The sequence below is a fragment of the Pseudomonas sp. MPB03 genome (assembly GCF_046605385.1).
GTDB classification, from domain to species: Bacteria; Pseudomonadota; Gammaproteobacteria; order Pseudomonadales; family Pseudomonadaceae; genus Aquipseudomonas; species Aquipseudomonas zanjanensis.
The window spans coordinates 3,315,141-3,776,513 of the sequence record NZ_CP176770.1 but is presented as its reverse complement, the minus strand read 5'-3'; the positions used below and the strand labels follow the sequence as shown (position 1 = coordinate 3,776,513).

Below are 461,373 nucleotides of genomic sequence, written 5' to 3'. Positions count from 1 at the left end.
AACCTGGCGCTTCTTTTCCCCCAGCGGCAGGTTTTCGTGACGGGCGAACAGCGCGTCCACGCCATCCCAGTGCTCGCCATCCACCACGCCGGGGGCGATGGCGTTGACGTTGATCCGGTGCCTGATCAGGTCCAGCCCGGCGGACTGGGTCAGGCTGATCACCGCCGCCTTGGTGGCGCAATAGATCGCCACCAGGGGCTCGCCACGCCGGCCGGCCTGGCTGGCCATGTTGATGATCCGGCCGCCATGGCCCTGGCGGATCATCTGCCGCGCCGCCGCCTGCAGCGTGAACAGCGTGCCGGCGACGTTGATGGAAAACAGCCGCTCGTAGCTCTGTCGGGTGATGTCGACGATGGGCGCCAGGTCGAACAGCGCGGCGTTGTTGATCAGGATATCCAGCTTGCCCGCCCGGGCCACCACGGCCTCGATGGCCTGGTCGATCGAGGCCTGGTCGGTCACGTCCATTTTGACGGCGTAGGCGCAGTCGCCCAGCTCGGCGGCGGTGGCCTGGGCTCGGTCAAGGTCGATATCGGCGATCGCCACCGTGGCGCCTTCGTTGATATAGGCCTGGGCGAATGCCTTGCCGATACCACGGGCGGCGCCGGTCACCAAGGCACTTTTTCCTTCGAGTCGTTTCATGGGGTTTTCCTGTCAGTCTAGGGAGTAGGCGGTGCACACAGCCCTTGTGGCGAGGGAGCTTGCTCCCGCTCGGCTGCGAAGCAGTCGTAAACCGGCGGGTGCGGTGTGTCTGATACGCCGCACTTGGCAGGTTTTGGGGCCGCTTCGCGGCCCAGCGGGAGCAAGCTCCCTCGCCACGGGTTTGCCGATTGCCTTAAGTGAATAGCATTGCGGTCATGGGTAAGCCGATTACAGCAGCGCCCGTGGAGGAGGACAAACGCGGGGAGAATCGTGGGCTGATATTTTTTTAACGTCGCTGAACGTGGCAAGCGCGGGTTAAAAAAGTACCAGCGGACGGTCAGACCGAGGCTGGCTAAGCGCTGCGTACTCGGCGTAAGGTGCCCGCTATAACGCTAAAAGAGGCGCGACATGCCTGATCTCCGAACGCCCCTGTTCGAGCAGCGACCGGCCGAACTGGAAGTCATCCTGCCCGAACCCGAACACAGTTTTCGCTGGTACGAGCACGATTACCCGTACCCGCTGGCGCGCTGGAACCATCACCCTGAATTCGAGATCCACCTGATCCGCCAGGGCAGCGGCAAACTGTTGGCGGGCGACTACATCGGCCCGTTTGGCCCCGGTCATGTGGCGATGATCGGCCCGGATTTGCCCCACGACTGGATGGGCGACCTGGCGCCGGGGGAGTTCTTGGCCGGTCGTGACGTGGTGTTGCAATTCGACGGCGCCACGCTGCTGACCTTGCGCCGCACCCTGCCTGAACTGGGGGATCTGCAGGGGCTGTTCGAACGAGCCCGCCGTGGCCTTGCCTTCGCAGGTGACACCGCACTGAGGGCTGCGCACCTGCTGGAAACCATCGGCCCGGCCCAGGGGCTGCAGCGATTGGCGCTGTTCCTGGAGTTGCTCCATACCCTCAACCAGGCTCCCGGTGACGAGGCCCTGAGCCTGGCGAGCCCATGCTACGCACCGACCCTCGATGCCCGCAGTTCCGAGCGTATCCACAAAGCCTTCGAGTACCTGCAAGCCGAACTCACCGGCGACCTGAGACTGTCGGTGATCGCCCGTCAATTGGACATGAGCGAGCCAGGCTTCTCGCGATTCTTCAAGCGCATCACCGGGCACGGTTTCATCGACCTGATGCGCAAGTTGCGAGTTCAGCGCGCCTGCCGCTTGCTGTTGCAAAGCGAAATGCCGGTGACCGACATCTGTTTTGAAGTGGGCTATAACAATCTGTCCAACTTCAACCGACATTTCCGCATCGAAATGAACCAGACCCCCAGCGAGTATCGGCGGGGCGCTTTTCCCTTGTCTGACGGAGACGGTCATGTTGAACGTCGTTGAACAGCCAACCAGCGCATCGTTGCGCCAACGAATGGAGAGGGCCGGTTGCGCCTTCGAGTTCCTGGTGCTTGCGCCTGAGGCGAATGAGGCGGTTGACGAGGCGCTCCATCGCCAGGCCGTGGATCTGTTGTTCCAGCAGATCAAGGCCCTATGGCTGGAGCGTCACCGCCAACTGGCCCTCGATCCGCGCGATGCCGAGGTTGCGTCGCCCATCATGAGTTGGGATCTGGACAAGGCTGTCGCCAAGCCGCTGAACCACGACGAGGTGACCCGACTCATGCGCACCGACGTGGGCGAACACAATCAGCAGCCCTACGCCTTGTACGCGGACTTCTGCGAACCGCCCTATGGCACCCGTTTCAGCGACGACACGCCGCAAGCGCTGTTCAAGGCATGGCTCGATTTGCTCGGGCTCGAAGAAGGGATCGATGTCGTGGTGTTGAGTTGGGTCGACAACTTCAACGTCAACTGGACCGCCAGCGACGAACCCGATCCGGCCCGTGAGCCCTGGAGCGATTATTTCGACGATGGCCTGGAGTGGTGGGGCGTCTGGTGCCTGAGCATCTGGAACCCCAAGCGCCGCACGCTTGCCGTGCTGGCGGCGAGCACCACCGATTGAGTCGCTAGTACACAGACCTTAAAACCACCCAGAAACCAGTGTGGGAGCGAGCCTGCTCGCGAAGGCGTCAGCACATTCGACATACATGCAAGCTGGCCCACCGCTTTCGCGAGCAAGCCCCCCACATTAGTTCGGTGTTTAGTCTGGGACACCTTTCTGATGCTTCTTCAACCGATAGGCGAATTGCGCCCGGCTCAGCCCCAGCGAGCGCGCGGCTGCCGCCAGGTTACCGCTGCTCAGTTGCAGGGCTTCGTTGATCAGCCGCGATTCCAGCCCGTCAATGGAGAAGTCCGCGTCCAGTTGGCTGAGTGACTGGAGCAGCGCCGGTTTTTCTGCCACGTCGTTGCCGACCAGGCCCATGGTCGAGAGGCCGCCGAGGTGGTCCACGGAGTACGCATCCACCGGCAATTGCTCATTGCGAAACAGGTGGACCAGATCGATCGCCTGGCCCTCTTCGCTGGCGATCAGGCCGCGTTCGATGAGGTTCTGCAATTCCCGCACGTTGCCCGGAAAGTCATAGCGCAACAGCACCTTCAAGGCACGCATGGTCAGCCCCATCGGCGTGCGGCCGTATTCCTGGCAGAAGCGCTTGAGGAAGGCATTGATCAGCAACGGTATGTCGTCGCGACGCTCGCGCAGGGGCGGCAGGGCGATGGGGTAGACGTTGAGCCGGTAGAACAGGTCTTCACGGAACGCGCCGTCCGCCACGGCCTTGCGCAGGTCGATGTTGGTGGCCGCCACGACTCGCACATCGACCTTGATGCCATGGCCGCCGCCAACCCGTTCGATCTCCCGCTCCTGCAAGGCGCGCAGCAGCTTGCTTTGCCCGGCCAGGCTCAGGCAGGTGATCTCGTCCAGGAACAACGTACCGCCGTGGGCGCGTTCGAAACGCCCGGGGCGTGAATGGGTGGCGCCGGTGTAGGCACCGCGTTCGACGCCGAACAGTTCGGCCTCGATCAGGTTATCGGGGATGGCCGCGCAGTTGAGGGCGATGAACGGACCGTCACGGCGGCGACTCAGTTGGTGCAACTGGCGGGCGAACATCTCCTTGCCGACGCCGGATTCGCCGCTGACCAGCACGGTGGCGGGGGTCAAGGCCACCCGTTGCAAGGCCTGGGTCGCGGCGTTGAAGGCGGCGCTGGCACCGATCAGCGGCTGTTCGCTGTCCGGCAGCGGGGCGGTTCCGGCGACGTTGTCGGACTGAGTATCGGCGCGTGGAACGACCGTCGTCGGTGACGCATTGAGGTAATTCAGGTCCTGCTCGATGTCACCCCATTGCTCGGCGGTCTTGCCGACGACTCGGCAGCGTTCATGGCCCATGCCCCGGCATTCCACTTCGCGAAAGACCACCAGTTGGCCAAACAGCCCGCTGACGAAGCCGATGGCGTAGCCCAGTTCGGTCCAGCACACCGGGTCCTGCCCGGTGCCATAGGCGGCGACATGCTCATCGGCCTCGCAGGAGTGATGCCAGAGAAATTCCCCTTCATAGAATCCCGAGTCGGCGTCGAACTTGAAATGCAGCGGCTCGACCTTGGTCATGCCTTCGAGGGTATGCAGGTGCGTGCCGGCGCGAAACACCGCCGCGGCATCGGCGTGGGGCCAGCGTTCACGAATCAGCCGGGCGTCGCGGGCGCCGGAGGAATAGCCGGTGCGGGTGAGCATGCCGCGGGCCTGCTCCAGCCCCTGGCGCTCGATGATTTCCCGGCGCAACGCACCGAAGGAGGAGCTGTGCAGCAGCAACATGCGCTGGTCGTTGAGCCAGATACGGCCATCATCGGGGGAGAAAAACAGGCACGCGGTGAGCTCTGCCGTGGTGGGCGAACTGCTGTCGCTCAGCTCTTTGCTGTCGCCCCGTGGATGGAAATGTTCGGTGGCGATCCGGTCCGGCAACTGGCAGTGGGGATTATTCATTGTTATGCCCCTGATGGCGCAGTGATCGAAATGATCACCTGGCGAGATAGTTATTAAGCATAACTTTATCAAATGAACAAGCGACAGCTGGCCAACGGCCAGGTCGGCGGCGGCTCCCGACCCGTCGTGTCCGGCGAAGAACCCTGGGCCAGAGCCCTGCGCCAGGTTTATCAAGGCCTGCGGGCAAAACCGGCACAGCGCTTGCTCAAGCACTTGCACGGCGTTTGCGTCGACACCGTCCAGGTGCGGCAAACGATGACAACAACAAAGAGCCGGGAGTGTTAAATGTCTGCATCCAAGAGCCACCTGTTGTCTCAGGTGATCGAGTCGGAATGTGTCTTCAACGGTGACTGGGTGCCTGCCTCGGGCCCGCTGCAAACGATAATCGAACCGGCCACCGGTGAGCGGTTGATGCGCTGTGCCACGGCCGACACCGCCGACATCGCCAAGGCCAGTCGCGACGCAGCCCTCGCTCAGCCGGCATGGGCGGCCCTGGGCCCGCGGCAACGGGCGGCGATCTTCCGCAAGGCCGCCGACGTGGCCGAGCAGTCCTTCGACGAACTGGCGTTGTACGTGGCCCGGGAGACCGGCGCTGCTCTGTTCAAGGGGCAGCACGAGGTACGCGAAGCCATCGTGCTGTTGCACCAGGCCGCCGGCCTGCTGTCCCAGGCCCATGGGGTGGTCTTGCCCAGCGAGGCGGGGCGCCTGTCCTATGCGCGGCGCCAGCCCCACGGCGTGGTCGGGGTAATTTCACCCTTCAACTTTCCCTTGGTGCTGTCCATGCGCTCTGTCGCGCCGGCCCTGGCGGCGGGCAACGCGGTGGTGCTCAAGCCGGATCCGCAGACGCCGGTGAGCGGCGGTTTCCTCATCGCCTGCTTGTTCGAGGCAGCAGGCCTGCCCAAGGGCTTGCTGCAAGTGTTGCCTGGCGCGGCGGATGCCGGTGAGGCGCTGTGCCGCGACCCTAACGTGCGCATGATCGCCTTCACCGGTTCCACCGGCGCCGGGCGCAAGGTGGCTGAAGTGGCCGGGCGCAACCTGAAGAAAGTCGCCCTGGAGTTGGGTGGCAAGAACCCCCTGATCGTTCTCGAAGACGCCGACCTCGACCTCGCGGCCCGGAACGCGGCCTGGGGCGCCTGGCTGCACCAAGGGCAGATTTGCATGGCCACCGGCTTGATCCTCGCCCATGAATCCATCGCCGCCGAGCTGACCCGCAAACTGGTGGAAAAGGCCCAGGCGATGACGACTGGCAACGCTGCCCGGGAAGAAGCCGCGATGGGGCCGCTGATCAATCAGCGGCAGTTGCAACGGGTCCACGACATCGTCAGCGACACCGTGCTTGCCGGGGCTCGGCTGGAAGCGGGCGGCGACCACGATCGGCTGTTCTACGAGGCCACTGTGCTCAGCGGCGTGAAGCCGGGCATGCGTGCTTTCGACGAAGAGATCTTCGGGCCCGTGGCCACGGTGGTCAGCTTCGCCACCGACGACGAAGCCATCGAGTTGGCCAATCGCACCGAGTACGGCTTGGCCGCAGCGATCATTTCACCGTCAGTGGGCCGGGCCATGGCCATCGGTGAGCGGTTGCAGTGCGGCATGTTGCACATCAATGACCAGACCGTTGCCGATGAGTGCGTCAACCCGTTCGGCGGACGTGGCGCCTCGGGCAATGGCGGCAGTGTCGGCGGCCCGGCGGACTGGGACGAATACACCCAATGGCAGTGGGTCACGATCAAGGACACGGCGCCGGTCTACCCGTTCTGACCGGCCGGTTTTACCGGGCTCGATGAGCTGGGCCCGGCGGGTACACAACAATAAGAAGAGGAGTCAACATGAAACTCGACAACAAGATTGTGCTGGTGACGGGGGTCTCGTCGGGTATCGGTGCTGCCACGGCGAGCTTGCTGCGTGCCCACGGCGCCCAGGTGATTGGCGTGGACCTCAAGGCGCCGCACATGACCCTGGACGGCTTTGTACAGGGTGATTTGAGCAGCGCCGAGAACATCGACCGTTTGCTGCCACAGCTGCCCGCACGGCTCGACAGCCTGTGCAACATTGCCGGTGTGCCGGGCACCGCCAATCCGCGACTGCTGGCGCGGGTCAACTACCTTGGGCTGCGCCACCTGAGCCGTGCGCTGCTGCCGCGTATCAGCGCTGGCGGCAGCATCGTCAATATCGCCTCGATCCTTGGCGCCGAATGGCCGCTGCGTCTGGAACAGCACAAGGCGCTGGCGCGCATCGAGGATTTTGCCGCCGCGCAAGCCTGGCTGGCCGACCACCCGGTGCCGGACCAGACCTGCTACCAGTACTTCAAGGAAGCCTTGATCGTCTGGAACTACCTGCAGGCCCAGCCCTGGTTCCTTGAGCATTCGGTGCGCATGAACAGTGTCGCCCCAGGCCCGGTGTTCACGCCCATCCTCGACGACTTCGTGAGCATGCTCGGCGAGGCGCGGACCCAGGCCGATGCCCACCGTATGAAACGTCCCGCCTACGCCGATGAGGTGGCGGCGGTGATCGCTTTCCTGTGTGCCGACGAGTCGCGCTGGATCAACGGCGTGAACCTGCCGGTCGATGGGGGATTGGCCTCCACCTACATCTGAACTGCGCACCTGTGGAAAGCGGCGCAAGCCGCGACCTGAGCGTGTTGGCTGCCAAAGCCATGCCCAAAAATAACAATAATGAGAAGCGTCCATGGATAACGTCAAAGAGAGCTTTCGTTTCAAGCATTGCGCGCTGTTCCTGGCGTTATGCAGCACCGGTGTGATGGTCGATCGGGTCGAAGCCATGCAAATGGACCTGGGTGACTCCGACTGGAAACTGCGCTGGGACAACACCATCAAGTACAGCCAGGCCTGGCGCCTGCAAGGGCAGGACAGCCGCTTGACCAACGCGCCGACCGCCAACGGCCTGTATCCCTCGATCCAGAGCCAGGGTGACAAGAACTTCAGTCGCGGCCTGGTCTCCAACCGCCTGGACCTGTTCTCCGAAATGGACCTCAGCCGGCAAAACTATGGCCTGCGGGTGAGCGGCGCGGCCTGGTACGACGATATCTACAACCAGGACACCGACAGCAGCGAGCAACCGCATTTTCTCAGCGAAACCCGCGAGCTCCACGGTCGCGACGCGGAAATTCTCGATGCCTTTGTGTTCGTGCGCGGTGATTTGGGTGAGGACTCCCAGGGCGTGGCGCGCCTGGGCCGCCACAGCCTGATCTACGGCGAAAGCCTGTTCTACGGTGGCAACGGCATCGCCAATGCCCAGGGGCCGACCGACGTCGTCAAGTTGCTCAGCGTGCCGGGCACGCAGTTCAAGGAAATCCTGCGCCCGGTCAATCAGATCTCCGGGCAGTTGCAGATCAACCCGCAATTGTCGGTGGGCGCTTACTATCAGTTCGAGTGGGAGCGTTCCAACCTGCCCGGTGCCGGCAGCTACCTGAGCGACGTCGATGCCATCGGCTACGGCAGCGGTCCGCTGCGCGAAGTCTTTGGCAATGACACGGTGAATGGCGGTGACCTGAAACCGCGCAATTCAGGGCAGGGCGGTATGCAGATCCGCTTCAAACCGAGCGGCACCGAGCTGGAGCTGGGTTTCTACGCGGCCCAGTATCACGATAAAGCGCCGATCGGGTTGTATGCCTACCTGGACGGTCCGGCGGCAGCGGCCAGCGGGTTGCCGATCCTGGGTTCCTATCGTCAGGTCTACGCCGAAGACATCAAGACGGCCGGCGTCAGTTTCTCCACCGCCTATGGCCCGTTCAACTTTGCCGGTGAAACGTCGTTGCGCTGGAACGCGCCACTGGTGAGCAACCTGCAAGTGGTGGCCCCCGGCGTGGAGGCCGATGGTGGCGACAATGAGTTGTTCGCCAGGGGCAAGACCGCCCACGCCAACCTGTCGGCGATTTACCTGCTGTCGCCAACCGCGTTCTGGGACGGCGGCTCGGCCCTGGCCGAACTGGCCTGGAACCGCACCCTGAGCGTGACCAAGAACGCGGCCGCCCTGGATTCCAACACCACCCGCGATGCCACGGCGCTGCGCGTGCTGCTGGAGCCTGCGTACTTCCAGATTATCGACGGGATCGACCTGACGGTGCCGATCGGCATGGGGATCGTGCTCGATGGGCGCTCATCGGCCGTCAACAAATCCGGCTTCGGCAACACCCATTCCGGTGACTGGAGTGTCGGGCTCAAAGCCACCTACCTGCAACGCTGGGACGTCGGCCTCAATTACGTGAACTTCTTCGGTGCCCCGAAAGCCGGGCTGCGCGAGGACGGCAATTTCAGTTACGGACAGTCGTTGGCCGACCGCGACTTCGTCTCGCTCTACGTGAAAACCTCATTCTAATAAGGTGGATTCGCCATGCAGAACACAGCTTTCCTGAACACCTGCGTCCTGACCCTGGCCCTCGCTGGCATGGGGCTGGCGCAGGCAGCGGTGTCGCCCGAACAGGCCGCCCGTTTGAAAACCGATCTGACCCCCCTGGGCGGCGAGCGTGCCGGCAACGCCGATGGCAGCATCCCGGCATGGCAGGGCGGTTACACCCAGGTCACGCCTGGCTACAAATCGGGCGACAAGCGCGCCGATCCGTTCGCCAGCGAGAAACCGCTGTATTCGATCAAGGCCGCGAACATGGAGCAGTACGCCGGCGAATTGGCCGAAGGCACCAAGTTGCTGTTAAAAAAATACCCGGACTACCGCCTGGACGTGTACCCGACCCATCGCTCGGCTGCCGCGCCGCAATGGGTCTATGACAACACCAGCAAGAACGCCACCCGCGCCACGCTGGACGTGGACAGTGAGAAGGTCTCCAGTGCGTACGGCGGCATCCCGTTCCCGATCCCGGAAAACGGTGCGCAGGTGCTGTGGAACTATCGGTTGTCCTGGCAGGGCGGTGACACCATCAGCTCGCCATTCGATACCTGGCTGATGACCGCCGGAGGCAAGAAAGTCCAGGCGACCCGGGCCCAATACACCTACCAGTTTCCCTATTACGTCGAAGGCGGCAGCCTGGAAAACTATTCGGGCAAGTACCTGCTGGGCAAGCTGTTCACCGAGTTGCCGTCGTCCAAGGCCGGCGAAGGCCTGATGACCCATTGGGACCTGGACCCGGCCAATCGGGCGGCCTGGCAGTACCTGGTCGGTCAGCGCCGGGTTCGTCGGGCGCCGAACATTGCCTATGACACGCCGGACTTCGTGACCTCCGGCGTCGGCTTGTTCGACGAAGCATTCATGCTGTTCGGGCCGACCGATCATTATGACCTCAAGCTGGTGGGCAAGAAAGAGCTGATCGTCGCCTACAACAATAACCGCGCCGCGCTGGCCAAGAGCGACGACCTGGTCAAGGCGAACTTCCTCAACCCCGATCTGGTGCGTTGGGAGAAGCATCGGGTCTGGGTGGTCGAGGCCACGCTCAAATCCGGCAAGCGCCATGTCGTGCCACGTCGCACTTACTACGTCGATGAGGATTCCTGGCAGATCCTGATGGCCGACGGATATGACGCCCAGGGCAAGCTCGGCCGGCAGATGTATTCGCTGACGCTGCTGGCACCGGACCTGCCGGCCCTGACCGCCCAGGTCATGTGGGGCAGCTACAACCTCGACACGGGGGCCTACTTCCTCAACTCATCAAGCAACGACCTGACGGTTCAGTACCAGAAAGTCGCGAAGCCTTCGGCGTCCTATTTCACCCCGGATGCCATGGCCAACGAAAACATGCGTTGAACCGGTGGCGGCCGTGGCGAGGAGGGGGTTCGTCGCGGTCGCTTACGATTTTCCAGGCGGAATAACGATATGAACGTTGAAAAAATCTTTGCGCGCCGCGGTCCGTTATGGGGAGCTTGCGCCTTGCTCGGATGCCTGCTGGCGAGCGTGCCCTGGGTCGCACAGGCCACGACCCTGGCGGTGCTGCAGCAACCGGCACTGCCGACGGCCAAGGCCCCGCGCGCGGTCTTGCTCGGGCTGGGCCGGGCCGGCGAACGCCTGGTGGCGGTGGGCGAGCGCGGGATCGTGCTGCTTTCCGATGACGCAGGCGTGACGTGGCGCCAGGCCAAGGTGCCGGTCAGCGTCAGCCTGACGGCAGTGCAGTTCGTCGATGCCGAGCAGGGCTGGGCGGTCGGTCATCTGGGCGTGGTGCTGCACACCCAGGACGGCGGCGAAACCTGGCAAAAGCAACTCGACGGCGAGCGTGCCATCGCCCTGGCGGTGCAAGTCGCTGAGCGCGATGCCAACCAACCTGGTGGTGCCAGCCACTTGGCGCAGGCACGGCACATGCTCGATGACGGGCCGGACAAGCCGTTTCTTGACCTGTACTTCAGCGACCGTCTGCACGGCTACGTCGTGGGTGCCTACAACCAGATCTACCGCACCGACGATGGCGGCCGAAGCTGGCAACCGTGGATGCAGCATGTGGACAATCCCCAGGGCTTGAACCTGTATGGCATCCGCGCCTTGGGCAAGGATTTGCTGCTGGTGGGGGAGCGCGGCCTGTTGTTGCGTTCGACCGATGCCGGGCAGTCATTCCAGGCCTTGAAGTCGCCTTATGAAGGCAGCTTTTTCGGCCTGCTCGGCACCCGCGATGGGGCCCTGATTGTCTATGGCTTGCGCGGCAACGCCTGGTGGTCCGATGACCGTGGCGGCAGTTGGCGACGTCTGGAAACCGGCATCGAGTCAACCTTGGCAAGCGCCCTCGAACTGCGCGACGGCGGCCTGCTGTTGGCCAGCCAGAGTGGCGAGCTTCTCTTCAGTCATGACCAGGGACGCAGCTTCGACAAACGTCAGAGTCGCAGTGGCGGGACCGTCGCTGCCGTGCAACAGGCGGTCGATGGCAGCCTGGCCAGCGTCGGCTTGAGCGGCGTGGCCGCTGACCAGGATCCGCGCGCCTCGGGTAAACCTTGAAACTTCACGGTGTAGCGCTATCGGGCCACGGCTCGTGCAACAGGAGTCAAACTTGAAAGACGACAGAACCCAAACCGTGATCGGCCGCCAGGAAGACTTCGACCGGGCGTCGGGCAACTTCGCCGAGCGGGCGATCTTCAACCATCGTCCGCTGGTGATCCTGCTGTGCCTGCTGGTGACCTTGGTGCTTGGTTGGCAAGCCACCCGCATCGGCATCAATGCCAGCTACGAGAAGACCATTCCCACCGGGCATCCCTATGTCGCCAATTTCCTCGAGAACCGCAGCGAGTTGAGCGGCCTGGGCAACTCGCTGCGCATTGCCGTGGAGGTCAAGCAGGGGAGTATTTTCACCAAGGATTACCTCGACACCCTGGCCAAGCTCAACGACGAGCTTTATCTGTTGCCGGGTGTCGACCGTCCCTACATGAAGTCGCTATGGACCCCGACCACGCGCTGGACTGCCGTGACCGAAGAAGGTCTGGACGGCGGCACGGTGATCCCCGACGACTACGACGGCTCGGCCGCCAGCATCGAGCAGGTGCGGACCAACGTGGGCCGCTCAGGGGAAGTCGGTCAATTGGTCGCGGGCAACTTCAAGTCCAGCGTGATCTTCGTGCCGTTGCTGGAAATCAATCCGCAGACGGGCAAGGCGCTGGATTACGGCGAATTCTCCCGGCAACTGGAGGCGCTGCGGGATAAGTATCAGACCGACGATCTGAGGATTCACATCACCGGCTTTACCAAAATCGTCGGCGACCTGATCGAAGGGATGACCCAAGTCCTGCTGTTCTTCGTGGTGGCGGTCCTGGTGACGGTGCTGGTGCTGTTCGGCTACACCCGTTGCGCGCGCAGCACCCTGGTGGTGGTGACGTGTTCACTGGCCGCGGTGCTTTGGCAACTGGGGCTGCTTGCCTTGCTCGGTTATGAGCTGGACCCGTACTCGGCACTGGTGCCGTTCCTGGTCTTCGCCATCGGCATGAGCCATGGCGCGCAGAAGATGAACGGCATCATGCAGGACATCGGCCGTGGCACTCACCGCGTGGTCGCCGCGCGTTATACCTTCCGCCGGTTGTTCGCTGCCGGCATCACCGCGTTGCTCTGTGATGCGGTCGGTTTTGCGGTGTTGCTGCTGATCAACATCCGAGTGATCCAGGACCTGGCGATCACCGCCAGCCTCGGCGTGGCGGTGCTGATTTTCACCAACCTGATTCTGCTGCCGATCCTGCTCAGCTACATCGGCGTCAGCCCGGCAGCGGCGCAACGCAGCCTGAGTTCGGAAACCCATGAGCAACAGGCGCAGATCAAGCATCCGCTGTGGCGCGTGCTCGATCTGTTCACCCAACGGCGCTGGGCCATTGGCGCCATGCTGGTTGGCTTGCTGTTGGCCGCGTTTGGTTTTGCCGTGAGCCTGCACCTGAAAATCGGCGACCTGGACCCCGGCGCTCCGGAGCTGCGGGCCGACTCGCGCTACAACCGCGATGCGCTGTTCATGACGCAAAACTACGCGGCCAGCTCGGACATCTTCGTGGTCATGATCAAGACGCCGGAGGATCAGTGCACCCGTTACGCCAGCCTGTCCGCGGTGGACGCGCTGGCCTGGCAACTGGAGCAATTGCCCGGTGTGGAGTCGACCACCTCGATGGCGGCACTGAGCAAGATCGCCACGGCCGGTTATAACGAAGGCAACTTCAAATGGTATGAACTGATCCCCAACGACGGCGCGCTGGGGGCCGTGCAAACCCGTGCACCGCGGGAGTTGTTCAACCAGGGGTGTTCGATGCTGTCGTTGTACGTCTACCTGGCCGACCACAAGGCAGACACCTTGAACCGGGTGGTGGAGGCCAGCGAGCGATTCATTGCCGGGCATCAGATGCCGGAGGTCAAGTTCATGCTGGCGGCCGGCAGCGCGGGGATCGAAGCGGCGACCAATATCGTGGTGAAGAAGTCCATGCGCGAGATGCTGTTCTGGGTCTACGGTGCGGTCAGCCTGCTGTGTTTGCTGACCTTCCGCAGCTGGCGGGCGACCCTGTGCGCGATGCTGCCGCTGATGCTCACCTCGATCCTGTGTGAGGCGCTGATGGTGGGGCTGGGCATGGGGGTGAAAGTCGCGACACTGCCGGTCATTGCCTTGGGCGTGGGCATTGGCGTCGATTATGCGCTCTATGTGCTGAGCGTGATCCTGGCGCGGATGCGTGCCGGCGACACCTTGGCCCAGGCGTATTACCAGGCGCTGCTGTTTACCGGCAAGGTGGTGTTGCTGACGGGCATGACATTGGCGGTGGCGGTGTCGACCTGGGCGTTTTCACCGATCAAGTTTCAGGCTGACATGGGGGTGTTGCTGGCCTTTATGTTCCTGGTGAACATGCTTGGGGCCTTGATTCTGCTGCCGGCCTTGGCTTGGTTGCTGTTGCCGCAGAGGGTCTTTGTAAAAAAGCCTGTGCTTAGTCGGCGGGAGCGGTGGGTAAGAGGCTGACGTTTTTTTTGGAAGGGCGGGAGCGGGCTTGCTCGCGAAGAGGCCAGCACAGCCGACATCTTCATTGACTGAGCCACCGCTATCGCGAGCAAGCTCGCTCCCACACTGGAATTTCAGCAGGCACAAAAATTCAGGTGCACCGAGCCCCCTGTGGGAGCGAGCCTGCTCGCGAAGAGGCCGGCACAGCCAACGTCTTCATTGACCGAGCCACCGCCATCGCGAGCAAGCTTTGCTTCCACAGATCTGATATCTGATGGGGGACGACCCGCCGTCACGGCGAAACCATAAGCGGCCGTTACCGCAGCAACGGATATTCACACCAAGTCAAACAACCGATTTCGCCGCACCCAACCCCGGCCCAGCCGAATAACGAACCACACTAAGAACAGCCAACGTCGCAACCACCAACCCAGGCGAAGTCGCCAGCAATACAGCCGTGGTCCCGCCCCCGGCCGCCAGGATCTGCCCAGCGGCGAGAGGCCCGGCAACCGACCCCAGGCGCCCGATGGCCACCGCGGCACCCACCCCCGTCGCACGCACCGCCGTAGGATAGGAGGGCGGTGCCAACGCATAGAGAACCAACTGCGCAGCCATGACAAACAACCCGGCGGCAAACCCGGCGATGGCCATTGGCACGATACCAACGGACAACCCGACCCCGGCCAGGGCGCTCAGCAGACCAGCATAGACAAACAGTACCACCTTGACCCCATTGCAACGGTCCAGCAACAGGCCGCCCAGCAACGAGCCAAGGGCTCCGCCAATGTTGAAGAGCATCTGCACCAGGCCGGCCTGGGGTTTGCTGAAGCCCTGTTCCAGCAACAACGAAGGCAGCCAGTTGAGCAACATGTACATCACCGTCAGGGTGAAGAAGTAGCTCAGCCACAGCGCCAAGGTAGTACGACCGCGACCTTCACCGAACAGCGCCTGGGCGGTGGAATCGCGCGAGGAGCCGCTGTCACCCTGTGCCTGGCGAAAGGCGCTGGATTCGGGAAGCCACAGGAGCATCAACGGGACCACCAGCAAGGGTGCCAACCCACCGATAAAAAACGTCATCTGCCAGTGCTCGCCAAACAGCATGGCGACCACGGCGGCCAACGCACCACCCAACGGCACCCCCGCGTACATCACGCTGATGGCCGTGCCCCGGCGCTGCTCGCCCACGGCTTCGGCACACAGGGCAATGAGGTTGGGCAGGGCGGCCCCAAGACCCAGGCCGGTCATGAAGCGCACCAGCAACAGGCTGGAGAAATGTTCGACATAAGCGGTGCTGAGGGAAAACACGCCGAACAGCAAGACTGCGGCGATGAGGATTTTCTTGCGACCGATGCGATCAGCGATCCAGCCACCGAAGAAAGCTCCCGGCAACAACCCGATGATGCCGGCGCTGAACACCCAGCCCATCATTTTCGGGTCGAGGGCAAACGTCTGTCGCAACCCTGCGGCGGCGGTGCCGGCTGACTGCAGGTCGAAACCCTCGATCAACGCAACGATGAAACACAAGGCGATGGTCAGCGTCGCACGACGCGCCGGACGGTCCATGGCAAATCCTCTTATTGTTTTTGTGAGGGAACACCGGCTCGAAGGAAAACCGGTGAGTGCATTTAAGATTAACAAAGCTAACTAAAAAATGAAGGGTGCGGACAGGACGTCAACAATCGACCAGTTCATGATGTAAATCAGAGGTTTGGCCAGAATCCTCAAACGAATTAGTAAATTAGTTAATTATATTAATGTTCGATTATCGGTCATTCTGGATTGACGAAGCGCCCGTACCGTTTCCATTCTTTGTCCGCGCGGCCCCCATCGCCAAGGTTGGGCCGATCAAAACAAAAACAATAAATGGACACCAAACATGCCAAACCTTGCCCGGGATGCGCTGAAGGCGCGCCCTGTTTCATCCCTTGTCCCTCTGCTGGCCTGTCTCGGATTGAGCCTGGGTTCTCCGGTCTCGTGGGCGGAAGGCGTCATCGACGACAGCCACGGCACCCTGACCTTGCGCAACTACTACATGGACCGCGACTACAAGGACGACGGCGCCAAGACCGCTGCCAGGGAATGGGCCCAAGGCGTGTTCATGAACGTCGAGTCGGGGTTTACCCCAGGCACGGTCGGGTTCGGCCTCGACGTGAGGGGATTGCTGGGCATCAAGCTCGACTCGTCGCCGGACCGAAGCGGTACTGAACTGCTGCCTGTGTCGAGCAGCGACAAGCGCGCGGCGGATGAGTATTCGCGCCTGGGCGTGACCGGCAAGCTGCGTTTCGCGCAAACCACAGTGAAGACCGGCGACGTGTCGATTTTCCTGCCGTTTGCCTTCGCCAGCCCGTCGCGGCTGTTGCCTCAGACCTTTCGCGGTACGACCCTCAGCTCCAAGGATTTCGACGGTTTGGTGTTGAACACGGGTTACATCGACCGCATCGCCCGGCGCGATTCCACCGATTACCAGCCCATGAGCATCGCCTCGCCCAATCGTCGTTTCAACGGTGCGGCGACTTCATCCCATATGGCCTATGTGGGCGGCGACTACCAGGTCAACAAAGACCTCAGCCTGCGGGCCTACCACGCCGAAGTCGCGGATCTGTACCAACAGAATACCCTGGCATTGCTGCACAACCTGCCATTGGGCGACGGTGTGCTAACCACCGACCTGCGCAGCTTTTTCAGTGATGAAGACGGCGCGGCCAAGGCGGGCAAGGTGGATAACCGCAACGTTTCGGCGCTGGTCGGTTATCGCCTGGGGGGGCATCGCGTCAGCCTGGGCTACATGCACGCCAGTGGCGATACGGCCACGCCGTATGTGTCCGGCACCGAGCTGATGGGCTTGAGCGAAATGACCATGAGCTCGGATTTCCTCAATGCCAAGGAACGCACCTGGCAGGCCATTCATGACTACGATTTCGCTGCCGTGGGCGTGCCGGGCCTGAGGAGCCGATTGCGTTATGTGCGTGGTGACCACATCGAGCTGGCGGCCCTCAATGCCGAGGATCGCAAGGAGCGCGAGTTCCAGATGGAGCTGGGGTATGTGGTCCAGAGCGGCCCACTGAAAAACGTCGGGCTGCTGGCGCGCAAATCGATCTACCGCAACGACTTCCCGGGTACGGCGGCGTTTCGCGATGAAAACCAGACCCGGTTCCTGGTGACGTACAGCGTGCCGATCTGGTGATGCATTGGGGTGCGACGCAGTGCTCTCGTGGCGAGGGAGCTTGCTCCCGCTGGGTTGCGCAGCGACCCAAAAATCGTCGACTCGGTCAGCCTGACGCACCGCATTGGATAGCCTGGGGGCTGCTGCGCAGCCCAGCGGGAGCAAGCTCCCTCGCCACAGGGGGGAGCGGTGTTCCTTACTGATAAACCTTCTTCAACAACCGCAGCAATTCCTCACGCTCAGCCGCTGAGAGGGTCGTGGTGGAATCAAGGTCGCTCTGGGCAGCGATGTGCTTGAGTTCCTTGAGCAGGGTTTCGCCGGTCTTGCTCAGGAAAATCCCATACGAGCGCTTGTCCGGTTTGCAGCGTACACGCACGGCCAGGGCGCGGCTTTCCAGTTTGTTCAGCAGCGGCACCACCTGGGGTGGTTCGATCGCCAGGGCCTTGGCCAGGTCGGCCTGCATCAGGCCGGGATTCTGGTCGATGATCGCCAGGGCCGAGAACTGGGCGGGGCGCAGGTCGTGGACGGCGAGCCGGCCGATCAGGTTCTGGAACAGTTTCAACTGGGCGCGACGCAGGGCATAGCCGATCAGGTCGTCCAGCGCGGAGTCCAGCGGTGCCTGCGCGTCGGTACCGGCGACCAGGGGCTCGGCGGGTTCGGCAAGCTTGGAAGACTTGGCCATCGAAGTGAGCTTCCTCAAAGTAAGTGATTAATAAGGCTATCCAGTTTGCCGAGGTTGCGGCGCGCTGGCTATGGGCTTGGGTACATTCAGTTTTTTAAATCTTCAACCCAGCCTCTGAAAAATACAGGTAAATCGATTAATAGTTAATTGACATAACTAATTTTCCGGTTTAGTTTTTGATCATCTTCAGCCAAGAACAAGAGAGCCCGCATCATGAGCAATTACGAAGGTCGCTGGAAAACGGTCAAGGTCGATATCGAAGAGGGCATCGCTTGGGTCACCCTCAACCGCCCGGAAAAACGCAACGCCATGAGCCCGACCCTCAATCGCGAGATGATCGACGTGCTCGAGACCCTGGAGCAGGATCCAGCCGCCGGCGTATTGGTGCTGACTGGCGCCGGTGATGCGTGGACTGCCGGCATGGACCTCAAGGAATACTTCCGCGAAGTGGATGCCGGGCCGGAAATCCTCCAGGAAAAGATCCGTCGCGAAGCGTCGCAGTGGCAGTGGAAACTGTTGCGCATGTACGCCAAGCCGACCATCGCCATGGTCAATGGCTGGTGCTTCGGTGGTGGTTTCAGCCCGTTGGTGGCGTGCGACCTGGCGATCTGCGCCGACGAAGCGACCTTCGGTCTCTCGGAAATCAACTGGGGCATCCCGCCGGGCAACCTGGTCAGCAAGGCCATGGCCGATACCGTGGGCCATCGCCAATCGCTCTACTACATCATGACCGGCAAGACCTTCGGCGGGCAGAAAGCCGCCGAGATGGGCTTGGTCAATGAAAGCGTGCCCCTGGCGCAGCTGCGCGAAGTCACCGTGGAACTGGCGCGCAACCTGCTGGAGAAAAACCCGGTGGTGCTGCGGGCCGCCAAACATGGCTTCAAGCGCTGCCGCGAACTGACCTGGGAGCAGAACGAGGATTACCTGTACGCCAAGCTCGACCAGTCGCGCCTGCTCGACACCGAGGGTGGCCGCGAGCAGGGCATGAAACAGTTCCTGGACGACAAGAGCATCAAGCCGGGCCTGCAAACCTATAAGCGCTGAATCGACCGGCGAACGGTGGGCCGCATCCCGCTGTTCGCTGCGTCGCCCTGACGCTACTGTTACATCGCTGCAATGTGTTCCCGATAAAGACAATTAAAGAGGAATCACCATGCTGGACGTGCCCCTGTTGATTGGCGGCCAGTCGTGCCCGGCCCGCGATGGCCGGACCTTTGAACGCTGCAACCCGGTGACGGGTGAGGTGGTGTCTCGCGTGGCTGCCGCCACCCTGGAAGACGCCGATGCCGCCGTGGCCGCCGCCCAAGCGGCGTTTCCCGCCTGGGCCGCGCTGGCGCCCAACGAGCGCCGTACACGTCTGTTGCGTGCGGCCGAGCAATTGCAGGCCCGCAGTGGCGAGTTTATCGCCGCCGCCGGCGAGACCGGCGCCATGGCCAACTGGTACGGCTTCAATGTGCACCTGGCGGCGAACATGCTGCGCGAAGCCGCGTCCATGACGACCCAGATCAACGGCGAAATCATTCCTTCGGACGTGCCCGGCAGTTTCGCCATGGCCCTGCGTCAGCCTTGTGGCGTGGTGCTGGGCATCGCCCCCTGGAACGCCCCGGTGATTCTTGCGACCCGCGCCATCGCCATGCCCCTGGCCTGCGGTAACACCGTGGTACTCAAGGCTTCCGAGATCAGCCCGGCGGTGCACCGCTTGATTGGCCAGGTGCTCCAAGACGCCGGGCTGGGCGACGGCGTGGTCAACGTGATCTGCAATGCACCGGCGGATGCGCCAGCCATTGTCGAACGGTTGATCGCCAACCCGGCGGTGCGCCGAGTGAACTTCACCGGCTCGACCCACGTCGGGCGCATCGTCGGCGAACTGTCGGCGCGCCATCTCAAGCCGGCGTTGCTGGAGCTCGGCGGCAAGGCGCCGCTGTTGGTGCTGGACGACGCTGACCTGGATGCAGCGGTGCAAGCGGCCGCCTTCGGGGCCTACTTCAACCAGGGCCAGATCTGCATGTCCACCGAGCGATTGATCGTCGATGCCCGCGTGGCGGATGCGTTCGTCGCCAAGTTGACCGCCAAGATCGCCACCTTGCGTGCCGGCGATCCGGCGGCTGGCGATTCGGTGCTGGGCTCGTTGGTCGATGCCAGTGCCGGCCAGCGCATCAAGGGGCTGATCGACGATGCCTTGGCCAAAGGCGCGACGCTGGTCAGCGGTGGCCAGTTGGAAGGCAGCATCCTGCAGCCGACCTTGCTCGACGGCGTCACCGCACACATGCGCCTGTACCGTGAAGAGTCCTTCGGGCCGGTGGCGGTGCTGCTGCGCGGCGACGGCGATGAAGAACTGCTGCGCCTGGCCAACGATTCCGAGTTTGGCCTGTCGGCCGCCATCTTCAGTCGCGACACCAGCCGTGCGCTGGCCTTGGCCCAGCGGGTCGAGTCGGGCATTTGCCACATCAACGGCCCGACCGTGCACGACGAGGCGCAAATGCCTTTTGGTGGGGTCAAGTCCAGCGGTTACGGCAGCTTTGGCGGCAAGGCGTCCATCGAGCATTTCACCCAATTGCGTTGGGTGACCTTGCAGAGCGGTCCGCGGCATTACCCGATCTGAAACCCGTCGCATCGTGGGCGGCCCGGCCATGAAGGCCGCCGCCCGGATGCAGGCCAGAATAATAATGACAAGGCCGCAGCCCTGTGCTGCCACGCTCCGCTCGCATCGCGACCCGAGTGTGCCTTGGTGGAGGAAATGTACGTGAGTTCCGAGTCCAGATCGTCCTCCCGACCCGAGGCCGGGCGTTATCGCCAGGTGTCGATTGGTCACCCTGCCGTCGAAGTCCGGGAAGAGCGTGGCATCTTGCACATGCGTTCCCTGGAGCCCCTGGCCCCCTTGCCGGCGCGTTTGCTCGAGCGCCTGGTGCACTGGGCCGAGGTGCGCCCACAGCAGACATTTATCGCGGCCCGTGAAGCGGGTGGCGACTGGCGTCGAGTCAGCTATGCGCAGATGCTCGACAGCGTCCGGGCCATCGCCCAAAGCCTGCTGAGTTACGGATTGTCGGCGGAAAAACCCCTGGCGTTGCTCTCCGGCAACGACATAGAGCACCTGCAAATGGCCCTCGGCGCAATGTACGCCGGCATTCCCTATTGCCCGGTTTCACCGGCCTATTCATTGCTGTCCCAGGATTTCGCCAAGCTGCGCCACGTCTGCGATCTGTTGCAGCCGGGTCTGGTGTTTGTCAGCGAAGCCGCACCGTTCGAGCGGGCGATCAATGCCGTATTGCCGGCGGACGTCCCCTTGATCACCGTGCGTGGCGAGATGGCGGGCCGGCCTGGGACCCGTTTTGCCAGCCTGCTGGCCCAACCCGGCGGCATTGAAGCCGAGCAGGCGTTCGCCGCCACCGGGCCGGACAGCATTGCCAAGTTCCTGTTTACCTCGGGCTCCACCAAGCTGCCCAAGGCGGTGATCACCACCCAACGCATGCTGTGCGCCAATCAGCAGATGCTGCTGCAGACCTTTCCAGTGTTCGGCGAGACGCCGCCGGTGCTGGTGGACTGGCTGCCGTGGAACCACACATTCGGTGGCAGCCACAACCTCGGCATTGTGCTGTACAACGGCGGCACGTTCTACCTGGACGACGGTAAACCCACCGCCCAGGGCTTTGCCGAGACCCTGCGCAACCTCAAGGAAATTTCGCCGACGGCCTACCTGACCGTGCCCAAGGGCTGGGAGGAATTGGTCAGCGCCCTGGAGCAGGACGGTGAATTGCGCGAGCGTTTCTTCAAGCGTATCAGCCTGTTCTTCTTTGCCGCGGCGGGCCTGTCGCAAACGACCTGGGACCGGCTCGACAAGGTCGCCGAGCAGCATTGCGGCGAACGTATCCGCATGATGGCCGGCCTGGGCATGACCGAGGCGTCGCCGTCCTGCACCTTCACCACCGGGCCCTTGTCCATGGCCGGCTACATTGGCCTACCGGCGCCTGGTTGCGAAGTCCGGCTGGTGCCGGTGGACGGCAAGTTCGAAGGGCGCTTTCGCGGGCCGCACATCATGCCTGGCTACTGGCGCTCGCCGCAGCAGACCGCTGACGTGTTCGACGAGGACGGTTTTTATTGTTCCGGGGATGCGATCAAGTTGGCCGATGCCAGCAATCCGCAGCTGGGGCTGATGTTCGATGGACGGATCGCCGAGGATTTCAAATTGTCCTCCGGGGTGTTCGTCAGCGTCGGCCCGTTGCGCAACCGAGCGGTGCTGGAAGGCACGCCCTATGTCCAGGACCTGGTGATCACCGCACCGGATCGCGAGTGCCTGGGCGCACTGGTGTTTCCACGCCTTGCGGAATGCCGACGCCTGTCAGGCCTGGGGGCGGTGGCTAGCGATGCCCAGGTACTTGCCAGCCCGCCGGTACGCCGATGGTTCGCCGACTGGCTGCAGCGCCTGAACCGCGAAGCCAGTGGCAACGCCAGTCGCGTGGAATGGATTGCCTTGCTTGATGAGCCGGCCTCCATCGACCGCGGTGAAATCACCGACAAGGGCTCGATCAACCAGCGGGCGGTGTTGCAGTGGCGGGCGGAGAAGGTGGAGGCGTTGTATCGCGGGGAGGATGCGTCGATCCTGCGGGCGGGGCCTGTGGCTTAACGCAAGAACTGCATACCCCCTGTGGGAGCGAGCTTGCTCGCGATAGCGGCGGCCCAGCAGCATTGATGTTGCCTGGCACACCGCCATCGCGAGCAAGCTCGCTCCCACAGTTGTTAACCCCTTACAACTCCTGCAGAGGATGTGGTTTAACGCCGCCCCAACAGCAAGCCCACCACCAGCCCGAACCCAGCGGAAATCGCCACGGTCTGCCAGGGGTGGCCGCCAATGTAGACCTCGGTGGCATCGACCATCGGACGGGTGCGCTCCCGGGCGCTGGCGACCGAATCGAGGGCCTGTTGCAGTTTCTGGGAGACCTGGCCGCGCAGGTTTTCGGCTTCTTCGCCCACCAGCGAGGCACTGCTTTTGAGCAGCTTCTCCGATTCTTCAATCAATGCCTTCAGTTCGCTGAAGGCCTGATCCTTGATTTGCTCTCCGTTCGTTTGCACGGTGCCTTTACGGGCCATGGAAATGCTCCTTGTGGATGATGGCATTGAACAATGGAGTGTTGCGCTTGCACAAAAGTTGCAGCGCGCGGCCCTGGCAGGGCATTCCATCGCAAATCGTGGTTAAGACGTTTCCCTGCAAGGTGTAAGATGGCGCCTATTTACGCAACAGGTAATTCCCATGAGCTTCAATCTGGCTGACAAGCCCCTGGCCGAGCGCGCCGCGCTGGAAGACGAAAAATCCCGACTCTTTGAACTGTGGCAAAACAATTTGGGCAAGGCCAAGGGCGATGCCGCCCGCCTGTTCGGCGAGCGCTCCAAGCGCAAGGGCAAGTGGGCCGAGTGGGTGCGTGCCGAACTGGACGGCATGTCCCCGCCGGAATACGCCAACATGGTGCGCAGTGAAGTCAATCGCCTGATGGCCGCCAACAAGTAAGCCTCAGGCGAACGTCGCGGTAATGGCCTCGCGCACCTTGATCACCGCTGGGTCCATCTGCGTGTGGGTTCGCCAGCCCAGTTCGATGGGGTAGCGGGGCAAGGCCAGGGGGCAGGGCAGCAAGGCCAGGCCGCTGAGGTCGGCGATGGCTCGGGCGGCGTGGGTCGGAATCGTCGCCACGGCCTGGCTGCCCTTGAGCAGGAACGGCAACCCGGCAAAATGCGTGGTCGAGGCACAGACGCGCCGACTCAGGCCAAGCCCGGCCAGCCCTTCGTCGGTGATGCCGATGAAGCCCCCCGAAGACACCAGCAGATGCTCACGGGCCACGAACGCCTCCAGGCTGAGGGTTTGTTGGCCTTGGGCCAGGCTCGCCGCGTCCAGGAGGCAGGCGTAGTCGCCTTCGCCCAACACCTGGCGGCTGAGCAACCGTTGGGCGAAACCGCCCGCCGTGATCGCCAGGTCAAAGTCGCGCTCCATCAAGGCCCGGCCGACGATCTGGCTGTGGGTCTGGCGGAAAATCAAGCGCAGGCCCGGCGCGCGGCGGGCCACTTCCTCGATCAGGCGGCGTCCATGGGCAATTTCGAAATCGTCCGACAGGCCGACGATGACCGACCGACCGTCATAATGACTGGCGTCTGGGGCGATCATCGCCAGGCTCTGGCGACATTTGTCCAGGGCTTCGCTGATCACCGGTTTCAGTTGATTGGCCCGCAACGTCGGCGCCAACCCCCGTCCCGTACGCACGAACAATTGATCGCCATACACATCGCGAAGCCTGCGCAATGCGGCGCTGATGGCCGATTGCGTCACACCCAGGCGCACGGCGGCGCGGCTGGCGCTGGATTCGTCATGCAGGGCTTCGAAGGTCTTGAGCAGGTTGAGGTCGATGTCGGCGATATTCATGAGACTCATATCATTTAGCAGCATTCGGGGCTTTATTCATGATCGGCCGCTGCTTGAGAATCAGCAACACCTGATGATCAAGGAGTTGAAAAACCATGCCCAAATCCATTGTGGCTGCCCTGCAGATCGGTTCGTTGCCGGGTGGCAAGGGCGAGACCCTGGCGCAGATCCTTTCCTATGAAGACGCCATTCGCCAAGCCGGTGCACGCCTGGTGGTCATGCCTGAAGCGCTGTTGGGTGGCTATCCCAAGGGCGAGGGGTTCGGGACGCAACTGGGTTACCGATTGCCGGAGGGGCGCGAGGCGTTTGCCCGCTACTTTGCCAACGCCATTGACGTGCCCGGCGTGGAAACCGAAGCGCTGGCCGGGCTGTCGGCGCGCACCGGGGCGAGCCTGGTGCTGGGCGTCATCGAGCGTGTCGGTAGCACCCTGTACTGCACCGCGCTGTATTTCGAACCCGATGCAGGCCTTGTGGCCCGGCACCGCAAGTTGATGCCCACCGGCACCGAGCGACTGATCTGGGGCAAGGGCGATGGTTCGACCTTGCCGGTAATCGACAGCCAGGTCGGCCGGGTTGGCGCGGCGGTGTGCTGGGAGAACATGATGCCGCTGCTGCGCACCGCGATGTACGCCAAGGGCGTGGAAGTCTGGTGCGCACCGACCGTTGATGAGCGGGAGATGTGGCAGGTGACCATGCGCCATATCGCTCACGAAGGGCGCTGTTTTGTGGTCAGCGCCTGTCAGGTCCAGGCGTCGCCGCAGTCCCTGGGCATTGACGTCGCGCATTGGCCGGCCGAGCGGCCGCTGATCGCCGGTGGCAGTGTGATAGTCGGGCCCATGGGGGATGTACTCGCCGGACCGCTGAAAGACACCGCAGGGTTATTGACCGCCGAAATCGACACCGATGATCTGGTGCGGGCGCGCTATGACTATGATGTGGTCGGGCACTACGCCAGGCCGGACGTGTTCGAACTGGTGGTGGACGAACGCGCCAAGCCCGGCGTGCGCTTCACGGCGTGATTCACCACGTCGCCGCGGAGCCTGGCAGCTCGAGGGTCCCGCGGTCGACGAAGCGCATCGTGCCGAACACGCCGCCGGCGAGCTTGCCCTTGAGTACATAGGGCAGGTTGTCCAGGCTTTGGGTCTGGCTCAGGCCCAAGGTCTGGCGCAGCACGGAAAACGCCGAAATGCTCACCGGCACACTCAGGATCGCTTCGGAAAAGCGCGGGATCGAACCGGCCTGGTCACTGACCCCTGTCGCCAGCGTACGACCATTGACCTCCAGGTCCAAGGCCATGCCGTTGTAGTCGATGGCGGTTTCGTTGGGGTTCTGCACACGCAGTTTCACCGCAAAACGCACTTCCAAGCCCTGGTTGGGCAATGGCTCGATGCCCACCACGTTGATGTTCAGCGGGTCACGGTGCGGGAAGAGGGCGCAGGCGCTCAGGCTGAGCATGATCAGGAAAACGGAAAGGCCGAGGATTCTGCGCATGGATAGACTCTCAATGAATGAAAAAACTCGGAAGCGATTGAGCACGATACCCTGGCGAGAGCGCTTTTGTGGCGAGGGAGCTTGCTCCCGCTCGGTTGCGCAGCAACCGCAACAGCTTGGGTCGCTGCGCAGCCCAGCGGGAGCAAGCTCCCTCGCCACAAAAGCTCACACACCACAAAGACTCATTCCACAGATTCATACCACACTGACTCATCCGTCAAAGGGCTCCTGACAGTTTCTGACACCAGCCTCTGCTAATCTGCGTCATCTTTTCTTTGCGGACAGTCCATCGTGTCGCGTACCACTCGGCTGCTCACTTTGTTGCAAGTCCTGCGAGGCAAGCGTTGCCCAGTCACCGCCGCGACATTGGCGGGTGAACTGAACGTCTCCGAGCGCACCTTGTACCGCGACATTGCCGAACTCACGGCCCTTGGCGCGCCGATCCAGGGCGAAGCGGGCATTGGTTATGTATTGCGCAGCGGCCTGTTCCTGCCGCCACTGATGTTCACCGCCGATGAAATCGAGGCCATTGTGCTGGGCTTGCGCTACGTGGATCAGCGCGCCGACGAGGTGCTGGGCAAGGCGGCCGCCGATGCCCTGGCGAAGGTCGCCGCGGTGCTTGCCCCGGATGTGCGGGACGCGTTGCGCAACCCCACGGTGCTGCCTGGCCCGCCGGGTTATGGCTATCCGCAGAATACTGTGGAACTGAATGTCTACCGCCAGGCCATTCGCGCCCAGGCCAAGCTGCACATCGACTACGCCGACGTGAACAAGACCCCGAGCCAACGGCTGATCTGGCCGCTGGCCCTGGGCTTTTTCAATGAGGCGCGGGTGGTGGTGGCCTGGTGCGAATTGCGCGGCGCCTATCGGACTTTTCGCACCGATCGGATTGCCTCGGCCACCGAGCAGGGCGAGCGCTATCCAGGCCGGCGCAGCGATTTGCTGCGGGACTGGTTTGCGCTGATGAAGCTGGACGAAACCGGGCGTTTCACTCCTGACAAAAACTGACACAGCGCTGTTCTAGCATGGTGCCAGATCGATAAAACAAGGAGCCATGCCATGTCCAACCCCGTCTCTTCCCTGGCCCCGGCCATCGCCGGCTACATCGCGGCTGCCAATGCCCGTGACAGTTCGGCGGTGACGCGTTTCTTCGCCGAGGACGCCAATGTGTTCGATGAAGGCCAACACCGTGTCGGCACCCAGGCCATCGCCCAATGGATGGAAGACACCGCCCAGCGCTTCCAGCCGCGAGTCGAGGTTCTCGATGTGCAGCAACGCACAGGCAAGGTGCTGGTGCACAACCTGATCTCCGGCACATTCCCCGGCAGCCCATTGGAGCTGCGCTATACCTTCCGGCTCGATGAGCAGGGCAAGATCAGTCGGTTGGATATTTCAATATAGCACTCTGCCCCAACGCTGTTACACCAGGAGTTGAACGCTGTTGTGCCAGGAGTTGAACGCCTTTATGGCGAGGGAGCTTGCTCCCGCTGGGCTGCGCAGCGGCCCCAAGTTTTTGCGGTTGCTGCGCAACCGAGCGGGAGCAAGCTCCCTCGCCACAGGGCTCGGCGTTGAGTCCACAAGCAGGTGAATGACTCATCACCCCATGCTGCCATGGCATACTCCCCACCTTCGTTTTCCGGACCCGGGCCGTATGACTTTCGACTCCCCCCTGAGTGCTTGGCAGCACGCCATCGAACACCGCGGTTTCGTCCAGGATGAGGCCCAGGAATTGGCCATCATGGCCCTGGAGCAATGCCACCAGGCGTTGCACGAAGGGCGCAAGTCGATCAAGGGCGTTTATCTCTGGGGGCCGGTGGGGCGTGGCAAGACCTGGCTGATGGACCGCTTTTATGAAAGCCTCAAGGTGCCGGCACGCCGTCAGCACTTCCATCATTTCATGGCGTGGGTGCACCAGCGTTCGTTCCAGCTCACCGGCACGCCGGACCCTTTGCAGGCCCTGGCCAAGGAGTTGAGCGCGGAAGTACGGGTGCTGTGTTTCGACGAGCTGTTCGTCAACGACATTGGTGACGCGATCATCCTCGGGCGTTTGTTCCAGGTGATGTTCGAGCTGGGCATGGTGATGGTGAGTACCTCCAACCTGCCGCCGGAAGAGCTTTATGCCAACGGCCACAACCGCGAGCGCTTCCTGCCGACCATCACCGCGATCAAGCAGCACATGCAGATCGTGCCGGTGAACGGCTGGCAAGACCATCGCCAACACCCAGGCCAATTGCAGCAGCGTTACTGGTTGCGCGATCCAGGGCAACCCGACCCGCTGGGCGATGTCTTCGACCTGTTGACCGCCGGGCAGGTGTCGAGCCGAGCGCCGATTGAAGTGGGCCATCGTCTGCTGGAACCGGTCCAGGCCAGCGATGCCGTGCTGTGGAGCCGTTACGCCGACTTGTGCGAGCAACCGTTTTCAGCGTTGGATTTCATGGCGCTGTGCGACCGCTTCAATGTCATCCTGCTCAGTGACGTGCCCTGTCTGAGCGCTGAACAGCGCGAAGGGCGTATTGCTCGTGGCACCGAGGACGGCGTCGAACGGGTCGTGGCCGGTGATCGTGAGTTGCCGCAGTTGTCGGTCCACGACGACGGCGTGCGGCGATTCATCGCCCTGGTCGATGAATGTTATGACCGCAAGGTGCCGCTGTGTCTTTCGGCCGCGGTGCCGATGGATGAGTTGTACACCGAGGGCTATCTGCAATTCCCGTTTCGCCGTACGCTCAGTCGCCTCCAGGAAATGCAAATGCAACGTTTTGGTCAGTACGCCTGACCTGTATCCCACCGACGGCATTGTGCCGCGGTCCTACTGAAGTGAGATGGAAGGTCATGGAAGAAGCCAAGGACATCCTTGTTCTGCAAGCCAGCTACACCAACCCGGTCCACGCCGAAGCGATCTGTCATGTGCTCAACGGTTATGCGCAGGATCCGATGGGTGGGGGGCATCCGTTGCCGGCCGAGGTACTGCTGCACCTGCCGGAGGAGCTGGCCAAGCGGCCCCATGCCTTCAGCGTGCTGGCGTTTGTCAATGGAGAACCGGCGGGGCTGGTCAATTGCTTCGAAGGTTTTTCAACCTTTGCCTGCCGGCCCCTGGTGAATATCCACGACGTGGCGGTCATGCCGGAATTTCGCGGCCTCGGGTTGAGCCAGAAGATGCTGCAGAAGGTCGAGGACATTGCCCGTCAGCGCGGTTGCTGCAAGATCACCCTGGAAGTGCTTGAAGGCAATGCCGTCGCCCAGGGCAGCTACGCCAAGTTCGGCTTTGCCGCCGGCATGTTCGACCCGGCCCACGGCATTATGCAGTTCTGGATCAAGCCCCTGTAAAAGCGGGCTTCTGGTGGGGTGCGGTTATTTTTGCACCACCTCAGCCAAGGGCGCCTTGGGCTGCATCAGGCTGAAGTCGATCAGCGCCCTGCGCGGGGCTTCATACGGATTGCCGATCAGCAGGGGACGGGCCTTGAAGTCATCGCTGACCAGGCTCTTGCTGCGGTCCAGCTCATCGAAGCTCAGGCCGGCCAGGTCTGCCCAGGTGTGAATCAGGTGCGAGCTGCTGTAGGGCCGTGACAGGTCGCCGGCAAAGTTCCAGTCATGGTTTTCGCGCCACTTGGGCGAAGCCCAGGCCATGAAGGGAATGGTATACATCGGCGCTGTCGGCTTGGCTTCGTTACGGCCCAGCGTGCCGTGACCCTGCGAATCGAACACGTCTTCACCATGGTCCGAGAGGTACAGCAGGAAACCGTTGGGGTCGGTCCTGGCGTAATCCTTGATCAGGCTGGAGACGACGAAGTCGTTGTACAACACCGCGTTATCGTAGCTGTTGTAGGTCGGGACCTGATCATCACGCAGGCCCGCCGGTACGCCCTGGCGATCAGTGAACTTGTTGAACGTCGGCGGGTACCGGTATTGATAACTCATGTGGGTGCCGAGCAGGTGCACCACGATCAGCTTGCGCGGCGCGCTGTCGGCCAGGGCCTTGTTGAACGGCTCGATCACGTCGCCATCGTACTGCGCGGAGTTCTGGTTGCGGTTGTTGTTCAGGTACACCTGTTCATCGGCCTGTTGGGAAAAGGTCGTGAGCATGGTGTTGCGCTTGGTCATTGTCTGCTGGTTGGTGATCCAGAAAGTCTTGTAGCCGGCCTGCTTCATCATGCTCACCAGCGAAGGCGTGCTCAGGTACAGGTCCGGGTTCTGTTCGTCGGCGAAGGTCAGCACCTGTTGCAGTGCTTCGATGGTATAGGGGCGCGGGGTGATGACATTGTCGAACACCGACAGCTGGTCCTTGAGCTTATCCAGCTCCGGTGTGGTTTCCCGCGGGTAACCGTAGAGGCTCATGCGCTGCCGATTGGTGGATTCGCCGATCACCAGCACCAGGGTGGCCGGCTGTTCTGCCATGCCGTCCTTGAGGTTGCTCAGGGGAGGGATCTTGCTGGCGCTGTGGAGCATGCCTTGCATGTTTTCCAACTGCTCACCATAGCGACGGTAGGCCACCAGCATCTGCCAGGGCACCGCCGGCTCGATCCGGTTTTCGAACTTCTCCAGGCCACGGGCGAAGCTGCCGGTGCGCAGGGTCTGCTTGACCAGCGGATAACCGACCACGGCGAGCACGATGACGGTTGCGACAACCACGGCCTGGCGCCGGGGCAGGTACACCGGGCGCAGGCGGGTCCAGAGCCAATAACCCACGGCGGTATGGGCCAGGAACGCCGCCACCATCCACCAGGCAAAATACTGGGTCAGGTACTCGCCGGCTTCAGACACGTTCGATTCGAACATGATGAAGATGACGCTTTGGGAAAATTCTTGCTGGTAAATGAAGAAGTAGCCCAGGCTGGCCATGGAGCAGGCCCACAGCACCACGCCGATCAATGCCGCCAGCAAGCGCGTACGGGCAGGGAAGAGCAGCAGGGGCGCCAGCCACACCGCACTCATCACGAACGCTTGGCGAAAGCCGGCGAAACCCGAGGTGTCACTGAGCAGAATGAGTAGTTGGGTGATACCCGAGAAGTACCAGAAGAACAGAAACAGCCAGCCGAATCCGGCCCAGTCGAAACCTTTCGCAGTCGTTTTGCTGCGTTTGAACAAGCTCATCAAGCGCTCCAGCCTCTGTCGACGAAGCTGCTGGCACCGGACTGGTGGCCGCAGGCATACGCCGAGCAATCTTAAAGGCGGGGAGTATTACGAGCCGGTTGTGAAAACTTTGTTAGTTTTTCGGTTACAAAACGCAGGCGGGGGTGAATCAGGCAATCAAGGCAGGCGGGAGGCGCCCCATCCTGTGGCAGGGGGCTTGATCCTGTAGGAGCTATGTAGGAGCTGTCGAGTGCAACGAGGCTGCGATCTTATCCCAGACACTTGAGTCTCAAGCGAAAGATCAAGATCAAAAGATCGCAGGCTTCGCCAGCTCCTACCCTCTGGGGCGGTTACCGAGCCAGGGACTGGCTCTGGTGGGACAGCTGTGCGTGTTGCAGCTGCATGCGCAGTTGCGTCACTTCATCAAGCAGTAGATCGCGTTCTTCCTTGAGTAGGCGCAATTCATCGCGACGAATGGTCACATAAAGGGTTTGGGGGGGACGTGCGGTAACGACTGGGCCCATTGCTCACCTCGCAAATGGCGTACATCAACTAGAGAGATGTCGCCAGTTTTTTTGGTCGACACCTCTTTATCGGCGCCGATTCTGAATACTTTTGCTCGTGAATGGAACTTTTTTATTTTTCATGGTCGCCGTGTCTTCGGCCGGTTTTTGAACGTTATCCTTTGTGATCGGGCGATTTACCCGGAAACTATGCAGCAATGCTCTGGACTAACCTCCACAAGTCACCTTGAGCTAAACCTTTGACACACCTTTATTTGTAGTAGGGAGCATCAGCACATGCAACTCGGGATCATTGGACTGGGCCGCATGGGCGGCAATATTGCGCGGCGCCTGATGCTCAATGGGCACACCACCGTCGTCTATGACCGCAATACCGCTTTTGTCGAAAACCTGAGCCAGGAGGGCGCCACGGGCGTCGTGGACCTGCCGGCACTGGTCGCCGGCCTGGACAAGCCACGAGCGGTCTGGGTCATGCTGCCGGCCGGCGCACCCACCGAAGACACCATCAACGTCCTCAGCGAGCTGCTTGAGCCGGGCGACGTGATCATTGATGGTGGCAACACGTACTACAAGGATGACATCCGTCGCGCCCAGGCCCTGTCGGAAAAAGGCCTGAGCTACATCGATGTCGGTACTTCCGGCGGTGTCTGGGGCCTGGAGCGCGGCTACTGCATGATGATTGGCGGTGAGGCCGAGGTGGTGAAGCGCCTGGACCCGCTGTTCGACAGCCTGGCACCGGGCATGGGCGACATTCCGCGCACCCGTGACCGCACATCCGACGATGACCGCGCCGAACGCGGCTACATCCACGCAGGCCCGGCCGGTGCCGGGCATTTCGTGAAGATGATCCACAATGGCATCGAGTACGGCATGATGCAGGCCTTCGCCGAAGGCTTCGACATCCTCAAGACCAAATCCAGCGAAAGCCTGCCACCGGAGCAGCGTTTTGACCTGAACGTGGCCGATATCGCCGAAGTCTGGCGCCGTGGCAGCGTGGTCTCGTCCTGGCTGCTGGACTTGACCGCCGACGCCTTGGCCAGCGATCCGAAACTGGAGGGTTTTTCCGGCGAAGTCGCTGACAGCGGTGAAGGGCGCTGGACCATCGAGGCCGCCATCGAGCAAGCGGTGCCGGTGCCGGTCCTGTCCAGTTCGCTGTTCGCCCGTTTCCGCTCGCGCCAGCAAAGCACCTACGGCGACAAAATGCTCTCGGCCATGCGCTTCGGCTTTGGCGGCCACGTGGAGACGCCGAAAAAATGACCTCGATCGCCAGCAAATCCAAGGCAGAACCCGCGCCGCCGACCACGTTGTTTTTGTTCGGCGCCCATGGTGATCTGGTCAAGCGCCTGCTGATGCCGGCGCTATACCACCTCAGTCGCGACGGTCTGCTGGGCGATGGGCTGCGCATCATCGGGGTTGACCACAACGCCATCAGCGATGTGGATTTTGCCAAGAAACTCGAGGATTTCATCCGCAACGAAGCGGCGAGCAAGGGCGGTGATGCCGACCGCGCGCTCGACCCGGTGCTGTGGGCCAAGCTGGCCCAGGGCATCAGCTACGTCCAGGGTGATTTTCTCGATGACGGCACCTACCAGGCACTGGCGGCAAAAATCGCCGCCAGCGGCACCGGCAACGCGGTCTTCTACCTGGCGACCGCGCCGCGCTTTTTCAGTGAAGTGGTCAGCCGCCTCGGTGCGGCCGGGCTGCTTCAGGAGCAGGAGGGGGCTTTCCGGCGGGTGGTGATCGAAAAACCCTTCGGTTCCGACCTGCAAACCGCCGAAGCGCTGAACGCGTGCCTGCTCAAGGTCATGAGCGAGAAACAGATCTATCGCATCGACCATTACCTGGGCAAGGAGACGGTGCAGAACATTCTGGTCAGTCGGTTCTCCAACAGCCTGTTCGAGGCGTTCTGGAACAACCACTACATCGACCACGTACAAATCACCGCCGCCGAAACCGTCGGCGTGGAAACCCGTGGCAGTTTTTATGAACACACCGGCGCCCTGCGGGACATGGTGCCGAACCATCTTTTCCAATTGCTGGCGATGGTGGCCATGGAGCCGCCAGCGGCGTTTGGTGCTGACGCGGTACGTGGGGAAAAGGCCAAGGTCGTCGGGGCGATCCGGCCCTGGTCGGTGGAACAGGCCCGCGCCAACTCGATCCGCGGCCAATACACCGCCGGTGAAATCGGCGGCAAGGCCGTGACCGGTTATCGCCAGGAAGCCAACGTCGCTGCCGACAGCAGCACCGAGACCTACGTCGCCCTCAAGGTCATGATCGATAATTGGCGTTGGGTGGGCGTGCCGTTTTACCTGCGCACTGGCAAGCGCATGAGCGTGCGGGACACGGAGATCGTCATCTGCTTCAAGCCGGCGCCTTACGCGCAGTTTCGCGACACCGAAGTCGACGAACTGCAACCGACGTACTTGAGAATCCAGATTCAGCCCAATGAAGGCATGTGGTTCGACCTGCTGGCCAAGCGCCCGGGGCCGGCCCTCGACATGGCCAATATCGAATTGGGCTTTGCCTACAAGGATTTCTTCGAAATGCAGCCATCCACGGGTTACGAGACCCTGATCTACGATTGCCTGACTGGCGACCAGACCCTGTTCCAGCGCGCCGACAACATCGAAAACGGCTGGCGCGCCGTGCAGCCGTTCCTCGATGCCTGGCAACAGGACGCGACGGTCCAGCCCTACAAGGCCGGGGAAGATGGCCCGGCGGCGGCCGATGACTTGCTGACCCGCGACAGTCGCGTCTGGCATGGCCTCGGATGAGTAATCTGGTGAAGCATCCCATCCGATTTTTACTCAGCGACATGGACGGCACGCTGCTGCTGCCTGATCACAGTCTCAACCAGCGCACCATTGAAGCGGTTCGCTCGTTGCGTGAGGCCGGCGTGCTGTTCAGCCTCGCCACAGGGCGACCGCCGCGGGCCATGTTGCAGCAGATCGAGGCCCTGGGCGTCGACCTGCCTACGGCGGCGTTCAACGGTGGCACGCTGGTTCATCCCGACGGCAGCTTCCTTGCGGTCCATTACCTGCCGCCCGAGGCCGCGCTGGCCACGCTGGCGCTGTACGCCGATCAGCCTGGCATCGAGGTCTGGGTTTTCGCCAATGGCGATTGGCTGGTGCGCGACGCCAACGGCCCGATGGTGCCGGTGGAGACCCGCGGCCTGGGCTATCCGCCGGTAGAAGTCGAGAGTTTCGAGCCGTATCTGGAGCGGATCGACAAGATCGTCGCCACCAGCGCCAACACCGACCTGCTGGTGGAACTGGAGGCTCGGCTGCACCCGCTGCTCAAGGGCCAGGCCCAGGTGTCGCGTTCGCAACCGATCTACCTGGACGTGACGGCGATGAAAGCGAACAAGGGCGAGGCGTTGTCGACGCTGGCCGAGTTTCTGGGTGTGCCGCTGGAGCAGACCGCAGCGATGGGGGACGGCGGCAATGACCCGGCGATGTTTCACCGGGCGGGATTGTCGATTGCCATGGGGCAGGCGGAAGAGGCGATCAGGCGCCAGGCCGATGTCGTGACCGCCGCCGTGACCGAAGACGGCGCGGCCTTGGCGATCGAGCGGTACATCCTCCTGTAATAAGCTGTCCGGGTCTTTGTGGCGAGGGAGTCCCCGCCGCGTCGCCGACGCTGCGCTGTCGCGCAGCAAACAAGTGCTCGGCTTAAGATTGGGTGCGCGCGGGGAAAGAGGCCGTAGCTATCACTGGTGTGTCCGCACCCGCGAGGGAGAGTGGCCGGCACGGTATCGGCGTGGAGTCGTTGTAGGCACAGCAAGCTGTGACCACGTATGAGAGAGTGAATCCGTTCGCCACCGTGTTCCCCGCGCGCCATTCAATCCTGCGAGGAATTGTCATGGCGCGCAAGAAGCAGCAGAAACGATTTGAAGTGATTCACCCTCATTGTGCCGGTATCGATATCGGCAGCCGCGAGCACTGGGTTGGCGTCAATCCCGATCAAAGCGACAAGCCTGTTCGCTGTTTTCCGGCCTTCACTGAGGATTTGGTGAGGCTGGCCGAATGGCTGGAATCGCTGAAAATCAAGGTCGTGGCGATGGAGGCCACTGGCGTTTACTGGATACCCCTGTTCGAGCTTCTCGATTCAAGGGGCTTTGAGGTGTACCTGGTCAACTCCCGTGCAACTCGTCAGATAAGCGGGCGTAAATCCGATGTTCTGGATTGCCAGTGGATCTGGCAACTCATGACCCATGGCTTACTCAGAGGTGCTTTCCGACCCGCTGATGATATTTGCTCGATGCGATCATTGGTTCGCCAGCGGGCCATGAAGGTTCGTGATCAAGCCAAGACCATCAACCGCATGCAAAAAGCCCTGACGCAGATGAATATTCAGTTAGCCAATGTCATCAGCAATATTGCTGGCGTGACAGGGATGAAAATCATCAAGGCCATCATCGATGGCGAGCGTGACCCTCAAGTCTTGGCCAACTTCCGAGACGGCCGTATCAAGGCCGATCACCAAACCATTGCCCGCAGCCTGCACGGTAACTGGCGAGTCGAGCATCTGCATGCTTTGGCTCAGGAGGTGGCTGCTCATGATTTCCTTGAGAAGCAGATTGCCGAATGTGATCAGGCCATCACTCAGGCACTTGATCGACTCCCAGTGCTGAACCATGAGCCCCCGCAACCCACCAAGCCACTGCGTAGCCCGCATCGCTCGGCAGATGAACAGGCCAGCTTGCACCAGGCACTTGTGAGAATCATGGGCGTGGACCTGACCGCGATTCCCACCATCGGAATCGAATCTGCCTTGGTTCTGGCGAGCGAAGTCGGACCTGATTTGTCGCGTTTTCCGACTGAGCAACATTTCAGTTCTTGGTTGGGGGTAGCGCCCTCAACCCGAATATCGGGGGGAAAACCCTTGCCCGGTCATGTCCCCAAGGTATTTAACCGGGCGGCACAAGCGTTGAAGCAGGCGGCCTCTAGCGCCCGCACCGATAAAAGTTTTATCGGTGCCAGTCACCGCGCCCGATTGGCTCGCATGGATACGGCCTGCGCCATTAAGGCTACGGCTCACCAGCTGGCCCGCCTGATCTACGCCATGCTGACCAAGGGACAGCCTTACGTGGCGCAGGATATGGACGAGTACGAGGCCAAAAGTCGTGATCGTCAGCTTAGAGCCTTACAGCGTAAGGCTACAAAGCTGGGTGTTCGATTGGTCGCGGCTTAAAAAGCTTTGGAGAACAAGGGGATGGATTTTGTTTGATGAGAGCTTGCTCCCGCTGGGGCGCGTAGCGCCCCCTGTCTTCGCCTGACACGCCGCGGGTGTCAGTGCTTTCTTGGGGCTGCTGCGCAGCCCAGCGGGAGCAAGCTCCCTCGCCACTGGTTTGCTTCTTCTCAGCAGTATTTCTACAACCAGTACGTCACCCCATACCACCCCAAACCACCCATCACCACGGTGTAGGGCAATGCCATCCAGACCATCCGGCCATAGGACAGGCGAATCAGCGGCGCAATCGCCGAGGTCAGCAGGAACAGGAAAGCCGCCTGGCCGTTGGGTGTGGCGACGCTCGGCAGGTTGGTGCCGGTGTTGATAGCCACCGCCAGGGTCTCGAACTGTTCGCGGCTCATGTGACCGGAGACGAAGGCCTGTTTGACCTCGGTGATGTAGATGGTCGCCACGAACACGTTGTCGCTGATGGCCGAGAGCAGGCCGTTGGCGATAAACAGCATGCCAGGCTGCTGGTCGGCGGGCAGGGCCAGGACCCATTGGATCAGCGGCGTGAACAGTTGCTGGTCGTGAATGACCGCCACCACCGCAAAGAACACCACCAGCAGCGACGTGAACGGCATGGCGTCCTTGAATGCATTGCCCAGCCGATGTTCGTCGGTGATGCCGGTGAAGGCGGTAATCAACACGATGATCATCAGGCCGATCAGGCCAACTTCGGCAATGTGCAGGGCCAGGCAGACGATCAGGATCAGTGCGGCAAGGCCTTGGACGATCAGGGCCGCGCGTTGACGAGCCGTGCGCTCCAGATTGTCCTGCTCGGCATAATCGGCCAGCACGGCGCGCACATTGTCCGGCAACAGCGTGCCATAACCGAACCAGCGCAGCTTTTCCAGCGCTACGCAGGTCACCAGTCCGGCCACCAGTACTGGCAGCGATACTGGCGCGACTTTCAGGAAGAAGTCAGCGAAATGCCAGCCCATCTCATGGCCGATCAGCAGGTTCTGCGGTTCGCCCACCAAGGTGCAGACGCCACCCAGCGCCGTACCGACGGCGCCATGCATCAGCAGACTGCGCAGGAAGGCTCGGAACTGCTCCAGGTCGCCTTGGTGCAGCGAAGGCAAATCGTGGTCTTCGTCGACGCTGCTGTCCTGGCGCGGGTCGTTACCCGACGCCACGCGGTGATACACCGAATAAAAGCCCACGGCGGCGCTGATGATCACTGCCGTGACGGTCAAGGCATCGAGGAAGGCCGACAGGAACGCCGAGAGAAAGCAGAACATCAAGGCCAGGATGGCCTTGGAGCGCACACCCAGGAGCAGGCGCGAGAACAGGAACAGCAGCAAGTCCTTCATGAAATAGATCCCCGCCACCATGAACATCAGCAGCAGGATGACCGGGAAGTTATGCAGCAGTTCGTCATACAGCGCCTTGGGGGTGGTCATGCCCAGCGCCAGGGCTTCGACCATCAGCAAGCCGCCGGGCATCAGCGGGTAGCATTTAAGGGCCATGGCCAGGGTGAAGATGAATTCCAGCACGATCATCCAACCGGCAACGACTGGGCCCAGGGTCCACAGCGTGACGGCATTGAGGATCAGGAAGGTAATAATGCACGCCTTGTACCAGCGCGGGGAATTCCCCAGAAAGTTATGCGCGAAAGCCTGAGCCATGGGACCGGACATGGGCTGCTCCTTTTAATTAGAAGCGCGCAACTTGCCGTAAGAAATGAGGAATATCAAGCGTAGGATGAATACCGTTCCCCCGCGACAATCTGACTCAGGCCCAATAACGCGCAACCACCGCTCGATAATGACCCTGGAGTGAGTAGCCGCCCACCAGGATTTTGCTGTCAGCCTGCACCGCCACGGCGGTGGCGGTGTCCAGACTGTAGCCGAGTCGCGTGCGTACCCAGCCTTTGCCCTGGCCGAAATCCGGGTCGAGGCTCGCATCCGGCAAATGCCGGGCAAGCACGAAGTCGGCCTCGATACCGCCGATGGTGGCGCCGACGGTGACCAGCTTTCCGTCCGCTTGAAGCTGGGCGGCGGTCCACTGGCTGGCGTTGCGCCCGATCGCCATGAGCCGGCACTGGCCCTGATTGCAATGACGGTCCGGCTTGCCGTCCGGACGTACTTTCAGGGACAGGCTATGCATCGGATCGCGACTGCTGCCGAACGCCTGCAGATCACCGTTCCCATCCTCGACGATCTGGCTGATCATCGCGCTGTGACCCTGGGCCAGGATGGACAGGAAGCCCTCTTCGCCGAAGCTGTCATCGAGCCTGCCGCTGCTGTCATAGCGTGCTATCAAGCCATGTTGGGGCAGGTCGATGGCGCCACCGACGACAATATGGCCGTCAGCCTGGAGCGTCAGGCAGCCGAGCCAGGTATTTTTCAACAAGCGTCGGACCATCACGAAACCGCGACCATTGAATGAGGTATCCAGGGCCCCGTCCGGCAGGAGCCGGATCAGTACGCCGACATGGTCGGACAATTGGTAATGATGGTTGGCGAGCAAAAGGATCCGGCCATCGGCCTGCACTTGCATGTCGCAGGCCTCGAGACCTGGCACGCCGGGCGGCAGCCAGGGATCGCGCAGGCCTTGGGAGAGATTGCCACAGAGCCGGATGATGTGCCGGCCGGCGTTGCCGAAGCTCTGGACAGCACGGCCTTGCGGATCGAACAGTGCTAGGGCGGGCAGGGTGTGCTCGTTGTTTTCGTAGTGCAGGCCCGACAGCAGGATATGCCCGTCGGGCAGCTCGATTACTTTGCCTGCCGTCGCTTCGAAGCCGTGGTCAAACGCGTCGATCACGCAGCCGCGGGTGCCGAAAACCGGGTCGGTCGAACCGTCAGGGTTGAGTCGTGCCAGCCCGAATCGGCTGCCGTGGGCCGTCTCGACCCTGGCTGCCACCAGGATTCGCCCGGCTCGGTCGAGGGTCAATCCGGTGATCAGGCTCGAAGTGCTGTCTTCGAAATGAACCCAGGCTTTGCCATTGGCGGCAAAGCCTGGGTCAAGTTGCCCGGGATGGGCCATGGCCTTGGGGAGCACAAACGCGAACTGGTTGAGCATGCCTGCCTCTCCTTGCGTGTCGACCGGCCCGAAAGGGCGATGACTGCATGAGGGCAACATTCAATCCCTGAACGGGACAATACACAACTGTCAGGTCTACCGATGCTGCGGCGATGCGTGCCATAACAATGGCTTTACAACCCAATGCCAAGCCTGCAATCGATAACAGGCTTTATCGAGGTTTATTCCGGCATCGACCAGGATTGCAAGGTGTAGCCTTCCTGGCTCAATTCGGCACGGGCCTGTTTCAACAGATCGGCCAGTTGGACCGGGTCGGTATAGGCGCTGCTTGGAATCTGAGTGCGGCCAATATGGGTATTGGTACGGTCGATGACGGTCAGGCTAAGTTCACCGTTACCGTCTTGTGGAGCCCAGGCCACGCATTGGAATGGACGGAATGCGCGGTCGGCAATCAAAAGAGCTTCGTTGATACGGAGCGGGGCGTTCATGGCGTTTTCTCTTCAGTGTGCCCAAACAAATGATGTGCCGTCGGTTGGGCGTACCGTGCGGCTGGTTACTTGTACTGATGTCCCGAACCCGTAGGCGGGTCACACATTATTTAAATAAATTTCGATTTTCTTTCAGACCAGGCTTTTGCACTTTTGTTTGAAAGCACCCTGAAAGAAAAACACCTGTGACAACTAACGAAACGCTCGCTTATAACCGTTTTAACGTGATCTCGATAATCAATTGATACAAGGGCGCGTCAACTTCTTGCTACTGTTACATGCAGGTTTGCCAAACGACTGTTTCTAATCATATTTCCTTATTTTGGCGCCAAGGATCAGTCATGATCGAAGCCAGTACGTCACGTCGTCTGCTCGTGGTTGATCCCTGCGACGATTGTCATCGCCTGTTGCCAGGGCTGCGCAGCATTGGTTGGGATGTGGACAGTTGCGCCCTTGAACACGCCGGCGATCGGACCTGTGACGTCGGTCTGCTGCGCTTGCAACCGTTTCACCTGGAGCGCCCGGAAGCGGTCAAGGAATTGATCAGCCGCAGCGGCACGGAGTGGATCGCCGTGCTCAGCCAGGAAGTCTTGCGCCTGCAAAACGTCGGTGATTTTGTCTGCGAATGGTTTTTTGACTTCCATACCTTGCCTTTTGACGTGTCCAGGGTCCAGGTGACCCTGGGCCGGGCGTTTGGCATGGCGCGCCTGCGGGGCCAGGGCTCGATTCATATCGACCAGCCCGAACATGAACTGCTGGGCGACAGCAAGCCGATTCGCGAACTGCGCAAGTTGTTGAGCAAGTTGGCGCCGGCCGAGTCGCCCGTGTTGATTCGCGGTGAGAGCGGCACCGGCAAGGAGCTGGTGGCGCGCACCCTGCATTGCCAGTCGCATCGGCGCAACAAGCCGTTCATCGCCATCAACTGTGGCGCCATTCCGGAGCACTTGATCCAGTCCGAATTGTTCGGTCATGAGAAGGGCGCATTTACCGGCGCTCACCAACGCAAGATTGGCCGGATCGAGGCGGCCCATGGGGGCACGCTGTTTCTCGATGAGATTGGCGACCTGCCGTTGGAGTTGCAGGCCAACTTGCTGCGTTTCCTCCAGGAAAAACACATTGAGCGGGTTGGCGGCAGCCAGCCGATCGCCGTCGATGTGCGGGTCTTGGCGGCTACCCATGTGGACCTTGAGGCGGCCATCGAGCACAAGCGATTTCGCGAGGACTTGTATTACCGCTTGAATGTGTTGCAAGTGGTCATGGCACCCCTGCGCGAACGCCATGGCGACCTGGCGATGTTGGCCAGTCACTTTTCCCATTTCTACAGCCGGGAAACCGGCCGTCGTCCCCGCAGCTTCAGTGACGATGCCCTGGTGGCGATGGGCATGCACGACTGGCCCGGCAACGTGCGGGAGTTGGCCAATCGCGTCCGTCGCGGGTTGGTGCTGGCCGAAGGGCGCCAGATCGAAGCCCGGGACCTTGGCCTGGCCAGCCAACAGGGCATCACGGCGCCGATGGGGACGCTGGAGGATTACAAGACCCGCGCCGAGCGCCAGGCCCTGAGCGATGTGCTCAACCGTCACAGTGACAACCTGAGCGTGGCGGCGCGGGTATTGGGCGTGTCCCGGCCGACGTTCTATCGTCTGCTGCATAAGCATCAGATCCGCTGACTCAAACCTGCGCAAAGAACTGTGGGAGCGAACTTGCTCGCGATAGCGGACTTTCATTCAATATTCATGCTGACTGAAAGGGCCTCATCGCGAGCAAGCTCGCTCCCACAGGGGGTTGCAGTGTCCTTCCCATTACCTATCCCAGAGGGCATCAGAAGTAGTATGGGAATTTCAGGCTAAAGGTGAAATCCGGCGCATCGTCGGTCAACCCGATGGACAGGTTCGGCACGATGGTCAGGTTGTCGGACGCGGCGACGGTCATGCCGATATTGAAGTAACCGGCGTTGGCGTCGCTGGAGGTCACCGATTCCCAGTCGCCGCCGTCCTGCTTGAGCTTGCTTTTCTTCTGGATCAGGTCGGAGACCGAGAACGACATGCTCATCTTCTCGTTCAACGCAAAGGCAACGCCCGCGCCGATCTGGAAACTGTCGCCGATCCGCACCTTGCCCGGGGTCTTCTGGTTGACCGTGGAGCTGATGTCGTCGAATGACTCTTCGAGGTTATGGGTGTAGGAAAGGCTGCCGAACAGGACGGCTGGGTCGAAGGTCTTGACCAGCGAGAGCCCGGGCGTGATCGACCAGACGCCGTTACCGGTGGGCAAGTCGTCAGGCACGAACAGGTTGGTGTTGGCCTGGGATTGGCGCAGCTTGATACCAAACGGGTCCTTGCCGGTGGGGGCCTTGACCCGCAGGGTGACCACCGCGTCCGGAGAGTTGATCGACTCATCCATGAACTTGTAGGCGATGCCGAAGTTGACGTCGCCGATGGTCGGGTCGCGGGTCACGGTTTCTTCGCTGGTGACCCCGGCCGCACCGTTGTTCGCGCCGCCTGACTGGTAGGTGGATTCGCGGTAGACCACCGGCACGTTGAGGTCGAACTGCCAGCGATTGTCGAAGTTGTAGCGACCGGTGAGGTCCAGCGTCCAGGTGTCGGCCTTGATCCGGTCGAGGTTGATATTGCCCAGGAAAATCGAATCCAGGGCCAGGAAGCCGTTGAGGATCAGTTGCCGCGTGTCATAGCGCGAATAGGTCACGCCGGTCTCGAAACTGAACTTGCCGCCGCCAAAGAAGCCGCTGGCCTCGTCATAGAGGTTGGAGACACTTTGGGCCGGCTGGGAATCGTCGGCCAGGGATTGCCCATAGCCGCTGCCGCCCGCTGTTGTCGCAGCACCGCCGGCGGTCTGGTTGCCTTTCATGTCGGCCGGGGATTTGGCCAGGCGCTTGGGTTGTGGCGCGGCGGGTTGGTCCTCTACTTGGCGAACCCGCTGCTCGAGCACCGCCAAGGCCTTTTGCTGGACCTCGTATCGTTGCTTGAGCTCTAGAAGCTGCTGTTTCAGGGCTTCTATTTCGGCATCCGGGGCCGCCTGTAACACGGCCGCCGGGAATAACGTGCTTAAACACATCACAGCGCGCAACGATACGGATCGATACATGAAATATGCCGTCCCTATTTGCCCAATGATCGGAAACCAGCGTAGTTCAATAACCGAGGTTACGGAGGCCGCGCAGTTGGGTCAGGTTGCAGTCCAATGCGCCGGCACTGGGGCCGTTGTTGTTCAGCACCACGTTGAGCTGCGTCATGTTGTTGACCAGGTTACTGTTGCCCAACAGGCGGGTGTTTTGCAGCAAGCCGCCCTGGGCCACTTGTTGCAAGGTGCCGCCCTGGTTGTGGCTGGCCTGGATCGCCATCTGCACGCCGTTGCCGGTGGCAGTGACCGCGACGCTGCCGGCGGCATTGCTGCCGCTGATGGTCTGGCCCTTGGTCAACAGTTGACCTTGGGAGGGGACAAGCGCGGGCGCCTGGTTGCTCTCCTTCACATTGATGTTGACGTTGTTGTAGGCCGTGTTGCCGTCGCCGGCGGCACGCACGCTCTGGGTCACGCCCTGGCTCGTGCCAAGGCCGGCGCCACCGGTAATGTTGCCGCTGCCCTGTTCCGGGACGCTGCCGTTACCGGTTTGCTTGATGGTGGAGACATAGAATTCGGGTTTGACGGTGGCGGCTTGGATTTGCATGGTGCTGCTGGCGCCGATCAGGTCGCCGCTGGCGTTGCGCCAAGTACTGCTCATGACGATGCCGAAGCTGATGACGCGGCCGGGCATGACATAACGACCGCGCAACTCGGCGAGCTCCTGGTCCTTGACCTCGATGGGTTTGAAACCGGCATGGGCATAGCCCGAGGCGGTCGCGAGCAGGCAGGCCAGCGACAGCCAGTGTGAAGTTTTCATGTGCTGCTCCCGGAGCGTCCTGCTCCTTTTTGTACTTATTGTTGGCAGTGATCGGCGATTAGAAAAAGTCGCTCTGTATGAAGCCGAAATCCATCAGTTCCGCATCCCTGACCGGGTTGAAACCGTCCAGCTTGTTACGGGCCGTCAGGGGTTGAGGAGGGCTGCGTAGGGCATTGGTCTTGTCATAGCCCGGGCCGACGATCGCGAAGACGATGCCGTTCCAGCCTTTGACGAACTCATCGTGGGAATAGCGTTTGTGCCCCAGCACCGGGTCGCCGATGTAGACCCATTGCTTGTCGGCTCGCTGCAATACCACGAAGTGCTTGTAGCCGCGTATTTCCATCAGGACCACCACCGGGATCGTCACCGCTTCGAGTTTCTCCGGCGGTATCCGGTAGCCTCGGGCACGCATGCCGATGGTTTCCACGTAGCGCTTCATGTCCAGCATGGAAAAGCCCTGGGTGCGAACCAGGTCATGGTCGGCATTGACCAGCATGCCTTTGATGACGTGCTCTTCATCGACATCGAGCCAATAGGCTTGGCGTAGCACCGTCGCCAGCGCGGCGGCGCCGCAACTGAAGTCGGTTTTCTGTTCGACGATGTCGCTGAACTTGCGCTCGCGTACGCTTTGCACCGGTTTGTAGACCAGCATGCCGCCAGGCAGGGCAGCGACCGGCATCTGCGCCGCTTCGGCCATACAGGCCAGGCAGAGCAACAGGGAAACGGCAGTGACACGCATGATCAATACGCCTGATGGACATCCGGGAAAAAAGCCCCGTTTCCCAGCGGCACTGTTCGTCTAGAGCATTGAAATACGTCCGTGGTGAGGGAGCTTGCTCCCGCTGGGCTGCGGAGCGGCCCCAGGTTTTTGCGGTTGCTGCGCAACCGAGCGGGAGCAAGCTCCCTCGCCACAAGATTCATCCAAACCCTAGGGGAACAGCATTGCTGTTACCGGGGCTCCGTTTCACCCGCGCTTACATGCAAGCCTTGCAGCCCGCCGCGATGGACAGCGAGTTGCTTTGCTGGTTGCCCACGCCCGCCGACACGTTGGCGCCGCCGTTACCGGAGAAGCCGTTCATGGAGTTGGTCATGGTGGCGTTGTTGATCACAGGGTTTTTCCAACCGTCGCGGGTCAGCACCTGCTGGGTGTTGCTGCCGGCCAGTTCGAAAGTCCCCACGGCGGAGAACTTGAACTTGTCGTCATCGTGGCCGCCGCCGTAGCCACCTTTGTTGCCCCAGCCGCCGTCGTCTTCGACGGTACCGGTGCCTTTGGCCTTGAACGTGCCGGAGGCGCTGGAGGTGCTGGTAAGGGTATCGGTCTTGTAGGTGCGCACGCCTTTGTTGTCCACCACAAGGCCGCTGGAGGACTGATCGGCCGAAGCGGCAGCTTCTGCGACACGGCCACCCGATACGGCAATGGCCAGGTTGTTTTTCTGTTGGTTGAAGTTGCCAGCGGTCACGTTGATGCCGATATTACCGGAGCCATCGTTGCCGGCATTGGTGAGCGAGGCATTGTTTTGCGTCGAGTTGTTTTTGACATAGTTGTTGCTATTGACTTGCGTGGCGCTGGAAACAGCAACAGCCGAACCGAAGATGAAGCTTTCGTCAGCGGTGGCCAGCGCGGCGGCGTTGTCTTGCTGGTTACCGTCGCCGCCCGCGATGTTGGCGCCCATGTTGCCGTTGCTGCCATTGAGCGAATCAGTGGCTTCAGCGGTGTTGCGGGTGGCCTGGTTGGTTACGATGTTGCCATCGCTGTTCTGCACATCCAGTACGGTCGCACCAGCCCCGGCCGTGATCGAGAGCAACTGCTCAAACGAGGGACCTCTTGGGCCTTGATTGCCGTGGCCGTTGCCGTGGCCGTTACCGTTGCCACGTCCATCGGCCTGTGCAGCCATTGCCATGACAGCGGCGAGAGCGAAAACCAATGGTTTGAGTGCCATTGTAGGTTTCATGATGTTTCTCCTTGCGTGTCGTTGGTTAAGTGTTGGTACTTTCTTATGCCCACTGCGCCGGATCAGTCAGCGACCCGGATGCTCAGGGTGTTAGCCATGCGGTTCCCCACCCCGGCACTCTGGTTCACCTGAATCACCCCTCGGCTGCCGGTGAAGGCCTGGTCGCTGGTAACGACCTGGCGACTGCCGGTTGGGGCGCCAGTTGCGCCTGAGTTCGGTAGCAACGCCACGTTCTGTTGGGACAGGGCGCTGTCGTCAATGCTCTGCGGATGGGCACTGATGCTCACCCGCATGACATTGGCCATCTGGTTGTTGGCCCCGGCGGACTGGTTCACGCCCAGCACGCCGTTGCCGTTGGTAAAGGAGTGGCCACCGATACGGGCGGTGGCGTTCATGGAGGGGTTGGCCTGGGTGTCGACGCTTTGCTGTACGCGGGTGCTGGCCTGGGCGTGGCTGCCAATGGCAATGGCCCGGGTGTTGGTTTGCTGGATCTGGTCGCCAGCCGCCTGGTTGACGTTGAAGTTGCCGGTGTACTGGCTGCCGGAATCCTGCAGGTTGGCGTTGCTGACCACCGCCATGCCCGAATCGGCAAATGCGGTGAAAGAACTGAGCAGGGACAGCATGACCAGGGCGAGTAGAAACAGGACGGGTTTCATGTCACTGACCTCCCGCCAGCCGGCCCAGCGGGGCCAGGCCGGAGCTCAGCGAGCGGTTGATGGTGCCAGAGATCGCTCCGCCGCTGCCGCCACCGTGGCCGGCATTCATGCCCGGCATGCCGTTGGGGTTGGTGACCACGTTCAGGCCCTGCACGCCGGTATTGGGGGTGACGATGTTGCGGATCGACGAACCGCTGGCCACGCTGGCGAATTCGCCATCGCTCAGTTCGGTGCTATTGGTCGCCTGGTTGATGCGTTCGGAGGGGTTGGCGTTGACGGTGGTCGGGTAGGGGTCTTTGCCGCCGTTGCGACCGATTGCGATGGGTTGCACGTCACGGTTGAGTACGATGACGCCGTTGCCCTCGGCCTGCGCGGGGAGGCTGAACGTTGCGCCGACGGCGCAGCCGATGAATAGCAGGCAGGTCACACCCCTGTCGAACATCCCCATGGCATCGATTCCTTCTTCGGTACGCTGGCCCTAGTCAGCGTTGCGAAGTGGGGAAGAGCAGGTGTTGTGCCGGGTTTTGAATTGCCTGTGAATTCAACAAGTTGGGTTCAGGCGCGCGCAGCGGGGGAAGAAACCTGTTTCAGCGCTGAGACAACGCACATGATGGCTAACCGGCTGCACGCTGTTCCAGGGCTCTGGATCCAGGTTTTTGGGTGGGTGTTTCAGTGACTTGACAGTCTTGATGACAATCATCTGAAACGATGTTGGATCCGGGTTTGCCGCGAGCGTGATGTTTCAAACGTGAGACAAATCATCCTGCGGTCAGTTGGGCGACGGCCGCGAACACTTGCCGCTGGCGTTGCGCCCAGTTGCCTCGAATGATCTGGAACGGTTGCCGATGTCCACTCAGCCACGCCTCGATGGCGTCGAAAAATGCCAGTCGTTCTTCCAGCTCGGGTTGGCAACGCAAACCGTCGCCAGTCCATTCGACCTGCTCGGGGCTCAACAGCAGGTGCAAGTCGTAATGACGGGCCAGCAACGCCGGTTCGAGCCAGTCCGGGCAGTCGCCAAAGAGGGTCTGGCTCCAGAGGATGTTGCTCAACAGGTGGGTGTCGAGGATCAATAGCGAGGGTCGGCGGGCTCGTGCCTCGTCTTCCCAGGCCAACTGGCCGGAGGCGATGTCGGTGATGTCCGCCAGGCACGTATCGCGCTGGGTCTGTTCCATGAAATGGCGCACGTACTCGTCCACCCGCACGCCACCAAAATGTGCCTGGAGTTGCGCAGCCAGCCAGCTCTTGCCGCTGGATTCCGGGCCGGTCAGGACCACCACCTTCATGCGCGCAGGGCCGGGTCGGCGCGCCATTCCCGCCAGCCTTGCACGGCCAGCAGGGTGAACAGGGCGTAAAGCGCGGCGGTCAGGTGCAAGCCCTTGTAGATGAACAGGCCGACGAAGATCACGTCCAGGACGATCCACAACGGCCAGCATTGCACGCGTTTTTGCGCCATCCACCATTGAGCGACGAGGCTGAAACCAGTGAGCGCGGCATCGAGCCAGGGCTGGGCGGCGTCGGTCCAGTGGGCCATGGCGGCGCCCAACAGCAGACTGCCCGCCGCGCCGATGGCCAGGCCGAGCAGCACCGACGGCCCACCGAGATGGCTGACCTGACGCCCATCATGATTGTGCCCGGCACGGGTCCATTGCCACCAGCCGTAGAGTTGCAACACCGCGTAGACCACCTGCAGCAGCATGTCCGAGTACAACTTCACCTCGAAAAAAATCCAGCTGTACAGCAACACCATGACCAGGCCGATCGGCCAGCACCAGGGGTTCTGCTTGACGGTCAACCAGACAGCGATCACGCCGAGGGCTGCGGCAAACAGTTCAAGCCCGGACATGGTGGTTCCTTGGGGAAAGAGGAGAGGGCGGCGATTGTAAACGCTATGGCGTGGAGAGCTCCAATACCATTGTTGGTTGAGCCCGTGGCGAGGGAGCTTGCTCCCGTTGGGCTGCGTAGCGGCCCTTTTTTGTGAGTGCTGCGCACTCAAGCGGGAGCAAGCTCCCTCGCCACAGTGAATCACAACAGTTTCTAGTGTGCATCAACCCCTTTAGGCGCCTGACAGCCCTTAGACCCGGAACTGTTTGAGCAACCCGTTAAGTTGTTCACTCAGCGCCTTCAGGCGGCTGCTTGCCTGGCTGGACTGTTCGGCGGCCATGGCGGTGCTGTGGGACAGTCCGGCGGCCTGGGTGACGTTCTGGTTGATGTCTTCTACTACATGGGCCTGTTGCAGGGTGGCGCTGGCAATGGAGGCGTTCAGGCTGTTGAGGTTGCGCAGGGCCTGGCCGATGGCGTTGAGGCTGGCACCGGCCAGGCCCGCCTGTTCGATGGTCAGTTGCGAGGCACGGCTGCTGTCGCCGATGACTTTCACGGCGGCTTCGGAATGGGTTTGCAGGCGCTCGATCATCGACTGGATCTCAGCGGTGGACTTCTGCGTACGCTGGGCCAGCAGTCGCACTTCATCGGCGACCACCGCAAAGCCCCGGCCTTGCTCGCCAGCGCGGGCGGCTTCGATCGCAGCGTTGAGGGCCAGCAGGTTGGTCTGCTCGGCGATGGAGCGGATCACCTCCAACACGCTGCCAATTTGGGTACTTTCACTGGCCAGGGTGCGAATCACTTCCACCGCCTGGTCGATGGTCTGGGACAGGCGATCGATCTGCTGCAAGCTGCCGTCGATGTTGACCTGGCCTTGCTGGGCCTGGGATTCGGCGTCGCGCATCTCGCTGGCGGCGTGCTCGGCGTTCTTGGCCACGTCCTGCACGCCATACGTCACTTCATTGATCGCGGTGGCCACCAGTTCCATTTGTTGCGACTGCTGCTGGCTGCGTTCCTGGGCTTGAGCCGCGTCGTTGCCCAGTTCGTTGGAAGATTGCCCCAGCTCACTGGCCGAAGCCTGCAACTGGCTCACCACTTGGCGCAGTTTGGCGGTAAAGGCGTTGAAATGCCGGGCCAGTTGGGTGACTTCGTCCTGGCCGTGGGTGTCGAGGGTGCGGGTCAGGTCGCTCTCGCCGCTGGCGATGTTGGCCATGGCGTTGACGGTCTCTTGGAGCGGGCGGACGATGCTGCGTACGATCAAGGTCAAGAACAGGCTCATGAGCACGGTAATTGCCAAGCCGATCAAGGAGGCCTTGATCATCTGGGATTGAAACTCAGCCTGCACGTCATCGATGTAAACCCCTGAGCCGATGATCCAGCCCCACGGTTCGAACAACTTGACGTAGGAAGTCTTGCCGACCGGTGCTTCGGCACCCGGTTTCGGCCAGAGGTAGTTGATCATGCCGGCGCCCTTGGCCTTGGCGATGGCGACCATCTCGTTGAACAACGCGTAGCCGTTCGGGTCGCGGATCGCCGAGAGGTTCTGGCCTTCAAGCTTCGGGTTGGTCGGGTGCATGACCATGACCGGCGTCAGGTCGTTGATCCAGAAGTAGTCACTCTGGTCATAGCGCAGGCCTCGCACCGCGCTGAGGGCTTGCTTCTGCGCCGCCTCGCGGGTCAGGGTGCCGGCGGTTTCCAGCCCATGGTAGTAGCTCAATACGCCGCTGGCGGTCTGCACCACATGCTGGGTCTTCTGCACCTTGGCCTGATACAGATCCGTGTGGATCTGCTTGAGCATAAAGGCGCCGAGCGTGAACAACATCACGATGGCCACCACCAGGATGAGCCACAAGCGTCGGCTGATCGACACACTGCGCAAGCTATTCATACGCTGTCACTCCGGTTTCTTATTCTTGTCATTAACGACGGGCGGCACTTTAGCGCCTGGCGGCTATTGATGATTGACCTGGGTCATAACGCGGCAGCGTTATCAGGGCTTGTCTGATAGGATTTCGGCCCCGCGGCGCAAAACCTGAGCCTGTTCTGATTTTTTCATTGGTTTTTTTTGGATGATCGCAGCTATCGTGCAGCCGCTGCGTGGACCTGTATGACACTTGAATAGCGATAAGACCCGCATGAGCAGGGTCTTTTTTGGGGGATGAATGGATTTGTGGACGGCCTTTTCGGCATTGATTCTTGGCGTAGTAGAGGGTTTGACGGAGTTTCTACCGATTTCCAGCACGGGGCACCAGATCATCGTCGCCGACTTGCTCGAGTTCGGTGGCGAACGTGCAATGGCATTCAACATCATCATCCAGCTCGGCGCGATCCTCGCGGTGGTCTGGGAGTTCCGGCGCAAGATCTTCGATGTGGTGCTGGGCCTGCCGACGCAACCCAGCGCCCGCCGGTTCACCGCCAACCTGCTGATTGCCTTCTTTCCCGCCGTGATATTGGGCGTGCTGCTTGCCGACTGGATCCATCACTATCTGTTCAACCCGGTCACCGTGGCTGCCGCTCTGGTGGTGGGCGGTCTGGTGATGCTCTGGGCCGAAAAGCGCCAGCACCAGGTACATGCTGAAACGGTAGACGATATTTCCTGGAAGGATGCGTTGAAGGTCGGCCTGGCCCAGTGCATTGCGATGATCCCGGGTACTTCCCGTTCCGGTGCGACCATCATCGGGGGCTTGCTGTTCGGGCTGTCGCGCAAGACCGCTACCGAGTTCTCGTTCTTCCTGGCGATGCCGACCATGGTCGGTGCGGCCGTGTATTCGGGCTACAAGTACCGTGAGCTGTTCGTGCCGGCGGATTTCCCGGTGTTCGCCATTGGTTTCGTCACGGCGTTCATCTTCGCCATGATCGCGGTCAAGGGCCTGCTGCGGTTCATCGCCAGCCACAGCTACGCGGTGTTCGCCTGGTATCGCATCGCCTTCGGCCTGTTGATCCTGGCCACCTGGCAGTTCGGCTGGGTGGACTGGACGGCCGCCAAGCCATGAACGAGTCAGGCACCCGCAAACGCGCTGGGGGCAATGCCGGTGGCGCGGTGCAAAACCTGCGGCTCAAATTGATGGTGTTGGCGCTGGTCTGCGCCTTGCCGCTGTTCGGCTCGCTGCTGTTCGGCCTGCGGGGCGTGTCGTGGGGGCCGATGGCGGCCTATGGTGTCGTCAGCGTGGTGGCGTTCCTGCTGTACTGGAGCGACAAGCGCAAGGCCCGCGCCGACGCCTGGCGTACCCCGGAAAACGTGCTGCATGCACTGGAGCTGGCCGGTGGTTGGCCCGGGGCCTTGCTCGCCCAGCAGTTGTTTCGCCACAAGACCCGCAAAGTCTCGTTTCAAGTGGTGTTCTGGTTCATCGTGCTGCTGCACCAGGTGTTCTGGATCGACCAGTTGTTCCTGGGCAGTTATCTATTTTGAAGGCGAGAGCAACAAGCCCACCTGCGTGCGCTTGGGCAATTTGCTCACGACCAATTGATGTGAGCGTTGCAGCAGGCCACGCAGTTCTTCGGCCCCCAGCGGATAAGGCACCTGCATGATGACCCACTGGGCCCGCGCCAAATAAGGCGCGGGGTGAATGCCCGGCCGGTCGCAGTGCCCCAGGAACAGGTCCTTGTCGACCTTGAACGCCAACGAATCGCCCCGCAGGCCCTGGAGGGCGAACATCTTGTTCCCGGCAATGGAAAACACCCGCACGCCCCCCCATTTGTAGTCTTCCCTGGCACCGGGCAAACCCAGGCAAAACCGCGCGACATCCTCTTCGCTCAACCTCATAGCGTTTTTTCTCCACAGCCCTCGAAGGCTTCCACCAAATGATCGATCCAGGCGCGCACCGCTGGCAACATTCCACGCCGATGGGGGTAGACCGCCTGGAGCCAGCCGTCGGGCAATGACCATCCAGGTAGCAGTTCCACCAGTGTGCCGTCACGCAATTCCTGCTCGCAATACATGCTTGGCAATAACGTGAAACCCAGGCCGGCGAGGGTGCAGGACCGGCGCACGATGAAGTCGTCAATGCCCAGGCGGGCTTCCAGGCTCAGTTCGGCCTGCTGCCCATCGGCCTTGACCAGGCGTAGATGCACCAGGCGATCGGCTTCCAGCGCCCCCAGCACCGACAACTGCTTGAGATCGTCCGGGGTTTCGATTCGCCGCCCTTCGACGAAGGCTGGGCTGGCCACCAGCGTCAGCCGTGCCCGGCGCAGACGCCGGGTCATCAGCAGCGGGTCTTCGTCCCCCAGGTCGCGCACGCGCAACGCCACGTCGATGCCTTCGCCGATCAGGTCCACCCGCCGGTTGAGCAGGGTCATTTCTAGTTGCACCAGGGGGTATTTCGCCAGGAAGGTTTCGATCACCACCGGCAGGAACTGATGGGCCAGGCCCACCGGGCTCGACACTCGCAACCGACCGCGGGGTTCGCTGGACATGCTCGCCACCGCTTCGTCGGCCATCTCGGCCTCCAGCAACATGGCCTGGCAATGGCGCAGATAACGTTCGCCGACCGCCGTCAGTTTCAACTGCCGCGTGGTGCGCTGGAGCAGGCGGGCGCCGAGGCGTTCTTCCAGCTCGGCGATGCGCCGTGACAACCGCGATTTGGGAATGCCGAGCAAGCGCCCGGCCGCCGCGAAACCGCCGGCTTCGACGACTTTGGCGAAGTAATACAAATCATTGAGGTCTTGCATGTTGAATTCAATTGTCCTGTCAGTGGGACAAACTATCGCATTTTTGCTGACTTATCGATCATTCGCTTCATCGATAGGATTGTCGCCAATTGATCGCCTGGTTGCGGTCCTCATTTGGAGAGCACTGATATGAAACTGCTGCACATCGATTCGAGCATCCTCGGCGACCACTCCGCTTCCCGCCAATTGAGCCGCGAAGTGGTTGAAGCCTGGAAAGCTGCCGAGCCAGGCATCACCGTGACCTACCGTGACCTGGCCGCCGATGCCATCAGCCACTTCTCCGCCCAGACGTTGGTTGCCGCCGGCACCAGCGCCGAATTGCGCGACGCGGCGCTGAAGCACGAAGCCGATCTCAGCGCGTCGGCAATGGCCGAGTTCCTCGCGGCTGATGCCGTAGTCATCGCGGCGCCGATGTACAACTTCAGCATTCCGACCCAGCTCAAGGCCTGGATTGACCGCATTGCCGTGGCCGGACAGACGTTCCGCTACACCGAAGCCGGTCCCGAAGGCCTGTGCGGTGGCAAGAAACTGGTGATTGTCTCCACGGCGGGCGGTTTGCATGCCGGCCAACCGAGCGGCGTGGGTCACGAGGACTACCTCAAGTTGGTGTTCGGTTTCCTCGGCATCACTGATATCGAATTCGTCCGTGCCGAAGGCCTGGCCTACGGTGACGACATGCGCACCAAAGCCATGAGCGAAGCCACGTTGCAGATCGGCCAGCAGTTCGCCGCTGCGTAAATCCTGCGTAAAGGCAGCAAGCGCTTCGGGCAACCTTCGCAAAACCCTGTATTCTCGTCGTCATTGGATGGCCGGGATGCAGGGTTTTGCTGCGTTCGGCGCCGGAGAACTGGCGCAGGTTATGCACGGCCAAGACTGCGAGCGACGGGGCCTTCCCGTGCGCTGGTGAGGGGTGGAAATTCGATGGCACGTTTTGGTGCAGCGTTGCTGCTTTGCTTGTTTGCCAGTTCCGCTTCAGTGCAGGCCGCACCGGGGCCGCATCCGCATTGGAGCGCCGGTTTCCATGAGCTGAATTTTCTGGATCCGCTGGATCAGCAGCCGATGCACGCCATCGCCTTTTATCCGTCCACCGACCGCAAACAATCCAGCCTGCTCGGCGGCTACCAGATCGATGCCGCGCCGGAGGCTCAGATCGCCATCGGCCGTTTTCCTCTGTTAATGCTGTCCCATGGCAATACCGGCACCCCATTGGCCCTGCATGACCTCGCCACCTCGTTGGCGCGCAAGGGGTTCGTCGTGGTGGCCGTGATTCATCCCGGCGACAATGTCCAGGACCACAGCCGGCTTGGCACCCTGAGCAACCTGTACGGGCGGCCGATCCAGATTTCCGAAGCCATCACCGCGACGCTCAATGACCCGATGCTCTCGCCTTTCGTCAACGCCGGGCAGGTCGGGGTGATCGGTTATTCGGCGGGTGGCGAGACCGCTTTGATCCTGTCCGGTGCGACGCCGGACCTCAATCGCTTGCGCCGCTATTGCAAGGAGCGACCGGAGGACCGTGACGCCTGCAACACCCAGGGCGAGTTGATCGCCGACCGCGACGACCTGCAACCGGTGGCCGACCCCAGGGTCCGGGCATTGTTGCTGATGGCACCGTTGAGCCTGAAGTTCGGCCGTCATACATTGGCCGATGTCCATGTGCCGGTGCTGCTGTACAGCGGCGATGGTGACAATCTCGTGGCGTTTGACAAGAACGCCGCTGCCTTGGCCCGCAAACTGCCCACCGCTCCAGATTTCAAGACGCTGGCCGGCGCGGGGCATTTTGTCTTCCTGGCGCCGTGCACCGACGAGCAGATCGCCGCGATGCCGGCGCTCTGCACGGATGCCGATGGCGTCGATCGCAAGGACATTCACCGCACCATGATTTCCGAGGCCAGCCGCTTTTTCGGCGAGGCCTTGGGTAAGGCGACCCGGGCGGGGATGAAGACGGCTGATCAATAAGGTCATGCTGTTCACTTAGCGTTCGGGCTGATCTTCCGTTTCGAGTTGTTTGGTGTGTATATCCGTTTTTGCGGTAACGGCTGCTAATGGTTCCGCCCTTACGGCGGGTCACTTTTGAAAAGCGCAAAAGTAACCAAAACGCTTTATGCCCCACCACTCGGTGCCTCGCTAGGGCTCGGCATGCCCTCACTCCGGCATTGCTCCGTGGGCCGCCGCGAAGGGCCATCCATGGCCCAGCGCGGCTATCCCGGCATCCATGCCGGGATGCCCACTGCGCAATGCCTGCGTTCGGCCATCGTGGTTAACGGGGCGCCCGAGATCAACGTCCTCGCCGAGGCGGCCTGATAGCCGACCTGGTTCTTGTTGGGACCGCGTTTCTCCTGTGGGAACGGGCTTGCTCGCGAAGACGGTGTGTCAGTTTGCGATGATGTTGGATGGGGTGGCCTCATCGCGAGCAAGCTCGCTCCCACAGGTTTTGTGGTGCACATGAATCTTGTGTCTGCTGAAGATCCAATGTGGGAGCGAGCTTGCTCGCGATAGCGGTGGCTCAGTCACATAGATACTGGATATACCCGGCTCTTGCTTTGCTTTGCTTTGCTTTGCTTTGCTTTGCTTTGCTTTGCTTTGGATCTTGATCTTGATCTTGATCTTGATCTTGATCTTGATCTGGACGCCCCGTTAAACCACGCTGGCCGAACGCAGGCATTGTGGAGTGGGCACCTCGGCATGGATGCCGAGGTAGCCGCGCTGGGCCATGGATGGCCCTTCGCGGCGGCCCACGGAGCAATGCCGGAGTGAGGGCATGCCGAGCCCTAGCGAGGCACCGAGTGGTGGGGCAAAGCGTTTTTGGTTACTTTTGGCGCTTTTCCAAAAGTGACCCGCTGTAAGAGCGGAACCATAAGCCGCCGTTACCGAAGAAACGGATATACACACCAGAGCACCGGGCTTTCTCAAAAGCCAAAAAACGACAGTGAACAGTATTACAAAGGCGCATTCATGGCCCGCCGCCGCAGCAGCAACGTCAGCCCCAGCCCGCTAACCGACAACAACGCAGCACAGAAGAAAATCGACGAATAACCCAGGTTCAACGCCACCGCCCCCATCAGCGGCCCGGCAATCGCCAGCGCCAGGTCAAAAAACACCGCATAAGCACTCAAACCCGCCCCACGGCTGGTGTTCGGCACTTGCTTGATGGCCTCCACCCCCAGCGCCGGATACACCAGCGACAACCCGAAACCGGCCAGCCCGGCACCGACCAGGGCGAACGGAGTGGACGGCGCCAGCCATAGCAGTACCAGCCCAAGGGTTTCGATGCTCATGCAAGCGATGGCCGAGTTGAAGCCACCGAAGCGGGCGATGCTGGAAATGAACAACAGCCGCGCGAGGATGAAGCAAATGCCAAAAACCGTCAGGCACCAGGCCGCGCCAGTCCAGCCGCGACTGACATAAAACAGCGTAATGAACGTGGTGAGCGTGCCGTAGCCGATCGACGCCAGGCTCAGGCCCGCGCCGTACGGGGCAATGCGCGCAAACACCGCCCAGAAAGGTAAGCGCTCGCCGCGAATGACCGGCACCGACGGCTTGTTGCGAATCATCAACAGCGCAGCACCCGCCAGCAACGACAACGCAATGCCCAGGCTGGCAAACCCCAGCTCACCCACCATCACCACCCCCAGCGGTGCTCCAATAGCGATGGCCCCATACGAGGCGATGCCGTTCCAGGAAATCGAGCGGGCCGTGTGCTCCACCCCCACCTGGCCCATGCACCAACTGATGGTGCCCACGCCAATCAGCCCCTGGGCCACGCCGAGCAACAAGCGGCCAGCAATCAGAATCAGCAGGCTGGTCAGGGGAAAGCTTTGCAGCAAGGTCGAAATCAGCGTCAGCACGCCACTGAGCACAATCCCCGACAACCCGTAGACAATCGCCCGCTTGGTGCCTACGCTGTCCGACAACCGCCCGGCCATGGGACGGCTGAGCAGGGTCGCCAGGTACTGTGAACCGATGGTCAACCCGGCCACCACCGCGCTGAAGCCCAACTGTTCGTGGACATATCCGGGCAACACGGCAATGGGCAGGCCGATGCAGAGGAAGGCGATGAAGGTGTAGAAAACGATGGAGACGATCTGCAGGGTGATCGACAAGGAACTGGGGGCAGAGGAGGGCGTGGGCATGGGGCTCGTTCGCGGGCAGCGGTAAGAGAGCCTCATCATGGCGCGAGGTGGGGATAAAAGAAAGCAGGCTAACTAATGTATTGGGCAGACTGGGTGTTTAGGCGGGATGGATGCTGTGTGTGCCGGCGCCATCGCGAGCAGGCTCGCTCCCACAATGGATTTGGGTGTACGCAGCATTTGTGTATGCCACTAAACCCTGTGGGAGCGAGCTTGCTCGCGAAAGCGGTAGATCAGGCAATGATCAGTCGACTGGCATGCCGAATCGCGAGCAAGCTCGCTCCCACAATGGATTTGGGTGTACACAGCATTTGTGTACGCCACTAAACCCTGTGGGAGCGAGCTTGCTCGCGAAAGCGGTAGATCAGGCAATGATCATTCGACTGGCATGCCGAGTCGCGAGCAAGTTCGCTCTCACAGGGGCGTTACCCTTGGAATGCAAAAAGCCCCATCACAGTGGACGGGGCTTTTGACTTGCCGCTTTAAGCTTGCAACTCGGGGCTGCCCTTAGAACACCACACCCTGGCTGCGCAGGTAGTCGTCATAGGTGCCGCTGAAGTCGACCACGCCGTCGGCGCTCAGCTCGATGATGCGGGTGGCCAGGGACGATACGAACTCTCGGTCATGGCTGACGAAGATCAGCGTGCCCGGGTAGTTTTCCAGCGCCAGGTTCAGCGCTTCGATGGACTCCATGTCCAAGTGGTTGGTCGGTTCGTCCATCACCAGCACGTTCGGCTTTTGCAGGATCAGCTTGCCGAACAGCATGCGGCCCTGTTCACCACCGGAAATGACCTTGACCGACTTGAGGATCTCGTCGTTGGAGAACAGCATGCGGCCCAAGGTGCCACGAACCAGTTGTTCGCCGCCCTGGGTCCACTGGCCCATCCAGTCGAACAGGTTGACGTCGTCTTCGAAGTCATGGGCATGGTCCTGGGCGTAGTAGCCCAGTTCCGCGGCGTCGGTCCATTTCACGGTGCCGGCGTCCGGTTCCAGTTCATTGACCAGGGTGCGCAGCAAGGTGGTCTTGCCGATACCGTTCGGGCCAATGATCGCCACGCGCTCGCCGGCTTCGACGGTGAAGCTGAAATCCTTGAACAGCGGCTTGCCGTCAAAGCCCTTGGCCATGCGCTCGACAATGACCGCCTGGCGGTGCAGTTTCTTGGTCTGCTCGAAGCGGATGAACGGGCTGACACGGCTCGATGGCTTGACCTCGGCCAGTTGGATCTTGTCGATCTGCTTGGCGCGGGAGGTGGCCTGCTTGGCTTTCGAGGCGTTGGCCGAGAAACGGCTGACGAACGATTGCAGTTCGGAGATCTGGGCTTTCTTCTTGGCGTTGTCCGACAGCAGTTGCTCGCGGGACTGGGTCGCCACGGTCATGTACTCGTCGTAGTTGCCTGGGAACAGGCGCAGCTCGCCGTAGTCCAGGTCCGCCATGTGGGTGCAGACACTGTTCAGGAAGTGACGGTCGTGGGAGATGATGATCATCAGGCTCGAACGCTGGGTCAGCACGTTTTCCAGCCAGCGGATGGTGTTGATATCCAGGTGGTTGGTCGGTTCGTCGAGCAGCAGCACTTCCGGGTCGGAGAACAGTGCCTGGGCCAGGAGTACACGCAGTTTCCAGCCAGGCGACACTTCACTCATCGGGCCGAAATGCTGTTCGATGCCAATCCCCAGGCCCAGCAGCAATTCACCGGCGCGGGATTCGGCGGTGTAGCCGTCCATCTCGGCAAATTCGGTTTCGAGCTCGGCCACGGCCATGCCGTCTTCTTCGGTCATTTCCGGCAGCGAATAGATGCGATCGCGCTCGGCCTTGACCTTCCACAGCTCTTCGTGACCCATGATCACGGTGTCGATCACGGTGAATTCTTCGTAGGCGAACTGGTCCTGGCGAAGTTTACCCAGGCGCACGTTCGGCTCGAGCATGACCTGGCCACCGGACGGCTCGAGGTCGCCACCGAGGATTTTCATGAAGGTCGACTTGCCGCAACCGTTGGCGCCGATCAGACCGTAGCGGTTGCCCGCGCCGAATTTGACAGAGACGTTTTCGAACAGTGGCTTGGCGCCGAACTGCATCGTGATGTTAGCTGTAGAGATCAAAGGTTTATCCTGCGGAACATTCAGAGTAGCTAAGGGTGCGGCAGTACCTGTTCAGTACCTGTTTGCGCACGTCCCGACCGCGCAAAGGCGTCGCGGTCGCAAGCGCAAGGGTCCATCCGGCATAAGAGGACAGCAGCATACGGAGCGCCCGGCCCGGGTAGACGTGCGCCGAAGCCGCGGTTTGCGGCATCGGCCAAAGGGAGCGCGTGATAATTGGCGGCGATTGTACTGATCTGGCCGCATTAACGATAGGGTATTGCCCGGACAAGACAGTTTTTCACAACTTCAGGATAACTTTTGGTTACAAACTCTGGCTAAAATGCCACCTCACCCAATGCTATCTCCCTTGCCGCTTGGTTGGCCCGGAGACGCAGCCTGTTCACTCCCTGCATTGTGACGGACTTTCGTGAAGCTCATCATTGTCGCGATCTACCTCCTCTCCATCGGCTACGTTCACCTGCGTGGACGCGTGCGCCACAAGGTCGGACGCCAGTTGAGCGATCACTCGTCTTTTCTCGCACCGATCAATTGCCTGCTTTACCTGTGCTCGAAGCTGCCCAACAGGCCTTTCCTGAGCCCGACGCAGTTCCCGGACCTGAGTCCGCTGCAGGCTCATTGGGAAGAAATCCGGGCCGAAGGCCAGAGCCTGCTGCGGGCGGGGGAGATCAAGCGTTCCAATCAGTACGACGACGTGGGCTTCAACTCATTCTTCAAGACCGGCTGGAAGCGCTTTTACCTGAAGTGGTACGGCGACAGCCATCCGTCGGCCATGAAATTGTGCCCACGCACCACCGAATTGGTGCAGAGCATCGGGTCGATCAAGGCGGCGATGTTTGCCGAGTTGCCGCCGGGGTCGAAGTTGGTCCGGCACCGCGACCCCTATGCCGGGTCCTATCGCTATCACTTGGGCCTGGAAACGCCCAACGATGCCGGCTGCTACATCAATGTCGATGGCGAGGCTTATCACTGGCGTGACGGCGAAGCGGTGATTTTTGACGAAACGTTCATTCATTACGCCGAGAACACCACCGACCAGAACCGCATCATCCTGTTCTGCGACGTGGAGCGGCCGATGAAGTTTCCCTGGGCCACGGCGTTCAACCGCTGGTTCAGCCGCACCGTGATGGCGGCGGCCGGCGCGCCCAACGACGCGGGCGACAGGACGGGCGGCCTGAACCGGGCATTCTCCAGACTCTACAAGATACGTTTGCAAGGCAAGGCCCTGAAAAAGCGCAACCGCAGGTTGTACTACCTGCAGAAGTGGGCATTTTTCGGTGGATTGCTGGCGATCTTCGTCTGGATCTAAATCCCGTAGGAGCTGGCGAAGCCTGCGATCTTTTGATCTTGATCTTTTCGCTTGCGACTCAATCGTTTGGGACAAGATCGCAGCCTCGTTGCACTCGACAGCTCCTACGCGCTCCTACGCGCTCTTACGCCCCATAGGTTTCAGTCGGTGGGTTTTTGCGCGTCCAGCTGTTCCCACATCCTGGCGGTAATCCGCTGGCGGTGGTTATAACCTTCCCAAGGATCGGCGCCCAAGCCCCTGGCCCGCTCCAGCGCGGTATAGATATCCCATTGCTGGGCGTTGCGCAGGGTCGACAGTTCGGCGCGGGCAATGGGCACCGAGACCGGCAGGCCTGGCCTGGCGCGCACTGAATAAGCGGTTACCGTGCTGGCCCCGCGGGCGTTGCGCAGGTAGTCGACGAATATTTTCCCGACGCGATTCTTCGGTCCCATGGTGGCGGTGATGCGCTCCGGCGCTTGCCGGGTCAGGAACTGGGAGATGGCCTTGGCAAACGCCTTGGTGGTGTCCCAGCCCTCGTTTCTCGCCAATGGCACGATCACGTGCATGCCTTTGCCACCGCTGGTCTTGAGGAAGGCCTGCAAACCCAGCTCGTCCAGCACCGCCAAGGTCATGCGGGTCGCCTCGATCATCGCGCTCCAGGGCAGTGACGGGTCCGGGTCCAGATCGAGGACAAACAGGTCAGGCGTCTCGATCCGGTCGTGGGTCGCGGTCCAGGTGTGCAGTTCCACCGCGCCCATCTGCGCCGCGCCCACCAGCGCGTGGACGTCGTCGATTTCCATCAGGGCGGCATGACCCGGGTCCAGATGCGGATCCAACTGTTTGATGTGGGGAATCTCCAGTCGATCGGCGTGTTTTTGAAAGAACAGTTCTTCACCGATACCGTCCGGTGCCCGCAGCAGCGCGACCGGACGCAGCTTGAGGTGCGGCAGGATCCAAGGGGCGATGTCCAGGTAATACTGGGCCAGCTCGGCCTTTTGCACGCCGCTGACACTGTCGATGACCCGATCAGGGTGGGTGATCGTCACACCGTCCACCTTGGCCGCGCTGGCTTTGTGACGACGCTGAGGTTTTGGCGCAGTGGGTTTTATCGGCAGGGGCTGCTCACGAACAACCTTGCTGGCGGGCGTATCAGGCGGCAAGCCCAGGAAAATAGCCTGCCGCACCTGGTTGTCGCGGGTCCACTCGGTGAATTCGATTTCGCAGGTCAGGGTCGGCTCGACCCATTGCACGCCGCGCCCCTGTGTACCGTTGAGCGGCTCAGCCAGTGGTGGAGTATCGCGCTGCTGGGTACACAGTTGCTCGTGCAATTGCTTGATTTGCGCCTGGCTGAACCCGGTGCCGACCCGGCCGGCGTATACCAGCCCCGTTGGCCCGTTGACGGCCAGCAACAACGCGCCGAAACCGCTGCGTTTGCCTTGGGGGCGGGTGAATCCGACGATGACAAAGGCTTGGCGCAGCCGACACTTGAGCTTTACCCAATCGTCGCTTCGCCTGGAAACGTAAGGACTGCCCAGGCGCTTGCCGACCACGCTGTCCAATGAGAGCGCGATGGCGCTTTCGAACATATCGTGTTGGCTGGCGGAAAATGATTCGGAGAAGCGCAGGCGCTTGCTGGCGTTGTTGCCGAGGGCTTTTTTCAGCGCCGCACGGCGTTCTTCCACCGGCGCCTGACGCAGGTCGACGCCATTGAGAAAGGGCGCATCGAACAGGAAATACACCATGTCGACGGTGCGGCTGATCTCGAAGGCCTCGCGCAGGGCAGCAAAATCGGAATGGCCGGTCTCATCGAGCAGGACCAGTTCGCCGTCGAGCCAACTGTCCCCCAGGTTCAACCCGGCCAAGGCGTCGGCATGCAACTTCAGCCGATCGGTCCAGTCCTGATGATTGCGGTTGTATAACCGGACTTCGCCGTCTTCGATGCGGGTCAGCAATCGATAACCGTGGAATTGGACTTCGTAGCGCCATTCACCGGTGGGGGGCTCCTCCACGGGCGTGGCCAACTGCGGCGCCAGGCGTTCGGGCAGGGCTGTCGTTGCGCCTTGGCCAGGGTTGCGGGGCGTCGTTGCGTCCGACTCGGCATTGGACAAACGAGCAGATTCACTCTCGGCGTTGGCCATGACAGATTCCCTTGTATTGCACACGCCAGGGGGTTAACCCCGGGAGGCCTTGGTGGCTTTTTTGGCAGGAGCGGATTTGCGGGTTTTCGCAGGTTTCGCCGGGGCCTTCCCGGCTGATTTATCGGGTGCCTTGCCCTTGCCGCCGAGGCTGCGCTTGAGCAACTCGGTAAGGTCGATGACATCGGCGGTCTTGCGTTGTTCTTCGCCGGGATCGGTTTCCACCGCTTCGAGCCGTCCCTCGTTGGCCTTCTTCTCCACCAGTTCCATGATTTTGTCCTCGAAGCTGTCGCGGTACGCCTGGGGCTCCCAGTCGCCGCTCATGTCTTCCACGAGGCGCTTGGCCATTTCCAACTCGCCCTTGGCCAGGGTCGGGTTCGTGACCTCGTCGCCCAGCTCCAGGACATCCAACTCGCGTACCTCGGCGGGCCAGCGCAGCATCACCAGTACCAGTGCCGTTTCCAGGGGCATGAGGGCGGCCAGGTGCTGGCGGGTATGCAGCACCACATGGGCCAGCGCTACTTTGTTGGTCTTGACCAGTGTTTCGCGCAGCAAGGCATAGACCTTGCCGCCGCGTTTGTCGGGGGCCAGGAAATAGGGCTTGTCGATGTTTTGCAGGGGGATTTTTTCGCTGTCGACAAAGGAAAAGATGTCGATGGTCTGGGTGGACTTGGGGTGGGCGGCGCGGATCTCGTCTTCGCTGATGAGCACGTATTGGCCTTTCTGGTATTCCACGCCTTTGACGATGTCTTCCTTGGTCACCTCCTTACCGGTGACTTTGTTGACACGCTTGTAGCCCACCGGGTCCATGCTGCGCTTGTCCAGCCAGTCGAAATCCACGCCTTGGGATGCGGTGGCCGATACCAGCGCCACGGGAATGTGGACCAGTCCGAAACTGATTGCGCCTTTCCAGATTGCCCGTGCCATGGGGGTGTTTTCCTTGCCGGTGAGTGTCTCTCTGGTGACCTTCGGGCCTTGGAAAAAGTTTCCCCTGTGGGAGCGAGCTTGCTCGCGATGACGCCGGTACAGGCGCCATTGATGCAAACTGACCCACCGCCATCGCGAGCAAGCTCGCTCCCACAATGGTTCGGAGACGCTTGGTTACATCTTCACCGAGACATTTGCTTAACAAGGTCGAACCTGCGGCGTAGCGTGCTTTCGATATGCCTGAACCCAAGAGGTGCCCCCAATGAACAGGCTGATGATTGCCATCATGACGCTACTGCTGAGCGCCACTGCCCAGGCCGCCACGCCCAGCGATGGCCCGATGGTCCTGGCCCAGAACCTGCCGGGCAACAACAATCCCTATAACAGCCCGACGCGTCGAGCCAATCCCAACAGCATGCAGGGCACCCGGCCCAACGTGCCGACGATTCATAGCAATCCGACCGTGCCGGTGCCACGGCCTCCGACCCTGGAAAACGGCGGCATCGGCAATGGCTACCCCCGGTCCGGCCAGCCGTCGGGTTCGCCGCGACCGACCATCGAGTCTCCCACGCCACCCCGGAACAGCCAGAATGGCAATCGCTAGGCGCTGGAGCTGCTCTTTCAACACCGCAGAAGGAAATGTGCATGTTGCGTAAAACACCCTTGGCCGCATTCTGCGCCACTGCTGTCCTGACCCTTGCCTCGCCGGCCATCGCCGTGCCAACCCAGTCATTCAAAAGCGAGGAGGGCACCCTGGAAGTGACCACTGTGGTCAAGGGGCTGGAGCGCCCTTGGTCCGTTGCATTCCTGCCTGGCCAACAGGGCATGCTGGTGACGGAGCGAGAGGGCAACCTGCGCGTGGTCAGTCCCGACGGTAAGTTGTCCGCGCCCCTGAGCGGCGTGCCCGAGGTGTGGGCCAAGGGCCAGGGCGGCTTGCTGGACGTGGTGCTGTCGCCGGACTTCAAGCAGGACCGCACCGTCTACCTGTCCTATGCCGAGGCGGGCGCGGACGGCAAGGCCGGCACCGCCGTGGGACGCGGGCAATTGTCCGAAGACCTCAAGAGCCTGAAAAACTTCGATGTGGTCTTCCGCCAGCAACCCAAGTTGTCCACGGGCAACCACTTTGGCTCGCGACTGGTCTTCGACCGCGACGGCTATCTGTTCATCACCCTGGGGGAGAACAACGACCGACCCACCGCCCAAGACCTGGACAAGTTGCAAGGCAAGGTCGTGCGCATCTACCCCGACGGCAAGGTTCCCGACGATAATCCCTTCGTCGGCCAGAAAGGCGTCCGTCCCGAGATTTGGTCCTACGGCGTTCGCAACCCCCAGGGTGCTGCCCTCAATCCGTGGAACGGCACTCTGTGGGAGAACGAGCATGGGCCCCGGGGCGGTGATGAATTGAACCTCATCGAGCGTGGCAAGAACTACGGCTGGCCGTTGGCGACCCACGGCATCAATTATTCCGGCGCCCCGATTCCCGAAGCCCAGGGCAAGAGCATCGAAGGCGGTATTGACCCCTTCCATGTCTGGCAAGTGTCTCCCGGGCTCAGCGGCATGGCCTTCTACGACCATGAGCGCTTCAAGGCCTGGCAACACAGCGTGTTCATCGGGGCCCTGGTGTCCGGTGAACTGATCCGCCTGCAACTGCAGGACGACAAGGTCGTTCATGAAGAGCGCCTGCTGGGCGAACTCAAGGCGCGAATCCGAGATGTGCGCCAGGGGCCGGATGGGTACCTGTATGTGCTGACGGATGAGGACGACGGGGCGTTGTACAAAATCGGACTCAAGTAATTGGAGGACAGCGTGGGAGCGAGCTTGCTCGCGATTGCTTTGGGTCAGTCGGCATTGACGCTGACTGACGCGCCGCTATCGCGAGCAAGCTCGCTCCCACAGTAATGCTGTTCACTTGAGGCCCTCATCACAAGAGCCAATACTGGATAGCATTTGATCTTTGCCATTGACTTGCCGCCAACGCACCGCTAATTTCCAGGCATGAATTCAACCGTACTGCGTAGCCAGCCAAGCATTATTACCGCCATTCCTTATTTGGCGGGCTAGCTGACGGCTACACCGAACCCGCCCTGGAGGCGGGTTTTTTCTTTCTGTCTCCTGGGCTCCGACCGAACCAGGAGATCGCCATGACCACAGTCCACACCGAGCAAGCCCTGCTTGAGCACTACGTCAAGAAAATCCTCGCCGCGCCGGTCTACGAACTGGCGGTGCGCACGCCGCTGCAAGCGGCACCTGCGCTGTCCGAGGCCCTGGGCAACCGGATCCTGCTCAAGCGCGAAGACCTGCAACCGACCTTTTCCTTCAAGATCCGCGGCGCCTATAACAAGCTCGTGCACCTGACCGCGGAGCAGCGGGCCCGTGGCGTCATCACTGCCTCTGCCGGCAATCATGCCCAGGGCGTCGCGCTGGCGGCACGGGAACTGGGTATTTCGGCCAGCATCGTCATGCCCGTGAGCACCCCGCAGTTGAAAGTGCTGGGGGTGCGCAACCGCGGCGCCGAGGCGCTGCTGCACGGTGACAGTTTTCCGTTTGCCTTGGCCCATGCGCTGGACCTGGCCGAGCAGACCGGGCGGGAGTTCGTCTCGCCTTTCGATGACCCGGATGTGATTGCCGGGCAGGGCACCGTCGCCATGGAGATCCTGCGTCAGCATCCGGGCCGGCTGGACGCGATTTTCGTCCCGGTCGGTGGCGGGGGGTTGATCGCGGGCATCGCCGCCTACGTCAAATACCTGCGCCCGGACGTTCGCATCATCGGTGTCGAGTCGCAGCACTCTGCCTGTCTCCAGGCTGCGCTGGCCGCTGGGGAGCGGGTCACCTTGCCCGAGGTGGGAACCTTTGCCGACGGCGTGGCCGTGGCGCAGATCGGCGCCCATGGCCTGGATATCTGCCGATTCTGTGTCGATGAGGTGATGACGGTGACCAACGACCAACTGTGCGCTGCGATCAAGGACATCTATGACGACACCCGTTCCATCACCGAACCCTCAGGCGCGTTGGCGGTGGCCGGGATCAAGCAATACGTGGCGCGCACGGGGGTGCGAGGCGAGACCCTGGTGGCGATCGATTCCGGCGCCAACATCAACTTCGACAGTTTGCGCCATGTAGCGGAGCGGGCAGCAATAGCTGTAGCGGACAATGCCGCATGACGCACTGCAATCCCGTGTGGGATCTGGATTGCTCGCGATAGCGATGGTTCAGTTTGCATTGATGTTGAATGGGCTGGCCTCTTCGCGAGCAAGCTCGCTCCCACAGGGAACGGTGGTAAATCCAAATCCAACAGTCACTCCAGAACAATGTGGGAGCCGAGCTTGCTCGCGATGACGGCAGTCTATTCAACATCAATGCAAGCCGATCCACTGAAATCACGCGCAAACCCGCTCGCGTCGAACAATTTTTGAACAAGGCGACGGGCGCCCGCCCAGGTGCCTGCAATTGAGGCTACTCTAGCTTTCGACATGCTCGCCACGATTGCACTTTGCATGGAAAACCCGCCGTTTCCTTGCATTTTGCACGAGAGGTCCGATTGGTCTCGACGCTAAGCGATTGATTTATATCAGTGCGCTGTCTCGTCAATAAGGGCATATTTTTTGCGGGATAGTCTTGGAGTTCGATCAGGGAGTTCGCTTTCACGAGCTCAATAATAGAAACGCCAAAAAGAACGAACGGCACGGTATTCATAGTCCCAGTCCGCAGGGAAGTAAACGGACGAACATACCGCCGTCGTGAACATAAATTGGCCGCCTCAACAGGAGAGAGTCGCCATGTTTTTATCTGCCCTCGAAATGCGAAACATCATTGAAAGCAGCTTGCTGCCCAAGCGCTCGCAATGCACGTTGTCACCTGAGCTGACGATGACGATCAAGATCTTCGATGACCACAAGACCGATCATGTGGCCTTGGTCAAGACCGATATCGATGCCAGGAAACTCACCGGCTGCCGGGCCATCAACGACCTGATCGCCGAGTTGCGTACCGAGCTTGACCACAACCCTGCCGCTGGCAATCATTTTCATCAGCAACACCAGCGAATGACCGGGCGCTGAGTACGGCCTTGTCCTTGTCAGTCTGACGCTCGGGTCCGGCGATGTCCGAACCCGGCGTACAGTTCTCCAGCGGTCCTGCGCACCTCAGCCCAGTTGCTGTCGGTAAGGCAGGTCCGGACCGGTTTTGCCGCACGTCAGGGCGGCGGCTCGAATAGCGAACTCCAGCATTGCGCTGATCTGCTCCCGGGTCAGGGTGCGCACGCCTTCGACCGAATCCAATTGCTGTTCGGTCAGCCACGCAATCAGCGCGGCCTGGAAGGTGTCGCCCGCACCCACGGTGTCGGCTATTTTCACCGGGCACGCCGGCAGCGACCATGTACCGTGTTGGCGACTGAAGACCGTAGCCCCCTGGCCGCCACGGGTCAGGAAGACCATTTGGCAACGGTGCCCCAGCCAACCTTTGATGATCGCCTGGGCCTCGATGCCTGGATAGAGCAGGTCCAGATCTTCGTCACTAACTTTGATCAGGTCGGCGTATTGCACCAGTGTCGCGATTCGCGAGCGCCACAGCTCAATGTCTGGCTGCGGGTTGAGCCGCACGTTCGGGTCGAGGCTGATCAGGCGTTGGCCACTTTCCCGTTGCACCAAGGCCAGGAGCGTGTCCGCAATGGGCTGCACCACCAGCGAGAACGAGCCGACATGCAAGCCACGCACCTCAGGGCCGAGGTCCGGTAGATCGGCCAGGCTCAGTTGTCGGTCGGCACAGCCTTCGCCACGAAAGCTGTAGTGGGGCGAGCCGTTGGCGCCTACGGCGACCATCGCCAGGGTGGTCGGGGCGTCGAAGTCCATCAGGTATCGAGCGCTGACACCTTCGTTGAGCAGCACCTGCTGCAGGCGCCGTCCCAGGTAATCGGTGGACAGGCCGGCAAAGAGTGCCGATTCAATGCCCAGGCGGCGCAATCCCACCGCCACGTTGAACGGCGAGCCGCCGGCAATCGCCTTGTAGTTCACCTGCGAGGCAGGGCCGTCCGCCTCGGTCCCACTGAAAAAATCAAACAGCGCTTCACCACACACCAGATACATAGTTGCCCGCTCTCAAAGGGTTGCGACGTGTTGTCGATAACGTTCATAAGCCTGCTGGGACGCCGCGACATGGGCGGCGACTGGCCGGGTTTCGCTGGCCGGGTCGAGCTTGACGCAGCGCTCGCACAGTTCAGCCAGGCCGTCTGGTTGGCCTGAATGGCACCACGCTGCCTGGATCGCCGCACCCAACGCCGCTGCTTCGCTTTGTTCGGTACAAATGACGGTGGTGTCCATGATGTCGGCGACGACCTGCCGCCACACTGGGCTCTTCGAACCGCCGCCGATCAGCCGAATGCTCTGGGCCTTGAGCCCGTTGGCCCGCAACAGGTCCAAGCCATAGCGCAAACCGAAGGTCGTGCCTTCGACCACGGCGCGGCACAGGTTGGCCCGGGTCAGGTTGGTGGTGGTCAGGCCCAGCAGGCTACCCGTGGCATGGGGCAGGGCAGGCACCCGCTCGCCGTTGAGGAACGGCAGCATCGACACACCTTCTGCGCCAATCGGGGCCTGGACCACCAAGGCGTTGAAGGCGTCGATGTCCAGGTCCAGCAGCTCGCGGATCGCTCCGGTGGCGTTGGTCAGGTTCATGGTGCAGATCAGCGGCAGCCAGCCACCACTGGAAGAACAGAACGTCGCCACTGACGGTTGCGGGCTGACCGTGGGCTCTGCGGCATAGGCGTAGACCGTGCCGGAGGAACCGAGGCTCATGGTGATCACGCCGGGCTGGATATTGCCGGTGCCGATGGCGCCCATCATGTTGTCGCCACCGCCACTGGCCACCACTGCGTCGGGGTTGATGCCCAGGTGCTGGGCAATGGCCGGCAGGATGCGTCCCACCGGCTGATGGGCCTCGATCAGCTCCGGCAGCGCCGCTTGCAAGCGTCCGCTGGGGTCGATGTGTTGCAGCAACGGCACGTCCCATTGGCGGGTGCGCACGTTGAAGTAGCCGGTCCCCGAGGCATCGCCGTATTCGCTGCAATGGCGACCGGTGAGCCAGAAATTGAGGAAGTCGTGGGGCAGCAGGACGCTGGCGATGCGTTCGAACAACTGGGGATGTTGCTCCCGGGTCCAGAGCAGTTTGGAAACCGTGTAGCCCGGCGCGATCACCACGCCGAGGCGTTCGAGGCTGCCGTCTTCGCCGCCCAGGTGGGTCAGGAGCCGATCGTTTTCCGGCGTCGTCTCGGTGTCGCACCACAGCTTGGCCGGGCGCAGGACCTGGCCCTGGTCGTCAAGCAGCACCAGACCGTGTTGCTGGCCGGACACGCCGATGCCGAGGATCGCCTGGCCATCGACCCCGGCGGCGGCCAAGGCCTGGTGCGTCGCCTGGGTGAATGCATCGAGCCATTGCTGGGTGTCTTGTTCGCGGCGACCGTTGGCCCCGCTGATCATGCTGTGGGCAGCGGCGCCCTGGCCGAGGACCTGGCCGCTGAGCGCATCCAGGATCAGCGCCTTGGTGCCTTGGGTGCCGCAGTCGATGCCCAGGAACAGTTGTTGGTTTGCCATGGAAATCCTCGGTCGTCAGAACCAGCAGGTAATAGCAGTTTGGTCAGCAACCACACGATCTGTGGCGAGGGAGCTTGCTCCCTCGCCACAAAAAGCGGTTCGCGGTCGAGGGCTAGTTCGCCTCGGCCAGCACCCGCTCAAGTGTTCGTGTGACCCCGTGCTCGCGCAAGCTGTTGCAGCACCATTGGAATGCTGCCACGAATTCCGGAGAGCGGGGGATCGCGGTGCCAAAGATTTCCTCCACCTCCAGCACCCGCTGGGTCACCAGCGCATCGTCGGCCACCAAGGCCTGGCAGAACGCCGCCCGTGGGTCCGGGATCGAGTACGTCACGCCGTTCTCGTCCACACCCTTCAGGTACACCGCCCAGGCCGCGACGACCAGCGCCGCACGGCGAGTTTCGCCGCCGTCGGCGATCAAGCGGTTGATGGTCGGGACGGTGAATTTTGGAAACTTCGACGAGCCGTCCGAACAGACCCGTTCCAACTGGTCGGCAATCGCCTGGTTGGAAAAACGCTCCACCAGGGTGTTCTTGTAGTCGTTCAGGTCGATGCCCGGTACTGGCGCCAGTTGCGGCGTCACGTCCAGGTCCATGTAGGCGCGCATGTAACGCACGAACAGCGGATCGTTCATGGTTTCGTGGACGAAGCGATAGCCCTTGAGAAAGCCCAGGTAGGTCAGCGCCAGGTGACTGCCGTTGAGCAGCTTGATTTTCATCTCTTCATAGGGGGAAACGTCATCGGTGAACTGCACGCCGACCTTTTCCCAGGCCGGACGGCCGCTCACGAATTTGTCTTCCAGCACCCATTGCACAAACGGTTCGCAGACCACCGGCCAGGCGTCGTCGATGCCGTGTTCGTCATGCAGCTGCAAGCGATGGGCGCCGCTGGTCATCGGGGTAATGCGATCGACCATGGCGTTGGGAAAGCTCACGTTCCTGTCGATCCATTGGCCCAGTTCCGGGTCGCGTAGCGCGGCAAACGCCAGCAGCGCCTTGCGCGTGACGGCGCCGTTGTGGGGCAGGTTATCGCAGGACATCAGCGTGAACGCTGGCGTCCCCGCGGCACGGCGCTTGGCCAGGGCGGCACAGAGAAAGCCGAAGACAGTCTTCGGTGCCTCGGGGTGGGCCAGGTCGTGCTGGATCTGCGGCAGGTGGGCCATGAACTCGCCATTGCTGTCGTCGATGCAATAGCCACCTTCGGTGATGGTCAGCGAGACGATACGGATCTGCGGCTCGGCCAGTTTGTCGATCAGCGCCTGGGCGCCGTCTTCGGCCAGCAACATGTCATTGATCGCGCCGATCACGCGAACTTCGGTGTCATCGGTGTCGCCCAGTTCGTACAGGGTGAACAGGTAGTCCTGGCTGGCCAGGTCATCCCGGGCACGCCGGTCCTCGGCCCGCAGGCCCACGCCACAGATGGCCCAGTCCAAGTCAGCGCCGGTGTTCATCAGCGCATCGGTGTAGTACGCCTGGTGCGCTCGGTGGAAACCACCGACGCCGATGTGGGCGATGCCCTGGCGGATATCGCTCAAGGGGTAGGCCGGCAGGGCGACTTCGGGGTTGAGGTTGTGCAGGTTTTGTCGGTTGAGTTTCATCGCAAGTCTCGGCAATCAGGCGGCGGCGCGCAGCGCGCGGTTCACCGCGACGCCCTCGGCATCGAATAAATGGCAGTGTTCAGCGTCCAGGTGCAGGCTCAACTGCTCGCCGAAACGGCTCGCCAGGTCGCCGCGAACGCGCATGGTCAAGGCTTCGCCGGAGGCCGTGACGACGTGACAGAAGGTGTCGCTGCCCAGCCGCTCGCTGACGTCTGCGGTGACTTGCAACGTGCAATCGCCCGGTTGCGCCAGGTTCAAGTGTTCCGGACGAATCCCGAGGGTCACCGCAGCGCCGACGCTCAGGTTGGCGCCGCTGCGCGGCAGATTGATGCGTGTACCGGCGTCCAGCAGTACTTCACAACCCTGGCCGTCCAGGGCGGTAACCTTGCCCTTGAGGAAGCCCATTTTCGGTGTGCCGAGGAACCCGGCGACAAACAGGTTGGCCGGCTGGTGATACAGCTCCAGCGGCGAGCCGACCTGCTCGATGCGCCCGCCGTTGAGCACCACCACCTTGTCAGCCAGGGTCATGGCTTCGACCTGGTCGTGGGTCACGTAGATCATGGTCGCCTGCAACTCTTTGTGCAGGCGCGCCAGTTCCAGGCGCATCTGCACCCGCAGGGCCGCGTCGAGGTTGGACAGCGGTTCGTCGAACAGGAAGATTTTCGGGTTGCGCACGATGGCCCGGCCGATCGCCACGCGCTGGCGCTGGCCGCCGGACAATTGCTTGGGCTTGCGCTCGAGCATCGGCCCCAATTCCAGGATTCGCGCCGCTTCATTGACCTTCTTTTCGACGTCGGCTTTGGGCACGCCGGCCAGGTCGAGGGCGAAGGACATGTTTTTGCGCACGCTCATGTGGGGGTACAGGGCGTAGGTCTGGAACACCATCGCCAGGTCGCGCTTGGCCGGGCTGACTTCAGTAATATCCCGGCCATCCAGTTCGATGGTGCCGTCGCTGACCTCTTCCAGGCCGGCGATCAGTCGCAGCAGCGTGGACTTGCCGCAGCCCGACGGGCCGACGAAAACCACGAACTCGCGGTCGTTCACCTCAAGGTCGATGCCCTTGATGATGGAGAAGCCTTCGAAACCCTTTTGCAGATTCTTGATTTTCAGGTTGGCCATGATGATGGGCCTCCACTTCTGATTATTGTGTAGGGCGCGTTACTTCACCGCGCCGAAGGACAAACCACGCACCAGCTGTTTCTGGCTGATCCAGCCAAAAATCAGGATCGGCGCGCAGGCCAGGGTCGAGACGGCCGACAATTTGGCCCAGAACAAACCTTCCGGGCTGGAATAGGAGGCGATCAGCGCTGTCAGCGGGGCGGCCTTGGAGGAGGTGAGGTTCAGCGACCAGAACGCCTCGTTCCAGCACAGGATCAGCGACAGCAACACGGTGGACGCCAGGCCGCCCTTGGCGATCGGCAGCAGCACGCGGACCATTTCCTGCCAGAGCGTGGCGCCATCCAAACGTGCCGCTTCGAGGATGTCGCGAGGGATGTCCTTGAAGTAGGTGTAGATCATCCAAACCACGATAGGCAGGTTGATCAAGGTGTAGATAATGACCAGCGCGATCCGCGTGTCCAGCAGGCCAAATTGCTTGGCCAGCAGGTAGATCGGCATCAGCACACCCACCGGTGGCAGCATTTTGGTGGAGAGCATCCACAGCAGCGTGCCTTTGGTGCGCTGGGTTTCATAGAACGCCATGGAGTAGGCCGCCGGCACCGCGATCAGCAGGCAAAGGGCGGTGGCGCTGAAGGAAATCACCACCGAGTTCCAGGCGAAGCTGAAGTAATTGCTGCGCTCGTTGATGTGCAGGTAATTCTCCAGGGTCGGCGCGAAGATGAACTGCGGCGGCGTGGCGAACGCGTCGATTTCGGTCTTGAAGCTGGTCAGCACCATCCAGAAGATCGGAAAGAAGATCAGGATCGCGATGGCCCAGGCCAGCGTGCCCAGCAACAGGCTTTGCAGGCGACGGGATTGTTGAAGAGTCATGGCGACGGCCTCAATGCTTGTCGGTGAGGTTTTTGCCGATCATCCGGACCAGGATGATGGCGGCGATGTTGGCAATGACCACGGCAATCAGGCCACCGGCCGACGCCATGCCGACGTCGAACTGCACCAGCGCCTGGTTGTAGATCAGGTACGCCAGGTTGGTGGAGGCGTAGCCGGGGCCACCGTTGGTGGTGGTGAAGATCTCGGCGAACACCGACAACAGGAAAATTGTCTCGATCATCAGCACCACGGCAATCGGCCGGGCCAGGTGCGGCAGGGTCAGGTGCCAGAAGATCGCGATGGGGCCGGCACCGTCCAGGCGGGCGGCTTCTTTCTGTTCCTGGTCCAGCGACTGCATGGCCGTCATCAGGATCAATATCGCGAAGGGCAGCCATTGCCAGCTGACGATGATAATGATCGACAACAGCGGGTAATGGGCCAGCCAATCCACCGGCTGGGCGCCGAACAGCTTCCACACCGAGGCGAGGATGCCCGACACGGGGTGGAAGATCAGGTTTTTCCAGATCAGCGCACCGACCGTGGGCATGATGAAGAACGGCGAGATCAGCAGCACACGGACGATGCCGCGACCGAAAAACTCACTGGCCTCCAGCAGCGCGCTGATCAATACCCCGAGGACAATGCTGATCAACAGCACGCTGCCCACCAGCAGCAGGGTATTGGTGGCGCCGGGCATGAACCCCGAGTCGGTCAGGAAATAGGTGAAGTTCTCCAGCCCGACGAATTCGTTTTCGCCGGGGTAGAGCAGGTTGTAGCGGATCATCGAGAAGTAGACGGTCATGCCCAGCGGCACGATCATCCACAGCAGCAACAAGGCCACCGAAGGGCTGACCAGGAACCAGCCGGGGTTGGCCAGGCGGATCTTGCGCACCGGCGGCGGAGCGATCTCGATGGGGGCTTTGGCGGTTGTAGTTGAGCTATTCATGGCATTGAACCGATTTTTGCGGGGCCTACAGAAATCCCCTATGGGAGCGGGCTTGCTCGCGAATAGGGAGGCACATCCAACATCAATGTGACTGACAGATCGCTTTCGCGAGCAAGCCCGCTCCCACAAAAGGGCAGAGCGGCGACGTGGGTTACTTGGGATACCCAGCGCGTTTCATCTCGCGTTCGGTGGTGGACTGCGCGGCGGTCAACGCCTGGTCCACGGTCTGCTGGCCGGTCAGCGCGCCCGAGAAGAACTTGCCCACCTGGGTGCCGATGGCCTGGAATTCGGGGATGGTCACCAACTGAATGCCGATGTAGGGCACAGGCTTGAGGGTAGGGGCTTTCGGGTCGGCGACTTTCAACGATTCCAGCGTCACTTTGGCAAACGGCGCGGCCTTCATGTATTCGTCGCTGTAGGTCGAAGTGCGGGTGCCCGGTGGTACGTTGGCAATGCCGTCGGTCTTGGCGACCAATTGGTTGTACTCCTTGGACGTTGCCCAAGTGGTAAAGACCTTGGCCGCGTCCTTGGCTTTGGAGCTGGTCGGGATGGCCAGGGACCAGGAGTACATCCACGAGGTGCCTTTGTCGGTTTTTTCGTGGGGGGCGAAGGTGAATCCGACGTGATCGGCCACCTTGCTCTGGGTCTTGTCGGTCACGAACGAGCCGGCGACGCTGGCATCCACCCAGATGGCGCACTTGCCGCTGTTGAACAGCGCCAGGTTTTCGTTGAAACCGTTACTGGAAGCACCCGGCGGGCCGGATTTCTTCATGTTGTCGACGTAGAAGTTCAGGGCATCCTTCCACTCCGGCCCGTTGAACTGCGGCTGCCACTTCTCATCGAACCAGCGCGCGCCAAAGCCGTTGGCCAGGGTCGTGACCAGCGCCATGTTCTCGCCCCACCCGGCCTTGCCCCGCAGGCACAGGCCATATTGCTCCTTGGATTTGTCGGTGAGCTTTTGCGCGAATTCACCGATCTGGGTCCAGGTCGGGTGTTCGGGCATGGTCAGCCCGGCGTTCTTGAACAGGTCCGTGCGGTAATAGGTGATCGAGCTTTCGGCGTAGAACGGCAGGGCGTACAGCGAGCCCTTGACCGACAAGCCGTCGCGCACGGAAGGGAAGACGTCATCGAGGTCGTAGGAGGCCGGCAGGTCTTTCATCGGCTCCAGCCACCCCTTGGCGCCCCAGAGTGCGGCTTCGTACATGCCAATGGTCAGTACGTCGAACTGTCCGCCTTGGGTGGCGATGTCGGTAGTCAGGCGTTGGCGCAGCACGTTTTCTTCAAGCACCACCCAATTGAGCTTGATGTCCGGATGCTCGGCCTCGAACGTTTTCGAGAGCTTTTGCATGCGGATCATGTCGCTGTTGTTGACGGTGGCAATGGTGAGGGTCTCTGCGCCGAAGCTGACGCTGCTGAGGGTCATGCAGGTGGAGACAAGCAGAACTTTTACCGAAGGTTTCATCGCGCACTCCTTTTCCGCGCCCGAAGGCTGCAGAAGGACAGTTATTGTTTTTGTGTCTTCCGGATGAAGGGAAGAATGTGCGCTGATTACAGCCTTCTATGGACGGCGTGACAAATCATCCGTCGCACTTTGACTGATACTTTTTTGCACTGAAGAGGGAGTGAGGCGAGCAAGGAGCTTGTGGCGAGGGAGCTTGCTCCCGCTGGGGCGCGCAGCGGCCCTGTCTTTTGGGGCTGCTGCGCAGCCCAGCGGGAGCAAGCTCCCTCGCCACAGAGGCGGTGTGTCAGGGCAAAAAGGTCAGCCCTGATTCTGCTCGGTCAACCGCTGCACCGCCAGCCGCCGGTAGTGGGACGGGGTCATGCCCTTGAGCTGCTGGAAGCGCCGGTTGAAGTTGGAGATGTTGTTGAAGCCCGATTCAAAGCACACGTCCGTCACCGGTTTGTCGCCGTCGGCCAGCAGCTCGCAGGATTTGCTGATGCGCAGGCGATTGACGAATTCGATGAAGCAGCGGCCAGTGGCCTGTTTGAACACCCGGCTGAAATAGGTGGGCTTCATGCCCAGGTGCTCGGCGACTTCTTCCAGGGGCAGTTCCCGGGCGTAATGGGCAAAGATGTAGTCCACCGCACGGTTGGTGCGGTCGATGCTGTGCTCGTCCGCCGTTTGCGGGGCGTTCGTGCCGGACAGCAGTTGGTAGTCATCCGTGGCGGCCAGCAGCTCCATCAGGATGAAAAAGTGCCCCAGGCGGCTCATGCCCTGGGAATCGGCGATGCGCTGCATCAGGGTCATGGCCTGGCGGATGGTGCGCTTGCAACGGAACTCGATGCCGTATTGGGCGCGTTCGAGCAACGGCGCGACCGTCTTGAGCTCGGCGAATACCTGATGGCCGCTTTCGAACAACTCGTCGGTGAAGTTCACCAGCATGTCGCGCTTGGGCACCACTTCGTCCTCGGCCACCTGGCTGATCCAGTTGTGGGGCAGGTTGGGGCCGGTGAGAAACAACGACTGGGGGTAGAAGTTGCCGATGTAGTCGCCAATGAACACCTTGCCGGAACTGGCGACGATCAGGTGCAGCTCGTATTCCTTGTGGAAATGCCAACGCACCAGCGGGCAGGGGAAACCATGCTGGCGGTAGATGATGGACAGCCCGTTATGGTCGTCCATCAACTCGTAGGAGGGGTCGGTGACTCTGGCTGTTCGGGTCATGGGCCTGGCGCTTTTATTATTATCGCCGCTGAATAATGCCCCCTTCGCCAGACAGGTGCCACCCTGGTGTCTAACCGTTGCGGTTTTTTTCTTCGATCCACTGGGACATGTATTGGGTGCTTTTGTGCTGGTGGTGACGCAGCATGCTGCCGGTGAAATTGTCCCGGCGTCGTTGCGCCAGGTTCGCCCGGCAAGCGTTGAGGCTGTCGATCAGCGCTGGCCCATGGACCTGTCGCCGATAGCGGCTCGCCAACAGCGACAGGCCTGCGTCCCGAGCCTGAGCCCAGCGCTCCGGGTCGCTGTACAAGTGCACGGCCTCGCGGGCGATGGCTTCGGCACTCTGGGCAATCGCCCCGGGCCAGGGCAGGTCGCCGTGCATGGCTTCGGCCCCCACGGGCGTGGTGACGTTGGGGGTGCCGCAGAGCATGGCGTCGATCAGCTTGCCTTTGATACCCGCGCCGAAACGTAATGGTGCCAGGCAGATGCGTGCGGCCGACATGACCTGCAAGGCGTCTTCGGCCCAGTTCATGATGTGAAAGCCTTGGGCCGGGTTGTGCAGCGCGGCGGCCTTCGGCGGGGTATAGGCGCCGTACAGGTGCAGTTGCGCGCCGGGGAGGTGTTGGCGGATCAGCGGCCAGATGGCGTTTTTCATCCAGAGCACGGCGTCCCAGTTCGGCGCGTGGCGGAAGTTGCCGATGCTGAGGAAATGCGCCCGCTCCTCGAACGGCACAAACGGTTGGCTGGGCAGTTCCAGCATCAACGGGCACCAATGCAGCAGGTTGCGGGGCAGCTTGAAGTGTTCCACCAACAGTTCGATTTCAACCTCGGACACCATCAGGTTGAGGTCGCAGCGGTACAGGGCGGCGATTTCCCGCTTGGCCAGGTCGGTATCGGCCATTCGTTGGAATTCCTCGTCCAGGGCCGGGGCGAAGAGGTCGCTGAAATTTTCGCTCGCGTCATCGCGCTTCAGGCGCTCCTTCAGGCGCTGATGCCGGGCGTGGCGCAGGCTTTGCAGATCGGAGGTCTCCAGCACCCGCAGGGCACCGGGGCAGTGCTTCTCGACCCGCCAGCCGAACTGTTCTTCCATCATGAACTGGTCGAACAGCACGATGTCGGGCGCAAGTTCCTGAATGAACGCGTCGAAGCTGATGTTATTGAGTTCGATGGGCACTTCGCGGATGCCCAGCGCGACCAGGTCGGCACGCTGCTCGCCGGGGCCGGCCGGGCTGCTGAAGGTGATGTCCCAGCCTTCGCCAAGGAAGGTGTCGAGGATCTGCATGACGTGCCCACTGGCAGCCGATGAGCGAGGCTCGGGCCAGACATAGCCGATAACCAGGACCTTGGTGGCGGTGGGGTGGTGCATGAGCGGGGAGTTCCTTGGTGCGAATCAGACGCCATCGGCGCGCGGGGCGCCGATAGTGACCAAGAATGCGTTCCGGCTCAAGAAAGAATGCGTTTGACCTTGTCCCGCAACTGATCGATGGAGAAGGGCTTGCCAATTACCGACATGCCTTCAGGTACATCGATGCTTTCGGCATAACCGCTGGCAAACAGCACCGGCAGTTGCGGCCGAACGAGTCGAGCCTGCTTGGCCAGTTCCCGTCCGTCCATTACCGGCAGGCCGACGTCGGTCATTATCAGGGCGATGTCCTGTTGGTCGTCGTTCAAAAACGCCAGCGCCTGCTCACAACCGTCCGCTTCCAGCACCCGATACTCCAATTCCTCCAGCACATCGACGATCAACATCCGCACGATGTCGTCATCTTCGACTACCAGGATGGTGGACTGGGTGGCGGCATTGGCGGTGGACATAGATACATTCTCGAAAGATGGAAACGGGAGGGAGTATGAAAAGAAACGGCCTCATTCATGAGTAAGTGCCAAGGCAGCACAAGTTCCCTGGGTTGTACAAGAAAGGATCTATAGTACAAGAGCTGACAAGGATAGTCGCTTCCTTGCTACAAGGCAGGCCGTCGCGGGATCTGCGCCTTTGACTCGTCAGAAAATGTGGATCCAAGCGCGGTTTTTCGGGCAAACTCCACGGTTTTCAACTGTCCACCAAGGCCCTTTTCCATGACTCCTTCGTCTTCGGTTGACGAACAAAGTTTTCGCAAACTCCTGAGCCGCAATATCAGCCTGCCGCTGGGCATGGGCGCGCTCAGCGCGGTGTTTTTCATCATCCTGATCACGTACCTGCTGTCGGTGATCCAATGGGTCGGCCACACCGACAGGGTGATCAATAACGCCAACGAAGCGCTCAAGCTGAGCGTGGACCTGGAAACCGGCATGCGCGGCTACCTGTTGAGTGGCGACGAGCATTTCCTCGACCCCTACGAAGTGGCCAAGCCACGGATCGCCGTGGCGCTGGACACTTTGCTGGAATTGACAGCCGACAACCCCGTCCAGGTCGACCGCCTGCACAAGATCCAGGCACTCCAGACCGAGTGGTCCAATTACGCCCAGGGCATGATCGACCTGCAGCGCAGCAGCGGCGATTACCGGGGCGCGGTGAAGGCCGGGCGCGGTAAGCGTCTGACTGACGAAATTCGTCAGTCCTTCGAAGAGGTCGTCGAGACCGAGCAGCAGTTGCGTGCGGCGCGTAACCTGGATGTGCGCACCACGACCGTCTGGAGCATTGCCCTTTACCTGTTGTTTGTCGCGGGTGTCAGCGGACTGCTGGCCTACGTCGGTCGCCGGGACCTGTTGAACCTGTCCGAGAGCTACAGCGCCAGCCTGAAAGTCCAGCAGCGCAGCGCTTTGCACCTGGAGAAGCAAGCCTGGCTGCGTAATGGCCAGACGCAACTGGCCGAACAAGTCCTGGGACAACTGTCGCTGAACCTGCTGGGTCGCAACATCCTGCAGTTCTGCGCGAAATACCTGGACGTCGCTGTCGCGGCACTTTATGTGCGGGAAGAGAACGGTGTCCTCCGGCGCGTCGCCGCCTACGGCCTGTCCCGGGAGGACGAAGAACAACAGCAGGTGATCGTCGCCGGTGAAGGCATCGCGGGCCAGGCCGTGCAACAGGGGCGCCTCATCCGCCTGGACGACGTGCCGGACGACTACCTGAAAGTCAGCTCCGGCTTGGGGCAGGGCCTGCCCAACAGCGTGTTGGTGGTGCCGACAAGTGACGATGACCGGATCAACGGTGTCGTCGAACTGGGGTTCCTGCGGCCATTGACCGAGCGAGACGTCGAGCTGCTGGAGCTGATCGCCGGCAATATCGGCACCTCCATCGAGGCCGCCCGTTATCGTCAACGCTTGCAGGAAGTGCTGGCCGAAACCCAGCAGTTGAACGAGGAACTGCAAGTCCAGCAGGAAGAACTCAAGACCGCCAATGAAGAGCTGGAAGAACAGTCGCGCATCCTCAAGGAATCCCAGGCCCACCTGGAAGCCCAGCAACAGGAGCTGGAGCAGACCAATGAGCAATTGGCCGAGCAACGCGACGCCATGGACCAGAAGAACAGCGAGCTGAACCTGGCCCAGATCCAATTGCAGGAGCGCGCCGAAGAGCTGCAGCGTTCGAGCAAGTATAAATCCGAATTCCTGGCCAACATGTCCCACGAGCTGCGCACGCCGCTCAACAGCTCGCTGATCCTGTCCAAGCTGCTGGCGGAGAATCCGCAACAAAACCTCAGCGAAGAGCAGGTCAAGTTTGCCGAGTCGATCTACTCCGCCGGCAACGACCTGCTGAACCTGATCAACGACATTCTCGACATCTCCAAGGTCGAGGCCGGAAAACTGGAAGTGCGCCCGGAAAACACCAGCGTGCAGCGTCTGGTGGATGGGTTGCGGGATATGTTCGAGCCGTTGGCGGCTGACAAGGGCCTGAGTTTCGAGGTGCACGTGCAGCCTGATGCGCCGGCGATGCTCTACACCGACCGCCAGCGCTTGGAACAGGTGATCAAGAACCTGCTGTCCAACGCTGTGAAGTTCACCGAGCAAGGCGCTGTCAGCCTGTCCGTGGCCGGTCAGCCGGGCTCGGGCATTGCATTCATGGTGCGCGACTCTGGAATCGGGATCGCCGCCGACCAGCAGCAAAGCATCTTCGAAGCGTTCCGCCAGGCCGATGGCACCACCAACCGTCGCTACGGCGGCACGGGCCTGGGCTTGTCGATTTCCCGGGACCTGGCCACGCTGCTGGGCGGCTCGATCTCGGTTTCCAGCGAGCCGGGGCAGGGCAGCGTCTTTACCCTGGTATTGCCGGAACGTTACGTCGAGCCCGGGGACACGCCGCTGGAGCCGATGACCTTCACCCCGACGGCCACCGCGCCAGCGCCCGTTGCACCCAAGGCCGCACCCGCGCCGCTGATCGCCGAGGTGGACACGCCGATTGCCCGATTCGCCGACGACCGCGACAAGGCACCGTTCGAAACCCGCTGCATCCTGGTGATCGAGGACGAGCCCAAGTTTGCCCGGATCCTGTTCGACCTGGCCCATGAACTCGGTTACCAGTGCCTGGTGGCCCACGGTGCCGACGAAGGCTTCGACCTGGCGTTGCAACTGGCCCCCGACGCGATCCTGCTGGACATGCGCCTGCCGGACCATTCCGGGCTGACGGTGCTGCAGCGGCTCAAGGAGCAGGCCCAAACCCGGCACATCCCGGTGCACGTGATTTCCGTCGAAGACCGGGTCGAAGCCGCCATGCACATGGGCGCCATCGGTTATGCCGTCAAGCCGACCACCCGCGAAGAACTCAAGGACGTGTTCGCCCGCCTGGAGGCCAAGCTGACCCAGAAGGTCAAGCGGGTGCTGCTGGTGGAGGACGATGACCTGCAACGCGACAGCATCACTCGCCTGATCGGCGACGATGACATCGAGATCACCGCCGTTGGCCTGGCCCAGCAAGCCCTGGACCTGCTACGGACCAATGTCTACGACTGCATGATCATCGACCTCAAGTTGCCGGACATGCTCGGCAACGACCTGCTCAAGCGCATGTCCAGCGAAGACATCTGTTCGTTCCCGCCGGTGATCGTCTACACCGGGCGCAACCTGACCCGGGATGAAGAAGCCGAACTGCGCAAGTATTCCCGCTCGATCATCATCAAGGGCGCCCGTTCGCCAGAGCGCTTGCTGGACGAAGTGACACTCTTTCTGCACAAAGTCGAATCCCGGTTGTCCCATGAACGGCAGCGGATGCTCAAGACCGCCCGCAGCCGCGACAAGGTGTTCGAAGGCCGCAAGGTGCTGCTGGTGGATGACGATGTGCGCAACATCTTTGCCCTGACCAGCGCGCTGGAGGCGAAAGGAGCGATCGTGGTCATCGGCCGCAATGGTTTGGAGGCGATCGATCGCCTGAATGAGTTCGACGACATCGACCTGGTGCTGATGGATGTGATGATGCCGGAAATGGATGGTTTCGAAGCCACCGCGCTGATCCGCAAGGACCCGCGCTGGCGCAAGCTGCCCATCATCGCCGTGACGGCCAAGGCCATGAAGGATGATCAGGAGCGCTGCCTGGCGGCGGGTTCCAACGACTACCTGGCCAAGCCGATCGATCTGGATCGTCTGTTCTCGCTGATTCGCGTGTGGTTGCCGAATATGGAAAGAATTTAGTGGACCGTGACACTGACATTGAATTGCGTTTGTTGATCGAAGCGATCTACCTCAAGTACAGCTACGATTTTCGCGATTATTCCGGCGCTTCCATCAAGCGCCGGGTCCACCATGCGCTGAGCCAGTTCGAATGCAAGACCATTTCAGCCTTGCAGGAGCGCGTATTGCATGACCCGGGCGCCTTCATGCAGTTGTTGCAACTGCTGACGATCCCTGTCAGCGAGATGTTTCGCGACCCCTCGCATTTCCTGGCGATCCGCGAGGAAATCGTGCCGCTGCTCAGGACCTACCCTTCGATCAAGATCTGGATCGCCGGTTGCAGCACGGGGGAGGAGGTCTACTCCATGGCGATCCTGCTGCGCGAAGAAGGCCTGCTGGACCGCACGTTCATCTACGCCACCGACATCAACCCGCGCTCGCTGGAAAAAGCCAAGCAGGGCATTTTCTCCCTGGACAGCGTGCGCACTTATACCCAGAACTACCAGAACGCCGGAGGACGGCGGTCATTTGCCGATTACTACACCGCCGCCTACGATTATGCGATGTTCGACAAAACCCTGTGCGAGAACGTGACCTTTGCCGATCACAGCCTGGCGACTGACAGCGTTTTCTCAGAAACTCAATTAATTTCATGCCGCAATGTATTGATATATTTCAATAAAAAATTGCAAGATCGTGCGTTTGGACTGTTCCATGAGTCCCTCTGTCACCGTGGTTTCCTGGTGTTGGGCAGTAAGGAAACATTGGATTTTTCGGCTTACGGCCATCGATTCGAGCCGTTGGTCAAACAGGAACGGATCTATCGCAAGTTATGAACCAGACGAAGGACAGATCCAGGCCACCCATCGAAGCCATTGTCGTCGGCGCTTCGGCCGGCGGTGTCGAAGCATTGCTCAGGGTGTTCGGACACCTGCGCAAAGGTTTTGCCGTGCCCGTCCTGGTGGTGTTGCATTTGCCGGATGAGCGTGACAGCCAGTTGGCCTCTGTGTTTGGCCATCGTCTGGCGGTGCCGGTAGAAGAAGCCCGGGACAAGCAGGACATCGCCCCGGGCACCTTGTATGTCGCCACGCCCGGCTATCACTTGTCGGTCGAGGCCGACCGCAGCCTGTCGTTGAGCCTGGAGGCCCCCGTACACCATTCGCGACCGTCCATCGATGTGCTGTTCGAATCGGCCGCCGATGTCTACGGCGAGACGTTGCTGGCCGTGGTGCTGACCGGTGCCAACGACGATGGCGCCCGCGGCCTGGCGAGGGTCAAGGCCCTGGGCGGGATCACGGTGGTCCAGGATCCCGTGGAAGCCCAGGTCTCGACCATGCCTGAAGCGGCGCTGGCCCTGCACGAGCCCGACCATATCCTTACTTTGCAAGGCATCGGCCAGTTGCTGGCCGGGCTGGAATGAACCACATGCCAAGAGATATTCAAGCCAAACTGCTGATCGTCGACGATCTGCCTGAGAATCTGTTGGCCCTGGAAGCGTTGATCAGGGGAGACGACCGCGAGGTCTTCAAGGCCCTGTCGGCGGACGAAGCGCTGTCCCTGCTGCTGCAACACGACTTCGCCCTGGCCATCATCGATGTGCAGATGCCGGAGATGAACGGTTTCGGGCTGGCCGAGCTGATGCGCGGCACGGAAAAAACCCGCAGCATCCCGATCATTTTCGTCAGCGCCGCCGGGCGTGAGCGCAACTATGCCTTCACCGGTTATGAAAACGGCGCGGTGGACTTCCTGCACAAGCCGCTGGACACCCAGGCCGTCAAGAGCAAGGTCAATGTGTTCGTCGAGCTGTATCGCCAACGAAAGGCCATGAAGGAACAAGTCGTGGCCCTGGAACAGAGTCGTCGCGAGCAGGAGATCCTGTTGCAGCAGCTCGAGGCCACCCGTGGCGAGCTGGAACAGGCGGTGCGCATGCGAGACGACTTCATGTCCATCGTCGCCCACGAGGTGCGCACGCCCCTCAATGGCCTCATCCTCGAGACCCAACTGCGCAAGATGCACCTGGCCCGGGACAATGCCGCCGCCTTCAGCCTGGACAAGGTGCGCGCGATGGTCGAGCGCGACGAGCGCCAGATCAAGAGCCTGATCCGGCTGATCGAGGACATGCTGGATGTGTCGCGGATTCGAACCGGCAAGCTGTCGATCCGGCCGACCCGCTTCAATTTGACGGCATTGGTGGAAAACCTGCTGCGCAACTTCCAGCCGCAGATCGCCGTGGCCGAGTGCTCGTTGACGTGCATGGTCGAGCCGGCGGTGGAGGGGCTTTGGGACGAGTTTCGCATCGAGCAGGTGGTCTCGAACCTGTTGACCAATGCGCTGCGCTACGGCGGCAAGGGGCCGATCGAAGTGCGCGTCTACAAGACCTCCGATCACGCCTGCATTGAGGTCCAGGACCACGGCATCGGCATCAGCGAGGAGAACCAGAAACGTATCTTCCAGCAGTTCGAGCGCGTATCGTCCAAGGCCGCCGCCTCGGGGCTCGGGCTGGGGCTGTTCATTTCCGAGCAGATCGTCACGGCCCATGGCGGGACGATCACGGTGGACAGTCGGCTCAATGAGGGGGCGTTGTTTCGTGTTTGCCTGCCCTTGCAGAAAACTGTCTTGGACAAAACCGCCGAACAGACGCAACCTCTGAGAGACCCCAAGGTCGTATCAGCAGCTATTGATCGAACAAAGGCTTCTCATGAGTGAAGATGCGCAAGATGTTGTATTGATCGTCGAGGATGACCCGTCGATCCTGATGGTGCTGTCGGCCTACCTGTCGGGCGAGGGATACCGGGTGCTGCAAGCCGAAAGCGGCGCCCAGGCGTTCGAGATCCTGGCGAGCAAGCCGCATCTGGACATGATGATTACCGACTTCCGCCTGCCGGGCGGTATCTCTGGGGTGCAGATTGCCGAACCCGCAGTCAAGTTGCGCCCCGAGCTGAAGGTGATTTTCATCAGTGGCTACGCGCAGGAAGTGCGCGACACCGAGAGCCCGATTACACGCAAGGCGCCGATCCTGGAAAAGCCGTTCGACCTGGATGAACTGCAACGCATCATGCAGTTGATGTTGTCGTAGGCAGGAGACATCCCGGCAGATCAGGCGACCCCCCTGTGGCGAGGGAGCTTGCTCCCGCTGGGGTGCGGAGCGCCCCCAAAACCCGACACCTCGATGTCTCAGGTTCATTGAGTCGACCTTATTGGGGGCTGCTTCGCACCCCAGCGGGAGCAAGCTCCCTCACCACAATGTGTGCAATGCCCTAGCTCAAACAGAGCCCATCACCTCAAGCCTGGATCATCTCCCGCACCTTCGCCGTCAACAAGTCAAACGTGAACGGCTTGGTGATCATCTGCATCCCTGGGTCAAGGAAGCCGCCGCGCACCGCCGCATGCTCGGCGTAGCCGGTGATGAACAGCACCCGCAGGTCCGGGCGGACCTGCCGGCCGATCTCCGCCAGTTGCCGACCATTCATGCCGGGCAGGCCAACGTCGCTGATCAGCAGGTCGATGCGCTGGCTTGACTGGAGGATCGGCAACGCGCCGTTGGCGTCGGCCGCTTCCACAAAGGCATAGCCCAATTCGCTTAATACCGCGCTCACCAACACCCGCACCGCCGGATCGTCCTCGACGATCAGCACGGTCTCGCCATCCTGCGCATACGGCGCGTGCTGGGTGGCAACCTGGGGCTCGTGGATTTCTTCACCGACGAAGCGTGGCAGGTAGAGGTTCACGGTGGTGCCTTTGTCGACTTCGCTGTCGATGGTCACGTGGCCACGGGATTGCTTGCTGAAGCCATAGATCATCGACAGGCCCAGCCCGGTGCCCTGGCCGATCGGCTTGGTGGTGAAGAACGGGTCGAAAGCGCGACTGATCACCGCTTCGGGCATGCCGCAACCGGTGTCCTGCACACTCAGCACCACATAGTCGCCGGACGCGAGGTTGGGGTAGGCCTCGGTGAAGTCGGCATCCAAGTGCCGATTGCGAGTCTGCACCACCAGGTTGCCGCCGTTGGGCATGGCATCCCTGGCGTTGAGCACCAGGTTGAGCAGGGCGCTTTCCAGTTGGTTGGGATCGGCTTCGGCGACCCAGAGTTGTTCGTCCAGTTGCATGTCCAGGCGAATGCTTTCGTTGAGGCTGCGCTGCAACAATTCGCCCATGGACAGCACCAGGGTATTCATCTGGACCGCCTTGGAGTCCAGCGATTGCCGCCGGGAGAACGCCAGCAGGCGATGGGTCAGGCCGGCGGCGCGGTTGGCCGAGGTCACGCCCAGGTCGATCAGGCTGTCCAGGTCCTCGGTACGGCCCCGGGCCAGGCGACGGCGCAACAGTTCGAGACTGCCGATGATCCCGGTGAGCATGTTGTTGAAGTCGTGGGCGATGCCGCCGGTGAGCTGGCCGACCGCTTCCATCTTCTGCGACTGACGCAGGGCTTCTTCGTTGTGGCGCAACTGGGCGGTACGCTCTTCCACCTGCTGTTCGAGGGTTTCGAGGGTGGTTTGCAGGCGCAGTTCGCTGTTGCTGAGGTCGATCAGGCGATCGCGGGCTTCGTACTGCCTTCGACGCCCACGCAGGGCGGTGGTGACCAGGCTGATCAGCGTAACGGGGTGGAAAGGACGCTCGAGGAACGTCACGTTGCCTAACTGCATGCCGATCCGCGCCGCCGGGTTCTGTTCCGGCCCACCGTGATGGGTCAGCAAGACAATGGGCAGGTCGGACCAGGCGGGCTGCTGCTCGATTTGCAGGAACAGCGTTTCCAGGTCAGGCCCGACCAAGGCCTCCGACGAAATCACCAGCAGGCCGGCACCGCTTTCCAGCTCTTCGCATAAATGACCCAGGTGGCGACAGATGAGGCCGGCAAAGCCGGCTTCATTGAGGATCATCAGGGCAATCTGGCTGTCCCGTCCCAGCGGCGCGAGAATCAGCGCCCGCTCGGACAGGGGCTCGGCCAGCGTCACCGGTGTTCATCCTTGAGCAGCGGATTGCTCTCGCCCATGTAGGTGGGAACCCCGCGCAAGACACCCTGGAATGCCTCCAGTGGTTCGCCAATGGTCATGCCTTGGCCGCTGATGCGGTATTCACGGATGGTCGATTCGTGGCTGCCGGTGCGTTTCTTGATGATGGAAATCGCCCGGCGAACCTTGCCCAGTGCTTCGAAATAACGCAACAGAATCACCGTGTCGGCCAGGTAAGTAATGTCCACCGGGGCCTGCATGTCGCCGACCAGGCCATGCTGGGCGACAGTCATGAAGGTTGCCGCGCCCTTGCGGTTGAGATACAGCAACAGCTCATGCATGTGGAGCACCAGGGCGTTCTCTTCCGGCATGGCCGCCTGGTAGCCGTTGATGCTGTCGATGACCACGGTCTTGATGTCGCCTTCATCGACGCAGCGACGCACGCGGTGGGAGAACTCGCCAGGGGACAGCTCGGCGGCGTCCACCTGTTCGATCAGCAGGTTGCCGGTCTCCTGCAGGGCCCGCAGGTCGATGCCGATGTTCTTCATGCGCTCGAACAGCAAGCCCAGCTCCTCGTCGAAGATGAACAGCGCGGCCTTCTCGCCACGGTGCACGGCGGCCGCGGCAAAAATCAGGGAGATCAGCGATTTGCCGGTCCCCGCCGGGCCCAGGATCAACGTACTGGAGCCGGTTTCGATACCGCCGCCCAGCAGCAGGTCCATTTCGCCGATGCCGCTGGAGAGTTGTTGGCGCAGGTACTGGCCGCGGTGTTCGGCGGCCACCAGGCGCGGGAACACATGCACGCCGTCGCCCATGATGGTGAAGTCATGGAAACCGCCGCGGTATTTCTGCCCGCGATACTTGACCACCCGGACCCGCCGCCGTTCGGCGCCATAGTTGGGGGTCAGTTCTTCCAGGCGCACCACGCCGTGGGCAACGCTGTGCACGGTCTTGTCCAGGGATTCGGTGGTCAGGTCGTCGAGCAACAGGACGGTGGCGTCATAGCGCACGAAGTAATGCTTGATCGCCAGGATCTGGCGGCGGTAGCGCAGGGAGCTTTGCGCCAGCAGGCGGATCTCCGACAGGCTGTCGAGCACGACCCGGGTCGGCTTGACCCGTTCGACCACTTCGAAAATCTGCCGGGTCGCTTCGCCCAGCTCCAGGTCCGAGGAGTACAGCAAGCTCTGCTGGTGCTCGGCATTGAGCAGGCTTTCGGGCGGGGTCAGCTCGAAAATATGAATGTTCTCATCCAAGGTCCAGCCGTGGGAGGCCGCGCCCTGACGCAGTTCACGCTCGGTTTCCGAGAGCGTGATGTACAACGAGCGCTCGCCAGCCTTGGCGCCGGCCAACAGAAAATGCAGCGCGACCGTGGTCTTACCGGTCCCCGGTTCCCCTTCGAGCAGGAACACATGGCCGCGGGACAAACCACCGGAGAGGATATCGTCCAGTCCTTCGATGCCGGTGGCGGCTTTTGCACTGATCAACTCGTTAGATGTAGACAAAAATAGCCCTCTCATGACTAGGGAAGTAGGCAGCAGGCGGGGTAACGCCTGAAATCGACTGCCTGAATACTTGACCTTTGGCAGTGATGGCGGTTCCGCTTATCTCGACAAAACGCGGGGTACTGCACAACTTTCGGCATGCTACGAGGGCCTACAGACCCATGCCAGTCAGCTAAGCGAAATCAAGCCGAGCAGTCATCCTGTGGCGAGGGAGCTTGCTCCGCTGGGTCGCGAAGCGGCCCTGTTTTGGGGCTGCTGCGCAGCCCAGCGGAGCAAGCTCCCTCGCCACGGATTGTGTGTCTGCCCAAGGTTCCACTTAACGGCTAGTCCGCCTACAGACCCTGTTGCAGGGCCGGGTCATCGGGGTTCAGTTGTTCCAGTTGCGCCAACAGGATCTGAACGTTCTGCAACTGGCCGGTCTCCTTCCAATAGTTGATCAGCAACACCCGGGCCTTGCGGTCGGCGGGGTAGCGCTGGACGATTTCCTGCAGCTGTTTCTGCGCGGCTTCCACTTCCTGTTCGGCATGCAGGGTGGTTGCCAGGTCATAGCGGTAATGGCGGTTCTCGGGTTCCAGTTCCACGGCTTTTGCCAGGCCGAGCACGGCATACTCGCTCTGGCCGTGTTGCAGCAGCCACATGCCCAGCGCATGTTGCAGATAAGCCGACGCTGGCTGGGTTTGCAACTGTCGGGCGAGTAATTGTCGTGCGGCTTCGCCCTGGCCCTGTTTGTCCAGCACTTCGATCTGCATGACCAGCGCTGGCAGGTTGTCCGGTTGCAGGCGCAAGGCCTGCTCAAGGGCCAATTGGGCTTTCTTCAATTCGGCGTTGTGCAGGTGCAGCCGGGCGAGTTGGTAGTGGGAGTCAGCGGTTTTCGGGCCGTCTTCGAGCACCTGCTCCCAAGTGTCGATGGCGATCTGCATCGCGCCGAATACAAGCCGAGGTCATCTGGCGACAGGCCCAGCAGCGCGTTCACGGCGGCGAACCGGACGTTCGGATCGTCATCGTCCAGAAGCGGGCCGAGCAACAGGCTGCGCTGGCCCGTCGGCACCAGCCCGACGATGCTGCCAATGGCCGCCCGGCGCACGTCCGGCGACTCGCTGTGCAGGTCGGCGTCCGCCAGTTTCAGGGCTTGGGGGCTGGGGTAGTTGGGCAGTTCAGCGTGCAGCCACACACGGCGCTTGGCGAGAGATCCGGACGTCCCAGTTGCTGGTAAAGCATCCGCGCCGCCCCCGGCTGTCCGTTGCGGGCGCTTTCCAAGGCCTCGCTGTAGCCACGCTTGATCGCCTCAGGGATCTGCGGCGTGGTGCTGCGTAGCCACACCGCGACAAGACCGATCAACAACAGGACACAGAGGCTGAGGAGCAGATAGCGGCGGCGAGGCGAGGGCATGCAGGGAATCCATTACCAGAAGCGTGAAATGCCGCAAGCTTCGGTCAGGTGGCGGCTTGAGTCAAACCTTCTAACGGCAGTGATGAATCTGTGGAGCGAGCTTGCTCGCGATGGCATCGGATCAGTGAGGTAGATATTGACTGACACACTGCTATCGCGCCCCCGGTGTCAGGCTAGTTGTCGCCTCTCCAAATTCCTAAAAGCATTTCGGGGGCGGCAAGAGTATGGTCATGCCTTTCTATTCACCTGAACGTAAAGCCGCGTTGCTGAAAATGATGCTTCCGCCCCTTAGTCTCTCTGCAAAGAGGTCGCGCGTCGTGAGGGTTGCAGCGATTTTTCTCTTATCAATGGCGCAAACAAGCGGCTGCCCGAGGCTCACAATTGTCCGAAAAAAATCAACCGGTAGAGAACTGGTCAGCCGAGTCAAAACTGACAGCGGTCATCGAAACATCAGCACTATCGGAACTGGAAATGGGCGAATATTGCCGCCGAGTGGGCATTTTCCCTGAGCAGGTCGCCGCTTGGCGCAACGAGTTTATTGCTAACAGCACCCATCAGCCGACCGGTAGAAAAGCTGATGCCGCGCAAGTGCGAGGGACAAGAAACGCATCCAACAACTGGAACGCGAACTGCGCCGCAAAGATGCCGCTCTCGCTGAAACGGCGGCTCTGCTGGTGCTGCGAAAAAAGCTCAATGCCTACTGGGGAAGCGACGACGAGGACAACTGACCTTGTTGCCAGAACGGTATTTGCTCGTGGGCTGGCTCAACGAAGCCATCACGGCGGGCGCCCGTAGGGCGCCTGCTTGTCAGGAAGTTGGCATTTCGCTCAGGACGCTGCAACGCTGGAGTTTACCGTCCGAAATCCTCGCCGATGGCCGTACGACAACGATCAGGCCCATACCCGGTAATGCGCTCAGTGAACTGGAGCGCCAAACATCCTGGTACTGTGCAACAGCAAGGCCTATGCCCATCTGCCGCCAAGTCAGATCGTGCCGCAATTGGCAGACGAAGGGCGTTATCTCGCTTCGAAGGCCACCTTTTATCGGGTGCTCAAGGCTGCGGGCCAGCAGCAACACAGGTCACGAGCCAAGAGACCACAGCATCATGTGGCACCGACGACGTATGCCGCGACGTCGGCCAACCAGGTGTGGTCCTGGACATTACCTATCTGCCCACGCCGATTCGCGGGCAGTTTTACTATCTCTACTTGATCGAAGATATCTACAGCCGCAAAGCTGTGGGCTGGGAAGTCTACGAAGCAGAAAGCGGAGAAAAGGCGGCGGCACTGCTGCAACGAAGCGTGAATCAGGAGAAGTGCTGGCAGCAGCCGTTGGTGCTCCACTCGGATAATGGCGCGCCCATGAAGTCGGTGACACTGCTGTCCAAAATGTACGATTTGGGCATTACGCCTTCGCGAGGACGACCTCGCGTCAGCAACGACAACCCTTATTCCGAGTCGTTGTTCAGAACATTGAAATACTGTCCGCAGTGGCCCTTGGGCGGGTTTGACAGTCTGGATGATGCGCGTGTCTGGGTTCGGGATTTTATGGTCTGGTACAACACCGTGCATCGTCATAGCAGAATCCGCTTCGTCACGCCGGCCCAGCGTCATGAAGGCAAGGACAATGAAATCCTCGCCCGCCGTGACACTGTGTACAGATTAGCTAGAGCGAAAAAACCTGGACGGTGGTCAGGAGAAACACGTAACTGGAGGCCAGTCGGGACGGTGTATCTGAACCCTGAAGAGAGCTTACTGTGATCGCAAAAGTGGCATAACAAAACGGTGACGCGACAACTACCTTGAAAAACGCCGCGCGAGCAAGCTCGCTCCCACAAAGGGCCTTCCCACAGTGGACCCTGGGCGATAAATAAAAAAAGCCCCGCGTCCGAATGAGAAGCGGGGCAAAAATTTGGCTGGTTGCGGCCAACCAAAGGAGCTCGGTTGAGCCGGGCGGGTCAGTTGCTGGCGACGGTTTCCGGTTGCCAGCCGCCACCCAGGGCCTTGTAGATTGCGACGATGCCGCGGTACAGGTCCACTTCGGCCTGGGCCTGGGTGTCTTCGGCCGCCAGGCGTTCACGTTGGGCGTCGAGCAGCACGAGGAAATCCACGGTGCCTTCGCGGTAGCGAATCTCTGCCAGGTCGGCGGCGGCGCGGCTCGATTCGCTCTGGCGGATCAGCGAGATCAACCGCTGCTGACGCTTGCCATAGTCACTGAAGGCATTTTCCGACTCTTCCAGGGCCAACAGCACTTGCTGTTCGTAGTTCGCCAGGGCGCCGTCCGCCTCGGCATCGGCGCCGCGCAAGCGCGCCCGCACGCTGCCCAGGTCGAAAGCGGCCCAGGTAATGCTCGGGCCCAGCGCCCAGGCATTGGCGGCCGAGGAACCGATCTGCGAACCGCGTCCGGCGGTGAAACCGAGGAAACCGCTCAAGCTGACCCGTGGGAACAAGTCGGCCTTGGCCACGCCGATGCGCGCCGTGGCGGCGGCCAGTTGGCGTTCGGCACTGAGGATGTCCGGGCGCCGTTGCAGCAGTTCACCCGGGTCGCCGATGGGCAGGGCCTTGGCGATGGCTGGCAACTGTTTCGGGCTCAGGTCCACGCTGAGTTTGTCCGGGCGTTCGCCCAACAGCGTGGCGATGCGATTGCGTTGGCGCGCCTGCTCGGCCTGCAGCTGCGGCACGCTGGCTTCCACCGAGGCCAGGCGCGCATCGGCACGGACCACGTCGAGCTGATCGCCGACGCCGGCATCACGCAGGCTTTCGGTGATCTTGCGCGAATCCTGTTGGTTCTTCAGGTTCGCCAGGGCGATCTTTTCCCGCAGTTGTGCGCCGCGCAGTTGGCCGTAGGCATCCACCAGCTCGGCGATCATCGTCACCTGCAACTGATAGAGATCGGCTTCGATCGCCTGTTGATCGGCATCGGTGGCTTCCAGGTTGCGCTGGATGCGCCCGAACAAATCCAGTTCCCAGGCCATGTCCAGGCCCAGGTCGTAACGCTCGGAGTTGACTCGCTCGTCAGTCTGCCCCATCGGGTTCTGGCCTTTGCCCAGTTCGCTGCTGGCACGGCTGGTAATGGTCGGCATGGCGTCATTGCTGGCGTCATCGCGAATCGCCCGGGCGGCCCGCAAGCGGGCGAAGGCCACGCGCAACTCGCGGTTGCCGTCCAGGGAACGGGTCACCAACGCGTTGAGGGTCGGGTCGTCGAACTGCTGCCACCAGACGCCTTCGAAACGGGCGCGGTCGAAGTTCTTCTGGCCGGCGGCGCCGTCGGTGGCGGTGGTGATATTCGCCGCCTCCGTTTGCGGTGCCTTGTAGTCCGGGCCTACGGCACAGGCACTCAATGCCAGGACCAGCAAGCTCGGCACGAACACTTTCAAACTCATTGTTGCGCCTCCAGTTTCAAAGCCCGGGCCGCCTTGCGGGCCTCGCTGCGTTCGACGAAGTTGCGGATCAGTACATAGAAGACGGGGGTGAGCAGCAGGCCGAAGAAGGTCACGCCGAGCATCCCGGAGAACACCGCCACACCCATGGCATGGCGCATTTCCGCACCGGCGCCGCTGGAGAACACCAGGGGCACCACGCCCATGATGAAGGCGAAGGAGGTCATCAGGATCGGCCGCAGACGCAGGCGGCACGCTTCGAGGACTGCCGCCAGCGGGCTCATGCCTTCGAGCTGTTTATCCTTGGCGAACTCGACGATCAGAATCGCGTTCTTGCAGGCAAGCCCCACCAGTACGATCAAACCGATCTGGGTAAAGATGTTGTTGTCGCCACCGGAGAGGATCACCCCGGTAATCGCCGACAGCAGGGTCATCGGTACGATCAGGATCACCGCCAATGGCAGGCTCCAGCTTTCGTACTGTGCCGCGAGCACCAGGAACGCCAGCAGTACGCAGAGCGGGAACACGAACAGCGCGGTGTTGCCCGAGAGGATCTGCTGGTACGTCAGGTCGGTCCACTCGTACGTCATGCCGTTGGGCAGTTCGTCCTTGAGCAGTTTCTCGATGGCTTTCTCGGCCTGGCCGGAGCTGTAGCCCGGGGCGGCAGCACCGTTGATTTCAGCGGTGATGAAGCCGTTGTAGTGCATCACGCGGTCTGGGCCCGAGGTGTCGCTGACCTTGATGAAGGTCGCCAGCGGGATCATCTCGCCACGGTTGTTGCGCACCTTGAGCTGGCCGATCTGGTCCGACTCGAGACGGAACTGCTGCTCGGCCTGGACGTTGACCTGGTAAGTACGGCCGAAGCGGTTGAAGTCGTTGGCATACAGCGAACCCAGGTAAATCTGCAGGGTGTCGAAGATGTCGCTGACGGCCACGCCGTGGGTCTTGGCTTTTTCACGGTCGATGGCGGCATCGACCTGGGGTACGTTCACGGTGTAGCTGGTGAACAACCCGGCCAGTTCCGGCACGCTGCGGCTCTTGGTGATGATGTTCATGGTTTCTTTGTACAGCTCGTCGTAGCCCAGGTTGCCCCGGTCTTCGATCTGCAGGCGGAAACCACCGATCGTGCCCAGGCCCTGTACCGGCGGCGGCGGGAAGATCGCCATGTAGGCTTCCTGGATCTCCGAGTACTTGCCGTTCAAGGCACCGGCGATGGCGCCGGCCGACATGCTCGGGTCCTTGCGCTCGTCGAAGGGCTTGAGGGTCACGAACACGATGCCGGCGTTCGGGCTGTTGGTGAAACCGTTGATCGACAGGCCCGGGAAGGCCACGGCGCTTTGAACGCCCGGTTGCTTGAGCGCCAGGTCGGACATGCGCTTGATCACATCTTCGGTGCGATCCAGGCTCGCGGCGTCCGGCAGTTGGGCGAAGGCCACCAGGTATTGCTTGTCCTGGCCGGGCACGAAGCCGGTCGGGGTAGTGGAAAAACCGAAGAACGTCAGCACCATCAGGCCTGCATAAAGCACCAGGGCGATGCCGCTGCTGCGGATGACCCGCGCGACGGTGCCCACGTAGCCATGGCTGGCGCGCTCGAAGAAGCGGTTGAATGGACGGAACAACCAGCCACCGAAGAGCTTGTCGAGGAACTTGGAGAAACGGTCCTTGGGCGCGTCATGGCCTTTGAGCAATACGGCAGCCAGGGCAGGGGACAGGGTCAGGGAATTGATCGCCGAGATCACCGTGGAAATGGCGATGGTGAGGGCGAACTGCTTATAGAACTGACCGGTCAAGCCACTGATGAACGCCGCCGGAACGAAGACCGCGCACAGCACCAGGGCGGTGGCGATGATCGGGCCGGTCACTTCGCCCATGGCGCGCTTCGTCGCCTCCACGGGGGTGAGGCCCAGTTCGATGTTTCGCTCGACGTTTTCCACCACCACGATGGCGTCATCCACCACGATACCGATCGCCAGTACCAGGCCGAACAGTGACAAGGCATTCAACGAGAAGCCGAACAGGTGCATCACCGCGAACGTACCGATCAGCGAAACCGGCACCGCCACCAACGGAATGATCGAGGCGCGCCAGGTCTGCAGGAACAGGATCACCACCAGCACCACGAGGATCAGGGCTTCGAACAGGGTGTGTACCACCGCTTCGATGGAGCCGCGGACGAAGATCGTCGGGTCATAGACGATGCTGTAGTCCATCCCGGCCGGGAAGCCTTTCTTCAGCTCATCCATCTTCTCGCGAACGTCGTTGGAGATCTGGATGGCGTTGGAGCCCGGACGTTGGAAGATCGGGATCGCCACCGCCGGCTGGTTGTCCAGCAGCGAACGCAAGGCGTACTGGCTGGAGCCCAGTTCCACCCGGGCGATGTCCTTCAGGCGAGTGATTTCACCGTTGGCGCCGGAACGAATGATGATGTTCTCGAACTCTTCCTCATTGACCAGGCGCCCCTGGGTGTTGATCGACAGCTGGAAAGCCTGGGCATTCGGCGCCGGCGGCGCACCCAGGGCACCGGCGGCCACTTGACGGTTCTGCTCACGGATCGCGGTGACCACGTCGGTGGCGGTCAGGTTGCGCGAGGCGGTCTTGTTCGGATCCAGCCAGACGCGCAGGGAATAGTCGCCCATGCCGAACAGTTGCACATCACCCACGCCGCCCAGGCGCGCCAGCTCATCCTTGATGTTGAGCAGGGCATAGTTGGACAGGTAGAGCATGTCGTAGCGTTGGTCCGGCGAGGTCAAGTGCACGACCATGGTCAGGTCGGGCGATGCCTTGTCCACCGTGATGCCGATTCGGGTCACTTCTTCCGGCAGCTTGGGCTCGGTCCGGGTGACGCGGTTCTGCACCTGCACCTGGGCATTGTCCAGGTCGGTGCCGAGGGCGAAGGTGATGGTCAGGGTGATCTTGCCGTCAGCGGTGGACTGCGAGGACATGTACAACATGTTCTCGACACCGGTGATGGCCTGCTCCAGGGGCGCGGCCACGGTTTCGCCGATGACCTTGGGGTTGGCGCCCGGGAAGTTGGCGCGTACGACCACGGTCGGCGGCACGACTTCCGGGTATTCGCTGATCGGTAGCTGGAACAGCGAGATGGCGCCGGCGATCAGGATCAACAGCGAAAGCACTGCTGCGAAGATCGGCCGCGAAATGAAGAACTGGGAAAATTTCATCTTGGATTCAGTCCCTTAGTCGCGTGGGGTCGCAGCGGCCAGTTTGCCTGCCGAGCCTGACGCAGCCTTGGAGGGCGCGACTTGGGGCAGGTTGCTGGCTTCGAGCGCTTTACGTTGTTGTGCCAGGGCGGCAATGGTTTCTTCGCTGGCCATCGGCACGGTTTCAGGCGTAACCGGTGCACCCGGACGAGCCCGTTGCAGCCCCTTGACGATGATGGTGTCGTCCTTGTTCAGGCCGCTGCGCACGATGCGCAGGCCTTCGATCTTCGGCCCCAGCTCGACGGCGCGGTAGGCCGGCTTGTTTTCGGCGTCCATCACCAAGACGAATTTCTTGCCCAGGTCGGTGCCCACCGCTTCGTCGTTGATCAGCACGGCGGCGTAGGTGCCGCTGCCCACCAGCTTCAAGCGGGCGTACAGGCCTGGGGTGTAGGTGCCATCCTTGTTGTCGAACACCGCGCGGCCACGGATGGTGCCGGTCTGTGGGTTGACCTGGTTGTCGACGAAGTTCATCTGGCCCTGGTGCGGGTTGCCGTCCTCGTTGGACAGGCCCATGTAGACCGGCGTGGCCTGGCCGCGCTGGCCCTGGCGGGCGAGTTGGGTGTACTTGAGGAAGACCCGCTCATCGGCGTCGAAGTAGGCGTAGACCTTGTCGGTGGACACGACGCTGGTCAGCGGCGTGACATCGGCGGTCACCAGGTTGCCGGCGGTGATTTCCGCGCGGCTGACGCGACCGCTGATGGGCGAGGTAACGCGGGTGAAGCTCAGGTTCAGTTTCGCCAGGTCCAGCTGCGCCTGGATGGCTGCGGCGGCGGCGCGGGCTTCCTGGGCGGCGCTGGTGCGCGAATCCGCCAGCTCGGCGGAAATGGCATTGCTCAAGCGCAGGCGTTCGCCACGTTGGGCTTCATTCTCGCTGCGGGTGGCGGTGGCGCGGGCCTGGGCCAGTTGCGCTTCGAGACGACGGACTTCAGTCTGGAAGGGGCGTGGGTCGATCTGGAACAACAGGTCGCCCTTCTTGACCAGCGCGCCTTCGGTGAAGGCCACTTCGTCGATCTGCCCGGAAACCCGCGGGCGGATCTCAACGGTTTCTGGCGCTTCGAGGCGACCGGTGAATTCATCCCATTCGTTGACAGGCTGCTCCAACACCTTGGCCACACTGACTTTGGCCGGCGGCATGGACGCTGCCGTGTCGGGAGTCTTGCCGCAGGCGCTCATCACCAGCACCGCCAGCAGCGCGAGGGGAAAACGCAGTTTTGAAAGTGAATGTTCCATGGATAGCATCCGCCAATGTATTGAGAATGGGCGGATGATGCGTGGCGCAAGACACCGGAACGAATCGAATGAAGCAAAGGTAACTATCATTCAGAATGATATAAGCCATCAATGAGACCTCTAGTCCGGGCAATGGACCGTATTTTTGGAAACCGATGGGCTCGTGGCGAGGGAGCTTGCCCGGCATCAGGTCTGGAAACACCCGAGAACCCTTGTGGGAGCCGAGCTTGCTCGCGATGACGGTGCCCAGCCGACATCACCGCTAACGGACCCACCGCCATCGCGAGCAAGCTCGCTCCCACACGGAAATTGGCGGTGGACACAAACCTTGTGGCCACTCGAGAACCCAGCGGGAGGGCCATAGGGTTTTGTAGCCTCAACCAAACTGCCTTTGTGGCGAGGGAGCTTGCTCCCGCTGGGCTGCGCAGCGGCCCCAAAACCAAGCACCGCGTGGCGCCAGGCAGATCGCATGCAGCTTATTGGGGCCGCTTTGCGCCCCAGCGGGAGCAAGCTCCCTCGCCACGGGGTTGAGTGCCCGGCATCAGGTCTGGAAACACCCGAGTCCCCTGTGGGAGCCGAGCTTGCTCGCGATGACGGTGCCCAGCCGACATCACCGCTAACGGACCCACCGCCATCGCGAGCAAGCACGCTCCCACATCGGCTTCGGCAAGTCTTGAGTGAGTGGGTTGCCCAAGAGCGGGCTTTGCTTTCTTGTTATCAAGCTTATTGATGGTCGCCGGGTGAGCTTGACCCAAGCCTAATGCGGCAGATACAGGTCATGGACACGCTTGATGGTCCCATCCGCGCGAAGCGCTTCAACCGCTTCGCGCAAACGCTCGACCATTTCTGGCGAACATTGCTTCGAACAGGCCAGGTAAAGGTCGGCGCTGCTGCCGACCTTGCTCATGAGCAGTTTGCGCTTGGACACCTTCGGCCAGATGTATCGACTCTCCGGCACGCCGTTGAACCAGGCATCGATACGCCCCATCAACAGCATCTGGGCGGGATTGTCGCCAATGGCCAGCGGGTAGATCTGTTCATCGCTGAAGCCTTCGGTGCGCAGGATATCTTCCTGTGCACTGCCCAGGCCGACGCCGATCTTGCGGTAGGTTTCCTTGGCCTGGGCGAAGCTGCTCACCCGTCGTTCAAGGCTGAAAAAAGCTCGCTCCATGGGCATGATCGAGGCGATCCAGGTGAAACGATCCTCTCGGGTGGGGATGCGCGAAAGAGGCGTGATCAAGTGGTCATGCTCTTCACTGACATGTTTCTGTGCCCGGGCCCAGGGAAGCACATGGATCTTTACCGTATAGCCAGCCTTGGTCATGGCTGCCGCGGCGACATCGCCCACGATGCCGTAGCCCCTGGGATCGTTGACGAACGTCAGGGGCGGAGCCTCGAGAATGTGCAATTCAATTTCCAAGGCTTCAGCGCCGGCGTTGTGCACCACCAGCAACGGTATCAATAGACAAAGCCTGGATAGCGCCTTGGTGGGAACATTCAAAACGCGTTTGCTCAGGCTCATGGTCGATACTTCAGGCATTGGAAAGTGGGCGCCATTCTACGGGGCGGCGCCGGAAACAGCGTGCTGCAGGCCGTTTTATGTGATGCGGCGCACCCCGAGTGGGTTCGCCACAGTCGTTTTATCAGGACACGCCAGTCTGTTGCGTTGGCCTGACTGCGTGTATCTGAAGGTATAGATCATTGCATCGACAAAAGCGTTTAATTTGGCGCTTTGTGACGATACCTAGCAATGGTCACAAAGTTGTCAACGATCTTCAGGATGCGTAAGCTGCCCCCATGAACCAGCCATCCCTACCTTCGCCCAGTACCCGCGGCCCAGCCGATCATGAGATTCGCCACCAGATTGTCGCGGCGGCCAATGAGCATTTCAGTCAATACGGGTATGGCAAGACCACGGTGTCCGACCTGGCCAAGGCCATCGGTTTCTCCAAGGCCTACATCTACAAGTTCTTCGACTCCAAGCAAGCGATTGGCGAGGCCATCTGTAGCCAGTGCCTGGCCGAAATCGTCGCGGCGGTGGAGCAGGCCATCAGTGAAGATGGGCTTTCGGCGACGGAGCGTTTTCGCCGCTTGGTCAAGGCCTTGATCACTACGGGTGTTAACCTGTTTTTCAATGATCGCAAGCTCTATGACATTGCGGCGTTTTCCGCGTCGGAGCGCTGGCCCAGTTCGCAAGTCTATAACGCACGGATCAAGAACTTCGTGCTGCAGATCGTGCGTGAGGGGCGGGAGCTTGGAGAGTTCGAGCGCAAGACGCCATTGGATGAGACGGTCGACGCGATCCATCTGGCGCTGCGGCCGTTCGTCAATCCTTTGCTGTTGCAACACAACCTCGATTACGTCGACGACGCCCCCACGCTTACCTGCAATCTCATCTTGCGTAGCCTCATGCCGTGAGCTTTGATTGACGGTAACCGCGCATCAGTACCGGCTGTTACGGCTGTGCCGTTCTCTTGAGTGGATCCGCCATTTTTGTGACCAATCACATAGTTGGTCAGGAGGGCGAATTCAGTCAGCGAGCCGCCATCGGCTGGCCTTCAGCAGGCTGCCAGCCACCACCCAGCGCCCTGAATGCCGCCACCGCGGCCCGTGCCGATTCTGTACGTGCTTGCGCCCGTGCGTCGGAGACCTGCAGCAGCGTCGCGTCGGCATTGAGGACGTCGATCAGGCTGGCGGTGCCTTTTTGATAGGCAATGAACGACGATTGGCGGGCTTGCGTCAGCGAGGTTTCGCCCTGGGTGAGGGTGTTCGCCTGGGATTCTCGATTCACCAGCGCGGAAAAAGCGTTCTCGACGTCCTCGGTGGCGCGCAGTGCGGATTGGCGATAAGCCGCCAGCGCTTCGGCTTCCTGCCCCTTGGCCTGGTCGATTTGCGCGTTGATGCGGCCAAAGTCAAAGAGCCTCCAGCGCAGCCCCAGCGCGCCCGCCGCCTGGCTGGCATCACCGCTGAAAAGGTTGCCGGCGGAAACTGCCGTGGCACTGCCCAGTAACGCGCTGAGGGAAAATTTCGGGTAGTACTCGGCGACGGCCTCGCCGATACGCGCATTGGAGGCGGCCAAACGACGCTCGGCCACGATCAGGTCTGGCCGGCGGCGCAATAGATCGGCAGGGGCCCCCATGGTCGTTATCTGTGGCGCCAAAGGGATGGTCCGTCCATTTGCCAACTGCCCGCGATAGGTGCCGGGCGGGGTGCCGAGCATGACATCCAGGGCGTTCATGGCCGCGTCCAGGCCCGTTTGCAGCACGGGCCTCGTCGCCTGGACCTGCGAGAGGGTGCCCTCGACCTGATGAACCTGATAGCTGGCCGCAAGGCCCTTGCTGTAGAGCAGTTGGACTTTCTCCAACAGGTCCTGCTGTGTCTTGACTTGTCGGTTGGCAATGTCCAGCCGCGCCTGCAGTCCCCGAGCTGTGATGTAGAGGTCGGCAGTCTGTGCGGCGACAGCCAGGCGTGTGGCCGCGACACCTGCCTCGCTGGCCTGGTACTCGGCCAGCGCCGCTTCGCGTCCACGGCGCAGGCCGCCAAAGAGGTCCATTTCCCAACTGGCGCCCAGGTTGAGTTCGTAGGCGCTGCCGTAGCGATCGTAGCCAGGTGTCGAGTCCAGCACTTGGCCCAGTGGCGTTTCCACGGATTGATACGCGCGCGCAGCCTGGCCGTTGATGTTTCCAGAGGGCAATAACGCCGCATTGGCAGCCCCCAGGCCGGCCCGCGCCTGGGTGACACGGGCCGATGCCTGCGCCAGGTCCAGGTTCTGCTCGAGCGTCTTGGCAATCAGGTCGCTGAGCACTGGATCGGCAAAACCTTCCCACCATGTAGCCAGGCTGGCCGGCGTCGCTGCGGCCCTTTGCTCGACAGAGGCCTGGCCCAGGTAACGATGGGCGAGCGCAGTGTCTGGACGTTGATAATCCGGACCGACAGTGCAGCCTGCCATCATGCTGAAGCTCACCAACCAAGCAGCGGGGCGTAGGGGCGACATTGGGATTCCTGGAGTCGTGGATGATTTGTGACCATATTATAGTGTGGTCACTTTCTGTCAATGAGCACTCATGGGGCAAACATTTGTAATGTGACTGAATAAAGGTTATGCGGGAGATTGATCAGGATGTGGATCGGATTGTGACCATTGACAGTAATGGTCACGAGATTGAGAATGCGGTCTCTCTGTCCACATTTGCCAAAAAGGGAACCTATGCGCCGGCTCCGACCTGTCACCTTTGCCGCTTGCTTGTTGCCGCTCGTCCTGACGGCGTGTGGCGATTCCTCCGCCACCAAAGACCCGCGCACCCTTGCCCCGTTGGTGCGGGTCGCCCAAGTTCAGGGATCGTCCGACGCCACGCGCTCTTTTACTGGCGTGGTGGCCGCTCGTGTCCAAAGTGACCTGGGCTTCCGGGTGTCGGGCAAGGTGCTCGAACGTTTGGTCGATACCGGGCAGGCGGTAAAACGCGGTCAGCCGCTCATGCGCCTCGACCCCATCGACCTGGGGTTGCAGGCCCGAGCCCAGCAAGAAGCAGTCGCTGCCGCCCGGGCCCGGGCCAAGCAGACCGCCGATGACGAAGCGCGCTATCGTGATCTGGTTGCCGCAGGCGCTATTTCCGCATCGGGTTACGACCAGATCAAAGCCGCCGCCGACACCGCCAAGGCCCAACTCAGCGCCGCGCAGGCCCAGGCTGACGTCGCCCGGAACGCATCGGGTTATGCCGTGCTGCTCGCCGATGCCGACGGTGTCGTGATGGACACCCTGGCCGAACCCGGGCAAGTCGTCAGCCCCGGGCAAACCGTGGTTCGACTGGCGCGGGCCGGTCAGCGTGAAGCGGTTGTGCAGTTGCCTGAGACCCTGCGACCTGCCGCAGGCGCCACCGCCCAGGCGACGCTTTATGGCGCTAGCGCGGACGCTGTCACCGCAAAGCTGAGACTGCTGTCGGATTCGGCCGACCGCGTGACGCGCACCTTCGAGGCCCGGTATGTGCTGGAGGGGGCGTTGGCCAATGCACCGCTGGGGGCGACCGTTACGCTGCGCATCGCCGAAGGTTCCGCGCAACGGCAGGCGCTGCAAGTGCCGATAGCGGCCATTTATGATTCGGGAAAAGGTACCGGCGTATGGAGCATTGACGGCGAATCGGCGAAAGTCATCTGGCGACCTGTGCAAGTCCTGGGGCTGAGCGACGACGCCGCGCGCGTCTCCGGTGATCTCAACGTGGGCGAGCGCATTGTCGGGCTCGGCGCCCATCTGCTGCGCGAGGGTGAAGAAGTGCGGCTGGCGCAACCGGGTGACGTGAAGGTTGCCGGGGGCCGTCCATGAGCCTCAACCTGTCGGCACTCGCCGTTCGCGAGCGATCCATTACCGTGTTTCTGATTTTCCTGATCGCCGTCGCGGGGACCTTGGCGTTCTTCCAGTTGGGGCGCGCCGAGGACCCACCGTTTACGGTCAAGCAGTTGACCGTCATCACCGCATGGCCGGGCGCAACCGCCCAGGAAATGCAGGACCAGGTCGCCGAACCGCTTGAAAAACGCTTGCAGGAATTGAAGTGGTACGACCGCACGGAAACCTACACCCGTCCCGGCCTGGCCTTCACCATGGTGTCGCTGGTCGATCGAACGCCACCTTCGCAGGTGCAGGAGGAGTTCTATCAGGCGCGCAAAAAACTCCAGGACGAAGCGCTCAAGTTGCCCGCGGGTGTCATCGGGCCCATGGTCAATGACGAGTTTTCCGATGTGACGTTCGCGCTGTTCGCCCTGAAAGCCAAGGGCGAGCCGCAGCGATTGCTGGTGCGTGATGCCGAAGCGTTGCGCCAGCGACTGCTGCACGTGGCGGGGGTGAAAAAAGTCAACATCATCGGCGAGCGGGCCGAGCGTATTTTCATTTCCTTCTCCCACGATCGGCTGGCCACCCTGGGCGTCTCGCCCCAGGATATCTTCGCGGCGCTGAACAGCCAGAATGCGCTCACGCCAGCCGGTTCGATCGAAACCAATGGACCGCAGGTCTTCCTTCGGGTCGACGGCGCGTTCGATAAGTTGGCGAAAATTCGCGACACGCCCCTGGCGATTCAAGGGCGCACGCTCAAGCTCTCGGACGTGGCGACCGTCGAGCGTGGCTACGAGGATCCAGCCACGTTCCTGGTGCGCAATAACGGTGAAGACGCGCTGTTGCTGGGCGTCGTGATGCGTGAAGGCTGGAACGGCCTGGACCTGGGCAAGGCCCTGGATGCGGAGACGACCAGGATCAACCAAGACATGCCCTTGGGCATGACCCTCACCAAAGTCACCGACCAGTCGGTGAACATCGACTCGGCCGTCGGCGAGTTCATGGTCAAGTTCTTCGTCGCGTTGTTGGTGGTGATGATCGTCTGCTTTCTCAGCATGGGTTGGCGTGTGGGGGTGGTGGTCGCGGCGGCGGTGCCATTGACGTTGGCCGTGGTGTTCGTGGTCATGGCGGCTACCGGCAAGAATTTTGACCGCATCACCCTGGGATCACTGATCCTGGCGCTCGGGTTGTTGGTGGACGATGCCATCATCGCTATCGAAATGATGGTGGTGAAGATGGAGGAGGGCTACGACCGGATCAAGGCCTCCGCCTATGCCTGGAGCCATACGGCCGCGCCGATGTTGTCCGGTACGCTGGTGACAGCGATCGGATTCATGCCCAACGGTTTCGCCCAGTCGACCGCCGGCGAGTACACCAGCAACATGTTCTGGATCGTCGGTATTGCCCTGATCGCGTCCTGGGTGGTGGCGGTAGCGTTCACCCCTTACCTGGGGGTGAAGATGTTGCCGGACATCAAGCAGGTCGAGGGTGGCCACGCAGCCATTTATAACACTCGCCACTACAATCGTTTTCGCCAGGTCCTGACCCGGGTCATCGCGCGCAAATGGTGGGTGGCCGGCACAGTGGTCACGACATTTATCGTGGCGATCCTCGGCATGGGCCTGGTGAAGAAACAGTTCTTCCCGACCTCCGATCGCCCCGAGGTGCTGATCGAAGTGCAAATGCCCTATGGCACTTCCATCGAGCAGACCGGCGCCACCACCGCCAAGGTCGAGGCCTGGTTGCAGAAACAGGACGAGGCGAAAATCGTCACGGCCTACATCGGCCAGGGGGCGCCACGTTTCTACCTGGCGATGGCGCCGGAACTGCCCGATCCGTCGTTCGCCAAGATCGTCGTGTTGACCGACAGCCAGGAAGCGCGCGAGACCCTCAAGTTCCGTCTTCGCGAGGCGGCAGCCGAGGGCCTCGCCCCGGAGGCGCGCATCCGCGTGACGCAACTGGTGTTCGGCCCGTATTCACCGTATCCGGTTGCCTACCGGGTGATGGGGCCGGATCCGTCGAAGTTGCGCGAGATCGCGGCGCAGGTCCAGGGCGTCATGCAGGCGAGCCCGTTGATGCGGACCGTCAATACCGACTGGGGGCCACTGACGCCGACGTTGCATTTCACCCTGGACCAGGACCGCTTGCAGGCGGTAGGCCTGACGTCCAATGCGGTCGCGCAGCAATTGCAGTTCCTGCTGGCGGGGGTGCCGATCACGGCGGTTCGCGAGGACATCCGCTCGGTGCAGGTGGTCGGTCGTGCGGCCGGTGACATTCGCCTCGACCCGGCGAGGATCGAGGGCTTTACCCTGGTGGGTGCGGCGGGCCAGCGTATTCCGCTGTCCCAGGTGGGCGAGGTCGATGTGCGCATGGAGGATCCGATTCTTCGTCGACGTGACCGCACCCCGACCATGACCGTGCGCGGCGACATTGCCGAAGGCTTGCAGCCACCGGACGTATCGAGCGCGATCATCAAGGCCCTGCAGCCGATCATCGACACCCTGCCGAGCGGCTATCGGATCGAGCAGGCAGGCGCCATCGAGGAGTCGGGCAAGGCCGGCAAGGCGATCGTGCCGCTGGTGCCGATCATGGTGGCCCTGACCCTGCTGATCATCATCGTGCAGGTGCGTTCGATCTCGGCCATGATCATGGTGTTCCTCACCGCGCCCCTGGGTTTGATTGGGGTGGTGCCGACGTTGCTGATCTTCCAGCAACCGTTCGGGATCAACGCCCTGGTGGGCCTGATCGCGCTCTCGGGCATCCTGATGCGCAACACGCTGATCCTGATCGGGCAGATCCATCACAACAAGCAAGAGGGGTTGGAACCCTTCCATGCGGTCATCGAAGCCACGGTGCAACGGGCGCGTCCGGTCCTGCTGACGGCGTTGGCGGCCATCCTGGCCTTTATCCCGCTAACGCACTCGGTGTTCTGGGGCACGCTGGCCTACACGCTGATCGGCGGCACGTTCGTCGGCACCATCATGACGTTGGTGTTCCTGCCTGCGATGTACGCCATCTGGTTCAAGATCCGTCCTGACGCGCCAGCGCACACCCCGGCAGTACCGTTGGCGTGAGCCAGCCATTCAATGAACGTCGACTGAGCAAATGAAGAGGTTTCAAATGATGACTTCCCAAGGGCAAAAACGCATCGTCGTCACTGGCGTGGGCATTGTCGGCCCGCTGGGTTGTGGCGTGGAAGAAGTCTGGTCGCGCTTGCTGGCTGGGCGCTCCGGCATTCGTCTCTTGTCTGGCGATATCACCGAGGGGACGGGCGTGGCCGTGGGCGGGCAGGTGCCGTCGTTGGAAGAAGACCCCATCGCCGGTTACGACCCCGAGCGCATCATCCCAGCCAAGGATCGCAAGAAAATGGATCGCTTCATCGAGTTCGCCCTGGTGGCGGCCGAAGAAGCGTTGCAACAGGCGGGCTGGAAACCGACCGATGCCCACGACCAGGAGCGGACGGGGACGATCATCGCCTCGGGCGTGGGTGGCTTTGGCGCGATTGCCGGTGCGGTCCGCACCACTGATGAGCGAGGTCCGCGCCGATTGTCACCGTTCACGGCACCGGCCTTTCTTGCCAACATGGCGGCCGGGCACGTGTCCATCCGTCACGGTTTCAAAGGTCCGCTCGGTGCGCCGGTCACTGCCTGTGCGGCGGGGGTGCAGGCCATTGGCGATGCGGCCAGGCTCATCCGCAGCGGCGAGGCGGATATCGCCGTATGCGGCGGGACGGAAGCCGCGATAGATCGCGTAACCCTGGGTTGTTTTGCCGCCGCTCGTGCGCTATCCACCGGTTTTGCCGAGCGCCCGCAAGAGGCCTCGCGGCCTTTCGATCGAGATCGCGACGGCTTTGTCATGGCCGAGGGGGCAGGGGTGCTGGTGATCGAGTCGCTGGAGCACGCCCTTGCCCGCGGCGCCCAGCCGTTGGCGGAGTTGGTCGGTTACGGCACCAGCGCCGATGCCTACCACCTGACCGCCGGCCCGGAAGATGGCAACGGCGCCCGGCGCGCGATGGAGCAGGCGTTGCGCCAGGCTGCGGTCAGCCCTTCAGACGTGCAGCATATCAATGCCCATGCGACGTCCACCCAGGTTGGCGACAATGGTGAGCTGGCGGCAATTCGCTCGGTGTTCGGGCGCGGTTCCGATGTGGCGATCACCTCCACCAAGTCGGCCACCGGGCATCTGTTGGGGGCGGCGGGTGGTATCGAGGCTATTTTTACGGTGTTGGCGCTTCGGGACCAGATTGTTCCGCCGACCTTGAACCTGGTTCATCCTGACGAGGGGGCTGTGGGGCTTGATCTGGTTGGTCTTTGTGCCAGGGAGATGCCGATTACCCATGCGCTTTCCAATGGGTTTGGGTTTGGTGGGGTTAATGCCAGCGTGTTGTTTCGTCGTTGGGAGGCGTGAGTTTGGGTAGTTAAGGTGGTGTGTATATCCGTTATTTAGGTAACGGCCGCTTGTGGTTCCGCCCTTACGGCGGGTCACTTTTGGAAGAGCGCCAAAAGTAACCAAAAGCGCTTTGCCCCACCACTCGGTGCCTCGCTAGGGCTCGGCATGCCCTCACTCCGGCATTGCTCCGTGGGCCGCCGCGAAGGGCCATCCATGGCCCAGCGCGGCTAACCCGGCATCCATGCCGGGTTGCCCACTCCACAATGCCTGCGTTCGGCCAGCGTGGTTAACGGGGCGCTCAGATCAAAGTCCAAAGCAAGAGCAAGAGCAAGAGCAAGAGCAAGAGCAAGAGCAAGAGCTGGGCACAGGCAGGTATCTATGTGGCTGGGCTACCGCTATCGCGAGCAAGCTCGCTCCCACACTGGATTTTCGACAGTCACAAAATGCACATGCGCCGCAGAACCCTGTGGAGCGAGCTTGCTCGCGATGAGGCCGGCCCATCCAACATCACCGCAAACTGACGCACCGCCTTCGCGAGCAAGCTCGCTCCCACATTGGATTTTCGACAGTCACAAAATGCACATGCGCCGCAGAACCCTGTGGAGCGAGCTTGCTCGCGATGAGGCCGGCCCATCCAACATCACTGCAAACTGACACACCGCCTTCCCGAGCAAGCCCGCTCCCACACTGGATTTTCGACAGTCCCAAAATGCACATGCGCCGCAGAACCCTGTGGGAGCGAGCTTGCTCGCGATGAGGCCGGCCCATCCAACATCACTGCAAACTGACACACCGCCTTCCCGAGCAAGCCCGCTCCCATACTGGATTTTCGACAGTCCCAAAATGCACATGCGCCGCAGAACCCTGTGGGAGCGAGCTTGCTCGCGATGAGGCCGGCCCATCCAACATCACTGCAAACTGACACATCGCCTTCGCGTGCAAGCTCACTCCCACAGGACAAACGCGGTCCCATCAAGAACTAGGTGGGCTATCAAGCCGCCTCGGGAAGGACATTGATCTCGGGCGCCCACGCCGCACGGCCTACCCGCCAATTTTCCCTTAAGAACCCCGCAAGCATGCCGATACAACGCGGTAGATCCGATTGCGCCGGCGCCCTAGCGGGATCCCGCCGAAAGATATCCCAGGCGTTCACACGCCTGTGCCCATGTGATTTTTCAGGTTTGACCAGAATCGGACCTCAGGTGATAAACCATGTCAGCCCACGCCAGGACCGAACTGGAAGGCGCCCTTGCCGTCTGCAAGGGTAGTTTTCTGTCCGTTGGTTTTTTCAGTTTTTTCGTCAACTTGCTGATGCTCGTTCCTTCGTTCTACATGCTGCAGGTGTATGACCGCGCGGTAGGCAGCGCCAGCGTGTCGACGCTGTTGATGCTGACGCTGATCATGTTGCTGTTGATGATCACCATGGGCGGCCTGGAGTGGGTCCGTTCGCGGATCATGGTGCGGATCAGTACGCGTCTGGATACGCTGCTGAGCCAGCGTCTGTTCGACGCCAGTTTCAAGCAGGCGCTCAATACCAGTGGCCTGAATGCCACGGCCCAGCCTTTGAGCGACCTGAACGGCTTGCGCCAGTTCCTGACGGGCAACGGCCTGTTCGCGTTTTTCGACGTGCCGTGGATTCCGATCTACCTCGCGGTCATGTTCATGTTCCATCCCTGGTACGGCTGGATGGGAATCGTCAGTGCCGTGTTGCTCGGGGCGCTGGCCTTCGCCAATGAAAAGCTCACCCATGCGCCGCTGCAGGCGGCCAACCGTGAACAGATGGCAGCCACTGCGCTCACCCACAAAAGCTTGCGCAATGCCGAAGTGGTGGAATCCATGGGCATGCTTGCCAGCCTGCGCCAGCACTGGAGCGGGCGAACCCATAAGATTCTTGCCCTGCAAAGCCTGGCCAGCGACCGCGCCGCGACCATGACCTCGGTGTCCAGGACGTTCCGGCAAATCGTTCAGTCGCTGGTGCTGGGCCTGGGCGCCTATTTGACGATCAATCACGAGATTTCGTCCGGACTGATGATTGCCGGCTCGATTTTGCTAGGGCGTGCGTTGGCGCCCATCGATCAGTTGATCGGCGTATGGAAAGGCTTCCTGGGCGCCCGTTCGCAATACGCCCGGTTGCACGAATTGCTGCTCAAGGTGGCCGCCGAGCCTGAGCGCATGCCGCTGCCGGCGCCTGAAGGGGCGATTCGCGTCGAGGGCCTCTCGGCGGGAGCCCCGGACGCGCGCAAATCGATTATTCGCGGTGTGACTTTCCAGGTGAGCGCAGGCGAGGTGGTGGGCATCATTGGTCCCAGCGGTGCGGGGAAGTCGACCCTCGCCAGGGCATTGCTGGGCGTTTGGCCAAGCCTGGCCGGCACCGTGCGCCTGGACGGTGCGGACATCAGCCAATGGCGTCGGGAGGAGTTGGGCCAGTACATCGGTTATCTGCCCCAGGACATCGAACTCTTCGAAGGCTCGATCAGCCAGAACATTTCCCGCTTTGGCACGGTGAACGCACCGGCCGTGGTTGCCGCCGCGCGCATGGCGGGGGTCCATGAGTTGATTCTGCAACTGCCCGATGGCTACGACACCTTGATCGGTGCCAATGGCGGTGGATTGTCCGGCGGCCAGCGACAACGTATCGGCCTGGCCCGCGCCTTGTACGGCGAACCGCGCCTGGTGGTGCTCGATGAGCCGAACTCCAACCTGGATGATGCCGGCGAAAAAATGCTCGCCGAGGCGCTGCAAAAGCTCAGGCAGAGCAGGGCCACGGTGTTTGTCATTACCCATCGATCCGGGGTGCTGGCGCAGGTGGACAAACTGCTGGTGCTCAATCATGGCGAACTGAGTCTGTTCGGGCCGCGGGACCAGATTCTGGCACGCCTGCGAGACGCAACACCCGCGGCCCGCCAGGCTGCCGCGATTCAATCGTAGGAAACGGATGAGCCATTTCATGCAAAACACTAAGCACTCATCCGCCGCCTTGCCCATCGATGACAGGCCGATACGCCGCGTCGGTTACGTCATGCTGCTGGTCACGTTTGGCCTGTTCGGTGGCTGGGCGGCATTGGCCCCGCTCGACAGCTCGGCACTCGCGTCGGGCGTGGTCACGGTCAAGAGTTACCGCAAGACGGTGCAGCATCTGGAAGGTGGCATTGTGCGCGAACTGCGGGTGCACGACGGGGACTTGGTAAAAACCGGTGATGTGTTGTTGGTGCTCGACAATACCCAGGCACGTTCGGACATGGAAACGACCCGCAGCCAGTTGATCGCCGCGCTCCAATTGCAGGCCCGGTTGGAGGCTGAACGTGACGCGCTGCCCGAACCAGTCGCGGTGCCGACCCTGGACCTCGGGGACCCGCGGGTACAAGAAGCCCGCGACAGTGAAGCGCGAATTTTCCAGACTCGACGGACCTCGTTGCTGGGCGAAATCGGCTTGCAAGAGACGACCATCGGACAAATCGAGGAACAGGTTCGCGGATTCAAGGCCATCATCGCCAGCAAACAGATGCTGGCCGCCTCCTATCAAGAAGAAATAGTCGACTTGCGGGCACTGCTTGCCGAAGGCTACGTGGACAAACAGCGCCTGCGCGAGCAGGAGCGCAGCCTTGCTCGCCTGCAAACCGAAATCGCTGAAAGCCAGTCCGAGATCGCGCAAGCGCGGGTCCATGTCGACGAGGCGAAGTTGAAGATCCTGCAGTTGAAGAAGGCCTTCGCCAGCGAGGTCGCCGGCCTGCTGGGCGATGCGCGGACCAAGGTGTACGAATTGCGCGAGCGATTGGCAACCCTGCAGGACCGCGATCAGCGTACCGATATTCTCGCGCCGGAGTCCGGAATGGTCATGGGCATGACCGTCCACACCCTGGGTGCCGTGGTCAGCCCAGGCACTGCGCTGCTGGACATAGTCCCAGCCAACGAGGAGCTGATCGTCGAGGCCCAAGTGTCGCCGATGGACATCGACCGCATTGCCTTGGGCAAGTTGGTGGACATTCGCTTCAGCGCATTCAAGAGCAGCACCACGCCCGTCATCGAGGGACGGTTGGTGCAGATTTCCGCTGACCGCCTGATCAACAAGGACACTGGCGCAGCCTATTACCTGGCACGCGTGGCCCTGACGGACAAAGGGCGCCAGACGCTGGGCAACCTTACCCTGGTGCCGGGTATGCCGGTCGAAGTGCTGGTCAATACGGGCGCGCGGACGCTGTTGCAATACCTGATTCAGCCGGCGAGCAACGTGTTCGCTCGTTCGTTGATCGAGGACTGAGATGAAGTGCTTGATCATGATGTGCCTGGCCCTCGTGCCGTTGGGAGTCCTCGCTGACGACACTTATGTCGACCTGTGGCAATTGCACCAGGAAGCGCAGGGGGCTGATCCGCGCATCCTGCGGGCACAAGCCCTGACCCGCAGCGGCGAGGGCAAGGAACGCGCAGCCTTTGGCCAATTGCTGCCGCAGCTCAATGCCAGCAGCAGCCTCAACCGCAGCCGGCGCGACGATGACCTGAACCGTATCCAGTACAACGGCAAGCGTATGGCCGTGGTGCTCAACCAGGTGATCTATGACCCGCAGGTCTGGCGCAGTTATCAGAAGTACATCGAGTTGACCCGGCAGAGTGGCTATGAGTCCGACGATACCCGGGTGCAGGCCAGCATTGATCTGTCCGAGCGCTACTTCGCCGTGCTTGCGGCGGAAGACGAACTGTCGCTGGTGCGCAGCGAACTGGAGGCGACCGAGCGTAACCTCAAGCGCGTCAAGGCCTTGTACGCGCGGCAGATGGCGATGGTCACCGACGCACTGGATCTTGAGGCGCGGGTGGATGCGCTCAAGGCTGACGAGATCGAAGCCAGCAACAAAGTCCTGGTCAATCGTGAAGCCATCTCTGAACTGGTGGGGCGCGATGTCAGCGAGCGATTCAAGCGCATTGGCGACAATCCAGCCTTCAGTCTGCCGGCGCAAGCACAAGACGATTGGGTGCAGGCGGCGCTGGACAGCAACCCGGCGCTGCACGCCCGCGAGCACAGTGTCCGCGCCGCCGAGGCGGCCATCGCTGAAAACAAGGCGGGGCATCTGCCTCGGCTGGGGCTGAACTTGACGGCGCAACGCAGTGACATCGGCTATGAAGGCGCCGTGACGCCGCGCTCGGACAACCTCGTTGCTTCCCTGGACTTGCAAATGCCGCTCTACAGCGGCGGTTCTACCCGTGCACGGGTATCGAGTTCCGAAAGTGACAAGGAAGTCGCCCAGCAAGAACTGGAAGCCTTGCGACGCCAGGTCATCAAGGAAACCCGCACGGCTTATCTTGGCATGACGGCCGAACTCAGTCGGATCAAGGCAACGCGTCGCGCGCTGGAATCGGCTGGAAAGTCACGGGTAGCCACGGAAAAAGCCTTCGGCTACGGCGTCAAGAATGCGGTCGATGTGCTCGATAGCATCAAGGAAGAGTTTCGTGCACGGCGTGATTTCTATCAGTCCCAATACAAGTTCGTGACCAGTTTGCTGGTGTTGCATCGCTGGAGCGGGCGATTGGGAGATGACGACGTTCGCAAGGCCAACGAGTGGCTGGTTGCGCCATAGTTCGTGGATTCAAGCCTGGAAAAAGTGGCCAAGTGATATCACTTTTTCTGTTTCTAATGCAAAATAACCCCTTTGTAGCGGCCGCATTCTGGAAGGCCGCAGATTGCTTACAGGAAGCTTCGCATGCCCAGCCCACTTGGTTACTCTTCTACTTGGTCCGCCATGCTGACCGGCAACGCGCAGGTTGACAGCTTGCTGGTCGGTACCTATTGGATGGGCACAGCAGGGGCCACGTCCCTGACCCTGTCGTACAGCTTCATGACGACCAGTTCATTTTTCGCCGCCGACTACAGCATTGATAATGAATATGAGGCCGGCTACATCCTGACGTCAGCCCAGCAGAATAGTATCGTCAGCGCGCTCGGCATGTGGAGTGCGGTCGCCAATATCAAGTTCACCCAGGTCGGCGAATCCTCTATCAATGTGGGGGACCTGCGCTTCGGCGGCTATCAGGGCATGGACAACGACACCGCTGCCTGGGCTTATTTTCCTGATGAAACCCCCAGTGCCGGTGATGTCTGGATCGGGCCAGTCACGAACAGTCCGACCCCCGTCAAGGGCACTTATGACTATCTGGTCTTTGTTCATGAGATCGGCCATGCGCTGGGCCTCAAACATCCATTCTCCCAGAGCCTGTCGAACCCGACGGTGCTTGCCCCACAGTTCGATGATGTCCGCTACACGGTCATGAGCTATGACGCCGCGTATTCCTACCAGCCAACCACGCCCATGTTGCTGGATATCGCTGCAATCCAGAGCCTCTACGGTGCAAACACTCAGTGGCAAGCGGGGAACAACTCGTATAGCTGGGCGGCGGGACAGTCAGTTTTCGAGACTATTTGGGACGCTGGTGGTACCGACTCAATCGATGCCTTCAATCAGCAGGAAGCAGTCCGCATCAACTTGAACGAAGGCCAGTTCAGCAAAATCGGCCAAGCATTCACGGACCTCTCTACCCAGGCGGCTTTCAATGAAGGGTTGGCGATCGCTTACGGCGCCAAGATCGAAAACGCATTCGGCTCGGCCAATGGCGACACGCTGATTGGCAATGCACTGGCCAACGTCCTGAACGGTCGCGCCGGCAAAGATACGATGATCGGGGGGGCAGGCAACGACACTTACGTCGTCGATGAGTCCGGTGACGTGGTCCAGGAAAGCAGCACCCTGGTCAGCGAAACCGACACTGTCATCTCGGCAGTCAATTACACCCTAGGGGCTAACATCGAGGTCCTGACGCTGAGCGCAAGCGCCAATCTCAACGGCACGGGTAACACGTTGAACAACCGCATCAACGGCAATGCCGGTGCCAATACCCTGGATGGTGGCAGCGGTATCGACACCCTTGCAGGCGGTGTCGGCAATGACACCTACGTGGTCGACAATCTCAAGGATGTCGTCACCGAAACCACCACCCTGGCCAGTGAAATCGATACCGTGCGCTCTTCGGTGAACTGGACGCTGGGCGCCAACCTGGAAAACCTCACCCTGACCGGTGCTGCCCAGATCAGTGGCACCGGCAACGCCCTGAACAATGTGCTGACCGGCAACGCCGGCAACAACGTGTTGAACGGTGGCGCCGGGCGGGACACGCTGATCGGTGGCGCGGGGAATGACGCCTATACGCTTGATCAGGTCGCTGAGCTGGCCTTGGTCCAGGAGGCTGTCGATCAGGGCCGCGACAGTCTGACCCTCACTTATGCGGCGAATGCATCGAGCAGCGTCGTTGACTTGAATCTCAGCAATTTGCGCAACGTGGAAAGCGTCATTCTGAGCGGTGCCGGGGCGTTCACCGTGATCGGTAACGGCCTGAGCAACAGCCTGATTGGCAATGCCTCGGCGAACAACCTTCAGGGCGGGGCGGGCAACGATAACCTCGATGGCGGCGCGGGTGCCGATACCTTGAGTGGCGGCACCGGAAACGACATCTATACGGTCGATGACATCAAGGATGTCATCAGCGAAACCAGTACCCTGGCCGGTGAAGTCGATACCGTGCGTACGTCGGTCAACTGGAGCCTGGGCGCCAATCTGGAAAACCTCACGCTGACCGGCAGCGCCAACCTCAATGGCAGTGGCAGCGCCCTGGGCAACGTGATGACCGGCAATGCTGGCAACAACGCGCTGAGCGGTGGCTCTGGCAACGACACCCTGGACGGCGGCAGCGGTATTGATACGCTTATTGGCGGCGTCGGCAACGATACCTATGTAATCGACAACCTCAAGGACGTCATTAACGAAACCACTCTCCTGAGCAGTGAAATCGACACCGTACGTTCTTCGGTCAACTGGAGCCTGGGCGCTAACCTGGAAAATCTCACGCTGACGGGTACTGCCCATCTCAACGGCACCGGCAATGCCTTGGGCAACGTGCTGATCGGCAACGCCGGTAACAATGTGTTGAGCGGCGGCGCGGGCAACGACACATTGGATGGTGGCAGCGGTATCGACACCCTTGCAGGCGGTGTCGGCAATGACACCTACGTGGTCGACAATCTCAAGGATGTCGTCACCGAAACCACCATCCTGGCCAGTGAAATCGATACCGTGCGCTCTTCGGTGAACTGGACGCTGGGCGCCAACCTGGAAAACCTCACCCTGACCGGTGCTGCCCAGATCAGTGGCACCGGCAACGCCCTGAACAATGTGCTGACCGGCAACGCCGGCAACAACGTGTTGAACGGTGGCGCCGGGCGGGACACGCTGATCGGTGGCGCGGGGAATGACGCCTATACGCTTGATCAGGTCGCTGAGCTGGCCTTGGTCCAGGAGGCTGTCGATCAGGGCCGCGACAGTCTGACCCTCACTTATGCGGCGAATGCATCGAGCAGCGTCGTTGACTTGAATCTCAGCAATTTGCGCAACGTGGAAAGCGTCATTCTGAGCGGTGCCGGGGCGTTCACCGTGATCGGTAACGGCCTGAGCAACAGCCTGATTGGCAATGCCTCGGCGAACAACCTTCAGGGCGGGGCGGGCAACGATAACCTCGATGGCGGCGCGGGTGCCGATACCTTGAGTGGCGGCACCGGAAACGACATCTATACGGTCGATGACATCAAGGATGTCATCAGCGAAACCAGCACCCTGGCCGGTGAAATCGATACCGTGCGTACGTCGGTCAACTGGAGCCTGGGCGCCAATCTGGAAAACCTCACGCTGACCGGCAGCGCCAACCTCAATGGCAGTGGCAATGCCTCGGACAACGTGATGACCGGCAATGCTGGCAACAACGCGCTGAGCGGTGGCTCTGGCAACGACACACTGGATGGCGGCAGCGGTATCGATACGCTTATTGGCGGTGTCGGCAATGACATCTATGTGATTGACAGCGCTTGGGATGTCGTCAGGGAAACCTCCACGCTGGTCAACGAAATCGATACGGTGGTCTCGTCTGTGACCTGGTTCCTGGATGACAATCTGGAAAACCTCACGCTGACAGGTACTGCCTTCATAGGTCTTGGAAACAACCTGGACAACGTGCTGATCGGCAACGCCAGAGATAACTCGCTGAGCGGTGGTGAGGGCAATGACACACTGATCGGCGGTCTGGGCGGTGACGACCTCAGCGGCGGAGCCGGAGCCGATCGATTTGTCTTTAACACGCTGAGTGACCTGGGCATGGATTTTGACCGTGACTCCATTTCCGACTTCAGTAGCCTGCAGGGCGACAAGCTGGATCTGTCGAAACTCGATGCCAATCTCCTGACTGCCTTTGCCGATACCTTCAGCTTTATCGATTCGAATGATTTCACCGCAGCAGGACAACTGCGCTTCGTCGACCAGGTGCTGTACGGCAACGTCAATGGTGAGTTGGGGGCGGATTTTGAGATCCAGCTGACGGGCGTCAACACGCTTAATGCCAACGATCTGATCGCTTGATGAAGCGGTTTCGGGCCCTGTGGAAAAGAGGGCCCTTGATCGCTGAGTGCGGCGCCTGATCTTATTAATGTCGACCAACATCAAAAACATTGACTGTTACGATTATGATCATCATCATAAGCCTGCCAGTCGATGAAGCGCGCTGATGTCGGATCCTTGGACACCACAGTTGCGATCTTCTGACCGGATACCTCGATAACCGGAAGGAAACTCATGATGATCAACAAACCCGTGGCGTTGGTGACTGGTGCTTCATCCGGCATCGGAGAAGCCATCGCCCATAAGCTCGTTGCGGCAGGCTACAACGTCTATGGCACCAGCCGGCGAGGCGCGCGCGCCGGCCAGCAGGGCTTTCCACTGCTAATGCTGGACGTCACCGACGATGCCAGCGTCGAAGCGGCCATCCAGGAGCTGTTTCGATTGGAGGGGCGGATCGATCTGCTGGTCAATAACGCCGGCTTCGGCATTGCGCCCGCAGCGGCGGAAGAGAGCTCAATCGAGCAGGCCAAGGCCCTTTTCGATACCAACTTTCTCGGCATCGTACGCACGACTCGCGCGGTGGTGCCGCATATGCGACGCCAGGGTGTCGGACGCATCATCAACATTGGCTCCATCCTCGGCGTCGTGCCTGTTCCTTATGCCGCGCTCTATTCGGCCAGCAAGCATGCAGTGGAAGGTTATTCCCAGGCGCTGGATCACGAGTTGCGTACACACGGCATCAGGGTCACGGTGGTCGAGCCCGGCTATACCAAGACCCAATTCGAGAACAACAACCTCCAGCCCGACGCCAAGCTCGACGTGTACGAGGACATTCGGATAAAAGTGACCAAAGTGGTGAACCAGGCCATGGCGACCGCCGACGGTCCCGACGTGGTGGCCAATGTGGTGCTCCAGGCCGCGCGCGCCGCACGGCCGAAGTTGCGCTATACCGCTGGCAAGGCGGCTGGTCAGTTGCAGTTCCTGCGCAGCTTTGCTCCGGCGCGCTTGCTGGACTCGGGTATCCGCAAGGCGCTGCAGCTCGAAACCAAATGGCCGTCCCAGGCACACTGAGGCCCCTGAGCGGGCCTGGTCACTTCATGTCCCTGGCTTGCACCCACAGCACTGCGTCTTGCGACAGGGGTTTGCCCTTGTGGGTTTTCGTCGCGCCGATGTCGAGCGCCGCAATGCCCCACCAGCCGGCCCGGGGCAGGCCAATGGTCACGATGCCTTGGGCGTCCGAGTATGTGCTCAGGGCTTTGAATGAAGCCTGGGGCGCCATGACATAGTCTTGCTGGCCAAAGGCGTTTTTCTCGAGATCAACGGAATGGTTGACGTACTCGATTTCGACTTCGGCGAACGGCACAGGCTTGCCGTCGGCGAGCACCACGGCGCGGAACACACCGCCCGTCCAGTTGGCGTAAGGCTTGTTCAATGGCTGGATCTCAACCGGCAGCCCTTGTGGTTCTGCCCAGTTACTGGGGACGCCGCCGACGTTCACGATCAATTTGGTGAACTGTTGGATGTACACGTCTTCCTCGGTTTCCAGGTAGGGCTCGGGTTCGAGTACGAAGATATGGTCACCCAGTGAACGCACCACCTCTCGCGGAATCGAGGCACGATAGGCCGTCGTTCGGTTGTCGCGACTCTGCCACTCGACGGGGCGCAAGTACTGGCGCAGGTCGATTTTTTCCGCGCCGTGGGCGCTGGTGTGGCTAAAGGACCGAGGTGCACCCATGTCCATGGTGGGGCCGCCCGAGAACGGATGAGTGAACACCAGCGCGAACTCGAGTTTTTCCGCGCGCTGCAGTGCCGTTTCTTCGAGGTAGAGCATCTGGAAATGGGCCTGGGCAGCGCCCGTCAAGCCAGTGAATGTCGTAGCGGCCAGGGCTTGGAGCAGTTTTCGTTTGAACGTCATGGTCGTTTTTACCTTGAAATGTCGGAAGACTGAATCGTGATTTCATGGCCGGTTCCGCCGAAGAACACCACGGAGTAATTCCCGGCGGGGGGCTGGAAGGTATAGGTGTTGCCTTTGTCGATCTCACCTTGGAGCAACACCTTGTTGCTCGGGTCCTGGACATGGATCTGTCTTCCGACGGCCGAGCTGCCATCGGTGAAGCCGGCCTCGCACGCCACCCGGCCATCGCCCTCGATAAAGCAATCGAAGACGGGGCCGTGGGCGAAGGCTGCGTGGCAGACCAGTAGAGCGCCTGCCATCGGTATCCGCAGTGCTGAATTCATGAGTTTCATAACGTCTCGCCGTCAAGATCGATCAATGGGGAGGCGACTGACCTTCGCCCTTCGTGTTGTCGTTGCCAGTCGCGGCGAAGGCCGCCAGCAAGGCTTCCAGGTTCGAGCCCAGGAGTGCTTCGTATCCGTTGGCCGTGTCGGCGAGCATTCCCGGGTTGCCCGTATCGAGTATCAGCAGCCGTGCGCCGCCGTCCTCGATGGCCTTGGCAATCCTGGCTTCCGGTGCCCATTTGTGGACCACCACGTGGATGTCACGCTCACGCAGGTATTGGGTCAGTGCGGCGCGGTCGGCGTCGCTCCAGTCGATGTCCTGCCGAACGAACCAACCGTCGACAAAGACGCCGAACTCGCCGAACAGGTAGATGAACTCATTGGCCAGCGACAGCACGCGCAGATCCGGTACCGCCGTCAGCCGGGCACCGTAGGCGGCCTTGAGCCGGCGCAAACGGCTTTCGAGCGCGGCGAGGTTGTGCTCTATGCGCGGCGCATCGGCAGGGGCCAGTCGTGCCAGATCGGCGGCGATCAACGCCGACATGCGCATGGCATTGACGGGGCCGAGCCAGGCGTACGGCGATGGGCCCTGATCCACATCGCTCGCGGCGGCCCAGGGCACGTCGTTCGCTGGTGCTCGGGTCGCAGCCACGCCGGGCTTGATGCTGTCCCATGAGCGCGAGGCATCGATCTCGACGATCCGCAGGTTGTGGCGGCGTGCTGTCGCGTACAGCGGATCCGCGCGCCAGAGACTGCTGAGGGTGACCACGGCTTCGGCCTGTTGGAACACCGCAGCGTCGAGGCGCGACAACGCGTTGGCCTGGCTTTCCATGGGCACGGCCACGTCCACCGGAACGCGGACGACCTCCAGGGTCGTGCCGGCGCTGAGTGCGGATGTGAGCGCATAGACGGCAGGCAATGCGACCAGCACTTGCTGCCTGCCGGTATCGGCAAAGGCCGAACACGAGAGGCCCAGCAGCAGCGCCAACCAGGACCCGTATAACCCCTTCCTGTTCATACGCTGGCCCCCCTGAACCGGGACGCAGTGGCGCGCATGACGGTGGTGACGACGAACACCAGGGCGGCAACGATCACGATGGCGCCGCCCGTCGGTACGGGAATGTGGAATTGCATCGGCGCCAGGATGCCCACCACGCAGGAGAAGGTCGCAATCAGAATGGCGCGCGCGACCAGACCCGGCAGCGAACGGCTGATGTTGCGTGCTGCCGCGGCCGGTATGAGCAGCAGGGCTTCGACGAGTACGGCACCAATGATTTTCAGGCAAGCGACCGTCACCAGGGTGACCAGCACGACAAACACATACTCGACGCTTCGCACCGGCACGCCGCGGGCGTGGGCCAGGGTTGGGTTGAGGCTGGCCAACAGCATGCCGTTGTACAGCGGCAACCCCAGCAGCGCACACAGTGCCGTGACGCCAAGCAGCACATTCATGTCGATGTGGTCCACCGCGAGGATGGAACCGAACAGCACGCTTTCCATCACGTGGGTGTTGATCTTGGCCGAGACGAACAGCAGCAGTGAGGCCCCGACCGCCAGGGAGATGGACAGGAACACGCCGATCAGCGTGTCATTGGCCAGCGTGGTGCGATGCTGCGTGTACTTCAACGTCAGGGCAAACAGCAAGCAGAAGCCGAACATCGAGAAGTAGGGGGATGTATAGGATTCGCCGATCAGCACGCCAATGGCGACACCGGTCATCGCCGCATTGCCGACGGACTGACTGAAGAACGCCATGCGCTTGATCATCACCATCGAACCCAGCACGCCCAGCAGCGGGCCGATCAGCACGGCACAGAGCAGTGCATTGATCACGAACTCGTACTCGAACGGCTGCGGCAGCAGGCCACTGGCGGCGAGCGCCTGCAGGTGGTTGCGAATGGAGTCGTACAGGGCGTTCATTGGCTCCCCTCCAGCGAATACGCGATCTGGTCGGGTGCACCATGGAACAGCACTCGCCGGTTGATGACGGTCACCGATTGGGCGATGCGCCGGACCTGTTCCAGGTCATGGTTGATCCACAGGATGGTGACGCCTCGACCGTGCAACTCGGCCACCAGCGCCTCCACCAGCTGCACGCCGGGTTCGTCGATGCCAGCGGTCGGTTCGTCGAGGATCAACAGCCAGGGCGCCGGGCTGATCGCCTGGGCCAGCAGCACGCGCTGGCGCTGGCCACCGGACAGGCTGCCAAAGGGCTTGGCGCCCATGCCTGCCACGCCGGTACGCGCCAAGGCCTCGGCATGGGTCGCCTTGGCGGATCGGTTCGAGCCCAGGAAGGCCGGCCGGCGTTGGCCGAGCAGGGCCATGAGATCGCTGACCGTCATCGGCACGTTGCGGTCGAGGTCCGGCAATTGCGGGACATAGCCCATGGGTGTCGTCACCTCCCCCTCGAAGCGGACCGTTCCCGTATGCGGCATCTGGCCCAGCAGCGTGCGCACCAGTGACGTCTTGCCGCCGCCGTTGGGGCCGACGAGGCAGTGCAGGGCACCGGCTTCCACCCGAAAACTGACGTCGTCGAGCACTTGCGTACCGCCCAGTTGCAGGCAGATGTTATCGAACACGATGGCGGGACCGCGCATGACCTGTTCCTCTTTCATCGCTGCGTAAACTCAATGGCTTCGGCCAAGGTCTCGAGGTTTTCGCGCATCGCCACCTCGAACTCGTCCGCGCTGTAGGTATCGCCGGTTATGTGCGACAGCGCGAAGACCTTCACGCCGGTCGCGGCTTCAATAGGTTTGGCGAGGTCGAGCGAGAAGTTTTTCTCGGCAAACAGCACCCGCACATTGGCCTTCTTGATCGCATCGACGGTGTTGGCCAACTGGCGCGCGGTCGGCGCGACGCCGTGACGAGGCTCGATCACGGCGCTCACGAACAGGCCGAACTCCTGCATCATGTAGTCGTAGCCGGCATGGGTGGTCGCGCAGCGGAACGCTGACAGATCCAGAGCGGCGAAGCGGGTCATGAAACCGGCCCGTAATGCTCGGATGCGTGCGGCATAGGCGAGGGCGTTGTGTCGATACGTCGCAGCGTTGCCCGGGTCCAGCTCCCCCAACCGGCGAGCGATTTCGAAGACCTGCTGTATCGCTGCGGTGGTGGAGACGAACGTGTGCGGATTGACCACCTTGGCACCGCCCTGGTCACCGCCGATGGGAATCAGGGCCACCGAGGCATTGGCCTGGATGATCGGCAGCGTCGTTCCCCGACCGGCCGCCTTGACGATCTGAGAGGCCCATTCATCGTGGCCGATGCCGTTGACGACCAGAGCATCGAGCGTCATCGCCCGGGTGATGTCGTCCGGCTGCGGCTGATAGTTGTGCGGATTCGCTTGCGCCGGGATGAGCGCCACGACCTCGGCCCGATCACCGACGATATTCGCCACGAAGCTGTAGTAGGGGTGCAAGGTGACGCCGATCTTGAGCTTTTTGCCCAGGGGCACAGTCGGGCTGGCGAGTGCGATGGCGGGGATCAGCATCAGCAGCGCAAGGCAACGGCGCCATATCGCGCGGTGCTTCGGAGAAACGGTCATGGCTGGTTTCCTTTTACGCGTTCGACTTCACTGGCGCCGTCATAAGGGATGACTTGGCGCCAACCTTTGCCGACCAGCGATTCGGGCTTGACGATGCCGGGGTAGGGCGCGTTCGGGTCGGGGTGGACCCAGATCGTCGCCTGGTTGGCCCACATGACGCCGGCATGGGCGTGGCCAATGACGAGCAAGTAGGCGCTCTGGCCGGGCATGCGGCCGGCGGCACCGTAGTAGACCGTGGCGCCCTGGCCCTGGGTGGCTTGCGACACCTCGCTGGTGGCCGGGGCCGGCGCGTCGTCCTCGTGCCCGTCGTCGGAACCGGCATGGGGCAGATGGCCGCCAGGCAGGATCAACTGCCAATGGACTTGGCCGTTGGTCTTCCAGAAGGCGTCGCGGTAGAAGGGGGGCAGCCAAATTTCCTGGGCACGTTCCAGGGTGATCCAACCGCCGGTGTCGTTGTTGTTCCAGATGATTTCTTCCCCGGCAGGTAGCAGGGCGCTGTGGATGGCCTGGTCGACCGCACCCAGCCCATCGAAGGAACGCACTTGCCAGCCCAAGGGTATCGGCGGGCCGGGGTGCTTTGGGCGCAGCAGCACATAGCCTGTCACGCTGGCGATGATTGCCAGGGCCGCCAGCAGCAGGGCCAGCGATTCCCAGCGGCCGGAAGCCGGGCGCACGACCTTGGTCGCGCCGTTGGCGTCAGCGCCGGGCCAGGTTCGCGACAGGCGAGCCATCAGACAAACCCGATCCAGCGCCCGAGGCCGATCACGCACGCCCACAGCGCCAACGAGCAGAAACCTGCCACGCGGGCCTGGCCGGGGGGCGGCAGGATCGTGTCCCATTCGTCGATCCGCCGATAGGCGCCCAGGTGGAAGATTGCCATGTTGAGGCCCGCCAGCAGCAACAGGCCCATCTTCCACCAGAACACGCTGTTCTGCGCATAGGTGGTGGCATTGGAGGCAAACATGAGCAGGCCGGTGATCACACAGGCTGCGAAGGCAACCCAGGTGTAGGGCAACAATTCCTGGATCAGCCGGAGCGCGCTTCGACGATGGGAGGCGATGCCGAGCAGGCGCAAGTCGACGACGGCGATGGTCCCGAACACAAGGGCGATGCCGATCACATGCACCGACTCCAGGTTTGGAAAAATCGAGCCCGACTCTCTGATCCGGGCCGCGACCGTGGTGTCCTCGAGGGCTTGCAATATCGATTGGATGTCCATGGCGAATACCTGAAAAAAACATTGAAAACGCTGGGATCAGTAGGCAATCCAGCGACCGCAGAAGATCACGACGCACCACAGGACAATCGACAGCCAGGCCAAAACCCTGATGGGCGGCTTTTCGTCGTCGCTTGGTGCGGGGTCGACAGTGCGCAGCAACGGACGCCGGACCAACCAGGTCAGCGTGAACACGGCGATGACCAGAAACATCTTCAGCCAGAACGTTGTGTTGACTAGCACGCGGTCGGGCTCGCCAATGACCATGACCAATCCGCTGAGGAGCAGGACGATGAGGGCGGCGCGCATCCACGGGTAGTAGCGGCGCACAACGCCACCCATGGGCTCATCGGTGGCGAATACGCCGGCGAGCCTGAGGTCGGAGATGACCGCGGCGCCGAAGATCACCGCGATGGCGACGATATGAACGCTCTGGACAGTGGGCACGACCCAGAACATGTCCCTGATGGCTGTGCTTAGCGGTGACGCGTAGATCCAGGCGATGATGAGTTCTGATGACATCTGCTTTGCTTCCGCGTTGGGTTAGAAGTCTTGAGGTTTCGCGATCGGACGCAGGCCCGTTGCATCTTCCGGAAGGAGAAAGCCTTGCTTGATCGAGAGATCCTTGGCGTCTTCGAACGCCTGTTCGTAGCGGCTGAAACTTCCATAGCGCTGGCCAAGCACGTCCTTGGAATAGGGCACCTTGGTGTCGTAGATCAGGCCGCAGCCGGTCTCCTGGTCCGTGAGGTAGGTCGCACTGGGCACCTGGACCCACGGCGGGCGCACACCCCCTTGCAGGTTGCCGGTGGCGGGGTCGCGTACGGCGACGTTGCCCTCGCGCACGACTCGCGGGGCCTTCGGCATGGCTTTGCCTTTGCGCACCCATTGGTCCATGCCATCGAGGAGGGCCGAGACGACCAGTTCCGCCGGCTCGTCGTACAGCGTCCGGCACCGTGGATCGTCGCCTTTGCCGACGTCGGCAGCGAACAGTTCGGTATGTTCCGTGCCGAGGTCGGCCAGCCGCAGATGGGGCATGCCGGTCACTTCGTAATAGCGAAGCTGCGGACTGTCGGTGTCCGGCGGCAGGTCGATGCCTTCGATGACGTCATGCATCAGTTCGGATTGGCTGTAGACGGTCACGAACGGCACGCCATCGGGCATTTGCCGAGGCAGCCGGATGACGTCGCCGCCCACCTCGCCATAGGCCATGCGTCCCGTCATGTAGGCATCGATCAACGGCCGAGCGTCGGGCATGCGCCATTGCTGGTGCCGGCCCTGGTCGAGGTAGTCCATCCAGACCTGCGCGGTCACCGCCCAGCTGTTGACGTAGACGCGTTGCACATTCAGGCCTGCCAACGGGCCCTGCGCGGCATTGGTTTTGAGCAGCAACGCCAGCTGCGCCGCGATCCCTTGTGACTGGGGCACGAACGGGTCGGGGCCTTCGCCACGGGTGAACCGCTGCGGGTCGTAGTAGGTACCCAGCGGCGCATAGCGGGCATAGTCGAAGCGGCGCATGAACTCGAAGTTCACGATCTGTCCGTACTGGGCAATTTGCTCCGCTTCGGCGGCCGGGGTGTCCGAGATGAACTTGGGATCGACGGCCGGCTTGTTCATGTTCAACGTGTAGCCCACGTACGCGTAGCCACGTCGCAGCAAGTAGTCGCGGGTCAGGATCCATCCGGCGCCACGTTCGCCAAACCAACTGAACGGCTCGATCACCACGGTGCCGTTGAACCGCGCCGGGTCCGCCGGTTTACGTACCAGGATGCGCGTGGTGTAGGGCGCCTCGAAGAGGGTTTTGCCTGCGGCGGTAATCGCCGGGGCGACGCCTTGCAGGTAAAACTCCTCCTCGACGTAGCCGTACTTGTCGAGATCGCTGTGTTCCGTGCCTGGCCGTTTCGCCGACGACAGCGGTGGCTCGCTGGAAGGTGGCATGGCAATGGCCGTGGGCATGCGCGGCACCTCGGCAAACGCGTTCGAGCCAAGGATCAGCGACAGCAGGACGCCGGGCAGCGTCGGCCGCAGGAGGCTGGTGGTCATCGGTCGTTCCATCCGGTCATCTCCAAAGGAGCAAAATCAGTCTGGTTTGGGGGCGCTGCGCACCCCAGCGGGAGCAAGCTCCCTCGCCACGGTTTTGTGTGTGGCTGGGCGGTGTGGAGCAATCCGATTCCATGATGTTGCCCTCTCACTGGTGGTAAACATCGCCTCTTGTGGCTGGGCGGTGTGGAGCAATCCGATTCCATGATGTTGCCCTCTCACTGGTGGTAAACATCGCCTCTTGTGGCTGGGCGGTGTGGAGTAATCAGTTCCATGATGTTGCCCACTCATTCGTGGCAAACACCGCCCTTTGTGGTGAGGGAGCTTGCTCCCGCTGGGCTGCGCAGCAGCCCCAACACTGGCCTCGCGGCAGGGCTTCACTCACGGCTGAGGGACGCCTTGCCCTCGCTGTCGATCACGATCTGGTTGTTCTCGCAAACGTATTCTTGAATGGCGTAGTTGGAGCGCTTGTAGTCGAAGGTGAAGCGATACGGGGTGTTGAGCATTTGCGGATCCTCGATCATCACCTGGTTTTCCAGGTGGTCCGGGCCCTTTAGCCTGATGCGCTCGGTGATCGTCATCGCCTCACTGTGGGGAACGTCATAAAACGTCACGTCGGTTCGCACACGTTGCGTCTCCACCACGAGGGTGTCGCCCTCCCAATGGCCGCGGGAATGACCCTGGTACTTGGGGTCGAGCTTCTCTTTGGGCGGCATGGCTTGGTCCAGGAGAATCCGGCGCACCTGCTGGAGGTACTCGCCGAGGACAATCACCTGCTTGTCATCGTGAATGATCTGGATCGGAAACAGCGCCGCCATCATCGTCGGCATGCCTTCGGGCAGGCACCGGGAACTTGTCGTGGCCAAGGGCGTGCCGGCTTCGTTCGCGGCGGCTTGTTTCTTTTTCAGCGCGGCGTATTCGCGGGCATAGGGTTCCTTCAGGTCCATCGGGCCGCCTGGGTGCACCGGATCGTCCGGGTTCTCACCGAACCAGTCGTCCGGGGTTCTTTCCCAGGTGCCACTGATGTCCGGGCGAGTGTTGTTCTGGGTTTTCGAGGTGGCTGCGTTGCACACCCCGGCGACCGTCACGAGGACGACGCCGAGGAAGATCGTTGTTGCGCTCAAGGTTCGTGTCGGTTTCATTGAAACGTCTCCACGCTGCTGGCTGGCTTGTTCGGTTTGGTTCCGTGGTCATCAGGCGAGGGAGTTCCCCTATCCGCCGCCCGTGAGCACGACGTCACCGATCCTGATCTCCACGAGCAGTCCGCCCGGGTCACCGTTTTTCAGCGGCCTGAAGGACACCTCGGCGCTCTCGCCGGCCTTGATCGAGTCTGCGCTCCAGCCCGCACGCTGCAACGCGTTGACGCTGCCCGTCTCGATCTTGAAACGCTGGGCCGGTGGGCCGGGCGTATCGAGGTAAATCGTGATGTGCGGATTGGTCCAGGCAAAGCGCTCGACCACGCCCTTGACCGTGACCGTCTTGGTCTGGTCGAACAGCGCGAATGAATGGTGGGCAGTGGCCAGGGACGGCAGGGCACTGCAGGCGACGATGGTCAGCAGGCAAAGCCCCTGACGTAACAGCGGTATTGGGGTCATGACGGGTGCCTCGTTCTTATGCGTTCTTATGGCCCCAGCATAGGGCGCACGCACGGGCAGGCCGTAGCCCAAAACGGCAACCGTTCAAGCCTCTGGACATGTTTTTCAGCGGGGAGAAATAGCGCCAAGGAAATGGGTGGCCAACCCCGTGCACATGCTGATTTGGGCTACCGCATGGGCGAGCCGAATCGGAACACTCATGACTCGCCTCATAAATATAAAAACAGGAGAGACGTCATGCGCACCCCCCGTTACGCTCCATTGCTTTCGCTGGTTGCCGTCTGCGCGTTCGAGCCGCAGGCACAGGGCTACGAGTTGTACAACGACAACGAAGGTGGGACCGTCCTTAACGCCGAGTTTTGGGCGGGATTTGGCTGGTTCGGCAGTAGCAAGAACTACCTCGGCGACCCGCAGCGGGAGCCCGGCACCATGCGATGGCAGGAAGGGTTCGCCAAATATGGTCTCAGCGGCACGACGGATCAGATCGCCGCCGGCTCGATCTACGGCGGGTTCAGCCTGATCAGTACGGGGTCATGGGGCGACGGCGACGCAGGAGCGATCACCGCCGGAAACGAAAGAGAAACCGCAGTGGAAGATGCCTACCTGGGCTGGAAGTCAGGTGACCTGATTCCGGCGTTGGGCACGGACGGCGTTGATTTTTCTTTTGGCCGACAGATCGTGACGGTGGACGGCTTTCTGATCACCGATGATGGGTTCGCCCCGGGGAACGCTTTCAACCCCATCGAGGGCGTAGCGGATGGCCGGTTCAATCGCGGCGGTGCCTTTTACCTCGGCCCGCGGTTGGCGTTCGGGAATACGGCAGTCTTGAAGCTGGGCGGCACGCAGGGCCTGCATGGCAGCTTGATCTGGTTGAAGTCGGATAATCCCGGGCAGTCCAAGACCGAAGTGGCGGCCGCCACCGTCGACTACACGACGCCCATCGGCTCGATCGGTTCAACGTACGTGCGTGGCCTGGATGTCGAAGAGCGATACGTCTTTGGCGATCGGGGTGAACGCAAGGGCATGGACATCTACAGCATTCGTGGCCAGGGCAATGCCGGCATCGAGAACGCCGATTTCGCGTTCGAAGTGGCGCGCCAGGAAAAACGCTCGGGGTCGCAGCGGGCGATGTTCTTCGACGCGGGCTACACCTTCGCCGATGCCAAATGGCAACCGACGGTGAGCTATCGCTATACCCGCTATTCCGAGGGCTGGGACTTCCTGTTCCAAGGCGGTTTTCGCAAACGCTACCAAGGTGAAGTCGCGGTGAATTACGCCGGTTCAGTGACTTCGAACATGCAGATCCATGATGTGTTGCTCTCGGTCATGCCGACCGACAAGTTGACGCTTAACGCGATGGCCTTCGACTACCACCAGCTTTCCCGGCGTGGGGAGCAGGACTTCAGCGCACGTGAGGTCGACTTCTTCCTGGACTGGATGGTGACGGACAACATCACGCTCTCGCCCCTCATCGGCTTCTACAAGCCCGAGAAGTGGCTCGGCAACGGTGGCAACCAGAGTGGGAGCGCATCGACGAATACCTACTTCCAGCTCATCGCCTGGGTGAGCTTCTGAGCGGCCATCCATGCCGCCAAACATCCTCAGCACTACCAACGTGTAGAAAAAGACGCAGGTCATGCCTATGAAAACGCTCCCCCTTGTTCACGCAGTGATCGCGCTGCTGGCTATCCTGGCCGCATCCGCGAATCCCTTGTTCGCCATCGCCGCAACGCCCCCCGCAACGTCCAGCGCGGCCAAGCCGAAAGCCGGACTGCCCGACCTCAGCGGTCTGTGGATGCCAGTGGGGAGCTCCGTAGACCCCCTCGTCAACAGCACCGGTGCCGATAACCCCGATACCAATGTCGGCCCTCCGTTCGGCACCACGCCGGAACTCAAGGGGGTCTATCTCGAGAGCGCCAGGAAACGCGCTGAAGCGCTCGCCAAAGTGGGCAGTGAATTCAAGACGTCGTGCAAGGTGCTGGGCATGCCAACGAACATGGTCGGGCCTTACGCCGTAGAGATCATACAGACGCCGACACAAATAAATTGGGCGCAAGAGTTCCTGCGCGAGACGCGGCGCATTTACCTCGATGGGCGCGCCCACCCCAATCCCGAGGAAGCGCCCTCGACGTTCGAGGGCCATTCGGTCGCACGCTGGGAGGAAAATGTGTTGGTCGTCGAGACGACCCATATCCGGCAGGAGACCACGTTGGGTGAGTATGGGCATGCCGACGACGCGCTCGGCCACGGTCCGCGCATGATTATCAAAGAGCGGATCTTCATCAATGACGAAGGCTTGCTGCAGGTGGACGGCAGGGTCGAAGACCCGGATGCGCTGGTCAAGCCATGGCAGTGGGCGCCGCTGACTTTCCGCCGTGCGCCCAAGGGGGTCGAGTTCATGGAGTTTGTCTGCGAGGACAGCAATAACGAGTCGATCGATCCGGTGACGGGCGCGGAAATCACGACGATTCCCGAGCGTCGCAACCTGAACCAAGCGAACAACAAAAATCAAGGAGACACGAAGTGAATCTCAAATCCATGCTGTTCGGCTTGGCGCTCCTGGGTTCGGCAGCACCGGCTGCGCTTGCCCACCACTCCTACTCAGCCTTCGACATGTCGAAGCTCGTCGCGATTGCCGGCACAGTCAGTGAGGTGCAGTTTAGAAATCCTCACGTTTGGTTATTCATCGATGTACTGGCCGGGGACAAGACTGAGACCTGGGCGATCGAGGCCGGCGGCCCGAATATCCTGATGCGTCAGGGCTGGATGGCCAATACGCTCAAGCCGGGCGATAAGGTCGACCTGCAACTCGCGCCGATGAGGGACGAGACGAAGACAGGTGGCGCCCTCCAGGCGCTACGGTTGCCCAATGGGAAAACCATCGGGACGTGGAAATGAAGCCCATGGGCGAGGTTTGGTCGCCCAGGCTGTCCGTGGCGGCGTCGCTTGTGCTGACGATGGCCGCGCCCGTCGGCGCGCAAACGCCCTCCATGCCGCAATTCTCTTTGGTGCCGCCCAGCGGCCGCTTGCCTCTCGCGTCTGCGTCAAGGCACGGCACGGAGTATGTCGACCTCGAGGGGGGCGGGTATGTGGAGGAGGAATACTACTTGCTGGGGCTCGCGCCGGCGATCACCGCTTCTGGCGAACAGGTGTTCGACGCGCCCTACGTGACGCGCTTCCTTATCCGCAAACCCAAGGACCCTGGACGCTTCAACGGCACGGTTGTGCTGGAGCCGTTCAGTTGGATGGGCGAGCGCGGCGCGGGCTGGATCTTCACCCGCAACTACCTGATGCGCAAGGGCTACGCATTTGTCGGCTATACGCTCAGCATCAATCGACCGGCTAACGATCCCAAGACGCTGGATTGGGATCCTGAGCCCCGCAACCTGAATCTGGACTTCATGCGACGCTACGACTACAAGCGCTACGCACCGCTCGGCAGCTACTACGACAGCGATCGGTTTCGACGCGGCAGCGGTCCCGATCAGTACCCGCCCCAGGCGCAGGGCATTGCGGCGCAATTGGCCTTGCTGCTCAAGTCAAACCACGGTCCCACCCAGGGGCTCGACGTCAAGCGTATCTATGTCAACACCTGGGCAATCAATGGGCAGCTCTGGCTCGATTACCTCGATCAGGGCCGGCATCAGCAGTGGCGCATGCCGGACGGTAAACCGCTGATCGACGCCTATATGACCGGGCACATTGTGTATGGCGACCTGGGTGGCGAGGTGCTCAGGGTTCCGCGCAAGCTCCCTGAGGATGCGCCTTTCGTGACGGTCTACAGCCAGGCCGAGGTGGTCCACGATGCCCGCCAGGAGATCGCGCTCCCGCCAGATACCGACCAACCGAAGTTGCGTTATTACGAGGTCACAGGCATGCCCCATCTGCGCCTCGCCGATCAGGGTACCGAGGGGACAGAGCCGCACCCGGCCGACGGCGACAAGCGCAACGATCCGCGCTGCCAGTTTCTGTATGACGAGCCGGTGGAGACGGTTGTGTCCGCGATCCTTGACGCGATGGATCGCTGGGTGCGTGACGGCACGCCGATGCCCAAGGCCGAGCGGGTCGCTCGTGAGGGGAAGGGCGTTGCCCGCGACCCGCAGACGGGCAACATGCTGGGCGGTGTGCGTCCGCCGTGGATCAAGGTGCCAAGCGCCACCTACCTGACCGACCAGGAGACCGGCTGCGGTTCGGCCTACGACACGAAGGTGCCCTATTCCGGGCAGCAGATGAAGGCGTTGTATGGCAGTCATGCCAATTATGCGAGTCGTTTCGAAGCCGCCAAACAACAGGCGATCAAGGAGGGCTATTTGCTGCCGGAGGATGCGGTGCTCGTCAAGCCAGTCGCTTTACCGGCGGACTTTACCGGACCTCTGCGGTCCGAGCCATAAGTGAAGGCGTTGGCGTTTTTCGCCAACGCCTCAATCAAGTCACAGCATGCGGCGCAGGACATCGTTTCGAGGGTCGCGGTCATAAAACCGGTGCTTGAGGGCGCCGGCGACGTGCACCAGGATCAGGCCGAGCAGGGTATAGGCGAGCACTTTGTGCAGCCACTGGAAAACGACGAACCAGTCGTCATTCTTGCCCAGCAGCTCCGGAAGGTTCACCCCAAAGAAAAACACGCCGTCGCTCATCGTGTAGGTGCTCGACATCGAGTAGCCCATCAACGGCACGATCACCAGTAGTGCGTACAGCGTGCGGTGCGCAAGTCGCGAGGAAACCCGCTCATAGCGAGCCAGCGTCTCCGGCGGTTGCGGCAGCCTGGCCGTTTTCACCCTCAGGGCGATCTGGACCAGGACCACCAGGAATGCCAGCACCCCAAAGGATTTGTGCCACGGGTAGTAGAGCTCATATTTGCTCGCCACTTCGTCATCGAGCCCCGTCATGTGCCAGCCCGCCCAGAGGAGGCCGGCGATGAGCACGGCGCGCACCCAGTGCAAAATCCGCAGGGACGTCGGATACCGATCAATTATTGTTTGATTTGCCGGATTCATCGCGGTCTCTCCATCCATCATCAAGGCATCGAAATGCGCGGTTGAACGGCCACCCTCTACGGCACAGCGGCTTGGAAGGTGGCCGGGTCAATGCGGGTTATTTTGAGCTGGGCAGCAGTACGGTAATGACCTTTTCCTCGGTGTAGGCCAGCGCGCCGCTGAATCCGCCTTCTCGGCCGATGCCGCTGGCCTTGACGCCGCCCCAGGGCAGGTTGGCGTCCAGTGGGCTCCAGCAGTTGATGCCTACGGCACCGGCCTTGATTGCCGCCGCGACGCGGTGCGCTCGCGCCAGGTCGCTGGTCCAGACCGTGGCCGCGAGGCCGTAGGAGGAGTCGTTGGCCAAGGCAATCGCCTCATCCTCGCTGTCGAACGTGATCACCGTGCCGACGGGGCCGAAGATCTCATCCCGGGCGATCGCCATGTCATTGCGGGCGTTGGCGAAGATTGTCGGCCGGACAAACCAGCCTTGTTCAGGGGTCGATACACCGCCGGCCAGCAGGGTCGCACCTTGGTCGATGCCCAATTGGATGTAACGGTTGACGCGATCCAATTGCGCTTTCTTGGCCACCGGCCCCATCTGCACGCCCGGTTGGCGAGGGTCGCCCACCTTGACGGCGCGCGCGGCATCGGCCAGCGCGGCGGCGAAGCGATCGGCGAGATTGCGTTGGACCAGGATGCGTGAGCCGGCCGCGCAGACCTGGCCCTGGTTGGCGAACAGGCCGAGGGTGCAGCCGAACAGCGCATCGTCGAAGGAGGCATCGTCGAAGACGATCTGCGGGCTCTTGCCGCCCAGCTCCAGGGCCACGCGCTTGAACAGCACGCCGGCGGTGCGCTGGATCTCGCGGCCGGCTTCAGGGCTGCCGGTGAAGCTGATCTTGTCGACATGTGGGTGTTCGCACAGGGCACGACCCACCTCGTTGCCGTAGCCGGTCACGACGTTGATCACGCCGTCAGGGAAACCCGCTTCCTGGGCCAGCGTCGCCAGGTGCAAGGCCGACTGGGGTGTCTCTTCCGACGGTTTGATGACCACGGTGCAGCCCGCCGCCAGCAGAGCGGCGAGCTTCCAGACGGTGATCATCAGCGGTGAATTCCAGGGAACGATGGCGCCGACCACCCCCACGGGTTCCCGCACCGTGTATGAAAGGGACTGGGTGCCGAAGTAGCCGCCGGAGGGAATGGTCCGTCCCTCGAGCTGGTTGGCCCAGCCGGCGGAGGCGCGCAGGTTGGCGACCGCATTGGGCACGTCCAGCCGGCGTGGCTCGATCGGCGAGCGACCGATGGCGTCGGCGTCCATATCGGCCAGCACGTCGGTGTCGCGCTCCACCAGGTCAGCCAGTTTCGACAGCAGTCGAGCGCGCTGGGCGCCGTCAAGCTGGCTCCAGGCGCCACGTTCGAGCTGGTTGCGTGCGGCCGCCACGGCACGGTCGACGTCTTCAGCGGTGCCTTGGGCGCAGCTGCCGTAGACTTGTTCTGTGACCGGGTTGACCAGGTTGATGCGGCGCCCGTCGGAGGCTTCGAAGGACGTACCGGCGATGAAGTGTTTTAAGTGCTTAGTCATTTTTGGAGTCCATGGGGTGATGGGCAGCGTTGAGACATCTCACGCCTCGAGGGCGTCCAGGGCGTCGCCGAAGATGTCCAGTGCCTTGAAGAACAGCGCCCGTGAAATCGTCAGCGAAGGCATGACCCGCATCACGTTGCTGTAGCGCCCGCAGGGAATCATCAGCACGCCGTGGCTGAGCAGGTAACCCATGAGCTGGCCGATCTTTTCCGGTGCCAGTGGCGCCTTGGTGGTCGGGTCCGAGACCAGCTCGATGCCGATCATCAGGCCGCGACCGCGTACCTCGCCGACCAGCGGGCTGCCGAAGCCACGGATACGTTCCTGCGCTTCCAGCCCCAGTGTGTGGGCGCGGTTGAGCAGATCGAGCTCCGGGTCCTGGAGGATGCTGATGTTGGTCAATGCCACTGCCGCGGACAACGAGTTGGCGGCGAAGGTGTTGGGCATCGATCCGTCAGGAATCGCCGCCGCCAGGTCCGAACGCATGATCAGGCCGGCCATGGGCAAGTCGCTGCCGATGCCCTTGCCGAACGTGAGCATGTCGGGCTTCACGCCGGAATGCTCGACCGCCCACATCTTGCCGGTACGCCCCGCACCGGACTGCACTTCATCGACGATCAGCAGTGCGCCGCTGCGGTCGCAGGCCTTGCGCAGCAGTTGCAGGAATTCTGGCGAGGGGGGCACGTAGCCACCTTCGCCTTGCACCGGCTCCACGATCACGGCAGCCACGTCGTCGGCGGCGGTGTAGGGGGTGTTCAGCAGGTAATCCACGTACTCACCGGCGATCTGCTCGGCGCTTTTGTGGGTGGTGTCGAAGGGGAAGCGATAGGCATAAGGGTAGGGCGCGTGAATGACGCCACCCATCTGGGCACCGTAGCCCTTGCGGTAAGCCGTGCCTGTGGTGAGCGCGCCGGACGCGTTCCACACACCGTGGTAGCCACCGTGGAAGGCGATGATCTGGTGCCGCCCGGTGACGCGCTTGGCGAACTTGATGGCCGCCTCCAGCGCATCGCTACCGCTTTGGGTGAAAAACGTGATGCAGTCGCCGCGCAAGCCGTCGGGTGCGATCTCGGAGAGCTTGGCGGCCAATTCGGTGCGCCGGGTGCTGTTGACTTCCAGGGCGTGCATCAGCACTTCGGACTGTTCGCGAATGGCCTGCACCACCTTCGGATGGCAGCGACCCACGCTGCTGACGCCCACGCCTGCGGACAGGTCGATGTAGGTATTGCCGTCGGCGTCCTTGAAGGTCGCGCCGAACGCCCGGTCCATGGCCACCGGCATGCGTCCGCCGCCGCGGGCCATCGACTCGGTACGCGCCGACAGCGCCAGGGCCTCGGTGGTCTTGGGGCCGGGGATGGTAGAGGTTATCCGCGGGGCATCCGCGAAATGGAGGGATTCAAGTTTGGCTTCACTCATGACGGTCTCTCAGGATGTCGGTTTCAGTGTCTCGATCATCCTCGTGGCCCGATCCTGGCCGGTAGCCCGAATCGGCACATTGGGAGGCTGCGGCGTACCTTCCTTTCGAAGATCTGGCGTTCCTGAAAGAAAATTTGCAGAATTCTCTTAATGTGAGAATATCGATCGTGAAGGCGATCTAAAAACAAGAATATTGGCCGAGGCTTTCGTCATCATGAAAAACCTGAACATCAGCCACTTCCACGACATCCATGTCCACGCCGCCACCGTCCAGGAGTGGAGCCAGGACTACAATCAGCTGACCGCTGGTTCGGCTGAGAGCTCACTGATCCAGTTGACGACGCCGCGTTGCCACGTCTTTCGCGAGCAGATCAACCAGCGTGTCGTGCAGCACGGCGTGGCTCCTCGGGGCAAGATGTGCTTCGCCGTACCGATCACCGTCCCGGGTACGATCCGGATGCAGGGGCGGGAAGTGGACGACAGCAGCCTGTTCTTTCTTCATGGTGGCGAGGAATTCATGTTCCACATGCCGATGGGCATGGAGCTGCTGGCGATCACCTTCGAGCGTGAGTTGTTCGAGCAAGCGTTGGCGCAAACCGCGTCGGCCAAGGAAATCGCTCAGTTGCTACGCCAGCCGGTGATCAGGCTTTCCACCCAACGCTACGCCGAGGCTCGCCGTCGAATGCTGGCGGCGTTCTCCCAGGCGCTCTTGAGCGAAGAACTCGACAACGCACAAGACCGGGAAATGGCACTGGAGCAGACCATGCTCGACGAATTGCTCCAGTTGATGACCGACCCCGCCTGCGACAAGCACCAGCGCGCGCCCAGCTCCACGCGCAGTTACATTGTCGAAAAATGTCACCGCCTGGCGACCGCGCAATCGAACAACGTGCCCAGCGTGGATGAGTTGTGCCAGCGACTCCAGGTGAGTCGCCGTACCGTGCAGAACAGCTTCCGTTCGGTGACCGAGACGACGCCGGTCAATTACCTGCGCTCCGTAAGGCTCAACGGCGTGCGCCGAACCTTGATGTCCACCCCAGCGGCGCATCTCTCCATTGGCGATGCCGCGGCCCAGTGGGGCTTCTTTCACCTCAGCCATTTTGCGGCCGAGTACCAGGCGCTGTTCGCGGAGTTGCCCTCCCAGACCACGCGCGCTGCCATCGGCGGTTGTGCGCTTGCTTGAGCATTGGCCTGCACAAGGACGTAGAAAAGATGAATAGCCTTCGCCGCCTGCTCAGGGTCTTCGACTTGTTTCGCCCTGAGCGGCCGGTCATCGATGTGGACGTCATTTGCCGGGAGCTCGGATACACGCCTGCCACCGCCTATCGTTATCTGCGCGAACTCGGCGACGCGGGTTTCTTGAAGCGATTACCGCGGGGCTATGCGCTCGGCCCACGTATCGTCACGCTGGAGCATCAGATGACCCGCTACGATCCATTGCTGGCCTGCAGCCGGGGCCTGGTCGACAAACTGGTGGCCGACACCGGCCTGGATGCGCTGGTCAGTGAATGGCATGGTGACTCGGTGGTCAATGTGCTGATCCAGCGGGGCTCCGACGCCGGCCCGGAGGGGGGCGACCGGGGACGGCCGATCGATCTTTTTCACAGCGCGACCGCTCGGGTCGTATTGGCCTATTTGCTGCCGCGCCAGATTCGCCGCATCTACGACTTCCACGCCAATCCCGCGCAAGTGCTGCATCAGGAACTGGAGTGGAAGCCGTTCACTAAAGGGCTGCTCGCCATCCGCAAACAGGGCTATTGCATCAGCGAAAGCGAGCTGCACCCGGGACGCAGTGGCGTCGCGGCACCGATCTTCGACGAAAAACGCCGAGTCCTCGGGAGCATGACCCTGGTGGGGCGCAGCGAGCGGTTCCGAGCGTTTCAGCAGGACTACCTGTGCGACCTGGTCACCGGCGCGGCGTCGCAACTGACGGCGCGTATTGCCCTGCAGTGAAGTGAGAGGGGCCACACGCCCTCATGTCTGTCAGTTAAGCGAAACAAAGGCGGGCAATAACCCTGTGGCGAGGGAGCTTGCTCCCGCTGGGTCGCGAAGCGTCCCTGTTTCTGGGGCTGCTACGCAGCCCAGCGGGAGCAAGCTCCCTCGCCACGGTTTGTGTGTTTGTCCGTGGTATCCACTTAACTAACTGGCATTAGCCCCACGCCAGGCTTTTTTGAGGCGAGCGCGGCGATTACCGATTTGGGCTAATGGGGCGTTCAGGGAGAGGCATAGGATCGAATCCAGCGTGCAACAAGAACAATAATGCTATCGGGTGACGGTGAGCATTTGACAGCACCGATCCTACAGCGCCTGCCTCATACAATAAGGTCAAGAAAACATGAGTGTACCTCTCCCGGTCAATAGCTCCACGGAGCTCAAGCGTGGGGCCTTGGGTGTCGGCTTCATCATCTTCTTCGTGGTGTCGGCGGCGAGCCCCTTGAGTGTCATCGCCGGCGGCTTCCCCATTGGCATCATGCTGGGCAACGGCGCCGGCACACCGGCGTTGCTGATCCTGGCCTTGCTGGTGTTGCTGGCATTTTCGGTGGGCTACACCACCATGTCCCGGCATGTGACCAACGCCGGCGGTTTCTACGCGTTCACCTCCCGCGGTTTGGGTGGCTTGGCCGGTGGCGCAGCGGGAGTGTTGGCGATGTTTGCCTACAACATTCTCCAGGTCGGCCTGTACGGCATGTTCGGGGGCGTGGTCAGCGGCACGATGGCCAGCGTCTTTGGCCTGGATTTGCCATGGTGGACCTATTCACTCCTGGCGATGGCGAGCATCGCGATCCTCGGCTATCGCAAGATCGACCTGTCGGCCCGGGTGCTGTCGGTGATCGTGATCGCCGAATACCTGGCGATCCTGCTCCTGGATTTTGCGATCCTGAGGACCGGTGGCGACAGCGGCATCAACCTCGACGCGTTCGATCGCAGTCACGTGTTCAGCGGTACGCCGTCCATCGGCTTGCTGTTCTGCTTCGCGGCGTTCATCGGCTTCGAGGCCACCACCATCTACGGTGAAGAAGCCAAGAACCCGGAGCGGACGATCCCGATTGCCACCTATTGTTCGGTATTGTTGATCGGTGGTTTCTACGCGCTGTCGGTCTGGTCGATGGTCATCGGTGTTGGGGCGGACAAGATCGTGTCCACGCTCCAGTCCTTGCAGGACCCGACGACGTTTATCTATGGCATGTCCGACCACTTTGTCGGTCCGCACCTGACCCAGGTCATCCGCGTGCTGTTCATGGTCAGCATCTACGCCGGGCTGCTGGCGTTCCACAACGCCGCGGCCCGTTACTTCTACGCCATCGGACGTGACGGTTTGCTGCCCAGCCGCTTGGGCACTACCCACCGCGTCCACCAGAGCCCGCACATGGGCTCGGCGTTGCAGAGCCTGATCTCCGCCGTGGTGGTACTGATTTTCGCCGCCATGGATGCCGACCCGATCCTGCAACTGTTCGCCTGGCTGTCCAACCTGGCGACGTTGTGCGTGATTCTGCTGATGGCGCTGACTTCCGCCGCGGTCTGGGTCTTTGCCCAGCGCCACCCCGAACTCAAGCTGGGAATATGGCGTGGGCGGATTTTTCCTGGTTTCTCTTGCGTGGCCCTGTTGGCGGTCCTGTTTATCGCGGTGGTGCATTTCGATGTGCTGACAGGTGCGAGCAAGGCTTTGTCATATGGCCTCTGCGCGATCATTCCGGCGGCGTTGCTGGTGGGTGTGTTCCTGGCGGCGCGACTGCGCAAGGTGGAGCCGCAGCGGTATTGGGTGTTGGGGAGCCATAAGCTCTAGGCGTCTGCACCGTATCGATGGCGCAAGCTCCGCTGAGCACTTACGGATGCATCTCCGTCACGGACATGGTGAATACCAACTTGGATCTGCCAGCGTTGGAGTAGGAATGGGGAACATCGGTCTTGGCCACTGCCGAGCTCCCCGCAGGGATGACCAACTCCGTTTCCCCAACCACGCATTTGAGCGTGCCTTTCTCCACATGAAAAAGTTCAAGCGTGCCTTGAGGGTGCCCAGGTGACGCGAAGGCCTCGCCTGGATGCATTTCCCAGCGCCACAGCTCGATCATATTGGGGCCGGACGTTCCTGCCAGAAGTCGCGCCGTCCCTCCCTGGTCCCCGGTCCAGAGCGTGGGAATGTCCTGGCTGTCGATGATATGGGCGGAGGGGGCTTCGGTCACATTGACGATGTCTGCAACGGACAAACCCAGCGCGGCTGCGATTTTGCACAGGATGCCAATACTGGGGTTCGCCGTACATTTTTCAATTTCGACGACCATTCCTTTGCTCACCCCTGAACGCCGGGAAAGCTCATCCAGTGTGATTTTCTGTACCTTGCGTGCCTGTTTGAGCGTGCGCGCGACGGCCAGGCTGACGGCTTGAGCATCAGCACCTGGGGTCGTCGACAGGCTGGTATTCATGGTCATTGATGAGGATCATGCTAAGAAGAAAATGTGCCGGGATTCTCAGTCTATACCGATAGGCCCGTCAATCGACCCATTCGCTATAGTGAGTGATGCTGGTCATTATATTGACTTTGTTGGTCGGCGCTGGATAGCATGAAATGACATTTGGATTCCTGGAGGTTCTTGATGCTGTCCGTACTGCCGTTAATCGATCGAGCCGTTGCAGAGCTGGTTCCAGGGTTCAGGGCTCTGAGCATTGTGATGCAAGCTGCGCCGCTGACCCATCCTGAGGTCGCTCAGGCCGCGCTGGACCGGGCTTGCAAGGCAGTGCGGGAGGGTGGGCCAGGCTGGGGCGAAGCACATTTGGCCGCATGGGCCGATACATTCCGAAAGTTTGGAGCCAAGCCGCAGCGCACGCCTTGTTCAGCCGAGGCGTTGCGTAAACGGGTGTTGCGCGACGGCAGCTTGCCCAGCCTGGATCCCATCGTCGATCTCTATAACGCCATCAGTCTTGAGTACGCCATCCCTGTTGGCGGGGAAAACATCGAAGCCTATGTGGGCTCCCCACGGTTGGTAGTCGCCGATGGCACCGAGCCCTTCGACACCCTGAAAGAAGGGGCTCCTGCTGTCGAATATCCAGACGCCGGCGAAGTGGTCTGGCGCGACGACAAAGGCGTGACCTGCCGTCGCTGGAACTGGCGGCAAGGTGTCAGGACCCGTCTCGATGCGGAGGCGAAGTGCATGTGGTTCATTCTGGAAAGTTTGCCGGCGATGCCGCTTGAAGCCTTGACGGAAGCGGGGGACAAACTGATCGAAGGTTTGCAACGAATGATGCCTGGCGTCCAGATCGAGAGTTCGTTGATAGGGACTGGGGCTAAATAGTCGACAGATAATCCTGGGCAAGTGAGCAGGCAAGTAAGCTAGGCTGTTCGCACGACAGGCCGTCGGTATTCGACGGCCTGAAAACAAAGGCGCTATCAATGTCGAAGCATTTGCTGTTGGGCTGGACCCGTTCCTTGTGCGTGCTTGCTGCCTTGAGCGGCGCGGCCACCATGGCAGTTGCTGCCTCGCCTGAACAAACCGCTACGGCGGCATCGGACACGCAATCGGTGTCCCTGGCAGGCGGCAAGCTGAAGTTCGTGCTCAACGGCGTCGAGACCCGTATCTTGAACAGCGAGAACGGCGGCACGATGTACTTCGATCCGAAAAGCGAGCGGGCCATCATCGTTACCGAAGGTCTGGCACCGACTGCGGGTACCACCCCGGACGCTGCGTTTCGCCTTGCCGTGGATACCGTGAAGGAAAAGCAGCAGGCCGCGTCATCCAACTTTCGCATGACTAGCGAGAAAATCATTCAGGTGAACGGCTTGAAGATGCACCGCCTGGACGGCACCGACGATTTCAACGGCCTGCAACTACTGATGGCTTCGTTGATGACGATGAACGATCAGAAGATCACCATCATCGAAGTGATGTCCAGCGTAAACGACCCGGCCGGCCATACCGCTGCGTTGAAGAACATTTTGGGCGAGTGAACCCCATCTCCTGATTCCTTGCGCTGCATTCTAAATCTGAGGCTACGTGCGCAGCGTTTTGCGAGGGGGCGCGAAAGCCGTGGGCTTTGATGTACTGGAACTCTATTGCAGGCTATCGGGATCGCCGAAAACATTTTGACTGGCTTTAGGACGGTGGTTTCAGGTCGCGAAATTTTTAGCGTGCCCCCATTTTTGCCCCCAACGCTAACCAGGCTCGGGCGGAAGGCAAGATTTCACCAAGCATACGGTTCTTAACTGCCCCCAATAGTTCTCTCTGCTTTTGGCTTTTATGGATGATAAATCCATTAAATTGTGGCTGGACCTAGAAATTAATCGATAAGACACAGGTTTGGGGAATTAAGTCCCTTGATAGGGGGGGGCGTTAATTCTATAATTTTGGGGGTTAACTGGCACAGAATGGTCTTGGTGCACACTATGTTGGATTTAAGCTTCAGCAAGCCGAGCGAGGTCGTCAAGCGCCTCTGCGATCGCTTGCGTACAGAGCGCTTGGCGCTGGACATGACACAGGCCGACTTGGCCGGACGTGCCGGCATCGGCACAAACACAGTGTCCAACCTTGAAGCAGGGCGCAATGTCGGATTCGAGAACGTCGTTCGTGTGGCGATGGCTCTTGGTCGAACCAAGGAACTTGAAGGCCTGTTCCTGCCAAAGCTGGACAGCATCGAGGATATTCGGCGCTACGAAAACAGCGCCAATCGTCTTCGTACAAAGAGGAAGTCCGGCAATGCTTGAGGAGGTGAACGTCTTCTACGAGGGCTGGGGTGAGCGATGGCAATGGGGCACGCTCGTCTCCACGACTGCCCTGACCGGTCGCCCGCTGATCGTATTCCAGTACAGCAATGAAGCCAGGCAAAGGGGCTTGGAACTGTCCTCCTACACGCTCCCGTTGGAGGGGGCTCAGTTGCGCCAAGATTTTCCAGACCACCAACTGTACTTGCCAGGGCCTGTTTACGACTCCTTGCCCGATGGGTGGGGCATGTTGCTGATGGACCGTATGTTCAGGCGGCGCGGGCTCACCACGGCGCGCATCGGCTCACTGGAGCGGCTGGCCTACATCGGTTGCAATGCAATGGGGGCCATGACGTTTGAGCCCGTGGCACCAGAAGGGCAGGAGTCTGAAGTCCATATCCCCCTGGAGCAGCTTGCCGCCGAAGTGCAGGAAGTGCTCCATGGAGACGGTGGCGAGTTCCTGCAGACGTTGCTGCTGGTGGGTGGCTCGCCTCAAGGTGCAAGGCCTAAGGCCCTCGTCTATCGCGATCCAGAAACTGGCCGTTTTACCACTGCCGTTACGGCGGGCTTTGAAGCTTGGATGGTCAAGTTCCCGGCGAAAGAAGAGCATGCCGAGGTGTGTGCTATCGAAATGGTCTACGCCGAGTGCCTGCGCATGTGCGGCATCAAGACCCCTGACACGCAGTACTTCAGTCTGCCTAATGGGTTGGCTGCGTTTGCCAGTAAGCGATTTGACCGTCGGGATGGTCTGCGCGTACCCATGCAAAGCCTCGCGGCCTTTACGGGGGCAAATTACCGGTCTCCGGGGGTGTTGGACTACGTCAACTTCTTGCGGGCAACACAGATGTGTACTAACGACGTGCGAGAGATGGCGGTGGCCTTCGAACGTGCCGTCTTCAATGTTGCGTTCAACAACCGAGACGATCATCCCAAAAACTTTGCTTACATCATGTCGCAAGACGGCCAGTGGAGGTTGTCGCCGGCTTACGACGTGACCTTCTGCGAGGGGCCGAGTGGATATCACCAGATGGATGTGATGGGGGAAGCGCTGTCGATTTCTCGCACGCAAATGCTTCGGCTTGCCGAGGAAGCCGAGGTCCCCCCGGACGTTGCCGGCAGAATGATTGACGGCATTTGCGATGTGGCGAGCCGGTTTGCAAGCATCGCCGAAAACCTATACCCACAGGTTATTACTCGAGACACCTTGCGCACGATCCAAGGCCGCATCGATCAGAACGTAGCTCGGTTACACCGCGGTCATGCGGGCAGCGGTCGCCGTTGAAGATCGGGAGGAGCGGGCGACTCTCATGATCGATGCTGCCGTGTGCTTTAAGCACTTAGGGCCCTGTGCCGCCGAAGACGTGGGTGTTGCCGGGCAACCTTTTTAACCATCCAAAGCATGCCCTCAGATGCCCCCAATGTAGAAATCCACTGGAAGTGAATGGATCTCCATGGTCTATGAAAAGGCATAAATGATCAGCTAAACAGCCTGCCAGACGACACCTAAAGACTCTCAGGATCGCCGAAAAACATCTGAATCCGCGACCGCAACCAGCGCTCCCCAGGATCATTGTCCTGAGAACCACGCCAGGCCATGTGCAGTTCGAAGCTGCGTACCGGTATGGGCGGGTCTTCGGCGCGTACGCCACCGGCGGCGGTCAGTGCGTCGGCGGTGTAGTCGGGCACGGTGGCGATGATGTCGGTGCCCGACAGCAGCGTGCTCAAGCCGTTGAACTGCGGCACGGCCAACACGACATGGCGCTTGCGGTCGAGTTTCGCCAATTCCTCATCAATGAAACCGCTCAAGTCCCCTGCGAAGGAAACCAGGGCGTGGGGGCGGGCGCAGAATTCATCCAGGGTCAGTCGCCCCGGCGCGGTGTCGGCCCGCAGCACTTTGGGCATGCTGCGCCGCAAGACCTTGCGCTTGGCGTTGGCCGGCAGGTCGTCGGTGTAGCTGACGCCGATGGAAATTTCACCGGATGCCAGCAAGCCTGGCATCAGGATGTAGTTGACCCGGCGCACCACCAGCACAATGCCTGGCGCTTCGGCCCGCAGGCGCTTGAGCAGCATCGGCAGCAGGGCGAATTCGGCGTCGTCCGACAGGCCGATGCGAAACACCGAGGTGCTGGTGGCCGGGTCGAACTCCGCAGCGCGGCTCACCGCCGTGGAAATCGAATCCAGGGCTGGGGAGAGCAGGGCGAAGATCTCGACCGCCCGGGCCGAAGGCTCCATGCTGCGGCCGGTGCGCACGAACAGCGGGTCATCGAACAGGCTGCGCAGGCGCGACAGCGCTGCGCTGATGGCCGGCTGGCCGAGAAACAGCTTCTCGGCCGCGCGGGTCACGCTGCGTTCATGCATCAGTGTTTCGAACACGATCAACAGGTTCAGGTCGACACGCCGCAGGTCATTACGATTCATCTGGGGTCCTGGCAGGTTCAGCAAGCTTGACGTCGGCGGCCATATGGGAACAATGGCCGGCATGAATCTTACGGGGAAAGGCTGGTACTCTGCATCGGGTAAATGCATTTTCTTAGGGATAAGTCTTACAGGACTGGTTCGGTTTTCTTGCTGCGGAATCAATGACAGGCATGTCGACTATTAATAGCCACTGATGGTCTTGGCTACAAAGCCCGGATAGAGTTCATGGCATTAGAGGTTACTTTGACGAGGTTTGCGATGTCCCGCACGATCCGTTTTCACAAGTTTGGTGGTGCCGAGGTGCTCAAATGCGAAGAGCATGCGGCGGCTCTTCCTGCGCCAGGAGAAGTGCAGGTCCGCGTCGAAGCGATCGGCATCAGTTGGTATGACACCTTGTGGCGCCAGAACCTGGCGTCGTCCCAGGCACGCCTGCCTTCAGGCCTGGGCCATGAGATGGCCGGCGTGGTCACGGCCGTCGGCGACGGCATCGATGACTTGGCCGTGGGCGATAAGGTCGCCAGTTTCCCGGCCGAGAGCCCGAATGATTATCCGGTGTACGGCGAAGTGATCGTGCTGCCGCGCACCGCTCTGACCCGTTATCCCGACGTGCTCAGCCCGATCGAAGCCGCCGTGCATTACACGCCGCTGCTGATCGCCTATTTCGCCTACATGGACCTGGCGCGGGTCAAGCCGGGGCAATTCGCCCTGGTCACCGATGCCAGCCATTGTGCCGGCCCGTCCTTTGTCCAACTGGGCAAGGCCCTGGGGGTGCGGGTGATTGCGGCGACCAAGACGGCGGACGAACGTGAATACCTGCTGTCGCTGGGTGCCGAGAAAGTCATCGTCACCGAAGAGCAGGACTTGCTGATGCAAATCAACAAGCTCACCGACAATCGTGGCGTCGATGTAGTGTTCGATGGCCTTGGCGGGCCGCAGATGTCGCTGTTGGGCGATGTGCTGGCACCCCGTGGCAGCCTGGTGTTGTACGGCTTGCAGGGTGGCAACCAGACACCGTTCCCGGCCTGCGCGGCGTTCCAGAAGAACATTCAGTTCTTCGTGCACTGCATCGGTAATTTCACCGGCAAACCGGAACTGGGCATCCTCCAGGACCAGGTGGCGTTGCAACGCGCATTGCGTGATATCAATCAACTGACCGCCGATCGCGTGCTGTTGCCCCTCAAGACGCGGGTCTTCCCGTTCTCCGAGTTTGTCGAAGCTCACCGGTACATGGGCGAATGCCCTTGCCGCGAGCGCGTTGCCCTTCAGGTCGTCGACCCCGCCTGATACCTGTCTTGCGCAAGAGTCATCGCCCGGGCTCTTGCGCTGCCTTCGGCTTGATCCCCGTCCTTCCTTTCTCCCCCCTGCATCCGCTGGCTGGCGGCGGTGTGTACGTGTCTTGCAGCACCCATCAGTGGCCTGTCCCGGTTCGTCCAGGATCGAAACGGCCGGCAGGTCAACATCTGAACTGGTTTTTGCCCCCAATCTGTATCTTCTAATCGTTATTTAAGTCCTGATAATTGAACGCTTGATTTCCATATCAAGGAAGAAGTCGTGGTGCGGTATAACTTTTTCGAAGGCCTTCATCCTTCAAGGCACATTCAAGGTGCAACGAGCGTTTATTGGAGCGGGGCTATCTATCAAACCTTTGGAAAACGAGGCGGGGTAGAGGGTCTATTCAAGTTCGGCAAGTTCCTTATTTCGCGTACTCATTATCTGTGGGACGTTGTCGGAAATCTCCTAGGACGTGCCCCTGGCTTGGCGAGGCCCCGTATTTACGCGGTCCGCGGCGGGGGAACCAAGGAGTGTCGGGTGGCTCTCTGCGTATGTATCAAATAATTACGGCAAGCACTGCTTGAGCGTATTGCTAATACTCTTTGAGTACTAGAACGATCCATTCAGATCAACACGTCGCGCGGTCACGTTGGTGCGGGTGCGGCGCCGATAGTTGAATTTCAGGTAAATAGCTATGAGTGCAATTCATGAGCAGGCAATGACTCACGTGTATCAACAGATACTGCAACGCTTGTTGGGTTTTTATTCGCGGGCCGAACGGACTGCGTTGCAGCTTTTGATCCAACGATTGATTGTCGCCGCCGGAGGCATTGACCGGATTGGTGATTATCGGGTGTTGACGGTCCAGAACGGAAGCCGGGAGGGCTTTTACGTGCTGACCGCTTTGCGGGCCGCACAGCTCAGCATCGCGGGCCGGCATCCGGTGACCTTCGCTTTGCGCGTCGCCACGCCGCGCTTGAGCGAGACCACCCAGGCGACACTGGAGAACATCCATCGCTGCTACAGCGCGCTGTTTGTCTATGACGATCCCCGGGTCGAATTGCTGATGGCGGATAACCGCGAGGTGTTGCCGTTCAACCACCGGCAGTCCTTGTCGGTGGCGGGGCACGAGGCCAATCGCATGGATCTGCTGGCGTTGGGGCACCTTCGCTCGGTCGACAGCCCCCTTGAAATCGGGGGGGAAGGCTACCTGGCGATGACCGAGTTCTATCGGCACATGGCCCGCTGGGAGCCTGGCGTGGATTCGATGGTCAGCAGCGATACACCGCGCCAGCAAAAACTGTTCATCTCAGGCCTGCGCCGCGCGGCCCGCAAGATCGGCCTGCCGATCGACAACATTGGCTGTTTCGACAGTCTCTTTGCGCACCTCGATACCTTGAACAACGATCTCTACGAACATTTCTACGGTCCCGAGCGCCTCGGCGCATGGAAACCCGAGGGGCATTACGAGGCCTGTCGACGGATGAGCCACATTGGCATCGACGACCTGATCGTCGATCGCCAGGAAGGTACCAATTGGCCGCTGTTCAACGAATTCCTGCGAGTACGGACCGACCACCTCATGCCCTCGGCGATCGAAAACGAATACCTCAGCCCGCTGCTGTCGGCTCATCTGCATGGGCTGCAGGCCTGCTACGTGCAGGGGCGCAGCTACGAAACGGGGTACAGCGACTACGTGCAGCGGGCGATCATGATCATGCATCGCAAGCAGTTGCCGGAACATGCCTGCGAGCAGGCTCGGGCGCTGTTTGGCTCACCTTCGTCGGTTCCCGAACGCCGCGCCTACGCCGCCCTCGAAGCGCAGAAAATCCTCGGGCTCAGTGAAACGCAACTGGTGTGCATGCTGTTCGCCCCGTTCGTGGGGCAGGGCGCGGGCCTGGAACATTTCCTGCGTTGTTGCCACCCTGGCATGCTGGTGGCACTGCCGGACCTGCACAAGGCCATGCAGGGCGCGCCCGTTGCCGATCAGATCGCCCAATGGATGGTCGACGTCAGTGGCCTGCCCGTCGGTGTCCTTGGCAAACTGTACCAAGCGAGCGTGGCATCGTCGGACCAACCGGAAACGGTTCCGGGCGGCGATCTGCAACAGGCCCTCGACGACATCGACACGGCAGAAGCCGGGCAAGCCGTCGATGAGCCGCACGAGCACTCGGCAAGGCACTGAGGAACGCGGTTTGATTGACTCGTCTACCTCCCGCCCGATCATGATGCCCGGCGTTGCGACCTGGCCGGCTGCAATCCGCTCTCCTGGCCTGATCCGATGAAAGGTTGCCGGGAGACAGACTTCGCCTACCAGGCGGTTTATCGCTACCTGACCACGCTGATCAACGAAATGGAGGTCGATGCGCGGGTGCGCCTGCCCTCGTTGCGGCAATTGGCCGAGCGTCTGAATGTGTCGATATCCACTATTCAGTACGCGTATTCATTGCTGGAGAAGGAAGGGCGGGTCTATTCGATCGCCAAATCCGGTTATTACGCACTGCCGGCGCCCAGCACGACTACCCTGGACGGCGGCGGCGATCTACTCGAAACCTTGTATGTCAACGCCCGACGGCCAGGCATGCTGGTGCTCAGCGCGGATGAGCCGGCGTCGATGCAGCCATTGGACAGTCCGATGTTGTTGCTCGAGCGCGAGCTGCTGCGCCAGTATCCACGCTCCTCGCAGATGCCTTCGCAACCCTGGGGCGAGCTGGAACTGCGCACCGCGCTGGCGGCCCGCTACACGTCTTCGCCGGCCCGTTGTTGGAATGCCGATGACGTCTACATCGGTGCCGACCTGCGGGGTGTCCTGGAGATCCTGATTGGCGTACTGGCACTTCGGGGCGCCACCGTGCTGATCGAATCGCCTTGTGACTGGGTCGTGTTGCGCCTGCTCCAGGCCGCTGACATCAACCTCATCGAGTTGCCACTGCTGGCCGGCGGGGAAATCGATATCGAGCAGTTGGAACAACTGTTGGAAAGCGAAACGGTACGCCTGGTGATGTTGTCGTCGGTCCTGAACATGCCAACGGGGTCGTTCGTTCCCGAGGAAAACCGTCGTGCCATCGCGCAGTTGCTGGAACGGCACGGCACGTGGGTGCTGGAGAACGACAGTCATACAGACTTGGCGTTCGAGGCCGGGGCGACGCCTTTTCGGGACTTGCTCGACCCGGATCGGCTGATCGTCTATTCCACGTTCGAGAAGACCATCGGCCCAGAGGCGCCGTACGGCTACGTGTTGTCGCGCCAGTTGACCCTGCAACTACAGCGACATTTCCTGCTACGTGCGTTTCGCCTGTCGCCGATTCGCCAGAAAGCCATCGCCCGGCTGTACAGCAACGGTCGGATTGACCAGCATTTGCTGGTGTTGCGGCGCCTGCTGCGCGAAAGCGCGGTTTCGACCACACAACTGCTGCGCGAGCGGCTGGGGGATAGCGTGCAATGGGTGGAACCCCAAGGTGGCGCGACGATCTGGATGCGCTCGACGCGAAGGGTCGACTTGCGGCGGGTGTTTCGTCGGCTCCTGGCCCAGCGAATCGTCATCGCGCCCGGAGAACTGTTCAGCCTTCATGGCCTGTATGGGCAACATATGCGCCTGACCCATACGCTCAATGGGCCACAGGACCTGGACGCGGCACTCTGCGCGTTGACCGACGCCCTGAGGCTCGAGCAATCGTAATCGGCGGCGATGGATCGAACCCGTCGCGCCATGGTCGAACTGTCAGTAAACTGCACCCTATTTCCCGAGCCATTCCACTCAGAGGTTTTGCATGACAGTCAGTCCATTTGCGGGCAAGCCGGCACCGGCAGAGTTGTTGATCGATATCCCGCGACTGGTGACGGCCTACTACACCGGCCGACCCGATGCCTCGGTTGCAACCCAGCGCGTGGCGTTCGGCACCTCCGGCCACCGCGGCAGCTCCTTTGACCTGGGCTTCAACGAGTGGCACGTATTGGCAATCAGCCAGGCGATCTGCCTGTACCGCGAAGCCCAGGGTATCAACGGACCGTTGTTCGTCGGTATCGACACTCACGCGCTGTCGACCCCGGCGGGCGCCAGCGCATTGGAAGTGTTCGCGGCCAACGGTGTGACCGTCATGATCGCCGAGGGGGATGAATACACCCCGACGCCAGCGGTTTCCCACGCCATTCTCTGCTACAACCGTGGCCGCTCGGCGGGCCTGGCGGACGGTATCGTCATCACGCCGTCCCACAACCCGCCGCAAAGCGGTGGCTACAAGTACAACCCTACTAACGGTGGCCCGGCCGATACCCACATCACCAAGTGGATCGAAGCCAAGGCCAACGAACTGCTGGCCAACCAACTCGCCGGCGTCAAGCGCGTCAGTTACGAGCAGGCCCTGAAGGCCGATACCACCCACCGCCATGACTACGTCAACACTTACGTGGCGGACCTGATCAATGTCATCGATTTCAATGCCATCCGCACCGCCGGGCTGCACCTGGGTGTCGACCCGTTGGGTGGCGCGGGCGTGCGCTACTGGCCAGCCATTGCCGAGCATTACCGCCTGGACCTTGAGGTGGTGAATACCCACGTGGATTCCACCTTTCGTTTCATGACCGTCGACTGGGACGGGCAGATCCGCATGGACCCATCCTCCAGCCATGCCATGCAAGGGTTGATTGGCCTGAAGGAGCGTTTCGACGTGGCCTTCGCCTGCGACCCGGACCATGACCGCCATGGCATCGTGACGCCGTCCGGCGGCCTGTTGGCGCCGAACAATTACCTGGCAGTGTCGATCGACTATTTGTTCCAGAACCGCCCGCAATGGCGCGCCGATGCTGGCGTGGGCAAGACGGTGGTCAGCAGCGGCCTGATCGATCGCGTCGCCAAGCGCCTGGGGCGCCGTCTCTATGAAGTGCCGGTGGGCTTCAAATGGTTTGCCGATGGCCTGTTCGATGGCTCCCTGGGCTTTGGCGGTGAAGAAAGTGCCGGTGCTTCGTTCCTGCGCAAGGATGGCGGCGTCTGGAGTACCGACAAGGATGGCCTGATTCCGGCGTTGCTGGCGGCGGAGATGACGGCCCGCACCGGTCGCGATCCGAGCCAGGCCTACCGCGCCTTGACCGACGCGCTGGGCGAACCGTTCTCGGTACGCGTCGATGCCAAGGCCAACCCGCAGCAGAAGGCGCTGTTGAGCAAGCTGTCGCCGGATCAGGTGACGTCTACCGAACTGGCCGGGGAGAAGATCCAGAGCATCCTCAGCCATGCGCCGGGCAATGACCAGGCCATCGGCGGCCTGAAGGTCATGACCGAAAACGGCTGGTTCGCGGCGCGTCCGTCCGGTACTGAAGATATCTACAAGATCTACGCTGAAAGCTTCATTGGCGATGCGCACCTCAAGCAATTGGTGGCTGAGGCGCAAACGTTGGTGGATGGGGCTATCACTAGCAAGTAATGCCTGTGCAAGTGATGCCTGTGATGTGAACGTGTGGCGAGGGAGCTTGCTCCCGCTCGGTTGCGCAGCGACCGCCAAAAAAGCGGGACCGCTGCGCAGCCCAGCGGGAGCAAGCTCCCTCGCCACAAGAGCAAGAGGCGCAGTGCTGCTAGTGGCGCAGGGGTCAAGCCAGGTCTACGAGCACGATTTCGCTGTCTTCGATCGCGGTCACTCGCAATACCTGTTCAGCTTCGATCGCAACACCGTCTCGAGCTTGTGCGCGTAACCCATTGATTTCTATTAGTCCTGTGGCTGGCACAAGATAAGCTCGTCGCCCGGCGTCCAGCCGATACTCCGCATTTTCACCCGCCTTGAGGTTGGCCGCTACCAACCGCGCGTTGGCGCGAATACGCAGGCTCTGGTCATCGCCGGCCTTGCCACTGGCCAGGGTCACGAAGCCTTCGCGCGAGTCCTTGGGGAACGGTTTGGCGCCCCATGACGGTGCCAGGCCTTCTTCGTTGGGAATGATCCATATCTGGAAAATGCGCGTGGCCGTCGATTCCAGGTTGTACTCGCTGTGTGCAATCCCGGTGCCCGCGCTCATGACCTGTACGTCGCCAGCCTCCGTACGGCCCTTGTTGCCCAGGTTGTCCTGATGGCTGATGGCGCCTTCGCGAACATAGGTGATGATTTCCATGTCCCGGTGCGGATGTTGAGGAAAACCACTGCCGGGGGCAATGACGTCATCGTTCCAGACGCGCAGATTACCCCAATGCATGCGTTGCGGGTCGTGGTACTCGGCGAACGAAAAATGGTGGTGGGCATCCAACCAGCCGTGGTTGGCGGCACCCAAGGTGGCGAAGGGCCTGAGTTCGAGCATGTTCGTGTCCTTTTCGCTGAAGAGCGAAAGCGAGGGTTGATGGCGCTATTTTCGCGAAGGAAATCATCGATAAAAAGCGTAAAAAACGTTTCAATCCTATCGTTTATTTAGATATTAAATCGCGAGCCAACTTTCACTTCATCGCCTAAACCCATGACTTAAAAGCTTTTGGGTGGAACCTGGCGGCAAATACAGACACCATAGCCGTCATGGTTCTTGAACACCGGAGTCCCACGTGTCGCAACACACTCCCGATCTTCCCCCCGAGCTGTTACCCCTGGCCCAGATGCCGTTGCTCAAGCGCCTGGCCGCTCGATTCTTCGGCCATGGCCTGACGCGCCTGCGTGCCCAGCACCGGGCGTCCTGGTTGCACGGCCAGGCCGATGGCTTTCGCAGCGGCCATACCGCCGGTTTCGACTATGGCTATAAGGAAGGCAGGGCCGAAGGGCTTGAAGAGGGCCGTCAGGTGCTGTTGATCCGCGATTCGCGTAGCACGGAGCACCCGGCCCCCCAGGTGGATGATTTGTTGTTCGACGACTGGCGTCTGCCACTGACCGCCGAGTTGAAGAAACGCATCAAAGCGGACGTTGCTCGATTGCTGCCGGCGCATGCACAACCCAGTGCAGCGCAATGGAAGATGATTTTCAGCGACACACCGTCCACGTCGGTGGTCGCCGGGGCCGGCGCGGGCAAGTCCACGACCCTGGTGCTGCGCATCGTGCTGCTGTCCCACTACTTGGGCTTCGAACTGGATTCGATGACCGTGGTGACGTTTACCCGGGAGTCGCGCAAGAATTTCATTCGAAAGCTGATCGAGGTGTTCGGCCTGTGGGGGCGAACTGTCAGCCTCAAGGAAGCTCGCGATCTGGTTCGAACCTTCCATTCGCGTATCTTGCCCATGGTGCGCAGCTTGCCTGGGTTCGAGCGCCTCCAGGCCTTCGAGACCCTGAGTCATCGCGCCGAAGCGGACGACGCCCAAGACAATCCTTTTGACCTGCGCATCAATGATGTCCAGCGCCAGCAACTCAACGCCTGTTATTACAGCCTTTACCAGCGGGACGCGCGTTTCCGTGAGCTGATCCAGCCGTTGTCCCGCCATGCCCTGCAGCTCAAGGAACTGGAGCGCGATCACCCGGATGTGCAAAAACGGGTGGCCGTCACCGAGCTGGCGGCCCAGCGCGACGAAGAATTGTGCGACGCCGTCGAAGATCTATGGTTTCGCGCCGGTGCCTGGCCAATCAAGGGAATCGAGCCAAAGCGACAGACTTTTGAAATCAACGGTTCTCGATTCCATTGTCACGGCTACGCACCGTCACTCGATGCCTGGGTGATGCTGGGCTTCGATCCGCGGGAAGACGCCCGGCTCAGTCGTCCGGGGGCCAAGTTGAGTATCCGCGCGGAGTGGGCGGTAAAGCGTACCTTGTTTCAAGCTTTCTGCCGTAAGCCACTGATTTGGCTGGAAAGTTATGAGGCAACAAAGCGCGTGGTGGCCACAATGGCCGGCGATGCCAGCGCCGGGCCCGGGTTCGACTATAAGGTCAAGGGCGAGCTGGGTTCGGCGCCATTGCTGGACTGTTTTGTCGCGGCGGCAGGCTTTATCGAGAACCTGGGGCTTGACGTCCCGGATGCCGTGGGCCGGATGTCCTTCGCCCAAGATGACCCTGATCGGTATTTTTTCGAGGCGTTGAGTCGCTATTGGCGAGCCTTCGAAGACCATTTACTCGATCAATCGCCACCGATCATGACCTACAACCGCATGTTCGCGTTGTTCAGCGAACATTCGCCGGAAAACTTCAAGTTGCTGGGGGATGCCTTGCTCAGGCCGCTTTCGCATCTGATGATCGACGAATTCCAGGACGTGTCGCCGCAGATCGTCTCCTGGCTTCGCGCCAGTCTCCGTGAGGTCCGTAGCCGTGGCCCAGCGCTGCATGTGGGGCGCGGCGCCCAGCGCTCCTCCTTGCTGTGTGTCGGGGACGATTGGCAATCGATCTATGGCTGGCGCGGCAGTTCGCCGAGCTATTTCATGGCGTTCAACAAGCAATTCCCGTCACCGGCGACAACTCGGGTCATGCTCACCGACAACTATCGCAGCCACCAGCACATCATCGACGCGGCCGAGCACATCGTGCGCGCCGCTGCGGCGATCCCTGGTAAAAAGGCCAAGGCCAGCGGCATGCCTCGTTCGCTGAGTCCGGTCAATGTACTGGATCGAGACGATGAAGGACTGGCCCTGCGATTGGAGGAGCATTATCGCAAGGGTGACTCCATCTTGATGCTGTATCGAAAAAGTAGCGATAAGCTATTGATAGAAAAGAATATTCAGTCAGTAGTTAATGTTGATTCTAGCTTGCCTTACGAGGCTCGGCGGCTCAGGCAAATGACTTACCACAGTGCCAAGGGGCTCCAGGCTGATGCAGTGTTCTTGTTGGGTGACTGTCAGCACTTGAGCAGTTCGCCCTACAAAAATCAGGTTTATCGAATGGCTGGGCTGGGGCAGGACGGGGATGCCGAGCCTTACGACACGGCGCAAAAAGATGAAATCTTGCGTTTGGCGTATGTGGGGATTACTCGTGCGGTGCAGCATTGCTACTGGTATGTCGATGGGCAGGATGGGCAAGCGGCCAATGGGCCTAAGGCTTCGGATCGTGTTGCTGCGGATAAGCCTTTTTTTGTTGACCATCGGCGTGTTCGTAAAGGATAGAGTTTGGTGTGTATATCCGTTGCTGCGGTAACGGCTGCTGGCGGTTCCGCTCTTACAGCGGGTCACTTTTGAATAGCCCGGAAGCCGGCCCAGTCAAAAGTAACCAAAACGCTCTTGCCCCACCACTCGGCACCTCGCTAAGGCTCGGTGTGCCCTCACTCCGGCATTGCTCCGTGGGTCGCCGCGAAGGGCCATCCATGGCCCAGCGCGGCTATCCCGGCATCCATGCCGAGGTGCCCACTGCGCAATGCCTGCGTTCGGCCAGCGTGGTTTAACGGGGCGTTCAGATCAAGATCAAGATCAAAAGCAAAGCAAAAGCGGTCGGGGCTGGCATTTATGTGTGCCGCACCACTGCTATCGCGAGCAAGCTCGCTCCCACAAAGGGCCGGGCGGTGAACACAAAACTCATGAATAGCCAATACCACCTGTGGGAGATTCTATGGTTGAGGGGAAGCCCTCAAGCCGCTTTTGGTTGGTATTCGCTTTGCCCTTTCAGCAGAGCGAATACGATCCGAGCAAGCTTGCGTGCCAGTATCACTAGCGCCTGGGTGGTAGCGAAGCCTTGAGCTCTTAGTTTTTCATAAAAGCCTTTCCAGGCAGGCGTACGGCTAGCCGACATGGCTGCGTTGTGCAAAAGCCGACGAACTTCCGGATCGCCTCGTTTGCTCAAGCTTCGGCGGTCGTCTTTTTGTCCTGATTGGGACACTCGCAAATCCATCCCCAAGAAGGCAATGAAGGCGTCTGCGTTTTTGAAGTCGCCCCGCTGAAACGCCGTAAGTAAGCGGGCTCCGGTCAGAAATCCGATGCCCTCGACCTTCAGGCAATGGTTCAGTTGACCTAGCAAACCAGCATTTTTCAGATGATCCTTGATCGTCTTCTCGATCAATGTCTCAAGCCTCTGCATGGCGGCGATTTGCTCGGCGAAAGCGGTCTTGAGCAGCGGCTCATTGGCCCAGCTTTGTACCAGGGCGACTCGAGCCTGAACCAACGCAGCGCGACGGCGGAAAAGGCTTAGAAGCTGGCGATACAACGGAGATGGCGGCGCCCATGGATGAAGCTCATGCCCTTCGTTCTTCAGGTAACGAGCCAGCAGCTTGGCGTCCAGCGCGTCGGTTTTGGCGCGTACTTTTACGCCTTTGCGGTAATGGTGAAGTTCATAACCGCCCACCATATAGATCGTGCAACCGGCCTCATAGGCCAGATCAGCAAAATCCAAGTGATAGATATTGGTCGACTCAATGGCGACATCGACGGGCCCCGGCAGTACTTTCAACCACCTTTTGATGGCCGCCTTGTCGTTGGGAATCGCTTCCAACACATCAAGCTCTGCGTGATAGATCACCAGCTCGTTCTTGGCGACATCCACGCCCACGATCGGCTTTGTGACAGAAACCGGCATTGCCATTGAAAATCCTCCGGGCTAAGGTTTGAACACTTGAAGGGGTCACCCAGAGGCGCAGGCTTGTCTCTATCGTCGATCCAGGCCGAAGCATTCTTTATCGGCGCTTGGGTGAAAGGAGGAGGGGCGAAATCTCCCACGGTCTGTACTGCGCGAACAGTCAGAATCGAGCCTTGTCCCTCCTCCTCCCTTCAAGTCCTACCATACAAGCGAGCTTGCTCGCGATGAGGCCAGCACATCCAACCTCTTCATTGACTGAGCCACCGCTATCGCGAGCAAGCTTTGCCCCTACAGATCTGATGGGTGTGCGACCTGAAGAGCCAGGTCGGCTCTCAGGCCGCCTCGCAATAGTGACCCGCTGTAAAGCGGAACCATAAGCCGCCGTTACCGCAGCAACGGTTATGTACCTCAAAAAAAACGGCGCCTTCCCAAAAAGGGAGGCGCCGCTTGTCTAGCATTAAAAAGAACCAACCCGATCAGGAAGCAAACCGCCGCAACCCAACCGGTGGCACAAAGGCTTCCAGCTCGGCCTCAACCGCCTCGATTATTCGTTCCACATCCGGCGCATTCATCACCGTCGCACAAGGGATCCCTGCAATGGCGATCATCGTCTCGCCACTGGCACGATCAAACAACCGGGCAACCATGCTGCCCGGCGCATCCATGCTCGCTTCGAATCCCATGGGATGGAAGTGCCAGCGCATCAACTGGCAAGCGTTGGGGAACGTAACCTTGCTGAAAGATCCTTTATTCATGTGTTGCCCGCCTTCTTCAATCGAGCGCTTCCTTTTGCTCATGTCAGGAAGGAAGAGCCATCTTGGCTCTACCAGTGAGAACTAAAAATAGCACCTGAAAATGAAGCTCATGTGGATTTTTTCAGTCCGTTTTGCGATTGGTTCACTTTTTTTGATCTGGATCACGACTTAAACGGCAATGCTCAGAATGCCATCACGCTTGACCGGGGGTCTCCTCAGGTTCGCCCAACCGCTCTGGCACGCGGTATTTCAGGGCGATGATCAGGGCCAGGATCGCCATGCCCAGGGCAACGGCGAAGGTCATGTGCAGACCGTTCGTCACCGCCTCGCGGCTGGCGCGGGTGATGTCATTCGTCGCCGCGGCGGCCGCAAACACCGCACCGAGTACGGAGGCTCCGGTGAAGAAACCCAGGTTGCGCGACAGGTTGAGCAGCCCCGCGACGACGCCCCGCCTTTGGGCCGCTACATCAGCCATGACCGCCGTGTTGTTGGCCGTCTGGAAAAACGCGTAGCCCAGGGTCGTTACTACAATGGCCGGGAGGTAGCCGGCGATGCCAAGGGCGGGGGGGACCAATGACAGCATCAGACAGCCGAGGATCATGGTCGCCAGGCCGGTGAGCCGCATGGGTTGCACGCCGAACCGATCAGCCAGGCGTCCGGCAGGCACCCCGGCCAGCGCCGCGACGCATGGCCCAGCCGCCAGCACGAGCCCGACGAGGGCCGCCGGCAGTCCGAGGGCGATGGACAGGTAAAAAGGCCCGACCAGCAGCGTTGCCATCATGATCGTCGCGACCAGGGCGCTCGTCGCCAGGCCCGAGACCAATGACCTGTCGCGAAATAAAGTCAACGGAATCAGCGGCGACACGGCCCGGGATTGGGCACGAATGAACAATCCGCCGCCCACGAGCGCGACCAGCAGCAGCGCAATATTCGACTCGCCAAAGGTCCCGCGCCCGGAAGTCATGGCCAAGGCATAGGCGGCGAGCGTCAACGCCAACAACACGGTGCCGGTGATGTCGAAGCGGGCCGTTCCGGCCTTTGGCGGCACCTGCCGCACCGGCAGCGCGTACCAGGCCAGCCCCAAGGTCAACAGGCCAAGGGGGAGGTTGACCAGAAACAAGGCCTGCCAGCCGAACCCGCTGATCAGCAGGCCGCCGAAGGAGGGACCCAGGGCCGTGCCCACCGCCGACAGCGTGGCCAGCAGGCCCATGGCACTGCCGGTTTTTTCCTGGGCGACCGTTTCGCCAACCAGGGCCAAGGTCAGCGTCATCATGATGGCGGCCCCCAGGCCTTGCAGCGCCCGACCTGCAATCAGCAGCCAAAGCGAAGGCGCCAGGCCGCAAAGTACCGAGGCCAAGGTGAACAAGGCGATGCCGGCCAAGAGCAGCTTGCGCCGGCCCATCAGGTCGCCCAGGCGGCCGACGCTGACGATCAGCGTGGTCATGGCGAGCAGATAGGCGAGCACCACCCATTGGACGTGCTGGAAAGAGGCATCGAGGGCCTGGGCCAGTGTCGGTAACGCCACCGCGGCCACACTGGCGCCCAGGGAGGCCAGCAGCGTCGAGAGCGCAAGGCTCGCCAAGGCCCAGCGAGGTGAAAAGGACCGGCTCGCGGGTGCGGTTGCCGGCTGGTTTGGTTGCGTGTTGATGGGGTTCATCGTGTCACCTGTCTCCGCGCGCTCAATACGGCGCTGTCACAACGTTACCGCTGGGCATAATATGGCGGAAGACGCAGCACTTGCAGGTTATAGCTGCACAGAGCGCCCTATATCCAATTCGAGATTGCGCCATGTCTTCGCCTGACCTCAATCTGCTTGTCACCCTCGATGTACTGCTCTGCGAAGGCAGCGTGGCCCGGGCCGCCCGGCGGCTGCGGCTCAGCCCGTCGGCCATGAGCCGGGCACTGGCGCGGTTGCGAGAAACCACTGGAGATCCGTTGTTGGTAAGGGCCGGGCGAGGGCTGGTGCCGACACCCCGAGCGCTGGAGTTGCGCGAACAGGTCAGTCTCTTGGTGCAACAGGCCCAGGCGGTGCTGCGTCCAGTGGCGATCCCCGACCTTGGGCGCTTGAATCGGACTTTCACGCTGCGCACCCGTGAGGGCTTCGTGGAAAACTTCGCCATCGACCTGATCGCCCGCATTCACGAACAAGCGCCCGGCGTGCGGCTGCGTTTCGTGGAAAAGACCGACCGGGACAGCACAGCGCTGCGCGAAGGGACCGTGGACCTGGAAACGGCCGTAGTGGACAAGGACACCAGCCCGGAACTGCGAACCCAGGCGTTGTTCAGCGACCGCCTGATCGGGGTGACGCGTGCCGGACACCCGTTGAGCCAGGTGGCGATGAGCGCTACCGGTTATGCAGCGGGCGGGCATATCGGGGTCTCGATGCGCGGCTTGGATCACGGCCTCATCGACCAGGCCCTGGCAGCGTTGGGCCTGTCCCGGGAAATCGTCACCAGCGTGCCAGGTTTTTCCTCGGCGTTGGGGCTGGCCCGGTCCAGCGACTTGATCGCCAGCGTGCCTGAGCGCTACACCACCAGCCTGCGGATCGGCCTGCACAGTTTTACGCTGCCGTTTCCGTTGCCGGAATTCACGATCGCCATGCTCTGGCATCCGCGAATGGACGCCGACCCGGTGCATCGCTGGCTTCGGGGCTGTCTGCGGGAAGTGTGTGCACGTAAACCTTGAGGTGACTTGGTAGGTATTAATTAATAGCACTTCGCTGGCACTTAGTTTGAAAAGTGCGATGCCGTTCGCAAATAGCGAGTTATCGATATTTAATATTTAAATATAGTTTTGTCCGACAATCCGCAGTTTCGGCAGTTGCACACGGAGACTGGCGAGGCCGAAGTCTATTGTTTAGGGGCGTTAAGGGGCAGGGCGTGAAATTGAACGAAAAAAATTGCTAGACGTTTGATTTCCAATTGTGTCAGGTTTCTTACGTCCTCATTGGGCGAGTGATAGGACGATCTCGCCAGAGATCGTCTGTCTGACTAAAACTGTTCCATTTGCAAACAAGGAAGTGTGTTTATGTCGAAAGTCAAAAACAGCGCTATCGATTCTGCCGAGCAACTGTTCTGGGCGCCGCAACTGGCCGCTCCCAGTAATGCGTTCAACCAGATCAATAGTTTCAGTCATCAATACGACCGCGGCGGTAACCTGACCGTCAACGGCAAACCGTCGTACTCCGTCGACGAGGCGGCCACCCAGTTGCTGCGCGACGGCGCGGCTTACCAGGACCGGGACGGCAGCGGCAAGATCGAGCTGACCTACACCTTCCTGACGTCAGCCTCGTCCAGCACCATGAACAAGCATGGAATCAGTGGCTTCAGCCAGTTCAGCGCCCAGCAGAAGGGCCAAGCCGCCCTGGCCATGCAATCCTGGGCGGACGTGGCCAATGTCACCTTCACCGAAAAGGCCAGCGGTGGCGATGGTCACATGACCTTCGGTAACTACAGCGGCGGCCAGGATGGCGCCGCGGCGTTCGCTTATCTGCCGGGGACTGGCGCCGGTTATGACGGGACGTCCTGGTATCTGATCAACAGCAGCTACACCCAGAACAAGAACCCGGACCTGAACAACTACGGCCGCCAGACCCTGACCCACGAAATCGGTCATACCCTCGGCCTGGCCCACCCAGGTGACTACAACGCCGGCGAAGGCAGCCCGACCTACGATGACGCCACCTATGGCCAGGACACCCGTGGCTACAGCCTCATGAGCTACTGGAGCGAAAGCAATACCGACCAGAATTTCAGCAAGGGCGGCGTCGAAGCCTACGCCTCGGGTCCGCTGATGGATGACATCGCGGCCATCCAGAAACTCTACGGTGCCAACACCACGACCCGTACCGGCGATTCGACCTACGGTTTCAACTCCAACACCGGTCGCGATTTCCTCAGTGCCTCTTCATCTTCGGACAAAGTCGTGTTTTCGGTATGGGATGCGGGCGGCCGTGACACCCTGGATTTCTCTGGCTTTACCCAAAACCAGAAGATCAATCTCAATGACGCCTCGTTCTCCGATGTTGGCGGCATGGTCGGCAACGTGTCCATCGCCCAGGGGGCAACCATCGAGAATGCCATCGGTGGCTCGGGCAGTGACTTGTTGATCGGCAACGCGGTGGCCAACGAGCTCAAGGGCAGCGCCGGCAACGATATCCTTTGGGGCGCCGGTGGTGCGGACAAGCTCTGGGGCGGCTCGGGTTCGGACACCTTCGTGTTCGCTGCCAGTTCCGATTCGCGGCCGGGGGCAACCGACCAGATCCTCGATTTCGTCAGTGGCCTGGACAAGATCGACCTGACCGGTATCACCCAGGGCGCGGGCCTGCATTTCGTCAGCGCCTTCACCGGTGCGGCGGGGGATGCGGTGCTGTCGACATCGGGTGGCAACAGCCTGCTGTCGGTGGACTTCTCCGGGCACGGCGTGGCTGACTTCCTGGTCAGCACCGTTGGCCAGGCGGCGGCCTCGGATATCGTGGCGTAATGCCGGTCCTCCTGTAGGAGCTGCCGAAGGCTGCGATCTTTTTGCTTGAGACTCAAGTGGTAAGGGAAAGATCGCAGCCTCGCTTCGCTCGACAGCTCCTACAGAATCCAGGCCAGGATGGTAGAAATGCGTAGAAGGTTCATGCCCTGTAGTGCTCAGGCGACCGCCGGGTTGCTCGCTACGCTGATGATGTTTTGTGGAGAAGTCGCCATGGCGCGCAGCCTGTTGTTAGCAGAACCCTCGCAGTTAGCCGGCCAGTGGCAGGCCGTTTTGTCGAGCCCGCAGGACACCACGCAAAGCCAGGCAATGCAGGACAAACCGTCCAACACCTGCCTGGTCGAGCTCAAGGCGGACCAGACCCTCGGTGGGCAAACCGAGTGCTTGGGACACTGGCTGGGAGATGAACCGGTTCGTTGGTTCACCGAACCCGACGGTCTATCCCTGATTGGCAGGCAAGACTCCAGGACTCACTTGGGGCTGCGCCGGGAACATCATTACCAAATGACCTTGAAGTCCGGTTTGATACTTAGGCTTGAACGAAATAAATCTCAGAAAGCGGATTAACGAATTTGTACGGTTGGGCAATCAGCGAATCACGCTTGTTCGAACAGGTGTGGATGTCGGTGTGCACTGAATGAACATTTAAAGATTGGTAAGTTGAACTAACGGCCGGTTCGCCGGCAAAGCCAACAGCAAGGAAGATCATGAATAGGGCAAGGAGCGCTGCCGCAGTGCCGCTGTTTAAAGCGCTGGGCGATTATAAAAATATTCTGATCAGTGTCGGTTGTTTTACCGCGCTGATTAACGTCCTGATGCTCGCGCCTTCGATTTATATGCTGCAAGTGTATGACCGCGGGCTGTCATCCCAGAACGAAACCACCCTGGTGATGCTGTCGCTGATGGTGGTGGGCTTCTTCGTGTTCATCGGGCTGCTGGAAATGGTCCGTAGCTTCGTGGTCATCCGCATCGGCAGCCAGTTGGAACGGCGCTTCAACCTCCAGGTGTACCGGGCCGCGTTCGAGCGCAATCTGCGCCAGGGTGAAGGCAACGCCGGGCAATCCCTGGGCGACCTTACGCATATTCGTCAATTTCTTACCGGGCCGGCGTTGTTCGCCTTCTTCGATGCGCCGTGGTTTCCCATTTACTTGCTGGTCATCTACCTGTTCAACGTGTGGCTCGGCGTGTTCGCTTCCGTCGGTACGCTGCTGCTGATCGGCTTGGCGTGCCTGAACGAGGCCATGACCAAAAAAGCCTTGGGGCAGGCCAGCGTCTACTCGCAACAGTCCAGCCAATTGGCCACCAGCCACTTGCACAACGCGGAGACGATCCAGGCCATGGGCATGCTCGGGGCGTTGCGCAGCCGCTGGTTCGCCGTGCATTCGCGCTTTCTCGGCCTGCAAAACCAGGCCAGCGACACCGGTGCGGTGATCAGTTCGCTGAGCAAGACCCTGCGCCTGTGCCTGCAATCCTTGGTGCTGGGCTTGGGCGCGCTGCTGGTGATCAAGGGTGACATGACCGCCGGGATGATGATTGCCGGGTCGATCCTGATGGGACGGGTGCTGAGCCCCATCGACCAGTTGATTGCTGTCTGGAAGCAGTGGAGCGGCGCCAAGCTGGCTTATCGCCGTCTCGATGCGCTGTTGCAGGCGTTTGCGCCCCGGGATGACGGCATGACGCTGCCAGCGCCCAAGGGCCAGGTGAGCTTCGAGCAAGTGAGCGCAGGACCGCCAGGACAACGCAACGCGACGTTGCAGCAGGTCAGCCTCAGCCTGGCCGCCGGTGAGGTGCTCGGCGTGCTGGGGGCGTCCGGTTCCGGCAAGTCGACCCTGGCCCGGGTCTTGGTCGGCGTGTGGCCAACCCTCGCCGGGACGGTGCGCCTCGACGGGGCTGACATCCATCGCTGGAATCGCGAGCAACTCGGCCCGCACATCGGCTATCTGCCCCAGGACATCGAGCTGTTCAGCGGCAGCATCGCCGAGAACATCGCTCGGTTTCGCCAAGCCGATCCGCAGAAAGTCGTCGCTGCCGCGCAACAGGCCGGGGTTCATGAACTGATCCTGCGCCTGCCCCAGGGCTACGACACGGTGCTGGGGGAGGACGGCGGTGGTTTGTCCGGCGGGCAGAAGCAACGGGTCGCCCTGGCCCGGGCGATGTACGACCGGCCGAGCCTGGTGGTGCTCGACGAGCCCAACTCCAACCTCGACACAGTGGGTGAAGCGGCGCTCGCCAGCGCCATTGTGCAGATGAAGGCCCAAGGCACCAGCGTCGTGCTGGTCACCCATCGCTCGTCGGCACTGGCCCAGGCCGACAAGTTGCTGGTGCTCGATAACGGCCGGCTACAAGCCTTCGGCCCGAGCCAGCAAGTACTGCGGGTCCTGTCCGGCCAGCCGGAGCCACAACGCAGTGCACAAGCCGGCGCGCCCCAGGCGCCCAACGGACTGAGCCTGAGTCGCCAGTACCCAGCCGCCAGCAAACCGAGCGGCGCATGAGCAAGGATCGCGAGATGAATCTCGAACACTCACAGGATGTCGAACGCCCGGAGCGCGACGCCCGTTTCTTCACCCGCATGGGCTGGGCACTGGCGCTCGTGGGCGCGGGCAGTTTTTTCACCTGGGCCAGCCTGGCGCCGTTGGACCAAGGGATTCCCGTACAAGGCACCGTGGTGGTTTCAGGCAAGCGCAAGGCCGTGCAATCGATGAGCAGCGGTGTGGTCAGCCGGATCCTGGTGCGCGAAGGCGAAGCGGTGAAGCAGGGCCAGCCGCTGTTCCGCCTGGACCAGACCCAGGCCGCCGCCGACGTGCAATCGCTGCAGGCGCAGTACCGGATGACCTGGGCCAGCCTGGCGCGCTGGCAAAGCGAGCGGGACAACCTGTTGCAAATGAGTTTCCCGACCGAACTGAGCCGCGATCCCGATCCACGCCTGGCCCTGGTGCTCGAAGGCCAGCGCCAACTGTTCAGCAGTCGCCGTGAAGCGTTCGCCCGGGAACAGGCGGCGTTGCGCGCCAGCATCGAGGGCGCCACGGCGCAACTGGCGGGCATGCGCCGGGCCCGCAGCGACCTGACTGCCCAGGCCGAATCCCTGCGCCTGCAACTGGGCAACCTGCAACCCTTGGCCGACAACGGCTACATCCCGCGCAACCGCCTGCTGGACTATCAGCGCCAGTTGTCGCAAGTGCAGCAGGAACTGGCGCAGAACAGCGGCGAAAGCGGGCGGGTGGAGCAGGGGATCGTCGAGTCGCGGCTGAAGCTGCAGCAGCACAACGAGGAATACCAGAAAGAAGTGCGCAGCCAGTTGGCCGACGCCCAGCTCAAGAGCGAAACCCTGCAACAGCAACTGAAGTCCGCCGGGTTCGAGTTGCAACACAGCGAAATCCTCGCCACCGCCGATGGCATCGCGGTGAACCTGGGGGTGCACACCGAAGGCGCGGTGGTGCGCCAGGGCGACACTTTGTTGGAAATCGTGCCCCAGGGCACGCGGCTGGAGGTGGAAGGGCACCTGCCGGTGCACCTGATCGACAAGGTTGGCCCGCATTTACCGGTGGACATCCTGTTTACCGCCTTCAACCAGAACCGCACGCCGCGAGTGCCGGGGGAAGTCAGTCTGATTTCCGCGGACCAGATGCTCGATGAAAAAACCGGCGCGCCGTATTACGTGCTGCGCAGCAGCGTTAGCGACGTGGCCATGGACAAGCTCAATGGCCTGGTGATCAAGCCCGGCATGCCGGCTGAAATGTTCGTGCGCACCGGCGAGCGCTCGTTGCTCAACTACCTGTTCAAACCGCTGCTCGACCGAGCCGGCTCTGCGTTGACCGAAGAATAAGGATGTCCGGCGGTATGAAGCGTTTTTATTGGATGGCCTTGCTGGCCTTTTCCGTGGGCAACAACGCCTGGGCCATGGGGCCGTTCGAGTTCTACGAGCAGGCCTTGCGCAATGACCCCGTCTACCTGGGCGCGATCAAGGAGCGCGATGCGGGCCTGGAGAACCGCGCTATTGGCCGTGCCGGGCTGTTGCCGCATTTGGGTTACAGCTACAACAAGGGTCGCAACCAATCCAAGGTCACGTACCTCAATGACCGTGGTGCCAGTCAGCACGACGATCGCAACTACAGCAGCTACGGCTCCAGCCTGACGCTGCAGCAACCCTTGCTGGACTATGAGGCGTACGCGGCTTACCGAAAGGGCGTGGCCCAGGCGCTGTTCGCCGACGAAAGCTTTCGGGAAAAGAGCCAGGCGCTGTTGGTGCGGGTGCTGAGCCAGTACACCCAGGCCTTGTTCGCCCAGGACCAGATCGACATCGCCCAGGCCAAGAAAAAGGCATTCGAGCAACAGTTCCAGCAGAACGAACAGCTGTTTCGCCAGGGTGAAGGCACCCGCACCGACATCCTCGAGGCGCAGGCGCGCTATGAACTGGCAATCGCCGAGGAAATCGAGGCGCGGGACGAGCAGGATGCCGCCTTGCGTGAACTCGGCTCGTTGATTGGCGTCCCGTCCCTGGACATCGGCGACCTGGCGCCCTTGCACGACACCTTCCAGGTCTTTGCCTTGCAACCGGCCAGTTTCGACACTTGGCATGAGCTGGCGGTGAGCAATAACCCCAGCCTGGCGTCCCAACGCCAGGCGGTGGACGTGGCGCGCTTCGAGGTGGAACGCAACCGTGCCGGGCACCTGCCCAAGGTCAATGCCTACGCGACGATGCGCCAGAATGAATCGGAAAGCGGCAACACCTATAACCAGCGCTACGACACCAACACCATCGGCCTGGAAGTCAGTGTGCCGCTGTATGCCGGCGGCGGGGTCTCGGCGTCGACCCGCCAGGCCAGCCGCAACATGGAACAAGCCGAATATGAGCTGGAGGCCAAGACCCGCGAGACGCTGATCGAGCTGCGACGGCAGTTCAGCGCCTGCGTGTCAGGGGTGAACAAACTGCGGGCCTACCAGAAAGCCCTGAGCTCCGCCGAAGCGCTGGTGGTCTCGACCCGGCAAAGCATCCTTGGCGGCGAGCGTGTCAACCTCGACGCGCTCAACGCCGAGCAGCAGCTCTACACCACCCGCCGCGACCTAGCCCAGGCCCGCTACGACTACCTCATGGCCTGGACCAAGCTGCACTACTACGCCGGCACCCTCGGTGCGCAGGATTTGGCGAAGGTGGACGAGGCGTTTGTGTCCCCCGTGGACGCTCGATGACAGCGAGGACGCCTTTGTGGCGAGGGAGCTTGCTCCCGCTCGAGTGCGAAGCGCTCGCAGGCATTTAGGGGCTGCTGCGCAGCCCAGCGGGAGCAAGCTCCCTCGCCACAAAAGCTGGGCAAGCCACAGAAGCTGGGGCAAGCCACAAAAGCCATGGCAGCCACAAAAGCCATGGCAAGCCACAAAGCCAGGAACACCACAGGATTTTTGCAACAACTAAGGATGGTTCGTGATGAAAATCGAAAACAAAAAACAACCCAGACCGACAGGTCGCGTGTATCTGCTCAAGACCCTCAACCGCGCCATGCTCTGCGCACTGGCGACCTTGGGCACGGCCCAGGCGGCGCCTTATGTCGAGGGCGGCAGGGCGGGTGAGCCGGACAGCTGGCGCAGCAGCGAGTTCGACGCCGAATGGGGCCTGGGTGCGATCAACGCGCAGCAGGCCTACGCCGCCGGGTACACCGGCAAGGGCGTCAAGCTGGGGATCTTTGACCAGCCGGTCTATGCGGCGCACCCCGAGTTCTCCGGTACTGACAAGGTCGTGACCTTGGTCACCAGCGGCATCCGCGAATACACCGATCCCTACATCCCGGTGAAAGCCGGCGATTCGTTCCGCTACGACGGCTCGCCGACCGTCGGCTCCGACGGCAAGCTGGGCTCCCATGGCACCCACGTCGGTGGGATCGCCGCCGGCAGTCGCGATGGCGGCCCGATGCACGGCGTGGCGTTCGATGCGCAGATCATCAGCGCCGACAACGGCGACCCGGGCCCCGAGGATGGCATCATCCGGGGCAATGATGGCGCGGTGTACAAGGCGGGCTGGGACGCGTTGATCGCCAGCGGCGCACGGATCATCAACAACAGCTGGGGCATTGGTATCACCGATCGCTTCGACCAGGGCGGTCGCGATCCGGCGTTCCCGCACTTCACCGTGCAGGATGCGCAACTGCAATTCGATCAGATCCAGCCGTTGTTGGGCACCAAGCCCGGCGGTGCCTACGAAGGGGCCATCGCCGCGGCTCGCAGCGGGATCGTGACGATTTTCGCCGCCGGCAACGACTACAACCTCAATAACCCCGATGCCATCGCAGGCCTGGCGTATTTCGTCCCGGACATCGCGCCGAACTGGCTCACCGTGGCGGCGCTGCAAGTCAACCCGGACACCGCCAGCCCCGATCCGTACACCATCAGTACCTTCTCGTCGCGCTGCGGCTACACCGCCAGTTTCTGCGTGTCGGCACCGGGCACCCGGGTCTACAGCGCGGTGATCGGCGGCACCCGTGCCGACGACCTGACCGTGGGCTACGCCAACAAGAGTGGCACCTCCATGGCCGCGCCCCATGTCGCCGGCAGCGTGGCGGTGTTGATGGAGCGTTTCCCCTACATGACCGGTGCCCAGGTCGCCAGCGTGCTGCGCACCACCGCCACCGACATGGGCGCGCCGGGCGTCGATTCGTTGTATGGCTGGGGCATGATCAACCTGGGCAAGGCCATCGACGGCCCATCGATGCTGGTGACCGAACAGGACATTCCCGAGGAGTTTCGCATCGACGGCGCCTACGGTTCAGCTCAGTTCGTGGCGGACCTGCCGGGCATCGGCGCGATCATCGATGCCGGAAAACCCACGGAGCGGGTGTGCAGCGGCATCCAATGTGGCCTGGACGTTTGGCGCAACGACATCGCCGGTCACGGCGGGTTGACCAAGGAAGGCATCGGCACCCTGGTGCTCACCGGTGAAAACACCTACAGCGGGCCGACCCTGGTCAATCAAGGACGATTGGCGATCAATGGTTCGCTGGCATCGGCCGTGACGGTCAACGACGGCGGCATCCTCGGCGGCAATGGCCGGATCGCCAGCCTGACCGCCAACCGCGGCGGCAGCGTGGCGCCGGGCAACTCCATCGGCACCTTGCAGGTGGCCGGCGACGTGACGTTCCAACCCGGTTCGAACTACGCGGTGGAAGTCTCGCCCAGTTCCAGCGACCTGATCGTGGCTGGCGGCAAGGCGTCCATTGACGGGGCGACGGTGTCGCTGTCCCTGGAGAACAGCCCGACGCTGCTCACGGCCGGCGAAGTGAAAAGCCTGCTGGGTAGACAGTTCAACATCCTGCAGGCTGCCGGTGGCATTGATGGGCGTTTTGCCGAGGTGTTACCCAACTACGCCTTCCTGGGGGGCGACCTGGCGTACGGCGCCAGCGGTATCCAACTGGCGGTCCAGCGTAACGACGCGTCATTTGCCAGCCTCGGCCTGACGCCCAACCAGCGCTCCGTGGCCACTGCCGCCGAGCAATTGGGCGCGGGCAACGGGCTGTACGAGGCGCTGTTGCTGGCGCCCAATGCCGCTGTGGCACAACAGGCGTTCCAGCAGTTGTCCGGCGAAATCCACCCGGCCATCGGCACGCAATTGATCAACGACAGCCGCCATTTGCGTGACGCCGTGGGCGATCGCCTGCGCCAGGACGCCCTCTACGACGCCGGTACACCGACCGATGCCAGCAGCAATGCCTGGTTCAAGGTGCTGGGCGCCTGGGGCAAGAACGAGGGTGGGCATGATAGCGCCGGCACGACCAGTTCCATCGGCGGCTTGCTGGCCGGTGTCGATGGCCTGATCAGTGAGCAGACGCGACTGGGTTTCGTCACCGGCTACAGCGACAGTTCGCTGGGCATGGGCGACGGCACCCATTCCTCGGCCAAGGCTGACAGCTATCACCTGGGTGTCTATCTGGGGCATGAGATCGATGCGCTGCGCCTGACCGTCGGCGGCGCCCACAGCTGGCACCGCATCGACGTCAAGCGCGACCTGCAATGGGGCGACGTCAGTGGCCGGGAGAAAACCAAGCGTGATGCGCGGACCTCCCAACTCTTCACTGAAGCGGCGTATCGCCTCGACGTGCAACCGGTAGCCCTGGAACCGTTCGCCAACCTGGCCTATGTGCACCTGGACAGCGACAGCTTCCATGAGAAAGGTGACAACGCGGCCCTGCACGGTGGTGATGACCGGCGCGATGCCGTGCTTTCGACCCTGGGCGTGCGGGCCAGCCACACCCTGGCGCTGTTGGATCAACGGCAACTGCAACTGTCCGGTTCCCTCGGCTGGCAGCACAACCTGAGCAGCACCACGTCCGAACAGGATTTGGCCTTTACCGGCAGCAGCAACACCTTCGCGGTGCAGAGCGTGTCCATGGACCGCAACGCCGCCGTGATCGGCGCCCGTGCCGGGCTCGCCGTCGCCAAGGATGTGCGGGTCAACCTGGACTACAACGGCCTGCTCGGCGCGCGGGATAAAACCCATGGCGTGGGCTTGACCCTGGATTGGCAGTTCTGACCAAGAGAAGGCGTTGAACAGGCACTTCTGCAGAGGGAAGGTCTGAACAGGTCTTCTGTGGCGAGGGAGCTTGCTCCCGCTGGGGTGCGAAGCACCCCCAAACAGGCTGACCGGATCAACCTGGCACACCGCGACAACCGTGTTGGGGCTGCTGCGCAGCCCAGCGGGAGCAAGCTCCCTCGCCACAATGATCCTCCATCAGATGGTTTTAGCATTCCAACAACAAAAAGAGAGCAACCACCATGGGTATCTACGACTACAAGAACTTCGGCACCACCGAATCCAAGGCACTGGTCAGCGACGCAATGGCGATCATGCTGTATTCCTACCACAACCTCGACCACGGCTTTGCCGCCGGGTACCAGCACAACGGCTTCGGTGCCGGCCTGCCGGCGACCCTGGTCACCGCGCTGTTGGGGGGCACCGATTCCCAAGGGGTGATTCCTGGCGTGCCGTGGAATCCCGATTCGGAAAAACTCGCCTTGGAAGCCGTTCAGAAAGCTGGTTGGACACCCATCAGCGCCGAGCAACTGGGCTACGCCGGCAAGGTGGATGCTCGTGGGACGTTCTTTGGCGAAAAGGCTGGCTACACCACCGCGCAGGTCGAGATCCTTGGCAAATACGACGCAACGGGGCAGTTGCAGGAAATCGGCGTGTCGTTTCGCGGCACCAGTGGCCCTCGGGAAAACCTGATTGGCGATTCCATTGGCGACGTGATCAACGACCTGATGGCCGCGCTGGGCCCCAAGGATTATGCGAAAAACTACGCCGGCGAAGCCTTTGGCAGCCTGCTGGAGAATGTCGCGAAGTTTGCCCAGGCCCATGGGCTCACGGGCGCGGACGTGCTGGTCAGCGGCCACAGCCTGGGTGGGCTGGCGGTCAACAGCCTGGCGGACTTGAGCTACCAGCAATGGTCAGGCTTCTATGCCGATGCCAATTACATCGCCTACGCCTCGCCGACCCAGAGTAGCACCGACAAAGTCTTGAACATCGGCTACGAGAACGATCCGGTGTTCCGCGCCCTGGACGGCTCGACGTTCAACCTCGCCTCGGTGGGTGTGCACGATGGGCAACAGGAATCCGCCACCAACAACATCGTCAGTTTCAATGACCACTACGCTTCGGCGGCCTGGAACGTGTTGCCGTTTTCCATCCTCAACATCCCCACCTGGATTTCCCACCTGCCCAGCGGCTACAGCGATGGCATGGGCCGGATCATGGACTCGGCGTTCTACGACCTCACCGAAAAAGACTCCACCATCATTGTCGCCAACCTGTCGGACCCTGCGCGCGCCGACACCTGGGTGCAGGACCTCAACCGCAACGCTGAAACCCACACCGGTAGCACGTTCATCATCGGCAGCGATAGCAACGACCTGATCCAGGGCGGCCAGGGCAGCGACTACCTGGAAGGGCGCGGCGGCAACGATACGTTCCGCGATGGCGGTGGCTACAACGTGATACTGGGCGGGCAGGGCAGCAACAGTCTGCAGTTGCAGCAGTCGGTGAAGGATTTCAGTTTCGCCCATGACGGCGCCGGGACGCTGTACGTGCGCGATGCCCATGGCGGGATCAGCGTCACCCGCGACATCGGCACCTTGGTCAGTAAGGAGTCCGGATTGTTCTGGGGGCTGCTCAAGGATGAGGTGAACCACAGCGTCACCGCCAACGGCTTGATGGCCGGCGCCAAGCTGACGGCCTATGCGTCATCGGTCAAGGGCAGCGCGGCCAGCGACACCCTGGTGGCGGGTGCGAAGGGGGACTGGCTGTTTGGCCTGGACGGCAACGACGTGCTGGTAGGCGGCGCGGGTCACGACACCTTCGTCGGCGGTGCGGGCAATGACCTGATGCAAGCGGGCGGTGGCGGTGACACCTTCCTGTTCAACGGCTCGTTTGGCCAGGACCGGATCACGGGGTATGAGGCGGGGGACAAACTGGTGTTCCTCGGTGTGCCGGGCGCCGGGACAGGTCATGACGACAGCGAGTACCTGTCACAGGTGGGCAATGACACGCTGCTCAAGGTCGGTGACAGTTCCGTGACCCTGGTGGGGGTTGGTCTCGATCGGGTTGGCGGCGACGGGATCGTGTTCGCCTGATATCGCTATCGCGAGCAAGCTCGCTCCCACAGTGGGGGTTCGGAGTGTATGCAGGATTTGTGTTCACCACCAGCTTCCACAGTGGATTATGGGTGGATGCAGCATTTGTGTTCACCACCGAGCCTTTGTGGGAGCGAGCTTGCTCGCGATGGCGGCCTACCAGGCGAATCACTGGAATCAGTCTTCCTTGCGAATGGTGGCCACATCATCGGCGCGGACCCGGACTTGTCTGCCGGAAATATCCTCGAACTCATAGAAACCATCGACGGTGCGGGTGTTGGGGGTGTCCTTGGTCAAATATTGGGTGCCGTTCTGCAAAGTCACCACCGTGGGCGACGCGCAGCCAGCCAGCGCCATAAATGCCACGGCAACCAGGGGCAGGCCCACAAACTTCATGTTCATAACCATAACCTCTCAAATCCAAAGGACACGGAGCAGCTGATTCGACCGCGCCATCATCTTAGTCAACCGCCATTGGTCTCGCTTACCGTAGGAAAGTTCATCGCTAGCTGAAGGATTTCACCTTAAATATAGGAGACCGTTCATCTTTTGCGGTTGCCTGGCTGGTTTACAGCTGTTATCTGTATGCATAACCAGTACCTCGACATCCTTGGCGTTTCTTTCCGTGGCAACCCGTTCTCTCGACGATCCGTTTTACTACCTGAACAACTTCCAGCAAGTGCTGGCGTGGTTGACCCAGCGTTATGCCGATGTGCTCAGCAGCGCAGAGCAGCGCTTCATCAACGATTTCGCGGCGCTACCCCGTGCCTCCCAAGGCTTGCTGGTGCGGATGGTGATGCGCAAAGGGCTACGGTTCCGTCATAACAAGCTCAACTATCCGGAAATCGGCGACATTGGCGTCGCCGTCGAGCCATTGCTGGCGCTGGGTTGGGTCGAGGAACAGGCCCCGGTCGGGCTCGTCGAACTGTTCGAGGTGTTGCTCAAGGTGGAAATCCTCCAGTGCCTGGGCCACCTGATCGAGCACCCCAAGGCCAAAAAGACCGAATGGCTCCAGGCCCTGGAGGATCACTCCAACCCACCTCAACCGTTCCGTGCCTGGTGTCCGCAGCTCGATGATCGGCTGTACAGCCTGACGATCATGGACCTGTGCGACAGGCTGCGCTTGATGTTCTTTGGCAACCTTTACCAGGACTGGTCGGAATTTGTCCTGGCGGACCTGGGCATCTTCACCTACGAAACCGTCGAATTCAGCACCGAGTCACGGGGCTTGCGCAGCCGCGAAGACGTCGATGCCTGCCTGTTCCTGCACGACTGCCAACTGCGCTTCGAAGCCGGCGAGCCCGTGGAAGAGATCGTCGCCCAGGTCAACGACCTGTCCCTGGATAATCCATGGCTGGAACGGCGCCGGGGCAAGTTGTTGTTCCAGATCGGCCAGTACGGCGAGCGCATCGGCGATTTCGCCTTGGCCTTGTGCATCTATCGCGATTGCACCTACCCAGGCGCGCGGCTGCGGAGGGTCCGGGTGCTGGAGCGCATGGGCGAATATGCCTTGGCCCTTGAACTGGGTGAGGCGGCGGCACAGGCACCGCAAAGCGCTGCTGAAACCCAGGCGTTGCTGCGGATCGTGCCTCGCCTGCGGCGCAAGCTGGGCGGCCCGCCAGTGCCACGGACAATCGCCCGGGAAGTGGAGCGCCTGGACTTGCATCTGCCTCGCGTCGACCCAGGCTTATCGGTGGAATACCACGTCCAGGCCCATCTGCACGACGAAACCGCGCCGGTGCATTACGTCGAGAACAGCCTGATCAATTCGCTGTTCGGCCTGTTGTGCTGGCCGGCGATCTTCGCGCCGTTGCCGGGCGCGTTTTTCCATCCGTTCCAGCGCGGGCCGGTCGATCTGCTCAACGAGGACTTCCATGCCCGTCGCGCCGAGTTGTTCGCGGTCTGCCTGGCGGAGTTGGACGACGGTCGCTATCGACAGACCATCGGCCGCCGTTACGCCGAAAAGTGGGGCGTGCAATCGCCGTTCGTGTTCTGGGGCGCGTTGTCCGAACCGTTGCTGGAACAGGCCCTCGATTGCCTGCCGGCCGAACATCTCAAGCACTGGTTCCAGCGCCTGCTGCTGGACATCAAGGCCAACCGCGCCGGTATGCCGGACCTGATTCAGTTCTGGCCGCAGCTCAAGACCTACCGCATGATCGAAGTCAAAGGCCCCGGTGATCGCCTGCAAGACAACCAACTGCGCTGGCTGGAGTTCTGTCATGAGCACCAGATGCCCGTTGCCGTTTGTTATGTGCAATGGGCGGAGTCCGCCATTGCGAGCGAGCTCGCTCCCACAGGCGCTGAGTTGCCACAAATCGAATGTGGGAGCGAGCTTGCTCGCGATGGGGCCGCATGAACCCTGCACCGAGCTACAGCATCGCCGTGCGGGCGCTGTGTGAGTTCACCGCCAAGGTGGGCGACCTGGACCTGCGCTTCACGCCGTCGCCCACGGCCCTGGAAGGCATTGCCGGCCACCGCACCGTCGCTTCGCGGCGCAGCGAGGGGTATCAGGCTGAAGTGGCCCTCGAAGGTCATTACCAGACACTGAAAGTCAAAGGCCGGGCCGACGGCTATGACCCGGCCCACCAGTGCCTTGAAGAAGTGAAGACCTACCGGGGCGACCTGAGCAAACAGCCGGCCAACCACCGCCAGTTGCACTGGGCCCAGGCGAAAATCTATGGCTGGCTGATGTGCCAGAAGCTGCAGTTGCCGCACATCGACGTGGCCCTGGTGTATTTCGACATCGTCAGCGAAAAGGAAACCCGCTTCGCGCAACGCTTCGAGGCACCACAGCTGCAAGCCTTTTTCGAGGAACAATGCGCGGCGTTCCTGGCCTGGGCCGAGCAGGAAATGGCCCATCGACAGGCGCGTAACCTCGGCGCCCAGGCGCTGGTATTTCCCCATGCGGGTTTCAGGCCGGGGCAACGGCACTTGGCCGAATCGGTATTCAAGGCGGTCAGCACCGGCCGCTGCCTGATGGCCCAGGCGCCCACCGGCATCGGCAAGACCGTTGGCACCTTGTTCCCGATGCTCAAGGCCCTGGCGCCGCAGCAATTGGACAAGGTCTACTTCCTCACGGCGAAAACCCCGGGACGCAAGCTGGCCCTGGACGCGGCGCGCGTGATCATCGACAGCGCGCCGTCGATGCCGTTGCGGGTGCTGGAAATGATCGCCCGGGACAAGGCCTGCGAACACCCGGACAAAGCCTGCCATGGCGAATCCTGCCCGCTGGCCCTTGGATTTTATGACCGCCTGCCGGGCGCCCGGGCAGCGGCGAGTCGGGTCGCCATGCTCGATCAGGCGGCGTTGCGCGAGATTGCCCTGGCCCACGAGGTATGCCCGTATTACCTGAGCCAGGAAATGGCCCGTTGGACCGACGTGGTAGTCGCCGACTACAACTGTTACTTCGACTTCAGTGCCTTGCTCTTTGGCCTGGCCCAGGCCAATAACTGGACCGTCGCGACCCTGGTGGACGAGGCGCATAACCTGGTGGAGCGCGGACGGCAGATGTACAGCGCGACCCTCGACCAGGCCACGTTGAGCAGTGTGCGCAAGACCGCCCCCGAAGCGCTGAAGAAATCCCTGGAACGGGTCAATCGCCAGTGGAACGCTTTGCATGCGCCCCAGGTGGCGGCCTACCAGGCCTATGAAAAACTTCCGGAAAAGCTGCTCCAGGCCCTGGCCACCTGCACCACGGCGATTGGCGATTACCTCAACGATCACCCCCAGGGCCTGGACAGCGCACTGCAGGCGTTCTACTTCGATGCCTTGCAGTTCGGTCGGGTGGCGGAGACCTTCGACGAGCACTTCCTGTTCGACATCCACAAGCGTGAGCTCGGCCGCCAGCGCAGCCTGTCGACGCTGTGCCTGCGCAATGTGGTGCCGGCCGCATTCCTGCGGCCCAGGTTGACGGCGGCCCGCAGCACCGTGCTGTTCTCGGCGACCCTGAGCCCTCGGCATTACTACGCGGATTTGCTGGGGACGCCGGGCGACACGGTGTGGATCGACGTGGAGTCGCCGTTCAAGGCCGAGCAGTTGGACGTACAGGTTGTCAGCCGTATTTCCACCCGTTTTGCCCATCGCCAGGCGTCCCTGGAGCCGATCGTCACGTTGATGGCCCGCCAGTTCAGCGAGCGCCCGGGCAATTACCTGGCTTTTTTCAGCAGCTTCGATTACTTGCAGCAAGTGGCCGGGCTGTTTGCCGAGCGATACCCACGGATCGACCTCTGGACGCAATCGCGGGGCATGGGCGAAGCCCCTCGGCAGGCGTTTCTCGAACGCTTCATGGAGCACAGCCAGGGCATTGGTTTTGCGGTGCTGGGCGGGGCGTTCGGGGAGGGCATCGACTTGCCGGGCTCACGCCTGATCGGCGCCTTTATTGCCACCTTGGGGCTGGCGCAGTTCAACCCGGTCAATGAGCAGATGAAACAGCGCATGGCGGCGATTTTTGGCGACGGCTACGATTACACCTACTTGTATCCGGGATTGCAAAAAGTCGTACAGGCGGCCGGCCGGGTCATCCGTACCCAGCAGGATCGCGGGGCAGTGATGCTGATCGACGATCGGTTTGGCGAGGCCAGGGTGCAGCAACTGTTGCCGCGTTGGTGGTCGGTCACCCCGGAAACACAGTGTGCACCCTGCGGGAGCGAGCTTGCTCGCGATAGCGGTCTGTCAGTGACATGAAGACTGGCTGATAAACCGCCATCGCGAGCAAGCTCGCTCCCACAGGGAACTGAGTAGGATTCGGGTTTGTGAGCTGTCTGGAGAGCTGCTGATCACTCAATCATTTTTCCTGACGCCAGACTTGCTCCATAATCCGCAAAAAATCCACACGGATGCCCCGGCCAGATGCTCGAGAATGACCCAAAGACCCCGCTCATCAACGAGGAACAGCGCTTTCGCTTGCTCATCGATGCGGTGGTCGACTATGCCATCTACATGACCGACCCTTCGGGCATCATCACCAGCTGGAACTCCGGTGCCAGGCGTTTCAAGGGCTACGAGGAAGCCGAAATCCTTGGCCAGCATTTCTCCCGGTTCTACACCGACCAGGACCGCGCCGCCGGCCTGCCGCAACGGGCGCTGGACACGGCCGTGCGCGAGGGGCGTTTCGAAGGCGAGGGCTGGCGGGTGCGCAAGGACGGCACGCTGTTCTGGTCCCATGTGGTGATCGATCCGATCATCGACAGCCAGAGTGGCATCTTGCTCGGCTTCGCCAAGATCACCCGCGACCTGACCGACCGCAAGATGGCCGAGGAAACCCTCAAGCAAAGCGAGCAGCAATTTCGCCTGCTGGTGCAAAGCGTCACTGATTACGCCATCTACATGCTCGACCCGGAAGGCCAGGTCACCAACTGGAACCAGGGGGCACAGCGGATCAAGGGCTATCTGCCGGTGGAGGCTATCGGCCGGCATTTCTCGATGTTCTACACCCCCGAGGATCGCGATGCCGGCGAACCGCAGCGGGCGTTGAGCATCGCTGCCAGCGAAGGACGCTTCGAGAAAAAAGGCTGGCGGATGCGCAAGGACGGCACGCGCTTCATGGCCCACGTGGTCATCGATGCGATTCGCAGCGACACCGGCACGCTGTTGGGTTTCGCCAAGATCACCCGCGACATCACCGATGCCACCCAGGCCCAGCAGGCTCTTGAACAGGCCCGCGAGGCGTTGTTTCAATCCCAGAAATTGCAAGCCATCGGCCAGCTCACCGGGGGGATTGCCCATGATTTCAATAACCTGTTGACGGTGATCCTTGGCAATCTGGAAATCGTGCGCAAGCGCATGCCCAGCGAGCCGAAACTCACCCAATTGCTGGAAAACGCGACTCAGGGCGCGCTGCGCGGGGTTTCGCTGACCCAACGCATGCTGGCGTTTGCCCGTCGGCAGAAACTGACCTACGAATCGGTCGAGCTGTCGGCCCTGGTGCAGGGCATCAGCGGATTGCTGCAAAGCTCCCTGGGCCCGTCGATCCACATCCAGGCCCGTTTCGACGAGGCGCTGTCGCCGGTGCTGGCGGATGTCAACCAATTGGAACTGGCGATTCTCAACCTGGCGACCAATGCCCGGGACGCCATGCCCCATGGCGGCCAGATCATCATCGCCGCCGATGAGCGGCAAGGGGCCGATGCCGCGCCGGACAAGCCGATGGCCCCCGGGCGCTACATTTGCCTGACGATAACCGATGAGGGCGAGGGCATGGACGAAGCCACGCTGGCTTCGGCTGTGGATCCGTTCTTCACCACCAAGGGCGTCGGCAAGGGCACCGGCCTCGGCTTGTCGATGGTGCATGGCTTGGCGGAGCAGTTGGGTGGCCGCCTGACGCTCAAGAGCCAGAAAGGTGTCGGTACCACCGCCGAACTGTGGTTGCCAGTGGCCGGCGATTCGGCCCCTGGTAAAGCGGCGATCGAGGAAGCGGCGCCGCCGGTCCATGAATTGAAAGTGCTGGTGGTCGACGATGACAGCCTGGTGCTGACCAGCACGCGCCTGTTGATCGAAGACCTGGGGCACCGAGTCCTTTGCGCGCCGTCGGGGGCCCAGGCGCTGGAACTGTATGAGCGCAACCTGGACATCGACCTGGTGATCACCGACATGGCCATGCCGCAGATGGACGGCGCGCAGTTGGCGAAAGTGTTGCGCGACCGCCAACCGAGCCTGCCCATCATCCTGGCCACCGGTTATGCCGAACGCCTGGAAGGTTTCGCCGCGCAACTGCCTCGGTTGATCAAGCCGTTCAAGCAGATTGACCTGATGCAGATCATTGGGCAGACGATGAAATAGCCAGGAAGGTAGTTGTCTCCTGTGGCGAGGGAGCTTGCTCCCGCTGGGCTGCGAAGCGGCCCCAAAAGCAGGCGAGCGCTACGCGCCCGAGCGGGAGCAAGTTCCCTCGCCACAAGAGCAGCCGCCTTCGCCTATTCGGTGTTTTTCTTGAACCCACGCAAATTCATCGCACACAGGCAAAACTGCAACACGATCAGCGCATACGCATCGGTATGCAGCCCCCAGATCACCCACAGAATGTTGCTCGCGATAAAACAACTGAAGCCCGCCACTCGACGTCGGGGTTGGCGTGAGCCGATCAGCCAGGCGGCCAGCACCGTCACGAGCATCGCTGGCCATTGCACCCATCCAAGATAATCCACGCAAACCGTCCTCTTGCCCTTACGCATTAGAGACCTTTGCCGTTGGGCAGCGTTTCCTCGGATTTCGCCGCACCTGTGGTCCATTGGCTTGAACTTGCCGCGGGCCGGATTCTTCTAATGAGTCCGAATCATCACCGAGGCACAACCTGCGCAATGCCCAGAATACTCACCGGGCCAACCCCGGAAGAAGAACTGACGGAACACAACGCCAAACTGTTCGGCTCGCCCAAGGAACGGCTGGATTTCTACCGCCGGGAGATCCAATACGAAACCAGCATCCTGGCCAACCGAACCGATGCTTACCTGGCCGCCCAATCCTTCCTGGTGATCGCCTTCGCCTCGTGCATGGCCAACCTGAACCCGGAGTGGGGCAAGTTGTTCACGCTGATCGTGCCGCCATTCCTGGCCTTGCTGGGGTTCTTGAGTTCGCTCAACGCCTGGCCGGGCATCAAGGCGGCCTACGAGATCATCGATCACTGGCATTTCAAGCAGAGCGAACTATTGCGCGCCGAGCCCCTGATGGGCCTGGCCTATGACGAATCGCCCTTGTTCAGCGAGCGCGAATCGACCCACAAGGGGTACCGCAAGTCATTGCTGTTCTCGCTGCGTACACCGTGGATCTTCGCCACGTTCTGGGTGTTGCTGGGGGCGTATTCGGTTTATATCCAAGTAAGCGATCCTGGCGGTTAAGCAAACCCTTTGAAGTCGGGCATCATTGTGGCGAGGGGATTTATCCCCGCTGGGCGTGAAGCGGCCCCTCTCATTCAACCTGATACACCGAAGCGTCAACTCCATGGGGGGCCGCTTCGCGCCCCAGCGGGGATAAATCCCCTCGCCACAACAGCGTTCATCTCCTGCCACAGTGGCTCAACGCGGATGCTTGCGGCGCTCGTACCATGCCAGGGTCGGCTGGGTCGTGACCCCATGAATCAAAATACTCAAGGCCACCACCGACAGGGTGAGGTTGATGCACAGTTGCGCCACGCCTGGCGGCAGGTCATGGTTCAAGGCGAAAAACAGATAGAACAGGCTGCCGACCCCGCGAATGCCAAACCAGCCGATCAGCAGCCGTTGCGGTCCGTCGAGCAATCGCCGCCAGGGCACCACCAGCACACTCAACGGGCGAATCACGACAAACAGCAGGGCGCCGACCGCCAAGGCTCGCCAATCCCAATGGTTGGCCAGCACGACCCCCAGCAACGTCACCAGGAACACCTCCATCGACCGTTCCACCAGACTGCCGAACGCCAGCATGTCGCTCATCATGACCCCGGCGGCCAGTTGGCCATCGTCCAGCGACTCGGTATCCCCTGCGACGGCTTGTTGGGGATCGACGGTTTCGTGGCCCACCACCGGTTGCACCAGGTGCTCCGCCGGCGGTGCCGTTTCATCGGTGGATTTGACCTCGGCCTGACGCAGCCCCAGCCCGGCGGCGAATACCGAGAGAAAACCGTAGCCCTGGATCCACTCGGCCACGACGTAAGCCAGGGCAATCAGCGCCAGGGCCAGATAGTCGTTGGGCGACAAGGTGCTGTCGGCATTCCTGATGCGCATCGACAAGGTCAACTTGCCGATGCCACGGCCCATCCAGTAGCCGACCAGCAGACCGGCCGGCACGGCCCACAGGACGTTGCGCAGCAACCATTCACCGAGGAAACCGCTGCCGTCTTCACGAAGCATCAACAGGCCGAGGATCACGAAGGGAAACGCCGTGCCGTCGTTCAGTCCCGCTTCGCCCGAGAGGCCGAACCGCACCCGGTCGTCATCCCGGGCATCGTTGACCTGGACCAACGCCGCCAGCACCGGATCGGTGGGCGCCAGCATCGCGCCGATCAGCATCGACACGCCCCAACTCAGGCCCAACAGATAGTGCAGTGCCAGGCACAGGCCGGCGATGCACAGGATCATCACCGGCCCGGCCAGCCCGTAGGCCACGCGCCAGGTCCGGTCGTTGAGGGGCAGGCGCAACTTGAGGCCGCTGACGAACAGCGAAAACACCACCGCGACTTCCGTGAGGTGTTCCATCCACACCGACGAGTCGCTGATGTCCAGCCTCAGCACGCCCAACCCCAGCGGCCCGATGGCAACGCCCAACACCAGGCACATCGCCGAGGTGGTGACCGGCATCCAGCGCAGATAAGAGGCGGTCAGGGCCAGGGTCAGCAACACCGCACCGAGCACCGCGACCCATACTGTGAATGTCATCGTTGCTCCTTGGATAACCGGGTGCCGACTAACCGTGGCGAGGGAGCTTGCTCCCGCTCGAGTGCGAAGCGCTCGCGGCATTGGGGTCGCTTCGCGACCCAGCGGGAGCAAGCTCCCTCGCCACAACGGCGCTCTCGACATCTACAACTGGGTGGTTCTCAGCATTCGAGGGCTGAAGCGAAACGAGGGTTCCCATCATCTGCGCACCGCCCCGTTTATCCGCCTGCCGTTCAACCCAATGGAATTTTTCGCCGTTCCCAGCGCTCTGCAACAAAAGAGACGTTCTGATTCAGCGTCCGCCGAGAACCCAAGAGGCCCTTATGACTGCGCTGACACCCCTCCAATCCCGGCCAGCCACCGTGCACCCTGTCACCCATGGGGGACAGGTGCGCCAATGCTATGAGCGGCTGTTCCAAGGCCCTGACGACGCTGACAAGCAAGCCGTCGCCCAAGCCTTCCTCCAGCAATGCCTCGCGAAGGCTGCGGCGCTGCCCCAGGAGATGCCGGACGATCCCATGACGCTGTCGACCTGGGTCGAGCACCACAGCGCCGGCGTCGCCCGGCAATACGCGGATTACCTGGAACGGCGAAAAAGCGGCGGCCCGCGGGAGTTTTTCAGCAACAAGGCTCACGCCCTGTACTTCCTGCAAGCTGTTGCGCCGACCAAACGGGTGGACGGCGCCTGGCTGTATGGCGTGGTCAAGCATTGGCACGACCACCGTTTCGAAGGGTTGCTGTGCACCTACCTGGAAGAGCTGGGGGACGGTCATCCGTCACAGAACCACGTGGTGCTTTATCGCAAGCTGCTCGCCGAACACGACCTGTCGGACGCCCCGGACATCGACGATGACCTGTATCTGCAAGGCGCCGTGCAACTGGCCCTGGGTTATGCCGGCGACGAGTACCTGCCGGAGGTCATCGGCTACAACCTGGGCTACGAGCAATTGCCCCTGCATCTGCTGGTCAGTGCTTACGAGCTGAGCGAGCTGGACATCGATCCGTACTATTTCACCCTCCACGTCACCATCGACAACGCCAGCACCGGCCACGCCCACAAGGCCGTGCAGTCGCTGTTGCAACTGATGCCGATGGAAGCCGACCGGGAGGCCTTCTGGCAACGAGTCACGCTGGGTTATCGCCTCAATGACCTGGGGCAGGGCAGCCGGGCCATCATCGGCGCGTTCGACCTGGATCGCGAAGTGCTGGACATGCTCGAACGCAAGCGCCCGTTCGGCCAGCACATGCACTCCGACTACTGCAAGTTCGAAGGCAAGACCGTCAACCAGTGGCTTTCGGAACCGGGCCAGTTGCAAGGGTTCCTGGCCGCGATGCAAAACAAAGGCTGGATCAAGCGTCATGAAGATCCGCAAAACAGCCGTTTCTGGACACTGATCGATGGGCCCGGCGCGGCCATGTTCGGGGTGTTCAGCCCCTACGAAAAACAACTGCTGCACGACTGGATTGCCGGTGACTGGCGGAATGAGGGCGCGAAATCCGCTGCCCGGCGGGGTTCGGGCGCCGTGTGTGAGCCCGTGACGCCGATGGACGATCCCGATGTGCAAAGCCTGCAACAGGCCCTGCAAGGCCGCACGCCGGACGAGCAAATGCAGGCCCTGGTGCCCTGGCTTTGCGCCCGCTGCCACAGCCATCCGGCCGGACTGTTGGCGACTCGCCGGTTCATCGAACTCAAATCCGCACTTCGCTAGGGAGCCCTGCATGACTGAGGAAGCACGCCTGTCCGAACCGGACCTTGCGCTGTTGCAACTGGGCCGACGCCTTCAGGCGGACGGCTACCGTTTCATCACCCCGACGCCGTTGACCCACGAACGGGTCAACCAGCGTCCTGGCAATGAGCGTTCCAAGACCTTGCGGGACGTGTTTGGCTGGTCGCGGCCGTTTGCGCCGGGGCTGATCAGCGCCGACGAACAGCGGCAACTGCAAGACGCCCAAGTGCTGGAAGCATGCGATGGCTTGCTGTATAGCCGGGTGCGCTGGTCGAGCCTGGATGGCTTGCTGTTTGCCCATTCGCAATTTCCCACCCAGGCCAATGATGCGGTGTTTTTCGGCCCTGACAGCTACCGCTTCGCCCAACTGATCCATACTCATCTGCAGCAGAACTTCACCGCCGTGCAGCGCGCCGTGGACATCGGTTGCGGCGCCGGTGTCGGTGCCATCGTGATTGCCCGCGCCCGCCGTGAAGCGCAAGTGCTGGCCGTGGACATCAACCCTCAAGCCCTGCGCCTGTGCGCGGTGAACGCCGCGCTGGCGGAGGTGGCCAACGTCGAGGTCACCCGCAGCGACGTGCTGCAAGACGTGGTCGGCGACTTCGACCTGATCGTCGCCAACCCGCCGTACATGGCCGATCCCGCCGAGCGCGCCTATCGCCACGGTGGCGGAACATTGGGCGCCGGGCTGTCGCTGCGTATCGTCGAGCAGGCCTTGCCCCGGCTCACACCGGGCGGCTCGCTGGTGCTCTATACCGGCGTGGCGATGGTGGACGGACGCGACCCGTTCCTGGAAGCGCTGGGGCAGTGGCGTGACTCAGCGGATTTCGGCTGGACCTACAAGGAATTGGACCCGGACGTGTTCGGTGAGGAATTGCTCACGCCGGGTTATCAGGACGTGGAAAGGATCGCCGTGGTGGCGTTGGTTGTGACCCGCATTGGCGCAGGTCTCGGCGGGGCTATCGGAGGGACTATCGATGAACAGGCGCATGAAGTTCGGCGTTGAAGAGGAGTATTTCATCACTGATTTGCAAACCCGTTGCATGCCGGGTGAGCCCCCCGCGCAAGTGATCGCGGCGTGCCAGGCCGAGCTGGGCAAGCATTTCGCCCATGAAATGTTCCAATGCCAGGTGGAGATGGCCTCGCCCATCTTTCGCAGCCTGCCCGAAGCGGCCGATTACCTGGCCCAGGTGCGCAGCGGCCTGACCAAGCGCTTGGCCGAGCATGGCCTGGGCCTGCTCAGCGCGGGCTCGCATCCGATGGCCACCCAGGTGCTGCAGCCCACCGATGAGCTGCATTTCCAGCAATTGTTCGATGACTATCAGCGGGTGGCGCGGCGCAGCGTGCTTTCAGGCCTGCATGTACACGTAGAAGTGCCCGCGACCCAGGACCGGGTGCGGGTGATGAATGAGATCCTGCCGTGGTTGCCAATGTTCTTGGCCCTGAGCGCGTCGTCGCCATTCTGGAACGGTGGCAACAGTGGTTTCAGCAGCTATCGACAAGTCGCTTGCGATGAATGGCCGCGCATGGGCGTGCCGGAGTATTTCGAAGATGAGTCGGCGTTTGCCGGCTACGTGGACATGCTCATGCGCACCGGTTCCATTCGCCAAGCCAGCGATTGCTGGTGGGTGATACGACCTTCGTCACGTTATCCCACGCTGGAGCTGCGCATTTGCGATGCCTGCCCTCGGGCAGAGGACGTGCTGTGCCTGGTCTCGCTGTTTCGACTGATGGTGGCCCATGCCGTCACGCTGCGCCGGCCCGGCGCCCACTACAGCCAGATGTCCCAGTGGATCCTCAAGGAAAACCGCTGGCGGGCCAAGCGCCACGGGATTCTCGCGGAGTTTATCGTCGAGGGGCAGGAGCAACCGATGCTGATCGGTGAATGGCTCACCCTGGCGGAGCAGACCTTCGGTGAAACCGCTGCCGAGTTGGGCGTCCAGGACGTGTTCAAGCAGGCCCGCCGGATCGTCCAGGAAGGCTCCAGCGCCGATCGGCAGATCGTGCTCTACGAACAAGGCCTGCTGCTGGGTGATTCGGTCGAACAGGCCTTGAGCCGCGTGGTCGATCAGTTGCTCGCGGAAACCGCCGGGATACCGGTCGCCGATCCTGCGTTGCAGCAAGTGGCAGGTGGTCCATGAGCAGCAAGACCCTGGATGACTACAACCGCATGCGCGATTTCGCCGCCACCCCGGAGCCGGCGGCGAAACGCTCGCGAAAATCGGCAAAAAGCGCCCATGCCCTGCAGTTCTGCATTCAAAAGCACGATGCCACGCGGCTGCATTATGACTTCCGGCTGGAGCTGGACGGCGCGCTCAAGAGCTGGGCAGTGCCCAAGGGGCCCTCCCTGGACCCGAAAGCCAAGCGCTTGGCCGTGCACGTCGAAGATCATCCGCTGGATTACGCGACGTTCGAGGGCAGCATTCCCGAAGGCCACTACGGCGCCGGTGACGTGATCGTCTGGGACCGGGGCGTCTGGATTCCCCAAGGGGATCCCCACGAGGCCTATGAAAAAGGCCGGCTCAAGTTCGAGCTGCAAGGCGACAAGCTCAGCGGCCTGTGGAACCTGGTGCGTACCCACATGCCCGGCAAGCAGGAGCAATGGTTCCTGATCAAGCATCAGGACTCGGCCGCCCGCCCCGAGAGCGAATACGATGTGGTCCAGGCCGAGCCGGACAGCGTGCTCAGCGATCGCACCATCGTGCCCAAGCGCCGAGGCAAGGCCGCGGCGGCCAAAGCGGTGAAAAAACCGGAAAAAGCCGCCCAGCCAAAATCACCGAAACGCACCTCGAAAACCACCCTCAGCGGCGCAGTCGCCGGGCCGCTGCCGGAAACCCTCAAGCCGGAACTGGCGACGCTGGTGGAAAGCGCACCCGACGGCGAATGGCTCTATGAGATCAAGTTCGACGGTTACCGGGTCATGGCACGCATCGAAAACGGCGACGTCAGGCTGCTGACCCGCAACGGCCATGACTGGACCCACAAGTTGCCAAGACAGGCCGAGGCCTTGGCCGCGCTGGGGCTGGAATCGGCCTGGCTCGACGGCGAGATGGTGGTGGCCAACGAGGAGGGCGTGCCGGACTTCCAGGCCCTGCAAAATGCCTTCGAGGCCGGCAGCAGCGGCAAGATCGCCTATTACCTGTTCGACATGCCTTATCTCAATGGCATGGACTTGCGCAAAGTGCCGGTGCAAGAACGCCGGGCCGCATTGGCTGCGGTACTGGAGCCCAACGAAAGCCCCTTGCTGCGGTTTTCCGATGCGTTTGAGGAAACCCCCGATGCGCTGCTCAACAGCGCCTGCCAGATGAGGATGGAAGGGCTGATCGGCAAGCGCGTCGGCAGTGCCTATGTGTCCAGGCGCAGCAATGACTGGATCAAGCTCAAATGCAAGAATCGCCAGGAATTCGTGGTGGTGGGCTTCAGCGATCCCAAGGGCGCGCGAAGTGCCTTTGGTGCCTTGCTGCTGGGGCTGCACGATGCCGACAGCGGCCAGTTGCGTTACGCCGGCAAGGTCGGCACCGGATTCAACGAAACCACCCTTAAAAGCATCTACCAGCAGCTGTTGCCCCTGGAGACGAAAAAGCCCGCCGTGGTGAATCCGCCCACCGGCTACGAAGCCAAGGGCGTGCACTGGCTCGAACCGACGTTGTTGGCCGAGGTGGCTTTTGCCGAAATGACCAAGGAAGGCTCGGTGCGCCATGCGGTTTTCCATGGCTTGCGTGACGACAAGCCGGCCGAGGCCATTACCCAGGAGCTTGCCAAACCCGTGAAGAAAACCACCGCGACGAAGAAAACCAGCACCCAGGACGCGCCTGAAGCGACGCCGGCCAAGGGCAAGTCGAAGACAAAAGCCAAGACGCCGGCCATGGACGGCAAAGTGCGTATCACCCACCCGGACCGGGTCATCGACGCCAGCAGCGGCACCACCAAGCTGCAATTGGCCGAGTACTACGCCAGCGTGGCCGAATTCATCCTGCCGGAACTTGCGGAGCGCCCGGTGGCCCTGGTCAGGGCGCCGGAGGGCATCGCCGGAGAGCTGTTTTTCCAGAAGAACCCCGAGCGCCTGGCGATTCCCGGAATCACCAGCCTGGACAAGGAGCTGACCGGGCAGCCGGTGATGATCATCAACAACGCCGAAGCGCTGATCGGCGCGGTGCAGATGAGTACGGTGGAACTGCACACTTGGAATGCCACGGCCGTCGACCTGGACAAGCCCGACCGCTTCGTCCTCGACCTTGACCCGGACCCGGCGCTGCCCTGGAAAAGCATGGTCGAGGCGACGCAACTCACGTTATCGGTGCTCGATGAGCTGGGGCTCAAGGCGTTCCTCAAGACCAGCGGCGGCAAGGGCATCCATGTGGTGGTGCCGTTGACGCGCAAGCTGGGTTGGGATGAGGTGAAGGGCTTTAGCCATGCGATTGTCAGTCATATGGCCAAGTTGTTGCCGGACCGGTTTTCGGCGGTCTCCGGGCCGAAGAACCGGGTAGGGCGGATCTTTATCGATTATCTGCGCAATGGGCTGGGGGCTACCACCATCTGCGCGTATGCCGCTCGGACTCGGGAAGGGCTGCCGGTGTCGGTGCCGATTTTTCGAGAGGAGGTGGCTGAGCTCAAGGGGGCCAATCTTTGGAATGTGCACAATGTCCATGAGCGTCTGGCGGAGGTTGGGCACGAGCCTTGGGCTGGGCTTAAGAAGACCCGGCAGAGTATTACGGCTGAGATGCGTCGGCGTATTGGTATGAGGAAGATTTAAGGTATTGGGGTGTATATCCGTTACATCATGTGACTGAACCACCGCCATCGCGAGCAAGCTCGCTCCCACATTGGATCTTCAGCGGGCACGAAGTCCATGTACACCGTGAAATCTGTGGGAGCGAGCTTGCTCGCGATGAGGCCGGCACATCCAACATCTTTATTGCCTGAGAGCGCAGCCCGACTCAATAAACCTGCGAACGCAACAACTGCTCAATCGTATCAATCAGCTCATCATAGGCCACCGGCTTGCCAATATGCTGATCAAACCCCGACTGCCGGGACTTCTGCATATCCACCGATGCCCCATACCCCGTCAACGCAATGGCCGGAATGTGTTTGACATGGGGCAACTTGCGCAACGCCTGCATCAGCTCATGCCCGTTCATCACCGGCATGCCCAAATCCGAAATCACCACATCGAAACGGGCGTCCCGGGCGCTTTGCAAGGCCTCTTGCGGCAGGTCGAAAGCGAGGACCTGGGCGTCTTCCATCTCCAGCAGCAGTTTGAGGGTGTCCAGCACTTCGGGAGAGTCATCTACCAGTAGAACGGTCAGGCCGCTCAGACGGCCGGATTGCCCATTGCTGGGCGTTTGCTTGGCTTGTGGTTCTTCGAGCTTGCTCAAGGGCAAGCGAATGGTAAACGTGCAGCCCTTGCCCAACCCATCGGACTTGACCTCCACGCTGCCGCCATGGGCCTCGGTCAACTGCCGCACCAAGGACAGGCCGATGCCCAGGCCTTCGCGTTGATGGGTCGCGTGTTGGGTCTCGGCCTGGCCGAACAGGTCGAACACTTCGTTCAAATGCTCGGCCTCGATGCCCACGCCGGAGTCCTTGACGTCCAGTCGCGCCATGCTGCCGTCCCTGCTGGCGATCAACTGCACGCGGCCACCGTTTGGGGTGAACTTCAGGGCATTGTTCACCAGGTTCCAGATGACCTGCTCCAGCCGGGTCGGGTCGGCGTTGACGATCAGCTCGCCGGGCCCCTCGGGCAATTCCAGGGTCACCTTGTTCGGGTGATTGTCATTGATCACCACCGTGTAGATATCCTGGAGCACCCGGCCCAAGTCCACGGCCTGGCGCTTGAGCTTGAGCTTGCCGGTGCGCACCCGGGCCACGTCCAGCAGGTCATCGATGATCCGTGCCTGGCTGGCCACGGCGTCACAGATGGTGTTGACGGCCTTGGCCGCGGCGCTGACGGTCTTGGTCACTGGCAAACGCCGCAACAACTCGGCGTTGAGCTGGATGAGGTTCAGCGGATGCTTGAGTTCGTGGGACATGACCGCGAAGAACTCGTCCTTCAGGTGGCTGGTGTTCTGGGTTTCCATCAGCCGTTGGGTCTGTTCCTCGTGCAGGCGCTTGTGCCCGGTCAGGTCGCGGGCGATTTTCACGTAGCCCTGCTGGTGGTCGCCTTGTAGCAAGGTGACCTCGCCACTGCAGAAGAAGCGGCTGCCGTCCTTGCGCAGGTGCCAGCGCTCGTCCTCGCTACGCCCGTTGGTCCGGGCCAGCCTCAATTCGTTTTCCGGCACGCCGTCGGCGCGGTCCTGGGGCGAGAAGATGAAGTCGTAATAGGCGCCCTCGGCTTCGGCCTTGGAATGGCCGAAAATCAATTCGGCCCCGGTGTTCCAGCGGGTGATCACGCCATGTTCATCCAGCAGGATGATCGCGTAGTCCCGGGTGCTTTCGGCCACCAGTCGCATGCGTTCTTCTCCCAGGCGCAATTCTTCCTCGGCCGCCCGGCGCTTGCTGATGTCGATGAAGGTCAACACCGTGCCGTCGATGTGGTCCTCGCTGGAGCGGTACGGCAGCAGCCGGGCGATGTACCAGCGGCCGTCGTTGCTGCTGACTTCCCGTTCGATCATGTTCAAGGACTCGAACACTTGCGTGGCGTCCGAAGCCATGTCGGCGTAATCCAGGCGATGGGTGATGTCCAGCAGCGAGCGGCCGGTGTCCACCGGCAGCATGCTGAAGATCTCCGTGGCCCTTGGCGTGAACCACTTGATGCGCACGCTGCGGTCGACGAACACCGTGGCGATGTCGGTGGAGGCGATCAGGTTGGTGAGGTAGTCGTTGATCTTGTCGGTTTCTTCGACCTTGGTCTTGAGCTCGTAATTGACCGTCAGCAGTTCTTCATTGATCGACTGAAGCTCTTCCTTGCTGGTCTCCAGCTCTTCGGTGGCCGAGCGCAACTCTTCGTTGATCGCCTGCATTTCCTCATTGGAGGCCTTGAGTTCCTCGCTGGAGACTTCGGCCTGCTCGATGGTGTCCTGCAGATGCAGTTTGGTGCGCTGCAGTTCCCGTTCAAGGTTGGAGAGGACCTGGTTCTCGGTCTGGTCGGTGTTGGATTCAAGCTGTTCGGCCGCGTCGACTTCCATCTCATCGAACACCACCAGGACAAAGTCACCGTCGGACTGGTCGTCGCGATAGGGCTGGGCCAGCAGATCCACCAGGAACCGTCGGCCATTCCGCTCGAGGTTGACCTGGCGCGACTTGACCGCCTGGCCACTTTGGTTGACCTGGAACAGCGTGGTGCGGATTTCCAGGCGCAACTGCGGATTGATCAGCGTCAGCAGGTTGCGCGACATCTCGCCGCCGACATGGCGCAGGAAGCGACCGGCGCTTTCGGACATGTGCAGGATATCGGCATTGGCGTCGACGATCATGCTCGGCGGCGCAGAGCGTTCGATGGCGCGCAGGTGGATGTCGGCAAACGACACCTTGCGTATCGGGGGGGCCAGGGGCGTCGTCGGGGAGGCCGTCGTGCGCACATAACCGCCGCGAGGCATGGTCGGTGTACGGCGGCTGCTGGCGGTGCCGTACTTGCTGCGGAAGATCCGGTTGCGCTTGTCCACTGGCGTAAACAGCTCATGGCAGGCATCGGCCGACTCCGACGAACCGAGGAACAGATAGCCCCCCGGTCGCAGGGCGAAGTGGAACATTTGCAGGATTTCGCGCTGGACCTCGCGGTCGAGGTAGATCAGCAGGTTGCGGCAGACGATCAGGTCGATCTGCGAGAACGGCGGATCCGACAGCAGGTTGTGCTTGGCGAACAGCACCCGCTCGCGGATCTCCTTGCGCACGCGGTAGTTGTGGCCATCCTTAAGGAAGTATTGACGCAGCCGGGTCGGGGGCACGTCGGTAATGATCGCCTCAGGGTAAGCGCCGTTACGGCCCGCAGTAATGGCACGTTCATCGATGTCGGTGGCAAACACTTGCAGCTTGGCGGGACTGGCGTCGAGCACCAGTTGATCGCTGACCAGCATCGCCAGGGTATAGGCCTCTTCGCCGGTGGAGCAGCCCGCCGACCACAGGCGTATCTCCTCGGAAGCGACGCTGCCGGGCTCGACGGGTTGGAGCAGGCTGGGCAGCACATCCCGCTCCAGGGCTTCGAATGCTTCACGGTCACGAAAGAAGTTGGTCACGCCGATCAGCAGGTCGCCGAGCAAGGACTTGGTTTCATCCGGATGGTTCTGCAGGTAGCTGTAGTAGGAGGGCAAATCCGCCTGGGCAGTGACCTGCATCCGCCGTTCGATACGGCGCAGCACCGTGGCGCGTTTGTAGTGCTTGAAATCATGGCCGGTACCGGCGCGCAGTTGCACCAGAATGTCGTGCAGTGACTGCTCGGCCGCGGCGGCCTCGCGCTCGGAGGTCGGCGGTTGGGTGTGAATTTCCGGGTCATTGGCGGTGGGCAAGCGGATTGCCTGGGAGTTGTGCCACAGCTCCAGGAGCTTTTGCGGTATTTCCGCCACTGGCAGCACCAGATCGACCATCTGGGTATCGATGGCCGCCCGGGGCATGCCATCGAACTCGGCATCTTCAGGGGACTGGGCGATCGTCACGCCGCCTTGTTCCTTGATCCTCGACAGGCCCACGGCGCCGTCGGAGCCGGTGCCCGACAACACCAGGCAAAAAGCCCTTTCCTTGTGTACATCCGCCAAGTCGCGGAAAAACAGGTCGATGGCCACGTGCCCGCCCTGGCGGGGTTCGGCCGGGGCGACACGCAGATAGCCGTCATTCATGTGCAGGCTTTGGGCGGGGGAAATCACGTAGACGTGGTTCTTGCGGATCGGCACCGTTTCGGTGACCTGCAGCACCGGCATCTTGGTCGTTTCCTGGATGATCTTGCCGGCCAGGCTCTGATGGTCCGGCGCCAGGTGCAGGACGATGACGAACGCCATGCCGTTGTCCTTGGGCATGTGCTCGAAAAACTGCTTGATGGCCTGCAAGCCGCCAGCCGAAGCGCCGATTCCCACCACCGGGAAGTTCAGGTCACTGGGGCTCAGCTCTCGTCGCTGTGGCACGTTGGGAGAGCGTTTGCTGGATGATGGCATAAATCCGTGGCCTTAAAGGGCGGGGCAATCCAGTCCCGCCACATCAAATTCAGGGGGCAAAAACTCGCAGGATAGTCCGGTTGCACGAAGATTGCGAAGACCGGGCACTGCAAAGCCGCCGTCACCGGCATTGTGCGCCCCGAAAACGCCCTCAGCCCACCGGCACACGCAGATATTCCGGCTGCAGGTAGTTGAACCAGAGCAGGATCATTTCCACCAGGATCGTCACCAGGACCAGCAAACCGACGCCCCAGACACTTGCCGAATACAGCAGGCCCTGTTCTTTCTTGAGACCCATGAACTTGGGCAATCCGACGAACAGCAGGAAGGTCGAGTAGGCCGACGCCAGCAATAACACCGCCACGGCCAGCCAGCGGCTCGGATACAACCCGAAAATCCCGGCCAGGAAGTAGGGCGTGGCTGTGTAGGCGGCGAAACCGATGCATTGGTTGACCGTCGGACGCACCTCGAAGGTGCGGGACATCCAGCGGATGAACAGCCCCATCAGCGTGACGCCGACCACGATGGTCAGGTACAGCAACGCACACAGCTGGAACGCGCTGGCGCTGCTGAGTCGTACCGTTTCGTTTTCGGCCAGGCTCCAACCGGTCCAAGTGGTGCCGATGAACAGGCACACCGCCGGGATCAGCGCGAGCAACAGCAAGTGAGCCAGGTAGTGGCGTGGATGCGCCTGTTCCTGTTCGCGAATGTCGGCCCAGGCGAACTCAGGATGCGTGAACAGTTTGACGAAAGGTGCAGACATGACGACCTCCTGATCAGGACGGCCTCTGCATGAGGCCCATGTAGGTTTGAGGTACGGCTACAGACAGGGGTTTCATTTATTTCCAGGATCTGGCTGACGGTGCGATAAAGGGAATGAATCAAAACGGCAGGGGTCAACCCAACAGCATCCCTGAAGGACCGTTTGCCATGACTGTTGCCCAAACCCTGGTTGATTATCTGCGCGAACATGACCTGCGCCTGACCACGGCCGAATCCTGCACCGCCGGGCAGATTGTCACGCTGCTGGCCGAGGTGCCCGGCAGTGGTTCACTGATCGAAAGTGGCTATGTGGTGTATTCCCCTGAAGCCAAGCAGCGCTTGCTCGGTGTCAGCCCACGCACCATCGAGACGTTCAATCTCACCAGTCGGGAAGTCGCCGAGGAGATGGCTCTTGGTGCCTTGCGCGATGCCAATGCCAACGTAGCAGTGGCGACCACCGGCCTGCTCGGGCCAGAGGATAAGGACGGTATTCCCGCCGGCACCGTCTGTTTTGCCTGGGCGTTCGAGGTGAACGGCCAGCGCGCCTTGTTCAGTCGCCGCGAGCGGTTCTTCGGCAACCGCAGCCAAGTGCAATTGTGGGCCGCCGAATACGTGTTGCAGCAATTGCCCACTTTTCACCACCGCGCCGTGGCGGGTGAGCGTCGATAGGGGCCGACCATGACCGATCAAGACGAGCAGGACGATCACCGCAGCCGCCAATTCCCGGTGCGCGAAGACATGGTCTTCCAGCACAAGGTCTGGCGTTTTGAGCGAGTGGGCTGGTACGTATTGGTGCTGCTGGTGATCCTGAGCTTGCTCGGCCTGTTTTCCCGAGGCCCGTTGAGCGACCGGGAGTTGTACAGCAGCGACGGTAGCCTGGGCGTTGAATACCAGGCGTTCCACCGCAACGGCTCCGCGAATGCCATGACCATCCGGCTCAAGGGCCAACCCAACGCCGTGCTGGAAGTGGCGTTGGGCGGCGATTGGCTGGAAGGTTTCGAGGTGCAAGCGCTGCAACCGCCACCGATGCGTTCGGCGGGCGCGGGGCAGGGCATGACGCTCTGGGTCCAAGCGGACAAGCAAGGCCAAGCCAGCCTGTATCTGTCATTGCTCGGCGAAGGGTTCGGCACCTATCACAGCCGCATCGCCACCCCTGGCGGTGCCACGGTCAGTTTCAAACAGTTCATATTTCCTTAGGTGACTTATGGATTCGGTACTGCGAGCCGCCGCGTTGTATGCGGCATTGATGGTGTTGTTCAAGATCGCCGGACGGCGTTCCCTGGCCGAGATCACCACGTTCGACTTCGTGTTGTTGATGATCATCGGCGAGGCCACTCAACAGGCGCTGTTGGGCGATGACTTCTCGATGACTAACGCGCTGATGGTGATCGTGACGCTGATTGCCATCGATGTCGGTTTTTCATTGCTCAAGCTGCGCTCCCAATGGGTTTCACGGCTGATCGATGGCGGCCCGACCATCATCGTCGAGGACGGGCGCATCCTCCGTGGTCGGATGCGCCATGCGCGGTTGATCGAGGCGGACATCATGGAGGCCGCGCGCTCCAGCCAAGGCATCGAGACCCTGGAGCAAATCAAGTTTGCGATTATCGAGCGTAACGGGAAGATTTCGGTGATTGCCAAGGAGCCGTCCTGAGCACCGTCACTAGACACTTTTTGTGGCAAGGGGGCTGTTGTGGCGAGGGAGCTTGCTCCCGCTGGGTCGCGAAGCGGCCCCCAACGACCAGACAACTCGGTGTTGGCAAGAATTGAGGGGCTGCTTCGCAGCCCAGCGGGAGCAAGCTCCCTCGCCACAGGTAAAACACAGGTAAAACGCAGGTAAAACACTGCGCTTTGCTTAAAGCATCGGCTTGCCCCCGGTAATCCCATAACGGGCCCCGGTGATGTAGCTGGCTTCGTCCGAGGCCAGCAGCACATAGATCGGCGCCACCTCAACCGGCTGGCCAGGACGGCCAAGGGGTGTCTGGGCGCCGAAATTCTGCACTTCTTCCTCGGGCATGGTCGCCACGATCAGCGGCGTCCAGATCGGTCCCGGCGCCACGCTGTTCACCCGGATGCCCTTGGGCCCGAGCATTTGCGCCAGGCCGCCGGTGAAGTTGGCGATGGCGCCCTTGGTGGTGGCATAGGCCAGCAGCGTCGGCTTGGGCATGTCGGAGTTGACCGAGGTGGTGTTGATGATCGAGCCACCGGACTTCATGTGCGGCACGGCGGCCTGGCAGATCCTGAACATCGCCGTGATATTGATATCGAAGGTGCGCACCCATTCCTCGTCGGGAATCTCCTCGAGGGTTTCGTGGGTCATCTGGAACGCGGCGTTGTTGACCAGGATGTCGATATGCCCGAAGCGGGCGACGGTTTCATCGACGATCTTGCGGCACAGGCCTTTGTCCGCCAGGTCACCGGGCAGCAACAGGCACTGGCGTCCGGCTTGTTCGACCCAGCGCGCGGTTTCCTTGGCGTCTTCGTGCTCGTCCAGGTAGGCAATCGCCACGTCCGCGCCTTCACGGGCGAAGGCTATGGCGACGGCGCGACCGATGCCGCTGTCGGCGCCGGTGATCAGGGCGATCTTGTTCGCCAGGCGTCCGGAGCCGGTGTAGCTCTGTTCACCGCAGTCCGGGTACGGGTCCATTTTGCGCTGGGTGCCGGGTACCGGCTGGCTTTGTTTCGGAAAAGGCGGGAAAGGGTAGTCGGCCATTGTCGTTCTCCAGTTGGGTTGCGATGGAGGGTGGACTTTGGGGGTTCGGGCGGAGTTCGGTCGGATTGTCCGGTCAGTCGATGAGCGTAACGAGGGCTGTTTCGTCGGCGAACAGACTGCATTGGGCGAACATTGGAGGCCGCGGTATTCTCCAACCCACGTACGGATTTGAAAGAGGAGCAGGGCCATGTTCAGCCACATCCAGATCGGCGCCCGCGACCTGCCGAAAATGGTCGCTTTTTATGACGCAGTCCTCGGCTGCCTGGGACTGGAGCGCATGGAGAGCGAAAACGACTCGGGCCCGCCGGGGGAAGGCTGGCGTCAGCCGGGCAAGCACTGGCCCCAGGTGTTTGTCCAACTGCCGTTCAACGGCTTGCCCGCGACCTGGGGCAATGGCATGCAAGTGAGCTTCGCCGCCGACTCCCCGCAAACCGTCCGCGCCACCTGGGAGCAGGCGATGGCCATGGGCGGTACCGACGAAGGCCCACCCGGCCCGCGGCCGCAATATTGCGAAGGCTATTTCGGTGCATATTGCCGCGATCCGGAGGGGAACAAGCTGTGTTTTGTTTATGCGCCGGATATGCAGGAATAGAGCACCGATACAACGCGGCGCAGAAGCCCCTGTGGCGAGGGAGCTTGCTCCCGCTGGGCTGCGCAGCAGCCCCCTCAATTCTCACCAACACCGAGTTGTGTGGTCGTTGGGGGCCGCTTCGCGACCCAGCGGGAGCAAGCTCCCTCGCCACATGGGATCTGCGTCGCCGGTTGGATCAACCCCTGGCTTTCAGGCTGCGCTCCATCCGCGCAATCCCTTCCTCCAGCAGCGCCTGCGGGCAGCCGAAGTTCAGGCGCACGAACTGCCCGGCATCGTCACCAAAATCCAGCCCGGCACTGAGCCCGACCTTGGCTTCCTTCAAGAAGAATCCTTGCGGGTCATCCAGCGCCAAGCCTGAACAATCCAGCCAGGCCAGGTAAGTGCCCTGGGGCACGGTCATGGTGATGCCCGGCAGGCGAGTGTTCACCGCCTCGACCAGGTAATTACGGTTGGCTTGCAGGTAGGCTTTGAGGGCTTCCAGCCACGGGCCGGCCTCGCTGTAGGCCGCGCGGGTCGCTTCCAGGCCCAGGGCATTGACGCTGTCGACCATGCCTGCCCGGGCGCTGTTGACCCGTTCGCGCAGCTTGGCGTTCTGGATGATCGCGAACGAGGTTTTCAGCCCCGCGATGTTGTAGGCCTTGCTGGCGGACATCAGGGTGATGGTGCGCTCGGCAATCTCGGGGCTGAGGGACGCAGTCGGTATGTGCACGCGACCGTCGAAGCACAGTTCGGCATGGATCTCGTCGGAGATGATCCAGGCGTCCTGCGCCAGGCAAATGTCGGCCACGGCCTGGAGTTCTTCACGCTCGAACACTTTGCCCAGCGGGTTGTGGGGATTGCTCAGCAACAAGGCGCCGCCGCCCTGCAACGCTTCGCGCAACGCGGCCAACGGCGTATGGAACTCACCGTTGACCGGGGTGAACGGCAATTCCACTTTGTTCAACTGCCAGTGACCAGGGGCGTGGCGCAGCGGCGGGTAGTTGGGCACCTGCACCACGACGTTCTGCCGGGGTTCCACCAAGGCATGCAGCGCCATGTTGAAACCTGGCTCGACGCCGGGCAGGAACACGATCTGCTGAGGCTCGACGCGCCAGGCGTACTTGCTCCACAGGTCAGCCGTGATGGCTGCACGCAGATCGTCCTGGGCGACGCTGTAGCCGAGCATCGGATGTTCGAGGCGCTTGTGCAGTGCGTCGATGACCATCGGCGGGGCGGCGAAGTCCATGTCGGCCACCCACATCGGCAACACATCCGCCGGGTAGCGGCTCCATTTGGTACTGCCGGTGCCGTGGCGCTCCAATACCGTGTCGAAATCGAAAGTCATGGGGGTTCCATCAGTCAGTCATGAGATGGCGGACATCATAAAGCAAAGGCCGCTGAGAAAAGCTTGGTGGCGCAGTGCCACTAATTGATGATAATCAGTTAAAGTTCCCTCTCGAAACGCCGCTAAGCCATTTACGGCATTTGGTAACGGACCTCCAAGTCTTTGAAAAGGACGACCCCCATGACATCGCCCGTGCGCTTTAACGACCACCACCGTAAAGCCGACCGCATCATGCTGGGGCTGCTTTGGCTGGCGCTGCTGTATTCCCTGGGCCTGGCCTTCCTGCACTCGACGTTCACCCAGGCGTTGCTGGTGGGGGCGACCACCTGCGTGGCGAGCACCGGGCTTTATCGCGTCCTGGCGGGCACGCGGGCCATGCGCTGCGTCATTGCGGTGGCGTTGATGGTCATGGCGGCGCTGCATATCAACCAGACCCACGGCGTGACCGAGTTCCACTTCGGGATCTTCGTGCTGCTGGCCGTGTTGACGTTCTACCGTGACTGGCTGCCGATTGTCGTGGCCGCCGCCACCATCGCGGTTCATCACCTCAGTTTTCACTGGCTTCAACACCAGGGTTATCCGGTGTTCGTCATGGAGACTCACGGCGGCTGGTCGATGATCTTCCTCCACGCGTTCTACGTGGTGGTGGAAAGCGTGATCCTGATTTACCTGGCGAACCAGAGCCTGGCCGACGCCACGGAAAACCAGGAGGTGCTCGACAAGGTATTGGCAGCGGCCGCTCAGTTGAGCCATGACACCGACAGGCAGCGCGGTGAGGGCGTCAAGGTTTCTTCGAGCGAGCGTTTCGATCATTTCCTCCAACAGGTCACCCAACTGGTGGACGGTGTGGTGCGCGACACCCGCAACCTCTCGGACCTGGGCCAGGACTTGTCCCAGGTTGGCCAGACCCTGGAAACCGGCGCCCGCCACCAACTCGACGAAGTGGCGCAGATGAGCGGTGCGATTGGCCATCTGGTCCAAGCCATGGAGAACATCGCCGGCCACGTCGACCAGACCTTGCAGCGTGCCGGCCAGGCCAATGAGCAGGTCAACCGCGGACGCAGCACGGTTGACCAGACCCGGGAAGAGATCGTCGAGCTGGCAGGGCGCATCAACCTGACCAACGACACCGTGCAGGTGCTGGCCGAGCAGGCCCAGCAAATCGGCCAGGTGCTGGATGTGATCAACGGCATCGCCGAGCAGACCAACCTGCTGGCCCTCAACGCCGCCATCGAAGCCGCCCGTGCCGGCGATCAGGGCCGCGGGTTCGCGGTTGTGGCCGACGAGGTCCGCACCCTGTCACAAAAGACCTCGACGTCCACCACCGAGATTCAACAGATCATCGCCAAGCTGCAACAAGGCAGCCGCCAGGCCGCCGCCGCGATGCAAGACAGCCGCGACGGGGTAGAACGCTGCGTGTCCGCCAGCCAAATGGCTTCGCAACTGTTGCATGCCGTGGTCGAAGACATCGCCGTGATCAACCATTTCAACGACCTGATTGCCAGCACCACCCAGGAGCAATCCCAGGCGTCGATCGGCATTAGCCAGCGTCTGCAAAGCGTGCAGGCCGTAGCCGAACGCAACGCCGACAACATCGGCGTCCTGACCCGCAGCAGCCAATGCTTGCCACCGTTGGCGGAGCGATTGGCGGTGCTGGGGCAGGCGTTTCATGGGAAATCCGGGGTGGCCTGAGCGCAGGACTTACCGCCTACATACCGGTAGAAAACGCCGGAGGCTGTTCAAGGGCCCGCCTGATCTCGCGACATGCAACGTCGTACTGGCTGAGCAGGCGCAACGCCCAATCAGCACGTTCGCGAATGCGCTTGTCGTCTTCGTTGGCCGGCGCCTGGTCATTGAACATCGATTCCACGTTTCGAATGATCAGGTGTTCAGGCAAATAAAGGAGCCGGCAATTCTTGTAACTCGACGCACGCAACTCGGCGATCGGGTACGCGCCGCCCAGGCCCGCCGAGACACCCACCAACAGCGCGGGTTTGTGCCCGAGCTCGCTGATCCCCGCGTACAGGAAGAAGTTCTTCAGCGCCGGGCAGGCCATGCCGTTCCATTCCGGACTGATCACGATCAGCGCCGTCGCTTTGGCAAGGATCGCTTGTTGAGCGGGCCACAGCTGGTCGCGGTCTTGTTCCGGCCAAAGCGGCAGTCGGCTGGTGGCCAAGTCAATCAAGTCGCTGGCCTCCCACAGGTTCAGATCTGTCAGTCGCTGTCGCAGATGATTTGCCACTTTGAGCGACTGGCTGCCCGCCCGATTGGAACCCGACAGCACGACGATACGGCGGCTCACGGCGTCACCTCCGGTTGGACGCGGGTCTTGGGCGCGGTACGGCGAGCGCGTACGACGGGCCAGAACAATTCTTCTTGCCAACTGATCGGCGACAGATGCTCGATGCCGTAGGCCGGCGGACGTCGGCGCGTGATCTTTGCGGTCCCAAACAAGACGTCCCATAGAAACAGCAGGTTGCCGAAGTTGCCTTTGTAATGGGTGACACCGTCCTCGGCCGTCAAGCCATGGTGGGCCGAGTGGGTGGCCGGGGTCGAAATCGTCCGCTCCAGGATCCAGACCAGGGGCCGCAACACGCGAACGCCATACAATTTGTCATCCCAGGCCACGCTGCTGTGCGCGGCGAAAATGACGGTCATCTTGATGATCAAATAGACGTAGTAGACCGGCGCAAGGCCCAGGTAGATCAGCATGCCGGACAGCCAGATACCGGGCATGAGCAGGTAGTAGAAGCTGTTGTTGCGGTAAACGATCCGGACACTCATGTAGGGCGCGGAGTGATGGGCACGATGCAGTGCGTAGAGGGCGGGCACCCGGTGGGTCAGGCGATGCCACCAGTATTGCGTCATGTCGTCCAGCAGCAGGAACAACACGAAACCCGCGGCCCAAGGGATTGCCACCAGCGCATCCTTCATCTGCGGGGCAGCCAGGCCGAGCAGCTTGCCGCTCAGCCACATGACAGCAGGGAAGGTGATTGCCACCAGGATCCCGGAGCCGATGACTTCAATCAGTACGTCACGCCTGCCGGCCGATGACTGGCGCAAGGCCGAGCAAGCAAGTTCCAGCAGAATGAAGGCGAGGAATATCCCGGCCACGACAGCGGAAGGATTATTGGCGAGCATTGTTGTATTCATGGCACTCTCGATTAAGGCCCCAGCGGGCAATGCCATTTCATTAGAAGCCAGCGAGCCAGCCCTCCCAATGCGCGAAACGGACAGAATCGAGCGAGAAGCGGTCAATCGCTCACCCCAACGCTTTCACCGGGGCAAATTGGGCCAGGTGCTGGAGCGTTTCCTGGACAGTCATGCGGGCGGGAAGCACAAGGACTACAACCTGATCGAACTGGATCAGCTCTGGCGCGAGGCTGCACGGGTCGATCCGGCGATCGGCTTGAACTTGTTCGGGTTATTCACGCCGCAGGACTGGCACGTCCTGGCCTACCTTTGCCTGTACAGTCCTGACGTCCTCTCGGCCATGCAGCTCTGGGCGCGGTACGCACCGCTGGCCGCTGACACCGACACGGTGCGCTTGGTCAATGATGAGAACGGCCTGGGGGTCGAGTTGAATGTCGACGCGCCGGGTGATCTGGCGCGGTATGTAGTCGAGCACTACGGCGTGATGGCCATTACACAACTACGACAAGGAACGGGGAGGGACGTACAACCGGTTCTCGCCCAATTCGCCCATTCGCGACCCTCGTACTACCTCCAGTACAGCCACTGGTTCGGCGACCGTGTCGAGTTCGATTGCACGGTCAACTGTTTCTACTTCGATGCCCCCAGCACACGTCTGCCGATGCAAACGCGTCATCACGGACTGCTGGAGCTGCTGACTCAGGAACTCGACCGTCGGTTGGCCACGCATCGCCACTTCAGCGGTTGGTCGGCCCGGCTCGCCGAGGGCGTTCGACAATCGCTGGCCAAAGGCGAGACGCCGACGTTGGTGGATCTGGCGCACGCGCTGCACCAGACGCCCAGGACGCTGCGCCGGCGCCTTGAAGAACAAGGCACGACCTTCAGGCAATTGCTCGACCAGGTGCGCGCCGAACTGGAGCAACTCTTGGAAATGCAAGGCGAACCTATAGCGCAGATCGCCGCCCAACTGGGCTACAGCGATACGACCGCCTATCTGCATGCACGAAACCGGTGGCGTGCGGTGAAGTAAGCCACTCCGCGTATTGCAGGCGTGTGCACATCGTGGCGAGGGAGCTTACTCCCGCCGGGGTGCGAAGCGCCCCCAAAACCCGTGGGGCGGTCAACCTGGCGCACCACGTTGACCGCTCCACGCCCATCACGCCAATTTGAACGGCAACTCACGCAACGGTTTACCCGTCAGGCTCGCCACCGCGTTGGCAAAAGCCGGGGCCAACGCTGGCAGGCCGGGTTCGCCCATTCCCGTGGGTGGCTCGGCGCTGGGCACGATGTGGACGGCGAATTCCGGCATGTCGGTAATGCGCGGCACGCTGAAGTCGGCAAAATTGCTCTGCTGCACCACGCCGTCCTTCAGGGTGACGGCGCCACCGGGCAGGCACATCGACAAGCCCATCAGCGCCGCGCCCTGGACCTGGGCCTCGACGCTGCGTGGGTTGACGACCAGGTTGCAGTGCACGCCGGCGGTCACGTTGTGCAGCACCGGACGGCCATCCTGTACCGAGGCTTCGACCACGTAGGCCACCACCGAACTGAACGACTCGTGGACCGCCACGCCCCAGGCACGGCCCGCCGCTAGCTGGCGCTTGCCGTACTCGCTCTTGTCCACGGCCAACTGCAGCGCTTCGCGATGGCGTGGGCTCTGGTCGCCAAACAACTTCATCCGGTACGCCACCGGATCCTGTTTGGTGGTGCGGGCGATCTCGTCGATCAACGTCTCCATCACAAACGCCGTATGGGTGGAGCCCACGCTGCGCCACCACAATACGGGCACGTTGAGCTTGGGATGATGAACTGTCAGGCGCATGGGCAGCGGATAGGGATTGCGCATGCCCTCGGTGGCGGTCGGGTCGATGCCGTTCTTCACCCGCCCGCCAAATACGGTACCGGTGATGATCGATTGGCCCACCAAGGCGTGATCCCAGGCGAGGACCTTGCCGCTGTCGTCAAAACCGATACGCGCACGGTGCAGATGCATGGGGCGGTAGTAGCCGCCCTTGATGTCGTCTTCCCGGCTCCAAAGGGTGCGGATAGGGGCATTGACGCCCGCCGTGCGAGCGGCCTTGGCGACTTCGCAGGCCATTACCACGAAATCGTTGGTGGGCACGCCGCGCCGGCCAAAGCCACCGCCAGCGGTCTGTACGTTGACCTGGATCTGCTCGGGCTTGAGGTCCAGTACCTTGGCGGCCGCAGCACCGTCGCCGCCGGGGAACTGCGTGCCGACCCACAGTTGAGCGCTGTCCTGGGCGAGTTGCACCGTGCAGTTCAGGGGCTCCATCGGGGCGTGGGCGAGGTAGGGAAACACGAACTCGGCGTCCAGTTGATGCGGTGCGCTGGCCAGCGGCGTCATATCGGCATCGAAGTGCAACGGGCCGGGCTGGCTGGCCAGCTCGCGGTATTGAGCCAGTTGTTTTTCGCTGTCGACTTTTTCCACGGTAGAAGTGTTCCATTCCACCTTCAGTGCATCCCGGGCCAATTTCGCCTGCCAGTAACCGTCGGCGACCACGGCGACACCTTCGGCGCCGCCGTCCAGCGGCACGCGCAACACGGCTTTGACGCCTTTCGTGGCCCGCGCGGCGCTGTCATCCAGGGAGGCAATCCTGGCGCCGAACACCGGTGGTCGAGCGACGACCGCCGTGAGCTGCCCCGGCAGGTGCATGTCGATGCCGAAATCCTGTTGGCCGCTGCTCTTGGCCTTGGCATCGATGCGGGTGGTGGCCTGGCCGATGATGCGGAAATCCTTGGGATCCTTGAGCGTGATCTGCTCAGGCACAGGCATCGCCATGGCGGCTTCGGCCAGTTCGCCGTAGCTCGCCTTGCGGCCCTCGGGCCCGAGTACCATGCCGGCCTGTGTACGCAGGCTCGCCACGTCCACATTCCAGCGGGCGGCAGCCGCACTCAACAGCATGGCGCGCGCACGGGCGCCGAGTTCGCGGTACTGGGTGTAGCTGTTCTTGATTGTGTTGGAACCACCGGTGAGGTGAATGCCGAAGGCCGGGTCCATGTAGGCGGCGTCGTTGCTGCCGTTGCGACTGCGCACCAGGCTCCAGTCGGCATCCAGTTCCTCGGCGAGAATCATCGGCAGGCCGGTCTGTACGCCCTGGCCGAACTCCAAGCGGTTGATGGTCACCGTGACTTCGCCATTGGGCGCGATCTGGACGAATGAAGAGGGTTGCTGGGTCGGCTTGAGCGACGTTGCCGCGGCGCCATTGGCCTCCTGCGCCAAGGCCAGGTGCGGGAACGCGCCCAAGGCCAGCCCGCCGATGCCGACGATCTTGAGAAAACTGCGCCGGGGCAGGGCTGCTGGGCCATCAACCTCGCCGCGTTCGAGCATCTGTTGCAAGGCGCGGGGGAGCTCGTTCGGGAATATCTCGTTCAACATGGTCGGCTCCGATCAGGCAAGGGTCTTGGCGGCATCAGCCACCGCGGCGCGGATACGGGCGTAGGTGCCACAGCGGCAGATATTGCCGGCCATGGCCGAGTCGATCTCGGCCACCGTGGGCTGCTTGCCCTTGGGCTGGGCCTTGAGGAAAGCCGTTGCGCTCATGATCTGGCCGCTCTGGCAGTAGCCGCATTGCGCCACGTCGTGCTTGACCCATGCGTCGTGCACGGCGCTACCCACCGGATCGCTGCCGTTGGTGGCCGCTTCGATGGTGGTGATCTTCTTGCCCTCGGCGGCGGCAATGGGCGTCACGCAGGAACGAATGGCCTGGCCGTCCAGGTGCACGGTGCAGGCACCACACAACGCCGCGCCGCAGCCGAACTTGGTGCCGGTCATGCCCAGCGTATCGCGCAGGGTCCAGAGAATCGGGGTGCCAGGGTCTACGTCGACCGTGTATTCACGGCCGTTTATGTTCAGGGCGCTCATAGGGGGACCAGCTCCAGATGGTTTGGCTCTGGTTAACTATAGGAAGGAATGATTGGGGTGGGTTGCACGATCCGGGCTGATTCTTGCCTGATCTTGCAAACCAACCCGGGATATCAGTCTCCAACCGTAGTAGAACCCTGTGGCTAGATGCTCTGGGCAAAGCCATGGCGTTCTGCGGACCACACCACGGCCAACGTCAGCAGCAGGAGAACGATCAAGACCGGCGCAAACGCCACGACCCCCAAGTGATCGAGCAGCAGACCACCGACGATCCCGCCGCCGGCAATGGCGAGGTTCCAGGCCGTGACCAGCATGGACTGGGCAAGATCCGCCGCGTCTCCGGCCGTCTTGGCGATAGCCGTCTGGAACAGTGTCCCGGCCCCTCCGAAAGCGATTCCCCAAGCCGCTACCGCGATATAAACCACAGCAGGCGTGTCGCTCATGGCGCCAAGTGCCAATGCCGCGAGGGCGAACAGCACCGTGCCGGCCAGCGTCAACGCCCGCAGGTGGCGATCGATCAGCACGCCGACGACCCAGATCCCCAGCAACGACGCGACACCGAAGACCAGCAGGACGAGATCTATCCGCTCGCCCAGGCCCGCCGCCGTCAAAAACGGGGCGATATAGGTGAAGAGAATGTTGTGCGCCAGGACAAACGCCAGCACCACGAACAACACCGAGCGAACGCCCGGAAGGGTGAAGACCTGACCCAAGGCAAGGCGCTTATGGGTGGCTTGCCCAGGGTAGTCGGGCACCTTGAGACGGACCCAGACCATCAAGGCGACGGCGAACACGCTCATGATGGCGAAGCTCATCCGCCAACCGATCAGGTTGCCGAGCAGCGTGCCGGCGGGCACGCCCAGGGATAACGCCAAGGGCGCGCCCACCATGGCGATTGCAATGGCTCGGCCTCTCTGGTGCTCGGGCACCATGCGCGCGGCGTAGCCGGCCAGCAAGGCCCACAGCAACCCGGCCGATACGCCACCCAGCAAGCGCGCGACCATCGTCAAACCATAGTGGGTGGAAAGGGTCGTGACCGTGTTGGCAACGGCGAAACCGGCAATGGCCAGCAACAACAGCGACCTGCGCCGCATGCCTTGAGTCGCGGCGGTCAGCGGTATGGCTGCCAGCAAGGAACCTATGGCGTAGACCGTGACCAACTGGCCGGCTAGGGATTCGGAGATCGCCAGCCCTTGGCTGATCTGTGAGAGCAGGCCGGCGGGCAAGGCTTCGGTGAGTATCGTCACGAAGGCGGCGAGCGCGAGGGCAAACAGTGAACCGATGGGGAGCGGTGCGGTGTCTTGAGCAACCTCTGCATCGATATGGGTATTGGCAATCGTCATGGGGCACCTGCCTGAAGCGCTGATAAGTGTCGAACACGGTAAGTGCGCCTCTTTTGCAAGACAAGAATGCTAGAGTGCTGAACACATCGGAAAAAATGTCCGCAATGGAGGCTGGCTTGGAATCACTGAGCGGGATTGATTTTTTTGTGCGTGCGGCCGAAACCCGCAGTTTTTCAGAAGCGGGCAGGGCGCTGGGCATTTCGTCTTCGGCGGTGGGCAAGAGCGTGGCGCGGCTGGAGGAACGGCTGGGGGTACGCTTGTTTCATCGCAGCACGCGCAGTATCACGCTGACGGCGGAAGGTGCGCTGTTCCTCGAACGTTGCCGGCGCATTCTCTGCGAAGTCGAAGCGGCCGAACAGGAGTTGTCGCAAACCCGCGAAGCACCCCGGGGCAAGCTGCGCGTGAGCTTGCCGCTGGTTGCGGATCTGGTCATGCCGACGCTGATTGCCTTCATGCGTCGCTACCCCAGTATCGAACTGGATCTGGATTTTTCCGACAGGCTGGTGGACATCATCGAGGAAGGTTTCGATGCGGTCATTCGGACCGGAGAACCGAACGACTCTCGGCTGATGTCTCGCCCGTTGGGTACGTTCACCCTGGTTGTGGTCGGGTCGCCCCGGTACTTCGCCGAACACGGCACCCCCCAGGTGCCGGCGGACCTGCTGCGTCATGCCTGCCTGCTGTATAAATTCCCCAGCACTGGCAGGATGCAAGTCTGGCCGGTAAACGGGGATGGGGCGCCGGATCTCAATTTGCCGGCGACCCTGGTCTGCAACACCACCGAGGCGTTGCTGCATGTCGTGCACGATGCGTTGGGGATTGCTTGCGTGCCGGACTTCACCGTGCGTGAAGCCATCGCCAGCGGTGAGCTGGTCACCGTCCTGGATGACTTCAACCGGTATCAGAACACCTTCCGCATGCTCTGGCCTTCCAGCAAACATTTGGCACCGAAACTGCGGGTATTCATTGACTTCATGAGCAGTGAATTATTCAAGTGACGCTTGGGCGCTTTTTGGGGGCCGCTGCGCGCCCCAGCGGGAGCAAGCTCCCTCGCCACAGGACCGTGCCGTTCTCGAAGCCCTCGTGGCCCTGTAGCTGAACCACCGCCATCGCGAGCAGGCGCAACATTCAGGTCTATCCCAGCCCTCGTGGGAGCGAGCTTGCTCGCGAAGAGGGCAGCCAATCCAACACTCATTTAGCTGGACCACCGCCATCGCGAGCAAGCTCGCTCCCACAGGGGAATCAAGGCGCCTTGTTCTCGACCAGGCAGTTCCCACCATCCACCACGATGACTTCGCCAGTGAGGTAGCTGGCCTCTGCCGACGCAAGGAAAGCCACCAATGCCGCCACCTCCTCGGGACGTCCGGCCCGGCCCATCGGCGTGTAACCGGCTGCCTTGGCTTCCTCGTCGGTGGTCGATCCCGTGGTGATCCAGCCGGGCGCGACGCTGTTGACAGTGATCCCTTGCTGGGCGACTTCCAGCGCCAGGCTCATGCTCATGCCAACCATTGCCGCTTTCGCGGCGCTGTAAGCCGCTTCACCGGGGTTGCTGCAGCGGGTGCCGGTCGTGGAACTGATGTTGACAATCCGCCCGTAACGACGCGCACGCATGCCGGGCAGGACCGCCCGCGTAAGCAGAAAGGCCGTGGTGAGGTTTCGCGCCAGTGTCAGGTTCCAGGCGTGCAGGTCCATGGTCGCCAGGTCGGAAAAGAACTCCGGACTGCCTTGCATGGCCATGCCCGCGTTGTTCACCAGAATATCGACCTGCCCCCAGACGGATTCCGCCCACGCCATAAACTCACGGACTTGGTCTTCATTGGTAAGATCGAGCGCCCGTCCTTCGACATCGAACCCTTCGGCACGCAACTCTGCGACGCGTTCGAGGATGCGTGCACTGCTGGCGGTGATGATCAGTCTGGCACCGGCGGCACCCAACCTGCGGGCGATTGCCATGCCGATTCCGATCTCACTGCCAACCCCACTGATGAGTGCCACGGGGTTCTTTCCGATGACGTGCGGCATGGTGCCTCCAAAGGGTGTAAATGATTGCCGGGGGGGCGCAGCGCTATACAAACACCCTGATCATCGCCCGAATGCCGCAGTCATCCCCAACAAGCGCTTTTGCCGCCAGGCCGGTGCGCTGGTGGGGAAAAGCGCTTCGGTGGGACGAAAGCGGGCGAGGCCGCAGGCGGCGGCGATGCGCTGGCTTTGCTGGCCGTGGACCAGGGCTTGCTGGAAACTGTGTTCGCCATGGGCCAGCCCCAGCATATAACGAGTACCCACCTGGAAATCGCCACCATTGGCTTGCCACCAGCTTTCGATTAGCTGCGGGTCGGGCCAGGGCAGGTTTTCATCGGGGTCCATGGTCACATTGGGATCTTCGGGATTGTCGTTCGGGCCTGCATCGAAATCCGGCAGGGCTTGCAGTTCCAGGTCGAGTAGCGCCAGGTCCGCGCCAGTGATCAAGCTGAAGGCTTCGCCGGCGACGCGGGCATGGGGCAAGTCGCTCATCTGCTGGATCAACCAGGGGACGCAGACCGGATCACCCAGCAGCCCAAGGGCCTGGATGCCGATGCGCCGATCCCTGGGATCCTGTACCCATTGGCGTATCCAGGCGATGCTGGGCTCGCGCTCCTGCCAGGCCAGCAACACGCAAAGCGCGCGGTATTGAAATTCGCCCGGTCGTTCGGCAAATGTGCGCAGAGGTTCCAAGGCCTGCTGATCACCCATTTGGGCGGTGGCCCAATTGGCCCAGAAGCGCGTGGCGGCGTCTTCATGCTGACGGTGGGCACGAATCGCCGACAGCAGGTCACGACGACGTAGCTCGCCAGCGGTGCGGGCGGCACGTGCCTGCACGCTTGGGTCGGCGTCGGACAGTCCGGCCAGTAGGGCAGGGCCTGGGTCGTGGCGATGCATGCCGCAGGCCGCAAGGCCGAGGCGACGGAACAGGGGCTCGGGGGAGGCGAGCATGCGCTCGATCCAGGGCGATACCCGGTCCCAGTCGAGCCAACCCAGGGCCATCAGGTAACCGCGCTCGGTTTCCAAGGCGCTGCGCAAATGCGCGCTGAGCCGCGACAGCGCTTTGCCATTGGCCGTCTCGAAAGCCAGCACCACGCCGGCGAACATTTCGCCGACAGCGTGCGGGCCGAGCTGGGCCAGTAGCGTTTCCAGGCCGCCAGGGGCGGCGATTCGCAAGCCGTCGAGGTGAGCGTCGAGGCGGTTATCGAGGTTGTCTAGGTGGGCGATGTCGTAATGCGGTGCGCGCAGGGCATAGTCGCGCAGGATGGCGAGGAAGCTGGCTTCTTCGGCGTGTTGGTCCAAAACAATGGAAGTGACTGGCATGTTGAATGTTCTGCCTCCAGCGGTTCTTCGACAGGAACCTTCGAATGACTGGCCAGACGTTGGGCTCCCAATTGCTACGTGCCCTTGGCACGCGTCACTTCATGATCGTTTGCCATTGATCATCGCGGATCAACCCAATCGTCCTGTCCGCAAAGGACCATACCCCTTCGTTGCTGCTTCGAAGCACTGTGAACTGGAGGTCTGCTTCCTCTATATCCAAGGCAATCAACGTCTGTCCGACGACTTTGTCCACACCGGCCAAATGCGCTGCATATATTTCATCGTGATAGGCCGCGACTCCCCAGTAGCTTCTGCTCGTGTCAATCGGCTGAATAATGGACCATTGATCTGCAACCCCGATCAGTACAGTTCCGTTCTTGCCTACGATGACATAGTGACCGTTGTCCAGCCGGCAGATACTGGTAAGACTTGCGTTGGTGGGTAGATCAATGACCGACCAGTTCTTACCGTCGAAATGCGCAGCGTAACCATCGGAAGTTACAGCGACAAAGTCGCTGCGACCGCTTCCAGCGATATCTTCAATTGTCACTTCCTGATGGCCAACGCTTAACTTCGGCAGCGTCTCGAACGTATCGCCGGACAAGCGATAGACCTGGCCGACCGATCCTGCGCAGATCACCTCATCACCCAGGATACGAATTCTGCGCAGTGGCCCAATGTCACTGACGGCAGCGTTTGCGTAGGCCTTTCGTGAGGCTTTGAGTTCCTCTTTTGTTGTTGGCGATTTCCAGTCGAAACGCACGACTGAGCCATTCTCTCCCAAGACGTAAGCAGAGCCGTCAATAGCGGCATCAACCGAGAGAATAGCTTCTGCAGACAATCCGAACTCAAGCCAGACATCCTGCTTTCTAACGCCGATCCTGTTCTTTGGGTTGTCATAATCGCCGCCAACGGTACAGGCCGCGATGATGATGCCCGCGACCGGACTAACACCCTCTTGAATAAAGGCCCCTTCAATAAACTCCGCATCTGATATTCCGTTCATCTTCACTCGATCCCCGTGTTTGTTAATCGTCCAAGACTATGGCGGCTGGCGGTTGTTTCGCTCTGGGCAGCGGATCGTTGGGTTTCACCGTCAATTCCATCTTCTGGTGGCCATCCTCCAACTGCTTTTGCAGGCACTCCTTGTCACATCCTTTGGCTCCGGGTGGAACATTGACTTTGCCAACCGCCGACTTCGCGCCTACCTCGCAACCGACGGCCAGGGTATAGGCCTTGCCTCGGTTGGCAGGATTAGCGAGCCAAGCATTTCTTTCTACGGTGTAATTGCACCCTACCTGCCCATGCTCGGTACGTAATGAATGGCTATGGCCCTCCACACAGAGACAGGGGGCCTTGTCCGATTCATAGTTCGTCGTTGCGTCGGTGGAGCTTCGGTTGACATGTGCGACGAATTCCTTGGATGGAAGCAGGTGGTGGCCTGTCATCGGTTTGCCATCCGCGCCGTTGCAACAACGGTTCGGGGTTTTCGGCATAACCAGGCATTTACGGCTGCTACAACACTTGGCGCTTTTGTCTTCGGCACCCGAGCATTGGGTCTTGATATCCTTTGCCATGGGTTGGCAAGGGTGACCAGCGGTATCCATCGCAATTGCATCTTGATAAGGCCAAGGGCCGGTGTTGCTTGTCGATCCGTGGTTATGGGTGGTCAGGTCCATATTTCGCACGACGTTTTCAGCTTCAAACTTCACATTCATCGACCAGGCTGTGAAATAGACTTTCCCTTTGATCTTGCCGGTGATGATCCCCTTTTTAGGCGCGTTTCCAGCCTCATCGCCATAACTGGTCTTGAAATAACTCTTATCCTTGAGCATGGCCTCCTTGCCACTGATCTTCACCGTTCGCGTGCCCCGGGTGGTGTCCTTGGCCAAGCCGGTATTGGGATAGGGAATCGGCACCCCCAGAGGGGTGGGTGGGGCCTGGGGCGGGGTGAAGCAGACATCCGGGAAGCAGGCGATCGACTTGCCATCGGCCGCCTTGCAGGAAACCTCCATATTGTTGGCGAAGACTTCGTTGGCCATCAGGCGGCCCTCACGATCTGGTAGCTGAGCAGGGCGACGGCGCGTTCGCCGGCGTCGTTACCAAGGTGATAGAAGATATTCGGACCTTCGCCATAGCCCTTGCGGCTGGCGGCCAACGCCACGGCGAGCATGGCCGGGCCGATGGCAGCGCCGACTTCGCCGATGCAGTCGGCCGGGTGCCAGAGATGGAAGAATTCCTTGCGCACGCGCAGGGTCCGGCTCAGGGCCAGGGAGGCCTCCTTGAAGTAGTACTGTTCGCCGGAGATGTCGGTAAGCCGATAATCCATTTGCTCCAACCCACAGCCGGCTTCGCTCAGGGCCGCTCGTACGGCTTGGGTCAGGCCTTCGGCGCGCAGGGGAATGTCTTCGCCCTCCACGGTGGCCTTCTCCACGCCGAACCCCAGGCCGATGCAGGCCAATTGCGGCTCTTCGCTGGCAACGGGGGCGGCCAGGACCACGGCGGCGGCGCCTTCGCCGGGGATAAATCCGTTGGAGTTCTGGCTGGTGAGCAGGCGTTCGCGTGCTTCGAAAGCGGCCAGCGTCGGTCCGTTCAAGAAGGAGTCGACGCCAGCAATCAGTACGTGGCGATGACCGCCCTGGTAGATCAACGTACGTGCATTGAGCAGGGCCACGGCAGCGCTGACTCGGCCGCGGGCGATGATATTGGAGTCTGGATGAAAGCGCAGGCCCAGTTCAGCTTCGATGTCCTGCAACAGTGTTCGATCCAGGCCATCCAGGCGGCCGGGGCGTTCGGCTTCGGCCACGCCCAGCAGCAACGGGGTCTTTTGCGCGTCGACCCCGGGAGTACTCTGTAACGCCTCGGCGATGGCGCGGGCGGCCAACTTGATTAACTTGGTGCGGCCGCGCCAGGGCTGTTCCAGCGGGACGCTGGCCGCGATCAGCCATTCGCCACCTCGGTCGATGAAACGGGTTTCCTGGAAGTTGTCGATGGCGCAGCGGATCGCCGCGCAGCTCGCGGGTGCGCTGAGGCCAACGGCGCTGACCATGCCGGAGCCGATGATGCAAAGGGCGGTCATCCGTCCGTCTCCTCGGGAGCGCGCCTGGCTTTTACCAGGGAGGAGAGCGACGGGTAATAATCCTTGCCCAGTTCACGGGCGCGCCACCAGCCCCTGGACATCGTGCCGACCAGCACCTGAGCGATCTCGAAGAGGTTGCGCCGCAGCGGACGGGAGATACGCCAGGTCAGTTGCACCTGGCCCGCGTCTGTGTCGACCAGCAGGGTGTCGATCACCGCCTGCACAGTTTCATGACCGCCTTTTTTCAGAAAGAAGGTCACCGGCACGTCCATTTCGGGGATGCGAAAGCTCGCGCGCTCCCGGGGCGTGAGGTTGAGCAGTAGCACCTCCTCGCCGCCACGCAGGTAGGGAATCTGCTGATCGTCAGGGGCCGCCTGAAAGTAGCGGCTGTCGAAATCCTGCGGCAGAAACGGAAAACTGTCGGCCAACCAGGCTTCGTCGTACGTACCGGCAAAGCGGGCGCGTTGCGGCCAGCTGCGACCCAGGGGGCCGAGAGCCATGGGGCGGAAGTCGCCGGAGGGGCTGTCGATCGGCTTGCCCAGTTCCTCCGTATTCGGCATTGGCTTGTAAGCGACTTCAGCACTGTCGATGCTGCCTGGGAACCAACCGCAACCGCTTGGGTTGTCCGGGTAGCAATGACGCATCTCCGGATTCTTGGCCATGGGATGGGAACCTCCGTAGGCCTGGGCATAGGAGATGTCCTGCTCGGTAAACGGCTGCGGTAAACCGGGTGAAACCCCCAATAGCCCCGGTTGCCATTGCCGCGGGCCGAGGACGGAAAAGGCCTTGCTCATCTGACCGATGCGAATGCCTGCGGCCAACTGCGTCACGGGCCGCCCGCCCGGGGCGTAGGCCTTGCCGCGTACCAGCACATCGCAGAACGGCTTGATCGGGGCGAAGTCCATTTCCTGCAGTGGGGCGCTGAGCCCCGGCTCGCCCAAGAAAGTATCGGCCATCAGCAGCGGTTGCTGAGTGTCGGCGAGTGTTGCCGCACGGCCATCCAGCGGCAAATTGAAAGTGCCTTTGGCCACGATCACCAGGGATTCACGGCCATCAGGCTCCAGGCCTTGTGTGTAGGCAGCAAGCAGTTTGCTGGCGTTGAGCAGTTCCATGAGTCGACTACCTGCCTAGTTGATCTGCACCGAACCGCCCTTGATACGGTTCACGCCGGATGACCGGTTCGAGAGGTAGGTCCCTCGAATCAGCACCTTGCCCTCGCGCGTGAGGGTGATGCTCGCCTTGCCACAGCGCAGGACGATTTCCCGCTCTGCCGTAAACTCCAGGCGTTCGCCGTCCAAGTGGGCGACGGCTGGCGTCGTGGTGTGCGGCAGGCGCTGGATGCGACCGATCACCAGCGGTCGGCTCAGGTCGCCGGCCTCGAACATCAGGGCGACCTGGGCGCCGATGTCTTCACGGGAGAGCGGCGTGGTGGTGCGCGCGGCGAGGCCGGTTTCGCCGGGGCAGCCCGGGAAGGCCACCACCGGCGCATCTGCACTGGGCACATCCAGCAGCACCCCGATCACGACGCCATCCACGCGGGCGGGGGTGGCGGTAGAGGCAGCGGGTAAATGATATTCAACGGTCATGGCGCCCACTCCGTGGCTAGTTCTGCAGGATTTTCTGGCCTTTGACGACAACGTTCTTGTTCGCCTTGATGTTGATGGCGCCGGAGCCGTCGATGGTAATGTTCTTGCCGCTGATCACAATGGTGCCGTCCTTCTTCAGGGTGATGCTGGCCGCGCCCGTGGTCAGGCTGATGGAGTCGCCAGCGGTGAGGGCGAAATGCTTGCCGACGTCCAGGGTGTCGTTCTGCTTGATGTTGGTGCTGCGGTTCTGGGTGACGTCGCGGGATTCGTTCTGGCCGATCTGGGTACTCTGGTTGCCGTTGATCTCGATCCCTTCGTTGCCCTGGACCGTTTCGTTACGGTTGCCCTTGATACCGATCGTTTCGTTGCCGCCTACGTCCTCGGTGCGGTTGCTGACGATGGTGATCGTCTCGTTGGCACCGACCTTTTCCGTGCGGTCGGCGCCGATAGTGATGGTCTCGTTGCTGCCCACGTTCTCGGTGCGATTGGCGCCGATGGTGATTTTCTCGTCGCTGCCGACATCCTCGGTGCGGTTCACTCCGATGGAGATGGTTTCGTTATTGCCGACCTTTTCCTTGCGATCCACCCCGATGGTGATGGTTTCGTTGTTATCGACGGTTTCGGTGCGGTCGTGCTTGACGTGCACGGTTTCGTCGTTGTCGATGGTCTTGCGGCGGTCGTGGCCGACCCAGTGGGTCTCGTCGTTCTCGACTTCGATGTCCTGGTTCTTCTCGGCGTGGATAAACAGCTGTTCGGCGCCTTTTTTATCCTCCATGCGGATTTCATTGAAGTTCGCCGGTGAGCCGCCCTTGCTTGAACGGCTTTTCGTCCCGCTCTGGGTGGCATTGGCGGGCAGCGCGTAGGGCACGGTCTGTTCGGCGTTGTAGACACGGCCGGTGATGATCGGTCGATCCGGATCGCCTTCGAGGAAACTGACGATGACTTCCTGGCCGATCCGCGGAAGCTGCACGGAGCCCCAGTTCTTGCCGGCCCAGGCCTGGGACACGCGAATCCAGCAGGAGCTGTTTTCGTTGGACTGGTCATGACGATCCCAATGAAAGTGCACTTTGACCCGGCCATATTGATCGGTCCAGATCTCCTCGCCACTGGGCCCCACCACCACGGCAGTCTGTGGCCCTCGGACGATGGGCATCGGCGTGAGGGGCAGGGGGCGGAAGGTCTGGTTGGCATCCATGCAGTCCAGCTCGCTGACGAACTGTTCGGCGACCTCCGACTGCCCGCTTTCGTAGGCGTCCTGACGAATCTGATAACGGGCGATCACCACCAGGTACTCGCGGTTCTGATCCTCGCGGTCGTAACCCGTCAGCGTGAACAGATGACCGCAACCGATCCCGCGGGCGCGGCCACGCAATTGCACACGCTCGAACTGGCTGTGAATGGCTTCGATGCGGGTCCGCGCGTAGTGATCGCCATCGTTGCTCTGGACGTATTCACCGGGGTAGTCGTAGAGCGGGTAGTCGGCGTTGGTGTGGTTGCGCGGTACGCTGGAACGCACCTCAAGGCTGGCGCGTGGGCGCAGGAAGTCATAGTCGTTCAGCGCCAGTGAGCCGGGCTGTACTTCCCGCGCCAGTTGCCAGTCGTAGAAATGATCGCGCTCGCGCATTTGCCGATCGGGCGGGTAGAAGGGCACCGAGGCATAGTTCGCCGCCGTGGAATGAGCGCCATAGGCATCGGCGAGGACCAGCACGTGACGGCCCTTTTCATGGCGAAAGTAGTAATAGATGCCTTCCTGCTCCATCAGCCGACTGACGAAGTCGAAGCTGGTTTCGCGGTACTGCACGCAATACTCCCACTCGCGGTAGCTGCCGCTCAGGCTGTCTTCGAAATCGGAGAAGCCGAGGTCGCGGAACACCTGCTTGATGATGTCCGGCACCGTCTTGTTCTGGAAAATCCGGCAATCGGAGGTGCGCGTGAGCAGCCAGAACCAGGGGCGCAGGCTGACGCGGTAGCCAGCGAACTGACCGTGCCCGGTCAACTGCCGACAACTGCAGACGATGCCGTGGAAGTAGCGTTTGCCGCCGTCATACAATTCCAGGGTCAGGCCCATCGGCTTGCCCAGCAATTGATCGAACGTGATCGCCCGATCTTCGGACGTCAGGTCCAATTCGTAGTGAAACAACCGCCCCAGTTCTTCGCTGCCTTCCATGCCCTGCAGCACCAGGACATCGCCGCCGAGCGGACTGTCGACCTGCACCAGACGGCTGTTTTGCGTGATTGCCATGAACGACTTCCTTTGGCTCTTGTTTGGGTGTCAGTGGGCCGTTGCAAGGAAGGTGGCGCCGTAAGGGTCGTCGCCAGGGGAGATGCCAGGGGAAATTGAATCCAACGATTGCTGTACATCCACCACAGGGGTGATCTCCTTATCGGTCTTGCGGTTTTCAATCAATGTGAACGTACGAGCGGATCCGTATCCTGCGGATGAACGTTTGTCCGGCGCCGTTTGATGGCGCCTCTGGGCCGTTGGGTAACGTTCCGGCGTCAGCCAGATTGGCAGATATTGAGGTCAAGATAGGTGAATGAAACGTCATTTGCTTAGTTTCGTTAGCTATATCAATAATTCTAAATTCGAATAAAGAACGATGAACATGGCGATCCGCAGCTACACGAGGTGACTCAAATGAAAAATGGAGAGGCCAAGCATGACTACGTCGATCAAAACTGATGAGGATCTGACATCCCGTACCCAGCAATTGCCGAACACCCAGCAACGTTCAGTGCGCTGCTGTATGCGAGAAGTTCTTCCTCGGCTTGTAGCGCGAGAGGTAGTGCGGAAAAGCTTCAAGCGTGAGGCGTTGGTTTCGTGGAACGCCTACAAAAAAACGGGCGAGCATTTGACTGGTGCTGAGATTAGAAGTTGGCTGAAAACATGGGAACTGAGGAAGCGTCGGATCTTCCTCCATTTCACGATTGATTGTTATCACTTGTGTCCGGGTCAAGGGGAGTACGGGTTATTGATAAGGCAGACGATTATTCCTGGAGCTTGCTCCGTCAACTCTGGCACGCCCCCCTGAGAGTGGTTAACAGTCTCTGAATGACTTTCTGACAAAAATGTCAGGAAGCCGTCAGCCTCCAGACACCTTCACTGCCTAGACTCACTGGGTTGCCTTGCTTCCGTAGAGGAGTCACCTGATGCGCCTGCTCATTGTCGAGGATGAAGAAAAAACCTCCTCCTACGTCCATCGTGGCTTGACCGAGCTCGGCTACATCGTCGACGTTGCCACTAATGGCATCGATGGCCTGCATTACGCGCTGGAATGGGATTACGACGTGGTGATCCTGGATGTGATGCTGCCGGGCAAGGACGGCTACGACGTGCTGCAAGGGCTGCGCCTGCACAAGAAAACCCCAGTCATCATGTTGTCCGCCAGGGGAACCGTGGATGACCGCATTCGAGGGTTACGCGAGGGCGCCGATGATTACCTGGGCAAACCATTTTCATTTGCCGAACTGGTCGCGCGCGTCCAGGCCTTGATCCGTCGCCGCGCCGGTGACACGGCCGACCTGACGCATTTGCGCATCGACGATCTGGAGGTCGACCTGCAAGCACGCAAGGTGACCCGGGGTGGGCTGAGGCTGGACCTGACGGCCAAGGAGTTCTGTCTGTTGAGCCTGTTGGCGCGACATCAGGGCGAGATTCTGTCCAAGCTGATGATTGCCGAGCAGGTCTGGGACATGAATTTCGACAGCGACGCCAATGTGGTGGAGGTCGCGATCAAGCGCGTGCGCGCCAAGGTGGACGCGCCGTATCCGCGCAAGCTGCTGCATACCGTCCGCGGCATGGGGTATGTGCTGGAAAGCCGGGAAGAACCTGGCAGGCAAAGTGGTGCGTCGTGATGAAGATTTCCATCGCCAAGCGGCTGGCCCTGATGTTTGCCCTCGCTGTCCTGCTGATCATGTCGATCAGCGCGACACTGCTGCGTTCGTCCTTGAAGCAATCGCTCGATGAACAGATGCAAAACGAACTGGTCCTGCGCCATTCGGTGCTGGACCCGGTGCTGGCGAAATACGATTCGCCGACGTTCTGGGTCGGCTTGCGCCAGAAGCTCGACGGCCTGACGCCCGCGGATGAACGGGTCCGTTATTGGATTCTGGTGGATAACCCGGCCTTCAGCTATGGCGGGGCGATGCCGGACGGCCAGGATTGGTCCAAGCGCGCCGATGGACTCTTCAGCCTCCAATTGCCTGGGCGAGAGCGTGAGTGCCCCATGATGGTTTTGCTCAAGACCATTCCCGCCATGGGCAATCGCCCGGAACTGCGCTTCATCGTGGGGTTGGACTCGACGCCGTTCAGGAAGACCCTGAACCATTTCACCAAGATACTGATCCTGACTTCGGCGTTGGGCATCGGCCTGGTTGCGCTGCTCGGTTACTGGATCGCGCGTTTTGGCCTCGGGCCGGTGCGGCGCTTGAGCCGTCAGGCCAATAGCTTGCCGCCGGGGGATTCGAAGCAGCGGCTGGACACTGAGGCGTTGCCCGCGGAGTTGCAGGAATTGGCGGTGTCGTTCAACGGCGCCCTGGCGCGCCAGGAAACGGCGTGGTGTCAGCTCGAAGGGTTCAACGCCAATGTCGCCCACGAGTTGCGCACACCCCTGACCAACCTGATCGGCCAGACCCAGGTGGCCTTGGCCCATGGACGAGATGTGGGGGAGCTCCAGGACCTGCTGCAATCGAACCTCGAAGAGCTGGAACGGATGGGCGGCATCGTCAACGACATGCTGTTCCTCGCCGGGGCGGAAAGCGGGCAGCGGGCCACCGAACTCAGTGATGTCTCGCTGTATGAAGAGGCGTCGAAGACGGTGGAGTACCTGGAGCCGGTGCTGCACGACAAACAACTGAGCGTGGAGATCCAAGGCGACATGCGTGTGTGCATCGACCGACGCCTTTTTCACCGTTCCCTGGCCAACCTGATACAGAACGCGGCGCGCTACGCGGTGCCGACCAGCATCATCACCGTGAGCCTGGTCAGCCACGGCATGCAGGTCGAGGTGAGCGTTTCCAATGCCGGGGAGCCTATCGACACGGTGCACCTGGAGCGTTTGTTCGAGCGTTTCTATCGCGCCGACGCCGCCCGGGCGCGAAGCGATGCGCACCATGGCCTGGGCCTTTCCATCGTGCGAGCGGTGGCGTCCATGCACGGCGGGCGTGTGTTCGCCCACAGCGAAAATGGCTTCAATACCTTCGGCTTTTCCTTGATGAACCAGGCGGCGCCTTAGTCGTCGCCCCCCGCGAGTAAAAGCCCGCTCGCGTTTGCAATGCTGTTCTCTTAAGGCAATCGACAAACCCGTGGCGAGGGAGCTTGCTCCCGCTGGGCTCTGTAGGAGCTGGCGAAGGCTCGGGCCGCGTTCGGACGATCTTTTGATCTTTCGCTTGAGGTTCAAGTGTCTGGAAAAAGATCGCAGCCTCGCTCCGCTCGACAGCTCCTACAGGCCGAGCGGGAGCAATCTCTGGCCACAGGTCCATCATTTTTCTTAAGTGAACAGCATTGCGCCCGCGTTGACATCTTCCCGTCAGCCAGCAGTCACCTTGACGTCAGTCGCCCCCTCCTAGAGTGCTACGACCATCCCAACGAGGACCGTGTCGTGGAGCCCACTATGAATATTCGAAACCTGTCGATTGCCGGCCTGCTGGCCGTCATCTCCTTGAGCGGCTCGCCGCTGCTCGCCAAAGAACAAACGCAGATTCCGGCCTACGAATATGGCATGCCGCTGGACATCGCCAGGGTCATCCATATCGAGGAGGCGACATCGCCGGTGTGCGAGGTCGTGCAAGCCAAGATGACCTATTTGAACAGCCAAGGCATCAAGAAGCACGTCAGCTTTCTGCAGTTGGCCGAGGCGTGCTCCAAACAGTGACCGTCCGGCGATGCCGGTTCATTTCTTCAGAAAGGGACTATCACCATGTGGAATAACACAACAACACCCACCCTCGGCCGCGTGAGTGACAAGGGCCGGCTGGCGAGACGGGCGAGAACCCTTGCCGCCGGCATCGCGCTGCTCGCTTCAGTGAGTGTCGAGGCGTCCGATCGCGTAGCACCGAAACCGGACTGGTCGACCCATGACATGCCGTCCCAGAAAGGCCGGATTGTCCTGGTCACCGGCGGCACCAGTGGCATGGGCTACGAGGACGCGCTGGCGTTGGCACGTGCCGGCGCCGAGGTCATCATCGCCGCGCGCAACCCGGAGCGCGGCGCCCAGGCCATCGCGCGTATCCGTGAGTCCGTACCCGACGCCAAGGTGCAGTTCGAGAACGTGGACCTGGCCGATCTTTCATCGGTGCGCGACCTGGCCCAGCGTCTCAATCAGCGGCTGCCGCGCCTCGACGTGTTGATCAACAACGCCGCCGTCATGGCGCCGCCCGAGCGGGGCACGTCCGCCGATGGCTTTGAGCTTCAGTTGGCCACCAACTACCTGGGGCATTTCGCACTGACCGGCCTGCTGGTGCCGCTCTTGCGTCAAAGCCAGGATGCCCGCGTGGTGAGCCTGTCCAGCATTGCTGCGACCCGGGGCACGATGAACCTCGATGACCTGCAGAGCGAGCAGAAATACGACCCGTACGCGGCCTACGCGCAATCGAAACTGGCGGTCCTGCACTGGGCCTTTGCCTTGCAGCGGCGCAGTGACGCTGAAAACTGGGGCATTCGCAGCATCGCGGCGCACCCCGGCGTGGCGGTCACCGAGTTGGTCGAACGCGGTCCTGGCCTGGACAGCGAGTTCGGTCGGCGCTGGGCCAAGGACCGCGACGCCTACCACTCAGCGGCACAAGGGGCGTTGCCGACGTTGTACGCCGCCACGGCTGCGCAAGCCGTGGGCGGAGCGTATTACGGCCCGACCGGAGACGCTGAAAGACGCGGTCCGTTGGGCTTCGCCAAGACGCCACCCGCCGCAAGTGCGCAGGCGGATGCCGAGCGGCTCTGGGCCGTCTCCGAGCGCCTCACCGGCGTGACCTATCGCTGATGCAACCCTGGGCGCGGGCGTCCGTCCCGCGCTTGACCTTTCTTATTGCCGTCTCCCTGGAGTCCCTATGAGTGCGCCTTCCTATTTGCACCGGCTGAGTCTCGCCCTCAACGCCCGCGACGGTGAGTTGCGTCCGGCGCTGTGCGGGTTCCTGCTGTTCCTTTGCCTCTTCACCGGTTACTTCATGCTGCGCCCAATCCGTGAATCGATGGGCATCGCGGCGGGAGTGGAGAACTTGCAATGGCTGTTTACCGCGACCTTCCTGGTCATGCTGGCGGCCGTGCCGTTGTTCGCCTGGCTCAGTTCCCGAGTACCGCGCCTGCGCCTGATCGACTGGGTGTACGGCTTCTTCGGCTTCAACCTGCTGATGTTCGTCGAGCTGTTCCAGTTCCAGCCGGACAGCGTCTGGCTGGCCCGGGTCTTTTATGTCTGGATCTCGGTCTATAACTTGTTCGTCGTCTCCGTGGCCTGGAGCCTGATGGCGGATGTATTCGACAGCGAGCAGGCCAAGCGTCTGTTTGCCTTCATCGCCGCAGGCGCCAGCGTCGGCGGCCTGTTGGGGCCGGCCCTGAGCGCGTTGCTCATCGGTGCGCTCGGCGCTTCGGGGTTGATGTTTCTGGCGGCCTTGTTGCTCGGCGTCACGCTGGTGTTGAAACGGGCGTTGATGGCATGGCGCGAAAAGGGCGGGGCTGGCCGTGTTGGCGCCGCGCCGACGCAAAATCCCCGGCAGCCCTTGCAGGGCAACCCGTTCAGCGGTTTGACGGCCGTGCTCGGGTCGCCTTACCTGTTGGGCATTGCCGGGTTTGTCGTGTTGTTGGCGACGGTCAGCACTTTTCTCTATTTCGAGCAGGCGCGCCTGGTGGCCGAGCATTATCCGGATCGCGAAGCGCAAGTGCGCATCTTCGGCACCATCGACATCGTCGTGCAGGCCGGGGCGTTGCTGTTCCAGCTGTTCATCACCGGCCGTATCGCGCCGAAGCTGGGGGTGCGCGCCTTGCTGGCCATCGTGCCGCTGCTGATGTGCATCGGCTTCCTGGGCCTGGCGTTGGCGCCGGGGTTCGCGCTGCTGGTGGCGCTGATGATCGTGCGGCGGATCGGCGAGTACGCGTTCGTCCGACCGGGCCGGGAAATGCTGTTCGCGCCACTGGATGCCGAGAGTAAATACAAGGCCAAGAACTTCATCGACACCGTGGTCTATCGCGCGGGTGACGCCATGAGCGGCTGGATCAAGAGTCTGCTTGACCTGCTGGGGCAAGGCGCCGGCCCGGTCGCTGTGGTGGGCGCGGGTTGCGCGTTGCTGTGGGGCTACTTGGGTTGGCAACTGGGACGACAGGCCGATTATGCCGCTTCCAGGGAACAGCGCTTGGCGGTCATCGCGGCCAGGGATAAAGACCGAGCCGACCAGGAGGAATCCCACTCTATTGTCCATGGCGTTGTTGCGGCGAGTGAAAGGTGATGCGGATGAGTGTGAAAGATAAGGTACTGGCAGTCGGTGCGATCGTTGCCTTATCGGCATGCTCCAGCGTGTTTACGGGCAAAGAAAACGCTTTGGTCGGGACATGGCGCATGGTCAGTGCAACCGTTGAGAGCCAGGGCAGCAAGGCCGATGCTTACGGCCCCGACCCTCATGGCTGGCTCGTCTTCACCCCAGAACTGACGTTTGTCGAAGTGCTCACTGACCCCCGCGTGCCGGTGTTTCGTTCCAATGTGCGTGGTGAAGGCACCGATGAGGAAAACCGGGCAGCGATGGCGGGGAGCATCGGTTTCTTCGGGCGATATACCGTCGACCAGAACGGTGATTTCTCAGGCAACATTGTCAAAGGGTCTACGTTCCCGAACTGGGTGGGCGCTGTGCGTACCCGGGATGACCTGCAGTTGAAGGTCGACGGCGACCGGATGGTGGAAGACTTTCGCCGTCCCGATGGGGCGAAGGTGCACATCGTCTTTGAGCGTGTACGGTAACGCTGTTCACTTAAGGCAATCGACAAACCCGTGGCCAGGGATTGCTCCCGCTGGGCCTGTAGGCGCTGTCGAGCGAAGCGAGGCTGCGATCTTTCCCCCGGCACTTGAGTCTCAAGGGAAAGATCAAAATCAAAAGATCGCAGGCTTCGCCAGCTCCTACGGAACCCAGCGGGAGCAATCTCTGGCCACCGGTTCATCATTGGCTCGCCGTTAGCGTGGAGCGAGGTGCAAGGCCTGCTCCATGCTCGCTAGTTTGATTTGGGTTTCCTCGTACTCATCGGCCGGTCGAGACCCCTGGACAATCCCGCAGCCTGCGAACAAGTGGCAATGCAAAGGCGTCATCAGTGCCGAACGCAGGGCCACCAGGAAATCGCCGTTGCCCCGGGAGTCCAGCCAACCCACGGGCGCGGCGTACCAGCCGCGGTCGAAGCCCTCGTGCCGGCGAATGAAGCCCATGGCCGTCGCCCCTGGCAAACCTCCAACCGCTGGGGTGGGGTGCAAGGCCTGGATGCCGTCCAGCAAACTACACCCCTCCACTAGCCGGGCGCTGATCGGGCTGCTCAGATGCTGCACCGTGGCCAGTTTCAGCAGTTCGGGTCGGGTGGCCGCTTGCAGGTCGCTGACGATGCCACTCAAGCCTTGCAGGATGGTCTGCACCACCAATTGATGTTCATGCAGTTCCTTGGGATTCGCCAACAAGCCTGCGCCCACTTGCTGGTCTTCCTCGGGCGTTGGGGCGCGGCGCGCGCTACCGGCGAGGGCATGGGTGCTCAGGTGGCCTTCCCGACAACTGAGCAGCCGCTCCGGGGTGGCCCCCATGAAACAGCTGCCTGCGCGGTGCAAGGCGAACAGATGGGATGAGTTGCGCCGCTCGTGCAGCCGGCGCATGACGGCGCCGCTATCGAGGGCGGCGTCCAGCTGATATTCAATATGGCGGGCGAGCACCACTTTGCTCAGCTCGCCGCTGTCGATGGCCTGCAAGGCGTTGGCGACCTTGGCTTGCCACTGGGGCGCGGGCAATGCAGTGCGTTCGATCACCTCCGGGTGCGATGCGAGCGAGCGTGGCGACGCGAAAAGCTGTTGGTGCGTGGCCAGGCTGGCGCGCGCCAATGCGGCCGGATCGCTGCCGGGGTCCACCACGCACTGGCAACGCAGCCAGCGGCCGTCACTGTCTTCGCTGAGCAGCCATTGGGCCAGGTGAAAGCTGGCATCGGCGAACGGCGCCCAATGCGGCGCGCAAGGTTGTTGCGTGTCGAAACGCATGCCGCCCAGCAGCAGCGGTGGATGGGGGCCGTCGATCACCGCGTCGGCACACAGCGCGAACCATTGGCGGTTCACCTCGGCCAATCGCTGGGGGCCCGTGGCTTCGATCTGCCAGGCGCAGCCCAGACCGAACAGAGCCAGGTCCGGCGAGTGAGCACGCCAGAAAAAGCCCTGCCGGTGCGTTTCGTAAAGCGCCAACGGATCAAGGTTCGGTGCGGGGCGCGAACTCACGGCGACAACGGGCCGCTGATGCTTCAGGGCGAGCTGGTGCGCAGCTTCGAACACACTCATTAAGGCTGCTTCGTTCATACGGCCGCGCTCTTTTTTTGCAGCCAGAACGCCGTTTGTTCCGCGATGTACCAGTGGATGACCTGATTGAACAGACCCTCGACGAATTCACCGTCCAGCCCGGCCTCCTGCGCCCACTGCCGGCGCTGTGGCAACATCGCCGCGACGCGGTCCGGTGCGGCGATACTGGCCTGGTCGGGTTTGAACGACGAGGCCGCCTTGACGTACTGCATGCGCAGCCCCAGGGCATCGATGATCTGCCGGTCGAGGGTGTCGATGGCGTGGCGAATGTCCGGCAGGCCGGTGCAGTGTTCCGGGGTTTTCATACCGAGTCTCCTTGAAGGTAGGCCGTGCGTTGCAGCACGTGATGGATCACGGGGCGCGGCTGTTGCTTGAGGTAAAAATGATCGCCGTCGAACTGGCGGATATCCGGGGTGTGTTCGCTCAGGTCCGCCCAGGCCCGGGCCTGGTCAAGGCTGACATCGGTGTCGGCCCGGGCCAGCAGTACGTCGATGGGCGCCGCCAAACGATCAAGCCGCGCCGGTTGCCAGGTTTCGATGGCCTGGTAATCGCTGCGCAGGGTCGGCAGGAACAACCCGCGCAGTTGCGGGTTGCCCCATAGGCTCGTGGCCTCGGCGTCCTGGCGCAGGATGTCGGCTATCAGCGCGGCATCGTCCTGGCGGTGCAGGTCACTGACTGGTTGCCGATGCGGGGGCGGGTGGGCCGAGACAAACACATGCTCGGCACCGACGCCTGCCGCCTCCAACTGCACACCGACGGCGTAGGCCAGCGCCGCGCCCATGCTGTGGCCAAACAGCCACAGCGGGCGGGAGGGCAAACTCAACAGGGCCTGGCTAATGTGTTCAGCCAGGCGGGCCAGGCAGGCAATACGCGTCTCATTGAACCGTTCTTCTCGTCCGGGATATTGCACGGCCAGCAAGTCGATATCCCCTGGCAGGTGCGTCAGCCAAGGACGGAAGAAACTCGCGCTGCCTCCGGCGTGGGGCAGGCACACCAGGCGGGCCCGGGGTTGGTCGCCCTGACGCAGCACGCGTAACCACGGTGACATTTCGCTGCTCATAAGGCCTGCACCTGTTCCGCCAGGGCCTTGCGGTTGACCTTGCCCAGGCGCGTCAGCGGGAACTCGCGCAGCACCTGCAAGCGGTCCGGCAGTTTGTAGGCGGCCAGTCCACGCTCGCGCAGCCAGGCGTTGATCGTGCCCAGTTCGACCTGTTCGCCATGGGCCAGCACACAGGCGCAACTGCGCTCACCCAGCAGCTCATCGGCCAAGGCCACCAGGGCGACATCGCGAATCAACGGATGGCCCAGCAACAGATTCTCGATTTCCTCCACCGGAATTTTCTCGCCGCCGCGATTGATCACATCCTTGGTCCGCCCCTCGACGATCAAATGGCCCTCGGGCAAACGCCGCACCAGATCGCCGCTGCGGTAGAAACCGTCGGCGGTGAAGGCGCGCAGATTCTGTTCGGCGGCGTTGTAGTAACCGCGAATGGTGTAGGGGCCGCGCACCAGCAGTTCGCCCACGGCGCCTGGGGCGACCGGCACGTCATCGGCGTCGACGATGCGGATCTCATCGTTGGCGGTGAGCGGCAGGCCCTGGGTTTCGAAGATGCGTGCTTGTGGGTCATCCAGCGGCGTGAAGCACAGCAACCCTTCGGCCATGCCGTAGACCTGTTGCAGGCCACAGCCCAGGGCCGGGCCGATACGCGCGGCGATCTCGGCCTTGAGCCGCGCGCCACCGACCTGTAACCATTGCAGGCTGCTCAGGTCGTGTTCGGACCATTGCGCCATCTCCAGCCACAGCAGGACCAGCGGCGGGATCAACGCGGTGTGGGTGATGCGTTCGCCTTCGATCAGTTCGAAGGTCGTGTCCGGGCTGGGCTCCGGCGCCAGCACGAGGGTGGCGCCGACACCGAACACCCCGAATGCGCCGGGTGAGGCCAAGGGGAAGTTATGGGCCACGGGCAACGCCGCCAGATAGCGGGTGTGGCTGTCGAAGCCGCAGGCGCGGGCTGCCAGGCGCGCGTTGCAGGCATAGTCGTCATGAGTGCGCGGGATCAGCTTGGGCAGGCCAGTGGTGCCTCCTGACAGTAGCAGCACGGCGACTTCCCGTGAGTCTGGCGCGGGCAGCGGACGAGAGTCGGCAACGCACTCGCCCAGCGCGACGAATTCCTCGGCCGCCCCGACCACAAAGACCTGTTGCAGGCTCGGTGCTTGTTTACACAGGGCCCGTGCCAGCGGTCGATAGTCGAAGCCCAGGTGCCGATCGACGATCACATAGGCCACGGCCTGGCTCAGTTGGGCCAAGTGGACCAGTTCATGTTCGCGATGGGCGGGCAGGGCGAACACCGGAATCACGCCCAGGCGCAACAGGGCGAACGTCAGGCTGAAAAATTCAGCGATGTTGGGCAGTTGCACCAATACCCGTTGGCCAGCGCGCAGGCCTCGGTCGGCGAGCCCGGCGGCCAAGCGGTCGGCCTGCAGATCGAGCTCGGCGTAACGCCAACGTCGATGGCCATCCACCAGCGCCTCTTTGTGCGGCGTGCGCAGCGCCTGCTCGCGCAACAGCTGGCCCAGGGGCACGCCTTGCCAATAACCGTGTTCGCGATAGCGGCGAATGAAGTCGTCGGGCCAGTCGGTGCATCCATCAAGCATGGCAATCTCCTTGAACGGTCGGGCAACCCAGTAAACGGGCGCCGTGCAGAATCAGCGGGTGCGCCAGGCCGGCGATTCGCACCGCCTGTACGCCGGTGTATTCGGCCGCCTGGATACGCAGCAACGGGTCGTCGCCGGTCAGCAAGCTGAGGGCGGTGTGGTCGGCGGGATGGACGCCCATGTGGATTGCCGCCAGGCCCGTGGCGCCGTTGGGGTGAATCATTTGGGGCGGATGCTGGGCCGGCTCATAGGGCGTGACCAGGAAGGGCAGGCGGTCGTGGCGTGGATAGACGAAACGAAATCGGGTCTGGCGGCCATCCACGCAGGTACGCCGCCAGCTCACCGTGCGACCCATGGCCACGCCGCAGCCCGCCAGGCCCTTGAGGCGCAGCGCCAGGGCCGGGGTGTCGCACAGCAGCGCCAGGTCGCAGAACCCTTCGCCCTGGGCGGCCCAGCGCAACATCCGCCGCCCGGCGCCACGGCCGGCCAGGCAGTCGATGGGCCACTTGAACAGCCAGGCGTGACGCGGTGTGGTGAGCAACTCGATGATCGGCCCCTGGCTGAACCAGATGTGCGCGTGTTGCGCGCGCGCCTCGGCAGTGGCGTAGGTGACTTCGAAACCGGCGGCGCGAAAATTCGCCACGGCCTGGTGCAAGTCGCGCACCCACAGCAACACGTGGCTGCAATTGGACAAAGGTTGGGCAGTGTTCAAAACGGCAGCGCTCCGAGCAGTTGGGCGGTGTCGTCACCGCAAGGGGGTTGCACGGCGTCGACCAGCGCCTGGAGTTCGGCCAGGGGCAGCGCGCGGGGCACGGGTGGCTCGATCAAGGTGGGCATGCCGATCAGGTTGTTCATTTCGCGCCAGGCCATGGACACCTCGGTGGCCCAGACGCCGCTGTGCAGGCGCCGCGAAGGTTCGTCGATGTCGCGGCATAACGCGTCCAAGGCGACGCTGACCGCGTCGGGCCAGACCTGGTTGAACACCTGCCGGTAGCTCAGGGGTACCTGCGGATCGAGCAGCACCATCGTTGGCCCGGCCAGCCGTTCGCTGCCGGGGCCGGCCATGATCAGTCGGTCAGTGCTGTCCCTCGGTGCGTGCAGGCGCGGATTCCACAGCACAGGGCCGTGGGTGTCGCCCAGGCTCAGCACCCCGGCTTCGCAGCCGACTTCGAGGCGATGCAGCAGGAACGAGTGGTTGTCCGGGTCCTTGGGGTGCACCTGGTTCTGTATTCGCAAGCTGATGGGGACGCCATTGAAACGGGCATCGAGCCGGGTGAACGGATGCTCCCCGAGCGCCGGGGCCGGGGCCGCGAACGACCAGGGCCGTAGGCCACCGGCCAGGCGCCCGAGAATATCCAGCAGCGGGTAGGCGACCTGGCTGTTGCAGGCGGCTTCGATGTACGCCAGCCCCTGTTGATCGCGCAGGTAGGCGGCCACGGCGAGAAAGCGCCGGATCGCCAGGATATTCGGGTACAGCGTGTTCACCGCATAGGCGGCCTGGCCCTGGCGCGCGGCCTGCATGCACGCAGCGATTTCGCGGTGGTGCACCGGGTGTTCCTGCAATACGTGGATGCCGCGGCGCAGGAACTGTTGGGCCAAGTCACCGCCAGCGCCCCCGGTTGCCCCGGAGCGCACCACCACGCAGGCGATATCGACCTCATCCGGCACCTGTTCGACGGTCTCGTACAGCGCCACCCCGTAATGCTCGGCGCACGCTTTCGAGTAGGCGTTGCCGCGGGACAGGATGCCCACCAGTTGGTAGCGATCGTGGGCGCGGGCCAGGGCTTGCAGGTAGATGCGGCCGAACGCGGTGCCGGCCACGATCACGCGTTTGCGCGCAGGGGCGCTGTTCATGGGCAAGTCTCCGGGAGGCGAGCCCACTGGGCCAGCGTAGGGTCGTCGGGCAATTGGTCGAGTAGTTCAAGACCCAAGACCGGCTCTTCAAGGTGCGCGGCCAGTGCCGCGCGGCTCAGGCGATGGGTGGGTACCTGGGCGACGAAGACGCGATGGCCCAGGCGCGCCAGTGGGTGTCCGACGGCGGGCAGGCTGCGCTTGCCGTGGAATCCGCTCCTGGCCAGCGCGGTTTGCCACTGGGTGAGGTTCAGGAAGGTGGTGCTGCTGACCTGACGTTCATCGTCGGCCTGGTTGAGCATGAAGGCCTGGGAGGCCATCACCCAGAATTCCTCTTGCGTGGGTTCGCTGAATACCAGCCAGCCGCCTGGCTTGAGCAGGACGAGCAGGTTCGCCAGGGAGCGCTCGGTATCGCGAGCGGCATTGAGCACGCCTCCGGCGATGATCAGGTCCCACTCCTGGCTGCGGTAACCCTGGGCCAGGGCAGGGCGGTCGATGTCGAACACGCCGTGGCGAACCCACGGCCAGTCTTGCAGGCGCTCGGCGGCCTGCTCGCTGAAATAGCGCGACACGTCGGTGCACAGGTAGTCCACCGCAGCATCGGCCAAGGCCGGCAACACCGCCTGGGTGGTGGACCCGGTGCCGGCACCGACTTCGAGCACGCGCAACGGCACATCGGCGCTCTGGCGTGCGGCCCAGGCGCCAACCCAATGGGCTACGGCGCGATGCTGGTACTGGGCCGCCAGGCTTTCGCGGTACAACGCTGCCGCGCGTTCGGTGCGCCCCTCGGGAAACAACAGGTGCACCGCCGCGCAGTCGCCGCGCATCAGCGCCGGTAATTGACGGGCATTGTCCCGTGCATAGTCGAGGGTGCCGCTGCCGCCGGTGTTGCGCGCCCAGTCCAGGGTCAGTTGCGTCCAGATGCCTTCGAGGGCTTCGTCGCTCCAGGCGCTGGTGTCGAGGGTCGGGTGCAGGCGGGTGCCTTGGCGGCGCAACAGACCTTGCCCCTGCAACACGTCCAGCCAGCGCGCGATCAACGGCCGATGACCCGGCGCGATGCCCCCATGGGCCAGCCCCTGGGCGACATCGTTCAACGGGGCGGGCAACAGACCACAATGGTCCAGGCCGTTGAGCATCGACAGCAACGCGGCGTGGCCCAGCCGATCATTGAGCCGTACCGCTTCGACGAGTTGCTCGCTGGAAAACTGCAGGTCGAGGGCCGCTTCGGTCGCATCGAGGTGGTCCTCGACCCAGGCGGCCTCGCAAGGGTGAGGCACGGCGAACAAGGTCTGGCCGTGCAGCGCGACACTGCTCACGTCGGGATGCCCAAGGGCCCGCTCACGCCAACGTTGATGTTCGAACTTGACGCTGGCCAGGTCGCGCCATTCGCCGAGGGCATCCGTAAACCCCTGGACGCCGCAATTGAGCTGTGCCGCCGCCCGCTCGGCCAGCTGCCAGTCGCCCGGTTGCGCCGTGATGAACAGCACCTGTTCCAGGTAGCTCAGGTCGGTCAATGGCAACGCGGGGAAGTCCAGCAGCCGTTCCAGCTGTTCGGCGTTCATGACCGCCACGGCGGGGCGTTGGCGTTCGATCACCGCCAACAGGCGTGCCGGGGAGCGCTGATGTATGCCCAGGTCCGTCAGGGCCGGTAAATGCCAGGGAAATGCGCCGGCGGGTAGCTCGATCAGCAGGATGTCAACGTGCAGCGTCATCATGAAACTCCTACGGCGTGAAACAAACGTTGCCCGGCGGCCGCCAGCGGGTCGGTGGCCGCGGGCCAAACTTCGAGTAATTGGAAACCCTGGGCCTGCAAGGCCTGGCGCCATGCATCAGGCGGGATGAACACTTCATCGGCACTGCGCAACGGCGCACCGGCGGGCGGCGACAGCAGCAGGTGCATGAAGGTCAGCATCGCCGGGTTGTCCGCGATGGACTCACTGAACAACAAGCTCCCGCCGTCCCGCAGGCAGGCGCGTATCCGCCCGAGGCTGCGGGGCAAGTCACGGGCGTTGTGCAGGACGTTGCCAGCGACCACCAGGTCCTGGCTGCGGGCCTCGATGCCTTGCTCGGCGAAGTCCCGGTCCAGGTCGAGCAAACCGACGTGCATCCCCGGTTCCAGGCGAAACTCACGCTGGACCGCCCCGGTGAAAAGCGAACTGATGTCGGTAAAGCGATAGTCCTTTTCGCGCGCATGCAATGCTGCCAGCACGGCGCGGGTGGTGCAGGCCGCGCCACCGCCCAACTCCAGCACCCGCAGTACATCGCCGAGGGCACGGACTTCGCTTGCCCGTGCGGCGAGGGCTTGATTGATCGCCGCGGTGAAGTGGTTGCGCTGGTAGGCGCCCAGCACCGCGACGGGGTCACCCGATTGCACCAACAACGGTGCCAGGGCGAGTTGGTCGCGCAGCAGGTCGGGCAGGCACTCGATGACCTGGCGGTGCAGGGGCGCCATGCTGGCCGGGAAGCCCAGTTCGGCGTACAGCCCGGGCAAGTTTTCGACCGCGGCCGGGGGTGGCGTGCCTTGCCAGGCGAGGCGTCCGGCGTCTTCGCGCAGCGCACCGGCGCGGGTCAGCGCCGCCAGCCAGCGCCGCACGATCCAGGCATGGCGGGGCGCCGTGCCCAAGGCCTGGTTGATCTGATCGGCGCTGCGCCAGACTTGCACCGGCAAAGCCTGGGTGTGCAGCAACACCTGGGCCATCCCCCCCAGGCTCACGTGTTCGAGTTCATTCAGGGCGCTGTTCATAGGCAACCTTCTTCAACGGTGTGCAGGTGATCGAGCGGGCCGGGCAGCAGATTCAGGGCACGGATCGCCGAGGTGCGTTGCAGGCGTTCAAGGCTGGCGGCGGGTGGCAACACCTGGGCGGCGTAATGGCAGCCAGTGCTGATCTCACCGTTCGCCACGCTGACCACCGTGGCGGCGGCCATTGCTCCGGTCAGCGACGCGTTGCCTGTGCCGCTGAGCACCAGGCTGCGGGTGCGTGCCTGCCCGTCCCACACCCCGTCGAGTTGCAGCAGCAACGTGACGAAAGGGGCCTGGCCACTGAGGTCCAGCCGGCTGGCCTCGCACAACCGCTGCACCGCATCGGCGCGCGGCAGGCTGTGGGCCAGGTCCAGCGTCTTGAGCACATGTCCATCGGTGATCACGTTGAACCAATGGCCGACGTCCAGGCGCAGGTCCATGGCCAGGCATTCGCCTTCCCGATTCAAATAGGGCAGCAAGTGAACCTGGCCGGGGAAACACGGCAGCAGCACATCCCGGCTGCGGCGCAGCGCGCGGCTGCAACGGCCGTTGCGCCAGGCCGCCAGGGGTTCGCTGGTGCCGTCCACCGCCCCTTGCAGGAAGTCGTCCGCGGCCACGGCGGTGAATTGGTCACGCAGGCCGAAATAGCTGGTCAGTCCCTGGACTCCAGAGAAGGCCTGCTGGGCCAGCCAACGGGGCAGCAAGCCGGTAAGCCCTGGTTGCAGACCGGCTCCGAGGACGGCGCAACGGTGGTGCCACTGGCTCGGCTCAAGTGTCACCTCACCGGCGGCATCCACGTAGTGCGCATCGGTTTGCAACGCCGCCCGGGCGGCCCGATCTTCCAATCGCCAAGAAGGACCGGCGCAGTTGAGCATTACGTCGCAGCCATGGGCGAACCCGGCCAGGGCAGCCGCATCATTGAAGTCCACCGCGGTCCAGTGCAGGCGCGCGTCGGGCCATTGCTGCTGGAGCGATGCCAGGCAGCGGGCCCCGTTGCGGGCGTCACGCCCGCCCAGGCGCAGTTCGTTCACGCCCAAGCTCAACAGCGCCCGAGCGCTGGCCAGACCGACATCGCCACTGGCACCCAGCACCCCGATCAGCATGGCTGGGCCTGCGCATTCAGGCGCCAGCCGCCGGCACGTTGGCGATCACGCCAGAACCCGGCGTAACGCCCATCGAGGGCCAGCAGTTGCGAGTGAGTGCCTGATTCCACCAGGCGGCCCTGGTCCAGCACCAGAATCTGCTCGGCGGCCATGATGGTCGGCAGGCGATGGGCGATGACCAATACGGTCGAGCTTTGCTTCAGGCTACGAATCGCCGCTTGTACAAAGGCTTCGTTCTGGGGATCCAGGGCGGCAGTGGCTTCATCCAGCAGCACGATTGGGGCGCGCTTGAGCAAGGCCCTGGCCAGGGACACCCGCTGGCGTTCCCCGCCGGACAGTGAAGCGCCGCCTTCTCCCACCGGGGTGCGCCAGCCCTGGGGCAGGCGCGCGACGATTTCATCGACGCCGGCCAGTCGCGCCGCTTCAGCCACCTGCTGCGCACTGGCGTCCGGCCTGCCGACACGGATGTTGGCTTCGAGGCTGTCGTCGAACAGGTAGACGTCCTGCATCACCAGCGACAATTGCGCCATCAACGCTTCGTTGGACAGTTCGCGCACATCGACGCCGCCGACCTTGACCCTGCCTTCGATCGCATCGAAAAACCGCATGAGCAGGCGCGTGACGGTGGTCTTGCCCGAGCCCGAGGCGCCGACAATCGCCGTCATCGAATGGGCCGGTGCAGTGAAGCTCAGGTCGCGCAGCACCGTCGGGCCGCTGGCGTAGGCGAAGCTGACGTGTTCGAAGGCAAAGCTGCCGGGGGCGGTCAACGGCTGACTGACAGTGGGTTGCGGCAATGGCGACTCGCGCAGGATGCCGACCAGTTGCTCCAGGTCATTACCGGCCATGCGCAGCAGGCCGCTGCGCGCCGCTGCCTCGGCCAGTGGCCCGACAAAACGGGCCGCCAGGGCCAGCAACGCGACCAGTTGAATGGCGTCGATGTCACCGCGAACGGCCAGGGCGACGCCCACACCCACCAGCAGCGCAAAGGCCAATTGCACGGTCAGGCCGCCGGCCAGCAGTTTGGGAAAGGTCTGGGCCAACATCGAACCACCGGCCTGTTTCTGCGCCAGGTTGGCTGCCTGCAAGGGCGCGTAGCCATCCTGGGTCCGGCCAAAGGCGCGCAGCACTTGCTGGTAGCGGGCGAACTCGACCACGCGGTTACCGGCCACGGTCGCGGCGGCTTCGACCCGGGCGTCGTTATTGCCGATGGCGGCAGCGGACCAGTGGTGGGTGAAGTAGATCAGCGGCGCGCACAGCACCGCGGTCAGGCCCAGGCGCCAGTCGAAGATGAACAAGGTCAGCGCGACTGTGGCCGGCACCACCACTCCGGACACCACCGGCCCCAGGTAATGGGCGAACAGGCCGGTGACCATCAACGTGCCGCTGGTGGCACTGCGCGACAGGCGGCCGATTTTTTCCGAATTGAACCAGCCCAGGGGCAGGCTGGCCAGGTGTTGGCCGAGGCGATCATGTAGGGTGGTCAGCACCACCAGCGCCAGGGCAAAGCCCTTCATCGCCTGCTGGTAATGGGCGATGCAGGTCAGCACGGCCATCGCCGCCAGGCCGGCCAGCCAAGCCAGCGCCGTGGCTGGATCACCGGCAAACAGCGCGCGCAGGATCGGCACCAGGAAAGCCACGGCCAGGCCTTGCAGCACGGCGCTGGTCACCAGCCACGCGAGGTATCGGTAAAGGCGGGCGGCATGCGCCGGCCCCAGTAACGTGACAAGACTGCGGATCACAGGGACATCTCCAACTCGGGGACGGAGTGCTTGGCGCCGGCGCGCCACAGCTGGGCATAGGCGCCGTTGGCTTGGAGCAGGGATTCATGGCGACCGCTTTCAAGCACGCGGCCCTGATTGAGGACGACGATCTGGTCCACGCCGCTGATGCTGGCCAGGCGGTGGGCGATCACCAGCACCGTACGGCCCCGGGCCAGGGCCGACAGGGCGTCCTGGATCAACGCTTCGGATTCGGGGTCGGCGTGGGAAGTGGCCTCGTCGAGGATCAGCACCGGCGTGTCGGCCAGCAGCGTGCGGGCGATGGACAGGCGTTGCGCTTCACCGCCAGAGAAAATCGCATCCTCGCCGATCACCGACTGATAGCCACGGGGCAGGGCCTCGATGCGCAGGTGAATCTGCGCCGAGCGGGCCGCCATCTCCACCTCCGCGTCGCTGGCCTCGGGGCGGCCCAGGCGCAGGTTGTCGGCCACCGTCCCATGCACCAGTTGCGCGTCCTGCAAGACGAAACCGACCTGCCGATACAGCTGGCGCGGATCAATGTCCCGCACATCGACGCCGCCCACCCGCACGCAGCCAGCCTTGACGTCGTGAAAGCGCGGCACCAGTTTGGCCAGGGTCGACTTGCCCGCACCGGACGCACCGACCAGGGCGGTCACGCTGCCAGCCGGACAGTGCAGGTCGACACCGTTGAGGATCGGGTGCTCGGGGTCGTAGCCGAACTGCACATGTTCAAAGGTGATGTCACTGCCCTGGGGCTGCTGGCCGACTTTCGGCGCGGGCAGTTCTTCGACCTTGAGCAGTACTTCGATGCGGTCGGCGGCCGCCAGGGCGGTGCGTTGGGCGGTCAGGCTTTGATTGATCACCAACAGCGACTGCGGAATCACCACCGCCACCAAGGTCTCGGCGAACAATTGCAGCGGCGTGATCCAGCCTTTGGCCAACAGCAAGGTGCCCACCCCCAGGCTCACCAGCAGAATCACCGGGACGCTCAAGGCCATCGAGGAAAACGCCTCCAGGCGCAGCAGCGGTCTGACCCAACCGGCGTATTGCTCGCTGAACTGGTTGACCGCCTGCTGATAGCTGCGATGGGCCTGGCCCACCTGGCCGAACGCCTTGACCACGGCAATGCCATGGACAAACTCGACGATGGCGGCGCTGACCCGGCTCATGCTCTTGTCCAGCAACTGCATTTTCGCGCCGAAGCCGCGCATCATCAGGGCGTAGGCCAGCGCATACACCGGCAAGGTCAGTACCGCCAGCAGCGCCAGGCGCCAGTTCAGCGTGACCAGCCACACCAGCCCCGCCACGGGCATGACGATGGCCGCGGTACGTTCCACCGCGTGGTGGGCGACCAGGTGATGCAGGTCTTCCAGATCGTCCTGCACCACTTTGCGCACCGCGCCCGAGGTGGTGTCGGTGTACCAGCCCAGGGGCACGCGTCCCAGTTTGCGCACCATGGCTTCGCGCAGGCTGGCTTGCAGGCGGTGGTCCGCCAGGTGGGTCAACCACAGGGCCACGCCGTTGGCCACCCAGCCCAGGCTCAAGGCGATCACCACCAGCGCCGCCCAGCGCCACAAGGCTTGAGTGTCGACGCCACCGGCCAGCAGCAACCGGCCCAGCTCGGTCAGGCCGATGAAGGGCACCAGGTTGACCAGTGCGCCGACCGCGGCAAACGCTACGCCTAAGTGAATCAGGCGGTTGACCGGACGTTTCAGGGTATCCAGAGCGGCGGTCATGAGTTTTTCCGTAGGGCGTCCAGCAGGTGCGCGGTGACGGTGTGGACGTGAGGCGGTTCGATCACGCTGAAGTGATTGCCCGGCACATCGATCAAGTCGAATCGTCCCAGGCACGTGTCTTCCCAGAACGGTGCCGCCAGGTGGCCAACGCCGCCGGTGATGCCGAACGATTGCTGCTCCAGGCAGCGCAGGTAGGTCATGTTGCCGAGGAACGGCGGCGGGTCGAACCGTGCCGCGCGCATGCTGTGGCGGCAGACGCGGAACAACGTCGGCACCAGCTCCGGGCCGATGGGCACCCCGGCCTGGCCCGACGCCAGGCGCGCATATTCGGCCAGGCGTTGTTCCTGGCTGCGCGCCGATTGTTGTCTCACCGCCAGCGCCAGGGCTTCAAGGCCCGGGTCGCCGCTCAAGGAAGCCATGGCCCCGGCGGGCACGCGGCGATTGTCACGGGCCATCAGCAGATCGATGGCGCGGTACACGTCATAGTCTTCGATGTGCGGGCCGAACACGGTTTTCACCGGATCCAGGTTCAGGTTGGGCACGAAGATCGCCTCGTAGGCCAGCTCTTCGTCGGTGTCGATGAACATCGGAATGCTGTCGATCAGGCTCAGGTCCACCACGTCCATGCCGCGTTCGAGCAGACGCCGGGCGACCTCGGTGGCGAGCAGCCCGCCCAGGCAGTAACCAATCAGCTGGAAGCGCTGGTGACCGTCGGCGATCAAGCGTTCTGCGTAATCCTGGGCCACGCTTTCGATCAGGCGCTTGGGCTCCAGGGCCAGGTAACGCTCGGTGTCGGCCACGGCAAAGCCGATCACCGGGCCGGCCTGTTGCTCGGCCAGGGCGCGCCCCAAATGCTGGAAGTAATCCAAGGTGCCGAGGGCGGCGTGGAACATCACCCGCACCGGGCCGACCTCGCCACCGCCAAACGGCACCACCAACGCATTGCTGCTGGAGGCACGCTGGGCTTCGCCGCCCGCCGCCGTGGGCACTGGCGCGGCTTCGCCGTGGTTGAGCAGGCGCGCCAGGGCGGTGACATTCGGCTCGTTGAGCATCTGCCGCAGCAGCGTGTCGTAACTCAAGGCCTGGGCCTGGGGCAGTTGTTCACGCAGTTGACCGGCGACACGGGCGAGGATCAGTGAATCGGCGCCTTTTTCGTAGAAGCTGTCGTCGACGCCAATTTGCGTCAATCCCAAGGCCTCGGCCCACAGCCGGCACAGCTCGGCGGTGAGGGGATCGGTCGGCGTCGCCTGGCCCGCGGACACGTGGGCATCAACGGCGGGGCGCAAGCCGGCCAGGGTCTTGCGGTCGACCTTGCCATTGGCGGTCAGTGGCAAGCGGTCGAGCACTTGCAGGTGCGCCGGCAGCATGTATTCCGGCAAGCGCTGGGCCAGGGCGCGGCGCAGGCTGTCGACGTCCAGGCGCTGGAACCCGGCCTTGAAACGGGCGGCGAACACCTGCATGCCGAGGGCCGCCAGCGGGTGATCGGCCTGGGGCAGGGCGGGCAGGCATTCACCGCCCAACGCCTGGATTCGCGCCTGCCAGGTCTGTGCGTCGCGTAGACCGCTACGGCCCAGGTCGTGGTCGTCGTTGACCGGGGTCATCATGAAGCCCTGGGTCAACAGGATCGGCGGCCATTCGCCGGTGGGTTCGCTGAACACCAACCAGCCCCCGGGGCTGAGCAGCTCGGTGATTTGGCCGAGGGCTTTGTCGATGTCCTTGACGCTGTTGAGCATGCCGGCACACAACACGACATCGACGCTGTTGCTGGCCAGCCCTTGGGGGCGGATGTCCTGCTCAATATCGAGCACGCCGTAGCGCACCCAGGCGTGCTCGGCAAACCGTTGCTTGGCCGCCGGCAAGAAAAAAGCGGTCATGTCGGTGAACAGGTAATCGACGTCCAGGCCATCGAGCAGGCCGATCACTGGCGCGCTGGTGGCCCCGGTGCCGGCGCCGATCTCCAGGATGCGCAGCGGCCCGTCGCCTTCATGGTGGGTGGCGAGGCGGTTGATCAGGGCCGCGATGCTGTGATTGTTGTAGCGCGAGACGGCGTCCCCGCCGTACAGCTGCAATGCCAGATCCTGTTGGCCTTGGGGAAACAGCAGGTCGAACGGGTTGACCTCGCCCTTGAGCAACGGCGGCAATTGCCAGACGTGGTTGAGTTGATAGTCGAACAGCGCCTGGCTGCACAGCCCCGAGGCGACGGCCTGTTCCACCCGGCCCCAGGCCAGCGCCGGCTCGGGTGCCGGTTGCGCCAGGCGATAGCGCGATTGTTCGAGTTGCAGCAGGCCCGCCTCGCACAGCGCGCCCAACCAGCGGCGCACCAGCCAGTGATGGCGCGGCTGTGCCTGCAACGCGTGGAGAATGGCCGGGGCATCGGGTTCAGCCAGCTCGCCGCTGAACAAGCCGGCCTTGAGCATCACCTCCAGCATCGAACTCAACGCCGCGGCACTCAGGTCTGCCTGGTATTCGCCAACCTGTTGGGCGTCAAAGGCGCCGACCTGGTTGTCGGCATAACGATTGATCGTCGTGAGCAAGGACGCGTCCGGCAACGGTGTTGGCGATGTCCGCGCGGCAGTGACAAAGGCCAGCAGGCTGCGCTCCCCGGTGGCTTCGCCGGTGACCAGGCTGATTGCGTTGTCCACGCCGGGGATGGCGAGCAATGCAGCGTCGATTTCACCCAGTTCAACGCGATGCCCACGGATTTTCACCTGGCCGTCTTCACGGCCGAGGAACTCCAGTTCGCCGCCGGGCAGGTAGCGACCCCGATCGCCGGTGCGATACAGGCGCTGGCCATCCACGGGATGGGCGAAGAACCGCGCGTCGCTCAGTGCCTGGTCGCCAAGGTAACCGTTGGCCAGGCCGACCCCTGTGATGTACAGGTCGCCAGGCACCCAGGTCGGGGCGTCGCGCCATTGGCTGTCGAGCACGCGAAAGCCCTGGTTGGCCAAGGGCAGGCCATAGGGAATGCTGCGCCAGGCCGGGTCAATCTCGTCGATCGGGTGCAGGTTGGACCAGATCGAGGCTTCGGTCGCGCCACCGAGACCCACCAGGGCCAGGCCGGGCAAGAGTTGTTGGAGTTGCGGCGGCAGGTTCAGCGGGATCCAGTCACCGGACAACAACGCCAGGCGCAGGCTGTCCAGTGGCCGGGGCTCGGCATGCAGGTAGTGGGCGAGCATGTGCAGTTGCGCAGGCACCGAGTTCCACAGCGTCACCTGATGCCGCTGCACCAGTTCGGCCCAGTGCGACGGGTCGGCGCCGCGTGCCGGGTCGGGCAGCACCAGCGCGCCGCCCACGGCGAGGGGGCCGAAGAGGTCGTACACCGACAGGTCGAAACTCAACTGTGCCAACCCCAGCACGCGATCCTTGGCGTTGACGTGAAAACGCCGGTTGATGTCTTGCACGGTATTGAGGGCTGCGCGATGGCTGATCATCACGCCTTTGGGGTCGCCCGTGGAACCAGAGGTGAAAATTACGTAGGCGAGGTCATCGGGGTTACTGTCAACCGCTTGGAAGTCGGCCGCTGCTGGCGCCAGACAATCCACCGCATGCCAGTGCAACCCATCGGGCAGCGGCGTATCGGGCAGGCTCTGGGACTGGCCAAGTACATGACGCACCTGGGCGCTGCGCAGCACGCGGTCGCGGCGGGCGGCCGGGGCATTGCTATCGAGTGGCAGGTAGGCGGCCCCGGCAAGTAATACACCGTAGGCCGCCACGACCTGGTCGAGGCCTTTGGGCATGAGGATCGCCACCGGTTCCTGGGCGCCGCAACCGGCCTGGCACAGGGTGGCAGCGACGGCCAACGCGCGCTCGACGAGCGCGGCATAGGTCAGGCTGCCGTTGGCATCGATCACCGCCAACGCTTGCGGATGTGCCTTGGCCATGGCCAGCAGACCGTCGTGCAAGCGACCGGTGGGCAGCGGCGCGGCGGTGGCATTCGCCGCCAGGCGCTCTCGCTGTTGCCAGGCCGGCAGCGGCACCTGCATGGGTTGTTCCCAGGCGGCCGGGTCCAGGGCCAATCGCTGCAACTGCGCCAGGAACGCCTGCTGCATGTCGTTGACCAAGCCGTCGGGGAACACGCCTTGGCGCACGTCCCAATGGATGTGCAAACCATGACGGTCATCCATCACCTGGCAGTCGAGGGTGACTTGCGGGGTCTGGGTAATGCCGTGGCCCACCCGGCGCTGGCTGGCCGCCAGGGGTTCGATCGCCAGGCCGATGGCGCTGGTGAACACCACCGGCATGGCCGCGGCTTCACGGCCACGCCGACGGCCGATTTCACGCATCACTTCAATGCCGGAAAACAGCCGGTGCTCCAGGTCGGCGAACAGTTGGCTGCCCAGTTGCCGGGCCTGCCGGGTGAAGTCCTGGCCTTGAGGATCGTTGACCTGGAGCAGGCTCACGGAGGTGAAGTCCCCCACCAGCCGATCCACTTGCGGGTGCAGTGGCAAGCGGTTGAGCAGCGTCAGGTTGAGGCTGAAGGCAGGGCGCTGGCTCCAGCGTTGCAAGGTTCCGACGTAGGCGGCGAGGACCGCAATGGAAGGGGTCAGGCCGCGTTCGTTGGCGGCTTTTTTCAGGGCGTTCCATGGCTGCTGATCGAGCTGGGCCGAATGCCGCTGGAAGCGCGGCGGGGCCGTGTCTTCACCGCTCAGGGGCGCCGGCAGTTGCGGCGCGGCGGGCAAGTCATCGACGCGCCCCAGCCAATACTCACGGTCGCGTTGGTGGCGGCTGCCTTCGAGCAAGCCACGCTCCGCCAGCAGGTAGTCGCGGAAGGTGATGTCCAGGGGCGGCAGGGGGGCCTGGGGATCGTCCAGCAACTGTTCCAACTCGTTGAACAGCAACTGTGCGCTGGCCCAGTCGGCAATCAGCGAATCCATGGAGAAATGCAGGGTGTCGCCGCTGTCGCTGCGGCTCATGCGCAATTCGAACAGCGGCCATTGATCGGTGGGGTAGAGCTTCTGCTCCATGGCCTGGCGGATCTGTTGCACGCCGTGCCGGTGCTGTTCAGCCGTGACGCCGCGCAAGTCCGCGACGGCCAGCGAGTAGTGGGCAACATTGACCAGGACGCATTGGGAACCCTCGCTGGCGATCACCGCGCGCAGCATGTCGTGACGCTCGATCAGACGGTTCCACGCCTGTTCCACCCCCTGCGGATCGAGCCGCGGCCAACTCAGTTCCAGATAACCGTGGCAGGCGACGTTGCCGTAGCCAAAGGAAGATTGGCGGCCCAGGAGGTAGGCGTTCTGCACGTCGGTGAGCGGGAAGGGCGCGTGGTGGTTCGCCGGGTCAGCCTGTACCAGTGGCCGTTCCTGTGTTTCGAGCAGGTGCAGGATCTGTTCTTTGTGCTCACGCAGTTGTGCCAGGCGCTCGGTATTGAGCAGGCCTTGGGGGGCGCGGAATTTCAGTTGTCCGTCCTGGGGCCAGAGTTCGACGCCCAGGGACTTGAGTTCACTTAGCAGTTTGGCGGCGGGCATGGGTACAGCTCCTGGAGAAAAGAGGGGTTGTGCGGGCATCAGATGACGCCCTCTTCAACGGTGTCCGAGGCAGGCTGGCGCTCAAGGATCTGCGCCACCTCCGTCAAGGTGGCGGCGCCGAACAACTGGCCCATGGGCAGTTCAAGGCCCACACGGTTACGCAGCATTTCGAGAAAACGCGTGGCCAGGAGGCTGTCGCCCCCGAGGCGGAAAAAGTTGTCGTGACGCGACACGCTCGGCACGTTGAGCAATTGCTGCCAGAGCTCGGCGATCAGTTGTTCTTCCGGGCGCAGCGGTTGCTCGTCCGCCACCGGTCGCGACTGGGCGGCGTCGGCCAATCGCGCCTGCAGTGCCCGGCGATCGATCTTGCCGTTGCTGCTCAGGGGCAAGTGTTCCAGCACCAGGACGTGTTCCGGGCGCATGTACCCCGGCAAGCACTGCTCCAGGTGTCGTGCCAAGACCTGTGCGTCGGTGCTGGCCGTCACGGCGGCCATCAGCCGGTTGTCGGTGACCAGCGCCACGGCCCTGGTGACGCAGGGGTGGCGAGCGAGGGCTGCCTCGATTTCGCCCAGTTCGATGCGATGGCCACCAATCTTCACCTGGCTGTCGGCGCGCCCGAGAAACTCCAGCAGGCCATCGGGGTGGTAGCGACCCAGGTCGCCGGTGCGGTACCAGCCGTCGACAAAGCGCTCGGCATTCAACTGTGGCGCGTGGCGATAGCCGCGGGCGACGCCGGCGCCACCAATCCACAGCTCACCGGTGACCCAATCCGGACAGTCGCGGCCCAGGGCGTCGACCACTCGGTAAGCCTGGTTGGCCAGTGGCACACCGTAGGGGATCGAGCGCCAACCCGGCAGCGCTTGCTCCACCGGGTAATGGTTCGACCAGATCGCCGCTTCGGTGGCGCCGCCCAGGGCGATAAAACGACAGTCAGGGGCCTGTTGCCGCAGGCGCTGGGGCAGGTCGAGGCCAATCCAGTCGCCCGACAGCAACGCCACGTTCAGGCCCAGTGGCTGGCGGTCATGGGCATTGGCTTCCAGCAGCATGTCCAGCAAGGCCGGCACGCTGTTCCACAGAGTCACGCGATGGTGTTGCAACGCGTTGAGCCAGGCCCGGGCATCGCGGCGCTGGTCCTCCTCGATCAAGACCAGCGCACCGCCCACCGACAGCAGGCCGAACAGGTCGTACACCGACAGGTCGAAATCCAGCGCTGACAAGGCCAGCGTGCGGTCGCTGGCGTCGATGCCATAGCAGCGATTGATCTCGGCCACGGTGTTCATCGCGGCGCGGTGGGTGATTTCCACACCCTTGGGCTGGCCCGTGGAGCCGGACGTGTAGATCACGTAGGCCAGCTCCGCGGCCGAGACGGCGAGCGGCGCCGAGAGCGGTTCAGCGTCCAGCGCGTGGAGCGGGTCGAGGTGTTTGACGCTGGGCAATTGCGGGTCATGCCCGGCCAGGATCAGGGTGACGCCGGCTTGTTGCAGGATGCGCTGGCAACGCTGCAGCGGTTGGTCGACTCCGACCGGCAGGTACGCGGCACCCGCGGCCAGGATGCCCAGCACGCTGGCGATCTGTCGTGGCCCCTTGGCCAGGGACACCGCCACCAGGTCGCCCGGCACCACGCCGGCGTCCACCAGGCTGCGGGCAATGCGCAGTGCCTGTTCGGCCAGCTCGCCATAGCTGAGCATGCCGTGCTCACCCCACAACAACGCCGGGCGTTGGGGCGCTTGGCGTGCCTGTTCGAAGAAGCCTTGGTGCAAGGTCGGGTCACCCGGCACGCTCGGCCCCGGGGCATTGAGCTGGGCACGCAACTGCGCCTGGGCTTGGGGCAGCAGGTCGGGCGGTGGGTTGTCCCAGGTGTGCTCGGCCAGCCAGTTCAAGCTGTACAAGTAGGCATTGAACATCCCTTCGACCAGGCCTTCGGGAAACAGGCCGACCACGTAGTCCCAGTTCAAGGCGATGCCGCCGTCGGCCTCCACCACTTGATGGTCGAGCCAGACCTGCGGGGTCTGGGTCAGGCCAAAGACTTGCCGGGCAAACGGCCCGTCCGCCGGCGCAGCCGTGCCATCCGGGACCCCGAGCGCACTGGTGAACACCACGGGCATGCTCACCTGTTGCTCGCCATTGCCCCGGGCCAGCTGGCGCAACAGGCTGACCGAGCCGAGGCAACGATGCTCCAGTGCCTCGCCCAGGGTGCGCTGGGTACGCCTTGCGCGGTCGACCCAGCGTTCGCCGGGCAGCGGAACATAACCGAGCAGCGTGAGGGAGGTGAAATCGCCCATGACCTGATCGATCTGGGGATGCAGCGCCCGACGATCGAACAGCGTGAGGTTGAGGCTGAGGTCGGGACGTGCACTCCAGCGACCGAGGGTTTCGGCAAACGCGCAGAGCAGCACGGCCGAGGCGGTGAGGCCCTGTTGTTGGGCCTTGGCCAGGATCGCCCGCCAGGCTTGGGCGTCGATTTGCCCTTGCAGGCGTTCGAAGCGCGGTTGACCCAGGCTGGCGGGGTCGACCGCCAGCGGCAGTTGTGGGTGCGGCGGCAACTCGGGCAGGCGTTCTTGCCAGAAGTGTTGCGCGGCTTGCAGCTCGTCCGCGTCCACGGCGGATTGCAGTTGATAGTCGCGGAACGACAGTTCCAGCGGCACCAGCGTCAACCCAGGGTCACGGTAAATGGCATCGAGTTCTGCGTAGAAGCGCAGGATGCTCAGGGCGTCGAGGATCAGGTTGTCCAGGCTGATGGCCAGCCGCGTGCAGCGGCCATGAGTCACGGCCTGCACATCGAACAGCGGCCACTGGCCCGGATCGAACACGCGATGGGCACAGTGTTCGCGCAAGTCGTCGAGGTTGGCGTAGCCCTGGCCGATTTCAAAGGACGGCAGCTGTTGCAGGGGCAGGATGCGCGCCTGGCCGCATTGATCGAACACGGCGCGCAGCATTTCGTGGCGCTCGATCAAGCGATCCAGCGCGGTCTGCAGGCGCGGCAGGTCGAGGTCCTCGACGTCGTATTCACGATAGAAATGACAACTCACGCCGCCCAGTACCAGGCTCGGGTCGCGGCCCAGCCAATAGGCCTGTTGCACCTCCGTCATGGGGAAGGGCGCATGGCGTTGCGGCAGGTCGGGCTCAATCGTGCGCCGCGGTTCGGCCTGGGCCTGTCGATGCAAATCGGCACAAAAATGCGCCAGCACCGGTTTGGCGAATACCTGGGCGATCCGTGCGCCTCCCAGCCCTTGCTCTACAAGCAAACGCACCAGGCGGGTGGCGCTCAGGGAGTCGCCGCCCAGGGCGAAGAAGTTGTGTTCACGGCAGACCTCAGCACAGCCCAGCAATTGCTGCCAGGCATGGGCCACCAGGGTTTCGATGTCGCCGCAGGGAGCGGACAGGTTGGCCTGCACCGGGGTGCTGTTGGCCGCCAGCCAGTCGTTCAGTACTTTGCGATCCACCTTGCCATTGCCGGTCAAGGGCAACTGCGCGCAGCCCAGGACAGTGCTGGGGATCATGTAGCCCGGCAGGCGCTCGGCCAGATGTTCGGCCAGTCCCTGTGGGGCCAGGCGTGTGGGCATCACGGGGCCGTCTGTCAGGCGCACCACTGCTGCCAACTGCTGGCCGGCCAGCAGCGCCACCGCCTGCTCGACGCCGGGCCAGGCCAGCAAGGCGGTTTCGACTTCCCCGGCTTCGATGCGGTAGCCGTGCAGTTTGAGTTGGAAATCGGTGCGCCCGAGGAATTCGACGTTACCATCGGGGTGATAACGCGCACTGTCGCCGGTGCGGTACCAACGCAAGCCTTGATAGTCGACGAAACGTTCAGCTGTGCGCACCGGGTCGCCGCGATAACCCTCGGCAACACCAGCGCCACCGATCCACAGTTCGCCGGCCACCCAGTCGGGGCAGTCGTGGCCGTGTGGGTCGACAATGCGCAAGCGGACATTGTCCAGCGGGGTGCCATAGGGCAGGCAGTGCCAGGGTAAGGGTTGGCCGGGCAGCACTTCGAACAGGGTCGAGTGAATGGCGGTTTCGGTGGCGCCGCCCAAGGCCATGAAACGGCAGCCGGGGGCTTGGGTCCACAACCGTGGCGCCAGGTCCGGAGCGACTTTGTCGCCGCCAAGCAATACCGCGCGCAGGGGGAGGCTGGCACCGGCGGGGGCGCAACCGAGCAGCATGTCGAGCAACGCTGGCACGCAGTTGAGCACGCTGGCGCGATGCCGCAGGGCCAGTTCACGCCAGCGTCTGGCATCACGCTGGGCCTCGGGCTCGATACCGATCACCGCCGCCCCAGTGGACAGCGCGGCAAACAGGTCGAATACCGATAAGTCGAACTCCAGGGCCGACAGCGCGAGGATTCGGTCGTCGCTGTTCAGTTGCAAGCGCCGTTGCAGGTCTTCCAGCGTGTTGGCAGCGGCCTGATGGCTGATTTCCACGCCTTTGGGTTCACCTGTGGAACCGGAGGTATAGAGGATGTACGCCAGGTCGCTGATCGCTCCGGGCCGGGGGGCGTCCAGCGCCGTGCTGGCGGCGGGCAGTTGCGTGAGCAATAAGCGCGCGCCCGACGAATCACAGATTTTCCGGCACCGCGCCGCCGGTTGATCGACGCTGATGGGCAGGTACGTGGCGCTGCACGCCAGGATGCCCAGCACCGCGATCACCTGCTCGGGTCCCTTGGGCAGTTGCAACGCCACCACGTCACCGCGTCGCACGCCTTGGCCTTCCAGGTAGGCCGCCACGTGTAGAGCACGTTCGGCGAGTTCGCCATAGGTGATGACGGGATGATCGCCGTGCAGCAACGCGGGCAGGGTGGGTGTCAAGCGCGCCTGGGCAAAAAAGGCTTCGTGCAAGCGTTGTACCGGCAGCGGCGCGGCCTGGCCCTGGACGCCATTGCGGACGTCAAGCTGGCTGGCAGGGATCAGCGCCGGAGGCGACAGGTCCCAGGCCGAAGCTTCAAAACACAGGCGCTGCAACAGCCCGGTATACGCCTCGAACAACCCATCCAGTACACCGTCGGCGAACAACCCTTCACGGGCGTCGAGATTGACCAGGACACCGCCATCCAGCTCGGTGACCTGGGCGTCGAGCCACACTTGCGGGCCTTGGGAAATGATCCAGGCCGGTTGGCCGAAACACGCTTGCACGCCCTCGGCGAACAGTTCCCCCAACCCCAGGGCGCTGGTGTACACCACCGGCGCCAACACTTGCTCACCCCGTTGCCGGGACAGTTCGCGCAACACCTCCAGGCCGGAAAACGCGCTGTGTGCGGCATCGCTGTGGAAGCGCCGTTGCAGGGCCGTGGCACGGGCGGCGAACGTGCCGCTGACGTGACCGTCCCATGCCAGCAGGATCGATGAGGTGAAATCGCCAACCAGGCGCTCCACATCGGCATGCAGTGGCGTGCGGTTGAACAGCGGCAAATTGAGCAGCAGCTCGGGCGTCTCGCACCAGGCGCCAAGGGCTTCGCAGAACACCGCCGCCAAGGCCATCGCCGGCGTCAGGCCGTGCTCCCGGGCGTGGCGCTCGAAGCCCTGGCGCTGGGACGGCGGTAGCCAGTGGTGACGGCGTCGCACCTGGCGATCGTCGCCCTGGGGCTTGATGGGCAAGCGCGGGGCGCCGGGCAACCGGTCCAGGCGCTGCAACCAATAGTCACGGGCCTGTTGATGAAGCGCACGTTGCTCGGGGCTGGCGTGTTCACGGCGCAGGTCGGCCAGGTAACGGGCAAAGCTGTAGTCCAGCGCGGCCAGGGGCTGTTGGCGATACAACTGCACCAGGTCGCCGAGCAGGGTGCGCAGGCTCAGGGCATCGGCGGCGAGCATGTCGAGGTTCAAATGCAGGCGCGTCCCGTCGGGCAGCAACGACAACTGGATGTCCAGCACCTGCCCTTGTTCAACGGCCAGTTGGCGGTGGGATAACTCAGTGCGCAACGCCGACAGCCGTTGTTGCTGTTGCTCGGCGCTGGCCTGGCGCAGGTCATGCACCTTCAATCCCGGCCAGGGGCTGCGGGCGAGGATCCGCTGGCGACCGTCGTCGAGAAACTGCGCGCGCAACATCGGGTGGCGCGCCAGCAACGCCCGTACGGCGGCTTCCAAGCGGATCGGGTCGACGTCGCGGCCATCGAATTCGTTATAGAAGTGCGCGGCGACACCGCCCAGCTGCTGGCCGGGGGCGCGTCCGATCCAATAGGCGTGTTGCATCGGCGCCAGTTCGAAAGGCTGGCCGTCGTCCGCCGGCGCAGTGACCGCCGCCGGGGCTTGGGGGGCCATCTCAAGCATGGCCAGCCAGGCTGACAGGCGCGGGTCGGCGATCAGGTCGGCAAAACGCGCGGCCAGGCCATGGCGGCGCCACTGGCCGGCGAGGCGAATCAGGGTGACGGAATCCAGCCCCCATTCGATCAGGTTCGCCTCCAGGGGAATCTGGTCGGCGGGCAGGTCGAGGGCCTGGGACAGGGATTGGCGCAGCAGTGTTGCGGTTGAGGTGCTGGGAGTGGCCATGGCTCAACGTCTTCTCATTGCTAGGGCCCGGACCGGGGTTGGCCCAGGCGCTGGGGGCAGGCAGTTGCTTGGGGGAAGATGCTAGTCATTCTCATTTTGCCAACTACCCGGATCGAATCGTTTTTGCCCCGCATCCGCGTCTCGCTCACCGGTTGCAGTGCCGTGGTGGCTACGCACAGCGCCAATCGCCCGCAGGATGCGGTTGGAAAATGACTTGAATCGGGTAGAGCCCGCCCCATGGCCTTGACTACCGTCGCTCGCCGCCCCTTGCCGGGCCTGTGTTCCTCTGATTGGAGTTACGGATGTCTGTCGATTCGGGTTTACAAGTGCGCGGCCTGCGCAAGCGCTACCCCAACGGCGTCGAGGCGCTGCGCGGCGTGGACCTGAGTGTCGGCCCCGGGATGTATGGCTTGCTGGGGCCCAATGGAGCGGGCAAAAGCAGCTTGATGCGGACCCTGGCGACACTGCAGCAACCCGACGCCGGCAGCATTCACCTGGACGGGACGGATGTGTTGGCCGATTCCGATCATTTGCGCCGCCGCCTGGGTTATCTGCCGCAGCAATTGGGTGCGTATCCGGGCGTGAGCGCACGGGACTTGCTCGATCGTTTTGCCTGGCTCAAAGGGCGTACCGACAATCGCCAGCGCCGCGAGGAAATCGAGGGCCTGCTGGACAAGGTCAACCTCCAGCAGGCCGCCCATCGAGCGCTCGCCACCTATTCGGGCGGCATGCTGCGCCGGTTCGGCATCGCCATGGCGTTGGTGGGTTCGCCACGCTTGCTGATCGTCGATGAGCCCACGGCGGGCCTCGACCCGGCGGAGCGCAACCGTTTCCATCGGGTGTTGGCCGATGTCGCCGCCGAGTCCATCGTGTTGCTTTCGACCCACATTGTCGAAGATGTCGAAAACCTCTGCAGTCGGCTGGCCGTGCTGGCCGCTGGGCAGATCATTGTGGAAGGGAGCCCGGCACAGTTGCTGGCGGCCGAGCAGGGCCGGTTATGGGAAGCGTCCTTCGACCGTGGCGAGTCGCTGCCCGTTGCCTTGCATGTGGCCGCCAGCCCGCAGGGCAGCCGCGTCATCGTTCATGGCGAGCGTCCTGCCGATCCACGTTTCGTGCCCCACGCGCCACGCCTGGAAGACATCTATTACCTGGCCCTGGCCCAGGCGGGTGAGGCGCTCGACGCATGAATACCTTTGCTCTGCTGATGCGCGAGGCCTGGGTGGAAGTGCGCGCCGGGTTGCGCAGCGGCATTCCGTTGCTGGTGTTCCTTGGCCTGACCGGCTACCTGCTGATGGCCCTGACCAATGCCGACTATGTGCAGAAGATGGGCGCTAGCGATATCGCCCGCAATGCGCCGAGCCTGATTTACCTGATGTCGTGCGGCTGTATGTTCTTCCTGTTTTTTGCCTGGGCCTGGGTGTTCGCCCAGCCGGCCCTGAGGGACCGCAAGGCGCAATTGGAAGAAGTGCTGTTGGCCTTGCCGTTGTCGCTGCCAGCGTTGTTGTGGGGACGTTTTATCGGCGCGGCGTTGGTGGGTGGCTTGCTCGCCAGTTCATTGATCGTCGGCTTTCTCGTCAGCCCGGTGCTGGGCTGGCTCGGCTGGGTGCCGGCGGCGAGCATCGGCGCACCCATGTGGTCGGCGCTGGGGTTTGCCTGGGTCGCCTTGCTGTTGCCGGTGAGCACCGGGATTGGCGCGTTGTATTACTTGCTGGCCTTGCGCAGCCGAAGCCTGGCCGCACCGTTTGCCTTGGCGACGGTGTTGATGCTGTTGTGGATGTTCGCCGTGGTGGTGCTCAAGGGCGGGCACATCAACCCGCTGTTGGCGGCCAGCCTCGATCCGTCACTGTTCACCTTTGCCCAGGCCCAAGTGGAAACCTGGAACGCCGCGCAGAAATCCCAATCGCTGTTGGCGTTGACCCCGGGGTTCTGGCTTAACCGCGCGCTGTGGTGTGGGTTGCCGTTGCTGCTGCTGGCCGTCGTCCTGGCCCGCACCAGCCGCCAGAGCTTGATGGGCCGCCGTAGTGGCGCCGTGTTGGCCGAGCCGCCAATGCTGTTGGCGAGCCACGTGCGCTTGCCTGGCCCGTTACCCGCCAGCCGCTGGCCGCGGGCGTTGTGGTGCGAGGTTCGCTGGCAGGTGCGGCAGTTGTTTGCCCGGCGCATCGGCTGGGTTGCCCTCGGCTTGTTGCTGGCCATGGGCATACTCAGCGGGTTTGTTCATATCGTGTGGCATGCGCGCGGGCCGATGGTGCCGCGACCGGACCTGATCTTGCCGTTGTTATCGAGCGCGTCGTTCCTGGTGATCGCCTTCATTGTCGCGGCGCTGGTGGGGCTGGTCTGCCGGCGCGATGACGTGGAAGGCCTGGGCGCAATGCTACAGGCCACCCCGGCGCCGGCGTGGCTGCGTTTGTTGGGACGGGTGGCCTGCGTGCTGGTGGCGACGCTGGCCTTGGCGCTAGTGCCGGGGGTTGCCAGCCTGGTGATCAGCGCGCTGGTCGCCCCCGACAACTGGGCACCGGGCTTTGTGCTGATCTATCAGACACTGGTGTTCGCGCCGCCGTTGCTGGAACTGGCGATGCTCACGGTGCTGGTGCATGCCTTGATCCGTCGTTCCGGCCTGGCGTATGCGACGTCCATGCTGTTGACGTTTTTCCTGGTGCTCAACCATGAATTGGGGCTGGTCAGCTATCCCGCCTATGCCATGGCGATACCGGCCCACGTGGCCTTGTCGCAACTGACGGGCTGGGCGCCCTGGCTGCCTTATCTCGCCACGTTGACCAGCTGGAAACTGGCCGGCTGCCTGATGATGGTCGCGGTGGCGGCGTTGGCCTTGCCCCGTGGGCCGGAGCGGCGCCGTCTGAGGGATGTGCGCCGCAGCCTGCTGGGCTTGCCCGGTGTGTTGCTGGTGTTGGGGGCCGTGGGTTTGCTGGGCAGCGGCGCGCTGTTGCATCGGCATCTGGTGGAGCAGGGCGACTACCGGTCGGTGGCCGAGGAACGGGCCGAGCACGCCGAATGGGAACAGCGATGGCTGGCCGGGGCGGGCGCCTGGCAGGTGGCGGACGGGCGCTTGCACTTGCGCATCGACAGTGTTGCGCGACGTGTTGACGGCGAGTGGACGCTGGGAACCGTAATCGCCGCCAAGGAGCACCTGGACGCAGAATTGCCGCCGGGGTTGCACGTCACGGCGGTGAGCGTCATGGGTCGACCGGTCCTTTTCGAACAGGCTGCCGGGCATTTGCGTGTGCCTTTGGCGGAGTGCGCGGCGAGCGGCTGCAGCGTGCAACTGAACTGGACGTTGGACGCTGCCGGCTGGCCGTCCGAAGGTGACGCATTCTGGCTGGGGCCGCGAGGGGTGTGGCTGCAAGCGCGCCGCTTGATGCCACGCCTGGGCCTCGACAGCGAACGCTTGCTGCGCGCGCCGGTCCACCGTGCCGAAGCCGGCTTGCCGCCGCAGGTGCCGAGTTTGCCGGCGGGGGCGGCCGTCGCCGTGGACGCGGTGGCACCGGCGGGCGCGTGGCAATGGCTGATCGAGGTGGATGGCCAGGCGTTCAATGGCCAAAGCGCGGGACCACTGGACTTCGCCTATCACACGGCGGCGACACAAGACCTCGACGGTGTGCAAATGCTCGCCGATGCCGGCCGGCAGCAAGCCGCCCGTGAGGTGCGCGAAGACTTGGAGGTCATGTCCGCCTGTGTGGGTCGGCGCCTGGGCAGTCGCCCAACCGTCGAGGCCCTGAGCCAGTGGCCGACCGGCATGGGGGCCAGTCATCTGAGCCAGGCCCATCTGGTGCTCAGCCAGACGCCGGATTGGGATGTGGCGCAGGCAGGTGTCGGGCGCTGGACGCGCCGTGCCCATATCGCCGAACTGCTCGCGCGGCGAATGCTGAGCGATGCCAGCGACCTGCGCCAGGCCCCGGGTTACCTCTGGCTGAGCCAGGGTGTGGCGGGCGCGATCGGCTTGCTGTGTGTTGGTGACGTCGACGGCGTTGAGGCCCGCTCGGCCTTGGTGAAGTTGATGGCCGATGATCTGACCCGCGCCTTGAGCAATGACGGCGAGCCCGTCGGCACCTTGGCCACTGCCCGGGAACAGGGCTGGGTCGCGACGTATGCACCGCTGGCCAGCCTGGACTGGGTGGCCGGACAAAGCGCCGAACAACTGGCGGCAATGACCGCAAGCATCCGAAATGGCCAGGGATGGCCCGCCGCGATCCAGCACCTGTTGGGCGCGCCCTCTGACCAGGCGATCACCGCAGCGCTCAAGCGCTGGGGGCCTGCGCAATGAATTCGAACCATCCCTTTTGCCTGGAGTTGTTCCATGTCAGCACCGCTGTCGATCAAACCGCTGCGCCGTCCCCTCGGCTGGCGGGAGAATGTCTTGACCCAAACCCTGGCACTGGCCTTGTCCAGCCAGATGTGCGCGGCCTATGCCGCTGATTATCAACCTGTCGCCAGCACGGAGGTGATCGAGCTGGCTCCGTTGATGGTCAGCGCTCGGTTGAACGAAGAAAGTGCCAAGGACATTCCCTTCGGGCTCACCGTGATCGACGGGCAAACCCTCGAAACCCGGCGCTTGCGCACCCTGGAAGACGCCTTGCGGACCACACCGGGGGTGGATGTGAATTCCTGGGGCGGCGCCAACGACGCCAATGTGCGCATCCGCGGTGTCGGTTCGTTGAACCAGATGAGCATGGACGACGGCTCGGTGGTGCTGAATGTGGACGGGGTGCCGATGTCGGTGCGCAACGCGGCGATGGCCACCCTCGACGTGGAGCAGGTGGAAGTGCTCAAGGGCCCTCAGGGCACGTTGTTGGGACGTAACAGCGAGGCGGGCGCGATCAACGTCACCACGCGCAAGCCGACCCGCGAACGGGAAGGTTATGTGCGCGGCGAAGTCGGCAGCCAGGGCCAGTTCATGACCGAAGGCGCCGTGGGCGGACCATTGACCGAATCCCTGGCGGGGCGCATTGCCGTGCGCCGCAGTGGCTTCGACAACTGGGTCGACGACCAGCAGGATGGCGATCCGTTGACCCAGCCACGGGACCTGGCCCTGCGCGGCAGCCTGCTGTGGGACAACGACCAAGGCACGACCGGCCTGCTGACCGCCGAGCGCCAGCGCGCCGAACACTATGCCGGCCTGGAGATGCTGCGCCCCTTTGGCAACCGTCCCAGCCTGGACTACACGCCCGGCACGTTCGATGGCAACCAGAAGACCAACGAGCGTTATTCCTTCGAACTCAACCATGACCTGGCGCAGTCGCGGATCACCTCGATCAGCGCCTACACCAGCACCGATCTCAATGCGGTCAAAGGTTACGACCGCAACATCACCGAGGCGCTGTACGGTTCACCGTTCGAATACCTGATCGAGGATTCTGCCAAAGAACGCGTGTGGAGCCAGGACCTGCGCTTGGGGTCGCTGGCCGATGCCGATGTGTTCTGGGTGACCGGGGTGAACCTGTCACGCTCCGAGCGCAGTTTCGATTCCGACAACTTCACCAACGGCGCACTACAGAGGCGCGATTTCAGCACCAACAGTTATGCCGCCTACGGCGAGGTGACGTACCCGATTGCCGAAGACTGGAAACTCACCACCGGCCTGCGCCACACCTGGGATCGCAAGACCTATGGGGCCGACTATTCCAGCGGCGGCAATACCGTTGGCGACAACCGTCGGTTGCAGGACAACTACAGCACCGGGCGCGTGGCGCTGAGCTACACGCTGACGCCGCAGACGAACCTGTACGCGGTACTGTCGCGAGGCTATAAATCCGCCGGATTCAACGATTACGCCACCTCGGTCAAGGACAGCGAACCCTACAAGGCCGCCAAGGTGAACGCTGTCGAAGTCGGCTTCAAGCACGAAAGCGCCGAGGGGGCCTTGAGTCTCGAGGGGGCGTTGTTCCTGACCCGCGTGCAGGACGATCACCTGCTGGGGTATGACTTCAACACCCTGGCGGTCAGCGCCGTGAATGCCGACACCCGCAGCAAGGGCGCCGAGCTGTCGAGCACCTGGCATGTCACGGATGAGCTGACAGTGGGCAGCGCCGTCAGCTACACCAACGCGGTGGTGACCTCCGATGCGCCGGGGGTTTCTGGTGGTGATGTCGCGGCGGGAAGTCGCGTGCCGGATGTGCCGCTGTGGAGCGGAAACTTCAGCGTCGCCTGGCAGAAAGAGCTGGGCGCGTTCCTGGGCTTGCCGGCGCCGCGCCTGAATACGTTGCTCAACTATCGCGTGCAGAAAAATCGCCCGGCCGACCCGCAGAATCACTACGACCTCAAGGGCTACGCCAAGCTGGACCTGCACCTGGGCCTGGAAAGTGGCGGTTCGCAAGTCTACCTGTGGGGCGATAACCTGCTCGATGCGCGCTATGACTTGTATGGTTCGTATTCCACCGATCAGGTGCTGACCGGCATGCCGGGCCGAGGACGCTCGGCCGGCGTGGGGTACAGCTATTCGTTCTGAGTGCCCCTTGAGTCAAAGGGCAGGTTAGAACTGATAGGTATAGCCGACCCCCAAGGTGCGCCGCCGTGCCGGCGCACCGTAGGCCACCGGTTCGCTGTAGAAACCGTAGGTGTCATAGGTTTGGTTCAGCAGGTTGTCGGCGAAGGCATAAACCTCGCCGAAGCGGCTTTCCAGGCCTGCGCGCAGGTCAAGTTTCTCGTAGTTGTCCAGGTTGAAATGGTTCTGCGGATCGGCGGCGCGTTCGCCCACCAGGCGGTAATTGAGGCTGGTGTTCAGGGTGGTTTCGCCCAGGCTGGCGACGGTGCCCAACGGGTGCTGCCAACTGATGTTGAAGTTGCCGCTCCAGCGCGGCACATCCGGGGTACGGTTGCCGGCGGCGATGTCGCCGGCCTGGATGCCGTGGACGGCGCTGGTGATCTTGGCGTCGAGGTAAGTGGCGCTGGCGGCCAGGGTCAGGCCGTGGTCGAAATGCCAGGTGCCTTCCAGTTCGGCGCCGCGGGTGCGGGTATCGGCATTGAACGCATTGGTCGCGAAGGTGGCCGCGTTGTAGCCCAGCAGGTGGTCATCGTGTACGCGGGTGTAGAACAGCGCACCGTTCAAGCTGCCACGGCGGTCTTCTGTTTCACTTTTGAAGCCGAGTTCGGCGGCTCTGCTGACGGCGGCCTTGTAGGGCTCGCTGTCGCTGACCTGCGACGCATAGTCATTGAATCCCCCGGATTTATAACCTCGCGCCAGTTGCACGTAGACGTTGGTTTGCGGGGTGAGCGCGTAGCTCAGGGCCACGCGGCCGGTGCCGTAATGGTCGGTCAGCTTGCGTGAATCATCCACGGCGCTGGCACCATTGATGTATTGGCCATCGTAGGTCTTGCGATCCCAGGAATGGCGATAGCCCGTGGTGAGTTTGAGGCGCTCGCTGAGCGGGAAGGTGACTTCGCCGTAGCCGGCATAGGTGGTGGTGGTGAAATCGCGGAACCTGGCGCTGTCAGTGCCATAGGTGTTGCGCGGGGTGTCGTAGCTGCGTTCGTTGCGGCTGGCGGCAAGGCCGGCGATCCAGAATGTCTCGGAATCGGGCAGCGAGCTCAAATGCAGGTCTTGGCTCCAACTGCGCTCGAAGGATGTGTCCACCACCCAGTACTCGCTGGGCGTGCCATATAGGGCGCCCATCAGTTTACTGTCATAGGCGATCAAACCCTCGAAGTCGGCGGTGGAGGTGGCGGTCGTAGAGGTCAGGCGACTGTTGGCGAAGTCATGATCGACCTTGACCGTATAGCGTTCGGTGGTCTTGTAGTTGTCGTCGAACAGGCCGGGCGTCAGGTCCAGGCTGGGGTCGCTGCCGTAGGGGCGCAGCACCAGCGAGTTGGTGGCGCGCTCGGTTTTCTGGCGTTCGGCACTGAACAGCACCTGGGTCTCATCGTTGAGGTCCCAGAGCAGGCTGGCGCGATAAGCCTCGTTGCGCGGCTGGGTGATGGGATCGTTGTTCCGGTCATTGTCGATCCAGCTGTCATAGCCGGCACGGCGCACCGCCAGGCGGCCGCTGAGGCTGTCGCTGATCGGCCCGCCGATGGCCCCTTCGCTGAGGAACTGGCCCTCCTGGCCGACTTCGCCACGCACATAGCCCTCCAGTTCCCGGGTCGGCTGGCGGGTGGTGATGTTCACCGCACCCGCCTGGCCAATTGCACCGGACATCGTGCCCTGGGGCCCCTTGAGCACTTCGATGCGGTCGATATCCAGGGTGCCGAAGCCGAGGCTGCGGGAGGCGACTGGCACACCGTCGATGTTGAAGGCCACCGAGCTGTCATCCATCGACATCTGGTACAGCGAGCCGACGCCACGGATCAGCACGTTGAAGTCATTGGGGCCGCCGGATGAATTGACATTGACCCCGGAGGTGTTGCGCAGGGCGCTTTCCAGCGTGTCGAGGCGCTGGGTACGCAGTTGCTCGCCACTGATCACGCTAAGGCTGATGGGCAGGCTCTTGGGGTCTTCCTGCTCCATGCGCGCAGTCACGGTCGAAACGGGCAATTCAAGGATTTCGCCGGTGGCGGCAAGGACTGGACTGGCCAGTGTGCAAGTTAAAACTATTGTTATAGTATTACACTTATAGCAAGATCGAGGGGTCGTCGTCGTGTTGCGTCGTGCAGACATAATGGGACCTTGACTGAGGGTTTTGAGCGGTGCGCGTTAGCGTCGGCAGTCACGAATAAGCGCAGCGTGTGCGACGCGCCAGATGCTAATAATTATCAATTGCACAACTCTACCCCGATGTGATCTGATTCGAGCCGTATCCGGTCAACCAGGAGATTCACGATGTCAGTCGTTCAAGGAGGCGCAGGAGAGCCGATGCCGGTCTCGCGAATCATTACGGGGGAATATGGAAGCGACCTCGGACCCGGGGCGCATTGTCGGGTGACGCGCATGGCCCTGCAGGACGGACTCGACATCGTGCGCTGGCAAAGCAAGTTCGAGCAGCCAATCGAATTGCCCCTGCAGGATGACAGCGACTGCATTCATTTCAGCTTCACCAACTTGCTCAAGGGCAAGGCCGCCTGCAGCTTCCGTGACGGTCGTCGGCAGCGCCGCTATGTGATTGACGAAGGCGCGGGTTGCATCAGCTATGGCCGTCGTCGCGATGGCCTCTACCATCAGCATGGCGAGATCGACAACATCACGGTCATGATCCGTCCCGAGGTGCTGTCACAATGGGAGTTGAAACTCGACCCGCTGCTGAACAAGGCACTGGCCTGCGATCATTGTTTCCTGGACGGCCACCGCAGTGGCGAAATGAGCGCGACCGCGCATCTGTTGTGCAAGGCCATGGACCCGAGCCCAGACTTGCCAATGGGCCAGCCCCGAAGCGGCCTCTGGCTGTATGGCCAGAGCGTGACCCTGGTCAGCCTGTTCCTGGAAGCACGCCGTAACGTGGAGTGCACCTGCCGTGTCAGCCACATCGACCGCCAACGCCTGTTGCGTGCGCGCGAACGCCTGCTGGCTGACCTGGGCAAGGCCCCCAGCTTATCGGAGCTGGCGCGCGAGTCGGGCATGAGCCAGCCCAAGCTCACCCGCGGGTTCCGCCAGCTGTTCTTCAACAGTGTCTACGGCGTCTTCCAGCAAGCGCGGATGATCCAGGCCCGTAGCCGCTTGTTGAACGGCGATGAGTCGGTGATGCGAATCGCCTCGGACCTCGGCTATGCCAATGCCAGCCATTTCGCCACCGCTTTTCGCAAGCAGTTCGGAATCAATCCTTCGCTCCTCAAGCATGGCGGAAGAAACAAGCTATCGATCTAGGTCTGGGCCACCAAAGCCGATGATCGCCTTGGTTTCCAGATACTCCTCAAGGCCGAAGACGCCGTACTCACGACCATTGCCCGAACGCTTGTAGCCACCGAATGGCGCCATGGGATCCCAGGCCGGGTAGTTCAGGAGCACTTGCCCCGCGCGGATACGAGAAGCCACCGCGCGCGCCAGATCAAGGTCCTGTGACTGTACATGAGCACCCAGGCCATAGATCGTATCGTTGGCGATAGCGACTGCCTCATCGATGGTTTCGTAGGCAATGATGCACAGCACCGGCCCGAAGATTTCTTCCTGGGCGATCCGCATGGCGTTATCCACCTCGGAGAAAACCGTCGGGCGGGTGTAGAAACCCTTTTCCAGACCCGGCACGCGCCCCAAGCCGCCGCACAACAGTTTGGCGCCCTCATGCAGGCCGGCCTCGATCATGGCTTGCACGCGATTGAACTGGGCTTCATTGGCGATGGGGCCGAGTACCGTTTCCGGTGATTGCGGATCGCCGACGATGATCGCGTTGGCGGTGGCGGCCGCCAGCGCTTCGACCTCCGCCAGCCGGGCCTTGGGTACGATCATCCGGGTGGGGGCGCTGCACGATTGCCCGACGTTGCGAAACGCCGCCATGACGCCCAGTGGGACGGCTTTGGCAAAGTCGGCATCGGGCAGCAGGATATTCGGGGATTTGCCGCCCAATTCCTGCCCGACCCGCTTCGCCGTCGGCGCGGCCGCCTGGGCCACCAGCGCACCTGCGCGGTTCGAGCCGGTAATGGAAATCATGTCGACACTCGGGTGTGCGGCCATCGCCGCGCCGACCACATGGCCGCTGCCGTTCACCAGGTTGAAGACGCCCGGTGGAAGGCCCGCGTCATGGACCACCTGCGCGAACAATAGAGCGCTGAGCGGCGACAGTTCACTGGGCTTGAGCACCACCGTACAACCGGCCGCCAGCGCCGCGGCGACTTTTGCGGTGATCTGATAAAGCGGCCAGTTCCACGGCGTGATGAGGCCGCAGACGCCGATAGGTTCGCGTTGGATCGCGGTGCCGTTCTCGACGGCCTGGAAACGATACGTGGCCAGCAAGTCGCGGGCGACCCGAACGTGTTCGGCCGCCAGGGGCACTTGCATCGCCCGTGCAGAACCGATGGCGGCGCCCATCTCCAGGGAGATCGCCTGGGCAAACGCCTCTTTGCGCTCGAGGATAAGCTCATGGATCTTGTCCAGCACCCGCGCACGCACCGCTGTGGAAGTGACAGACCAATCGGCAAACGCGGCACGCGCCGCCGCGACCGCCCGATCGACATCCTCGGCAGACCCGCTGGCGACCTGTGCAACGATTTCCTCGGTTGCCGGATTGACCACCGGCAGACTGGCCGGGCTGACCGGCGCCGACCAACCGCCATTGATGTAGAACAGATGGGCGGTTTGCGGATCAACGCTGTAGCGATTTGAAGATTGGGTAGTCATCCAGGCGGTCCTTTAAAGCAGCATGTCGAGTCTGCTTAATAAGCTAACAAAGCAGCCCGGAGAAAATATGCCGTTCTTCAAGGGCGCAAAGGAGAATCTGCCGTATCTGCCTGTTTAACTGGTCATTAGCGTGTGGCGAGGGAGCTTGCCCCCGCCTGATCGTCACTTTGGAAGAGGCATGAAAGGGTGAGCAGCGAAGTCCACCGCGAGGCGGGCTGATAGCCAACCTGGTTCTTGGTGGGACCGCGTTCCTCCTGTGGGAGCGAGCCTGCTCGCGAAGGCGGTGTGTCAGTTTGCGGTGATGTTGGAGGTGCCGGCCTCTTCGCGAGCAAGCTCGCTCCCACAGGGGTTCTGTGTTGGATATAAATTCTGGGGCCACTGAAGACCGAATGTGGGAGCGAGCTTGCTCGCGATAGCGGTGGTTCAGTCAATGAAGATGTTGGATATTCTTCCAAAAGTGACCCGCCGTCAGGGCGGAACCCTAAGTGGCCGTTACCGCAGCAACGGATATACACACGCAACCACGTCTCCAAAGGAACAAATCCAAAAGCCTCCCCGCAAAGTCTGCTGAACACATCCCGCAAAACGGTGCTTTGTACCAGCCGACCTATACTTTTAACCGTTTATGCACGGTTTCTTGGTGTTGTAATAAACACCAGATTCAGCATGGCACTGATGCTTCCAGAACGGAGTAGCGGCTTGCCCTGGTCATACATCCTCAGTACAAGCCCGATGCACCCGACCGGCTGAAGAAGATGCTTTTTTAAACGCCCCCGGCCCTCAATGGACATCCTGAAAATGCCAGCACCGTTAATCTCCGTAGAGACGCATTCTGAACTTCCGATACACGCTGACGTTGTCGTGATCGGCGGCGGCATTATCGGGACCTTCACGGCCTATTACCTGGCCAAGCGCGGCATGAAGGTCGCACTGGTGGAAAAAGGCCGCGTAGGGGCAGAGCAATCGAGTCGCAACTGGGGCTGGTGCCGCCAGCAGAACCGAGACGCCCGCGAGTTGCCGCTGTCGACCAAGAGCCTGGATCTGTGGGAGCAGTTCGCCGCAGAGACTGGGGAAGACACCGGATTCAGGAGATGTGGCCTGCTCTATCTGAGCAACAACGAGAAAGAGCTGGCCGGTTGGGCAAAATGGGGTGAGTTCGCCCGTACCGTCAATGTGGAAACCCATATGCTGACGGCGGAGCAGGCCGCCGAACAGGGTCGGGTGACCGGCAAGCCATGGAAAGGCGGGGTCTTTTCACCAACCGACGGTACAGCAGACCCATCCCGTGCCGCGCCGGCGGTGGCGCGGGCCATCATCAAGCTGGGCGGCACCGTGCACCAGGGCTGCGCCGCACGTGGCCTCGAGACAGAAGGCGGTCGGTTGTCGGCCGTCGTCACCGAGAAGGGCACCATTCGCACCCAGCTCGCGGTGCTCGCCGGTGGCGCCTGGGCCTCCTCTTTCTGCCGGCAGTACGGCATTCGCTTTCCCCAGGCGTCCATTCGTCAAACGATCCTGTCGGTGTCCAAGGGCGCCAAGGAAATACCGGATGCGCTCCATACGGATGAAATCTCCATGACCCGTCGCGCCGATGGCGGGATGACGTTGGCCATCAGCGGCAGAGGGCGCGTCGACCCGACCTTGCAACTGCTGCGTTTCGCCCCGCAGTTCCTGCCAATGTTTCAGCGCAGGTGGCGCAAGCTGGCTCCCGGTGGCCTGGAGGGTTTCCAGTCGGGACACGAAGGCTTGGGCCGCTGGCGGCTGGACCAGCCAACGCCGATGGAGCGCATGCGAATCCTGGATCCGAAAGCAGACGCCTCGACGGTTGAGTTGACTTACAAGCGCGCGGTAGACCTGATCCCGGCGCTGAAGGCGTCGTCGGTCACCGCAGCCTGGGCAGGTTATGTGGACAGCACGCCGGACGGCGTCCCCGGCATCGGCGAGATGGCCAGCCTACCTGGCCTGGTGCTGGCGGCGGGGTTCAGTGGTCATGGCTTCGGCATCGGCCCGGGGGCGGGCCACTTGATCGCCGACATCATCTGTGACATGACCCCACTGGTCGATCCGCGGCCTTATCACCCGGACCGTTTCCAATCTTCGTCCTGGGGCAAGGTGGCGGAGTTCTGAGCAAAGGATCTCCAAGCCACGACACCATGAACGGGCGCCTCCTGAAAGGGATGCGCCCGTTCTCGTTCTTGCAGGGGCAGTGCGGGCGTAGATTCTGCCGCACACAGCGGTTCACGTGGTTTTTTGCGCACCATTTGCGCCCGTAAATCCCTTGAAAACGGCGCAAATGCCCGCGCTTGGCGCATCCCGCACAGTCTGCTGAGCAGGCCCCGAAAAACGGTGGTTTGTGCCAAGCGACCTATACTTTTAACGGTTTATGCACGGTCTCATGATGCTGTAATAAATCCGTGATGCAGCGTTGCACCCAGGCTTCCAGAACGGCGCAACTGCTTGCCCCTCATGACCTCAACCATCACTCAGGACTGCACTCATGAGCTTCCTTCGCCCCAAGTTCATTACCTTTGACTGCTACGGCACGTTGACCAACTTCCAGATGGGCACCATGACGCGCGAGCTGTTCGCCGATCGGGTCCCTGCCGAGCAGATGGACCAGTTCGTCAAGGATTTCTCGGCCTATCGCCTGGACCAGGTGATGGGTGACTGGCGGCCATATGATGAAATCCTCAAGACTGCCTTGTCCCGTGTCTGCAAACGCTGGGGCGTCGAATACAAAGGCGAAGGCCAGCTCTACTACGATGCCGTACCGACCTGGGGCCCCCATGCTGATGTACCGGCAGGCCTGTCGAAAATCGCCGACAAGATCCCCCTGGTGATTTTCTCCAACGCGATGGACGAGCAGATCATGTCCAACGTCGACAAGCTCGGCGCGCCTTTCCATAAAGTCTTCACGGCTCAACAAGCCCAAGCCTACAAGCCGCGCCTGGCCGCCTTCGAGTTCATGCTCGATAACCTCGGCTGCGGGCCGGAAGATGTGCTGCACGTGTCCTCGAGCTTCCGTTATGACCTGATGCCAGCCGACGACATGAAGATCAAAAACAAAGCGTTCGTGGCTCGCGGTCATGAACTGCCTGGGAACGTGGGCTACAGCTACCACCAGATCCCGGACATCGGCGGATTGGCCGGTCTGGTCGGTCTCTGAGTCTCTTGGCACTCTTCAAGGCATAAGGGGTTAGACATGGGCAGTGAGTCTTACTGGCTCGATACCGCACCGGCATTCACCGGTGCCCAGCTCGGTGCGTTGCCCGGGCAGGTCGATGTGGCCATCGTCGGGGGTGGTTTCACTGGCCTGGCCGCGGCCCGGGCCCTGGCCTTGAAGGGCGCCAATGTGGTGGTGCTGGAAGGCGGGCGGGTCATTGGCGAAGCGTCGGGACGCAATGGCGGCCAATGCAATACCGGCGTTGCCCAGGACTACGCGGCACTGAGCGCCAGCCTCGGCGCCGATAAAGCGCGCGCCTATTACCTGGCCTATGAAAGCGCCGTGCAAAGCGTTGTCTCGCTGGTGGAGCAGGAGCAGATTGCCTGCGACCTCAAGCGCAATGGCAAGCTCAAGCTGGCGGCCAAGCCCCTGCATTACGAAGGCTTGGCGCGCACCTGCGAATTGATCCGGCGGGAGGTCGATGCCGAGGTCGAGTTGCTGTCTGCCCAGGAAACCCGCGCTGAAGTCAATTCGGCCCAGTTCCATGGTGGCTTGCTGCAGCGCAACGGCGTGCAGATGCATGTCGGGCGCTTCGGGGTCGGGTTGGCCGAAGCCGCAGCCCGTCATGGCGCGTTGATCTTCCAGGGTGTATCCGTCACGGACTGGAAAGCCAGTGCCGGCGGCTATCGGGTCAATACCACCAAGGGTTCGCTCCAGGCCACGCAGGTCCTGCTGGCCACCGGCACCTCTCAGCAGGGTGGGTTGGGCTGGTATCGGCGGCGGATCGTACCCGTGGGCAGTTTCGTGATCGCCACCGAGGTGTTGCCCCAGGCGCTGATCGACAGCTTGCTGCCGGCCCATCGCTCCTATGTCACCAGCCGCATGATCGGCAACTACTTTCGCCTGACGCCGGACAACCGCCTGCTGTTTGGTGGGCGTGCGCGGTTCGCCATGTCTGACAGCGTGTCGGATGCCAAGAGCGGCAAAGTCCTGCATGCGGCGATGGTGCAGATGTTCCCGCAGTTGGCTCACGTGAAGGTCGATTATTGCTGGGGGGGACTGGTGGACATGACGTCCGACCGACTGCCCCGGGCCGGCCAGCACGGTGGCATCTATCACTCCATGGGCTACAGCGGCCATGGCGTGCAGATGTCGGTGCACATGGGCCAGGTCATGGCCGACGTCATGGCCGGCAAGGTCGAGGCCAACCCTTGGCGCGAGCTCGATTGGCCAGCCATCCCCGGACATTTTGGCAAGCCTTGGTTCCTGCCCCTGGTCGGTGCGTATTACCGCCTTCAAGACTATTTGCATTGAGTTGCGGGGGACGCTTCACGTTTCAACACATTGCGTTAATCGCGAGCCATCGAACCTTATCACTTCCGAAAGGTAGAACTGACATGACTGACAAAAAAAACAGTATCGACACCCAGCTGATAACAGGTACGGAAAGTCTGCGCATCTTCGAAGGGCTCAATCGCGGCATGTCGCGCCGCAATGCTTTGCAAATGCTCGGATTGGCCGGGGTGACGGTGGCGGGCGCGGGTAGCCTGTTCGGCGCCGCCGGCAAGTTGTTCGCTGATGAGCAGGCCGCAGCCCCTGGCAAAGGCAAGCCTGGCGGTCGCATCCGTGTCGCAGGCTCGACCAGCTCCACCGCCGACACCTTGGACCCGGCCAAAGGTTCATCGTCCACCGACTATGTGCGCCACTACATGTTCTATAACGGGCTGACCCGTTTCGACAGCCACATGGTGCCGCAACTGGAACTGGCCGAGCGTATCGAAACCACCGACGCCACGCTCTGGGTGATCAGCCTGCGCAAGGAAGTGACCTTCCACAATGGCAAGGCACTGACCGCTGCCGACGTGGTGTTTTCGTTGTTGCGGCACAAGGACCCGATCACCGGCTCCAAGGTCTTGCCGCTGGCGTCGCAGTTCGCTGACGTCAAAGCCGTCGGCACCCATGAAGTGCAGATACAGTTGACCGGCCCCAACGCTGAATTGCCGTCGGTGCTTGCCGTTTCTCACATGCTGATCGTTCCCGAAGGCACCAGCGATTTCAGCCAGGGCGTCGGTACCGGTCCGTTCAAGGTCAAGGAGTTCAAGCCTGGGGTGCGTTCCATTGGTGTGCGCAATACCAATTACTGGAAACCCGGCTTGCCGTACCTGGACGAAATCGAATTCATCGGCATCGCCGACGAATCGTCGCGGATCAACGCCCTGTTGTCGGGGGACGTGCACATCGTCAACGAGGTCAACCCGCGCTCGACCACTCGCATCAAGGCCAGCGCCAAGCACCAGGTCATTGACTCACCGTCGGGCAACTACACTGACTTGATCATTCGTCAGGACCAGATGCCTGGCAAAAGCCCGGAATTCACCCAGGCCATGAAGCTGCTGCTGGATCGGGAACAGATCAAGTCGGCAATCTTCCGGGGTTACGCCAGGGTCGGCAACGACCATCCGATCGCCCCCGGCGCACGCTTCTACAACGCCGAACTGCCACAACGGGCCTACGATCCGGAACAGGCCAAGTTCCTGCTCAAGAAAGCCGGCATGGCAGACATCAGCATGCCGCTGATGTGCTCGCCAGCGGCGACCGGCTCGGTGGACGTCGCGGTGTTGCTGCAGCAGTCCGCCAAAGAAGCCGGGCTCAAGCTCAACGTCAACCGCCTGCCGAGCGATGGCTATTGGTCCAACCACTGGGCCAAGCACCCGCTGAGCTTTGGCAACATCAACCCACGGCCGAATGCCGACATGCTGTTCTCGCAGTTCTTCCAGTCGAGTGCGCCGTGGAATGAGTCCGGCTGGAAAAACGAACAGTTCGACCAGCTGTTGATCCAGGCCCGCGGTGAAACCGACGAGGCCAAGCGCGGCAAGATGTACGGCGACATGCAAGTGCTGGTGCATGAGCACTGTGGTATTGGCGTCCCGGTGTTCATCAGCAACATCGACGGTGCCGATCAGCGAGTCAAGGGCTACGGCGCCAACCCCCTGGGCGGTTTCATGGGCTACATGTTTGCCGAGCAAGTCTGGCTGGACGCTTGATGAACGTCGGGTTTTGGCCATATTGCATGAGGGTCGGATGATGAACAGCAACACACTCTGGTTGATTGGCCGCCGCCTGGGGGCGGCGGTCGTGACCTTGTTGATTGTCTCCATGGTGGTATTCGCCATCACGGCGGTACTGCCGGGAGACGCGGCGCAACAGGCGCTGGGGCAGTTCGCCACGCCAGAACAAGTGGCGGCCCTGCGGACGAAAATGGGTCTGGACCAGCCCGGTGTGTTGCGTTATCTGCACTGGCTGACGAGCCTGCTCAGCGGTGACCTGGGCATGTCGATGTCCAATGCCATGCCGGTCATCGACCTGATGGCCGGCCGGGTCCCCAACACGTTGATGCTGGCGGCTGCCACCGCGTTGGTGTCGGTGCCTGTGGCCTTGGCCCTGGGCATCGGCTCGGCTATGGGCCGGGGCGGGCGCATCGACAGCTTCCTGAGTTTCTTCACCTTGACCATGGTGGCGGTGCCGGAATTCCTGGTCGCCACCTTGGCGGTGCTGATCTTCGCGGTGAACCTGGGCTGGTTGTCGGCGCTGTCCTACGCCAGTGACATCACCTCACCCTGGCAATTCATGCGCACCTACGCATTGCCGGTCATGACGCTGTGTTGCGTGATTGTCGCGCAAATGTCGCGCATGACCCGGGCGGCGGTGATCGATCAGCTCGACAGCCCTTACGTGGAAATGGCCCGGCTCAAAGGCGTGAGCAATATCCGCATCGTACTTCGGCATGCCTTGCCCAATGCCATCGGCCCCATCGCCAATGCCATCGCCCTGAGCCTGTCCTACTTGTTGGGCGGGGTGGTGATCGTCGAAACGATCTTCAACTATCCCGGCATCGCCAGCCTGATGGTCGATGCCGTGACCAACCGCGACATGGCCCTGGTCCAGGCCTGCACCATGTTGTTTTGTACGGCGTACCTGGCATTGGTCTTGATTGCCGACCTGTGCGCGATACTGTCCAATCCGAGGCTGAGAAACCAATGAACAATCTCATTGTGAAGTCCCCGACGGCGGCCGTTGCGCTGGGGTTGGGCAAAGATGCCCACGCCAAGTCCTGGCTGGGGCTGGTCGGTGCTGCGATGTGTGTGATCTGGTTGCTGGTGGCCATCTTCGGCCCGTGGCTGGCGCCACATCCGGTGGGGGAGGTGGTCTCCGACAACGTGTTCGACAGCCTCAGCGCAACGTACCCGTTCGGCACCGATTACCTGGGCCGCGACATGCTCAGCCGGATCCTCGTCGGCGCGCGCTTCACCGTCGGCCTGGCGTTGGTGGCCGCGGTGTTGTCCAGCACCCTGGGGACCAGCCTGGCACTGCTGTCGGTGGTGTCGCCGAAATGGCTGGACGAGTTGATCAGTCGCCTGATGGATGCGTTCATTTCGATCCCCAGCAAGATGCTCGCGCTGATCATGGTTTCGGCCTTCGGTTCTTCGGTCACCTTGCTGATCTGCACGGCGGTGTTGAGCTACACCCCCGGCGCGTTCCGCATCGCCCGCAGCATGGCGGTGAATATCGAGGCCCTGGAATACGTGCAAGTGGCCCGTACCCGGGGCGAGCGTCGGCTGTACATCGCCTGCGTGGAAATCCTGCCGAACATCCTCAACCCGGTGTTGGCGGACCTGGGCCTGCGCTTTGGTTTCATCGTGCTGCTGCTCAGTGGCATGAGTTTCCTGGGGCTGGGCGTGCAACCGCCAGATGCCGACCTGGGCTCGCTGGTGCGCGAGAACATCGGTGGGCTCAATCAAGGGGCACCGGCCATCGTGATTCCAGCACTGGCCATCGGCACCCTGACCATCGGCGTGAATCTGTTCATCGACCGGTTGTCGTCGCGACGTAGCCGACGTTCGGGAGGTCATTGAAATGAGCGAGTTGATTCGAGTACAGGACCTGCGCGTGGTCGCCTGTGGCGAGCGTGGTGAGGTGGACATCGTCAAGGGCGTCAGCTTCTCCCTGCAAAAGGGTGAAGTGTTGGCGTTGATCGGCGAGTCCGGTTCCGGCAAGACCACCATCGCCCTGGCGCTGCTCGGTTATGCCCGGCGCGGGTGTCGGCTGGCGGGCGGCGTCGTGCAAATCGGCGAGCATGACATGCTGGCGTTGGGCGAAAGCCAGTTGCAGAAGTTGCGCGGCAATCGGGTGTCCTATATCGCCCAGAGTGCTGCAGCAGCGTTCAACCCGGCGAAAAAACTCATCGACCAAGTGGTGGAAGGCGCGCTGATTCATGGCCTGGGTAGTAGCGCGGAGCTTGAGGCCAAGGCCATCGAATTGTTCCGCGACCTGGCCTTGCCAGACCCTGAACGCATCGGCCAGCGCTATCCCCACCAAGTGTCCGGCGGGCAACTGCAACGGGTGATGGCGGCCATGGCGCTGATCAGCGATCCGTTGCTGGTGGTGCTCGACGAGCCGACCACGGCCCTGGACGTGACGACCCAAATCGACGTACTGCGGGCCTTCAAGCGAGTGGTGCGTGAACGCGGGGCCACGGCCGTCTATGTGTCCCACGACCTCGCGGTGGTGGCGCAGATGGCTGACCAAATCGTCGTGCTCAATGGCGGCGAAATCTTCGAACACAGCGCCACGGCGCCTTTGCTCAAGGCCCCGGCCCACGAATACACCCGCAGCTTGTTGGCGGCGGCGCGGCCGGACACGACGATCCGCCCACCGAGCGACATCGCCCAGGACACGCCACTGCTGACCATCCAAGGGCTGACCGCCGGCTACGGCAACAAGAATGCCCAGGGCATGCCAGCGATTCGGGTGCTGGAAGACATCGACCTGACGGTTCGCCGAGGCCAGGCCATTGGCGTCATTGGCGAGTCGGGCTCTGGCAAATCGACCCTGGCACGGGTCGTGGCCGGATTGCTGGTGCCGGCCCTTGGCGGGCTGACCTTTGATGGCCAGCCCCTGGGGGGCAGCCTGTCGTCGCGCACCCACGAACAGTTCCGACGCATTCAAATGGTCTTCCAGAATGCCGACACTGCCCTCAACCCGATGCACAGCGTCAGCACGATCCTGAGCCGTCCGCTGAAGATGTACTTCGGCCTCAAGGGCGCGGCGTTGCGCGAGCGTATCGGCGAATTACTGGACCTGGTGCGTTTGCCGCGCACGATGGCGGACCGACGCCCGAACGAACTGTCCGGCGGCCAGAAGCAACGGGTCAACCTGGCCCGGGCCTTGGCGGCCAAGCCGGACCTGATCCTCTGCGACGAAGTGACCTCGGCGCTGGATACCGTGGTCGGCGCGGCGATTCTCGAACTGCTGCGCGACCTGCGCCAGCAACTGGGAGTGTCCTATCTGTTCATCAGCCACGACATCTCCACCGTGCGCGCCTTGTGCGACGACATCGTGGTCATGTACAGCGGACACAAGGTCCAGGCCGGTAGCCGCCAATCCTATGCCGAGGCGCCGTTCCATCCGTATACCGACCTGTTGATTCATTCCGTACCGGAGCTGCGCCAGGGCTGGCTGGAAACCTGCGGGGCAACGACCTGCCAGACGCTGCCGCCCGTTGGCCCGAAAGCCAACGTGCCCGGGCTGTGTACCTTCCTCAGTCGCTGCCCGGTACGGGTAGACGGGCTGTGCAATTGCGTCGCGCCGCAGCGGCGGATGATTGTCGGCGGCAGCGAAATCCTCTGCCATCACGACAGCGCCGAACTGATGAAAACCCAGCAATCGAACAACCTGACCGTGGCGGCGTACGCATGAAACCCCGTGTATTGGAGATTCTCAAGCGGCTGATGGCCTTCGATACCGTCTCTTCGGAATCGAACATGGCCTTGATCGAGTACGTACGCGATCTGCTGCTGACCAAGGGCATCGAGTCGCTGATCGTCCAGGATGAAAGCGGCCAGAAAGCCAATCTGTTTGCCAGCACCGGACCCCGGGACGTGCCGGGGGTCCTCCTGTCCGGTCATACCGACGTGGTGCCGGCGGCGGGGCAGGCCTGGACTGTCCCGGCGTTTGAGGCGACGGTGCGGGACGGGCGGATCTATGGTCGGGGCAGTTGCGACATGAAGGGTTTTATCGCACTGGCCACCGACGCCATGCTCGATGCCAGCGAACAGCCATTGAGCCGGCCATTGCAACTGGCGTTGTCCCATGACGAAGAGATCGGGTGCGTGGGGGTGCGTCGTTTGCTCGATGTGCTGCACCTGGCACCGGTTCGGCCGTTTCTGTGCGTCATCGGCGAGCCGACCAATATGCAGTTCGTGCTCGGGCACAAGGGCAAGGGTTCCTACCGCACCTACTGTCGCGGCCTGGAAGCGCATTCCTCACTCGCACCGCGTTCGGTCAATGCGATTCACGTGGCCTGCGATTTCATCGCCGCGCTGCGCCAGAGCCAGCAGCAGTTGCAAGAGCAGGGGGCACGGGATACCGATTACGATGTGCCCTACAGCACCGTGCATGTCGGCCAGATTGTCGGCGGCAAGGCGCTGAACATCGTGCCCAACCTGTGCACCCTGGATTTCGAAGTGCGCAACTTGCCAGCGGACGACCTGGACGGGTTCCTCGAACAGATGCGCGAGCGGGCCGAACTGATCGTGCGCGAAGCCAAGAAGCTCTCCAGCGTGGCCGCGATCGAAATCGAGACCTTGAATGTCTACCCGGGCCTCGATACCCATCCGAGCGTCGACGCGGTGCGTTTCCTGAAAAACTTTGCCGCCCCGGACACCGGCACCGTCAAAGTCTCCTTCGGCACCGAGGGCGGGTTGTTCAAGCAACGCCTGGACGTGCCGGTGGTGGTCTGTGGCCCAGGCTCGATAGAGCAGGCGCACAAGCCTGACGAGTTCATCGAGATCAGCCAACTGGTCGCAGGCGAGCGTTTTCTGCAGGGGCTGTTGGGCTCGATGCGCATCTAATCGTGCCACGGTAAAGCCTGCCGTCGAATGCTGATTTTCAGCATTCGACGGCTGTAGGACCGGCGTTTTCAGCATCCTCATCCATGGCGACTCAATAGACTGGAGACTGTCTCAGAACAGGACTCCACGCCATGCTCAAGAATCGCCTGAAAGACCCCAGCCTGCTGGTAGAACTCGCTTACATCGACGGTCAATGGGTCGGCGCCGACAACGCCGAGACCCTGGACGTCATCAATCCGGCCACTGGCGAAGTGCTCGCCAAGGTGCCGGCGATACAAGGCAGCGAAACCCGGCGCGCCGTCGAAGCCGCCGACCGTGCCTGGCCGGCCTGGCGTGCACGTCCGGCGGCAGAACGGGCGGCGCTGCTGGATCGTTGGTATCAGGCCATGATCGACAACCTCGACGACCTGGCGTTGATCCTGACCTGCGAACAGGGCAAGCCGCTGACGGAAGCCCAGGGCGAGATTCGCTACGGTGCCAGCTTCGTCAAATGGTTTGCCGAAGAAGCCCGACGGGTCTACGGCGAAACCATCCAGGCCCCCAGCGGTGACCGCCGCTTGCTGACCCTCAAGCAACCGGTCGGCGTTTGCGCCGCGATCACCCCGTGGAACTTCCCCAACGCGATGATCACCCGCAAGTGCGCGCCGGCTCTGGCCGCCGGCTGCACGATCGTGGTCAAGCCGTCGGACCTGACCCCACTGTCGGCCCTGGCCCTGGCCGTGCTGGCCGAGCGGGTCGGCATTCCCGCCGGGGTGTTCAATGTCGTCACTGGCATGCCTGTCGGCATTGGTGAAGAGCTGACCGGCAACCCAACGGTGCGCAAGCTGTCCTTCACCGGTTCCACCGCGGTTGGTCGACTGCTGATGCGCCAGAGCTCGGAACACATCAAGCGCTTGAGCCTGGAACTGGGCGGTAACGCGCCATTCATCGTGTTCGACGACGCCGACCTGGAACAGGCGGTGACCGGCATCATGCTCAGCAAATTCCGCAACGCGGGACAGACCTGCGTCTGCGCCAACCGAATCCTGGTGCAGGATGGGATCTACGAGCGCTTCGCCCAGCGCCTGGTGGAGGAGGTGGGCAAGCTCAAGGTCGGCGATGGCCTGCAGGACGGCGTAAACATAGGTCCCCTGATCAATGCGGCGGCGGTCAGTAAGGTCGCTCGACACATCGACGAGGCGTTGAGCCAGGGCGCGCGTCTACTCTGTGGTGAGATCCCCCAGGGCGGCAGCCAGTTCGTCCAGCCGACGGTGCTCGGCGAAACCCATGCCGGGATGCTGCTGGCCAACGAAGAAACCTTCGGCCCAGTGGCACCGCTGATGCGCTTTCGCACGGAAGAAGAGGCGCTGGCCTCGGCCAACGCAACGCCTTATGGCCTGGCCGCGTATTTCTTCACCCAGGACCTGCGCCGCTCATGGCGGTTCGGCGAGGCGTTGGAGTTTGGCATGATCGGTCTCAATACCGGGCTCATTTCCATGGACGTCGCGCCCTTTGGCGGGATCAAGCAATCCGGCCTGGGGCGTGAAGGCAGCAAGTACGGCCTGGACGAATTCCTTGAAGTCAAAGCCTTCCACATGGGTGGGTTGTGACCCGGTCAGCGTTTGAAGAGAGGAGGCACGGTTGATGAGCAAACCATTCAGAATCGCCGCGATTGCCGGCGACGGCATTGGCAAGGAAGTCTTGCCACAAGGGCTGCGGGTATTGGAGCAGGCCGCGAAGAAATGGCAATTGGATTTGAGCATTGAAGTGCTCGACTGGGCCAACTGCGATTATTACCTGGAACACGGGCAGATGATGCCCGACGACTGGTTCGAGCAGCTCAAGGACTTCGACGCGATTTATTTTGGCGCCGTGGGCTGGCCGGACAAGGTGCCGGATCATATTTCCCTGTGGGGTTCGCTGTTGAAGTTTCGTCGGGACTTCGACCAGTACGTGAATATCCGTCCGGTGCGATTGTTTCCCGGTGTGCCGTGCCCGTTGGCAGGGCGCGAAGCCGGGGACATCGATTTCGTGGTGATTCGCGAAAACACCGAGGGCGAATATTCCTCGATTGGCGGCAAGATGTTCGAAGGCACCGAGCACGAGTTCGTGCTGCAGGAGTCGGTGTTCACCCGCCGTGGCGTGGACCGGATTCTCAAGTTCGCCTTCGACCTGGCTCAGACCCGGCCGCGCAAGCGCCTGACCGCGGCGACCAAGTCCAACGGCATTTCCATCAGCATGCCGTACTGGGACGAACGCACAGCCCTCATGGCGCAGCAGTACCCGGACGTCACCTGGGACAAGCAACACATCGACATCCTGTGTGCGCGCTTCGTGCTTCAGCCTGATCGTTTCGATGTGGTCGTGGCGTCGAACCTGTTCGGCGACATCCTGTCCGACCTCGGGCCGGCCTGCGCTGGCACCATCGGCATCGCCCCCTCGGCCAATCTCGACCCGGAGCGACGTTTTCCTTCGCTGTTTGAACCGGTTCATGGTTCGGCGCCGGATATCTATGGACGGAACATCGCCAACCCGATTGCGATGATCTGGTCCGGTGCCTTGATGCTGGACTTCCTCGGCAATGGCGATGAGCGCTACCGCGCGGCCCATGACGGTATTCTCAGGGCCATCGAGCAGGTCATCGCAGAGGGGCCGATTACGCCTGACCTGGGCGGGCAAGGTTCGACCCAGGAGGTTGGAGCGGCGATCGCCGCGGCGCTTTGAGCCGAGGCAACGCCCGGTATTGATTCTTGTTGTGTCACTCTTTAGCCCGTCTCACTGCGGGCTTTTTTTTGGGGCGCGTCCCAGGACGCAAACTACTCGACAGCCTTGTATATTTCGGCCAGGTCGCACAGGTCCCAATTTCCGCCCGTCAACACCACACAAACCTTTTCATCCGGCTTGACGTTGATTGCACCCGCCAACAAAGCCCCGATACCAATCGCTGCGGCGGGCTCGGCTATCAATTTTGCATCCTTGGCCAGGACACGCATACCTTCAATGATGTGCTCTTCCTCAACCAGAATGATCTCATCCACGTACCGCTCGATAATCGGGTATGGATTCTGCCCCGGGACGCTGATTCTCAACCCATCCGCGATGGTATTTTTCAGCGGTAGCGTCGTACGTTCTTCGTTTATCCTGCTCTGGTAGTACTTTGGCGTTAAGGCAGGCTCTACGCCGACTACGCGCACCGATGGCCTGGTTTCCTTGATGGCCGTGGCAATGCCCGAAATAAGGCCACCGCCGCCCATGGGGATGATGACCGTATCGACATCTTGCAGATCCTCCAGTATTTCGCAGCCGATTGTCCCCTGACCGGCCATCACCAAAGGATCTTCAAACGCGTGAACGACTGCATAGTTATTTTCTTCGGCGATTTCATACACTCTTTTCCATCTGGCAGCCGTGTCGCCATCGAAAAGAATCACTTGCGCTCCAAGCGCCATGGTATTGCCAATTTTGATTTTTGGAGTGGTAACCGGTAGCACCAATATCGCTTTCACCCCCAGCATTCGGGCCGCGTAGGCAAGCCCTTGGGCATGGTTGCCCGACGAGGTGGCAATAATGCCATTGGCGATCTCATCCCTGGGTAACGAAAGTGTCTTGTTCAGAGCACCTCGAATTTTAAAAGCCCCGGTAATCTGCAATGTTTCCGGTTTCAGATAGAGCTGGCAACCCACGGCAATCTCTATTTTTTCTGCACGTAATAGCGGTGTATGCCTGATGTGAGGTCTCAGCCGTTCCTGGGCTTCTTTTATATCGTTGATCGTTGGATAGTCACGCATAGTAATTACCTTTCCAGATCTTAGTGTTGAATGACTGAGTTCAAAGAAAACCAAAAAAAGTCCCGACGTTGATCTCTAACGCGTTTCGGTAGATTTTTTCGGAGGTCGTGTTGTCCTGTATGGCCATGCCCGTAGAATCGAAAACAGTGATTTCCTCATCACTTTCCCTTCCGGGTTTTATGCCCAGCAATATCTCGCCGATCTCTCCATGGATATCGGACTTGACAATGATTCCCTTATTTAACGGATGCCACGTTTCACCTTTTTCGATGCATTGCGAAATCGAGTCATTCACGATTTTTGCATGCCTGAATATCGCGGGATCCAGCTCTTGCTTACCTTTTTGATCCGTACCAATAGCGATGATATGTGTACCCGGTCTTATCCAGCCCGCTTCGACAAGCGATCCTGTTCCACGGGTCGTGGTAATCAAGATGTCAGCTTGCTCGACAGCTTCTTTCTTCGAGTTCGCCACGATCACGGGAATGCCAAACTCGCGCTCGATATCCACTTTATATCGGCAAAGGGCATCCGGATTTCTGCTCCACGCGTGGATTTCTTCAATGTCCATAACCTCGCGGATTGCCCGAATTTGCATTCGGGCCTGGTTTCCGGTGCCTATGGTTGTAATTTTCCTCGAGTTCTTTCTTGCCAGTACTTGTACCGAAATGGCTCCGGAGGCTCCGGTTCTGAGGTGGGTGAGTAAACTCCCATCCATGACGCAAATCAACGCACAGCTCCTCGCGTCAAACAGGAGAACAGTCCCCATGCTGTTAGGTACGTCGTGAGTTGCCGGATTGTCTATGAATCCTCCTGAAGAGGCCTTCATGGAGATCAGTTCATTGGTTTTACAATAACCAATCTTGAAATCGATTTCCCCACGAGGCGGCGGGAGGTGAATCCCGATATAGTCGGGCTGTACAACTTGCTCGCTGTTGAACGCTTTGTATGCCTGCGCCACAGCGTCTATGACTTCCTTCATCGATATCAAACTGGCAACTTCTTCTTTTGTCAGCAACAGTGTTTTCAATTTACGTTACCTCGCTGTGCTTTAAATCACGGGCATACGCTATACGGGCCTAATCACGCAGGCGGAGAAAGAAGGTTTTCAGCTCTGGGAAGGGATCCAGGCGACCTTGAGGAGAGATTCCGCTAAAGCGGATTTGAATAAAAACTTATGATTTTTTGGCCGACGCTTCGAGCGTGCGCGCCTGAGCGTCAATCGAGTCCCCGGGGGCTTCGGGACCGTGCTTATCCTCGTCCATGGATTTGCGAAATCCCCTGATCGTGTCCCCAAGATCCGTCCCCAGGCCTTTCAGGCGCTTGGTGCCGAACAGCAGGACCAGGATCGCCAGGATGATCAGCAATTTTCCGATACTGAAGCCACCTAATCCCATTGTCTTTACTCCGCGAGTGATGTGATCGGTATTGGGGTGGGCGCCGGCAGAGGACAACTCATCTGCCGGCGCTGATACGCTTCGGGTTACTTGCAGACGTAGAACTTGCGCACATAGACGCTGCTCTTCCAGGCGCAGGGAGCGCCTAGCGGTACGAACACCGTATCGCCCGTGTTGACCGCCAGTTGGGTCCCGCCGGCGATCTGGAGAATGATGCAGCCCTCGATCAGGTGCATCAATTCATGCATCGTATGTGGCCGCGCCTTGCGGGTATAAGGGGTCGAATCCCAAATGCCGATGCGCAGGTTGGTCGCGTCCTCGACGAACAAGTTGTTCGAGCGACATTGTGGCGTCGGGCTCAGCAGGAACTCTTCACTCGGAGGCGTCGAAGGGGAGAGCAGGGTGTGCGGGGGGAGAGCGGTCAGCCCTATGTTGCCGGCTTCAACCGGTTGGATATCGGCACAGAATGCCCAGAGCGAACCCGGTTGCGCCTCGATCCGAACCGATGTGCCGCGGGCAATCACGGCGCTGTCACCCGGATTGAGTTCGAGCGAGTGCTCCTGGCTCTGCAGGGTGACGTGTCCCGCGTGGACAACAATCGTTTCGCTGTAGGGGTAGTCATCGGTGCTGAATTGCCCGCTCGCTTGGACGATGCCGGCAGCAATGTCATCGGTCCCGACATAAGCGATCTGCCGGTCGAAAGGATCGTTGGCGCCCAATGAGCCGCGGGTGAATGCCGTGGACGCGGGAGTGCCGTTGGCATGGGCCAGCAGCACGGCAGTGGGTTCTAGCATGAGGGTGTTTCTCCAGGAGAGTGGATGGTATAGCGGTGATGGAGGGGCGTCAGCCGATGGCCTGGGTCACCAGCGCAAATTGATGTACGCCGCCGCTGGCCTGGGGCGGGGTCCCGCGGACCATTTGGGCGACGGTGTCGACCTGTTTCAACCCGGCTTCTTCCAGCCAGGCACCCAAGCCGCTGTCGGGCAGTACATCCATGCGCACGAAAGCGTCCGGTACTTGCGCCAATAACACGGCGATCAAGTACCTGGCCTGCCCTGGATTTTCTGCCACGACCGGGCCGATATAACGACCGCGGCCGAAGGGACGCAAAATGGCGAATCCGCGCAGTTGTCCATCGCGCTCGATGCCCACGACGTCGTCGACACTGTCGAACAGATCGTTGAGCACGGTATGCCTGTCCAGGCCGCTGCCGGCATTGGCGAGTTCGATCACCTCGTTTCGATCGGTGTCGGTCAGGCGGCGCAGGCGCTCACCGGATGGCAGGTCCGTGGAGGCAGGGGGCAATACGTTGCCCTGATGCTGCTGGATATGCCCAAAGTCAACGAATCCCTGGCTGGCATAAAGGGGCGCGCCGGCCAACGTCGCATTGAGCACCGCGGTCCGCGAACCGCACGCTTCGAGCGCCAGTTCCATCAATCTGCGCCCGATGCCCTGGCCCTGGTACTCATCGCTGACGATCACCAGGCCAATCGTGGCGTAATCACCCTGCGGGCAAGTGAACGCGGTACCGATCAGACGCCCTTCGTCCTCTACGACAAAGCCTTGGGAGACACGCTGCAGCATGGCCCAGTCTTCCAGACGGTGGGGCCATTTCAACTGCACGGACAAGGCATGGGCCGCCGCCACATCGGCAGCGGTCATGGGGCGGTAGGCATAGACAGGGCGTTGCGAGTTGGACATGACAGATCTCCATGGACAAGGGAGCGTGACCGGTCGGATTTCTCCGCTGAAAGTATGGGTATCTCACCTGCCGCCAGGCCTGACAAGAGGCCGGCATTGATTCGGTAGATTGCATAAGTTGCGGCTTCACGCGCCGCAGTTATTGCTCAAATCCGCAGCCGGCCCAGCAGCAAATATCAGCGTCTTTTTTGTCGGTGCTTATGCAGACGCATGGGCTGCGCGGGTCAATAACGTCGCTGGCGATCAATCTGGCCGAGCATCGATTCGCCGCGTTGATGCCGACGGATATTTTCCAGCAGCACGCCAAAGGCGCTTTCGGGTTGGGTCATCGCCGCGATATGCGGCGTCAGCACTATCTGAGGATGTTGCCAGAACGGGTGATCCGGTGCGGCCGGCTCCTGTTGCAGGACGTCGAGCACCGCGGCACTGAGTTGACCGCTGGCCAAAGCCTCGAGCAGGTCCGCTTCTATCAGGTGCCCACCGCGGCCCATGTTGACCAGGGCCGCGCCCTGGGGCAGGTGTCTGAACAATTGACGGTTGAGAATCCCTTGGGTCTGCTCGGTCAATGGCAAGACACAGATCACGATGTCGCATTGGCCGAGGAACGCCGGGAGTTGTTCGTTACCGGCAAAGCAATCCACGCCAACGATAGTGTGTTCGCTGCGTGCCCAGCCGGATAAGGCGAAACCAAAGGTCTGCAAGGTGGCCAGGATCTGCTGGGCCTGCATGCCAAGCCCCATGACACCGACCCGACGCTGGGCCGCCGGTTGCAGCAAGTGCGCCTGCCAGCATCGGGCGAGCTGTTGCTGGCGATAACGGAGCATATCCCGGTGCAGGCTGAGCACGGCGAAACTGGCGTACTCGCACATGCCCCGGGTGATACCAGGATCGAGTAGACGCACCACCGGCAGGGACATCGGCAGGCGATCAAGGTCGAGTTGGTCGACCCCGGCCGACAACGCGAACAGCACTTCAAGGTTCGGCAACAGTGCTTCGAGGTCATCCGGCGTCTGCCAAGCGGCGAGGTAGCGAATGTCCTTCGGATCGCCGATGTCCGGCCAGGCACGCCATTCGATATCCGGCGCGTGCTCGGCGAACAGACGCTTCCATTGTTCGCCGCGTACCGGGTCGGCTTTATAAAGCAGGGCCATGGGTCACTTCTCATACTGGATAGGGAACATCCAGCATGCCCGAGTGGTAAAGCAGGATGTATCAAAAGGGCCTGCGTAATCCGTCGACACTGCGTTGTATGGGGCGTTTGCCGGCAGATTCCATGGGGCTGGAGGCGGCTGAAGGAATCTGCTGTTTGCCGGGGTGAAAACAGTCGATCCGAATTTCCCAGAGGCCAAGTTCGGCTTAGACAATTGCGTCGAACGCTTAACCTGTGGAACACATCGCAACCGTTTCCCGGTTGCCTGGTTCACTGTGGGAGATGCCATGAACAGTAAAGTCGAAGAAACCCCAAGCTTGCTCCGTCAACGCGATCAATTCGTGCCACGGGGTCTGGTCACCGCACATCCACTGGTCATCGACCGGGCCCAGGGTGCCGAGGTGTGGGACGTGGACGGGGCGCGCTATCTGGACTTCGTCGGCGGCATTGGCGTCTTGAACATCGGCCATAATCACCCGAAGGTGGTCGCGGCGGTGCAGGCCCAACTGCAGAAGGTCAGCCATGCTTGCTTCCAAGTCGTGGCCTACAAACCCTACCTCGACCTGGTCAAGCGCCTGTGCGAGCTGGTGGGTGGCGAGCAAGCCTACAAGGCGGCGCTGTTCACGTCCGGCGCGGAGGCGGTGGAGAACGCGGTGAAGATCGCCCGTGCCCATACCAATCGTCCCGCCGTCATTTCCTTCCGTGGCGGTTTCCATGGTCGTACCTTGCTGGGTACGACGCTGACGGGCATGAGCCAGCCCTACAAACAGAACTTCGGGCCCTTCGCGCCTGAAGTCTTCCATACCCCATACCCGAATGCCTATCGCGGTTTCAGCAGCGAGATGGCGTTGCAGGCCCTGAATGAGTTGCTGGCGACCCAAGTCGCTCCGGATCGGGTCGCGGCGATCATCATCGAACCGGTGCAAGGCGACGGTGGCTTCCTTTCCGCGCCGCCGGAATTTCTCCAGGCGCTGCGGACCCTGACCGAGCAACACGGCATCGTGCTCATCCTTGATGAAATCCAGACCGGCTTCGGCCGTACCGGCAAGTGGTTCGGTTTCCAGCACGCCGGGATTCAGCCGGACCTGGTCACCGTCGCCAAGAGCCTGGCAGGTGGTTTGCCCATTTCCGGCGTAGTGGGGCGTGCACACATCATGGACGCCCCCTTGCCCGGTGGCCTCGGTGGTACCTATGGCGGTAACGCCTTGGCGTGTGCGGCGGCGTTGGCGGTGATCGAAGCTTACGAACAGGAGCAGCTGCTCGAGCGCGGCAAGGCATTGGGCGAACGGCTGCGTCAGGGCCTGCTGCGCTTGCAGGCACGTCACCCACGTATCGGTGACGTACGCGGCACCGGCTTCATGCTCGCCATCGAATTGATCAAGGACGATGAGGCCCGCAGCCCCGACGCCGAGCTCACCCAGCAACTGATCGACCAGGCCAGGGTAGGCGGGCTGTTGGTGATCAAATGCGGGGTGTACCGCAATGTCCTGCGCTTCTTGGCTCCCTTGGTCACCGAAGAAAGCCAGATCGACGAAGCACTGAACATTCTTGAAGCAGCTTTGCTACGCGTGTTGGATTAATCTCAGGTCTCGATCGGCGCCTGTAACGAGGTGCCGACCGAGGGCATTTAGCGCAGATGGATTGATGAATGCATCATGGGAGGCGACACATGCACCTGACTGATTATCGTGCGCTGCTGATCGATTGCGACGAAGTTCTGGTCGATAGGGACTCCGGTGTCTGGACGGCCCTGCAACCCTTGCTCGACAACCACCCGGGCATGCCAGACAGGGACGCCGTGTTGGCGGAATTCGACGCGGCGGTGCGCGGGCTCTATCCGCGTTTTTCCGAACTGGGTTTCAGTGGTCTATTGTGCTTCGCCCATCGGCAACTGGCAGAGCGCCTGGGGCTCAAGGTCAGTTGGGAGGAGGGCATGAGCTTTGCCCGTTCGGCAGGCAATTGGTCGCTGTTCGAGGACGCACCCGGCGCGATGTTGTACTTGCGTAAATTCTACCGGTTGCTGGTGTACTGCGACCGCGATGCCGAGGATCGCGAGCCCCTCTGCGAGCGTTTGGGGATCCCTCCCGAGGACTTGCATTCCCGAGCGAACAATCCATTGGAAGATGAGGCATGGCTGCAAGCGAACACGCTCAAGCCTGAAAACATCATGCAAGTGTCCAGGCCACCTGCACAAGCGCCAAAGTCAGCGGGCCTATGTCTGATCCGCCGTGGCCATGAGCCTGATAATCAAGAATATTCTGCCGACTTCTACATCACCAGCATGGCCGACCTGGTCGCTCAGCATCAGCTATCTTTGCGCCGTTGAATTTGCTAAAACCACTGTCAACCTGAAGACAACCGAGGGGTACACGATGGAAGGTTTAATAAAACTAGACCGAATTGATATCAGTATCCTTGTTGAACTTCAAAAGGACGGTCGAATGACCAACGTCAGTCTCGCCGATGCCGTGGGGCTGTCATCCAGCCCATGCCTGCAGCGAGTCAAGCGGCTTGAGTCGGCGGGTTATATTTCCGGCTACAGGGCTCATCTCAACCTGGCCAAGATCACTGACTCGGTCACGGTCTTCACTGAAATCACCCTGAGCGACCACAAGCGGGAGGACTTCGCCAAGTTCGAATCCAATATCCGCTTGGTCGATGAGGTACTGGAGTGTCATTTGATCAGCGGCGGCTACGACTACCTCGTGCGTTTCATGACCTGCAGCATCCAGCATTATCAGGAAGTCATCGAAGGGTTGCTGGACAAGAACATCGGCATTTCCAAGTACTTCAGCTATATCGTCATCAAGTCCCCGGTGCTCAAGGATGGGGTGCCGTTGCGTAGGTTGTTGCGTCACTGATACTTCCTGGCGGCAAACCGAGCTTTTGGACTGCTCACAAGCAACAAAAAAATTTGTGCTTGTAGAAAATATATATTGATTTTTTTTAGGCGTGTGCGGCCCTAGCATAAATATGGCCTAAGAAGCCCGGCAGACAGCGAGCCCGCTGTCCCTTTGGAAATCAATAAAAATTGCAGCCCGGAGTCCCGATGAGTCTTTCTCCTTTCCACCTCGCAATTCCCGTGTATGACCTGGCCGCCGCACGCACATTCTACGGTGAAGTGTTCGGTCTTTCCGAAGGGCGCTCCAGCACCCAGTGGGTAGACTTCGATTTCTACGGCCATCAATTGGTCATCCATGAGCACCCTAAAACCGCTTCTCAAGAAAGCGTCCATAGCAACCCCGTAGACGGTCACGACGTACCGGTGCCTCATTTCGGGATCATTCTGGAATGGGCACAATGGGAAGCGCTGGCCGAGCGCTTGAGAGCCTTCGATACCAAGTTCGTCATTGAACCCTACATCCGATTCAAAGGGCAGGTGGGGGAACAGGCCACCATGTTCCTGTTCGACCCCTGTGGTAATGCACTTGAGTTCAAAGCCTTCAAAGATATGAGTCAGCTCTTCGCAAAATAATAAAACCCCTGGCGCGAATACATCGCGCCAGGAAATTTAAAATGAGCTGGAAGCTCATGAATCTAGCTACTGCCCTTAAGCAGTCCTTTCATTCCAAAAAAAGGCTAGACATGAAACGTATCCCATTGGTTTGGCAGATCGTTGCTGGTCTGTTGCTCGGCGTGCTCGTTGGTTGGTATTTCAATACCCACCCGCAACATCAGGTTTGGGTCAGTACCGAAGTGCTTAAACCCCTCGGCGACATTTTCATCAAGATGATGAAAATGGTCGTTGTTCCCATTGTTTTTTGCTGCATGATCCTCGGCATTGCCGGGGGCGGCGATAACAAGTCCTTCGGTCTTATGGGGGCAAAGTCACTGATTTACTTTTTTGCGATTACCACCTTGGCCATCGTGCTGGGGCTGTGCTTTGCCAATCTGTTCGAGCCTGGTCAGGGCACCCAGATTGCTGGCATCGCCCACAGCGGTAGCTCGGTGGTCACCATTGAACCGTCTAAAGGTGCACTGGTCATCCTGCAAAACATCGTGCCGGATAACGTGATCATGGCGATGTCGGAAGCGAAGTTGTTGTCGGTGCTGTTTTTTGCCGTCCTGCTCGGAATGGCGCTGAACACATTGCCCAAAGCGAAGAGCGCACCGGTCATTGCAATCATCCAGGGCTTTTCTGATGCCATGTTCAAGGTCGTGTCGTTTGTCATGGCGTATGCACCGATTGGAGTGTTTGGCATGATCGGAGCAACCGTTGCGACTTTTGGATTCGCCTCGTTGTTACCCTTGCTCAAGTTGATTGGCGTGGTCTATCTCGCGCTGATTACTTTTGCGTTGGTATTACTGGGAGGTATTTGCTATCTGATCGGTGAAAATGTATTCAAGTTGATCAAGTATTTCAGGGATGAGTTGATTCTGGCGTTTTCAAGCGCTGCCTCTGCAGCGGTCATGCCGCAATTGATGACCAAGCTTGAAGCGTACGGTGTCCCTGCGCGTATCGTCAGTTTCGTCGTGCCAGTGGGCTATGCCTTCAACTTGGACGGGGCTTCGATTTTCCTCGGTGTGGCGACGATCTTCATTGCCCAGCTATACGGCATCGATCTTTCATTGACTCAGCAGATCTTGCTCGTAGTCACGATGGTATTGACGTCGAAGGGCGCTGCAGGTGTGCCTGGTTTCGCCATCATTATTCTGTCTGCGACCCTGGCGTCAGCCGGGCTGCCATTGGAGGGGGTCGCGTTGATCGCCGGGATTTTCAGGATTATCGACAGTGGAACCACCACCTTGAACGTCTTGGGTAACGCGATTGCACCCTTGGTGATCGCCAAGTGGGAAAAGGCACCGCTTGTACGGAAAAATGCCGTGGGCGCTTAGAACGCCGGGGCAGCGACACAAAAGGGCTCTCCACGTAACAGCGTCGAGAGCCCTTATTTTATTGCTGATAAGGTTCATCGTCGGGCAGACATCGCTCCTTGCCCTACGGGCTTTTCAGAACCTGGTCGGTAATCAACTGGACTAATAACTTTACCGGCTCGCTGAGGCTACGGCGCGCACGATGGACCAGGCCAATGTCGCGATGAAATGTGCGTTGTTTCAGGTCGATGGGGCGAACCCCGGCAGACCATTGCTGGTGGGCTGCCATTTCCGGCACCAACGCCACGCCGACTCCGTTTGCCACCAGCTTGATAATCGCATCCAGCTCATCGAGCTCGCAGACTTCATGCAGGGGGATATGAGTTTCTCGCAAGAACCGATCAACCTGACGCCCGCCAAAAGATGAGCGGTCATACCGAATGAAGGGCTGGCTTGATAACAGCTCCGCCCAGTCGTCTCCTGGCATATCGGCAGGAACGATCAGGCGGTACGGTTCACGGGCCAAGGTGGTCCAGCGCAGGTCACTCTGCAGGGAGAAGGGTGGGCGGATGATTGCGGCCATATCGATTTCACCTGAATCGACCTGGTTCACCAGTTCCATCGAAAGGCCGGGAACGACGCGGGTCCTGCATTGTGGGGAGCGTTGGTGAAACTCAGCGAGTGCTTCCGGCAAAAAGGAGCGCTGAACGGAGGCAATCGCGCCAATGGTGACCAGGATACTGGCCGATAGGCCGACCGATGTCGTGCCCAGGTTTTGGAACTGGCGCACCAGCTCCTGGCCCTGCAATAGCACTTGATGTCCCATGCGGTTGAGCTGGGCGGAGCGTCCCTTGCGGTCGAATAACGCCACGCCAAGCTCCGCCTCAAGGCGTTGCATCTGTGCACTGACGGCGGCTTGGGTAAGCCCGATCTTGCTGCCCGCCGCAGCAAACGTGCCTTCTCTGGCCACCGCGATAAGTGTTTTCAGTTCTTTGATCATTCGAAAATAATAATGTTGTTTTGACGGGAAACATATTCATTTTGTTTATGATTGCAGGGCAGACTTCGTTATCGCGTATCCTTTGTAGAAGCTTGTAGACGACTGGTCTAATTTCCGGTAGGCTGCACCCACTATGAAGAAACCCGCTAATGAAATGCGCGAGCACATCCTTGATGTAGCCAGGGCGCTCATGACCCACAAAGGCTATACCGCCGTAGGTCTCAATGAAGTGTTGAGCACGGCGGGCGTGCCCAAGGGGTCGTTCTATTACTATTTCAAATCCAAGGAAGAATTCGGCCAGGCACTCCTTGATGAGTACTTTGACGAATATCTGTCGCGTATCGGCCCGATTCTCAAGCAACAGGCCAGCGGGGCAGAGAGCCTTCTGACGTACTTCCAGTATTGGAGCGAAACCCAGCATGACGACTCGGTCGATAACAAATGCCTGGTCGTGAAGCTTGGCGCCGAGGTCTGCGACCTCTCCGAGGTTATGCGGCAGGTGCTGGAGAAAGGCACGACCCGGATCGTGAAGCTGATCACGGACAGCATCGAGCGCGGAATCAAGGACGGCAGTATCGCTACCCGTGACAGTGTTGCGCTGGCTGAGTCGCTTTACCAATTGTGGCTGGGCGCCTCGTTGATGGCGAAAGTGAACCGTTCCACTCAACCCTTTGAATCGGCAATGACCCTGACAAAAAGCTTGCTCGGTTGAGCTCGCTTTTTTTTGCCTGGGAACTAGACGACTGGTCTACTAAATTGAGACGCATATGATTGATAACAATCCCCGCACTGATCTGTTCGAGCCCACGCGCATGGGGGCCATCGAACTCGCCAACCGTTTCGTAATGGCGCCGGTTACTCGTAGCCGTTACGCCGAAGACGGTGTCCCTGACGATCTGCACGCTACCTACTATGCCCAGCGTGCATCAGCCGGCCTGATCATTGCCGAGGCGACCAATATTTCCGCCCAGGGCCGGGGTTATGCCGCCACCCCGGGAATCTGGAGCGATGAGCAGACCGCAGGCTGGAGGAAAGTCACCGAGGCCGTGCACGCTGAAGGGGGCAAGATTGTGCTGCAGTTGTGGCACGTCGGCCGCTTCTCCAGCGTCGAACTACAGCCTGACGGCCAGGCACCGGTAGCACCGTCTGCAATCAAGGCCGAGGGCAGTACCTACACGGCCGGAGGTTTCGTTCCGGTGTCCATGCCGCGAGCCCTGGAAACCGATGAAATTCCCGGAATCATTGAGCAATACCGCGTGGCCGCACGGAATGCCAAGCGCGCCGGTTTCGACGGGGTAGAAGTACATTCGGCCAATAGCTATCTGCTCGACCAGTTCTTGCGTGACTCCACCAACCAGCGTACCGACCGTTACGGTGGCTCGATCGAAAACCGGGCGCGCCTGACCCTTGAAGTCACTCGCGCGGTGATCGATATCTGGGGCAGCGACCGAGTCGGTATCCGTCTTTCGCCAGTGACGCCCGACGCAGGTAATACGCCGCCGGACAGCAACGTCATGGGCCTGTTCGGTTACCTGGTGCCCGAGCTGAACAAGCTCGACCTTGCCTACCTGCATTTTGTCGAGGGCGCCACGGCGACCAGCCGCGACGTCCCCGAAGGCGTCGATATGGATGCCTTGAGCGGCCTGTTTACCGGGCCTTATATCGGTAACAACAACTACAACCTGGGAATGGCCATCGAGCGCCGCGCTCAGGGCAAGATCGACGCCGTGGCCTTCGGCCGCCTGTTCATCTCCAACCCTGATCTTGTCCAGCGCCTGCGCCTGGGAGCCGAGCTGACGATTGCTCCGCGTGAGAGTTACTACGGTGGCGGCGCCAAGGGCTACATCGACTGGCCCAATGGCAACTACTGAGGTTGCTGGCGGAGTAACCCCAGTGCTGTCCATGGGGATCGCCACGGCTCTCGTTATCCCCATGTGCCCAATTCCCGGGCGCAGGTAGAAGGATCAAAACATGAATTATCTGGATCAGAAAGTCGTCGTCATCACCGGTGCCTCTTCCGGTCTCGGCGCAGCTTCCGCGCGTGCCTTGGCTGCTTGTGGAGTACGTATCGTCGCAGCCGCCATCGATGGGCCAGGGCTGAACGCTTTCGTTGCGGATTTGCGTGCCAGCGGTGTGGACGCAGTTGGCAAGGTCACCGACGTGACCGACCTGGACGAGTCCCGCGCCCTGGCTCGATTCGCCATGGATACCTACGGCGCCCTCGACATCCTGGTCAACAACGCCGGCCTGATGCTGTTCTCCAACTGGACCGATATGGCTGTCAACGACTGGAACAAGATGATCGACGTCAACATCAAGGGCTATCTCAACATGATCGCCGCGGTACTGCCACAGATGCTCGAGCAGAAATCTGGCCACATTCTCAACATGGCCTCTGTGGCTGGCCATCAGGTAGGCGAGGCCGCTGGCGTGTACAGCGCCAGCAAGTTTTTCGTGCAAGCGATGACCGAGTCGATGCGCAAGGAGCTGGGGGTCAAGCACGGTATTCGTGCCGGCACGATCAGCCCCGGCGTGATCAACACCGGTTGGGCGGACAAGGTTGAAGACCCCGAGGGCCGCAAGGCCGCAAGGGCGCTTAACAAGATCGCCATTTCCCCGGACGACATCGGCAGGGCGGTGGTCTACGCCCTCAATCAACCTGCCAACGTCACTGTAAACGACCTGATTGTGTCCCCGACCCGGCAGGATTGGTAAGGGCGCATCGTGCTGGAAACCCGACGGGATTCCCCCGTGGACGCCCAAGCACTTCTCACACATTTAGAACCAGGAAAAACACCATGAGCAACCCCACTTACGTGCAGGAATACCAAGCCATCGTCGACGTGCTGAACCAGTACAACGAAGGCGGCAAGCAGGCCAAGAGCAGCGTCATGAAACCGGCCTTCAGCGAGCAGGCAACCATTTTCGGTGTCGATGGCGACGCCAAGTTGGTCGGCGGTGCGATCCAAGGTCTGTTCGATACTATCGACAACCCACCTTTCCGTCCTTCCCCGGAAGCCCAAGGTGTCATCGTCAACGTTGACATCGTTGGTACCGCCGCCAGTGCCCGCATCGATACCAACGATATCTCGGGGTTCTGTTTCACCGATTTCTTCAACTTGCTGAAGGTTGAAGGCAAGTGGACGGTGGTCAGCAAGATTTACCACACCCATATCGCTCCGTAATTGGCGGTTTTTCAATGAGCCCGGCGTCAAGCGATGCCGGCCTCCCACTGGCGCGTCCTGCGTCGCATTTGACTGGAGAGAAATCATGAGCAAGAACATCAAGGCCGTTCCTACGGCCGAATACGATGCTGTGATCGCGGTAGCGCAGAAATATGTCGATGGCCTGCGCATCGGTAGCGTTGAAGATGTGGCGCAGGCATTCCACAAGGATGCGGTCATGTACGGCTTCACCAACGGGGCGCTATTGGGTGGCCCGATTGCCAATCTGTTTGGCTTCATCGAGAAGAACGGTAAGGCTCCGGAGATCAAGACCCGCCTGGATGTGTTGGCGATTACGCCGACCACCGCGGTAGTACGTGTGGACATGGAAAAAGACGCCATCGGCGCCGACTACAACGACTATCTGACGTTGATCCGGATTGATGGCACGTGGAAGGTCATCGCCAAGGTTTATCACCAGTTCGAAGGCTGAGCGCTGTCACTAACCACTGGTCTTGGGTCATGCCCGCCGAGCGCGTGACCCCAGACGTTTCCCCCTTATGCTCATTGAAATCAGGCAGGCAGCGGCCTGTCAGGAGTCCTGCTATGCCTTCGGTTCACCACAACGCGCTGGTCAACAGCGACGCCACCCAGGTGTGGAGCGTCATCAAGCAATTCGCAAACATCAGCCAATGGCATCCGGTCGTTACCCGGAGCCTGATCGAGGACGGCCAGCCCGACGGCCTGGTCGGCTGCATTCGCACCCTGATCTTGCAGGATGGCGCCATCTTGCGCGAGCGCCTGCTGGCGATGGACGACAGCCAGTTGAGCTTTTCCTACCGTTTCGAGGAGGCGCCATTGCCGGTGGACGACTACGTGATGACGGTAAAGCTGATCCCCGTCAGTGGCCAGGACAAGACCTTGATTCAGTGGTCGGCGTGTTTCGACAACCAAGAGCCGGATCCCCAGGGGCTGCAGCTGGACATTATCCGTGGTCTGATTGTCAGTGGGCATGACAGCCTGCAAGCGTATCTGAACCGTTGAACGCTGGAGGTTGCCGATGAACAAACACATCGCCCCGGTACCGCTGGAGAAGGCCTTTCGCCTGATCAATCACGGCCCCACCGTCCTCGTCTCCGCCCGTCACGACGGCGTGGACAATGTCATGGCCGCGTCCTGGGCCTGCGCCCTGGACTACTCACCGCCAAAGTTGACCGTGGTGCTGGACAAGGTCGCCAAGACGCGAGAGCTGGTAGAGCACAGCGGCCACTTCGTTATCCAGGTGCCCACGCTCGCCCAGCTCGACCTCACGTACCAAGTGGGCCACCGCAGCCTGTCTGACGAGGCGGACAAGCTGACGCGTAGCGGCGTTGAGTTGTTCGCCATCGATGGCCAAGACGTGCCGTTCGTGAGCGGCTGCTCGGCCTGGCTGGCCTGCCGCTTGATCGCCGAACCACACAACCAGGAGCGATACGACCTGTTCATTGGCGAGGTTATCGGCGCCTGGGCCGACACTCGGGTATTTCGCGACGGTCATTGGCATTTCGAGAGCGCCGAACCGGCCTGGCGTAGCCTGCACTACATTGCGGGTGGGCGTTTCTACGCGATTGGTGAAGCCTTGGACTCGCGAGACAAACTCGACTGATCAGCAGCACACCGTTTCAGTGTTTTGCCAAACAGTTCCAGCTGCGCCCATCGGTGCGGCTGCACAAAAGGGAGCATTTGCTCCCTTTTGCCATTCGATTTTCATAAAAACGTAACACAACTGTTGCAGAGTTCTCCGGCCCGTCATCACAAGGAATTTCTTTCAATGAAAAGTTTGATGAAGTCTGCTGCGCTCGCCGTTACGCTTTCTCTTTGTGCCACTTCGGCGACCTTCGCTGCAGAAAGTGTCCGTCTGACGGGTTCTGGCGCGAGTTTCCCAGCGCCGATCTACCTCACCTGGTTCAAGGATTTCAGCAAGAAATCCGAAGGCGTCACGGTGGACTACCAATCCAAGGGCAGCGGCGCGGGTGTACAGGACTTTCTGAATAAAACCGTTGATTTCGCCGCCAGCGATTCGGCGATGAAAGACGAAGACATCGCCAAGGTCGCCGAAGGCGTGCAGTTGCTGCCGATGACCGCTGGGGAAATCGTCCTGGCCTATAACCTGCCGGGCAATCCCAAGGGCCTGAAGTTGCCACGGGATGTGTACTCCAACATCTTCCTCGGCAAGATCACTCGCTGGAACGATCCGCAAATCGTGGCGGCCAACCCGGACCTGAAACTGTCCGATACGCCGATCACGGTTGTCGTGCGTGCCGATTCCAGCGGCACCACCGCGGTATTCACCAAACACCTGGCGACCATCAACCCAGACTTCAAACAGGCGCTGGGGGAGGGCAACACCGTCAACTGGCCGGCCAGTGACAAGTTCATCAAGTCGCCGAAGAACGATGGTGTGACCGCTACCGTGCGCCAGACCCCGGGCGCGATTGGCTACATCGAATACGGCTTCGCCAAGCTCGCCAAGGTTGACTTCGCCCAGTTGCAGAACAAGGCCGGCCAATACGTCGTGCCAAACGCCGAGAGTGGTGCCGAGGCCCTGGCGGCGGTGAAGATGCCAGAAAGCCTGGTGTCCTGGTTGCCTGATCCAGACGGCGCCAAGTCGTACCCGATCACGTCCTACACCTGGATGATTTTCCGCAAGGACAACGGCAATCCGGCCAAGGCCAAGGCCATGCGTGAAATGGTCGAATACAGCCTGACCGAAGGCCAGAAAATTGCCGACTCGATGGGGTACATCCCGTTGCCGGCGTCGGTTGTCGATCAGGTTCGCAAAGCTTCCGCCAACATTCAGTAACGCCTGAGGCCTCTCCCGGTGTGGCATGTCAGCCATGCTGGGAGAGCTTTCCCCCTGTTCCGGAATTAGCCAATGAACACTCCCTTTGTCGTACCGGTTAATCCAGATTCTGCCTGCCAGCCACCGTCCGCGAAGGACTTCCTGGTGGATCGCACCTTTCGTGCGATTGCTCGCATAGGGGTGGTCCTGGTTCTGGCGCTGGTGTTTGCCCTCGTGTTCGAGGTCGGACGCAAGGCGCTTCCCGGCATGGAAAAGCACGGGTTTGATGTGCTGCTCGGCACTGTCTGGGACGTTAACCAGGGTAAATACGGCATCCTGCCGGCTATCTGGGGCACGCTCTACAGCGCCTTTATCGCGTTGCTGATCGCCGGGTTCTTCGGCGTCAGCATGGCGATTTTCCTGACCCAGGATTTCCTCCCCCCCAAGCTCGCCGCCATTTTTCGCACCATCGTCGAATTGCTCGCGGCCATCCCCAGCGTCGTCTACGGCCTGTGGGGGATCTACGTGGTGATCCCGGCGATTCGGCCGCTGACCACCTGGTTGAACAGTGAGCTGGGCTGGATACCGTTCTTCGGCACGTCCTTGAGCGGGCCGGGGCTGCTTCCCGCAGCGTTGGTGCTTGCCATCATGATCCTGCCGACCATTGCCGCCGTTTCGCAGGATGCGCTCACGGCCGTACCGATGAAAACCAAGCAGGCTGCCTACGGCATGGGCACCACCCATTGGGAAGCGATTCTCAAGGTCATGGTGCCGTCCGCTGCCACCGGTATTTTCGGCTCCCTGGTGCTGGGCCTGGGGCGTGCGCTGGGTGAAACCATGGCATTGGCCATGCTGGTCGGCAACGCGAACAACATTTCCCTTTCGCTGTTCGCCCCGGCCAACACCTTGGCGGCCTTGCTGGCGTTGAACTTCCCCGAAGCCGGACCGAACGAGATTGAAGTCCTGATGTATGCCGCGCTGGTGCTGATGTTCATCACGTTGATCGTGAACGTCTTCGGCTCCTTGATCATGATGTATGCCCAACGGGGTAATAAGTGATGACCGATCTCACTGCTGCAACAGACTTGACGGCTCCAGCAGGCGCGATGCCCAGCCTGCAGCGCAAGTTCGAGGGCCGTGCCCTGCGCAGCCTGATCTTGACCACACTGGTCTGGAGCGGGGCGCTGCTGGCCAGCGTGCCGTTGATTTCCGTGCTCTACATGCTGATCACCCGCGGCGGCGCGCGCCTGAACCTGGAAGTGTTTACCGAACTGCCGCCGACCGGTTTCGAGATGGGCGGGGGCTTCGGCAACGCGCTGGCCGGTACGTTTGTGATGGTGGGCATCGCGGCGGCAATCGCGGTGCCGGTCGGCATCATGGCGGCGATTTTCCTGGCTGAACTGGGGCCGGACAGCAAACTGGCGAATGCCGCGCGCTTTGCGGCCAAGATGCTCACGGGGCTGCCGTCGATCCTGGCCGGGGTGTTTGCCTACGCCTTGGTGGTGATGACCACCGGTACTTATTCGGCACCGGCGGGCGGCGTCGCGCTGGCGGTACTGATGCTGCCTATCGTCGTGCTGACGGCGGAAGAGTCGATGCGGATGGTGCCCAAGATCATGAAGGATGCCGCCTACGGCATGGGCTGCACCCGCTCGCAGGTGATCTGGAAAATCATCTTGCCCACCGGCATGCCAGCAATCCTGACCGGCGTCATGCTGGCCGTGGCCCGTGCCGCGGGCGAGACAGCGCCGTTGTTGTTTACCGCGCTGTTCAGCAACTACTGGATCTACCACCAAGGCAGCCTCGAGGTCATGAACCCGACGGCATCGCTGGCAGTACTGATCTACAACTTCTCCGGCATGCCGTTCGACAACCAGCTTGAGCTCGCATGGGCGGCCTCCCTGGTGCTGGTGATGATCGTGTTGGTCGTGAACATCATCAGCCGTATTTTCGGCAAGCCCAAGTATTAAGAACGGGAGCATCTGATCGTGAACGTATCCACTGCGCAAATAGCCGCTCCGTTTGTCACCCAGGCCCCTGTCGTCATGGACTGCAAACTGGACAAGATTTTCTACGGCAACTTCATGGCGGTACGTGACAGCCATGTACCGATCGAAAAAAACAAGATCACCGGCTTCATTGGGCCCTCCGGCTGTGGCAAGAGCACCGTGCTGCGCAGCCTCAACCGAATGAACGATCTGGTGAAAGGTTTCCGTTTCGAGGGCCACGTGCACTTCCTCGGCCAAGACGTCTATGGCAAGGGCGTCGATCCGGTGGTCGTGCGCCGCTACATCGGCATGGTGTTTCAACAGCCCAACCCGTTTTCGATGAGCATCTTCGACAACGTCGCGTTTGGCCTGCGCCTCAATCGCTACAAGGGCGATATCGGCGATCGGGTCAAACATGCGCTGCAAGGTGCCGCGCTGTGGGATGAGGTCAAGGACAAGCTCAAGGTCAGTGGCCTGTCGCTGTCCGGCGGCCAGCAACAACGACTGTGCATTGCCCGCGCCATCGCCACCGAGCCGGAAGTCCTGCTGCTGGATGAGCCGTGCTCTGCACTCGACCCGATCGCTACCCGGCGGGTCGAAGAGTTGATGGTCGAGTTGAAGAAGGACTACACCATCGCGCTGGTCACCCACAACATGCAGCAAGCCATCCGCGTCGCTGATACCACGGCGTTCTTCTCGGTGGATATTTCCCAGGGCACGCGCACCGGCTACTTGGTCGAAATGGGCCCGACGACGCAAATTTTCGACAACCCTCGTGAACAGATGACCGGCGACTACATCAGCGGCAAGTTCAGCTGAGTCCACTTCCGGTCAAGGCCGCATACCTGCAGAAGCCAAATGGATTTGGCGGGCATCCGGTAGACATTTACCAAGCGTTTCCCAAGGAGCACCAATGCCTGCTACGCACCGCCTTGATTTGCCTGCGATTGAACGTGCACTGCGGGAAGTGCAAGAGCGCTTCGCCGCGCTGAGCCGGCACTTCACGGAGCCGCGCGATCCCCTGACCGACGAGGTGCTGCACAATGTGCTTGAAGGTTATGCGCTGGTTGACGACTATGTTGCCCGCGGTGTTGATCTGTTCGACCTCCAGCAACTGAACCTGATGCTTGAGATCAACGCCACGGTGCTGTGCGGCCGAGACCCGGCGCGCCGCTTGGAGTACGCCCAGCACCTGGCCGCGACCGAGGCGCATTTCTTCAACAACGTTGAGGGAGGCATCAAGGACTTGTACAACTGGTATTGTGCGTATCGCAGCGAATCCGTCTGGAAGCGTGCGGCTGGCGTCTATGTGCGCATTCTCAGCAAGCCGCAGTTGTTCATTGAAGGGAACAACCGCAGTGGGTCGCTCATCGTCAGCTACCTGCTCATGCGCGCGGGCTTGCCGCCTTTCGTGTTGACGCTGGAAAACGCCGAGGGCTACTTCAACCCCTCATCCGTCATACGCAACTCTGCCAAACATGGCGTCAAGGCGTTGTACGAATTGCCCAAGATCAAGAAAAAATACGCCGCTTTCCTGGAAGAACAGGCACCCGATCCAATGAAGTTCTTTCTCAAGGGCAAGCCGTCGTCCTTCTCTCTAGGTGGCCATTGATGGGTAGGTATACGGCGCTCGCCAAATGCAAAACCGTCGGTAGCCGGGTAGGGCAGGCCATCCGCAGCGCTGTCCCGCTGCAAATGTCCAGGCGCCAACGCATCCGTATTTCGTTTGATATCGATGACACGCTCGCCTGCCAACTCCACCACTGCGAAGTCGAGCACAGCAAACTGCCGGCCAGCGTCCATCGTTGGTTGGGTGAACCGTTGCGCAGGGGCACACGTTCCTTGATCCGAGAGCTGCGCCGCCAGGATTGCAGCATCTGGGTCTATACCTCGTCCGGTCGCACGCCGTCCTATATCCGTCGTTGGCTGCTGCTGTATGGCATTCGCGTCGATGGCGTGGTCAACAGCGTGCTGCACAATCGTGCGCTGACGGTGCACGGACTGTCCAACTCGCCTTCGAAATATCCGCCAGCGTTCGATATCGACTTGCACGTTGATGATTCCGAAGGGGTGCAGATCGAAGGGGATGACCATGGCTTTCGCGTGGTCGTGGTGCATCCGGAGGATGAGGGTTGGGCGCACAAAGTGCTGGAGGCGGTCGCCGTTGTCCAGGCGCAATTGGCTTGGCAGCAGAGGCCTGTACAGCGAGCTTCGTTGCGCCGAGTGCCGACTATTTAGCCAGTGACAGATTCCGTACCGCGTGCCTTCTATACAAGCTCGCTGACTTGGCTCCATGGGATGTTGAATCGACCCAGAAACTTACGGATACGATCGGAATCATTAGGCGATGCCTTGGCTGATCGGCTCTGTGAAAAGAGCTTGCGACCGGCCTCCGCCTGACTTGCCGCTGTGCTGCACACCTTCAAGACCGACTCCAGCTGAAGGCGATCGAACAGATCAATTTCGAGACCTGCTTTCGCCAGGTGCTCCGACAGCGGGTCGGAGATGGTCGGCATCCGCCAGTCCAGGCGCAGTCGTTCCAATTCATCCTCCACCAGCGCCATGTCGATCCGGCCGCTGTCGGCCAAGGTGGCCATCCGGGTGATCGACGCGGAGAGTTGTCGGAAGTTTCCCGGCCAACGGGCGTCCCCGCTGGTAGCAAAGGACACATATCGGCGCCGAGCTTCGACATTGAAACGAACCGTGTAGCCGTGATCCCGGGCATAGCGCTGCAGTTCAAAATCGATGTTCGGCTCGATGTCTTCCCTTCGGTTGGCCAGCCCGGGCAGTACAAATGTCCAAATGTTGATCCTGGCTAACAAGTCCTCGCGAAACTGGCCATCGGTCACTCGTGTTTGCAGGTCTCGATTGGTACCTGCTATCAGGGTGAAATCGGACTCGACCTCCCTGTCAGAACCCATCGGCAGGAACCGCTTTTCCTCAATCGCCTTCAGGAGCATCGCTTGCTCATCGAGCGGCAGCTCTCCAATCTCATCAAGGAACAAAACCCCTTTGTGAGCCGAGCGCAGCAAGCCCTCTCGCGCCTGTTGAGCGCCGGTGAACGCGCCTTTGGCATGGCCAAAAAGCGTCGACATCGCGGTATCACCGCGCAACGTGGCGCAGTTCACCGTGACGAACGGGCCATCGATCTGGTGTCGGCCCCGTTTAAGCTCATAGACCTGTCGTGCCAGAAAGGACTTGCCGGCGCCTGTGGGGCCGCTGATCAAAATCGGCGCCTTGGATCGAACGGCGACCCGTTCGATCTGCTCTATCGTACGGTTGAACGCCGTGTTGCGGGTCGCAATGCCGGACTTGAGCAGTTGCGTACCTTCCAGCCGCTCAGCTTGGAATCGCTTCGCGATCTGGTCGTAGCGCTGAAGATCGAGGTCGGTGACAACGTGTTTGCCAGCCGGCACTGAGTCATCATCCCGCAGGCTGCTCGGCTGCGTCTGTATCAGTTTGGCTGGGACATGCCGGGACTCGGCCAGCAGGAACCAGACGATCTGCTGAACATGGGTGCCCGTGGTGATGTGAACAAGATAATCCTCACGCTCTGTGTCAAAGGGGTAGTCAGCCGCGAAGTCATGGAGTGCGGCATACACTTCCTCGAAGTCCCAGGCGTTTCGCATCGCCATGGTGTGCAGGCGGACTTCGGTCTCTGGCGACACCTGAGCGATATCAGCCGCTACCTTCAACGCCAGATCCGTGTCAAAGCGCGCCTCCCCGTGAATCAGCTCAAGGCGATCAATCACCAGGTCGGGCTGCTGGCAAAGTGAGACAGTCGGACGCCATTTGTTCCAGCGCTGCTCACCCTTGCCAACGCGGTCGAGCTTCGAGCCCAGGATTCCAATGGCGACTGTCTTCTTGGTGTGCATTGCGGAATATCTCAAAAGATAGAGTTCGATAATGCAGTATAGTTTTTATGTCTTTGTATTGAATAGCCTTCACTGGGCTGCAGGCCTTCATCTCTAAATTAATCGTTTAAGATCAATGAAATACAGAATATACAGTGCACCGTTAGTGACTTTGGCATGCCGCTCGCTATAGAGCTCCAAACAGAACATCACAGGAGCGAAAATAATGACCACTCAAACCTTCGAGCTGCTTGAGGTCGAAAACGGCAAGCCCATCAAAATGTGGACCCGAGGCGTCCCGGTTGAACCCGAGGCCAGGCAACAACTGATGAACACGGCGCAGATGCCGTTCGTGTTCAAGCACATGGCTGTCATGCCCGACGTTCATCTGGGGAAAGGCTCGACCATCGGGAGCGTGATTCCTACCAAAGGCGCGGTGATTCCCGCTGCCGTCGGGGTCGACCTCGGTTGCGGGATGTCGGCCGTGCGCACCTCGCTGCGCGCCGGCGATCTTCCCGACAGTCTGTTTGGCCTGCGTAGCGCAATCGAGAAGGCCGTGCCGCACGGACGCACCTCGGGGCGTAGCGGTCGGGATAAAGGCGCTTGGGAGACCGCCCCGGCGCTTGTTGATCAGGCATGGTCGGCCCTTGAGGGGCGTTTCAACCTCATCACCGACAAACACCCCAGCCTGGAAAAATCCAACAACCGTAAACACCTCGGAACGCTAGGCACAGGAAACCACTTCGTAGAAGTGTGCCTGGACGAGACCGACCACGTGTGGGTCATGCTGCACACCGGCTCCCGTGGCGTAGGGAACATGATCGGCACCTATTTCATCGAAAAGGCCCGTGAAGAGATGCGCAAGCACATGGTGAACTTGCCCGACCGGGATCTCGCCTACCTGCGAGAAGGAACGTCCAGCTTCGATGATTACGTCGAGGCCGTTGAGTGGGCCCAGGACTTCGCCAAACAGAACCGCGCGGTGATGATGGTGGCGGTGTTGGACGCCGTCCGATCGATTATCACCAAGCCGTTCGAGTCACGGCTGATCGCTGTCGACTGCCACCATAACTACGTGGAGCGGGGCACTTATTTTGGGGAGGACATTCTTCTCACCCGTAAAGGCGCCGTCTCCGCGCAGAAGGGGCAGATGGGGATCATTCCGGGGTCGATGGGCGCAAAGAGCTTCATCGTGCGCGGCCTGGGGAACGAGGAGGCGTTCTGCAGTTGTTCCCACGGTGCGGGCCGGGTGATGAGCCGCACCAAGGCGAAGGCGGTGTTTACGGTCGAGGACCAGGTGCGGGCGACCGCGCATGTGGAGTGTCGTAAGGATGCGGCTGTTATCGATGAGATTCCGATGGCTTACAAGGATATCGATGCAGTGATGGCTGCCCAACGCGACCTGGTCGAAGTGGTTCATACCTTGCGCCAAGTCGTATGCGTGAAGGGGTGAGGTGATGGACCAGGACCTGATTCTGATCGACGGCACCCAGGGAGGAGGGCAGGTGCTTCGTACGGCCCTCAGCCTCTCGATGATCACCGGGCGGGCGTTCCGGATGACGGGGATACGCGGCAAGCGTTCCCGTCCCGGATTGTTGCGCCAGCACCTCACCGCAGTGCGAGCGGCGACTGAGATTTGTGGCGCTGAAAGCCTTGGTGCGGAACTCAACTCGACAACTATTAAGTTCCATCCCGGAAGCATAAAGGCTGGTGAGTATTCATTCGCAATCGGAACGGCGGGCAGCACGATGTTGGTATTGCAGACGCTGTTGCCTGCACTTTTGCGTGCTGATGGGCCGAGCACCGTCCGGATCACTGGAGGGACGCATAACCCCGCGGCGCCGCCCTTCGAATTCATACAACACGCTTGGTTACCGCTGGTACGGCGTATGGGCGCGCAGGTGGAACTGACGCTGCTCAATCATGGCTTTGTCCCCGGCGGAGGGGGGCTGGTCGAAGCCACTGTTGAACCTTCAATCCTCAAGCCACTGGAGCTGGACGGTGGAATGGACCCCGTCACCATCGTGTCGGCCGGAGCGCTGGTTTCGGCCATTCCTGTCTCGATTGGGAACCGAGAAGTCGACCGGCTTTCAGCGAGGCTGAAGATCGGACGGCACGACCTCTTTGTCACCGACCTGGGTGACCAGGCAGGGCCCGGAAATGTTGTGTCGATCACGGCCATGAAAGCTGGCGTTACCGAAGTGTTCGCCAGCATTGGCCAAGAACGCGTTCGCGCGGAGCAGGTCGCTGATGTGGCGGTAGACGAATTCACAGAATGGGCCCATTCGAACACGGCGGTGGGAAACCACCTGGCGGATCAATTGATGTTGCCGATGGCCATCGCCGGCGCTGGCAAACTGACGACGGTACGCCTGAGCAATCATATTCGAACGAACGCCGCTGTTATCCAGCAGTTCCTCGATGTCGAGGTGTGCCTTGCTCAATCTTCTGATCAAGGGAGCGCTGTTGTTGAGCTTCATGCTCGTTAATTTCACGCATTGGAAAAAGCGGGTGGGGGAGCGCGACATGATGGCCTTTTGCTTTTAAATGGATCCCGCTAGAATTCGCACCCCTCTCTGTGAGCGGCATTAGTAAAAATTACGCAAGGAAGTCGATATGCAATTTGCAAAAGCCATGGGCCTCGTCTTGGCCTTGAGCCTCAGTGGATGTGCCAGTTTCACCAAAGATGAAGTAGCCCCGGTGAATCTGCCTTCGATGGCCAGCTACTCGAACAAACCGAACGTCTATGTCGACTTCGATTTCTATCAGGGCGAACCTGGCAATGCCAAAGCCACCGAGGTGCCGCAGGCTCGGGACATGCTCAAGCCTGATCTGAAGCGGACCTTCGACGAATCAGGGCTTTTCGGGCGCGTAGTCTTCGACGAATTCCAGAAGCAACCGGGCGACTACAGTCTTCGATTGAAGGTCTACAACCACGCACCAGGTGGTGGGCAAATGGTCCTGGCATTCATCAGCGGCTTCACGTTCACGATCATTCCTGCGCTGGCAACCGACCAGTACACGGTGAGCCTGGAAACGCTGGATGAGCAGGGTCAGCCGGTGGGCAAGACCAGCAACCACGATGCGGTCAATACGTGGTTGGGTATCTGGTTCCTGCCCCTGGCAGGTAATACGCCCAAAGCTGCCATCACCGACACCTTCAACCGGCAGGTCAATGCACTGTTGAAAAACTGGGTCGACAACAACCGCATGAAATACTCCGCTGTCGATACCCACATTCCACGGGGCTGACAGCCGACAAAAAAAGAGCCGCAACCGCGGCTCTTTTTTTTTGATCACTTCAACGCTTGAGTGAACTGTGGATCGCTGTACAAGCTCTTGAGCAAGTCCTGCACCATAGGGTTGTAGTTGTTCGCCGCAGCCGGAATGGCGATCGGACCGAAGAAACTGCTGTCCCAATCACGCTGCACGTCTTTAGTGGTTTCGTATAAAACCTGGTCACCTTTACGCAATGTGAAGCGCGCAGCCAGCTCGCCATGGCCGTTGCTCATGCCAGCGGTGAGCTGGCTCTTGACCAATTGAATCTGCAGTTGCCGGTCAGCACGAGGGTCCAGCAAACCAGCCTGACGGAGCTCATCGTTGATCGCTGCCTGGATGTGCAGTGGAACGCTGCCCACGGGCGAAGAAATCGGGTTCAGGCGAACCATCAAAGACCCTTGGCCAGAATCAGCATTCACCTGTGTTTCGCGCAGGTGTTGCATGGGCTCATTTTTCTTGAGCTGCTGAACGTTTTGAAAGTTGGGTTCATAGCGGGTCATGGTCACACCACAGCCTTGAAGCAGCAGCGCGCAGAGCGGTAGAGCCAGGTAGAGCTTCTTCACAGCAAATCCTTATGTGCTTTTTGAGAAGGGGTGATTATCGACGGATAGCCTTAAGCCATCAATGAGGGGCTGAGGTTTGTGGCGATACGTAAACATCTCGTTTAACATAATATACATTATGTGTACTTGTATATTGGGCCAGTCGACGTCCTTTGCAGGCTTTTTCCGCTGCGCCGCCGTTGTCGACCACGACGGTGAATAATGTTGTGCCTTTACCAGGCGCTCGCCGAGCGACTGGCTCATGCCTAATGAACGATTATGCTAAGGTCCCATCCGCTCGACTAACCCGGCTTGCAAGGAATGCGTCATGGAGTTCGTGGTTCATAGCTATTGTCTTAAAGGCGCACGCCAGGAGCTTTTGCTGCCTCCTGTCACCCTCACACCCATTTCATTGACCTTGACGGTCGCCGAGCTCATTCGCCTGACCGTTGCCGAACAGATCGCCGCGCTGTCAGCTCAGCACGGGCTGGAACAAGCGTCGATGCGTGAAGTGCTCGACCGCCAATACCTGAGCGAGCGGGATATTCTTCTGCAAGCCAGTGAAGGCGCGATTGTCATGCCTCAGGCCACCGCGTCTCCAGTCCTGGATGTCAGCGTTGAGGTCGAGCGAGCTTTAAAGGGTTTTGAAACCCGTGCGTTCCGCGTTCTGCACAATGGCGTCATGCTGCAAAGACTCGACGAGTCAATCGAATTGAGTCTTCCTTCCACGCTCGCGTTTATCCGCCTGGTGCCGCTGGTTGGCGGTTGATCCTCGTCACTCAGTTCTCGGATATCCTCATGCAATCACGCCGTCCAGTACCCGAACAAACCGAACGTCTCGCAGCGCTGCGAGCATTCTGTGATAGAGCGTTGGATGACTATCCCGAGCTTAATCGATATGACGAATTCGAGCCCGATTTCTGGGACGGCATCGACTGCCTATGTATAGCGGCTGACTGGGTCAGGCAGCATCCCGAGGATGGGCCCAAGGCACTGGCTGATGGTTTTGTGTTCCCTACCGTGTGGGACGATCTGGAGGACCGCCGCGATCAACTGCGCTATGGCCTGCAATATCGACTCTGCGATGCGTGGATCACGGCCCGCCCAGATGCTTATGCACTGGAGCAGATCGGGGCGCGACTGCGGCATATGCTGCAATTTGCCTTCGAGGACAGTGATTATCCGCTGCCCACTGACGAAGATGGACCTGCCTACTACCGAAGAAGTCCGGACCAGGCCTGGGCTTTCCCAGATGTTCAGGCCTGCATCAATCGTCTGAGCAATTACCCGTCCACCCCGGCCTGGCAGACCCTCGCCGAATGGTTACTGGACGGCAGCTGGAACCGCGAGCAGCCCCCGTCCACGCCTTGTAGTGAACAAAGGAAAATCGCCGACGCGTATATCTACGGGCACAAGGAAATCAAGCGCATTGCGCGGGGCCTGATGGAAGCGGGCCGCCTCGATTACCCTCGCTTCGTCCGGGCAGCCAATACCTGGGGCCGCGCCATGATGTTCTACGCAGGCGACGCCGGACTGGGCAGCGACGATGTGGACCTGAATCAGTACGCGGATGAGGAGTTTGACGAGGACGATTCAAGCGACGAGGCCTCGGAAGACATGGATGTCGAGTCATTCCAAAGTGAGGAAATTCCTACTGAAGAATCTGCTGTCGCCTCCCCTGAACTGGCGAACTTCACCGTTCGTTATGTCGAGGAAGCCCTGGCTGGATTGCCCTATAACGCCGAGAGACTGGCTGACACCTTCCGTTCGGTCGAGGTTTATGAGACCCGCTGGTTACTGCAGGCCTTGGCGGTCATTGAGCGACTGGGCATGACGCCGGATAACTTCCTCGACGGCTTCGGCCATACGGCCGCGGTGCTCGAACGCTTTCTGTTGCTTCAGGCACTGCCCAAGGATCAATCGGCAGAACTGCTTGCAGCGCTGACCGGTTTTTCAAGAGATACCCTGCTGGCCGCCCTGCCCTATGCTGGACAAGCCAGCCGGGTGATGCTCGACGCGCTCGGTTGGAGTGATTTGCGAGCCTTCCAGCGTGAGTACCTGAACATGGCCTTGGCGCCTCGCTCCGGCTGGGGCACCGACCTGCCCAATACGCTGGATGAAACCGTGGGTGTGGTGGACCGCTATCTGCTGGACAAGGCGCTGGCCGAGGCCAACCCGGACCACTTGCGTGAGTACCTCGCGGCACTCGAACCCTCGCCCTGGGCGTTTCCCGAGACACGTGTGCTGCTCGACGCCTACCAAGGCATCGGTCGACCGGCCCTGGAAAAGAAGCTGGCCCGCCATGCACAGGCGGCTATGCGCATCTACGGCGTGCTGCCCGTCACGGATTCGGACGACGTACGCCAGCGTTATCTGAGGCTCAAGAAGCTGCACAACGAGGTGCGTAAATACGGCGTCGAACGACAAGCCAACTCCCACGCAGCGGTGCAGGCTGGACTGGAAAACCTGGCGCGTGTCGCCGGTTACCCCTCGGCGATCCGCCTGGAATGGGCCATGGAAGCGGAAATCGCCGAGTCCGCCCTGATGGCCGCTACCATCGATGGCTATGACGTCACGCTCGTCATCGACGGCTTGTCGCCCACGTTGCACATCAGCAAAGCCGCAAAGACGCTCAAGACCGCACCGCCTGCGGTTCGAAAACACGCAGACTTCATTGCCCTCAAAGCGCAGCAGACCCAGCTCAAGGAACAGATCGCCCGCTTCGGCCGCACCCTGGAAACGATGATGAGCAGCGGCGAAACCCTGGTCTTGGACGATCTGAAACAATTGTTGAAAATGCCTGCTGTTCGTCTGCTGCTGGAGCAACTGATTGTGCAGGTCGACAACGCGGTGCTGGGCTGGCTTGATGCCGCGACGCTGACGGTGACTGACCTTGAAGGCCGCCAACACGTCGCTGAGAGGAATATGCGTATCGCTCACCCCTTTCATCTGTTCACGGCAGGGCAACTGTCAGCCTGGCAGAAAGACGTGGTGACCCATCGCCGCGTGCAGCCGTTCAAACAGGCCTTTCGCGAGCTGTACCTGCTCACACCTGCAGAGCGAGACACCGGCCTGTGGTCCAACCGATTTGCCGGCCACCGCCTGAAAGCCCAAGTTGCCGCGCGGTTGCTGCAGGTCCGCAACTGGTCGACCTCCAGCGTCGAGGAAATCTATTACGAGAGCAAAGAGCACGGCATTTACGCCCTGTTCAACTTTTTGGATACCGGTCATTACCTCTCGGAAACGGAACACTTTACCTTCGACACCATTGCATTCCATCGCGACCAGAAAGCCATCCCCCTTGAGCAAGTACCACCGCTGCTGTTCTCAGAAGTCATGCGTGACGCCGATCTGCTGGTCTCCGTAGCCCACGCAGCAGACGACTACAACACTAGCCACGAAACCGTGCAACGACGCGCGGAACTGATCGGCGAGTTGATCCAAGAGCTGGGCTTGCAAAACGTTGGGTGCGAAGGACATTTTCTGCATATTACCGGTCAGCGTGCGAACTACCGCATTCACCTGGGCAGCGCCGCCATCCATATCGAACCTGGCAACTACCTGTGCATCGTGCCCGCTGGTAGCAGTTTTGCCGAGTTCTACCTGCCGTTTGCCGATACCGACAAGAAAATGGCTGAGGTGCTAAGCAAGATGTTTCTGTTGCTGGACGACATGAACATCACCGACAGCCTGATACTGGAGCAGATACAACTCGGTTGAGGGTACCTGCTCGATGACATCTAACGATTTGAAAGGAGCCGTGACGGTGAGTGTCGATATCGATTGCGTAGTCGTGGGTGCGGGTGTCGTCGGGCTTGCCATCGCGCGGGAAATGGCCTTGGCAGGTCACGAAGTCCTGGTGATTGAAACTGGGGCGGCAATCGGTATTGGCATAAGCTCGCGTAATTCGGAGGTCATCCACGCGGGGATTTATTACCCTCCCGGGAGCTTGAAAGCCCGACTGTGCGTCGAGGGCAGACAGGCACTTTACGGGTATTGCGATAGCCATGGGGTCAGTACGCGCAGAATTGGAAAGCTGATCGTCGCCAACACTGACGTGCAGGTAGATCAGCTTCGATTCTTGCTCAAGCGACGGCATGAAAACGGTGTGGATGATCTATGTCTGCTTGATCGTAATCAGGCCATGGCGCTGGAGCCTGCGCTTGAATGCATCGCTGCGTTGTATTCACCTTCGACCGGCATCGTCGACTCCCATGCGCTGATGTTGGCGTTGCAAGGGGACGCCGAGGCGGCCGGCACCAGCATCGCGTTCCATGCCCCGTTCCTCGGTGCAAAGGTGACCGCGGACGGTTTTCTCCTTCATGTGGGTGGGGTAGCTCCCATGGAGCTTGCATGCCGCCGGCTAATCAATGCCGCGGGCCTTCATGCGCCGGCAGTGGCACGGCGAATAGACGGATTGCCGCCTGATGCGGTGCCGCGTGACTATTTGTGCAAGGGCAGTTACTTCAACGTGTCCAGACGCGTGCCCTTCACCCATCTCATTTACCCGGCGCCGGAAGCCGACGGTCTCGGGGTGCATATGACCCTCGATCTGGGCGGACAAGCACGCTTTGGTCCAGATACCGAATGGGTCGAAACCGAGGACTACCAAGTCAATCCCGCTCGCGCAGACAGTTTTTATGCGGCCATTCGCACTTACTGGCCCGACTTGCCGGACGGTAGCCTGCAACCGGGCTACAGCGGGATTCGCCCGAAGATCTCGGCACCTGGCGAGCCAGCCCGCGATTTTATGATCAGCAGCCAGCGCGAGCACGACGTCCCGGGGCTGATCAATTTGTTTGGCATAGAGTCTCCCGGACTGACGTCATGCCTGGCCATTGCCAAGCACGTACGTGAGCTGATTGAACGGCGTCACGCTTAACCAGGCTTGCTCCACTCCCCCACCATCGCCTCATAAACCTCTTGGCAAGCGAACTCCGCCGAGACCTTCGCATCGGCAAAAACCTGATCGCCTGCTGACGTGAGGCAGGCGTAGCCTACACGCGCGTCCCGTGGGTCACTTTGGCGAGACACCAAGCCTATTTTTTCAAGCGGCAGCAGGGATTTGGTGACCGCCGATGCCGTCAGCCCCATGCTGTCAGCCAGGTCCGCTCGCCGCAGTCGAGCATTGTGTGCATGTTTCAAGTGGTACAGGATCATGAAATCGCTGAAGCTCAGGCCGTGCACGGCAGAGAGCTTGGCATCCACTCGCCGTGCGGCTGAGGTGTAGGCGCGTGAGAAACGAACACAGCGGTCGAGTATCGAGCCATTCGCGGCAGGTGCGGTAGATGCGTTGTCAGACATTGCAGCATTGCTCCAATTCTTGTGGGGAAGGACGTTCAAATCGGGAATCCATGAAATCAAACATTGGCCCCGTTACCTCGAAAGCGTAGGTCTCGCCTTTTTCACTATTTCTTTGCATGACCCGCTCACGCCGCAGTTGGGGGGCAGCATCGATGAAATAGCTGGACACCTGATAGCCCGCTTGGCCGGCCAACAAACGAATGCGTGTGCGATCAGCTTCACTCATGAAGCCTTGATCAAGCACGACGTCGCGCCCTGCTCCCAGGACCTGTATAGCCGTCTTCCATATATGGGCTTCACAGCGTTGTACACGGGCCATGATCCACGCCAGGTTCATGGGCTTCGGCAGGTCCGGGCCATAAAGCTCGTTCATCCACTCATCGATGGAGAAGCGTACGCCGGTCACTTCGGCATTCAGTTGCCTGGCGAACGTCGACTTCCCTGCCCCCAAAGGGCCAAAAACCATATGGACTGATTGCATGACTTTCTACTTTCTAGATACTTGAATGCTACAGTATCAAGAAATAAGAATGACGTGACCTATGGTCGACGAACGGCTGAAGTTACCCGAACATGAAATGAGGCAGCCGATATCCCCTCAGCCTACTTCCCTCCAGTCACATCCAGGAAGGTTCCCGTCACAAACGAAGCCTGTTCCCCCGCCAACCAGAGAATGGCCCGCGCGACCTCCTCCGGCTGGCCACCGCGCCCCATGGGAATCGTGTCCTTCACCCGATCGACTCTGCCCGGCTCTCCCCCGCTCGCATGCATCTCGGTATAGATATGCCCGGGTCGAACGCAATTGACCCGAATACCTTCCCGTGCCACTTCCTTGGCATAACCGGTCGTGAACGTTTCGACCGCGCCCTTGGACGCTGCGTAGTCCACATATTCATTCGGGCTACCGAGACGGGCTGACGCCGAGGAGACATTGACGACGGCACCGCCACGCCCGCCATAACGATAGGCCATGCGCCGGGTAGCCTGCTGCGCGCAAAGCATCGGGCCCAAGGTGTTCACCGCGAATATTCGCTGCATGCGCTCGAAGCCAAGATCCTCCAAGCGAGACTGCTGGGCGAGTATCGAGGCGTTGTTGACCAGCACATCGATTCGCCCGAAGTGCAGGTCAAGGGTGGCGAACAGTTCGGCGATCTGTGCTGGATCGGCGTTATCGGCACGTACTGCCAAGGCACGAGCGCCCTTGGCCTCGACCTTCGCAGCCACCGCCAACGCCGACGCTTCATCGGCGATATAGGTCAGCACGACGTCGTAACCTTGCTCAGCAGCCAGTATGGCCGTCGCCGCACCTATTCCGCGCCCGCCTCCGGTGATCAGGATCACGGGCTTTTGCGAACGTTCATTCATGGTCAATCCTCACGACTGGATGAAAAGCAACGTCAGCCGATGACCAGCGTACCGAGGGCAATGACGGCACAGGCCAGCAGCTTGCGCAAGGTCAATGCCTCGCCAAGAAAGGCGTACCCGATCAACGCGGCGAACATGACGCTGGTTTCTCGCAACGCAGACACCGCGCCCATCGGTGCATGAGCCATGGCGTAGATCACGACCCCGTAGGCCAATAACGAAACCAGCCCGCCAGCGACGGCCACAGCGAACCCTGGTCGCAGGGCAAAGAGGCTTTGAGTGTCTCGCAGCCCGATGTAAACCATGGGCATCATCACCCCCCACAACAGGCACATCCAGGCGGTATAGGCCATCGGCGCCCCGGAGAGGCGAACACCGATGCCATCGACAACGCTGTAGGCGGCGATGAAAAAACCGGTTCCCAGTGCGTAGGGCAAGTTGGGCAACGTCCGCCGACGCCTGGTAAAGGCCAGCGATAGGATCCCAGTCGACACCAACGTAATCCCCAGCAGTCCACTCGGCGCTACCCGCTCACCGGCGAACAGCGAAGCGGCCAGGACAATCAGGATCGGAGAGACACCGCGGGCGATGGGATAGGTTTGGCCGAGATCCCCGGACTTGTAACTGCGCACCAGGAACAGGTTGTAGCCCACGTGCAATACCGCGGAGAGGCCGGCGTAAAACCAGCTTGCCCGGGCGGGCGGCGCCAGTAGCGCCGCCACGATGATGCTCGCCACGGCGATCGCCATGCACATGATGGTCATGGACCACAAACGGTCGGCGCCCCCGCGCAGCATGGCATTCCAACTGGCGTGCAGCAGCGCGGCGAACAAGACGAGGCAGATGATGTGTAAGGGCATGCATCATCCTAGACCGCTAAAGTAGCGCTATAGAAGCAAAGTCTCTTCATCCGGGCATGATGAAAAGCTCATGCATAAGCCTGCTGAGCGCCAACTGCCTGGGTCACCAGCCAACGACGAAAGCTGGCAATATGCGGTTGAGTCTCGATCCCTTTGGGACAGACAAAGTAATACGCCAAGGGCGATGCGACCGGCAGTTCGAAAAGCCTTTCAAGGCGGCCGTCATTGAGCTCGGCTTCGACATGCCCGCTGCGTGCCAGGGCGATACCTTGCCCCAACAGCGCCGCCTCGATGGTCATGTTGGTGTCGGCGTAGCGGATGCTTTCCTTCAAGGTCGTGACCTCGACACCCACCTGGGCAAACCACTGCTCCCATTTCGGCACCAGCGCTGCGCCATCGCGCGTCAGCAGTGGATAGCGCAGCAATTCGGCTGCCGTTTGAGGCGTACCAAAACGTGCGAGCAACGCTGGGCTGGCGACAGGAAAAATCTGCTCGCGGAACAGAAACTCTGAGAACAGCGAAGGGAAATGACCGTTGCCCAGGCGGATAGCAACGTCTGGGTCTGCCGTCGAGAAGTTAATGGGGTTGTCGGTACTGTCCAGGGTCAGCAGGATTTCCGGATGAGCTTGCGCCAGATCCGCAAGCCGGGGCAGCAACCACTTCAAGGCGAAGGAATAGGTCGTGCTGACGCTCAACCGCTGCCGCCCGTTTTGCTCGCGCAAATCGGCCAGGGTGGCCTCGAGCTTCATGAAGAACTCGCGCACGATGGGCGCGAGTGCTGCACCGGCCGAAGTCAGGTGCAGCGCGTTACCGCGATGAAACAACTGCAATCCCCAGAGCTGCTCCAGATGCTTGAGTTGGTGGCTCACTGCGCTTTGTGTGACATGCAATTCCTCTGCTGCCGCGGTGAACGTGGCGTGCCGCGTGGCGGCTTCAAAGGCTCGCAGGCTCGAAGAGGGCGGGAGGTTTCGCATGAAGGTCCCTTCTATGAGTAAACCTTCATGCTAGCGCCTTTGCATCGCTCATTATAGCCAGCTGTTCGCCAGCCACTGAGTCAGGTGTCAGACGGTTGATCCTTCCGGCTTTCGGGACTGCCAGCGCAGAGACCATCCATGACCAGGTCCATCAATCTGGCGAGACGCGAGCGCCAATCGCTCTGGGAATCGATTTGCCAAATTCCGGCAGTGGCTAGGAAAAAGTCATCGTGGGTAACCCCGCTACGAATCGTTCCGGCCTTTTCATTAGCCCTCAAAAGCGACTCGGCAGCGGCCTGGACGGGGGCGTATCCCGACTTCCCTGGGAACTCGTAAGTGGAGGCGGCTTGTCGTATCGCGGTCGCAAGCCCAGCCTTGGTCATTGCATATTCTGCGAGGCAGTCCATCCATTCCCGGAGGGCTTGCTTTGGGGGTTTTGTCGCGAGCAGCTCTTGCGCCAACGAGGCCACTTGCTGCATTTCGAATTGATAAACCTCGAATACCAGCTCCTCCCTATTGGCGAAATGGCGATAGAACGTGCCCTGCCCCACGCCGGCTTTCTTCGCAAGCGCGCTCAGCGGGACCGCAGGATCGAGTGTCAGCTCTGCCACAGCGACCTTCAGAATTCGTTCTCGATTTTTCTTGGCGTCAGAACGCATCGCCAATTCATCATTCTTGGGCAAAGTTTTTTCCTGCGCTGCATTGCAAAGCGGACAGTTGTCCGTTAGTTTTTTTGCAAGTGGACAGCTGTCCGCTTGCGTACCCTTACCGGAGTTTACTATGAACAGCACGGGCAACACGATCCTGGTTACCGGCAGCACCTCAGGCATAGGCCTTGGCTTGGCGCTCAGGCTGCACAAGGCGGGTAACACCGTCATCATCGCGGGGCGGCGCAAGGCTCTGCTCGACAAGATCGTGTCAGAACATCCAGGTATTGAATCGGTATTACTGGACGTCTCTGATCCGCAATCCATCCAGCGCACTTGCGAAGCGCTGGCGATCAGTCACCCGAAACTGAACGTTCTCATCAACAACGCCGGCATCATGCATTGGGAGGATCTGACCGCTGCGCAAGACCTGAGCATCGCCGAAAATATCGTGACAACGAACCTGCTCGGCACGATTCGCATGGTGTACGCATTCATCCCCCAACTGATCAAGCAGCCCAGTGCGACAATCATCAACGTCAGTTCGGCTTTGGCATTCGTCCCGCTACCTGCGACACCGACTTACAGCGCAACCAAAGCGGCCGTTCATTCGTTCACTCAAAGTCTTCGCGTGCAACTGGAAGCCTCGCCCGTCGAGGTGATCGAGCTTGCACCGCCAGGTGTGCGCACCACGTTGCTTGGGCAGGAAAATGACGAACACGCCATGCCGTTGGATGAGTTCTTGAATGAAATCTTCGAGCTGCTCGAGATCTCTCCAACCCCACAAGAGCTTGTCGTCGAGCGCGCAAAACCCTTGCGGTTTGCTGAGGCGAGCGGCTCGCATGATGAGATATTGAACATGCTTGCGGGTTACAAACCACCGACGGAGTGATATATCGCTGCAGTCCGGAAAGGGCCTGCAGCGAGGCCCCTATAGCTTGCGCAACTCGCCACCCTCCTGCTTCAGACGCTCCAGATACGCAGTGGCATCCAGCAATTGATAAGGAAAGTACAGCCCTGGCGGAGTCGGTGGCTGGCCGTCCAACCCGATCAAACGTTCAAGAGTCATCGCGACGCTGAGGCCGGTCAAGGGGGCCGCGCCTGCCGGATGGATGAGCGCATGACGTGTCTGCAGCGGCTCGCCCTGGCGGTCTTCGCCGACGAGTTCGATGATGATCTCGGTGGACATCGGCCTGCCCTGGCGGCGAGTTGAGCTTACTGCGGTGGCCAGGTTGAACTGGACATTCGGCGCGCCCGTCGCAGCCGCCAGGCCAACGACATCAATGGACGAGAAGCCGGTGGCCTCGATCTTCGTACCATCCACCGCGTGGAATCCTGCCTTGGAATCCTCTCCTTCGCGCCAGACGAACACACCGTCGCGCCGTGTCAGCGCGGCGGGCAGCATCTTGTTCAAATGTTCAAAATCGGTGGCGACGGTCGGACCGCCAGTATCCTGCTCATCGACCAGGGCGTTGATACGGATGTCCTGGACTCGGCCGAAGGCGCGGGCAATGCTCAGCGTCGACACGGTCGTCGCGCCGACCATCCATTCGTAACCGAGGACAATCGGCGAAGCATCAGGCGTGTGCACGTACGTTGCGATTTCCGGCGCGATCTCGAAAACGCCGGAGGAGATGCTGAGGTGCGGCACGCCGCGCTTTTGCGCAAAACGTAATCCGGCAAGAGCATGGTCCATGTAAAAGACCACGACGGCGCTGACCGGGTGATCGCCGAGACCGAGGTCGTCTGCGGCGGCGTCGATCACCACACCCTGTGCCCCGCCAATGTGCTCTGCGGCCCGCTGAGCCTTGGCAAGGTCGCGGCCACCAATCAGCAGGGGTACGTCGGGATGGGCGGCTCGTAGCGCCCGGGCAGTGTGATGGCCAATAGCGCCGGAACCGCCCATTAGCAAGATAGGATCAAGTGACATGGTGTGTTCTCCTTGTCTCTGGTTTAAACCTACTTTCAGTAGGTAAGCTAACACACCATCACGCACTTAAACCTACCATTGGTAGGTTTTTATCGGCCAGGAACGAAAACGTGCAGAAAAACACTGAGCATAGCCCTCTCGGCGCCCCTCCCCGCCGGCTTGCGAAAGCCGAACGGCGTCGACAATTGCTGGATGCCGCGCTATTGATCGTGCGTGAGGAAGATGCCGATCGGTTGACCTTGGGGCATTTGGCTGCTCGCGCTGGCGTGTCCAAACCGGTTGTCTACGATCATTTCGGCACTCGCTCGGGTCTGTTGATCGAGCTCTATAAGTGGATCGATACCGAGCGGGTCACCGCTTTTCGTGACGCCATGTCCAACACTGCGCGGAGCCTGGAGGAAACGGCCCTCGTCCTGGCCAGCGCCTACATTCATTGCGCGGCCGATAACACCGACGAATTCCATGCAGTGGGCGCAGCCCTGGCAGGCAGCGAGGAAAAGGCGGCGGTGTTCCAAGAGCTTCTGGACAACTGTGTGCAGATGTTCATGGCCGTGCTCGAGCCTCACACAACGTGGTCGACTGACGAACTTGAGCGATGCTGCATTGGCCTCATCGGCGCGGGAGAAGCCCTGTCCGGCGCGTTGGTGCGGGGGCGGCACGACGAGGACAAGGTCATTGGCACATTCGCTTCCCTGATTCGCAGCGTCGTAAAGCCGACGGTGGCGTAGTTTTAGGCGCTGCGGTAACGGCCCCGGGATGCTTACATGTGCGGACGACTGTTGCTATCAGATAGGCCCGGACTGTAACTGACGCCCTCCTCGTCGTTCGCTTACTGTCGAGGCTCTTCCCTCGGAGTGATCCCCATGCCGGACACCGCCAATCTCTACCTGTTCGTGGTTGCTGTCGTGCTTCTGCTGATCGTTCCGGGGCCCAACATGGCCTTTGTCACCAGCCATGCGTTGGCCCACGGCTGGCGTGCCGGCGTCGCTGCGGCCCTCGGCATTTCCTTTTCGGACCTGCTGATGACGATGATGGTCAGCGCTGGCATTGGCGCGCTGGTGATGAGCTGGGCGCCGGCGTTCGATGTGCTACGTCTGGCGGGGGCCGGTTATTTGCTGTGGCTGGCCTGGCAAGCACTGAGAACGCCAGCCGCGACTCAGGACAGCCAACTGCAGGCAGCTTCGCTGTGGAAAATCTTCTGCCGAGGCGCCCTCAACAGCCTTTTGAATCCCAAGGCGCTGCTGTTCTTCATGGTGTTCCTGCCTCAGTTCGTTGACGTCAAGGCTGGCAGCGTGAGCCTGCAATTGATCTTCCTCGGAGCGTTGCTGGCACTGATTGCCCTCGTCTTCCATACGCTGCTGGGTGTTTGCGCCGCGCAGCTCAAGGCGAAACTGGGCAACGGTGGGATTTCAAGGCGCCTGGGCACGTATGGTTTTGCCGGGGTCATGGCAGCGCTCGCGGCACGCTTGTTGTTTCTTGATCGACCGCTTTGACCCGCGACGCCTCAGGGGGTGTCCTATGCTTACCTCATCCACTGCGGAGCTGGATCAATGTCGTCACCCGAAACCAAACTCCTCCAAAGTTGGCACCACAATGCCCAGGCCTGGATCGAAGCCATCCGCAGCGGTGCCATCGAAAGCCGCCGGACCGTCACCGACCAGGCCATGCTGCTGGCAGTGCAGAGCCGCCGGCCCGAGCGCGTGCTGGATCTGGGCTGCGGCGAAGGTTGGTTGTTGCGGGCGCTGGCGGAACGGGGCATCGAAGCGGTGGGTGTGGATGGCGACGCGACGCTGGTCGAAGCGGCCCGGGCGTCAGGTTCCTCGCCGGTGCATCTGGCAAGTTATGAAGCACTGGTGGAGGCGACGGTGGACGTCGGCAGCGGCTACGACCTGATCTGCGCCAACTTCGCCCTGTTGCACCAGGACATCATCCCGTTGCTCGCCGCGATGAACGCCCTGCTCAGCCCAGGCGGCGCGCTGGTGCTCCAGACGCTGCATCCCTGGACCGTGGCGGAGGGCAATTATCAGGACGGTTGGCGAGAAGAAACCTTCGATGGGTTCAAAGGCCAATGGCAGCCCATGCCGTGGTACTTGCGCACCTTGTCCAGTTGGCTCAACGCCTTGGAGATGGCGGGTTTCCGACTGGCAAGCCTGCAGGAGCCGCAGCACCCGCAAAGCCCGGTGCCGCAGTCGTTATTGCTGGTGGCCGAGCAATCCCCCTCATGGCGTTAGCGACTCGACGGTAAAACAGCCCGAGCGATAAACCCTGTGCGCCTGCATGCCGCGCTTTTGCAGGGCTTTGCTGACGGTTCTGAGGAACATGCCGTGAGACACGATGATTGTGGCCTTCCCAGCCTCGCCGCCGATTTTGTAAAGCTCATCGGCCACACCGAGGGCCCGCTGGTGTTCGGCTTTTCGGCTGGCGGCCCCCAGTGAAATCCCCAACAACCAAAGGATCCTGTGCAACGCGAACCAATGCCTCAAGCCCATCTTCACGACGGGAATGTTGCTCAACCGCAGGTCAAACTCACGTAATCGAGCATCCTGTTGGATACGCGCCACGTCGAACAACCGGCAGGCCGTCGCATAGGCTCTGTTGACGGGCGAGGACATGATGTTGGCTTCGCTCGCCAGGAGCATTTGAGATACGTTTGGCTGGCTCAGGAAGGCTGCAATTTCAGCCTCATCGATGGACGAGGTCTGGTTGTATTCATCCAGCCGAAGCTTGGCCGAACGGGCATTGCAGGGTTTGTAATCGACCAACGGCGTGGCATGGCGTATCAGGTAAATCACGGCAACAGCTCCTTGTTTCCCGGCGAATCCCTTTCGAAGCGCACCTGTATACAGGCAACGACGCCATTCAGCGAGTGCCATGCCGCTTATCCAGGTGATACATCTGTGGCGAGGGAGCTTGCTCCCGCTGGGCTGCGCAGCAGCCCCAAACCCAAACCAATGCATCAGGAAAATACGGTTGGCAGTTTTTTACGACGGCTGCGCCGCCGAGCGGGAGCAAGCTCCCTCGCCACAGGTTGGGAGGTCTTACCAAAGCGCCACGGTGTAGCTAACGATCAACCGATTCTCATCCAGGTCATTGCCAAAATTCGAGCGCACCGTCGCGTTGCGCCATTTCAAGCCCAGCCCTTTCAACCTGCCGTCTTGCACCACATAGGCAATATCGGTGTTGCGCTCCCACTCCTTGCCTTCGCCCGGGGTGCTGCGCTGGACGTTGTCGCCAGTGATGTAGCGGGTCATGAAGGTCAACCCGGGTACGCCAATGGCGGCAAAGTTGTAGTCATAACGCGCTTGCCAGGAACGCTCGTCGATGTTGGCGAAATCGCCGATCTGCACGAAGTTGACCAGGTACGGATCGCTGCGGCCGATGTAGGGGAACGGATCGTCACCGCTCATGCGCTGGTAGCCCAGGCCCAACGCATGACCCGCCAGGCTGTAGGTGAACAAGGCGCCGAAAGCCTGGTTGTCGAGTTCGCGGAAACTGCCGTCTTCGGTACTGCGCGAATAACGCACGTCACTCTTGAATGACTGCCCTGCGCCCAGGTCCAGGGTGTGGACGAACCCGAGGTAGTTTTGCTGGTAGATGTCTTCCAACTGGCTATAGCGGTATTGCGCCGCGAGGTTCGGCAGGAACTGATAGTCCGCCCCGGCGAACTGAAACCTGTCGCTGCTGCCGCCCATGCGGTTGGCGGTCATGTCCTGGTAGTCGGTGGAGTCGACAAAGTTGATCTGGGTGAGTTGCCCGGCGGTCAGCTTCAAGCGATCGATTTCCTGCACGCTCAGCAAGCCGCCCTTGAACGTGCCCGGCAACAGGCGCGTGTCGTTGGAACTCACCGCCGGGTCCTTGATCTGCAACGTGCCCAGCTTCAAGGTGCTCTTGGACAGGCGCATCTTGGCGGTCAGGCCCAGTTCGCCATAACGGTCCTGGGAACCGCCCGACAGATCCGCCGGCAACAGATTGGTGCCCGCCGTGCCGCCGCCGGAATCCAGTTTGAAACCGGCCATGCCCAAGGCATCGAGGCCGAAACCCACGGTTCCGGCGGTGTATCCCGATTCCATTCGCAGCAGGAAACCCTGGGCCCATTCCTCGGCCTTGTCCCGTGCGCCGTCCTGGCGGAAGTCGCGGTTGAAGTAGAAGTTGCGAGCCTCCAGGTTGCCTTTGCTGTCGGCGATGAAATCGGCCTGGGCGTTCGGCACGCCGATCAGGCTCAGGCCGAGCAAGGTGCCCGCTGAGGTCCAGGTCCGTCGAGGGAATGTGGCGTGTTGCATGGCGCGCTCCTTTTATGGGCGCGAGCGACCCCTCCAGGGGCTCTGCGCACGCCTCGTTATTGTTGTCATGGGGATGCCGGCGCAGTGGGCTTGCGTCGTGGAGCGGATTCTTTGTGTCGAATCGGCGCAGCGTCAAACGGGAAAAAAGCCGGATCGGTCATAAGAAAATTTGATGCGCCCGATGGCTCGATCTGGAGTAACAATTGCAACCATAAGAACCACACGCACCCAGAGAGCCTCCATGAACCTCAAATTCCTCGAAACCTTCGTCTGGGTTGCCCGGCTGCAAAGCTTCAGCCTCACCGCCGAGAAGATGTTCAGCACCCAGGCGGCGATCTCGAGCCGGATCGCCTCGCTGGAAGAAGAGTTGGGCCTGCGCCTGTTCGTGCGGGATTCGCGCGGGGTCTCATTGACACCCGAAGGCCTCAAGGTGCTCGACTACGCCGAACAAATGCTCGACGTCCAGCGCGCATTGAAACAGTCCCTGGACACTAGCAGTCCGCAGCAAGGCCTGGTGCGCATCGGCGTGATGGATACGGTTATACACACTTGGCTCAGCCCGCTGATGTCGATGCTGATGCAAGCCTTCCCCGCCGTGGAAATCGAAATCACCGCCGATGCCGCGCGCAACCTCTGTGAGCAATTGCAGAAAGGCTACCTGGACATCGTGTTCCAGACCGATCTGGTCCGCCACGAAAGCGTGCGCAACCTGGAACTGGGCCACTACCCCATGCACTGGATCGCCGCGAGCCAATCGATCTATGCCCGGCCCTATGCGTCGCTGGTGGAGATGGCCGGCGAGCGCATCATCACCTTCGTCAAGCATTCGCGTCCGCACCAGGACGTGCTCAACCTGCTGTACGCCCACGGCGTGAGTGCGCCGCGGGTCAGTTGCGTCAATTCGGTCTCGGCCATGACCCGGCTGATTCGCGACGGCTTCGGCATCGGCGCCTTGCCGGCCGCGCTGGTGGCCAAGCCCCTGGCCAGTGGCGAATTGATCCAACTCGACCCCGGCACCGCCCTGCCCCAACTGGACGTCGTGGCGTCCTGGCGCGCTGGCGTCGGCCTGGAGTTGATCGAAAACATCGTCCAGATGAGCCGTCAGGTGGTCAGCCAGTACGCCGTCGATGTCGGGCCATTGCGCATGGTGGCGGCCCCCGGACTGAACAGCCAAGCGCCTCTCGAATAACTTTTAGTTGTCGCGGGGTACCAATATTCCTTGTTGGACGTCATCGCCACGCTGTTCCCAAAGTAGCGAACGACCACTTGGAGAACCCGTGATGACGTCCTTCGAACAATTACAACAATGCTCACCCGTTGCCCTGCGCCAAAGCATCGCCGCCGGCCAATACCAAGGCCATACCAGCGGCCTGGGCCAAGGTCGCGTGCAAGCCAATATCGTGATTCTGCCCGGCGACTGGGCCAATGAATTCCTGCGCTACTGCACCCTCAACCGCCAGGCCTGCCCGGTGCTGGACGTGACCGAGCCAGGGGACCCGTTCTTTCGCAACCTGGGTGCCGCCATCGATATCCGTCATGAAGTGCCTCAATACCGGGTCTACCGCAACGGCGAGTTGAACGAATCGCCCCTGGACATCGAACACTTGTGGCAGGACGACCTGGTGGCCTTCGCCCTCGGTTGCTCATTCTCCTTCGAGCAACCGTTGCTGGAGGCCGGCATCCGTTTGCGGCACATTGAACTGGGGCGCAATGTGGCGATGTTCCAGACCAACATCGACACGCGCCCCACCGCCCGACTGTCTGGCAAGATGGTGGTGACCATGCGGCCGATGAAGGCCGCCGCGGCCATCCAGGCGATCCAGATCACCGGACGCATGCCCAACGTCCACGGTGCTCCAGTGCATATCGGCGATCCGTCACTGATCGGCATTCAATCCCTGGACACGCCGGATTACGGCGACGCCGTGCCAGTGGAAGCCGACGAAATCCCGGTCTTCTGGGCCTGCGGCGTGACGCCTCAATCGGTGATCCAGGCCTCGCGCCCACCGTTGTGCATCACCCACGCCCCGGGCTGCATGCTGGTGACGGACTTGTGGAACAGTGATTTGTAAGCCACGAATGACAATCTGAAGGGATACACGATGAACACGGCTCAGCAATCGATTCAACAGTACATCAATGCCAAGGACGGCAACCGCCCGCACCTGCTGGACCAGGCCTTTACGCCGACTGCTATTCTGGACATGGTCGTGCGCACCGGCTCCATCACGTTTCCTGGTCACGTTGAAGGCCGTACCGCCATTGGCGATGTGCTGGTCAGTCGCTTCGGCCAGGCCTTCGAAAACGTCTACACGTTCTGCCTGGCCGCGCCACCGCCAGTAGACGCCGAAGCGTTCCAGTGCAAATGGCTGGTGGCGATGTCGGACAAGAGCAGTGGCGAGGCGCGGGTCGGTTGTGGCCTGTATGACTGGCACTTCGATTCGCAGTCGCGACTGGCCGAGGGATTGACCATCACCATTGAACACATGAAGACCCTGCCGGCGACCGATCTGCCGATGATCATGGCCTGGGCATCGAGGCTGGACTATCCGTGGTGCCGGCCGGAAGCGGCTGTCGATAACGTGCCGGATCTGCATGAGTTGCAAGAAGTGGTCTTGTATATGACTAATGCCGGGCAGTGAAGAATATGAAACCTGCCTAGCGACTGCGGGAGGAGACTTCCCTGTGGGGGGTGACTCCTCTCGCCACAGTTTCCATGCTTTCCATGACTGCGCCAAGGAACCGCCCCAAGTGAACATCAAGTTTCTCGAAACCTTCGTCTGGGTGGCCCGCCTGAAGAGCTTTCGCCTCACCGCGGAGAAGCTGTTCACCACCCAGGCGTCCATTTCCAGCCGGATCGCCGCCCTGGAGGACGAAATGGGTGTGCGGCTGTTCGTGCGCGATTCCAAAGGGGTGTCGCTGACCTCCGAAGGCCAGCGCGTGCTGGAATACGCCGAGCGCATCATGGATACCATGCAAAGCATGAGAGCCGCGATCAAGGATCCGCGCCAGGTGCGCGGCCGGATCCGCATCGGTGCGATGGATACGGTGATCCACACCTGGCTCAGCCCCTTGGTCACACGCCTGATGGAATGCTACCCGGCCCTGGAAATCGAACTGTCGGCCGACACCGCGAGCAACCTCTGCTCACAACTGGAAAAAGGCTACCAGGACATCATTTTCCAGACCGACATCCTGCGCCTGGACAGCGTGCGCAACGCAGTGCTGACCCGTTATCCGATGCACTGGGTGGTACGCACCGGCTCCGCCTACGAACGCGCCTATGGGTCGCTGGAAGATTTGTCCCAGGAACGCATCGTGACCTTCTCGCGCAACTCAAGGCCCCACCAGGACATCCTCAATCTGCTGCACTCGGCCAACATCGTCTCGCCACGCATCAACTGCGTGAACTCGGCATCGGCCATCACCCGCCTGGTTCGCGACGGCTTCGGCATTGGCGCCATGCCCGCGGCGCTGGTGGTCGGTGAACTGGCCCAAGGCACCTTGACGTTGGTGGATGGTGTGCCACTGCCCTCGGTCATGGACATCGTCGCCAGTTGGCGAACCGGTGCCGGCATGGAGCGAGTGGAAGACATCGTCAGCCTGACCCGGGAAGTGGTTGGCGAGTTCGTTGCGCAACTGCCCGCAGCGTACCGCTTGGCGGTGCAAGACTTCAGCGGGCTGTAAGTGAACTGCAATATCCCCGACTTATTCTGAGCCCAGCGCACTGCGGCGAACGCAGGTTGTGCAGGTCGCCCACTCGGAATGATCCAGGGAATCCGCCATGAAGATCAGTGTATTCGGAAGTGGTTACGTAGGGTTGGTACAAGCCGCCGTGTTGGCCGAAGTGGGCCATGACGTGGTGTGCATGGACATCGACGAGCGCAAGGTCGACAGCCTGCGGCAAGGCCAGGTGAGCATTTTCGAGCCCGGCCTGGCCGCGCTGGTGCGTGAAGGGCTGGAGGCCGGGCGCTTGCACTTCACCTGTGACGAACAACTTGCCGTGCAACACGGCCAGGTGTTGTTTATCGCGGTGGGCACACCCTCCCGGGACGATGGCAGCGCAGATCTGAGCCAGGTCCTGGCCGTTGGCGAGGCCGTCGCCCGCTACCGCGAGCAACCGCTCATTGTGGTGGAGAAATCCACCGTGCCGGTGGGCACTGGCGACGTTCTGCGAGCGCACATCGACAAATGCCTGCTCAAGGCCAGTCGCTTGCTGCAGTTCGATATCGTCTCCAACCCGGAATTTCTCAAGGAAGGCTCGGCGGTCGCCGATTGCCGTCGTCCGGACCGCATCGTGATCGGCTGCGAGCGCGATGAAGTGCGCGAAACCATGCGTGACCTGTACGCGCCGTTCAACCGCAACCACGACCGGATCCTGTTCATGGACCTGCGCAGCGCCGAACTGACCAAATACGCCGCCAACGGCATGCTGGCGACCAAGATCAGCTTCATCAACCAGATCGCCGAACTGGCCGAACACCTGGGGGCCGACATCGAGTCCGTACGCCTGGGCATCGGCGCCGACTCGCGCATCGGCTACCACTTCATCTACCCGGGATGCGGCTACGGCGGCTCGTGCTTTCCCAAGGACATGCGCGCCTTGATCCACACCGCCGAGCAGGCCCATTGTTCCAGCGACTTGCTGCAAGCGGTGGAAGCCATCAACGGGCGGCAGAAGCACAAACTGTTCGAACGGATCAACGCGTTCTACCAGGGCGACCTGCGCGGCAAGACGTTCGCGCTGTGGGGCCTGGCCTTCAAGCCCAACACCGACGACATGCGCGATGCTCCGAGCCGCACCCTGCTGGAGTCGCTCTGGGCCGCGGGGGCCAGCGTCCGTGCATATGACCCGGAGGCGATGCAGCAGACGCAACTGCTCTACCCCGACGAGACCCGACTCATGTTGATGGGCACGCCGGAATCGGTGTTGCCGGGCGCCGACGCGCTGGTCATCTGCACCGAATGGCAGCCCTTCAAGGCGCCGGACTTCGACCTGCTCCGGCAGCGGCTCAAGGCCCCGGTGATTTTCGACGGTCGCAACCTGTTTGACCCGGACCGCATGGCCGACAAGGGCTTCACCTATTTCCCGATGGGCCGCGGGCAATCCCGCGGCCTGCCCATTGCCCAGCAGACCTGGTTCCCAGCCTCCAGAAGTGCTTGAGCGCGATCGTTACCTCAAAATTAATGCACTCAAGCAGCATTAATATGAATTTGTAAGCGAGGGTTGTGACCGGCACACTGTGCACCGTTCCTCCCCCAACTGTTGGAACACTTAAAGGGCTTTCTGGGATCTCCCCGTAAGCCCCTTTTTTTTGTTCGTTTTTTGGATTTTCGCTTAATGCTTTCTCGCTGGATCCCCGCCGCTATCAATACCCGTCCCACCGAATGGAGCCGCGCCGCCATCGGCATGGCATTGGGGACCCTGTTCAGTGTCTGGCTATGTGGCCAGGTCTTTGGCCTGGAGGTGGCACAACACCTGATCGGCCCCCTCGGTGCTTCGGCCGTGCTGTTGTTTGCCGTGTCATCGGGTGCCCTCGCCCAGCCGTGGTCGATTGTCGGCGGTTACCTGTGTGCGTCGGTCGTGGCGCTGCTGGTGGCCCATGTATTGGGGCGTACGCTGGGCAGCGCCTGCCTGGCGGCCGGCATGGCGCTGGTGCTGATGTGCTGGCTGCGTTGCCTGCATCCGCCGGCCGGTGCCTTGGCGGCGACCTTAGTGCTGGCGGATCCGTCTATCGTTGCCCTGGACTGGCAGGCGGTTGGCGCGGCCATGCTGGCCGGTTCCGGGTTGCTCACCTTTGCCCTGGCCTACAACAACCTGACGCGGGTGCGCTATCCCAAGCGCGCCAGCGAACCGGTGGCCGTCATACCGGCTGACCACCCTCCCGTCGACCGCCAGGCCATCACCGCCGAAGACCTGAAATTGGCCTTGGCGGAAATGGAGGCATTCTTCGACGTCACCCCGGAAGATCTGGAACAACTCATCCACGTCAGCGAGCGAAATGCCAAGCGCCGCAGCATCACGGAGGTCCTTTCAAGTCGCGGTTGAGCCTGTGGCTGCTATAAATATGCAGACAGGACCTGCACGTATCCCGGTTGTGCAAGGCAAATTTGCACTGGTACGATCCTGATCGGGTACGCGCGACACAATTCATAAAAAACAATAAAAGCAGGGAGTTAGCGATGACAGCTCAGGTTTCATCCCAAGCTGCGGAAACCATCGAAGCCGTGGCCCATGAGGTGCTGGTCGACGTTCGCAATCACGTTGGCCACTTGACCCTGAACCGCCCCGCCGGCCTCAATGCCCTGACCCTGGGCATGGTGCGCAGCTTGCAGCAACAACTCGACACGTGGGCACTCGACCCACAGATCCGTGCCGTGGTAATGCGTGGCGCCGGTGACAAAGCGTTCTGCGCCGGCGGTGATATCCGCTCGCTCTACGACAGTCACAAACAAGGCGATACCTTGCATGAAGATTTCTTCGTCGAGGAATACGCCCTCGACCTGACGATCCACCACTACCGCAAACCAATCCTCGCCTTGATGGACGGCTTCGTGCTGGGCGGCGGCATGGGCCTGGTGCAAGGCGCCGACCTGCGGGTCGTGACCGAACGCAGTCGCCTGGGCATGCCAGAAGTCGCCATCGGTTATTTCCCCGACGTCGGCGGCAGTTATTTCCTGCCGCGCATTCCCGGTGAGCTGGGGATCTACCTGGGGGTCAGCGGCGTACAGATCCGCGCCGCCGACGCGTTGTACTGCGGGCTCGCCGACTGGTACCTCGACAGCCGCAAGCTCAAGCAACTGGACGAGCGTCTCGATCGGTTGGAATGGCACGACACGCCGCTCAAGGATCTGCAAAGCCTACTGGCCAAACTCGGCCAGCAACAGCTCCCTGCCCCGCCCCTGGCCGACTTGCGCCCAGCCATCGACCATTTCTTTGCCCTGCCCGACGTACCGAGCATGGTCGAGCAGTTGCGCCAGGTCACCGTCGCCAACAGCCATGAATGGGCGGTGAAGACCGCCGACCTGCTGGACAGCCGCTCGCCCCTGGCCATGGCCGTGACCTTGCAAATGCTGCGGCGCGGCCGGCATTTGAGCCTGGAAGACTGTTTTGCCCTGGAGCTGCACCTGGACCGGCAATGGTTCGAACGCGGAGACCTGATCGAAGGCGTGCGCGCCTTGCTGATCGACAAAGACAAGCACCCGCGCTGGAACCCGCCGACCCTGGAGGCGCTGGACGCCGACCATGTGGCGAGTTTCTTCGACGGCTTCGACGACCACGGGAACTGAGCCATGCACGACCTCGAACTGACCGAAGAACAAGTGATGATCCGCGACATGGCCCGGGACTTCGCCCGTGGTGAAATCGCCCCCCATGCCCAGGCCTGGGAAAAAGCCGGCTGGATCGACGACGGCCTGGTGGCGAAGATGGGCGAACTGGGCCTGTTGGGGATGGTGGTGCCGGAAGAATGGGGCGGCACTTATGTCGACTACGTGGCCTATGCCCTGGCGGTGGAGGAAATCTCCGCGGGCGACGGTGCCACCGGGGCGCTGATGAGCATCCACAACTCGGTGGGTTGCGGGCCGGTGCTGAATTTCGGCACCGATGAACAGAAGCAGACGTGGCTGGCGGAGCTCGCCAGTGGCCAGGCCATTGGCTGCTTCTGCCTGACCGAGCCCCAGGCCGGTTCCGAAGCCCATAACCTGCGCACCCGGGCCGAACTGCGCGATGGCCAGTGGGTGATCAATGGCGCCAAGCAGTTCGTCAGCAACGGCAAGCGGGCGAAACTGGCGATTGTGTTTGCCGTGACCGATCCGGAGCTGGGCAAAAAAGGTATTTCGGCGTTCCTGGTGCCCACCGATACGCCGGGGTTCATCGTTGATCGCACCGAACACAAAATGGGCATCCGCGCCTCAGACACCTGTGCGGTTACCTTGAACAACTGCACCATCCCCGAGGCCAACCTGCTGGGCGCGCGTGGCAAGGGCTTGGCCATTGCCCTGTCCAACCTGGAAGGCGGCCGCATCGGCATCGCGGCGCAAGCCCTGGGCATCGCCCGCGCAGCGTTTGAAGCGGCGCTGGCCTACGCCCGCGATCGTGTCCAGTTCGACAAGCCGATCATCGAGCACCAGAGCATCGCCAACCTGCTGGCCGACATGCACACCCGCATCAACGCCACCCGCCTGCTCATCCTCCACGCCGCCCGGCTGCGCAGCGCCGGCAAGCCGTGCCTGTCGGAAGCCTCCCAGGCCAAGCTGTTCGCCTCGGAAATGGCCGAAAAGGTCTGCTCCTCGGCCATACAGATTCATGGCGGGTACGGGTATCTCGAGGATTACCCAGTAGAACGCTACTACCGCGATGCGCGGATTACCCAGATCTACGAAGGGTCGAGCGAGATACAGCGGATGGTCATCGCCCGGGAACTGAAACACTACCTGGTGTAGCGGCAGGAAAAGCATCGCGAGCAAGCTCGCTCCCACAAGGTTCAGCGGCGTACACAAAGGCTGCGCACACCCCCGATCCACTGTGGGAGCGAGCCTGCTCGCGAAAGCGATGCATCTGTCACAACAATACCGAATGTTCCGCCGCTATCGCGGGCAAGCCCAGCTCCCACAGGTTCAGCGGCGTACGCAAATACTGCGTACACCCCGTTCCACTGTGGGAGCGAGCCTGCTCGCGATAGCGTCAACAGCAACGCCGCATTACTTGCCCTGAAACTCCGCCGCACGCTTGGCCACGAAGGCCGCCATGCCTTCCTTCTGGTCCTGCGTCGCAAACGCCGCATGGAATACCCGGCGCTCGAAACGCACGCCTTCGGACAGGCTGACTTCAAAGGCGCGGTTGACGCTTTCCTTGACCATCATGCTAATGGGCACCGACTTGGAGGCGATCAACGCTGCAGTTTTCAGCGCATCGTCCAGCAGTTCATCGGCCGGTACGATCCGCGCGACAATGCCGCAACGCTCTGCTTCCACCGCGTCGATGAAACGCCCGGTCAGGCACATTTCCATGGCCTTGGCCTTGCCCACCGCACGGGTCAGGCGCTGGGTGCCGCCCATGCCCGGCAGTACGCCGAGGTTAATTTCCGGCTGGCCGAACTTGGCGTTGTCCCCGGCCAGAATGAAATCACACATCAACGCCAGCTCGCAGCCCCCGCCCAAGGCAAAACCGTTCACCGCGGCGATGATCGGCTTGCGGCGGTTGGCCACACGGTCGCTGTCGCTGAACAGGTCGTCCAGGTAGATTTGCGGGTACGTCAGCTCAGCCATTTCCTTGATGTCGGCCCCGGCGGCGAAGGCCTTTTTCGAGCCGGTCAGCACGATGCAGCCAATCTTCGGATCCGACTCCAGGCTGTCCAGGGCCTGGTTCAGCTCGCTGACGATCTGCGCATTCAAGGCGTTCAAGGCCTGGGGACGGTTGAGGGTGATCAGGCCGACGCGGTCCTTGATCTCCAATAAAATCGTTTCGTAGCTCATGCGGGACTCCTGTTAAGCGTTGTATTTGGCTCGATGCCCTGTAGGAGCTGCCGAAGGCTGCGATCTTTTCCTGCCAATTGGTTCCTGAACGAAAAGACCAAGATCAAAAGATCGCAGCCTGCGGCAGCTCCTACAGATTGCGCGAAATGACCATGCGCTGAATGTCGCTGGTGCCTTCATAGATCTGGCAGACCCGCACGTCGCGGTAGATACGCTCCAGCGGGAAATCATTGAGGTAACCGTAACCGCCCAGCGTCTGCAACGCCATGGAGCAGACCTTCTCGGCCATTTCCGAGGCGAACAGCTTGGCCATGGACGCTTCCACCAACGCTGGCTGGCCGTTGTCCCGCAGGGCGGCGGCGTAATGCACCATTTGCCGGGCCACCGCGATCTGGGTCGCCATGTCCGCCAAGCGGAACGCCACGGCCTGATGCTCGATGATCGGCTTGCCGAAACTGGAGCGTTCCCGCGCATAGTCCCGGGCCGCTTCGAACGCGGCGCGGGCCATGCCCACCGCTTGCGCCGCGATGCCCACCCGGCCGCCTTCCAGGTTGGCCAGGGCAATCTTGTAGCCCTCGCCCTCCTCACCCAGGCGATTGCCCACCGGCACCTTCACATCCTCGAACAGGATCTGGCAGGTGTCGGACGCGTGCTGGCCGAGTTTATCTTCCACCCGCGCCACGCTGTAGCCCGGCGAATCGGTCGGCACGATGAAGGCACTGATGCCCCGCTTGCCGGCGCTCGGATCGGTCACCGCGAACACGATCACCACCCCAGCGTTCTGCCCGGAGGTGATGAACTGCTTGCAACCGTTGAGCACGTAATGATCACCCTCCAGCCGCGCCCGAGTCTTGAGGCTGCTGGCGTCCGACCCGGCCTGGGGCTCGGTCAGAGCGAACGCGCCCAGCATCGCGCCGCTGGCCAGGGGCGTGAGGAATTTCGCCTTCTGCTCATCGGTGCCGAACTTGAGGATCGGCACGCAGCCCACCGAATTGTGCACGCTCATGATGGTCGAGCATGCGCCATCGCCGGCGGCGATTTCCTCCAGGGTCATGGCATAGGCCAGGTAACCAGTGTCACAACCGCCCCACTGCTCCGGCACCAGCATGCCGAAAAAGCCCAGTTCGGCCATTTCACCGATGGCTTCCCGGGGGAAACGGTGCTCACGGTCCCATTCGGCGGCGAACGGTTTCAGCCGCTCCTCGGCGAACTGCCGGGCCATGTCACGGATTTGGGTCTGTTCTTCAGTCGGGAGCATGATGATTCCTTAATACAGGCATTCGACGGCCATGGCCGTGGCTTCGCCGCCGCCGATGCAGATCGCCGCGACGCCGCGCTTCAAGCCTTTCTGGCGCAGGGCCGACAGCAGCGTCACCAGGATCCGTGCACCAGACGCGCCAATCGGGTGGCCCAACGCACAGGCACCGCCGTGGACGTTGACCTTGTCATGGGCGATTTCCAGCTTGGCCATGGTCACCAGCCCCACCACGGCGAAGGCTTCGTTGACTTCAAACAGATCGACTTGATCCAGCGACCATCCGGTCTTTTGCATCAATTTCTTCACGGCACCAATCGGCGCAGTGGGAAACAGGCTCGGGGTATCGGCGAACGCCGCGTGACCGTGGATCACCGCCAACGGCTTGAGACCACGCTCGGCTGCCTGGCTTTGGCGCATCAGCACCAGGGCGGCGGCGCCATCGGAAATGGAACTGGCGTTGGCTGCCGTCACCGTGCCGCCCTCGCGGAACGCCGGCTTGAGCGAGGCGATCTTATCGATCCGCGCTTTCGGCGGTTGTTCGTCGTGGCGAATGGTCACTTGTTCCTTACCGACCATGACTTGCAACGGCACGATCTCGGCGTCGAAACTGCCGTCCTTGATCGCCTGCTGGGCGCGGGTCGTGGAAGCAATGGCGAAGGCGTCCTGGGCCTCGCGACTCAAACCGTTGGCCTCGGCGCAATCTTCGGCGAAGGTCCCCATCAACCGACCTTTGTCGTAGGCGTCTTCCAGGCCGTCGAGGAACATGTGGTCAAGCACCCGGCCATGGCCCATGCGGTAGCCACCGCGGGCACGGTCCAGCAGGTACGGCGCGTTGGACATGCTCTCCATGCCACCGGCCACCACCACCTCGGCACTGCCGGCGATGAGCATGTCATGGGCCAGGATCGCCGCTTCCATGCCCGAACCGCACATCTTGTTGAGCGTGGTGCAGCGGGTCGACTTGTCGAGCCCGGCGCCCAGCGCGGCCTGACGCGCCGGGGCTTGGCCTTGGCCGGCGGCGAGCACACAACCGAACAGCACCTCTTCAACCGCGCCCGGCGCGACGCCGGCACGCTCCACGGCGGCCTTGATGGCGGCGGCACCCAGTTGTGGCGCGGTGAGGCTTTTCAGCTCGCCCTGGAAACCGCCCATGGGGGTGCGGACGGCACTGACAATAACAATAGGATCGCTGGACATCATGAATCCTCCTGACTTATTTGGCTGCCATACGCAAGGCGCCGTCGAGACGGATCACCTCGCCGTTGAGCATGCTGTTTTCAATGATATGCCTGACCAGCGCCGCGTACTCGGAAGGTTTGCCCAGGCGCGGTGGGAACGGCACGCCGGCGGCCAGGGAATCGCGCACTTCCGGGGTCATGCCGGCCATCATCGGGGTTTCGAAGATCCCCGGCGCGATGGTCATTACCCGAATACCGAAGCGCGCCAACTCACGAGCGGCCGGCAACGTCAGGCTGGCGATGGCGCCTTTGGAGGCCGCATAAGCCGCCTGACCGATCTGCCCGTCGAAGGCCGCCACCGAGGCCGTATTGATGATCACCCCGCGCTCGCCGTCCGCGTTGGCTTCGGTTTCGGCAATGGCCGCGGCGGCCAGGCGCAGCAGGTTGAAGCTACCGATCAGGTTGACATTGATCACTTGGCTGAAGCTGGCCAGTGCGTGGGGGCCGTTCTTGCCGAGGATCTTTTCGCCGCGCACGATACCGGCGCAATTCACCAAGCCATTCAGACCACCGAACGCATCGACCGTGGCCTTGACCGCCGCTTCAGCCGCCGCCTCGTTGCTGATATCGGCCACCACGCTCTGGCAACCCAGTTTTTGCGCCTGGGCGGCTACGGCGTCGGCGTTGAGGTCCACCAGCATCACCTGGGCGCCGGCCTTGACCAGCATTTCACCGGTGGCCGCGCCGAGGCCGGAAGCACCGCCGCTGACGAGGAAAATCTTGTTGTCGATCTGCATCATGGTTTCCTTGGATTCAAGCTGAAACGTTCTGCGCCAAAGTCTCTTGAACCTTGGCGATTTCCTGGTTGCGCAAGATAAAGCGCTGCAACTTGCCGCTTGGGGTTTTCGGCAAGTCGCTGACAAATTCGATTTCACGGGGATAGGCATGGGCCGCCAGGCGCTGGCGCACGTGCAGGCGCAGCTCCTCGGCCAGCTCCGGTGAGGCGCGGTATTGGGTGCTGAGCACCACGAAGGCCTTCACCAACTCGGTACGCTCCGGGTCCGGCTTGCCGATTACCGCCGCTTCCACGACGGCTGGGTGTTCGATCAGCGCGCTTTCCACATCGAACGGACCGACCCGGTAACCGGAGGTAGTGATCACGTCGTCGCTGCGGCCGACAAAGCTGATGCTGCCGTCCGGGTTCAGCTCCACGGTGTCGCCACTGAGGTAGTAATCGCCGACGAAGGCCTTGGTCGGTCCGCCTTCGTAACCGGCGAACCAGCACATGGGCGACTGGCTGCGGTCCACCGCGAGAATGCCCGGCTGGCCCACGCCCAGTTCGCGCTGGTTTTCATCCAGCACGACGATGCGATGGCCCGGCGAGGCGAAACCGGCCGCGCCCAGGTGAACGGGATGTTCCAGCCCATGGTGATTGCACAGCACCATGCCCAGTTCGGTCTGGCCGTAATGGTCATGGATCACCACGTTAAGGTTGTCGGCAAACCACCGGATCACCTCGGGGTTCAACGGCTCGCCGGCGCTGCTGACGATGCGCAGCTTGCCCTTGATCGAGCGGGCGAACTGCTCACCGCCGGCGATCAACAAGCGATAGGCCGTGGGCGAGCCGGTCAGGTTGGTGATGCCGTATTTGTTGATGATCCGGCAGGTGCTTTCGAGGGTGAACGGGCCATCGTAGAAGGTGATCGGATGCCCCATGGCCAGCGGTCCGGTCACGCCAAAATAGATGCCGTAGGCCCACCCCGGGTCGGCGACGTTCCAGAAAGCGTCTTCAGGACGCAGGTCCACCGCGTCACGGGTGTAACTCTGGAACGCCACGATGGCCTTGAGCGGCACCGACAGCGCCTTGGCAGGGCCCGTGGTGCCGGAGGTAAACATCAGCAGGAACGGGTCTTCACCGGTGAGCATCAGCGGTTCGCACTGGTTGGATTGGTTCGCCACTTCGGCCCAGAAACTGTAGTCGCCACGCACGATGCCCTGGCCCTTTTCGCCGCCGACCGTCACGACGGTGGGGCAACCGGCGACTTCGTTGAGCTTGGGACGGTTGACGGCATCCGTGACGACAATGCGCGCCCCTGAGCTGCCGAGTCGGTGCTCGATGGCCTTGGGTCCGAACGCAGTGAACAACGGTTGATACACCGCGCCGATACGCCAGGTGGCGAGGACCACGATCAGCAGTTCAGCGGTGCGCGGCAGCAGGCCGGCCACTTTGTCACCCTTGCCGACGCCTTGGGCGCGCAGGAAATTGGCGAACCGCGCGGCGTTGTCCTGCAGGTCGCGGTAAGTCCAGGTGGCCTCGCTGCCGTCACGGCCCTCCCAGAACAAGGCGATGCGCCCCGGCAGCGCATGCCGGTCGCAACACTCGACGCAGGCATTGAGCGCCTCGAGCGAGCCGTGCAATGCGGCGTTGACGGTGTGCAGGTAATCGAACTGCGACGTGGCGGACGAATAATCGCGCATGACCAGAATCCCTCTGTACTTTTTATTGGGTGGGGGAACCGTGAAGAGCGGGTAAATACTCGCGCCGAAGGGCGGTGGCGGCAATGGTCAAAGCCATCAAGTTGCTTGACTGGTTTGGCCATGGTTGGAGGGATGTGTTGCCTGTAATGGCCCTATCGCGAGCAGGCTCGCTCCCACAGTGATTGATGGCGGAGCCTCGATTCTGTGACCACCCTGATATCGATGTGGGAGCGGGCTTGCTCGCGAAAGCGGTGTATCAGTGACGGTGATGCTGACTGGCACACCGCTTTCGCGAGCAAGCCCGCTCCCACAGGATCCGGCGCGACCCGGCAATAGGTCAGTCGCTCTCGTTGAGAATCAGGCTGCGATAATGCCCCGGGTTGGACCCGGACCATTTGCGAAACGCCTTGTAGAAGGAACTGGCATCGGCGAAACCCAGGCGCGAGGCAATTTCGACGAAGCTGATGGAGGGCTCGGCCAGCCAGGTGATCGCCAGGTCCTTGCGCACGCTGTCCTTGAGCCCTTGGTAAGTCTGGCCCTCTTCCGCCAGGCGTCGACGCAGGGTCGAGGCGGACACACACAACTGCTGGGCCAGGGCCTCGGTTTCCGGCCACTGGTCGGCGGGCAGTTGCCGCAGGTCGTGGCGGATGCGGCTGGCCAGGCTTTGCGGGTTGCGGTATTTGACCAGGATGTTGGCCGGGGCCTGGGCCAGGAAGCGCTTGAGCTCATCGGCGTTGCGCCGGATAGGCAGGTCGAGGCATTCGGCGGCGAAAATCATCCGCGTGCGTGGCCGGTCAAAGCGCAGGTTCTGGGAAAACATCACGCGGTAGTCGTCGCAGAAATCCGGCGCCGGGCAGCGCAGTTCGACGGACAGAATGGGAATACGCCGCCCGGCCAGCCAACAGGCCACGCCATGGACGATCATCCAGTACGTGAAATACGTAAAGGCCCGGCGCGGCGCCTGGTCATCTTCCAGCAGCACGATCTCCGCCAGGCTTTGCTGGCGCACCCATTGGGCCGGCAGGTGTTCGAGCATCAGCGACAGAAAACCTAGCCCCGCCGTCAAACCCGTCGCCAGCGTGGGCTGGGCCATGGCGCACTGGCAGAGAAACGCCAGGCTGCCGGACTTGAGCTTGCGCGGGTCCATGCCGAAAAACTCGTCATCCAACCGCCGGGCCAGTAAACGCCAGAGCCGCGCATAGGCATGGGCCGGGACCCGCCCCTGGGGATCGTCGAGCAGCGCCGGGGCTATGCCGACCTTGCTCAGGACCTCATCGGTAGCGGCTCCAGGGGCACAGCTTTGCAGCAGCGCCTCACGTACCAACTGGATGGAAATGGTGTCTTTTTCCGACATGGCGCGGATGTTCACAGGATCCGGTAGAGCAGCCGTTCGATCCGCACCCGGCTGACCCGCTTCAGGAACCTGGCCACGGCCTCGGGGTAGTCCGGCAGGGTTTCCAGGTCCAAGTAACGCTCTATCCGCAGGGTGTGGCGGTAGATCTGCTCGAGTTCGGCCTGGCGCGGCGCCAGCAGCTCGCCCTTGGGGTCGTCCAGCAACAGCGCGTTTTCCAGGTCCAGGCGAAAGGCCCGGGGGTTGAGGTTGTTGCCGGTCAGCAAGGTGTAGCGCTCGTCGACCCACATGCCCTTGAGGTGATAGGTGTTGTCCCCGTCGCGCCACAAGTGCAGGTTCAATTGACCGCTGTCGATCGCCCGCTGATGCCGCTTGGCGAAGCGGCGCAGGCTGATTTCGTAGAGGTAGGGCAGCGCCGCGATGATCTTGAACGGCTCGCTTGGCGGAATGTAGAAGTCGTTGGCGGTCTTGTCACCGACGATGATGTCGATCTTGACCCCGCGGGCCAGGGCGCGGTTGAGCTCCCGGGTCACGGCCAGGGGCAGGTTGAAATACGGGGTACAGATCGTCAGTTGCTGGCGGCTGCTGGCGATCAGTTCACCGATCACCCGGCTCAGGGGATTGTTCTTGCCCACGCCCAGCAATGGGCTCACTGACAGGCCGCTTTTGTCGAGGCTGCCGGCGCTGGTGTCATAGGTCGCGTACTTCAAGCGACTGCGCAGGTCACCGATGTCCTTGCGCAAACTGCGGGTGCTGGGCAGGTTCGGCAGGTCCAGGCGATGCACGGCCCGGGAAGTGACCAGGCCATGCTGCACCAAGTGGTGCATCGAATCGGCCAATGCCGTGTTCTGCAACAGGTGATAGCGGTCGTAGCGGTACTTGTCGAACTTGTGCAGGTAGACGTTGTTCAGGCTGGCGCCGCTGTACAGCACGCAGTCATCGATCACGAAACCTTTCAAATGCAGCACGCCGAACAGCTCGCGGGTCTGCACCGGCACGCCGTAGATCGGCACTTCGCTGGCATGGGTGCGGGTCTGCTCCTGGTACCACGCCGAGTTGCCCGGCTGCTTCTTGGCGCCGATCAGCCCGCGCTGGGCCCGCAGCCAGTCCACCACCACGACCACGTCCAGTTCCGGACGCGCCGCTTTGGCGGCATGCAGGGCATCGAGGATTTCCTGGCCGGCCTCGTCCTGTTGCAGGTACAGGGCGACGATGTAGATGCGCTGGGTGGCCTGGGCGATTTTCTCCAGCAGGCAACGGCGGAATTGAGCAGCGCCATCGAGGATGGTCACCGCGTCGGCGGTCAGTGCAAAGCTGCGCAGCTTGGGCAGCAGGGAGCGTTTGAAGAGCGACGGCATAGGGCTCGCAAAAGGTCGATTCCGAAGAACGGATGAGCTTACACCATGGATGGGTTCGGGTCTTCCTGTCGTCAAGAAAAAAAGACTTGACCAAGGAGAACGATCATTCTACTTTCAATCCATGAACGATATCACTGGTAATGAAACACGAGACATCATCCTCGATGTCGCCGAAAAGTTGATCTATAGAAGTGGCATCGCTGCCACCGGCATGGACCTTCTGGTGAAAACCGCCGGCGTCTCCAGGAAAAGTGTCTATCGCTACTTCGCCAACAAGGACGACCTGATCGTGGCCGCCCTCAAGCGACGGGACGAGCGCTGGATGCAATGGTTCAGCACCGAGGTGGACAAGGCGCCCACCCCCACCGCACGGCTGCTCAACCTGTTCACCGTGCTCAAGGGCTGGTTCGACAGCGACGGTTTTCGCGGCTGTGCCTTCATCAATACCAGCGGCGAAACCGGTGATCCGCAAGATCCGGTCCGCCAGGTGGCGAAGATGCACAAACAGAAGTTGCTCGACTACGTGACCCGGCTGTGTGTCGAACAAGGTGTCGAGCGCCCGGATACCCTGGCCCGCCAACTGCTGATCTTGCTCGATGGCGCGATTACCGTGGCGCTGGTCATGGGCGACCACAGCGCGGCTGATCACGCCCAGGACATGCTGGAAAAGTTGTTACACGCCTGACCCGTTAAGCCCTGTGCAATTCATCACCTCACTGGAGATCCGCCATGCCTGCCTCTTCTGAAGTTCGTCCGCCGTTGCCGCCGTTCACCCGTGAATCAGCGATCGAGAAAGTTCGCCTGGCCGAAGATGGCTGGAACGCTCGCGACCCACAAAAAGTATCCCTGGCCTACACACTGGATACTCAATGGCGCAACCGCGCCGAATTCGCCCATAACCGCGAAGAAGCCAAGGCATTCCTGACCCGCAAGTGGGCCAAGGAGTTGGATTATCGGCTGATCAAGGAGCTCTGGGCCTTCACCGATAACCGCATCGCCGTGCGCTACGCCTATGAATGGCACGACGACTCGGGCAACTGGTTCCGTTCCTACGGCAACGAAAACTGGGAGTTCAACGAGCAAGGCCTGATGTCCAACCGCTACGCTTGCATCAACGACATGCCGATCAAGGAAAGCGAGCGCAAGTTCCATTGGCCCCTGGGCCGCCGGCCGGATGATCATCCGGGGTTGTCTGAGTTGGGGTTGTAATTTGCTGGCATTTTCGCCAACTGAACCACCGCTATCGCGAGCAAGCTCGCTCCCACAGAGAATCCATGTCGAGCACAGCATTTTGTGTTCACGGAAATTCAAATGTGGGAGCGAGCTTGCTCGCGATGGCGGTGGAACATTCAACATCCCTGCAAGCTGACCCACCGCTATCGCGAGCAAGCTCGCCCCCACAGTGAAACTGTGGAGTGCACAGCAGCGCCAGACCAGTGGCCCCTCCAACAGGCTTGACCCACATGCCGCCAGGCATCACATTGCCTGGGTCGGCGATAAGCCCGCTGTTTCGTTGTGCAGCATTTTCTTGTGGAGCCCATGACCGCGTCGATCCCGATCCGTCCCCCCTGCCCGCCCGGCGTCTGCGATTGCGGGCGTGATGCGTTGCTGCAAGCGCCCGGCAGCGACCTGCGCATCCTTTGCCTGAACCGCCAGGAAGAAAAACGCCTGCTCGAACGCCTGGAGAACATCCAGAGCCTCGATGAACTCCAGCGCCTGCAACAACGCTTGTACGAGAACCTGGGTATCCGCTTGAGCGTCGAGCCCGGCTACAACGAAGTGCGGACCATGCGCGGCATCGCCATCGAATTCCAGGACCAGCCCGGCCTGTGCCGCAAGATCCGCCAGTCGATCCCTGCCGCCATCCGCCGCGGCCTGGAAAAACGCCCCGAGATCGCCTGGCGACTGCTGGATGCCCACGACCTGTTCCGCGATACCTGAAACCCGGGCAGCTCCCTCCCTGGAGCGGCACGTCGACTTAGAAATCCACCGTCGCGGACAGCAGGTAGGTGCGCGGGGTCGACAATGTCAGCCCAGGCTCACTGTCATCCGACGCACCGGCCGAACTCCAATAGCGCTTGTCGGCCACGTTTTCGATGTTGGCCCGCAGGGTGACGTTCTTCTCGTCGATCTTGAAGCCGTAGCGAGCGCCCACGTCGAAACGCGTCCAGGCATCGATTTCCTTGGTGTTGGACTGGTCCAGGTACTGCGCGCTGGAGTAGATGCCACGGCTGGTCAATGTCAGGCCCTGGACAGTCGGCACGTCCCATTCGGCACCGAGGTTGACGTTGTACTTGGGCGTGGCCGGCGCGCGGTTGCCATCGAAGGCACCATTGGTGGTGTCGGTCAGTTCGCTGTCGATGAACATCACACCGCCGAGCAAGCGGGTGCCCTTCAGCGGTTCGCCGAACACGCTCAACTCCACGCCGGTGTTTTCGCGCTTGCCGTTGGGGCCGAAGACGCGAGTCGTGGCGTCGGTCGCGTAGGCCGGTTGCTTGATCCGGAACACCGCGGCGGTGACGGCGAACGGGCCGGCGTCGTACTTGGCGCCCACCTCGACCTGACGGCTGATGAACGGTGGGAAAATCTCATCCTCGTTCACCGAGGTCGACGGCGCGATCTTGCCCTGGCTCAGGCCTTCCATGTAGTTGGCATACAGCGACAGCTTGTCTGTCGCCTTGAACAGGATGCCGCCCGACGGCGAAACCTTCTCCTCATCGTAGGCGGTGTCGCCCTTGACGTTATTGGTCCAGTCGTCAACCTTCACCCGTTGCCAGCGAACGCCGAGGGTCAGCAGCAAGCGGTCCTCGAACAGCCCCAGGGTGTCAGACAACGCCACGCCGCTGAAGCGGTTTTCGGTGTAGACCTTATCGTCCTGTCGCGTCGGGTTGCTCGGCGTAGGGGTCTGCACCGGGTCGTACAGGTTGCTGCGGCCGTTGGCGTAACGGGCGCCACCATTTTCGAAGTCCATGTAGAAATAACTGGCCGCCAGGTTGACCTCATGGCTCACCGGACCGGTATGGAACCAGTTGCGCACCCCGGCCGTGGCCGTGCGGACATTTTCCTCCCGGGTAAAGTCACGGGGCTGGACGGTAAAGTCGCCCGCGTCATTGGTGACCGAAACGTTGTGCCGAAGGAAGTCGTGGTCACTTTTACGCGCGCCGACACCGCCATACAGCATCACGGAATCGCTGAGATCGAACTCAGCATTCACGGTGCCGAAAGTGTCCTGGGTGCGCGCCTTGCTCCACCGCTGGGCGTAGTTGTCGCGCACATCGCTGGCGTGAGGAACCTGCGCGTTGGCGCCGACCTGCACACGTTCCTGGGGCGCGTCGGTGTTACGCTCGGTGTGGCCAATGTCGGTCGACAGTCGCAGGCGTTCCCCGCGAAAATCCAGGCCCAGCACCGCCATCTCGCGGTCCACGCTCTGGTGATCCCATTCGGTGTCGCCCGCCTGCTTCACGCCGTTGAAGCGGATACCGAACTTGTCCTCCTCACCAAAGCGCCGACCGACATCCACCGCCCCGCCCAACTGGTTATTGGAGGCGTAGCTGCCGGTGAATGAGGTGATAGGCTTGTCGGTGGCACGCTTGGGCACCACGTTGATCCCGCCCCCCACGCTGCCCCGCGGCGAGACACCGTTGATGAGCTGGCTCGGCCCCTTGAGGATATCGACGCGTTCGGCCATCTCCATATCGATGGTGTAGGTCGGCAGGATGCCGTAGAGGCCGTTGTAGGCGACATCGCTGTTGAACAGGCTGAACCCACGAATGGTGAACTGCTCGTAGCGTCCGCCCGCCGGGTTTGTGGCACGGACCGAGGGGTCGCTGGCGATCAGGTCGCCCAGGGTCCGCGCCTGCTGGTTCTTGACCGTAGTGCTGGTGTAAGTGGTCATGCTGAACGGCGTTTCCATGAAATCCCGCGAGCCCAGCAAGCCTTGGGAACCGCGCCGTGCCACCTGGCCGCCGGCATACACCGGACTGTCCGTCGATGCCGTTGCGCCGAAAATAGAAGTGGGCGCCAACTGCAGGCTGCCGCCTTCCGGCGCTGGCATCAGGATGTACGCCTGCTCCCCCACCGGCTGCAATTGCAGGCCCGAGCCTCGCAACAGCCGGGCAAACCCCTCTTCCACACCAAACTCCCCCGAGAGCCCGGCGCTGTTGCGCCCGCTCACCAAGGCTGGGTCCACCGAGAGGTTGACCCCGGCCAGCCCGGCAAACCGGGTCAACGCCGCGCTGAGGCTGCCGGCCGGCACCTGGTAACTGCGCCGGGCGGCTTCTTCGGCGTGGCTCGATGAGATGAAAAAAGGGCTGGCACCCAGGCTCAGCATGAGGCTCAGGTTCAACAGCGGACGCCAGCCGGCAAAGGCCGGGCGCAAACGCAAAGGAACAACTGCGGACATTGGAAAGCGCTCTCGTTTTTGTTCAGTTGCCTTGAATGACAAGCGAGACAAAAAAAGGGGACAGGGCTCAGGCTCGATTCCTGGCGAAACGTGCAAAGCCACCCCCATCTGTGGCGAGGGAGCTTGCTCCCGCTGGGGTGCGAAGCGCCCCCAAAATGAAGCGAATAACATCAACCTGACACACCACGGGGGCTGGTTTGGGGTTGCTGCGCAAGCCAGCGGGAGCAAGCTCCCTCGCCACAGGGGTATGACTACTCGTCTTTATTGCATACCGACCTCAGGCCAGTTTTTTGCGCGGCGTCAACGTCACCCAATAACGAGTACGCATGTGCACGTCCAACGGCAGGCTGGCGGCAAGCAGCGTGAGGATTCGATCGGTGTTGTCCAGGCGGAAGCTGCCAGTGATTCGCAGCGGTTCCAGGGTTTCGTCCCAGCGCAAGACACCAGGACGATAACGGTCCAGCTCCCGCAGGAAATGCCCCAGCGGCTGGTCCTGCGCAACCAGTACCCCGTCACGCCAACCCAGCTGGGCCGCGTCGAACGCCCGCACCGGCCCCGCGCCTGAGGCCTGGAAGTTGACCTGCTGGCCCTCTTCCAAGCTCAGCGAAGGCCCGCGCAAGGGTTGCAGTTGCGCCGAGCCGCTGAGCACCGACATCCGGCAGTCACCCTCACCCAAGTGCAGGCAGACTTCGCCACGATCGAGGGTGATGAGCCCATAGGGGGACTGAACGGACAGCGGCGTGCTCCCGGCGAGCTTGAGGGCCATCTCCCCGCGCACCAACACCAGGCGCCGAGCGTTGAGATCCAGGTCGACGGCGCTGTCGGTGTTCAGTTGCAGCGCGCTGCCGTCGACCAGCGTCCAGCGCCGTTGCTCCCCCGTGGCGGTGTGCAAGTCGGCGCGCCAGACCTCCAACGGCAGCTCTCGTCCCAACAGCCAGGCAGCCGGGACCAATGCAGCGACGCCCAATGCGCGCTTGAGCACCGCGCGCCGGGCCAGCGCCGGACGGTCCAGGGTGGCCATGCCCAGGGAGGCTGGCACCCCGGCAAAGCGCTGGCGCAATCGCTGGGCCTTCTGCCAGGCCGCCTCGTGGTGAGCGCTGCTGTCGCGCCAGCGTTGCAGGGCCGCCGAGTCGAACGTATCCCCGTCGAATTCCATCAGGGTCAACCAACGGGCAGCCGCCCGTGCCGCTTCACGGGCCTCGGGTGATGGCGTCGACGACATCAGAAGTCCACCAACAGGCAATGCTCGTAGGCCTGGGCCATGTAGCGCTTCACGGTGCGCTCGGAGACTTGCAGGCGCTCGGCGATCTCGCGATAACCCAGGCCTTCGAGCTGACTCCATAAAAAAGCCCGCCGCACCAAGGGCGGCAGGCCATCGAGCAATTCGTCCAGGGCTTGCAGGGTTTCCAGCAGCAGCCAACGCTGTTCCGGCGACGGCGCGCAGGCTTCAGGCAGGTTTGCCAACGCGTCGAGGTACGCTTGCTCCAGATTGCGTCGGGTGTAGAAGTTGCTCAGCAGGCGCTTGCCGACAGTCAGCAGGTAAGCCCGGGGTTCTTGCAGGTCAGCCAATGGCTGGGCACTGGAAAGCACCCGCAGGAAGGTATCCTGGCGCAGGTCCGCCGCATCCCAGGCATTGCCCATGCGCCGTCGCAACCAACCTTCCAGCCAACTCCCGTGGTCACGGTACAACGCATGGAGGGATTGCTCCGTCGGCGTAACTGCATCACACATGTCCAGAAGCCTGCGCAAGGTCTTAAATGAGACTGATTCTAATTAATGTTCGCGCACGAATCCAAGTTGTTTATGCAAAGTGTGTCTAAAAGGGGATTGTTGGGGCTGCTACGCAGCCCAGCGGGAGCAAGCTCCCTCGCCACAGGGGTAAATTCAGGAACACCCCGCCCTGTGGGAGCTTTGCTCCCACAGGCAGGTCTTTTGCGAGCCAGTGCCATCAGTGACTGGCATGCAACGTCTTCGGCACTTCCGGCATGGCCGAAGAGTGGTGGTTGATGATCTTCCACTGGCCATCGAGGCGCTCGTAAAGGAAGGTGTAGCGCGCCTGGACTTCGCGCTTGGAACCATCGGCCTGGGTCAGGGTGAAGGTATAGACACCACTGTCCATCGCCGCGTCAGGCCCCAGGTGACGGATCTCGCGGTAGTTGATTTGCCCCACCGGCTTGCCCGCCAGGAAGTGCTCGAAGTAATCCTGGATCAGCGCCGGCGTATTGCGCACCTTGTTGGAAACGGTCGGTTGCAAAATCGCATCCGGGGCATAGAGACCGGTCACAGCGGTGGCGCTACCGGTTTGCAGCGCGGCGTTCCAGCGGTCGAACAGTGCGGCGATTTCCCGATCATTTACGTTCTTGGGCTGTTCGGCCACGGTGCGATACACGTAGGGTGTGGCCTCGACAGCCTGGACAAGCGGCGCGGTCAGCAGGAAAAAAGCAGCGATGGCACAGGTTTTCATTTTCATCAGAAGGCTCCTTTGGGTTTCAATGAGCCCACTTTGCCGGCCTTCCCCACCTTCGCCATCGGCCAATCGGTGCCAATCGCCTATGCCATTCGGCAGATAGGCCCATTGCCGGTGACACGTTTTAATGGCGCCACCGCGAACCGTCCGATCTTTTTCACGCTGGAGTTCCCCATGCAAAGCCCACCCCATGATCCCGGCAGTGCCCTGGCTATCCGCAGTCAGTATCGCCAGTCGCAAAGCCGCGCCGCGCGCCTGGGGCTGTTGCTGGGCACCGGCCATGAACTGATGCAGTTGCCGCTGCCGGCCATGCGCCAGCGGGCATTGCAACGGGCGTGCGCGTTCATGGCGATGGACCACGGCCTGCTGCTGGAGTGGGCACCGGACAACACGTTGCGCACCCTCGCCAGCCACGGCAGCGCGGAACGCGTCGACCTGCTCGCCAAGCTGGCCCAGCCGCAGACACCCGGCCCGCACTGGCTCGAATCCCCCGGTAGCACCCTGCCCCAGGTCCTGCGGATTCCATTGCGGACCTCCGATGGCGTGACGTTCGGGGCCTTGCTGCTGGGCAACAGCGTCGCCCTCGGCGCGCCAGACAACGAAGACATCGAGTCGCTGCAATTGCTGGCGACGCTGTTGGCAGCGCATCTGGAAAACAGTCGCCTGGTCGAAGCCCTGCAAGCCCGCGAGCGGACCATGTCCGAGTTGGTCCACCGCTTGTTCAGCGCCCAGGAAGACGAACGCAAGCGCGTGGCCTACGACCTGCACGACGGCCTGGCGCAAAACCTGGCCGGGTTGCACCAGCGTTTGCAGGGTTTTGCCGGTCGCTGTCCATCCCTGCCACCGGCGCTGGCGAGCGAACTGCAAGCCATCCTCGACCTGGCCCAGGGCTGTGTCGGCGAGGGGCGGCAGTTGATCGGGGGCCTGCGCCCTCACGTGCTGGATGATTTCGGCCTGTACAAAGCCGTCGACAAGGAAGCCGATCGCCTGCGCGACGCGGGCCTGAGCGTAAGCTGGGCCGAGCACAGCAGCGCGCGCCTGCCGGGGAACACCGAGATCGCCCTGTTTCGCATCGCCCAGGAGGGTATCAACAACATCCTCAAGCACGCCCAGGCCAGCCATGTGCACTTGGGGCTGGCGGTGAAAGAGGGCCACGCGTGCCTGCGAGTGGACGACGATGGGCGTGGCTTTGCCCTGGAACAACCCGTCGAGACCAACGGCAGCTGCCACCTGGGGTTGGCCGCCATGCAGGAGCGCGCCAACTTGCTGGGGGGCCATCTGGCCTGTTGCAGCCAACCCGGCGGTGGCACCCGCTTGCTCGCCAGCGTGCCGCTACCGTCCCCCGGAGTACAGCCATGAACCGCCCTTTGCGCCTGCTGCTGGCCGATGACCACGAAGTGACCCGCACCGGTTTTATCAGCATGCTCGCCGACAGCCCCGGATTCGAGGTCGTCGGCCAGGCCCGCGACGGTCAAGAGGCGCTCGACCTGTGCGAGCGGCTACAGCCGGATATCGCGATCCTGGATATCCGCATGCCCGTCCTCAACGGCCTCGGCGCGGCGCGGATCCTGCAGCAGCGCCAGCCCGGGATCAAAGTGGTGATCTTCACCATGGATGACAGCCCCGACCACCTCGAAGCCGCCATTGGTGCGGGTGCGGTCGGCTACTTGCTCAAGGACGCCAGTCGCGATGAAGTGCTCGACGCCCTCAAGCGGGTCGCCCAAGGCGACGAGGCGCTGAACAGCTCGGTCAGCGCGCGCCTGCTGCGCCGCATGGCCGAGCGCGGTGCCGGTAACGCCCCACAGGTCCAGGCCCTGACCGCCCGCGAGCGCCAGGTATTGGGGTTGGTGGCCAGCGGTTTCAGCAATCGTGAAATCGGTGAAAAACTGGGCATCGCACCCGGCACCGCCAAGGCCCATGTCGAGCGCGTCATCGGCAAGCTGGGCGCCGCCGACCGGACCCAGGCCGCCGTGCGCGGCGTGGCCCTCGGATTGGTGGCACAACCCGCCGGGCAATGGCCATGAGGTTTCTCGCCGCCCGCCGCTGGGCCGACCTGCCGTTGCGGGGCAAGGCCCTGGTGGTGATTTCCCTGCCCCTGGTGGTTTTGCTGCTGTCGTTGGTGCTGATCTATATCACCGAACGCCAGACCGCACGGGCCGAAGAAGACGTGCGCCGGGTGCTGCTGGTCCAGGGTGATATCCAGACGGTCCATACCCTGCTGGCCGAGGCCGCGGCCAGCGTACGCGGTTACCTGCTGACCCGGCGCGAAGACTTCCTGCCCAGCTACGAACAGGCCACGCCGTTGATCCAGGCTGCGTTGCAACGCCTGGACCAGAACATTCGCGATGCCAGGATGCGCGAGCATCTCAAGACCATCACCCCGCTGATCGCCGACAAGCTCGACGGTTTGCTCGCATTGCGCAACGGCAAGCGCGACGACCCCGAGGCCATCACCGCGATCCTGATCGAAAACAAACAGGTGTTGGACGTGCTGCGCGAGCAGATCAGCGCCATGCGCATACGCGAGGATGGCCTGCTGGCCGAACGCAGCGCCGCCGCCTCGGCCACGCGCATGCGGCTGTTGTTCGCCACGCTGCTGGCGGCGGTGTGCGGGCTGCTGGGGGCCATTGTCGCGGTGCTGTTCCTGTCCAAGGGCATCGTCGCCCGGGTCCAGCAGGTGCAAGGCAACGCCCAGCGCCTGGCCTTGGGCCAACCGTTGTTGCCACAACCGCCGGAGCAGGACGAAATCGGCCAGCTCGGCACGCGCCTGGTGGAGGCCGGGCAGTTGCTCGCCGAACGCGAGCGGGCCCTGCGCGATAACGAAGAGCGCTTGCGGCTGATCATCGACGGGGTGAAGGACTACGGGATCTTCGCCCTGGATGCCCAAGGCTACGTCACCACCTGGAACGCTGGCGCACAGCGGATCAAGGGCTACACCGAGCAGGAAATCCTCGGCCAGCACTTCTCCCTGTTCTACTTGCCCGAGGAATGCCCGGCGCACCCGGACTTGGCCCTGCGCGAAGCCACCCGCGACGGCCACTACATGGAAGAAGGCTGGCGTTGTCGCAAGGATGGCAGCCGCTTCTGGGCCAGCGTGGTCATCACCGCCCAGTACGACGGCACGGGCGCATTGCGCGGTTTTTCCAAGATCACCCGCGACATCACCGACCGACGCGCCGCCGAAATCGCCCTGCGCACCGCCCGCGAGGAAGCGGAAAGCGCCAGCCGGGCCAAGAGCGAGTTCCTGTCGCGCATGAGCCACGAACTGCGCACGCCCTTGAACGCCATCCTCGGTTTCGCGCAACTGCTGGACATGGATTCCACCGCCGGTCAACGTCCCCAGGTCAGCCACATCCTGCGGGCCGGCCAGCACTTGCTGGCGTTGATCAACGAGGTGCTGGACATCGCCCGGATCGAGGCCGGGCGCCTGCCCTTGAACATCGAACCGATCGCCCTGGCGACCGTGCTGCACGAAGCCTTGACGCTGGTTTCACCCATGGCCGCCGACGCCGGGATCCACTTGGTCGACCTGCCCGCACTGCCCGACGACAGCGGTGTGCTTGCCGACCGCCAGCGCCTGGTACAGGTGTTGCTCAATTTGTTGTCCAACGCCATCAAGTACAACCGGCCCGGCGGCGAGGTGCGCATCGAAGTGAGCGTCCAGCCCCATCAGGTGAGCATCGCCGTCCACGATACCGGCCATGGCATCGCCCCGGAACAACTGGGCCAACTGTTCAAGCCCTTCGAACGCCTGGGCGCCGATCCGCAGGTCGAAGGCACCGGCCTTGGCTTGTCCTTGAGCAAGAACCTGCTGGAGATGATGCAGGGCAACCTGCAAGTCCACAGTGAGCCCGGGCACGGCTGTTGTTTTACCCTGCAACTGCCCGCCACCCAGGTGATCGGCACGCACTTGCCACCCATCGCCGCCTTGGCCGTGACGCGTGCCCCCGTGGACTATCACGGCAAAATCCTCTGCATCGAAGACAACCTGTCGAGCCTCGCATTGATCGAGACCCTGATGCAGCGTCGGCCCGGCATCCAGTTACTGTCGAGCATGCAAGGCCAGATGGGCCTGGACCTGGCCCGCCAGCACAGCCCGCAACTGATCCTGCTGGATGTCACCCTGCCGGACCTTGAAGGCCTGGAAGTTCTGCGGCGCCTGCGCCAGTCCCCGGCCACTGCGGCCACGCCCGTGCTGATGATCACCGCCGATGCCAGCGACCTGACCCATCGTGCCCTGCGTGACGCCGGGGCTACGGCGATCCTGACCAAACCTATCCATATCCAGGCCTTTCTCGGCCACCTTGAGCACTATCTACCGGAGCCCGCATGAATCGCGACTTGCGTATTCTGATCGTCGACGATCAGCGCCCCAACCTGGACCTGATGGAGCAACTGCTGGCCCGCGAAGGGTTGCACAATGTGCTGAGCAGCACCGAACCGTTGCGCACGCTGGACCTGTTCAACAGCTTCGAGCCGGACCTGGTCATCCTCGACCTGCACATGCCGGCGTTCGACGGCTTTGCCGTGCTGGAGCAACTGAACCGGCGCATCCCGGCCAATGATTACCTGCCGATCCTGGTCCTCACCGCCGACGCGACCCGTGACACGCGCCTGCGGGCCCTGGCCCTCGGTGCCCGGGATTTCATCAGCAAACCCCTGGATGCGCTGGAAACCATGCTGCGCATCTGGAACCTGCTGGAAACCCGCGCGCTCTATAAAGCGTTGCGCGAGTTGATCCCGTCCCAGCAGATCGAACTGTTGCGCCAGCACCGTCCCGCCGCCGACCCGGCCTAGCCTGGCGGCCGTTTCAGCGAGGCCATCGAAGCATGGAAGTCACCGAACGAACATCGGCAAACGGCCTGCAAGCGCACATTCGCGGCGAACGCCTGGCTACTTCCGACGGCGTATCGAGCAAGGAGATCCTGGTGGAGATCTTTGTCCGTGAGCGCAGCGAAGCCCACATCGTCGTGCCGGCGGTGGCCGAGCCGTTGCTCGTCTGGGTGTTATCCGGGGAGGCCATTGTCGAGGAACGCGCCGGCCACGGCGAGTGGGAAGCGAATACGGTGCGCCGCGCGGATTTTTTCCTGACCGCGTCCCCTGATCCTTATGAGATGCGCTGGCAAGTGACCAGCCCTGAGCCGTTCGTGGTCATGCATGTGTACTTGGGCCTGGCGTTGCTGGAACGCGCCATTGCCGAAGCCGGCGGTAGCGGTGCGATTCAGCTGCGGGAGGTCTCTGGGGGGCAGGACCAAGTCCTTTCGGCCTTGCTCGAACAAATTCGGGCAGAGTTGACCCGACGCGGTGAACCCAGTGCCTTGCTGATCCAGGGCGTGGCGCAATGCGTGGCGGTGCACATGGCGCGGCACTATGTGGATGCCGAAGCCGAGGACATGTCCGACCGCAACGCCCTGCCCGCCTTCAAGCTCAAGCGCGTCATCGGCTTGATGGAGCAACGTCTGGCCGAACCTTTCTGCCTCGCTGACCTGGCCCAGGCCATTGACCTGAGCGAGTACCACTTCAGCCGCCAGTTCAAGCGCGCCACCGGCCGCTCACCCTCGCAATACTTCATTCAGCTGAGAATGGCCCGGGCCCGCCAATTGCTGATGGAAACCGAGCGCAGCGTCATCGATATCGGCCTGGAAGTCGGGTATGGCAGCGCCAGTCACTTCTCGCAGATCTTCCGCCGCGAAGTGGGCGTGGCGCCGAGTCATTACCGCAAGTAAGGACCACCACATCCCCTGTGGCGAGGGAGCTTGCTCCCGCTCGGTTGCGCAGCGACCGCAAGGTTTGGGACCGTTGCGCGCTCCGACTGCCTGCATACAGAACCCTGTGGGACAGAGCACTGTGGGAGCGAGCTTGCTCGCGATAGCGGTGGGTCAGCCACCGTTGATGTTGACTGGGCTGGACCTATCGCGAGCAAGCTCGCTCCCACAGGTCCTTTCAGCAAGTATCATTTGATCCGGTAGTGAAACGTATTGCGCACCGCAGGCACCGTCACCGCCTTGCCATCGATGATCCGTGGCTGATAACGAAACGCCTGGGCAGCGGCCAGGGACGGGCGGATGAACAATGGATGGCAACCGTCGATGACCTTGGGGCTGTCGATCCGACCGTCCGGCATCACGCTGTATTCCACCGTGCAATCGCCCTCCAGGCCCTTGTCCAGCGCGCGTTGCGGATAGTCCGGGGCTTGCTTGCTCAGCGGTTGGTAGCTGCGGCTGTCGGCGGCGGCCTGGCGTGCCTGCTCAGCGTGGCGTTGTTGGGCAAGCTCCTGCGCTTGCCGGGCCTGGTGCTGCTGTTCGGCAGCCTGCCGCTCGGCGTCTTGCCTGCGTCGTTCGCTTTCCTGGCGTTCGCGCTGCTGCTGTTGGGCCTGTTGCTCGCGCCTTTGCTCCTCGACCCGTTTGCGGGCCAGTGTCGCCTGTTCCAGCTTCTGCGCCTGGACTCGCGGATCCACCGCTGGCTTGGTGGGGACAGGGCGCGGCGCGTCCATGGGTGGCGGGACAGATTCGACCGCGGCGGGTGCAACAGGGGTCACAGCCGCCGGTACAGGCGCTTCGGGTACCGCTGCCGCCGGCAGCATCACCAGTTGCGTGCGCAGCACCTGCGGCGTTTCGGCGGCGGGTTTCTCCACGCGCCATCCCAACACCAACGCCCCGACTATCGCGGCGTGCAAAGCCACGGCGAGCCCTGCCGCCAGGCTGTTTTTCCAGAAGCTACGCCCCAGTGCAGGCACGCTCAAGGAAGAACTGTGCATGATCATCGCCGTCATTGCGGTGCCTCGGTCACCAGTCCCAGGTTGCTCACGCCGCCCTGCTGCAACGCGGCCATGGCCGCGACGACCCGGCCGTAATCGGCATGCTCGTCGGCTCGGATGTACACCTGGGTATCGCTGCGCTCGGCCACGACCTGCGCCACCTTGGCGCGCATCTGCTCCAGGTCCACGGCGCTGTCGGTCTGGTGGTGGGTGTCCAGTTCACCGCCCAGGTTCCAGTAGTAACCGCCCTCGGCCTTGACCGACAGGGTGAGGATTTGCTGGCGACTGTCGGTGGCCAATGCTTCGCTGGCGACCTTGGGCAGTTCGATCTTCACGCCCTGGGTCAACATCGGCGCGGTGACCATGAAAATCACCAGCAGCACCAACATCACGTCGATGTACGGCACCACGTTCATTTCGGCCTTGGGGCCGTGCTTTCGTTGTGGCTTGACGAGCATTTGCCCTCTCCTTTCAAGCGGCCGCGGCCATGTTCGCCGGGGCACCGTGCAGCTTGCGGTGCAGACGCGCCTGCAGCTCGTTGCCAAACGCGTAGTAACGGGTCAGCAGCGTCTGGCCACGGGCCGCGAAACGGTTATAGGCAATCACCGCCGGGATCGCAGCGAACAAGCCGATGGCCGTGGCGATCAACGCCTCGGCAATGCCCGGCGCCACGGTGGAGAGACTGGCCTGCTGCACTTGGGACAGGCCAATAAACGCATTCATGATCCCCCATACCGTGCCAAACAAACCGATGTAAGGACTGACCGAGCCGACAGTGGCAAGAAACTGCAAACCCTTCTCCAAGTGGACTTCCTGTTCGCTGATCGCCACCTGCAGCGAGCGCTCGACGCCTTCCAGCACCACCTCGGGCGTACTGGAAGGCTGGTTGAGCTGAGTGAAAGCCAGCAAACCCGCCTGGAAAATCGGCGTGACGCCACCGTCTTCTTCGCGCACTTGTGCGTGTTCCCGATACAAGGGCAACAGGTCCTGTGCGCCGCGAAAACGCTGCATGAAACCGTTGAGCTGCCGCTCGTAGCGCTGCAGCACGGCGCTGCGCTGGATAATCAGGTACCAGCTCAATAACGAGGCCAGCAGCAACGTGAGCATGACCGCCTTGACCAGCAGACTCGCATCGCTGATCAGGCCCCAGATCGTCATGTGTTCCAAAGTGGCTTGCATGGTTGAAACTCCTGTCTGGCGGTTATTCGATGAAATGTTCGTGACCGGCTGATGACAACGTCGCTCAAGGCAGGCCCAGCGCTTTCGCGACGTCGGCCCAGGGCACGAACTTGAAGTTCTGGGTCTGCTCGGGCATGCGCTTGCGGCCATCCTGGACCACCAGCATCCCCTGGCTCCACGGCCCGCCGAGGTTCACCGAGGTCACTTCCAGGCCATCGGTTTCCGAGGCGCCATCAATCCCTGCGGCCGCGTTCAGGCCGACTCGGAAGGCGCCGCGCACGGCGAAGGGCGGCTCGGCATCGAGCACCAGGTAGCTGTCGTTGCCCTGGCTGGAGATCACCAGGTAGTCGCGGCCCCCGGCCTGATACAAGGCCATGCCTTCGACGTCGGCGTGCAACGGCGGGCCGACCTTGATCACACTGTTCAAGGTGGCCGGCTGTTCGGCCCGGGCATCCACTGTCCAGACGCCCACGTCCTCCTCACCCAGAAACAAGCGCTGGCGCTGCTCATCGGCCACGCACCCTTCGGGCTGGCTGGCGACGTTGAACTGGCGCACCAACTGGCCGCGCACTACGCCGTCCGGCGCGCTGAGGCGGTACTGCTCGAAGCGCCCGTCCTTGCCGTTGGCGAAGGCATACAGTTCACCTTCGGCCGGTTGGAACAGGCAGATGCCGTAGATTTCCTTCAAGGACGTCGCAATCTCCCCCGCTTCGCGCAACTCGCCGCTGGCACGGTCGATGCTGAACAGGCTCAAGCTGTTGCGATCACGGTTGCTGGCCACCGCCAGGTCGACGGTTTGCGTGCCCAGCTTGAAGCCAGGCCGCACATCGACGTTGTTCAGGCGCCCGACCGGCAGCGCCTGCAGCAACTTGCCTTGCAGGTCGTAGGCCAGCAGGCCTTGCTTTTTGTTGGTGCCCAACACCCGACTCAACCCGGGCGCGGTCGGATGTACCCAGATCGCCGGGTCATCCGCGGCATCCCCCTGACGGGCCACCGGTTCACTCTGGGCGATGGCGGCGACACTCGGCAGGACCGGCGCCAGCGGCGCGGGGCTGGGTTGCCAGTCGAGTTCACCCTGGTACAGGTGTCCGTTATCATCGTCGCGCAGCAGCACTTCGATACCGGTTATCGTCCGGCGTGCCGCAAGGCTTTCCGGCTCCTTCAGGCCCGGCAGCGATAGCTTGGCGCGTGGTGTCCAGGTTTCGCCGTCCGGCTGATACAGGTGCAATTGCGCGGCCTTCGGGTCGAGGCCCAGCACGCCGCCGGACACTGTTGCCAGGGCGCCGGCCGTGTGCTGGATGTCGCCGAATGGTTCGTGCATCGCCACGGGCACCCGCACAGTCTCGGCCTCGGAGGATGCGGGGTAGGCCCACCAGCCGACCCGCTCTTCGTTGACGAACAATTGCTGGCTGTCGTCCTGCACCTGGCAGGTCTTCGCATCCGGCGGCAACGGCACGCCACGCACCCGTTGGGCCGTCGCGCCCAGTTGCTCGCCAGCGCCCACCAGCCATTGCTCACCCTTGCCCTCCTCACCCACCAGGAACACAAACAGGTTGCTCGCTTCGTCGCGGTACAGGCATAGACCGTTTACCGGGAAGTCCCGCGTGGGCAGGTACAACGGCGTACCCCACTGGCGGTTGTGTGGATCGAGGCTGACGACCAACGCTTGCTGGCGCGTGCTGTCGAGGCTGGCGACCAGCACGTTCGCGCCAAGCGCACGGCTGTCGAGGCCGTCGAAGGCGCCCTTCAGGCGCGTCAATTCGCGACCTTGGTCATCGAGCAAGAACAAGCCTTCGCGGGCACTGGCCAGCCGCTCGGTCGTTGCAGCGCCTGGCAAGAATCCCAGGGCATTGAGCGACAGTTGCTGGGCTTGAAGCCAAGGTTGCAGCTTCAGCTTGGGTGCAGGGGAAGCCGCCTGGGCGGTGACCGATGCCAGGCTGACAAGCATCGCCAGCAGGTAGCGTGTGGGTAAAGACAACATCGTGTTCAACGGGAAAATCCTTTCGTTGGGCCGAACTCAGAAATCGCAGGTTCGCTATTTTCCGTGGCGAGGGAGCTTGCTCCCGCTTGGGTGCGTAGCGCCCACAAGAAAGGTCTGCTGCGCAGCCCCGCGGGAGCAAGCTCCCTCACCACAGGGATTGGCATCGGTGGTCAGAAATGGGTAAACGTCAGCCCTAGCTTGTACGTCGGGCCGTACTCTTCGTACTGGCCGTTATAGGAACGATGGCCGGTGTAGACGAAATACGACTCGTCGGTGAGGTTCTGGGCCTCGAGGCTGACTTGCAGGTTCTTGGTCAGGGAATAACGCGCACTGAAATCGACGAAGGTCTGGGCGTCGACGTGCAGGTCATGGTCGCGGTCGCTGATGGATGCCAGCTCGAACAGGTACGCTGACTTGTAGTTGGCCGACAGCCGCAGGCTCAACTTGTCGTTTTCCCAACCCAACATCAGGTTGCCGACCGTGTCCGACTGATTCGGCAAGTCGATGCTGCGCTTGCGCTGTGTACCACTGGCCTGGTCGAAACCCTCGATCTCGGCATCCGAACGGCTGAAGGTGGTGTTGGCGCCGAGCAGCAGGCCGTTCCAGGGTGCTGGCAGCCAATCGAATTTTTGCGAATAGGCCAATTCCAAGCCATACAGCTTGGCGCTGTCCCCGTTGGCGTAACTGTGGGCTTCGGAGAAATCAGTCCAGGCGCCAGTGCCGGCCAGGTCGGTGTTGTAGACGAAGTTCTTGATGTCCTTGTAGAACACAAAGGCCGAGACCGTGCCCGCGTGCCCCATGAAGTGCTCGATGCCCAGGTCCAGATTGCTCGATTCCAGCGGCTTGAGGTCCGGGTTGCCGAAAGTGGCCTCGTCATCGTCGATGACAAACCCCGGCGCCAGTTGCCCGAAGGTCGGACGCACCACGGATTTGGTCCACGCAGCACGCACCTGGGTGTTCTTGTCCAGTTGGTAGCGTGCATGCAGTCCCGGCAGCCAGTGGTGGTACTTGCGTCGGGTCTCGGTATCGGTAAATACCCCATCGGTGGCGCCGGTGCCCTTGGCTTCGAACTCGGTGCCTTCGTAGCGCATGCCGGCGATGAAACGCCAGTCATCGATGTCGACGGTGTTCATCAGGTAGCCGGCGTTGATGTCCTCGCTCATCTTGAAGTCGTTGACACGCGACTCTTGCTCATCAAAAAAATCATCGCGATTGAGGCCGCCCAACAACTGCTTGATGGCATCGGCGCTGATGCCCGGGCCGAAGCCGCCGAGGCGGTAATCCACGTTGCCTTTCTGGAACTGCCCAAGGTTCAGCTGCTCGTCGGTGAAACCCAGGTCGTCGAAGTCCTCGTAGACCCACGCGTTCAGGTCGTTGTCCTTGTCCCGCCGGCTGACTTTGCCGCCGAACTTGACCTGGGAGGCATACCCCCCGAGGTCATAGTCCCGGGCCAGGTCCAGGCGCAGGTTTTTCTCGGTGTCGGTGGTTTTTTGCTCTTCCCAGTCCACCTTATCGAGGCTGAAATTGGCCGGATCGTAGAAGCCCGAACCGATGATCGGCCGTGGCTTGTCGTTGTCATGGAAACCGCCGTTGAAACCATCGATACCTTCGAAGGTGGCGCCGGCGATGTGGCCAGGGCTGTCTTCGCTGGATTGGCTGTAGCCACCCTGGCCGCTCAGGGTCCACAGACCGAACATCCGCTCGCCGCCGAGCACGTAGGATTGGATTTCCTGGGTTTCTTCCCGTTGCTTGAGCCTGCGCTGGCCCTCGGCGTCGCCCAGTTCACCGGCGGCCTGCGGGTCTTCGAAAGCGATGCTGGTGGCGTTGCGGGTTTCGCTGTCCTTGTAGCGACTGTAGAGCGTGCGCAGGTAATAGCTGCTGACGTCATCGGGCTTGTAATCGAAGTTCAAGCCGCCGCCGGTCCGCTCGCGACGGATGTCGTAGTCGCGCTGTTCGAACTCTTCGAGGCGTGAGCCTTGTTCGAAGTCCCAGGCGCCGCCGGTTTCGACGTTGTCCGAGCCGAAGTCACGTTTCTGCCAACTCAGTGCCGCGGCCACGCCGAAGTTGTCGATGCCATCGCCAAGACTGAAACGGTCGCTGATGGCGCCGGAAAATTTCGGACTGGTCTGGCCGGTGTTCTTGTCGTAGCTGGCTTCGCCGCTGCCGGTATAGAACAGGCCCTTGTGATCGAAGGCCGAGAGGCTCTTGACGTCCACCGTTCCGCCCAGGGAGTTGGCGTCCATGTCCGGCGTCAGGGTCTTGATCACTGACAACGACTGCACCAGTTCCGAGGGCAACACGTCCAGGGCAACGGCGCGACGCTCGCTTTCCGGCGCCGGTACCAGGGTGCCGTTGATGGTCACGCTGTTGAGGTCCGGCCCCAGGCCGCGCACGCTGACAAACCGGCCTTCACCCTGGTCGCGCTCGACGCTGACACCCGGCAGGCGCTGCACCGCTTCGGCGACGTTTTCATCGGGCAATTGCGCCACGCCGTCGGCGTGTACCACGCTCTTGATGCTGTCGGCGCTGCGCTGCTCCTTGAGGGCCTGGTCGATACTGGCCGCCTGGCCGACCACTTCAACGTGTTCCGTGGCACCGGCCGCCTGCTCCGCGGCGCTCAGTCGCTCACTGGCAATCGCCATGGCCAACGCGGTGACGGTGAAACCGACGAGCCCGGCAGTGCTTGTGCGGTGATACATGGTGATCCTCCCCAGGAATCCGGAAATCCGCCAGGCAATGGCCCGGCAACTGGGTGGGCACGCTAGGGGTGGGGAATGACGGTTCTGTGACAGGCAGGGGGCGCAGAAGCCAAGCGGGTAGGTTTTGAGTGGATTCGCGGCACACAATGAGCTGATACGACCCTCTTTTACGACGGGTGCGGGTCCTCGTGGCGAGGGAGCTTGCTCCCGCTCGGCTGCGCAGCAGCCGCAGATCGGACGATGCGGCGTGCCTGCAAGTATCGTGGCGCTTGGTTTTTTTGGAGGGGCGCTTCGCACCCCAGCGGGAGCAAGCTCCCTCGCCACAAGGATTGCGGCAAAAAAATCCGGATAACCGATGAGCTGATTCGACCTCCCCCACCCCATCACTCGCCGTCACCGCACTGTCACATTCATCTGCTGTGCTGGGCCGCATTCCGCTTCTGGCAAAGGATTCCGGCCATGTTCTCCGTGCTCCGCCCGCACCGTTTCAAACTCGCCCTGCTCCTGCTGGCGGCCAACTTCGGGTTGCTCCTGCACTTGGCCAGCGGCGAACTCAAACCCATCGCCGAATGGGTCTGGCTGGATATCCTCGGTGAAGGTGGCTCGGCGCTGCTGGCGTTGGTCTGGCTGGGGTTGGTACTCAAAAGCCGCCCGGCTGGCCGGGTCACCAACTACCTGGTCCTGGGCCTGGGCTGCATCTTCTTTTCCTGGTGGATCGACAGCCTCGACGAATTCATCCGCCTGCCCGACAGCATCACCTGGGATCACTGGCTCGAATCCGGACCGATGCCGCTGGGCATGATCCTGCTGACCCTCGGCATCTACCACTGGCACCGCGAACAATTGGCAATCAATGGTCAGATGGAGAAGCGCGAGCGACTGTTCCGTGAGCACCGTCTGTTCGACAAGCTCACACCGTTGGGTGGCGCTGACTTTCTCAAGCATGAGCTGTCCGCCAGCCTGGAGGACAGTCGTCGTCGCCAACAACCGCTGTCGCTGCTGGCCTTGGACCTGGATAACTTCACCGCTATCAACCAGCGTTTCGGCCACGGCGAAGGCGATGCGGTATTGCAGGCGATCAGCCAGTTACTGGTCTTGAACCTGCGCCGCCAGGACCTGCTGTGCCGCCTGGCCGGTGATCGCTTCGTGGTGCTGCTGCCCGACACCGGCGAAAGCCAGGCCCGACGCCTGGCCCTGGAACTGGAAATCGCGGTGCGCAGCCTGGCTCACAAGACCCGACAACACGGCGAGCGGCTCCAACTGGCCGCCAGCACAGCGGTGGTGATGGCGTTCGACGAATCCCCCGACGCCTTGCTCAAACGCCTGAACCTGGCGCTCGCCCAGTCCCGGACCCTGTTGGCGAAAAGCGCATGACGCTCAAGACCTGCTGGTACGAAACCGACAGCCGCTTCATTCCGGGACACTATCAACCCGCGGCGCTGATCGACCTGGCATTGTCGCGGGACATCGACAGCCATCGCCTCCTACGCGGCACCGGGCTATTCCATGACGATATCCTCGCCGGACAGAGCCGCATCAGCCCGCAGCAGTTCCTCGGCCTGATCGACAACAGCCGGCGCCTGCTGGATGCCAGCGACAGCAGTTTCCTGTTTGGCCAGCGGCTGTTGCCGGGGCATTACGGCCCCGCGAGCCACGCTTTGCGTCACGCGCAGAACTTGCATCAGGCCCTGCAGACCCTGATCGACCAGCAGGCACTGCTCAGCCCGTTGGCGGCCCCTCGGCTGCTACTGGACGAGCACTACGCCTACGTCCATTGGCTAGACAGCTGCGGTGCCGACGAACAATGGCGCTTCGTGCTGGAAGCGAGCATGACCTCGATGGTGGCGATGAGTGCCTGGCTCAGCGGCGAACGCTTGCCCTGGCAGTGCAGTTTTCGCCACGGCGAGCCGCGTTACGTCGAACAATATTGGGTGCACCTGGGTGAGCACACCCAATTCGACCGCCCTCTGGACCTGATGCGCCTTCCCCGTCACTGCCTCGCCCAGCCCTGGCCCAACGTCTCGGCCACCGCCGGCCAGGTGGCGCGGATCGAAGCCCGGGACCAGCTCGATCAACTGGGTTTCGCCTCAAGTTTCCTGGATTGCCTCTACGACTACCTGCACGCCCATGTGCAGCAGACGCCGAGCCTGGAACAGACCGCCCAGGCCTTCGCCATGAGCCCGGCGACCCTCAAGCGCAAATTGCACAAGCACCACACCGGGTTCCAGCAACAGGTGGACCGGGTGCACACCCATGTGGCCCTGTATCTGTATCAGGTCAAGGGGTTCAGCAACGAGGAAGTGGCGCAGTACCTGCGCTTCAACGACACGGCGAACTTCCGGCGCTCGTTCAAGCGCTGGACTGGCAGTACGCCGAATCTTATCCGGCAGTTGTTGATGTTGGGCTGAAGGGAGCGGCTTGAAAAAGGCCTTATCGCGAGCAAGCTCGCTCCCACACTGGAATGGGGGGGATGCAAAGTAGGCTTGCGGTGAACTGCTGTTGTGGCGAGGGAGCTTGCTCCCGCTCGGTTGTGCAGCGACCGCAAGATTTTGGGACCGCTGCGCGCTCCAGCGGGAGCAAGCTCCCTCGCCACAAGTGCCGTTGTGTTCGAAAAATCGGGGTCAATGCCCGCGAATGTAATGCTCCAACTGCCGGATCAAATCCGCCTGCTCGACAATCGCCTCTTTCACCAGGTCGCCGATGGACAACAGGCCGATCAACTGCCCGTTATCCAGCACCGGCAGGTGCCGCAAGTGGCTGTCGGTCATGACTTCCATGCAGCGGTCGATGCTCTGCTGGCTATCGGCGGTGATCACCGGGGCGCTCATGATGGTGCGCACGGTCGTGCCCACCGATGAGCGTCCCTTGAGCACCATCTTGCGTGCATAGTCCCGCTCGCTGAACACCCCCACCACCTGGCCGTCCTCGATCACGGGTAATGCGCCGACATTTTTCTCGGCCATGATTTGCAGGGCTTCGAGCACCGTCTGCTCGGGGGCGATGCTGTGGACCTGCTGGTTCTGCACGCTCTTGAGCCTGACCAGTTGGGCGGCGGTTTTCATTGTTCATCCCCAATTTCAGTAAAAAGTGACCCGCTGTTCGTGGCGAGGGAGCTCGCTCCCGCTCGGTTGCGCAGCGACCGCAAGATTTTGGGACCGCTGCGCGGTCCAGCGGGAGCAAGCTCCCTCGCCACAAGAGCACTGCACTGCTAGAGCACCATAAGAGCACTGCTAGAGCACTGCTAGAGCACTGCAGGAGCACCACAACAGCAGGCATAGCACGGATCAGTCTTCGCCAATCTCCACCACATCACCGTTGAGCCGCACCGGCCACACCCGCAGGCTTTGTTCCGGGTATTCCAGGCAATGACCGTCTTCCAGACGGAAATGCTGCTTGTACATCGGCGAGGCAATCACCAGGTCACCCTTGATACTGCCCAACAGTCCGCGGCCGATGACGTTCGCGCCGGACTTTGGGTCGCGGTTGTCGATGGCGTACAGCGGCTTGTCCTCATGTTCCGGCAGATAGAGCAACGCCACTTGGCTGCCATCGTGCCAGGCGACCACGCCGGAGTTGGGCACCAGGTCCTCACGGCTGCACAGGGCGCGCCATTTCGGGGATTCTTGAGCGATACGAACGACATTTGACTGGCTCATCAGAGCACCTCCTCGGTAACGGGAATCAGGTGGAGTTCATGGGCATGCACTGGCCGACGCTGGCCGCGCTCGCGGACGAAGTGAACATCCGGATCGCCGCGCTTGTCGTTGACGAAGGTGCGGAAACGCTTGAGCTTCTCCGGGTCCTTCAAGGCATTGGCCCATTCGCATTCGTAGCGGTCGACCACCAATTGCATCTGCGCTTCGAGCTCGGCGCCCAGGCCCAGGCTGTCGTGAATGATCACGTCCTTGAGGTAGTCCAGGCCGCCCTCCAGGCTTTCGCGCCAGACCGATGTCCGTTGCAACTTGTCGGCGGTGCGGATGTAGAACATCAGGAAGCGGTCGATGTAGCGGATCAGCGTGGCGTCGTCCAGGTCCGTGGCGAACAGCTCGGCGTGACGCGGACGCATGCCACCGTTGCCGGCCACGTAGAGGTTCCAGCCCTTCTCGGTGGCGATCACGCCGACGTCCTTGCTCTGGGCCTCGGCGCACTCGCGGGTGCAACCGGATACCGCGAACTTGAGCTTGTGCGGCGAGCGCAGGCCTTTGTAGCGGTCCTCGATGGTCAGTGCCATTTGCACGCTGTCTTGCACGCCGTAGCGGCACCAGGTGCTGCCCACGCAGGATTTCACCGTGCGCGTGGATTTGCCGTAGGCGTGGCCGGTTTCGAAGCCCGCTTCGATCAGCTCGGACCAGATGTCCGGCAACTGGTGCAACTGGGCGCCGAACAGGTCGATGCGCTGGCCGCCGGTGATCTTGGTGTAGAGGTCGTATTTCTTGGCGACCACACCGATGGCGATCAGTTTGTCAGCGGTGATCTCCCCACCGGCAATCCGCGGCACCACCGAGTAGGTGCCGTTTTTCTGCATGTTCGCCATGAAAGTGTCGTTGGTGTCCTGCAACGGCACCAGGGACGGGTCCATGATCGGCTGGTTCCAGCACGACGCCAGGATCGAGCCCACCGCCGGTTTGCACAGGTCGCAGCCGGTGTGGCCACGGCCGTGCTTGGCCAACAGTTCTTCGAAACTGATGATGCCTTCCACCCGCACCAGTGCATACAACTCCTGGCGGGTGTAGGCGAAATGCTCGCACAGGCTCTTGTCGACACTGACGCCACGGGCAATCAATTCATGCTCGAACACCTGCTTGACCAGTGCCGCGCAACCACCGCAACCGGTACCGGCCTTGGTGTCGCATTTGAGCTGGCCAAGATCGGTGCAACCGCCGTCGATGGCCGAACAGATCGAGCCCTTGGTGACGTTGTGGCACGAGCAGATAGTAGCGGTTTCGGGCAGCGCCGCCGGGCCCAGGGTCGGAGCGCCCTCGGACGATGGCAGGATCAGGCTGGCGGCATCCTTGGGCAAGGCGATGCCGTTCTGCATGTATTGCAGCAAGGTGTCGTAGTAGCTGTTGTCACCCACCAGCACTGCGCCGATCACGTGCTTGCCGGCGGCGTCCACCACCAGTCGCCGGTAGCTGGCGCTGGTTTCATCGATGAATTGGAAGCTGCGCGAACCCGGCGTGTTGCCATGGGCATCGCCAATGGAGCCGACATCCACGCCGAGCAACTTGAGTTTGGTGGACATGTCGGCACCGGTGAAGGCTTCAGCGCTTGCGCCGCACAGGGTGGCCGCGACATTGCGGGCCATCTGGTAGCCGGGGGCGACCAGGCCGAAAATGCTGCCGTTCCAGGCCGCGCATTCGCCGATGGCGTAGATGTCCGGATCGCTGCTCTGGCAATGATCGTCGATCACCACGCCACCGCGTGGACCGATCTGCAGGTCGCTCTGGCGAGCCAGGGCATCCTGGGCGCGGATACCTGCGGAGAACACAATGAGGTCGGTTTCCAGGAAATCGTCGTCACCGAAATTCATCCGATAACGGTACTGCTCACCGGCACTGATGGACTGGGTGCCCTTGGACAGGTGCACGCCGACGCCCAGGCTTTCGATGCGTGCCTTGAGGGCCAGGCCACCCTGCGGATCCAACTGCACCGGCATCAGCCGTGGGGCGAATTCCACCACATGGGCTTCCAGGCCGAGGGTCTTGAGGGCGTTGGCCGCTTCCAGGCCCAGCAAACCACCCCCCACCACCACGCCACGGCGGGCATTGCTGGCGGCGGCGCGGATCGCGTCCAAGTCTTCCAGGGTGCGATAGACCAGGCACGAATCGCCTTCAGCGCCCTGGATCGGCGGCACGAAGGGATAGGAACCGGTCGCGAGCACCAGTTTGTCGTAGCTGACACGCTCGCCGGCTGTCACGACTTCACGGGCCTGGCGGTCGATTTCCAACACAGGTACACCCAGGTGCAACGTGACGCCCGGGGTCTGGTACAACGACGCTTCGCCCAAGGCCAGGGACTCGGCATCACGCCCGGAGAAATACTCGGACAGATGCACGCGGTCATAGGCACGCATCGGCTCTTCGCTGAACACATGCACGCGGTAATGATTGAGGGCACCGCGCTCGATCAACTGTTCGACGCAGTGATGGCCGACCATGCCATTGCCGATCACGATCAGCGTTTGCAGCTTGTTCAGGGAAGCAACGTTGGAATTCATAAAAAGCACCCGACAAAAGCCCATCACGATGTTGAAAGCAAAAAAAAGACGCCTGAAACCTTGCGGTTCCAGGCGTCTTTGCCTGTTCTGTGCGGTATCGGCCCGGCGACTGCGCCCCGACCTACCGTTATCCCCCGGCCTGCTGGCACTCGATCTTCGTTGACCGACGGGGCTGCCCACTCGACTGTGTTCACGGCGGGCCTGGATAGCCTCTTGCAGCGAGCGTGCCAAACCTCATCGGCAACCCTGTCCACGCCCTCCCCGCCACCGACGATCCCCTGTGGGAGCGGGCTTGCCCGCGAAGACGCCCGCTCAGTCACCGCAAGCCGAGCGGTATTCGCTTCGGTCTCGCAAGCGCCAACAACTGCCTTGCGATGGTGCGAGCCTGCACGAGCGGCTTCATAAAAGTGCAGCCTTTCAACCCCTCCAGCAAAAATCCTGAACCATCGCCAACCCCGATTTTCACAATAAGTGAGGAGCCCGTCCGGTCGCCGTAAAACCACTCACGACGCCCGGGCCGTGGCTTGCTGTCAAACCCGAGAGAAAGGAGATTCAACGATGAAAATCAATGAAATCATGAGTCGGGAAGTACGCACGATCTCCCCCGATACCTCCCTGAGCGAAGTGGCGCAGATCATGCGCCAAGCCGACATCGGCGCCTTGATCATCAACCAGGACGACCGCATGGCCGGGATGATCACCGACCGCGACCTGGTGGTCCGGGCCATGGCCGACGGCATGGACCTGAGCACGCCCGTCAGTCGGATCATGAGCGATGAGGTGCGCTACTGCTTCGACGACGAAGAGATCGACCATGTGGCCAAGAACATGGCCCAGATCGAAAAACGCCGCCTGCCGGTGGTCAATCGCGACAAGCGCCTGGTGGGCATGGTCTCGCTGGCCAATGTCGCCAGTTGCAACGCCGACAAGCTCAGCGCCAACCTGCTGCGCGGCGTCGCGCGGCCTCACTGACTCAGCCAAGGAACTGCGGAGCGAGCGCCATGGAGGAACAAAGCCCACCTGTCGTGGTGATCTGTGGTGCCACCGCCGGCGTCGGCCGCGCCACGGCGCATCGGTTTGCCGTCGCCGGCTACCGGGTTGGGCTGCTGGCCCGGGGCGAACAGGCGCTGGCGGCCACGGCAGAAGAGTTGACGCAATTGGGGGCGACCTGCCTGGCAATCAGCGTCGACGTGGCCGATGCCCAGGCGGTAGCCGACGCCGCACAGCGAATGGAGCGAGAACTCGGCCCGATCGGCGTCTGGGTCAATTGCGCGATGGTCACTGTGTTCTCTCCCATTCGCCAACTGAGTGCCGACGAGATCCATCGGGTTACGGACGTGACCTACCTGGGCACCGTGCACGGCACCCTGGCGGCGCTGCAGCTCATGGCCCCGCGTAATCGCGGCGTGATCATCCAGGTCGGCTCCGCGCTGGCCTACCGCGCCATTCCGCTGCAAGCAGCGTATTGCGCGGCCAAGTTCGCGGTGCGGGGCTTCACCGACTCACTGCGCTGCGAACTGCTCCACGACCACAGCGACATCCGGGTGTGCATGGTGCAACTGCCGGCGATCAACACACCGCAGTTCGATTGGGCACGCAACAAGTTGAGCAAGCGCGTGCAGCCGGTGCCGCCGATTCATGATCCGGACGTGGCCGCCCGGGCGATTTTCAGCGTGGTCAAGCGCACACCCCGGGAGCTGTGGCTCGGCGCCGCCTCCGTGAAGGCCATCGTTGGCACCTGCCTGTTGCCGGGGCTGTTGGACCGCCTGATGGCTCGCAGCGCCTATGCCGGACAAAGGACCGACGAAGATGACAACAGCCAACGGCCGGACAATCTGTTCGAATCGCAGGAATCCCTGCACCGCACCCGTGGGCGGTTCATTGGCCGCTCGCGAGATTCGGCGCTAGCCCTCAGTTCTACCCAAGTGTCGGCGCTGTTGCTGGCTATCGGCGGGGTGTTGGCCGTAGTGCTGCTATTGTTCTGATCCGGTGCGGCGCCACCACCGATAGCCATAGCCATTCAAGGTCAGTTGCCGATCGATGGCGGCCGGGTATTGGCTGTCCGAAATGATTTCCTTGAAGCCTTGCAAGTCCAGGCCGTCCAGCTTCACGGTCAGCGTGTCGTTGCTCAGGTTGGCCAACATCACCGAGGTGGCCTCGCCCACATGGGCCACGGCGAATACCGCCGGGTGATCGACCGTCAGCAGCCGGGCTTCGCCGTCGCCCACCTCAGGCAGGCCGGCACGGGCCAACAGCAATGGCCGCACCCGGCTCAACAACGACTCAGGTGCATTCAGCTGGTCCTCGACATTGAGCTGGGTGTAGGCGAAGGCGCCTTCATCGATCACCGGAGCGACGAGGCGCTGGGCCGATGAAAAGCCGGCGTTGGCCTGGCTGTTCCACTGCATGGGCGTGCGCACAGAGAGCCGCTCGGGACGGGACAAATCGTCGCCCATGCCGATTTCTTCACCGTAACGCACGATGGGCGTGCCGGGCAGCGACAACAGCAAGGCCTGGGCCAGCGCTTGATGGCGCACATCGCCGTCCAGCATCGGCGCCAGGCGTCGGCGAATACCCCGGCCATACAGGCGCATGTCCGGCTCCGGGGCGAAGACTTGCATCACTTCCTCACGTTCCTCAGCGCTCAAGCGCTCCAGGTCGAGTTCGTCATGGTTGCGCAGCCACACCGCATAGCTGGCACCGTCCGGCGGTGCGGGACGCCGGGCGATGGCACGCTGTAAGGGTTCGGCCTGGCCGCGAGCCAACGCCAGGAACACATGGTTGTTGACCCAGAAATCCAGCACCAACCCCAAGCGTTCGCCGTTTCCGAAGTAATGGCTATAGCGCTCCGGTTCGACGTCGACCTCCCCCAGCAACACGCCTTCGGGGTTGATGGCGGTCATGCACTTGAACAGCCGGTCCAGTACCCAGACGCCCTTCTCTTCATCTTCGCCACCGGCCTGTTCCACCAGGTGCGAAGCGGCATCCAGGCGAAAACCGGCGATGCCGAGCTCGAGCCAGTGGACCATGATGCGCTCGATTTCCTCGACCACACGTGGGTTCGCCAGGTTGAGGTCCGGCTCATGGCGATAGAACAGATGGCGGTAGTACTGCCCGGCTTGTTCGTCCCATTGCCAGATGCTGTCTTCCACCGACGGAAAGATCGGTTGGTTGCCGTCGTCCACCGGAGTGTCGGACCACACGTAATAATCCCGGTAGACGCTGTCCTTGTCGCGCCGCGCCCTCTGGAACCAGGGATGTTGGTCGCTGGTGTGTTGCGCCACCAGTTCAAGGATGACGCGCATGCCGCGCTCCCCGGCCTGGACAATCAACTGGCGCAGGTCTTCTTCGCTGCCGAAGCGTGGGTCCAGGGCCATGAAATCGCTGACGTCATAACCCGCGTCCTTGAATGGCGAGCGGTACACCGGCATCAGCCAGAGAGCACCAACGCCCAGTGCCTTCAGATAATCCAAGCGCTGGATGATGCCCTTCAGGTCGCCGCGGCCGTCGCCATTGCTGTCGGAAAACAAGGACGGATCGATCTGGTAAATCAGGGTCTTTCGGTGCCAGTTGGCTTTCATCGGTCACTCCTCATCGGCACAGGATCACAGCCTGCTCGGCAGCCAGTCGGCCACTGAATACTTGACCTTCGCCCGCCCCGTCGCTGGCGATTTCGACCTGCCAGGCGTCGACCAGGGGGAACGTATGTTCGCTGTCGGCGAAGTTGATGCAGACCAGTCGCTCATCGCCCTCACAGTGGCGACGATAGGCCAGCACTTGTGGGTGCGATGGCAGTTCCTCCCAGGCGCCCAGGCGCAACGCCAGGCTGGCGCGACGACAGGCCAGCAGGCGCCGGTACAGCGCCAGGGTGGAATCGGCTGTTCGTTCCTGCGCCTCGACGGCCAACGCGTCGGCATCCGGCGCAAAGGGCAACCACGGCGCGGCCCCGGCCCAGCCATGGGGCGCCTGGACGGTCCAGGGCAACGGCGCCCGGCTGCCATCCCGGCCGCCCGGATCGACGCGGGTCAGGGCCATGACCACGGCGTCTTCCAAACCCAGTTCTTCGCCTTGATAGATAAACGGCGTGCCGCGCAGCGTCAGCAGCAGGACCGCAGCGGCTTGGGCCCGGCGTAGCGAACCGCCGTAGCGGCTGCGGTGTCGGCTATTGTCGTGATTGGACAGCACCCAGGTTGGCCACGCCTGCAACGGGCCAAGATCGTTCTCCACCTCGCGTATGCACATGCGGAATACCACCGGATCCCAGGGGGCGTCCAAAGGCGGGAAATTGAACGACATGTGCAGTTCGTCACTGGCCCCATAATAGGCCGCCACCTGGGCCGTGGAGCGAATGTTCACCTCGCCGATCAACACCCGCTCGCCGGAGTAGCTGTCCACCAACCGGCGCAAGCCACGCAACACTTCGTGGCTGTACGGCTGGTCGTTGATCTTGACCATGGTTTCACCGGCCATGCAGCGCGGATCATCGGCAAAGCTCGGGTCCTTGCCGACGCAATGCACGACATCGACACGGAACCCGTCCACGCCTCGCTCCAGCCAGAAATGCAACACCTGGTGCATGGCCGCCACCACGTCGGGGTTGTGCCAGTTGAGGTCGGGTTGTTGCGGCAGAAAAAAATGCAGGTAGTACTGCTGGCTGGTCTCGTCCCAGGTCCAGGCGCTGCCGCCGTCGATCGAGGCACGCCAGTTGTTCGGCTGGTCGCGCCAGATGTACCAGTCGCGCTTGGGGTTGTCGCGGCTTGCGCGCGACTCGATGAACCAGGGATGTTGGTCCGAAGTGTGGTTGGGCACGAAATCCAGCAACACCTTCAGGCCGCGCGCGTGGGCTTGGGCGATCAATTCATCCAGGTGAGCCAGGGTGCCGAACAGCGGGTCGACATCGGTGTAGTCGCAAATGTCGTAGCCCGCGTCGCACATGGGGGAACGAAAGACCGGGGACAGCCACAACGCGTCGACGCCCAGGAGTTGCAGATGATCCAGGCGTGCGGTCAAGCCGGAAAGATCGCCGATGCCGTCGCCGTTGGCATCGGCAAAGGAACGTGGATAAACCTGGTAGATCACAGCGTTCTTCCACCAGGGCGAAGGGAAGGAGTTGGGCATGTCGCCTCCTTTGATCGCAGTGTTTGGTGGGCAAGACCGCAGCCCCGCCGGACGCCCCGTTTATCGCGGAACATAGTGTAAGAACCCGATAAATCACTTGGGGTTCGTTTTTTCTTGCGGGGCCAGGCGACCCTACAGTCGGCTGGGGGTTGTTGACGATGTTGCTGCGGCCCCCTGAGCGGCCGTTACCGAAAAAACGGATATACCCGTCATTCCTTCCAAAATGCGCCAAAAAAAACGGCGCTTCCCATTGCTGAAAGAAGCGCCGTTGTCTCTATGTGAACAGCATCACGCCAAAGCGGACTCTTCACTCATCGCATGCAATCAGTCGTCACGCCCCATCAGGCCAAACAGCTGCAGCAAGCTGACGAACAGGTTGTAGATCGATACATACAGGCTGACAGTCGCCATGATGTAGTTACGCTCACCGCCATGAATGATGGCGCTGGTCTGATACAGGATGCAGACCGACGAAAACAGCACGAAGCCGGCGCTGATCGCCAGTTGCAGGCCGCTGATCTGGAAGAAGAAGCTGGCCAGCACCGCGCCCAGCAGGACGAAGAAACCTGCGGTGATGAAACCGCCGAGGAAGCTCATGTCCTTGCGGGAAATCAGCACGTAGGCCGACAGGCCACCAAATACCAGGGCGGTCATTGCAAAGGCCGAGCTGACCACTTCGGCGCCGCCCTGCATTTGCAGGTAGCGATTGAGGATCGGGCCGAGCAGGAAACCCATGAAACCGGTCAGGGCGAAAGCCGACACCAGGCCCCATGCCGAGTCACGGAGTTTGTTGGTAAGGAAGAAAAGGCCATAGAAACCGATCAGCACGACGAAGATGTTCGGGTAACCCACCCGCATCTGTTGTGCGACGTAGGCCATCACACCGCTGAAAGCGAGCGTGAGTGCCAGCAGGCCATAAGTGTTGCGCAGGACGCGGCTAACCTCTAGCTGCTCAGCCTGCACGCTGTTGTTCACTGCGTAATCCTGTTCGCGCATGGCGACACTCCTCCGGTTTTGAAACATTCAGTGGCAAGGATCATAACAGACGCTCTGTAACAAGCTACGTAGAGAGTTTGACAGTGTGTTTCATTCGGGTATTATGGCGCCCGCAACGCAATACGGAGGTGTGGCCGAGTGGTTTAAGGCAACGGTCTTGAAAACCGTCGACTGTAACAGGTCCATGAGTTCGAATCCCATCGCCTCCGCCATCTTCTAACGTTAAAGCCCTGATTTATCAGGGCTTTTTCGTGTCCGGCATTCAGAATGCCTATTGCAGCTTCAGCATCGGACAACGCTATGGCCAACCCCACCCCGCCACTCAAGGAAAGAAAAGTGACCAGCAAAACCATCGGCTCCATCGTTGCTGCAATCATGGGCATCGTCCTGTTGTGTGTATTGTTCGGCAGTTGGTACACCGTCGACGAGACCGAGCGCGGTGTACTGCTGCGCAACGGTGCGCTGGTCGGGGTGGTTGAACCGGGCCTGTCCTTCAAGACGCCATTCATCGAATCCGTACGCATGATCAGCGTCCAGAGCCAGGTCACGGCCTACGAAGACCTGCAGGCCTACAGTAAGGATCAACAGTCCGCCGAGCTCAAGGTGTCCGTGTCCTGGCATATCGCGCCTTCCGATGTGGCGAAGGTCTACACCCAGTTCAAGGACCTGGAAGGCATCCGCGACCGAATGATCAGCCGCCAGGTGCCGACCCAGGTGGAAAACGTCTTTGGCAAGTTCAACGCCGTGGCTGCCGTGCAGAACCGCGTCCAACTGGTCAACGATATTTCCACGGCTATCAAGGCCACCATTACCGGTCCGGTCATCATCGACAGTGTCCAGGTCGAGAACATCGATTTCAGTGACGCCTACGAAAAGGCCATCGAAGCGCGCATGGCCGCGGAAGTCCAAGTCAAGACCCGCGAACAACAGCTCGCCACCGAGCAGGTCCAGGCGCAGATCCGGGTAACCCAGGCCCAGGCCGAAGCTGACTCGCAAGTGGCCCAGGCCAAGGCAGACGCGCTGGCGACCGAACTGCGCGGCAAAGCCGAAGCCGAGGCCATCAAGGCGCGGGCCCAGGCCCTGGCCAGCAACCAGAACCTGGTGGAGCTGACCAAGGCCGAGCGCTGGAATGGCGTGCTGCCCACCACCGTGCTGCCGAACAGCGCCCTGCCCTTCATCGACATCAAGTAACGCCATCGGCGCGGCCTGCCTGGCCGCGCCTGCTCCATCCCGGGAGCGCCCCCGACAGACATCATCCCGCTCGTTAGCGCTACACTCGGCAATGAACCCGACGTTCATCGTTAGCAGGGAGCTCAACGTGCATCCAGGCAAAAGCAGATCGACACGACCCACCGTACGACGATTACCTCGCCTCCCCTTCGGCTCAAATCTTGAGCATCTCCCGCCTCGGGAATTCACCTACGCATTGATCAGCACCCCGCATAGGAGAACAGCGTGACCACGCTTATAAAAAAATATAAATGGCCCGCCCTGTTGGCCGTCGCGCTTATTGTGTTTTCTGCGCTGATATTCTTTCTGATCAAGTCATACACGTACGACTCATCGACCTACTTCGAATCCCGCGACTTCATTCGCCAACTCAAACAATCCGATGCGAACTGGAACAGCAAGATCCTGAGGAAAAAGATCGGCATCAACAACAACCTCTCCCTGGCCCCGCCACCAGAGGCCGACAGTCGCTGGCAGCAATTGGAGCAGCTCAACAACACCGGCCCCTTGGCGACACTTTGGATGTCCCGTCGCCAGGGCTATGTGGAAGCCGTCAAGAACAAATCCTTGCTGGTGGAGCAATTCGAACGACACAACGCCCATCTACGCACCTCCCTGGATGCGCTGCCGCAGGTTGAAGACCAGATACAAACGCGGCTCACGGACATGAATATCGAAAGCCCGCTGGAACGCATGACCGTGGCGTCCAATGTGCTTGAGTTGACCCTGACAACATTGGAGTTCGCGCTTTATGTCACGACGGACAAAGCCAGGGAGTTGCAAGGCAAGTTAACTGAGCTGGAGCCTTACATCGAACGATTGCCCGCGACTGACCAGGCGCCCTTCATAACCCTGACCCAGCACGTCAAGACCATCGTTCAGGAACAACCGGTCGTCAATGACCTGCTTGACCGCATCAGCGTCATTCCGGTTGCCCAGGAACTGGACAGTATCAATGAATTGTTGAACGAGACACAGCGCAGGACCGCCGCAACGGACCGTCAATACCACATCTACCTGGCCGTGTGCGCAAGCCTGATGGCGCTGTTGATGATCTACCTGGCGGTGCGGTTGGTTCGCAGCTACGCCACGATCAACCAGATCAACCAGGCGCTGCAATCGTCCAACGAACGCCTCGAAGAGCGCGTGCAGGAGCGCACGCGTGAGCTGATGGAAGCCGAACGCGAGCTGGTGGAGGCGGCCCGGATGGCGGGCATGGCCGAAATCGCGACGAACGTGCTGCACAACGTCGGGAATGTGCTCAACAGCGTCAATATTTCAGCCGAGGTGGTAACCCGCAAGTTGAGGCACAGCAAGACGCTCGGGCTCACCAAAGCGGTCAATATGATGAATGAACACGCCGAGGACCTTGGCCACTTCATTAGCCACGATGAAAAAGGCCGCTTGCTGCCACGCTATTTCAACGAGTTGGTCGACTCCATCGCCGCCGAACAGGCGCTGCTGATCGATGAATTGGCGCAGTTGACCAAGAGCATCGATCACATCAAGGAAATCGTCACGACCCAACAAACCTATGCGGGCGCCGCCAGGCTGATCGAACCGCTCAAGGTCAGCGACCTGTTCGAAGATGCCCTACGAATGAATTCGGGCGCCCTCAGCAGGCACCACGTCACCGTCATCAAGGATTACCAGGACGTTCCCATGATCATGGGCGACAAGCACAGGCTGTTGCTGGTCCTGATCAATCTGATCAGCAATGCCAAGTTTGCGATGTCGGACACTGAAGGGCATCCGCGTGAAATGACCTTGGGAATCCGCATTCTCGACGAAACGACGCTTTGCCTGAGCGTCAAGGACCGTGGCGAAGGCATTTCCGCAGAGAACCTGGCGCGCATCTTCAATCACGGTTTTACGACACGCAAGGACGGCCACGGGTTTGGCCTGCACAGCTGCGCCCTGGCGGCGGTAGAAATGAATGGCCGCTTGCATGTCCACAGCGATGGGCCGGGGCAAGGTGCGCTGTTTACCTTGGAGATCCCGTTGGAGTTGGCGCGTACCTGACTGCCGCCTCGCGAACAAGCTCGCTTCCACAGGTGAAACTGGTGGACACGCTACTCATGAACACCCGGGAAAAACTGTGGGAGATTCTATGGTTGAGGGGAAGCCCTCAAGCCGCTTTTGGTTGGTATTCGCTTTGCCCTTTCAGCAGAGCGAATACGATCCGAGCAAGCTTGCGTGCCAGTATCACTAGCGCCTGGGTGGTAGCGAAGCCTTGAGCTCTTAGTTTTTCATAAAAGCCTTTCCAGGCAGGCGTACGGCTAGCCGACATGGCTGCGTTGTGCAAAAGCCGACGAACTTCCGGATCGCCTCGTTTGCTCAAGCTTCGGCGGTCGTCTTTTTGTCCTGATTGGGACACTCGCAAATCCATCCCCAAGAAGGCAATGAAGGCGTCTGCGTTTTTGAAGTCGCCCCGCTGAAACGCCGTAAGTAAGCGGGCTCCGGTCAGAAATCCGATGCCCTCGACCTTCAGGCAATGGTTCAGTTGACCTAGCAAACCAGCATTTTTCAGATGATCCTTGATCGTCTTCTCGATCAATGTCTCAAGCCTCTGCATGGCGGCGATTTGCTCGGCGAAAGCGGTCTTGAGCAGCGGCTCATTGGCCCAGCTTTGTACCAGGGCGACTCGAGCCTGAACCAACGCAGCGCGACGGCGGAAAAGGCTTAGAAGCTGGCGATACAACGGAGATGGCGGCGCCCATGGATGAAGCTCATGCCCTTCGTTCTTCAGGTAACGAGCCAGCAGCTTGGCGTCCAGCGCGTCGGTTTTGGCGCGTACTTTTACGCCTTTGCGGTAATGGTGAAGTTCATAACCGCCCACCATATAGATCGTGCAACCGGCCTCATAGGCCAGATCAGCAAAATCCAAGTGATAGATATTGGTCGACTCAATGGCGACATCGACGGGCCCCGGCAGTACTTTCAACCACCTTTTGATGGCCGCCTTGTCGTTGGGAATCGCTTCCAACACATCAAGCTCTGCGTGATAGATCACCAGCTCGTTCTTGGCGACATCCACGCCCACGATCGGCTTTGTGACAGAAACCGGCATTGCCATTGAAAATCCTCCGGGCTAAGGTTTGAACACTTGAAGGGGTCACCCAGAGGCGCAGGCTTGTCTCTATCGTCGATCCAGGCCGAAGCATTCTTTATCGGCGCTTGGGTGAAAGGAGGAGGGGCGAAATCTCCCACGGTCTGTACTGCGCGAACAGTCAGAATCGAGCCTTGTCCCTCCTCCTCCCTTCAAGTCCTACCATACAAGCGAGCTTGCTCGCGATAGCGGTGTGCCGGTCACCGGGACGTTGGATGTACCGGCCCAATCGCGAGCAAGCTCGCTCCCACAGGGCGCTATTTCGTGTTCCCAACGCGGCCGCTACGGTTTCTCCGAGTCGGCAACGCGGCGGCGAAGGCCAGCGCTTCCTCGCGGGAAGCGAAGGAGCCCAACCGGTCAGCCTGGGTGCAGACTCTCCACGGACCGCTGTTTACGCTGAGCACGTCATAACCATTGATGTGCATTTTCGTCATCATCGCAGTACTCATAGTCACCTCCGACTTCAACCAAGGGTGCATCGCCTACCATACACGCTGATTGTCCAGGGGTAGCGACCGGACGTCGGTCGCGACCTCAGTGGGCGTCGGAATTCCACAACCAGTCCCACAGCCCCGGCAAACGTACAGGCTCAGTGCTGTGATCGACCGTCCGGGCCAGCGCCGCTCGCTCCAGCGCCTGGCGGTCATCATAGAATGGCCTGGCGGCGGTCCTCATGCCGGTGGCGTTGGCGCTGTCGAGCAGTATTTGCAGGTATTCGCGGGCATGCCGGGCGGTATAACGATTGATGTCATGAAACGTCACCACCACCGGGATCACCCCGTCCACCGCGGGCAGTTGCCCGGCCGCGATGCGCTCGCGCACCTCAGAGAGTTGTCGGACCAGGTTGATGCGCCGCCGGGGGCTCATCGTGATACCCCAGACCTTGCCATCATTTGCGCTCAAGTCGGTCAGCAGAATGTGCAGGCCATGTGCTCGGTAAGCCGCCGCAGTGCGCCTGTCGAAGCTCCAGAACGGTGGCCTGACCAGGGACGGCGCCGCGCCGGTCATGGCGGCAATATCATTGCCACCGTGGGTGAGCGATTGCTCCAGCTCATCAGGGCTCAGGAACCGGTGATTGGTGTGCCAGTAGGTGGCCGTATGAAAGGCCAACACATGGCCCTCCTCCTGCTGCCGATGCATTATCGAGCGGCCAATATCGCTGCCACCGGCGCGTGGCGAGCGGGTCTGCAGGAAAAACACTGCCTTGATGCCGGGCTGTACCGGGTTGTCCACGAGGGCGTCCAGCACCGCCAGGCTAGGGTTCCAGAAAGACGATGCGCTGGGCCCATCATCGAATGTCAGCAGGAAACGGATCGGGGGTTGTTCACGCAAGCGTTGCTCGGTTTGCGGCGTCAGTTCGATGGGGGCGCCAATGCAGCCCGACAAACCGATGGCGAGGGCTGCGATGAACAGCACCCTGGCGATGTTTTTCATGTTTTGCCTTTAATTGATGCCGCGTTGCCTCGCCTTAGATCCCTGGCCGACGGTGTTGAAGCCCACCTTGGAGAAGGGTAACCGGGTTTGGTTCCTTGCTGTGAATAATGGCTGCTCGCAAAGTTTGCGCTTGCCCCGCGCTTGAGCCTCGGCGGCATAAATTTGACCGTCTGGAAATTCGATGGAATTTTCCGAATGCCATTGTATCCATCCGTATAGGACTAATTAGGGAGGATTTATGGGCGGGCCATCGCTTTACATCATTGACTACATGCTTCATGGCGAACCCAAGTCATTCATTATTCGTGCAGAAGTGATGAATAACTCCGAGGCTTGGCATTGGGCCAGCTGCGATGCGGGGGTCGGACGCATACCGAAATTCGGCAGGGAGAAGGTCAAGCGGGTTTCCAAGCCCCTTGCGGAAAAATACGGCATTACCGACGTGCGCTGGCGGGCGAGCGTCGCGCCGGCCTGGGTCAAGGAATCCGGCTGAAATATCACGCACCGTTTCCGGCCACCGGTTGTCCGACCGGGCGCCGGTTTCTTCGACAGATCCGAAATAACTCAACTACGCTTAAACCACAGCAAGACCCGCCCATGGCGGGTCTTGTGCTGCCTCATCAACCCTGAATGGAGGTGTGACATGTCCGAAAAAGAGTCCATCACCACCCTGCTCACCTTGCTGGAATCGCGTCAGGCCAGGCTCACGGCAGCCTGCAAGGAAATCGCCGACTGGGTCGACCATCAAGGCGGGCACCCCACCGCCGTGCGCATTCGAGACCGGCTCAACGACATCGACAAGGACGCGCCGTCGATCCAGAGCGCACTGACCTCGCTCAAGCCCACTGAACCGCCGCTGCCCAAGTTCCGCTGACGCGCCATGCCAGCGATGTTTCCCCCTGAGTTCTACCGGTTGGAAAACTGATGGAACGCGGGCTTTTTTTGCGCCTCGAAATGGATAGGCACCGGTGCAAATGCCGCAAAGGGAGAATCATATGAATGCCAGAATCCTGCTATTGATCGCTTGTGCGAGCCCCACCGCCGTCATGGCCCAAGGCTGCGACGTCATCACCCGATCCCAGAGCCAGTCGGTTCCGGTAATCGAAAGCCATAGCTGCTACGAATACAAAGGCGTGCCCGCCGAAACCCTGGACTGGTCTTGCAGCAATGAAAGCAAGGGAACGGTCAGTACCCAGAAGCGCAAAGTCGAGCGTTGTGACGAGGGGTATGTGGCGACATGCCAAGCCAGGCTGACCCAGGAAGCGTTGGCCAACCCGCGCTCAACCAGTAAAGACAAGAGCGGTGGGTCGGCCAACCTTCCCGACAACGCCAAAGTGACGTGGTACTACTATGGGGTCGAGCAGTTGCAGCAGGCTCAGCAAGACTGCGAAACCACCGGCGGCGAGTGGAAGAACCAGTGACAGGCCGGCCACGCAGCGCAGTGTTCTCGCTAGCCCTTGCTGTGCTCCGGTGACGACGGTGGCTCCTTGACGCCGCGCGGCCCGGCCACGCCCCAGATGACCAGACCCAACACCGGCAGGATGATCAGCAGCAGCGCCCAGCCAGCCTTGGTTCCGGCCGACTTGTCGCTTCGAAATACGCTGATGATCGCCCATAGGTCCACGAGCAGCAGAAGCACCGCGACGGCGATCCAGAAATAACTGGCTAATTCAGACATGGCTCAATCCTCTTGGCGATTTAAGGATTAGGCACAGACGCTCAAGCGCCGTTCAAAGAATTTTCGCCCAGGCCGGGCGTGGCACCTACTCCCGCCCATTTAGATAAGCGACCCATTGCTCATAGGCTTCATGTTGACGCTGGACCGCCTCATCCCAGGTCGATCCGCTCATTTGATGGACACATATGAGCTTCATCATTTCCGCTGTGGCCGTATCGAGCTCCACCAGGAGCTCATGGGATTTGATCTTGAAGTCTTCAACGGTGGTCATCTGTCGGTCCTTCCCCTGCCGGGGCCAGCCATTGCACCCAACATGGATTCATTTTTTTGCAGCTGATTCAATTTGAGGCGATAACCGGTCGAAAGCCCGGCGCTGGCGGTCGAGCAGACCGATCAGAAGGATGACAGCGCAAATGAACTCAGTCTTTCCCACCCCGCCACGGTCGTACTGATAAGACTCTGAAAAAATCACATTTGAACGAGCAGGTAATGCCAGGCTCAAATATTGCAGATATATTTCAGTTTAATGACAGTCACAGATCGAGTACCGCCATGAAAATTCGAGCGACCGTCATCTGCGAGGACAATCGCCACATTTTGCTGGTTCGCAAAGCCAACAGCCGCTGGGCCCTGCCAGGCGGTACCGTTGAACGCGGCGAAACCCATGCCGGGGCAGCCATCCGGGAACTGGCAGAAGAAACGGGCCTGGACGTCGAAAACCTGCTCTACCTGATGCGAATCAATGACGGGCAAACCGAGCATCACGTATTCGAAGCGTCGGTCAGCGACTTGACCGCGGCCAGGCCACAGAATGAAATCAGCGATTGCCTCTGGCATCCGCTGGATGCCATTGCCCAACTGCAAATGAAAAAGGGCACGCGGGATATTCTTGAGGCGTTTCGCCGACGATTGTGAAAGCCGGCACCGATGGTCTACACCTGACAGGTTGCATGAGAATACTCACACAACCTATTGTTTAGGCTGGTAAACAGATTTTTTACGCCGGAGTCACTGCTTGCGCCAAGCGGTACTGATGGGATTGAGCACCGTATTCTTTTCCTGCGTATAGGTCCCGTTCTGCTGCGCTATGGCCTCGCCAGTGTCGACAATCGCGTTCTGGATAAACACGTTCTGCCCATCACCTCGAATGAAGGTGAGCTGGTGAAACGCAGTTTTATTTCCCCAGTCCGGGGAAGGCAGCGAGATAAACTTCACCGTGTAGGTCTCGTCAGTGTGTTGACCCTGCAAGACGTAGACACCGTAGTGGTTCTCTCCCTGGGAGATGATTTTGTACAAACCGTTGCTGTAGTAATAAATTTCCGCATCGGGAAAGGGCTTCTTGTCGTACATTTTCCGATAGTGCAGCACTTGCTTGACGGTCGGCTCGCCAAAGTTAACGGCAAGGGTTTTCCCATCGGCGGACGTTGTCTCCCCAGCGTATGCGGCGCCGCTGCCCATCAAGGCCAACAGACTCATCGTTGCGATTGTTTTCACTTGATACCTCTCCATGGTCAAAGGATTAGCGCACCGGGCTGGCCTGGACGGAAGCTACCGCCTGGCCACACCTTGCTAATCTCAACGCCGAGTGTAGAGGTTTGCCCACGAAAATACCCGGAGGCTGGGCTCCGTTTTTTCGGCAGTTTTCAGCAGCAGAAACAAACAAGGGTTTGCATTAGCTTTCGCCCGCAAACCCTTGATTTTAGATGGTGCCCGAAGCCGGAATCGAACCGGCACGCCCTTACGAGCGGGGGATTTTAAGTCCCATGCGTCTACCAGTTTCGCCATTCGGGCGGTAGCGCGGTTAGCCTTGGGGGCATCGGCAGAATCCGATGGCCTGGCTGGTGCAGCAAGAGGGGGAATATATACATCCCTCCTCTTTGAAGCAAGGCAGCTTATGCCCTTTTCAAGACAAAACCTTTCAATGCTTCGAAAATAAAAAAGCTCTGTAAATCATAGATCTACAGAGCTTTTTAATAGTGGAGGCCGAAGTCGGAATCGAACCGGCGTAGGTGGATTTGCAATCCACTGCATAACCATTTTGCTATTCGGCCTCAAGACGCTTGATGCGATGTCGCTACATCAACCGCGGTACAAACCTGGTCAGGAAACAGGACACTTACTCAGCGCTATCTCCTTGAAAACATTGAGATTTTTTACGTCCCAGTGCGTTCGATGGGCGCAATTATGTACTCATTTGCCTAGGCTGACAACCCCTTGATTTCAAAAAAAAATCGTCGAACGGTCGGCCTGCCCTTCCCTGGCTAAACCTGCCGGCGAATCCCGGACTGTCCTGGCGAACGCTTTAACCGTAGCGCCAGGATTCGCCTCATCGGAAAGCCCGTACGTTGATGGAACAACCGCGCCTCCCCTCGGTTCATTCCTTATGTCGCCCCTGGAGAATGAGGAAACCATCATGTCCGAACGACCCCAACTGGTTGCGAGCCGGGCTACGGTGCCGACCCCGTCGCACCCCAATCTCGGCACGCCGGAACGTGCCGTATCGCTACTGGCCGGCACGTTGTTGATCGCTAACGGCCTACGCCAAGGCGGGCTCCAAGGCTGGCCGCAGGTGCTGCTCGGCGCCTGTGCCGCCTGGCGCGGCTATTCAGGCACATGCAGGATCAAGCACGCGCTGACCCATAGTCCGTTCGAACAAGCCTTTGAACAGGATCGGGACTGGAGCGGCAGCAAAGTGATTTCTCGCAGCATTACCGTGGGCAAACCCAGGGAAGAGGTCTTCGCGTTCTGTCGCAACCCGGGCAACCTGGGTGCGCTGGTGCCCTGGGTCGATGCCATCGAACAAACCGGTGAAGGCACTTACCGCTGGGTCGCCCACGGTCCCATGGACAAGACCCTGCACTGTGACATCCAACAGGACGAGCCCAAGGACGGTCGCAAGCTGCACTGGACAGCTGGCCCGGAAACACGATTCAAGCATGACATCCAGATGCACTTTAGCGACGCGCCGGCCGGCCGTGGCACGCAGCTAAAGGTCATCGTCGCCTGCCAAGCGCCCCTCGGTGCCGCCGGTTATGCCTTGGCCGCGGCGATTTCCAAGTTCTCGGACAAAGCCTTGTTGCACCTGCTGCGCAGCATCAAGCAACAACTGGAAACCGGCGAGGTGAGCACCAACCGCATGCACGCCTCCGGTACGAAGGACTTCCTGTTCGTTCATCCCGCCACAGAGGCCCCTCACACATCCGCCCACACGCCTTCCACCGGAGGTAACGCCTGATGCGCGCATTGACTTGGCAAGGCCCGAACAAGCTACAAGTTGAAACCGTAGATGATCCGTCCATTCTCAATCCCCGCGACGCGATCGTGCGGGTGCAGATGTCGTCGGTGTGCGGGTCAGACCTGCATTTGCTGGGCGGCTATGTGCCGACCATGCAGGCCGGCGACATCATTGGCCATGAATTCATGGGTGAAGTCGTGGAGATCGGCTCGGCCGTCAGGTCTTTCGGCAAAGGCGACCGGGTTGTCACCGTTTCGATCATCGGTTGCGGAGAATGCGAACATTGCAGGCGCTCGGATTTTTCCTGCTGCGACAACTCCAACCCCAATCCCAGCGCAACGGACATCGCCTACGGCCAACCGGCGTGCGGCATCATCGGCTACAGCCATGCGTTTGGCGGTTATGCCGGCAGTCACGCAACCTATATCCGCGTGCCGTTTGCTGACGTCAACCTGTTCAAGATCCCCGAGGGCATCACTGACGAACAGGCAGTATTCGTCTCCGATGCGGTGCCCACTGGTTATTTCGCCGCCGATAACGCCGACATCCAACGGGGCGATACCGTGGCGGTATGGGGTTGCGGCGGGGTCGGGTTGATGGCGATTGCCAGTGCCTATCTGCTGGGGGCCGAACGAGTGATTGCCATCGACCGCCTGCCTGATCGCTTGCAATTGGCGGAAGAAAAGGCCGGTGCCATCGCCCTTAACTATGAAACGACTGACGTGCATGCCGCCTTGCTGGAACTGACCGGTGGCCGAGGCCCGGATCGCTGCATCGACTGCGTGGGCATGGAGGCCCACGGCACAGAGATCGACTATTTCTACGACAAGACCAAGCAAATGATGCGTCTGCACACCGAACGCGGGACAGTACTGCGCCAGTCGATCCGCGCCTGTCGCAAAGGCGGCACTGTCTCGGTGGTCGGTGTCTATGGCGGCCTGCTGGACAAATTCCCCATGGGCGCCATCGTCAATAAATCCCTGACCCTGCGCTCCGGCCAACAGCCTGGACAGCGTTACGTGGGACGGTTGTTCGAGCACATCCAGAAAGGTGAGCTGGACCCGTCCTATCTGCTGACCCATCCGATGGGACTGGAGCAGTCGGTGGAAGGTTATGCGATGTTCAAGGAGAAGACGCAGAACTGTCTGCGAGCGGTGTTTCGGCCGGAGTGACGATCGAACCTTTGGCGAGGGAGCTTGCTCCCGCTGGCTGTAGGAGCTGGCGAAGGCTCGGGCCGCGTTCGGACGATCTTTTGATCTTTCGCTTGAGACTCAACTGGATGGGGGAAGATCGCAGCCTCGTTGCACTCGACAGCTCCTACACAGCTCCTGCACGGTTCCTACAGGCCCAGCGGGAGCAAGCTCCCTCGCCACGGCAATGTCACAGGTCTTAGGCAGTCGCAGCCCTGCACCATTATGGGTAACATACCGGCCTTCCCGCAGCCCTTCTGCGTCCTGCCAAATAAGCCCATTCCATGCCTTTCGAACTCAGCGTTGACCTCACTACCCTCGCTATCCTCGCCGTTGTCGCCTTCATTGCCGGTTTTATCGATGCCATTGCCGGCGGCGGTGGGCTATTGACCACGCCTGCGCTGCTAACTGCGGGTTTGCCGCCCCACCTGGTCCTGGGGACCAACAAGCTCAGCTCGACCTTTGGCTCGGCAACGGCCAGCTTCACGTTCTACAAGCGCAAGTTGTTCCACCCAAGGCAGTGGACTCATGCCCTCGTCGGCACACTGGTCGGCGCCCTGGCCGGCGCCATCGTCGCCCACTACCTGCCAGCCGAGTGGCTGAACAAGATGTTGCCGGTGATCGTCTTCGCCTGCGGCCTGTACCTGTTGTTTGGCGGCACGCCCAAGGCGCCGCTGGACAGCGATGCGCCGATCAAGAAGACGTGGCAGTCGACCCAGGGTTTCAGCCTGGGTTTCTATGACGGCGTGGCCGGGCCGGGTACCGGTGCGTTCTGGACCGTCAGCAGCCTGCTGCTCTACCCCATCGACCTGGTCAAGGCCAGTGGCGTGGCCCGCAGCATGAACTTCGTCAGCAACATCGCGGCGCTGTCGGTGTTCATCTTTTCCGGGCAGGTAGACTGGGTCATCGGCCTGAGCATGGGCCTGTCGGTGATGGTCGGCGCGTTCTTCGGCGCTCGCACCGCCATCAGCGGCGGCGCGAAGTTCATCCGACCGGTATTCATCACCGTGGTGCTGGGCTTGACCGTGCGCCTAGCCTGGCAGCACTGGTTCAGCGTGGCCTAAGCGCCGCGCCACGTACAGGTCGATCAGGTAGCGGGCGATCGAGCGCGAGGCCGGCAACGGTGGCAGGTCATGGACGTTGAACCATTGGGCGTCCTCGATCTCATCTTCCTGGGGCACGATGTCGCCGCTGGCATATTCAGCGTGGAAACCGAGCATCATCGAATGGGGAAACGGCCAGCACTGGCTGCCCATGTACTGGATGTTCTTCACCTCGATACTGACTTCTTCACGCACCTCGCGAACCAGGCAGTCCTCGGCCGATTCGCCAGGCTCGGCAAACCCCGCCAGGGTGCTGTAGACACCGGTGACAAAACGCGGCGAACGGGCCAGCAGGACTTCATCGCCGCGGGTAATCAACACGATCATGCTCGGTGAAATCCGCGGATAGTGACGCAGGTCGCAGGCATCGCAATACATCGCCCGCTCCAGTGGAATCTGGCTCATGGCTTTGCCGCAACTGCCACAGAAGCGATGTTCCCGGGCCCAGGTGCCGATCTGCGCCGCATAACCCAACACCTTGTACAGCGTGTGGTCGTCCTCGAGCATGAACGCCCGCAGGCCTTTCCAGTTGCAGCCGGGGATGTCCAGCGGGCTGTGCAATTCCAGCAGGTAGACCGGCTCGCCATCCAGATGACCGATGCCGTGTTCGGCGAGGATCGACAGGTCCTGGCGCTTGAGCCATTCGCGGGGGAACAGCGCGCCGTTGTCATCGAACAGAAAGCCTTCCGGGCTACGGGCCACGGCCCAGCCGCCGGGAACGTCGGTGTCGAGTACTGCGGTGGTCCAGCGTGAAATCATGGTCAGTCAATCCAGAAATTCAGGTTTCTGTTTGCTCATATGGGCGGCCATGGCCACGCGCAGGTCGGTCGATTGCAACATGGCGGCGTTCCAGGTGGCGACGTATTCCAGGCCGTCATCGATGCTGTGGTCGCGCATGTAGCTGATCATTGCCTTGGTGCCGGTCACGGCAATCGGCGACTTGGCGGCGATGTCCCGGGCAATGCCCATCACACCGTCGAGCAGCCTGGCGGAGTCGCTGTAGACACGATTGACCAGGCCGATGCTGCGCGCTTCGTCGGCACCAAAAGTGCGCCCCGTATAAGCGAGTTCACGCAGCATGCCGTCCCCGACGATCCTCGGCAAGCGTTGCAATGTGCCAACATCGGCGGCCATGCCGATATCGATTTCCTTGATGGAGAACTGGGCGTCCTCGGTGGCATAACGCATGTCGCAAGCAGAGATCAGGTCAATGGCACCGCCCAGGCAATAGCCCTGGATGGCCGCGAGCACCGGCTTGCGGCAATTGTCCACGGCATTGAACGAGGCTTGCAGCTGCAGGATCTTGCGCCGCAGCAACCGCGCATTGCGCCCCACGTCCTTGCCCAGTTCGTTGGCCACGCCTGCCAGCATCATCAGGTCGATGCCGGAGGAAAAATGCTTGCCGGCACCGCTGAGCACCACCACCCGCGCTTCATCGGTGTCGTCGATCCATTGGAAGATCTCGATGATCTCGCGCCAGAAGGCAGCGTTCATCGCGTTGATCTTTTCCGGCCGATTGATTTGCACATGGGCGATGTTGTCTGCAAGTTCGACGTTGAACGCTTGGTATTGCGACATGGCAGTGATCCTTTACCGGCTGAAAAGAGGCCTGAACTATAACAAGCCATCGCGACGGGACGTAGGCAGTGCATCGGCCAAAAGCGGGACTGTTTGACAGCCATTAACTCTGTGGCGAGGGAGCTTGCTCCCGCTGGACTGCGTAGCAGTCCCCTACTTTATGAGCGCTGCGCACTCAAGCGGGAGCAAGCTCCCTCGCCACAAAAGCACCTTGCGGCGCTACCCAATCACTCAGGGTTTCTCCTCCGCCTGCAACTGCCCATCCCAGCCCCCGCCCAGCGCCGCAATCAATTGCACACTGGCAATCAAGCGGCTCTGTTGCAGGCTCAGCACGCTGCGTTCGTTGCTCAGCGCCGTGGCCTGGACGGTCACGACGTCGAGGTAGGCAATCAGCCCGGCCCTGTACTGGTTCTGCGTCAGGCGCAGGGATTCCCGGGCGGCGTCCAGGGCTTCCTGGCGCACGCGGGCTTCGTCTTCCAGCACCTTGAGTTGGATCATATAGTTTTCCACCTCCCGCAGGCCGTCGAGCACCGTCTGGCGGTAGGTGGCGACGGTCTGGTCATAGGCCGCGACGGTGCGGTCGACTTCCGCCGAACGCTGGCCACCATCGAACAATGTCATCGCCAGTTGCGGGCCTACCGACCAGAAGCGGTTCGGCACGCTCACCCAGTTGTCATAGGTACTGCTGCTGTAGCCGCCGCTGAGGCTCAGGGTCAGGTCCGGGTAATACGCGGCCTTGGCGACGCCGATGTTGGCGTTGGCGGCCATCACCGAGCGCTCTGCCGAGGCGATGTCTGGCCGGCGTTCGAGCAGTTGCGAGGGCAGCGCCACCGGGATCTGTGGCAGTGTCGGGATGTCTTGGGTCTCGGCCAGGTTGAATTCGGCCGGTGGCAGGCCGATGAGCACGGCGATGGCATTTTCAAACTGGGCCCGTTGCCAGATCAGGTCGATCAGGTCGCCTTGGGTGGTCTTGAGCTGGTTCTGCGCCTGGGCCACCGCGTCCTTGCCGGACACCCCGGCGCGGTACTGGTTTTCGGTCATTTTCAGGGAGCGCTGGTAGTTGTCGACGGTGGTCTGCAACAAGCGCTTCTGTTCGTCGATCACCCGCAACTGCAAGTAATTCTGCACCAGTTCCGATTGCTGGCTCAGGCGCATCGCCGCCAGGTCGGCGAAACTGGCTTGGGCGCTCGCCTCGTCGGCTTCCAGGGTGCGGCGCAACTTGCCCCACACGTCTGCCTCCCAACTGACACCGGCCTGGGCGCTGTAGGTGTCGCGAATGCCGCTGGACGAACTGCTCAGGCTTGAACTGCTGCTACCCGTGCCCTGGCTGGAGCGCGTCTTGCCAACGGTCAGGTCCACGGTGGGGAAAAAGGCGCCACGGGCATTACGCACCAGCGCCCGGGCCTGCCGGTACTGGGCTTCGGCCTGGGCCACGGTCTGGTTGGATGCGTTGAGCGTGTCCACGAGGCCATTGAGTTGCGCATCGCCGTACAGCTCCCACCAGGCGCCCCGGGCCATCGCATCGCTGGGGTTGGCCTGGCGCCAGCCCTGGGCCTCCTTGTACTGCACCGGGGCGGCCGCCGCGGGACGCTGGTAATCCGGGCCGATGGCGCAGGCGCTGAGCATCGCCACGCACAGCGCCAGGCTCAGCACCCGCGAGCCACGGGTGGTCGCCAGCACGGCGGCAAGATTGAAAGGCGAACGGTCGGTCATAGCGGAGTTTCCAGGGCAGCATCAGTGCGCACGCCACGCCAGCGGTTGAAGCGATGGCGCAGCTTGTCGAGATAAAGGTAAACCACTGGCGTGGTGTAGAGGGTCAGGACCTGGCTGAACACCAGGCCCCCGATGATGGTCAGGCCCAGCGGCTGACGCATTTCCGAGCCTTCGGCGGCGCCGAGCAGCAACGGCAAGGCGCCAAGGATCGCCGCCAGCGTGGTCATCAGGATCGGTCGCAACCGCAGCAGGCAAGCGCTGCGGATCGACTCCAGCGGCGTCTGCCCGGCACGTTCCAGTTGCAAGGCCAGATCGATCATCAGGATGGCATTTTTTTTCACCACGCCGATCAGCAGGAACAGCCCCAACAACGAGATCAGGCTGAACTCGCTGCCCAGCGCGTAGATCGACAGCAACGCGCCGACCCCGGCCGACGGCAACGTGGACAGGATGGTCAGCGGATGAATGTAGCTTTCATACAGCACCCCCAGCACCAGGTACACCGCGAGCAACGCGCCCAAAATCATGAACGGCTGGCTCTTCTGGGTGGCGGCGAACGCGTCGGCGGTGCCAGCCATTTTCACGATGACATCCTCGGGCATCCCGAGCTTGGCGATCGTCCGCTCGATGGCCGCAGTGCCCTGCTCCACCGTCACGCCTTCGGCCATGTCGAAGGAGATGCCCTCGGAGGCGAACTGGCCTTCATGGCTGACCCGGTCGTCCTCCAGGCTGTTCTCGTAATGGGCAATGGCCGACAGCGGCACCCGCGCGCCATCGGCAGTGATCACCTGGACCTGTTCGAGGGTGCTCGGGTCCTGGGCATACTTGGGATTGACCTCCATCACCACCTGGTACTGGTTGAGGCTGTCGTAGATGGTGGAAATCTGTCGTTGGCTGTAGGCGTTGTTGAGCACCGCCGTGACCATGTCCATGTCGATGCCCAGGCGCTTGGCCTGGTCGCGGTCCACCACCAGTGTCACCTGCTGCGCCCCGCCACCGTCGCGGGCGTCGATGGCGGTCAGTTCCGGCAAGGCCCGGAAGGCGGCCACGACCTTGGGGTACCAGGTGCGCAGCGACGCCAGGTCGGCGCTTTGCAGGATGTAGGAATATTGGGAGGTGGTCTGCTCGCGACCGCCACCGAACTGCAGGTCCTGGTCGGCCATCAACATCAATTGCGCACCGGGAACCTTGGGCATGTCCTTACGCAGGCGCTCGATGACCTTTTGCGCGGAAATATTACGTTCCTTGATCGGCTTGAGACGCACCAGCATGAACGCGTTGTTGGTGCCGTTGTTGCCGCCAATGAAGCCGGCAACGCTTTGCACGGCCTCGTCCTTGAGCACGGCGCGGCGGAAGATTTCCATCTTCGGCTGCATCACGCCGAACGACAGCCCATCGTCGCCACGGACAAAACCGATCAGTTGGCCGGTGTCCTGCTGGGGCATGAAGGTCTTCGGCACCACCACATACAACGCGACGTTCACGCCGATGGTCACCAGCAGGCTCAGCAAGGTCAGGCGTCGATGGCGCAGCACCCAGTCCAGGCTGGTGGCGTAACCACGGACCATCCGTTCGTTGATCCCCTGGCTCCAACGCTGCAAGCGGTTTTCCTGCCCGGGCACATGGGGCTTGAGCCAGCGGGCGCAAAGCATCGGCGTGAGGGTCAGCGAGACCACCAGCGACACCACGATGGACGCCGCCAGGGTGATGGAAAATTCACGGAACAGGCTCTCGACGATGCCGCCCATGAACAGGATCGACAGGAACACCGCCACCAGCGAGACGTTCATCGAAAGCAGGGTAAAGCCCACCTCCTCGGCCCCCCGGTACGCCGCCTGCATCGGTGGCACGCCTTCGTCGATGTGCCGGGAAATGTTCTCCAGCACCACGATGGCGTCGTCCACCACCAACCCGGTCGCCAGGATCAACGCCATCAGCGACAGGTTGTTCAGGGAAAAACCGTACAGGTACATCACCGCAAACGTGCCCACCAGGGACACCGGCACCGCCAGGGTCGGGATCAGCGAAGCGCGGAAGTTGCCGAGAAACAGGAACACCACCAGCACCACCAGGGCCACGGCGATCAGCAAGGTCATTTCCGCTTCATGCAGGGTGGCCTTGATCACGGGCGAGCGGTCCATCGCCAGGTTCAGCTTGACGCTGGCCGGCAGCACCGCCTGTAACGCCGGCAGTTGCGCCTTGATCTCGTTGACCGTCTCGATGATGTTGGCGCCTGCCTGGCGGTTGATCACCAGCAATACGGCGGCATCGTCGTTGAAGAAACCGCTGTTGTAACGGTCCTCGACGCTGTCGGTGACTTTCGCCACGTCCTTGAGCCGCAGCACCGAGCCATCCTGGTAACGGATGATTAGCGTTTCGTAGTCCTTGGCCTTTTCCAACTGGTCGTTGGCCTGGACTTGCCACATGCGCCGGTCGTCCTCCACCGAGCCCTTGGGCCGGCGCACGTTGCTGTCGGCAATGGCGGTGCGTACATCGTCCAGGGCGACGCCGTACTGATTGAGCAACTGCGGCTCCAGTTCGATGCGCACCGCCGGCAACGAGCTGCCGCCAATCTGCACCTCACCCACGCCCGACACCTGGGACAGGCTCTGGGACAGGATGGTCGACGCCAAGTCGTAGAGCTGGCCTTTTTCCAACACATCCGAGGTCAGCGACAGCACCATGATCGGCGCCTGGGACGGGTTGACCTTCTTGTAGGTGGGCATGCTGCGCATGCCGCTGGGCAACAGGTTGCGCGAGGCATTGATGGCCGCCTGCACCTCCCGGGCCGCGCCGTTGATGTCGCGGTCCAGGTCGAATTGCAGGATGACCCGCGTGGAGCCCTGGCTGGAACGGCTGCTCATGGTGTTGACCCCGGCGATGGCGCCGAAGGAACGCTCCAGCGGCGTGGCCACCGTCGAAGCCATCACCTCGGGGCTGGCGCCTGGCAGGTTGGCCTGGACCACGATCACCGGGAAATCCATTTGCGGCAGGGGCGAGACCGGCAGCAGGCCGAAGCACACGCCACCGAGCAGCATGATCGCGAAGCTCAGGAGCATGGTCGCTACGGGGCGGCGGATGAAGGGGCCGGAGAGGTTCATCGGCCACAGCCCCTTGCTTCAATGGACAGGCTTTTGTGGCGAGGGAGCTTGCTCCCGCTTGAGTGCGCAGCGCTCACAAAAGGGGCCGCTACGCGCCCCAGCGGGAGCAAGCTCCCTCGCCACAAAAGCCCGCTACATTCCAGGGAAGCGGTCATACCCGCACCTCATCCGCCTCAGGCCTGGCAAACCGACGCCCCAGTCGATCGAAATACAGGTAGATCACCGGCGTCGTGAACAGCGTCAATACCTGGCTCACCAACAACCCACCCACCATCACCAAGCCCAGGGGCTGGCGCAGTTCGGCGCCGGAGCCGGTGGCGAGCATCAGCGGTACGGCACCGAACAACGCCGCCAGGGTGGTCATCAGGATCGGGCGGAAGCGCAGCAACGCCGCCTGGTAGATCGCCGTCTGCGGGTCCATGCCCTGGTTGCGTTCGGCGTCGAGGGCGAAGTCGATCATCATGATCGCGTTTTTCTTGACGATGCCGATCAGCAGGATGATGCCGATGATCGCGATCATGCCCAGGTCATTGCCGCTGAGGATCAACGCCAGCAAGGCGCCGATAGCCGCCGAGGGCAAGGTGGAAAGGATGGTGATCGGGTGGATGTAGCTTTCGTACAACACGCCCAGGACGATGTACATGGTCACCACCGCCGCCAGGATCAGCAGCAAGGTACTCGACAACGACGCCTGGAATGCCTGGGCCGCGCCCTGGAATTCGGTCTGCACCCCCACCGGCATGCCGATGTCCTGCTGGACCTTTTCGATCACCTCCACCGCATGCCCCAGGGCCACCCCCGGTGCGAGGTTGAACGACATCATCACCGCGGGAAACTGACCAATGTGGGCAATCGCCAACTGAGCCTGACGCTCTTCGACCCGGGCCAGGCTCGACAGCCGCACCTGCCCGCCATCGGTGGTCTTGACGTGAATCTGGTCCAGCGCCTGCGGACCGATCCGTTCCCCGGCCTGGGCTTGCAGCACCACGCGGTACTGGCTGGCCTGGGTGTAGATAGTGGAAATCTGCCGCTGGCCGAAGGCGTCATACAGCGCATCGGTGATGTTCGACACCGAGACGCCCAGGCGTGACGCCGCGTCGCGGTCGATCACCAGGTAGACCTGCAGGCCCTTGTCCTGCAAATCGCTGGCGACGTCGGTGAGTTCCGGCTGGCGGCCCAGGGCCTCGACCAGGCGCCCGCTCCAGAGACTGAGCAACTCGGCGTCCGGCGAAGACAGGCTGAACTGGTACTGGGTACGGCTGACCCGGTCTTCGATGGTCAGGTCCTGCACCGGTTGCATGAACAGGCGAATGCCCACCAGCCGGTCCAGTTGTGGCTGCAAACGGGCAATGATTTCGGTGGCGCTGTCATCCCGCTCGCTATGGGGCTTGAGGTTGATCAGCAGGCGCCCGCTGTTGAGCGTGGCGTTGTCGCCGTCCACGCCGATGTAGGACGACAGGCTCTGCACCGCCGGATCGGCGAGGATCACCTTGGCCAGTAGCTGCTGGCGCTCGCTCATGGCGGCAAAGGAGATCGATTGCGGCGCTTCGGAAATGCCCTGGATGACCCCGGTGTCCTGCACCGGGAAAAAGCCCTTGGGCACGGCCAGGTACAGCACCACCGTCAGCACCAGGCTACCCACGGCCACCAGCAGGGTCAGCGGCTGGTGCTTGAGCACCCATTGCAACTTGCGCCCGTAGGCGGCGATCAGCCAGTCGATCCAGGCGCCGCTGGCGCGATAGAAACGGCCCTGCTCTTCTTCCTTGGGCTCGCGCTTGAGCAAGCGAGCGCACATCATCGGCGTCAGGGTCAGGGACACCACCAGGGAAATCAGGATCGCCACGGCCAGGGTGATGGCGAACTCGCGAAACAAGCGCCCGACCACGTCGGCCATGAACAACAGCGGGATCAGCACGGCAATCAGCGACAGCGTCAGGGAAATCAGCGTGAAGCCAATCTGCTTCGCCCCCTTGAGCGCGGCCTGCATCGGGCTGTCGCCCTCTTCGATGAAACGGGCGATGTTCTCCAGCATGACGATGGCATCGTCCACCACGAAACCGGTGGCGATGGTCAGGGCCATCAAGGTCAGGTTGTTGATGGAGAAACCGGCCAGGTACATCACGCCGAACGTGCCGATCAACGACAACGGCACGGCCACTGACGGAATGATCGTGGCACTGACGCGACGCAGGAACAGGAACGTCACCATCACCACCAGGGCGATGGCGATCAGCAATTCATGCTGCACATCGGTGACCGAGGCACGGATGGTCTGGGTACGGTCGGTCAGCACAGTGACGTCCAGGCCGGCCGGCAGGTTGTCGGTAATGCTCGGCAGCAGGGCCTTGATCCGGTCCACCACCTCGATGACATTCGCGCCGGGCTGGCGCTGGATGTTCAGCAGCACGGCCTGGTTTTCGTTGGCCCAGGCGGCAAGGCGTTCGTTTTCGGCGCCGTCGACGATCTGCGCCACGTCCTTGAGCCGCAACGGCGCGCCGTTGGCGTAGGCCAGGATCAGTTCGGCGTAGTCCTTGGGCGACGTCAACTGGTCGTTGGCGTCGAGCATCGAGACCCGGGTCGGGCCGTCGAAATTGCCCTTGGGCTGGTTAACGTTGGACGCACCGATCAGCGTGCGCACATCCGCGAGGTTGAGGCCGTTGGCCGCCAGGGCCTCGGGGTTGACCTTGATGCGCACCGCCTGGCGCTGGCCGCCAGCGATGGTGACCATGCCGACGCCACTGATCTGGGCGATTTTCTGCGCCATGCGGGTGTCCACCAAGTCATTGAGCTTGGGCAGCAGCATGGTCTTGGACGTGATCGCCAGCGTCAGTACCGGGGTGTCGGCCGGGTTGACCTTGTTGTACACCGGCGGCGCCGGCAAGTCCGTGGGCAGCAGGTTGGTGGCCGCGTTGATGGCGGCCTGCACCTGCTGCTCGGCGACGTCCATGTTGATGTCGAGGTTGAAGCGCAGGGTGATCACCGAAGCGCCGCCGGAACTGGTGGAGGCCATCTGCGTCAGGCCTGGCATCTGCCCGAACTGCCGCTCCAGGGGCGCGGTGACCGCGCTGGTCATCACGTCGGGGCTGGCGCCCGGGTACAGGGTCATCACGCGGATGGTCGGGTAATCGACCTGGGGCAACGCCGACACCGGCAGCAGCCGATAGGCGATCAGGCCGGCCAGGATGATCGCCAGCATGCTCAGGGTGGTGGCGACCGGGCGAAGGATGAACAGCCGCGAGATATTCATGCGCCGCCCTTGTTCGCCTTGTCGGCCGCGGCCGGCTCAGTCGGTGCTGCCGCGGACTTGCCCTGCAGGTGCTCGGTCGGCGTGGTGGGCACGTCCTGGCTGTCGTTGACCACTTCCACTTCGCTGCCTTCCTTCAAGCGATCGGTGCCTTCGAGCACCACTCGATCGCCGGCGGCCAGGCCTTCGGTGACCACGGTGTTGGTGCCGTCGCTGGCGCCGATCTTCAACTGCTTGATGGTGACCTTGTTGTCACCTTCCAGGGCATAGACGAAGGTGCCGTTGGTGCCGAACTGGATGGCGGCCGTCGGCGCCAGGGTCACGCCTTTGAGGGTGTCGGCCAGCAGGTGGACATTGACAAACTGGTTGGGGAACAGCGACTGGTCGCGGTTCTCGTAGCGGGCCTTGAACTTCAGGGTGCCGGTGGTGACGTCGATCTGGTTGTCCAGGCTCTGCAACACGCCGCTGGCCTGGCGCTTCACGTCGCCGCGATCCCACGCTTCGACGGGAAGTTTCGCCCCGCTGCGGTAACGGGCGAGCACCGTGTCGAGGTTGTTTTCCGGCAAGGTGAAGACGACGCTGATGGGTTGGGTCTGGGTGATGACCGCCAGGGCGGTGGTGTCGTTGGCCGACACCAGGTTGCCGATGTCCAGTTGACGCAAGCCGACGCGGCCAGTAATCGGTGCGCGGATCTTGGTGAATTCGAGGTTGAGCTTGGCGTCGTTGACGGCCGCCTGATTGGTCTTGACCGTGCCTTGGTACTGGCCCACCAGCGCCGCGGCGGTGTCGAGGGTCTGCTTGGCAATGCTGTCTTCGGCGTACAGGCCGCGATAGCGCTCGAGGTCTACCTGGGCATTTTTCAGCTGGGCCTGGTTCTGCAACAGCGTGCCTTCGGCCTGGAGCAAGGCGTTCTGGTACGGGCGTGGGTCGATCTCGACCAGCAAGTCCCCGGCCTTGACCATTTGCCCCTCTTCGAAGGCGATCTTGACCAGCTCGCCACCCACGCGGCTGCGCACGTTGATGGTGTTGAGGGCCGTGACCGTACCCAGCGCCTTGAAGTACAGCGGGAAGTCCCCGGTCGCCACCGGCGCCACCCGTACTGGAATCGGGCCCGTCGCCCCACCGAACCCCGGGCGCATGCTACCGGAACGTCCCACATGCCCCGCGGCTGCTTTCTCCCCTGCCCCATTTTTTTCGGTCGAGCCACTGGGCCAGAACTTCCAGGCCAGCGCTGCGATGACCAGCAGGACGAACAAGCCAAACAGCCAGCGACGGGAATTGCGGGAAACAGAGGATTGCATGGAGTGATCAACCATTGGGCGCGTGGGCTTCTTTTACGGGAGGCTGAACGATAAGCACTGGCGGCTATTTAGCAAAGCGCCTTTACCGGCAATTTACCTTGGGCTTACCTTTCGGATAGTCGGCTAACGCCTTGAAGCACAAAAGAAAACGGCCTGGGCAGGGCCAGGCCGTTAACAATTGTAATAAATACTTTATTTCAATCCACTTATTTCAGGACAGCCAGGGCCGCGTCGTAGTTCGGCTCTTCCGCGATTTCCTTGACCAGCTCGCTGTGCAGCACGGTGTCGTTTTCGTCCAACACCACCACGGCACGGGCGGTCAGGCCTTTCAGTGGGCCGTCGGCAATCGCCACGCCGTAGTCCTGGATGAATTCGGCACCGCGCAGGGTCGACAGGTTCTGGACGTTTTCCAGGCCTTCAGCGCCGCAGAAACGCGCCTGGGCAAATGGCAGGTCGGCAGAGATGCACAGCACCACGGTGTTGTTCAGCTCGTTGGCCTGGGCGTTGAACTTGCGCACGGAGGTGGCGCAGGTCGGCGTGTCGACGCTTGGGAAAATGTTCAGCACTTTGCGCTTGCCGGCGAAGTCCTTCAGGGAAACGTCCGACAGATTGCCGGCAACCAGGGAAAAGGCTGGCGCCTTGGAACCGGCTTGTGGCAACTGGCCGTTGACTTGGACCGGGTTGCCTTTGAGAGTGACTTGAGCCATGAACGGATTCCTTCTGACAGGTTTGAAAATGGTGAGGCCGGAGTTAACCACGAAATGCTCGCGCGACCTACGCCCGGACATAAAAAGACACGGCGTCGACCTCACCTCCTGCACCACGGCGGTGACTATTTGGCCTTGAGTTTCAGGAATGACTGATGCAGATCCGACGCCCAGCCATCGATGACCCCTTTGACGTCATCGGGCTTCATGACCTGGGACTCGTTGGACAGCGGCTTGCCGGTGCCTTTGCGCACGACTTGGGCGACCACCGCGTGAGTGCCACCGTCGAGGAAAACCGCTTCGGTGCCCAAGGTGGTTTCCTGGTCGCGAATACCACTGGCGGTGCTGACAGCCGCCGCCACCAGCGCAATCGGGATCACCTCATAAGGTTTCAAGCCTTCGGTCTTGCTGCTGACAGCCGTGATCGCCGCACGCACCACGAGGACACCCGGCCCCGGAGCGGTCGCCAGGGGCAAGGATTTTTCCGCTTCCCGCTTGAGGGCCTGATCGTAGTACGCGGTGATACCCGACAGCGTGGCCTGGGGGATTTTCACGGTCGGCTGCGGCTTGGGGTAAAGCTGCGTCGGCTCGATGTAGAGATGGGTGTACTTGCCCGGATCAATCTTCGGATCGATCCAACGCATGACCACGGCCCCCGACGGCGACTTCTCTTCCTTGAGCCGGCTGTAATCGCCGAGGAACCCGGAATACTCATCCGGCTGGGTCACTTTGCTCGAGCAACCCGCCAAGGCGAGCGTGGCGATGCAAACACAGCCGATCATGGACGAAAACTTCATGCTGTCACTCCTGTAAGCCACACGAGGCGGGGCCGGAACTACAGGTATAGCCAATGGGCGGTTTTTTGCCTGTCCTGCAAGGAAGAAGGCTATGGCAATAACGTTCCTCGCCTATGCCCTCAGCCCCGATCGCGTGGTATCAAGCTCTGTAATTGTTGTGCGAGAAAGTCCGCGTCGAAAGCGAACGTGTCAGCGTCCTTCAGTCCATTGGTCCGCCGCCATTGCCATTGCACCGATGGCGGCTGGCAAACCAGGGAGATACTCCCGTGACGGGTCGAGGCCAGGCCGATGATCGACAAGGAAACCAAGCCGCCCACACCCATCACCTCAGGCACGAATTCCACCGGCTTACCGGTAATGGTCAAGATCAGTTTTTCAGTCTTGAAACCAGACGTCTCTATCGGAACGCTCGGCCCGTGAGCCACATACGTCTCACGGTTCAGCGTCAAAAGACCGGGCGCCACGACGGGCGCCAACCATTGTTCGATTTGTCCGTACAACACCTTGATCTGTTCTGACCAAACCAGTGATTGAGCCTGGTGCTGTTGCTTCTTGTGCGCTTCGCTGTCTGCGTAGTGACGAAGCATCTCGCCCAATTGCCGTATATCGTCCATGGGCCGTTCCTCGATTAGGGAGTGCTGCGAGGCTGGATGATGACAGGTCCAGAACGTCGGCGTACGTAAAAGCCACTTTGCCTGCGTGGTTGATCCTTCAGCGCAGCCGCGCCATGGCCAATGTGTCCACCCAGCGACCGTCACGCACGGCATAGTCGCGCAACAGGCCTTCGGTTTCGAAGCCGAACTTGCGATACAGCCCTATGGCCGCTTCGTTATCGGCGTACACCGTCAGTTCGACTCGCCGCAGGTTCATCCAGTTGTCCGCGACATCCAGCGCGGCAGCCAGCAACATCGAACCCACGCCCTTGCCCTGCCAGGCGACGGCCACGCCCATGCCGAGGCTGCCGCAGTGAGCCCGACGCACCCGTGTGAACTGCTCCAGCCCCAGGTTGCCGATGACTTCCCCCTCGTGCAGGGCCACCAGTTTCAACAGGCGCTCGTCATCCGTCGCCAGGCGCTTGCGCCAGACTTCGGCGGACTGGAAAGGCATCTGCAGCACCTGGCGCGTCACCGCCGGGTCGTTGTAGAGCGCGGTGACGCCGGGGATATGAACTTCAGTGAAGCGTTCGAGGGTGATCGAAGAATCAGACATGGGACTTCTTCCTGGAGGCGCGACAAGGCCAAGCACTATAAGCCGCGCCAGTCTGCCGAGGGAACCTGTGGGCCAATTGCTGTGATGCCAGATGTGCCGGCCTCATCGCGAGCAAGCTCGCCCCCACCCTGGATCTTCAGCGAGGATAAATCCTGTGTTTGGTACGCGACTCATTGTGGGAGCGAGCTTGCTCGCGATGAGGCCCTTTCAGCCAGCATTGATGTTGAACGAACAACCGCTATCGCGAGCAGGCTCGCTCCCACAGGGTTACTGGGATGCCAGTCAGGCCTGGAACCAATCCCGGCGCTCAGCCAGTGTGTGTTGGATCAGCTCACGCAGCATCTGCACCTCTGGCGAGCCTTCGGCCTGGGCATTGACGGCCATCCACAAATGCCGCTGCATGGGCAGGCCGAACACGTCCGGCAGCGCCACCAGGCCTCGGTCGAAGCGGCTCATGTACTGTGGCAAAAGGCCGATGCAGGCGCTGCAGCGAATCATTTCCAGCATCAGTTCGTAGGATTGCACCTGCACCACACCGGCCCGGCGCTGTTCTATCAGGGCGTTCCACGGTGCGAAACCGTCCACGTGCCGATCCGCCTGCCATTGCACCAGCATGTAGTCATTCAGGTCGTCCAGGCAGTCCGGGCGCGTGGCCGGTCGTGAATAGCGTTTGGCAATGTGCGGCAGATAATCCAACCGCGCCAGTCGATCCGCGGGCAATGTGGCGAAGCTCGGCCCCGGCGCCAACGCCTGGGCATCACTCAACCACAGCACCAGGTCGGCGCTGACGGCTTGCAGCGCCAACTCACTGTCCAGGGTGATGATCTGCAATCGCACGCTGGCGTTGCGCCGCAACAACGAAATCAGGTCACGCCCGAGGATGTCATGCAGAATTGACTCGGCCACGGCCAGGCGAATCAAGGGTTGATCGTTCAGCGGCGGCGAGTTTTCATGGGCCAGGCTGATCAACCGCGCCTGCAACTGCCGGCCTTCGCGACTGAGGGTCAAGGCGCTGCCCTGGAAGCTGAACAATGATCGTTGCAGCCGCCCCTCCAACTGTGCCAACTGCTTGCGCAGCCAGGTCGCCTTGACGTTGAGGCTGCGGGCCGCTTGCATGAAGCAGCCGCAACGGGCGCTGACCAGGAAACACTGCGCCACCTGCGGCTCGATAGCGCCGGCCATGGCTAGCCAAGGGTCGGGGGCACGCAACGGTGTGCGGTATGGGCTGACAGCCTGGCGTCCTGCGGGCTCGATGAAGGTCATGGGTGACTCCCTGTCGGTGGTACGAATACATGAGGCTGCGCGGGGTCTTCAGCCAGGCAAGCTCCCCTGTGGCGAGGGAGCTTGCTCCCGCTGGGTTGCGCAGCAGCCCCAAAAAACTGTCCCCGATTCTTGTTGAAAGATCGCGGTCATTTCGGTGGGGCTGCTACGTAGCCCAGCGGGAGCAAGCTCCCTCGCCACGGGCTGGGTGTGGATTCCACTAGAGCCCCTCCTCCAACACCTTGCTCAACTGCGCGCCATCGATGCTCAACGTCGCCGTGTCGAGCATGCCATCCAGGTACGCCTTGGCGATTTGTTCCTGGCGTTCGGCGCGGAGGGCCTGGGTCAGGCGTTCGCGGACTTCGTCCAGGGTTGCTTCCCGGGCCGGTTGCTGTTCGGTGAGCTTGATAACATGGAAGCCCGCCGGGCTCTGCACCGGGTCCGACACCGCGCCGACTTTCAAGCGCGCCACTGCCTCACGCACAGGGGGAACCAGTTGCTGCAACGGCTGATAACCGCTGTCACCGCCCCGTTCGGCACTGGTGCGGTCTTGGGAAAAACGACTGGCCAGGGCGCCGAACTCGGCCGGCGACGCCTGGGCCTTCTTGCTCAGTTCCAGCGCTTTTCGGCGCACCGCCTCCACGGTCTGCGGCTCGGTGGCTGCCAGGAAAATCTGGCTGACGCGGTACAGCGCCGGCGCCGTCCAGTTGGCTTTCCCTGCATCGTAGGCCTGCTTCAACTCCTCTTCACTGGGGTAGCCGGCCGGCACCTGGCTAACCGACTGCAAGTAGTCCCGAAACACGATCTGCTCAGCCGCCGCTCGGGTCTGGCGCTCCACCTCGGGGCGCTGGCGCCAGCCCTGGGCATCGGCCTGTTCCAACACGGCTTTTTCCGCCAGGCGCGCACGGATCCAGCCTTCCAGCGCAGCCCGATTGCCACGCATTTGCTGGCGAACCTCGGGAGCCAGCGCAGCCAGCAAAGCCTTGAGCTCGTCGGGGCTGACCTGCTGGTTGCCCAAGCGGGCCAGACTCGGCGTGTCGGCCGAAGCAACACCGGCGGTCTGCACCGCGGCGACCGGATCGCTTCCCGGCCTCAGGCCCAGCACCAGCGCCACGGCGATCAGGCCCAGCGCCGCGGCGCTGATGACGAAGGTCGGCTTTTTCACGATGCAACGGCCTCCTCCAACGGCGCCTGGACGGGCTCGGCCGGGGTTTGCACACCCGCCGCGTTCTGGCTGTATTCCCGCAGGAAGACAATGAACTCCTGCAACAGGCGGTCCCACAGTTCCAAGTGGCTGCGCAGATGATCGGCGCTCACGCCCGCCGCGACGACCACGTCCATTTCCATCACCAGGAATTCGCCCTGCAGCGACAACCGGGCAAAGCGCCGCGACGCGTTCCACCGTTCAGCCAGCCCGGCCGGCAATTCGCCCTGCACCCGCAAGGCACAGCTGAAGGTGAAGTCCAGGTATTCGCCCGGCGTCGCTGCCGGATTGCCGAATCGCACGGCAAAGCCGATGCCCTGGCTGGCGCTGAGCAACTGCACAATACCGTTCTGCTCGGTTTCGTTGACCCGATAACCGGCGGCCTGCAACAACTCGGTAAGGGATTTTGCGCCGACGTATTCAATCATTGCGGTCATGTTCGGTTCTTCCTTGTGCTGTTCAGTGAGTGATCGAGGCCTGGGGCGCATCGAAACGGTTCTTGTAGAGATCATCGCCAAACCCTTGGGCCAGCTCTTCGAAACGCACCCGGGCCTTGGCGGCGAACGGCTGGCGGATCTTCACGATGTCGGTCACATCGATGGTTTCGTAGGCATGCAGCAGCGTCTTGGCGACTTCGTACATCTGCTGATTCTTGACCGAACATTGCTGCACTTGTGTGTCACGCTCGGTCAATTGCCCTTCCAGGCGGGCGCGCTCGGCCTCTTTGCCACGGGCCAGGGCCAGCAGTTCTTCATAGGCTTTCTTGAACTTGCCGACTTGCTCATTGCTGGCCGCCACCTGGGCCTGGGCCTGGCTTTGCAGGTTTTTCTGGTGCCCGGCCAGTTGTTCGCTGAGGGCCTGGGCCTTGCTCAGTTGCGCAGTCAATTGCTTGATCTGCGCCTGGGCGTCCTTGGCCTGATTCTCTGCTGCCTGGCGGGCAGCGCTGGCCTGGGCCTGCTCGCTCTGCAGGGCTTGCAACTGCGCGGTAGTGCTGCGCAATTGTGCCCGCAAGCGCTCTTCCAGGCCTTCGCCGTGAGCCATGCCGCTGAGCACCAGGCCCAGCATCAGCAACGCGGCCGGGCATTGATAATTGGCTCGCCTTTTCATGAGGCCTCCCAGCGCTTAGAAGCGCGTGTTGATTTCAAGCTGCAAGACATCGATGTCGTACGGCGCGCCGTACACCGCTTCGGAACTCAACCAGCGGCCGGTGGCAAAGACGTTGCTTGCCAGGCCATAGTTGCCGCCCAGGAAATACCCCTTGGCATTGGTGCCCCCCAGATGGAATGACGAATCGTTGAAGCCGTCCGGCAAGGCGTCCGGCTGGATGTACTTGTAGCCGGCGAACAGGTTCCAGTCGCCCTCGCGCTTGAGTTCCAGGGAGTTGCCAAGGGTGAACTGGAGCATCCAGGCGTTGGCGCCGCTTTCCACCTCGCCGTTTTCGTCCAGGTTGTTGGCGAACTGCCCTTCGGAGCGCTTGCGCATCTCGCCTTCGTCGTAGCCCAGGTTGTGGACGTAGTGGGCCTGGCTGCGCAGCTTGAGGTCTTCGGGCAGATCGGTGTCCCAGGCGACGTTCAGGTCCAGCAGGTTGAACTCCGAGGCCAGGCCGACGTATTGCGGCTGCGGCGTGGCGGACGGGTTGAGCGGATTGGGCGTGATGTCGCGCAGCAGGAACACGGTGTTGCCCTTCTGCATGAACGCCACCCGCGAACCGTCGCTGTCGCAGCCTGGATCACCGGCCCAGGGCTCGCACGGCGAGGAACGCTGGCCTTCGATGTCGTCGAAGCGGTAATAGGCCATGGCCCCCTTGATCCGGTTGCTGTCGTTGATGGCCCAGTTGGCCCCCAGTTGCGCACCGTACAGCCACTTGTTGTCGCTCTCTTCCTTGTCGCTGCCATTGCTGGTGCTGGTGTCGTTGGTGTACTCCACCGGGAACGCCCCGACAGTACCGAACACGCCCCAATCCTGATTGAGCTTGTGGTTGAAATTCGCCGCCACGCCATCGAAGTTCAGGTCACCGGAATACAGCAGGTCGGTGGAGAAAAACGGGTTGGCGAAACGCCCGCCGGTCAGGGTCAATTCGTCCGACGGTTTCCAGTTCAGGTAGCCTTGGTCGAGCCAGATGTCTTTCTTGCCAAAGCCGCCGCCCAGGGTCTGGGTGGTGGACACCGGGTTGTTGTCCGAGCCGGTGCCGATGCGGATGCCCGCCGTCCATTGCGGGGCAATCACGGCCTTCATACCCAGGCGGGCGCGCAGGCGGAACAGGTTTTCCCGGTCTTCGCGGGTGTTGAGCAACGGCGGCAGGCTGGAGCTGCTGTTGGGATTGACGTCGTAAGGGCCTCTGTCATTGAGTCGGGCAAAGTCGACGATCTCGTTGCTGTTGGTGCCCGAGTAATAGCGCGACTCATCCCGCAGGCGAATGTCGCCATCGAAACTGATGCGCGAGACCCAATCCGGGAAGGTGTTGGGCTGGGCCCAGTTTTCCTGCTTGGCGGTGGCCATGACTTCAGCCTTGACCTGATCGCGGATCTGCTCACGAACGATGTTCGGCACGTATTGCACCCGCACGTCCCCCGGCGCACCGGCCGGGGTTGCGACAACTGCCGTAGCCGCCTGGCGGGCCTGCACGGCTTCCCGTTCGGCCTGGGCTATCAGGCCATCGGCCTGGTCCTGCTTCAGCACGCCCTGCTGCACCAGCAGGCGGATCAGATTGATCGTGGCGTTTTCCGACGGCGCCGAGGCGGCGGCCGCTTGTCCAGCCAGGCTCAAGACCACCAGGCCGATTGCCCACGACAATCGATTCACATTGGAAATCATCTGCACACAACTCCTGTTGGCAAACTGTCAAATAGTCGGTTAACCCGGCCGCCGTCCCTGCAAGGACAGGCGCACGGGCAAGGTCAGGGAGGCCGGCGGCCGCTCGGTCAAATGGGGTGCGGTACGCAGGGCGGAAATCACTTGCTCGTCCACCTGCGGGTTGCCGCTGGACTTGACCAGCTCGACCCGGGTGATTTCGCCCACGGCACTGAGCCAGACATCGGCCTGCAGCGAGAACGCCAGGCTGCGCAAGTCGGGGTTTTCCCGCAGCAAGCGCTGGAAGGTGAACGCCAGGAACTGGCTGTAGGTGCCATTGCCCAGACGGCCGCCCCCTGCCCCGGCCATGCCGCCGCCCTTGCCGGCGCCGATGTTGAAAGCGTCGTTGCCGGACTGGGCATCGCCGTCCATCTGCATCGGGTTCGCCAGGTCATCGACCGGCGACGGCGGCGCTTCTTCTTCGGGCTTGACCTCTTCAGGTTCCGGGGTCGGTTCGGGCTCGACCACCTTCTCCTCGACTTGGGGCTCCGGTTCCTTGGGTTTTTCCGGCGGCGGCGGGGGCGGCGGGGGCAGCGGGATGATGGTCGGCACCTTCGGTGCTTCGCGGCGCACGCCACTCATGTCGTTGGCCCACTGCCACAGCAACCAGGCCGCCACAGCGCCCAACAGCAGGCCGGCGGCCCACTTGAGCAGACGCAACGGCGCGGTCTTCACCGGGGGCGGATCGATGGGAAGTCTGGCGGTCATGATCAGCCCTGGCTCGGTTTGCCGGTCACGAGACCGACCTGGGACAGTTCCAGGCGCCGCAACAGGTCCAGCACTTCAATGACTTTCTGGTACTGCACCGTCGCGTCGCCGCGCACGATCACCGGGAAGTCCGGGCTCTGGGCCTTTTCGATGCGCAGGCGCTCTTCCAGCTCGGCCAGGGTCACCGGATAGGCATCGAGGAACACCTGGCCGCCATCGTTCACCGAAATCGCCTTGGTCTTGGCTTCGGACAACGACACCGAGGCGCTGGCCTTGGGCAGGTTGATCTGGATACCCGACACCTGGGCCGTGGCCGTGAGGATGAACATCACCAGCACCACCATGAGCACATCCACCAGCGGCGTGATGTTGATGCTGTCGACGGCCGCATCATCGTCGTCATCGTGTGAAGCGTTTACGCTAGCCATGGCGATTTCCTCAGGCCGGTACGGACGATTGGACGTGATGATTACGGCGATGCGCCGCTTCACCGGACTGACCTTCGCCGTGCATCTCCGCCAGGCGCGTGATGAACTCGTCGACGAAGACCCGCATGTCGGCGCTGACTTCCTTGTTGCGGGTGATCAGGCGGTTGTAGCCAAACAGCGCCGGGATCGCGACGAACAGGCCCATGGCGGTGGCGAGCAAGGCCGCAGCCATGCCCGGGGCGATGGCGTTGATGTTCACGTCCCCGGCCATGGCCGTGCCGAGGAACACCACCATGATCCCCAGCACGGTGCCGAGCAGACCGATGTAAGGACCGCCGGCGATGGCGTTGGACAGGGTCGAGAGCTTCGAACTCAGCGCCTGGTTCTCGCGGGTGCGCACGCCGTCCATGGAGCAGCGGATCGCTTCGATGGTGGCCGCCGACACTGACGAGGTATCAGCGCCCTGCTCGCGGCGGGTGCGGATTTCCTTGACCGCCACCAGGTACAAGCGCCACAACGACGAGTGTTGCAGGCGCTGGGCAAGGTCCTGGTCGTCGGCGAACATCTCCAGGCGCGTACCGATCCGGGCGAACTGCTCGCGGAAGGCTTCGTTGGCGGCGCTGAGGCGGCTGACCATGCGATTCTTGCGGATCATGATGATCCACGACTGGAACATCATCAGCACCAGTACGCCGATGATCACCCACGCATCCAGCGGCACGGCGTTGAGCAGGAAACCCAGGCTGCCGAAACCGAAGCCGGACTGCTCTTCATCGACGCCGTAGGCCACCAGTTTCGACTCGGCGCCCTGGGCATTGGCGTCAGCCAACAGCAGCGGTGCCGGGCGGGCGACCTTGGACAGCCGCGCTTCGTCCATGGCGCCGCTGAAAGGCGCGAAGGTGCCGGCGGAAACGTCAGCGCCCAAGGCCATCGGCGAACTCAATGCCGGCATCGCCACGGCGAGGCTCGCGGTTTCGCGCCCATTGACGTACAGCACGACGCGGTCGCCCGAGGCGGTCAACGCCAGATGCTGCCACTGGCCGGGGTTCAGTGGTTGGGTCGAGACCGCACGCTGGTCGTTGATCGCTACGAACGGCACACCCTGGTTGACACCCACCAATAGACTGGTGGCGGCTTCGCGACGGGCCAGGATGATCTGCTCACCACTGGCCTGGTCCTGGCGCAGCCAGGTGCTGAAGGTGAATGCCGCACCGGCGCTGTGTTGCAACGATGGGCTGGCGTGCAACAGCAGCGGCTGGCCATTGAACTGCAAGGCACGCCCGATCACCCCGTCGATGCTGACGCCGGCCGCGCCCTGGGCGTTGTTGCCGTAGGCCGTGGTATCCCGGGGCGGTACGCCAGTGGCGCCGTCGAAGTGGTACAGCGCGGTGTAGTCCGGGTCGAAGGTCAACTGACCGCTGCTCGTGGCCGGCGCCTTCTGGTTGCCGTAGTACATCCACAGGTCCTGGCGTTGGCCACCCTCCACATTCGGCACGTCGACCCAGATCAGTGCCATGCCCATCAGCGGGTCGAAGCTTTCGATCTGGTGATTGAGCACGGTCTTGTCATCGGCGCTGACGAAACGCAGGTCCGAACCGTCGTCCTTGACGCCGTCGAAGGTGAAGTTGCCGGTGTGCAGGCGCACCAGCAGCGCCGTGCGGCCCAAGGCCTGGGCGATGGCGGCGCCCTGGGGCGTGGTGTCCACGGAAATCTGTTTGCGATAGTGCCAATCGTCCTGCCACCAGGCATTGGCGGTCGCCGGAAGCACCAGCCCCAGGCAGATCAACAGGGATAACAATAAGCGTTGCATGGACATGACTCCTGGGTTCAAAACGTCGCTTGCAGGTTGAAGTGCAGGCGCGATTCCTGTTTCGAGGTGTTCGGCCCGTCGAGCAGCGGATAGCCCCAGTCGAGGCTGCCGGACAGCCATTTGCTCAGGCTCGCGCGGGTGCCGAGGCCGACGCTGGCGAGGCTGTAGTCGGCTTCCTGGTCGGGCAGCTCGTCCCGTAGATACAGCTGCGCGCCTTCGGCGAAGGCATAGAAGCGCCACTCCTGGACATAACTGCCGAGGAACTTGGCCAGGGACGGCGTGCGCAGCTCCTGGGACAGCAGGTAGCCGTCATCGCCGGTGCGCTCGGCGGCCAGGTAGCCGCGCACCGAGGTGGCGCCACCGGCGGAAAATTGTTCGTTGGAAACCAACGGCCCGGAGGCCAGTTGGAAGGCAGCCTTGGAGGCGGTCTGCCAGTCGTTGCCGAAGGTGAAAGTGTAATTGCCGTCGCCCTTGAGCACGGCGAAGCTGGGGCTGGCGCGATAGCGCTTATAGTCGAACTCTTCGTCGGAACTGCCATAGCCCAGCAGGCTGCGGGTACCCGCCACCAGGCTCAGGCCGAGGCCCAACTGGCTGTGTTCGGTGTAGCGGAAGCCGTTGTAGGCGAAGGTGAACGGCGCGTACTTGAGCGGCGCCTTGTCGCTGGCGCCGCCGAGGTTGAGTTCCTCCTCGAAGTCCTTGAAATCCACCCCGACTGAAAAGCTGTTGGCCCACGCACCCGTGGATGGCAGGCTGTAGATCGCCGACACCCCATAGGAATGGCCTTTGCCCAATACGTTGCTGCCGCCGACGGTGGCCACGTTGCTGTCGGATTGGTAACCGGAGAATTGCACACTCCAGCGTTCGCTCAGCGGCGCGGTGTAGGAACCCGACCAGACCTTGGCGTTTTCGGTGTCCTGGGGCGCGGTGAAGAACGTCAGGGAAACGCTGTGGCCCAGTTGCCAGAGGTTGTTGTAGCCCAGGCTCGCGACGGTGCGCAGCTTTTCGGTGTCGGCGCTGTAGTCGTTGTTCAGGCCCAGGCTGGCTTGCCAGGGGTCCTGGTCTTCGACCTGCAAATCCACGTCCATCGTCCCGGGGCGCTGGCCTTCGCGCACCAACGGCATGACTTGGCGTCCCGGGGTTTTGTTCAACTGCGCCAGTTCGGTCTGAACCTGGGCAAAATCCGGCACCTCACCTTCCTTGAGTGCCGGCACGTCCTCGCGGATTTCCACGGGAGAATAGTGCTTGGCTCCCACCACACGGACCCGGCCGACCTTGGTCTCGCTGACTTGCAGGTAGACGATGCCGTCTTCGACTTTCTGCTCCGGCAACTCGACGAAGACCGATTGATAACCGCGGGCCTGATAGGCTTTCTGCAGGGCTTCCCGGGCGCCCTCGATGTCGCTCAAGGCCTTTTGCGGACCGAGGAACGGGTACACCGCTTCCTCGATGGCCCGGGCATCGAGCACCGTGTTGCCGCGCACGAAATACTCGTTCACGTCCACCAGGCGCGCCGGCGCCGCTTCGGCCTCCTGCCCTCCTTCGGCGGCGATTGCCGACGGTCCCCCGACCGCCAACAGCAGCCAGCCCCACAGCGCTGGCCGCGATTTGAAGAAATGCTCCACACCACCCCCTGGATTCAAAGTACGGCTCAATTGCTTGCGGTCGATGTCGTGGCGTGCCGGGCCAGCCAGGTGTGCAGCAGCGCGAAGTTCAAGGAGAACTCCGGCATTTGCAGCAAGGCGCCACAGAACACTTCACCGATGATTTTCTGGATGAGCCGCACCGCCTGCGCATCGCCCAGCAGCGTGGCGAGGTCCTTGCTCAGGACGTTGAAGCTCCAGACCTTCTGGTTCAGGTCCAGGCCGACGAACCAGCGGAACAGCAGGTTGTAATTGAGTTGTTCGTAGAGTTGCTGCTCGCTGGGCACCGAATAGAGCAGTTGCAGCAGGAGGATGTGCATGGCGGTTTGCGGTGCGATCAGCATCTGGGCGCGGGCATTGAGGCCCTGCAGCACATCGCGATGGTCGTCCAGCAGGTCGTCGATCTGCGGACGCAGCAAGACCAGTGAATGGCCTTGCGGAATGTAGCTGGACACTTCCTTGAGCGCGCCCTGCCAGTCATCCTGGGAAACGATCCAGACCCAAGGTGCGCCGTAGCGATACACCGAGACCGGCTGCTTGCGCGCCGCCTCGACGATCTTCGACAGCCGCTGGTCAAGCTCCTGCATGCCCACTTTCGAATAACGTTCCATAGTCCCCATCGCCTCACTCCCGGCTTCGCGCCCCGGCTCCAAACGACCTGAAAGGTCCCCTCGAACACGTCACACAGGCATGACGGGAATGGCGATGTGCTACCGAACTTTTGTCATGAAAGCTTCATTTGAGAGGATTTGGAGTGAGTGAGCTTTTTGTGGGAGCGAGCCTGCTCGCGATGGCGGTGGGTCCGTTGGCGGTGATGTTGGCTGGGCAGCCGTCATCGCGAGCAAGCTCGCTCCCACAGGGGTTCTCGGGTGTTTCCAGACCTGATGCCGAGCACTCAACCCCGTGGCGAGGGAGCTTGCTCCCGCTGGGGCGCGAAGCGGCCCCAATAAGCTGCATGCGATCTGCCTGACGCCACGCGGTGCTTGGTTTTGGGGCTGCTGCGCAGCCCAGCGGGAGCAAGCTCCCTCGCCACAAAGGCAGTTTGGTTGAGGACAAAACCCTATGGCCCTCCCACTGGGTTCTCGAGTGGCCGCAAGGTTTGTGTCCACCGTCGACTCCAGTGTGGGAGCGAGCTTGCTCGCGATGAGGCTTTGCGCCTTTATTGGTGTTGCACCTGCACCATCGAGCTCACCTGCACCCGCGCCTGCATCTGTTCCGCCCCGCCACCCCGGCGCATGCCGCGGACCGGGCAGGCGTCAAGGTAGTCCAGGCCGACCGCCAGTTTCAGGTGGCGGTCTGGAAGGGTCAGGCGGTTGGTCACGTCGAAGCTGTACCAGCCGTCATCGAGCCAGGCTTCCGCCCAGGCGTGGCTCGCCAGGTGGCTTTCATCTTCGGTGCACAAGTAGCCAGATACATAACGCGCGGGAATACCCAGGCTGCGGGAGCAGGCCAGGAAGGCGTGGGTATGGTCCTGGCAAACCCCCGTTCCACCGGCAAACGCCTCGGCGGCAGTGCTGTTGACCGCCGTCGTGCCGGGGCTGTAGGGCATCCGCGCGGCCAGGCCATTCATCAGATCGGTCAAGGCCGAACGATCCCGTCGTCCTGCGCATTGCTCGACGGCGAAGGCGCTGAGGGTCTCATCCGCCTCGGTGAGACGGCTGGTGCGCAAGAACGGTAGCGGCGACTGGCTGTCCGGCTCCATCGCTATCGACTGATGGATTTCCACCTCGCCATAAGCCGTCAAGACCAAGGCGCCGTGGGGCTCGTCCATGGTCATGACGTGAAGGATGTTGCCGTAAGGATCAAGCTGGCTGCGCACCAGTCGCGGCAGTTCCAGGTGCCACTCCAGGATGCGCTGGCGCTGGGTGTCCCGAGGCGTCAGGCGCAGGAACTGGATGCTGGTGCAGACTTCATCGGCGTAGCTGTAGGTGGTGTCGTGGCGTATGGACAGTTTCATACGACCTCCAGGTAAGACTCATGGACCGTCTGGCCCAAGTGGCGAATCTGCCCGATCAGGTCCGTCAGCCATTGATGCAGGCCCGAGGCCAGGATCTCGTCGATTCCGGAATAACGCAGTCGCGCATTCAATTCGGCGGCCAGGCGTTGCGCCGGCCGGCCGTTGTTGCCCGGCAAACTGGCGAGGATATGGTCCAGTTCCTCGATACAGGCATGCAGCGAACGCGGGACGTCGGCCCGCAACAGCAGCATCTCGGACACCTGCTCGGCATTGGGCGCGTTGCGATAGATCTCGTTGAACGCCTCGAACGAAGACAACGCCCTCAGCAAGGCACTCCACTGGTAATAACCACGGGCCGAGTTGTCACTGACCTCCTCCGACTCCTCGCCGAACATCTCGTAGCGAGCATCCAGCAGGCGCAGGGTGTTGTCGGCCCGTTCGATAAACGTCCCCAGGCGAATGAAGCAGTAGGCATCGTTGCGCATGATGGTGCCCGACGTTGCGCCCCGGAACAGGTGAGAACGCTCCTTGACCCACTCGCAGAAATGGCTGATGCCATAGCGCCCCAGGCCGTTGCTGGCGATGTTGCGCATTTCCAACCAGGTGGCGTTGATGTTCTCCCACATATCGGCCGTGATGCGCCCGCGTACCGCATGGGCATTGGTCCGCGCGGCGCGCAGGCAGCTGTAGATACTGCCGGGGTTGGTTTCATCCAGGGCAAAGAAATGCAGCATGCGCTCGGTGTTGAGCGCGTCATAACGGGCGTTGTAGTCATCCAGCGTACCGGCCGCCAGCAGCGACATCGCCAACTCGGCATGGCCATCGCTGCGGCCGGCCTGGGGCATCAGCGACAGCGAATAGCTGACTTCGAGCATGCGCGCCAGGTTCTCGGCGCGCTCCAGGTAGCGGGACATCCAATAGAGGTCCGAAGCAGTTCTTGAAAGCATGTCTTAGTCCTCCACTACCCAAGTGTCTTTGGTGCCGCCGCCCTGGGACGAGTTCACCACCAGCGAGCCCTCGCGCAGCGCCACACGGGTCAGCCCGCCGGGCACCAGGCGCGTTTCCTTGCCCGACAGCACGAACGGACGCAAGTCGATGTGGCGCGGCGCAATGCCGCTCTCGACAAAGGTCGGACACGTGGACAGGCTCAGGGTCGGCTGGGCGATGTAGGCTTCGGGACGGGCCTTGAGACGCGCGCGGAAATCCTCGATTTCCGCGGCAGTGGCGGCCGGCCCGACCAGCATGCCGTAGCCACCGGAGCCCTGGGTTTCCTTGACCACCAGGTCCGGCAGGTTGGCCAGCACATGGGACAGGTCCTGGGGCTTGCGGCATTGCCAGGTGGGCACGTTCTTCAGGATCGGCTCTTCGGTGAGGTAGAAACGGATCATTTCGTCGACGTAGGGGTAGATCGACTTGTCATCGGCCACGCCCGTGCCGACCGCATTCGCCAGCACCACGTTGCCGGCGCGGTAAACAGCGATCAGCCCGGGCACGCCCAACATCGAATCGGGGTTGAACGACAGTGGGTCGAGGTAGGCATCGTCGAGGCGACGATAAATCACGTCCACCTGCCGGGGGCCAGCGGTGGTGCGCATGTACACGTGGTCGTCGCGCACGAACAGGTCGGCCCCCTCCACCAGCTCCACGCCCATTTCACGGGCCAGGAACGCGTGCTCGAAATAGGCGCTGTTGAAGCGTCCCGGGGTCAACACCACGGCGGTAGGGTTTTCCAGTGGGCTTGAGGTCTTGAGGGTATCGAGCAGCAGGTTCGGGTAATGATCGATGGGGGCCACGCGCTGGGCTGCGAAGAGTTCGGGGAACAGGCGCATCATCATCTTGCGGTCTTCGAGCATGTAGCTCACGCCGCTGGGGGTGCGCAGGTTGTCTTCCAGCACGTAGTAGCTGCCGTCACCGTCGCGAACCAGATCGACACCGGCGATATGGGCGTAGATGCCCCGATGCAGGTCCAGGCCCTGCATCGCGATCTGGTAACCCTCGTTGGCGAGCACTTGCTCGGCCGGAATGATGCCTTCCTTGAGGATGTGTTGGCCATGGTAGATGTCGGCCAGGAACATGTTCAGGGCCTGGACCCGCTGGATGCAACCACGCTCGACCGTTTGCCATTCACTGGCCTTGATGCTGCGCGGGATGATGTCGAACGGAATCAACCGTTCAGTGCCCTGCTCGTCGCCATAGAGGGTGAAAGTGATACCGGCGCGATGGAACAGCAGGTCGGCTTCGCGGCGGCGTTGCTCCAACAGTTCCAGCGGTGTGTCCGCCAGCCAGCGCGAGAAGGCTTGGTAGTGCGGGCGGCAGTCACCCTGGGCGTCATACATTTCATTAAAAAAAGCGTGGGGCATAGCCAACTCCCTGCCGCGTTCTACACGGCATTTCTTATTACGTCGTCATTCCACTCAGTGCGGCCTTGCCTTTTTATGAGCCCTGGTTCTCTTGAATACCTCTTCGGCATGGGTCTCTGATCAGGCCTTTGCGTCCGGATGACGTGCGCCCCCCTGTTTATCTACGTATCGAATACCTCTGGCTGGCTCTCTGGTCCTGGAGTCGTAGCAAGGGCTGTGCCTAAGTGCGGTGCATCAAGCCAATGCTGGAAAAACCGTCGCAGAACGACATAAAAGCGAAATTTATTTTCGATTTTGCGACGAAAAGCGATATGAAGGCTTAAACGTTTATTTCAGTTTCGTGCGTCCAAGCCACAAACGGGTCGAATCGGTGCATGCAGACGGGAAGCCAGGGGCAAATGCCCTGAAAAGGGGAAATTTATACCCATTCACTGTAGGCACATTCATATGTGGCGAGGGGATTTATCCCCGTTGGGTTGCGAAGCATCCCCTGCCTCCTGTCTGACACATGACAATAGCTGATAGATCTTGGGGCTGCTTCGCAACCCAGCGGGGATAAATCCCCTCGCCATAAGAGCGCATCGGTCTCGCGGCAACCTCAGCGCACCTGTCGCCTTCCGTCGCCTCCCCTCGAACAAAATCAATAGCAACTCTTGCACCGACAGTATTATGGTATACCATCATACGCAAAGACCTATTCATCCTCCTGGGAGCAACTCATGAGTTTCGAAATTCGCAAGATCGTCAGCTATGTCGAAGAAACCTTCATCGAAGGCGGCAAAGCCACCGACAAACCGGTAACCATGGTCGGGCTGGCGGTCGTCATGAAGAATCCTTGGCTAGGCCGCGGTTTCGTCGAAGACCTGAAGCCGGAGATCCGCGCCAACTGCTCCGATCTCGGTGCACTGATGGTCGAGCGCCTGGTGGGCATCATCGGTGGCGCCGAGAAAGTCGAAGCGTATGGCAAGGCCGCGGTGGTGGGGGCCGACGGCGAAATCGAGCACGCCTCCGCCGTGATTCACACCCTGCGCTTCGGCAACCACTACCGCGAAGCGGTCAAGGCCAAGAGCTACCTGAGCTTCACCAACAAGCGCGGCGGCCCTGGCACCTCGATCCAGATCCCGATGATGCACAAGGACGACGAAGGCCTGCGCTCGCACTACATCACCTTGGAAATGCAGATTGAAGACGCCCCGCGCGCCGACGAAATCGTCGTGGTGCTGGGCTGCGCCGATGGCGGCCGCCTGCACCCGCGCATCGGTAACCGTTACATCGACCTGGAAGAACTGGCCGCCGAGAATGCGCAGTGATCCAGCTTGGGCAACCACTATAAAAAACCCATGCAGGAGCGCTCCATGATTCGGCCCACCGCTGAACTCACCCCGGCCGGCACCAGCTACCTGGCCACCGGCCAAGGCCAACCCGTGGTCTTGATCCATGGCGTGGGCCTGAACAAAGAAATGTGGGGTGGCCAAGTCGTTGGCCTGGCCACGCAATACCAAGTGATTGCCTACGACATGCTCGGCCATGGCGCCAGCCCGCGCCCACCCAGCGGTACCGCGTTGCTGGGCTACGCCGACCAGTTGCTGGAGCTGCTCGATCACTTGCAACTGCCCCAGGCGACGGTGATCGGCTTTTCCATGGGTGGTTTGGTGGCCCGGGCGTTTGCCTTGCATTACCCGCAGCGCCTGCAAGGCCTGGTGGTACTCAACAGTGTGTTCAACCGCAGCGCCGAACAGCGTGCCGGCGTCATCGCCCGCACCGCTCAGGCCGCCGAGCATGGGCCGGACGCCAATGCCGAGGCGGCGCTTTCGCGCTGGTTCAGCCGTGAATACCAGGCCGCCAACCCCGCGCAGATCGCCGCGCTGCGCCAGACCCTGGCAGGGAATGACCCCCAGGGTTACCTGACCACCTATGAGCTGTTCGCCACCCAGGACATGTACCGCGCCGATGACTTGGGCAATATCCAGGTTCCGACGCTGATCGCCACCGGTGAACTGGACCCCGGCTCGACGCCTGAAATGGCCCGGCAACTGGCCGAGCGTATTCCCGGCGCCAGTGTTGCGGTGCTCGCTGAACAGCGGCATATGATGCCGGTAGAGTCGCCGCGCCTGGTCAACCAGTTGTTGCTGGAATTCCTCGACACGGCAAGCGCCCGACAAAACCAAATAAAGGGGATCGTTGCATGACACTCGCACGCTTTTCGATGTGCATCGGCGGTGAATGGGTCGATGCCTTGTCCGGCAAGACCTTCGAAAGCCTGAACCCGGCCTTGGCCCAACCTTGGGCCGAGTTGCCTGACGCCGGCGAAGCCGATGTGGACCGCGCCGTCCAGGCAGCACAAAGCGCTTTCGACAGCCCGGCCTGGCGCGGGCTGACCGCCACCGCCCGTGGCAAATTGCTACGTCGCCTCGGTGACCTGATCGCCGAAAACAAAGAACAATTGGCCCAGTTGGAAAGCCGCGACAACGGCAAACTGATTCGCGAAACCCGCGGCCAGGTCGGCTACCTGCCGGAGTTCTTCCACTACACCGCAGGCCTTGCCGACAAGCTCGAAGGCGGCACCCTGCCCCTCGATAAGCCGGACATGTTTGCCTATACAGTGCATGAAGCCATGGGCGTGGTGGCGGCGATCATTCCCTGGAACAGCCCGCTGTACCTCACCGCAATCAAACTGGCGCCGGCCCTCGCGGCAGGCAATACCATTGTGATCAAACCGTCCGAGCACGCCTCGGCAACCATTCTTGAGCTGGCTCGCCTGGCCCTGGAAGCCGGGATCCCGCCGGGCGTGGTCAACGTCATCACCGGCTACGGCCCGAGCACTGGCGCCGCCCTCACCCGCCATCCGCTGGTACGCAAGATCGCCTTCACCGGCGGCGCGGCCACGGCCCGCCATGTGGTGCGCAGCAGCGCCGAGAACTTCGCCAAGCTTTCGCTGGAGCTGGGCGGCAAATCACCGAATATCATTTTCGCCGACGCCGACCTGGACAGCGCGATCAACGGGGCAATCGCCGGAATTTATGCGGCATCCGGTCAAAGCTGCGTTTCTGGCTCTCGGTTGCTGGTGCAGGACGAGATCTACGATGAGTTCGTCTCGCGGCTGGTCGAGCGCGCCCAGCGCATCCGCATCGGCAATCCTCAGGAAGACGCCAGCGAAATGGGCCCCATGGCCACCGCGCAGCAACTGGCCGTAGTCGAGGGCCTGGTGGCCGACGCGATTGCAGAAGGTGCGCGCCTGCGCTTGGGCGGCAAGCGTCCGCCGAACCTGGGCGACGGCTGGTTCTATGAACCGACGCTGTTCGAATGCGACCGCAACTCGATGAAGATCATGCAGGAAGAAGTCTTCGGCCCGGTGGCCTCGGTGATTCGTTTCAAGGACGAAGCCGAGGCCTTGGCGATCGCCAACGACTCGCAGTTCGGCCTCGCCGCCGGCATCTGGACCCGCGACCTGGGCCGCGCCCATCGCCTTGCCCGGGATGTGCGCTCCGGGATCATCTGGGTCAACACTTATCGCGCGGTGTCGGCCATGGCGCCCATCGGTGGTTTCAAGAACAGCGGCTATGGACGCGAGAGCGGCATCGATTCGGTGCTGGCCTATACCGAACTGAAAACGGTGTGGATCAACCTGTCCCAGGCGCCCATGCCTGATCCGTTCGTGATGCGCTAGGAGTCCTGAGAAATGATCGAACCCGGCATCTACAAAGAAGTCATGAGCTCCTTCCCGTCCGGCGTCACGGTGGTCACCACCCTGGACCCTGAGGGCAATATCGTCGGCATCACCGCCAGCGCGTTCAGCGCGCTGTCGATCGACCCAGCGCTGGTACTGTTCTGCCCCAACTATGCGTCTGACACCTACCCGGTGCTGCGCGACAGCAAGCAGTTCGCGATCCACCTGCTGTCCGCCGACCAGACCGCCGAAGCCTACGCCTTTGCCGGTAAAGGCAAGGACAAGGCCAAGGGCATCGATTGGCACCTGAGCGAGCTGGGCAATCCGTTGCTGGGCAAAGCCACGGCGATCATCGAATGCGAGCTGTGGCGCGAATACGATGGCGGCGACCACGCGATCATCGTCGGCGCGGTGAAGAACCTGATCCTGCCCGCGCAGCCGGTGACGCCGATGATCTACCACAAGGGCAAGCTGGGCCCACTGCCCGCGCTGGCTTGATGACCCTACACATCCCCCAGTGGGAGCGAGCTTGCTCGCGATGACGGCAGCACATCCAATATTACTGTGACTGATACACCGCTATCGCGAGCAAGCTCGCTCCCACAGGTTCAGCACTTTTTCCAGGGATCGCCCATGAGCAATGACAAATACGAACAAGGCCTGAAGATCCGCACCCAGGTGCTGGGCCAGGACTACGTGAACCGTTCCATCGAGAACGCCGACGATTTCACCCGGCCGCTGCAGGAAATGGTCACCGAGTATTGCTGGGGTCATGTCTGGGGTCGCGAGGGTTTATCACTCAAGGAGCGCAGCATGATCAACCTGGCGATGATCTCCGCGCTCAATCGCCCACACGAACTCAAGCTGCATGTGCGTGGCGCCTTGCGTAACGGCTTGAGTCGTGAGCAAATACGCGAAATTCTGCTTCAGGTCGGTATCTATTGCGGCGTTCCCGCTGCCGTGGACAGTTTCCGGCTTGCCCGTGAAGCCTTCGCCGAAGCCGATGCCGAGGCCTCCAGTCAACCCTCGGCTGTTTGATCTGAACGTGCACGGATGTTGCCCGTTTGGCATGGACAGCCATATTACAGAGCGGACCCCATGAAACGCCTGCCACTCGACGACAGCTTCAAGGTCAATCGCAACCCCGTTACCCTGCGCGAGATCGTGCTGGATAAATTGCGAAGCGCCATCATGAACTTCCAGCTCCTGCCGGGCGATCGCCTGGTCGAACGGGATCTGTGCGATCGCCTGGGCGTGAGCCGCACGTCGGTGCGTGAAGCCTTGCGCCACCTGGAATCCGAAGGCCTGGTGGAGTTTGCCGATGCCAAGGGCCCACGGGTCGCCATCATCACGTTGGCCGATGCCGTGGACATCTATGAGCTGCGTTGCGTGCTCGAAGGCCTGATCGTCCAACTGTTCACCTTGCGTGCCAAGGCCAAGGACATCAAGGCCCTGGAGAAAGCCCTCGAGGAAAACCGCAAGGCCCTCAAGGAAGGCGAGCTGCAACAGGTCATCGATTCGGTGCAAGGCTTCTACGACGTGTTGCTCGAAGGCTCCGGCAACCACGTGGCCGCCACCCAGTTGCGCCAGTTGCAGGCGCGCATCAGCTATCTGCGGGCGACCTCGGTGTCCCAGGAAAACCGTCGCGGCAGCAGCAACCAGGAAATGGAACGGATGGTCGAGGCGATCAAGAGCGGCGACCCCCTGGCCGCCCACCAGGCCTGCGTCGACCACGTACGCGCCGCCGCCAAGGTCGCCCTGGACTACCTCAAGCGCCAGCAGGAAGAGACCGGTGAAATCCCCGAGATCATCCCGCCCATTGCCCTCAAAGAACCACGCATAGGTCGCTAGCCATGTTCAGCCCGAGCTTTTGTCCAAAGTGCGGCGGCAGTGACCTCGATCACCGCCTGCCAGCGGGCGATACCCATGAGCGACTGATGTGTGGTGGTTGCGGCTACATCCACTACGTCAACCCGAAGATCATTGCCGGCTGCATCATCGAGCAGGATGGCAAGTACCTGCTGTGCCAGCGCGCCATCCCGCCACGCCCCGGCACCTGGACGCTGCCGGCCGGTTTCATGGAGGGTAACGAGACCACCGAACAGGCCGCGCTGCGGGAAGTCTGGGAAGAAACCGGTGTGCGCGCCGAAATCGTCTCGCCCTACTCCATCTTCAGCGTGCCGAAGATCAGCGAGGTGTACATCATCTTCCGCGCCACCGCGCTGGAGATCACCGGGCAGTTCGGCCCGGAAACCCTTGCCTACCGGTTCTTCGCCCCGGATGAAATTCCATGGGACAGCATCTACTACCCGGCCATCCGGCAGATCCTCGAACGTTATATCGAGGAACGCCAGGCCGGGGTCTATGGCATCTACATGGGCAACGACGACAGCGGCAAGATCCACTTCATTCGCTGACGCCCCTGTAGGAGCTGGCGAAGCCTGCGATCTTTTGATCTTGGTCTTTCGCTTGAGACTCAACTGTCAGGGACAAGATCGCAGCCTCGTTGCACTCGACAGCTCCTACACAGCTCCTACAGTGGAATAACACCCTCGACGATGATCACCTCGGCCCGGGCCACGCCTTCACGGTGCGTCTTGGCCTCCTGATACTGCGCCGAGTGGTAGCAGGCCAGCGCCTGTTCGTAGGAATCGAACTCGATCACCACACTGCGCTGCGGCGTGGCCCTGCCCTCCATCGCTTCGCTGCGCCCGCCCCGGGCCAGCATCCGACCGCCATACAAGGCGAACGCCGCTGGCGCCCGTTGGGTGTATTGGCTGTATTGATCGGGGTCGGTGACATCCACATGAGCAATCCAGTACGCCTTCATAGTGACCTCTCGGTTTGTGTTGTATTATGGTATACCACAACGTCATTCCAGCAAGCCCTTCAAAACAAAGAGAGCCCGACATGGCCTTTAACAGCATTCAGGAAATCATCGAAGACTACCGCCTGGGCAAGATGGTGTTGCTGGTGGATGACGAAGATCGGGAAAACGAAGGTGACCTGCTCCTGGCCGCCGACTGTTGCAATGCCCAGGCCATCAGCTTCATGGCGCGCGAAGCCCGGGGGCTGATCTGCCTGACGTTGACCGACGAGCACTGCCAGCGCCTGGGACTTGAGCAAATGGTACCGAGCAACGGCAGTGTGTTCAGCACCGCGTTCACGGTGTCCATCGAGGCTGCCACCGGCGTGACCACCGGTATTTCCGCCGCCGACCGGGCGCGCACCGTCGCCGCCGCCGTGGCCGTCGATGCGGGGCCCAACGACATTGTGCAACCGGGGCATATCTTCCCGCTGCGGGCCAAGGAAGGCGGCGTGCTCACCCGGGCCGGGCACACCGAAGCCGGTTGCGACCTGGCGCGCCTGGCGGGTTTCACACCTGCATCGGTAATCGTCGAAGTGATGAACGATGACGGCACCATGGCCCGCCGCCCGGATCTGGAGATTTTCGCTCGCAAGCACGGCATCAAGATCGGCACCATCGCCGACCTGATCCACTACCGCCTGAGCACCGAGCACACCGTGGCGCGCATCGGCGAGCGGGAACTGCCAACGGTGCATGGCACCTTCCGCTTGTTCACCTTCGAAGACCGCATCGAAGGCGGCGTGCACATGGCGATGGTGATGGGCGACATTCGTCGGGAAGAACCGACCCTGGTGCGGGTGCATGTGATCGATCCACTGCGGGACCTGGTGGGTGCCGAATACAACGGACCGTCCAATTGGACGTTGTGGGCGGCCCTGCAGCGGGTGGCGGAGGAAGGTTGCGGCGTGGTGGTCGTGCTGGCCAACCACGAGTCGTCCCAGGCGCTGCTCGAGCGTGTACCGCAACTGACCCAGCCGCCACGACAGTTCAGTCGGTCGCAATCGCGCATCTATTCTGAAGTAGGTACCGGCGCGCAAATTCTCCAGGACCTGGGCGTCGGGAAATTGCGGCACCTGGGACCACCGCTCAAGTATGCGGGGTTGACTGGCTATGACTTGGAAGTGGTGGAAAGTATTCCTTTCACTGGATAAACCCGAAGCCACGCACAATCCCCTGTGGGAGCGAGCTTGCTCGCGATAGCAATTAACCAGCCGACATGAATGGAGAGTGATACACCGCGATCGCGAGCAAGCTCGCTCCCACAAGGATTCGACTCAGGAATGGAAGGGAAAATATCCCCCGGACAGATAGCCGGTACGGCAAAACCCTTGCAGAAAGTTTGGAATACCATAATATGATATTCCATAGACCGAGCGCTCCAGCCAACCTTTGGCACGGTCCCCCGCAAGGCCAGTTGGACCAATGCTCCCGATAAGTGGGCGAACAAAAGCCCGCTCAATAAACACAACAATGAGGGCGTGAAAATGGTGTTGAAGAAACGTGCAGCCGCAATTCTTTTTGCCGGCGTGCTGAGTATCACCAGCCAGGCGACGATGGCCGCTGAAAGCGTCAACTTCGTCAGTTGGGGCGGCAGCACCCAGGACGCGCAAAAGCAGGCCTGGGCCGACCCATTCAGCAAGGCCAGCGGCATCACCGTGGTCCAGGATGGCCCCACCGACTACGGCAAGCTCAAGGCCATGGTCGAAAGCGGCAACGTGCAGTGGGACGTGGTCGACGTCGAGGCCGACTTCGCCTTGCGCGCCGCAGCCGAAGGCCTGCTCGAACCCCTCGATTTCTCGGTCATCCAACGCGACAAGATCGACCCGCGTTTCGTCTCCGACCACGGTGTCGGCTCGTTCTACTTCTCGTTCGTGCTCGGCTACAACGAAGGCAAGCTCGGCACGGGCAAGCCAACGGATTGGTCGGCACTGTTCGACACCAAGACCTATCCCGGCAAACGCGCCCTCTACAAATGGCCAAGCCCCGGCGTGCTTGAGTTGGCCCTGCTGGCCGATGGTATATCCCAGGACAAGCTCTACCCGCTGGACCTGGACCGCGCCTTCAAGAAACTCGACACCATCAAGAAAGACATCGTCTGGTGGGGCGGCGGCGCGCAGTCCCAGCAACTGCTCGCGTCCGGCGAGGCCAGCATCGGCCAGTTCTGGAACGGCCGTATCTATGCCCTGCAACAAGACGGCGCCCCAGTCGGCGTGAGCTGGAAGCAGAACCTGGTCATGGCCGACATCCTGGTCATTCCAAAGGGCTCGAAAAACAAGGCCGCCGCCATGAAGTTCCTGGCCAACGCCAGCAGCGCCAAGGGCCAGGCCGATTTCTCCAACCTGACCGCCTACGCGCCGGTTAACGTCGACAGCGTCGCACGCCTGGATTCGGTGCTCGCTCCCAACTTGCCGACTGCCTACGCCAAGGATCAGATCACGCTTGATTTCGCGTACTGGGCCAAGAACGGTCAGGACATCGCGACACGGTGGAACGAATGGCTGGTCAAATGAAAATGTCGGCAACGGCAACCCAGCACACCGGGGGCGCCGCTGGCGCTGCCGGTGTGGCAACCGTCCCGGCCATTGCACCGCAAGCGCCGTCGCGGCTGCAGCGCTGGCGCGGGGCCGGTAACCTGCTCCCCGCCCTGCTGTTCCTCGGCCTGTTCTTCCTGGCGCCGCTGATCGGCCTGCTGCTGCGCGGCGTGCTGGAGCCGGTGCCCGGGTTGGGCAACTACGAGCAATTGTTCGCCAACTCGGCCTACGCCCGGGTGCTGTTCAACACCTTTTCGGTGGCCGGGCTGGTGACATTGTTCAGCCTGCTGCTGGGTTTCCCCCTGGCCTGGGCCATCACCCTGGTGCCCCATGGCTGGGGCCGCTGGATGCTGAACATCGTGCTGCTGTCGATGTGGACCAGCCTGCTGGCCCGCACCTACTCCTGGCTGGTGCTGTTGCAGGCCTCCGGGGTAGTGAACAAGGCATTGATGGCCCTGGGCATCATCGACCAGCCGCTGGAGATGGTGCACAACCTCACCGGCGTGGTGATCGGCATGAGCTACATCATGATCCCGTTCATCGTCCTGCCGTTGCAGGCGACCATGCAGGCCATCGACCCGATGATCCTGCAGGCCGGTTCGATTTGCGGCGCCAGCCCCTGGACCAACTTCTTCCGGGTGTTCCTGCCGCTGTGCCGGCCGGGGCTGTTCTCCGGCGGGCTGATGGTATTCGTGATGTCCCTCGGTTACTACGTGACCCCGGCCCTGCTGGGCGGCGCGCAGAACATGATGCTGCCGGAATTCATCATCCAGCAGGTGCAGTCGTTCCTCAATTGGGGCCTGGCCAGTGCCGGTGCCGCCTTGTTGGTGGCGATCACCCTGGTGTTGTTCTACTTCTACCTGAAGCTCCAGCCGGAATCCCCGGTGGGCGCCAGCAACGCGAGGTAAGCCGTCATGCTCCTGACTCCCAATGCCATGAGCCGGCGCATGCGGTTCGGCCTGTATTTCATCACCGGGCTGATCGCGCTGTTCCTGCTGTTGCCCATCGCGTTCATCGTGCTGCTGTCGTTCGGATCGTCCCAATGGCTGGTCTTCCCGCCCCCGGGCTGGACGCTCAAATGGTACGGCCAGTTTTTTTCCAACCCCGACTGGATGAGCGCGGCGCTGACCAGCCTCAAGGTTGCGCTGCTGACCACCGTCTGCGCCGTGGCGCTGGGTCTGCCGACGGCGTTTGCCCTGGTGCGCGGACGCTTCCCGGGCCGGGAAATGCTCTACGGCCTGTTCACCCTGCCAATGATCGTGCCGTTGGTGATCATCGCCGTGGCGGTGTACGCACTGTTCCTCAAGCTCGGCTACACCGGGACGATGTTCGCCTTCGTGGTCAGCCACGTCATCGTCGCGCTGCCATTCACCATCATCTCGATCATCAACTCGCTCAAGCTGTTCGACCAATCCATCGAGGATGCCGCCGTGATCTGTGGCGCCTCGCGCCTGCAAGCGGTGTTCAAGGTGACGTTCCCGGCCATTCGCCCGGGCATGGTCGCCGGCGCCTTGTTCGCGTTCCTGGTGTCGTGGGATGAGGTAGTCCTGAGCGTGATGATGGCCAGCCCGACCCTGCAAACCTTGCCCGTCAAGATGTGGACCACCCTGCGCCAGGACCTGACGCCTGTGATCGCCGTCGCTTCGACGCTGCTGATCGGCCTCTCGGTGTTGGTGATGGTGATCGCCGCCGCCCTGCGCCGGCGCAACGAAATCAGCGCTTGAGCGCCTAGGAGAACACGATGAGTGCCGTCAAAGACCCCGCACAACAGAACAACAAGACCCTGGTCAGCCTGCGCAACCTGAACAAGCACTACGGCGACTTTGCCGCCGTGGACGATATTTCCCTGGAGATCCAGGACGGCGAGTTCCTGACCTTCCTCGGCTCCAGCGGCTCGGGCAAGAGCACCACGCTGTCGATGCTGGCCGGGTTCGAGACCCCCAGCAGCGGCGAGATCCTGGTGAGCGGCAAATCCCTGGTCAACGTACCACCGCACAAACGCGACATTGGCATGGTGTTCCAGCGCTACTCGTTGTTCCCTCATCTTTCGGTGCGCGACAACATTGCCTTTCCCCTGGCGATTCGCAAACTGGCCAGCGCCGAGCGCGAACGCCGGGTCGACGCCATGCTCAAGCTGGTGCAGCTGGGAGAGTTCGCCCATCGTCGCCCTTCGCAACTGTCCGGCGGCCAGCAACAACGCGTGGCGATTGCCCGGGCACTGGTCTATGAACCGCGCATCCTGCTGATGGATGAGCCTCTCGGGGCCTTGGATAAAAAGCTTCGTGAAGACTTGCAGGACGAACTGCGCCAGTTGCACCGTCGGCTGGGCATCACCATCGTCTACGTCACCCATGACCAGGAAGAAGCCATGCGCCTGTCCCAGCGCATCGCCATTTTCAGCCACGGCAAAATCGTCGGCCTGGGCAGCGGCTATGACCTCTATCAGAACCCGCCGAACGCCTTTGTCGCGTCATTCCTGGGCAATTCCAACTTCCTCAAGCTCAAGGCCCAGGGCAATGCCGTGGCGAGTTTCGAAGGCCAGTCGCTGTCGATCCGCCTGACCGCCGGCCTGCAAACGGACCAGGACGTGCTGCTGATGGTGCGCCCGGAAAAAGCCCTCGCCCTGAGCGTCGAGCAAGCGACCCAGGAACCCTTGGCGGCCGGCTGGAATGAGGTCTCGGCCAAGGTCGTCGAAGTGCTGTTCCTCGGCGAAAGCCAGACCTGCAGCGTCGTGACCTCCGGCGGCACGGCCATGACCGTCAAGGCGCTGTCCGCCGCCGGCATGCCACTCAAGGCTGGCGACCCGGTGCGTGTGCGCTGGGCCACCGCCGATGCCTGCGTCTACACCCAATGGGCCGAGAGCGACCTGAACAAAGCCGCAGGTGCCCATTGATGAACATCGCGCGCCCACAACCGCCACAGCCCGAGGATCGTCCGATGATCGATGCCAACGTGTACAAACAAGTCATGGGCTCGTTCCCGTCCGGGGTGACGGTGATCACCACCCTCGATGACGACGGCCAGATCGTCGGCCTCACCGCCAGTGCCTTCAGCTCATTGTCGATGGAGCCGGCGCTGGTGTTGTTCTGCCCCAACTACAGCTCCGATTCCTACCCGGTGCTGATCAAGAACAAGCGCTTCGCCATCCATGTCCTCTCCGGCGGCCAACAGAACGAAGCCTATGCCTTCGCCCGCAAAGGCAAGGACAAGGCCCAAGGCATCGAATGGACCTTGAGTGAACTGGGTAACCCGCTGCTGAGCAACGCCACCGCCATCATCGAGTGTGAACTGTGGCGCGAATACGAAGGCGGCGACCACGCCATCATGGTCGGCGCCGTGAAGAACCTGATCGTGCCGCAGCACACACCGGGACCGCTGGTTTATTGCCACGGCAAGATGGGCGCCCTGCCCGTCCTCGCCTGAACCGATCGTCAACAAATAAGAGAAAGCGCCATGAAATTTTCCCTGTTCGTACACATGGAGCGCTGGGACGAAAGCGTCAGCCATCGCCAGCTGTTCGAAGACCTGAGCGAGTTGACCCTGTTGGCCGAGGCCGGCGGTTTCAGCACCGTCTGGATCGGCGAACATCACGCCATGGAATACACCATCTCGCCAAGCCCGATGCCGCTGCTGGCGTATCTGGCCGGCAAGACCACCACCATTCACCTGGGCGCTGGCACCATCATCGCGCCGTTCTGGCACCCGCTGCGGGTGGCCGGCGAATGCGCGCTGCTGGATGTCATCAGCAATGGCCGCATGGAAGTCGGCCTGGCCCGGGGCGCCTACCAGGTGGAGTTCGACCGCATGGCCGGCGGCATGCCGGCTTCCTCCGGCGGCCAGGCCCTGCGGGAAATGGTCCCGGTGGTGCGCGCCCTGTGGCAAGGCGACTATGCCCATGATGGCGAGATCTGGAAATTCCCCACCTCCACCTGCGTGCCCAAGCCAATCCGCAAGCCCCACCCACCGATGTGGATCGCCGCCCGCGACCCGGACTCCCACAATTTCGCCGTTGCCAACGGCTGCAATGTGATGGTCACGCCGTTGATGAAGGGCGATGAGGAAGTCCTGGACCTGAAGAACAAATTCCAGGCCGCCCTGGACAACAACCCCGACGTGCCACGCCCACAATTGATGGTGCTGCGCCATACCCACGTACACGCAGTGGACGATCCCGAAGGCTGGAAAATCGGTGCCCAGGCGATTTCGAAGTTCTACCGCACCTTTGATGCCTGGTTCGGCAACAAGCAGGTACCGGTCAACGGCTTCCTCGCGCCGAGCCCGGAAGAAAAATTCGCCGAGCGTCCGGAATTCCAGCTGGAGAACATCCGCAAGAACACCATGATCGGCACGCCGCAGCAAATCATCGGGCGGATCAAGTATTACCAGGAACTGGGAGTGGATGAGTTCAGCTTCTGGTGCGACAACAGCCTGCCCCATGCCGAGAAGAAAAAATCCCTGGAACTGTTCATCCAGCAGGTGGTGCCGGCGTTTCGGTGATCCGTTATATCGCCATCGAGAGCAGGCTCGCTCCCACATGGGCCGCGGTGTATTGCAACATTTGTGTACGCCACGACCCCTGTGGGAACCGGGCTTGCCCGCGAAGGTGACGGCACATTCAGCATCTCGGTGACAGTTACACCGCTTTCGCGAGCAAGCTCGCTCCCACAATGGGACCTGCGGTGTATGCAATGTTTATGTATGCCCCCGATCCCTGTGGGAGCCGGGCTTGCCCGCGATGGCGGTGGCACATCAGCATCTCTGTGACAGTTGCACCGCTTTCGCGAGCAAGCTCGCTCCGACAGAGGGCCTGCGGGTATGCATTATTTGTGTACGCCCCCGATCCCTGTGGGAGCTGGGCTTGCCCGCGAAGGCGGTGGCACATTCAGCATCTCTGTGACAGTTGCACCGCTTTCGCGAGCAAGCTCGCTCCCACAGAGGGCCTGCGGGGTATGCATTATTTGTGTACGCCGCCGGTCCCTGTGGGAGCGAGCTTGCTTGCGATGGCCATCCCACTGACACATATGTGTCAAATGTGACAATTGACCCCACTGCCCCGCCATCCCCCCGCAAACCACTATAAACGGCTCGCAAAGCCACCTAACGTACCGCTCAAACGGATCGACTCTGATTAAGGATGATGCACGTTGGGGGCTTATCGGTTGCTGTTGGCCATGTTGGTGGCCGTTTCGCACATGGGCGTGACTTTTCTTGGATTGAACCCCGGCGTCGTTGCCGTGGTGTCCTTCCTGATCATCAGCGGCTTCGTGATGACCTCGCTGATCGAGAAGACCTACAACACCCCGGGCCAGATCGGCCTGTTCTATATCGATCGACTGTTGCGGCTGTACCCGCAGTTCCTGGTGTACTTCGTCCTGTCCTGCGTCGTGATCCATTTTCTCCTGCCAGGCACACCCCAGGCCGCTGCCCTGACCCTCGAAAACATCGCCACCAGCCTGCTGATCCTGCCGCTGGGCTTCTACATGTTCGGCATCACCGTACCCGAGATCCTGCCACCGGCCTGGTCCCTGGGACTGGAAATGGGTTTTTACCTGCTGATCCCGTTCCTGATTCTCTACAAGACGCGGGGTATTGCCTTTGCGCTGTCCGTGACGGTGTTCATGGTCGCCTCGCTGGGCTACCTCGACACCGACATCTACGGCTATCGCCTGCTGCCAGGTGTGCTGTTCATTTTTCTCTGCGGCAGCTACCTGTATCGGGCCCAGGCCAAGGGGCTGTGGATCGTGTCCGTCACCCTGCTGGTTGCCGCGTTGATGTTCCTGGCCATCGTCGCGGGGATCATTCCCCGTCGGCCTTTCAATGCCGAGGTGACCTTGGGCATCGCCCTGGGCCTGCCGGCGGTGTTCCTGCTTAGCAGGCGGAAGCGTCACCGACTGGATGAGTTCCTGGGCAATATCAGCTACGGCGTGTTCCTCAATCACTTCGTGGTGATGTATGTGTTGCGGGCGTTCTGGCCGGTGGCGTACAGCGGCCTGATCGTCACCGCAGTATTGGTATTGTCGTTCGCCTTGAGTGGGATTTCATACTACTGGGTCGAGCGACCGGCGCTGAAGCTTCGTCATGCGCTCAGGACGGGCGTTAAATACGGTGTCGCCCAGACTCCCGTTGGCAGCACGGTGGTTTAGTCGCTGACAGCCGCACAAAAAATGCCCGGGACGCAGGTCCCGGGCATTTTGTGTTTCAGCACGGCGGAATCAGAACGTCACGCTGGCGCTCAGCCTGGCAGTGCGCGGCTCGCCGACGTTGACCTGCACCTGGCTGCCGGTGGAAGACGGGTAGTATTGCTTGTCGAACAGGTTGTCGACGTTCAGTTGCAACGACGTCTTGTGCCCGAACACCGGCGACTCCCAACGCAGGAAGGCGTCGGCGACGGTGTAGCTGCTGAGCCAGAAATCGTTGGCTTTATTGGCCGCACGTTCGCCGACGTAGCGGGCACCGGCGCCGGCGTGCCAGGCACCGAATTCGGCAGGCACGTTCAGGTGGTGGCTCAGGTACAGGCTGGCGGTGTGTTTTGGCGCATCGGGAAGGCGATGACCCTCGTCCTTGGGATCATCCAGTATTTCGGTGTGGGTGTAGGCATAGGTGCCGATCAAATCCCAACGGTCGGCCAGGCGACCGGTGATGTCCAGCTCCAGACCTTGGGAACCGACCTTGCCGGCGGCTTCCGAGACTTCGTCAACGGTGGTGACTACGTTCTTCTTGACGATGTCGAACAAAGCGACGTTGATGTTCAATCCCGGCAGCGGATCGTACTTGGCGCCGATTTCGTAGCTGCGACCCTCCTCTGGTTGGAAGGTACGACTATTCTTGTCGACAACATCATTAGGCTTGAACGACCGGCTATAGTTGCCATACAGCGACAGGGTCTCGGTGGCTTTGTAGACCAGCCCCAGGAACGGAACGAAGGCGTCGCCATTGTCGTCGCGAACCGGCGCACCCTGGACGATCCCTTGAGTGGTGAATTGATCGTAATGCTGGTAACGCCCACCGAAGACCAGGATCCAGCGATCATCCAGGTGCCAGTTGTCCTTGAGATAAATGGAGCTGGAGGTCAGCTGGTTACTCAGGTTGCTCTGTTTTGCGTTCAGCTTGCTAGGTTCTGCCAACCCACCATAAACCGGCGCTGTAATGTCAAACCCTCCTTGCGCATCCCCACGATAGGTCTTGCCACGAAACTGATCCGATACTTGATTATCGACGCCAACCAGTAAGTCGTGACGCTGACCAAACAACTCCTGTTTACCGATGAAATCCCAACTGGCATAACGAGTTTCATCATCATAATGAGCGCCGTTGGCGGCTCGCTGGAAAACACCGGTTTTTGACAGGCTCGGCTGCGCAATCGAAAGACTATACCGGTCATTGTTCCAGCCATAAGTCACCCGCGTTTTCCACGCCTCACTCAACTCATACTCGAACCGCGCAGTCGCCGTTTCGCGAATACCGACACTCTTGGCCCAAGGCTCATCCAGGCGTTTGTCATAGTCGATATCGGCCGGATGCCCATTGGTAAACACCGTACCCCGATCAAACGGATTGGAATATTCGTTGTACTCATAACTCAGGTTCAACGAAGCCCGCTCACCCGTCCAAGCCAGGGACGGTGCCACCAGGGTGCTCTCGTTGACGCCGTAGTTGCGCCAGTAATCCTCATGGCCGCGTTCGGCGATCAGGCGATAAGCCAACCCGGTGTCACCCAACGGCCCAGTGGTATCCAGGGCCATGGTGCCGCCGCCTTCGCTGTAGGCCGAACCGCTCAGCGTGGTGCTTTGGGTGTATTCCGGCTTCTTGCTGATGACGTTGATCAACCCGCCGGGCTCCAGTGCGCCGTACAACATCGAGGCCGGCCCCTTGAGCACTTCGACGCGGTCGGTGGTGGCGCTGAAGTTATGGCCCAGGTTCGAACGCACGCCGTCGCGCAGGATCGAGCCGTCGTCGTTGGTGCCGAAACCACGCTTGACCAGCGAGTCCCGCGAGCCGCCCAAGGTGTTGCCCTGGCTGACGCCACTGACGAACTTCATCGCATCAGCCAGAGAGCGCACTTGATAGTCCGCCAGGGTCTGCTGGGTTACCACGTTGATCGATTGCGCCTCTTCCTTGATCGGTACATCGCTCTTGCTCGCCGTGCTGGCTTGCGACGTCGTATATCCCTCGTCCTGAGTGACACGACTGCCCTGGATGGCCGTGGCCGGCAGTTCGACAGCGTCCTGCGCCCATAGCGGGCTGGCAATGAAGCAGCAGGACAAGGTTGGCAACACACACTGGATGAGGACGTTGCGATTTGCGAGGGGGGTGGAACGATTCAAGACGCGCACTCATGGAAGGGACGTTAATGAGAGCAAATATACTTTGAGAATCATTCCCAGTAAATCTTTTGTATCAAATGATGATCGTTCCAAAACCTTTGTGGGAGCGAGCTTGCTCGCGATAGCGGTAAGTCTGTTGCATTGATGTTGGATGTGCCGGCGCCATCGCGAGCGAGCTTGCTCCCACAGGATTTCGCGCCAGAGTGATATCAAATTGCCCTGCCGCCCTAAAGCTTTGGCGCTCGCGGTCGAATGTATTCCATTAAGAGATTTTTTTGCCCAGGAGCAGCGGCATGCAGACGTTAAAGGCCTTGTACGAGTCTATCGAGATGCAGTTTTTCGATACCCTCACCAAAAAGCTGTCGAGCCTTTTCCTGTTGGTGCTGGTCAGTGGCTTGCTTTATTGGGTCGCCCTCAGCGCCCGCGCCGAGATCATGCTGTTGTTGCGTAACGCGCAGTTGGACGGCACGCTGCTGGGGCAGATCGAGGGCCGGCTCGACAGCCTCACCCATGCCTTGCTCTTCGGCGCTGTCCTGACCCTGGGCATGATCAGCTTCATGGTCTGGTATTTCCGCCACCTCATCGTGCGCCCCGTCACCACCATGACCAAGGCCCTGGAAGAGATCGCCAACGGCGAAGGCGACCTGTCCAAGGACTTGCCGCTGGTGACCCACGACGAGATCCGCACACTCGCCGCCACCTGCAACCGCTTCCTGGCCAAGCAGCGGGAGATCATCAGCAATGTCCAGGCGCTGACCGTGCACATTGCTGTCGAGTCGGCCCGTTCGCTGAAGAACATCAGCGACTCCAGCGACAGTGCCACCCACCAGGCGCGCTTCGCCAAGGAAGTGATGGACCAGAGCAACACCGCCGTGGGCCGCATCGAAGAGGTCTCGCGCCAGACCCAGGGCATCTCCAGCACCACCGCGCAGAACCTGAGCATGGCCCGCGATTCCTACGCCGAGCTGCTGGAAGTGACTGGCAACATCAGCGAAATCTCCAGCAGCCTTGGTGAGTTCGCCACCCTGGTGAGCGCCTTGAACCAGCGTTCGTCGAGCATCAAGTCGATTGTCGGGTTGATCCAGCAGATCTCTGCCCAGACCAACCTGCTGGCCCTCAATGCCGCCATCGAAGCCGCGCGGGCCGGCGAAAGCGGTCGTGGCTTCGCGGTGGTGGCCGATGAAGTGCGGACCCTGGCACAAAACGTCAGCCGGGCCACCGACGATATCTCGCGCAACATCGACGCCATGCTCGACGAGGTCAGTTCCACCCATGAACAGACCACGCAGATCAGCCACAGCGCCCGGGAAACCCAGAAAGTGGTGGAGCGCGCCTCCGGCCATTTCGAAAGCATGATCGTCGACTTCGAATCCACCAACGGCAAGCTGGCGGACATCGCGACCCACATCCAGCAGTTCGCCGACAGCAACACCGGGATCAACGACCGGGTCACCCAGATTCACGCCGATAGCCAGTTGATCGACCAGCGCATGCAGCACTCGGCCACGGCCACTCGCGACCTGTCCGGCGTGGCCGAGAAGGTCCAGGCGCTGCTGGGTCGTTTCGTCCTTGGGCACGGCAAGCTGGATGCCGCCATCACCCGCGCCAGCGAGTGCCGCGATACGCTGCAAGTACGCCTGGAAGCGCTGCAACGGGAAGGCCTGAACCTGTTCGATCAGAATTACCAGCTGGTGCCCGGCACCGATCCCAAGCAGTACATGACCAGCTACACCGAACGCTTTGCCCAGGTCTGCCAGGAAGAATGCGACAAGCTCACCCGCAGCACGCCGGGTGGCAAGGTGTCGTTCATGGTCGACAGCAAGGGCTATTGCCCGGTGAATAACAGCTGGGTCTCCAAGCCGCCGACCGGCGACCGGGCGGTGGATTTGCCGGTGTGCCGCAACAAGCGCATCTTCAACGACCCGATCGGCCTGCGCGCGGCGGGCAACGTCCAGCGCTTCCTGCTGCAGACCTACCTGCGCGATACCGGGGAAATCATGACCGAGATCGACGTACCGTTCTTTTTCGGCGGCCGTCATTGGGGCAACTTGCGGGTGGGCTTCGATGCAGCGGTGTTGTTGGCGGACTGATCAACACCGCAATCAAGCCAGACAACCGCCCCGTGGCGAGGGAGCTTGCTCCCGCTCGGCTGCGCAGCAGTCGCAAAACCGGCTGATGCGGCCGGCCTGAAGAACCGCCGGGGCCTGCTCCGCACGCCAGCGGGAGCAAGCTCCCTCGCCACAAGGGATCTGTGATGTAAGCAAATCCTGAGAACACCACAAAACAACTGTGGGAGCGAGCCTGCTCGCGAAGGCGGTGGATCAGTCGACATTATCCTTGACTGACATTCCGCTATCGCGAGCAGGCTCGCTCCCACAAGGGATCTGTGGAGTATGCAAATCCTGAGATCACCCCAAAACAACTGTGGGAGCGAGCTTGCTCGCGATAGCGGTGTGTCAGCCACATCAATGGCGACTGACCTGACGCCTTCGCGAGCAAGCTCGCTCCCACAGGGTTGCATCATCCACTGGCAGTCAGCGGTTCAACAGCACTTGGGCCCACCCTTGCCACCGTAACGGGCCTCCTGGCGTTCCCGGAAGAACGCCTCATAGTCCATCATCGGCTTGTCCGGGTGCTTGGTTTGCATGTGCTCGACGTAGTTGTCGTAGTCGGGCATGCCGACCATCAGGCGGGCGGCCTGACCGAGGTATTTACCCAAGCGACTCAAGTCATTGAACATCGTTGCAATCCTCTATCAAGCGTCCGGCAGGGCCTGGAAGGGTGCTTCCTTGTCCGTGCGTTCCTTCGTGCCCCAGGCGGCGATGCCAACCTTGAGCGCGTAGAACAGGATGCTGAAGACCACGAACAGGAACAACACCGTCAGCGTTGCGTTGGTGTAGGCGTTGAACACCACGTGCTGCATCTGCTCGATGCTCTTGGCCGGGGCCAGGATCTGGCCGGCGGCCAGGGCGTCGTTGTATTTGCGCGCCAGGGCCAGGAAGCCGATCGCCGGGTTGGCGTCGAACAGCTTGATCAGGCCCGCGGTGGTGGTGCAGATCAGCAGCCAGCTCGCCGGCAGCAGCGTGACCCAGACATAGCGCTGGCGCTTCATCTTGATCAGCACCACGGTGGCGAGCATCAGGGCGATCCCGGCCAGCATCTGGTTGGAAATGCCGAACAGCGGCCACAAGGTGTTGATGCCGCCCAGCGGATCGATCACGCCCTGGTACAACAAGTAACCCCACAGCGCCACGCAGCCGGCGGTGGCGATCAGGTTGGCGGTCCAGGATTCGGTGCGCTTGAGGGCCGGCACGAACGAGCCGAGCAAGTCCTGCAGCATGAACCGCCCGGCACGGGTGCCGGCGTCCACCGCGGTGAGGATGAACAGCGCTTCGAACAGGATCGCGAAGTGGTACCAGAACGCCATGGTGTTCTCACCCGGCAGCACCGAGTGCAGGATCTGCGCGATCCCGACCGCCAGGGTCGGCGCACCGCCGGCACGGGCCAGGATGGTGGTCTCGCCGATGTCCTTGGCCACCGCTTGCAGCGCGTCGGGGGTGATTGCAAAGCCCCAACTGCTGACGGTCTGGGCCACGGCCACCACATCAGTACCGACGATCGCCGCCGGGCTGTTCATGGCGAAGTACACGCCCGGTTCGATCACCGAAGCGGCCACCATGGCCATGATCGCCACGAAGGACTCCATCAGCATGCCGCCGTAACCGATGTAGCGGGCGTTGGTTTCGTTATCCAGCAGCTTGGGCGTGGTGCCCGAGGAGATCAGCGCGTGGAAGCCCGAGACCGCGCCGCAGGCGATGGTGATGAACAGGAACGGGAACAGCCCGCCCTTCCACACCGGCCCGGTGCCGTCGGTGAACTGGGTCAGTGCCGGCATTTTCAGCTCGGGCATGGTGACCAGGATGCCGATCGCCAGGGCGACGATGGTGCCGATCTTGAGGAACGTGGACAGGTAGTCCCGTGGCGCGAGGATCAGCCACACCGGCAGCACCGCCGCGACAAAACCGTAGCCGATCAACATCCAAGTGATCTGGATCCCGGTGAAGGTGAAGGCCTTGGCCCAGACCGGGTCGGCGGCAATCTGCCCGCCCAGCCAGATCGAACCCAGCAGCAACAGCACGCCGATGATCGAGATCTCGCCGATGCGGCCCGGGCGGATGTAGCGCATGTAGATGCCCATGAACATCGCGATCGGGATGGTCGCCATCACCGTGAAAATGCCCCACGGGCTCTCGGCCAGGGCCTTGACCACGATCAGCGCCAGCACCGCGAGGATGATGATCATGATCAGGAAGCAGCCGAACAGCGCGATGGTGCCGGGGATACGGCCCATTTCCTCGCGCACCATGTCGCCCAGGGAGCGACCGTTGCGGCGGGTGGACAGGAACAGGACCATGAAGTCCTGCACCGCACCGGCCAGCACCACGCCGGCGATCAGCCAGAGCGTGCCGGGCAGGTAGCCCATCTGCGCCGCCAGCACCGGCCCGACCAACGGCCCCGCGCCAGCAATGGCCGCGAAGTGGTGGCCAAAAAGGATGTGTTTGTTGGTCGGGACGTAGTCCAGGCCATCGTTGTTGAGCACGGCGGGGGTGGCCCGGCGCGCATCGAGTTGCATCACGTTGTTGGCGATGAAGAGGCTGTAGTAGCGGTAGGCGACCAGGTAGATGGCCACGGCGGCGACGACGATCCAGAGGGCGTTGATGGGTTCGCCGCGGCGCAAGGCCACGACACTCAACGCACAGGCTCCCAGAACAGCCACGGCAAACCAGGCGAGGTGTTTAACCAGACGGGTTGTCATTGCGTGTCTCCTGCCGATATCCAGTGGATTGCGGCGATTGTTTTTATAGTGTGCCCCGGCTATTCGGAGCCGGCCCAATATCCCTGCAACGGGTCAATAAATAAATCCGTAGTACTACGTAGAACCGCGATTCCCTGTGGGAGCGAGCCTGCTCGCGAAAGCGGAGTGTCGGTAAATAGTGATTTATCTGACCCACCGCCTTCGCGAGCAGGCTCGCTCCCACAGTTTTGAGCCTCATATCCGTTAGGGTTGTTGGGCGCACACGGGATTGGCATATGATGCCCACCATTCGCCTCCCCGCCGAGCCCGGACAGGAGTACAGATGCTGCTCAAACACAAAATCGTCGCCCTCGGGATCTTGCCGCTGGTCCTGGCCATCGCGGTCATCTGCGCCCTGGTGATCTCGCTCAACCGCCAATTGGGCGATCAACAGGCGCAACTGATCGAAGACAGCATCCTGGCGAGCAAGCGCGCCGAGCTGAAGAACTATGTCGAGATGGCGCAGAGCCTGATCGCCCCGCTGTATGACGACGGCCAGGGCGACGCGCGCGCGCAACAGCAGGTCCTGGAAGAACTGCGCAAGCTCAGCTTCGGCATCAACGGTTACTTTTTCGTGTATGACCGCCAGGGTCGCAGCCTCATGCATGCCCGCCAGTCGGAATTGGTCGGGCAGTATCTTTGGGACATGAAGGACCCCAAGGGCCTGCCGGTGATCCAGGCGTTGATCAGGAGCGCCGAGTCAGGCGATGGTTTCCAGCGCTACGCCTGGAACAAGCCCTCCTCCGGACAGGTGACCGACAAGTTGGCCTACGTCGTGAGGCTCGACAAATGGGGCTGGACGCTTGGCACGGGGATCTACCTGGAGGATGTCGAACGCGCCACCCAACAAGCCCGTGACGAAGTCGCCCATGGCATCCACACCACCATGCAAGCCATCGCGGCCATCGCATTGGTAGCGGTCCTGCTGGTATTCGCCGGAGGCATGACCCTGAACGTCAGCGAACATCGCCTGGCGGACAAGAAGCTGCAGCGGCTGAACCAGCGCATCGTCAGCCTGCAGGAAGAAGAACGCTCACGGGTTTCTCGCGAGCTGCATGACGGCATCAGCCAATTGCTGGTGTCGATCAAGTTCCAGTTCGAACTGGCCAGCCATGTGTTGGAGAACGGTCAGGAAAACGGCCTGGGCATCCTGAAGACCGCCACCGACCGGCTGGGCGACGCCATCGGCGAGATCCGTAGCATCTCCCACGACTTGCGCTCCTCCCTGCTCGACACCTTGGGCCTGCCCGCCGCCATCGGCCAACTCGCCAGCGAGTTCCAGCAGCGCAGCGGGCTGGAAGTGTCCTACCGCAGCAACGAATTCGATTGCCGATTGGAAAATGGCGCCCCCGTCTCGCTGTTTCGCATTGCCCAGGAGGCCCTGACCAATATCGAGCGCCATGCCGGGGCGAAAAGCGTCGGCATCAGCCTGTTCGGCTCCAGCCAGTCCCTGCGCCTGACGGTGGTCGATGACGGGATGGGGTTCAACGTCCCGCAAGTGGAACGCGGCCATGCCGGCATCGGCCTGCGGAACATCCGCGAACGGGTCGAGCATTTCGGCGGACGCCTGGAAGTGACGTCGGTGCCAGGCCGCAGCGAACTGGACATCCTGCTGCCCATGAACCTCTCGGTCACGCAAAGCTGATGCCCCCACTCCAACCAGAGTACTTGCCGATGACCCTGCCTCCCGTGATTCGCGTCGCGCTGGTCGATGACCATTCCTTGGTCCGCGACGGCATCAGGGCCCTGCTCTCGGTGATGCCGCAACTGGACGTGGTAGGCGAAGCCGAGAACGGCGCACAGGCGATCGAAATGGTCGGTCGCTGCCAACCGGACCTGCTGCTGATGGACATCGGTCTCAAGGACAAGAACGGCCTTGAGCTGACCCGATTACTGGGCAAGCAATACCCCAGCCTCAAGATCCTCATCCTCAGCATGTACGACAATTATGAGTACGTGAGCGAATCCGTACGCGCCGGCGCCAGCGGCTACGTGCTCAAGAACGCGCCATCGCGGGAAATCATCGCGGCCATCGAGGCCATCATCAGCGGCGGCACCTTCTACAGTGCCGAGATCGCCCAGCGACTCGCCACCGACCCGCACAGCGACAACGAGCTGACGCCACGGGAGAGCCAAGTGCTGGCGAAAATGGTCCAGGGCCTGAACAACAAGGAAATGGCCCGTGAACTGGACATCAGCGTACGTACCGTCGAAACCCATCGCCTGAGCATCCGCCGCAAGCTGAACATCGACAAACCCGCGGCCCTGGTGAAATACGCGATCGACCACGGGATCATTTCCCGCTAGAGGCCCCGCACAGCCCTTGTGGCGAGGGAGCTTGCTCCCGCTCGGTTGCGCAGCGACCGTAAAATATTGGGGTCGCTGCGCAACCCAGCGGGAGCAAGCTCCCTCGCCACAGGTTATTCATTTCAATCGGCGTGGTAATAGCCCGGCAACTCAAGATCATTCAACAGGCTCGGGCCACTTGGCGTCCATCCCAGCAAGGCACGGGTGTATTCGCTGGACACCGCCATGTTCGCCGCCGCCATGTGGGCAAACCAACCGAAATGCTCGCGCTCCCGGGATTCGACCGGCAACCCCAGGCCACGACCGATCGCCTGGGCAATGGCCTTGAACGGCACGGCCTCGTCGGCGACGGCGTGGTAGACCGACTGCGTCACGCCCTGCTCCAGCGCAAGCCGATAGACCCGTGCGGCGTCCAGCCGGTGCACGCCCGACCATAAGTGACCGCCGTCTCCGAGATAGGCCGAGACGCCCGTCTCCCGGGCCAGGCGAATCAGGAGAGGCACGAATCCGTAGTCGCCGAGGCCATGGACCGAGGGTGCCAGGCGTACGGTCGCGCACCGCACACCACGCTCCATCAGCGCCCGGGCCGCCGTTTCGGATTTGCGCGGCGAAGCCGGGCTGGGCACCTCCAGTTCGCTCGCGCCTCGGGTCAAGCCCAGCAGGCCGGACGTCACCAGCAAAGGCCGCTCAGACCCTTGCAGCGCGCTGCCCAATACTTCGATGACATGGCGGTCCTGCTCAGCGTGCTCGGCAAACCGCGAGAAGTCATGATTGAACGCGGTGTGAATCACCGCATCCGCCGCCGAGGCGGCCTGGTGCAGGACGTCGAGGTCTTCCAACGTGCCGCGGACCACCTTCGCGCCGGTCGCGGCCAGCGCAGCGACCTTGTGCTCGGAACGGGCCAGGCCCGTGACCCGATAGCCGGCCCCCCTCAATTCCTGGACCACGGCAGACCCCACCCAGCCCGTGGCACCGGTAACGAATACATGCATGTTTCAAACTCCTGTTAAAACCTATCGAGGAACACCACTGACGGACTCAAACCGGCTGCCGGCCTTGGGCCCCCGGCAGCAACAGCACCAGCGCCACGACAACGGCCAGCATCACCGCCACGGCCCCGCCGAGGTAAACCGCGCCGATGCCCCAGGTACCCGCCAACGCCCCGGCCAGCGGACTGCTGAGCCCCAGGGAGATGTCGAGGAAAGCGACATAGGCGCCCATGGCGAGACTGCGGTTCTGCGGCGGCGCACGCTTCACCGCCTCCACCCCGAAGCCCGGGAAAGCCAGGGAATAGCCGAAGCCGGTGAACGCCGCCCCCAAGTAGGCGATTGCCGCCGTGTCTGCCCCCCAGATCAACAACAGCCCAACGGCTTCGATCACCACGCAAACCAGGGCGACACGGGCCCCGCCGATCTTGTCGGGCAGGTGGCCAAAGAGCAGGCGCGCACCGATGAAGGCCAGGCCGAAGGCGGTGAACGCCAGGGAGGCATCGCCCCAGGCCCTGGCCGCGAACAACAGCGCGATAAAGGCCGTGATGACCCCAAAACCAACGCTGCAAAACGCCAACCCCATGCCTGGCATCCACACGGCCCCCATCACCTTGTAGAACGGTGCCCGCCGGGTCGCTGTAGGGGCGACCGCCCGCACACCTGAAACAATCAGCAGCGCCAGCAGCGGGACGAACACCGTGGCGACGGCAATGCCCGTGAACCCCCAACCGCCATTCAGCGCCACGCCGAGCGGAGCGCCCAGGGCATAGGCGCCGTACATGGCGATGCCATTCCAGGCCATGACCTTGCCGGCATGCTGCGCGCCCACCAGTCCCATGCCCCACCCCAGCGCACCGGTGACAATGAGACTTTCCCCAAATGCCAGCAGCACACGTCCGCCCAACAGTAGCCAGACCGAGGTCACAGGCGTGGCAACGAACGCCAGGGAAAGCAGATAGACCAACCCGGAAACCGCCGCCGTCACCAGGCCAACCATGACCGCGCGCTTGCCACCGCGCATGTCGGCGAAATTGCCAGCCCAGGCTCGTGACAACAACGCCGCGGCGAACTGCGCGCCGACCACCAGGCCAATCACCAAGGTGCCCATGCCCAGGGTGTCATGCAGGTGAAGGGGCAAGACCGGCAATTGCATGCCCAGGGTCAGAAAACCGATGAAGACCGTTAGCGTGAGCGGCAACAGCTTGAGCACCGGATGGGCACCGAGGGATGCCTGAGGCACCGCAGAGGCAACGAGATGAATATTTTCTTGAGTCATAACCCTACCCACGGAAAGGATGCGATGTGACGTTGAACGCGGCCTGTGGATCCCACTAGAATGCGATCAATTCGTCGCATTCAAGATACGAATAATCCGTCGCATTTCCTATTCGCATTCCCTGTCGAGGTTCACGTCCGCATGTCCGAACGCCCAAGCCCGCAGATTTCCTCGCGCAAACAGCCGAAACAGGCACGCTCCACCGAGCTCGTCGCCGCCGTTCTGGAGGCGGCTGTTCAGGTTTTGGCGACCCAGGGTGCGGCACGTTTCACGGTGGCCCGTGTTGCCGAGCGAGCGGGCGTCAGTGTCGGCTCGGTGTATCAGTACTTTCCGAACAAAGCGGCGATCCTGTTCCGCCTGCAAAGCGATGAATGGCGGCAAACCAGCGACATGCTGCGCGAGATTCTTGAAGACAACCGCAAGCCGCCCTTCGAGCGACTGCGCACCCTGGTGCGGGCGTTCATCCAGTCCGAATGCGACGAGGCCCAGATACGCGTCGCCCTCAACGACGCCGCACCGCTCTACCGCGACGCCCCCGAGCACCAGGCCGCGCGGATGTCGGTGCAACAGTCGGTGGACGCTTTCATGCTGCAAGCCTTGCCAGACGCTCCTGCACAAACCCGGGCCCTGGCAGGAGACTTGGTCATCACCACGCTCGGCGCCGTGGGCAAGCGTTTTTCATCAGCGCCCCGCTCTCCCGTGGAGGTTGCCGTGTATAGCGACGCCATGGCCGATATGTTCTGCGCCTACCTGGAAAGCCTGCAGTGACAGCCTGCCGGCACTTTTACTACACTCCCCGATCTTGTTTCCCTCCGCTACGAGACGTCCAATCCCTATGAAAACCATAACAAGCTCGATGACGTTCTGTGGCCTGTTGGCGCTCTCCTGCGGCGCCCTGGCCGAGCCGGCTCCCTCGCTGCTGGATCAGGTCCAGCAGCGCGGCGAACTGAAGGTGTGCACCACCGGCGACTACAAGCCCTACACCTTTAAAACCCAAGCCGGCGAATACGAAGGCATCGACATCGACATGGCGCGCTCACTGGCCGCCAGCCTCGGCGTCAAGGTGCAATGGGTGCAGACCACCTGGAAAACCCTGATGCCGGATATGGTTGCAGGCCAATGCGACATCGGTATGGGCGGGATTTCGGTGACGCTGGAGCGCCAGAAAAAGGCCTATTTCAGTAGCACCCTGGACGTGGATGGCAAGATCCCGCTGGTGCGTTGCGAAGACAAGGAGCGTTACCAGACCATCGAGCAGATGAACCAGCCGTCGGTGCGTCTTGTCGAGCCGGCGGGTGGCACCAACGAAGCCTTTGTCCGGGCGTTCCTGCCCAACGGCCAGCTCAGCTTCCACGACAACGTGACCATCTTCCAGCAACTGCTGGACAAGAAAGCCGACGTGATGATCACCGACGCGTCCGAAGCGCTCTACCAGCAAAAACTCAAGCCCGGCCTGTGCGCCGTCAACCCGACTCGCTACCTGCAATATGGCGAGAAGGCCTACCTGCTGCCGCGGGATGACAACACCTGGAAAATGTACGTCGACCAGTGGCTGCACCTGAGCAAGGCCAATGGCAGCTACCAGAAAGTGATTGGCCAGTGGCTGGCCGTTCCGGCCGCCCAGTAACCGTCGCTAGAAAACTACAAAACCCTGTGGGAGCGAGCTTGCTCGCGATGGCGTCAGGTCAGCCACATTGATCTTGGCTGACACTCCGCTATCGCGAGCAGGCTCGCTCCCACAGGAAATCTGCGGCGTATGCGAGTCCTGACTCCACCCAAAACAACTGTGGGAGCCGAGCTTGCTCGCGATGGCGTCAGGTCAGCCGCATTGATCTTGACTGACACTCCGCTATCGCGAGCAAGCTCGCTCCCACCGGGGATCTGCAGTGTATGCAAATCCTGAGTCCACCCCAAACAACTGTGGGAGCACTCCCACAGGGTTGGATCTGTTCAGGCCTGACGCTGGTGTCAGGCCCATTCACCTCATTGCGCCGCCCGCACCTTGGCGATTTGGTCGTACATTGCTTTCACCAGGTCGCCATCCAGGGATTTGGCGAACTTGTCGATCACCGGCTGCACGCGCTCACGCATGCGATCTTTCTCGGCTGGGCTGATTTCATTGACGGTCATCGCAGCGGCCAACGTCGCCTTGGCCTTGTCCATGCTCGCCGCCGTGACTTCACGCTGGAATGTCTGCGCCTCGGCCGCGGCCGCGCGAATCATTGCCTTTTCATCGTCGTTGAGGCGGTTCCAGGTTTTCTGGCTGATGATCAACGACTGCGGATTGAAGATGTGCCCGGTGACGGAAAGATACTTCTGCACCTCGTAGAACTTGTTGCCTTCAATCACCGTGAAAGGGTTTTCCTGGCCGTCGATGGTGTGCTGCTCAAGGCCGGTGTAGACCTCCGGGAACGCCATCGGCACCGGGTTGGCGCCCAGGGCGGTAAAGGTTTCCAGATAGATTGGCGACTGGATCACACGCAGTTTCAAGCCTTGCATGTCTTCCAGCTTGGTCACCGGGTGCTTGCTGTTGGTCAGGTTACGAAAACCCAGGTCCCAATAACCCAGCCCTACCAGCCCTTTGCTGTCCAGTTGCGCCGCCAGTTTCTGCCCGACCGGCCCATCGATGACCGCATGGGCTTCCTCGACGTTGTTGAACAGGAACGGGAAATCGAGCATGGCGTAATCCGGGGCCTGGGCGGCCAGGATGCCGGAGTTGAGCACGGTGATGTCCAGGGTGCCGCCCTGCAACGCCGACACCGTTTGCACGTCACCGCCCAGCGTACCGCCGGGGAACAGGCGGACCTTGATCTTGCCACCGCTCTTCTCGCTGAGCAGGTCGGCGAACTTCTGCGCGCCCTGGCCCTGGGGGTGTTCCTTGACGTTCTGGAAAGCGAATCGCAGGGTACGTTCGCGAATCTCATCCGCATGGCTGGCCACGCTGCCCAACAGCAAGCCCGTCGCGCACGCCCCGGCCAGCAGGGTTTTCATCAGTTTTCCCATGTCACTCTCCGATCGTTATTGTTTTTTAGGTCGAGCTAACAGCACCGGTGTCAGCCGGTGAAGAATTTCAACGGCCCCAGGACCAATTGCGGAAACAGGACCAACAGGAACAGCACCACAAACTGCGCAAGCATGAACGGCCACACCCCGCGAACGATCTCCTCGAAGTCCAGCTTCGCCACCCCGCAAACCACATTGAGCACCGTGCCTACGGGCGGCGTGATCAGGCCGATGGCGGTGTTGATCAGGAACAGCACGCCGAAATACACCGGGTCGATCCCCGCCTGGATGACGGCGGGCATCAGCACCGGGGTGAGAATGAGGATGGTCGGGGTCATGTCCATCACCGTCCCCACCAGGATGATCAGTACCATCATCACCAGCAGCAAAAGGGTCTGGTTGTCCATGAACGGCGCCAGCAGCTCTGCCAGTTGGCCCGGCAGGTCGGCGATGGTCACCAGCCACGACGAAACCATGGCCGCCGCCACCAGCAGCATCACCACCGAGGTGGTCTTGGCCGAGGACAGGATCACTTCGTACAACTGGCTGACTTTCATCTCCCGGTAGATCACCAGGGACACGAACAACGAATAGACCGCCGCGACCACCGCGGCTTCCGTAGGCGTGAAGATGCCGAACTTGAGGCCCAGGATGATGATCAAGGGCAGGCCCATCGCCCAACTGCCGTCGAGCAACGTGCGCAGCACTTCGGCACGGGAACGCTTGGGCGGTGTCTCGACGTTCTCGCTGCGGGAGATGAACCACCAGGCAACGGCCAGCGAAGCCCCCAGCATCAACCCCGGCACGATACCAGCCAGGAACAGCTTGGAAATCGAGACCCCGGACGCCACGCCAAAGACGATAAAGCCAATGCTCGGCGGAATGACCGGCGCAATGATGCTACCGGCGGCGATCAGGCCAGCCGAGCGTCCTCGATTGTGCCCGGCCAACACCATCATCGGCACCAGCAACGCCGCCAGTGCCGCCGCATCGGCCACGGCCGAACCGGACAGCGACGCCAGCAGGCAAGAGGCGATGATCGCCACGTAGCCCAGCCCGCCGCGCTTGTGCCCCACCAGCGCCATGGCAATGTTGACGATGCGTTTGGACAGCCCGCCGACGTTCATGATTTCGCCGGCCAGCATGAAAAACGGCACGGCCATCAGCGGGAAACTGTCCGCGCCGTTGAGCAGGTTCTGGGCAATGATTTGCGCGTCGAACAGGTCCAGGTAAACCATCAACGCCACGCTGACCACCAGCAAGGCAAACGCGATGGGCATGCCCAGTGCCATGCTGCCGATCAGGGACCCGAGAAAAATAACCAGCGTCATGGGCGGGTACTCTTGATGGGGCCAGGGGCGGCGGCGTTAGGGGTGATCAGCTCTGCGTCGCTGTCCTTGACCATCACCAATTCGTCATCCCCCAGCTTGCCGAACAGTGCCAGGTAGAGTTCGTAGAGCAGGATCGCTGCGGCACTGGCGCCGAACACCAGGCCGGCACCGTAGAACAGCGACATGGACAAGCCTGACGCCGGGGCGGCGACATTCAGGTTGATCACTGCCTGTTGCCAGCTGCCACTGAAAATCAGCCAGCAGATGTACAACATCAAAAGGTGACTGATGACCAGGCAGATACGCTTGCCTGCCGCCGGCAAGCGCTTGACCAGGCTGTCCATGCCCAGGTGGGCACGGTCCTTGAGCGCCACCAGGGCGCCGAGAAAAATCATCCAGACGAAGAACCAGCGCGACAGCTCCTCCGACACACTGATGCCCGAGTTGAAGGCATAGCGCAGCACCACATTGCCGAACACCAGCACGATCATCGCGACCATGCACACCACGATCAGCAGCTTCAGCAGCTTGAAATACAGATCCACGACTTTTGTCATCTTGAAGAACTCCGAGGCTTGTCGAGCGCCAACATCCCGCTGGCGCGATAAGACCGCAACAACGTGGGTCGCTAGCGAATCAAACCTGGAAGGCTGGACGGTGCACTTGAAAGATGGATCAAGGAGGCGGCGCGGGACGCTCGCAGACGGACTGCCATGGGGTGTTCCTCTATTTTTATTATGGTCTCGGTCACGTGGGACAAGACAGGTGCCGCTAAAATGTACCACCCGGTTAGTTTGGTCAATAACCCACGCAGGGATACACCGCAAAGCGTGCGATTATCGACCAGACAATTCGCGGTTTTTCAGCTCGTCGAGCACTCGGCAGCGCCTCGCCTCCCCATGCCTCAACAGGATTTGTATCGCTCTGTATAGGAAGCACGGCTTGATACGAAACGACAGATTTCGCCCCCGCCTCGCACACATCGTCGATACATCTGCGCGTTTAACTGTGATCACCGGACAGCAACACCTTCGCTGCCACGGATCTACTCAATCAAACGCAAGGAGAATCACCATGTTCAATTTCTCGAAACTGTCGTCCTTGGCAATCGCCCTGGCACTGGTTGGCGGTGTCGGCCTGGCGAACGCTGCCTCGGCAAAGAACGACCCGGCCCAGGCTGAGCATCAACTGGCCGAAGGCGGCTCCGATCGCCTGAGCCAGAATCGTGTGGCCGAGGGTGGCTCTGATCGTCTGAGCCAGAATCGCGTGGCCGAGGGTGGCTCTGATCGTCTGAGCCAGAATCGCGTGGCCGAGGGTGGCTCCGATCGTTTGAGCCAGAATCGTGTGGCCGAGGGTGGGGCTGATCGGTTGCAGGAGCTGCGTGAACGCAGCCCGGTGTGAAGGAAGCGCTTCTGTGGCGAGGGAGCTTGCTCCCGCTGGGCTGCGTAGCAGCCCCCCTGCCCACTCCCACTCGTTCAGGTGAGCTTTGCGACTGCTTCGCAGTCGAGCGGGAGCAAGCTCCCTCGCCACAAGAGCTCAAAAGCTCAAAAGCTGAGAAGCTGAGAAGCTGAGAAGCTGAGAAGCTGAGAAGCTGAGAAGCTGAGAAGCTGAGAAGCTGAGAAGCTCAAGCCTTACTGGCCCAAAACTCAAGCCTCAAGCCTCATGGCTTGATGTTCTTCAACTCACCGAGCAACGCGAGCAATTGCTGCATCTTCTCCTCGCCAAATTGCTCTTCGATCCGCCGGTAGTTGCTTTCCATGCCCTCGCTCATGGACACGAAACACTGCTGGCCACGCTCGGTCAGGCCCACGAAGACCCGACGCTGGTCCTGGCTGGATTTCTGTCGACGCACCAACCCGTCACGCTCCAGGCGACTGAGCACACCGGTCATGCTCGGCTTGAGAATGCAGGCCTGATGGGCGAGCTGGTGGCTTTCCAACTCACCTTGCTGATGGAGGATGCGGATCACTCGCCACTGCTGTTCCGTGAGGTCATGCTGGTTCAGCGCCGGACGAAAAAAAGCCATCGCCGCTTCGCGGGCTTGCAACAGGGTCAGGGTCAAAGAAGGTCTGGGGTTGGCCATGTTCGAACTGTGTGAATGGGCGAGTCGGCAGCTTAGTGTCGTCTCCAGGCTGTCGCAAGAAGCAAAGTCTCTCGGGAGCTTCTGTGGCGAGGGAGCGTGCTCCCGCTCGGCTCTGTAGGAGCTGGCGAAGCCTGCGATCTTTTGATCTTTCGCTTGAGATCCAAGTGTCTTGAGAAAGATCGCAGCCTCGCTCCGCTCGACAGCTCCTACAGGCCCAGCGGGAGCAATCTCTGGCCACGGGACTATCTGCATAAAGTACGGCTGCGTTTTCAGCGCAACCCCGATTGCCGCTGGCGATACTCCCCCGGCGTGAGTTGGGCGTAACGCTGGAAAAAGCGGCTGAAATACGCCGGGTCCTTGAAACCCAGCTGGTAGCAGATTTCATTGGCCGAGCTGCCGGTGAACAGCAGCAAGCGCTTGGCCTCCTGCATCAGCCGCTCCATGATCAGCCGCTTAGAGGGCAAATCGGCGATGCGTCGACACACGTCGTTGAGGCGCGCTTCGGTCACGCCGATGCCTTCGGCGTAGCGCGACAGCGGCCAATGCTGCAGGTAATGGGCCTCGATCAGCTCGTTGAAGCGATGGAAGATCTTCAGGTCTTCATGCCGCGCGGGCCTGGCTTGCAGGGAATTGGAACACAGCCGCAGCAGGCTGATCATGATCAAACGCGTCAACCCATCCAGCGCCGCGCCGCGTCCCGGATGCCCCGCCACCACCTCCTCGCTCAGTTCCTCGAACAAGTATTCCAACCGCCGCACCTCCCCCGCCTGCCCAGGCCCCAGTTGCGCCAAGGCCACGCAGGCGGCCGGCAGTTGCACGCCAGCCGGCGCCAGGCTCGGATCGGCGTCGATCAACTGCCACACCAGTTGCTGGCGCACCGTCAGCACATGCCCGTCGCTGTCGGCCTCGGTCACGAAGGCATGGGGAATGGTCGGCGGGGTGAGGAAGAACATCGGGCCGGATTCAACGTATTGCTGGTCATCGAGGTAGACCCGCACGGTGCCGCTCTTGACGTAATGCACCTGGAAGAACCGGTCGTGGCGGTGCACCGGCATGTTGCGACCGAAAAAACCCGCCAGGTTGGCGAGCCGGTCGTAATGCACTTCGGCGTCGCTGTAGCGCTGGTCGTACACCTGACCAATGTTGATGTTCGGGATCGGCTGGCGGTCGGTCATCACGCAGTGCTCGTTTTTATTCTGATTCAGGTACCTGCCGCCCTCATCCTGCACCGAATCCGGCAAGGCAACCAGTGCCGGTCATTCTGTCACGCTTGACGATAGTTAACATCTTAATTATAACTGTTAACACATTAACAATAACCGCAGAGCCCACATCACTCTGCCATCGCCAGGAGACAAGCATGAGCCGTGCCCTGCATGACGTCGCGACCGGCACCCTGTTCGGGGTCGCGCTGAACTACCAGGGGCTGCTGAAACAGCGCCTCGCCGAGTTCGAGCAACCGCCCTACCAGAAGCCGCCGCTCAAGCCCGTGCTGTTCATCAAGACGCCCAATACCCGCAACCGGCACGACGCCGATGTGGTTCACCCAGGTGGCGGCGAAACGCTGCAACCAGGACCGGCCCTTGGCGTGGTGATGGGCAAATCGGCCAGCCGCGTCAGCGCCGCCGAGGCCATGGACTACGTGGCCGGCTACACCATCATCAATGAATTCAGTCTCCCGGAAGACAGTTATTACCGCCCCGCCGTCAAGGCCAAGTGCCGGGACGGCTTTTGCGCCATCGGTCCGGAACTGGTGCCGAGCGCCCAGGTGGCCGCCCCCCACAGCCTGGCGATCACGCTGTACGTCAATGGCGAGGTGCGCCAGCAAAACAGCACGGCCAACTTCGTGCGCAACATTCCCCAATTGATTGCCGAGATCAGCGAGTTCATGACCCTGCATGCCGGCGATGTGCTGATCACCGGCACGCCTGAGGGACGGGTCGATGTACTGCCCGGCGATCGTGTCGAAGTGGCCATCAGCGGCCTGGGTCGCCTGGTCAATACCGTCGTGGCCAAGGAAACAGGAGCAGGTTCATGAAACACGCGCGCATTCGTTTTGAAGGGCAGGATCACGCCGTCATCGTTGAAGCCCACAACGCCGTACGCCTGGCCGACGGTCGCCTGCTGGCCGAGGACCAGGTCCAATGGCTGCCACCGGCCACCGGCAGCATGTTCGCCCTGGGCCTGAACTACGCCGATCACGCCGCCGAACTGGCGTTCAAGCCGCCGACCGAACCCCTGGCATTCATCAAGTCGCCTGGCACCTACACCGGCCACAACCAGGCAACCTGGCGTCCCGACAATGTCGCCTACATGCATTACGAGTGCGAGCTGGTGGCGGTCATCGGCAAAGCCGCGCGCAACGTCAAGCGCGAGGATGCGCTGGACTACCTGGCCGGCTACACCGTGTGCAACGACTATGCGATCCGCGATTACCTGGAAAACTACTACCGCCCCAACCTACGGGTGAAGAACCGTGACGCGACCACGCCCGTCGGCCCCTGGATCGTCGATGTGGCCAATGTGCCGGACCCGAGCAACCTGACGCTGCGCACCTGGATCAACGGCGAGCTGCGCCAGGAAGGCAGCACGAAGGACATGATTTTCGACATCCCCTACCTGATCGAATACCTGTCCAGCTTCATGACCCTGCAACCCGGCGACATGATCGCCACCGGCACGCCGGAAGGCCTGGCGGACGTGGTGCCCGGTGACGAAGTGGTGGTGGAAGTAGAAGGCGTCGGTCGCCTGGTCAATCGAATTGTCAGCGAAGCCGAGTTCTTCGCATCCCGTAAAGAGGCATGAGCAGCATGATCAAACATTGGATCAATGGCCGTGAGGTCGAAAGCAAAGACGTCTTCGTCAACTACAACCCGGCCACCGGGGAGGCCATCGGCGAAGTCGCCAGCGGCGGTGCCGAGGAAGTGGCCCAAGCGGTCGCGGCCGCCAAGGAAGCGTTTCCAAAATGGGCCAACACCCCGGCCAAGGAACGCGCCCGGCTGATGCGCAAGCTCGGAGAACTGATCGAGCAGAACGTGCCGAAGCTGGCCGAACTGGAAACCCTCGACACCGGTTTGCCGATCCACCAGACCAAGAACGTGCTGATTCCGCGCGCTTCCCACAACTTCGATTTCTTTGCCGAAGTCTGCACGCGAATGGACGGCCATACCTACCCGGTCGACGATCAGATGCTCAACTACACCCTGTACCAGCCGGTGGGTGTCTGCGCGTTGGTTTCGCCCTGGAACGTGCCGTTCATGACCGCGACCTGGAAGACCGCGCCATGCCTGGCGCTGGGCAACACGGCCGTGCTGAAGATGTCCGAGCTGTCGCCGTTGACCGCCAACGAGCTGGGTCGCCTGGCGGTCGAGGCCGGCATTCCCAACGGCGTGTTGAACGTGATCCAGGGTTATGGCGCCACGGCCGGCGATGCGTTGGTGCGTCATCCGGACGTGCGGGCGATTTCTTTCACCGGCGGTACCGCCACCGGCAAGAAAATCATGCAGACCGCCGGGTTGAAAAAGTACTCGATGGAACTGGGTGGAAAATCGCCGGTGCTGATTTTCGAAGACGCCGACCTCGAACGGGCCCTCGACGCCGCGTTGTTCACGATTTTTTCCCTCAATGGCGAACGCTGCACCGCTGGCAGTCGGATCTTCATCCAGGAAAGCGTCTACCCGCAGTTCGTCGCCGAGTTCGCCGCCCGTGCCAAACGCTTGATCGTCGGTGATCCGCAAGACCCGAAGACCCAGGTCGGCTCGATGATCACCCAGGGCCATTACGACAAGGTCACCGGCTACATCAAGATCGGCCTCGAAGAAGGCGCCACCCTCCTGGCCGGCGGCCTGGAGCGCCCGGCCAACCTGCCGGCCCACTTGAGCCGCGGCCAGTTCATCCAGCCGACAGTGTTCGCCGACGTCAACAACAACATGCGCATCGCCCAGGAAGAAATCTTCGGCCCGGTGGTGTGCCTGATCCCGTTCAAGGACGAAGCCGAAGCCTTGCAGCTGGCCAACGACACCGAATACGGGCTGGCCTCGTACATCTGGACCCAGGACATCGGCAAGGCCCATCGCCTGGCCCACGGCATCGAGGCCGGCATGGTGTTCATCAACAGCCAGAACGTGCGCGACCTGCGCCAGCCTTTCGGCGGCGTAAAGGGTTCCGGAACCGGCCGCGAAGGTGGACAGTACAGCTTCGAAGTGTTTGCCGAGATCAAGAACGTTTGCATCTCCATGGGCAGTCATCACATACCGCGGTGGGGGGTATAGGCCCAAGCCTCATGGGCGACGATGACTCTGTGGCGAGGGAGCTTGCTCCCGCTCGATTGCGCGGCGATCGCAAAAAAAATGGGGCCGCTTCGCAGCCCAGCGGGAGCAAGCTCCCTCGCCACAAGCGCTCATCGACAAAACCTGATTCACCCGCTGTCCCGAGATTCAACAAGAACAACATTTCAGGAGAATCATCATGGGCGAAGTCGTCCTGGCTGCGAAAATCTGCCACGTTCCCTCGATGTACCTGTCGGAGCTGCCCGGCAAGCACCACGGTTGCCGCGCCGCCGCGATTGCCGGCCACAAGGAAATCGGCCGTCGCGCCCGTGAGCTGGGCGCCGACACAGCCGTGGTGTTCGACGTGCACTGGCTGGTCAACAGCGCCTATCACGTCAACAGCGGCGAGCACTTCAAGGGCGTCTACACCAGCAACGAGCTGCCGCACTTCATCAAGAACATGGAGTACGAATACGCAGGCGCGCCGGAACTGGGCGAACTGATCGCCGCCGAGGCCAATGCCGTGGATGTGCGCACCCTGGCCCACAACATTCCAAGCCTGGAGTTGGAATACGGCACGCTGGTGCCCATGCGCTACATGCACATGGATGTCCCCCAAGCGCAGAAATTCAACGTCGTGTCCATTGCCGCCTGGTGCGCCTGGCATCGCCTGCAAGACAGCTTCGCCTTTGGCGCCGCGGTGCGCCGGGCCATCGAGAAAAGCGATCGCAAGGTGCTGGTGCTGGCGTCCGGTTCGTTGTCCCACCGTTTCTCCGATGATCGCAACGCCGAAGCCAACATCCACAACTGGACGCGGGAGTTCGACAAGCAGGTCGACCTGCACGTCGTCGAGATGTGGCGCCAGGGTCGATGGAAAGAGTTCTGCGCCATGCTCCCGGACTACGCCGAACACTGCTTTGGCGAAGGCAAGATGCACGACACGGCGATGCTGCTTGGGCTGCTCGGCGGGCCGGACTACGACAAGCCTGCCGAAATCATCACCGAGCCGTTCGGTAGCTCCGGCACCGGGCAGATCAACGCTGTCTTCCCTGTTTGACACCCCGGCCGCACGGCGTCCCCGTGCGGCCTGAAGGAGCCGTTCATGCCGCATTTCATCGTTGAATACACCGACAACATCGAACGCCAAGCCGACCTCCCCGGCCTGTTTGAAAAGGTCCATGCCGTGCTGGGCGACAGCGGCGTGTTCCCCCTGGGCGGTATCCGCAGCCGCGGCGTACGCCTGGACACCTGGCGCATGGCCGACGGCAAGCATGACTACGCCTTCGTGCACATGACCTTGAAAGTCGGCCATGGTCGCGACCTGGCCACCCGCCAGAAAGTCGCGGAAAAACTCTTCGAGGTCATCACCGCGCACTTCGCCGAACTCCAGGCCCAACGCCTGCTGGCCCTGTCGTTCGAGATGATCGAGCTGCACGAACAACTCAACTTCAAGGCCAACAACGTCCACGCCTTCCTCAAGGGCCAGGCCAGCTGAATCCATCTGCCCCGCCCTCCCCATCGGCCTCTCTGACAAAAAGTACAAGATCATGAGCACAGCCAATACCGCCGACACTGTCGGCACCATCGCCCACGACCGCACCCATGCCACCATCACCTGGCGGTTGATGCCGCTGCTGCTGGTCTGCTACCTCTTCGCCCACCTGGACCGCATCAACATCGGCTTCGCGAAGATGCAGATGAGCGCCGACCTGCAGTTCAGCGACACGGTCTACGGCTTCGGCGCCGGCCTGTTCTTCATCGCCTATGCGCTGTTTGGCGTGCCCAGCAACATGGCCCTGGACCGGGTCGGCCCGCGGCGCTGGATCGCTACCCTGATGGTAATCTGGGGCGCCTTGTCCACCGGCATGTTCCTCATCGAAAGCGCCGCCGGTTTCTACGTGCTGCGCTTTCTGCTGGGCGTGGCCGAGGCCGGTTTCTTTCCCGGCATCCTGGTCTTTCTCAACCGCTGGTATCCGGCCCGGCGCCGGGCCCAGGTGACGGCGTTGTTTGCTATCGCGGTGCCAATGGCCGGGGTGATTGGCGGGCCCTTGTCCGGCGGTATTCTCGAGCATTTCCATGACCTTGGCGGCCTGCGCGGCTGGCAGTGGATGTTCGTCATCGAAGGGCTGCCGGTGATCCTGCTCGGCTTGGTTGTGCTCAAGTGCCTGCCGGACAGTTTCGAGGCGGTCAACTGGCTGACACCCCAGGCCAAGCAACAGCTGCGCGAACAACTGAGCCTTGAAGAGCAGCGCAAATCCATCACCTCGTTCTCGGCGATCCTCAACAACCCACAAGTCTGGTTGTTGGTGGCGGTGTACTTCGCCGTGATGCTGGCGGTGAACACCCTGGCGTTCTGGATGCCGACCCTGATCCACGGTGCCGGCATCGGCAGCGACGGCAAGGTCGGGCTGCTCAGCGCGGTGCCCTACCTGGCCGGCTGCTTCTTCATGATCGGCTGCGGGCGCTCCTCCGACCGCCATCGCGAACGCCGCTGGCACCTGTGCGTGCCGCTGTTGATGGCCGCGCTGGGCATCGCGGTCGCCGGGCTGTCCCCTGGCAACCCGACCCTGGTGCTCAGTGGCCTGATCGTCGCCGGCATGGGCGCCAGTGCGGCGTTGCCGATGTTCTGGCAACTGCCGCCAGCCTTCCTGTCCAACGGCACCCAGGCCGCCGGCATCGCGCTGATCAGCTCCTTCGGCAGCATCGCCTCATTCTTCGCGCCCTACCTGATCGGCTGGATGCGCGACACCACCCAGAGCGCCAGCCTCGCCCTGTACGTGCTGGCCCTGCTCATCGCCCTTGGCGGCTTGCTGGTGCTGCGCACCCGGGCTGCCATCGTCAATCCTCAATAAGAGACCCTTGCCATGCTTGACCAGACTTTCATCCAGCAAGCCGCCGCGCGCCTCGACCAGGCCGAACGCACCCGTGAGCAGGTGCGACAGTTTTCCCTCGACCACCCGGCCATCACCCTTGAGGACGCCTACGCCATCCAGCGCGCCTGGGTCGCGCAAAAGATCAAGGACGGGCGCAAGCTGGTCGGCCACAAGATCGGCCTGACCTCCCGGGCCATGCAGGTATCGTCGAATATCACCGAGCCGGACTACGGCGCGCTGCTCGACGACATGTTTTTCGATGAAGGCACCGACATCCCGTTCGAGCGCTTCATCGTGCCACGGGTGGAAGTGGAGCTGGCGTTCATCCTCGGCAAGCCGTTGAAAGGCCCGAACGTAACGGTGTTCGACGTGCTCGACGCCACCGAATGGGTGATCCCGGCGCTGGAAATCATCGATGCGCGCATCCAGCAGGTCGACCCACAGACCAAGGCGACCCGCAAGGTCTTCGACACCATTTCCGACAACGCCGCCAATGCCGGGGTGGTCATGGGCGGTCGTGCCGTGCGCCCGACCGAGATCGACCTGCGCAAGGTGCCGGCGGTGCTCTACCGCAACGGCGTGATCGAAGAATCCGGCGTCTCGGCGGCGGTGCTCAATCACCCGGCCAAAGGCGTGGCCTGGCTGGCGAACAAGCTGGCGGCCTATGACGTCACCCTGCAACCGGGACAGATCATCCTCGGCGGTTCCTTCACCCGCCCCGTGGCCGCCAACCCCGGCGATACCTTCCATGTCGACTACGACATGCTCGGTTCCATCGCCTGCCGTTTCGTCTGATCGGAGACCACCTAATGGACATGCCCATCAATACCTTCAAGCAACGCCTGCGCAGCGGCGAAGCGCAGATCGGCCTCTGGCTGGGGTTGGCCGATGCCTACTGTGCGGAGCTGGCGGCCAATGCCGGCTTCGACTGGCTGCTGATCGACGGCGAACACGCGCCGAACGACTTGCGCACCTTGCTCGGCCAGCTCCAGGCCGTGGCACCCTACCCCAGCCAGCCGGTGATACGTCCGGTGGTCGGCGACACGGCGCTGATCAAGCAAGTGCTCGATATCGGCGTGCAAACCTTGCTGGTGCCGATGGTGGAAAGCGCCGACCAGGCGCGCGAACTGGTGCGTGCCATCCACTACCCGCCCCACGGTGTCCGCGGTGTCGGCAGTGCGCTGGCCCGGGCGTCCCGCTGGAACAGCATCCCCGGCTACCTCGACAAGGCCGATGAACAGATGTGCCTGCTGGTGCAGATCGAGAGCCGCGAGGGCCTGGCCAACCTGGATGCCATTGCCGCGGTGGACGGTGTGGATGGGGTCTTTATCGGCCCGGCGGACCTGAGCGCGTCCATGGGTTTTCGCGGCAACCCCGGTCACCCGGATGTGCAAGCGGCCATCGAAGACGCCATCACCCGCATCCGCCAGGCCGGCAAGGCTGCCGGGATTCTCAGCGCCGATGAAAAACTGGCCCGGCGTTACCTCGAACTAGGCGCGGCGTTTGTCGCGGTGGGCGTGGATACGACGGTGTTGATGCGGGGCTTGCAGACACTGGCGGCGACGTTCAAGGACACACCAAAGCCGACGGTTGGCGGCGTGTACTGACACACCAATCTCTGTGGCGAGGGAGCTTGCTCCCTCGCCACAAAAGCTAGCTCCACTTGGCGGTCTCAGCGCCTGATCGCCTTCAGCTCATTGAGCAACCCCAGCAACGTCTGCAACTTTTCTTCCCCCAGTTTTTCCTGCAATCGCTGATAGTTCGCTTCCATGCTCTGGCTCATCGAATCGAAGCTCGCCTGCCCTTGCGGCGCCAGGCGCACCAGTACCCGTCGCTGATCCTGTTCGGCCTTGCGCCGCACCACCATGCCCGCCGCTTCCATGCGCACCAATACGCCGGTCATGCTGGGCTTGAGGATGCAGGCCAGTTCGGCCAGGCGATTGATCTCCAGTTCGTCGTGCTGGCTAAGGATACGGACGACCCGCCATTGCTGCTCGGTCAAGCCGTGTTGGTTGAGGGACGGCCGGAAAAACCCCATGGCCGCTTCGCGGGCCTGGAGCAGGGTCAGGGTCAAGGATTGGCGCGGCTGGGGCATGGATTAGGTTCGCGAGAAGATTTAGTTAATGAGTTAACTAAATCTTAACAGCTTCCAGCCGATGTCGAACTCATCCGTTCACACTATCCGGATGGGGCGATAGACCCCTGTGGCGAGGGAGCTTGCTCCCGCCGGGCTGCGCGGCAGCCCCTGGATCAATCAAAGCAGCGTGGCTGCACACATACCCCTGTGGGAGCGAGCTTGCTCGCGATAGCGGAGTGTCAGTTAACGATGATGTCGACTGGTCCACCGCCATCGCGAGCAAGCTCGCTCCCACGGGGCGCTCAGCGCTTCATCCCATTGAAGACAGTCATCTCGCTCAAGCGCCCTTGATCACCCCTTTGAGCACTTGCTTGAAATGCTCGACCTGTTCCTCGCTGAACTGGCCGAACACTTTGTCCTGCTGCTCCTTGGCAATCGCCCAGAGCCCCTCAGTCTCATCGATTCCCTTGACCGTCAGGCGTACCCGCTCGCCTTCATCGCTCACCAGGCCCTTGCGCTTGAGGTTGGCCACGGCTTCTTCGATCTCGCGCACCGGCATTGCCACTTCCCGCTGCAGGTCGCACAGGTTCAGTCCGGCGTCGTTCTCCAGCACCATCAACATCCGCGCTTCGCTGGTGCGCAAGCCGGTGGACAACTGACGCGGCTGGTAGCTGGCCTGGTAGGCTCGCAGCGCCTGGGTCATCAGGTAATACAGATTGTGGCTCAAGCGGCCTTGGAAATGACTGCTGGGGGACTGGCCCTCTTCCCGTTTGGTCATGCGTGTGTGAGGCAAGACCATCGAGTAGGCGCCCTGGTGGTAGAGCAACGGCGAACGGCCGAAATCATCAAAGGCCACGACCTTGCCGATCATGATCCAGTGATCGCCACCATCGACCTGCTGGAATTTTTCGCAGTGAAAACGCGCCGAGCAGTCCACAAACACCGGGGCACCGCCTTCGCCGGCCTCGAATTCGATTTCAGCGAAGCGATCATCCTTGGGTCGGGCGAAGTTGTTTGACAGGTCGATCTGGTCGGCGGCCAACACGTTCACCGCGAAATGGCTGGCGGCCTCGAACACTTCGTGGCTGCTGGAGCGCTTATCGATGCTCCACAGGATCAACGGCGGATCCAGGGACACCGAGTTGAAACTGTTGGCCGTCACCCCGACCTTGCGGCCATCTTCAGTGGCGGCGGTGACCACGGTCACGCCGGTGGCGAAGTTACCCAGGGCCCGGCGGAACGCGCGGGTGTCGAAAGCGGTATCACAAAGACTGGACATGCAAGACTCCCGGCCGCCTCAAGGGGCGGCCTCGATTATTGTTCTAGGGACAGGCGGTCAAACCATGGAAGGATCGGGATCGAGCCCCATCAGCTCACGACCGAGGATCTGCGCGCAGACGTCGTAGTCGGTGTAGGCATGGGCCCCGGTCAGGTGGGCGTCGCGAAACAGCCGTTGCAACTCGTTGCTCTCGAACCAGGCGCCGCCGCCGGCCGCCTCCATCAAGCGGTCGACGGCCTGGATGCACATCTTGGTGGCGTAACCCTGGTTGGTCCGCCAGAACGCCAGGGTTTCCCGGCTGGGGTACTCGTGGCGCTCGCCGTGTTCGGCGTGCTCCTGCCAGGTTTTTTCCAGGAAAGCACGGGCTGCCGCCACCTGATGGGTAGACTCTGCCAAGCGCATCAACGCCGGGGTGGCGGCACCGACGGCCGCGCCGGTGTAGGCCCGCACGCGGTTGCGGGTTTTCTGGCGAAAGACTTCCAGCATGCGCTCGGCCACACCCAGGCTGACCGTGGAGAAACCACTGGCGAAGTACGGCCGGTACGGCGAGTAGAAAATCTTGCTGTCCGGGTAGAGGCCGAACCCACCGGACTTGCCTTCCATCATGTCCTTGGCTTTCTGGATCCGGTGTTCCGGCACGAAAGCGTTGTCGATGATCAAGGTCTTGCTGCCACTGCCGCGCATGCCCACCGCGAACCAGTCATCGCGAATGTCATAGTCGCTGCGCGGCAGCACCGCAAAGCAATAGTCCTGGGTGCCTTCGGTGTTTTTGCGGCGGAACCCCACGATCGCCCATTCGGCATGATCGCAGCCGCTGCTCCAGCCCATTTCACCGCTGAACATCACACCGCCGTCGGCCTCTTCGGTGCGGCCAAACGGTGCGATGCTGCTGCTGGCGGTGGCATCCGGGTCATCACCCCAGATTTCCTCCTGGGCCTTGGCCGGGAACATTGCCAACTGATGGCTGTGGGTGCACAACAGGCTCATGGCCCAGGCTGTGCTGGCACAGGCACCGGCCAGCAGCGCGATGCAATCGGCGAACTGCGGCAGGGAAACCTCCAGGCCACCGTAGGGTTTGGGCTGGAAGGCCCGGTGCATGCCGATGCTCTTGAGCAAGGCGATATTTTCGGCGGGCACGCTACGGTCTTTCTCCGCCTGGAAGGCGTTTGCGGCAATGGCCGGCAGGAGGGGCTTGAGGTCTTCGAGCAGCGGGTTTGGCTTTTTCATGGACGGGCTCTTTTATTATTGGCGTCTGCCGTTCCCGCCTTTGCCCGGCAACCCGGGGCGCACAAACAGCGGGATCAGTGATTAAGGCCGGTCCAGTATGGGCAATCGCGGGCAGGTGAAAAATGCACCTTCCAGATCCAAGATTGTACTTTTCATGGGGCAGGTTTCGGCTTCCGTGGCGCCCTCGGTCAAATCCCCCGGCACGGATGATCAAGACAAGCGCCTTGCCAAGGCTCTTAATAGGGCCATCCCTTGCCAAGCCTTGCGTAGACGTGGCAACGGCGTTTTCTTTCACTTTGTCAGGTTGCGTCATGATCACTATCGAAACGCCCACCTATTACACGGCCACCAAGAAATACAACCTCAGCTTCCCCACGTTGGAACAGGACGTGGACGCCGATGTCGTGATCATTGGCGGTGGTTTCTCCGGCATCAATACTGCGCTGGAACTTGCTGAAAAAGGCATCACCAACATCGTGGTGCTGGAGGCGCGTTACCTTGGGTTCGGCGGCACCGGGCGCAACGGCGGGCAGATCATGGCCGGCATCGGTCATGACCTGGAAAAGATCAAGAAGGACGTGGGTGAAGACGGCCTGCGCCAAGTCTTCGAGATCAGCGACCTGGGTGCCGACATCATCAAGGACCGCATCGCCAAGTACGCCATCGATGCCGATTTCTGCCACGGTTACGGCTACATGGGTTTCAACGCCCGCCAGGAAAAAACCCTGCGGGCCTGGGAAAAAGATTTCAAATCGATCAACAGCAAGCACGAGATCCGCTTCCTCGGCGGCTCCGACGTGCAGCAGATCATCGGTTCCAAAGCCTATGGCAGCGCCTTGCTGCACATGGGCGGCGGACACGTGCACTCGCTGAACCTGTTGCTGGGTGAAGCCAAGGCGGTGGTCAGCCACGGCGTGCGGATTTTCGAGAACAGCCCGGCCCTGGAAGTCAGCTATGGCGAGCGCATCACCGTGCGCACCGGGCGCGGCTCGGTCAGGGCCAGCAAGCTGCTTTGGGCCTGCGACAGTTTCCTCAACAAACTGGAACCGGAACTGCACCGCTCGACCATCAACACCTACGCCTTCCAGATGATGACCGAGCCGTTGTCGGACCAACTGATCCAGCGCATCAGCCCGATTCGCGGCGCCTACAGCGACATTCGCCCGGTGATCGACTATTACCGCGTCACCAACGAAAACCGCCTGCTGTTCGGTGCCGCGACGCCGTTGGTGGAACACATCCCCCAGGACCTCAAGGCCTGGAACCGGCGCCTGATGCTGAAAATCTTCCCGTACCTCAAGGACGTGAAGATCGACCTGGCGTGGGGTGGCCCGATGGCCTGCAGCCCGAACCTGTTCCCGCAGATCGGCACCCTGCCCGGGCGCAGCAACGCGTTTTTTGTCCAGGGCTACTCAGGCTTTGGCGTCACGCCGAGCCACATCATCTGCAAGGTGCTGGCCGAAGGCATGAGCGAAGGCTCGGCGCGCTACGACCTGGTCAGCTCGATCCACCGCCCGACCATTATTGGCAAAGACGCCATTCGCCCATTGTTGCTGACGGCCGGCAAGTCCTGGCACCAGCTGTCGGGCTACTGGAACGGCCGGCGCTGAAGGCCACGATGCCAGTCAGCCATGGGAAACCTTGTGGGAGCGAGCTTGCTCGCGAAGACGGTGCAACAGTCGACATCAATGCATCCTGGCCCACCGCTATCGCGAGCAAGCTCGCTCCCACAGGGTCCGGGGTTTGACTGACTGGTATTGGACACATCCACCTCTATTTTTTCAATCATCAGGAGTCACTGCCATGCCCCTTATCACCCTTGAAAAAGACATCCAGCTGTCCGACCTGGACGCCTGGGGCACCGTCGCCGATCTCGGCTCGCAGATTCTCGAAGGCGAGGTCAAGGCCTTCGGCAAGATGACCTTCGGCGCCCCCACCGACCCGGTCAGCAGCGCCTACTTCGGCACCACCCAAGGCAAGTTCCGGATGGTCTACCCCTTCGCCGAACAAGCCACCGTGGTCACCGGTGAAGTGGTCCTCACCGACGAGGCCACCGGCCAGAGCACCCGCTACAAGGCCGGCGACAGCTGGTTCGTGACCAAGGGCACGCCGGTGCTGTGGGAAGTGGTCAGCGAAAGTTTCGTCAAGCACTACTTCGCGGTAGCCTGACCGGACAGGGCTGCCGGCCCCACCGGCAGCCCATTTGCGAAGGTAGCGACCATGAACGTCATCCCGACCCAGGACATCGCCGGCCAGTGCCTGCACGCCTTCACCCAACTGGTCCCGGTCAGCCGGGCGGCGTTCTACTGCGTGGATCGACACCTGCAGGTCCATGACTTCAGCCTCCATGGGATGAGCGGCGAGATGCACCGCGACTACCTGGACAACTACCGCCAGTTCGACCCGCTGCACCCGCGCCGCTGTGCGCCCAGCGAACTGGCCGTGGTGCCGTTGGGCCTGGCGATGGCCCGCCAACCGCTGCGTGACAACCAGCGTTATCGCGACTTCCTGCAACGCTACGGCGTGGTCGACGTGGTGGAAGTCTTCGCCCATCGCAACGGTCAGCCGCAAGCGGCTATTTCGTTGCTTCGCACCGCCGAGCAAGGCATCTTCACCCCTCAGCAGTTGAGCCAACTCAGCGCGTTGCAGGCCTTGCTGCAACTGGCCGTGGCCCATTTGCCGGCCCATGAGGACGCGCTGGCCGACCTGACACCCAAGGAGCGCCAGATCGCCTGGCTGCTGCGCCAAGGCGTCAGCAACAAACAATTGGCCCGGGAACTGGAGGTGGGTTTGCCGACCATCAAGACTCACCTGATCCACCTCTTCCGCAAAGTCGGCGTGAGCAGCCGCACCGAGTTGGTCAGCGCGCTGTTCCTCTGATCAACCATTCGGTTGATAGGCCGCCGTTGCCCGGCGCCTCATGATCCGAGTGGTCAATTCAACCACCGGAGCCTTGCAATGAGCACATCTTCAGACTGGATCACCGTCGGCGCCCTGGCCGATGGCTTTGCCCCCGAAGCCTTCATCCTGCCCAACCTGGCCGACCTGGACGGCAAGACCTTCACCCTGCATTTCGCCAATGGCTGGCAGATCGAGCATCGCTTCGAGCAGGACACCCTGACCTGGAACGCCGCCGATGGGCACTCCAGCGGCACCGCGCCCTACCGGGCCACTTCGGTGCGCCCGGGCCTGTACCTGGTGGACTTCATCAAGCGCGAAGGCGAGCTGACGTCGTCGATAAGCCTGGTGCTCGATACCGCCAACGCCGCGTTCACCGCCGTGATCGGCCGCATGCCCAGCCAGGAGCAGACCGGCGAAGGTCTCTACCACCGCGCGTTGGCCGGCAAGCCACTGACCTCGGTTCAAGCGCAGTTCCTCCACGGCAGCCTCGATCGTCCCTGGCAACCTGGCCTGTGCCCGCACGCGCCAACCACCGAACTGGTGGGGCTGCGCAACCTGTATCGCTACAGTCCGAGCGAAGTCTACGAACACATTTACCTCAACGACCAGTTCTACTCCTGGCAGTGCCTGAAGGGCGTTGAACAAGGCCTGTGCGACACCGATCGCTGCGACACCTACAAGATCGCCGACCAGTTGTACCTCTTCGTCTGGCGGGAAAAGATCATCCCGACCCTGGGCCTGGTACTGATCGACCTGCAACAGCACCGCAGCGACGGCAAGATCTTCGGTTACGCCGGCGCGTCGTTCGATGAGTTTTCCAATTTCCCGGTCAGTTCCTACTGCCAAGTGCTCAATCAGACGGAGTATCCCGATGCCTGACTCACGCACCGTGGTGATCACCGGTGCCGGCACCGGCATCGGTGCCGCTTGCGCCCGGCTGTATGCCGGCGAAGGCGCCAACCTGGTGCTGATCGGCCGCCGCCGCGAGCCCCTGGAAGCACTCGCCGAGGACATTGGTGGCTTGGTATTGGTGGGCGATGCGGCCTGCCCGAGCACCTGGGACGGCTTCATCGAGCAGATTCACGCGCGTTACGGCCGACTCGACGTGTTGCTGGCCTGTGCCGGCGGCTTGGGTATGGGCAGCGCCACCGAGACTCAGCCATCGGCCTGGGAAGCCGCCCTGCGCAGCAATCTCGACAGCGCTTTCTATAGCGCCCGGGCGTGCCTGCCTCTGTTGCAGGAAAGTGCCGGCAACATCGTGCTGATCGCCTCCATCGCGTCATTGGCGGCAGGCCCCCACGTGTGCGGCTACACCACCGCCAAGCATGCGTTGCTCGGCCTCAATCGCTCCCTGGCCAGGGATTACGGGCCTCACGGCGTACGGGTCAATGCGGTCTGCCCAGGCTGGGTGCGCACGCCCATGGCCGATGAAGAGATGCAGGTATTGATGCAGTTCCATGGCGAAACGTTGCAGCAGGCTTACGACCGGGTCTGCGCCGACGTGCCGTTGCGCCGGCCGGCCAGTGCGGAGGAAATCGCCAACGTCTGCCGTTTCCTGGCCTCGCCTGATGCGTCGATCATCACCGGGGCGACGCTGGTGGCCGATGGCGGCTCCAGCATCGTCGACGTGCCGACCCTGGCCTTCAGCCGGATGGAGGCCCGCGATGCCTGACGATCTGGATTTCAGCGGCCAGACCGTACTGGTCACGGGCGGTGCCCAAGGTATAGGCCGGGCCATCGTTGAAGCGTTTGCCCTGCGCGGCGCTCGCGTGGTGATTGCCGACCTGGGCCTGGCCCGGGCCGAAGCAGTGGCCGGCGAATTGACCGCCGTGGGCTGTCAGGTACAAGCGGTGGCGGTTGACCTGGCCGACGCGACGGCGATCTTCGACATGATGACCGCGCTGGAACAACGCTTGGGGCGGCTGGATACCTTGGTGCACAACGCCGGGTATTTCCCGTTGACGCCGTTCGCCGAAATCACCCCGGCGATACTGGAACGAACGCTGGCGGTGAACCTGTCGGCGCTGTTCTGGCTGACCCAGGCCGCATTGCCGATGTTCCGGCGCCAGGGCCGAGGCTGCGTGCTGGTGACCTCCTCGGTCACCGGCCCGCGGGTGGCGTATCCGGGGCTCAGCCACTACGCGGCGTCCAAGGCCGGGGTCAATGGTTTCATTCGCAACGCCGCGCTGGAACTGGCGGCCGAGAATGTCCGCGTCAACGGGGTCGAACCGGGCATGATCGCCACACCGGCCATGGCCAACCTGGGCGACGACGAGGTCAACCAGGACATCGCCCGCCGGGTGCCGCTGGGTCGATTGGGCCAACCGAGCGACATCGCCGGGGCCATGTTGTACCTGGCGTCGAGCCTGGCTGGCTATGTGACTGGGCAGACGTTGGTGGTGGATGGGGGTTCGACTTTGCCGGAGGTTTGAACCTGTGTGGGGTAAGTCAGCTTGCGGTGAGGGTGGATGTACCACCGTCATCGCGAGCAAGCTCGCTCCCACCGTTTTTTCCGAGTTGTTCACAGCATCGGCGACCACCACCGATCCCCTGTGGGAGCGAGCTTGCTCGCGATAGCGATCGTCAAGCCAGCGACGCCTCCCTCAAGCCACCCCCTGCCCCACCTGCAAACGACTGGAACGAAACGCCTTGGGCGACTGCTCGAACTGCTTCTTGAACGAACGGCTGAAATGCGCCGAATCGGTGAAGCCCCACTTGTAGGCAATCGAGGTAATGGACTCGTCCCGCAGGAACGGGTTGATCAGGTCATCGGCGCTGCGCTTGAGCCGGGCTCGCTGGATGTAGCGGCACACGCTGTCATCCTGCTCTTCGAACAAACGATACAGATGCCGCACCGAAATATTCAGCCGATTGGCCAGGCCCACGGGGCTGAGGCCTGGCTGGGTAAGTGATTCGTCGATGACCTTCTGCACATAGCTGCGCAAATGGCTGCCCTGCAACGCCACCCCTTCGTCACGGCCATCGCTACCCTGTTCCAGGGCCGAGCCCAACAGCGAAACGAAGGCACTGTGCAAGGCTTCACCCTCGCCCGCCGCGCCCTCGCCGTCCGGTGTGTCCTTGCACAGTTGATCCATCAATACATGCAGCATCCGCCCACACGCCTTGCTGGACGAAACCTTGCCGAAGGTCTTGGTTTCCCCGCCCAGTTGCCGCGACACGTCCTGGCGAGACAAGGACAGCACCGCGTGCTCGATCAGGCCGAACGGGGTGATCTCAAGCGCGCCTGCCGAATCCATCAACAACAATTCACCGGGCGCCAACTGGATGCTCCGGCCGTTCTGGGTAATGCGGCAGTAGCCGCTGCGCTGGCTGACCAGGAGGCAATCCTGGTCATCATCATGATCGGCGTTGGGGGAGTGACGCTTGATGTTACCGGCATTGGTCCGCAGGTTGGCGAGGGCAAGGCCTCCCCGATGAAAATTCGACACTTCACCAATGAACAGCGCGCGATTGAAGGCCAGCTCGGTATCGAAGTGGCCGCAAGTCGCCCGCAGATCCCGGTTCCAGGTGTCCAGACCGTCCTGCCCAACCTGTTGCATGCTCATGGCATTCTCCGCAGTGGCTTTTTGTTTTTGTGCGGCAATAGTTAACATGTTATCTATATGCACGCAACAAGTACCTGATCGCCAGAGCCGTAGCAGGAATAATGCCAGGACAGCACAACAGAATCAGAGCGTTGCCAATACCCGCTGCAGGCCGCTCAAGGTCGCCAGCAGGACGCCGCGCTGCTCGCGGCTCAACGGGATATAACGACGAAAGGCCGGCATGCGATTGACCACTTCGCTACCGCCCATGTGTTCCAGGCGCACGCACCACTGGCGGCCCTGCAGATCGATGCGCAGCCGCTTGAAATCCAGCGGCATGAGGGCCTGATACAACACGCGGTCCTTCTCCACGGCCGCCTGCACCCTGGCCGCCAGGTCGCTGCGCCCGTCACGCTGCCGGCAACGAATGCCACTGCGCCGGACAGCCCCGCCGTGGTGCAACTCCAGGCGCGCAGTGCCCTCTCGGGAAGCAGGCACGCGTAGCACGAATTCGGTCATCACCAGGTGCATCAACAACTGCGATTCGGTGCGCTCGACAACTTCCAACTGCAAGCTGCCGTCGTCGGTGACTGCCGTGGCGACGGTCGGGCCTGTGACCTCGAATCGCGCCAATGCGAGGTTGCGCCGCACATGTTCCAAGGTCACCCCGGGCCGATAACCGGCCGGGGCGCGCTGGGCGCTGAATACCTCAGACAGCTTTTGCAGCAGGGTCGACAAACTCGCCCACAGGTTGCCCTGGCTCATGGGAAAACTCCTTGGCCAGTACGTCTTCCACCAACGCTGGCTTGAATGGATTGACCTTCTGCACCACCAGGGTCCAGAACAAGGCGTACGCCGCGGTGCCGCCGAGCATCACCGCGAAGGGCACGTAGATGTCCGCCGGATTCATGCCGGGCGGTGTGATGAACCACATGCCCAGCAGAATGCCGACACTGGACAGGATCTGCGGCAACGGGAACCACGGTGAGCGATAGGCCCGCGGCAGATCGGGGCGACGAATCCGCAGGCTGACCACCGACACGGTCACCAGCAGGTAGGCAAAACTCCAGGCGCACACCGCCGCCAACACCAGGTGCATGATGTTGTCGGGATTGCCGCCCAGCCACCACGCATGCAGGCAAGGAATCAGCATCGCCACCAAGATGCACAGCAACGGCGTCTTGAAGCGAGGATGCAAATAAGTGAAGACCTTCGGCAATGCGCCGTCCACCGCCATGCCGTAGAGAATCCGTGGCACGCCGGCCATCAGGGTGTTGATGGTCGCCGCACCGGCGAACAGAAAGCCGATGCCCAGCCACATCGGGCCGATATCGCCCATGACCTGTTCGGCGAACCGCGGAATCGCCATGGGGGTGTCCAGCAGATGCACGCCGCTGGTGGCATCGAGCAGCACGTTTTCCACCTGGCGCTTCATCGCCGCACCGTAGATGAACATGCAGGTGGCGACGCTGAACAAGCCCAGCATCATGGCCCGGGGCATGGTCCGGGCGGAATTGCGCAGGTCCGGTGCCAGGGGCGTGACGAATTCGCAGCCGACGAACATGAACATGGCCATGCCCACCAACGACAACACCGTGACCAGATCGGTGCCCACCACGGAGGCGCCGAACCAGCCCTCCAGCTCCACCGCCGGCGCGGCGATCAGGCCCAACACGCCGAACACCATCAGGGTGGTCCACATGCCGAATGTCAGGATGATCTCCGCCCGGCCAAAGGCGCTGACGCCGAACGCATTGAGCACCCCAAACACCACCACGAAGCCCACGCCCAGCAACCAGGAACCGCCCGCCGATTCGGCCAGGGTGTTGAGGTGCTCGAAGTTCACCAGGGCCATGACCCCGGCCAGGATGGTCTCGGCGGTGCCGGCGAACACATGGACAATCAGATAGGCCGACAAGGTGCCGGTAATCGCGAAGAAACGGCCCATGCCACAGTTGATGTAGTCATAGACCGAGCCGGTGGTGGGAAGAATCGACGCGGCCTCGGCGAACGTCGTCGCCTGGGCCAGCATCATCACCACGGCGATCAGCATCGCCATGGCAAAGGCGCTGCCGCCGATGCCAAAGCCCATGGTCGCGGTGAGAATCACGGGGCTTGCCATGATCAGGCCAATGGTGCTGGCCAACGCGGTGGGAAAACCCACCGAACCCCGGTTCAAGTGCTCGGTGAGCCTGTCATTGATCGACATGGTGCAAGGTCCTCGAAAGCGGATTTTTAGTATGGATGCCACAGCCGTCCAGGACCCGGCGATCATGCCTTCCCCAACCGGTCCCTGATCGAAACGGCGTTGCGTGCAGCCTTACTCTGCGCCGCCCCGCCCCAGGCGTCTTGCCCATGTCTGCCGGTGGTTTTGTTGCTGCCTGCCAACACCGCCACGCTGGCGGCCTGGGTCAACTCCTTGGCAGGCAGGTGAAAGACTTCCCCGGGGGCCGCTCCCTTTAATGCGCGCTCTGCTGTCCTATCACACTGGGGAATCCACCATGGAGCACACACGCCGTACACCTTTGCTGCGCAACGCCATCGGTTTGGGCATCGCCCTGCTGGTCGCCGACTCATCGGCCCAGGCCTATGAGCTTTACGCCGACGAAGACACTACCGTCACCGGTAACTTCCTGGCGGTCTACGGGCTGTTCAACAGCCGCAAGAACTATGACGGCACCACCGGTGGTTCGAGCTGGCGCGAAGGTTTCATCAAGTATGGCCTGAGTATCGACCAGACACTTGGCAGCCTGGGCAGTGTCTACGGGACGGCCAATCTGGTCAGCTCCGGCACTTGGGGCGATGGCGATGCGGCCGGCCTGAGCGACGGTTCCGAACGCACCACCAAGTTCGACGAAGCCTTTGCCGGCTGGCGCTCGGGGGACTTGTTCCCGGCATTGGGCAAGGACGGTGTCGATCTGTCCTACGGCCGCCAAGTGATTACCCTCGGCGACGGTTTCATCATCAATGACGATGGCCTGAACCTGGGCAAAGGCGTGGCCGATGGCGAACTCAACCGTGGCGGCGCCTATTACCTGGCGGCCCGGCATGCCTTCGACGAAACCGCCGTCGTACGCCTGGGCGGCAAGGACGGCGTGCATGGCAGCCTGATGTGGATCAAGTCCGACAACCGCGCCCAGGCCAACACTGAAATGGCCGCCGGCACCCTGGAATACACCGCCGCACCAGGCACCCTGGGACTGACCTATATCCATGGCCTCGATGTCGACGACCGCTACGCCAGCGATTTCCAGAAGCAACGCGACGGCATGGACATCTACAGCCTGCGTGGCGCCGGCAATGCCGGCATCGAAAATGCTCATTTCTCTTTCGAGTATGCCTGGCAGGACAAGGACGCGGGCCCGGAGAAGGCCTGGTACGCCGAAGCCGGCTACACCTTCGCCGACCTGCCCTGGACGCCGGACCTGACCTATCGCTACAGCCGCTATTCCAAGGATTGGGACTCGATGTTCAACGGCCAGAACCGTGGCTACGGCACCTGGTTCCAGGGTGAAGTGGCGGGCAACTACGCCGGGCCATTCAACAGCAACACCGCCATCCAGCACGTCGGCCTCAAGCTCAAGCCGGCGGAAAACGTGACCCTTGGCGCGCTGTTCTTCGACTACCAGACCCTGCACAGCCGCCATGCGCTGAACCTCGATGCCCGGGAGCTGGACCTGTACGTGGAATGGGCGGTGAATGAACACTTGATCGTCACGCCGCTGGTGGGTTTGTACACGCCTGAGAAGGATGCGGACAACGGGGGCAATCAGGTGGGCGGCAACGGCACCAACGTCTACAGCCAGTTGGTGGTGGCGGTTCCGTTCTAGACGACCGACGGTAGGAGCTGCCGTAGGCTGCGATCTTTTGATCTTTCGCTTTCGATGCAAGTGTCTTTGGGAAGATCGCAGCCTCGTTGCACTCGTCAGCTCCTACGGGATAGCGATTGGTCTGTTATCTGTGCTGATGCAACATGGTCTGGATCTGGTGGGTTGCCTGCCGGGTGCTTTGCGCCAGCTTGCGCACCTCATCGGCCACCACCGAGAAACCGCGCCCGACATCTCCGGCCCTGGCCGCCTCGATCGCGGCGTTCAAGGCGAGCAGATTGGTCTGGTCGGCAATGCCCTTGATCACC

General features: G+C 61.7%; 386 protein-coding genes, 3 tRNA genes and 5 pseudogenes (2 of these 394 running past the window's edge). 203 read left to right on the top strand and 191 right to left on the bottom strand.

Translation table 11 applies throughout. The features are described from left to right. Positions 1–639: the 5' portion of an L-iditol 2-dehydrogenase gene (locus tag ACLH0I_RS16615; RefSeq protein ID WP_250962019.1), read on the bottom strand. Its footprint begins 135 nt before the window's first position; 639 of the gene's 774 nt are visible here — the first part of the coding sequence; it begins with the start codon at positions 637–639; its stop codon lies off the left edge, out of view. Between the two features lie 408 nt (positions 640–1,047). Here ACLH0I_RS16615 and ACLH0I_RS16610 point away from each other — a divergent pair, with 408 nt between their 5' ends. Next, positions 1,048–1,977 carry an AraC family transcriptional regulator gene (locus tag ACLH0I_RS16610; protein WP_411384801.1) on the top strand — a complete coding sequence of 310 codons (930 nt, stop codon included), beginning with the start codon at positions 1,048–1,050 and terminating at the stop codon, positions 1,975–1,977. After that, a complete protein-coding gene (locus ACLH0I_RS16605) occupies positions 1,961–2,596 on the top strand; it encodes a hypothetical protein (protein ID WP_411384800.1) in 636 nt (211 codons plus the stop codon). Before ACLH0I_RS16610 ends, ACLH0I_RS16605 begins: the two co-directional genes overlap by 17 nt. Positions 2,597–2,734: 138 nt before the next feature. Here the strand turns inward: ACLH0I_RS16605 and ACLH0I_RS16600 are convergent, their stop codons facing one another. Beyond that, positions 2,735–4,507 carry a sigma 54-interacting transcriptional regulator gene (locus ACLH0I_RS16600; protein ID WP_411384799.1) on the bottom strand — a complete coding sequence of 591 codons (1,773 nt, stop codon included), beginning with the start codon at positions 4,505–4,507 and terminating at the stop codon, positions 2,735–2,737. 72 nt (positions 4,508–4,579) lie between these two features. On the opposite strand from ACLH0I_RS16600, the gene ACLH0I_RS16595 reads away from it, so the two are divergent. From ACLH0I_RS16595 to ACLH0I_RS16565, 7 genes are all read left to right on the top strand, one after another. Next, a complete protein-coding gene (locus ACLH0I_RS16595) occupies positions 4,580–4,792 on the top strand; it encodes a hypothetical protein (RefSeq protein ID WP_411384798.1) in 213 nt (70 codons plus the stop codon). Further along, positions 4,793–6,265: a benzaldehyde dehydrogenase gene (locus tag ACLH0I_RS16590; RefSeq protein ID WP_250962015.1), complete on the top strand. Its 1,473-nt coding sequence runs from the start codon at positions 4,793–4,795 to the stop codon at positions 6,263–6,265. It begins immediately after the preceding gene. A 68-nt stretch (positions 6,266–6,333) separates the two neighbouring features. Next, positions 6,334–7,101, top strand: a complete 768-nt coding sequence (locus ACLH0I_RS16585) for a coniferyl-alcohol dehydrogenase (protein ID WP_186729843.1) — start codon at positions 6,334–6,336, stop codon at positions 7,099–7,101. 91 nt (positions 7,102–7,192) lie between these two features. Continuing rightward, positions 7,193–8,842 (top strand): DUF1302 domain-containing protein, encoded by a 1,650-nt coding sequence (locus ACLH0I_RS16580; protein WP_411384797.1) that lies wholly within the window; start codon positions 7,193–7,195, stop codon positions 8,840–8,842. Positions 8,843–8,857: 15 nt separating this feature from the next. Then, complete coding sequence (locus tag ACLH0I_RS16575; protein ID WP_411384796.1) at positions 8,858–10,219, top strand: DUF1329 domain-containing protein; 1,362 nt, start codon at positions 8,858–8,860, stop codon at positions 10,217–10,219. Between the two features lie 69 nt (positions 10,220–10,288). Then, positions 10,289–11,392 carry a WD40/YVTN/BNR-like repeat-containing protein gene (locus tag ACLH0I_RS16570; protein WP_411384795.1) on the top strand — a complete coding sequence of 368 codons (1,104 nt, stop codon included), beginning with the start codon at positions 10,289–10,291 and terminating at the stop codon, positions 11,390–11,392. Between the two features lie 52 nt (positions 11,393–11,444). After that, positions 11,445–13,865, top strand: a complete 2,421-nt coding sequence (locus tag ACLH0I_RS16565; RefSeq protein WP_411384794.1) for an efflux RND transporter permease subunit — start codon at positions 11,445–11,447, stop codon at positions 13,863–13,865. Positions 13,866–14,189: 324 nt separating this feature from the next. On the opposite strand, the gene mhpT is transcribed toward ACLH0I_RS16565, so the two are convergent. Then, positions 14,190–15,407: a 3-(3-hydroxy-phenyl)propionate transporter MhpT gene (mhpT, locus tag ACLH0I_RS16560; protein ID WP_411384793.1), complete on the bottom strand. Its 1,218-nt coding sequence runs from the start codon at positions 15,405–15,407 to the stop codon at positions 14,190–14,192. 313 nt (positions 15,408–15,720) lie between these two features. Here mhpT and ACLH0I_RS16555 point away from each other — a divergent pair, with 313 nt between their 5' ends. Further along, positions 15,721–17,028: an OprD family porin gene (locus ACLH0I_RS16555; RefSeq protein WP_411384792.1), complete on the top strand. Its 1,308-nt coding sequence runs from the start codon at positions 15,721–15,723 to the stop codon at positions 17,026–17,028. Between the two features lie 175 nt (positions 17,029–17,203). Here ACLH0I_RS16555 and ACLH0I_RS16550 read toward each other — a convergent pair whose 3' ends face one another. Continuing rightward, entirely contained in the window at positions 17,204–17,689 is a 486-nt protein-coding gene (locus ACLH0I_RS16550) for a MarR family winged helix-turn-helix transcriptional regulator (RefSeq protein WP_411384791.1), read from the bottom strand. 213 nt (positions 17,690–17,902) lie between these two features. Here ACLH0I_RS16550 and ACLH0I_RS16545 point away from each other — a divergent pair, with 213 nt between their 5' ends. The 3 genes from ACLH0I_RS16545 (at position 17,903) to ACLH0I_RS16535 (ending at position 22,310) form a co-directional block, all read left to right on the top strand. Next, positions 17,903–18,733 carry a p-hydroxycinnamoyl CoA hydratase/lyase gene (locus ACLH0I_RS16545; protein WP_003202420.1) on the top strand — a complete coding sequence of 277 codons (831 nt, stop codon included), beginning with the start codon at positions 17,903–17,905 and terminating at the stop codon, positions 18,731–18,733. Between the two features lie 109 nt (positions 18,734–18,842). Beyond that, the gene (locus ACLH0I_RS16540; RefSeq protein WP_411384790.1) at positions 18,843–20,291 is read left to right on the top strand and encodes an aldehyde dehydrogenase; all 1,449 of its coding nucleotides are present in this window, start codon (positions 18,843–18,845) and stop codon (positions 20,289–20,291) included. A gap of 141 nt (positions 20,292–20,432) precedes the next feature. Then, positions 20,433–22,310: a feruloyl-CoA synthase gene (locus ACLH0I_RS16535; RefSeq protein ID WP_411384789.1), complete on the top strand. Its 1,878-nt coding sequence runs from the start codon at positions 20,433–20,435 to the stop codon at positions 22,308–22,310. Between the two features lie 146 nt (positions 22,311–22,456). Here ACLH0I_RS16535 and ACLH0I_RS16530 read toward each other — a convergent pair whose 3' ends face one another. Further along, positions 22,457–22,774: a YqjD family protein gene (locus ACLH0I_RS16530; RefSeq protein WP_186707644.1), complete on the bottom strand. Its 318-nt coding sequence runs from the start codon at positions 22,772–22,774 to the stop codon at positions 22,457–22,459. Between the two features lie 160 nt (positions 22,775–22,934). On the opposite strand from ACLH0I_RS16530, the gene ACLH0I_RS16525 reads away from it, so the two are divergent. Then, entirely contained in the window at positions 22,935–23,189 is a 255-nt protein-coding gene (locus ACLH0I_RS16525; RefSeq protein ID WP_003181187.1) for a hypothetical protein, read from the top strand. Between the two features lie 3 nt (positions 23,190–23,192). Here the strand turns inward: ACLH0I_RS16525 and ACLH0I_RS16520 are convergent, their stop codons facing one another. Continuing rightward, positions 23,193–24,101, bottom strand: a complete 909-nt coding sequence (locus tag ACLH0I_RS16520; protein WP_411384788.1) for a LysR substrate-binding domain-containing protein — start codon at positions 24,099–24,101, stop codon at positions 23,193–23,195. An 86-nt stretch (positions 24,102–24,187) separates the two neighbouring features. Here ACLH0I_RS16520 and ACLH0I_RS16515 point away from each other — a divergent pair, with 86 nt between their 5' ends. Next, positions 24,188–25,111: a carbon-nitrogen hydrolase family protein gene (locus tag ACLH0I_RS16515; RefSeq protein ID WP_186707645.1), complete on the top strand. Its 924-nt coding sequence runs from the start codon at positions 24,188–24,190 to the stop codon at positions 25,109–25,111. A gap of 1 nt (position 25,112) precedes the next feature. Here the strand turns inward: ACLH0I_RS16515 and ACLH0I_RS16510 are convergent, their stop codons facing one another. Beyond that, positions 25,113–25,583 carry an LEA type 2 family protein gene (locus tag ACLH0I_RS16510; protein ID WP_250963548.1) on the bottom strand — a complete coding sequence of 157 codons (471 nt, stop codon included), beginning with the start codon at positions 25,581–25,583 and terminating at the stop codon, positions 25,113–25,115. A 291-nt stretch (positions 25,584–25,874) separates the two neighbouring features. On the opposite strand from ACLH0I_RS16510, the gene ACLH0I_RS16505 reads away from it, so the two are divergent. The 4 genes from ACLH0I_RS16505 (at position 25,875) to ACLH0I_RS16490 (ending at position 28,907) form a co-directional block, all read left to right on the top strand. Next, on the top strand, positions 25,875–26,591 hold the full coding sequence (locus ACLH0I_RS16505; RefSeq protein WP_060742566.1) for a helix-turn-helix transcriptional regulator: 717 nt from the start codon (positions 25,875–25,877) through the stop codon (positions 26,589–26,591). 51 nt (positions 26,592–26,642) lie between these two features. Next, positions 26,643–26,984 carry a nuclear transport factor 2 family protein gene (locus tag ACLH0I_RS16500; RefSeq protein ID WP_186707647.1) on the top strand — a complete coding sequence of 114 codons (342 nt, stop codon included), beginning with the start codon at positions 26,643–26,645 and terminating at the stop codon, positions 26,982–26,984. A gap of 250 nt (positions 26,985–27,234) precedes the next feature. Further along, on the top strand, positions 27,235–28,356 hold the full coding sequence (gene zapE / locus ACLH0I_RS16495) for a cell division protein ZapE (protein ID WP_411384787.1): 1,122 nt from the start codon (positions 27,235–27,237) through the stop codon (positions 28,354–28,356). Positions 28,357–28,412: 56 nt separating this feature from the next. Beyond that, the gene (locus ACLH0I_RS16490) at positions 28,413–28,907 is read left to right on the top strand and encodes a GNAT family N-acetyltransferase (RefSeq protein ID WP_186707649.1); all 495 of its coding nucleotides are present in this window, start codon (positions 28,413–28,415) and stop codon (positions 28,905–28,907) included. 24 nt (positions 28,908–28,931) lie between these two features. On the opposite strand, the gene ACLH0I_RS16485 is transcribed toward ACLH0I_RS16490, so the two are convergent. Together ACLH0I_RS16485 and ACLH0I_RS16480 are read right to left on the bottom strand one after the other, a co-directional pair. Next, positions 28,932–30,671: a phosphoethanolamine transferase CptA gene (locus ACLH0I_RS16485; protein WP_411384786.1), complete on the bottom strand. Its 1,740-nt coding sequence runs from the start codon at positions 30,669–30,671 to the stop codon at positions 28,932–28,934. 329 nt (positions 30,672–31,000) lie between these two features. Further along, positions 31,001–31,174 (bottom strand): DUF6026 family protein, encoded by a 174-nt coding sequence (locus ACLH0I_RS16480; protein WP_013693491.1) that lies wholly within the window; start codon positions 31,172–31,174, stop codon positions 31,001–31,003. Between the two features lie 252 nt (positions 31,175–31,426). On the opposite strand from ACLH0I_RS16480, the gene gnd reads away from it, so the two are divergent. The 4 genes from gnd to ACLH0I_RS16460 all read left to right on the top strand — a co-directional run bounded on the left by gnd (position 31,427) and on the right by ACLH0I_RS16460 (position 36,367). Continuing rightward, complete coding sequence (gnd, locus tag ACLH0I_RS16475; RefSeq protein ID WP_411387518.1) at positions 31,427–32,431, top strand: phosphogluconate dehydrogenase (NAD(+)-dependent, decarboxylating); 1,005 nt, start codon at positions 31,427–31,429, stop codon at positions 32,429–32,431. Beyond that, on the top strand, positions 32,428–33,948 hold the full coding sequence (gene zwf, locus ACLH0I_RS16470; protein ID WP_411384785.1) for a glucose-6-phosphate dehydrogenase: 1,521 nt from the start codon (positions 32,428–32,430) through the stop codon (positions 33,946–33,948). Before gnd ends, zwf begins: the two co-directional genes overlap by 4 nt. Continuing rightward, on the top strand, positions 33,945–34,763 hold the full coding sequence (locus tag ACLH0I_RS16465) for an HAD family hydrolase (RefSeq protein ID WP_411384784.1): 819 nt from the start codon (positions 33,945–33,947) through the stop codon (positions 34,761–34,763). The genes zwf and ACLH0I_RS16465 overlap by 4 nt, the downstream gene beginning before the upstream one ends. 272 nt (positions 34,764–35,035) lie before the next feature. Further along, positions 35,036–36,367 (top strand): IS110 family transposase, encoded by a 1,332-nt coding sequence (locus tag ACLH0I_RS16460; protein ID WP_411384783.1) that lies wholly within the window; start codon positions 35,036–35,038, stop codon positions 36,365–36,367. Between the two features lie 179 nt (positions 36,368–36,546). On the opposite strand, the gene nhaB is transcribed toward ACLH0I_RS16460, so the two are convergent. The 3 genes from nhaB to ACLH0I_RS16445 form a co-directional block, all read right to left on the bottom strand. Next, the gene (gene nhaB / locus ACLH0I_RS16455) at positions 36,547–38,049 is read right to left on the bottom strand and encodes a sodium/proton antiporter NhaB (protein WP_411384782.1); all 1,503 of its coding nucleotides are present in this window, start codon (positions 38,047–38,049) and stop codon (positions 36,547–36,549) included. A gap of 94 nt (positions 38,050–38,143) precedes the next feature. Continuing rightward, positions 38,144–39,433 (bottom strand): hypothetical protein, encoded by a 1,290-nt coding sequence (locus tag ACLH0I_RS16450; RefSeq protein WP_411384781.1) that lies wholly within the window; start codon positions 39,431–39,433, stop codon positions 38,144–38,146. A 182-nt stretch (positions 39,434–39,615) separates the two neighbouring features. Continuing rightward, positions 39,616–39,882 carry a hypothetical protein gene (locus ACLH0I_RS16445; RefSeq protein WP_013693488.1) on the bottom strand — a complete coding sequence of 89 codons (267 nt, stop codon included), beginning with the start codon at positions 39,880–39,882 and terminating at the stop codon, positions 39,616–39,618. A gap of 341 nt (positions 39,883–40,223) precedes the next feature. Between ACLH0I_RS16445 and ACLH0I_RS16440 the strand changes: the two genes are divergently transcribed. Further along, a complete protein-coding gene (locus ACLH0I_RS16440; RefSeq protein WP_411384780.1) occupies positions 40,224–41,549 on the top strand; it encodes a sigma 54-interacting transcriptional regulator in 1,326 nt (441 codons plus the stop codon). A 151-nt stretch (positions 41,550–41,700) separates the two neighbouring features. Here ACLH0I_RS16440 and ACLH0I_RS16435 read toward each other — a convergent pair whose 3' ends face one another. The 9 genes from ACLH0I_RS16435 to ACLH0I_RS16395 form a co-directional block, all read right to left on the bottom strand. After that, entirely contained in the window at positions 41,701–42,981 is a 1,281-nt protein-coding gene (locus ACLH0I_RS16435) for a hypothetical protein (RefSeq protein WP_186707657.1), read from the bottom strand. A gap of 46 nt (positions 42,982–43,027) precedes the next feature. Further along, positions 43,028–43,774 (bottom strand): hypothetical protein, encoded by a 747-nt coding sequence (locus tag ACLH0I_RS16430; protein WP_411384779.1) that lies wholly within the window; start codon positions 43,772–43,774, stop codon positions 43,028–43,030. A gap of 58 nt (positions 43,775–43,832) precedes the next feature. After that, on the bottom strand, positions 43,833–44,513 hold the full coding sequence (locus ACLH0I_RS16425) for a C39 family peptidase (protein WP_186707659.1): 681 nt from the start codon (positions 44,511–44,513) through the stop codon (positions 43,833–43,835). 235 nt (positions 44,514–44,748) lie between these two features. Continuing rightward, on the bottom strand, positions 44,749–45,726 hold the full coding sequence (locus tag ACLH0I_RS16420; protein ID WP_411384778.1) for a heme utilization protein: 978 nt from the start codon (positions 45,724–45,726) through the stop codon (positions 44,749–44,751). 62 nt (positions 45,727–45,788) lie between these two features. Then, on the bottom strand, positions 45,789–46,382 hold the full coding sequence (locus ACLH0I_RS16415; protein WP_411384777.1) for an adhesin: 594 nt from the start codon (positions 46,380–46,382) through the stop codon (positions 45,789–45,791). A 1-nt stretch (position 46,383) separates the two neighbouring features. Continuing rightward, the gene (locus ACLH0I_RS16410) at positions 46,384–46,830 is read right to left on the bottom strand and encodes a hypothetical protein (RefSeq protein WP_411384776.1); all 447 of its coding nucleotides are present in this window, start codon (positions 46,828–46,830) and stop codon (positions 46,384–46,386) included. A 310-nt stretch (positions 46,831–47,140) separates the two neighbouring features. After that, the gene (locus ACLH0I_RS16405; RefSeq protein ID WP_250963590.1) at positions 47,141–47,665 is read right to left on the bottom strand and encodes an AAA family ATPase; all 525 of its coding nucleotides are present in this window, start codon (positions 47,663–47,665) and stop codon (positions 47,141–47,143) included. Continuing rightward, on the bottom strand, positions 47,662–48,225 hold the full coding sequence (gene pnuC, locus ACLH0I_RS16400) for a nicotinamide riboside transporter PnuC (RefSeq protein WP_186729858.1): 564 nt from the start codon (positions 48,223–48,225) through the stop codon (positions 47,662–47,664). Before pnuC ends, ACLH0I_RS16405 begins: the two co-directional genes overlap by 4 nt. A 228-nt stretch (positions 48,226–48,453) precedes the next feature. Beyond that, a complete protein-coding gene (locus tag ACLH0I_RS16395) occupies positions 48,454–50,088 on the bottom strand; it encodes a methyl-accepting chemotaxis protein (protein ID WP_250963563.1) in 1,635 nt (544 codons plus the stop codon). Positions 50,089–50,362: 274 nt separating this feature from the next. Here ACLH0I_RS16395 and ACLH0I_RS16390 point away from each other — a divergent pair, with 274 nt between their 5' ends. Both ACLH0I_RS16390 and ACLH0I_RS16385 read left to right on the top strand, forming a co-directional pair. Next, a complete protein-coding gene (locus tag ACLH0I_RS16390) occupies positions 50,363–51,193 on the top strand; it encodes an undecaprenyl-diphosphate phosphatase (protein ID WP_411384775.1) in 831 nt (276 codons plus the stop codon). Continuing rightward, positions 51,190–51,609, top strand: a complete 420-nt coding sequence (locus ACLH0I_RS16385; RefSeq protein WP_411384774.1) for a DUF1294 domain-containing protein — start codon at positions 51,190–51,192, stop codon at positions 51,607–51,609. The genes ACLH0I_RS16390 and ACLH0I_RS16385 overlap by 4 nt, the downstream gene beginning before the upstream one ends. On the opposite strand, the gene ACLH0I_RS16380 is transcribed toward ACLH0I_RS16385, so the two are convergent. Both ACLH0I_RS16380 and ACLH0I_RS16375 read right to left on the bottom strand, forming a co-directional pair. Then, complete coding sequence (locus tag ACLH0I_RS16380) at positions 51,601–51,963, bottom strand: MmcQ/YjbR family DNA-binding protein (protein ID WP_250963591.1); 363 nt, start codon at positions 51,961–51,963, stop codon at positions 51,601–51,603. The genes ACLH0I_RS16385 and ACLH0I_RS16380 overlap by 9 nt on opposite strands. Further along, positions 51,960–52,868 carry a LysR substrate-binding domain-containing protein gene (locus ACLH0I_RS16375; protein WP_411384773.1) on the bottom strand — a complete coding sequence of 303 codons (909 nt, stop codon included), beginning with the start codon at positions 52,866–52,868 and terminating at the stop codon, positions 51,960–51,962. The genes ACLH0I_RS16380 and ACLH0I_RS16375 overlap by 4 nt, the downstream gene beginning before the upstream one ends. Before the next feature lie 129 nt (positions 52,869–52,997). On the opposite strand from ACLH0I_RS16375, the gene ACLH0I_RS16370 reads away from it, so the two are divergent. The 3 genes from ACLH0I_RS16370 (at position 52,998) to ACLH0I_RS16360 (ending at position 55,172) form a co-directional block, all read left to right on the top strand. Next, positions 52,998–53,606 carry an FMN-dependent NADH-azoreductase gene (locus ACLH0I_RS16370; protein WP_250963566.1) on the top strand — a complete coding sequence of 203 codons (609 nt, stop codon included), beginning with the start codon at positions 52,998–53,000 and terminating at the stop codon, positions 53,604–53,606. A 183-nt stretch (positions 53,607–53,789) separates the two neighbouring features. After that, complete coding sequence (locus tag ACLH0I_RS16365) at positions 53,790–54,827, top strand: alpha/beta hydrolase family protein (RefSeq protein WP_250963567.1); 1,038 nt, start codon at positions 53,790–53,792, stop codon at positions 54,825–54,827. Between the two features lie 180 nt (positions 54,828–55,007). Further along, the gene (locus tag ACLH0I_RS16360; RefSeq protein ID WP_411387575.1) at positions 55,008–55,172 is read left to right on the top strand and encodes a hypothetical protein; all 165 of its coding nucleotides are present in this window, start codon (positions 55,008–55,010) and stop codon (positions 55,170–55,172) included. Positions 55,173–55,505: 333 nt separating this feature from the next. Here the strand turns inward: ACLH0I_RS16360 and ACLH0I_RS16355 are convergent, their stop codons facing one another. From ACLH0I_RS16355 to ACLH0I_RS16345, 3 genes are all read right to left on the bottom strand, one after another. After that, positions 55,506–55,631: a hypothetical protein gene (locus ACLH0I_RS16355; protein WP_411387574.1), complete on the bottom strand. Its 126-nt coding sequence runs from the start codon at positions 55,629–55,631 to the stop codon at positions 55,506–55,508. A gap of 176 nt (positions 55,632–55,807) precedes the next feature. After that, the gene (locus ACLH0I_RS16350; protein ID WP_411384772.1) at positions 55,808–57,001 is read right to left on the bottom strand and encodes an MFS transporter; all 1,194 of its coding nucleotides are present in this window, start codon (positions 56,999–57,001) and stop codon (positions 55,808–55,810) included. Positions 57,002–57,505: 504 nt separating this feature from the next. Next, entirely contained in the window at positions 57,506–59,095 is a 1,590-nt protein-coding gene (locus tag ACLH0I_RS16345; RefSeq protein WP_003181279.1) for an ABC-F family ATPase, read from the bottom strand. Between the two features lie 406 nt (positions 59,096–59,501). Between ACLH0I_RS16345 and lpxO the strand changes: the two genes are divergently transcribed. After that, positions 59,502–60,401 carry a lipid A hydroxylase LpxO gene (gene lpxO, locus ACLH0I_RS16340; protein ID WP_186709397.1) on the top strand — a complete coding sequence of 300 codons (900 nt, stop codon included), beginning with the start codon at positions 59,502–59,504 and terminating at the stop codon, positions 60,399–60,401. 140 nt (positions 60,402–60,541) lie between these two features. On the opposite strand, the gene ligD (ACLH0I_RS16335) is transcribed toward lpxO, so the two are convergent. Both ligD (ACLH0I_RS16335) and ACLH0I_RS16330 read right to left on the bottom strand, forming a co-directional pair. Then, entirely contained in the window at positions 60,542–62,518 is a 1,977-nt protein-coding gene (gene ligD, locus ACLH0I_RS16335; RefSeq protein ID WP_250963571.1) for a DNA ligase D, read from the bottom strand. A 33-nt stretch (positions 62,519–62,551) separates the two neighbouring features. Continuing rightward, positions 62,552–63,442 carry a Ku protein gene (locus ACLH0I_RS16330; RefSeq protein ID WP_186709391.1) on the bottom strand — a complete coding sequence of 297 codons (891 nt, stop codon included), beginning with the start codon at positions 63,440–63,442 and terminating at the stop codon, positions 62,552–62,554. Positions 63,443–63,704: 262 nt separating this feature from the next. Between ACLH0I_RS16330 and ACLH0I_RS16325 the strand changes: the two genes are divergently transcribed. From ACLH0I_RS16325 to ACLH0I_RS16310, 4 genes and pseudogenes are all read left to right on the top strand, one after another. Beyond that, positions 63,705–64,046, top strand: coding sequence for a hypothetical protein (locus ACLH0I_RS16325; RefSeq protein WP_250963572.1), 342 nt, complete (start codon positions 63,705–63,707; stop codon positions 64,044–64,046). A 41-nt stretch (positions 64,047–64,087) separates the two neighbouring features. Continuing rightward, on the top strand, positions 64,088–65,236 hold the full coding sequence (locus ACLH0I_RS16320) for a PQQ-dependent sugar dehydrogenase (protein WP_411384771.1): 1,149 nt from the start codon (positions 64,088–64,090) through the stop codon (positions 65,234–65,236). Positions 65,237–65,583: 347 nt separating this feature from the next. After that, a pseudogene (ilvA, locus tag ACLH0I_RS16315) lies at positions 65,584–66,579 on the top strand (threonine ammonia-lyase, biosynthetic); the annotation flags it as partial. Positions 66,580–67,218: 639 nt separating this feature from the next. Then, the gene (locus ACLH0I_RS16310) at positions 67,219–67,500 is read left to right on the top strand and encodes a DUF1652 domain-containing protein (protein WP_053119524.1); all 282 of its coding nucleotides are present in this window, start codon (positions 67,219–67,221) and stop codon (positions 67,498–67,500) included. Positions 67,501–67,584: 84 nt separating this feature from the next. On the opposite strand, the gene ACLH0I_RS16305 is transcribed toward ACLH0I_RS16310, so the two are convergent. The 10 genes and pseudogenes from ACLH0I_RS16305 to ACLH0I_RS16260 form a co-directional block, all read right to left on the bottom strand. After that, positions 67,585–68,523, bottom strand: a complete 939-nt coding sequence (locus ACLH0I_RS16305; protein ID WP_411384770.1) for a carbohydrate kinase family protein — start codon at positions 68,521–68,523, stop codon at positions 67,585–67,587. A gap of 12 nt (positions 68,524–68,535) precedes the next feature. Continuing rightward, positions 68,536–70,023, bottom strand: a complete 1,488-nt coding sequence (gene xylB, locus ACLH0I_RS16300) for a xylulokinase (protein ID WP_411384769.1) — start codon at positions 70,021–70,023, stop codon at positions 68,536–68,538. A gap of 112 nt (positions 70,024–70,135) precedes the next feature. Beyond that, positions 70,136–71,617: a mannitol dehydrogenase family protein gene (locus ACLH0I_RS16295; RefSeq protein ID WP_411384768.1), complete on the bottom strand. Its 1,482-nt coding sequence runs from the start codon at positions 71,615–71,617 to the stop codon at positions 70,136–70,138. A 15-nt stretch (positions 71,618–71,632) separates the two neighbouring features. After that, complete coding sequence (locus ACLH0I_RS16290; protein ID WP_411384767.1) at positions 71,633–72,736, bottom strand: ABC transporter ATP-binding protein; 1,104 nt, start codon at positions 72,734–72,736, stop codon at positions 71,633–71,635. Between the two features lie 39 nt (positions 72,737–72,775). After that, a complete protein-coding gene (locus ACLH0I_RS16285; protein WP_411384766.1) occupies positions 72,776–73,606 on the bottom strand; it encodes a carbohydrate ABC transporter permease in 831 nt (276 codons plus the stop codon). A 10-nt stretch (positions 73,607–73,616) separates the two neighbouring features. After that, positions 73,617–74,548: pseudogene (locus ACLH0I_RS16280) on the bottom strand (carbohydrate ABC transporter permease). A 155-nt stretch (positions 74,549–74,703) separates the two neighbouring features. Beyond that, on the bottom strand, positions 74,704–76,014 hold the full coding sequence (locus ACLH0I_RS16275; RefSeq protein ID WP_411384765.1) for an ABC transporter substrate-binding protein: 1,311 nt from the start codon (positions 76,012–76,014) through the stop codon (positions 74,704–74,706). 297 nt (positions 76,015–76,311) lie between these two features. Next, positions 76,312–77,217, bottom strand: coding sequence for an AraC family transcriptional regulator (locus ACLH0I_RS16270; RefSeq protein WP_186709372.1), 906 nt, complete (start codon positions 77,215–77,217; stop codon positions 76,312–76,314). A gap of 70 nt (positions 77,218–77,287) precedes the next feature. Further along, positions 77,288–78,580 carry a glycosyltransferase gene (locus ACLH0I_RS16265; protein WP_411384764.1) on the bottom strand — a complete coding sequence of 431 codons (1,293 nt, stop codon included), beginning with the start codon at positions 78,578–78,580 and terminating at the stop codon, positions 77,288–77,290. 77 nt (positions 78,581–78,657) lie between these two features. Then, positions 78,658–79,029, bottom strand: coding sequence for a response regulator (locus tag ACLH0I_RS16260; protein ID WP_250963582.1), 372 nt, complete (start codon positions 79,027–79,029; stop codon positions 78,658–78,660). A 261-nt stretch (positions 79,030–79,290) separates the two neighbouring features. On the opposite strand from ACLH0I_RS16260, the gene ACLH0I_RS16255 reads away from it, so the two are divergent. The 5 genes from ACLH0I_RS16255 to ACLH0I_RS16235 are packed head-to-tail and all read left to right on the top strand — an operon-like array spanning position 79,291 to position 85,828. Further along, positions 79,291–82,773: a response regulator gene (locus ACLH0I_RS16255; protein WP_411384763.1), complete on the top strand. Its 3,483-nt coding sequence runs from the start codon at positions 79,291–79,293 to the stop codon at positions 82,771–82,773. Continuing rightward, positions 82,773–83,588, top strand: coding sequence for a CheR family methyltransferase (locus tag ACLH0I_RS16250; protein WP_186709366.1), 816 nt, complete (start codon positions 82,773–82,775; stop codon positions 83,586–83,588). Before ACLH0I_RS16255 ends, ACLH0I_RS16250 begins: the two co-directional genes overlap by 1 nt. Continuing rightward, a complete protein-coding gene (locus ACLH0I_RS16245) occupies positions 83,585–84,172 on the top strand; it encodes a chemotaxis protein CheB (RefSeq protein ID WP_250963584.1) in 588 nt (195 codons plus the stop codon). Before ACLH0I_RS16250 ends, ACLH0I_RS16245 begins: the two co-directional genes overlap by 4 nt. A gap of 5 nt (positions 84,173–84,177) precedes the next feature. Next, on the top strand, positions 84,178–85,458 hold the full coding sequence (locus ACLH0I_RS16240) for an ATP-binding protein (RefSeq protein WP_411384762.1): 1,281 nt from the start codon (positions 84,178–84,180) through the stop codon (positions 85,456–85,458). Continuing rightward, positions 85,451–85,828, top strand: a complete 378-nt coding sequence (locus tag ACLH0I_RS16235; protein WP_250963586.1) for a response regulator — start codon at positions 85,451–85,453, stop codon at positions 85,826–85,828. Before ACLH0I_RS16240 ends, ACLH0I_RS16235 begins: the two co-directional genes overlap by 8 nt. Before the next feature lie 205 nt (positions 85,829–86,033). On the opposite strand, the gene ACLH0I_RS16230 is transcribed toward ACLH0I_RS16235, so the two are convergent. The 3 genes and pseudogenes from ACLH0I_RS16230 to ACLH0I_RS16220 all read right to left on the bottom strand — a co-directional run bounded on the left by ACLH0I_RS16230 (position 86,034) and on the right by ACLH0I_RS16220 (position 90,592). Then, complete coding sequence (locus tag ACLH0I_RS16230; protein WP_411384761.1) at positions 86,034–87,704, bottom strand: response regulator; 1,671 nt, start codon at positions 87,702–87,704, stop codon at positions 86,034–86,036. Next, positions 87,701–89,203: an ATPase domain-containing protein gene (locus ACLH0I_RS16225; RefSeq protein WP_411384760.1), complete on the bottom strand. Its 1,503-nt coding sequence runs from the start codon at positions 89,201–89,203 to the stop codon at positions 87,701–87,703. The genes ACLH0I_RS16230 and ACLH0I_RS16225 overlap by 4 nt, the downstream gene beginning before the upstream one ends. Positions 89,204–89,535: 332 nt before the next feature. Beyond that, a pseudogene (locus ACLH0I_RS16220) lies at positions 89,536–90,592 on the bottom strand (tetratricopeptide repeat protein). Between the two features lie 230 nt (positions 90,593–90,822). On the opposite strand from ACLH0I_RS16220, the pseudogene ACLH0I_RS16215 reads away from it, so the two are divergent. Further along, positions 90,823–92,352: pseudogene (locus tag ACLH0I_RS16215) on the top strand (IS3 family transposase). A 197-nt stretch (positions 92,353–92,549) separates the two neighbouring features. Here the strand turns inward: ACLH0I_RS16215 and ACLH0I_RS16210 are convergent. The 4 genes from ACLH0I_RS16210 to ACLH0I_RS16195 all read right to left on the bottom strand — a co-directional run bounded on the left by ACLH0I_RS16210 (position 92,550) and on the right by ACLH0I_RS16195 (position 99,941). Beyond that, positions 92,550–93,974, bottom strand: a complete 1,425-nt coding sequence (locus ACLH0I_RS16210; protein ID WP_411384759.1) for an efflux transporter outer membrane subunit — start codon at positions 93,972–93,974, stop codon at positions 92,550–92,552. Continuing rightward, positions 93,971–97,150, bottom strand: a complete 3,180-nt coding sequence (locus ACLH0I_RS16205) for an efflux RND transporter permease subunit (protein WP_411384758.1) — start codon at positions 97,148–97,150, stop codon at positions 93,971–93,973. Before ACLH0I_RS16205 ends, ACLH0I_RS16210 begins: the two co-directional genes overlap by 4 nt. Positions 97,151–97,165: 15 nt before the next feature. Beyond that, positions 97,166–98,419: a multidrug efflux RND transporter periplasmic adaptor subunit MexE gene (gene mexE / locus ACLH0I_RS16200; RefSeq protein ID WP_411384757.1), complete on the bottom strand. Its 1,254-nt coding sequence runs from the start codon at positions 98,417–98,419 to the stop codon at positions 97,166–97,168. 757 nt (positions 98,420–99,176) lie between these two features. Continuing rightward, complete coding sequence (locus ACLH0I_RS16195; RefSeq protein WP_250966003.1) at positions 99,177–99,941, bottom strand: substrate-binding periplasmic protein; 765 nt, start codon at positions 99,939–99,941, stop codon at positions 99,177–99,179. Between the two features lie 275 nt (positions 99,942–100,216). Here ACLH0I_RS16195 and ACLH0I_RS16190 point away from each other — a divergent pair, with 275 nt between their 5' ends. Next, positions 100,217–100,837, top strand: a complete 621-nt coding sequence (locus ACLH0I_RS16190; protein WP_250966002.1) for a TetR/AcrR family transcriptional regulator — start codon at positions 100,217–100,219, stop codon at positions 100,835–100,837. A 115-nt stretch (positions 100,838–100,952) separates the two neighbouring features. On the opposite strand, the gene ACLH0I_RS16185 is transcribed toward ACLH0I_RS16190, so the two are convergent. Then, entirely contained in the window at positions 100,953–102,413 is a 1,461-nt protein-coding gene (locus ACLH0I_RS16185; protein ID WP_411384756.1) for an efflux transporter outer membrane subunit, read from the bottom strand. Positions 102,414–102,626: 213 nt separating this feature from the next. On the opposite strand from ACLH0I_RS16185, the gene ACLH0I_RS16180 reads away from it, so the two are divergent. The 8 genes from ACLH0I_RS16180 (at position 102,627) to ACLH0I_RS16145 (ending at position 118,621) form a co-directional block, all read left to right on the top strand. Further along, on the top strand, positions 102,627–103,736 hold the full coding sequence (locus ACLH0I_RS16180) for an efflux RND transporter periplasmic adaptor subunit (RefSeq protein WP_411384755.1): 1,110 nt from the start codon (positions 102,627–102,629) through the stop codon (positions 103,734–103,736). After that, positions 103,733–106,813, top strand: coding sequence for an efflux RND transporter permease subunit (locus tag ACLH0I_RS16175; protein ID WP_411384754.1), 3,081 nt, complete (start codon positions 103,733–103,735; stop codon positions 106,811–106,813). The genes ACLH0I_RS16180 and ACLH0I_RS16175 overlap by 4 nt, the downstream gene beginning before the upstream one ends. Before the next feature lie 46 nt (positions 106,814–106,859). Further along, a complete protein-coding gene (fabF, locus tag ACLH0I_RS16170) occupies positions 106,860–108,146 on the top strand; it encodes a beta-ketoacyl-ACP synthase II (protein ID WP_411384753.1) in 1,287 nt (428 codons plus the stop codon). Between the two features lie 1,194 nt (positions 108,147–109,340). After that, a complete protein-coding gene (locus ACLH0I_RS16165; protein WP_411384752.1) occupies positions 109,341–111,056 on the top strand; it encodes a type I secretion system permease/ATPase in 1,716 nt (571 codons plus the stop codon). 19 nt (positions 111,057–111,075) lie between these two features. Continuing rightward, positions 111,076–112,386 (top strand): HlyD family type I secretion periplasmic adaptor subunit, encoded by a 1,311-nt coding sequence (locus ACLH0I_RS16160; RefSeq protein ID WP_411384751.1) that lies wholly within the window; start codon positions 111,076–111,078, stop codon positions 112,384–112,386. A gap of 1 nt (position 112,387) precedes the next feature. Continuing rightward, entirely contained in the window at positions 112,388–113,695 is a 1,308-nt protein-coding gene (locus tag ACLH0I_RS16155; RefSeq protein ID WP_411384750.1) for a TolC family protein, read from the top strand. A 123-nt stretch (positions 113,696–113,818) separates the two neighbouring features. Next, positions 113,819–117,571, top strand: a complete 3,753-nt coding sequence (locus ACLH0I_RS16150; protein ID WP_411384749.1) for a M10 family metallopeptidase C-terminal domain-containing protein — start codon at positions 113,819–113,821, stop codon at positions 117,569–117,571. Positions 117,572–117,787: 216 nt separating this feature from the next. After that, complete coding sequence (locus tag ACLH0I_RS16145) at positions 117,788–118,621, top strand: oxidoreductase (protein ID WP_411387517.1); 834 nt, start codon at positions 117,788–117,790, stop codon at positions 118,619–118,621. Positions 118,622–118,640: 19 nt separating this feature from the next. Here the strand turns inward: ACLH0I_RS16145 and ACLH0I_RS16140 are convergent, their stop codons facing one another. The 12 genes from ACLH0I_RS16140 to ACLH0I_RS16085 all read right to left on the bottom strand — a co-directional run bounded on the left by ACLH0I_RS16140 (position 118,641) and on the right by ACLH0I_RS16085 (position 128,180). After that, positions 118,641–119,465 carry a DUF4198 domain-containing protein gene (locus ACLH0I_RS16140; RefSeq protein WP_411384748.1) on the bottom strand — a complete coding sequence of 275 codons (825 nt, stop codon included), beginning with the start codon at positions 119,463–119,465 and terminating at the stop codon, positions 118,641–118,643. Positions 119,466–119,473: 8 nt separating this feature from the next. Next, complete coding sequence (locus ACLH0I_RS16135; protein ID WP_411384747.1) at positions 119,474–119,797, bottom strand: hypothetical protein; 324 nt, start codon at positions 119,795–119,797, stop codon at positions 119,474–119,476. A gap of 22 nt (positions 119,798–119,819) precedes the next feature. Then, complete coding sequence (locus ACLH0I_RS16130; RefSeq protein ID WP_411387516.1) at positions 119,820–120,620, bottom strand: metal ABC transporter solute-binding protein, Zn/Mn family; 801 nt, start codon at positions 120,618–120,620, stop codon at positions 119,820–119,822. 182 nt (positions 120,621–120,802) lie between these two features. Continuing rightward, positions 120,803–121,708: a metal ABC transporter permease gene (locus ACLH0I_RS16125; RefSeq protein WP_411384746.1), complete on the bottom strand. Its 906-nt coding sequence runs from the start codon at positions 121,706–121,708 to the stop codon at positions 120,803–120,805. Beyond that, positions 121,705–122,385 (bottom strand): metal ABC transporter ATP-binding protein, encoded by a 681-nt coding sequence (locus tag ACLH0I_RS16120; protein ID WP_411384745.1) that lies wholly within the window; start codon positions 122,383–122,385, stop codon positions 121,705–121,707. Before ACLH0I_RS16120 ends, ACLH0I_RS16125 begins: the two co-directional genes overlap by 4 nt. 14 nt (positions 122,386–122,399) lie before the next feature. Beyond that, positions 122,400–123,332, bottom strand: coding sequence for a metal ABC transporter solute-binding protein, Zn/Mn family (locus tag ACLH0I_RS16115; protein WP_411384744.1), 933 nt, complete (start codon positions 123,330–123,332; stop codon positions 122,400–122,402). Continuing rightward, positions 123,329–124,063, bottom strand: a complete 735-nt coding sequence (locus tag ACLH0I_RS16110; protein ID WP_411384743.1) for a DUF6162 family protein — start codon at positions 124,061–124,063, stop codon at positions 123,329–123,331. Before ACLH0I_RS16110 ends, ACLH0I_RS16115 begins: the two co-directional genes overlap by 4 nt. Next, a complete protein-coding gene (locus ACLH0I_RS16105; protein ID WP_207966907.1) occupies positions 124,063–124,551 on the bottom strand; it encodes a DUF2214 family protein in 489 nt (162 codons plus the stop codon). The genes ACLH0I_RS16110 and ACLH0I_RS16105 overlap by 1 nt, the downstream gene beginning before the upstream one ends. 36 nt (positions 124,552–124,587) lie before the next feature. Then, positions 124,588–125,070, bottom strand: coding sequence for a DUF6644 family protein (locus ACLH0I_RS16100; RefSeq protein ID WP_411384742.1), 483 nt, complete (start codon positions 125,068–125,070; stop codon positions 124,588–124,590). Between the two features lie 21 nt (positions 125,071–125,091). Then, complete coding sequence (locus tag ACLH0I_RS16095; RefSeq protein WP_411384741.1) at positions 125,092–126,588, bottom strand: alpha/beta hydrolase domain-containing protein; 1,497 nt, start codon at positions 126,586–126,588, stop codon at positions 125,092–125,094. Between the two features lie 374 nt (positions 126,589–126,962). After that, entirely contained in the window at positions 126,963–127,727 is a 765-nt protein-coding gene (locus tag ACLH0I_RS16090; RefSeq protein WP_411384740.1) for a hypothetical protein, read from the bottom strand. 69 nt (positions 127,728–127,796) lie between these two features. Further along, the gene (locus ACLH0I_RS16085) at positions 127,797–128,180 is read right to left on the bottom strand and encodes a DUF6152 family protein (protein WP_411384739.1); all 384 of its coding nucleotides are present in this window, start codon (positions 128,178–128,180) and stop codon (positions 127,797–127,799) included. A 237-nt stretch (positions 128,181–128,417) separates the two neighbouring features. Here ACLH0I_RS16085 and ACLH0I_RS16080 point away from each other — a divergent pair, with 237 nt between their 5' ends. From ACLH0I_RS16080 to ACLH0I_RS16065, 4 genes are all read left to right on the top strand, one after another. After that, the gene (locus ACLH0I_RS16080; protein WP_411384738.1) at positions 128,418–129,755 is read left to right on the top strand and encodes a hypothetical protein; all 1,338 of its coding nucleotides are present in this window, start codon (positions 128,418–128,420) and stop codon (positions 129,753–129,755) included. Positions 129,756–129,816: 61 nt separating this feature from the next. Further along, the gene (locus tag ACLH0I_RS16075) at positions 129,817–130,707 is read left to right on the top strand and encodes a hypothetical protein (protein WP_411384737.1); all 891 of its coding nucleotides are present in this window, start codon (positions 129,817–129,819) and stop codon (positions 130,705–130,707) included. Next, positions 130,704–131,078 carry a DUF6152 family protein gene (locus ACLH0I_RS16070; RefSeq protein WP_411384736.1) on the top strand — a complete coding sequence of 125 codons (375 nt, stop codon included), beginning with the start codon at positions 130,704–130,706 and terminating at the stop codon, positions 131,076–131,078. The genes ACLH0I_RS16075 and ACLH0I_RS16070 overlap by 4 nt, the downstream gene beginning before the upstream one ends. Next, positions 131,075–132,571: an alpha/beta hydrolase domain-containing protein gene (locus tag ACLH0I_RS16065; RefSeq protein ID WP_411384735.1), complete on the top strand. Its 1,497-nt coding sequence runs from the start codon at positions 131,075–131,077 to the stop codon at positions 132,569–132,571. The genes ACLH0I_RS16070 and ACLH0I_RS16065 overlap by 4 nt, the downstream gene beginning before the upstream one ends. A gap of 39 nt (positions 132,572–132,610) precedes the next feature. On the opposite strand, the gene ACLH0I_RS16060 is transcribed toward ACLH0I_RS16065, so the two are convergent. The 3 genes from ACLH0I_RS16060 to ACLH0I_RS16050 all read right to left on the bottom strand — a co-directional run bounded on the left by ACLH0I_RS16060 (position 132,611) and on the right by ACLH0I_RS16050 (position 136,145). Continuing rightward, positions 132,611–133,174: a cytochrome b gene (locus ACLH0I_RS16060; protein ID WP_186706733.1), complete on the bottom strand. Its 564-nt coding sequence runs from the start codon at positions 133,172–133,174 to the stop codon at positions 132,611–132,613. A gap of 97 nt (positions 133,175–133,271) precedes the next feature. Then, entirely contained in the window at positions 133,272–134,732 is a 1,461-nt protein-coding gene (locus tag ACLH0I_RS16055; protein ID WP_411384734.1) for an aldehyde dehydrogenase family protein, read from the bottom strand. Positions 134,733–134,771: 39 nt separating this feature from the next. Beyond that, positions 134,772–136,145 (bottom strand): aspartate aminotransferase family protein, encoded by a 1,374-nt coding sequence (locus tag ACLH0I_RS16050; protein WP_186706735.1) that lies wholly within the window; start codon positions 136,143–136,145, stop codon positions 134,772–134,774. 214 nt (positions 136,146–136,359) lie between these two features. Between ACLH0I_RS16050 and ACLH0I_RS16045 the strand changes: the two genes are divergently transcribed. The 3 genes from ACLH0I_RS16045 (at position 136,360) to ACLH0I_RS16035 (ending at position 139,929) form a co-directional block, all read left to right on the top strand. Further along, positions 136,360–137,328, top strand: a complete 969-nt coding sequence (locus tag ACLH0I_RS16045; protein WP_250965291.1) for a helix-turn-helix domain-containing protein — start codon at positions 136,360–136,362, stop codon at positions 137,326–137,328. A gap of 29 nt (positions 137,329–137,357) precedes the next feature. After that, positions 137,358–138,098, top strand: a complete 741-nt coding sequence (locus tag ACLH0I_RS16040) for an IclR family transcriptional regulator (RefSeq protein WP_411384733.1) — start codon at positions 137,358–137,360, stop codon at positions 138,096–138,098. A gap of 382 nt (positions 138,099–138,480) precedes the next feature. Further along, positions 138,481–139,929, top strand: coding sequence for an APC family permease (locus tag ACLH0I_RS16035; RefSeq protein WP_411384732.1), 1,449 nt, complete (start codon positions 138,481–138,483; stop codon positions 139,927–139,929). Between the two features lie 40 nt (positions 139,930–139,969). Here ACLH0I_RS16035 and ACLH0I_RS16030 read toward each other — a convergent pair whose 3' ends face one another. Further along, positions 139,970–140,572, bottom strand: coding sequence for a helix-turn-helix domain-containing protein (locus ACLH0I_RS16030; RefSeq protein WP_411384731.1), 603 nt, complete (start codon positions 140,570–140,572; stop codon positions 139,970–139,972). 165 nt (positions 140,573–140,737) lie between these two features. Here ACLH0I_RS16030 and ACLH0I_RS16025 point away from each other — a divergent pair, with 165 nt between their 5' ends. The 4 genes from ACLH0I_RS16025 to ACLH0I_RS16010 all read left to right on the top strand — a co-directional run bounded on the left by ACLH0I_RS16025 (position 140,738) and on the right by ACLH0I_RS16010 (position 144,118). After that, complete coding sequence (locus ACLH0I_RS16025; protein ID WP_411384730.1) at positions 140,738–141,433, top strand: B3/4 domain-containing protein; 696 nt, start codon at positions 140,738–140,740, stop codon at positions 141,431–141,433. 98 nt (positions 141,434–141,531) lie between these two features. Continuing rightward, positions 141,532–142,086: a hypothetical protein gene (locus ACLH0I_RS16020; RefSeq protein ID WP_250965286.1), complete on the top strand. Its 555-nt coding sequence runs from the start codon at positions 141,532–141,534 to the stop codon at positions 142,084–142,086. A gap of 435 nt (positions 142,087–142,521) precedes the next feature. Continuing rightward, a complete protein-coding gene (locus ACLH0I_RS16015) occupies positions 142,522–142,839 on the top strand; it encodes a helix-turn-helix domain-containing protein (RefSeq protein ID WP_008053646.1) in 318 nt (105 codons plus the stop codon). Next, positions 142,832–144,118, top strand: a complete 1,287-nt coding sequence (locus ACLH0I_RS16010) for a type II toxin-antitoxin system HipA family toxin (RefSeq protein ID WP_411384729.1) — start codon at positions 142,832–142,834, stop codon at positions 144,116–144,118. Before ACLH0I_RS16015 ends, ACLH0I_RS16010 begins: the two co-directional genes overlap by 8 nt. Before the next feature lie 221 nt (positions 144,119–144,339). Here ACLH0I_RS16010 and ACLH0I_RS16005 read toward each other — a convergent pair whose 3' ends face one another. Further along, positions 144,340–145,254, bottom strand: a complete 915-nt coding sequence (locus tag ACLH0I_RS16005) for a LysR family transcriptional regulator (RefSeq protein WP_014338228.1) — start codon at positions 145,252–145,254, stop codon at positions 144,340–144,342. 258 nt (positions 145,255–145,512) lie between these two features. On the opposite strand from ACLH0I_RS16005, the gene ACLH0I_RS16000 reads away from it, so the two are divergent. From ACLH0I_RS16000 to pgm, 4 genes are all read left to right on the top strand, one after another. After that, positions 145,513–146,538: a zinc-dependent alcohol dehydrogenase family protein gene (locus ACLH0I_RS16000; protein ID WP_053119386.1), complete on the top strand. Its 1,026-nt coding sequence runs from the start codon at positions 145,513–145,515 to the stop codon at positions 146,536–146,538. Positions 146,539–147,220: 682 nt separating this feature from the next. After that, positions 147,221–148,711, top strand: a complete 1,491-nt coding sequence (locus ACLH0I_RS15995) for a hypothetical protein (protein ID WP_411384728.1) — start codon at positions 147,221–147,223, stop codon at positions 148,709–148,711. A gap of 96 nt (positions 148,712–148,807) precedes the next feature. Beyond that, positions 148,808–150,205 carry a PLP-dependent aminotransferase family protein gene (locus ACLH0I_RS15990; protein ID WP_411384727.1) on the top strand — a complete coding sequence of 466 codons (1,398 nt, stop codon included), beginning with the start codon at positions 148,808–148,810 and terminating at the stop codon, positions 150,203–150,205. 91 nt (positions 150,206–150,296) lie between these two features. Further along, positions 150,297–151,943: a phosphoglucomutase (alpha-D-glucose-1,6-bisphosphate-dependent) gene (pgm, locus tag ACLH0I_RS15985; protein ID WP_411384726.1), complete on the top strand. Its 1,647-nt coding sequence runs from the start codon at positions 150,297–150,299 to the stop codon at positions 151,941–151,943. Between the two features lie 163 nt (positions 151,944–152,106). Here the strand turns inward: pgm and ACLH0I_RS15980 are convergent, their stop codons facing one another. Next, positions 152,107–152,802 carry a pirin family protein gene (locus ACLH0I_RS15980; protein WP_411384725.1) on the bottom strand — a complete coding sequence of 232 codons (696 nt, stop codon included), beginning with the start codon at positions 152,800–152,802 and terminating at the stop codon, positions 152,107–152,109. A 235-nt stretch (positions 152,803–153,037) separates the two neighbouring features. Between ACLH0I_RS15980 and ACLH0I_RS15975 the strand changes: the two genes are divergently transcribed. After that, positions 153,038–155,503, top strand: a complete 2,466-nt coding sequence (locus tag ACLH0I_RS15975; protein ID WP_411384724.1) for a UvrD-helicase domain-containing protein — start codon at positions 153,038–153,040, stop codon at positions 155,501–155,503. Between the two features lie 457 nt (positions 155,504–155,960). Here the strand turns inward: ACLH0I_RS15975 and ACLH0I_RS15970 are convergent, their stop codons facing one another. The 3 genes from ACLH0I_RS15970 to ACLH0I_RS15960 form a co-directional block, all read right to left on the bottom strand. Further along, entirely contained in the window at positions 155,961–156,908 is a 948-nt protein-coding gene (locus ACLH0I_RS15970) for an IS110 family transposase (protein WP_250966064.1), read from the bottom strand. A gap of 470 nt (positions 156,909–157,378) precedes the next feature. Continuing rightward, the gene (locus ACLH0I_RS15965) at positions 157,379–157,657 is read right to left on the bottom strand and encodes a DUF1652 domain-containing protein (protein WP_003201764.1); all 279 of its coding nucleotides are present in this window, start codon (positions 157,655–157,657) and stop codon (positions 157,379–157,381) included. A 193-nt stretch (positions 157,658–157,850) separates the two neighbouring features. Then, positions 157,851–159,314, bottom strand: coding sequence for an MFS transporter (locus ACLH0I_RS15960; protein ID WP_411384723.1), 1,464 nt, complete (start codon positions 159,312–159,314; stop codon positions 157,851–157,853). Between the two features lie 131 nt (positions 159,315–159,445). Between ACLH0I_RS15960 and ACLH0I_RS15955 the strand changes: the two genes are divergently transcribed. From ACLH0I_RS15955 to ACLH0I_RS15920, 8 genes are all read left to right on the top strand, one after another. Then, positions 159,446–160,342, top strand: a complete 897-nt coding sequence (locus tag ACLH0I_RS15955; protein WP_411384722.1) for a LysR family transcriptional regulator — start codon at positions 159,446–159,448, stop codon at positions 160,340–160,342. A gap of 342 nt (positions 160,343–160,684) precedes the next feature. Then, complete coding sequence (locus ACLH0I_RS15950) at positions 160,685–162,139, top strand: serralysin family metalloprotease (protein WP_411384721.1); 1,455 nt, start codon at positions 160,685–160,687, stop codon at positions 162,137–162,139. A gap of 141 nt (positions 162,140–162,280) precedes the next feature. Further along, entirely contained in the window at positions 162,281–162,703 is a 423-nt protein-coding gene (locus ACLH0I_RS15945; RefSeq protein WP_411387515.1) for an AprI/Inh family metalloprotease inhibitor, read from the top strand. 140 nt (positions 162,704–162,843) lie between these two features. After that, complete coding sequence (locus ACLH0I_RS15940; protein WP_411384720.1) at positions 162,844–164,628, top strand: type I secretion system permease/ATPase; 1,785 nt, start codon at positions 162,844–162,846, stop codon at positions 164,626–164,628. Next, on the top strand, positions 164,625–165,959 hold the full coding sequence (locus tag ACLH0I_RS15935) for an HlyD family type I secretion periplasmic adaptor subunit (RefSeq protein WP_411384719.1): 1,335 nt from the start codon (positions 164,625–164,627) through the stop codon (positions 165,957–165,959). Before ACLH0I_RS15940 ends, ACLH0I_RS15935 begins: the two co-directional genes overlap by 4 nt. A gap of 14 nt (positions 165,960–165,973) precedes the next feature. After that, positions 165,974–167,323, top strand: a complete 1,350-nt coding sequence (locus ACLH0I_RS15930) for a TolC family outer membrane protein (protein WP_411384718.1) — start codon at positions 165,974–165,976, stop codon at positions 167,321–167,323. A 304-nt stretch (positions 167,324–167,627) separates the two neighbouring features. After that, the gene (locus tag ACLH0I_RS15925; protein WP_411387514.1) at positions 167,628–170,648 is read left to right on the top strand and encodes an autotransporter domain-containing protein; all 3,021 of its coding nucleotides are present in this window, start codon (positions 167,628–167,630) and stop codon (positions 170,646–170,648) included. Positions 170,649–170,890: 242 nt separating this feature from the next. After that, a complete protein-coding gene (locus ACLH0I_RS15920) occupies positions 170,891–172,744 on the top strand; it encodes a polyurethanase (RefSeq protein WP_411384717.1) in 1,854 nt (617 codons plus the stop codon). 177 nt (positions 172,745–172,921) lie between these two features. On the opposite strand, the gene ACLH0I_RS15915 is transcribed toward ACLH0I_RS15920, so the two are convergent. Then, positions 172,922–173,146 carry a YgdI/YgdR family lipoprotein gene (locus tag ACLH0I_RS15915; protein ID WP_186706770.1) on the bottom strand — a complete coding sequence of 75 codons (225 nt, stop codon included), beginning with the start codon at positions 173,144–173,146 and terminating at the stop codon, positions 172,922–172,924. 223 nt (positions 173,147–173,369) lie between these two features. Between ACLH0I_RS15915 and ACLH0I_RS15910 the strand changes: the two genes are divergently transcribed. The 3 genes from ACLH0I_RS15910 to ACLH0I_RS15900 all read left to right on the top strand — a co-directional run bounded on the left by ACLH0I_RS15910 (position 173,370) and on the right by ACLH0I_RS15900 (position 179,521). Further along, positions 173,370–175,100: a VRR-NUC domain-containing protein gene (locus ACLH0I_RS15910; RefSeq protein WP_411384716.1), complete on the top strand. Its 1,731-nt coding sequence runs from the start codon at positions 173,370–173,372 to the stop codon at positions 175,098–175,100. Then, the gene (locus ACLH0I_RS15905; RefSeq protein ID WP_411384715.1) at positions 175,097–177,427 is read left to right on the top strand and encodes an ATP-dependent DNA helicase; all 2,331 of its coding nucleotides are present in this window, start codon (positions 175,097–175,099) and stop codon (positions 177,425–177,427) included. Before ACLH0I_RS15910 ends, ACLH0I_RS15905 begins: the two co-directional genes overlap by 4 nt. 165 nt (positions 177,428–177,592) lie before the next feature. Next, entirely contained in the window at positions 177,593–179,521 is a 1,929-nt protein-coding gene (locus ACLH0I_RS15900; RefSeq protein WP_250966042.1) for a PAS domain-containing sensor histidine kinase, read from the top strand. 131 nt (positions 179,522–179,652) lie between these two features. Here the strand turns inward: ACLH0I_RS15900 and ACLH0I_RS15895 are convergent, their stop codons facing one another. Further along, positions 179,653–179,883, bottom strand: coding sequence for a hypothetical protein (locus ACLH0I_RS15895; protein ID WP_186706776.1), 231 nt, complete (start codon positions 179,881–179,883; stop codon positions 179,653–179,655). 153 nt (positions 179,884–180,036) lie between these two features. Between ACLH0I_RS15895 and ACLH0I_RS15890 the strand changes: the two genes are divergently transcribed. Next, positions 180,037–180,573, top strand: a complete 537-nt coding sequence (locus ACLH0I_RS15890) for a hypothetical protein (protein WP_411384714.1) — start codon at positions 180,037–180,039, stop codon at positions 180,571–180,573. 177 nt (positions 180,574–180,750) lie between these two features. Here the strand turns inward: ACLH0I_RS15890 and ACLH0I_RS15885 are convergent, their stop codons facing one another. Continuing rightward, positions 180,751–182,088: a cation:proton antiporter gene (locus tag ACLH0I_RS15885; protein WP_411384713.1), complete on the bottom strand. Its 1,338-nt coding sequence runs from the start codon at positions 182,086–182,088 to the stop codon at positions 180,751–180,753. 320 nt (positions 182,089–182,408) lie between these two features. Here ACLH0I_RS15885 and ACLH0I_RS15880 point away from each other — a divergent pair, with 320 nt between their 5' ends. From ACLH0I_RS15880 to ligD (ACLH0I_RS15865), 4 genes are read left to right on the top strand one after another with little or no spacing between them, the layout of a single operon-like run. Continuing rightward, on the top strand, positions 182,409–183,794 hold the full coding sequence (locus ACLH0I_RS15880) for an iron-containing redox enzyme family protein (RefSeq protein ID WP_411384712.1): 1,386 nt from the start codon (positions 182,409–182,411) through the stop codon (positions 183,792–183,794). A gap of 10 nt (positions 183,795–183,804) precedes the next feature. Next, entirely contained in the window at positions 183,805–184,818 is a 1,014-nt protein-coding gene (locus ACLH0I_RS15875) for a methyltransferase (RefSeq protein ID WP_411384711.1), read from the top strand. Continuing rightward, the gene (locus tag ACLH0I_RS15870; RefSeq protein ID WP_411384710.1) at positions 184,790–185,953 is read left to right on the top strand and encodes a carboxylate-amine ligase; all 1,164 of its coding nucleotides are present in this window, start codon (positions 184,790–184,792) and stop codon (positions 185,951–185,953) included. Before ACLH0I_RS15875 ends, ACLH0I_RS15870 begins: the two co-directional genes overlap by 29 nt. Next, on the top strand, positions 185,950–188,565 hold the full coding sequence (gene ligD, locus ACLH0I_RS15865) for a DNA ligase D (protein ID WP_411384709.1): 2,616 nt from the start codon (positions 185,950–185,952) through the stop codon (positions 188,563–188,565). Before ACLH0I_RS15870 ends, ligD (ACLH0I_RS15865) begins: the two co-directional genes overlap by 4 nt. A 184-nt stretch (positions 188,566–188,749) precedes the next feature. Here the strand turns inward: ligD (ACLH0I_RS15865) and ACLH0I_RS15860 are convergent, their stop codons facing one another. Further along, positions 188,750–192,895 (bottom strand): CheR family methyltransferase, encoded by a 4,146-nt coding sequence (locus ACLH0I_RS15860; protein WP_411384708.1) that lies wholly within the window; start codon positions 192,893–192,895, stop codon positions 188,750–188,752. Positions 192,896–193,046: 151 nt separating this feature from the next. Next, on the bottom strand, positions 193,047–193,658 hold the full coding sequence (locus ACLH0I_RS15855; RefSeq protein ID WP_411384707.1) for a Yip1 family protein: 612 nt from the start codon (positions 193,656–193,658) through the stop codon (positions 193,047–193,049). 167 nt (positions 193,659–193,825) lie between these two features. Between ACLH0I_RS15855 and ACLH0I_RS15850 the strand changes: the two genes are divergently transcribed. Genes ACLH0I_RS15850 through ACLH0I_RS15840 form a run of 3 tightly spaced genes read left to right on the top strand, consistent with a single transcriptional unit; the run spans position 193,826 to position 195,311 of the window. Further along, a complete protein-coding gene (locus ACLH0I_RS15850; protein ID WP_250965073.1) occupies positions 193,826–194,326 on the top strand; it encodes a CinA family protein in 501 nt (166 codons plus the stop codon). 9 nt (positions 194,327–194,335) lie between these two features. Then, positions 194,336–194,854, top strand: a complete 519-nt coding sequence (locus ACLH0I_RS15845; protein WP_411384706.1) for a hypothetical protein — start codon at positions 194,336–194,338, stop codon at positions 194,852–194,854. A gap of 7 nt (positions 194,855–194,861) precedes the next feature. Next, positions 194,862–195,311, top strand: coding sequence for a DUF421 domain-containing protein (locus tag ACLH0I_RS15840; RefSeq protein WP_186705687.1), 450 nt, complete (start codon positions 194,862–194,864; stop codon positions 195,309–195,311). A 201-nt stretch (positions 195,312–195,512) separates the two neighbouring features. Here ACLH0I_RS15840 and ACLH0I_RS15835 read toward each other — a convergent pair whose 3' ends face one another. Continuing rightward, entirely contained in the window at positions 195,513–196,370 is an 858-nt protein-coding gene (locus ACLH0I_RS15835; RefSeq protein WP_411384705.1) for an SDR family oxidoreductase, read from the bottom strand. A gap of 187 nt (positions 196,371–196,557) precedes the next feature. On the opposite strand from ACLH0I_RS15835, the gene ACLH0I_RS15830 reads away from it, so the two are divergent. Continuing rightward, positions 196,558–196,962 (top strand): VOC family protein, encoded by a 405-nt coding sequence (locus tag ACLH0I_RS15830; protein WP_411384704.1) that lies wholly within the window; start codon positions 196,558–196,560, stop codon positions 196,960–196,962. 175 nt (positions 196,963–197,137) lie between these two features. On the opposite strand, the gene ACLH0I_RS15825 is transcribed toward ACLH0I_RS15830, so the two are convergent. Then, positions 197,138–198,286 carry a MalY/PatB family protein gene (locus ACLH0I_RS15825; RefSeq protein WP_411384703.1) on the bottom strand — a complete coding sequence of 383 codons (1,149 nt, stop codon included), beginning with the start codon at positions 198,284–198,286 and terminating at the stop codon, positions 197,138–197,140. 180 nt (positions 198,287–198,466) lie between these two features. On the opposite strand from ACLH0I_RS15825, the gene ACLH0I_RS15820 reads away from it, so the two are divergent. Continuing rightward, positions 198,467–199,978 carry a methyl-accepting chemotaxis protein gene (locus tag ACLH0I_RS15820; RefSeq protein WP_411384702.1) on the top strand — a complete coding sequence of 504 codons (1,512 nt, stop codon included), beginning with the start codon at positions 198,467–198,469 and terminating at the stop codon, positions 199,976–199,978. Between the two features lie 16 nt (positions 199,979–199,994). Here the strand turns inward: ACLH0I_RS15820 and ACLH0I_RS15815 are convergent, their stop codons facing one another. Both ACLH0I_RS15815 and ACLH0I_RS15810 read right to left on the bottom strand, forming a co-directional pair. Further along, positions 199,995–200,588: an NADPH-dependent FMN reductase gene (locus ACLH0I_RS15815; RefSeq protein WP_411384701.1), complete on the bottom strand. Its 594-nt coding sequence runs from the start codon at positions 200,586–200,588 to the stop codon at positions 199,995–199,997. Then, positions 200,585–201,439, bottom strand: coding sequence for a sterol desaturase family protein (locus ACLH0I_RS15810; protein ID WP_411384700.1), 855 nt, complete (start codon positions 201,437–201,439; stop codon positions 200,585–200,587). The genes ACLH0I_RS15815 and ACLH0I_RS15810 overlap by 4 nt, the downstream gene beginning before the upstream one ends. Positions 201,440–201,506: 67 nt before the next feature. Here ACLH0I_RS15810 and ACLH0I_RS15805 point away from each other — a divergent pair, with 67 nt between their 5' ends. Beyond that, complete coding sequence (locus ACLH0I_RS15805) at positions 201,507–202,469, top strand: AraC family transcriptional regulator ligand-binding domain-containing protein (RefSeq protein WP_411384699.1); 963 nt, start codon at positions 201,507–201,509, stop codon at positions 202,467–202,469. Between the two features lie 126 nt (positions 202,470–202,595). On the opposite strand, the gene ACLH0I_RS15800 is transcribed toward ACLH0I_RS15805, so the two are convergent. From ACLH0I_RS15800 to ACLH0I_RS15790, 3 genes are all read right to left on the bottom strand, one after another. Further along, positions 202,596–204,836, bottom strand: a complete 2,241-nt coding sequence (locus tag ACLH0I_RS15800) for a molybdopterin cofactor-binding domain-containing protein (RefSeq protein WP_411384698.1) — start codon at positions 204,834–204,836, stop codon at positions 202,596–202,598. A gap of 12 nt (positions 204,837–204,848) precedes the next feature. Continuing rightward, positions 204,849–205,322 carry a (2Fe-2S)-binding protein gene (locus tag ACLH0I_RS15795; protein WP_250965082.1) on the bottom strand — a complete coding sequence of 158 codons (474 nt, stop codon included), beginning with the start codon at positions 205,320–205,322 and terminating at the stop codon, positions 204,849–204,851. Positions 205,323–205,465: 143 nt separating this feature from the next. After that, the gene (locus ACLH0I_RS15790; protein ID WP_411384697.1) at positions 205,466–206,665 is read right to left on the bottom strand and encodes an MFS transporter; all 1,200 of its coding nucleotides are present in this window, start codon (positions 206,663–206,665) and stop codon (positions 205,466–205,468) included. Between the two features lie 116 nt (positions 206,666–206,781). On the opposite strand from ACLH0I_RS15790, the gene ACLH0I_RS15785 reads away from it, so the two are divergent. Then, the gene (locus tag ACLH0I_RS15785) at positions 206,782–207,663 is read left to right on the top strand and encodes a LysR family transcriptional regulator (RefSeq protein ID WP_250965084.1); all 882 of its coding nucleotides are present in this window, start codon (positions 206,782–206,784) and stop codon (positions 207,661–207,663) included. A gap of 244 nt (positions 207,664–207,907) precedes the next feature. Here ACLH0I_RS15785 and ACLH0I_RS15780 read toward each other — a convergent pair whose 3' ends face one another. The 8 genes from ACLH0I_RS15780 to ACLH0I_RS15745 form a co-directional block, all read right to left on the bottom strand. Beyond that, entirely contained in the window at positions 207,908–208,687 is a 780-nt protein-coding gene (locus tag ACLH0I_RS15780; protein ID WP_411384696.1) for an SDR family NAD(P)-dependent oxidoreductase, read from the bottom strand. A gap of 60 nt (positions 208,688–208,747) precedes the next feature. Continuing rightward, entirely contained in the window at positions 208,748–210,007 is a 1,260-nt protein-coding gene (locus ACLH0I_RS15775; protein ID WP_411384695.1) for a TIGR02270 family protein, read from the bottom strand. A gap of 94 nt (positions 210,008–210,101) precedes the next feature. Further along, positions 210,102–211,013 (bottom strand): hypothetical protein, encoded by a 912-nt coding sequence (locus ACLH0I_RS15770; protein WP_250965087.1) that lies wholly within the window; start codon positions 211,011–211,013, stop codon positions 210,102–210,104. Positions 211,014–211,035: 22 nt separating this feature from the next. Then, positions 211,036–212,049: a PAAR-like domain-containing protein gene (locus tag ACLH0I_RS15765; protein ID WP_411384694.1), complete on the bottom strand. Its 1,014-nt coding sequence runs from the start codon at positions 212,047–212,049 to the stop codon at positions 211,036–211,038. Further along, on the bottom strand, positions 212,049–213,086 hold the full coding sequence (locus ACLH0I_RS15760; RefSeq protein WP_411384693.1) for a hypothetical protein: 1,038 nt from the start codon (positions 213,084–213,086) through the stop codon (positions 212,049–212,051). Before ACLH0I_RS15760 ends, ACLH0I_RS15765 begins: the two co-directional genes overlap by 1 nt. Further along, complete coding sequence (locus ACLH0I_RS15755; protein ID WP_411384692.1) at positions 213,083–214,198, bottom strand: DUF2169 domain-containing protein; 1,116 nt, start codon at positions 214,196–214,198, stop codon at positions 213,083–213,085. The genes ACLH0I_RS15760 and ACLH0I_RS15755 overlap by 4 nt, the downstream gene beginning before the upstream one ends. 15 nt (positions 214,199–214,213) lie before the next feature. Next, positions 214,214–214,672, bottom strand: coding sequence for a DUF6484 domain-containing protein (locus ACLH0I_RS15750; RefSeq protein WP_250963841.1), 459 nt, complete (start codon positions 214,670–214,672; stop codon positions 214,214–214,216). A 16-nt stretch (positions 214,673–214,688) separates the two neighbouring features. Further along, a complete protein-coding gene (locus ACLH0I_RS15745) occupies positions 214,689–216,914 on the bottom strand; it encodes a type VI secretion system Vgr family protein (protein ID WP_411384691.1) in 2,226 nt (741 codons plus the stop codon). 418 nt (positions 216,915–217,332) lie between these two features. Between ACLH0I_RS15745 and ACLH0I_RS15740 the strand changes: the two genes are divergently transcribed. The 7 genes from ACLH0I_RS15740 to ACLH0I_RS15710 all read left to right on the top strand — a co-directional run bounded on the left by ACLH0I_RS15740 (position 217,333) and on the right by ACLH0I_RS15710 (position 223,608). Next, positions 217,333–217,704 carry a hypothetical protein gene (locus tag ACLH0I_RS15740; protein ID WP_411384690.1) on the top strand — a complete coding sequence of 124 codons (372 nt, stop codon included), beginning with the start codon at positions 217,333–217,335 and terminating at the stop codon, positions 217,702–217,704. Positions 217,705–217,822: 118 nt separating this feature from the next. Beyond that, positions 217,823–218,527, top strand: coding sequence for a heavy metal response regulator transcription factor (locus ACLH0I_RS15735; RefSeq protein WP_250963838.1), 705 nt, complete (start codon positions 217,823–217,825; stop codon positions 218,525–218,527). After that, positions 218,527–219,906, top strand: a complete 1,380-nt coding sequence (locus ACLH0I_RS15730; protein WP_411384689.1) for a heavy metal sensor histidine kinase — start codon at positions 218,527–218,529, stop codon at positions 219,904–219,906. Before ACLH0I_RS15735 ends, ACLH0I_RS15730 begins: the two co-directional genes overlap by 1 nt. Before the next feature lie 378 nt (positions 219,907–220,284). Continuing rightward, positions 220,285–220,545 carry a DUF2790 domain-containing protein gene (locus ACLH0I_RS15725; RefSeq protein WP_250963836.1) on the top strand — a complete coding sequence of 87 codons (261 nt, stop codon included), beginning with the start codon at positions 220,285–220,287 and terminating at the stop codon, positions 220,543–220,545. 45 nt (positions 220,546–220,590) lie between these two features. Continuing rightward, a complete protein-coding gene (locus ACLH0I_RS15720; RefSeq protein WP_250963835.1) occupies positions 220,591–221,646 on the top strand; it encodes an oxidoreductase in 1,056 nt (351 codons plus the stop codon). A gap of 67 nt (positions 221,647–221,713) precedes the next feature. Next, a complete protein-coding gene (locus ACLH0I_RS15715; RefSeq protein WP_411384688.1) occupies positions 221,714–223,102 on the top strand; it encodes an NTP/NDP exchange transporter in 1,389 nt (462 codons plus the stop codon). Positions 223,103–223,107: 5 nt separating this feature from the next. Further along, complete coding sequence (locus ACLH0I_RS15710; protein ID WP_250963833.1) at positions 223,108–223,608, top strand: lipocalin-like domain-containing protein; 501 nt, start codon at positions 223,108–223,110, stop codon at positions 223,606–223,608. A gap of 210 nt (positions 223,609–223,818) precedes the next feature. Here ACLH0I_RS15710 and ACLH0I_RS15705 read toward each other — a convergent pair whose 3' ends face one another. From ACLH0I_RS15705 to ACLH0I_RS15645, 13 genes are read right to left on the bottom strand one after another with little or no spacing between them, the layout of a single operon-like run. Further along, positions 223,819–225,180: an isochorismate synthase gene (locus tag ACLH0I_RS15705; protein WP_411384687.1), complete on the bottom strand. Its 1,362-nt coding sequence runs from the start codon at positions 225,178–225,180 to the stop codon at positions 223,819–223,821. Further along, complete coding sequence (locus ACLH0I_RS15700; protein WP_411384686.1) at positions 225,177–225,485, bottom strand: isochorismate lyase; 309 nt, start codon at positions 225,483–225,485, stop codon at positions 225,177–225,179. Before ACLH0I_RS15700 ends, ACLH0I_RS15705 begins: the two co-directional genes overlap by 4 nt. Further along, positions 225,482–226,240, bottom strand: a complete 759-nt coding sequence (locus tag ACLH0I_RS15695; RefSeq protein WP_411384685.1) for a thioesterase II family protein — start codon at positions 226,238–226,240, stop codon at positions 225,482–225,484. Before ACLH0I_RS15695 ends, ACLH0I_RS15700 begins: the two co-directional genes overlap by 4 nt. Continuing rightward, positions 226,237–227,835: a (2,3-dihydroxybenzoyl)adenylate synthase gene (locus ACLH0I_RS15690; protein WP_411384684.1), complete on the bottom strand. Its 1,599-nt coding sequence runs from the start codon at positions 227,833–227,835 to the stop codon at positions 226,237–226,239. Before ACLH0I_RS15690 ends, ACLH0I_RS15695 begins: the two co-directional genes overlap by 4 nt. Beyond that, positions 227,828–228,547, bottom strand: coding sequence for a VOC family protein (locus ACLH0I_RS15685; RefSeq protein WP_250963828.1), 720 nt, complete (start codon positions 228,545–228,547; stop codon positions 227,828–227,830). Before ACLH0I_RS15685 ends, ACLH0I_RS15690 begins: the two co-directional genes overlap by 8 nt. Further along, a complete protein-coding gene (locus tag ACLH0I_RS15680) occupies positions 228,544–229,689 on the bottom strand; it encodes a Gfo/Idh/MocA family oxidoreductase (protein ID WP_411384683.1) in 1,146 nt (381 codons plus the stop codon). The genes ACLH0I_RS15685 and ACLH0I_RS15680 overlap by 4 nt, the downstream gene beginning before the upstream one ends. After that, positions 229,686–231,398 (bottom strand): class I SAM-dependent methyltransferase, encoded by a 1,713-nt coding sequence (locus ACLH0I_RS15675; RefSeq protein WP_411384682.1) that lies wholly within the window; start codon positions 231,396–231,398, stop codon positions 229,686–229,688. Before ACLH0I_RS15675 ends, ACLH0I_RS15680 begins: the two co-directional genes overlap by 4 nt. Then, complete coding sequence (locus ACLH0I_RS15670; RefSeq protein ID WP_411384681.1) at positions 231,398–232,429, bottom strand: class I SAM-dependent methyltransferase; 1,032 nt, start codon at positions 232,427–232,429, stop codon at positions 231,398–231,400. The genes ACLH0I_RS15675 and ACLH0I_RS15670 overlap by 1 nt, the downstream gene beginning before the upstream one ends. Then, on the bottom strand, positions 232,426–233,529 hold the full coding sequence (locus tag ACLH0I_RS15665) for a saccharopine dehydrogenase NADP-binding domain-containing protein (RefSeq protein WP_411384680.1): 1,104 nt from the start codon (positions 233,527–233,529) through the stop codon (positions 232,426–232,428). Before ACLH0I_RS15665 ends, ACLH0I_RS15670 begins: the two co-directional genes overlap by 4 nt. After that, positions 233,523–235,268, bottom strand: coding sequence for an ABC transporter ATP-binding protein (locus tag ACLH0I_RS15660; RefSeq protein ID WP_411384679.1), 1,746 nt, complete (start codon positions 235,266–235,268; stop codon positions 233,523–233,525). The genes ACLH0I_RS15665 and ACLH0I_RS15660 overlap by 7 nt, the downstream gene beginning before the upstream one ends. Further along, complete coding sequence (locus ACLH0I_RS15655; RefSeq protein WP_411384678.1) at positions 235,265–237,004, bottom strand: ABC transporter ATP-binding protein; 1,740 nt, start codon at positions 237,002–237,004, stop codon at positions 235,265–235,267. The genes ACLH0I_RS15660 and ACLH0I_RS15655 overlap by 4 nt, the downstream gene beginning before the upstream one ends. Beyond that, the gene (locus ACLH0I_RS15650; protein ID WP_411384677.1) at positions 237,001–242,475 is read right to left on the bottom strand and encodes an amino acid adenylation domain-containing protein; all 5,475 of its coding nucleotides are present in this window, start codon (positions 242,473–242,475) and stop codon (positions 237,001–237,003) included. The genes ACLH0I_RS15655 and ACLH0I_RS15650 overlap by 4 nt, the downstream gene beginning before the upstream one ends. A gap of 38 nt (positions 242,476–242,513) precedes the next feature. Further along, positions 242,514–248,951: an amino acid adenylation domain-containing protein gene (locus tag ACLH0I_RS15645; protein WP_411384676.1), complete on the bottom strand. Its 6,438-nt coding sequence runs from the start codon at positions 248,949–248,951 to the stop codon at positions 242,514–242,516. Positions 248,952–249,253: 302 nt separating this feature from the next. Between ACLH0I_RS15645 and ACLH0I_RS15640 the strand changes: the two genes are divergently transcribed. From ACLH0I_RS15640 to ACLH0I_RS15630, 3 genes are read left to right on the top strand one after another with little or no spacing between them, the layout of a single operon-like run. Then, complete coding sequence (locus ACLH0I_RS15640) at positions 249,254–250,138, top strand: ABC transporter ATP-binding protein (RefSeq protein WP_411384675.1); 885 nt, start codon at positions 249,254–249,256, stop codon at positions 250,136–250,138. Further along, on the top strand, positions 250,135–253,230 hold the full coding sequence (locus tag ACLH0I_RS15635; protein ID WP_411384674.1) for a hypothetical protein: 3,096 nt from the start codon (positions 250,135–250,137) through the stop codon (positions 253,228–253,230). Before ACLH0I_RS15640 ends, ACLH0I_RS15635 begins: the two co-directional genes overlap by 4 nt. A 33-nt stretch (positions 253,231–253,263) precedes the next feature. Continuing rightward, positions 253,264–255,411 (top strand): TonB-dependent receptor, encoded by a 2,148-nt coding sequence (locus tag ACLH0I_RS15630; protein ID WP_411384673.1) that lies wholly within the window; start codon positions 253,264–253,266, stop codon positions 255,409–255,411. Positions 255,412–255,435: 24 nt separating this feature from the next. Here ACLH0I_RS15630 and ACLH0I_RS15625 read toward each other — a convergent pair whose 3' ends face one another. After that, the gene (locus ACLH0I_RS15625; RefSeq protein WP_411384672.1) at positions 255,436–257,418 is read right to left on the bottom strand and encodes a TonB-dependent receptor; all 1,983 of its coding nucleotides are present in this window, start codon (positions 257,416–257,418) and stop codon (positions 255,436–255,438) included. A gap of 300 nt (positions 257,419–257,718) precedes the next feature. On the opposite strand from ACLH0I_RS15625, the gene ACLH0I_RS15620 reads away from it, so the two are divergent. Further along, positions 257,719–258,696, top strand: a complete 978-nt coding sequence (locus ACLH0I_RS15620) for a helix-turn-helix transcriptional regulator (protein ID WP_250963814.1) — start codon at positions 257,719–257,721, stop codon at positions 258,694–258,696. On the opposite strand, the gene ACLH0I_RS15615 is transcribed toward ACLH0I_RS15620, so the two are convergent. Further along, positions 258,685–260,163, bottom strand: coding sequence for an aldehyde dehydrogenase family protein (locus ACLH0I_RS15615; protein ID WP_411384671.1), 1,479 nt, complete (start codon positions 260,161–260,163; stop codon positions 258,685–258,687). The genes ACLH0I_RS15620 and ACLH0I_RS15615 overlap by 12 nt on opposite strands. A 798-nt stretch (positions 260,164–260,961) precedes the next feature. Here ACLH0I_RS15615 and ACLH0I_RS15610 point away from each other — a divergent pair. The 10 genes from ACLH0I_RS15610 to ACLH0I_RS15565 all read left to right on the top strand — a co-directional run bounded on the left by ACLH0I_RS15610 (position 260,962) and on the right by ACLH0I_RS15565 (position 273,936). After that, positions 260,962–262,287, top strand: a complete 1,326-nt coding sequence (locus ACLH0I_RS15610; protein WP_250963812.1) for an NAD(P)/FAD-dependent oxidoreductase — start codon at positions 260,962–260,964, stop codon at positions 262,285–262,287. Between the two features lie 370 nt (positions 262,288–262,657). Continuing rightward, complete coding sequence (locus tag ACLH0I_RS15605) at positions 262,658–263,326, top strand: haloacid dehalogenase type II (protein WP_250963811.1); 669 nt, start codon at positions 262,658–262,660, stop codon at positions 263,324–263,326. 36 nt (positions 263,327–263,362) lie between these two features. Further along, positions 263,363–264,637, top strand: a complete 1,275-nt coding sequence (locus ACLH0I_RS15600; RefSeq protein WP_411384670.1) for an NAD(P)/FAD-dependent oxidoreductase — start codon at positions 263,363–263,365, stop codon at positions 264,635–264,637. A gap of 83 nt (positions 264,638–264,720) precedes the next feature. Beyond that, entirely contained in the window at positions 264,721–266,367 is a 1,647-nt protein-coding gene (locus ACLH0I_RS15595; RefSeq protein ID WP_411384669.1) for an ABC transporter substrate-binding protein, read from the top strand. A gap of 40 nt (positions 266,368–266,407) precedes the next feature. Further along, on the top strand, positions 266,408–267,364 hold the full coding sequence (locus ACLH0I_RS15590) for an ABC transporter permease (RefSeq protein ID WP_186728398.1): 957 nt from the start codon (positions 266,408–266,410) through the stop codon (positions 267,362–267,364). After that, positions 267,361–268,236: an ABC transporter permease gene (locus ACLH0I_RS15585; protein WP_053121195.1), complete on the top strand. Its 876-nt coding sequence runs from the start codon at positions 267,361–267,363 to the stop codon at positions 268,234–268,236. Before ACLH0I_RS15590 ends, ACLH0I_RS15585 begins: the two co-directional genes overlap by 4 nt. Position 268,237: 1 nt before the next feature. Further along, a complete protein-coding gene (locus ACLH0I_RS15580) occupies positions 268,238–270,079 on the top strand; it encodes an ABC transporter ATP-binding protein (RefSeq protein ID WP_411384668.1) in 1,842 nt (613 codons plus the stop codon). Continuing rightward, a complete protein-coding gene (gene argE / locus ACLH0I_RS15575; protein ID WP_411384667.1) occupies positions 270,076–271,233 on the top strand; it encodes an acetylornithine deacetylase in 1,158 nt (385 codons plus the stop codon). Before ACLH0I_RS15580 ends, argE begins: the two co-directional genes overlap by 4 nt. 131 nt (positions 271,234–271,364) lie before the next feature. Continuing rightward, positions 271,365–272,822 (top strand): NAD-dependent succinate-semialdehyde dehydrogenase, encoded by a 1,458-nt coding sequence (locus ACLH0I_RS15570; RefSeq protein ID WP_411384666.1) that lies wholly within the window; start codon positions 271,365–271,367, stop codon positions 272,820–272,822. Between the two features lie 34 nt (positions 272,823–272,856). Further along, positions 272,857–273,936, top strand: a complete 1,080-nt coding sequence (locus tag ACLH0I_RS15565) for a tartrate dehydrogenase (protein WP_411384665.1) — start codon at positions 272,857–272,859, stop codon at positions 273,934–273,936. Between the two features lie 92 nt (positions 273,937–274,028). Here the strand turns inward: ACLH0I_RS15565 and ACLH0I_RS15560 are convergent, their stop codons facing one another. The 6 genes from ACLH0I_RS15560 to ACLH0I_RS15535 all read right to left on the bottom strand — a co-directional run bounded on the left by ACLH0I_RS15560 (position 274,029) and on the right by ACLH0I_RS15535 (position 279,249). Beyond that, a complete protein-coding gene (locus ACLH0I_RS15560; protein ID WP_411384664.1) occupies positions 274,029–275,000 on the bottom strand; it encodes a threonine/serine dehydratase in 972 nt (323 codons plus the stop codon). A 40-nt stretch (positions 275,001–275,040) separates the two neighbouring features. Beyond that, positions 275,041–276,030 carry an ornithine cyclodeaminase family protein gene (locus tag ACLH0I_RS15555; RefSeq protein ID WP_411384663.1) on the bottom strand — a complete coding sequence of 330 codons (990 nt, stop codon included), beginning with the start codon at positions 276,028–276,030 and terminating at the stop codon, positions 275,041–275,043. Between the two features lie 145 nt (positions 276,031–276,175). Then, positions 276,176–276,397, bottom strand: coding sequence for a twin-arginine translocase TatA/TatE family subunit (gene tatA, locus ACLH0I_RS15550; RefSeq protein ID WP_411384662.1), 222 nt, complete (start codon positions 276,395–276,397; stop codon positions 276,176–276,178). A gap of 86 nt (positions 276,398–276,483) precedes the next feature. Further along, positions 276,484–277,191: a cupin domain-containing protein gene (locus tag ACLH0I_RS15545; protein WP_411384661.1), complete on the bottom strand. Its 708-nt coding sequence runs from the start codon at positions 277,189–277,191 to the stop codon at positions 276,484–276,486. A gap of 49 nt (positions 277,192–277,240) precedes the next feature. Then, a complete protein-coding gene (locus ACLH0I_RS15540; RefSeq protein WP_250963698.1) occupies positions 277,241–278,098 on the bottom strand; it encodes a GNAT family N-acetyltransferase in 858 nt (285 codons plus the stop codon). Positions 278,099–278,322: 224 nt separating this feature from the next. Next, positions 278,323–279,249, bottom strand: coding sequence for a 2-hydroxyacid dehydrogenase (locus tag ACLH0I_RS15535; protein WP_250963699.1), 927 nt, complete (start codon positions 279,247–279,249; stop codon positions 278,323–278,325). Between the two features lie 286 nt (positions 279,250–279,535). Between ACLH0I_RS15535 and gabT the strand changes: the two genes are divergently transcribed. The 5 genes from gabT to ACLH0I_RS15510 all read left to right on the top strand — a co-directional run bounded on the left by gabT (position 279,536) and on the right by ACLH0I_RS15510 (position 284,084). Then, on the top strand, positions 279,536–280,828 hold the full coding sequence (gene gabT / locus ACLH0I_RS15530) for a 4-aminobutyrate--2-oxoglutarate transaminase (RefSeq protein ID WP_411384660.1): 1,293 nt from the start codon (positions 279,536–279,538) through the stop codon (positions 280,826–280,828). An 89-nt stretch (positions 280,829–280,917) separates the two neighbouring features. After that, positions 280,918–281,574 (top strand): HAD family hydrolase, encoded by a 657-nt coding sequence (locus tag ACLH0I_RS15525; RefSeq protein ID WP_411384659.1) that lies wholly within the window; start codon positions 280,918–280,920, stop codon positions 281,572–281,574. A 46-nt stretch (positions 281,575–281,620) separates the two neighbouring features. Continuing rightward, the gene (locus ACLH0I_RS15520) at positions 281,621–282,109 is read left to right on the top strand and encodes an Lrp/AsnC family transcriptional regulator (RefSeq protein WP_008146530.1); all 489 of its coding nucleotides are present in this window, start codon (positions 281,621–281,623) and stop codon (positions 282,107–282,109) included. A gap of 188 nt (positions 282,110–282,297) precedes the next feature. Further along, positions 282,298–282,723 (top strand): VOC family protein, encoded by a 426-nt coding sequence (locus tag ACLH0I_RS15515; protein ID WP_411384658.1) that lies wholly within the window; start codon positions 282,298–282,300, stop codon positions 282,721–282,723. 110 nt (positions 282,724–282,833) lie between these two features. Then, a complete protein-coding gene (locus ACLH0I_RS15510; protein ID WP_411387513.1) occupies positions 282,834–284,084 on the top strand; it encodes a cation:dicarboxylate symporter family transporter in 1,251 nt (416 codons plus the stop codon). A gap of 103 nt (positions 284,085–284,187) precedes the next feature. Here the strand turns inward: ACLH0I_RS15510 and ACLH0I_RS15505 are convergent, their stop codons facing one another. Then, positions 284,188–285,063, bottom strand: coding sequence for a LysR family transcriptional regulator (locus ACLH0I_RS15505; protein WP_186728320.1), 876 nt, complete (start codon positions 285,061–285,063; stop codon positions 284,188–284,190). A 133-nt stretch (positions 285,064–285,196) separates the two neighbouring features. Between ACLH0I_RS15505 and ACLH0I_RS15500 the strand changes: the two genes are divergently transcribed. From ACLH0I_RS15500 to ACLH0I_RS15440, 13 genes are all read left to right on the top strand, one after another. Continuing rightward, a complete protein-coding gene (locus ACLH0I_RS15500) occupies positions 285,197–285,775 on the top strand; it encodes a TetR/AcrR family transcriptional regulator (protein WP_250963705.1) in 579 nt (192 codons plus the stop codon). A 55-nt stretch (positions 285,776–285,830) separates the two neighbouring features. Next, on the top strand, positions 285,831–286,934 hold the full coding sequence (locus tag ACLH0I_RS15495) for an alkene reductase (RefSeq protein WP_250963706.1): 1,104 nt from the start codon (positions 285,831–285,833) through the stop codon (positions 286,932–286,934). A 100-nt stretch (positions 286,935–287,034) separates the two neighbouring features. After that, positions 287,035–287,778, top strand: a complete 744-nt coding sequence (locus ACLH0I_RS15490; protein WP_250963707.1) for an SDR family oxidoreductase — start codon at positions 287,035–287,037, stop codon at positions 287,776–287,778. A gap of 83 nt (positions 287,779–287,861) precedes the next feature. Then, the gene (locus tag ACLH0I_RS15485; protein WP_250963708.1) at positions 287,862–288,248 is read left to right on the top strand and encodes a nuclear transport factor 2 family protein; all 387 of its coding nucleotides are present in this window, start codon (positions 287,862–287,864) and stop codon (positions 288,246–288,248) included. A gap of 85 nt (positions 288,249–288,333) precedes the next feature. Further along, positions 288,334–288,720: a nuclear transport factor 2 family protein gene (locus tag ACLH0I_RS15480; RefSeq protein ID WP_250963709.1), complete on the top strand. Its 387-nt coding sequence runs from the start codon at positions 288,334–288,336 to the stop codon at positions 288,718–288,720. A 113-nt stretch (positions 288,721–288,833) separates the two neighbouring features. Next, on the top strand, positions 288,834–289,271 hold the full coding sequence (locus tag ACLH0I_RS15475; protein WP_411384657.1) for an SRPBCC family protein: 438 nt from the start codon (positions 288,834–288,836) through the stop codon (positions 289,269–289,271). A 16-nt stretch (positions 289,272–289,287) separates the two neighbouring features. Continuing rightward, positions 289,288–289,872 (top strand): flavin reductase family protein, encoded by a 585-nt coding sequence (locus tag ACLH0I_RS15470; RefSeq protein ID WP_186728327.1) that lies wholly within the window; start codon positions 289,288–289,290, stop codon positions 289,870–289,872. A gap of 165 nt (positions 289,873–290,037) precedes the next feature. Then, on the top strand, positions 290,038–291,069 hold the full coding sequence (gene pstS / locus ACLH0I_RS15465) for a phosphate ABC transporter substrate-binding protein PstS (RefSeq protein ID WP_186705615.1): 1,032 nt from the start codon (positions 290,038–290,040) through the stop codon (positions 291,067–291,069). A 72-nt stretch (positions 291,070–291,141) separates the two neighbouring features. Then, positions 291,142–292,107 (top strand): phosphate ABC transporter permease subunit PstC, encoded by a 966-nt coding sequence (gene pstC, locus ACLH0I_RS15460; protein ID WP_186705614.1) that lies wholly within the window; start codon positions 291,142–291,144, stop codon positions 292,105–292,107. Continuing rightward, entirely contained in the window at positions 292,107–293,018 is a 912-nt protein-coding gene (pstA, locus tag ACLH0I_RS15455; RefSeq protein ID WP_186705613.1) for a phosphate ABC transporter permease PstA, read from the top strand. Before pstC ends, pstA begins: the two co-directional genes overlap by 1 nt. A gap of 75 nt (positions 293,019–293,093) precedes the next feature. Further along, positions 293,094–293,855 carry a phosphate ABC transporter ATP-binding protein PstB gene (gene pstB, locus ACLH0I_RS15450; protein WP_025214260.1) on the top strand — a complete coding sequence of 254 codons (762 nt, stop codon included), beginning with the start codon at positions 293,094–293,096 and terminating at the stop codon, positions 293,853–293,855. 94 nt (positions 293,856–293,949) lie between these two features. Then, positions 293,950–294,648, top strand: a complete 699-nt coding sequence (locus tag ACLH0I_RS15445; protein WP_186705612.1) for a hypothetical protein — start codon at positions 293,950–293,952, stop codon at positions 294,646–294,648. Next, positions 294,648–295,274, top strand: a complete 627-nt coding sequence (locus ACLH0I_RS15440) for a hypothetical protein (protein ID WP_411384656.1) — start codon at positions 294,648–294,650, stop codon at positions 295,272–295,274. The genes ACLH0I_RS15445 and ACLH0I_RS15440 overlap by 1 nt, the downstream gene beginning before the upstream one ends. 29 nt (positions 295,275–295,303) lie before the next feature. Here ACLH0I_RS15440 and rtcR read toward each other — a convergent pair whose 3' ends face one another. Further along, entirely contained in the window at positions 295,304–296,911 is a 1,608-nt protein-coding gene (gene rtcR / locus ACLH0I_RS15435; RefSeq protein WP_411384655.1) for an RNA repair transcriptional activator RtcR, read from the bottom strand. A 205-nt stretch (positions 296,912–297,116) separates the two neighbouring features. On the opposite strand from rtcR, the gene ACLH0I_RS15430 reads away from it, so the two are divergent. The 3 genes from ACLH0I_RS15430 to ACLH0I_RS15420 all read left to right on the top strand — a co-directional run bounded on the left by ACLH0I_RS15430 (position 297,117) and on the right by ACLH0I_RS15420 (position 300,142). Next, positions 297,117–298,343, top strand: coding sequence for an RtcB family protein (locus tag ACLH0I_RS15430; RefSeq protein ID WP_411384654.1), 1,227 nt, complete (start codon positions 297,117–297,119; stop codon positions 298,341–298,343). 4 nt (positions 298,344–298,347) lie between these two features. After that, the gene (gene rtcA, locus ACLH0I_RS15425; RefSeq protein WP_411384653.1) at positions 298,348–299,379 is read left to right on the top strand and encodes an RNA 3'-terminal phosphate cyclase; all 1,032 of its coding nucleotides are present in this window, start codon (positions 298,348–298,350) and stop codon (positions 299,377–299,379) included. A gap of 127 nt (positions 299,380–299,506) precedes the next feature. Next, positions 299,507–300,142, top strand: coding sequence for a hypothetical protein (locus ACLH0I_RS15420; RefSeq protein WP_411384652.1), 636 nt, complete (start codon positions 299,507–299,509; stop codon positions 300,140–300,142). Positions 300,143–300,186: 44 nt separating this feature from the next. On the opposite strand, the gene ACLH0I_RS15415 is transcribed toward ACLH0I_RS15420, so the two are convergent. After that, positions 300,187–300,732: a hypothetical protein gene (locus ACLH0I_RS15415; RefSeq protein WP_250963717.1), complete on the bottom strand. Its 546-nt coding sequence runs from the start codon at positions 300,730–300,732 to the stop codon at positions 300,187–300,189. Positions 300,733–301,039: 307 nt separating this feature from the next. Here ACLH0I_RS15415 and ACLH0I_RS15410 point away from each other — a divergent pair, with 307 nt between their 5' ends. From ACLH0I_RS15410 to ACLH0I_RS15400, 3 genes are read left to right on the top strand one after another with little or no spacing between them, the layout of a single operon-like run. Continuing rightward, positions 301,040–301,480: a hypothetical protein gene (locus ACLH0I_RS15410; RefSeq protein ID WP_411384651.1), complete on the top strand. Its 441-nt coding sequence runs from the start codon at positions 301,040–301,042 to the stop codon at positions 301,478–301,480. Positions 301,481–301,509: 29 nt separating this feature from the next. Beyond that, on the top strand, positions 301,510–304,431 hold the full coding sequence (locus tag ACLH0I_RS15405) for a DUF4132 domain-containing protein (RefSeq protein WP_411387512.1): 2,922 nt from the start codon (positions 301,510–301,512) through the stop codon (positions 304,429–304,431). Between the two features lie 46 nt (positions 304,432–304,477). Continuing rightward, positions 304,478–305,593 carry an NAD(P)/FAD-dependent oxidoreductase gene (locus tag ACLH0I_RS15400; protein ID WP_411384650.1) on the top strand — a complete coding sequence of 372 codons (1,116 nt, stop codon included), beginning with the start codon at positions 304,478–304,480 and terminating at the stop codon, positions 305,591–305,593. Here ACLH0I_RS15400 and ACLH0I_RS15395 read toward each other — a convergent pair. From ACLH0I_RS15395 to ACLH0I_RS15370, 6 genes are all read right to left on the bottom strand, one after another. After that, positions 305,590–306,015 (bottom strand): MarR family winged helix-turn-helix transcriptional regulator, encoded by a 426-nt coding sequence (locus tag ACLH0I_RS15395; RefSeq protein WP_411384649.1) that lies wholly within the window; start codon positions 306,013–306,015, stop codon positions 305,590–305,592. The two genes, ACLH0I_RS15400 and ACLH0I_RS15395, sit on opposite strands and share 4 nt — an antisense overlap. Then, positions 306,008–306,496 (bottom strand): AAA family ATPase, encoded by a 489-nt coding sequence (locus tag ACLH0I_RS15390; protein WP_250963722.1) that lies wholly within the window; start codon positions 306,494–306,496, stop codon positions 306,008–306,010. Before ACLH0I_RS15390 ends, ACLH0I_RS15395 begins: the two co-directional genes overlap by 8 nt. A gap of 122 nt (positions 306,497–306,618) precedes the next feature. Beyond that, positions 306,619–307,380, bottom strand: a complete 762-nt coding sequence (locus ACLH0I_RS15385) for an SDR family oxidoreductase (protein WP_411384648.1) — start codon at positions 307,378–307,380, stop codon at positions 306,619–306,621. A gap of 32 nt (positions 307,381–307,412) precedes the next feature. Continuing rightward, the gene (locus ACLH0I_RS15380; protein ID WP_411384647.1) at positions 307,413–308,240 is read right to left on the bottom strand and encodes an EamA family transporter; all 828 of its coding nucleotides are present in this window, start codon (positions 308,238–308,240) and stop codon (positions 307,413–307,415) included. 68 nt (positions 308,241–308,308) lie between these two features. Next, a complete protein-coding gene (gene gcvA / locus ACLH0I_RS15375; RefSeq protein WP_411384646.1) occupies positions 308,309–309,214 on the bottom strand; it encodes a transcriptional regulator GcvA in 906 nt (301 codons plus the stop codon). An 80-nt stretch (positions 309,215–309,294) separates the two neighbouring features. Further along, positions 309,295–309,873 (bottom strand): TetR/AcrR family transcriptional regulator, encoded by a 579-nt coding sequence (locus ACLH0I_RS15370; RefSeq protein ID WP_186705757.1) that lies wholly within the window; start codon positions 309,871–309,873, stop codon positions 309,295–309,297. Between the two features lie 121 nt (positions 309,874–309,994). Between ACLH0I_RS15370 and ACLH0I_RS15365 the strand changes: the two genes are divergently transcribed. After that, entirely contained in the window at positions 309,995–310,753 is a 759-nt protein-coding gene (locus tag ACLH0I_RS15365; protein ID WP_411384645.1) for an SDR family oxidoreductase, read from the top strand. A 39-nt stretch (positions 310,754–310,792) separates the two neighbouring features. On the opposite strand, the gene ACLH0I_RS15360 is transcribed toward ACLH0I_RS15365, so the two are convergent. Continuing rightward, a complete protein-coding gene (locus ACLH0I_RS15360) occupies positions 310,793–311,791 on the bottom strand; it encodes an NAD(P)-dependent oxidoreductase (protein ID WP_411384644.1) in 999 nt (332 codons plus the stop codon). A 110-nt stretch (positions 311,792–311,901) separates the two neighbouring features. Between ACLH0I_RS15360 and ACLH0I_RS15355 the strand changes: the two genes are divergently transcribed. The 3 genes from ACLH0I_RS15355 to ACLH0I_RS15345 all read left to right on the top strand — a co-directional run bounded on the left by ACLH0I_RS15355 (position 311,902) and on the right by ACLH0I_RS15345 (position 314,022). Beyond that, positions 311,902–312,519 carry a TetR/AcrR family transcriptional regulator gene (locus ACLH0I_RS15355; RefSeq protein ID WP_411384643.1) on the top strand — a complete coding sequence of 206 codons (618 nt, stop codon included), beginning with the start codon at positions 311,902–311,904 and terminating at the stop codon, positions 312,517–312,519. A gap of 135 nt (positions 312,520–312,654) precedes the next feature. After that, complete coding sequence (locus ACLH0I_RS15350; RefSeq protein ID WP_411384642.1) at positions 312,655–313,284, top strand: LysE family translocator; 630 nt, start codon at positions 312,655–312,657, stop codon at positions 313,282–313,284. A gap of 57 nt (positions 313,285–313,341) precedes the next feature. Continuing rightward, positions 313,342–314,022, top strand: a complete 681-nt coding sequence (locus ACLH0I_RS15345) for a class I SAM-dependent methyltransferase (protein WP_411384641.1) — start codon at positions 313,342–313,344, stop codon at positions 314,020–314,022. Here ACLH0I_RS15345 and ACLH0I_RS15340 read toward each other — a convergent pair. Then, positions 314,011–314,664 carry a phosphoglycerate mutase family protein gene (locus ACLH0I_RS15340; protein WP_411384640.1) on the bottom strand — a complete coding sequence of 218 codons (654 nt, stop codon included), beginning with the start codon at positions 314,662–314,664 and terminating at the stop codon, positions 314,011–314,013. The two genes, ACLH0I_RS15345 and ACLH0I_RS15340, sit on opposite strands and share 12 nt — an antisense overlap. Before the next feature lie 165 nt (positions 314,665–314,829). After that, complete coding sequence (locus ACLH0I_RS15335) at positions 314,830–316,071, bottom strand: OprD family porin (RefSeq protein ID WP_411384639.1); 1,242 nt, start codon at positions 316,069–316,071, stop codon at positions 314,830–314,832. Between the two features lie 241 nt (positions 316,072–316,312). Here ACLH0I_RS15335 and ACLH0I_RS15330 point away from each other — a divergent pair, with 241 nt between their 5' ends. The 8 genes from ACLH0I_RS15330 (at position 316,313) to ACLH0I_RS15295 (ending at position 324,516) form a co-directional block, all read left to right on the top strand. Next, positions 316,313–317,260 carry a LysR family transcriptional regulator gene (locus ACLH0I_RS15330; RefSeq protein ID WP_186705595.1) on the top strand — a complete coding sequence of 316 codons (948 nt, stop codon included), beginning with the start codon at positions 316,313–316,315 and terminating at the stop codon, positions 317,258–317,260. Between the two features lie 91 nt (positions 317,261–317,351). Then, a complete protein-coding gene (locus tag ACLH0I_RS15325) occupies positions 317,352–318,143 on the top strand; it encodes a putative hydro-lyase (RefSeq protein ID WP_411384638.1) in 792 nt (263 codons plus the stop codon). Between the two features lie 30 nt (positions 318,144–318,173). Further along, positions 318,174–318,713, top strand: coding sequence for a hypothetical protein (locus ACLH0I_RS15320; RefSeq protein ID WP_411384637.1), 540 nt, complete (start codon positions 318,174–318,176; stop codon positions 318,711–318,713). A gap of 109 nt (positions 318,714–318,822) precedes the next feature. Then, positions 318,823–319,758 (top strand): LysR family transcriptional regulator, encoded by a 936-nt coding sequence (locus ACLH0I_RS15315; protein WP_411384636.1) that lies wholly within the window; start codon positions 318,823–318,825, stop codon positions 319,756–319,758. Positions 319,759–319,855: 97 nt separating this feature from the next. Continuing rightward, complete coding sequence (locus ACLH0I_RS15310; protein ID WP_411384635.1) at positions 319,856–321,235, top strand: UDP-glucose dehydrogenase family protein; 1,380 nt, start codon at positions 319,856–319,858, stop codon at positions 321,233–321,235. Positions 321,236–321,412: 177 nt separating this feature from the next. Further along, entirely contained in the window at positions 321,413–322,120 is a 708-nt protein-coding gene (locus ACLH0I_RS15305; RefSeq protein ID WP_411384634.1) for an HPP family protein, read from the top strand. A 134-nt stretch (positions 322,121–322,254) separates the two neighbouring features. Beyond that, positions 322,255–323,361: an enoyl-CoA hydratase/isomerase family protein gene (locus ACLH0I_RS15300; protein ID WP_411384633.1), complete on the top strand. Its 1,107-nt coding sequence runs from the start codon at positions 322,255–322,257 to the stop codon at positions 323,359–323,361. A 3-nt stretch (positions 323,362–323,364) separates the two neighbouring features. Next, positions 323,365–324,516 carry an acyl-CoA dehydrogenase family protein gene (locus ACLH0I_RS15295; RefSeq protein WP_411384632.1) on the top strand — a complete coding sequence of 384 codons (1,152 nt, stop codon included), beginning with the start codon at positions 323,365–323,367 and terminating at the stop codon, positions 324,514–324,516. A gap of 258 nt (positions 324,517–324,774) precedes the next feature. On the opposite strand, the gene ACLH0I_RS15290 is transcribed toward ACLH0I_RS15295, so the two are convergent. From ACLH0I_RS15290 to pssA, 7 genes are all read right to left on the bottom strand, one after another. Further along, positions 324,775–325,548 (bottom strand): enoyl-CoA hydratase, encoded by a 774-nt coding sequence (locus tag ACLH0I_RS15290; protein ID WP_411384631.1) that lies wholly within the window; start codon positions 325,546–325,548, stop codon positions 324,775–324,777. 130 nt (positions 325,549–325,678) lie between these two features. Further along, a complete protein-coding gene (locus ACLH0I_RS15285) occupies positions 325,679–326,806 on the bottom strand; it encodes an acyl-CoA dehydrogenase (protein ID WP_250963739.1) in 1,128 nt (375 codons plus the stop codon). A 9-nt stretch (positions 326,807–326,815) separates the two neighbouring features. Next, complete coding sequence (locus ACLH0I_RS15280; RefSeq protein WP_411384630.1) at positions 326,816–328,003, bottom strand: acetyl-CoA C-acyltransferase; 1,188 nt, start codon at positions 328,001–328,003, stop codon at positions 326,816–326,818. 16 nt (positions 328,004–328,019) lie between these two features. Then, complete coding sequence (locus ACLH0I_RS15275) at positions 328,020–328,781, bottom strand: SDR family NAD(P)-dependent oxidoreductase (RefSeq protein WP_186705581.1); 762 nt, start codon at positions 328,779–328,781, stop codon at positions 328,020–328,022. A 16-nt stretch (positions 328,782–328,797) separates the two neighbouring features. Next, positions 328,798–330,462, bottom strand: a complete 1,665-nt coding sequence (locus ACLH0I_RS15270) for an AMP-binding protein (protein WP_411384629.1) — start codon at positions 330,460–330,462, stop codon at positions 328,798–328,800. Between the two features lie 337 nt (positions 330,463–330,799). Then, the gene (locus ACLH0I_RS15265; RefSeq protein WP_411384628.1) at positions 330,800–331,816 is read right to left on the bottom strand and encodes an AraC family transcriptional regulator; all 1,017 of its coding nucleotides are present in this window, start codon (positions 331,814–331,816) and stop codon (positions 330,800–330,802) included. 11 nt (positions 331,817–331,827) lie between these two features. Then, complete coding sequence (gene pssA / locus ACLH0I_RS15260) at positions 331,828–333,171, bottom strand: CDP-diacylglycerol--serine O-phosphatidyltransferase (protein ID WP_250963744.1); 1,344 nt, start codon at positions 333,169–333,171, stop codon at positions 331,828–331,830. Positions 333,172–333,292: 121 nt separating this feature from the next. Here pssA and ACLH0I_RS15255 point away from each other — a divergent pair, with 121 nt between their 5' ends. The 3 genes from ACLH0I_RS15255 to ACLH0I_RS15245 all read left to right on the top strand — a co-directional run bounded on the left by ACLH0I_RS15255 (position 333,293) and on the right by ACLH0I_RS15245 (position 335,112). Next, positions 333,293–333,856, top strand: coding sequence for a TetR/AcrR family transcriptional regulator (locus tag ACLH0I_RS15255; RefSeq protein WP_411384627.1), 564 nt, complete (start codon positions 333,293–333,295; stop codon positions 333,854–333,856). 44 nt (positions 333,857–333,900) lie between these two features. Next, a complete protein-coding gene (locus ACLH0I_RS15250; RefSeq protein ID WP_411384626.1) occupies positions 333,901–334,380 on the top strand; it encodes a DUF1348 family protein in 480 nt (159 codons plus the stop codon). 330 nt (positions 334,381–334,710) lie between these two features. Further along, a complete protein-coding gene (locus ACLH0I_RS15245; protein WP_411384625.1) occupies positions 334,711–335,112 on the top strand; it encodes a hypothetical protein in 402 nt (133 codons plus the stop codon). A gap of 37 nt (positions 335,113–335,149) precedes the next feature. On the opposite strand, the gene ACLH0I_RS15240 is transcribed toward ACLH0I_RS15245, so the two are convergent. From ACLH0I_RS15240 to ACLH0I_RS15225, 4 genes are all read right to left on the bottom strand, one after another. Next, positions 335,150–337,573, bottom strand: coding sequence for a TonB-dependent siderophore receptor (locus tag ACLH0I_RS15240; protein WP_411384624.1), 2,424 nt, complete (start codon positions 337,571–337,573; stop codon positions 335,150–335,152). Between the two features lie 277 nt (positions 337,574–337,850). Next, positions 337,851–338,795 carry a FecR domain-containing protein gene (locus ACLH0I_RS15235; RefSeq protein ID WP_411384623.1) on the bottom strand — a complete coding sequence of 315 codons (945 nt, stop codon included), beginning with the start codon at positions 338,793–338,795 and terminating at the stop codon, positions 337,851–337,853. Next, positions 338,795–339,304, bottom strand: a complete 510-nt coding sequence (locus tag ACLH0I_RS15230; protein ID WP_186706814.1) for a sigma-70 family RNA polymerase sigma factor — start codon at positions 339,302–339,304, stop codon at positions 338,795–338,797. Before ACLH0I_RS15230 ends, ACLH0I_RS15235 begins: the two co-directional genes overlap by 1 nt. Before the next feature lie 217 nt (positions 339,305–339,521). Further along, the gene (locus ACLH0I_RS15225; RefSeq protein WP_186706812.1) at positions 339,522–340,043 is read right to left on the bottom strand and encodes an SgcJ/EcaC family oxidoreductase; all 522 of its coding nucleotides are present in this window, start codon (positions 340,041–340,043) and stop codon (positions 339,522–339,524) included. Positions 340,044–340,214: 171 nt separating this feature from the next. Here ACLH0I_RS15225 and ACLH0I_RS15220 point away from each other — a divergent pair, with 171 nt between their 5' ends. The 5 genes from ACLH0I_RS15220 to ACLH0I_RS15200 are packed head-to-tail and all read left to right on the top strand — an operon-like array spanning position 340,215 to position 345,766. Next, on the top strand, positions 340,215–341,399 hold the full coding sequence (locus ACLH0I_RS15220) for a sensor histidine kinase (protein ID WP_411387511.1): 1,185 nt from the start codon (positions 340,215–340,217) through the stop codon (positions 341,397–341,399). After that, complete coding sequence (locus tag ACLH0I_RS15215) at positions 341,396–342,064, top strand: response regulator (RefSeq protein WP_411384622.1); 669 nt, start codon at positions 341,396–341,398, stop codon at positions 342,062–342,064. The genes ACLH0I_RS15220 and ACLH0I_RS15215 overlap by 4 nt, the downstream gene beginning before the upstream one ends. Next, complete coding sequence (locus tag ACLH0I_RS15210) at positions 342,061–344,373, top strand: ATP-binding protein (protein ID WP_411384621.1); 2,313 nt, start codon at positions 342,061–342,063, stop codon at positions 344,371–344,373. Before ACLH0I_RS15215 ends, ACLH0I_RS15210 begins: the two co-directional genes overlap by 4 nt. Further along, complete coding sequence (locus tag ACLH0I_RS15205; RefSeq protein WP_053187808.1) at positions 344,370–344,837, top strand: response regulator; 468 nt, start codon at positions 344,370–344,372, stop codon at positions 344,835–344,837. The genes ACLH0I_RS15210 and ACLH0I_RS15205 overlap by 4 nt, the downstream gene beginning before the upstream one ends. Before the next feature lie 32 nt (positions 344,838–344,869). Then, entirely contained in the window at positions 344,870–345,766 is an 897-nt protein-coding gene (locus ACLH0I_RS15200; protein ID WP_411384620.1) for a helix-turn-helix domain-containing protein, read from the top strand. Positions 345,767–345,993: 227 nt separating this feature from the next. Here the strand turns inward: ACLH0I_RS15200 and ACLH0I_RS15195 are convergent, their stop codons facing one another. The 5 genes from ACLH0I_RS15195 to ACLH0I_RS15175 form a co-directional block, all read right to left on the bottom strand. Continuing rightward, entirely contained in the window at positions 345,994–346,812 is an 819-nt protein-coding gene (locus ACLH0I_RS15195; protein ID WP_250964697.1) for an energy transducer TonB, read from the bottom strand. Beyond that, entirely contained in the window at positions 346,809–347,255 is a 447-nt protein-coding gene (tolR, locus tag ACLH0I_RS15190) for a protein TolR (protein WP_186706804.1), read from the bottom strand. Before tolR ends, ACLH0I_RS15195 begins: the two co-directional genes overlap by 4 nt. 13 nt (positions 347,256–347,268) lie before the next feature. Next, a complete protein-coding gene (gene tolQ, locus ACLH0I_RS15185; protein ID WP_411384619.1) occupies positions 347,269–347,976 on the bottom strand; it encodes a protein TolQ in 708 nt (235 codons plus the stop codon). 64 nt (positions 347,977–348,040) lie between these two features. Continuing rightward, complete coding sequence (locus tag ACLH0I_RS15180; RefSeq protein WP_411387510.1) at positions 348,041–349,924, bottom strand: phytase; 1,884 nt, start codon at positions 349,922–349,924, stop codon at positions 348,041–348,043. Positions 349,925–350,127: 203 nt separating this feature from the next. Continuing rightward, positions 350,128–352,656, bottom strand: a complete 2,529-nt coding sequence (locus ACLH0I_RS15175; RefSeq protein WP_411384618.1) for a TonB-dependent receptor — start codon at positions 352,654–352,656, stop codon at positions 350,128–350,130. Between the two features lie 459 nt (positions 352,657–353,115). Here ACLH0I_RS15175 and ACLH0I_RS15170 point away from each other — a divergent pair, with 459 nt between their 5' ends. Further along, positions 353,116–354,030 carry a GGDEF domain-containing protein gene (locus tag ACLH0I_RS15170; protein WP_411384617.1) on the top strand — a complete coding sequence of 305 codons (915 nt, stop codon included), beginning with the start codon at positions 353,116–353,118 and terminating at the stop codon, positions 354,028–354,030. Next, positions 354,027–355,064, top strand: coding sequence for an AraC family transcriptional regulator (locus ACLH0I_RS15165; protein WP_186706796.1), 1,038 nt, complete (start codon positions 354,027–354,029; stop codon positions 355,062–355,064). The genes ACLH0I_RS15170 and ACLH0I_RS15165 overlap by 4 nt, the downstream gene beginning before the upstream one ends. Positions 355,065–355,277: 213 nt before the next feature. Here the strand turns inward: ACLH0I_RS15165 and ACLH0I_RS15160 are convergent, their stop codons facing one another. The 3 genes from ACLH0I_RS15160 to nirB form a co-directional block, all read right to left on the bottom strand. After that, the gene (locus tag ACLH0I_RS15160) at positions 355,278–355,718 is read right to left on the bottom strand and encodes a CBS domain-containing protein (RefSeq protein WP_018610425.1); all 441 of its coding nucleotides are present in this window, start codon (positions 355,716–355,718) and stop codon (positions 355,278–355,280) included. Between the two features lie 222 nt (positions 355,719–355,940). Further along, the gene (gene nirD / locus ACLH0I_RS15155; protein ID WP_411384616.1) at positions 355,941–356,312 is read right to left on the bottom strand and encodes a nitrite reductase small subunit NirD; all 372 of its coding nucleotides are present in this window, start codon (positions 356,310–356,312) and stop codon (positions 355,941–355,943) included. Next, entirely contained in the window at positions 356,312–358,873 is a 2,562-nt protein-coding gene (nirB, locus tag ACLH0I_RS15150) for a nitrite reductase large subunit NirB (protein ID WP_411384615.1), read from the bottom strand. The genes nirD and nirB overlap by 1 nt, the downstream gene beginning before the upstream one ends. Before the next feature lie 558 nt (positions 358,874–359,431). Between nirB and ACLH0I_RS15145 the strand changes: the two genes are divergently transcribed. Further along, a complete protein-coding gene (locus ACLH0I_RS15145) occupies positions 359,432–359,845 on the top strand; it encodes a CBS domain-containing protein (RefSeq protein WP_411384614.1) in 414 nt (137 codons plus the stop codon). Positions 359,846–359,874: 29 nt separating this feature from the next. Beyond that, positions 359,875–360,858 carry an SDR family oxidoreductase gene (locus ACLH0I_RS15140; RefSeq protein WP_411384613.1) on the top strand — a complete coding sequence of 328 codons (984 nt, stop codon included), beginning with the start codon at positions 359,875–359,877 and terminating at the stop codon, positions 360,856–360,858. On the opposite strand, the gene ACLH0I_RS15135 is transcribed toward ACLH0I_RS15140, so the two are convergent. The 3 genes from ACLH0I_RS15135 to ACLH0I_RS15125 all read right to left on the bottom strand — a co-directional run bounded on the left by ACLH0I_RS15135 (position 360,847) and on the right by ACLH0I_RS15125 (position 364,987). Continuing rightward, the gene (locus ACLH0I_RS15135; protein ID WP_411384612.1) at positions 360,847–362,454 is read right to left on the bottom strand and encodes an alpha-amylase family protein; all 1,608 of its coding nucleotides are present in this window, start codon (positions 362,452–362,454) and stop codon (positions 360,847–360,849) included. The genes ACLH0I_RS15140 and ACLH0I_RS15135 overlap by 12 nt on opposite strands. Positions 362,455–362,464: 10 nt before the next feature. Next, positions 362,465–363,991, bottom strand: a complete 1,527-nt coding sequence (locus ACLH0I_RS15130) for an alpha-amylase family glycosyl hydrolase (protein ID WP_411384611.1) — start codon at positions 363,989–363,991, stop codon at positions 362,465–362,467. A gap of 324 nt (positions 363,992–364,315) precedes the next feature. Then, the gene (locus ACLH0I_RS15125; RefSeq protein WP_014338124.1) at positions 364,316–364,987 is read right to left on the bottom strand and encodes a Bax inhibitor-1/YccA family protein; all 672 of its coding nucleotides are present in this window, start codon (positions 364,985–364,987) and stop codon (positions 364,316–364,318) included. Positions 364,988–365,111: 124 nt separating this feature from the next. On the opposite strand from ACLH0I_RS15125, the gene ACLH0I_RS15120 reads away from it, so the two are divergent. The 3 genes from ACLH0I_RS15120 to ACLH0I_RS15110 all read left to right on the top strand — a co-directional run bounded on the left by ACLH0I_RS15120 (position 365,112) and on the right by ACLH0I_RS15110 (position 368,239). Continuing rightward, positions 365,112–365,199 (top strand) — tRNA-Ser (locus ACLH0I_RS15120). A gap of 124 nt (positions 365,200–365,323) precedes the next feature. Then, the gene (locus ACLH0I_RS15115; RefSeq protein WP_250964684.1) at positions 365,324–366,178 is read left to right on the top strand and encodes a prohibitin family protein; all 855 of its coding nucleotides are present in this window, start codon (positions 365,324–365,326) and stop codon (positions 366,176–366,178) included. 264 nt (positions 366,179–366,442) lie between these two features. Next, complete coding sequence (locus ACLH0I_RS15110) at positions 366,443–368,239, top strand: DAHL domain-containing protein (protein ID WP_411384610.1); 1,797 nt, start codon at positions 366,443–366,445, stop codon at positions 368,237–368,239. 106 nt (positions 368,240–368,345) lie between these two features. Here the strand turns inward: ACLH0I_RS15110 and ACLH0I_RS15105 are convergent, their stop codons facing one another. The 3 genes from ACLH0I_RS15105 to ACLH0I_RS15095 form a co-directional block, all read right to left on the bottom strand. Further along, entirely contained in the window at positions 368,346–369,293 is a 948-nt protein-coding gene (locus ACLH0I_RS15105; RefSeq protein WP_250966064.1) for an IS110 family transposase, read from the bottom strand. Positions 369,294–369,583: 290 nt separating this feature from the next. Continuing rightward, on the bottom strand, positions 369,584–369,775 hold the full coding sequence (locus ACLH0I_RS15100; protein ID WP_411384609.1) for a DUF2188 domain-containing protein: 192 nt from the start codon (positions 369,773–369,775) through the stop codon (positions 369,584–369,586). Positions 369,776–369,860: 85 nt separating this feature from the next. After that, entirely contained in the window at positions 369,861–370,760 is a 900-nt protein-coding gene (locus tag ACLH0I_RS15095) for a polysaccharide deacetylase family protein (RefSeq protein WP_411384608.1), read from the bottom strand. A 238-nt stretch (positions 370,761–370,998) separates the two neighbouring features. On the opposite strand from ACLH0I_RS15095, the gene ACLH0I_RS15090 reads away from it, so the two are divergent. The 3 genes from ACLH0I_RS15090 (at position 370,999) to ACLH0I_RS15080 (ending at position 372,181) form a co-directional block, all read left to right on the top strand. Further along, positions 370,999–371,253 (top strand): DUF6555 family protein, encoded by a 255-nt coding sequence (locus tag ACLH0I_RS15090; protein ID WP_047226592.1) that lies wholly within the window; start codon positions 370,999–371,001, stop codon positions 371,251–371,253. A gap of 150 nt (positions 371,254–371,403) precedes the next feature. Then, the gene (locus ACLH0I_RS15085; protein ID WP_057450824.1) at positions 371,404–371,634 is read left to right on the top strand and encodes a hypothetical protein; all 231 of its coding nucleotides are present in this window, start codon (positions 371,404–371,406) and stop codon (positions 371,632–371,634) included. 121 nt (positions 371,635–371,755) lie between these two features. Next, on the top strand, positions 371,756–372,181 hold the full coding sequence (locus tag ACLH0I_RS15080; protein ID WP_250964679.1) for a hypothetical protein: 426 nt from the start codon (positions 371,756–371,758) through the stop codon (positions 372,179–372,181). Between the two features lie 29 nt (positions 372,182–372,210). On the opposite strand, the gene ACLH0I_RS15075 is transcribed toward ACLH0I_RS15080, so the two are convergent. Continuing rightward, the gene (locus tag ACLH0I_RS15075; RefSeq protein ID WP_207965897.1) at positions 372,211–372,438 is read right to left on the bottom strand and encodes a PLD nuclease N-terminal domain-containing protein; all 228 of its coding nucleotides are present in this window, start codon (positions 372,436–372,438) and stop codon (positions 372,211–372,213) included. Between the two features lie 85 nt (positions 372,439–372,523). Beyond that, positions 372,524–372,709 carry a hypothetical protein gene (locus ACLH0I_RS15070; protein ID WP_186705734.1) on the bottom strand — a complete coding sequence of 62 codons (186 nt, stop codon included), beginning with the start codon at positions 372,707–372,709 and terminating at the stop codon, positions 372,524–372,526. 281 nt (positions 372,710–372,990) lie between these two features. Here ACLH0I_RS15070 and ACLH0I_RS15065 point away from each other — a divergent pair, with 281 nt between their 5' ends. After that, positions 372,991–373,353 (top strand): NUDIX hydrolase, encoded by a 363-nt coding sequence (locus tag ACLH0I_RS15065; RefSeq protein WP_250964678.1) that lies wholly within the window; start codon positions 372,991–372,993, stop codon positions 373,351–373,353. Positions 373,354–373,446: 93 nt separating this feature from the next. Here the strand turns inward: ACLH0I_RS15065 and ACLH0I_RS15060 are convergent, their stop codons facing one another. The 3 genes from ACLH0I_RS15060 to ACLH0I_RS15050 all read right to left on the bottom strand — a co-directional run bounded on the left by ACLH0I_RS15060 (position 373,447) and on the right by ACLH0I_RS15050 (position 374,489). Beyond that, positions 373,447–373,914, bottom strand: coding sequence for a hypothetical protein (locus ACLH0I_RS15060; protein ID WP_411387509.1), 468 nt, complete (start codon positions 373,912–373,914; stop codon positions 373,447–373,449). Positions 373,915–374,142: 228 nt separating this feature from the next. Further along, positions 374,143–374,229 (bottom strand) — tRNA-Leu (locus tag ACLH0I_RS15055). 186 nt (positions 374,230–374,415) lie between these two features. After that, positions 374,416–374,489, bottom strand: a tRNA-Cys gene (locus ACLH0I_RS15050). Positions 374,490–374,851: 362 nt separating this feature from the next. Between ACLH0I_RS15050 and ACLH0I_RS15045 the strand changes: the two genes are divergently transcribed. The 3 genes from ACLH0I_RS15045 to ACLH0I_RS15035 all read left to right on the top strand — a co-directional run bounded on the left by ACLH0I_RS15045 (position 374,852) and on the right by ACLH0I_RS15035 (position 377,927). Beyond that, complete coding sequence (locus ACLH0I_RS15045; protein ID WP_411384607.1) at positions 374,852–375,673, top strand: SRPBCC family protein; 822 nt, start codon at positions 374,852–374,854, stop codon at positions 375,671–375,673. Next, complete coding sequence (locus tag ACLH0I_RS15040) at positions 375,673–376,845, top strand: zinc-dependent alcohol dehydrogenase (RefSeq protein WP_411384606.1); 1,173 nt, start codon at positions 375,673–375,675, stop codon at positions 376,843–376,845. Before ACLH0I_RS15045 ends, ACLH0I_RS15040 begins: the two co-directional genes overlap by 1 nt. A 302-nt stretch (positions 376,846–377,147) precedes the next feature. After that, positions 377,148–377,927, top strand: coding sequence for a TSUP family transporter (locus tag ACLH0I_RS15035; RefSeq protein WP_250964675.1), 780 nt, complete (start codon positions 377,148–377,150; stop codon positions 377,925–377,927). On the opposite strand, the gene nudC is transcribed toward ACLH0I_RS15035, so the two are convergent. The 23 genes from nudC to ACLH0I_RS14920 all read right to left on the bottom strand — a co-directional run bounded on the left by nudC (position 377,895) and on the right by ACLH0I_RS14920 (position 405,833). After that, positions 377,895–378,725 (bottom strand): NAD(+) diphosphatase, encoded by an 831-nt coding sequence (nudC, locus tag ACLH0I_RS15030; protein WP_411384605.1) that lies wholly within the window; start codon positions 378,723–378,725, stop codon positions 377,895–377,897. The two genes, ACLH0I_RS15035 and nudC, sit on opposite strands and share 33 nt — an antisense overlap. A 6-nt stretch (positions 378,726–378,731) precedes the next feature. Beyond that, complete coding sequence (locus ACLH0I_RS15025; RefSeq protein WP_411384604.1) at positions 378,732–379,544, bottom strand: crotonase/enoyl-CoA hydratase family protein; 813 nt, start codon at positions 379,542–379,544, stop codon at positions 378,732–378,734. A gap of 231 nt (positions 379,545–379,775) precedes the next feature. Further along, entirely contained in the window at positions 379,776–381,257 is a 1,482-nt protein-coding gene (locus ACLH0I_RS15020; protein WP_411384603.1) for an efflux transporter outer membrane subunit, read from the bottom strand. Further along, positions 381,254–384,358 carry an efflux RND transporter permease subunit gene (locus tag ACLH0I_RS15015; RefSeq protein WP_411384602.1) on the bottom strand — a complete coding sequence of 1,035 codons (3,105 nt, stop codon included), beginning with the start codon at positions 384,356–384,358 and terminating at the stop codon, positions 381,254–381,256. Before ACLH0I_RS15015 ends, ACLH0I_RS15020 begins: the two co-directional genes overlap by 4 nt. A gap of 151 nt (positions 384,359–384,509) precedes the next feature. Then, positions 384,510–387,605, bottom strand: coding sequence for an MdtB/MuxB family multidrug efflux RND transporter permease subunit (locus ACLH0I_RS15010; RefSeq protein WP_411384601.1), 3,096 nt, complete (start codon positions 387,603–387,605; stop codon positions 384,510–384,512). Further along, complete coding sequence (locus ACLH0I_RS15005; protein WP_411384600.1) at positions 387,602–388,918, bottom strand: MdtA/MuxA family multidrug efflux RND transporter periplasmic adaptor subunit; 1,317 nt, start codon at positions 388,916–388,918, stop codon at positions 387,602–387,604. The genes ACLH0I_RS15010 and ACLH0I_RS15005 overlap by 4 nt, the downstream gene beginning before the upstream one ends. A gap of 191 nt (positions 388,919–389,109) precedes the next feature. Further along, complete coding sequence (gene tpx / locus ACLH0I_RS15000) at positions 389,110–389,610, bottom strand: thiol peroxidase (RefSeq protein WP_018602018.1); 501 nt, start codon at positions 389,608–389,610, stop codon at positions 389,110–389,112. 125 nt (positions 389,611–389,735) lie between these two features. Then, entirely contained in the window at positions 389,736–390,407 is a 672-nt protein-coding gene (locus ACLH0I_RS14995) for a DUF3313 domain-containing protein (protein ID WP_250965828.1), read from the bottom strand. A 119-nt stretch (positions 390,408–390,526) separates the two neighbouring features. After that, a complete protein-coding gene (locus ACLH0I_RS14990; RefSeq protein ID WP_250965827.1) occupies positions 390,527–391,021 on the bottom strand; it encodes a hypothetical protein in 495 nt (164 codons plus the stop codon). 97 nt (positions 391,022–391,118) lie between these two features. After that, positions 391,119–391,616 carry a GNAT family N-acetyltransferase gene (locus ACLH0I_RS14985; RefSeq protein ID WP_186705748.1) on the bottom strand — a complete coding sequence of 166 codons (498 nt, stop codon included), beginning with the start codon at positions 391,614–391,616 and terminating at the stop codon, positions 391,119–391,121. A gap of 282 nt (positions 391,617–391,898) precedes the next feature. Continuing rightward, entirely contained in the window at positions 391,899–392,879 is a 981-nt protein-coding gene (locus tag ACLH0I_RS14980; protein ID WP_411384599.1) for a LysR family transcriptional regulator, read from the bottom strand. Between the two features lie 217 nt (positions 392,880–393,096). Continuing rightward, positions 393,097–394,041, bottom strand: a complete 945-nt coding sequence (locus tag ACLH0I_RS14975) for a peptidylprolyl isomerase (RefSeq protein ID WP_411384598.1) — start codon at positions 394,039–394,041, stop codon at positions 393,097–393,099. After that, a complete protein-coding gene (locus ACLH0I_RS14970; protein ID WP_411384597.1) occupies positions 394,038–394,517 on the bottom strand; it encodes a YbjN domain-containing protein in 480 nt (159 codons plus the stop codon). The genes ACLH0I_RS14975 and ACLH0I_RS14970 overlap by 4 nt, the downstream gene beginning before the upstream one ends. 22 nt (positions 394,518–394,539) lie before the next feature. Further along, positions 394,540–395,187: a DNA repair protein gene (locus tag ACLH0I_RS14965; RefSeq protein WP_411384596.1), complete on the bottom strand. Its 648-nt coding sequence runs from the start codon at positions 395,185–395,187 to the stop codon at positions 394,540–394,542. 15 nt (positions 395,188–395,202) lie between these two features. Further along, positions 395,203–396,894: a putative porin gene (locus ACLH0I_RS14960; RefSeq protein ID WP_411384595.1), complete on the bottom strand. Its 1,692-nt coding sequence runs from the start codon at positions 396,892–396,894 to the stop codon at positions 395,203–395,205. 39 nt (positions 396,895–396,933) lie between these two features. Continuing rightward, positions 396,934–397,638, bottom strand: a complete 705-nt coding sequence (locus ACLH0I_RS14955) for an energy transducer TonB (protein ID WP_411384594.1) — start codon at positions 397,636–397,638, stop codon at positions 396,934–396,936. 2 nt (positions 397,639–397,640) lie between these two features. Continuing rightward, the gene (locus ACLH0I_RS14950) at positions 397,641–398,066 is read right to left on the bottom strand and encodes an ExbD/TolR family protein (protein ID WP_003201710.1); all 426 of its coding nucleotides are present in this window, start codon (positions 398,064–398,066) and stop codon (positions 397,641–397,643) included. A gap of 10 nt (positions 398,067–398,076) precedes the next feature. After that, positions 398,077–399,876, bottom strand: coding sequence for a DUF2341 domain-containing protein (locus tag ACLH0I_RS14945; RefSeq protein WP_411384593.1), 1,800 nt, complete (start codon positions 399,874–399,876; stop codon positions 398,077–398,079). 17 nt (positions 399,877–399,893) lie between these two features. Continuing rightward, entirely contained in the window at positions 399,894–401,456 is a 1,563-nt protein-coding gene (locus ACLH0I_RS14940) for a ShlB/FhaC/HecB family hemolysin secretion/activation protein (protein WP_411387508.1), read from the bottom strand. Between the two features lie 68 nt (positions 401,457–401,524). Continuing rightward, complete coding sequence (locus ACLH0I_RS14935) at positions 401,525–402,127, bottom strand: transposase (protein WP_411384592.1); 603 nt, start codon at positions 402,125–402,127, stop codon at positions 401,525–401,527. Positions 402,128–402,675: 548 nt separating this feature from the next. After that, positions 402,676–403,473, bottom strand: a complete 798-nt coding sequence (locus ACLH0I_RS14930) for a transglutaminase family protein (RefSeq protein ID WP_250965476.1) — start codon at positions 403,471–403,473, stop codon at positions 402,676–402,678. Further along, positions 403,470–404,420, bottom strand: coding sequence for an alpha-E domain-containing protein (locus ACLH0I_RS14925; protein ID WP_003201699.1), 951 nt, complete (start codon positions 404,418–404,420; stop codon positions 403,470–403,472). The genes ACLH0I_RS14930 and ACLH0I_RS14925 overlap by 4 nt, the downstream gene beginning before the upstream one ends. Before the next feature lie 3 nt (positions 404,421–404,423). After that, a complete protein-coding gene (locus tag ACLH0I_RS14920; protein WP_411384591.1) occupies positions 404,424–405,833 on the bottom strand; it encodes a circularly permuted type 2 ATP-grasp protein in 1,410 nt (469 codons plus the stop codon). 719 nt (positions 405,834–406,552) lie between these two features. On the opposite strand from ACLH0I_RS14920, the gene ACLH0I_RS14915 reads away from it, so the two are divergent. The 7 genes from ACLH0I_RS14915 (at position 406,553) to ACLH0I_RS14885 (ending at position 411,917) form a co-directional block, all read left to right on the top strand. Then, the gene (locus ACLH0I_RS14915; protein WP_411384590.1) at positions 406,553–407,143 is read left to right on the top strand and encodes an amino acid synthesis family protein; all 591 of its coding nucleotides are present in this window, start codon (positions 406,553–406,555) and stop codon (positions 407,141–407,143) included. A gap of 45 nt (positions 407,144–407,188) precedes the next feature. Then, on the top strand, positions 407,189–408,022 hold the full coding sequence (locus tag ACLH0I_RS14910) for an alpha/beta fold hydrolase (protein ID WP_250965473.1): 834 nt from the start codon (positions 407,189–407,191) through the stop codon (positions 408,020–408,022). After that, a complete protein-coding gene (locus ACLH0I_RS14905; RefSeq protein ID WP_411384589.1) occupies positions 408,019–409,500 on the top strand; it encodes an aldehyde dehydrogenase in 1,482 nt (493 codons plus the stop codon). Before ACLH0I_RS14910 ends, ACLH0I_RS14905 begins: the two co-directional genes overlap by 4 nt. A gap of 12 nt (positions 409,501–409,512) precedes the next feature. Further along, positions 409,513–409,998, top strand: a complete 486-nt coding sequence (locus tag ACLH0I_RS14900) for a flavin reductase family protein (RefSeq protein WP_186710455.1) — start codon at positions 409,513–409,515, stop codon at positions 409,996–409,998. Between the two features lie 135 nt (positions 409,999–410,133). Continuing rightward, complete coding sequence (locus tag ACLH0I_RS14895) at positions 410,134–410,538, top strand: carboxymuconolactone decarboxylase family protein (RefSeq protein ID WP_003201685.1); 405 nt, start codon at positions 410,134–410,136, stop codon at positions 410,536–410,538. 60 nt (positions 410,539–410,598) lie between these two features. Further along, the gene (locus tag ACLH0I_RS14890; RefSeq protein ID WP_186710459.1) at positions 410,599–411,351 is read left to right on the top strand and encodes a GntR family transcriptional regulator; all 753 of its coding nucleotides are present in this window, start codon (positions 410,599–410,601) and stop codon (positions 411,349–411,351) included. A gap of 2 nt (positions 411,352–411,353) precedes the next feature. Next, a complete protein-coding gene (locus ACLH0I_RS14885; protein WP_411384588.1) occupies positions 411,354–411,917 on the top strand; it encodes an NUDIX hydrolase in 564 nt (187 codons plus the stop codon). Positions 411,918–412,033: 116 nt separating this feature from the next. Here ACLH0I_RS14885 and ACLH0I_RS14880 read toward each other — a convergent pair whose 3' ends face one another. Beyond that, on the bottom strand, positions 412,034–412,330 hold the full coding sequence (locus ACLH0I_RS14880; protein WP_250965470.1) for a DUF1330 domain-containing protein: 297 nt from the start codon (positions 412,328–412,330) through the stop codon (positions 412,034–412,036). 80 nt (positions 412,331–412,410) lie between these two features. Between ACLH0I_RS14880 and ribBA the strand changes: the two genes are divergently transcribed. The 8 genes from ribBA to ACLH0I_RS14840 all read left to right on the top strand — a co-directional run bounded on the left by ribBA (position 412,411) and on the right by ACLH0I_RS14840 (position 421,043). Then, the gene (ribBA, locus tag ACLH0I_RS14875) at positions 412,411–413,520 is read left to right on the top strand and encodes a bifunctional 3,4-dihydroxy-2-butanone-4-phosphate synthase/GTP cyclohydrolase II (RefSeq protein ID WP_411384587.1); all 1,110 of its coding nucleotides are present in this window, start codon (positions 412,411–412,413) and stop codon (positions 413,518–413,520) included. A 333-nt stretch (positions 413,521–413,853) separates the two neighbouring features. Beyond that, on the top strand, positions 413,854–414,879 hold the full coding sequence (locus tag ACLH0I_RS14870; RefSeq protein ID WP_411384586.1) for an ABC transporter substrate-binding protein: 1,026 nt from the start codon (positions 413,854–413,856) through the stop codon (positions 414,877–414,879). After that, complete coding sequence (locus ACLH0I_RS14865; protein WP_411384585.1) at positions 414,876–415,808, top strand: ABC transporter permease; 933 nt, start codon at positions 414,876–414,878, stop codon at positions 415,806–415,808. Before ACLH0I_RS14870 ends, ACLH0I_RS14865 begins: the two co-directional genes overlap by 4 nt. 6 nt (positions 415,809–415,814) lie before the next feature. Beyond that, the gene (locus tag ACLH0I_RS14860; protein ID WP_411384584.1) at positions 415,815–416,624 is read left to right on the top strand and encodes an ABC transporter permease; all 810 of its coding nucleotides are present in this window, start codon (positions 415,815–415,817) and stop codon (positions 416,622–416,624) included. Between the two features lie 17 nt (positions 416,625–416,641). Continuing rightward, a complete protein-coding gene (locus ACLH0I_RS14855) occupies positions 416,642–417,793 on the top strand; it encodes an ABC transporter ATP-binding protein (RefSeq protein WP_250965465.1) in 1,152 nt (383 codons plus the stop codon). Positions 417,794–417,837: 44 nt separating this feature from the next. Then, on the top strand, positions 417,838–418,323 hold the full coding sequence (locus ACLH0I_RS14850; RefSeq protein ID WP_411387507.1) for a flavin reductase family protein: 486 nt from the start codon (positions 417,838–417,840) through the stop codon (positions 418,321–418,323). Positions 418,324–418,353: 30 nt separating this feature from the next. After that, positions 418,354–419,397, top strand: coding sequence for an LLM class flavin-dependent oxidoreductase (locus tag ACLH0I_RS14845; RefSeq protein ID WP_411384583.1), 1,044 nt, complete (start codon positions 418,354–418,356; stop codon positions 419,395–419,397). A 647-nt stretch (positions 419,398–420,044) separates the two neighbouring features. Next, positions 420,045–421,043: an acyltransferase family protein gene (locus ACLH0I_RS14840; RefSeq protein ID WP_411384582.1), complete on the top strand. Its 999-nt coding sequence runs from the start codon at positions 420,045–420,047 to the stop codon at positions 421,041–421,043. Between the two features lie 69 nt (positions 421,044–421,112). Here the strand turns inward: ACLH0I_RS14840 and ACLH0I_RS14835 are convergent, their stop codons facing one another. Beyond that, complete coding sequence (locus ACLH0I_RS14835; protein WP_411384581.1) at positions 421,113–423,224, bottom strand: TonB-dependent siderophore receptor; 2,112 nt, start codon at positions 423,222–423,224, stop codon at positions 421,113–421,115. Positions 423,225–423,517: 293 nt separating this feature from the next. Between ACLH0I_RS14835 and ACLH0I_RS14830 the strand changes: the two genes are divergently transcribed. Further along, complete coding sequence (locus ACLH0I_RS14830) at positions 423,518–425,314, top strand: methyl-accepting chemotaxis protein (protein WP_411384580.1); 1,797 nt, start codon at positions 423,518–423,520, stop codon at positions 425,312–425,314. Between the two features lie 452 nt (positions 425,315–425,766). On the opposite strand, the gene ACLH0I_RS14825 is transcribed toward ACLH0I_RS14830, so the two are convergent. Both ACLH0I_RS14825 and ACLH0I_RS14820 read right to left on the bottom strand, forming a co-directional pair. Continuing rightward, positions 425,767–425,964, bottom strand: a complete 198-nt coding sequence (locus tag ACLH0I_RS14825) for a YbdD/YjiX family protein (RefSeq protein WP_003182142.1) — start codon at positions 425,962–425,964, stop codon at positions 425,767–425,769. Positions 425,965–425,979: 15 nt separating this feature from the next. Further along, positions 425,980–428,040 (bottom strand): carbon starvation CstA family protein, encoded by a 2,061-nt coding sequence (locus ACLH0I_RS14820; RefSeq protein WP_045156376.1) that lies wholly within the window; start codon positions 428,038–428,040, stop codon positions 425,980–425,982. Between the two features lie 322 nt (positions 428,041–428,362). Here ACLH0I_RS14820 and ACLH0I_RS14815 point away from each other — a divergent pair, with 322 nt between their 5' ends. Together ACLH0I_RS14815 and ACLH0I_RS14810 are read left to right on the top strand one after the other, a co-directional pair. Further along, positions 428,363–429,724: a cache domain-containing protein gene (locus ACLH0I_RS14815; RefSeq protein WP_411384579.1), complete on the top strand. Its 1,362-nt coding sequence runs from the start codon at positions 428,363–428,365 to the stop codon at positions 429,722–429,724. Between the two features lie 29 nt (positions 429,725–429,753). Further along, complete coding sequence (locus tag ACLH0I_RS14810; protein WP_186730920.1) at positions 429,754–430,386, top strand: response regulator; 633 nt, start codon at positions 429,754–429,756, stop codon at positions 430,384–430,386. A gap of 122 nt (positions 430,387–430,508) precedes the next feature. Here the strand turns inward: ACLH0I_RS14810 and ACLH0I_RS14805 are convergent, their stop codons facing one another. Both ACLH0I_RS14805 and ACLH0I_RS14800 read right to left on the bottom strand, forming a co-directional pair. Further along, positions 430,509–431,378 (bottom strand): SDR family oxidoreductase, encoded by an 870-nt coding sequence (locus tag ACLH0I_RS14805; protein WP_411384578.1) that lies wholly within the window; start codon positions 431,376–431,378, stop codon positions 430,509–430,511. A 46-nt stretch (positions 431,379–431,424) separates the two neighbouring features. Further along, complete coding sequence (locus ACLH0I_RS14800) at positions 431,425–432,651, bottom strand: arabinose transporter (protein ID WP_411384577.1); 1,227 nt, start codon at positions 432,649–432,651, stop codon at positions 431,425–431,427. 141 nt (positions 432,652–432,792) lie between these two features. Between ACLH0I_RS14800 and ACLH0I_RS14795 the strand changes: the two genes are divergently transcribed. Together ACLH0I_RS14795 and ACLH0I_RS14790 are read left to right on the top strand one after the other, a co-directional pair. After that, complete coding sequence (locus ACLH0I_RS14795) at positions 432,793–433,419, top strand: TetR family transcriptional regulator (RefSeq protein WP_250965684.1); 627 nt, start codon at positions 432,793–432,795, stop codon at positions 433,417–433,419. A gap of 67 nt (positions 433,420–433,486) precedes the next feature. Next, positions 433,487–434,278: a transporter substrate-binding domain-containing protein gene (locus ACLH0I_RS14790; RefSeq protein WP_411384576.1), complete on the top strand. Its 792-nt coding sequence runs from the start codon at positions 433,487–433,489 to the stop codon at positions 434,276–434,278. 356 nt (positions 434,279–434,634) lie between these two features. Here the strand turns inward: ACLH0I_RS14790 and ACLH0I_RS14785 are convergent, their stop codons facing one another. From ACLH0I_RS14785 to ACLH0I_RS14775, 3 genes are read right to left on the bottom strand one after another with little or no spacing between them, the layout of a single operon-like run. Further along, positions 434,635–435,654, bottom strand: a complete 1,020-nt coding sequence (locus ACLH0I_RS14785; RefSeq protein WP_411384575.1) for a TRAP transporter substrate-binding protein — start codon at positions 435,652–435,654, stop codon at positions 434,635–434,637. A 50-nt stretch (positions 435,655–435,704) separates the two neighbouring features. Continuing rightward, positions 435,705–436,985, bottom strand: coding sequence for a TRAP transporter large permease subunit (locus ACLH0I_RS14780; RefSeq protein ID WP_250965687.1), 1,281 nt, complete (start codon positions 436,983–436,985; stop codon positions 435,705–435,707). Then, entirely contained in the window at positions 436,982–437,542 is a 561-nt protein-coding gene (locus ACLH0I_RS14775) for a TRAP transporter small permease (RefSeq protein WP_250965688.1), read from the bottom strand. Before ACLH0I_RS14775 ends, ACLH0I_RS14780 begins: the two co-directional genes overlap by 4 nt. Positions 437,543–438,059: 517 nt before the next feature. Here ACLH0I_RS14775 and ACLH0I_RS14770 point away from each other — a divergent pair. Then, positions 438,060–438,386: a phage infection protein gene (locus tag ACLH0I_RS14770; RefSeq protein WP_411384574.1), complete on the top strand. Its 327-nt coding sequence runs from the start codon at positions 438,060–438,062 to the stop codon at positions 438,384–438,386. 259 nt (positions 438,387–438,645) lie between these two features. On the opposite strand, the gene hpaR (ACLH0I_RS14765) is transcribed toward ACLH0I_RS14770, so the two are convergent. Together hpaR (ACLH0I_RS14765) and hpaA are read right to left on the bottom strand one after the other, a co-directional pair. Then, positions 438,646–439,068, bottom strand: coding sequence for a homoprotocatechuate degradation operon regulator HpaR (gene hpaR / locus ACLH0I_RS14765; protein ID WP_186707419.1), 423 nt, complete (start codon positions 439,066–439,068; stop codon positions 438,646–438,648). Positions 439,069–439,337: 269 nt separating this feature from the next. Further along, on the bottom strand, positions 439,338–440,243 hold the full coding sequence (gene hpaA / locus ACLH0I_RS14760; protein ID WP_411384573.1) for a 4-hydroxyphenylacetate catabolism regulatory protein HpaA: 906 nt from the start codon (positions 440,241–440,243) through the stop codon (positions 439,338–439,340). A gap of 185 nt (positions 440,244–440,428) precedes the next feature. Between hpaA and ACLH0I_RS14755 the strand changes: the two genes are divergently transcribed. From ACLH0I_RS14755 to hpaI, 8 genes are all read left to right on the top strand, one after another. Continuing rightward, entirely contained in the window at positions 440,429–441,106 is a 678-nt protein-coding gene (locus ACLH0I_RS14755) for a fumarylacetoacetate hydrolase family protein (RefSeq protein WP_411384572.1), read from the top strand. After that, the gene (locus ACLH0I_RS14750; protein ID WP_411384571.1) at positions 441,103–441,873 is read left to right on the top strand and encodes a fumarylacetoacetate hydrolase family protein; all 771 of its coding nucleotides are present in this window, start codon (positions 441,103–441,105) and stop codon (positions 441,871–441,873) included. The genes ACLH0I_RS14755 and ACLH0I_RS14750 overlap by 4 nt, the downstream gene beginning before the upstream one ends. 5 nt (positions 441,874–441,878) lie before the next feature. Continuing rightward, positions 441,879–443,339, top strand: coding sequence for a 5-carboxymethyl-2-hydroxymuconate semialdehyde dehydrogenase (gene hpaE / locus ACLH0I_RS14745; RefSeq protein WP_411384570.1), 1,461 nt, complete (start codon positions 441,879–441,881; stop codon positions 443,337–443,339). 196 nt (positions 443,340–443,535) lie between these two features. Continuing rightward, positions 443,536–444,393, top strand: coding sequence for a 3,4-dihydroxyphenylacetate 2,3-dioxygenase (gene hpaD, locus ACLH0I_RS14740; protein WP_411384569.1), 858 nt, complete (start codon positions 443,536–443,538; stop codon positions 444,391–444,393). 45 nt (positions 444,394–444,438) lie between these two features. After that, a complete protein-coding gene (locus ACLH0I_RS14735; protein ID WP_250964125.1) occupies positions 444,439–444,831 on the top strand; it encodes a 5-carboxymethyl-2-hydroxymuconate Delta-isomerase in 393 nt (130 codons plus the stop codon). A 52-nt stretch (positions 444,832–444,883) separates the two neighbouring features. Next, positions 444,884–446,188, top strand: a complete 1,305-nt coding sequence (locus tag ACLH0I_RS14730) for an MFS transporter (RefSeq protein ID WP_411384568.1) — start codon at positions 444,884–444,886, stop codon at positions 446,186–446,188. Positions 446,189–446,200: 12 nt separating this feature from the next. Further along, positions 446,201–447,004, top strand: a complete 804-nt coding sequence (gene hpaH / locus ACLH0I_RS14725; RefSeq protein ID WP_186707411.1) for a 2-oxo-hept-4-ene-1,7-dioate hydratase — start codon at positions 446,201–446,203, stop codon at positions 447,002–447,004. A gap of 14 nt (positions 447,005–447,018) precedes the next feature. Further along, complete coding sequence (gene hpaI / locus ACLH0I_RS14720; RefSeq protein ID WP_250964127.1) at positions 447,019–447,816, top strand: 4-hydroxy-2-oxoheptanedioate aldolase; 798 nt, start codon at positions 447,019–447,021, stop codon at positions 447,814–447,816. A 65-nt stretch (positions 447,817–447,881) separates the two neighbouring features. On the opposite strand, the gene hpaR (ACLH0I_RS14715) is transcribed toward hpaI, so the two are convergent. The 3 genes from hpaR (ACLH0I_RS14715) to ACLH0I_RS14705 all read right to left on the bottom strand — a co-directional run bounded on the left by hpaR (ACLH0I_RS14715) (position 447,882) and on the right by ACLH0I_RS14705 (position 450,792). Then, positions 447,882–448,304 (bottom strand): homoprotocatechuate degradation operon regulator HpaR, encoded by a 423-nt coding sequence (hpaR, locus tag ACLH0I_RS14715; RefSeq protein ID WP_250964128.1) that lies wholly within the window; start codon positions 448,302–448,304, stop codon positions 447,882–447,884. Positions 448,305–448,623: 319 nt separating this feature from the next. Beyond that, positions 448,624–449,565, bottom strand: a complete 942-nt coding sequence (locus tag ACLH0I_RS14710; protein WP_411384567.1) for a p-hydroxyphenylacetate 3-hydroxylase reductase component — start codon at positions 449,563–449,565, stop codon at positions 448,624–448,626. Positions 449,566–449,622: 57 nt separating this feature from the next. Beyond that, positions 449,623–450,792, bottom strand: coding sequence for a p-hydroxyphenylacetate 3-hydroxylase oxygenase component (locus ACLH0I_RS14705; protein ID WP_411384566.1), 1,170 nt, complete (start codon positions 450,790–450,792; stop codon positions 449,623–449,625). A 311-nt stretch (positions 450,793–451,103) separates the two neighbouring features. Here ACLH0I_RS14705 and ACLH0I_RS14700 point away from each other — a divergent pair, with 311 nt between their 5' ends. From ACLH0I_RS14700 to ACLH0I_RS14675, 6 genes are all read left to right on the top strand, one after another. Beyond that, the gene (locus tag ACLH0I_RS14700; protein ID WP_411384565.1) at positions 451,104–452,402 is read left to right on the top strand and encodes an NAD(P)/FAD-dependent oxidoreductase; all 1,299 of its coding nucleotides are present in this window, start codon (positions 451,104–451,106) and stop codon (positions 452,400–452,402) included. A 193-nt stretch (positions 452,403–452,595) separates the two neighbouring features. Further along, positions 452,596–452,961, top strand: coding sequence for a cupin domain-containing protein (locus ACLH0I_RS14695; RefSeq protein ID WP_046065473.1), 366 nt, complete (start codon positions 452,596–452,598; stop codon positions 452,959–452,961). Between the two features lie 51 nt (positions 452,962–453,012). Further along, positions 453,013–453,672 carry a helix-turn-helix transcriptional regulator gene (locus tag ACLH0I_RS14690; protein WP_411384564.1) on the top strand — a complete coding sequence of 220 codons (660 nt, stop codon included), beginning with the start codon at positions 453,013–453,015 and terminating at the stop codon, positions 453,670–453,672. 78 nt (positions 453,673–453,750) lie between these two features. Beyond that, entirely contained in the window at positions 453,751–454,572 is an 822-nt protein-coding gene (locus tag ACLH0I_RS14685; protein ID WP_411384563.1) for a molybdenum cofactor biosynthesis F family protein, read from the top strand. Continuing rightward, on the top strand, positions 454,565–455,365 hold the full coding sequence (locus tag ACLH0I_RS14680; RefSeq protein ID WP_411384562.1) for an SDR family NAD(P)-dependent oxidoreductase: 801 nt from the start codon (positions 454,565–454,567) through the stop codon (positions 455,363–455,365). Before ACLH0I_RS14685 ends, ACLH0I_RS14680 begins: the two co-directional genes overlap by 8 nt. Then, positions 455,358–456,125, top strand: a complete 768-nt coding sequence (locus ACLH0I_RS14675; protein WP_250964135.1) for an SDR family oxidoreductase — start codon at positions 455,358–455,360, stop codon at positions 456,123–456,125. Before ACLH0I_RS14680 ends, ACLH0I_RS14675 begins: the two co-directional genes overlap by 8 nt. Before the next feature lie 171 nt (positions 456,126–456,296). Here the strand turns inward: ACLH0I_RS14675 and feaR are convergent, their stop codons facing one another. The 3 genes from feaR to ACLH0I_RS14660 all read right to left on the bottom strand — a co-directional run bounded on the left by feaR (position 456,297) and on the right by ACLH0I_RS14660 (position 459,447). Continuing rightward, positions 456,297–457,259 carry a transcriptional regulator FeaR gene (feaR, locus tag ACLH0I_RS14670; RefSeq protein ID WP_186707401.1) on the bottom strand — a complete coding sequence of 321 codons (963 nt, stop codon included), beginning with the start codon at positions 457,257–457,259 and terminating at the stop codon, positions 456,297–456,299. A 123-nt stretch (positions 457,260–457,382) separates the two neighbouring features. Then, positions 457,383–458,003: a DUF3156 family protein gene (locus ACLH0I_RS14665; protein WP_411384561.1), complete on the bottom strand. Its 621-nt coding sequence runs from the start codon at positions 458,001–458,003 to the stop codon at positions 457,383–457,385. Continuing rightward, positions 457,948–459,447: an APC family permease gene (locus ACLH0I_RS14660; protein ID WP_250964138.1), complete on the bottom strand. Its 1,500-nt coding sequence runs from the start codon at positions 459,445–459,447 to the stop codon at positions 457,948–457,950. Before ACLH0I_RS14660 ends, ACLH0I_RS14665 begins: the two co-directional genes overlap by 56 nt. 292 nt (positions 459,448–459,739) lie before the next feature. On the opposite strand from ACLH0I_RS14660, the gene ACLH0I_RS14655 reads away from it, so the two are divergent. After that, a complete protein-coding gene (locus tag ACLH0I_RS14655; RefSeq protein WP_411384560.1) occupies positions 459,740–461,068 on the top strand; it encodes an alginate export family protein in 1,329 nt (442 codons plus the stop codon). Positions 461,069–461,201: 133 nt separating this feature from the next. Here the strand turns inward: ACLH0I_RS14655 and ACLH0I_RS14650 are convergent. Further along, positions 461,202–461,373, bottom strand: a pseudogene (locus ACLH0I_RS14650) (methyl-accepting chemotaxis protein) (its annotated part continues 20 nt past the right edge of the window); the annotation flags it as partial.

Excerpts from the sequence above, each read along its gene's own strand:
- ACLH0I_RS15100 (WP_411384609.1), bottom strand. The coding sequence starts at position 369,775 with ATGAGTACTGCGATGATGACGAAAATGCACATCAATGGTTATGACGTG.
- zapE (WP_411384787.1), top strand. The coding sequence starts at position 27,235 with ATGACTTTCGACTCCCCCCTGAGTGCTTGGCAGCACGCCATCGAACAC.
- ACLH0I_RS15255 (WP_411384627.1), top strand. The coding sequence starts at position 333,293 with ATGAACGATATCACTGGTAATGAAACACGAGACATCATCCTCGATGTC.
- tolQ (WP_411384619.1), bottom strand. The coding sequence starts at position 347,976 with ATGCAAGCCACTTTGGAACACATGACGATCTGGGGCCTGATCAGCGAT.
- ACLH0I_RS15655 (WP_411384678.1), bottom strand. The coding sequence starts at position 237,004 with ATGACCGCCGCTCTGGATACCCTGAAACGTCCGGTCAACCGCCTGATT.
- ACLH0I_RS15440 (WP_411384656.1), top strand. The coding sequence starts at position 294,648 with ATGGGTAGGTATACGGCGCTCGCCAAATGCAAAACCGTCGGTAGCCGG.
- ACLH0I_RS15305 (WP_411384634.1), top strand. The coding sequence starts at position 321,413 with ATGCTTTCTCGCTGGATCCCCGCCGCTATCAATACCCGTCCCACCGAA.
- ACLH0I_RS15905 (WP_411384715.1), top strand. The coding sequence starts at position 175,097 with ATGAACCCTGCACCGAGCTACAGCATCGCCGTGCGGGCGCTGTGTGAG.
- ACLH0I_RS15340 (WP_411384640.1), bottom strand. The coding sequence starts at position 314,664 with ATGGCACTCGCTGAATGGCGTCGTTGCCTGTATACAGGTGCGCTTCGA.
- ACLH0I_RS14775 (WP_250965688.1), bottom strand. The coding sequence starts at position 437,542 with ATGACAAAAGTCGTGGATCTGTATTTCAAGCTGCTGAAGCTGCTGATC.
- ACLH0I_RS16015 (WP_008053646.1), top strand. The coding sequence starts at position 142,522 with ATGTTGGATTTAAGCTTCAGCAAGCCGAGCGAGGTCGTCAAGCGCCTC.
- ACLH0I_RS16025 (WP_411384730.1), top strand. The coding sequence starts at position 140,738 with ATGCTGTCCGTACTGCCGTTAATCGATCGAGCCGTTGCAGAGCTGGTT.
- ACLH0I_RS16195 (WP_250966003.1), bottom strand. The coding sequence starts at position 99,941 with ATGAGCCTGAGCAAACGCGTTTTGAATGTTCCCACCAAGGCGCTATCC.
- ACLH0I_RS15695 (WP_411384685.1), bottom strand. The coding sequence starts at position 226,240 with ATGAGCAGCGAAATGTCACCGTGGTTACGCGTGCTGCGTCAGGGCGAC.
- ACLH0I_RS15510 (WP_411387513.1), top strand. The coding sequence starts at position 282,834 with ATGAAACGTATCCCATTGGTTTGGCAGATCGTTGCTGGTCTGTTGCTC.
- ACLH0I_RS16450 (WP_411384781.1), bottom strand. The coding sequence starts at position 39,433 with ATGCTCAACCAGTTCGCGTTTGTGCTCCCCAAGGCCATGGCCCATCCC.
- ACLH0I_RS14930 (WP_250965476.1), bottom strand. The coding sequence starts at position 403,473 with ATGAAACTGTCCATACGCCACGACACCACCTACAGCTACGCCGATGAA.
- ACLH0I_RS15075 (WP_207965897.1), bottom strand. The coding sequence starts at position 372,438 with ATGTCTGAATTAGCCAGTTATTTCTGGATCGCCGTCGCGGTGCTTCTG.
- ACLH0I_RS14730 (WP_411384568.1), top strand. The coding sequence starts at position 444,884 with ATGAGCACAGCCAATACCGCCGACACTGTCGGCACCATCGCCCACGAC.
- ACLH0I_RS16040 (WP_411384733.1), top strand. The coding sequence starts at position 137,358 with ATGAATAGCCTTCGCCGCCTGCTCAGGGTCTTCGACTTGTTTCGCCCT.
- ACLH0I_RS16010 (WP_411384729.1), top strand. The coding sequence starts at position 142,832 with ATGCTTGAGGAGGTGAACGTCTTCTACGAGGGCTGGGGTGAGCGATGG.
- ACLH0I_RS15035 (WP_250964675.1), top strand. The coding sequence starts at position 377,148 with ATGCCTTTCGAACTCAGCGTTGACCTCACTACCCTCGCTATCCTCGCC.
- ACLH0I_RS14755 (WP_411384572.1), top strand. The coding sequence starts at position 440,429 with ATGAGCCGTGCCCTGCATGACGTCGCGACCGGCACCCTGTTCGGGGTC.
- ACLH0I_RS15130 (WP_411384611.1), bottom strand. The coding sequence starts at position 363,991 with ATGCCCAACTCCTTCCCTTCGCCCTGGTGGAAGAACGCTGTGATCTAC.
- ACLH0I_RS14800 (WP_411384577.1), bottom strand. The coding sequence starts at position 432,651 with ATGACTCAAGAAAATATTCATCTCGTTGCCTCTGCGGTGCCTCAGGCA.
- ACLH0I_RS15335 (WP_411384639.1), bottom strand. The coding sequence starts at position 316,071 with ATGCAACACGCCACATTCCCTCGACGGACCTGGACCTCAGCGGGCACC.
- ACLH0I_RS16205 (WP_411384758.1), bottom strand. The coding sequence starts at position 97,150 with ATGAAATTTTCCCAGTTCTTCATTTCGCGGCCGATCTTCGCAGCAGTG.
- ACLH0I_RS15560 (WP_411384664.1), bottom strand. The coding sequence starts at position 275,000 with ATGCGTGACTATCCAACGATCAACGATATAAAAGAAGCCCAGGAACGG.
- ACLH0I_RS16105 (WP_207966907.1), bottom strand. The coding sequence starts at position 124,551 with ATGGACATCCAATCGATATTGCAAGCCCTCGAGGACACCACGGTCGCG.
- ACLH0I_RS16375 (WP_411384773.1), bottom strand. The coding sequence starts at position 52,868 with ATGCAAGACCTCAATGATTTGTATTACTTCGCCAAAGTCGTCGAAGCC.
- ACLH0I_RS16275 (WP_411384765.1), bottom strand. The coding sequence starts at position 76,014 with ATGAAACCTTCGGTAAAAGTTCTGCTTGTCTCCACCTGCATGACCCTC.
- ACLH0I_RS14880 (WP_250965470.1), bottom strand. The coding sequence starts at position 412,330 with ATGAAGGCGTACTGGATTGCTCATGTGGATGTCACCGACCCCGATCAA.
- ACLH0I_RS14805 (WP_411384578.1), bottom strand. The coding sequence starts at position 431,378 with ATGCATGTATTCGTTACCGGTGCCACGGGCTGGGTGGGGTCTGCCGTG.
- ACLH0I_RS16545 (WP_003202420.1), top strand. The coding sequence starts at position 17,903 with ATGAGCAATTACGAAGGTCGCTGGAAAACGGTCAAGGTCGATATCGAA.
- ACLH0I_RS14865 (WP_411384585.1), top strand. The coding sequence starts at position 414,876 with ATGAAAATGTCGGCAACGGCAACCCAGCACACCGGGGGCGCCGCTGGC.
- pssA (WP_250963744.1), bottom strand. The coding sequence starts at position 333,171 with ATGCCGTCGCTCTTCAAACGCTCCCTGCTGCCCAAGCTGCGCAGCTTT.
- ACLH0I_RS15205 (WP_053187808.1), top strand. The coding sequence starts at position 344,370 with ATGAATCGCGACTTGCGTATTCTGATCGTCGACGATCAGCGCCCCAAC.
- ACLH0I_RS14700 (WP_411384565.1), top strand. The coding sequence starts at position 451,104 with ATGATCACTATCGAAACGCCCACCTATTACACGGCCACCAAGAAATAC.
- ACLH0I_RS14690 (WP_411384564.1), top strand. The coding sequence starts at position 453,013 with ATGAACGTCATCCCGACCCAGGACATCGCCGGCCAGTGCCTGCACGCC.
- ACLH0I_RS14810 (WP_186730920.1), top strand. The coding sequence starts at position 429,754 with ATGACCCTGCCTCCCGTGATTCGCGTCGCGCTGGTCGATGACCATTCC.
- ACLH0I_RS14970 (WP_411384597.1), bottom strand. The coding sequence starts at position 394,517 with ATGACCGCAATGATTGAATACGTCGGCGCAAAATCCCTTACCGAGTTG.
- ACLH0I_RS16395 (WP_250963563.1), bottom strand. The coding sequence starts at position 50,088 with ATGAATAGCTTGCGCAGTGTGTCGATCAGCCGACGCTTGTGGCTCATC.
- feaR (WP_186707401.1), bottom strand. The coding sequence starts at position 457,259 with ATGAGCATGCAACAGGTTGGGCAGGACGGTCTGGACACCTGGAACCGG.
- ACLH0I_RS15175 (WP_411384618.1), bottom strand. The coding sequence starts at position 352,656 with ATGTATCACCGCACAAGCACTGCCGGGCTCGTCGGTTTCACCGTCACC.
- ACLH0I_RS16530 (WP_186707644.1), bottom strand. The coding sequence starts at position 22,774 with ATGGCCCGTAAAGGCACCGTGCAAACGAACGGAGAGCAAATCAAGGAT.
- ACLH0I_RS16370 (WP_250963566.1), top strand. The coding sequence starts at position 52,998 with ATGAAACTGCTGCACATCGATTCGAGCATCCTCGGCGACCACTCCGCT.
- ACLH0I_RS15430 (WP_411384654.1), top strand. The coding sequence starts at position 297,117 with ATGACCACTCAAACCTTCGAGCTGCTTGAGGTCGAAAACGGCAAGCCC.
- ACLH0I_RS14950 (WP_003201710.1), bottom strand. The coding sequence starts at position 398,066 with ATGGCTAGCGTAAACGCTTCACACGATGACGACGATGATGCGGCCGTC.
- nirB (WP_411384615.1), bottom strand. The coding sequence starts at position 358,873 with ATGAATTCCAACGTTGCTTCCCTGAACAAGCTGCAAACGCTGATCGTG.
- zwf (WP_411384785.1), top strand. The coding sequence starts at position 32,428 with ATGACCTCGATCGCCAGCAAATCCAAGGCAGAACCCGCGCCGCCGACC.
- ACLH0I_RS16245 (WP_250963584.1), top strand. The coding sequence starts at position 83,585 with ATGAACCAGACGAAGGACAGATCCAGGCCACCCATCGAAGCCATTGTC.
- ACLH0I_RS15800 (WP_411384698.1), bottom strand. The coding sequence starts at position 204,836 with ATGTTGAACGAGATATTCCCGAACGAGCTCCCCCGCGCCTTGCAACAG.
- ACLH0I_RS15700 (WP_411384686.1), bottom strand. The coding sequence starts at position 225,485 with ATGAAAACCCCGGAACACTGCACCGGCCTGCCGGACATTCGCCACGCC.
- ACLH0I_RS15870 (WP_411384710.1), top strand. The coding sequence starts at position 184,790 with ATGAACAGGCGCATGAAGTTCGGCGTTGAAGAGGAGTATTTCATCACT.
- ACLH0I_RS15290 (WP_411384631.1), bottom strand. The coding sequence starts at position 325,548 with ATGAGCTACGAAACGATTTTATTGGAGATCAAGGACCGCGTCGGCCTG.
- ACLH0I_RS16515 (WP_186707645.1), top strand. The coding sequence starts at position 24,188 with ATGCCCAAATCCATTGTGGCTGCCCTGCAGATCGGTTCGTTGCCGGGT.
- ACLH0I_RS15490 (WP_250963707.1), top strand. The coding sequence starts at position 287,035 with ATGAATTATCTGGATCAGAAAGTCGTCGTCATCACCGGTGCCTCTTCC.
- ACLH0I_RS14910 (WP_250965473.1), top strand. The coding sequence starts at position 407,189 with ATGATTCGGCCCACCGCTGAACTCACCCCGGCCGGCACCAGCTACCTG.
- ACLH0I_RS16325 (WP_250963572.1), top strand. The coding sequence starts at position 63,705 with ATGAACAGGCTGATGATTGCCATCATGACGCTACTGCTGAGCGCCACT.
- ACLH0I_RS16415 (WP_411384777.1), bottom strand. The coding sequence starts at position 46,382 with ATGAAACCCGTCCTGTTTCTACTCGCCCTGGTCATGCTGTCCCTGCTC.
- ACLH0I_RS15540 (WP_250963698.1), bottom strand. The coding sequence starts at position 278,098 with ATGTCCAACTCGCAACGCCCTGTCTATGCCTACCGCCCCATGACCGCT.
- ACLH0I_RS15995 (WP_411384728.1), top strand. The coding sequence starts at position 147,221 with ATGAGTGCAATTCATGAGCAGGCAATGACTCACGTGTATCAACAGATA.
- ACLH0I_RS15365 (WP_411384645.1), top strand. The coding sequence starts at position 309,995 with ATGAACAGCACGGGCAACACGATCCTGGTTACCGGCAGCACCTCAGGC.
- gabT (WP_411384660.1), top strand. The coding sequence starts at position 279,536 with ATGAACAGTAAAGTCGAAGAAACCCCAAGCTTGCTCCGTCAACGCGAT.
- ACLH0I_RS14665 (WP_411384561.1), bottom strand. The coding sequence starts at position 458,003 with ATGAGCCAGGGCAACCTGTGGGCGAGTTTGTCGACCCTGCTGCAAAAG.
- ACLH0I_RS15485 (WP_250963708.1), top strand. The coding sequence starts at position 287,862 with ATGAGCAACCCCACTTACGTGCAGGAATACCAAGCCATCGTCGACGTG.
- pstA (WP_186705613.1), top strand. The coding sequence starts at position 292,107 with ATGACCGATCTCACTGCTGCAACAGACTTGACGGCTCCAGCAGGCGCG.
- rtcR (WP_411384655.1), bottom strand. The coding sequence starts at position 296,911 with ATGCACACCAAGAAGACAGTCGCCATTGGAATCCTGGGCTCGAAGCTC.
- ACLH0I_RS15965 (WP_003201764.1), bottom strand. The coding sequence starts at position 157,657 with ATGAATAAAGGATCTTTCAGCAAGGTTACGTTCCCCAACGCTTGCCAG.
- ACLH0I_RS15070 (WP_186705734.1), bottom strand. The coding sequence starts at position 372,709 with ATGACCACCGTTGAAGACTTCAAGATCAAATCCCATGAGCTCCTGGTG.
- ACLH0I_RS15735 (WP_250963838.1), top strand. The coding sequence starts at position 217,823 with ATGCGCCTGCTCATTGTCGAGGATGAAGAAAAAACCTCCTCCTACGTC.
- ACLH0I_RS15775 (WP_411384695.1), bottom strand. The coding sequence starts at position 210,007 with ATGCCAGTCACTTCCATTGTTTTGGACCAACACGCCGAAGAAGCCAGC.
- ACLH0I_RS16550 (WP_411384791.1), bottom strand. The coding sequence starts at position 17,689 with ATGGCCAAGTCTTCCAAGCTTGCCGAACCCGCCGAGCCCCTGGTCGCC.
- ACLH0I_RS15235 (WP_411384623.1), bottom strand. The coding sequence starts at position 338,795 with ATGTCGTCGACGCCATCACCCGAGGCCCGTGAAGCGGCACGGGCGGCT.
- ACLH0I_RS14770 (WP_411384574.1), top strand. The coding sequence starts at position 438,060 with ATGTTCAATTTCTCGAAACTGTCGTCCTTGGCAATCGCCCTGGCACTG.
- ACLH0I_RS14850 (WP_411387507.1), top strand. The coding sequence starts at position 417,838 with ATGATCGATGCCAACGTGTACAAACAAGTCATGGGCTCGTTCCCGTCC.
- ACLH0I_RS15200 (WP_411384620.1), top strand. The coding sequence starts at position 344,870 with ATGGAAGTCACCGAACGAACATCGGCAAACGGCCTGCAAGCGCACATT.
- ACLH0I_RS14680 (WP_411384562.1), top strand. The coding sequence starts at position 454,565 with ATGCCTGACTCACGCACCGTGGTGATCACCGGTGCCGGCACCGGCATC.
- nudC (WP_411384605.1), bottom strand. The coding sequence starts at position 378,725 with ATGATTTCACGCTGGACCACCGCAGTACTCGACACCGACGTTCCCGGC.
- ACLH0I_RS16290 (WP_411384767.1), bottom strand. The coding sequence starts at position 72,736 with ATGGCCAACCTGAAAATCAAGAATCTGCAAAAGGGTTTCGAAGGCTTC.
- ACLH0I_RS16595 (WP_411384798.1), top strand. The coding sequence starts at position 4,580 with ATGAACAAGCGACAGCTGGCCAACGGCCAGGTCGGCGGCGGCTCCCGA.
- ACLH0I_RS15505 (WP_186728320.1), bottom strand. The coding sequence starts at position 285,063 with ATGATCAAAGAACTGAAAACACTTATCGCGGTGGCCAGAGAAGGCACG.
- ACLH0I_RS16580 (WP_411384797.1), top strand. The coding sequence starts at position 7,193 with ATGGATAACGTCAAAGAGAGCTTTCGTTTCAAGCATTGCGCGCTGTTC.
- ACLH0I_RS15925 (WP_411387514.1), top strand. The coding sequence starts at position 167,628 with ATGCTCTGCGCACTGGCGACCTTGGGCACGGCCCAGGCGGCGCCTTAT.
- hpaR (WP_186707419.1), bottom strand. The coding sequence starts at position 439,068 with ATGGCCAACCCCAGACCTTCTTTGACCCTGACCCTGTTGCAAGCCCGC.
- tatA (WP_411384662.1), bottom strand. The coding sequence starts at position 276,397 with ATGGGATTAGGTGGCTTCAGTATCGGAAAATTGCTGATCATCCTGGCG.
- ACLH0I_RS15580 (WP_411384668.1), top strand. The coding sequence starts at position 268,238 with ATGAGCGAGTTGATTCGAGTACAGGACCTGCGCGTGGTCGCCTGTGGC.
- ACLH0I_RS14945 (WP_411384593.1), bottom strand. The coding sequence starts at position 399,876 with ATGCAACGCTTATTGTTATCCCTGTTGATCTGCCTGGGGCTGGTGCTT.
- ACLH0I_RS15135 (WP_411384612.1), bottom strand. The coding sequence starts at position 362,454 with ATGAAAGCCAACTGGCACCGAAAGACCCTGATTTACCAGATCGATCCG.
- ACLH0I_RS16080 (WP_411384738.1), top strand. The coding sequence starts at position 128,418 with ATGCGCACCCCCCGTTACGCTCCATTGCTTTCGCTGGTTGCCGTCTGC.
- ACLH0I_RS16190 (WP_250966002.1), top strand. The coding sequence starts at position 100,217 with ATGAACCAGCCATCCCTACCTTCGCCCAGTACCCGCGGCCCAGCCGAT.
- pstC (WP_186705614.1), top strand. The coding sequence starts at position 291,142 with ATGAACACTCCCTTTGTCGTACCGGTTAATCCAGATTCTGCCTGCCAG.
- ACLH0I_RS15860 (WP_411384708.1), bottom strand. The coding sequence starts at position 192,895 with ATGCCATCATCCAGCAAACGCTCTCCCAACGTGCCACAGCGACGAGAG.
- ACLH0I_RS16090 (WP_411384740.1), bottom strand. The coding sequence starts at position 127,727 with ATGAAACCGACACGAACCTTGAGCGCAACAACGATCTTCCTCGGCGTC.
- hpaA (WP_411384573.1), bottom strand. The coding sequence starts at position 440,243 with ATGACCGACCGCCAGCCGATCCCGAACATCAACATTGGTCAGGTGTAC.
- argE (WP_411384667.1), top strand. The coding sequence starts at position 270,076 with ATGAAACCCCGTGTATTGGAGATTCTCAAGCGGCTGATGGCCTTCGAT.
- ACLH0I_RS16005 (WP_014338228.1), bottom strand. The coding sequence starts at position 145,254 with ATGAATCGTAATGACCTGCGGCGTGTCGACCTGAACCTGTTGATCGTG.
- ACLH0I_RS15900 (WP_250966042.1), top strand. The coding sequence starts at position 177,593 with ATGCTCGAGAATGACCCAAAGACCCCGCTCATCAACGAGGAACAGCGC.
- ACLH0I_RS14710 (WP_411384567.1), bottom strand. The coding sequence starts at position 449,565 with ATGTCCAGTCTTTGTGATACCGCTTTCGACACCCGCGCGTTCCGCCGG.
- ACLH0I_RS15380 (WP_411384647.1), bottom strand. The coding sequence starts at position 308,240 with ATGCCCTTACACATCATCTGCCTCGTCTTGTTCGCCGCGCTGCTGCAC.
- ACLH0I_RS16585 (WP_186729843.1), top strand. The coding sequence starts at position 6,334 with ATGAAACTCGACAACAAGATTGTGCTGGTGACGGGGGTCTCGTCGGGT.
- ACLH0I_RS15240 (WP_411384624.1), bottom strand. The coding sequence starts at position 337,573 with ATGTCCGCAGTTGTTCCTTTGCGTTTGCGCCCGGCCTTTGCCGGCTGG.
- ACLH0I_RS15325 (WP_411384638.1), top strand. The coding sequence starts at position 317,352 with ATGACGTCCTTCGAACAATTACAACAATGCTCACCCGTTGCCCTGCGC.
- hpaI (WP_250964127.1), top strand. The coding sequence starts at position 447,019 with ATGGACATGCCCATCAATACCTTCAAGCAACGCCTGCGCAGCGGCGAA.
- ACLH0I_RS15310 (WP_411384635.1), top strand. The coding sequence starts at position 319,856 with ATGAAGATCAGTGTATTCGGAAGTGGTTACGTAGGGTTGGTACAAGCC.
- mhpT (WP_411384793.1), bottom strand. The coding sequence starts at position 15,407 with ATGGACCGTCCGGCGCGTCGTGCGACGCTGACCATCGCCTTGTGTTTC.
- ACLH0I_RS15480 (WP_250963709.1), top strand. The coding sequence starts at position 288,334 with ATGAGCAAGAACATCAAGGCCGTTCCTACGGCCGAATACGATGCTGTG.
- ACLH0I_RS15160 (WP_018610425.1), bottom strand. The coding sequence starts at position 355,718 with ATGAAAACCGCCGCCCAACTGGTCAGGCTCAAGAGCGTGCAGAACCAG.
- ACLH0I_RS15170 (WP_411384617.1), top strand. The coding sequence starts at position 353,116 with ATGTTCTCCGTGCTCCGCCCGCACCGTTTCAAACTCGCCCTGCTCCTG.
- ACLH0I_RS15065 (WP_250964678.1), top strand. The coding sequence starts at position 372,991 with ATGAAAATTCGAGCGACCGTCATCTGCGAGGACAATCGCCACATTTTG.
- ACLH0I_RS16430 (WP_411384779.1), bottom strand. The coding sequence starts at position 43,774 with ATGAAAACTTCACACTGGCTGTCGCTGGCCTGCCTGCTCGCGACCGCC.
- ACLH0I_RS16235 (WP_250963586.1), top strand. The coding sequence starts at position 85,451 with ATGAGTGAAGATGCGCAAGATGTTGTATTGATCGTCGAGGATGACCCG.
- ACLH0I_RS15825 (WP_411384703.1), bottom strand. The coding sequence starts at position 198,286 with ATGACTTTCGATTTCGACACGGTATTGGAGCGCCACGGCACCGGCAGT.
- ACLH0I_RS15720 (WP_250963835.1), top strand. The coding sequence starts at position 220,591 with ATGTGGAATAACACAACAACACCCACCCTCGGCCGCGTGAGTGACAAG.
- ACLH0I_RS15280 (WP_411384630.1), bottom strand. The coding sequence starts at position 328,003 with ATGTCCAGCGATCCTATTGTTATTGTCAGTGCCGTCCGCACCCCCATG.
- ACLH0I_RS15950 (WP_411384721.1), top strand. The coding sequence starts at position 160,685 with ATGTCGAAAGTCAAAAACAGCGCTATCGATTCTGCCGAGCAACTGTTC.
- ACLH0I_RS16350 (WP_411384772.1), bottom strand. The coding sequence starts at position 57,001 with ATGCCCACGCCCTCCTCTGCCCCCAGTTCCTTGTCGATCACCCTGCAG.
- ACLH0I_RS15470 (WP_186728327.1), top strand. The coding sequence starts at position 289,288 with ATGAACAAACACATCGCCCCGGTACCGCTGGAGAAGGCCTTTCGCCTG.
- ACLH0I_RS16295 (WP_411384768.1), bottom strand. The coding sequence starts at position 71,617 with ATGAAACTCAACCGACAAAACCTGCACAACCTCAACCCCGAAGTCGCC.
- ACLH0I_RS14675 (WP_250964135.1), top strand. The coding sequence starts at position 455,358 with ATGCCTGACGATCTGGATTTCAGCGGCCAGACCGTACTGGTCACGGGC.
- ACLH0I_RS16035 (WP_411384732.1), top strand. The coding sequence starts at position 138,481 with ATGAGTGTACCTCTCCCGGTCAATAGCTCCACGGAGCTCAAGCGTGGG.
- ACLH0I_RS15765 (WP_411384694.1), bottom strand. The coding sequence starts at position 212,049 with ATGGCCAACGAAGTCTTCGCCAACAATATGGAGGTTTCCTGCAAGGCG.
- ACLH0I_RS15020 (WP_411384603.1), bottom strand. The coding sequence starts at position 381,257 with ATGACCGACCGTTCGCCTTTCAATCTTGCCGCCGTGCTGGCGACCACC.
- ACLH0I_RS15545 (WP_411384661.1), bottom strand. The coding sequence starts at position 277,191 with ATGCTAGAACCCACTGCCGTGCTGCTGGCCCATGCCAACGGCACTCCC.
- ACLH0I_RS15630 (WP_411384673.1), top strand. The coding sequence starts at position 253,264 with ATGTCAGCACCGCTGTCGATCAAACCGCTGCGCCGTCCCCTCGGCTGG.
- pstB (WP_025214260.1), top strand. The coding sequence starts at position 293,094 with ATGGACTGCAAACTGGACAAGATTTTCTACGGCAACTTCATGGCGGTA.
- ACLH0I_RS16285 (WP_411384766.1), bottom strand. The coding sequence starts at position 73,606 with ATGACTCTTCAACAATCCCGTCGCCTGCAAAGCCTGTTGCTGGGCACG.
- ACLH0I_RS16500 (WP_186707647.1), top strand. The coding sequence starts at position 26,643 with ATGTCCAACCCCGTCTCTTCCCTGGCCCCGGCCATCGCCGGCTACATC.
- ACLH0I_RS14825 (WP_003182142.1), bottom strand. The coding sequence starts at position 425,964 with ATGTTCAATGACTTGAGTCGCTTGGGTAAATACCTCGGTCAGGCCGCC.
- ACLH0I_RS15690 (WP_411384684.1), bottom strand. The coding sequence starts at position 227,835 with ATGCTTGATGGATGCACCGACTGGCCCGACGACTTCATTCGCCGCTAT.
- ACLH0I_RS15385 (WP_411384648.1), bottom strand. The coding sequence starts at position 307,380 with ATGAATGAACGTTCGCAAAAGCCCGTGATCCTGATCACCGGAGGCGGG.
- pnuC (WP_186729858.1), bottom strand. The coding sequence starts at position 48,225 with ATGTCCGGGCTTGAACTGTTTGCCGCAGCCCTCGGCGTGATCGCTGTC.
- ACLH0I_RS15025 (WP_411384604.1), bottom strand. The coding sequence starts at position 379,544 with ATGTCGCAATACCAAGCGTTCAACGTCGAACTTGCAGACAACATCGCC.
- ACLH0I_RS14885 (WP_411384588.1), top strand. The coding sequence starts at position 411,354 with ATGTTCAGCCCGAGCTTTTGTCCAAAGTGCGGCGGCAGTGACCTCGAT.
- ACLH0I_RS15320 (WP_411384637.1), top strand. The coding sequence starts at position 318,174 with ATGAACACGGCTCAGCAATCGATTCAACAGTACATCAATGCCAAGGAC.
- ACLH0I_RS14790 (WP_411384576.1), top strand. The coding sequence starts at position 433,487 with ATGAAAACCATAACAAGCTCGATGACGTTCTGTGGCCTGTTGGCGCTC.
- ACLH0I_RS16140 (WP_411384748.1), bottom strand. The coding sequence starts at position 119,465 with ATGACGTTCAAACGAAAACTGCTCCAAGCCCTGGCCGCTACGACATTC.
- ACLH0I_RS15885 (WP_411384713.1), bottom strand. The coding sequence starts at position 182,088 with ATGACATTCACAGTATGGGTCGCGGTGCTCGGTGCGGTGTTGCTGACC.
- ACLH0I_RS15945 (WP_411387515.1), top strand. The coding sequence starts at position 162,281 with ATGCCCTGTAGTGCTCAGGCGACCGCCGGGTTGCTCGCTACGCTGATG.
- ACLH0I_RS16270 (WP_186709372.1), bottom strand. The coding sequence starts at position 77,217 with ATGACCCGAACAGCCAGAGTCACCGACCCCTCCTACGAGTTGATGGAC.
- ACLH0I_RS15495 (WP_250963706.1), top strand. The coding sequence starts at position 285,831 with ATGATTGATAACAATCCCCGCACTGATCTGTTCGAGCCCACGCGCATG.
- ACLH0I_RS15225 (WP_186706812.1), bottom strand. The coding sequence starts at position 340,043 with ATGAAAATGAAAACCTGTGCCATCGCTGCTTTTTTCCTGCTGACCGCG.
- ACLH0I_RS15180 (WP_411387510.1), bottom strand. The coding sequence starts at position 349,924 with ATGCTTGTCAGCCTGGCATCGGTCACCGCCCAGGCGGCTTCCCCTGCA.
- ACLH0I_RS16410 (WP_411384776.1), bottom strand. The coding sequence starts at position 46,830 with ATGGGGATGTTCGACAGGGGTGTGACCTGCCTGCTATTCATCGGCTGC.
- ACLH0I_RS14960 (WP_411384595.1), bottom strand. The coding sequence starts at position 396,894 with ATGATTTCCAATGTGAATCGATTGTCGTGGGCAATCGGCCTGGTGGTC.
- ACLH0I_RS15850 (WP_250965073.1), top strand. The coding sequence starts at position 193,826 with ATGACTGTTGCCCAAACCCTGGTTGATTATCTGCGCGAACATGACCTG.
- ACLH0I_RS15565 (WP_411384665.1), top strand. The coding sequence starts at position 272,857 with ATGAGCAAACCATTCAGAATCGCCGCGATTGCCGGCGACGGCATTGGC.
- ACLH0I_RS16520 (WP_411384788.1), bottom strand. The coding sequence starts at position 24,101 with ATGAGTCTCATGAATATCGCCGACATCGACCTCAACCTGCTCAAGACC.
- ACLH0I_RS15350 (WP_411384642.1), top strand. The coding sequence starts at position 312,655 with ATGCCGGACACCGCCAATCTCTACCTGTTCGTGGTTGCTGTCGTGCTT.
- ACLH0I_RS16055 (WP_411384734.1), bottom strand. The coding sequence starts at position 134,732 with ATGACTAAGCACTTAAAACACTTCATCGCCGGTACGTCCTTCGAAGCC.
- ACLH0I_RS16100 (WP_411384742.1), bottom strand. The coding sequence starts at position 125,070 with ATGTCATCAGAACTCATCATCGCCTGGATCTACGCGTCACCGCTAAGC.
- ACLH0I_RS15275 (WP_186705581.1), bottom strand. The coding sequence starts at position 328,781 with ATGCAGATCGACAACAAGATTTTCCTCGTCAGCGGCGGTGCTTCCGGC.
- ACLH0I_RS15675 (WP_411384682.1), bottom strand. The coding sequence starts at position 231,398 with ATGACGCTGCACGTTGACATCCTGCTGATCGAGCTACCCGCCGGCGCA.
- ACLH0I_RS15780 (WP_411384696.1), bottom strand. The coding sequence starts at position 208,687 with ATGCCGCACGTCATCGGAAAGAACCCCGTGGCACTCATCAGTGGGGTT.
- ACLH0I_RS16360 (WP_411387575.1), top strand. The coding sequence starts at position 55,008 with ATGCCCTCACTCCGGCATTGCTCCGTGGGCCGCCGCGAAGGGCCATCC.
- ACLH0I_RS15015 (WP_411384602.1), bottom strand. The coding sequence starts at position 384,358 with ATGAACCTCTCCGGCCCCTTCATCCGCCGCCCCGTAGCGACCATGCTC.
- hpaD (WP_411384569.1), top strand. The coding sequence starts at position 443,536 with ATGGGCGAAGTCGTCCTGGCTGCGAAAATCTGCCACGTTCCCTCGATG.
- ACLH0I_RS14980 (WP_411384599.1), bottom strand. The coding sequence starts at position 392,879 with ATGACCTTCATCGAGCCCGCAGGACGCCAGGCTGTCAGCCCATACCGC.
- ACLH0I_RS14855 (WP_250965465.1), top strand. The coding sequence starts at position 416,642 with ATGAGTGCCGTCAAAGACCCCGCACAACAGAACAACAAGACCCTGGTC.
- ACLH0I_RS15195 (WP_250964697.1), bottom strand. The coding sequence starts at position 346,812 with ATGACGGCGATGATCATGCACAGTTCTTCCTTGAGCGTGCCTGCACTG.
- ACLH0I_RS15010 (WP_411384601.1), bottom strand. The coding sequence starts at position 387,605 with ATGAATATCTCGCGGCTGTTCATCCTTCGCCCGGTCGCCACCACCCTG.
- ACLH0I_RS16525 (WP_003181187.1), top strand. The coding sequence starts at position 22,935 with ATGAGCTTCAATCTGGCTGACAAGCCCCTGGCCGAGCGCGCCGCGCTG.
- ACLH0I_RS14870 (WP_411384586.1), top strand. The coding sequence starts at position 413,854 with ATGGTGTTGAAGAAACGTGCAGCCGCAATTCTTTTTGCCGGCGTGCTG.
- ACLH0I_RS16380 (WP_250963591.1), bottom strand. The coding sequence starts at position 51,963 with ATGAGGTTGAGCGAAGAGGATGTCGCGCGGTTTTGCCTGGGTTTGCCC.
- rtcA (WP_411384653.1), top strand. The coding sequence starts at position 298,348 with ATGGACCAGGACCTGATTCTGATCGACGGCACCCAGGGAGGAGGGCAG.
- ACLH0I_RS15980 (WP_411384725.1), bottom strand. The coding sequence starts at position 152,802 with ATGCTCGAACTCAGGCCCTTCGCCACCTTGGGTGCCGCCAACCACGGC.
- ACLH0I_RS16425 (WP_186707659.1), bottom strand. The coding sequence starts at position 44,513 with ATGCGTGTCACTGCCGTTTCCCTGTTGCTCTGCCTGGCCTGTATGGCC.
- ACLH0I_RS15680 (WP_411384683.1), bottom strand. The coding sequence starts at position 229,689 with ATGAACAGCGCCCCTGCGCGCAAACGCGTGATCGTGGCCGGCACCGCG.
- ACLH0I_RS15620 (WP_250963814.1), top strand. The coding sequence starts at position 257,719 with ATGTCAGTCGTTCAAGGAGGCGCAGGAGAGCCGATGCCGGTCTCGCGA.
- ACLH0I_RS15835 (WP_411384705.1), bottom strand. The coding sequence starts at position 196,370 with ATGGCCGACTACCCTTTCCCGCCTTTTCCGAAACAAAGCCAGCCGGTA.
- ACLH0I_RS14695 (WP_046065473.1), top strand. The coding sequence starts at position 452,596 with ATGCCCCTTATCACCCTTGAAAAAGACATCCAGCTGTCCGACCTGGAC.
- ACLH0I_RS15830 (WP_411384704.1), top strand. The coding sequence starts at position 196,558 with ATGTTCAGCCACATCCAGATCGGCGCCCGCGACCTGCCGAAAATGGTC.
- ligD (WP_250963571.1), bottom strand. The coding sequence starts at position 62,518 with ATGGCCAACGCCGAGAGTGAATCTGCTCGTTTGTCCAATGCCGAGTCG.
- ACLH0I_RS16165 (WP_411384752.1), top strand. The coding sequence starts at position 109,341 with ATGTCAGCCCACGCCAGGACCGAACTGGAAGGCGCCCTTGCCGTCTGC.
- ACLH0I_RS15040 (WP_411384606.1), top strand. The coding sequence starts at position 375,673 with ATGCGCGCATTGACTTGGCAAGGCCCGAACAAGCTACAAGTTGAAACC.
- ACLH0I_RS15125 (WP_014338124.1), bottom strand. The coding sequence starts at position 364,987 with ATGCGCGAACAGGATTACGCAGTGAACAACAGCGTGCAGGCTGAGCAG.
- ACLH0I_RS16490 (WP_186707649.1), top strand. The coding sequence starts at position 28,413 with ATGGAAGAAGCCAAGGACATCCTTGTTCTGCAAGCCAGCTACACCAAC.
- ACLH0I_RS15095 (WP_411384608.1), bottom strand. The coding sequence starts at position 370,760 with ATGAAAAACATCGCCAGGGTGCTGTTCATCGCAGCCCTCGCCATCGGT.
- ACLH0I_RS14750 (WP_411384571.1), top strand. The coding sequence starts at position 441,103 with ATGAAACACGCGCGCATTCGTTTTGAAGGGCAGGATCACGCCGTCATC.
- ACLH0I_RS15610 (WP_250963812.1), top strand. The coding sequence starts at position 260,962 with ATGCCAGCACCGTTAATCTCCGTAGAGACGCATTCTGAACTTCCGATA.
- ACLH0I_RS15360 (WP_411384644.1), bottom strand. The coding sequence starts at position 311,791 with ATGTCACTTGATCCTATCTTGCTAATGGGCGGTTCCGGCGCTATTGGC.
- ligD (WP_411384709.1), top strand. The coding sequence starts at position 185,950 with ATGAGCAGCAAGACCCTGGATGACTACAACCGCATGCGCGATTTCGCC.
- ACLH0I_RS15715 (WP_411384688.1), top strand. The coding sequence starts at position 221,714 with ATGAGTGCGCCTTCCTATTTGCACCGGCTGAGTCTCGCCCTCAACGCC.
- ACLH0I_RS16445 (WP_013693488.1), bottom strand. The coding sequence starts at position 39,882 with ATGAACGCCCCGCTCCGTATCAACGAAGCTCTTTTGATTGCCGACCGC.
- ACLH0I_RS14845 (WP_411384583.1), top strand. The coding sequence starts at position 418,354 with ATGAAATTTTCCCTGTTCGTACACATGGAGCGCTGGGACGAAAGCGTC.
- ACLH0I_RS14860 (WP_411384584.1), top strand. The coding sequence starts at position 415,815 with ATGCTCCTGACTCCCAATGCCATGAGCCGGCGCATGCGGTTCGGCCTG.
- ACLH0I_RS15640 (WP_411384675.1), top strand. The coding sequence starts at position 249,254 with ATGTCTGTCGATTCGGGTTTACAAGTGCGCGGCCTGCGCAAGCGCTAC.
- ACLH0I_RS16160 (WP_411384751.1), top strand. The coding sequence starts at position 111,076 with ATGCAAAACACTAAGCACTCATCCGCCGCCTTGCCCATCGATGACAGG.
- ACLH0I_RS15525 (WP_411384659.1), top strand. The coding sequence starts at position 280,918 with ATGCACCTGACTGATTATCGTGCGCTGCTGATCGATTGCGACGAAGTT.
- ACLH0I_RS15330 (WP_186705595.1), top strand. The coding sequence starts at position 316,313 with ATGAACCTCAAATTCCTCGAAACCTTCGTCTGGGTTGCCCGGCTGCAA.
- ACLH0I_RS16485 (WP_411384786.1), bottom strand. The coding sequence starts at position 30,671 with ATGAGCTTGTTCAAACGCAGCAAAACGACTGCGAAAGGTTTCGACTGG.
- ACLH0I_RS16210 (WP_411384759.1), bottom strand. The coding sequence starts at position 93,974 with ATGAGTTTGAAAGTGTTCGTGCCGAGCTTGCTGGTCCTGGCATTGAGT.
- ACLH0I_RS16065 (WP_411384735.1), top strand. The coding sequence starts at position 131,075 with ATGAAGCCCATGGGCGAGGTTTGGTCGCCCAGGCTGTCCGTGGCGGCG.
- ACLH0I_RS14895 (WP_003201685.1), top strand. The coding sequence starts at position 410,134 with ATGAGCAATGACAAATACGAACAAGGCCTGAAGATCCGCACCCAGGTG.
- ACLH0I_RS16405 (WP_250963590.1), bottom strand. The coding sequence starts at position 47,665 with ATGAAGGTGGTGGTCCTGACCGGCCCGGAATCCAGCGGCAAGAGCTGG.
- ACLH0I_RS15730 (WP_411384689.1), top strand. The coding sequence starts at position 218,527 with ATGAAGATTTCCATCGCCAAGCGGCTGGCCCTGATGTTTGCCCTCGCT.
- ACLH0I_RS15390 (WP_250963722.1), bottom strand. The coding sequence starts at position 306,496 with ATGCAATCAGTCCATATGGTTTTTGGCCCTTTGGGGGCAGGGAAGTCG.
- ACLH0I_RS16460 (WP_411384783.1), top strand. The coding sequence starts at position 35,036 with ATGGCGCGCAAGAAGCAGCAGAAACGATTTGAAGTGATTCACCCTCAT.
- ACLH0I_RS14935 (WP_411384592.1), bottom strand. The coding sequence starts at position 402,127 with ATGGAACGTTATTCGAAAGTGGGCATGCAGGAGCTTGACCAGCGGCTG.
- ACLH0I_RS14660 (WP_250964138.1), bottom strand. The coding sequence starts at position 459,447 with ATGTCGATCAATGACAGGCTCACCGAGCACTTGAACCGGGGTTCGGTG.
- ACLH0I_RS15795 (WP_250965082.1), bottom strand. The coding sequence starts at position 205,322 with ATGAGCGCCCTGAACATAAACGGCCGTGAATACACGGTCGACGTAGAC.
- ACLH0I_RS15705 (WP_411384687.1), bottom strand. The coding sequence starts at position 225,180 with ATGAACGAAGCAGCCTTAATGAGTGTGTTCGAAGCTGCGCACCAGCTC.
- ACLH0I_RS15740 (WP_411384690.1), top strand. The coding sequence starts at position 217,333 with ATGACTACGTCGATCAAAACTGATGAGGATCTGACATCCCGTACCCAG.
- ACLH0I_RS15145 (WP_411384614.1), top strand. The coding sequence starts at position 359,432 with ATGAAAATCAATGAAATCATGAGTCGGGAAGTACGCACGATCTCCCCC.
- ACLH0I_RS15085 (WP_057450824.1), top strand. The coding sequence starts at position 371,404 with ATGTCCGAAAAAGAGTCCATCACCACCCTGCTCACCTTGCTGGAATCG.
- ACLH0I_RS16540 (WP_411384790.1), top strand. The coding sequence starts at position 18,843 with ATGCTGGACGTGCCCCTGTTGATTGGCGGCCAGTCGTGCCCGGCCCGC.
- ACLH0I_RS15585 (WP_053121195.1), top strand. The coding sequence starts at position 267,361 with ATGAACAATCTCATTGTGAAGTCCCCGACGGCGGCCGTTGCGCTGGGG.
- ACLH0I_RS16060 (WP_186706733.1), bottom strand. The coding sequence starts at position 133,174 with ATGAATCCGGCAAATCAAACAATAATTGATCGGTATCCGACGTCCCTG.
- ACLH0I_RS16260 (WP_250963582.1), bottom strand. The coding sequence starts at position 79,029 with ATGTCCACCGCCAATGCCGCCACCCAGTCCACCATCCTGGTAGTCGAA.
- ACLH0I_RS14990 (WP_250965827.1), bottom strand. The coding sequence starts at position 391,021 with ATGGACGATATACGGCAATTGGGCGAGATGCTTCGTCACTACGCAGAC.
- ACLH0I_RS14905 (WP_411384589.1), top strand. The coding sequence starts at position 408,019 with ATGACACTCGCACGCTTTTCGATGTGCATCGGCGGTGAATGGGTCGAT.
- ACLH0I_RS15755 (WP_411384692.1), bottom strand. The coding sequence starts at position 214,198 with ATGGAACTGCTCAACGCCAGCAAACTGCTTGCTGCCTACACACAAGGC.
- ACLH0I_RS16075 (WP_411384737.1), top strand. The coding sequence starts at position 129,817 with ATGCCTATGAAAACGCTCCCCCTTGTTCACGCAGTGATCGCGCTGCTG.
- ACLH0I_RS15970 (WP_250966064.1), bottom strand. The coding sequence starts at position 156,908 with ATGGCAATGCCGGTTTCTGTCACAAAGCCGATCGTGGGCGTGGATGTC.
- ACLH0I_RS15605 (WP_250963811.1), top strand. The coding sequence starts at position 262,658 with ATGAGCTTCCTTCGCCCCAAGTTCATTACCTTTGACTGCTACGGCACG.
- ACLH0I_RS14830 (WP_411384580.1), top strand. The coding sequence starts at position 423,518 with ATGCAGACGTTAAAGGCCTTGTACGAGTCTATCGAGATGCAGTTTTTC.
- ACLH0I_RS14900 (WP_186710455.1), top strand. The coding sequence starts at position 409,513 with ATGATCGAACCCGGCATCTACAAAGAAGTCATGAGCTCCTTCCCGTCC.
- ACLH0I_RS15395 (WP_411384649.1), bottom strand. The coding sequence starts at position 306,015 with ATGTCTGACAACGCATCTACCGCACCTGCCGCGAATGGCTCGATACTC.
- ACLH0I_RS16610 (WP_411384801.1), top strand. The coding sequence starts at position 1,048 with ATGCCTGATCTCCGAACGCCCCTGTTCGAGCAGCGACCGGCCGAACTG.
- ACLH0I_RS15750 (WP_250963841.1), bottom strand. The coding sequence starts at position 214,672 with ATGACCGTTGAATATCATTTACCCGCTGCCTCTACCGCCACCCCCGCC.
- ACLH0I_RS16385 (WP_411384774.1), top strand. The coding sequence starts at position 51,190 with ATGAACGAGTCAGGCACCCGCAAACGCGCTGGGGGCAATGCCGGTGGC.
- ACLH0I_RS15990 (WP_411384727.1), top strand. The coding sequence starts at position 148,808 with ATGAAAGGTTGCCGGGAGACAGACTTCGCCTACCAGGCGGTTTATCGC.
- hpaR (WP_250964128.1), bottom strand. The coding sequence starts at position 448,304 with ATGCCCCAGCCGCGCCAATCCTTGACCCTGACCCTGCTCCAGGCCCGC.
- ACLH0I_RS16045 (WP_250965291.1), top strand. The coding sequence starts at position 136,360 with ATGAAAAACCTGAACATCAGCCACTTCCACGACATCCATGTCCACGCC.
- ACLH0I_RS15405 (WP_411387512.1), top strand. The coding sequence starts at position 301,510 with ATGCAATCACGCCGTCCAGTACCCGAACAAACCGAACGTCTCGCAGCG.
- ACLH0I_RS14965 (WP_411384596.1), bottom strand. The coding sequence starts at position 395,187 with ATGAAAAGGCGAGCCAATTATCAATGCCCGGCCGCGTTGCTGATGCTG.
- ACLH0I_RS16115 (WP_411384744.1), bottom strand. The coding sequence starts at position 123,332 with ATGACCGTTTCTCCGAAGCACCGCGCGATATGGCGCCGTTGCCTTGCG.
- ACLH0I_RS15165 (WP_186706796.1), top strand. The coding sequence starts at position 354,027 with ATGACGCTCAAGACCTGCTGGTACGAAACCGACAGCCGCTTCATTCCG.
- ACLH0I_RS15520 (WP_008146530.1), top strand. The coding sequence starts at position 281,621 with ATGGAAGGTTTAATAAAACTAGACCGAATTGATATCAGTATCCTTGTT.
- nhaB (WP_411384782.1), bottom strand. The coding sequence starts at position 38,049 with ATGTCCGGTCCCATGGCTCAGGCTTTCGCGCATAACTTTCTGGGGAAT.
- ACLH0I_RS15270 (WP_411384629.1), bottom strand. The coding sequence starts at position 330,462 with ATGCGCGATTATTCGTCCGCCACGTCGCAGTTCGATTACCTGCACACC.
- ACLH0I_RS15105 (WP_250966064.1), bottom strand. The coding sequence starts at position 369,293 with ATGGCAATGCCGGTTTCTGTCACAAAGCCGATCGTGGGCGTGGATGTC.
- ACLH0I_RS15745 (WP_411384691.1), bottom strand. The coding sequence starts at position 216,914 with ATGGCAATCACGCAAAACAGCCGTCTGGTGCAGGTCGACAGTCCGCTC.
- ACLH0I_RS15285 (WP_250963739.1), bottom strand. The coding sequence starts at position 326,806 with ATGCTCCCGACTGAAGAACAGACCCAAATCCGTGACATGGCCCGGCAG.
- ACLH0I_RS15840 (WP_186705687.1), top strand. The coding sequence starts at position 194,862 with ATGGATTCGGTACTGCGAGCCGCCGCGTTGTATGCGGCATTGATGGTG.
- ACLH0I_RS16435 (WP_186707657.1), bottom strand. The coding sequence starts at position 42,981 with ATGTATCGATCCGTATCGTTGCGCGCTGTGATGTGTTTAAGCACGTTA.
- hpaH (WP_186707411.1), top strand. The coding sequence starts at position 446,201 with ATGCTTGACCAGACTTTCATCCAGCAAGCCGCCGCGCGCCTCGACCAG.
- ACLH0I_RS15370 (WP_186705757.1), bottom strand. The coding sequence starts at position 309,873 with ATGCGTTCTGACGCCAAGAAAAATCGAGAACGAATTCTGAAGGTCGCT.
- ACLH0I_RS15080 (WP_250964679.1), top strand. The coding sequence starts at position 371,756 with ATGAATGCCAGAATCCTGCTATTGATCGCTTGTGCGAGCCCCACCGCC.
- ACLH0I_RS15265 (WP_411384628.1), bottom strand. The coding sequence starts at position 331,816 with ATGTCGGAAAAAGACACCATTTCCATCCAGTTGGTACGTGAGGCGCTG.
- ACLH0I_RS16480 (WP_013693491.1), bottom strand. The coding sequence starts at position 31,174 with ATGGGCCCAGTCGTTACCGCACGTCCCCCCCAAACCCTTTATGTGACC.
- ACLH0I_RS16240 (WP_411384762.1), top strand. The coding sequence starts at position 84,178 with ATGCCAAGAGATATTCAAGCCAAACTGCTGATCGTCGACGATCTGCCT.
- ACLH0I_RS15855 (WP_411384707.1), bottom strand. The coding sequence starts at position 193,658 with ATGTCTGCACCTTTCGTCAAACTGTTCACGCATCCTGAGTTCGCCTGG.
- ACLH0I_RS16510 (WP_250963548.1), bottom strand. The coding sequence starts at position 25,583 with ATGCGCAGAATCCTCGGCCTTTCCGTTTTCCTGATCATGCTCAGCCTG.
- ACLH0I_RS15060 (WP_411387509.1), bottom strand. The coding sequence starts at position 373,914 with ATGAGTCTGTTGGCCTTGATGGGCAGCGGCGCCGCATACGCTGGGGAG.
- ACLH0I_RS15810 (WP_411384700.1), bottom strand. The coding sequence starts at position 201,439 with ATGAATACAACAATGCTCGCCAATAATCCTTCCGCTGTCGTGGCCGGG.
- ACLH0I_RS15220 (WP_411387511.1), top strand. The coding sequence starts at position 340,215 with ATGCAAAGCCCACCCCATGATCCCGGCAGTGCCCTGGCTATCCGCAGT.
- ACLH0I_RS15295 (WP_411384632.1), top strand. The coding sequence starts at position 323,365 with ATGCACGACCTCGAACTGACCGAAGAACAAGTGATGATCCGCGACATG.
- ACLH0I_RS16150 (WP_411384749.1), top strand. The coding sequence starts at position 113,819 with ATGCCCAGCCCACTTGGTTACTCTTCTACTTGGTCCGCCATGCTGACC.
- ACLH0I_RS15615 (WP_411384671.1), bottom strand. The coding sequence starts at position 260,163 with ATGACTACCCAATCTTCAAATCGCTACAGCGTTGATCCGCAAACCGCC.
- ACLH0I_RS16030 (WP_411384731.1), bottom strand. The coding sequence starts at position 140,572 with ATGACCATGAATACCAGCCTGTCGACGACCCCAGGTGCTGATGCTCAA.
- ACLH0I_RS16575 (WP_411384796.1), top strand. The coding sequence starts at position 8,858 with ATGCAGAACACAGCTTTCCTGAACACCTGCGTCCTGACCCTGGCCCTC.
- ACLH0I_RS14920 (WP_411384591.1), bottom strand. The coding sequence starts at position 405,833 with ATGCCCCACGCTTTTTTTAATGAAATGTATGACGCCCAGGGTGACTGC.
- nirD (WP_411384616.1), bottom strand. The coding sequence starts at position 356,312 with ATGAGCCAGTCAAATGTCGTTCGTATCGCTCAAGAATCCCCGAAATGG.
- ACLH0I_RS15250 (WP_411384626.1), top strand. The coding sequence starts at position 333,901 with ATGCCTGCCTCTTCTGAAGTTCGTCCGCCGTTGCCGCCGTTCACCCGT.
- ACLH0I_RS16050 (WP_186706735.1), bottom strand. The coding sequence starts at position 136,145 with ATGAGTGAAGCCAAACTTGAATCCCTCCATTTCGCGGATGCCCCGCGG.
- ACLH0I_RS16555 (WP_411384792.1), top strand. The coding sequence starts at position 15,721 with ATGCCAAACCTTGCCCGGGATGCGCTGAAGGCGCGCCCTGTTTCATCC.
- ACLH0I_RS16365 (WP_250963567.1), top strand. The coding sequence starts at position 53,790 with ATGGCACGTTTTGGTGCAGCGTTGCTGCTTTGCTTGTTTGCCAGTTCC.
- ACLH0I_RS16185 (WP_411384756.1), bottom strand. The coding sequence starts at position 102,413 with ATGTCGCCCCTACGCCCCGCTGCTTGGTTGGTGAGCTTCAGCATGATG.
- ACLH0I_RS15500 (WP_250963705.1), top strand. The coding sequence starts at position 285,197 with ATGAAGAAACCCGCTAATGAAATGCGCGAGCACATCCTTGATGTAGCC.
- ACLH0I_RS14985 (WP_186705748.1), bottom strand. The coding sequence starts at position 391,616 with ATGTCTGATTCTTCGATCACCCTCGAACGCTTCACTGAAGTTCATATC.
- ACLH0I_RS15475 (WP_411384657.1), top strand. The coding sequence starts at position 288,834 with ATGCCTTCGGTTCACCACAACGCGCTGGTCAACAGCGACGCCACCCAG.
- ACLH0I_RS16305 (WP_411384770.1), bottom strand. The coding sequence starts at position 68,523 with ATGTATCTGGTGTGTGGTGAAGCGCTGTTTGATTTTTTCAGTGGGACC.
- ribBA (WP_411384587.1), top strand. The coding sequence starts at position 412,411 with ATGGCCTTTAACAGCATTCAGGAAATCATCGAAGACTACCGCCTGGGC.
- ACLH0I_RS16570 (WP_411384795.1), top strand. The coding sequence starts at position 10,289 with ATGAACGTTGAAAAAATCTTTGCGCGCCGCGGTCCGTTATGGGGAGCT.
- gcvA (WP_411384646.1), bottom strand. The coding sequence starts at position 309,214 with ATGCGAAACCTCCCGCCCTCTTCGAGCCTGCGAGCCTTTGAAGCCGCC.
- ACLH0I_RS15650 (WP_411384677.1), bottom strand. The coding sequence starts at position 242,475 with ATGCCCGCCGCCAAACTGCTAAGTGAACTCAAGTCCCTGGGCGTCGAA.
- tolR (WP_186706804.1), bottom strand. The coding sequence starts at position 347,255 with ATGCTCGTCAAGCCACAACGAAAGCACGGCCCCAAGGCCGAAATGAAC.
- ACLH0I_RS15935 (WP_411384719.1), top strand. The coding sequence starts at position 164,625 with ATGAGCAAGGATCGCGAGATGAATCTCGAACACTCACAGGATGTCGAA.
- ACLH0I_RS16330 (WP_186709391.1), bottom strand. The coding sequence starts at position 63,442 with ATGGCACGGGCAATCTGGAAAGGCGCAATCAGTTTCGGACTGGTCCAC.
- ACLH0I_RS15790 (WP_411384697.1), bottom strand. The coding sequence starts at position 206,665 with ATGACGATTGCCAATACCCATATCGATGCAGAGGTTGCTCAAGACACC.
- ACLH0I_RS14890 (WP_186710459.1), top strand. The coding sequence starts at position 410,599 with ATGAAACGCCTGCCACTCGACGACAGCTTCAAGGTCAATCGCAACCCC.
- ACLH0I_RS15710 (WP_250963833.1), top strand. The coding sequence starts at position 223,108 with ATGAGTGTGAAAGATAAGGTACTGGCAGTCGGTGCGATCGTTGCCTTA.
- ACLH0I_RS15930 (WP_411384718.1), top strand. The coding sequence starts at position 165,974 with ATGAAGCGTTTTTATTGGATGGCCTTGCTGGCCTTTTCCGTGGGCAAC.
- ACLH0I_RS15670 (WP_411384681.1), bottom strand. The coding sequence starts at position 232,429 with ATGAACAGCGCCCTGAATGAACTCGAACACGTGAGCCTGGGGGGGATG.
- ACLH0I_RS16125 (WP_411384746.1), bottom strand. The coding sequence starts at position 121,708 with ATGAACGCCCTGTACGACTCCATTCGCAACCACCTGCAGGCGCTCGCC.
- ACLH0I_RS16110 (WP_411384743.1), bottom strand. The coding sequence starts at position 124,063 with ATGGCTCGCCTGTCGCGAACCTGGCCCGGCGCTGACGCCAACGGCGCG.
- ACLH0I_RS14795 (WP_250965684.1), top strand. The coding sequence starts at position 432,793 with ATGTCCGAACGCCCAAGCCCGCAGATTTCCTCGCGCAAACAGCCGAAA.
- ACLH0I_RS16155 (WP_411384750.1), top strand. The coding sequence starts at position 112,388 with ATGAAGTGCTTGATCATGATGTGCCTGGCCCTCGTGCCGTTGGGAGTC.
- ACLH0I_RS15770 (WP_250965087.1), bottom strand. The coding sequence starts at position 211,013 with ATGAACGGAATATCAGATGCGGAGTTTATTGAAGGGGCCTTTATTCAA.
- ACLH0I_RS16020 (WP_250965286.1), top strand. The coding sequence starts at position 141,532 with ATGTCGAAGCATTTGCTGTTGGGCTGGACCCGTTCCTTGTGCGTGCTT.
- ACLH0I_RS15090 (WP_047226592.1), top strand. The coding sequence starts at position 370,999 with ATGGGCGGGCCATCGCTTTACATCATTGACTACATGCTTCATGGCGAA.
- ACLH0I_RS15410 (WP_411384651.1), top strand. The coding sequence starts at position 301,040 with ATGGAGTTCGTGGTTCATAGCTATTGTCTTAAAGGCGCACGCCAGGAG.
- xylB (WP_411384769.1), bottom strand. The coding sequence starts at position 70,023 with ATGGCAAACCAACAACTGTTCCTGGGCATCGACTGCGGCACCCAAGGC.
- ACLH0I_RS15045 (WP_411384607.1), top strand. The coding sequence starts at position 374,852 with ATGTCCGAACGACCCCAACTGGTTGCGAGCCGGGCTACGGTGCCGACC.
- ACLH0I_RS15420 (WP_411384652.1), top strand. The coding sequence starts at position 299,507 with ATGCAATTTGCAAAAGCCATGGGCCTCGTCTTGGCCTTGAGCCTCAGT.
- ACLH0I_RS15230 (WP_186706814.1), bottom strand. The coding sequence starts at position 339,304 with ATGTGTGATGCAGTTACGCCGACGGAGCAATCCCTCCATGCGTTGTAC.
- ACLH0I_RS16130 (WP_411387516.1), bottom strand. The coding sequence starts at position 120,620 with ATGGAAAGCCAGGCCAACGCGTTGTCGCGCCTCGACGCTGCGGTGTTC.
- ACLH0I_RS15345 (WP_411384641.1), top strand. The coding sequence starts at position 313,342 with ATGTCGTCACCCGAAACCAAACTCCTCCAAAGTTGGCACCACAATGCC.
- ACLH0I_RS14820 (WP_045156376.1), bottom strand. The coding sequence starts at position 428,040 with ATGACAACCCGTCTGGTTAAACACCTCGCCTGGTTTGCCGTGGCTGTT.
- ACLH0I_RS15535 (WP_250963699.1), bottom strand. The coding sequence starts at position 279,249 with ATGGCCCTGCTTTATAAAGCCGACCCGGTACGCGGCGAACAATGGAAG.
- ACLH0I_RS14705 (WP_411384566.1), bottom strand. The coding sequence starts at position 450,792 with ATGAAAAAGCCAAACCCGCTGCTCGAAGACCTCAAGCCCCTCCTGCCG.
- ACLH0I_RS16095 (WP_411384741.1), bottom strand. The coding sequence starts at position 126,588 with ATGACCACCAGCCTCCTGCGGCCGACGCTGCCCGGCGTCCTGCTGTCG.
- ACLH0I_RS16420 (WP_411384778.1), bottom strand. The coding sequence starts at position 45,726 with ATGAAACCTACAATGGCACTCAAACCATTGGTTTTCGCTCTCGCCGCT.
- mexE (WP_411384757.1), bottom strand. The coding sequence starts at position 98,419 with ATGGAACATTCACTTTCAAAACTGCGTTTTCCCCTCGCGCTGCTGGCG.
- ACLH0I_RS14785 (WP_411384575.1), bottom strand. The coding sequence starts at position 435,654 with ATGGGAAAACTGATGAAAACCCTGCTGGCCGGGGCGTGCGCGACGGGC.
- tpx (WP_018602018.1), bottom strand. The coding sequence starts at position 389,610 with ATGGCTCAAGTCACTCTCAAAGGCAACCCGGTCCAAGTCAACGGCCAG.
- ACLH0I_RS15570 (WP_411384666.1), top strand. The coding sequence starts at position 271,365 with ATGCTCAAGAATCGCCTGAAAGACCCCAGCCTGCTGGTAGAACTCGCT.
- ACLH0I_RS15445 (WP_186705612.1), top strand. The coding sequence starts at position 293,950 with ATGCCTGCTACGCACCGCCTTGATTTGCCTGCGATTGAACGTGCACTG.
- ACLH0I_RS15805 (WP_411384699.1), top strand. The coding sequence starts at position 201,507 with ATGCGCGAAACGGACAGAATCGAGCGAGAAGCGGTCAATCGCTCACCC.
- ACLH0I_RS16175 (WP_411384754.1), top strand. The coding sequence starts at position 103,733 with ATGAGCCTCAACCTGTCGGCACTCGCCGTTCGCGAGCGATCCATTACC.
- ACLH0I_RS14655 (WP_411384560.1), top strand. The coding sequence starts at position 459,740 with ATGGAGCACACACGCCGTACACCTTTGCTGCGCAACGCCATCGGTTTG.
- ACLH0I_RS16605 (WP_411384800.1), top strand. The coding sequence starts at position 1,961 with ATGTTGAACGTCGTTGAACAGCCAACCAGCGCATCGTTGCGCCAACGA.
- pstS (WP_186705615.1), top strand. The coding sequence starts at position 290,038 with ATGAAAAGTTTGATGAAGTCTGCTGCGCTCGCCGTTACGCTTTCTCTT.
- ACLH0I_RS15940 (WP_411384720.1), top strand. The coding sequence starts at position 162,844 with ATGAATAGGGCAAGGAGCGCTGCCGCAGTGCCGCTGTTTAAAGCGCTG.
- ACLH0I_RS16145 (WP_411387517.1), top strand. The coding sequence starts at position 117,788 with ATGATCAACAAACCCGTGGCGTTGGTGACTGGTGCTTCATCCGGCATC.
- ACLH0I_RS14815 (WP_411384579.1), top strand. The coding sequence starts at position 428,363 with ATGCTGCTCAAACACAAAATCGTCGCCCTCGGGATCTTGCCGCTGGTC.
- ACLH0I_RS15760 (WP_411384693.1), bottom strand. The coding sequence starts at position 213,086 with ATGACCGCCCTTTGCATCATCGGCTCCGGCATGGTCAGCGCCGTTGGC.
- ACLH0I_RS15875 (WP_411384711.1), top strand. The coding sequence starts at position 183,805 with ATGACTGAGGAAGCACGCCTGTCCGAACCGGACCTTGCGCTGTTGCAA.
- pgm (WP_411384726.1), top strand. The coding sequence starts at position 150,297 with ATGACAGTCAGTCCATTTGCGGGCAAGCCGGCACCGGCAGAGTTGTTG.
- ACLH0I_RS16180 (WP_411384755.1), top strand. The coding sequence starts at position 102,627 with ATGCGCCGGCTCCGACCTGTCACCTTTGCCGCTTGCTTGTTGCCGCTC.
- ACLH0I_RS16440 (WP_411384780.1), top strand. The coding sequence starts at position 40,224 with ATGATCGAAGCCAGTACGTCACGTCGTCTGCTCGTGGTTGATCCCTGC.
- ACLH0I_RS15635 (WP_411384674.1), top strand. The coding sequence starts at position 250,135 with ATGAATACCTTTGCTCTGCTGATGCGCGAGGCCTGGGTGGAAGTGCGC.
- ACLH0I_RS14915 (WP_411384590.1), top strand. The coding sequence starts at position 406,553 with ATGAGTTTCGAAATTCGCAAGATCGTCAGCTATGTCGAAGAAACCTTC.
- ACLH0I_RS15245 (WP_411384625.1), top strand. The coding sequence starts at position 334,711 with ATGACCGCGTCGATCCCGATCCGTCCCCCCTGCCCGCCCGGCGTCTGC.
- ACLH0I_RS14955 (WP_411384594.1), bottom strand. The coding sequence starts at position 397,638 with ATGACCGCCAGACTTCCCATCGATCCGCCCCCGGTGAAGACCGCGCCG.
- fabF (WP_411384753.1), top strand. The coding sequence starts at position 106,860 with ATGATGACTTCCCAAGGGCAAAAACGCATCGTCGTCACTGGCGTGGGC.
- ACLH0I_RS16465 (WP_411384784.1), top strand. The coding sequence starts at position 33,945 with ATGAGTAATCTGGTGAAGCATCCCATCCGATTTTTACTCAGCGACATG.
- ACLH0I_RS16000 (WP_053119386.1), top strand. The coding sequence starts at position 145,513 with ATGTCCCGCACGATCCGTTTTCACAAGTTTGGTGGTGCCGAGGTGCTC.
- ACLH0I_RS16390 (WP_411384775.1), top strand. The coding sequence starts at position 50,363 with ATGGATTTGTGGACGGCCTTTTCGGCATTGATTCTTGGCGTAGTAGAG.
- ACLH0I_RS15300 (WP_411384633.1), top strand. The coding sequence starts at position 322,255 with ATGACAGCTCAGGTTTCATCCCAAGCTGCGGAAACCATCGAAGCCGTG.
- ACLH0I_RS15645 (WP_411384676.1), bottom strand. The coding sequence starts at position 248,951 with ATGGCCACTCCCAGCACCTCAACCGCAACACTGCTGCGCCAATCCCTG.
- ACLH0I_RS16135 (WP_411384747.1), bottom strand. The coding sequence starts at position 119,797 with ATGAAACTCATGAATTCAGCACTGCGGATACCGATGGCAGGCGCTCTA.
- ACLH0I_RS16355 (WP_411387574.1), bottom strand. The coding sequence starts at position 55,631 with ATGCCCTCACTCCGGCATTGCTCCGTGGGCCGCCGCGAAGGGCCATCC.
- ACLH0I_RS15210 (WP_411384621.1), top strand. The coding sequence starts at position 342,061 with ATGAGGTTTCTCGCCGCCCGCCGCTGGGCCGACCTGCCGTTGCGGGGC.
- ACLH0I_RS15890 (WP_411384714.1), top strand. The coding sequence starts at position 180,037 with ATGCCCAGAATACTCACCGGGCCAACCCCGGAAGAAGAACTGACGGAA.
- ACLH0I_RS15845 (WP_411384706.1), top strand. The coding sequence starts at position 194,336 with ATGACCGATCAAGACGAGCAGGACGATCACCGCAGCCGCCAATTCCCG.
- ACLH0I_RS15005 (WP_411384600.1), bottom strand. The coding sequence starts at position 388,918 with ATGGTTGATCACTCCATGCAATCCTCTGTTTCCCGCAATTCCCGTCGC.
- ACLH0I_RS15215 (WP_411384622.1), top strand. The coding sequence starts at position 341,396 with ATGAACCGCCCTTTGCGCCTGCTGCTGGCCGATGACCACGAAGTGACC.
- ACLH0I_RS15960 (WP_411384723.1), bottom strand. The coding sequence starts at position 159,314 with ATGAACCCCATCAACACGCAACCAAACCAGCCGGCAACCGCACCCGCG.
- ACLH0I_RS14925 (WP_003201699.1), bottom strand. The coding sequence starts at position 404,420 with ATGCTTTCAAGAACTGCTTCGGACCTCTATTGGATGTCCCGCTACCTG.
- ACLH0I_RS16255 (WP_411384763.1), top strand. The coding sequence starts at position 79,291 with ATGACTCCTTCGTCTTCGGTTGACGAACAAAGTTTTCGCAAACTCCTG.
- ACLH0I_RS16310 (WP_053119524.1), top strand. The coding sequence starts at position 67,219 with ATGTTTTTATCTGCCCTCGAAATGCGAAACATCATTGAAAGCAGCTTG.
- ACLH0I_RS15665 (WP_411384680.1), bottom strand. The coding sequence starts at position 233,529 with ATGCTGATCGGGGTGCTGGGTGCCAGTGGCGATGTCGGTCTGGCCAGC.
- ACLH0I_RS16320 (WP_411384771.1), top strand. The coding sequence starts at position 64,088 with ATGTTGCGTAAAACACCCTTGGCCGCATTCTGCGCCACTGCTGTCCTG.
- ACLH0I_RS15820 (WP_411384702.1), top strand. The coding sequence starts at position 198,467 with ATGACATCGCCCGTGCGCTTTAACGACCACCACCGTAAAGCCGACCGC.
- ACLH0I_RS15595 (WP_411384669.1), top strand. The coding sequence starts at position 264,721 with ATGACTGACAAAAAAAACAGTATCGACACCCAGCTGATAACAGGTACG.
- hpaE (WP_411384570.1), top strand. The coding sequence starts at position 441,879 with ATGATCAAACATTGGATCAATGGCCGTGAGGTCGAAAGCAAAGACGTC.
- ACLH0I_RS16085 (WP_411384739.1), bottom strand. The coding sequence starts at position 128,180 with ATGACCCCAATACCGCTGTTACGTCAGGGGCTTTGCCTGCTGACCATC.
- ACLH0I_RS15140 (WP_411384613.1), top strand. The coding sequence starts at position 359,875 with ATGGAGGAACAAAGCCCACCTGTCGTGGTGATCTGTGGTGCCACCGCC.
- ACLH0I_RS15515 (WP_411384658.1), top strand. The coding sequence starts at position 282,298 with ATGAGTCTTTCTCCTTTCCACCTCGCAATTCCCGTGTATGACCTGGCC.
- ACLH0I_RS14735 (WP_250964125.1), top strand. The coding sequence starts at position 444,439 with ATGCCGCATTTCATCGTTGAATACACCGACAACATCGAACGCCAAGCC.
- ACLH0I_RS14995 (WP_250965828.1), bottom strand. The coding sequence starts at position 390,407 with ATGAAGTTTTCGTCCATGATCGGCTGTGTTTGCATCGCCACGCTCGCC.
- ACLH0I_RS16600 (WP_411384799.1), bottom strand. The coding sequence starts at position 4,507 with ATGAATAATCCCCACTGCCAGTTGCCGGACCGGATCGCCACCGAACAT.
- ACLH0I_RS15880 (WP_411384712.1), top strand. The coding sequence starts at position 182,409 with ATGACTGCGCTGACACCCCTCCAATCCCGGCCAGCCACCGTGCACCCT.
- ACLH0I_RS16120 (WP_411384745.1), bottom strand. The coding sequence starts at position 122,385 with ATGCGCGGTCCCGCCATCGTGTTCGATAACATCTGCCTGCAACTGGGC.
- ACLH0I_RS14685 (WP_411384563.1), top strand. The coding sequence starts at position 453,751 with ATGAGCACATCTTCAGACTGGATCACCGTCGGCGCCCTGGCCGATGGC.
- ACLH0I_RS14780 (WP_250965687.1), bottom strand. The coding sequence starts at position 436,985 with ATGACGCTGGTTATTTTTCTCGGGTCCCTGATCGGCAGCATGGCACTG.
- ACLH0I_RS16265 (WP_411384764.1), bottom strand. The coding sequence starts at position 78,580 with ATGCACCACCCCACCGCCACCAAGGTCCTGGTTATCGGCTATGTCTGG.
- ACLH0I_RS15725 (WP_250963836.1), top strand. The coding sequence starts at position 220,285 with ATGAATATTCGAAACCTGTCGATTGCCGGCCTGCTGGCCGTCATCTCC.
- ACLH0I_RS15590 (WP_186728398.1), top strand. The coding sequence starts at position 266,408 with ATGAACAGCAACACACTCTGGTTGATTGGCCGCCGCCTGGGGGCGGCG.
- ACLH0I_RS15600 (WP_411384670.1), top strand. The coding sequence starts at position 263,363 with ATGGGCAGTGAGTCTTACTGGCTCGATACCGCACCGGCATTCACCGGT.
- ACLH0I_RS16590 (WP_250962015.1), top strand. The coding sequence starts at position 4,793 with ATGTCTGCATCCAAGAGCCACCTGTTGTCTCAGGTGATCGAGTCGGAA.
- ACLH0I_RS15955 (WP_411384722.1), top strand. The coding sequence starts at position 159,446 with ATGTCTTCGCCTGACCTCAATCTGCTTGTCACCCTCGATGTACTGCTC.
- ACLH0I_RS15920 (WP_411384717.1), top strand. The coding sequence starts at position 170,891 with ATGGGTATCTACGACTACAAGAACTTCGGCACCACCGAATCCAAGGCA.
- ACLH0I_RS15915 (WP_186706770.1), bottom strand. The coding sequence starts at position 173,146 with ATGAACATGAAGTTTGTGGGCCTGCCCCTGGTTGCCGTGGCATTTATG.